This is a genomic window from Marinovum sp. J2-8, from assembly GCF_055808435.1.
Genome location: NZ_JBVVRZ010000002.1, coordinates 170,564 through 631,936 on the forward strand (window position 1 = coordinate 170,564; position 461,373 = coordinate 631,936).

Genomic DNA, 461,373 nt, shown 5'->3' on the forward strand with positions numbered 1-461,373 from the left:
GATCCCAATAATGCTCTGGCTGGGCCATGCCGGATTTTTCCGTGCCTTCCCCGATTTTTGCACCGGAATAATGCCGCCCATAGGCGATCACCGGCCAGCCGTAATTCACGCCTGGCCGGATTCGATTGACCTTATCGCCGCCGCGCGCACCATGTTCGTTAACCCAAAGATTGCCCGCCAGATCCAATGCCGCCCCTTGCGGGTTGCGATGACCATAGGACCAGATTTCCGGCAAGGCCCCGTCGCCCAGATCCGGGTTTCCCGCCGCTGGCGCGCCATCGCGGGTCAGGCGCAGCACCTTGCCGTTGTGCCGCGTCAGATCCTGCGCAAGCGGGCGTTCGCCCCGGTCGCCAATGGTCAGAAACAGCGTGCCATCCTTGGCCTCAACCAGACGCGAGCCGAAGTGCTGGCCAGCTTCGGACGGCGCGGTCATGGTGAAAATCCTGCGCACATCCGTCAGCTTTGCACGGTCCGGCGACAGGGTGGCGCGCATGATGGCGGTGCCGGCACCGTCGCCGTCAGGCTGGGCGTATGACAGAAAAACCTCGCCCTTTGTGGCGAAATCACGTGGCACCAACAGGTCCAGCAATCCGCCCTGCCCCACGGCCGCGACGTCGGGCAAACCGGCCACATCCGTCACCGCGCCACTTTGCGACACATGCAAGAGCCGCCCGGCGCGTTCGGTGATCAGCAAACCACCGCCGGGCAAAAACCCAAGCGACCAAGGCGCGTCCAACCCTTGCACAACCGGGGTGATGACAACATCCCCAGCCGAGGTTTCCAACGCCATCGCCCGCATCGGCAACAGCGCACAGATCACACAAAACACCAGACGCAACATTCCAAATCTCCTATCCCCGCAGGTGAGGACGATAGTGCGCAAAACCGCCAGGTCCAGCCCGACATGGCGCATCCCCCCAGCTTCGCAACACGCAACCGCAATCGGGCTTTTCTTTCCTTGAAACCGGGCATAGGCTTTGGTCAGGACAGAGGTCCAATCAGGGAGAGACGGAATGAAAAAGTTTTTGATGGCAACGGCTTTGACAAGCCTCGCGGCGGTTTCAGCCCAAGCAGCAAGCCATGCCGAGACATTGAAAATCGGCGTGATTCTGGGCTTTACCGGCCCGCTGGAATCGCTGGCACCGCCAATGGCGGGCGGCGCGGAACTGGCGCTGAACGAGATCAACGCAGCCGGCGGCATTCTGGATGGCAAAATGCTTGAGGCGGTGCGCGGCGACGGCACCTGTGCCGATTCTGCGGCGGCCACGGCGGCGGCGGAACGGCTTGTCACTTCGGATGGTGTGGTTGCGATCATGGGGGCGATGTGTTCCGGCGCGACCGGCGCGGTGCTGACCAATGTCGCGCTGCCCAATGGCGTGTTGCAGATCTCGCCTTCGGCGACCTCGCCCGGCCTGTCGAGCATCGAAGACAATGGCCTTTTCTTCCGCATGGCACCGTCCGACGCCCGTCAGGGTCAGGTGATGGCCGAAATCCTGGGCGATCGCGGCATTTCCTCGGTCGCACTGACCTATACCAACAACGACTATGGCTCGGGTCTTGCGTCGTCGTTCCAGGAAGCATTTGAAGCGGAGGCGGGTCGGTGACCCTGTCGGCGGCCCACGAAGACGGCAAGGCGGATTATTCGGCTGAGGTCGGCTCGCTTGCCTCTGCGGGCGGCGATGCCCTGGTGGTGATCGGTTATGTGGATGAAGGGGGTTCCGGGGTGATCCAAGCTGCGCTTGATACCGGCGCATTTGACACCTTTGTCCTGCCTGACGGCATGATCGGCGCCGCGCTGGAAGAAAAATTCGGCAGCGACATCGACGGCTCGTTCGGACAGAACCCCAGCGTCCAGAACGACCGTGGCGATGAATATATCGCCATGGCCGAAGCAGCCGGGTTCGACGGTACATCAGCCTATGCCAAGGAAGGATATGATTCCATGGCGCTGATCCTTCTGTCGATGGCAGCGGCAGGATCGACCACGGGCGCGGATGCGGCGGCCAAGGTGATGGAACTGGCCAATGCGCCGGGCGAAAAGATCTATGCCGGCGAGCTGGCCAAGGCGCTGGAAATCATCGCCGGTGGCGGTGACATCGACTATGTCGGTGCGTCTTCGGTCGAATTGATCGCGCCCGGTGAAGCATCCGGCGGCTATGTCGAGGTCGAAATGAAAGATGGCAAACTGGAAGAAATCGGCTATCGCTGATTTTTCCGACATCTTGTAACATCAACAGCCCGGCACAGCGCCGGGCTGTTTTTACAAAAGACGAGCGCCGCCAAGGGGCCGCCACAGGGACCGAGTTATGATCCGAGTTGAAAATCTACACAAACATTTCGGCGGTTTTCACGCGGTGGACGGCGCGACATTAAGTATTGAAAAAGGCTCGATCACTGGGCTTGTCGGGCCGAATGGTGCCGGAAAAACCACGCTTTTCAATGTGATCGCCGGGGTTCTTCAACCGACGTCGGGCCGTGTCTTCATGGAAGACCGCGACATCACCGGATTGCCGCCCCACAAATTGTTTGCCCAAGGTTTGTTGCGGACGTTTCAGATCGCACATGAATTTTCCACAATGACCTGCCGCGAGAATTTGATGATGGTGCCGGGCGGACAATCGGGCGAGGTTCTGTGGAACACCTGGTTTGGCCGCAAACGCATTGCCGAAGAGGAACGCGCATTACGTGCGCAGGCCGATGAGGTTCTGGATTTTCTGACCATTGGCCATCTGGCCGATCATCCGGCCGGTGCGATATCCGGCGGGCAGAAGAAACTGTTGGAACTGGGCCGCACGATGATGGTCGATGCGCGTATCGTGTTTCTGGACGAGGTCGGCGCCGGGGTGAACCGCACGTTGTTGAACACCATCGGCGATGCGATCCTGCGCCTGAACAAGGAACGCGGCTATACCTTTTGTGTGATCGAGCATGATATGGATTTCATTGCCCGTCTGTGTGATCCGGTGATTGTCATGGCCGAGGGGCGCAAATTGGCCCAGGGCACCATAGAAGACATCAAAGCCGATGAACATGTGATTGAAGCCTATCTTGGCACCGGTTTGAAGAACAAGGAGCCAGCATGATGGGTGATCTGTCGCGCAATGGGGGGCCAGCCCCCCAGACCCCCCGGGATATTTTTGGTCAGATGAAGGGGCGAGCGATTGTCTGAACCGTTTTTGATTGGCGACACAATGACCGGTGGCTATGGCAAGGGGCCGGACATTCTTCATGATTGTACCATTGCGGTGGACAAGGGTGAGATTGCGGTGATTGTCGGGCCGAATGGCGCGGGCAAATCCACCGCGATGAAGGCGGTATTCGGCATGTTGGATGTCCGCTCTGGCGCGGTGCGGCTGGATGGTCAGGACATCACGGCCCTGTCGCCCCAGGACCGGGTCGCGCGTGGCATGGGATTTGTGCCGCAGACCAATAATATCTTCACCTCGATGAGCGTGGAAGAGAACCTTGAAATGGGGGCTTTCATACGGCGCGATGATTTTGGCGACACCATCGAACAGGTTTATGAGTTGTTTCCGATATTGAAGGACAAGCGGCGGCAGGCTGCGGGCGAATTGTCGGGCGGACAGCGCCAGCAGGTGGCTGTTGGCCGTGCCTTGATGACCCAGCCCCAGGTTCTGATGCTGGATGAGCCGACAGCGGGTGTCTCGCCGATTGTGATGGATGAATTGTTTGACCGTATCATCGAAGTGGCCCGCACCGGGATTTCCATCCTGATGGTGGAGCAGAACGCGCGTCAGGCATTGGCGATTGCCGACAAGGGATATGTTCTGGTGCAGGGCGCCAATGCCCATACCGGAACCGGCACGGACCTTTTGGGTGATCCTGAGGTTCGGCAAAGTTTTCTGGGGGGCTGAGGTATGGATCTGCTCAACGCATTTGTCGCGCTTGCGAATTTCGTTCTTATTCCTGCGATAGCCTATGGCGCGCAACTGGCGTTGGGCGCGCTGGGGGTGACGTTGATTTATGGCATTCTGCGGTTTTCGAACTTTGCCCATGGCGACACCATGGCCTTTGGCGCCATGGTCACCATCCTTGTGACCTGGCTGTTGCAGGGCTGGGGTGTCAGCCTGGGGCCGTTGCCCACCGCCCTGCTTGCGCTGCCCTTTGGTATTCTTGGTGCGATGGCGCTGGTTCTGATCACCGACCGCACGGTGTACCGTTTCTATCGCAAGCAGAGGGTCAAGCCGGTGATCCTGGTGATTGTGTCGATGGGGGTGATGTTCATCTATAACGGATTGGTGCGCTTCATCATCGGCCCGGACGATCAGCGGTTTGCAGATGGCGAAAGGTTCATCATTTCCGTGCGTGATTTCAAGGCTTTGACCGGCCTCGACGAAGGATTGGCGATCCGCACCACCCAAGGATTGACGCTGGTGACGGCGGTGATCACCGTTGCGGTGCTGTTCTGGTTCCTGAACCGGACACGCACCGGCAAATCCATGCGCGCCTATTCCGACAACGAGGATTTGGCGCTGCTTTCCGGTATCAACCCCGAGCGGGTGGTGATGATCACCTGGCTGATTGTGGCGGCCTTGGCGACAATTGCCGGAACGCTTTACGGTCTCGACAAGACGTTCAAGCCCTTCACCTATTTCCAGCTGCTCTTGCCGGTTTTTGCCAGTGCGATTGTCGGCGGTTTGGGCAGCCCGATCGGTGCCATTGCCGGTGGTTTCCTGATTGCCTTTTCCGAGGTCGGGATCACCTATGCCTGGAAGAAGGTTGCGACCTATGCCCTGCCCGATGCGCTGGCGCCGAACAGTTTGTTGCAGCTTCTGGGGACCGATTACAAATTCGCCGTCAGTTTCGTGATCCTGGTGATTGTCCTGCTGGTCAGGCCGACGGGGTTGTTCAAGGGGAAATCAGTATGAGCCAGTCACTTCGAAGCACGGCGCTGTTTGTCTTTGTTGTCGCGTTGATCCTTGGCACGGGGTTTGTGCAAAGCTGGAACTCGGCGCTGTTGATCCTCAACATGGGGTTGGTGTCGGCGTTGATGGCGTTGGGGGTCAACCTGCAATGGGGATTTGCCGGATTGTTCAACGTGGGGGTCATGGGGTTTGTGGCGCTTGGCGGGTTGGCGACGGTGATCATTTCGATGCCGCCGGTGCGCGCGGCATGGGCCGTGGGCGGCACCGGCGTTCTGGCGGCGCTGGCGGTGGGTGCGGCGACCATTGCGCTGGCCATCTGGCTGACACGCTCTATCCCCCGCGGCAAACTGCGCGCGGTGGCCATGCTGGCGGTCTTGATCGCCGGTTTCGTCCTGTATCGTCTGCTGTTTGATCCGGCGACAACCGCAATTGAAAAGATCGACCCGGCCGTGACCGGATACCTTGGCGGTCTGGGCCTGCCGATTGTGCTGGCCTGGCCGGTCGGCGGTCTGCTGGCCGCTGGTGCGGCCTGGGTCATTGGCAAAATTGCCCTGGGGCTGCGTTCGGATTATCTGGCGATTGCCACATTGGGCATTGCCGAAATCATCATTGCGGTCCTGAAAAACGAGGATTGGTTGGCGCGGGGCGTCAAGAATGTGATCGGCCTGCCCCGGCCGGTGCCCTATGAGATCGACTTGCAGAATGATCCGGCTTTTGTCGCACGCGCCACCGATCTTGGTCTGGATGTGACGACGGCCTCGACCCTTTATGTCAAGGTCGGCTATGGGCTGATGTTTGCTGTTGTCTTGGTGGTGGTGCTGGTCCTGGCGCAATTGGCGCTGAAATCGCCCTGGGGCCGCATGATGCGCGCCATTCGCGACAATGAGGTTGCAGCGCGCGCCATGGGCAAGGATGTGACCCGGCGGCATTTGCAGATCTTTGTTCTCGGGTCGGCAATTTGCGGCATGGCGGGGGCGATGATGACCACGCTGGACGGCCAGTTGACCCCGGCGAGCTATCAGCCGTTGCGCTATACGTTCCTGATCTGGGTGATGGTGATTGTCGGCGGATCGGGCAATAATTTTGGCGCGGTGCTGGGGGGAATGTTGATCTGGTTCCTTTGGGTTCAGGTCGAACCGATTGGCGCTGCCGTCATGGATCTGGTGACGTCCGGCATGGCAGATGGATCAGATCTGAAAATCCATCTGTTGAATTCAGTGGCGCATATGCGGTTGTTGACCATGGGGGTGATCCTGTTGGTTGTGCTGCGCTTTGCGCCACGTGGCTTGCTGCCTGAGCGCTAGAAGCAGATAAGAAGGACCAGCGCGCTCCCGGACATGATCCGGGAGCTCCGCAATGTGCACCTCAGCGGCGATTTAACCCGGAGGTCCCGGAGCGGGGTCCGGGACCGGAATGCGCAAGGTTTGCGCCGCGTGCGTCACCGCCCCTTGAACAATCCCCCCAGGATGCCGCGCACGATGCGCCGTCCTGTGGTGCCCTTCAGCTCCTTGATCACCACTTTGGTCATCGCCTCGCCAAAGCTTTCTTCCCGGCGCGACCGGGTTCTGGGGCGGGATGTGGAACGGGACACGCGTTTGCCGGAATAACGTCGGGCGGATCGGTATTCCCGTTCTGCCACTTCCTCGGCCTCGTCCTCGGCACGCTCTGCGGCTTCTGCGGCCTGAGCGGCATCCTTGGCCCGTTGCGTCAGGATTTCATAGGCTGACACCCGATCCTGTGGCTGGTCATATTTCCCGGACACAGGTGATTGCGCCATCACCGCGCGCCGCGCCTCGGCGCTCAATGGTCCCAGCTGGGACGACGGTGGACGGATCAGAGTGCGTTCCGCCATCCCCGGCACGCCCTTTTTCTGCAACATCGAGGTCACAGCCTCGCCGACACCAACCTCGCGGATTGCCTGTTCGATGTCGAACCTGGGATTGTCACGATAGGTTTCCGCCGCCAGGCGCAGCGCCTTGCGATCGCGGGCGGTAAAGGCACGCAGCGCATGTTGCACCCGGTTGCCCAGCTGCCCCAGAATATCCTCTGGCACGTCATCGGGGTTCTGGGTGATGAAATACACCCCGACCCCCTTGGACCGGATCAGGCGCGCCACCTGTTCCACCTTGTCGACCAGCGCATCCGGCGCGCCATCAAACAGCAAATGCGCCTCATCAAAGAAAAAAACCAGCTTTGGTTTGTCGGGGTCACCGACCTCCGGCAGGGTCTCGAACAATTCTGACAACAGCCACAAAAGGAACGTCGCATAGAGCCGTGGCGACGCCATCAACGTATCCGCCGCCAGAATATTGATCCGCCCGCGCCCATCGGCATCGACCTGCATCAGATCATCCAGCTCCAGTGCCGGCTCTCCGAACAGGCCAGCGCCGCCCTGATTTTCCAGCACCAACAACCGCCGTTGAATTGCCCCGATCGAAGCGGTGGAAATATTGCCATAGCGCAGCGACAGCGCCTTGCGGCTCTCTCCGACCCAGACCAGCAGGGATTGCAGATCTTTCAGATCCAGCAGGGGCAGACCCTGTTCATCCGCCAGCCGAAAAGCGATGTTCAACACGCCTTCCTGCGCTTCGCTTAATTCCAGTAGACGGGCGATCAGCAAGGGCCCCATGTCAGACACTGTCGTGCGCACCGGGTGCCCCTGTTTGCCAAACAGATCCCAGAACGTGACCGGAAAAGCCGCATAAGTGTAGTCGTCAAAACCGATCTTGGCCGCGCGCTGGGCAAAGGCATCGTGCAATTTGAAATCCGCCCGTCCCGCCGCCGCAAGCCCCGACAGGTCGCCTTTGACATCAGACAGAAACACCGGCACGCCGGCCTTGGAAAACCCCTCGGCGAGGATTTGCAGCGTCACGGTTTTCCCGGTGCCGGTGGCCCCGGCAATCAGCCCATGTCGATTGGCATATTTCAGCGACAGCTCCTGTGCCTCGCCATACTCTGGCCCGCCGCCACCAATGAATATCCCCGCCATGGGCCCCTCCGACTCTCTCATCATAGGCGATCGGGATACGTCCCGCGTCGCAATCTCGGCTTAACCTTTGTCTGTCATACCATGTAATGTCCAGCGTTCGGGCCTTGTCCGGGGCTGGATTGACTTCCTCCCTGTCAGACTGGCCGCGCCCCTCCCGGTGCGGCCTTTTTTCAAATGATGGTTCCGGAGCCATGGAAACCAAAGCGCTTTCATCATTCCGGGTGAAAAATTATAACTTGGCTGTTGACCGGCGGCAAAAATGTTCGTAGCGTCCCGTCAATGACTAAGTCGGCCAGTCCGACGGGGAGCAAAAAAATAGGAAAAGGGGTCGATTACTCGGCCCCTTTTTCCAATTGTGGCAAGGGTTTGCCGGTCAGCTTTGCCATGTCGTTGACAGTCCTTCACGGAAAAATGCACCATGGGAACGGCCCGCAATCGGACAATCCGCCTGACAGCGGCAATCAACCATGTTAAGCGCAGCGGGCGAATGCGGCGCATGCATTCAGACAAGTGTTAACAAAGGGGGGTGTGATGCCCAAATTTCTTTCTTTACTGCCTTTTATTGCCCTGATGGCCCTGACCGCGCCGGCAGCCGCCCAGGACGCAGCTGCTGAAGAAACGCCCGCCGAAGGCGCTGCTGGCAGCTCGATCGAGGATCAGTTGGCCGTGGGCCAAGAGGCAACCGAACTTGGCAGCACCTATGTCAAACAGGAAAGCGGCGACTGGGAATTGCGCTGCATCCGGACCGAGACCCCGGAAAACGACCCCTGCCAGCTGTATCAATTGCTGAAAGAAGAAAACGGCAATGCGCTGGCCGAAATTTCGATGTTCCGCCTGCCGGCCGAGAGCAAGCTGCCCGCCGGTGCGACCGTGATCGTGCCGCTGGAAACGCTGCTGACGGGTCAGTTGGGGATTTCTGTGGATGGGTCCAAGCCCAAAAGCTATCCGTTTTCCTTCTGCAACCGCCAGGGATGTTACGCCCGCATCGGTTTGACCGCAGAAGACATTGCCGCCTTCAAACGTGGCGCCGAAGCCAAGGTGATGATCCGCCCCTTCGCGGCACCGGATCAGATCGTGGCCTCGACCATGTCGCTGTCTGGCTTCACAGCCGGTTTCGAATTGGCCAGCGTGCTTCAGCAATAAGCTCTCACCGCCATGACGTATTGGAACGCCGCCCACTGGGCGGCGTTTTCATGTCAGGTTGTTGAATGTCTAGGCCGGGACTAGGTCCGGGTTTGATCCGGCTCAGCCAAGTCCATCAAGCACGGCCCGCGCCGCGCGCCGCCCCGGGGGTTCCTGTCCGCGTCCCAACCGATCCATGGTCAGCGCCATCGCCGCCTTTTGCCCATCCGGGGCTTTGGCCAAATCCAGAACCGCACTGGAAATTGCATCCGGCTGACAGGCTTTGCCGATGAATTCTGGCACAACCCGCGTCTCGGACACCAGATTGACCAATGTGACCGTATCCACCCGCAACATGCGCCCGATGATCTGGCGCGACAGCCAATTCATGTCATAGGCGATCACCATCGGTGTGGCTGCCGCCGCAAGCTCCAGTGACACGGTGCCCGACGCAGCCAGCGCCAGATCAGCGGCGCGAAAGGCCCGGCGTTTTTCGTCCTGCGCCCCGGCGGCTCTGCCATCCAGCACCACCGGCGCGCCCGGCCAATGCGAGGTCACCTCTTGCACCAGCGCGGCCACCGGCGCAGCGGCGGGCACGACAAATCGCATGTCGGGCCGTTGGGCATGAATGCGCGCCAGGGTGTCGCCAAAGATCCCGCCCAGCCGTCCAACTTCGCTGCGCCGCGATCCCGGCAGAACCAGCAAAGTCGGTGCCGCGTCCAGCCCATGGCGCGCGCGAAACTCTGACACTTCGGCATCGGTTGGCACCGGCTCTGTCACCACCGGATGGCCGACAAAGTCACAGCGCATGCCCGCCGCCGTCATGTAAGGCGGTTCAAACGGCAACAACGCCAGCACCTGATCAATATGGCGCGCCATGCGTTTGGCCCGCCCCGGACGCCAGGCCCAAACGGTGGGCGCAACATAATGCACGGTGCGGATGTTGCTGCGGGATTTGACGATTTTCGCCACCCGCAGACAGAATTCCGGCAGGTCAATGGTGATCAGCACATCCGGCTTCTGTGCGATGACCGCCTCGGCAGCCTCGTTCACACGCGCTTTCAACGCGTTATATTGCGACAGGATTTCGCTGACGCCCATGACGCTGATGTCATCCATGGGAAAGAGGCTGGCAAGTCCGGCCTCTTCCATGCGGGGTCCACCGACACCATGAAAGGAAATCTCGGCATCTGGTAACAAATCGCGCAGCCCGGCCATCAATGCAGCGCCCAGCTTGTCGCCCGAAGGCTCACCCGCGATCAGAAAGACGCGCATTCTATCCTTCGTCGGCAAAGACAAAAATCCCCGCCTCCTGCGCCGCGGCAATCAGACCTGTCCGGTCGATCAACACCACCTGACGCGCGGCGATGACAATCCCGTCCAGACCGGCGGCGGCCGCAGCACGGACCGTGTCCGGGCCGATGGCCGGCATATCCACGCGCAGATCCTGTCCGGCTTTGGGACGTTTGACCAGAACGCCGCCCTTGCCCCGCAGGCTGGCGTCGGTTGCCGCGACAAAGCGCAACATCGCATCGGTGCCTTGCTGGGTTTCGATCCCAAGCGCCAGACCATTGGCCACCACCGCGCCCTGCCCGACGTCAAGCGGCGACAAGGCGCGCAGGATGTCATTGGCCCGGTCGCAATCGGCCCGGTTCTGCTGGCTCTGCTCCGCGCCCACCAGCGCCCCCGGCGCGGCGGTCAACTCTGGCAGAAGATCATGCGCACCGACCACGGCGATCCCGGCCCCCTCGAACACGTCGATCACCAATCGTGCGAGGGCATCATCGCCGCCCTGCAAGGCCGCCAGCAGACGCGGGGCAAGTTTCTGCATGAAGGGATCAAAGGTGGCCGGGTTAAGCGGCGGTCGGCCAATGCCCCCCGCCAGCACAACCCGGTCGACGCCACGCGCCGCCAGATCGTCCAGAAAGCCGCCAAAGGCCTCGAACCGATGGCGGGCATCCACCCGTGGCATCGGGGCGTCAACGCCGTCAAACACCACACAGACCGCATCTTCGTAAGCCATGGCAAGGGCCGCAGGCAGGTCGCCGCTGCCAGCCAGAATCGCCAGTTTGCCGGTCATTTGGATCAGCTCCCGGGGGTCAGATAATTGCGGTCGGTCTCGCCCGCGACGAAATCGACAATCTGACGGACATATTCATTATCGCTGTCATTGCCGAGCCGTTTTGCACGTTCAACAAAGGCGCCCTCGCCCTGTGCCAGCATCTGAAACGCAGCCCGCAATGCGGTAATATCCGCCCGCGCCACGCCGCGCCGCTTCAACCCGACGAGGTTCAGCCCGTCCAGCTTGCCACGGGGGGCCTGTACCAGCCCATGCGGGATCACGTCATTGGTCACCATGGTGACCGCGCCGATGATGGCACCGCGCCCGATGCGCACCCATTGATGCACGCCGGACAGCCCGCCGATGATCACCTCGTCTTCGATGACGCAATGACCGGCCAAAGCGGCGTTGTTGACCACGATCACCTTGTTTCCGACCTGGACGTCATGCGCCACATGGCATCCCGCCATGAACAGACCGTCATCGCCCACACGGGTAATGCCGCCGCCACCCTCGGTGCCGGTGTTCATCGTCACATGTTCGCGGATCCGGTTGCGTTTGCCGACAATCAGCTGCGTCTCTTCGCCCGAGAATTTCAAATCCTGCGGAATCGCTCCGATCACCGCAAAGGGAAAAACCACGGTGTCTTCGCCGATTTCGGTCCGACCGGTCACCACCACATGGCTCATCAGCTCGACACGGGGCCCCAGAACAACCTTGGGGCCGATATGGCAAAACGGCCCGATACGCACGCCTTCGCCGATCTGCGCGCCGTCTTCGATCACCGCGCTGGGGTGGATAAGACCATCAGTCATCACAGATCCATCATTGCAGTGAATTCGCATTCCGCGGCCATTTCACCGTCCACAGTGGCAACACCCGCGAATTTCCACACCCTGCCACCGGGTTTGCCGCGTACGGTTTTCACATTCATCTCCAGCACGTCCCCCGGAACCACCTTGCGGCGGAATTTGCATTTGTCGATCGCCATGAAATAGATCAACAGATCCTTGTCGGCCAGATCCATCGCAACACCGATCATCACACCAGAGGTCTGGGCCATCGCCTCGACGATCGTGACGCCGGGCATGATCGGGGTGTTCGGAAAATGCCCCTGAAAATGCGGTTCGTTCATGGTCACATTCTTGATCCCCTTGGCCGAGGCATAGCCGTCGATATCGACGACCTTGTCCACCAAAAGAAACGGATAACGGTGCGGCAGGATCTGCTGGATCAACTGAATATCCGCGCTTTTCAATGTGTCGCTCATCTGTGGTCTTCCTTTATCCGTCTTGTGCGGACCTGTCCCTAGCAACCCTGTGGGCATCGGGCAAGTATTCGCCGGACCCTGTCAGTCCTGGTCGGCGGGCTCTGCGGTTATGCCATCAGGGGCATCTGATCCGCTTTCAATGCCGGTTTCCGGGGTGGATTCTGGCGTGGGTTCCGGGGTGGGCTCCGGCTGGGGGTTTGGCGTCGCTTCTGGGCCAGTGTCTGTACCCGTGTCTGTGCGGCGTCTGTGCCAGTATCCTGGGGCACGTCTGGGATGGTGCCCTCGACCGTGCCCGGTGTGGGACTGTCCAGCGCGTTTGCCTGCACGGTATCCAGCCGTTCAGCGGTGATTTCGGTTACGTCGATCCCGTCATTGAACACCAATACGCTGCGCTTTTCCATCACGATCAGCGCCCCGGTTTCCAACATCAGCTGGCCCAGGATCGGCACTGCGGCCTGACGGAACTGCAATTGTTCCTCTGCTTGTAACCGATTGATCGCCTGTGCTTTTTCATCCTGTTCCGCGCGAAGCTGTTGCACGCGCGCGTCAAAGTCATCCGCCAGGTTGCGAAAATCTTCGGCGGCCAGGGTGCCGCGTTGCGCCGTCAGCGCCTTTTCCTCGGCCGCCAATTCCCTGTCTATCCGGGCATTTTCCGCCGCCAAGGCGCGGCTTTTCTCATCCAGATCGGATTCAATGGCGCGGCCAAATTCCGAATTTCGGAACAAAGCCTCAAAATCAATCACCAATATCGGACTGCGCAGGGCCGAGGGCGGCTCTTGTGCATGTGCCATACCGAACAGGCCCGACATCCCGGACCAAAAGACGGCAAAGGCGACGACCCACGCCGCCGCCTTCTTCGTTGATCTGGCATCACTGGTGCGCAAACGTGCCCCCGCGATCAGAATTGCGTCGCAATGGTGAATTCAAAGAGCCGATCTTTGTCGTACTCTTCTTTTTGCAGCGCCTTGGTAAAGTTGAACCGCAGCGGGCCAATGGCCGTTGTCCAGAAAATCGACGCACCGATCACATGACGCGCCGAGGCCTCGTCATAGAAAACGCTGTTTGACGTCGATGTGTTGTCCAACCCCCAGAGCGAGCCGACATCATAGAACACCCCGCCCGACAGCCCGTATTCCTCAGGCAATCCCAGCGGGAATTCCGCTTCAAAACGGGCGACGGCGAAATAATTGCCACCAAGCGAGTCATTGACCCCACCCGCGCCGCGTTCACGCGGGCCGATCCCGCCGGGTTCAAAACCGCGCATCCGGCTGGAGCCGAGGCGGAACCGGTCGATAACACGGCTGCCATCGCCGCCGGTCCACAGCGCCCCACCTTCGAACACCGCCCGCAGGGTGATTTCCTCGTTGCGGATCTTCTTTTCCGCCGTGGCCTTGGCCGTGGTGCGAACAGAATTCACATTGCCGCCCAAGCCGTTGAAATCCTGACCGAATTCCAAACGGACACCGGAATTCGGGTCCAGCCCGCGGTTGATGGTGTCATAGACATAGGTATAGCCGATGCCGCTGGTGTATTTGCCAGCCTCGGCAACCTCCGCCGACAGAATTTCACCCAGCTCGTCACCGGGATTGCGCATTTCATTGTAACGCGCGGTATAGCGGGTCTGAAGCGTGCTGTATTCCGCCACCGGAAAGGCCAGGCTTGTGCTGAAATAGCCCAGCACAGTGTCATAGCTGTCGGTATATTGGTTGTCTGTCTCGGTGTAGCTGATCGAAAATCCGAACCGCAGATCGCGGTTCAAAAAGGCCGGCTCGGCAAAGCTGAAGGCATAGTTGGATGCCCCCGACGCGGTGGTGAATTCCAGCGACAATTGCTGACCCCGGCCCAGGAAGTTCTTCTCCGAGAAGGAAATATTCGCGCCAACACCGCCATCGGTGGAATAGGAGCCACCAAAACCGATCGACCCGGTGGGTTGTTCGGCCACATCGACGTCGATCACCACCTGTTCGGCGCTTGATCCTTCGCGTGCATTGACGTCAGCAGAGCTGAAAAAGCCAAGGGCGCGAATGCGTTCTGCGGATTGCCGGATTTCACGCGGATTAAACGGATCACCCTCGACCACATCAAACTGACGGCGCACAACACGGTCCAGCGTGGTGGTATTGCCTTCGATGTCGATACGTTCGATGAAAACACGCGGTCCCCGGGTCAGGATGAATTCCACATCCAGTTCCAGCGTGCGGTCGTTGCGTGTGACGCGCGGTTCCACCCGAATGAAGTTCAGGCCCTTCTTGTTGGCCAGCCGCTCCAGTCGGGCGATTTCATTTTCGACCAACGACGGCGAATAGACCACGCCCTGACGAATTTTCAGCACATCCTGAAAATCATCTGCATCGACTTCGGCCACATCGGAAACGGTGCTGATCGCGCCAAAGGTGAACTGCTGACCTTCCTGCACATTCAAGGTCATGAAATAGCCGTCGCGTTCCTCGGCGACCTCGGCATTGACCGAATTGATGCGGAAATCGACATAGCCGCGCGAGAAATAGAAATCGGTCAGGACCTGTTTGTCAAAGGCAACACGGTCTTCGATAAAGCTGTCGCGACGAATGATCGACCGGAACAGACCCGCCTGTTTGGTTTCCAGAACCCGGCGCAGACGCCGATCCGAAAACTTCTGGTTGCCGACCACGGAAATCCGCTCGACCTCGATCACCCCGCCTTCGAGAATTTCAAAGGCAAGATCGACGCGGTTGTCAGAGCGGCGGATCAAACGCGGGGTCACACGGGCGCTGGCGCGGCCCTGTTCGGCATAGGCCTGTACAATCGTCTGGGCGTCGCGTTCGGCGGTCGATGCATTGAACACCCGACGCGAGGCCGAGGTGACCAAACCGCTCAGGTCCTCGTCCTTGATCCGGCGGTTGCCTTCAAACACAACGCGGTTGATCGTGGGGAATTCCACCACCCGGATCACCAGCTTGTTGCCGACCGGTATGATTTCGACCTCTTCGAACAGGCCAGAGGCCAAAATCCGTTGATAGGCATCATTCAACTCGGCGGCGGACACGCTCTGGCCACGGGCGATGCCAGCATAGCTCAGAATGGTGGCCGGTTCGATCCGCTGCGCACCTTCGATTGCAACCTGGTTGAAGCTATAGCTCTGTGCCACGGCGGTTGTCGGCACCATCGCTGCCTGAACCGCGATAGCGGCTGCACCCGCGAAGAGAACAGATTTTACTGATTGAAGACCGGTCTCAATTGCTGTGCGTTTGGTCGCACGCGCGCCTTGTCGAATATGCATGTGCCAATCCGTTTAACATCCCACATTGGCTGAGTATCGGTATCGGCGGGTGTTGTCAAAACCAAGCGGCGGGGCGCAGACAGGAATCTTTGCGCCAAATACACAAAATATGGATGTTTTCAGACGACAGAGGCCAAATGGCAGGCCAACATCAAGGCAAAGCCCAATGTGGCGATGAAAAAATCCGGTCAGCATTGATATGCGCAATAAGGCGCAATCCGCGATATCCATGGGTCAAAGTCTGCATTTTTCTCGCTCTTTCTCGGGCGTTGCAGGCCAGAGGTTAGGCGACAAATCGGGCAGCAATGGGGCAAACAGCAAATTCTGCCCCTTTGCGCCGTTGATGATTTCACTTTTGCAACCAAGGATCGGCAAACCCCCGCCCATCCGGGCATTGCCCGGGATAGCGGTCAAGGGGATCACCCGTGATCACAAGGGATCAATCAGGGGCAGAGGATCAAATCATTGCTGAGCGAGAAGACCATGACCGACAGCACCACCGCCAATCCCACCGCCATCAGAACGCTTAGCACGCGGTCATGTGGCGGGCGGCCAACCACGGCCTCATAGGCGTAAAACACCAGATGCCCACCGTCGAGAACCGGGATCGGGAACAGGTTCAAAAGCCCGACAGCCGCGGACAAGACCGCCACAAACCAGATGAAACTGGAAGTGCCCTGCGCCGCCATTTGGCCAGAGGTCTCGGCGATGCCAACCGGACCTGACAGGTTGCAGGTGGAAATCTGACCGGTGATGATATGCCACATGCCGGAAAGCGAGCTTTGGATGATCGCCCCGGTCTGCATCACGCCGCCGGTAATCGCCTCGCCGACGCTGGGGGCGGTTTTGGCGGGATCAAAGAACAAGCCGCCGACAATGCCAACGCGCCAATGGGTGACGAATCCACCGTCCGGGCCCGGCTCATCCACCCGGCGCGGGGCCAGGGCAAATTCCAGAATCTCGCCATCGCGCCAGACATCCAGCAAAAGCGCCCTGCCCTCGGATGCCTCGACCTCGGTTTTGATCTGATCAAAGGTTGCGATGTCTTTGCCATCAACCCCGACAATCACATCCCCCTGTTGCAGCCCAATGTCATAAGCCGCCGAGCGCGGCACCAAGCGGGTGACATTCGGCGGATAGGGATAGGGGCCGCTCACGATGATTTCATCGCCATTGCGACGAATACGATAATCGAGGTCATTCTGCGGCGGCAGCGCAGCCACAAATGCGGCAAAGCGGCGGAATCATCAAAATTCGGCACGTCCTGACCGGCAATCGACAACAGGACATCGCCTTGCTGCAATTCCTGCACGCTGGGCGACGGGCGCAGCTCGCCAACGGTCAGCGGTTCCGACGTCACCCCACGCGTCAGGAACAACGCCGTGAAAATCACCATGGCCAGCACGAAATTGAAGGCCGGGCCTGCGGCAACCGTCAATGTCCGCGCCCAAAGCGGCGCGCCCGCCATGGTCGACCGGCGTTCTGCGGCGCTCATCGCGTTCAGGCTGTCCTGATCGGATTGCGCGCTTGCGGCATCGGCATCGCCGCGAAATTTCACATATCCGCCCAGGGGCAGCGCCGCGACCTGCCATTTTGTGCCGTGGCGATCCACCCGGGAAAACAAAACCGGCCCAAACCCAAGCGAGAAGACATCCGCCTTGATCCCGCTCCAGCGTCCAACGATGTAATGGCCATATTCATGGATCGCGACGATGATCGACAGGGCCACGACAAAAGCCAGTAACGTGAACAATGTGTTGCCAAACTGCGGAATCAGGGTTGCGATATCCAAACTGCCCTACCTTTTATGTCTTTATTTTGCGGTCACGGATGACCTTATCGGCCTCTTGCCGTGCCAAATGGTCCACTTGGCGCACGTTATCAAGGGTCATTGCGGCGTCAATGAGACCGGATTGGCCTGACAATTCGGTGAGAACGGCCTCGACGACCTCTGCCATTTCACAAAACCCGATGTCGCCAGCGATGAAGCGGTCGAGACTGCGTTCCTTGGCTGCGTTGAACACCGCGCCGCTCAATCCGCCCTGCTGCATCACCTCACGCGCCAACCGCAGCGCGGGCCAGCGGACCTCGTCCGGCGGGCGGAAGGTCAGGGTGGCAATCTGGGCCAGATCCAGCCGCGCCACCGGCAATTCACGGCGTTCCGGATGATGCAGCGCAAAGCCGATGGCATGGCGCATATCCGGCGGGCCGACATGCGCCATCAAGGCCCCGTCGCGAAATCCAACCAGCGCATGCATCATGCTTTCAGGGTGCACCAGCACCTCTATCTGGGCGGGGTCAAGATCAAAAAACTCATGTGTTTCAATGACCTCCAGCGCCTTGTTAAACATTGATGCGCTGTCGATGGTGATGCGCTGGCCCATGTCCCAATTGGGATGGGTAGCGGCCTGTGCGGGCGTGGCATGGGCCAGCGCCTCGATCGGCCAATCACGGAACGCACCGCCGGATGCGGTGATGATCACCCGTTCGACCGCCGCCATGTCTTCGCCGATCAGGGCCTGAAACACCGCCGAATGTTCGCTGTCGACCGGAAGGATTCGCGCGCCATGGGTCGCGGCGGTTTCGGTCATCAACCGCCCCGCGCAGACCATGCTTTCCTTGTTGGCCAGCGCCAACGTTGCGCCCTGTTCCAGCGCCGCCAACCCCGGTGCCAGGCCAGCCGCGCCAACAATCGCCGACATCACCCAATCGGCGGGACGGGCTGCGGCCTCGGTCAATGCGGTTGCGCCCGCGGTGGCCACGACATCCGATCCGACCAATGCGGCGCGCAGATCCTCCAACAGGTCGTCATGCGCGGTCACGGCGACCTTGGCGTTCAGCTTTCGGGCATCCGCCGCCAATTGCGCAATATTGCGCCCACCGGTCAGCGCCACGACCTCATATCCGGCGCGGTCGCGGGAAATCAGATCAATGGTGTTCTGGCCGATAGAGCCGGTTGCGCCGAAAATAGAAACCCGTTTCATGGCATGCCAACAGGCGGAAAATCTGCGATCTGGACGATCAGACAGACAAACAATGCCGCGCCCAACATGCCGTCAAACCGATCCAGCACACCGCCATGTCCGGGGATCAATCCAGAGGAATCCTTGACGCCGACCCGACGTTTGACCGCGCTTTCGGCGATGTCCCCCAATTGCGAAGCCAGTGACACGGCCATCGAAATCGCGATCACACTTGGCCCCGACGCCCCCGAAAGCCAGTAAATCATACCAACCGTCCCTGCCCCGATCCAACCCGCCGCCGTACCGGACCAGGTCTTTTTCGGGCTGACCTTGGGCCAGAACTTTGGTCCGCCCAACAGGCGGCCGGCAAAATACCCCGCCACATCGGTCACCACCACCACCAGAACCAGCCACAAAAGCCAGGACAGGCCAAAATCGCCGCGCAAGGCCAACATGGCATATGCGGCCAATGGAATGGCCAGACTGAACAGCAGGAAAATGCCGCGATGCGCCGCAATCAGGAACAGACCGATCAGGCTGGGCAGGATCATCAGGCCAAAGCTGGCCGCCGTCTGGGTCATATCCGCCAAGAGCAGACACACCCCCGACAGCGCCCCCAACGCCAGCGCAACCCGCTGTGCGCCGCCAATCATTCGGATCAATTCCCAGACCATCGCGCCGCAGACCACAATCATCAGGCCGCGAAACCACCAACCGCCCAGCACAATTGCCAGAACACCGACAAGCACCATGACAATGGCTGATCCGATACGGACGATCAGGTCATCCCAATTCCCGCCTTTTCGCGCCATATCTCAGACCTTGACCGCGCCAAAACGGCGGTCACGTTTACCATAAGCACCCACCAGCCGGCCAAATTCCTCGGCGGAAAAATCCGGCCAAAGCGTGTCGATGAATTCATATTCGGCATAGGCCGATTGCCACAGCAGGAAATTCGACACTCGCGCCTCGCCGCTGGTGCGGATCACCAGATCGGGATCGGGCAAAACATAAGTATCCAAATACCTTGGCAGGGTTTCTTCGTCAATTTTATCCGGGTCGAGACGGCAGGCCTGTACGTCCTGGGCCAGACGTTTGGTGGCGCGGGCCACCTCGTCGCGACCACCATAATTCAATGCAATGGTCAGATTGGTGCCGGTGCAATCGCCGGTCATTTCCTCGGCCTCATCCATCAAGGCACGCAGCTTGGCATCCAGCCGCACCCGATCACCGATAAACCGGACCTGCACGTTTTCGCGCCGAAACGCCTGCATTTCCTTGTGGATATAGCGGCGAAACAGGCTCATCAGGCCGGCAACTTCGGATTGCGTGCGTTTCCAGTTTTCGGTGGAGAAGGCAAAGATCGTGACGTATTTCACGCCGAATTCGGGACAGGCTTCGACAATCTCGCGCACGCGGCGTGCGCCGGCCTGATGGCCGAACAGTCGCGGGCGGTGGCGCATCTGCGCCCATCGGCCATTGCCATCCATGATGATCGCCACGTGGCGCGGACCTTTGTGTTCGTCCGTGTCGTCTGCGTCGCGCGCCATGGGCTGGCTCCTGATTGGCGAAAAGGAAGTCTACTGAAACTGAAACTGGGTGTGATTTTGGGCACCGCCGAAACTGGTCGGTGCCCAATCATCACCTTAGACCTGCATGATTTCGGCTTGCTTGGTTTCCAGCGCCTCATCCACCTTTTTGACGAAAGCATCTGTCAGATCCTGCACAGAGGCTTCCCAGAACTTTTGGTCGTCTTCCGACATGCCGTCGGCCTTGGCCTTCTTGATCTGATCCATGCCGTCGCGGCGAATGTTGCGCACCGACACCCGGGCGCTTTCGGCGTATTGGGCGGCAACCTTGGTCAGTTCGCGGCGGCGTTCCTCGTTCAGTTCGGGGATCGGCAGCATGATGATCGTACCATTCAGCTGCGGGTTGATGCCCAGACCGCTTTCGCGGATCGCCTTTTCAACCTTGCCAACCAGGCCCTTGTCCCAGACGTTGATTGTAACCATGCGCGGCTCTGGCACGTTGACGGTGCCGACCTGGTTGATCGGGGTTGCGCTGCCATAGGCATCGACCATCACCGGTTCCAGCATCGAGGCCGAGGCCCGGCCGGTACGAAGGCTTGCGAATTCCGTCCGCAGGCTGGCCATTGCGCCATCCATGCGGCGTTCTAGATCGTCGGTATCAAGAATGAAATCGTCGGACATGTCTTGTTCTCTTTCCTGTCTGGCGGCCCCGTCGGGCGGCCCCGTGTCAGTGCCCAGTCTCACTGTCCCGTGGCGCGTTTACCCGGGATATACACCGGCTTATCCGTTTTGCACAGATTGTTACGGCTTTCAAACGTGCATTGGTATGGCACAACGCGGCCCCAGCCGCCTTTTGACGGGTCCCGGGCCGCATGATGGGCGGTGTTAATCGCCAACCTTGGTATAGGTGCCCCGGCCCGCCAAAATCCCGCGGAACCCGCCCGGTTCATCCAGCGAAAACACGATGATCGGCAGGGAATTGTCCCGCGCCAGCGCAATCGCCGAGGCATCCATCACCCCAAGGTGTTTTTGCAGCACCTCGTCATAGCTCACGGTGTCATAGCGTTTGGCATCCGCATGTTTGACCGGATCCTTGTCATAGACCCCATCGACCTTGGTGCCCTTGAAAATGGCCTCGCAGGACATTTCATTGGCGCGCAACGTGGCGGCGGTGTCGGTGGTGAAATAGGGGTTGCCGGTGCGGCGGCAAAGATGCAAACCCGCTTCTTCTCCAAATGGCGCACCGCGCGACGGCGGATATAGGGTTCACAGACCTGATCCATCGGAATGGCGGAAATCACCCGCGTGAACACGCCCAGCTCCTCTAGTGCCGCCTGCATCCCCAGGGCGTTCATCACCGTCGCCAACATCCCCATATAATCGGCCGTTGTCCGTTCCATCCCCTGCGCCGACCCTTGCAAGCCGCGAAAGATATTGCCGCCACCGATAACCATGCAGATCTCGACCCCGAGATCATGCACCGATTTCACTTCTTCGGCGATCCGCTGTACCGTGGGCGGATGCAGGCCATAGCCCTGATCGCCCATCAGCGCCTCGCCGGAAATTTTCAGAAGCACGCGTTTATACGTGGTTTCATTGTCGGCCGTGGCGGCGGTCGCATCAGGGGGGCTGACGGTCATGGTGTACTCCGGTCTGGGGGAAAGCTAGATTGCGCGCAAAATGTCGCAAAACAGCGGGCAATTCAATGCAGCAATCGACGGAAACCAGGTGATCGTGGCACAGAAATCAAAAACATTGCCCGGCGTGCTGTCCGGTCTGGCGCCGATGCGGCCTGTCCTGATCGTCGGGCCAACCGCCAGCGGCAAATCGGCGCTTGCGCTGGCCATCGCCGAAACGCTGGGCGGTGTGATCATAAATGCCGATGCGATTCAGGTGTTTGAAAATTGGCGTGTACTGACCGCAAGACCGGATGACAACGATCTGGCACGGGCGCGACATGCGCTTTATGGCCATGTGGCAGCGGATGCGCCCTATTCCGTGGGGCATTGGCTGCGCGATGTGGCCCCATTGCTGCACGGCGCGGACAGGCCGATCATCATCGGCGGCACTGGGCTCTATTTTTCGGCCCTGACCAAAGGTTTAGCCGACATTCCTCTCACCCCGCCCGAGGTGCGCCGCGATGCCGACCATATTCGCATTGCCCAAGGCCACGGCGCACTGCTGGCGGATCTTGACCCCGAAACCGCCGCGCGCATCGACCAACGCAATCCCATGCGGGTACAGCGCGCCTGGGAGGTGCAAAAAACCACCGGGCGCGGGCTTGCCCATTGGCAGGACAACACGCCGCCGCCGCTTTTGCCGCTGGCCGATACGATGGCGCTGCGTGTGGATGTCGAGCGTGACTGGCTGAATGCGCGGATCGCACGGCGGTTTGATTTGATGTTGGACCAAGGCGCCCTGGACGAGGCGCAGGCCAATCTGGCGCATTGGGACCCGACACAGCTTAGCGCCAAGGCCATCGGCGCGCCGGAACTTATCGCGCATCTGAACGGCGAAATGTCGCTGGCGGATGCGCGGGAAAAAGCCACCATTGCCACCTGTCAATTTGCCAAACGCCAACGCACCTGGTTACGGTCGCGCATGGCGGATTGGCATGGGGTTGATGCGGCAACATTGGGCTAGGCCATCCGGCCAGCCAAGTGGGGCAGATCCTGCGCAACTGACGGGTCAATGGGTGACCGACCTCACTGATTTTCGCCGCTAAATCGGTATGATTGCCACGACAAGCTTGCGTGACGTGCTGCACTGCGGCAGGCTGGTGAAAATGCCACACACCCGCCGAGCAGAAGGACCAGCGCCTGCCGTGACCGTGCAACAGCCCAAGCATATCGCCGAAGCCGAGGCCAATAAGGGTGACGCGGTCCTGCCGTTGCGGGTGTCGACCCTGGCGCAGTTGACGCAACAGGGGGCCTGGCAAATCGCCCTGCCCCATGCACGCGACGAACATATGTTCATCTGGATCACCCGGGGCCAGGGTCGGGCCACCATTCGCGGTTTGCGACGCGGCATTGGGGCAAACAATGTGATCTACCTGCCGCCCGGTGCCCAGTTTTCGCTGGAAATCGGCAACCAATGTTTTGGCCAGGCCTTGATCCTGCGCGATGGCGATCACCGGTTGTTGCCAAACACGGTACAGCATCTGCGGATGCGTGATGTCGCTGCGCAGGGGGAATTATCGGCCATTGTGGAAATGATCCAACGCGAATTGCAACATCCGCAACCGCTTCAGGCCGAGGCGCTGTTGGCGAAATTCAATCTGGCTGCGGTGTGGTTGCGGCGGCAAATGCTGGTGATGCTGGATGACACCGACCGGGTGTCGCCTGCGCTGACCACACGCGAAACCGCCGGCCAGCGTCTGAGCCGCCGGTTCGCCGATCAGGTGGAAGAGCAATATCGCGCCGGCCATTCCATGGCGGATTTTGCCGAGATGCTGGATGTGAGCCCAACCCATCTGACGCGGGTGTTGCGCGAAAACGCCGGAATGACGGCGGCGGATCTCTTGACCGCGCGGGTGTTGCATGCGGCGCGGACCCTTTTGGCGCAGCCTGACCCACCGGTCCAGAACGTGGCGAAACATCTGGGTTTTGGCTCCGCCGCCTATTTCACCCGCTTCATTCAAATTACACCGGCAAGACCCCCTCTTCGCTGCGCCGCGCGATGAACCCCACCGCAAAGCCGCCACAACATCCCGGCACCGCGCCGGTGTTTCGTCATCAGGGTTCGGGACGCTAGGGGTCAGAGATGCGGCTTTTTGTGGCGCTGCCCATTGCTGACGCGGTTTGCGACCATCTGGGTGGGCTTCAGGACCAATTGCGGGCTGGGCATCACGTGGCACTGCACCAGATGCATATCACGCTGGGATTCTTTGCGGATGTTGCGCCGGGGATGCTGGCCGATCTGGACGCGGCATTGGACGACATCCGTGCATGGCCGTTTGACGTGACATTCGCCGGGCTGGATCTGTTTGGCAGCACCAAACCCCGGCTGTTGGTGGCGGCGGTGCACCTCAGCCCGGAATTGGCCCAGATACACCGCGCGGTTCACGCGGCGGCGCGTCTGGCCGGTCTGCCTCCGCAACGCCAGACCTTCAAACCACATGTGACATTGGTCCGCTTTGGGGCGCGCCCGCCCGCCCATGTCGCTGACGAGATCCAACCGCTCATAGCCACGCAGGCCGCGCGCCACATTCCGGGCTTCACAGTGGGGGAAATGACATTGTTGCACTCCACCCTCGGGGGTGCGGCACCGGTCTATGACATGTTGGGCCGGTATCCGTTCCAGACCGTGCCGACGGATATTTGGCACGAAGATTAGGGGCTTAGCTGCCCCAGATGATCTTCACATAGTTCTTGGTCTCTTTGTACGGCGGCACGCCCCCGTATTTCGACACCGCCCCCGGACCGGCGTTATAGGCGGCAAGCGCCAGCCGCCAGGAACCAAATTTTTTGTATTGTTGTTTGAGGTAACGCGCACCGCCCTCAAGATTTCTGTTTCGGATCCTTGTGATCCACCCCCAGCGCGCGTGCCGTCGCGGGCATCAGCTGAGCCAGACCAAAGGCGCCTTTGTGGCTCTCGGCGGTGGGGTTCCAGCCGCTTTCCTGCTGCACCAATCGCAGGAACAAATCCTCTGGCACACCATGGCGGCGCGCTGCGGTCCGCGCCATGGTGGAATAGACGCCCTTGTACTTGCCGGCATATTTCGGGGTTTGCGTGTCCCATTTTGTCGGCGTCACCACCTTGGGCGGTTGCAGACGAATCGAATTGTTGTATTGCTGCGATGCGCGCCGATCCAGCAGACCGGTCTTCGACCGAAACAGCGATGGATTGCCCTTGGAAGAAATCGTTTCGGCGAACGCCCCGGCAGGCATCAGCGCTGCACAAAAAATCAAACAAAAGAACCTGTGCATACATTCCGTCCTGGTCGTATTGAAAATCGTTCCATCCTGGAAAACGTTGCGGGCAATATAGGCATTTTTTCGGATTCGACCAGACCAATGGGTCATAGGCAGTTTTTAACCCGGCCAAGCTGGGCTAATGTGCACGCCACATCGCCGCCGGATTCGCATTCGCGGCGCAATCAATACGCGTATTTGGGGGCATCATGGCCGGGTCAGTCAACAAAGTCATTCTTATCGGAAATCTCGGGCGCGACCCCGAGGTGCGCAATTTTCAGAATGGCGGCAAGGTGTGCAACCTGACGGTTGCCACGTCCGAAAACTGGAAAGATCGCAACACCGGTGAACGCCGTGAACGCACCGAATGGCATCGGGTGGCGATTTTTTCCGAAGGTCTGGTACGGGTTGCCGAGCAATATTTGCGCAAAGGTTCAAAGGTTTACATCGAAGGCCAATTGCAAACCCGCAAGTGGCAGGATCAATCCGGTCAGGATCGGTATTCCACTGAGGTTGTGCTTCAGGGGTTTGGCAGCACGCTGACCATGCTGGACGGTCGCGAAGGCCCCGGCGGCAACCAAGGCCCAAGCGATCCCGGCGGCTATGATCGCAACTATGACTCTGGTCCCCGCGACACAGGGTATGACAGCGGCCCCAAGACCAGCGGAAACATGCCGAGCCGCGACATCGACGACGAGATTCCGTTCTGATCGGAAAACTACCGTCGATTTGATATAAGTTTGAAACGAGATGCGGGCCGATTTGATAATCGACCCGCATTTACTGTTTTTGCAGGAAAGCGATGGCAATATGCCGGTTCGCGGCCTGCCCCCGCTGTCCCCGGTTTGCTGGCCTGACCGGTGTCAGGCGGCCTCGGCTGCGCGCTCGCGGATGCGTTGGATCATGGCGCGGAGCCCATTGGACCGCTGGGCTGACAGATTGTCCTGCAATCCCAGACGGGCAAATTCCCCCGCCGCATCAATCGCCGCCACATCGGCCAGTGCCACGCCGTTATAAAGCGCCCGCAACACCGCGATCAGACCGCGCACGATCATCGCATCACTGTCGCCGTCAAATTGAAACACGCCGTCCTCTGGCCGGGTGTGCAGCCAGACCTGTGATGCACAGCCGTCGACCTTGGTGGCGGGCACCTTCAACGCGTCATCCAATGGGGTCATCGCCCGGCCCATCTCTATGACGTGCCGATAGCGGTCTTCCCAATCTTCCAGGAATTCGAAATCTTCGACAATCTCTTCGAACGCGGCGCTGGCCATGGTCCCTCCGATGCTGGTTTCCTTCACCTATGAAGCCAGGACGCAAAGGTCCAGTCGCAATTGCTTTTCAACGCCGCGCCAATGCGCTAACCCGGTTGGGAATGAAAGGGAGACTGACCCAATGCGCAAACTGGTTCTGGTAACATTGGTCATGGCCACGTCTGTGGCGGGCTGTGCCTCGGTGAACGAGTTGCGTTACAATCCATTTAACTGGTTTGGTCGGTCGTCGTCGGCGCCAGTGGCCGCGCCCGCCGATGCCGAAGCGGTCAATCCGCTGATCCCGTCACGCCGCTCCGTGCTCGACCCGGCGGAAGAGCCGGAATATACCGGCACATTGGTGCAGGAAGTCAGCGAATTGCACATTCGGCGCGTGCCCGGCGGCGCGGTGATCGAGGTGACCGGCGTCTTCCATTCGATCGGCAGTTACGACGTGGAACTGGTGCGCGAAGAAGAAGAAGACACGACAGTTCTGGCTTTCAGTCTTCGGGCGGTTCAACCGACGGCCGGTCGGGGTTGGGGCAATGCACATGTGCGCAGCGTCACCGCCGCCACCAATGTCACCGATCAGGATCTGGCGGGGATTAGCACGATCAAGGTTATCGCAGAAAACAACGTGCGCACGGCGCGCCGCTAAAACGCGGCCCGCCCCTAATCAGCGCCGCTCATATTGAGCGCCCGACATCGACCATCGGTTAACCGATTTCAAACAGGTTAACCGATATCGACGATCTCGACCGAATTGCCTTTGACCGCCAACGCCACCGTGCCATCACACAGGCGCAGCGCATCGCGACCAAACACGTCAAACCGCCAGCCATGCAGCGCGCCAACATCGCGCAATCCCGCCGCCAAAGCATCGAGATCCGCCGCAGGTGCCACAAGGCGCGGGGCGACATCGTTGGTCTCAGTCTTGGCCTTCAGCAGCACCCGCAAAAGATCGGCCAGCGCCGGGTTGACCTGCAATTTGTCGCGCGTGCGGTCCAGTTTCGGCATGTCTTCTGCCGGACAGGCCACCCCGGCCGCAACCGCCGCAAGGATACCTTCGGCGATCTCGCCACGGCGGGCCTCGCGCAGCAAAAGCCGCGACCGGCTAAGATCGGATGCATTGGCCGGCTTGGTCGAGGCCAGCTCCAGCATCGCATCATCTTTATAGACCCGATTGCGCGGCACATCCTTGGCCTGGGCATAGGATTCGCGGAACCTTGCCAGCTCGCGCACAATTGCCAGGAACTTCGGTGTGGTGGTCCGCGTCTTGACGCGTTTCCACGCATCTTCCGGGCGCACGATATAGGTTTCCGGGTCTTCCAGAATTGCCAATTCTTCTTTCACCCAAGGGGCGCGACCGGTCTTTTCCAGCTTTTTGGCGAGAAATTCATAGATTTGGCGCAAGTGCGTGACATCGGCCAAGGCATAGACCTGTTGCGCTTCGCTCAATGGGCGACGCGACCAATCGGTGAAACGCGATGTCTTGTCCACACCTTTGCGGGCGATGGAGCGCACCAATTTTTCATATCCGACCTGTTCGCCGAATCCACAGACCATGGCGGCAATCTGGGTGTCGAACAGCGGTTTCGGAATGACGCCGGCATCGACCTGAAAGATTTCAAGATCCTGCCGCGCGGCGTGAAACACCTTGACGACGTTTTCATCGCGAAACAGCTCGTACATTGGTTCCAGCGACAGACCTTCGACCAGCGGATCAATCAGCGCCGCATTGCTGTCGTCGGTGCCCGGCATGGCCATCTGCACCAGGCAGAGTTTGGAAAAGTAGGTCCGTTCACGCAGGAATTCCGTGTCGACCGTGACATAGGGTTCCTGACGCGCAGCAGAGCAGAACTCTGCCAATTCCTCAGTCGTCGTGATGATCCGCATAGGCGCTCTTTTCTGGTTTTTTTGCGCTCCCGTTTCCACGACCATAGGGGCATCATGTCAGGATGAAAAGCCGGTAGTGTATTGCGAATGTTACAATTGCCCGGCAAAGGCGCGCAGCACATCTGGGTAAAGGCGATGTTCTTCGACCAGAACCCGTTCTGCCAGTGTGACTGGCGTGTCATCGGCCCGGATTTCGACCCGTGCCTGCCCCAGAACCGGGCCGTCGTCCAGCTCTGGCGTGACCAGATGCACGGAACATCCGGCCTCGGAATCGCCGGCCTCGATCGCCCGGGCGTGGGTGTGCAGGCCTTTGTACTTTGGCAAAAGAGACGGGTGAATGTTCAGCATCCGCCCCTGCCAGCGGGTCACGAAATCCGCGGTCAGAACCCGCATGAACCCGGCCAGACAGATAATGTCGGGCTGTGCGGCCTCCAGCGCCTTTTGCACCTCTGCCTCGAACGCGGCGCGGTCCTTGCCAAAGGGGCGATGATCGACAACCGCCGTGGGAATGCCGCGCGCACGCGCCTTGTCCAACCCGCCAGCATCCGCCTTGTTCGACAGCACAAGACAGGGCCGCGCGGGATGGTCGCCGGTCATGCTGTCGACCAGCGTGACCATGTTCGACCCACCACCGGAAATCAGGATGGCAACCCGAAGGCTCATGCAAGCGTCCCGGTATAGGTCACGCTGTCGCCTTCGGTGACATGCCCAAGCTGATGCACGGTTTCCCCGGCTTCGGTCAGCAAGGCGGTCACGGCCTCGGCCCGGTCCGGCGCCACCACCAGCACCATTCCAATGCCGGAGTTGAAGGTTTTCAACATTTCGCTGGGCGCCAGCCCGCCATGTTCCGCCAGCCATGCAAACACAGGCGGCAAATCCCAGGCATCAAGGTCGATCGCAGCACCCTGCCCCGCGTTCAACACGCGCGGAAGGTTTTCGGTCAGCCCGCCGCCGGTGATATGCGCCAGGGCATGCACGCCGCCAGAGCGCACCGCCGCAAGGGTGGATTTCACATAAAGCCGCGTGGGTGCCAAAAGCGCTGCGCCCAACGTGCCCTCGGCCCAGGGGCAATCGTCGTTCCAGCCGAGACCGGACAATTCAACGACCTTGCGCACCAGAGAATAGCCGTTGGAATGCACGCCGTCACTTGCCAAGCCAAGCAGCACATCGCCCACCGCAACATCGGCAGGCAGCGTCGCGCCGCGTTCCATCGCGCCAACCGCGAAGCCAGCCAGATCGAAATCACCTTCCGGGTACATTCCCGGCATTTCCGCAGTCTCGCCACCAATCAGCGCACAACCGGACCGCACACAGCCCTCGGCAATGCCTTCGATAATGCGCGCGGCAATGTCCAGTTCCAGTTTGCCCGTGGCAAAATAGTCGAGAAAGAACAGCGGCTCTGCACCCTGGCAGACCAGATCATTGACGCACATCGCCACCAGATCAATGCCGACGCCGTCAACCTCGCCTGTGTCAATCGCGATCCGCAATTTGGTGCCAACCCCATCGGTCGCCCCAACCAGGATCGGATCTTCATACCCGGCCGCTTTCAAATCAAACAGCGCGCCAAATCCGCCAAGACCGGACATCACACCGGGGCGCGTCGTGCGTTTGGCCGCCGGTTTGATCCGTTCGACCAGCGCATTGCCGGCATCAATGTCAACACCTGCCTGGCTATAAGTCAGACCATTCTTGGGAGATGTGCTCATGTGTCGGATCCCGTTTGCTGAGTTTGTGCGCCGCGATAGACCAACTGGGCCTGGATGACAACGCATCCTATGACAGAGCGCCCTTTTGCACCACAAATCTGGCCCCGGCGCATGGGGTATCGCGGGGAATTTGAGTGAATTTCGCCGCCACCATACGGGCCCTGCCCGTTTCCTGTGCCACGCGCCTGTCCCAAATTGAAACGCAACGATCATGCCCGGCACCCCCGCCACACCAAAGCCCAACCCAATTCCACCAGCCGACATGCCGACTTGACCTGCCGTATCCTTCTGGTAGATCACCCTCAGGCGGGCCTGTAGCTCAATTGGTTAGAGCAGAGCGCTCATAACGCTTTGGTTGCGGGTTCAAGTCCTGCCGGGCCTACCAAAAAATCAATGACTTAGAGAGCCGGGTAAGGAGTTCTCGCAGGTTCACTGGACCAAATGCTGTGAACTCGGTCTGGTAAAACGATTCTGATGTTCTCGAGTGCCTGTCCAAACAGAAGCCCTGAAGGGATGAAGACTCCTTTTGCCGAGGTGCACCCACCCAGAAACCCGCGGCCACCGGCCAACTCCGTGCGAACGCAGGGTTGCGTTATACGGAAATTACTCTTCAATTCAGCGAACGCGAACTACTGCCTGAACCTTGGCATCGGACGCATATCGAATACAGCCTCAAGATATCGACATCAGAGTCAGACAGATTCATTCCAAATTCGATCCATCAGATGTCGGGACTGAACATGCATTGCGCCGGCATACTGCTTCGGTGAAACACAGAGTTCTCGGCAAAATTTCTGGCAGCTAAAGTTGAACTACAGTACTGCGTCCTTGCGGTTCAGTTCTGTCAGCAAAATCGACGAGAACTGATATGAAGTGGTTTACAGCGCGTATCCAGCTTCCGAGTAAGCATAGTTCTTTATTCTGGACCCTTCGTTAAATACTCACTACCCATGTGTGTATGACTGGACGCAGCCCTAACCATCTTAATCAATGGCAACGAGACCGGCGTGCCTTTATAGAGCACCGGCTATACTGGCATGGTTCTATCGGGCTCGCCGATCTGATGGATGTCATGGGGATCAGCCGAGCGCAGGCCTCCAAGGATCTGAACGAGTATATCGTGGATCATCCAGGGCATCTTTTCTATGACAAGAGCGCCAGGACATATGTGCTGGGAGACGACTTCGAAGCCCACTACCTGTCCATCGATCCGTCGGAGTACCTGGCTGACCTCGCAGCCATCGCGCGTGGTGCGGCCGTTCCCAAGTCGGAATGGATCGTCGATCTTCCGGATATCCTGACCCCGTCAATCCCCGCGCGGGGCCTGCCTGCGATGGCAGTGCGCAACGTGTTGATGGCATGCGCGCAGCGACGGACCCTGACCATCGAGTACCAATCCATGTCGTCCGCTCAGCCCATTAGGCGGAACATCGCTCCGCATGGGATCGCTCATGACGGCTTTCGTTGGCACACACGGGCCTACTGCTTCAAAGATCATGTCTTCAAGGATTTCGTTCTGAGCCGTATCCTGAACAGTGAGCTTGCCGGGATGGCCGAGATTGACCCCGGTTTGGACTCCGACTGGGTGGAGACGATCACCCTACAGATCTCGGCTCACCCTTCCCTTTCCGACAATCAGAGACGGATCGTCGAACTGGACTACGGGATGACAGATGGCATTGCGCAAGTTGTCGTACGGAAGTGCCTCCTGCTTTACAACCTCAAAAGGCTTGGGCTGGACACCGACCCTGACACCCGCGCTCCGCAAGATCAGCACATCGTGCTGGTCAACAGGTTAGAGGTGCAAACATCCCTTGGACGACAGAGGAAATGAGAAGACCCCATCGCAAAAAGTATAAAATGTCGTTCAGCACCGGCGGACTTTTCCTGAACGAAAGCGTGACGGTCGCGCGGATTCACATCGAAGGCGAGCCCTGGGAGCAGACCATGTTACGTGCCTTGGACCAAGGTGCGACGTCCCTCCCGAAAACCGCGTCCAATCGGCGTACGCTGCGCGAAATCACCAATCGGTTGCGAACTTTGTCTTCGCAAGAGCGCGAATTTCTGTTGGATGAGGCTGATCGTACCGACCAGCAGGCGTTGCTCTGGCTGGCTGCGTGCCGCGCCTACCGGTTTGTCCGGGAATTCGCGCTCGAGATCATTCGAGAACGATATTTATCCTACCAAGTCGACTTGCCTTTGGAAACTTTTGATATTCTATTCGAGGCCAAGGCGGAATGGGACGAAGATCTGGCGAGTCTCAGCGCCACTACACGCACAAGGCTACGACAAGTCCTGTTTCGCATGATGCGTGAAGCGGGGATCCTGTCCGGCGAAAACCGCATACAAACCGCGATCCTGTCGCAGCGCTTGATAGCGATCATTGAAGATGAAAACTCGGCGGAGCTTGCGCTCTTTCCCGGAGTGAAGATGGACGGAGTGTAATTGTGAAGCCTGAGTTGAGCCGCAAGGAGCGCGCCGAACACCTCTATCATGTAATTACCAGTGAGCGCTTTCTGACAAAGCAGGGATTGGGCAACGAGGTGCCGTTCTTCATCTGCCCGTTTCCGGCAGCAGAGGGCCTCTCGATGGTTGACGACCGAAAGGACCTTATGACCCGTATCGCCCATACCGGCACAAATGTCCTTGATCTCAACCTATATGATCTGGCCCTCAATATTCTGAGAGAGCGTGACATCCTCGAGCAGGTTCTGGAGGCGGAACCCGACAGTGAGAAAGCCGAGATAAAGGAGCTTCTGCAGGGTGTTCTCGACCCGCAAGCTCACCTCATACCGAAGATCGCGGAGGAGATTGATGCGGCCCCCCACGATGTCATCTTCCTGTCGGGCGTCGGCGAGGTCTACCCCTACATCCGATCCCACAATGTGTTGAACAATCTGCAAAGCACCGCGAAAGAGGCACCCACAGTGCTGTTCTTTCCCGGCAGCTACACCCACGCTCTGGCCACCGGCGCGTCGCTGGATCTCTTTGGCCAGCTGCATGACGACAAGTACTACCGTGCCTTTAACATTTTGAACTACGAGGTCTGACCCCATGGCCCATTTGATAAAAGATATTTTTGAAAAGCCCGTAGACCGCGCTATTGATGGCGTCATCAAGGCCGATGACGAGGCCAGCCTTCGTATTGAGTTGGACGAATACGTCATCACCGGCGAAATCGGGCGCAAGCTCGAACATTTCCTGGAAGCGTATAACAATTACGATACTTCGAATGGGGTCTGGATTTCTGGCTTTTTCGGCTCCGGTAAATCCCACCTGCTAAAAATGCTCGCACTCCTACTCGAGAACCGGGAGGTCGATGGCGTCAAAGCCCATGACATTTTCGCCGAGAAGCTGAAAGGCGAGCCGATGTTGGCGGGTGCCTTGAACAAGGCTGTCTCAATCTCGTCCAAGTCCATCCTGTTCAACATTGACCAAAAGGCCGACGTCATCTCCAAATCGGATGTCGATGCTCTTTTGGCTGTCTTTCAAAAAGTCTTCGACGAAACCTGTGGCTTCTATGGCAAGCAACCTCACATTGCGCAGTTCGAACGGGACTTGCATGGCCGTGGCCAGCTTGAGGCGTTCAAAACCGCCTTTCAGGAGGCTTCTGGAAAGCCTTGGGAACGTGGGCGTGAGCAGGCCCTGCTGGAAGCGAAAAACGTTGCTACCGCCTTTGCCTCAGTGACTGGGGGGGATCCAGCCGATGCCAAGGACATCCTGAGCCAGTACCGCAAGGACACCCGCGTCTCGATCGAGGATTTTGCGGGGACTATCAAGGCTTGGATAGACGAACAGCCCAAGGGGTTCCGACTTAATTTCTTCGTCGACGAGGTCGGTCAGTATATCGCCGACAACGTCAAATTGATGACTAACCTTCAGACCATTGCGGAAAGCTTGAACACGAAGTGCAAGGGCCAGGCATGGATCATCGTCACTGCCCAACAGGACATGGCGTCGGTGATTGGCGACATGACACAGAAACAAGAGAATGACTTCTCTAAGATCCAGGCGCGTTTCGGCAACCGTGTGCCATTGAACTCTGCCGATGTTGCCGAGGTCATCCAGCGCCGTCTGCTGTCGAAAACCCCAGAAGCCGCTGTGACCTTGGGCAATCTTCATGACCGCGAAGAGAACAACCTCAAGACCTTGTTCGACTTCGCGGATGGATCGATCAAGCTCAAGAACTATCGGGACCGCGATCACTTCATCGCAAGCTACCCATTCCCGCCTTATCAATACACGCTGTTCCAAATGGCGATCACCTCGCTGTCGCAGCACAATGCCTTTGAGGGCAAGCACAGCTCCGTCGGCGAACGCTCCATGCTGGGGGTGTTTCAGGAGGTTTCCAAGAAGCTAAAAGACCAAGAGGTCGGCGGTCTGGCGACCTTTGATTTGATGTTCGAAGGTATCCGGACCGCGCTGAAATCCTCGGCCCAGCAAAGCATTCAGATCGCCGAGAAAAACCTCGACGACACTTTCGCAGTCCGGGTGCTCAAGGCGCTGTTCCTCGTCAAGTACGTAAAGGAATTCAAACCTTCGGTCCGCAACATTTCGATCCTGTTGCTATCCGAATTCGACGCGGATCAATCGCAGCAGCGCCGCCGCATCGAAGAAGCATTGTCGCTACTGGAGCGGAACACGCTGATCCAGCGTAATGGTGAAGTGTACGAGTTCCTGACCAATGAGGAGAAGGACGTCGAGGCGGAAATCAAATCCCTCGACATCGACCCTTCTGAGCTCACCAAAGAGCTCGAGACGATCGCTTTCGATACCATCCTGCGCCACCGGAAAATACGGCACCTGGCGACGAACAGTGAATACCCGTTCACCCGCAAGCTGGACGATCATGCAGTCGGCCGGGAATATGAGCTGGCCATCAATCTCGTCTCTCCCTTCGGCGAAGACGCCGGTAGCCCAGAAGCCGTGCGCATGAAAACGATGTCCCGCGAAGAGCTCGCTGTCGTAATGAAAGCGGATTCAAATTTCGTCAAGGATCTGATCCTCTTCAAACAGACCGATAAGTTTATCCGCCAGTCGCGGAGCGGTTCGCCTCAACCCGGTCGGGATCGGATCGTCTCCGAAAAAGGGGATCAGAACAGCCGCCGTGCCAAAGATCTTGAAATGCGGCTGCGCAAGCTGATGGGAGAGGCGCGCCTGTTTGTTCGGGGAGATGAGCTCGACATCGGCGGAGAAGAACCACAAGACCGGATCATCAAGGCGTTTCAATCGCTCGTCGATAAGGTCTACACGAACCTTCCGATGTTGCGCGGCGTCAGCTATTCCGAAGCCGACATCAACAAGGCCGTTCAGGCCGAAAGCAGCCTGTTTGGTGCCGAAGGCGCAGGTCTCGGGGAAGCGGAACAGGATGTGCTGAGCTTCATCAACGCGCAGGCGCGCAATGGCGTGAAGGTGTCCGTCAAATACCTCGCAGAGAGGTTCACGGCAAAACCTTATGGATGGCCTGCCACTGCCGTTCTTTGTCTTGCGGGCAGCCTTGTGGCGAAGGGGAAGATTGAGGCGCGGGTGGACAGCACGGTCACCGAAGAGCTCGAACTGGCGAAGGCGCTCAACAACAGCCATGCCCTGCCCAATATCCTGCTCACGCCTCAGCAGGAATTCTCCGCCGTCGAGATCCGCAAAGCGAAGGAGCTTTACCAGGAACTCTTCTCCAAACCAGCTGCAGGCAGTGATGCGCGCGGCCTTGGGGCGGAATGGGCGGCGAGCGTCAAGGACCTTGAAGCCGAGGTGGACGGGCTGACCCGGCAGGCTCATGACTACCCGTTCCTGACCGCCCTCGAGCCATTCCAGCAGCAGTTGCGCAGTATGATGGACAAGCCCGCGGCTTGGTTCATCACTGAGGCGCCAAAACGTGAAGACGAGCTGCTGGACGCCAAGGAAGACCTGTTCGACAAGGTGAAGACCTTTATGGGGGGCGCGCAACGTGCCATCTACGACGACGCCCGCGAGGCGATTTCCAGCCAGTCGGCCAATATCGATCATGTCGACGCCGAAGCGGGTCAAACGCTACGTGCAGCTCTGGCTGATCCCGATTGCTTCAAGGGCACGGCCATTCAGAACCTGAAAACCGACCTCTACGATCTGAAAACCAAGGTCGAATTGAAGGTACTGGAGGAACGTAAAGCAGTTGCCGTAGCAGTGGACGAGGTTGCGGCAAAGATCACGCAAATGCCGGAGTTCCAGGCGCTGGATCCGGACAAACAAGCGCGCATCACCGCGCGGCTGGAAAGCCAGAAAACCGGCCTCGACAGCATCAACTTGATCCCGCTGCTGCAGAACAAGGCGATACACGCGCGCTCAAACCTGATGGCCGAGATCATCACCGAGGTCGATCGCCTCGCACGTCCGCCGCAGGCGACGTTCACGCCCGCGCCCGGGGTGGCGGAACCCACCGCCCCTGCCCCTCAGGCCCCGTCCTACGTGAACGCAACGCAGATCAAAGTGAGCTTTGCGAAACCTTACCTGTCTGACGACGCTGACGTTGCCGACTACCTCGAAGAGTTCAAGAAGACCCTGCTGGAACAGATCCATGCAGGCAAGAAAGTGATTGTCTGAAATGGATACCAACGCTCTGAAAAAGTTCGCGCAGGCGGCGCGCAATCTGCTGATTGATCAGGTCACGGCGAAACTCGACCTGGTGCTGGATGATGCGGCACCTGCACGGCGCGAGCACCCCAAGGCGGTCAAGGACTTGGAAAACGCCATCGCCAAGGACGGCAAGCAACAGGTCATCGAACAGGTTGCCTTTACCTGGTTCAACCGCTTCACCGCGCTGCGCTTCATGGATGCGAACGGCCACACGCAGGTGCGTGTCGTCTCTCCCGCTGAAGGCGCCACCCGCCCCGAGATCTTGTCCGAGGCGATGGCGGGCCACCTGCCTGATGGCGCGCCTTCTACCATTCAGTCCCTGCTCGAAGGCCGCACGCCCTCAAACGACCCGCAAGCCGAGGCCTATCGCCTGCTGCTCGTCCACGCCTGCAACACTTGGCACAAACACATGCCCTTCCTGTTTGAGGAGATCGACGACTACACCGAACTCCTGATGCCCGAGGATCTGCTGTCGCAGACCTCCATCCTCGCCGAACTCCGCAAGGTCATGACCGAGGACGCCTGCCAAGATGTCGAGATCATCGGCTGGCTCTACCAGTTCTACATCTCCGAGAAGAAGGATCAGGTCTTCGCGGGTCTCAAAAAGAACCAGAAGATCACGGCCGAGAACATCCCCGCCGCGACGCAGCTTTTCACGCCGCATTGGATCGTCCGATACCTGGTCGAGAACTCGCTGGGGCGGCTCTGGCTGCTGAACAATCCGCAGAGCGGGCTGGCGACCAAGATGGACTATTACATCGCGCCCGAAGAGCCCGAGACAGACTTCCTGAAAATAACCAAACCCGAAGAGATCCGCATCTGCGATCCCGCCGCAGGCTCGGGGCACATGCTGACCTATGCCTTTGACCTGCTTTACGCCATCTACGAGGAAGAGGGTTATGATGCGACAGAGATCCCCGCGCTGATCCTGACGCACAACCTGACCGGGGTAGAGATTGACGACCGCGCGGGCGCGCTGGCCGCCTTTGCGCTGGCGATGAAGGCGGCGGCTAAGTTGGGGCGGCGGCGGTTCCTGCGTATGGAGGCGAAGCCCGACATCTGCGTGTTGCAAAACGTGAGCTTCACCGATGCCGAGATGCAAGACGTGGCCGCCGTGGTGGGCAAGGACCTGTTCACCGATGAGCTGCGCGAGACGCTGGGTCAGTTCGAGCAGGCCAAGAATTTCGGCTCGCTGATCGTGCCGAAACTGCGCGATCCGGCAGAGACGTTGCGCGTGGTCGAGGCGCGGGAGTTCGGCGGTGACCTGCTACTGAAGGACGTGCAGGAGGGCGTCATCGCCGTGCTGCGCATGGCCGAGGCGCTGTCGCCGAAGTATCATGTGGTCGTGGCCAACCCGCCTTATATGGGCAGTGGTGGCATGAACGATGTGCTAAAGGCATTCGCCGACAAAGCCTTCAAAGAGAGCAAGTTCGACCTCTACGCAATGTTTATTGATCGTAATCGCCTGATCGCGAGGCCCGCTGGCTACGTTGCGATGATCACTATGCAAGGTTGGATGTTCCTATCCAGACTTGAACGTCAACGATGCAATATAATTTCTGATAACAAAATTTTAGGTGTCGCGCACCTTGGAAACCGAGGGTTCGATTTATTGGTGGCGAAGTGGTCTCGACTGCTGCGTTTTTGATTCAGACAAGCGCAGACCTGCGTCAGAAGGGAGACTACTTCCGTCTAACTTCTGGTATGTCTGAAGCAGAGAAATCCAAGCTATTGCTGGACGCAAAGAGCGGTAATGAACAAGATATCCACTTCCGCGTCTCAGGTCAGGAGCTGGAGAAAATCCCTGGCGACCCGTTCGCATATTGGGTCAGCAACCGTGTTCGAGAAATCTTCGAGAAATCTGAAACGCTCGGTTCTCTCGGTGCGCCAACCCACGGAGTTGTGACCGGGGACAATGATCGCTTCCTGCGTCAGTGGTTCGAGGTTGCAACATCCCAATCAAATATGGAAGCACGCGACCGTCCACATGCAAAGTCGTCAGGTGCTAAGTGGTTTCCTGTGAGCAAAGGGGGATCGTATCGGCGCTGGCACGGTAATCTCGAGTTCTTCATCGACTGGGAGAACGACGGTCATGTAATGCGAACAACCAAGCATTCGACAGGTCGGATCAGGGCCACGAACTTCAACCTTAATAGGATTTTCCAGCCAGGCATTACTTGGTCAACGATCTCAAATACACTGGCAATGCGATACCTGCCGGACGGGATGCTCTTTGAGAGTAAAGGGTCTGTTTGCTTCTGCGATGATGAAGATACTCGCCTTTACCTACTCGCGCTGACCAATTCCAAGGTTGTAAACGCACTGCTTCTCATCATGTCCCCGACTTTGGATTACCATGAAGGCCCGATGAGCCGTGTGCCGGTTGTAGATATGGAGCATGAGCGACCAGTGGCTATTGCGGGTACGCTGCGCGAGAGCTCCAAATCCGACTGGGACGCCTACGAAACCTCCTGGGATTTCACCACGCTCCCGCTGCTCTCGCCCGACCATCGCGGCAATACGCTGGAAGCCACCTACGCCACCCTCCGCACCCATTGGCAGTCCATGACGGAAGAGATGCAGCGTCTTGAGGAAGAGAACAACCGCATCTTCATCGACGCCTATGGCCTGCAAGACGAGCTGACCCCCGAGGTGCCGATCGAGGAGATCACCCTCACCTGCAACCCCGCCTATCGCTATGGCGTGAAGGGCAACGAGGCCGACCGTGAAACCCGCCTGCGCGCCGACACCATGGCCGAGTTGCTCAGCTATGCCGTGGGCTGCATGTTTGGGCGCTACAGCCTCGACGCGCCGGGCCTGATCCTTGCCAATCAGGGCGAGCGGATGGAGGATTACCTCGCCCGCATCCCCGAGCCGAGCTTCATGCCGGACGAAGACAACGTCATCCCCGTGCTGGACGAAAACTGGTTTTCCGACGACATCACCGAACGCTTCCGCCTGTTCCTGCGCGTGAGTTTCGGCGAGGCGCATTTCCGCGAGAACCTGAAGTTCATCGAGGACTCTCTGGGCAAGGACATCCGCAAGTATTTCACCAAGGATTTCTACGCCGATCACGTGAAGCGCTACAAAAAGCGCCCGATCTACTGGATGGTCTCTTCCCCCAAGGGGACGTTCAACGCGCTGATCTACATGCACCGCTACCGCGCCGACACGGTTTCGGTGCTGCTCAACGACTACCTGCGCGAATTCATCACCAAGCTGGAGGGCGAACGCGCGCGGCTGGAGAAGCTGGCCGACGATCCGACCGCGACGCAGGGCCAGCGCACCAAGGCGCTGAAACAAGTCGGCGTGGTCGCCAAGCAGATCGACGAGCTGCACGAATGGGAACGCGAGGTGATCTTCCCACTGGCGCAGCAGAAGATCGAGATCGATCTGGATGACGGGGTGAAGGCGAACTATCCGAAGTTCGGCAAGGCGCTGAAGAAGATCCCAGGTTTGTCATGAGGGGGCTGAGCTGATGTCAGATCGCATTCAAGCCGGGCTCGCGCGGCTGTTCGAAGAACACCGGATCGTCTTCTGGTACGACACCGCCCGCGACATGCGCGCGGCCTATGAGGCGGCGGACCTGCCGGGTGTCGAGAAGGTCGAGATTGCCAACAACGAGTTCGGCCTGAAGTACCGTGTGCTGCGTCAGGAACCCCAGCAAAAGTTCCTGATCTACAAGGACGGCCCGGAGCCGGAGATGGCCGACAACTGGTTGCTGGACGTGCAGCTCGCCACGGCGGTGTTCAAGGCTGATCAGGCGGCGATCTGGCTGGCAGAACTTGGCCTACCCACGCAGTTCGAGGACGTAGTGCGCGACCATATGGAGTTTTATCGCTCAAAGGGGCGCATCGAGCATCTGAAGCGCCTGCTCGCCCCGTCCGACACCAAAACCGGCGTGCTGCGCCGGATGCTGACGGTTTGCGCGGGCGCGGAAGGCGCGCTCGACACGGTTATCGAAGCGCTTCTCGGGGAGTTGGCTTCGGGGCGCGACGACGCGCTGCGGCTGATGGATCGGGCTGGCCTGAAAGCGTTCTTCTGGACGCAGGTAAAAAACGCCTATGGCTATGTGTCAGACGAACCCGATTTCGAAGATTTCGCCATCACCCTGATCCAGTCCTGCTACTGCCGGGCGCTGGACGAGGACGGCAAATTGAATACCGAGGCGCTATTGGTCTTCCGTCGCTGGAAGAACAACCGGCATGGGGCCGAGGCCTTTGAGACCTTGAGCCGCAAATACCAGGCCATCTTGAAGATCCCCGAAGACCTTCAAGGCCGCGATATCAAACCTCTGCGCGCTATCGACCATTTTGAAGAGATTGATCGCCAGATCATCCGCAAACTGGTGGCCGAGATGTCGAGCCAGACGGTATCTTCCGCCGAGGTTTTGAAAACCGTCAGGGAACGCCGCCAAAGCCATTGGTATCCGATCTACCGCGATGTCTATGAGGCCATCGGCTATGCCACGGAATTCCAGCAGGCCCTGGCCGAGGCTACGCTGTCCCTGACCTCCCTTGGCGAGGGGGTGAAGCGCTATGTGACGAGCTGGTTTAAGATCGACCAGCTCTATCGCAAGTTCATCTACCACATGCAGAAAAGCGGCCAGGCTTCCCTGTTGGGCTCGTTGTTCGAGAGCGTTGAGAACCGCTACACCACCAACTTCCTTTTGACGGTCAACGACGCCTGGCAGGACCAGATCGCAAAGATGGGCGGCTGGTCGGTGCCCGGATATGCGAAGCAAACAGATTTCTACCGCGATCAGGCGGCTGAGTACCGGCGCCGGGATCAAAAGGTCGTCGTGATCATCTCGGATGCGTTGCGCTATGAGGTGGCCGAGGAATGCCAGCGCGAGATTCGTAAGCTGCCCCGTTACGATGCGGATCTAAAGCCAATGATTTCGACCCTACCCAGCTACACCCAGCTCGGCATGGCCGCACTGCTGCCGAACCAGGATTTGAGCCTGTCTGGTGACAGCGCCGTGTCGTCCTTTGGCGAGCCCACCCAAGGCACCGCGAACAGACAGAAGATCCTTGGGAAAGGGCGCGCTGGCGATCAGGCGAAGGCAATGAAGGCAGAAGACTTCATGAACATGAAGGCCGATGAGGGCAAGGCGCTCTTCCGCGATCATGATGTCCTGTACCTCTATCACAACCGCATCGACATTATCGGCGACAAGCTGGCAACCGAGGACCGCGTGCCCGAGGCCGCTGAGGATGCCATCGAGGATCTGACGAAGCTTGTTCGCAAGCTGACTACCGCGAACTTCTCAAATATCTTGATCACCGCGGATCATGGTTTTCTCTATCAGCACCGCCCGTTGGACGAGACCGACTTCTCTGTTGCCGACCCTACAGGTTCGGAAATCCTGTTTAAGAACCGGCGCTTCGTCATTGGTCGCGGACTGAATGAAACCGCTGGGATGAAGAAGTTCTCGTCAGCAGAGCTGGGTCTGTCTGGTGACCTCGACGTGCTGATCCCCAACTCCATCAACCGCATGCGGGCAAAAGGCGCTGGAAGCCGATTTGTCCATGGGGGCGCATCGCTCCAAGAGGTTGTCGTCCCTGTTCTGAAGGTCGGCAAACGGCGCGAAGCGGACGTGGGCAAGGTCGATGTCCAGATCATCGTCCCCGGTCGCAGCTTGATCTCCTCTGGTCAAACGGCAGTGACTCTTTATCAGGCACAGGCCGTTTCGGAAAAGCAGCAGCAGCGCGATCTCTTGGCAGGCATCTACGCCAGCGATGGGACGCTTATCTCCGATGAACACCAGCTGACCTTCGACTTCACCTCGCAAAATGCGCGAGAGCGAGAGCTGCCGATCAAGTTCCTGCTGTCCCGCGAAGCAGACCAGTTCAACGACCAGGATGTCTTCCTGAAATTGCGGCAGCGTATCGGCAAGACCAGCCACTACGAAGACTACGCCAGCCACCGTTTTCAGTTGCGCCGCGGCATCACCACAGATTTCGATTTTTAAGGAGCGGGCATGGAGTTCTCTCGACGACAAGATCAACGAACATTTCGCTGGGTATGTGGTCCGCAAGGATCTGGTGAAAGCCGTCAAAGGCAATGCGATCGTCCCAACCTACGTGTTGGAGTACCTGCTTGGCCAATACTGCGCGACTGATGACGAGGCTTCGATCCAAAGCGGCATCGAGACGGTCAAGGACATCCTGCGCAAGCACTATGTCCATCGCAACGAAGCCGGCTTGATCCAGTCCACGATCAAAGAAAAAGGGCGTTACAAGGTCATCGACCAGATCAGCGTTTCGCTGAATGAAAAGACAGACAGCTACGAGGCGGTTTTTGATAACCTGGGCATCAAGAAGGTCGCTGTGGACAGTGGCACGGTAAAGGCCCACCCGAAACTACTGGTCACCAGTGTCTGGTGCATCGCTGATGTGCAGTACGAATTCTCTGAAGACGCCCGGACCTCGCCGTGGGTGTTGGAAACCATCAAGCCGATCCAGATCGCACGCGTTGATTATGACGGCTACAAAGAGGCCCGTGGTCGGTTCAGCAAGGATGAGTGGATTGATCTGCTCATGCAGTCCATCGGCTTCAATCCCGAAGCTTTCGGGCGCCGCAGCAAGCTTTTGCAGCTGATGCGTCTGATCCCATTCGTCGAACGCAACTACAACATCATCGAGCTGGGGCCCAAGGGGACGGGTAAGTCGCATATCTATTCTGAATTCTCGCCCCACGGACAGTTGATATCCGGGGGTGAGGTGACAATCCCGAAGCTGTTCGTGAACAACTCCAACGGGCGGATCGGCCTTGTTGGCTATTGGGATGTGGTGGCTTTCGATGAGTTTGCCGGGCGTGAGAAAACCGCAAACAAAGCTCTGGTCGACATCATGAAAAACTACATGGCCAATAAGACCTTCTCCCGGGGGGTGAACCCCATGGGGGCGGAGGCCAGCTTCGCCTTCGTCGGCAACACCGATCACAACGTGCCCTACATGCTGAAAAACAGTGACCTGTTCGAAGCCCTGCCTCCGCAGTTCCACGACAGCGCCTTCATCGACCGTCTACATGCCTATCTGCCGGGCTGGGAGATTGATGTTATCCGCGGCGAAATGTTCACAAGCGGATATGGGTTCATCGTCGACTATTTGGCCGAGATCCTGCGCCATCTGCGCCAAGAGGACTTCTCCAATCGCCCCGACCAGCACTTCAGCGTGAGTGAAAAAGTCTCTACCCGCGACCGGGATGCCATCTACAAGACCATGTCGGGCATGCTGAAGGTAATATTCCCGGCCGGCGGCGAAAGCGCCGAAGATGTCGAGGAATTGCTTCAACTCGCCATGGAAAGCCGGAAGCGGGTCAAGGACCAGCTTTTCAGGATCGACGCGACTTACCCGGAAGTCGAATTCTATTATTTGGGTTCCGATGGAGAAAAGCGGCCCGTGCAGACCGTTGAAGAACAGGAGTTCCCGCAGTTCTACAGCCGGAAGTCGGCGCCGGCTCCGGCTCCGGCTCCGAGGCTGGAGATAAACTCGGATGCAGACGTGGTTGATGTCGAGCCAGAAGGCACGGCTTCCGTATTGAAGATCAACGCGCAGAAGCCCATCACCGAAGAGGGGCACCATGTCTTCGCCGAAAATCGCAAGGGTGTCAGCTACGACAAGTTATTCGGTCCCTACATCGACGGTGCTAAGCGAATCGTCGTGACGGACCCATATATTCGATACTTCTACCAGGTCCGAAACATGATGGAATTAGTCGAAATGGTCATTCGACGGAAGGCACCAGAAGATCAAGTTTCCATTCACCTTGTCACGGGACCACATGATGGGGACATGCAGAAACAGCGTGAGTTACTGGAAAGCATCACCGAAGCCTGCACTGGATCCGGCCTGGATTTCACATGGGCATTTGACACTTCGGGCACCGCTCATGCCCGAGATATTGTGACCGATACCGGTTGGAAAATTGTTCTTGATCGCGGGCTGGACATTTTCCAAGCGCCGCTACGTCGAGATGGCTTTAGTCTTGGCGACCGCCTTCAAGAACATCGCATGTTGAAAGGATTCTATGTGACGTATGTAAAGCAGTAGGCGGTCAACTACCGACCCTCACAGACGCTGCGAAAATCGTCCTCGGTAGCCACGGAATTGGACCGTTCGCTCGCGGTCTTCGGCCGGTCGGCGCAGCCCTGCATGAGCCACGGTCGAATGTGCAGGCCAGGGGAGAAATCAACCACCTCAAGACCCTGAAGCGCCAAATTTACGGCGGGGCGGACATCGACCTGCTCAGAGCCAGGCTCGTTGCCGCGAGCTGAAAAGAGTAGACTCCAAGCTGCAACAAGACTGGCTCCGAGCCAAGATTGCGTGCCGATAGGTAATTCCCCCTTTTTTCTTAAAGAGACTTCTTTATCGGAACCTCCTCGTTCATGCTGCCGAGAAAATTCTACTTCCGTCCCCTTGTCATCGGGGGGATTACCCAGCGCTTAGCCTCCTCCGGCACTGTAAATGTCCAATAGCAGATCCGGGTTCGCCCCCTCTCCGATCAGTTCAGCCTTCAAGTCGTGCAGGATCGGCAGGTATTTGTCGCGCCGTCTCGCAAGCTTTGGCTCGGGTTCACGGACTCCTTTCAAGTCTTTTTCCGCCTCAGTTATTACTTCAAGGAGGACGGCGGCCAGTGGATCTATTCCCGCCACAAGCGCCATCGGCTCTTTCAAGCGCCATCTCAGCAGACCTGCAATAAGGAACGGCGCATAGTGGAACCTTGTGTATTTCGTCCCGAGGTTCATTCGGAAGTCCGCTATGGTCCGCTGCACCAACCGCTCGACATGGCGGCGGTCAAGCAGCAATGGCGCGGTGGCAGACCGAGACAGCAGGAATGCCATACATGCAGATTCACGCTCCCACACCCAGTCTTCAATCTGGGAAGACAACAGGTGTGCCACCGCGCGCTTCTCTTGGGCTTTGTCGCCGATGATTCGCCCCAGTCCTTGGAAAATCAGTTTCCAACTTGCGTGATGGCGAGTGAAAGGGTGCGTTCGGCTGCCTTTCTGGATGCAATCGATCAACCAATCAGCGACCTCTTCGGGACACCGTCTGAATTGCCATGTGAGGAACTTGAGTGCATCGTTTCCAGCCACTTCATCGAGTTCGGTTCCGTGCAAACGTCTGCGGTTGGTCTCGAGGGCCTTTTCCGTTAGTCGGTCAAGTCGTTTGATATCCGCCTGCCCGAGCTCCGACGGCAAATCTCCATCGCTTGAAATGCAGTAGGCACCGGCGGGCCGCATCGCGAGTTTTGCTGCCAGCGCATTCCAGTCAGGCCTATCACGGTCGACTTCACGGTCCAGCAGGTCGAAAAGTCCCGGGGCTCGATTGTTCTCTTGCCATGCATGAACGGCACAGGGCAGGACGAGCCGGTTCGGGATCGAAGCGCGTGGTGCCAAACTGTCGATGATCTCCGACCAAGCGCGCGGATCTTCCTCCGCTTCGTCCCAATCCACGGTGAAGTTCCGACCCAGATCGCGCGCTTCCATGAACATGCGTGCCCGTCCCGAGACCGGTTTCTGCTCAACCCATAGAGACACCCGCGATTGATCGTGCAAAGGCTCTCCAAGGGTCACAGTGGCCTTTCTGGGATGCTCGGCGGCCTCTTTGCGCAAATAGACCGAGACCGTTTTCTGGCCAGCTGGAATAGCGAGCGATGCGGGCTCCGGGCTTCGATAGGTACGGCCGGCTTCCAGCGTTTCATCTGGCCGAACAAGATCGAAGCTTGTGGGGCCTGTGGCGGCAAATACGATGGTGGAGAGCCGCGGAAGGAAGTCAAAGTATATCGGCTCCCCGCGAGACGCGCGGCCTGCTGCTACCAGCGCACCGCAGGCGACTGCGTTAGTGGGCAAGGCGATTACCGGTTCGCGTGACTTGACGCTTGCGGCTATCCGCTCCTTGAGGCGCCCTTCCGCCAGCGTTTCCAACAGGACGAAATCGCAATCGCTTAGATCAGGGGCGGTTTCGGGCCCCTCGGCCAGTTCTGCAACATCAACAGAGCTTAGGTCGAGCGTATCCCAGTCACTATTGTGCATCCGCAGGACCTCAGGGCGGCATGCAAGACCCAAGGCAGCGCGCCCTATGGAGCGTGCGACGGCCCGATGTGCTGTGCGGGCCGAGAACCCGGCTTCGCCAATTGCCGCCTCACGTGCACTTCTCACAAGGTGCTCATAGCCCAGCGCACAATGGAGCTGAAGCGCAGCCTCCCGCCGCTCCGGCGCCAAGACGCCGCGCGACGAGCGCATCAGCAGCTTCTGAACCGACAAACCCGCGTCGTTATGACAGACGATGCCAACTCGTTGCCCCTCGGAAATAAGACCCTTCTCAATTGCGCACAAAGCCGCCAGAACCGGGCGCCAAACCAGCGTCGAATTACGGAATTTGCCCTTGGCCAAAGCGCCCAGCAGGTGCTCCTGCACTTCATCGCCTCCGCCAAGGCCTTCGTCAATCGACACCACATTGAAGGCCGCGCCCTGAGCGGACCCCTTAAAGGCTGAGGCCAGCCTGTCGAGATCGGGATCCCGCCTTTCCAGCATTGAACGCACCGAGACGCGCCGCTCTTGGCGGCCTATTTCGCCCCAGCCACCACCAAGACCGTGGGGAGCGAGATCGGCCTGTGGTCCTCCGATCCAAATACCCAACTTTTCGTCCCCGCTAAAGACAACCGAGGACAAAGGGCCGCTCTGGATAATCGTGGTCGGACCGATCTCCTCTTCTTCTCCTGGCACCGCGCGCCAATTCCGTGCCGTAAAGTCCCGCCAGCCGTTGATGTCGAAGCCGCAGAGTTTCTGGTTCTTCATTCCGCTCCTCCGTAGATTTCGCTGCGCACGAATTCTCGCACGGCTTCGAAACCTTGAGCGAGATCGGCGCAGGCCGGACCCATCGCGATGGCCTTGACCCGGGCCTTTCCGCGACTTGCCTCGATGGTTTCGGCCCGTCCGCGCGCTGGGGTCATGATAAGGCCATGCCGGAGCACCTCGGTTACAGCGATTTGCTGCAGCTGCTGCAATAGCATCGCGGCGTCGTTGACCTCGGTCTCAAGATCGAGACGGCGCAGAGCATGGGGCGTCCAGACCGCAACGCGTCTCGGCAACTCACCCTTGGTAGGGTCGGAGACGCGAAGCGCCACATGCGCGCGGGCCAAGCTCAGGGGCGTGCCTGGGGTTTCTGGACGGGACTGGACTTCGACGATACGGCTGGTCTCGCGCAGCCAAAAGACTGCAATCGGCCGATCCTGTTCGAACCAACGACCGAGCTCGGCTTCGGCATTCCACGAGATCGGGGATTGTGCGATCAACTCGGCCTCGTCCAATTCATCGATGGCAAGAATGATCGCGAGCACGGCGAAATCGGTCCACGTCTGTGCCTGCCAAGCCCACAAGTCGTCTTCTGTGCGTTGTCGCAACAAGAGACGCTGCCAACAGACATAGACCTCGCGATAGCTTTTGTCCTGCATCAGAACGTAATTTGGCGTGGCGTCCGCAGCGGCCACCATTACACCGAGGTCCACCAATCTGCGCGCAAGAGTCCGGCAGGATTTCCGGAAGCCTTCGACCTGAGCAAAGCGTGTACTGGCCTGGGCCCCCGGATGTTCCCGCAGCCATTCACGTGCTACATCTGCGGCCAGCCTGGCATAGGCATGCAGCACGCGATTCTCGAGAGTATCGAAGTTTTCCCGCCGAACGGTCGCAAGAATGCGTTGCGCTGATCCCGCTCGCTCGGCAATCGAGGATCCCGGCTGCCGGCTAAGCCAGACCATTGACGCGCGATCCATTTCCTGCACACGGTCAAGTGGCGTCAGCTCCCGCTGGCGGCGCAAAACCCTGCGAATACGCTTTTCGAGTTCGTGCAGCACAGGTTTCATGCGCCGGGACTGACGCACGATTTCGGCCATTTTCGGGTCTTCCTCATCCTCGGCGCGACGCCATGCCTCGCGCAGACGCTCCCAAGTCTTACTTGGATCCTCGAGCGCTTCTTCCAACTCCTGAATGCGTGCAAGAACCTCATTCATGTGTTGCAGCGCCGACGCACCTTCTACCTCGGCCTGCGTCGCCGGCTCATGTCCCTTTCTCGGTCGAACGGGGAAACCCCTGCGCGCTGGCGACAAAGCCTCCTCACGCTTCGGATAGGGAAACAGCACGAGGCGCCGGCGCTGGCCACGCACCTGGGCTGAGAGAAGTGTCGCAGCATCATGCCCAAGCGGTCCCTCCCCCTCGCGTTCTCCAAGCAAACAGTCCTCTGGTCCGAATTCCGCCCCATCCTGAAGCCCATGGGACGACCAGGGTCGGGTCAAGTAACGCATCAGCGCGTGACTCCGCTCCAGACGAACTGTCCGGTATCCTCGGACTGCGCCATCGACTGATCGATGGCCTGGACCAGCGCCTCATCACCCAGCTCACGTTCCACGAATGACTTGAGTTTTGCGAACTGTGGAGCCGTCGCGTCAACCTCGACGCCTCGCAGCTTGGGCAGGAGACGCATCTCAACCTGGTCGGCCAAGGCATCGTCGATCCCCCTGCCTCCCTCGATTTCCGGATAGTTTGCGGCATAAGCCATGATGGCGCGACCGAGGCGGTGACCGAAGGGGCGTTTGAAGTCGCGCATCAGCTCGACCATTTGCTCGACCCGCTTGTTGACCGGCCGATCTCCATCGACGTCTGAGAGCGGACGCAACCACTTGGACCACGTCTCGCGAGACAGCGCCATCGTCTCTTCTAAAGTTCCCTCGGCGCGGCCGCTTTTGATCTTTCTGGGCGCCGAGAACCTTAGAATGTTCGCACGGTCCACGACCTTGTCGGAAAGCGACTGAGTGCTTTCATCCTCGTTCATCGTCCCGGCAAAAAGTAGGTTGTAGCCAGGGAAAATGCGCGGCGGGTTCTGCATCTTGGGAATCTCGAGTTCAATTTCGGCATCCTTGCGCAGGTTCTCATCGTCCACCTTGTCTGGCCTCGGGCGGCTTTCCAGACGGCTAAGGAAATCAGAGAAGTAATATTCGACCCGAGCGAGGTTCATTTCGTCGAGAAGTACCATCATCATACGGTCTTCGAGGGCGCTTTCCGCATTGTGGATTTCGTCCAGCGCCCAAAGCGCCCGCGCCATGTCGGTCGGTCTGAATTTACCCTCAATATAGTTATAAAAGCCCATGAGGTCCTGGGGACTGTCCCAGCGCGGCTGCACAGGAACCTGAAGAAATCCGATCCCCATACCGGCGGCATACTGGCGTGGAAGTTGGCTCTTGCCGGTGCCAGAGATGCCAGCAAGCACTGCCATCTGTGACGTTTCGTTGACTTTCATCGCCGTGTGGAAGGCTCGGAGCGTGCGCGCCGGATAGTCCAGTTCGCTGGCCCGCAGACGCCGCTCCACTCGCTTGATGGCGTCAGCCTCGTTCTCGCGCGGAGCATTTTTCCAATTCCTCATTTGCGCAATGACGGGCGGCGTTTCCTTAAGTTCGCGCAGCGGGTCTGTCTCAGGGTCCACGCCGGTTGCGTGTCCTTCTTTCTTGGCGATTTCCGCGCTTAGATAAGCGAGCCGTGCTTCGAGAGAGCCGCGGTTTTCTTGCAGAGCTTCCATCTCCCCTCGCAGGCGGCGGACCTCTTGCGTCTGGGCCGCCACCTCGGCTCCAACCCGGCCATGTTCAGCCTGCGTGTCGGCCAGAGCTTGAAATTCCGTTGCAAGCCGCGCTTTGGCTTCGCCAAGCTCCTGCTCTGCCGCTTCGATCCGATCCTCAAGGGTCTTCGCTGCCGCCTCCAGATCGTTTCTCCGAGCCTCGAGCGTGGCACGACGCTCCTCCAGGCCCTCTATCTCCCCTTTCAGCCGCGCAATTCCTGTGCATGCACCGCAGTCTCGGCGCTGAGACGGCCATGTTCGGTCTGTGTCTCAGCCATGGCCTCGCGCTCCGAGGCAACACGTGCTCGGGCTTCACCCAACTCCTGTTCCTGCGCGGCGATCCGGCCCTCGAGCGTTGCCGCTGCGGTTTCGAGCTCATGGCCCCGGGCCTCAAGTCGGGACACCTTGTCCTCGGCTTCCTCGAGCTTTTGCAGCGTTTCGTGAAACTCCTCGACCTCAGCCGCGATCTCACCGTGCTCGCGTTTCAAGGCATCGATGCGACCGATGAGGTCCTCGGCCTTGTCGAGCCGTTCCTTGATCTCGAGATATTCGGCCCGAAGGGGCGCCATCTCGGCTTCAAGTGTCTGACGCTCGATCGTCGCTTCCTCAATCTCGCGTCGCACCGCTGAGACTTCTTCGCGGCGTTCGCGCAGGCTCTCCCATTCGGTCAGAAGCTCCTCCTTCTGCCGCCGCAGGCCGTCGACCTCGGCCTGCAGGTCCGCCGTGACAGCCATGGCTTCCCGACGTTTGGCAAGTTCGTCCTCGAGATCGTCCATTATTCGCTGCTTTTCTTGCAATCTCTTGTCATAGACAGCCAATTCCTCGATGGGGCCTGCCGCCGCCACGGCGCGGTCGTGTCGCACAGCAAGAAACAGCTGGATCGCAGCGAGAAGCATCAGCACGCCCGCGACGGCGAGAACAAGAATTGTGTTATCGGTCAGCATCTTTCAGTTTTCCTCACTCATCACCGGCCTGCGGGCTCACTTCCTCTGCCCCAGCAGTCGCGCCGGGAGCGGCAGTGGCTTCGTCAATTGCCAGACGCGCCTCACGCAGGTCTTTTTCAATGTCGGCGAGTTTGGATTCACGGGCGGAGATGTCCTGGCGCAACTGAGCGAGTTGATCGGTCTGCTCTGCTACGCTTTCCACGATAGAGGCCTGCTCCGCTCGACCAGCGCGAAGTGTGGCCTGCACCTCTCGTGCCTGCGACCGCGAGTCTTCCAAATCCTGCACGGCTTTGCGCAGCTGGAGGCCAAGAGCCTCAAGCTGCTCTTCTCGGGCCGAGATGTCGCCGTCAAGTTGCGTCAGCTGCTCTTTTTTCCCGGTTACGCTTGCGTCGACTTCCTCTTGCTCTGCGCGGCGGCTGCGGAGCGTCTCTTCGGTGGCTTTGAGCTGTGCCTGCGCGTTGTCCAGACTCTGCGTTGCCGCGCTCATTTGATCTCCAAGGTTTTTGATCTCTGACTGTCGGGCCTTGATCACGTCGCTCAAGCGCGCAAGCTGATCAGTTTTCTCGGCTATGTCGGCAACCACAGAGGCTTGCTCAGACCGAAGAGCACTCAAGGACTTTTTAGCTGCGTCTGCTTGGGCTTGCGCCGTCTCGACAGTTTCGGCAAGCCCTGCCCGGCGTGTCTCAAGGCTCTCGATGTCCGTTTCGAGGCTCGACGCACGCCCGCGGAGTTCAGCCACCCTGGACAGCTCGGTGTCTGCATCAGCCCTGGCTGCTGCAAGGGTTGCGCGCAGCTCTTCTGTTCGGGCTTCCAGGTTTGGCACCGTGTTCGAAAGCTCTGCGTGCCGCGCCGCAAGCCGATCTGCATCCGCCTGCAGCCGATTTACCTCGGCGCGTTTTGCTTCGAGATCCCGAACTTCTTGCTCCGCCGCAGCAATTTGAGTTCCCAGAGTATTGAGTTGGCTCTGCCGCTCGGCAAAATCCTTTTGTACCTGCTCGAGTTGCTGATTGGTCGTTTCAAGTTGCGCCCGTGACTGCGACAGTTCTCTTTCCACAAGCTGCGCGCGATTGCGCAGCTCTTCGGTTCTGACAGTCGCGCCTTTGATTTCACTTTCGACCTCGGTTTTCCGTGCTCCAAGGGTTTTCAAATCCGCCTGGGCTTCCTCGAGCCGCGTGACTATCTGAGCGAGGTCGGCGTTGTGCTCCTCGAGACGCTTGTTTACGGCCTCCTCGCTTGCGGCAAGAGACGCAAGCTGGGCGCGTGCATCGTTTTCCTGCGCGGCAAGTTCCTCCACACGCTGGATCAGACGTCTTTCGTCGTTCTGCAGTTGCTCGACACGGCGCTGCCGGGCACGCAGGTCTTCCACTTCAGGAGCGAGCGCGTCCACATCCTGCTGAAGGTCGGCGCGTCGTCGGTCAAGGCGCGATACGGCATCGGAAACTTCTGCCTGGCGCGCCTCTTCTTCACTCCGCGCCACGCGCAGGCTCTCGATATCGGACCGCAGGCTCGTGACCTCGCTTTCCAGCGCGTCCCGCCGGGATTGGGCAGCCTCATTCTCGCGGGTCAGACGGTCAGCTTGGGCAATCGTTTGTCGAGCTTCGGCCAGACGCTCTTGCACACTGGCGAGTTCCTCGCGAGCCGCGGCGAGGCGCGCCTGTGCGTCGGCTTCCTGCTGAGCGGCGCTACGCCTGCTACTTTCGGCCAGCGCAACTTGCTGTGTCAGATTGGCTTTTTGATCGGAAAGCGTGGTGAGGTCTTCGCGCATCGTTGCAACACTGGCACGAGTGGACTGAAGTTGACCGTTATAATGCTCGAAATCCTCGGCAATGCGCCCGTATTTTTGGTCCAGCGAATTCACGGCAAATACCAGATATCCGCTCGCACAAATTGCTACCACACCCAGTACAGCCGCAATCGCGGTATTGCGGCTCGACTTAGGATAAGTCTTGTTCGACTCGGTCAAGGCATCCCTCCATGTCCTTTGCCAATTCGTCGACCCAGAAGCGGCGAACGCGCCAGCCGAGCGACTTCAATTGATGATCTCGCCAGAGGTCGGTCGTCTTGCGTCGTCCATCCTGGCTTTCGTGCCATTTGCGCCCGTCGACTTCGAGATCGAGCTTCACGCCGCTTGAACCGAACAGCGCAAAGTCCAACCGTCGGCCTGCAATCTCGAATTGCGGTTGCGGGTCCAGACCGCGTCCCTTCAAAGCGTGAAAGACTTTGCGTTCCCAGTCGCTGTCGAACACGCTTTCTCCAACGCGCCCGCGCGGCTCGGTTGCCATTGCCGCCAGTCGGCGCAAGGGGCTGGACTGCCCGGAACGAGCAAACTCCAGATCCCCAAATATCAAGGCCACGGCTTTGGCTCGAGAAATGGCAACATTGAGCCTGCGGGTGTCCCTTTGGAAAAACGTCAGGCCGGACTGCGGACTGCGCGGCCCGACGCAGGGCGAAAATAGAACAAGATCGCGTTCCTGGCCCTGAAAACCATCGACCGTCCCGACTTTCAGTTCACAAGCAATTCTCTTCGGCTCATCGATCGCCTGACAGATGCTGGCCTCCATCGCCGCGACCTGAGCACGAAAAGGCGTGATCACGCCGATCGTGCCTTCATATCCCTCGTCCTTCAGAAGGTGTTCGAGGTGTTTCACGATTGCCGCAACCTCGGCCGGATTTACGTTGCCAGTCTGCGCGACGGCAGGCGCCGGAACATGCTCCCATGCAAGGCCCGGTTTGGCGCCTTTCGGGACAACCAAGCTCCGGGGATCGTAAGAAGTCTGCAGCTGTCCGCCATAAAAATTGTCGCTTATATAATCGACAATGGGTCCGGCCGAACGATACTGATGCCGCAGGGTGATCCTCCTGGCTCCTGGCGTTCGAGACGCGAGATCGAACAGGGAGCGACGGCTTTGCGCAAACCGCCCCATCCCTGCCACAGGGAGCCCTTGCGCCTGCATAAGGTTGCGATCTTGAGCCTGACCCAATTGCGCAATGAAGGACAATTGGCGGTCATCGCCCACCACCACCGCGCGTTTTGCGCGGGCAAAGAGCGGAATTGCTGTGGCGATGTCACACTGACTGGCCTCGTCGAAAATCACGAGATCGAACAACCCATCATCAAGGGGAATGCGCCGCGGGGTTCCCAGGATCGACGCCAGCCATAGTGGCCGGTGTGACACCAACGTTTTCGCCAGATCAGCGGGCGGCTGTCCCTTGCCTCCACTGAACTGCCAATCGTCGGAAAGCTCCGCAAGCTCGCGCCTCAGTTCTTCAGTAAGATGTGTTCGAACCGCCAAGAGCCTTGGTAGAAGCCTGCCCGTTGCTTCCCGAATTCTCTCGCCAAGCTCGATGGGGTCCACAGGCTCACCCAGCTCTTCTTTCATGGCGCGCAAATCGACCAGCAGTGCGTGCAAGTCACGTAAGCTCATCCCACGTCGGTCCGCCACATCCTGGCGTGGCATCGACGCCTTTGCAGGTCGGCCGATCATAGAGCTGTGCAGCCATAGCAACAGCCGTCTGAAAAAACCTTGTGAATCAGCCGAAGGCGTTTGAGCCGAACTTTCCGGCCTGCCACGTGCTTCACGCAGTTCGATACGCTCGAGGACGTCGGCGATCTCGCATTCCAGTTCAGCGATCCGGTCGACAGCGTCAACAGCTTGTCGTCGCTGTGAAGCGACGTTCACCAACTCCGAGACTGCAAGCACGTCGACCGCACCGGAGTTTGAGGTGTTCTCGTTGCCAATCAGTTGCTTGAGCGCGTCCGAAAAGCCGGTGTCGGTTTCATCGTTCGGGTTCAGCGTGCGAACTGAGAACGGAACCCCGGACGCGAGAGCGCCCAGCCTTTCCTCGACTGCATCCAGCGCTTGGTGGTTCTTCGACGCGACCAGAACGCTCCCGCCAGCCGCAAGGACCGAAGCGGCCATAGAGACGATCGCCTGACTCTTGCCGGTTCCGGGCGGACCGGTAACCACCGTCAGAGGCAACTCGCACGCGCCTTGAACTGCTCGTAACTGTTCCTTGTTCAGGGGCACTGCATCGATTGCCGGAACCGGATCGATCTCGGCCGCAGATTCGATCCCTAACACGGCGCCCAAAGCCGAACGGGATAAGCGCTCGCGTGGCCAAGCCCCAATCGCGTCGAGATCACGGGCTGCCCCTGCCGTGAAGGACGAGTCAGTCGGCAGAAAAATCGCAGCGCTATCGTAAATCCCCTGTGCAGAGCCATCGAGTTGAGACGCGAGGTCTTCTCCGGTGATCCGGCCGCGGACCTGGCTCGCCACCGCGGTTCTGACCCTGTCGAGGAAGTCGGAGCCGCGCAACCCGATGGTGTTATCAGCATGAAAGAGGTCCGCCAGATCGTCCTTTTTCCATCCGCTCAGGCGGGCAGCGCCCTTGACCCAATCCGGGTTGACCAACACATCGTTTGCATCGACCGAAAGCACCAGACTCTCGCCCTCTCGGGTCCAGCTTGCGGCGAGCATTCCGACAGGTTGGAAGATCGGCAAACCGCCCCGCCGACTGATCGCCATCGGCCAACCAACCGCAAGCGCATTTTCGTTGCCTTCTCGACGGATTAGCGCCTCCTGAAAGCCAGGATCAAGCGCTGCAAGAGAGATCGAAATGCGCAGTCGTTGGCCCTCATTCGGCAGGACCGGTCCGCGTCCGGATATGAGTGTCCATTCGATACCATGCTTGTCGAGCACCTGCGTCGTCGCGCCACGGGGGTCGGCCCGCAGCGCCGAACGCCAATAGCGCAGAAGCGCCTGCGGATCGATTACCGGCTCTGCCAGGTCCTCGGTGTCAAGCGTTTCGTCAGCCACCGGCAAAGAGGCAAAGTTGGCTGCCGCTGCATGCAGGATCTCTTGCTCGGATGCCGCTGTCTTTGCGCCCCTGGCAGGTAGATTCCGCGCACCGTTGGTCAGGACAGCGCGTTTGGCGCGCCAGCGACCATCGCGCGCCTTCTCGACCAGACCATCTCGCATAAGTTGATCCAGTTCGGCGACCGCCGCAAGGCGTTTGTCATGTGAGAAACTGGCACCGAGGAGGACAAGCAATTCCTCGGTGGTTCGACCTCGCGGAAAGGCACGCACCGTATTCAATACCAAGGACATCAAACAGACCTGCGATCTTGCGCAATAACTGCGCAACTACTCCATATCAAAAAAGCACCAATAAATGTCATTAGCAATCGTATCGTTTGCTGAATTGGTTCTCTCTTCTCCCTTCGGAGCTTATACTATGATCATCTCAAATCCAGAAACTCCACCATCAAATGCCAGCACTAACCTAACAAACGATCGATTACGTACTCTGTCCAACCCCAAATAGCCGCAAAGAGTCTTCCGACGCTGTCTTCAGAAAGGAAGATACTCTTTATACGGCAGCTCACAACCTGAAAGTTTGAACTTTGCCAGCTGCCATACAGCGCGGAAAGCTACTCGTTGTGGCTGAGTTCGCAAGCCGCTTTTGTATGCATTCGTTGCCAGCGGGTGTTTGCACACAAGCGCCGAAAGGCGACGATGCCTCACTATTGGCAACGAGCGCTGCTCGAGAGCCTATCATGCGAGTTCTAACGCGGCGTCCCTACCATCACTTCCCGGAGGTTCAGTTGACAAGCGACGTGCCCCGCCGTCCTTTGGGACGCGGGGCACGTATTTTTCATATGCTCAATTGACGGGACACCTGGCCGGCATCCAGCTGGCATCGCACCTCCACCAGACGCATTTCCAGTTGTGCGAGGGCGACGCAAAAACCGTCCAGAACCTGGCCGAGGGGCGTGCTGCGTGACCTGTCGTAGCCGCCGCTCTGGCAGTCAAAGTCCACCAGGAACTCGGTCCGGCTTTCGTCTCCGACCCTGCTTTCGACATAGGCCTTGGTTTCGCGGACCTTCCGCAGCGAGGCGCTGTCGAAGAGTTCCCTGGAAAGTGCGACCGAGGCCAGCCAGTTAAGTTGGTCCTCGTCCTCGGCAGTCAGACCGGCTTCAGCCATGACGTCAGAGTATGCATCCAGAACGGTGCGCAGCGAGCGCATCGCGTTCAGCACGGCCTCATAGAGCATCTTTGCTTCATACATGTTCGCTCTCCTGTTCGAGGCACTCGAGCAAACCATCAGCCAGCAGGCAGATTTCCTCGACGCAGGGATCCGTCGGATCGACCGCAAAGAAGAACTCAGCCTCAGGGCTTTCGGGATCATGGCCATACTCGAGCATGAGCAGCGCGTGCTGCGCCTTCGCCTCGCGGCGCATGCGCCGGGTGACCGGGCCAGGCTGGGCCAGGTCCTGAAGCAGCCGCTGGCAGCGTCGCAGCCAGGGGCGGCCTCCGAGCAGGTAGGCTGCGTTTTGCAGCCCCTCTGCGTTGTCTGACGCGAACGCGTGCAGACGGGTGACGGGGATGGGTGTATCGAACATCGGCGTCTCCTGTGGTGCCACCCCGCGTAGGTGCAGGGGGCTACAAGGCGGCTCTGTCCTTTCCTGTGCCGCTGGCCCTTTCAGGCTTGGTTTCCATTGCGCCGTCAGCCGTTTTCGATGCTCTCACCCCGGGGAGCGGAGAAAACGGCTGACGGCGCTGAGAATTTTCGTGATCCTTGGATTTCTTGTCCGTAACCCCACGAGCAATAGCGAGGTCAGGATTAGGACAAGCGTTGCTTCAGGAGGCGCTCAGAAACGCGGTCGGCAACATTGCCCTGCTCACCAGTAGGCTTCCCTGTAATGCTTTCGGTATATGCCAGAGCGCGCGCGGTCCGCTTGCTGTTGCGGCACATTTATCTCGACGTTCCCCCCGAAAGATGGGGGGGTAATACCTCGCGCTGGAAACCTCCTGCAGGCTGCTTCCAGCAGACTGACGCCCAAAATTCTGAATTAAGTCGCCTGCCTGCCAACTTGAATTCCCCGCGAACCGACATCGTCGAATCAGCACTCCACAGGTGATAGCACTGCGGTCCAGGACAAGGACACAGCACTCCGTCAGGGCAAAATCCGCCAGTCTCTGTTGACACCGACACAACAATTTTCGGGGTTTTCCGCCAACTACCCGGCGTTTTACCTCGGTTCAAAACCGATGAACCAACAGCGAAAATCACGTACTCACGCGAAGTTTGACCAGTCGAAATTTAGATTATCCTTAGAGACATTCAAGTTTTTGCCCCCCCACCACCAACTCAGCCAGCTTCATTCCTGCGGGCAGCTTCGAGAAACAAAAAATCCATAAAAAAAATTAACTTTATCAAACACTTATGATGAATAACTTAAGTTTCACATGAGAATAATTCCGCAACCGCAAAGGGCTTTGCGCTGGAAGAACCGGTCTCCTTCCGCCGAAAAGCATCGATGCCTTTCGAGTTGTGTAGCGATCCGCCCTGAAGAGCCGGTAGGTCTTCATGTTCCGCTCGCCTCATTCAAAAACGGTCTGACATCTCCACGCCAACAGAATTCATTGACAGGCAAAATTTTGAAAAATACGCTGAAGACACACCAGTCGAACTTCAGCGGCTATCCCAGATGCGAGGTGCATCTTCGATTACGATTGTGGAAAGTTCCTTCACAAGGAACCGTAGTGCCGGGCAGCGAAGTGAAAGAAAAGCGCGAGGAGCGCTTTCGATATCGCCAACCCCAAAATGACTGATCTTCCTATAGGGGATCTTTCTCTCGAATTCGATCCGATCTACGAGCATCGAATGCTCGTGAGAGTGTGAGTTACGTTTTCAACCCATCTCAGGGAGAGAAAACTTAACCATTCACCAAGAAAATTTCGATTTTCATCTTCGGATTGTTGAAGAGTGGCCAATATTTTAACTGAAGGCAACGTCCCCGGATCAAACCGCGGATCAATATGCCTTCCAGTCGCCGGTGAACTTCAAATCGTACAACCTGATCACTATAGAGAAACATGATACGGAGGGTCATGATTGAACATGAATACTTCTAAATAATGCCCGAAGAAACTTTCGATTTGATCGACCATCGATATATCAACCACGCCTCAGTTGGTAGAAAAGGAAGTGCACATGCAAAAAATACTTACACCAAGGGAAGTCGCCCGTCGCTGGAAGTGCTGCTCTAATACTGTAAGGAAAGCGATTTCACGACGGAGAACTCGAGGCTTTTCGAATTGGGAAGCGACGCTACGGCATAACTGAAAACGCCTTGAAGAAATTTGGTGGGCGTATCAAAAAAAGCTATCAGGACGATCCTCAGGGAACAAGATGTTTTCCGAGGCCAAGGTAGTTTTACCATATTTTGGAAAATTCTATCCACGAGACATCACAGAGGAACTCGTAAATGAATATATCGCAACGAGGGTTAACCTCCGGACAGGAGAATTGGCGTCACCTGGAACCCTTAGGACCGAGTTAGGACGTCTCCGAGATGCGCTCAGCTACGCGCTTAAAAAACAGTGGCTTGAGCCGAATGATCTTAAGTATATTCCACGCCCTTCGAAGCCTGCGCCGCGAGATGTTTGGATTACAAAAAAACAAGCCAAATCTCTTTTGGATGCTGCAAGCGACCTGCCTCATCTCTATACTGCGATCCACGTTATGCTGGCCACCGCTGGCCGAGTTACTGCCGTTCTTCAACTCACATGGGATCGCGTTGATTTCGCGAACGAAAAAATTGATCTTAGGATTAATACTGATGTTGACCTGCCCCCTGCTGGTCCCTCATTCATAATGAGAGTTCTGCAGGTTGAATCTGGGTATTCGGCTTCCGCGTCTGACGCAAGCGCGCCGGGCGCGGAGTCTTCAAATTGCTCAAGCGCACGGCGCGCTTGCAGCGGCGTTTGGTTGCCCAAGGACGAGTGTGGCCTGACCGTGTTATAGTCGTAACGCCATAGGGCCAGCTTGCGCCGCGCATCATCCAGGCTGTCGAAGATCTCCTCGTTCAGTAGCTCATCCCTGAGACTGCCGTTGAAGCTCTCGATGAACGCGTTCTGCTGCGGCTTGCCCGGATCGATGTAGTGCCACGGCACCTCGTTCTCGTCGGCCCATTTCAGGATGGCCCGACTGGTGAACTCAGTTCCATTATCGCTGACAATGCAGCCGGGCTTTCCGTAAAGCCGGATCAGAGCGCTGAGCTCCCGGGCGACCCTTGCGCCGGAGAGGCTGGTGTCCGCGATAAGGCACAGGCATTCCCGAGTGCAGTCATCGATCACTGCCAGCATCCGGAACTTCCGCGAGGCGCCGAAGCTGTCGGATACGAAGTCCAACGACCAACGAGCATTGGGATACGCCGCAACTGGCATCGGCACCCTGGTGCCACGCGCCCGTTTCCGGCCGCGCCGCCGCTTCACGGACAGCCCTTCTTCGCGATAGACCCTGTAGAGCTTCTTGTGGTTCATGGTCATGCCCTTGCGCTCCAGCAGCACGCCGATCCGGCGGTAACCGAACCTGCGCCGCTTGGCAGCGATGTCCTGCATCTCCTTGCGGATCTCGGTACAGTCCGGTGGGCGTTCTCGCCGGACTGTTTTGGGATCGACACCGACAAGCCTGCAGGCCCGGCGCTGCGAGATGTCATGATCCCGCATCGCCCGAAGCGCCGCGTCTCGCCGCTTGGTCAATGTCGTCAATTCTTTCCCAGCAAGTCTTTCAGCACGACGTTGTCGAGCATGGTATCGGCCAGCAGGCGCTTGAGCTTGGCGTTCTCGTCTTCGAGCGCCTTCAGCCTGGCGGCCTCAGAAACTTCCATCCCGCCATACTTGGCCTTCAACTTGTAGAAAGTCGCCGTGCTCAGCCCGTGCCTGCGACACACCTCCGCTGTCGGCATCCCTGCTTCCTGTTCTTTGATCATACCGATGATCTGCGCCTCGGTGAAACGACTCTTTCGCATCTGTCTGCTCCTTCAGAGTTGGCGCAGACTCTACATTACGGTGAGGGATTTCGCGGGGGGCAGGTCATTCACTGAACCTAAATACACCGGTCAATCGCCTCAATGCGCTTAAAATCATTCGATTGCGAGAACTAAAATAATCTTAAAGTCAATAGATTAGCTGAGATCCTTACCGCTCATAACGCTTTGGTTGCGGGTTCAAGTCCTGCCGGGCCTACCATCTCTCGCTAATAATATTGAAAATCAAACACCGCCTGTCGCACGCCGGGGTGATCCTGGGGGGATTTGGGTATTGATGGGACGTTGTCCTATCCTGCGGCCGAATCTGCGGCGAGGTTTTTGTGGACCATGCAATGGCGCTTGCGCTGACCACCGGGCGCCTGCCGATGATTGCGGCCTTGGGCGACGGACAAATTCGCCGATACAGGATGGCTTTTTCGGGATCGGCGATCTGGTGCCACAAATTGAACGCGGGGCAATTACATTCCAAAACGATATGTATTCGGCGGTAAATTTATTAGATCGGCAAGTTTCAAACCGATAAAACCGGGGCAACGGAACCATACGTCAGGGAGGAACTACCGTATGTCCAAGGGATTTTTCGCCAGAACCGCTTCGGGGCTTGCTCTGTCGGGCGCATTGACTGTCGCAGCCGCCGGAGGGGCCATTGCCCAGAGCTATCCCGAACAGCCAATCAAGGTCATCGTACCCTTTGCCGCCGGTGGTCAGGGCGACGTCATGGCGCGTCTGGTGATCCAGCGTATTGAGGAGATGGAGCTGCTTGACCAGCCCATGGTCGTGGTCAACGTGCCCGGCGGCGCCGCCACCATCGGCATGCGCCAGGCCAAGAACGCCAAGGCCGACGGCTATACCCTGCTCTATATCCATCAGACCATGATGACCGCAGAGCTGATGGGTACGCTGGACTTCAAATATAGCGACATGGTGCCGGTGGCCGAAACCAACAATTCCTGCCTGCTGACCGCCACGGCCGAAGGTTCGGGCATTGCGGACGCTCAGGATTGGATCGCCCAGACCAAGGCCGCGCCGAACGCCGTGAAAGAGGCGACTTTGGTGGGCAGCATCGCGCATTTCACCACCGCCATGTTCGCCAAGGCCGCGGATATCCAGGTTGGCTATGTCAACGCCGGCGGCGGCGCGGACCGGATCGCCTCGATCCTTGGCAACCACACCAAAACCGCCGTGGTGGTTGCAACCCCGGTCGTGCGCAACCCGAAGCTTTCTGCGCTGGTCTATTACGGCGAAGAACGCCACCCGGAGCTGCCCGATACGCCAACGGCCAAGGAACTTGGCTATGACGTCGTGTCCTGTCTCGACAACATCTGGTACGCCCCGGCGGGCACCCCCGCCGACATCGTCGACACCCTGGCGGCGGTGTTTGAACAAGCGACAAGCGATCCGCAATTGATCGAAACAATCGAAGCCAAGGGTGACGAAGTCGTCTTTTCCTCGGGCGCGGATCTGACGGCTCGTCTTGCGGCAATCTACGAAGATCTGGCGGCGGTGTCCGGCGCGCTTCGCTAATCCATTTCGACAAGACCCCGCTGGCCTGACAGGTTGGCCTGCGGGGATCAGACAGCGCGGCGCAAGCGGCGCGCGCCCCACCTATTGCCGGAAGAGATCATGTCCAGAAAACCCAATTTCCTGTTCATCGTGACGGACCAGCACCGTGCAGATCACCTTGGCTGCTATGGCAACACCGTGGTGAAGACGCCGAATATCGACGCTCTTGCGGCCCGTGGCACACGGTTTGACCGCTTCTATGTCGCCAACCCGATCTGCATGTGCAACCGTGCCAGCATCCTGACATCGCGTATGCCAAGCCTGCACGGAGGCCGCCACAACGGCATTCCGCTGTCGCTGGATTCGACCACTTTCGTGGATCTGTTGCGCGACAAGGGGTACGACACCGCGCTGATTGGCAAATCGCACCTTCAGGGCATGACCGGCTTGCCTGCGACCGCGAAACGGCCCGTCAAACCGGGGTTGGAAGAAGCGTCAGAAGATCTGCGCGAGGCCAACAAACGCCAACGCGTCGGCGAGCCCTATGATCAGGAAAGCGCGAAACGCTGGCAGGAAAACCCGGCACATCGGGTTCGCACGCCGTTCTATGGTTTCGATGATGTGCGGATTGCCGACGATCACGCCGACCTTGTGACCGGGGACTATGCGATCTGGCTGGCGGAACACCACCCCGAGGTCGCGGCCCTGCGCGGTCCCGAAAATGCCATCAAGGACGACCGTTATTCTGCGCCACAGGCCTGGCGGACACAGGTTCCAGAAGATCTCTATCCGACCACATGGATCGCCAACGAATGCGAAGGTTTCCTTAGAAACCGTGCGCCGGACGACGATCCGTTCTTTCTGATGATGTCCTTTCCCGATCCGCATCATCCCTTTACCCCGCCGGGCAAATATTGGGACATGTATGACCCCGACGAAATCGAACTGCCCGACTCTTTTGGAAAAGGTGACATTCCCCCGATCCACAACCTGCGCCGCCAACTGGCCGAAGCGCCCGACACACGGGTGGGCCAGGATCCTTTTGCGGTGACAGAACGCGAGGCGCGCGAAATCATTGCGCTGACCTATGGCGCGATCACCATGATCGACGACGCGGTGGGCAGGGTGATAAAAACGCTGGAGGATCAGGGGCTTGCCGAGGACACCATCGTTGTCTTCACCTCGGACCACGGCGATTACATGGGCGATCACGGCCTGATGCTGAAATTGCTGATGCATTATCAGGGGTTGATCCGGGTGCCCTTCATCTGGGCCGATCCGCGTGATCCTGCGGCGCGCAGCGATGACGCCCTGCGCAGTGCCATCGACATTGGCCCGACCTTCCTGGAACGGGCGGGAATCCAGCCATTCAACGGGACACAAGGTGTCAACGCCCTGGACAAGATTGATCGTCAGGGGCTGATCGTCGAAGAAGACAGCCAGCGCACCATGGCCGCTTTTGAACGGCCCCAGCGGATACGGACCTACCTTGAGAAAGATTGGCGCATCACAATCCGCTACGGCGAGGATTGGAACGAGATGTATGACCTGAAAAACGACCCCGACGAAAACACCAATCTCTGGGGCCACCCGGATCATGCAGACGAGCAAAGCCGGTTGGTCCAGAATATGGTCGCCGAAATGATCAACCTGCAGGACCGCGCACCTTTGCCCACCTGTCGGGCCTGACGCTGGACGCTTTGGGAGGAGCGCAAATTGATGAAATATCTACTCGACGAACACCGGGGCGAATTTGGCTTGGTGCTGTTGTTGGCCACCGGTCTGGCCATGCTGATTGGTGCCGCGTCCCTGCCCGCGCCGATGTTCGACCCATTGGGTCCGGCGGGGCTGCCGCGCTATATCGCTTGGTTGCTGTTGGCGCTGCTGGTGGTCCGCATTTTTGTCCTGCTGCGAGAGGCATCGCGCGCCACCCCGGAAACCGGTCCCAAGGCCAAGGCGGCGCAGAGCCTTCTTGGCGCGGGCGAACGCGGCATTCAGCGCGCCGAAGATGTGGATGCGCCGCAGATCGCCCGGTTCGGTCTGGTTGTGGTCATCACGCTGATCTATCTTGTGGCGCTGACCGTCGGCGGCCTGCCCTTTACCTGGATCACCCTGCTGTTCCTGGCTGCATTGGGGGCGGCAATGACGGATTTCACAGCCCGCAAGCTTGTCACCGTTGCGGCCATCGCCGTCGTCATGAGCTTTGTACTCACCTACACATTCACCGACATTCTGTCGGTTGTCCTGCCGCAATAGGAGCCGCGCCATGCAATTGTTAGAGGCTTTCGTGAACCTCCTCGCCCCGGCGCCGATGTTCTTTATCTTCCTTGGCGTGCTGCTGGGCATCGTTGTGGGGGCCATTCCCGGACTTGGCGGGGCAATGCTGATTGCGTTGCTGTTGCCGGTGACCTTCTACATGGATTCGGTCCTGGCCTTGATGTTGCTGGTGTCGATCTACGTCGGCTCGGTCAGTGGCGGGTTGATCACGGCGATCATGCTGAAGATGCCCGGCACGCCCTCGGCGGTCATGACCGTGCTGGATGGCTATCCGATGGCGGCACAGGGCCGTGCGGGCCGCGCGCTGTCGCTGGGGATCATGGCCTCCTTTGTGGGCGGCATCATCTCCTGGCTGTTCCTGGCCCTGTTGTCACCGCCGCTGGCGGATTTCGCCCTGAAATTCGGACCATACGAGCTGTTTACGCTGGTACTTATGGCCCTGGTTCTGATCGCGACGATTGCCGAGGGCACCCTGCTCAAGGGCTTGTTGATCGCACTCTTTGGCATGGCCGTGGCCATGGTTGGGCCGGATGCATCCTCGGGTGTGATGCGGCTGACCTTTGGGGTCAATGCGTTCGACGGTGGTTTTTCCCTGCTGCCGGTGTTGCTGGGGGTCTTTGTCATCAGCCAAATCATCGAAGACGTGCTGAAAAAGGAAAAACCGATCCAGCAGCAGGGCGGCAAGCTGACCGAATTCATGCCCTCTGCCGGTGACCTGAGGAAACACGGGCCCAATGCGGTGCGGTCGTCCCTGATCGGCACATGGATCGGCGTTCTGCCCGGTGTCGGCAGCGCAATCGCCGCGATCGTCGCCTATACCACAACCAAGAGCTTCTCGACCCACCCGGAAACCTTTGGCAAAGGCGAAGAAGCCGGGATTGTAGCGGCTGAATCCTCGAACAATGCCTCGGTCAATGGCGCGCTGATCCCGTTGATCACGCTTGGCATTCCCGGCAGTGTGATCGACGCGATCCTGATTGGCGCGCTGGTGATCCACAATCTGCAACCGGGGCCTTTGCTGTTCACCAACAGCCCCGACATCGCCTATGGCGTCATTGCGGCGGCCCTGGTGGCCAATTTCATGATGGCGGCGTTGATGTTTCTGGGCGTGCGTCCGATTGCCCGGATCGCAACCATTTCGCGGGCCTACCTCTTTCCGACAATCATCGTCTGCTGTGTGATCGGCGTTTATTCATTGTCCAACAGCATGTCGAGCGTCTGGGTGATGATGGCCTTTGGCGTATTGGGGTTCGTGTTCCGCAGGGGCGGATTTCCGGTCGGGCCTTTTGTTCTGGGCTATATCCTTGCGCCGCTGGCGGAAAAGGAACTGCGCTCGGGCCTGATGCTTTATGACGGCAGCCTGTTGCCGCTGGTCACGCGCCCGATCTCACTGTTCTTTATCGTGTTGACCGTGGTTCTGTCGCTCTGGCCGCTGGTTCAGGCCCGCATGAGGGCGCGCCGCGCCGCATGAGTTCCAACCGGGGCCGGTCACCGTACCGGCCCCGCGATACCAACTGCCGGCCAAGGCCATGGGGCCTTCACATCCGCCGCCAGCGCCCCGTGCCCCAGCAAAGCCCGTGACCACAGCAAAGGATGACGGCCAACCCACAGCGGTGTAGCCTGACCACGCGCCCCGGTTGGCGCGGAAAACTGGATGCGCCCATGCAGATCGACCCAAGACATCTGATCCAACTCGCCACCATCGTGCAATGCGGCTCTTTCGGGGCGGCGGCGGCAAAACTGGGCGTGGCGCAACCCGCCCTCAGCAAAAACATGAAAAAGCTGGAGGAACGGCTCGGCGCGCCGATTTTTGAGAAGATCGGGCGGCAATCCGTCGCCACGGATCTGGGCACGACGTTTGCGCGTTTCGGGCTGATGATGCTGGCCGCTGACGAACAGGCGCGCGCCTATGCCCAGCATGTGTCCACCGGACAAACCGGCAGTCTTTTGATCGGCACGCCGCCGTCGCTGGCCGATAACGTTCTTGCCCCGATCCTGGCCGATTTTCTGGCCACCCATACCGGGTGCCGGGTGGAATTGCGGGTCGGTCTGTTGGTTGAACTGGAAACCCAACTGTCCACCGGGCAAATCAATCTGGTGGTAGGGCCGTCCCGCCCGCATGCCACGGACCTGCAACTTGAGACCGAAACGCTTGCCGATGACATGCTGGGGGTTGTCTGCCGCAAGGCGCATCCCCTGACCCGCAAAGCCGAAATTCTGCCACAGGATCTTGAGGCGCAACGCTGGGTCGCCCATTCGCGCGGCAGCTATCTCAGGCTTCAGACCGAAGACGGGCTGGCCAAATTTGGCGTCACCTCGTTCGATATCGCGCTTGATACGGATTCCACCGAAACCGCGTATAAGGCAGTGGCGAAATCCGATCTGATCACCGTGATGCCGCGTCTGCCGACGCTTCTGTCCAGTCACAGCGCCGCAATCGAATTCCTGCCAATTGACAGCACGGCCTTTCTGCGCCCGATCGGGATCGTGCAACGTGCCTCACACACCCGATCGAGCCTCGAAATCAGCTTTCTGCGTCATCTGCGCAAGGCGGTGCAAAGCCGGGACATCGCAATCCCCGGCAATCGACAGACCGCATGACGCGTACCGTCGATTGCACAGGTAGAAACCCTAGCTTTCGAGGTCGGTCGTCAGCTGACCGCTGAACGGGAACAACGCTGGCGTGCCGCCGCAATGCACAAACAGGACATCGCTACCCTTTGCGATGGTGCCGTTTTCGACCGAGCCGATGATCCCGGCCATGGCCTTGCCGGTATAGACCGGATCAAGCAACACACCCTCGCTGCGGGCCGCGCGTTTGATCGCAGCGTTTCCGGCGTCTGACGGGATCGAATAGCCGGGGCCGACATAGTCATCCTGGATCAGCAAATCGCTGGCATCAAACCGGCGGTCCAGTTCCAGCAATTCCGCCGCATCATTGGCCATGGCCGAAATCCGTTGATCAAACGGCACCGCCGTTCCGGTGACCGAGATCCCCATCACTTTGGTCTCTGGCCACCAGATCGAACACCCAACGGTAATCCCGGCCAATGTCCCGCCCGACCCAAGCGGGGCGACGATATAATCGGGCGCTTTGCGTCCCATTGCTGTGTATTGCTCGGCCAGTTCCTTGATCGCATTGACATAGCCCATCGCCCCAAGGGCACTCGCACCGCCCAAGGGGATGACATAGGCTTTTTTGCCTTCGGCCTCGGCCTCGTCTGCGCGCTGTTGCATCAATGGATTGACCTGCTCGAAATATGCATCCGGGTCGAGGAAATCGATCTTTGCCCCCAACAGGTGATCAAGCAGCAGGTTACCCTGCCATGCGTCGGGGCGATTGCCCCGCAGAACAAGGATCGGTTCCATGCCGAACTTGCGCGCCGCAGCGGCCGTCATACGCGCATGGTTTGATTGGTGCCCGCCGGTGGTGATCACGACCTGCACGCCCTTTTCGACCGCATCCGCCATCAGGAATTCCAGCTTGCGCACCTTGTTGCCGCCGCCGCCAAAGCCGGTGAAATCATCGCGTTTCACCGACAGCGAAATTCCCAGCTCTGCGCCAAGCGTGGGCAGGTCGTCGATCGGGGTTGGCAGGAAACCAAGGGAAAGGCGCGGCAGGTCGTCAAGTTTCATGCTGGGGATCCTCACAGTCAGGTTGGTGATGACCGAAAACAGGAGAAACCCCTTGCAACGGCCCGGCTTGCATCTCTAGATATATGATATATCGTAATTGGCAAGCACGGTTTCGCCTAATCTCCCTTCCCGGTTCGGGCCACGCGGGGATAAGCTCGGGATCGCACCAACAACAGGGCGCACGCGATGACAAAACCTGTATTCTCCGTCGAACAGCTTGACGTTGCGTTTCGCGGGCGCGGCGGTTGGACCCCGGTGGTTCACGACATGTCTTTCACCATTGCCGCTGGTGAGACCCTGGCACTGGTCGGCGAAAGCGGCTCTGGCAAAAGCGTCACCTCGCTGGCGGCAATGCGCCTGCTGGATCCAGAGACCAGCCGGATCAAGGGCCGCGTGACGCTGGATGGTCAAAACCTGCTGGACCTTCCCGAAGCCAGGATGCGCAGCGTGCGTGGCAACGACATCGCGATGATTTTTCAGGAACCGATGACATCCCTGAACCCGTCAATGAAAATCGGCGAACAGATTGGCGAGGTACTGGTGGCGCATCGGGGCATGAGTTTTGCCGAAGCACAGGCCGAAACACAAAGATTGATGGAACGGGTGCGCATCCCGGCGGCCAAACAGCGTATGGGCGAATATCCCCATCAATCCTCCGGCGGGATGCGCCAGCGGTTCATGATTGCAATGGCGCTGGCCTGTCGTCCCAAACTGCTGATTGCGGATGAACCCACCACCGCCCTGGACGTCACCATTCAGGCGCAGATCCTCGAACTTATCAAAGTGCTGCAAGAGGAAGAGGAAATGGCCGTCCTTTTCATCACCCATGACATGGGCGTTGTGGCCGAAATCGCCGACAGGACCATCGTCATGCATCATGGGCGCGCGGTCGAAACGGGGGCAACAGAGGCCATTTTCACGGCACCAAACCAGGCCTATACCCGCGCCTTGCTTTCGGCGGTGCCGCGCCTTGGGTCGATGCAGGGCACGTCCCTGCCCGCGCGGTTCCCTTTGGTCGATGTCACAACCGGTGACGCAGTGCCGTCCCGCGCGGTGCCCGACACGGTTGATACGGCTGGCACACCGGTCTTGCAGGTCAAGGGGCTGACCACGCGTTACGGCGTTGGGCGCGATATCCTTGGACGATCCACCGGGAATGTTCACGCGGTCGAAGGTATCGATCTTGATATTCGCAGCGGTGAAACACTGGCCTTGGTGGGGGAATCCGGGTGCGGAAAATCCTCGGCCGGACGCAGCATTCTGGGCCTGACCCCGGCAGATTCTGGTTCGGTCAAACTGGACGGCGAAGAAATCCTCGGCCTGTCGCGCGCGGCCATGCTGCGCCATCGCCAAAAGGTTCAGATGATCTTTCAGGATCCGTTTGCCAGCCTTGATCCGCGGTTTCGCATTGGCGATGCGATTGCCGAACCCATGCTGACCCATGGTTTGGCAACGAAATCGCAAGCACGGGAAAAGGTCGCGGAGCTCCTGGTTCAGGTCGGGCTGAAGGCCGACATGGCGCGGCGCTATCCAAATGAGTTTTCCGGCGGTCAGCGCCAGCGGCTTTGCATTGCGCGGGCCTTGGGCATGACGCCAAAGCTGCTTGTCGCGGACGAGGCCGTGTCGGCCCTCGACGTGTCGATCAAGGCCCAGGTCATCAACCTCATGCTGGATCTGCAAGAAGACCTTGGGCTGTCGTATCTTTTCATCAGCCACGACATGGCGGTTGTTGAACGCATGAGCCATCGGGTCGGCGTCATGTATTTGGGTGAAATTGTCGAAATCGGTCCGCGTCAGGCGATTTTTGAAACCCCACAGCACCCCTATACAAAACGTTTGTTGCAGGCGGTTCCCGTGCCCGATCCGGCGCGGCGCGGGCTTCGCCATAACCTTGACGTCAAGGAGTTGAAAAGCCCGATCAAACCCGCCGGCTTTGAACCGCCACGCCGCGAATGGCGTCAGGTCGCACCGGGCCACCGGGTGCAGGTGCCCGGCCCGGAATGGGCCGAAGAATTGACCGCATTGGCCAGTTGAAGGATTGTGTCATGACCGCACCTGTCGCAATGATTTCCGGGGCCAGCCGGGGCATCGGGGCCGCCATCGCCACCGATCTTTTTCAGGCCTGGCTGGTCGCTCAGCCTTGGCCTTCGCAATGTCGCTCAAAGCCCGCTGCCCACATCCAACCGTGTCACGCTTAACCATTTTGATGCGGAAGATCCGCAAAGCGAACGCGATTGGGTGGCCGCGACGGCCGGGCATTTCGGGCGACTTGACGGGCTTGTGCTCAGCGCGGGCACCCTGATCAAAGGATCGCCGCTGGACACAACGGACGAGGATTTCGATCAGATTTTCAACATCAACGTCAAATCGCCAATGCGGATTGCCCGCGTGGCCTGGCCCCTGTTGGAAGGCGGCGAAGAAGGCCCGGGCCGGGTCATCACACTGGCGTCGCTGTCCGGCAAGCGGGTGAAATCGGCGGGTGCGGGGCTTTATGCGATGTCGAAATTCGCCGTTGTCGGGCTGGCCCATGCGCTGCGTCAGGCCGGGCGCGACAGTGGCGTGCGGTCAACCGCGATCTGCCCAAGTTTTGTCGCCACCGAAATGGGACGGGCCGCAGCCGGAACCGATGGCGCGGACATGACCCAACCCGAGGACGTGGCGCGCATTGTCCGCATGGTTCTGGAACTTCCGCCAACCGCCAGCATCGCCGAAATCCCGATCCATTGGTCGGTCGAAGATTGTTATTGAAATGAACCCATATCCCAACCGGGGGCCTGCGCCCCTTGCCGTCGACAACACATCCGATCCAATGCCAAAGAGCGCGGATTTCGTCGTGATCGGCGGTGGCATTATGGGGGTCACAACCGCGCGCGACCTTGTCCGACAGGGGCACAGCGTGGTTCTGGTGGAAAAGGGCATCATCGGCGGCGAACAATCCAGCCGCAATTGGGGCTGGATTCGACAAGCGGGGCGCGATCTTCGGGAATTGCCACTTGCGGTACAATCCCGCAGGCTTTGGCGCGGGCTGTCAGCGGAATTCGGCCCGGAACTGGGCTATGTGCAATGCGGCATCGCCTATGCGGCCAACAGTGCCGCCCAACTTCAGACCTATCAAAATTGGGCCAAGGCCGCCCATCCCTATGGGGTGATCGCCCATATCCTGAGCCCGGACGCGGTCGCAACATTGATCCCCGCGCTGTCCCATCCGGTACATGGTGCGCTGCACACGCCGCAGGATGGCCGGGCCGAACCCCAGGCCGCCGCCCCCTTGATCGCGCGTGCCGCCCGTGACGCGGGGCTGCATCTGTTTCAGGGATGCGCAGCCTTTGACATCGAGACAGACACAAAAGGCATCTGTGCCGTGCGCACCGAAACCGGCCGGATTGCGACCCGCAATGTGGTGGTTGCCGGCGGATTTGGTCGGCGCCGCTTTTGGCGCGGCTTGGGCTGCGTTTGCCACAGCTCAAGGTCATTTCATCCGCGATGCGCACAGATCCAATTGCGTCCGATATCCGCACAGACCCGGCCCAATCGGGTCAGGTTTCGGGCCTTGGGCCCAGCATATCGCTCGGGGATCTGGCGCTGCGCCTGCGCCGCGACGGTGGGTTGACCGTGGCCTCTTCCTCGACCGCCGTCGCCGAGATCGTTCCCGACAGCTTTCGGCATGTCATTGCCTTTCAAAAGGGGTTGCGGTCAATGATGCGCGGCCTGTCCTTTCGCCTGACCCGCACAAGCCTGCGTGAATTCCAGTGGCTCTTGGCACCAAAATACCTGGAGCGCAGCCTGACACAGCACCGGATCATGGACCCCGATCCATCCCGACGGGCGCTGAATGCGGTTCAACGGAATCTGCAACGCACCCTGCCCCATCTGGCAGATGTCGAAATTGCCCAACGTTGGGGCGGCTATATTGATGTCACACCTGACGCCATTCCGGTGATTTCAACCGTTGCCGAACATCCGGGGCTTACCATTGGCACCGGGTTTTCCGGGCATGGGTTCGGGATTGGCCCCGCCGCGGGACGCGCCCTGGCCGAGCTGGCAAGCGGGCGCAAACCGACACTCGACCTGACCCCGTTCCGCTTCGAACGATTTTCCGACGGCTCCGAAATCGAGCTGCAATCCTGGCTCTAGCCCTGCGGCACCTCAGCCGGTCTCAATCGGCAGCCCCTCGATCCCGGCCCATTCGTGCCAGGAGCCCACATAGACCCGCACCTTGTCAAACCCCGCAAGGCGCAGACCGTAAAGAGCGGTCGCCGCGCGGGCCCCACGGTGGCAATAGGTGATCACCTCGCGCGCCGGATCAAGTCCTGCGGCGATGGCCCGTTCCCGGATCTCGGACGCCGGACGATAGCCACCATCGTGCAACATATCTTCGTAGAACATGAACTTGGCGCCGGGAATACGCCCGCCCCGGACACAGCAATCATGTTTGAAGCTGCCATCAAATTCGCTTTGCCGCCGGACATCAAAGATGTCGACATGTGCACCGGGGTGCAGAACCTCTGCCCGCGTTGCCGCCAATTCCGGGCGCCATCCCGACGGGGGGCGCGTGTCGGAATGGGTGATCGCGATACTGTCGCCTTGGCCGGGGGCCAAATCACCACCAGCGGCGCGCCAGGCGGCCAAACCACCATCCAGGATCATCCCACCGTCCAGGCCCAGCATTTCCTGAAACCAGAGCCCACGCGGCGCGCGCATTCCGGTGTCTTCTTCAAACCAGACGATGGTTTTTGTCTGATCCAGTCCCGCCGCACAAAACGCCGCCCAGGCCCCTGCTGCCATCCCGTGATAGATCGCATCCGTGCTGTCCGGCACGAAATAATCATAGACATTCAGAAAGATCGCGCCGGGGATCGTGTTCTGGCGATACGCGGGTTCCAACCGTGTATCAACAAGTACCAAACCCGCCTCGCCCATACGGTTTTTCAGCTCTTCGGCGGTGAGTGTCACGGTCATGATTGCGTCCCTTTGTGGTGTCCGCCGCGCCCCAGCGGAATTCCGATGCCCATCGCAGCGGCGCGGCGCAATACTCTGGCGGCCAGCGCGATGTCAAAAATGTTCAGGCCAAAACTGGAAAAATAGACGGAGGCCCCGGCATTTGGCCGCCAATCCCCCGACAGAATGCTCTGTGCATCCGCCGCAATTTGATCGGGCGCAAACCGCCCTGCGCGATACATCTGGAACAGGCTTTTTGCGCTGTGGTCGGCAAAATCGCCCCAAAGATCGCAGGTCACGACATCACATGCGTCGATCGCCGCAAAACTGACCTCGTGAAAGCCGATCTGCAGGATAAGCTGATCGGAATGCACAGCCGCCGGGCTGAGCAAGGGCGCGGGAGAGGAGGTGCAGGTCAGCACCACCTGCGCCGCCCGCGCGGCTGCATCTGCGCTGGCGTGGATCGTGACGGTTGCACCCTTGGGCGGCGTTTGCTGCGCATGTTCGAACAGGTCTCGACCGGACCGGGTCCAAAGATGAATGGCCGGAAGTTCGCGAAACAGCGCCAAACACATCTGGAGATGGCTGATCGCCTGGGCGCCGCCGCCAATGATCGCAATGGAACGCGGCACCGGCATCAAGGCCCGGATGATCGCGCCCGACAGCGCCGCGGTGCGCACCCGCGTAATCAACGCCGCGTCAACAATGCCCAGGGGCAACCCGCTGTGCAGATCATCGACAAAGGTGCGGGCGGTTATGGCGGCACCGCCCTTTGGGGCCTCTGGGCGATGAACGCTCCACTTGAGGCCGGCGGCATTGAACCGCCCCCCGACCCAAGCCGGCAGACCATAGCCTTTGGCGCGTGGATCCCTGCCCAGCGACAGGGTGTTTTCGGCAACCATCGCCGCCTGGTCGCGATGCAACAGATCCAGGCTTTCGGTCACATCGGCAACGGCCCGGTCCCAATCCAACACCCCGGCGGCCACAAGATCCTCTTGCGACAGGAAAAGCTCGTCTGTTGTCATGTCGCCATCTCCGACAGCCAGACATCGACCGATTTCAAAAACCGGTCAAAGCCTGCAACCGATAGAAATTCATTCACCCCATGGGCATGCCCACCCCGGCCCGCACCGCCGATCATGAAGCTGTCCGTATGGCGTGCAAACGCATGGCCCGGCGCAGATCCCAGCGCCCAGGGCCAGATCTGTGGCGCGCGCGATGTGGCGTCATAGGCCGTCAACAGCGCCTGTGCCGCCGCGCTCGTCAATCCGTACCGCACCGCCGGAGAGGTTTCGCCAACCTCCAATGACACGCCCGCCAAGCCCGGTTGCACCGAAAGGTGGTCGCGGAACGCCTTGAGACAGGCATCGCCATCCAGCCCCGGCGGCACGCGCAGATCAAACATCGCCTCGGCGCTGTGGGGGATGATCGCGCTGTCACCAACCGGCAGGGTGCGCAGGGATGAAATGTTCATCGAGGCGGTGCTGAGAACGCTGCGCAGCTGCGCCGCCGCGTCACCGGTCGTGGCAAAGCGTTCGCTGGTGCGAAACCGAAGTTCCGCGTCCGGGTCGAAATCCCGTGCCAGATTGTCGATCAACCCCTGCGCTTCGGCGTCCAAATCAACCCGGCCCAATGCGCCGGTCACCGCCCCGCCGAAACCGGACAGCGCATCCACCAGAACGCGGGCGGGATTGGCGATCCAGGGGGCGTTGCTGGAATGGATCGGCGTCGATGGCCCGCCCCAAGCGCCACCTGACACGGTGATCCGGCCCTTGGCCATGCCAGAAAACCCAAGGTAAACCCGTGGCGCGCCGCCGCCATATTCACAAAAAGACGGGAACAGCCCCCCGACACAACGCGGCATCGGGCAATCCACCGCCGCCAGATAGGCGCGCATCTTTTGTGATCCGATTTCCTCTTGGCCATCCAACAGGATTTCGACATTGACCTTCAACCGCCCCGCACGGTGCATATCCCGCAACGCAACCAACATGCCCGCCAAGGGGCCTTTGTTGTTTTCCGCCCCGCGCGCGATGAAAACCTCGCCCACGTCCTCCATCGTGCCACGCCCACCGGTCCAAGGATCATTGCTCCAGCCTTCGGCCACGGCGGGCATCACATCATACATATTGTACAGGATCACGCTGCGCGCCGCGCCAACATCCAAACGTGCATGAATGACGGGCGCATGTTCCCCGGTCTGGCACGACGGCGCGATGATCGTGGCGCCCAATTCCGTTTGCAACCAGCCAAGGATATCCGCGACCTGACGCGCCATGCCCGCCGCATTGTCCTCATACGACGGAATCGCACACCAGCGACCCGTCAGGGCAAGTGAATCCCCCAGCGACGTCACAGGCGAATCCGGGGATTGAGCCAAGTGTAGGCCACATCGACCAGAAAATTGGCAATCACAAAGACCATGGCGGCGAACAGGACCACCGCCTGGACCACCGGGAAATCCCGGTTTTGGATCGCCTCGACCGCCAGACGGCCAATGCCGGGCCAGGCAAAAATGATCTCCGTAACCAAGGCACCGCCCAACAGCGACGCCAGATACATGCCCTGCAAGGTCACAACCGGGATCATCGCATTGCGCATCGCATGGCGCACCACGATCCGCCATTGCGTCAGCCCCTTGGCCCGTGCGGTGCGAATATAGTTTTCGCCCAATGTCTCGATCAGGCTGGCGCGCACCAAGCGGGTGATCGCGCTCAGGTAATAGGCCCCCAATGCCACCGAGGGCATGATCAATTGCTGAAACGTGCCATATCCGCTGGACGGCAACCAACGCAGGTTGAGCGAAAACAGAATGATCATCATCAATGCCAGCCAGAACACCGGAACCGCCTGCCCCAGCAAGGAAATCACCCGGATTGCAAAATCAATTGGCTTGTTCTTGCGCACGGCGGCGATGGCCCCCAAGGCAAACCCCAGCAGCGATGACCAAAGCAATGCAGACAGCGCCAGAACGCCTGTTGCGGTCAACCGTTCGCTCAGCAGATCAAGAGCCGGGCGCTGATAGCGCAGGGAATTGCCGAAATCCCCCTGCACCACCCCGGCCAGAAACCGCCCGTATTGGACGAGGATCGGATCGTTGAACCCCATGGCCTCGCGGAAGGCATCAATCTCGGCGACGGTGGAATCCGGCGCCATCATAAGGGCCGCCGGATCACCGGTCAGAAACAGCGCAAAGAACACCAACAGCGACACGCCAAACATGACGATCACCCCCTGAACGGCCCGCGACAGAAGAAAACGAAAACCCTTCATGATCAGGACACCTTGGATTTAGCGCGGCGCACCAACCAGTCGCCAAGCAGATTACAGCCAATGACCAATGCCCCCACCATCAGACCGGGGTACAGAACAAGCCAGTTGGCGATCAGCATATACGACCGCCCCTCGCCAATCAGATTGCCCAATGTCGGAACCGGCGGTTGCACCCCCAGCCCAAGAAACCCGACAGAGGCCTCAAGGATGATCAATCGCGGCAGATCCAGGGTCAGCAAGACGGTCTGAGGCCCGATGATGTTGGGCAGGATGTGGCGAAAGATGATGGTCAGATCCGACAGGCCAATGGCGCGCGAGGCGTCGATATATTCCAGCTCGCGCACCTCCAGCGTGCGCCCGCGCGCAACACGGGCAAAGATCGCCCAACCCGTTAGCCCAAGAACGATGATCAGGTTGAACAAACTTGGCCCCAGAACCGATACCAGAAGCAGGATCAACAGGATAAAGGGCACCGCCAGCTGGATGTCGACCAACCGCATGATGATCGCGTCGGTCCAACCGCCGTAATAGCCGGCAATCATGCCCAGCGCCGTGCCCAGAACAACAGAGATCAAGGCCGCGACAAGCACAATGCCGAAGGAAATCAAGGTTCCCAGCCCCAGCCGGGCAAGAAGATCCCGCCCAAGCTGATCCGTGCCAAGCGGATGAAAATCACCCGCATTTGTTGTCATCGGAGGTTTGAACGTCGCCATGATGTCCCCGCGCAGCGGGTCCAGCGGCCAGAATAGCGGGATCGCAAGGCTGACGACCACCGCACTGACCAAAAGGAATATGGCCAATGCGGCGTCTTCATTGCTTCTGAGTTGAAACCGTCCGAACACAGCAAATCAGTCCTTCGAGATTTCAAAGACAGGGATACGCGCATCGGGGCGACCGCCGAAATCGACATCAACACCTTTGCCCAGAAGTTTGTCTTCCTGATACAGCGAAATCAACGGCACTTCTTCATTCGCAAGCTCCTGCACCTGGAACAACAGCTGTTCGCGTGCGGCAGGGTCGACCGTCTGGCGGCTTTCTTCAAGCAGGATGTCCAGTTCGGGAACCACCGCGCCGGAATAAGGCTCGCCTGATTTGAAGATCGCGTAAACCGCGGCATCCGCGTCAAGCGTTTGCGTCGACCCCCAGCCCAACATATAGATCGGCCCCTCAAACGGCACGGTCTGGGTGTAGACCGACCATTCCATCACTTCCTGATCCACCGTCAGACCGATGTCTTCGAATTGCTGCGCGATCGCCTGTGCAACTTCGGCGTTTTTCATATAGCGATAGGAAGATTGCATCGTGATTTCGAAGCCATCTTCGAAACCGGCCTCGGCCAGAAGCTTGCGTGACAGGTCCGGATCATAGGCCGGCACCGGCAGATCGAGATATCCGAAATCGGCCACGCCCACCTGTGTGCCTGCCGGTGTGGCAAGCCCGCCAAGCAGGTTTTCCGTGATGCCTTTGCGGTTGATCGCGTGGTTCAGCGCCTTGCGCACCAGTTTGTTGTCCAGCGGCGCTTTGTCCATCCGCAGGCCAAGATACACGATCAGACCGCCGTTTTTCACCTGCACCAGATCGGCATCAGGCGCATTTTGCAGCAAAGGCACCAGATCCACGGGCACATCTTCGATCAGATCGACCTCGCCGGTGATCAGCGATGTGATACGCGCCGTGTTGTCCGGGATCGGACGCCAGATAACGGTGTCGATCTGCGGCGCGCCCCGCCAGTAGGTTTCGTTCGCGGCAAGGGTCACGCGTTCATCCGGGATGAAATCGACGAATTTATAGGCGCCGGTGCCCACCGGATTGTTGGCAAAGTGATCGCGGCCATGGTCCGCAATATACTGTGGCGGCACGATATAGGCGGGATAGCGGCTCATCCGGGTGGGCAGAAGCGGATCAGCGCCCTGGGTATGAATGCGCACGGTTGTCGCATCGACAACCTCGACGCTGTCAATCGTGCGGATATAAGAGATGGTCGGCGCTTTGTTGTCGGGGTTCAGAACCCGGTCCAGCGTGAATTTCACCGCATTGGCGTCAAAGGCTTCGCCGTTGTGGAATGTCACGCCCTCGCGCAGTTTGAATTCCCAAGTCGTGTCATCAACCGATGTCCATTCCGTGGCCAATCCGGGCACAAGGTCCATATTTTCATCACGCATCACCAATGTGTCGAAAATATTGTCTACGATGGTCGCCGCTTCGCGCAGAAACCCCGGATCCAGCGCATTGGTAGACGCAGACCGTCCGATCACAAGGGTTGTATCTTCGGCAAGAACGACAGTGGCAGGTAAGGCCAGCGCAAGGCCAAGAGCAAGTGCAGAGAGGTGCTTCATGATTTTGGTTCCTGTTGGATTGGTCGCCCCTTTTTGGGGCTTCTTGATGAGAGATCTTTGGTCCGAACTCCGTCAGGATATATAATATATCATACTTTCACAAGTCACATGATTGCGCTATGGTATCGGAAAGAAGCGGAGGAAATTTATCCCATGTCTAAGTCTTTCATAGCGCCCCCCCGAACCAGCCTTGTGTCCCATGTGGAATCACAGCTTCGCGATGCATTGGTCGAAGGGCGGCTTGAACCGGGAACGCGGTTGGTCACCAAGGAGTTGGCCGATTCTCTGGGCATGAGCATCACACCCGTTCGCGAGGCCCTTGTGCGGTTCGCGGCCTCTGGTGTGTTGACGGCAGAACCGGCCAGTTCGTTCCGCGTGCCCTTGCTTACGGTTGAGCGCTACCGCGAGCTTGCCGCCATCCGCAAACGGGTTAAATCCCTTGCGGCAGAAACCGCAGCGATCCGCATTACAGCCGTTGAGGTTGATGCGCTGGAACGTCGTGTGACCGCCTATATCGAGGCCAAACATACCGAAGACCACCATGATGCGCTGAAAGAGAACAAGGCGCTTCGGTTTGCCATTTACGAAGCGGCCCAGATGCCCACCTTGTTGCATATCATCGAAACACTTTGGATGCGCGCAGGTCCGGGGTTCAATTACCTGTTCCCCGACCCGACTGCCGTTGGCACCACCGATCACGCCAACTATCAGGCCCTGATCGTTGCATTGCGCGCCCATGACGCCGCCGCCGCAGGCGAGGCGATTTGCCAAGCGATCGACGATGGCGCGGATCAGGTGATCAAGGCGTTGCGCGCACGAGAGGCCGCTGCGGGCTAGGGTCTGCCGCGCTTCAGTCTGCATAATGTCACGACGTGGCATAGTATCAGAGGTTTGCGGCGCGCCGATCCAATTTCGCGCCGCAGACCACCGCAAGCCACCGCGAACCACGGGGCATCACCGAAAGACACTTCACCTGATTTCGGGCTTCAACCTACTTCGGCAAATGCCGCGCACATGCCTCCAACACGCGCGCACGCAGATCCGGCGCAATCTTTTCGCCGGGCGCAAGAACCGAAACCGCAAGCTCTGGAAGACCAACAGACCGCAGAGGAACCGCCAGACTGCTGACCTTGGTCTCGCCGCCCAACCCCGAATTGCGGGACACCACAATCCAGCCGTTCCCGGCATATGTCGCAATCTCGGCGCGAATGTCCTCTGGGCGCATCCCCCATTCGGCAAAACGCGGGGCGTTGATTTCCAGAATGCGATCCCGGCTTGCCGGATCCATACCGCAGAGGATCACCTGCCCGCCGACACCAACGCCCAGCGGAAGCCGTCCCCCCACACCGTCGAACATTGCCGACACGGTCGCAAAGCCGGTCTGAAAATCCAGACAAACGCTGTCAAATCCGGCCCGCGCCATCAGAAACGTCGCCAACCCTGTGTCTGCGGCGATCTGCATCAGGCTGGGGCGCAGAGTTTCAACAAGTGTGGTGATCGGTTGCTGTCGCGCCGCAATGGCATGGATCGCCGGGCCAATATGGTACTTTCCGCGCCAGGCCCCGTTGCATGACCAACCCCTCTTCCGCCAAAGCAGACAGGGCGCGGTGCACAGGCGCGCGCGATGCGGCCATAATTTCGGCCAGCTCAGTGACCGAAAGGCCCTCGGCGCGGCCTCGCCCAATGTCACAAGGATGCGTGCCGCGCGTGCCGCATTTGACGATGACTTTGCGCCCTGCCCCGTTTCACCACCCGTATCGCCACCCGTCTCAGCCATGGTATCCCCTTAACGGGCGGGCCTGCGCCCGGCCTTCGCGTCTTGTGCGCGCGCGGCGGAATCGCGCAACGCGGGGTCACCATAACCGCCGGCACCGGGTGTCACCACCGCAAAGACATCGCCCTTCACCAGGTCGATTGTGCCCGACAGATCAATTGCCTTTGGGTTGCCATTGACCAGAAACGCCCCGCTTTTGCCCGCTGCCCCGCCATCCAGCCCCCAGGCGCGCGACGACAATCTGGACCCCATGATCTGGACCCGACAGGGGGCTTCGGCCCGGTACACCCGGCGCACCCCCATTCCGCCCAGAAACCTACCATCGCCGCCGGAATCCTCGGCAAATTCATATTGCAACAGCGTGATCGGATATTCCGCCTCCAGCGCCTCAAGCGGGAGGTTCGACGTATTGGTCATATGCACCTGAACGGCATCAAGCCCGTCTTTGTTGTATCGCGCACCGGACCCGCCAGCGATGGTTTCAAGATACACCCACAGCCCGCCACCCGGTCGCGTGCCGCTGAAACTTGCCACATGGACCGAACCGCAACTGGCCGCCGTCACCCGATGCGGAACCACCTGAACCAATGCGCCATGCACCAGATCCACAACCCGCTGACAGGCTGAAATCCGACCGTCCACCGCCGCCGGATGGGCACAATTCAACAAAGTCCCGGGTTCGGCATTGATGGTGATCGGGCGGGCCAGACCCGCGTTCGGCAGGACCGAAGGATCGACCACCGCCTTGACCGCGTAATAGACCGTGGCCTGAAGCGCGGTGTAGATGACATTCAACCCCGCCCGCACCTGTGGCGGGCTGACGAAATCAAGCTGCATCGCATCACCGGCAATCGTCAGCGTGACCCCCAGATCAAGATGCCCTTCCAGCAACTCGCTTTCATAAACGTCTTCAAACACATAGCGACCATCGGGAATGGCCGCGATCCCGGCCCGCATCTTGCGCTCGGCATAATCCATCAACGCCTTGCCCGCGTCGCGCACAATGTCACCGCCGAATTTCCTGCAAAGCTCCTGCACCCGCACAATGCCAAGCCGATTGGCGGCCATCTGTGCACGCAGATCCGACACCCGCTCTTTTGGCACCTGACAGTTCAGCAGGAACAGGCGCATCACCTCGTCCTGGCGCACGCCCGCGCGGTCCAACCGCAATGGCGGAATGCGCAAGCCTTCCTGATAGATATGGGCATGACCACGATCGGCGAAATCCGAATGATGGGCCGTGTTGATCGCCCAGCCAAACAGCGCGCCCTCGACAAAAATCGGGGACGCCATCACGATGTCGGGCAGATGGGTGCCCCCCCGGCATAAGGATCATTGCCAATGAACACGTCGCCGGGATGCACATCATCGACGCTATAGACCTCAAGCAACTTGGGCACGAATTGCAAAAAGCTGCCCAGATGCATGGGAATATGCTCTGCCTGACACAGGATATCGCCGGTGGCCGTGCATAGCGCCGTGGAACAGTCGCGGCGTTCCTTGATGTTGGTGGAATAACTGGCCCTGACCAATGCCTCGCCCATTTCATCAACAGCAGAGGAAAAGGCGCTGCCAATCACTTCGACGGTGACCGGGTTCAGGGTGGTTTCTGTCGGCGCGCGCATCAATTATACTCCAATATCAGAGTCTTGTAGAGATCCACCGTGGCCACCATGTCCGGCGGCACAACGGTTGTTGTGTCCAATTGGTCAATGATCGCCGGCCCTTGAATGACATTGCCGGGCAACAAAAGGTCACGGGCAAAAATCGGTGTTTCGACAAACCCACCGGCGTCACGCATCCAAACCGGGCGGCTGCCGGTCAGGGCCGCGCTGGCATCCGGTCCGGCATGCGGGAATTTCGGGTGATCGGCCTTTGGCACACTGCCCGTGGCCTGAAGCCGATAGGTCACCATCTGGATCGCATCGCCCTCTGCCACAAACCCATAAAGCCGTTGGTGATGGGCGAGAAAACTGTCTTTCAGGGCAACCAGAACTCTCTACCGTGATCTCTTCGGTCGGAAGATCGGTCGCGATTTCATAGTTCTGACCCGCATACCGCATATCCACCCGCAGCGTGACATTGCGGGCCTCTGGCGCGATTGCCTCGGCATTGAACCAGATCTCTGCCTGGGCGCGCAGCCCATCGAACACGCCACGCAACATGTCCGGCGTTGCATCGTCCAACAGCATGATCTGGGTGGCGGAATAATCTGTCCGTAAATCGGTCATCAACAGACCAAGGGCGCAAAGAACCCCCGGTGTCCGCGGGATCAGGATACGCGACATGCCCAATTCCCGGGCCAGTCGCGCCGCCTGAACCGGACCGGCGCCACCAAAGGCCACCATCGCATAATCACGTGGGTCGTGGCCCCGCTGGACCGAGATCAGGCGGATCGCCTTGGCCGTATTGGCCGTCACAATATCAAGAATGCCGTCCGCCGTTTCCATGACCCCCAGACCAAGCTGTTGCGCCAACCGTTCAATTGCGGCGACGGACAAGCCGCGATCAATGGGCATCTGCCCATTCAACAGCGCCGTCGGATTCTGGGTTTGCAGAACGACATTGGCATCCGTCACCGTGGGTTCCAATGTGCCCAGACCGTAACAGGCCGGTCCCGGATGGGCCCCGGCGCTGCGCGGTCCGACCTTCAACAGCCCGCCGTTGTCCACATAGGCAATCGAGCCGCCCCCGGCCCCAACCGTGTGGATATCAAGCATCGGGGTGTTCAGCGGATAGCCGTGCACCTCTGCTTCTGCCACCATCCGGCAACTGCCATCGGTCAGCAATGCAACATCCGAACTGGTCCCGCCCATGTCAAAAGTGATCAGATTGCCGATCCCGCTCATCTTTCCCAGGGCCTGCGCCGCGACAACCCCGGTTGACGGGCCGGACAGTACGGTGCGCACCGGCATTTCCGCAGCAATTTCGAACCCGGTGACCCCGCCGTTCGATTGGGTCAACTGCGGCGCGACATCAAGGCCGGCATCGGCCAGTTTGCCGCTCAACGCCCGCACATACCCCCGCATCACCGGGCCAAGATAGGCATTGACCACGGTGGTGGACAGGCGTTCGAATTCGCGAAATTCCGGCGCCACCTGCGACGACAGCGCCACAAAAGCGTCGGGGAATTCCTCTGCGATGATTTCTGCTGCGCGGCGTTCATGGGCGTCCGACAGAAACGAATAGAGGAAACAAACCGCAACCGCCTCGACCCCGGCGTCACGCAGATGACGCGCGGCTGTGCGCACCTCGTCTTCGGCCAGCGGGATTTCCACGCTGCCATCAATGCGCAGACGTTCCGAAACCCCGATGCGCAGATCACGGGACACCAATTCAACCGGTTTGTCCGCTTGCAGATCATATAGGTCGGGCCGCTTTTGCCGCCCAATGGCCAGCAAATCGCGAAAGCCCTTGGTGGTGACAAGGCCGGTCTTCACACCGCGATTCTGGATCAACGCATTTGTCGCCACGGTGGTGCCGTGACCAAAGAAAGACACATCGACAACATCCGCCCCGACCCGTTCGATCCCCGCGGCAAAGGCCTGCGCGATGCCGCGCGACGGATCATCCGGGGTTGAACTGACCTTCCAGATAGACAGGTCGCCCCTGTCATCGTCGATCAGGCACACATCCGTGAACGTTCCACCGGAATCGACCCCAATTCGCCACGCCATCGCACCACATCCCCTAAGTGTTTGCCCATGGGACTGGCATCACAAATCAGGTCAAAGCTGTCAAATTTAATCCTATAAATGGCATATGTTTTGCAATTAATTCCGATAATCGGAAATATAATCACCTTCCTGCCCACAAGAGACGCGCGCAAACAGCAAAAAACGCGCCAGACAACCGTCGCGGCGCGTTTCAAACTGTGTCATGTCGCGTTGGGTATTAACGTCTCAGATGCGCAGCAAGGGCTGCAACAGGCGCGGGATCAGGCTGTTGAATCGCAGCGGCGCATCGGTTGCCGCCAGACAGATACAGGGCGCACCCAGCTCTGCGACGGGCGTATGTTCCACCGTGTCATCCGCCACTTCCAGATCGCCAACGCCGAAACGCCCGGTCTCGTCGCGGAACGCGCCCTGCAACACCAGCGTCAATTCTATTCCGTTGTGGCCATGATCGGGCACAGCGCGGCCGGGGGCGATGTACAGCAACCGCACGCTGCCCGCCGCATCGGCATGCAAAAGCGTCTGCCGCACCCCGCCGCCAACCGATTTCCAGCGTGGCGGCTGGCCTTTCAACGCCTGCATGACCGGACCGGGAAACACACCCGACCGCCCATAGGTCACCTCGGGCTCTTGCTTTGGGGCATCGTCCAGCTGCGCAAACAACGCGTCTTTCATCCTGGCCGACACGGCCTGTTCAGGGTGCTGTTCCAGCAGCGCCCCGCCGACGGCCTCATGCGCGCCCAAAGCGGAACGGCAATCGTCACACATGGAAACATGCGCAGCAACCAACAGGGCAAAGGAATGCTCAAGCGTTCCCGCCGCATAGGCCATCAACATCGGCTCGGGGATATGGTGATGTATCTGCGACATCTATCGCAATCCTTTTAAATCATGGCGCAACCGTTCAAGACCCAGCCGGATGCGGGATTTGACGGTTCCCAGCGCAAGGCCGGTCTGGTCGCTGATTTCCTTGTGGGTCAGATCACCCAGATAGGCCTTTTGGATCAGGTCGCGCTGGGCGGGCTTCAGCCGGTCAAGGGCCTGTTTCAACTGCCCTGCCTCCTGCTCCATCGCCACGATCTGGCCTGCGTCGTCTTCGACCTCGTCGGCGATCTTGATCTCCTCGGGCACGGGGCGGTTTTCCTTGCGCACCAGATCAATGCGCCGGTTGCGGGCGATCTGGAAAATCCAGGCCGACACCTGGGCGCGATGCGGATCGAACTGCTCCGCCTTGCGCCAAACTGTCAGCAAGACCTCCTGCGCGACATCCTCGGCGGCGCCGCTGCCCAGACCGGACCGCATGGCGACCCCTTTCAGACGCGGCGCAAAATAGTCGAACAACTGCCCAAAGGCCGCCCTGTCGCGCTTGTCGCGCACGGCCAACATCAACACAGTCAGATCAGAGAATGACGGCTCTGGCGGTTTCGGCACGCGGGTCTGTTCCCTGTTTGCACCGATTTGCAAGCCTTGCGCAGGCGGGCAAAGACGTCGGTTTGGTAAAAGCGTGGACGTTGCTGTGTCATTCATAGCCTGATTACGTGCCACAAGAAAAGTTGGATCATTTTTGATCTGAAAGTTTTTTCATGCCGTATCGTAATCAAAGAAACAGGAGCGCCCATGTCATTTGATGCCCACCCCATTTGCCCGCAGCGCATCGCCGTGATCGGCGGCGGAATTTCCGGTCTTGCTGCGGCCTATCGTTTGGCGCCCCACCACACCGTCACATTGTACGAAGCCGCGCCGGCCCTTGGTGGGCATGCCCGCACCGTCATGGCGGGCCGCAACGGCGATCAGCCGGTCGATACCGGGTTCATCGTGTTCAACTATGCCAATTATCCCCACCTGACGCGGATGTTCATGGAGCTCGATGTGCCGGTCAAGCCAAGCGATATGAGCTTTGGCGCCAGCGTCGACAATGGCCGCGTCGAATATGCGCTGCGCAATTTGGCGGGTTTGCTGGGCCAGAAACGCAATCTGATGCGGCCCGGATTCCTGCGCATGGTGCGCGACATCGCGAAGTTCAACGCCAAGGCCGAGGCCGCCGCAGCGGACGACGCAATGACGGTGGCGGACCTGATTGACGATCTGCAACTGGGATCGTGGTTCAGGCAGTATTATCTTCTGCCGATCTGCGGTGCCATCTGGTCGACCCCGCCCGAGGAAATCGCCGGTTTTCCGGCGCGCACGCTGGTGCAGTTTTTTCGCAATCATGCCCTGCTCAGCGCCGGCGGCCAGCACCAATGGTGGACCGTTGATGGCGGCAGCATCGAGTACGTGCGCCGCTTGGAACATCATCTGCGCGGGCGCGGCGTGGCCATTCGGACCGCAACGCCTGTGGCTTCGGTCACGCGCGACGGTTCAAAGAATGTGGTCCATGTCGCCGGGCGGCCATCCGAAACCTTTGATCAGGTGATCTTTGCCTGCCATTCCGATCAGGCGCTTCGGCTGCTGGCACAGCCCACGGCACAGGAAACCGCAATCCTGTCGGCCATCCGGTATCAGGACAATCATGCGGTGTTGCATTGCGATCCGCGCCTGATGCCTCAGCGCCGGGCGTGTTGGTCCAGCTGGGTCTACAATGCCGACAGCACGCAAAAGACCACGGCCATGGGCGTGACTTATTGGATGAACCGGTTGCAGGGCATTCCCGACGACGACCCGATGTTCGTGACCCTGAACCCGGTGCGCGCCGTGGCTGAGGACAAGATTTACGACAGCACGGTTTTCCGCCATCCGGTATTTGACCGCGCCGCGATCCGGGCGCAATCTGCGCTGCGCGATTTGCAGGGCAGCAACAACACATGGTTTGCCGGCGCCTATACCCGGCATGGATTTCACGAAGACGGATTTGCCAGCGCGGTCCGTATTGCCCGCCTGATGGACCGGCAAATCGCATGACCCACGCGCCAGAGCATATTGCCGCCACAACCAGCCATGCCCGGCGCGGCGGGACCGGACATGCGTTTCGCTATGGCGTCGACTACGTGCTGATTGACCCGTTGGCGCGCACAGGCCCCGCCCTGTTTTCGCGCAACCGCTTCAACCTGACCTCGGTACATGACCGCAACCATGGCGGCGCGCCCGGTCAGGGCACCGGCGTCACCTGGGCCCAAGCGATATTCACAGAGCGCGGCCTGCGCGACATCGACATATTTCTCCTGACCCAGCCCCGGGTTCTTGGCTATGTCTTCAACCCCGTCAGCTTTTGGCTGGCGATGAAGGGGGACCAGCTGTGTGCCGTGATTGCCGAGGTGAACAACACCTATGGCGACCGGCACAGCTATTTTTGCGCCAACCCGGATCTGTCGCCGATTGGTCCGAATGACCGGATCACAATCAACAAACAGATGCATGTGTCCCCGTTCCAGGAGGTTGCCGGCGATTATGCGTTTCATTTTCAGATCCTACCGGAGCGTATCGCGATCCGCATTGATTTTCGCAATGGTGAGGGTGGTCTTGTCGCCACGTTGACCGGACCACGCGCACCGTTGACCAATGTTTCGATCCTGACCGCCCTGATCCGCCGCCCCATCGGGGCGCTGCGCACGATAGCATTGATCTATTGGCAGGCCCTACGCCTGAAACTGAAAGGCGCGGGTTTCCGCGCCCGTCCCACGCCCCCCAAACACGAGGTAAGCTGATGCTGTTTTTGACCAAAAAAGTGAAACGCGATTTTCTGGACAGTTGTCAGGGCATCCACTCTGGCAGTCTTCGGTTGCGGACACCAGAAGGCGAGATTTATGATTTTGGCAACGGCGGCGTCCAGGCGGAATTGCAATTGCATGACTGGTCGGTGGTGACGGCCGTGGCCACACGCGGCGATGTCGGTCTGGGGGAAACCTATGTCGCGGGCCTGTGGGACAGCCCGTCGATTGTCGATCTCAGCACCGTGGCGCTGCACAATTTCGACCATCTCGACACTTATGTGTATGGAAATTTCTGGAACCGGCTGAAAATGCGTCTGGTCGATCAGGTGCTGCGCGCAAATTCACGGCAAGGATCGTCGCGCAACATTCGCGCCCATTACGATGTCGGCAATGAATTCTACCAACTGTGGCTTGACCCCAGCATGACCTATTCCTCGGCATTGTTTCAGGCGGACGACGGCGATCTGTTGCGCGGACAAAATCGCAAATATGACCGCATTCTGGATCGGTTGACTGCGGGTGAACGGGTGATGGAAATCGGCTGTGGCTGGGGCGGTTTTGCGGAACGCGCCGCTGATGCGGGGCGCCATGTGACCGGGCTGACGATTTCGCCCAGTCAGAAAGGCTATGCAGATGCCCGGCTTGACGGGCGCGGCGAGATCCGGTTGCAGGACTATCGCGACTGCGACGGCACATTCGACAATATCGTGTCCATCGAAATGGTCGAAGCCGTCGGACAGCGGTACTGGCCGACCTATTTTGCCACGCTCAAGAACCGGCTGGCCGAGGGCGGTCGCGCGGTTGTCCAGGCGATCACGGTGCAGGACGCCAATTTCGAAACCTACCGCACCAGTTCGGATTTCATCCGCCAGCATACCTTCCCCGGTGGATTGCTGTTGTCGGATGCCATGATCGCCGATCAGGCCCGCAAGGCCGGTCTGGTGGTGCGCGACAATTTTGCCTTTGGTCAGGATTATGCCCGCACCTGTGCGATCTGGTCGGAACAATTACAGGCGCAAGAGGCACGTATCCGCAAGCTGGGGCATGGCGATGCCTTCCTGCGCACCTGGCGCTATTATCTCGACATTTGTACCGCCACCTTTGCCACGGGGCGCACGGATGTTGTGCAGGTCGAATTGGCCCACGCATGACCAGCCTTGCAGGCAAGACCTATTGGATCATTGGCGCGAGCGAGGGGTTGGGGCGCGCTCTGGCGGAGGCGCTGGACCGGGCCGGGGTTCGGTTGGTTCTGTCTGCGCGCAATGGCGACCGGTTGGCGACGCTTGCCGCCGGCCTGCGCCACGCCATCCCGCAAGAATTGGACGTGACAGATCCCGACGCCGTTGCCGCGGCGGTGGCCAAGGTCGGCCCAATCGACGGTGTGATTTACTGCGCCGGGCAATACACCCCGCTAAAGGCCCGGAACTGGGATGCGGCGGCAGTCGCGGCAATGTGCGAGGTCAATTTCATGGGGGCGGTGCGCGTGTTGGGGCATATTGCGCCGCAGTTTGCCCAAGCCAACCGGGGCCATATCGTGCTGATTGGATCGCTGGCCGGTTTTCGCGGCCTGCCCGGTGCAATTGGCTATGGTGCCAGCAAAGCCGCATTGATGCATCTGGGCGAAAACCTCTACGCCGATCTGCGCGACACCGAGGTCAAGGTCCAGGTGGTCAATCCGGGGTTCATCAAAACCCGCCTGAGTGACAAGAATGATTTCGATATGCCCTTTATCCAAACGCCCGAGGTCGCAGCCGAACAGGTTCTGGCAGCGATGCGTGGCAGGCGGTTTTCAACCAGCTTTCCGGCGCCGTTTTCCTGGCTTTTCCGCTTTGGTCGGCTGTTGCCGCCTGCCCTGTTCTATCGCATTTTTCGCTGAACACGCCCGTCACCACGGCACCGGCTGGCCCGCCCAGTCAAGAAACTGACCTGTCTGCGCCACACCCAAGGCGTCGGTGACGTTGATCAGGCGCGCGGCCGCCTGGGCCGGTGTCACGCAATCATGATTGCGGTAGTTGCGGGTGAACGCGGTGGCAACCGTGCCCGGATGCAAGGCGACGCAAATCGCCTGCCGATGGCTTCGCGCCACTTCGATGGCGGCGGTGTGGATCAATTGGTTCAACGCCGCCTTGGACGCGCGATAGGAATACCAGCCGCCAAGCCGGTTGTCGCCAATGGACCCGACCCGCGCCGACAGCGCCGCAAAGACCACCCGCCGATCGCGCGGCATCAGACGCAGCGCATTTTTCAGCACCAGCAGCGGGCCAGTGGCGTTCAGCGCAAATTGTGCCGCGATCGCCCCCGGATCAAGCGATTTCAACGTCTTTTCCGGCCCTCGTGCATCGCCGGACAAGGCCCCCGTTGCGACGATGATCCTGTCGTAACTGCCATGCAATTGGCCCATCACCTGCATGACACTTTCTGCGTCAGTAAGATCCAGCCCATCGGCGCTGCGCGACAATGATGTGACGTCTTCACCACGCGTTTGCAGATGGGTCACCAATGCCCCGCCGATGCCGCCGGATGCCCCGACAATCAATGTTCTGGTCATCGCGGGGACCTCAGTTCAAGACCAGAATGGCGCCGTTCAATGCCGTCGCAAAGCCGACCCAAATCGCATAGGGCGCAAACAACAGGGCAGACAGCCGATCCCGCCGCCATGACATCAGGATAAAGGCTAGGATGGTCACCAGAAGAAACAGAATGATCCCAAGGGCCAGATCAATCCGTTGCAAGGCAAAGAAGGCTGGTGACCAGAGGAAGTTTGCCAGCATTTGCACGAACCACAGCTTCATCGCCGCCCCGGCCCGATCGCGCCGCCATGTCCGCCAACCAGCGACCGCTATGGCCACATAAAGTCCGGTCCAGACCGGCCCGAAAACCCAGTTTGGCGGGTTGAACGATGGTTTGATCAGACCCTCATACCACTCTCCCGGCAGGGTCGCGATGCCAATGGCCGACCCGGCACCGACAACCAGCAACAGGAACAGCACAAGCAGGCCAATGGCCCGCAGATTGATCCGCCCATCGGGTGTTTGCGCGCCGGCATCCCGGTCAGATTTGGTCTGGACGTCATCAGATTTGGCAACTTCTGGGGTCATGGTGTGATACACTTTCATCGTAACCGGGGGCTATTGTGAACGCGTCCCGGACCATTGGGTTTTCCGCGACACGGGGCGCAGTCACAGGGCACAGGGCACAGGGCACAGAAACAGGCAAACCCTAGGTGATGGCCCGCGTCAGCGTCACCCCGGCCCAGGCCGAAAACCCGGTCAACACTGCACCCCAGGTCACATCAGCAACAACCATTTTCACCGACCAATCACGCAAGGTGGCGTAGTTGGTGAATTCATAGGTGCCATAGGCCATCGCCCCCAGCACCGCGCCACCGACCAACGCATTGATGTGCACCCCATTGCGCAGCGCAGGCCAAGACACGAACCACAACACACCCGCGACATAAAACAGATAAAACACGATTGCCGGACGCAGCCGGATGTCATCCAAAAGCCAATCCCCGATATGCTGTTCAAACAGCGGCTTCATGACGGTTTTCAGCATCACCGCATCAAGCAACAGAAACACTGTGGCTGTGCTGAGGTAGAGGAGGACAAGCTGCATCTCGATAAGCTCCGATCTGTGTTGACCTTAATACGGTGCAGGATCGGATATAGATCAAATATTCCGTTGGCTATCGTTCACAAACGCCAACCGGGGGCCGGATCAACACGGCCACCACAATTGGTGTTTACCGATGTGCCAACAACCGGAACGCAAGAAAAATTCATTTTACGTCAGAGACATAAAGCGCGCCCGGAATTGCGAATACCGGGCGCGGATCGCCGGGGATGCCCGGCTTTTTCTGGATCATGTCACAAACCGCGTGGCATGATAGCGGTTGCCATCAGGCCGACACAGGCTTGTTTCAGAAACCTTCGAGGGTGATTTTACCTTTGGCCTTGCCGCTTTCGATCAATGCATGCGCCCGCTTCAGGTTTTCGGCGTTGATCGTGCCAAAACTTTCGGTCGCGGTCGAACGGACCTTCCCGGCATCAATCAAACCCGCCACGGTTTCCAGGATCTCGCCCTGACGTGCGATGTCGTCTGTGGTGAACAACGACCGGGTGAACATCAGCTCCCAATGGATCGACACTGCCTTGCCCTTGAACGGCATGATGTCAAAGCTTTGGGGATCATCAATCAGCCCGAACCGGCCCTGCGGCGCGATGAATTCGGCGATTTGCGGCACATAAGTGTCGGAATAATTGGTCGAAAACACAAACGCCGGTGCGCCGATACCCAGCGCGGCGATCTGCTCTGGCAAGGGTTTGGAATGGTCGACAACGTGATGTGCGCCCAGCTCCTTGACCCAGGCTTGGGTTTCCGGGCGGGATGCGGTGGCGATGATCGTCAGGTCCGTCTGCTGCCGCAACAGTTGAATCGCAATCGAGCCAACGCCGCCCGCGCCGCCGATGATGACAATGGCATTGGCCGCGCCCGGCACCGGATCGGTGACTTTCAGGCGGTCAAAAATCATCTCTTGCGCGGTCAATGTCGTCAACGGCAAGGCCGCCGCCGCCGATGTGTCGATGGATTTCGGCGCATGGGCGGCGATGCGGGCGTCCACCAGATGATATTCGGAATTGGTGCCCGGACGGTTGATCGCGCCCGCGTACCAGACCTTGTCACCAATCTGGAACTGCGTGACCTCGTCGCCGATTTCGACAACCTCGCCCACCGCATCCCAGCCCAGGATCGCCGGTGCGTCCCCCTCGGCGGGGCGGTTCAGGCGCACTTTGGTGTCGACAGGATTGACCGACACGGCCGCAACCTTGACCAGAATGTCGTGACCTGCCGCCGTGGGTTTTGCAACCTCCAGGTCGATCAGGGCATCCGCGCGATCAATGGCGCCGTTTGTGGTATAGCCGATGGCTTTCATTTCATGTCTCCAATTTTGGGGGGCTGTGCGGCGCCGTCACGGCTGCCGCGAAATAGGTGAAAATGTACGAAGGGCGCTGTCACGATGACATGCGTCTGGGGGACGTGGTTGTTACTTGCGCAAGACCCGCCGCAACCAACCAGCCAGATCAACAGCCGCTGCCGCCGAACCGCTGTTGCGGATACCGGTCAGATCATGCGGCGACAGCGCCGTCACGGGGCGTTTTGTACCCTGCGATTGGGCCGCCGCATTGATGGGATGCAGAGCTTTGATCTTTTTCATGGCTTTATCTCCGGTGGTTCGTGGTCTCGGGGGGCAAATGCGTCAGCGTCGCTCAGGCGATCTGCGACATTTCATTGACGGTAAAATCGGCAATGGCGCCGTCTGTCGCGGCCATAAAGGCCGCCAGATGCGGGGCGGTCTTATGCGCCTGCCAAACCTCGCGGCTCTCCCAAACCTCAAAGACCATGAAATACGAAAGGTCCGCGTGATCCTGATACAGATCATAGGTGATGCAGCCCTGTTCAGTGCGGGTGAGCGGGATCAGCGTCAGCAGTTCGTCTTTCACCAGCTCGGCCTTGTCGGCCTTGGCGCGGATATGGGCGACAAGTGAAAGATTGGGCATCTCGGTGATCCTTTGAATTTCCGGTGTGTTGATGCGCATATACGGCGCGGGTAAATTCGGATAAACGGGCAAAATTCGAAATGATAATTCGGAAATCCCGTATAATGCTGATCGACAATATCCGCCTGTTCCTGACCATTTCCGAGAAAGGCAGCCTTGTGGCCGCCGCGCGCGAGGCCGGGCTTTCGGCCACCACGGTTTCGGAACGATTGGCCGCGCTTGAGGCGCATTATGGCGTTGTGCTGTTCAACCGCACGACGCGATCCCTGAGCCTGACCGACGAAGGGCGCACATTGCTTAACGGGGCCAAGGTCGTGTTGGCAGAGCTTGAAGATCTTGAAACGCGCATCCGGCTTGGGGCGGACACGCTGTCCGGTCCGATCAGGATCAGCGCCCCCATCGACATCGGCCGCAGCATTCTGTCAAAAGTGATCTCGTCCTTCACCGCGCAACATCCGGCGATTTCAATCGAATTGTCGCTGTCCGATGGCTATGTGGATATTGTTGGTCAGGGTTTTGATCTGGCCATTCGGTTTGGCACGGTGACGGACAGCAGCCTGCGCACGCGCAGTCTTGGCCGGTTTCGTCGGATCGTTTGTGCAGCGCCGTCTTATATCGCGCAATATGGTGCGCCCCAAACCCCCGCCGACCTTGCGCAACACAATTGCATGGTCATGCGTTTTGGCACGACGCTGGACAATGTCTGGCGCTTTGGAACGGACAACAAGACCCGGCAAACCGTCACCGTGCGCGGCAACAAGATCGTCAACGACGGATCGCTTGTGCGGCAATGGGCGCTTGAGGGGCATGGCATCATTTTGAAATCGGAACTCGATGTGCAGCCAGACCTGACATCAGGTCGGCTGATCGCATTGCTTCAGGATCATTCCTGCCCGGCGAATCCGCTTCAGATGATGTTTCCGCCCGGACGCGCGCAACCAAGGCGGGTCCGGGCGCTGGCTGATGCCTTGGGCGAGGCGATGTCAGCACGGGCGCAACAATAAGAGCCTGATCAACCGGGATACCGCGCCGCATTTTTGCTGAAACCGGCGGCGCGGCACACAGATCTATTCAGCAGCAACCGTTTGCCGGATGGGCGCGCCCAGACGCCCGGACAGGCGCACAAGGACAACCCCGACCGCGACAACAGCGGCGGCAATATAGGGCGCTGCGGCAAGGCCGATACCCTCAACCACAAGCCCGCCTGCCCATGCGCCCCCGGCGATGCCGAGGTTGAACGCACCGATGTTCAGGCCGGAGGCCACATCCACCGCGCCGGGCGAAACCTCGCGTGCGATTTGCACGACGTAGGATTGCAGCGGCGGCACATTGGCAAAGGCAAAACCGCCCCAGAAGGCCGCAACCGCGATGGCTGCAATCGGGTGTGTAAGGAAGGCACCAAGTGCGACCAGTGATATCGCAAGGCCAGCAAAGATCACCGTCAGGGACGCTACTGCACCGATACGGTCAGCCAGTTTGCCGCCGGCGATATTCCCCACGGCGACAGATGCACCGTAGAGCAATAGCACAAGACTAACCGCGCCAGCAGACAGGCCAGTGACTTCATTCAGCATCGGCGCCAGGAAGGTGAAGGCGATGAAGTTGCCGCCATAGCCGACAGCCGTGATCAGATAGACCAGCAGAAGGCGCGGCGAAGTCAGCACCTGCAACTGTGCCTTGATCCCTGCCGAGGCGGTCTTGGTCAGATTGGCGGGCACCAAAATGGCAGAAGCGACAAAGCCGATCACACCCAACGCGACAACGCCAAGGAAGGTCGACTGCCAGCCAAAGTTCTGGCCAATGAAGGTCCCCAACGGCACCCCCGTCACCAGCGCGACGGTCAGACCAAGGAACACCAGCGCAATGGCCGAGCTTTCCTTTTCAGGTTCCACAAGATCGGTGGCAATGGTCGACGCGATGGCGAAGAACACACCGTGCGCCAGACCAGTAATGAAACGCGCAGCGACAAGGCTGCCGTAATCCGGCGCAAAGGCGGCGTAGGCATTGCCGAGCGTGAACAGCGCCAGCAAGAGCAGCAGGAGCGTTTTGCGCGGCACACGGTCAGCCATGGCGGTCAGCACCGGCGCACCGATGGTCACGCCAAGCGCATAGAGGCTGACAAGCAGACCAGCCGAGGGGATAGAAACGCCGAGATCGGCGGCGATGGTGGGCAACAGGCCGACGATAACGAACTCTGTCGTTCCAACGGCAAAAGCGCTGATGGTCAGCGCCCAAAGGGCAAGTGGCATCGGGTTTCTCCAATAAATTTGATGTCGACGCCACATATGCATGCCGTTATCTATTGCGGGAACGGACAAGTTTGGAATGGATCATTGCAGAAACTGCACGAATTGCTGCGCATGGGGGATTTGGCCGCCTTTGTCGGGATCGTCGATGATGGCGGTTTTGCGGAATCCGCGCGGCGGCGTGGCGTGTCGGCCTCGACGCTCAGCCGGTCGGTCACGCGGCTGGAGGAGCAGTTGAAAGTCACATTGCTCCGCCGCACCACACGATCCATCGAGATCACCCCCGAAGGCGCCGCTGTTCTGGCCGAAGCGCGCGAAATTCTGGACCGCAGCGAAGCCCTGCAGGAGATCGCAACCAGCGGACAGGCCCCCGCCGGGCCACTGCGGGTGAACGCGCCGGTTCCTTACGTCCTGCATGTTCTCGCCCCGCATCTTGCCGAATTTCATGCGACATACCCGGGTATTCAGCTGTCGATTGATATGACGGATACGCTGGTTGACCTAATCGGCAGTCATGCGGATGTCGCCATTCGTCTGGGCCGCCTGGGAGATAGCCAGATGTTGCATCGCCCGTTGGGGCAGACGGCCTGGAAATTGGTGGCGACCCCGGAATATCTTGATCGCCATGGCTGGCCAGAGCGGCCTGCTGACCTTGGGCGGCTGGAACAAGTCCGCTTTGCCATGCCGGATCATATCAATACGCTGCGCTTTGCCGGTCACCCCGACCCGGTGGCCGTGCCCACCGCGCTGACCGCGAGCAATGGCGAAGCGGTGCGGCAATTGGTTTTGGGCGGGCTGGGCATCGCACGGTTTTCCGACTTCATGATCGCCGAAGACATGCGCGCGGCCGTCTGGTGGAACTTCTGCCCGGTCAATTGGAAGCAGAACCGCTGGAAATCTCTGCGCTCTACCTCACCCGCGTGTCGGGGCTGCGCCGGCTTGGGGTGTTTCTGGATTGGCTAGCAACGTTGATGGATTGACGGGCTGCGCCTTGTGGCACGCGCATTTGGTTCATGTCATGGGCCATGAAATCATCGACGATAAAGCGCATCATCAGAGAAAGCGGGCCGGTCGTGACAGACGCAAACCCCTCTGTAGCGACAGATGGCCGGACCTATGCCGCGCCCTTCCAAACCACCGGATTTACGTACACGATGCCGTCGCCGACGCTGACCATCACGTCACCATCCTGAATATTGACCTGAAGCTGCATCGTGCGGCTTGCCAAATTGGCCAAAGCGGCGGTGTCGCCCTCGGGGAGGTTGATCACCTGAAGATTGTCAAACCGGGTGGTGCTGTTTTTGATCTTGTCCCACCAGACATCCGCCGTCCGACCGCCATAGGGATAGACAACCACCCTGCCCGCCTTGCCACAGGATTGGCGCATCACCTTTTCGCTGGGCAGCCCCAGCGCCACCCAAACATCAAGCTCGCCGCTCAGGCTTTTTTGCCAGATGTCCGGCTCGTCATCGGTGGACAGCCCCTTGGTCATTTCCAGATGCTCATGGGCATTCAACGCAAAGGCCACAAGGCGCACCATCAACCGTTCATCGGTTTCCGACGGATGTTTGGCCACGGTAAGCTTGTGGGTTTCGTAATAATGCCGATCCATGTCAGAGACCGAGAGTTCAACTTTGTAAATGGTAGCTTTTTGCGCCATGATTTGTCCCAAATCTCCAAGGATTGGGATGCCTACTCTGTCCGGGGGGCTTTTAAAAGCCGATTGGATGCCGGCATGACCGCGCCGGGCATACAACCGCTGTGGCACCGACGCGCAAGCATGCCAGAGCCATCGAATAACGCCTTATATCAAGGCCTTTGAGGTGATCACATCCCAGAGCCGGACAAGGAAATTATGCTCTTCCATCACCGAATTCCAGATCACGATTTGTCTTTGCCGCGTCTCACAGCTTCCGCCTTCGCGCAGGTCGCCGGGATGATAGACAACGTTGCCAAAGGCATCGCAAATGTCGGCGGCGGCGGGTTTGCCGTCATACCAGAAATCCCACTCAACCGGTGACAAATGCGCACGCGCCGCGCCGGGGGCCGCCATATAGGCGCCGTTCCGGGCCATGATCGCGCCTGCCGGACCGGACAGCCACCAGTTCAGATAGGCATAGGCCAGCTCTTCGGTACGTGGGTCCAGACTTTGCGACAGGGCCATGCCACCGCACCAGCCGCGATAGCCTTCGGCCGGGGCGCACATCCGAATGGGCATGCCCCTGGCCTTTTGTGACAGATAGTTCGACCACCACATCGTCGACAGTTTTGCAGACCGGCAGGCGCTGGGGGTCGTGTCGGTCCAGAACCCGGCGAAATGACCGGACAGTTGATATTGCTTCACCAACCGGATGAAACTGCCGATTTCACTCAGGCTCAGATTTCCGGGGTTTTCACATTGAAATTCGCCGCGGGCGCGCAAGGCCAGCAAAAGATCGGGCACGCCGATGGCGGCGTCGGCCTGAATGGCGACCCGCCCGCGCCAGTCTTCGGACAGAAGATCGCCCCAACTGGTGGGGTCAGGGGCAGAGCTGTCGCCGATAATGGCAAAACTGTCGGCGTTATAGACCGTCGGCAGCATGGAAATCCGCCCGGTGTCTTCGCATCCCAATTCGCCGCTTTCCTGCACAAACAGCCGATCCAGCGGAGAGCCGCTGAGAACGCCGCCGTTCAGATTGTCCTTGTTTTCACCGGGACGCAGCACCGGCCAGTTGCGCACCTGATCCCAGCAATTGATGCGGGATACATCAATCGGGCGCAGCGATCTTGCCGGCCAAATCAGATCAAGATCGTGAAACCATTGGTCGTATATGTCGAAACTGTCCGGCGCCAGCACGCCACGGCGCTGGGCCTCGATCCCGTCCAGCGCGATGAAATCAAGCCGGATTCCCAAATCGGCCTCGGCCGAGGCCAGAATTGTGTCAATCAGCGTCACGCCCGTGCCCAGCACGCGCAGCACTGGCGGGTTGATGTGCAAGGACGGCGATTTCAAGTGATCCGGCAATGTGCGCTCTGCCCGTCAGACTGTTTTTACGTTCAAGAACGCCTCGAAAGAGGCGCGCAGCCGCGCCATGTCGAGGTCACGCGCAATGAATACGAGATGGGAGCTTTGATCGGAAGCGATTGCACTGTCAAGGTGACGCGGGTGGTGCAGCGTATGCCCGACACCATCAATCAGGACAAAACCGGTGTCCGTTTTCAACAGGCATTTGACCCGCAGCAGATTGGCCCCATGCCGGTGGATCAGCGCCGACAGCCAGACCACGAACCTGGTCCAGTCCAATGATGTCTGAAACGTCAGGCCAAGGGTCGCGGCCCCGGTGCCATCGCGATGGGCCGACCCGGCAGCCCACGACGCGCCCGGATCAATGGATCCGCCGCCGGCAATATCCGCAAAGGTCGGGTTTTCCCGCGCATCCAGCAGCTGTGCCGCCGGATTGATCAGCGCCAGCCGCAGCCCCAGATCCTGTAACCGGGTCTGTGGGACCAGATCGGTTTTCGACAGCAAAATCGTGCTGGCCGCCGCCACCTGGGCAACCCATTCCGGCTGTTTGGCATGCAGGGACGCACCGTTCAGCGCATCGGCAACAGTCACGACATCCTGCAACACCACCTGATTGTGCAGGACCGGATCAAACGTCAGCGTCGACAGGATCTGCGAAGGATCGGCCAGCCCGGTCGTTTCGATCACGATCCGGTCGAACTGAGGGATCTCGCCGCTGCGCGCCTGTGCAATCAGGGTCAGGATGGCGTCTTTTAATTCGCCCCGGATCTGACAGCAGACACAGCCGGAATTCAGCAACACCGTGTCCGGCGCGATCGTGCCCACCAGCAAATGATCAATCCCGACCGCGCCGAATTCATTCACCAGAACCGCCACCCGATCTGCGGTTTCATCCCGGAGCGCACGTGACAGCCAGGTTGTCTTGCCCGCGCCCAGAAACCCGGTCAACAACGTGATTGGAACAGGGGGCCGATAGGTCATGAAACCGCGCTCCTGTCCGGGAAATTCGCCTCATCCAAAGGATCAAAGCCGCCGCCGAACTCTTTTTCAAGCGCGGCCCATACCTCGGTCACGTTGCTGACGATGGCCTGCTGGCCGGTCATGCTGCGCAGGACATAGCTTTGCCCCTGCCAATCCGACAACTGAATGCGCCTGCGGTCCAGCATCCGGTTCACCGCCGCAATTCGGTTGGCACGGTCCCCGGCGTCGCTGCACCGGATCCGCCGAAGCCGCTGTGTCCAGCCCGGCGGCGCTCCAATGATCATCCGTGCCAAAAATTCCGCATAATCCGCACATTGTTGTTCTGCCCCTTGTGCAGGCATTGGCGGGACATGATGGCCCCACCTGCCCGATTTGATTACCCCTTGCGCGGCGCGCGAGCGTTATAATCGTCGGCGATTTCGTCGAATGTGGCCCAACGCACCCCTTCATGGCTGTTGATGTATTCGATCAACCGCTCATGCATCATCAAGACCTGCGGCCAGGCCAGACACGTCGGGGTGAATGGTCATGGTGAACACCGCATAATCGTTTTCGCGGTAGACATAGTCGAACTGGTCTTTCCACATCTGCTCGATGTCGCGCGGATTGACGAAACCGTGGCTGTTGGGCGATTTCTTGACGAACATCATCGGTGGCAGATCGTCGAGATACCAATTGGCCGGGATTTCGATCAGATCGGTTTCTTCGCCCCGCACCAGCGGCTTCATCCAGGCATCGGGATGCTGGGTATAGTCGATCTTGGTCCAGCTGTCGCCGACCCGCACCCGGTAGGGATGGAAATCATTATGCATCAGCGAATGGTCGTATTTGATCCCACGTTCCAGCAGCAACTCGTTGGTGACATTCGAAAATTCCCACCACGGCGCGACATAGCCGGTCGGGCGCTTGCCACTCAGGGCGGTGGCCAGTTCGATTGATTTGTCGAGAATGGCCATCTCCTGTTCGCGGGTCATCGCGATGGGATTTTCGTGGGAATAGCCGTGAATGCCGATTTCATGGCCGGCCTTGGCCACGGCGGCCATTTCATCGGGGAAGGTTTCCACCGAATGCCCGGGAATGAACCACGTGGTCCGCAGATCATATTTCTCGAACAGTTTCAGAAGCCGAAGCGAGCCGACCTCTCCTGCGAACATGCCGCGCGAAATGTCGTCGGGCGAATCTTCGCCGCCATAAGATCCAAGCCATCCCGCGACGGCATCCACGTCCACGCCATAAGCGACCAGAATTTCCTTAGTCATAACTTTCTCCCTGTGAGATGAAGGTTGCATTGGTAAGTTCGGAAACGATGCGGCCGGTCTGCGCCAGCAGATGATCATCGTTGCCAGAGGCCGCCGAAAGCAGGATGGAACCCTGCACGCGGCCGCCGTTTTCGCGCAGCGGCAGCGCCAGACCGGGCCAGTCCAGAAGGCTGCCGATCATCGTGGCCCCCAGCAATCTGGAATTGAGATCCTGCGCCGCGTCGAGATTGTCCTGATAGTCAGAAAGCGCATGGCGCAGCGACGGGACCGTTGGAAAGGCAATCAGCCTTTCGCCAATCTCGGCCTGTGCGTCCCGGACCAGCTGCGCCCGTGTGCGCAGGTAGCTTGCATATTGCGCATCACTCAGAACCGGCGCCTGTTCGAGCCGCGTTCGGATCATCGGGTCAATCGCAGCGGCCTGATCACTGGCCAACAGATCCGCATATTTTCGCCGCGCCTCGATCGCCACCAGATGGCCTTGGGCTGTGGTCAGCGCGCGCAGGTCGTCGACGGATTTCAGGCGCGCCGATTTGATGACCCAACCCGCAGCGGACAGATACACCAGGGCCGCATCATAGGCCCGGGCAACCTCTTCGCCCCAGACAGGGCCAAGGCTGTCCGACAGATCCCAAATCTCTGCCTTTTCCTTGCGGCCACCCCGAGGGGCGGCTGTGGTCAAAACCCCATCCGCCGCCCGCAGCACATCGAAGGAATGCGACAGCGTCCCCAGTGTATCAAGTGTCCGGGACAACGGATGCACGCCGGTTTTGTCATAGCGGGCCGCACTGGGCCGAAAGCCGAAAATGCCATTCAGCGCCGCAGGAAGGCGAATGGAGCCCGAGGTATCCGTGCCGACCCCCAGATCCGCAAGATTGTGCGCCACCAGCACCGCCGCACCAGAGCTGGAGCCACCGGGCACCAGAGGCACGTCAGTCGACAAAGCCGACGGCGGTGTGCCGAAATGCGGGTTGAGACCCAATCCAGAAAAGGCAAATTCCGACAGGCCTGTGCGGGCAAGGGACACCGCCCCCGCCGCCTCAATCCGGGCAACGCAATGCGCGTCATGGCGTGCTGGCGAGGCGGATTTTCGCAAGCCAGATCCGCAGGTTGTCACCTCATCCGCCTGGTCGATGATGTCTTTCCACACCACATGCGCGCCGTCCAGCGGCCCCGGCGGCTGGCCTTTTGTCATCCGGGCGTCGACCTGTGCGGCAAGCTTCATTGCGCGGTCCGCTGTGATTGCCGTGCAGGCCCCGCACCCGGTCCAGCCTTCAAGCGCCGCCAAACCCGCCGCCGCCCTGTCCGTCGCCGGACGCCAGTCCGCCCCAGCCCCTGCCACTGCCCCGGACAGTTGGTGTTCACAATTCAATGTCATGATGTCCCCCTGTGGCGGGTGCGATGTGCACCCGCCTGGATGCGTGACCGGGATTACAGGTCTTCGCGCGCGATGGCGTCGTCGGGAATGTCAGCCGTCTTGACCCGCTGCATGCCCTTGCCGTCCGTATAGACCCAGTTCAGGTTCACCGATGTGGCAAGGTATTTTGCATCGTCCGGGTCTGTGACCTCGGCCTGTTGATGCTGCGGCATGACCCAGAGTTTCATCAGCACAAAGTAGACAGCCATCGCGGCCGGGAACCCCACGACATAGGCATATTGGATGAAATACAGTGCCAGCCCGCCGCCCACGGCCCAGGCGATCAAACCCGCCGGGTTCCATCCGCCAAAGTACCGGAATTGACCGTTCTCCCGATAGAGATCAGGCACATTCAACCGACGCCCCCGGATCAGGAAATAGTCGCAGACCATGATACCACCGACCGCCGACAAGACGGCACCATACATGCCAAGGTAGGTGAACAGATGGTTCAGGATCAGCCAGGGCATGGTCAGCGTTCCGATGATGCCGGCGATCACGATACCCATCGCATAGGTGATGCGCGGCGCACCGGCATTCACAAAGGTCAGCGCCGCCGGGATCAGGTTTGCGCTGGTGTTGGTGGACCATTGCGCCAGGATCACCATCGCCAGCAACACGACCAGCGTCGCACCCGTGCCCTGTTCCTGAATGACATTGACCGGGTTCCAGTCCCCCGTTGCGATAAAGGACACAGCGCCAATCAAGGCAATCCAGCTTTGCGCCACTGGCAGGGCGATGAATTGCGCGACAAAAACATTGCGGTTGCGCCGAAAGAAGCTCTTCTCGCCGCCTTTGGTTTTCAGAAACCGGGTGATGTTGGGAATGTCCACCGCCAGCGCCGACCAAAAGGCCATGTTGGCCACAAACAGGGCCACAACGCTGCATATCTCTGCGTCGCCAGCAAAGGTCCAGATATTGTGCCCGCCCGCCGCAGCGACGTTTTCCAAAGTGAAATACATCCAGATTGAAATCGCCACGATGGCCGGGGCGGCAATGCTGGCCAGAACCTGAACCGCGCGAATGCCCATGGCGGTATTCACGACCTGGATCAGCCCGAACACCACGTACCAGAACACCCAGCTGTCAAAGCCCCCGAGATAAGACACGATACCGTTCAGCGCCAGCGCGCCAAGATAGGTCTGAATCCCAAACCAGGCCGCCGCAACGATGCCCCGTGTCACCGATGGCAGATGCGTGCCGATGGTTCCAAACGGCGCCCGAAGATAGACCGCAAAGCTGATGCCATGTTCGGTGCCAATGTCGGCCGTCAGGGCCATCACCAGCCCAAGGGCCAGGTTGGCCAGAAAGATCGTGCCAATCACAGTCGCCAGCGGAAGCCCCGCCACACCGCTTGCGCCCAATTGGAACGTGGCAATGATCACCGCCATGCCGATCCAAATCCACACATAGCCCAAACCGCCAATCGTTCGCTGGTTCAGCCAAACCGGCAAGATCGAAGCTTCTTGCAAACGTGATTTTTCCCCGACGTCCAGACCCTGCGCCGCCATTTCCGAAAGTGCCATCTTACCCCTCCTGTCAATTATTGATCTTTTGCATTCTTAAGATCATTTTTGGAAAAAGAGAAGACTTTTGTTTCCTCGCCCGCCCCCCTGGGGTACACATCACCATGGCGCTGGGCGTGCCGCACGCACCGCGTATTGGCCGCCCGCCGCGATCGAAACCCAAAGGAAGACCCTGAAATTTGTCGATGATTCCCAGATACATATCGATTTCAGAAGCGATCAGAACCGCCGTGGAAAACGGCCGTCTGGAGGTCGGTCAGGTTTTGACCGAAGACCCTTTGGCCCGGCATTTCAACACCAGCAGAACGACCATTCGCAAAGCGCTTGCCGAGCTTCACAATGCCAAGATCATCACCCGTTTCGACGGTCGGGGGTTCCTTGTCGGGACTGATTCTTCGGCGCCGCCGCGCCGTCATTCGATTGAACAAGCCTTGTTTGATTCAATGGCCAGCGGCACGGTGCCGCGCGCGGTGTCCAACCCCGACCAGATCCTGCCGGTCCTGCGCGAGGAGCTGATCCGCGCCCTGCCCTTTGGGCCATTGCAGATCAACGAAGCCAAACTGACCGAACGGTTTTCCGTCAGCCGGTCAGTCGTGCGCGACATGCTCTCGCAGCTTCGCAGTTCGGGGATCGTCGAAAAGAACGAACGGTCCAAATGGGTGTTGCCGGTTTTGACGGTTTCGGACGTGCGCAATCACTATCAATTGCGTATCCTTCTTGAACCCGTTGCCCTTGCGGAATCCGCGCCCCGTATCGCCAGACAGGACATCGAACGGGCCTTGAAGTCGGCGAAAGAGCTCAGCAGTCAAAGCACGGAACCCACCGCGGCGGCGCTGTCGGACATGGAGGGGGTTTTGCACATCTGGGCGCTGTCGGGCTGCACCAACGACCATCTGCTCAAGACGTTACAGAAATCGCGTCTTGTCCTGGCAATCAATGAAATGTTCCGCCTTTTGCTGGGCCGATCCCCGGCTGGTGGCGGGCTAATCCGGGAACATATCGCCGTGCTTGAGGCTTTGTCCCGCAACGACATCGCGGCGGCCGCATCACTGTTGGAACTGCATCTCATCGAGGCACGGGAACGCACCTGCAAAAGACTGCAAACGCTTTCGGTTCTGCTGCCGCCCAAATTGCCGGATTATCTGGCCCAGGGCACGATCTCGATGAACCAAACCGCGTTGCTGAACGAGAAGTAGGATGTTTTGCCGTCAAAGCCCCCCGCAACGACCGGTCATATGATCGCGTTGACAGGAGGCTTTCACGCCGCATTCAGGCGCGTTACGCGGCCAGCGGAATTTTGAACAACAGCGTTTCCCGCGCGCCAAGAGACTGGTCCCCAACATAGGTTTTCACCAATGTGCCGCCGGCCTTTTCGATGACCCGCGCCGACGCGCGATTGTCCGAATTGGTGGTGATTTCAACGTATTTCAACCCGACGGCCCGCGCCTCGGGAAGAAAGGCCACAAGCGCCGCAGTGGCCAGCCCCTCGCCCCTGCGCCAAGGCACAATTGTATAGCCGATGTGACCCGAACAGGTGGGCGGCAGCGCCTCGGTGCCCGGTTTCCATCGCAACCCTATGTGGCCACAGAATTCATCATCCCAAATCCATCGCCGGAAACTGGGCAAGCGCGGCACCTTGGACCCATCCGGCAGTGTGATTCGGCAGGCCTTCGCCGTTGGATCATCCAGATTTGCAACAAAGGTCTCGGCGTCTTTTGCAATGCTGGCGATCTGCTCTTGCGCGGCCTCCGGTCGGACATTGTCCGGCAACCAGCCGCGGTGCAACGCCGACAGATAAGCCGGAAGATTATGAATGTCTGGCTTGAGCAGTTTCATTTAATCGGTTCCGTGACATTTGACCTTACGGAACGGACATTCATACATGGCGCCGCATTTGGCAACAAAGGGATCTGACCGCCCCTGGGGATTGTCCGGTTCCCCAAAGACGGCCAGGCTTTTCAAGTGCCGCATTCTTGCTGTGCGGTTATCCCATGTCGAAATAATCTTCCAATACCAGCGGGATATTGGTGTCGACCATCATGTCCGGCATTTCCGATTTCAGGATCGGCTGCGGATCTGCAAAGATCAGATCGTTTGACACCATATCCTGCGTGACGATGAATTCTTCGTCGACGGACCGGTCAATTTCCGACGTTTTATGGAAAATAAAACTGTCTTCGGAGTCCTTTTCGTCCGGGGCACTCAGAAGGATATGTTCCCGGCTATCAAGCTCCATCGGATCATCCGAAACACTGATGGTCGTCGTGCCATCCTTTTTGCTGCTCACAACGTCGAGCTCGTAGCCGATGTAATTTTTCAAGACGAGATCAACATCGGCCTTTCCATCGCCATTGGTGTCGATTTGAAGTGTAACTTCCTGTTTTGTCTTGCTTTCCACAAGGGTTACGTCACTCGAATTCAGCAGAATACCATCAATCTTGATGTCTTCGCCGTGCTGGTACCCTTTGATTGCGTCGCCAGTGTCGAGCGTGTCATCCTTGGAAATCTTGTTGTCGGTGAATTTGAAATGAAAACTGTCAACGTCCGTGGTGCCGGTCAGAACGTCCTGACCGGTTTTGGCGTCAATCTGGTTGATCAGCTTTGGCGGAATAGTTTTACCGGGCATTTGAAATCTCCTGCTTTTCTAATGTAGACGCCCAAAGCTACGGTCCCCCGCGTGCAAAAGTTTCAGTTGATGCGCATAATTTCGAATTGGGGGCGAAAATTGCGGATCGACCTGCCCCGGGGAAATTCCAAGGATCGACCGCCAAACGCCCAGAATACCCAGATTAGGCCAAAGCCAGATGCTGCCGAACCAATCGACTGATTTCATTCGCCAATTCCTCGGAGAAATCTTCTGTAATGGCTGAAATATGTGGTGCAAGAATTGTGTTGTTCAGAGATGAAAAACGGCGATCCGGCGTAGGTTCATTTTCGAATACATCAAGCGCAGCCCCGCCGATTACGCCTTCTTGCAAAGCGGAAATCAAAGCCTCTTCATCAATCACCGACCCGCGCGAGACGTTAATCAGAAACGACTGCGGCCCAAGCGCACGCAGAATACCCGCATCAACAAGCCCATTCGTGGCCTCACCGCCCGGCACCGCTAAAACCAAAAAATCCGCGCGGCGCGCCATGGATTTAAGATCCGCGACATAGGGCCAAGGCACATTCAAACGCGGCGTTCGCGTGTGATAAATCGGCTTCAGCCCCGCACCGGCAAGCCGCTCTGCGATCAGATAGCCGATGCGCCCCAGGCCTACGACACCGACAGTTTTGCCAGTCACGCGGGTGCGGTGTCCGAAATGCGCGGATGCCCATGTCCCTGATCGCACATGGGCATCCGCCCGCACAATATCGCGCGAAATTGCATACAGCAGAGCGATGGCCATTTCCGCTGTATCAGAAGACACAAGCGCGCCAGTGTCGCACAGCTCTATGCCGCGCCGGGCCAGTTCGGCATCATCAAAAATGTCCCGCCCGGCCCCGGCCGAAACAATCCGCTCCAAGTTCGGCAAAAGATCCAGCAGCTCAACCGGCGCGCCATTCACCGCAGACGTGACCGCACAGGTAATCGCCGCGCGACGCGAAAGTGGCAGGTCAGCGATCTCTTCCTTCGCAATCAACGTGCCAATTTTCCAAAGCTCGCTACAGACAGACTCCATCATGTAGCCCAGCAAAGCGACATCAGGGGCATTGCTCATTCTGTGTCTTCTTTTGTCTCTTTGAGAAATGGCAACCGCATTTTTTCCCACGCAGTCCAAACCAGTTTTTCCGTGCTATCGCGCGCTGCATCGACGTTGCCTTCGCGGATTTGACCGATGGTTATCTCGTTGTTTTCAATCATGGATAACAGCATCTCGGGCATGCGCCGGTAGGCATGATACCGATACCGCAAGGCCGACACATCAAGCTGGTTCAATGTACGAATGAGCACCGAATTCTCGCATCTTTCATGCGAAACTCTTGTCAGGCGCACATTGGCCTCAAATCCCGCTAGCAGATCACCACAGCGTTGCGCCGACCGCATCGCATCCAGCTCACCCTCCAAAACGTCAGCGATTTCCTTGTGATGCGCCAAACCGGCCAAGAGCCCCGCGCATGCGGCCTCAAGCGGCGCGCGGCAAACCGTTATCTCGTTCAAATTCTGCTCAGTCATTTCGGTAACCCGGGTTCCTACCCGCGGGCGCCGCTCAACCAGGCCCCGGTTTTCAAGAACCTGAAACGCCTCTCGCAAGGGCGAGCGCGACACGCCGAACTGCATGCAAATCGCTTCTTCGCGTAGCTTTTCGCCCGGCGCAAATTTCTCGCGCACAATTGCGGCCTCCAACCGATCCGCAAGTTCAAGCCCAATGGGGCGGAGCTGCAATTGTGCGTCGAGATGTGGAATGTTCTTCGTCATATGCGACGGCCAAACAAAAGATCCGAAACAACGACCAGAAACAAGGTCAGCAAAATGGAAACAGTCGACACAGCAGCGGCCTCTGGGGTGAAGTTGAAGCGAAGATAGTCAAAAAGCTGGATTGGCAATGGCGCCGACCCCGTGCCCTTCAGAATGAAGGAAATGCCAAAAGTATCAAAGCTGATTATGAAAGCAAAGACCGCCCCGGTCGACACACCCGGCGCAATCAACGGCAGGGTTATCCGGCGAAACGCCGTATAGCGCGACGCACCCAACGTGCGCGCGGCCAGTTCGACCGACCCGTCGCGCCCTTGCAAAGACGTATTCACGTTCAGGAAAATGAACGGTAGCGTCATCAGCACATGCCCGGTAAACAGTGCGATTTTATGTTCGGTGCCGACGCCGATTTCATAAAAGAAAAACAGCAGCGCAATCGCCGTCAGAATTTCGGGCAAAATCAACGGCAAGAGAACACCAATCCGCACCCATTCGGCGTCACGCCCCGCATGCCGCACATAATAAAGCGCAGCCATCGTCCCAAGTACCAGCGACACCGACGTCGCGCTGGCCGCAAGGAGCGCAGAGTAGAGGATCGCATTGATAAAGATGTCGTTGTCCAAAAAGGTCCAGAACCAACGCAGGCTGAGCCCCTGTGGCGGGAACGTCAGAAAATTGCCAGCGTTCAGAGACGCCAGCACAACAACAGCGATCGGCGCAAGCAGGAAGACGTAGACCATGATGCGAAACGTGTTGAGACAGAGCGAGGCAAAATTCATCAATCAGTTCCACTTCATCCGTGTAAGACGCGCAAACACCAACACGACAATTCCTGCCGACACCGCAAGAATTAACGCCATCGCCGAACCAAAGGGCCATTGGAATTGATCAATCAACGCATCGATCACCAACAATGTGGTTGTTTTCACCCGCATCCCGCCCACAAGCGACGGCGTCACATAAGATGAGATTGCCAGCACAAAGACAAGAATGCACCCTGCCTGGACCCCCGGCATCGACACCGGAAATGTAATGCGCCGAAAGATCGTCAACCGCTTTGCCCCCAATGACCGCGCGGCCTGGGCAATGGCGGGGTCCATGGATTGCAAGGACGACAGCAAAGGCAACACCATAAAGGGCAAAAAGACATGGGTCAGCGCCAGGATCACACCAAAGTTGTTATACATAAGCGGCAAGGGCCGCGTTATGATCCCCAGATCACGAAGCGTCGAATTGATCACGCCGGAATTACCAAGCAAGATCGTCCACCCATAGCTGCGGACCACAATCCCGACCAAAAGCGGCGACAGCACAATTCCGTACAACAACCCGCGCCATTTTCGCGAGGCCGTGGCAATATGCAATGCAATTGGATAACCTAACAGAAGACAGAAAAAAGTGGTCGCCATTCCAAGCGCAAGCGTTTGTGGCAGTGAAATGGCATAATAGCTTTCGCGAAAGAACTGAGTATATCCCCCAATGCTAAACCCCTGGCCATAAGGCTGACCATCTGCGGGGGCGCGAAAGCTCATGACAAGCACGGTAACGTAAGGCAAGATCACGAATAGAAACAACAATGCCGCTGTTGGTGCGATCAGGAAATAGGCACGAAACCGTTTCATGGCGCAGCCCCATCCCGGTCGTCCGGCATTGGCCAAAGGCGCGCTGGATCGAAACAAAGACCAACAGTGTCGCCCTCTTTGAGGTTTTGGGTTGTTGGGCCGACAACGGCAATCTCGTCGCAATCGGTGTCGATCGAGTATTCCACATGGCCGCCGCTGAAATACCGTTTGGCGATCCGCCCGCCAAGCTGACCGTGTTCCGGTGCGGTCAGCATAATTTGTTCAGGTCGCGCCATTATACGCAATCTTTCACCTGCCCAATCCGCCGAAGCCGTCACATGCAATGTTGTGCCGCCCGGCAGCCTGGTCTCGATCCCGCCGCCCTCGGGTCTGGCGGAAATCGCCAGATCAAGGATATTGGCGTTGCCCACAAACCGGGCGATACGTTCCGATGCCGGGGCATTATATACGTCCTCAGGGGCGGCGGCCTGGGCAATTTCGCCGTCAAACATCACCACCACCCGGTCCGACATGGTCATGGCTTCGTCTTGGTCATGCGTGACATAGATCGTGGTGATACCCACACGTTTTTGCAGATCGCGAATAAAACCCCGCATTTCATCGCGCAACTTGGCGTCGAGATTGGCCAAGGGTTCATCAAGCAATAGAATTGCAGGCTCAATCACCAGAGCGCGCGCCAGCGCAACCCGTTGTTGTTGCCCCCCGGACAGCGCTTTGGGATATCGATCCGCATAGGGGGTGAGTTGCACCATATCCATGGCGCGCATCACACGCTCTTTGATTTCGGATTTGGACACGCGGCGCATTTCCAGCCCGAAGGCCAAATTTTGCGCCACCGTCATATGCGGAAAAAGCGCATAGGATTGAAACACCATCCCGATATCGCGATTTTCCGGCAGCTTATGCGATATATCCTGATTATCGAAAAAGATGCCACCTTGGGTGATTTCTTCGAAACCCGCAATGCATTTCAACGTGGTGGATTTGCCGCACCCTGACGGACCAAGCAGGGAAATGAATTCACCGTGGTTCACATCAAGGGAAATCCCCTTGAGCGCGGCAGTCTTGCCGTAATATTTCTTGAGCGCGCGTAGCGAAACTTCGGTCATGTTTTTGCAGCCGGTTCTTGAATTATTGACCCGCTCTGTAAAGGCACAGAGCGGGAAGTTTCTGGAATCTAGGATCAGGCGCCAAAAATCTCATTCCAGCGGCGGGAAATCTCTTCTGCGTTGTCATTCATGAGTTCCCAATCCCATTTGATGAACTGGCCCATGGCCTCGCCCGAGACAGGCACATCAATGGTCAAATCTTCGGGAACGACCACCTTCTTGTTGACCGGAGAAACAAAGAATTCCCGCATCAAGAGATCCTGGCCCACGGGCCCAAGAACGAAATCAAGATAGGCATAGGCTTCATCGCGGACGGGCGAGTCTTTGGCGATGTTGAAGGTTTGATCCCACATCATAAGCCCCTCTTCGGGCATGATACAATTGACCGGCAAACCCTGGTTGCGCAAACGTGCAATTTCGCCAAAATCAAACGGGGCAACAGCAATTTCGCCCGTGGCCATTGCCGTGCTCATATTGAAGTCGGTTTGATACACCGGGCCCAATTCCTTGAGCATTTCAAAACCAACGTCCAAATCATCAATGCCCTTGCCATAGATCATCGACGTCAACATCAGGAACATTTTACCGGCGGAGTTCTTGATATTGTACAGGCCAAGACGGCCTTTCAGCTCGGGATCTTCCCACAAATCTTTCCAGGACGTTGGTGCCTTGGACAACATATCGGTACGATAGCCCAGGCCAATCGGCGAAATAAGCCCGACAGCGGCCCAGCCCTCTGACGCCTCGGTCGCGACCTCATAGAGGTCGGCGTAATTTGGAAGTTTGGCAAGATCGAGCTTTTCGAAATAGCCCTCCGAGCGCAAGACTGTTGAATAAATTTCATTTGTCATCAAGCAACTATAAGGCGACTTTCCGACACCCGCAGCGCGGATATTGGTGGTGTATGTACGGCCAAGCCCGATGTCCAAGGTCGGATCAATTCCGGTTTCCTCGGTAAATCCGGGGATCAAAACGTCGCGCCAGAACTTCTCCCACGAACCGCCATAGGTGGTGATTACCAGGCTTTGAGCTTGGGCGTGGACGGCCGGGACATTCAGGACGGACGCTCCACCAAGCGCGATGAGCGCCTTGAGCATGTGGCGACGGTTTAACTCTGTCATACTTCTGTTTCCCTGTTGTTTTGGTGCCTTGTTGGGTGCCGACTGCAGCGAGACAGCAGCCCCTCAGGATGCTTTTTTGCGGTAGTCGTAGTTCTTGTTGAGCCGTTCCAGCAGGTAGTCCCCGTAAAGAACCGGCTCCATTTGCGCAGTTTCGCCGGCCTCAAGCATGGCTGGCGGACATTCCACCAGTGCGCTCATCGATGGATCGTAAAAGAACGGCTGTGAATATCGCCCGCGGCGGCTAAGATTCTTTACCCGGTGCGGCGTCGAAACAAACCGGCCGTTGGACCATTTCGCCAGAATGTCGCCGACATTCATGACAAAGGTGTTTTCGATGGGCGGCGCGGCAATCCATGTGCCGTGTGTGTTCCGAACCTCCAGCCCGCCAACGTTGTCCTGCTTGAGCAGTGTCACAAACCCATAGTCTGTATGGGGGGCAGAGCCGAAAAGCTCTTCTTCTTCGGGCTGCTCCGGATAATGCAAAAGCCGCAGGAACAATGTGGGATCCTGAAAATACTTTACAAACCAATCGCGCGGCAAGCCCAAAGCCTCGGCCAGGCCACCGGCTATGCGCTCACCTAGCTTGGTCATCTCGGCCATATAGGCCAGCGCCGTTGTCTTTGCCTCTGGCAGGCTGTCGGGGAATTGGTTCGGACCTTGCAGCGGTTCACCCGCCTGAGGCGCGCCTTCGGGAACCTCGTGCATCACCATCAAGCTTTCGGATCGATTGGGCTTCGTCACCTTGGCCACGGAGGACGTCACGATCGTCGAGGATGACATCGGCATGTAACCGCGATGAAAGGCATTGATTTTGATCGCTTGCTTTTCCTCATCGGAAATCTTGTGGATCGCCACGTTCATTTCCCGCATGCGGTCCACAAGATCTTCCGGCACCCCATGATGGGACAGATAGGCAAAGCCCGATGTTTCCAGCGCTTTTTTCAGATTTGCAACTGAACTTGCCCGCGCCTGATCGCCTGCTCCGTCCAACAGCCCCGAAATATCCACGATCGGAATATTGTCAAATTCACCCTTCACAGCGCACCTCCATTTTGAATACTGTATACAAAATATCGAAAAGCATCGCATGGGAAGCCCTGCAATCCATCAACAAAACAAAAATCGGCCTTGGCGCAACGCATGCTTAGAAAACGTGCAAAACCCGTCGAAATGGCCGCAAATAACAAGCAACAGGAGACGAAATTGGCCGCCATCCCCGTGATTATCGACACTGACCCCGGACAGGACGACGCATTTGCCATCTTGCTGGCGCTTGGTGCGCCCGACCTCGATGTTCTTGGCCTAACAACGGTTGCAGGCAATATGGGGCTGGAACAAACAACGGATAACGCCCGTCGCATTGTTGAGCTGGCCGGGCATGCAGATCTGCCGGTCCATGCCGGGTGCCCGCGCCCGTTGCTGCGTGCGCCGCGGCCTGTGCCGGAAATTCACGGGGACACCGGGATTGATGGCTGGAATTGGGCCCCGGCCAAAACCGGCCCCAAAGAAGGACATGCCGTTGACTTCATCATCAACACGGTCCTGCAAAGCGACCGCCCCGTCACCCTGATTGCCCTTGGCCCGCAGACGAATATCGCGATGGCCCTGCGCCGCGCGCCGCACATCGCCCCGCGTATCGCCCGCATTGTGTTTATGGGCGGCGGATTTTTCGAAGGCGGCAACATGACGCCAGCGGCGGAATACAACATTCTGGTAGACCCAGAGGCCGCGCGCATCGTCCTTGGGTCCGGGATTCCCGTGACAGCAGTACCTCTGGATTGCACCCATGCGACCCCTGCCCCGGTGAACTGGTCCAGCAAGCTGGCGAAGTATGACACCGATGTCATGCTGGCCTGTGCCGGTATGATGGAATTCTTTGAACGCTACGGAAACGCCAAATATGGCACGAAATCGCGCCCATTGCATGACGCGGTTGCGGTGTCTGCCCTTCTGTGGCCGGAGCTGTTCGAAGGTCGATTGTGTCCAGTGGATATTGAATGTTCCGGTGAGCTCACTACTGGAATGACAGTCGTCGATTGGTTGCGCCAAACAGGGAAGACCGACAATTGCCTTTGGCTGAACGCCTGCAAGAACATCAATGAAGTGTATGATCGCATGGAACACGTTCTGAGAAACCTGCCTTACGCGCACTGACCTGCCACGGGATTTTTCCTCCAACGTCGATTTGAGTCCGCTCCAACTTGGGGCCGGACCATGAATCCAACAAGATTAATGTGGTGGACAGCCCCCCCCGTGTTTTCCACTTCCCGGCCTGTCCGGTCGGCACCCGAATTACCCTACCAAAGAGCGCCTGAGAGGAGGCCAACATGACCAAGCGACCAAATGAGAAAAACGAACGGCTCAAGCGCCGGTTCGCTGATTGCCTCAAGTACGCACGCCAGCTTTCCGACAAGACACTCGACCGGTAGCTTGCCGCCCTGGAACGCTTCGATGTGTGGAATGCGAGCAAGGGCTTTGCCAAGTTTCACATCGAAAAGGTCATAGGATTCCGGTCTCACCTGGAGCAGGCCAAAAGTGCGAGCGGCAAACCCTTTGGCAAGTCCACCACCCGCGCAATTCCGGCAACCCTGCGCGAATTCACGCTTTGGCTTTCTCAGCAAGATGGCTTTCGCAGCCGGATCAGGGCAGCAGACGCGGACTACTTCAGCCTGTCGCGCCGTGATAAGGCCGAAGCGCGCGCCGCTCCAAGTCGCCCTGCCCCAAGCATCAAACAGGCCAAGCGAGCACTGGCGATGATGCCCGCAGCCACACCGCGCGAGATGCGCGACAAGGCGATTTTCGCGCTGATTTGTCTGACGGGCATTCGTGTGGGCGCATTGATCACCTTGCGGATCAAGCACGTCAATCTCGACGAGAAATCCGTCACACAGAACCCGCGAGAGGTGGCAACCAAGTTTGGCAAGCGTATCGACACCTTCTTTGCACAAGGCTTCCCCGAGGCCGAAACTGCCTTGGCCACCTGAATGGCGTATCTCGACGCAGACGCATTCTATGGCCCGGACGACCCCTTGTTCCCGGCGACCGCTATCGTGCCGCAATCCAACACCGGGTTCTCAGTCGACGGATTTGAGCGCCGTTCCTGGAAAAGCACCGAACCCGTTCGAAAGATCGTCAACGAGGCCTTCGCCGCTGCAAATCTGGATGCCTTCGGCCCGCACGCCTTTCGCCATATGTTGGCGCGCCACGTTGCCAAGAATTGCACCTCGGTCGCAGAATTGGTCGCCGCTTCGCAAAACCTCGGTCATACCGACGTCTTGACGACACTGCGCAGCTACGGCCAGATCAGCCGTGAGCGGCAACGGGCGCTGATTACCGGCGAGTCAGGGGATGATTTGTTGGAGGATTGAGCCAAACCGCTCTGCCGTCAAAGGCGCAGCAAGTGTGGGAACATGTGTGGGAACAAAGACATTCGCATCCCGATTTCCCAATAAACATCAGCTACTTAAAGGTTTTGCGTGGCGGACAGTGAGGGATTCGAACCCTCGAGACGGTCTCCCGCCTACACACTTTCCAGGCGTGCGCCTTCGACCACTCGGCCAACTGTCCGTGGACGGGTGTTTAGCCCCGACTGACACTGACATTCAAGTGCTAATACGGCCACTTACCCGGAATGTTCAAAGTTTTCTCATGCATCGAACAGAATATTCATCCGGCGGTTCTGGCGGCCCTTTTTTTCGATCTTGCCAAGCCGGATCGCGCCGATTTCGCCGGTGCGGGCGACATGTGTGCCGCCGCAGGGTTGCAGGTCAACCTGATCCCCGCCCTTGCCGATCCGCACCAGCCGCACGCGGCCCTGCCCGCGCGGTGGTTTGACAGACATGGTCTTGACCAACTCCGGGGTTGCGGCCAGCACTTCGTCGGTCACCCAGGTTTCAGAGACCGGCAGGTCCCGTTCGATCAACAGGTGCAGCGACTCCTCGATCACGTCGCGGTCGGCTGGCGCGTCGGGCATGTTGAAATCCAACCGCCCCTTTTCCGATGTGATCGCCCCGCCGGTCACCGGCAGCGGCACCACGACCGACAACAGATGCAGCGCCGTATGCACCCGCATATGCCGGTGGCGGCGTTCCCAATCCAGGTATTGCACCAGATGTGTGCCAACTTCGGGCAAGGGCTGAGGCTCGGACGGGACAAGCACCACCTCCCTGCCCGGCCCCAGCACCGTGGTGGCAATTGGCATTTCAATACCGTCCCAGACCAGAAATCCACTGTCGCCCGGTTGGCCGCCGCCGGTTGGATAAAACACCGAGGCATCCAGGATTATGCCGCCTTCTGGCGTATGGGCGATCACGCGGGCCGGTGCATCGCGCAAATAGGGGTCTTCGCGGAACAGCAAGCGGGTCGTCATCGCGTCACATCTCCATCTCCGTCACTCATCCCGTCCCCATAAGACGGCAGGTTGTCGCCCGTGTCCGGCGCCGCTTTTGGCGCAACGGGCTGTTGCACCGTCTGGGGGCTGTTCGGGGTGGTCTGGGGATTGGCGTCTGCCGCAGGTGGCGGCGTGTGCAGCACTTCGGGGTTACGCAACCAGACATCGCGTTGCGCAAAGGGAATCTCGATCCCTTCTTCGGCAAAGGCCTCGACGATCTGGTGGCGCATTTCGGTCCGCACCCCCATGCCCTGGGTAATGTCGCGCAACACCGCGCGGATCTGAAAATCCAGCGAATCCGCACCAAAGCCGATAAAATCGACCCCGGGTTCCGGGTTCATCAGCACCTGATCATGATGGCGCGCAATGTTCAGCAGGATCTTTTGGACTTTGCGGGTATCCGTGCCATAGGCCACGCCAATCGGAATGATGATCCGGCCAAGCGCGCTGCCACGGGTATAGTTCGACACCTGCCCCGATACGAAATCGGCGTTGGGAATGATCACGTCATAGCGGTCAAAGGTCTCTAACCGGGTGGAGCGCACGGAAATCCGCCGCACGGTGCCGTGAATGCCGCCCACCTCGATCCAGTCGCCCTCGGCAATCGGGCGTTCAATCAACAGGATGATGCCAGAGACGAAGTTGGACACGATATTCTGAAGGCCGAAACCGATCCCGACCGACAGGGCCCCGGCAACAATCGCCAGCGACGACAGATCCAGTCCGGCAGAGGTGATCGCCACCAGCGCCGCCACAAAGATCCCGACATAGCCAACGCCGGACACAATGGCGTTCTGGCCGCCGGTGTCGATGCCGGTTTTCGGCAGGATCGAATTTTTCAGCGCGCCCTGCATCAGGCGGGTTGCCATATAGCCAATGACAAACACCACCAGAAGCACAAGGAAATCGGTGGGGGAAATGCGGCTGTCTCCGACGGCAAACCCCTCGCCGATACGGGTGGACAGCTCTGTCAGATCGGCCACCCGCGCGCCCCAGATCAACGCCAGGAACGGCAGCGCCATGATGCCGAGAATAAAGCCGATCAATACCGTGATCAGGCTGTCGGCCTCTTCTTCGGACTGGCCCATCAAGAACCTGTACAGATCATTGGTGAACCGTTGCAGGATCACGATCAGCCCCAGAAGCGCCAGCGTGGTCACCGCTGGAAAGAGCAATGTTTCCGCGGCGGTGCGATATCCCGTGGCCGCCAGAACCGGCGCAACAATCGACACCAGAATGGCAATGCGGCCCAGGAATCCGACCACACGGGCGCGCACCGCACGCTCGGCATTTTCGCTGTCAAAGCGGATGTGATGGATCATCAACTGTCCCAAACGGAACAGGATCAGCGCGGTCAGAACAATGACCGGAAAATCAACAACCGCAAGCGTCGCGACCGAAAACCCTTCGACACCGGAAAATTGTGTGATTGCGTCGCGCGCCACCAGCAATATCGCCAGCAGGCTGGCATAGGTGCGCGCTTCGGTGCGTTGCTGGCGCGCCATTGGCAACATACGGTCGCCGTCGTGCTGGGAAAACAGCCGCTCTGTCATCCAGCGCAGTCCGAGGATCACAATCCCCCAGACCGGCAGTTTTTCCAACAGCAACGTCAGCCGCACGCCGGGAATGCCGGTGGCAAAAATCGCCTCTGTCAGCGCATAAAGCCCGATCAACGGCAGGATGATTTGACCGGCTGACACCAGAAACGCAAAGACCGCGCCGCCCCGTTTGGATTTTCGCCGCATCCAGGAGCCGACATTGCGGGCCCAGCTGCGCCCGCGCATCAAAAGAATCAGCGCCACAAGCAGCAGCATCAACACCAAGGGCAGATTGGTGCGGATTTCGGCCTGACGCACATCCGAGCCCCAGGATTTCCGCACTTCGTTGGCGGCCCCGCGCCAGGCATCCACCAATTCGCCATAGGCGATTTGCCAGTTTTCCGGCAGAACGGGCAGCGGGCCCACCTCGAACAATTTGTCTGCCTGACGCGCCCGTATCAGACTGTCGATTTCGCCAATAATGCCGTTGGCCCGGTTATAGGCCTCTTCCGCATTCAGGATCGGTGCCCGCAATTGGGCCAATTGCTCATTCAGCGCTGCCCTGCGGCGTGCCACATCCTCAGGTTCGCTTTCGCCCTCTGCCGGTGCCGCGCCCAAGGCGGCGACCTGGGATTCCAGGGTGCGAATGCGCGATTGGTTCACATCCTGCGCGGCCAGAAACCTTGCCCGCCAGGATACGATTTCGGCGCGCAGGGATTCAAACGCGCTGTCCGAGGCACGGCCGTTTTCCAGGGCGGCCTCGGCACGGCTGGCCAGGATGTTCCAGGCGTCATAATCCGGCAGGCTCTGACCGTCCGGCAACGAGGTTCCGGCCTGCGACATCACATCCGGCACTTCGACCGAAAGCTCCTGTGCCGCAACCGGATGGCTGCCAAACGACATGAAAATGACTGTGACCAGCGCCAACAGGACCGCAGGCCTAAACCGGATAAAAGACATCAGACGTCCTCGAATACACCAGGGATCGAGGCCGGCGACCGGGTCAGCCAATCCGGCGTTGGCAGGCCTTTGGACTTCAGGAAGTCCGGGTTGAACAATTTGGACTGATAGCGCGTGCCATAGTCACACAGAATGGTCACGATGGTGTGGCCCGGTCCCAGCTCGCGCGCCAAACGGATCGCGCCCGCGACGTTGACGCCGGTTGATCCGCCCATGCAAAGCCCCTCGTCCTTGAGCAGGTCAAACACGATGGGCAGCGCTTCGGCATCGGGAATATTATAGCTGAAATCCGGGGTGAACCCGTCAAGATTGGCGGTGATCCGTCCCTGACCGATCCCCTCGGTGATCGAGCCACCTTCGGATTTATGCACTCCGGTGGTGTAGAACCGGTGCAGCGTCGCACCATCGGGATCAGCAAGGGCGATTTTCACCCCCTTGGGCTGCAAGGCCATGCCAACACCGGCCAGCGTGCCGCCGGAACCAACCGCCGCCACAAAACCATCCACCTTGCCCCCGGTCTGTTCCCAGATTTCGGGGCCGGTGGTTTCAATATGGGCCTGCCGGTTGGCGGTATTGTCGAACTGATTGGCCCAGATCACGCCTTCGTTGCTGCGACGTGCCATTTCTTCGGCCAGACGCCCGGAATAGCGCACATAGTTGTTGGGGTTGCGATACGGGGCCGCCGGCACCTGCACCAGTTCCGCCCCGGCCAGACGGATCATGTCCTTCTTTTCCTGGCTCTGGGTTTCGGGGATCACGATCACGGTCTTGAATCCCATCGACGCGCCAACCAGCGCCAGCCCGATGCCGGTATTGCCGGCCGTACCTTCGACAATGGTGCCGCCGGGTTTCAACAGCCCCTTTTGTACCGCGTCCCGGATGATGAACAGGGCGGCGCGGTCCTTGACCGATTGGCCGGGGTTCATGAATTCGGCCTTGCCCAGAATGGTGCAGCCCGTCATCTCGCTGGCTTTGTTCAGCTTGATCAGCGGGGTGTTGCCAACGGCGTCGGCCAGATCGGATGCGGTGCGCATGGGGGTGACCCTCCTTGAAAAATGTTGTGTTTGTGTAGGCCCCGTGGCCCGTGAACTCAAGTGTGCCTGACGCCGGCAGCACCGCGCAGTTCCTCACGATGGCGTGCAAGCCAAAGCAGCATCATCGCCAAAGGCCCGACATTGACCTCGCCACTGGTCACCAGATCCATCGCATGATCAAAGCTGATGACATGGCTGCGGATATCTTCGGCTTCATGCGCCAGCCCCGCAACCCCGCCGGTGTGATCCGACAGATCACAAAGCCCCAGATAACAATGGAAAAATTCGGTGGAATAACCGGGCGAGGCATAGATCCGGCTGATCAGGCGCAGATCACCCAGCGTGAGGCCGGCCTCTTCGACCGCTTCGCGACGGGCACAATCCGCCGGGTCTTCGCGGCATCCACCAGCCCGGCAATCGGTTCCAGCACCCAAGGGGCCGGGTCCTTGCGCCAGATCGGGCCGAAGCGCAGCTGTTCGATCACCATCACCTTGTCGGTCACCGGATCATAGGGCAGCACCTGTGCCGCATCATAAGCTACAAAGGTTTCCCGCGAGATTTCCGGGCTTTCGGCGCCATCGAATTGACGATAGCGGATGTCGAAATCCTTGATCCGGAAAAAGCCGTCATACCCGGCACGTTGCGTGCCAATTTCCACCGCAGACGCATCCGGCGCACGGCGCAACGTGCTGGGCGCAGGCCTGCGTCCCAGACACCGGGCCCAACCGCGCGCCCGAATCCACGGGAAAAGCCGATCTATATCCCGGGCCGAGGTCACGCCGAAACGCTCCATCACTTCTTCGGCGGCTTCCAACGTCACATCGCCAAATTGGGCCACCCAATCCGGCAGATGCCAGGGCGCGCCAGCAGTCCAGCGATTGGCCGCAGGCAAGAACACCAAAGCCGACCGTTCTGCGCCATCTTCGGTGCGGATTGTCATCGGCTCCAGGCTATAGTCAAATCCGCCTTCATAATGATCGAGCCGCGCCAGATCTTCGGCGCTCAAATTCGCGACCCATTGCCCCGGGGTCAGGGCACCGTCCTGTTGCTGGATCATCGGGAACCCCTGCCCCGCCACCCAATGCACCGACCATCCCGGCAATTGCGCGGGCATCAGGTCAATCGCGGCCGCAGACCGTCCCAGGACGCGCTCCAGCAACGGCACATGACACAGGGTGCCGTAGAAAAACAAATCGGGCATGGTTTATTTCCAACGTTTCGAAGCAAGCAAGGTCAGCACGCCCGCGACAATGCCGCCAACCGCCAATGTCACCACCATATCGGTGGTAAACACCTCGGCGGCAAAGTCGACGCCGATCTGAAACACCGCGGCGACCGCTTCGACCGGGCCGCCATACCGGTGGCGCATGGCCAGACGCATCATTTCATTGGACGATTGGGTGAACAACGCCAGAAAGGTCATCACCGCCGCCCCGGTCAGACCATAGCTGACCGCCTCGGCCAGTCGCGTGGTGGCCAAACGGCCGGTGTAGAACCAGCCGGTCAAAAAGCCGATGACCATGTTCAGCGGCAGGAAGATCCCGAAATTGGTACTTTCCGGCATGACCTGCATGACCATTTTGGACACCAGATAGGCCGTGATCGACAAACATATCGCGGCGACAAGCTTGGGTATGGTTGGCATCTGCTCGCGGGCCTCCTTGGGGACTCTGGCGTTAACGTCCAGTTATCGTTGCCCGCGCTTCCGGCGCAAGGCCGCGACGGCACTTCCCCCACACCAGATGCGAAGCGGCAACGCCATGCCGCAAATCCGACCCTTAGAACCCGCGATTTTCATAGGCCAGAAGCGCGCGTTTGCGTCCCGCATCAAGCCCAACCACAGGCGCCGGATAAAGATCACCGGGCGTGATGTTCCAGCTTTTCGGGATCGCGTCAAAATAGGCCCGCGCAGTGGCGGGCGGATTGGCCTGCCCCTCGGCAATCCAGCGGCGGACATAGGCACCTTTGGGATCGAATTTCTTGGCCTGAGACTTCTGGGTTGAACACCCGAAAATACGGCGCAGCGTCCGGCCCGGACCCGGCCACCCATTGCCAGCCCATGGCATTTGATGCCGCATCCCAGTCGGTCAGACATTCGCCAAACCAGCGTTGACCAATGCGCCAATGCATCAGCATGTGTTTGGTCAAATAGGATGCCACAACCATACGCACCCGGTTGTGCATCCGCCCGGTGACATACATTTCGCGCAGACCGGCATCGACCAGCGGCACCCCGGTGCGCGCCTGTTGCCATGCGACCACTTCAGGCAGGCTCTTATCCTCGCGCCAGGCGAAATTGTCCCATCCCGCGCGCCAATTGTTGTCCAGCATGTCCGGCCAATACACCATCAGATGGGTGGCAAAATCGCGCCAGGCCAATTCGCGCAGAAAGGCCTCTGCGCCTTGGCTGTGCTCTTCGCGGGCGCGCAGACCGGCGTGCCAGCATTGATGTGGCGAAACCTCTCCGTAGGTCAGATATTCGGACAGACCAGAAGTGCCATCCACCGCCGGAAGGTCACGGCGCTGGTGGTACAAGGCGATACTGTCACCGGCAAATTCCGCCAACCGGTTCTGTGCGGCGGTTTCGCCGGGATGCAGATACGCGCGCACCACATCGCCACCACGCCGCATCCGCGCGCCAAGCGCCCAATCCGCCAGATTTGCGCTTTCGGGCCATGTCTCCGGCGGCGGGATCTTGCCCGGCTCTGGCAGCGGCGCGTCAACGTCGCGGGTCTTTACCGTTTTCCAATAGGGCGAAAACACCTTGTACGGCCCGCCGGTCTTGGTCTCGACGGTGGTGGGTTCGAACAAGACGGTGCCGCCAAAACTGCGGACGTCGATCCCTTTTGCGCGGAACCGGGACTTGATCTCTGTGTCGCGTTCGCGGCTCTGGGGATCGTAACAGCGCGTCCAATAGATCCGTTTGGCGTCAACCTCGGCGACCAGTTCGGCCAGAACCTGCTCGGCGCGCCCGGATCGCAGGATCAACCGTTGACCGCGTGCCTCCAGCGCCTGTGCCAAATGTTCCAATGCAAGACCCAGCCGCCAGGCCGGGGCTGCGCCCAGTTGATCGACCGTTGCGTCGCGAATGAAAACCGCAACCACCGGCCCGGCAGCACAGGCCGCCGTCAGCGCGGCATGATCGCTCAGACGCAGGTCGCGCCGAAACCACAGGATCGTTGTCAATTCCGTCTCCTTTACCCAACCGGTTCAATCGAGCGGATGTAGGACAATGGCAGGCAAAGTACATGCCGACAGCAAGGCCCAAAACGAAAAAAGCGCCCGAGGGGGCAAATCGCTCCCTCGGACGCCAGATCATGCACAGGATGCAAGGTTATTTGCGTTCTGCCAGCAAGCCTTTGAAGATCGCCCAGCACATCAGCAACAGGACAATGGTGAACGGCAAGCCGGTCGAAATCACCATCGCCTGAAGCGATGCCAATCCGCCACCGATCAACAGCACGACCGCCACCGCGCCTTCGAACACACACCAGAACACCCGCTGGGGCACCGGCGCATCCACTTTGCCACCCGCCGTGATCGTGTCGATCACAAGCGAGCCACTGTCAGAGGAGGTCACGAAAAACACGATCACCAACACAATCGCAATCACCGAGGTGATGCTGGACAGGGGCAGACCGTCCAACATGGCGAACAGGGACATTGGCGGGTTATAGGCGTCGATCACCTGGGCCTTGACCGCGCTGGTGGTCGGGTCGCTCAGGACCTGATCAATTGCCGCGCCACCAAATGTCGCCATCCACAGGACACAGACCATTGACGGGATGATCAAAACGCAGATCACGAATTCCCGTACCGTGCGGCCCCGGCTGACGCGGGCGATGAACATGCCGACAAAAGGTGACCAGGAAATCCACCACGCCCAATAGAAGGTGGTCCAGCCATGCATGAACCCGGTGTCTTCGCGTCCGATCGGATTGGACAAGGCAAAGATCTCTTTGCCGTATTCCGAAATACCGCCGATGAAATCCGACAGAATGCCGCCCGGCCCCGCCGCAAAGAACACGAACAACAGCAACAGCGCCGCAATCACCATGTTGACTTCGGACAGCAGTTTCACACCGCCATCCAGCCCGCGCAGCACCGACACCAGTGCAATTGCGGTGATCGCTGTGATCAACAGAACCTGAACCGTGATCGACACCTCGATGCCAAACACATGGCTCAGACCGGCATTGGCCTGTTGTGCGCCAAACCCCAAAGAGGTCGCCAGACCAAACAGCGTGGCAAAAACCGCCAATGTGTCAATGACATGGCCCCACCAGCCCCAGACACGTTCGCCCAGGATCGGGTAAAACGCCGACCGGATCGTCAGCGGCAAGCCTTTGTTATAGGTGAACAAAGCAAGGGCCAGCGCCACAACCGCATAAATCGCCCAAGGGTGCAGACCCCAGTGATAGATCGTGGCCGCCAACCCCATGCGCCGCGCCGCATCGACGTTTTCGGCAATGATGGCACCGTCTTCACCAATCGGGCTGGCCACGCCGAGCGGTTCGGAAATCGCCATGTGATAGACCGGTTCCAACACGCCAAAGAACATCAGGCCAATGCCCATACCGGCCGCAAACAGCATCGCGAACCAGCCGATATAGGAATAATCCGGCACCGCATCTTCGCCGCCCAGCCGGACCTTGCCAATCGGCAGGACGATCAGAACAAGGCAAAACACCACAAAGAAATTGGCCGCGCCCAGAAAGAACCAGTCAAAGGTGCTGGTCAGCCAGGGGCGAAGCCAGCCAAAAACCGCGCTGGCCTGTTCGGGCAGCGCCAAAGCGTAAAATACGAATGCAACAATCGACAGCCCAGAGATCAGAAACACCGGGTTGTGAATATCCACACCCAACGGCCCGATCCGGGTCTCCAGATTGTCTTGACCGATTTCATAATCGGTCTCGATGATTTCGGAATGCCCCTCGGGATCGGGTATCCCTTGGGTATTGCTGGTGTCGGTCATTGGTGACCTCCTGTTTCCATTTTCTCTGGTCGCTTTGATCGGCGTGCTGGCGCAAATCGGCTGGCAAATGCGCCATGTCGACCGCACATTCCGGCGGTCGGGTATCCGTGTCGATGCCTGAAACCATGGCTTGGCAGACAGCCCAATTGCGGATCAGCACCCGCCGTCACCCCAATTGGCACCCATATGGCCAAGCTATCGGAATTTTTCAGGCTCTCGCCAAGGGATACGGCGCTACTGGCATCAAAAGCGACATACGATAGGTCGCTTTTGTCATAGGGATGAGCCCACCGCAACACGCCAGAGCAAGTATTTTTGCGCCCCACCATTGTAATGTCCGCCCCCTGCCCGTGCGGGTGTCGCGGCCAATATTTGCCTGTCCAAAGGCCGAGGCTGACAGAGCAGACAATCCATTCTAGTCTGAGGTCGAACCGTCGAAAGGACCGCACATGCTGACCGCTCTGATCCTGCCCGCTGCCGGGCAATCCAGCCGGATGCGCGGACGGGACAAATTGCTAGAGGATGTCGGTGGCCAGCCCTGTTTGCGCGCCATGGCGCTTCGCGGGCTGGCGGCGGGGCTTTCGGTCATTGTCACGCTGCCGGACGAAAACCACCCGCGTGCACGCGCCCTGGCCGAGGTGCCGGTGCGCCGGTTGGTGGTGCGGGATGCCGCGCGCGGCATGTCAGAGAGCCTGCGCACCGCGATGGCCGCCCTGCCCGCGGCCACCGATGCCGCGATAGTCCTGCCGCCGGATATGCCGGATATCAACCGCGACGACCTTACCGCGCTGATTGCGATGGCGGGCGAGTTGCCGGGCGCATTGGTGGTGCAGGCAAGCTGCGCCGATGGCACGCCGGGTCATCCGGTGCTGTTCCGCAGGGCGCTTTTTGGTGAATTTTCGACGCTCACGGGCGATTTTGGCGCGCGTGACATCATCGCGCGCCATGCCCAATCGCGGGTCTTGGTGCCCTTGGCCGGTCAAAAGGCCCGCACCGATCTGGATACGCCCGAAGATTGGGCGGTCTGGCGAGCAGCACAGACCGCCCAGGGCGGGGGCTGAGAGGCAGCGCTCAGCCCGTCCAGCCGATTGTTCGGCGCGATCGCCGGAACCGTCAGCTCATCAACATGACCCGCGCCTGATGCGACTTCAGCGCGGGGCGCGCAGCCGGATAGACCGCATGCAGATCCACCTGTGCCGCAAGCTCCGGGAACAATGCCAGAAGTTCGTCGCGTTGATCACCGTCCAGTGCCGCCAGCGTCATGTCGCCGGGTTGGAAACTTTCCGACCACAGACCATCGCTGAGCACCACTTCGTGTTGATCAAACAGGATATGAATATAGGTGACCCCGTCGCGATCATCGGCCCGTGACACCCCATCCAGACAGGTCATGTGACTGGCTGCGACCAACACCTCTTCTTCGCCGAACCACATCTGCGCCGCCGCACTGTTGATTAAGACCCGGTGTTGCGGCGACACCATCATGTCCCGCATCGGCATGCCCGGCCCCAGCGCATCTTGCGAGATCCGAATGGGGCGCAGCGCCGCGCGCGCGGCCAACTGTGTCGCATTCAAGCTGCGCGAGCCAACCCAGCGGATCATCTGATAGCCATTGTCGCGGGTCAAAACCCGGTCCCCGACCCGAAGATGTTCCACAGGCACCTCGCCGCGCATGGTCTTGATCACGGTTCCGGGCGTAAAGCACGGAATATATTCGACATTTTCAATATCGCGAAAGACCAGCGTTTCGCCGTCGTCCCAGGTGACAGTGCCGCGTTCGGAATCAAGTGGATCAAAGGTGATCACCGCCGGACCGTTCACAATCAACGTGTCGTTGTCATCCCCGCCCGCGCCGCCATCCACGGTATCATTGCGCCCGGCAATGATCGTGTCGGCATCATCGCCGCCGCGAATACGGTCTGCACCGGTCCCGCCGCTCAGCCTGTCGGCGCCAGCGCCGCCGTCGATGGACATGCCGGTGCTGTCACCAGCCCCATCCAGCGTATCATCGCCCGCCCCGAGGTGCAGCGCCTCGATCTCGGTGAATTCTGCGCTGCCGGTGCCGGTGGTCACGGTGCCGGCCTCGTCCCCGGTCAGCACGACATTGGCCCCCAGCGTGTCGGTCAAGGCAAGCGTATCCTGATCGACCCCGCCAGCGCCGCCATCAATTGTATCACTGCCCTGGTCCGCGGCCAGCGTGATCAGATCCTGATCGTCGCCGCCGGACAGGCTGTCATCGCCCAGGCCACCGTCGATTGTATCGCGGCCTTCGTCACCTTGTATGGTGTCGTCGCCGGCCCCGCCGCGAAGACTATCCTCGAACTCGCCACCAGAGATGAAATCGCGGCCGGCCCCGCCCGTGATGACATCAGCCAAGTCCTGGCCCGACAATGTATCGTCGCCGCTGCCGCCGGTGATGACATCCTCGCCACTGCCGCCGAGGATACTGTCATCGCCCGCGCCGCCATCCAGCGTGTCATCGCCAAAGCTGCCTTCGATATCGTCGTTGCCCGCGCCTGCATGGACCGAGTCATTGCCGCCACCGGCCTTGATGATGTCGTCCTGCGGGCCTTCGCCGGGCAGATGACCGTCATTGTTGTCAACCTGGTCAAGATCCTCGTCGACCCAAGTGTCGGCGACAATGGTGTCGTCGGCCCCGGTGCCGGTCAGAATGCCATCCGACGGAATGCCAATCGCGCTAAGCCAGGCCGGGTTGTTGGCCACAGCGGGCGAAATGCCGACCAATGTCAGGTTTTCACCGCCGGTAAAGGTCAGCACCGCATTGCCCGACCCGTCGTCGGTGACACCCACATCCCCCAGATGCACCGGCGTTGTCCCGCCGTCCGAGGTCAGTTCTGATACATCCAGCACATCGACGCCGGTAAAGGTGCCATCGCCGTTGTCGATTGGTCCGGCAAAGCCCTGAACACTGTCGGTTCCGCTGAAATCGCCCAGGGCAATGGTGTCATTGCCGCCCCCCAGAACGAGGTTTTCGATTTCGATAAAGGCGGCGGTGTCAGTGCCGTCGCTGAAACTGCCGTCTTCCGGGTTCAAACCGGTCAGATCAACCCTCAGCCCGGTGGTGGTGGCCGACAGATCCAGCGTGTCGCCGTGAATTTCGTCAAAGGCGTCACCGTCGAAAGTGTCGTTACCGAAATTGTCTTCGACAATGAAAACATCATCGTTGAATCCGCCCCAGACGTAATCGTCGCCCAGACCGCCGTGCAGTTCGTCCTCGCCATAGGAGCCGCGCACATAATCATCGCCGTCATCGCCATACAGCGTGTCATTGCCGGTATTGCCATAAACCGTATCGTCGCCGCTGCCGCCGTGTTGCAGGTCGTCCTGATACCCGCCGTCCAGCGTATCGGAACCCGATCCGCCCAAAAGCGTATCATTGCCTTCGTCGCCATAGAGGCTGTCATTGCCGCTGCCGCCGCCGACAACGTCATTTTCAAAGCCGCCATAAACCGTATCGCTGCCCTCGCCACCGTCGATCGTATCATTGGCGGTTCCGCCATAGATCAGATCGTTGTCTTCGCCGCCCAAAAGGCTGTCGCGGCCGTCGCCGCCTTCGATGGAATCATCGCCTGCGCCGCCGTCGATGGTGTCATCGCCCGCCCCGCCCAACACGGTGTCATCGCCCAGCCCGGAAAGGACGCTGTCCGCCCCGCCCTCGGCATGTACCATGTCATCATTCGACGCATCGGAATGGTCGAAATTGTCGATCATGTCGCCTTGGGGATCGCCCACATAGCTGGTGTCGATCAGATCGGCATCTCCGGTGCCTTTGACAATGAAATCCGGCGGATTATTGGTGGTGGTGATGGTGGCAAATCCGGTGGCCGGTGTGCCCTCGTCATCGACGGTGGAATAGGTGAATGTCGAGTCACCAATGTCACCATCGGTCAGGATCGACACCGTGCCATCAGGGTTAAGCGTGATCTCTTCGCCGGTGTTCAGGGTCACGGTATCCCCGGGGTTCACCGCCTGATTGTTGATATGGGTGATCGTCAGATCGCGATCTTCGGTATTGTCATCATTGGACAGAATGTCATGCACCTGGGTGGTGTTCGGCCCCTGCGCCAGATCATCATTCACCGCAACAGATTGCGCCTGTACGGAATTGCCCATGATCAACAGGTTGGAATCATACACCTTGTCCCCGCCGTCGCCGATACCGATGCGAATGTCGTTTTCTTCGCCCTTGTTCACCGGCGCGGTGATCGACAGCACCACGGTCGCGCCGTCCATTTCGGTGTTATAGTTATCTTCGGCCTCTGGATTGTCGACATAGAGGTTGGGGTTGGCGGTGGTGTTGATCGTGTCGATGGCAATCGCGGTCGCCGCGCCGTTGCCGGTATCCAATGGCACATAGGTGCCGTTGACCCAGATCCCGACCGCGTCATTCACGCTGCTGCTGACATATTCCAGATATTCCTCGGACGAGAACACAAGCTGCATGGTCAGCATGTCGCCCTCAGGAACGAACACCGCAGACAGGAACGCGCCGTCAAATGTGCTTTGCCCCGAAACCGCATCCAGATCGGCATCGCCGTCGACGCCATCGGCCATTTTCGTGCCGGTGTTGGCGGCGGTGTTGGTGTCGGCAGAGCCGTCACTGTTGGTAATGTCGCGGGCCTTGCCCGTGGACAGGATCACACCCGTGTCAGAGGGGCTCAATTCCCCCAGGGTCGCTTTGCCGCCCGTATAGGTTCCGGACGCGGCCGCATCGCCATTATAGCTGGCTGAAACCACGCTGACCCCTTCACCGAACATGGTGTTCGCCATCGTCAGTGCATCGGCGTCTGTGCTGATATTCAGCTCACTTGCTATTGGCATTATTGTGCCCCCACAAAGTAATCCGGTTCAATGACCAGTCGGTCCCGACCCGGTAAGATCAAGTCCTGCCTTTTTGACCGTTAAATTGGCCCTAAATTTGAGGTACTAAGGGCGAATTGCGGCTATTGTTGCCGAAGGCGGCAAAAAATATTGCGCCATGTCAAAACCGCCTGGCCGGGGCGTGACCGCATCCCGCGGTACAGATTAAAATAAACAAATTCAAATTGTTATAAGGGAATCGCACAATCCATGAGAGGATTGCGGCGCAACAGCCTCTCCTGCGGAGTGTGATGGACAACGGCCAATTGGGCCGAATTGCGGCAAATTCGACCAGCTTTGGTCGCAAAATGAAAAAACCAGAGGCGGTTTCCCGCCTCTGGCCTTTCGCGTCCCCCGCCGACGGATCGGCAAAGGAGTGCTGCATATTCCGTGATCGAATGTCTGGCGCTTAGCGCGCCAGAAGTCTTGCTTCGTGCTTTTTCAGCGACCGGCGTGCGGCGGTGTAATCTTCCAGACCTTCGACTGTGTCCAGCTCTGGGAAGAGTTCCAGAATTTCCGAACGCTGTGCATCGCCCAGACCGTCCAGTGTCTGAATGCCGGGCTGGAAGCTTTCGGTCCAGACACCGTTCGACAGGACAACTTCGTGCTGGTCGAACATGAAGTGGATATAGGTCACACCCAGGGTGCCCACTTCGTCAACGCCAGCCAGATCGGTCAGGTGCTTGGCCGGGGCCAGAACCTCACGCTCTTCGAAGTAGAGCTGCGCCTTGTCGCTGTTCATCAGAACCCGGTGCTGCGGGCTGACCAGGATGTCCTGTTCCGGCAGGTTCGGCCCGAGGCTTCCGGCCTGGATCAGGATCGGACGCATATGCGGCGACCGTGCCAGTTGGTGTCCGGTCAGCTCGGTTGTGCCAATCCAGCGGATTTCCTGCAGGCCATTGTCCCGGGTGATGATCCGGTCACCTTCGCGCAGATCCTCGATCAGACGTTCGCCGGTTGGGGTGGCGATTGTCGTGCCGGGGGTAAAGCACGGCGGTGTCGGGTCGATGATGACTTCGATATCTTCGAAGGTCGACGTGCCAAGCGATGTGCCGGTGTCATCGAAGTATTCGACAGTACCGTCTTCCTGATCCGCCGAAGTATAGGTGATTGAGATCGACCCGCCCGTCGGAACCGAACCGGTCAGATCCAGCGTATCCCAGTCATTGGGAAGACCATCCGCCGCATCACCGGCCGGACCGTCACCACCATCGATGCTGTCGCCGACATCGCTGCCGAGGATCATGTCGCGCCCGTCGCCACCGAGGATCGTATCGGCATCTGCACCACCGATCAGCGTGTCGAAACCGTCGCCACCGATCAGCGTATCGGACCCGGCGCCGCCTTCCAGAACGTCATCATCGATGCCCGCATCAAGCAAGTCGTCGCCGTCGCCGCCCAGCAGCGTATCGTCGTCGTCGCCGCCAAGGATCGTGTCATTGCCCGCGCCACCATCAACATAGTCGAGATCGTTGTACGGAACCGGATCAGTGGCATCGGGCTCGTTGTTGAACAGCGTTGCGCTGGTCTGCGCGCTTGCGTCGATATAATCGTCGCCCGCATCGCCAAAGATTTCATCCGAGCCGTGACCGCCAATAATGCTGTCGTCACCTTCGCCGCCGTCGACGGTATCGTCATCAATGCCGGCATTGATCGTGTCGTTGCCGGTGCCACCGTCGATGGTGTCCGCGTCGTCGCCGGTCATGATGGAATCGTTGCCGTCACCACCAAAGACCAGATCGCGACCATCGTCGATGTTCGGGTCCGAAGCCACGCCACCGATCGGCAGGTTGGGATCGTCGCCTACGTAATCAGAGAAGGTGTCGATTCCGGCAATAATGGTATCATCGCCTGCGCCGCCGTCGATTGTGTCGGCACCTTGGAGATCGGTAATGGAATCATTGCCCGCACCACCATCGACGCTGTCGTCGTCGATGCCGCCTTCTATGACGTCATTTCCTTCGCCGCCGAAGATCGTGTCGCGGTCGTCGCCGGTTGTGATCGTGTCATCGCCGGCACCGCCGTCAACCAGATCGCGGTCGTTTTCCGGGTCGTCGTCGACCGGCACGGTTGGAAAGGTCACTGCGTCAATGGCAGGATCTTCGTTGTCGGTCTGAATCTCGTCGTTGCCTTCGCCACCATTAATGGTGTCGCTGCCATCGCCACTTTTCAGGGTGTCGCCACCTTCGCCGCCCTCGACCGAGTTATCGCCGTCACCGGCAAGAACGGAATCATCGCCGTCGCCGGCCTGGATGATGTCGTCTTCGGAATCTTCCGGGTCGGTCGAAAAGATATTGTCGCTGTTGTCGACCATATCGCCCTGGGGGTCGCCGGTGTAGCTGACGTCAATTGTATCGTCGCCCGTTGTGCCCTGTACGATTCCGTCCAGGCCATCCGTGTTGGGGCCACCATTTTCTTCATTGTTTTTAATGTTATCGGACACGTTAACAACGCCCCCCTTCGCATGTACTGTTAAAATCAAACGTGGTTGCCGTCACAGCAGTGTGACCCGCAACCTGGTTACCGGAACTGTTGACCTGCGCTTCTGCGCTTTGATCTTTCCGCGCCGCATACAAAAGACGTGTCACAATTGCGCCCTTCGATGGAGCAATCCCGTCGGCGCACGTCATCGGGTTGTGGACCCCGTGCATTCCCCTGTTATCGGAGAGCCCCCGGGCGCCCCGGATTTGATACAGATCAGGCATCATAGACCCCATCACCTTCCACTTTAGGACAGCTTCCCAGACGTTCAAAAAACGTTCGGGTCGCATACCGCCAATCATTGTGTCACACGTCTGACGAAAGCTGGACGGGCATGTCATCAGGCAATTCTCGCCTGTTTGCGCCAAGCAAAGCACCTACGCACTTTGTCCTGACACATCCCATCCGTCCTTCGACGCATAACGGTTCAGCGGCCGCCCCCGTGGCCAACAAATTTTTCGCCCCCCAGCGAGCAATGCAACATTATGGTCTGGCTTAACTCAAACAAAGGAGAAATTGTCTGAAAAATAGACCGTGTTCATTCGGGAAACAGTTGATAACGGTCGCGAATCTGTCGCCCACACCCGTTTTAATTGATCTCAATGGAACTGAAAGTGTCTCTTAAGGATATGAAATATATACACAATACTGGTGCACACTCTCGAAAGTATAGCTGGCCGCAGATCCTGGCCTGATGAGGACACACAACCCTATAGCGTCACGTTCCTGTCGCTGAAAAAAAGACTATCGCACAATGCGCTGTTTGCGAAATGGAACCAATTGCGTGCAAGGCAGGTGATTGGGCTCAATTATGAGACGTGTAATCCGAAGGGTCCGATTCGAATTCGCTTAAAATTCGACGGGTTACAGACAGCGCTTTGCGGTTTCATCTACCGCCGCGCGCGCGCCCCACAGGGCAAGCACAATGAGATTGGCCCAAGGGTTTGGTCGATGGGCTCAGCCCTGTTCCATTGAAGCGAAAGCCCGTCAAATCCGAAGCGGCCCGATACATCGGGGGGCCATCCCACGCGATCCTGTCGAATCGCAACATTCAGAAAAGCAGCATTCGCCCTACACCCACGGTCGGAAAATTGTCTGTAAAGACAACCACCTGACACAATTGTTCTGAAAAATTGGTGCGGTCGGAGAGACTCGAACTCTCACGGGTGTTACCCCACAGCGACCTCAACGCTGCGCGTCTACCATTCCGCCACGACCGCACACTTTGAATGGTTTGCGGGGTTTAGCCAATTGCCAAAGCATTGCCAAGGGCAAAGTCCTGCACCATCGCGAATTTTTCTCAACCACCCTAATTTCCGTTCACGTCGCTGCGCGGGATCGGAGCAAACGGCGTATCAGGTGCCACATGTATGCATGGCCGAATGACCGAAAATCGGGTTTTCCCCGCCCCGGTGGCGGTGTAGATCCGACAACATGGTAGACTGGATAATCTCTGACGGGCTGACCGAATACGACGACGCGGTCCAATTCATGGAAACCCGCGCCGCGGCCATTGCCGAGGGCCGTGCGCAGGAAGCGATCTGGCTGGTGGAACATCCACCGCTTTATACTGCGGGGACATCCGCAAGGATCGAGGATCTGACCGATCCAGACCGTTTTCCGGTGCATACGTCAAAACGCGGCGGGCAATATACCTATCATGGCCCCGGCCAGCGGGTGGCCTATGTCATGTTGGACGTCGGCAAACGCGGTCGCGATGTGCGCCGCTTTGTCCAGCAGCTGGAACATTGGGTGATTGCAACGCTGGATGCCTTCAACGTCAAGGGCGAGATTCGCGAAGGCCGGGTTGGCGTCTGGGTCCAGCGCAATGACAAACCGCTGACCGCAACCGGCGCCCCACAGGAAGACAAGATTGCCGCAATCGGCATTCGCCTGCGCAAATGGGTCAGCTTTCACGGGGTGTCGATCAACGTAGAGCCGAATCTGGAGCATTTCACCGGGATCGTGCCCTGTGGCATCACCGAACATGGGGTCACCAGTCTGGTGGACCTGGGGTTGCCGGTAAACATGGACGATCTGGATGTGGCCTTGCGCGCCAAATTCGATGAGATCTTTGGCGAGATCGCCTGAAATATACCAGCCTGACGCAAATCAACCGGTCACAACTAGCCTGACACAAAACAAAAGGCCCCCGCCCGAGGGCGAGAGCCAGACATTAATACGGCAAACGCCGCACCACTATCCCTGGGTCATGCGACCAAAGGTTTGTCCGAACGGGTCCAGGCCAGCGGCTTGAACACATCATCAATCGGCGTTTGCGCAAGGTGGTTGGTGTAGTTCGACATTGTCTTCTGCGCGATGCCGAGAATCACGTCCAGAACCGCGCGATGGCCGAAGCCGGCATCAAAGAATGTCTGCAGCTCTTCTTCGCTGACATTCCCGCGCGAGCGCACCATTTTCAATGTAAAGGTCCGCAGCGTTTCGAGCTTTGCGGTCGGCAGCGGTGTTTCATCGCGCAGCGCATTCGAAATCTCGTCCGAGACCTTCATCATCTTGGCAATACCGGTGTGGGCCGGGACGCAGTAGTGGCATTCGTTCTCGACGTTGATCGCCTGCCAGACCACGGTCATCTCATCCGCGTCGAATTCGGTTTCGGTGAACAGCTTGTGCAGCACCTGATAGCCTTCATAGGCCTGCGGGCTTTCTGCCAGCACCTTGTGCAGGCCCGGCAGACGGCCAAACGCCTTTTGCGAGTTTTCCAGCAGCGGCTTGGAGGCTTCGGGGGCGGAATCGAGATCATGCGAGGGGAACTGAGCCATGGGATGTCCTTTTGGGTTGATGTTCGAGATGACATTTAGGCTTTCTTGAGCGATCACTCAAGTATATAATTGAGCGATCGTTCAAGAATTGGTGACCCATGCCCCGCAAACCCTCCTATGACCGTGATGATCTGATCAACCGCGCCCGTGATCTGTTTTGGAAACGGGGCTGGGCAGGCACATCGCTCAAGGATCTGGAGGCGGAATTGAAAATGAAGCCGGGCAGCTTCTATGCCGCGTTCGGGTCAAAGGATGCGCTTTTTGCACTGGCGCTGGATCGTTATGCCGCCGACGGTCAGGATCGGTTGAAGGCCCTGGCAGAGGCCAAGGGCCCGCTCGGCGCCTTGCAGGCCTTTCCGATGCAGGTCTTGCAAAACACCCAGGCCGCCGCGAAGGCCTGTATGTTGTCCAAGACATTGCTGGAACTTCAGGCCCATGCGCACCCTCTTGCCGATCAGGCCGACGCACATCTGCGCCGGATGGAGGCCTCTTTTGCCGATCTCTTTCGCGCGGCACAGGCTCAGGGGCTGATCACATCCGACCAGTCGCCAGCCGCCCTCGCCCGTCGGTATCAATCCGATCTGCTGGGGTTGCGGGTGTCGGCCCAGCGCCCCGGCATAGATGCAACAGCGATCGCACAAGAAATGTCCCAGGAACTCGCCCGTTTGTAATCGGCGCGCGATCAGAGCGGATTTGCCGGTGAACCCAACCGGACAGGCCCGCCCCGAAACATCCCACCACGACAAATCGCGCCCGGCAAAATACCGCTGCATCCATTTGCCGGTTCTTGATTTTCAACCGACTGCGACAAAAATACTTGATCTGCGTCAAACTCCCCCGTTGCCGTCACCGCCGCCACATTCTAGAACCGGATTAGATTCCAGGTGTACGCACATGCGTATGCCCCAGATTTGTCTACAGGAGGCACGACATGGCTGACGCCGCCATTCACGGCCACGAGCATGAAGATCAGCGTGGGTTCTTTACCCGCTGGTTCATGTCCACCAACCACAAGGATATCGGGATTCTCTACCTGATCACCTCGGCTTTGGCGGGTTTCATCTCGGTGGCATTTACCGTTTACATGCGACTGGAGCTTATGGAGCCGGGCGTACAATACATGTGTATGGAAGGCGCTCGCATGATCGCCTCGGATGCGACATGTACGCCCAATGGCCATCTGTGGAACGTGCTGATCACCGGTCACGGCATCCTGATGATGTTCTTTGTCGTCATTCCGGCATTGTTCGGCGGTTTCGGCAACTATTTCATGCCGCTGCAAATCGGCGCGCCGGACATGGCCTTCCCGCGGATGAACAACCTGTCCTACTGGCTGTATTTTGCCGGCACCATGCTGGCGGTCTGTTCGGTTGTTTCGCCGGGCGGTAACGGCCAATTGGGTTCTGGTGTGGGTTGGGTTCTGTATCCGCCGCTCTCCGTCAAAGAAGGCGGGTTGTCGATGGATTTGGCGATCTTTGCCGTGCACGTTTCGGGCGCAAGCTCGATCCTGGGCGCGATCAACATGATCACCACCTTCCTCAACATGCGCGCACCGGGCATGACCCTGTTCAAGGTGCCGCTGTTTTCCTGGGCGATCTTTGTCACAGCCTGGCTGATCCTTCTGTCCCTGCCGGTTCTGGCGGGCGCGATCACCATGTTGCTGACCGACCGCAACTTCGGCACGACCTTCTTTGATCCTGCTGGCGGTGGCGACCCGATCCTCTATCAGCACATCCTGTGGTTCTTTGGCCACCCGGAAGTGTACATCGTGATCGTTCCCGGTTTCGGCATCATTTCCCACGTGATCTCGACCTTCTCGCGCAAGCCGGTGTTCGGCTATCTGCCGATGGTCTGGGCGATCATCGCGATTGGCGCGCTGGGTTTTGTTGTCTGGGCACACCACATGTACACCGTTGGCATGTCGCTGACCCAGCAGAGCTATTTCATGATGGCCACCATGGTCATTGCGGTTCCGACCGGCGTGAAGATCTTTAGCTGGATCGCGACCATGTGGGGCGGATCGATCGAGTTCAAGGCACCGATGATGTTCGCCATGGGCTTCTTGTTCCTGTTCACCGTGGGCGGCGTGACCGGCATCGTTCTGTCGCAGGCTGGCGTCGACCGGGCCTATCACGACACATATTATGTCGTGGCGCACTTCCACTATGTGATGAGCTTGGGCGCGGTCTTCTCGATCTTCTCGGGGATCTATTTCTACTTCGCCAAGATGACCGGCCGTCAGTATTCCGAGCCGCTCGCGCATCTGCACTTCTGGATGTTCTTCATCGGCGCGAACCTGACGTTCTTCCCGCAACACTTCCTGGGCCGTCAGGGCATGCCGCGCCGCTACATCGACTATCCAGAGGCCTTTGCCACCTGGAACTACTGGTCGTCGGTTGGTGCATTCATCTCCTTCGCTTCGTTCCTGTTGTTCTTCTACATTGTTGCCCATGCTCTGCTGAAAGGCGCAAAAGAGACCCGCAACAACTATTGGAACGAATATGCCGACACGCTGGAGTGGACACTGCCCACACCGCCGCCAGAGCATACTTTCGAAATCCTGCCCAAGCAGGAAGACTGGGACAAAGGTCACGCGCATTAAGCTGCTGACACCCTGTTGAAAAGACCAAGGCCCGCGAATTTCGCGGGCCTTTTCTTTTGCCCGCGTGAGCGAACGCAACTGGCCGACACAACGGGCAGAAACGTCAACAAATGTGACCCACCGCACGCCAGTGGTGGGTGGCCCATGCGATAGGTCCCCATGCATTGCAGTCCCGGACCAATCCCATGTTTCAAAAAATCGCCATTCCCGCTTTGACCGGCCTTTTGATCACCGTCGCCGCCGCGCCGGTTCTGGCCTTTACCATGCCGAACCTGCCCAACCTGACCTTTCCGACCGATACGGTGGCAGACGACACCGAATGCACGGCCCACTGCCCCACGACGTCTGGGTAATCGCGGCCCAATTCATATTGATCGGCCCATTTTCCCATCGACGCGGCAATCGCGGATACCTATATCTTGGCCATGCCCTATTGCTGGTTAAACAATTCCGCATCTGACGAGGCCGAGTTGCGCCTCTGGCCGCATCAATCGCTGCCTGCGCGCGGCTATGCTGCGTTTCTTCTGGCAACTTTTGTTTTCGCCACCATGCCGCTCTATGGGCTGCTGGGCACAAAACTGCTTTGGGGGTTGTTGCCGTTTCTGTTGTTGGCCTTGGCCGGGGTCTGGTTCGCGCTGGACCGCAATCGCCGCAACAGCCAGATCCTGGAGGTGCTGCGCCTGACCCCGTCCGAGGTATCCTTGACCCGCCAGAATCCAAAGGGCCCGGATCAGAGCTGGTCTTGCAATCCGTTCTGGGCCAAGGCACATTTGCACACCTCGGAAGGTCCAGTGCCAAATTACGTCACCCTGAGCGGCGCGGGACGTGAAGTCGAGATTGGCACATTTCTGTCAGAAGATGAGCGGAAGGCGCTTTACCGCGATCTGCTGCGCCATCTGCCCTATCGGATGGCCTAGGCTGGATGGCCCAAATCCCCGCAACATCAAAATCCGCCCGGTTCAGGCGACGGACCTGCGCCACAGTCCTGGGGGCCGAATGGCTTTTGCGTCATGACCGCACGCTGCAATCATCGGAACGCGCAGCGCTGAAGGCACGCCAGACGCCGCCGAAACAACCGGCACAGCAAGTTGTCTTTTTGATCCCGCTGGTGGGCCGCCATCATGTGCAGGACTGGCAGGGCACCTGCACCAGACTGACCGCCACGCTGACCGCCCTCTTGCGACAGTCAAATCCGAACTGGCAGGCGGTGGTTTGTGGACAGGACCGCCCAACCTCCCTGCCCGACGATCACCGCATCACGTTTCTGCCGTTTGAGACACCGGTCGCGGGCAATGACAAATGGCACAAGCTGGCGCAGCTGACCACCTATCTGCCGCATCTTGGGGTTGCGGCGGGCTATGCCATGACCTTTGATGCGGATGATATTGCCCATCCCGATCTGGTTAAGGAAATGCTGGGCAATCAGGCCGCCGGAGGCTACCTCGCCGAAACCGGATATGTGTGGGATCAGGGCGCGGCGACACTTGCCTTGGCCGGACCACGCAGATGGTCAATGCCGCTGCGCAAACCATTTTGGAAACTCTGTGGGTCTTGCGCCGCCGTCCGGTTCGATCTGGCGAATGGCCCCGTCGAGATCGACTATCTGCGCGAGATGAGCCAACATGAACACCGCATGTTCCCTTACCTCGCCCAATTGGCGGGCCGACCGCTGACACCGCTGCAATCACCCAAGGTGCTATACCTGTTGAATCACGGTGAGAATTTTGGTGCACGCCGGGGCCGTGTCAGCTTCAAGACACGCTTCGTGCAACGCTACCGCGTCACGGATGACGCGGCAGTGCGTGCAGATTTTGATGTTTGACACCGTTTGGTGTTTGGCCCGGCTTGATCTCTGACTCAGCATGACCTTGCAGTCATACCAAGTCGGAAAACCATCCATCGCGGCCCAAATCAGGCCTGATTCAGGCCCGATCAGGTCACGCGCGATCAGGCCTGCGCCAAGCGGTCTTTGACCATCGGGCCGACGGCACCGAAATCCATCTGACCGGTGTAACGGGATTTCAACTCTCCCATCACCTTGCCCATGTCGCGGATCGAGGTCGCCCCGACCTCGCTCACGGCGCCGTCGATTGCTTTGGCCACTTCATCGTCGCCAAGCTTGCGCGGCAGGAATTCTTCGATCACGGTGATTTCAGACAATTCCCGCTCTGCCAGATCCAGCCGACCACCCTCTTCATAGGTGCGTGCGCTTTCCTGGCGCTGTTTGACCATTTTGCCAAGGATGGCCAAAACATCGGTCTCTTCGACCGTCTGTTCCTCGCCTTCCCCTCTCAGGGCAATTTCGCGATCCTTGATGGCAGCACTAATCAGACGCAACGTTGACAGCCGCTGAGCGGCCTTGTCACGCATGGCCTGTTTGAGCGCTGAATTGATGTCTGCGCGTAAACTCATGTTGTCCCATCCCCATGGGTTAATCGAAGTCACCACAATATGCCATGCAACGATTGCTGGCAACCGTCAGATTATTTTGATAACCCACTGTAAAGAATAGGAAACTCTATTTGGCGTCAGAACGCCCAATGGCCTTGACCCGGCTGGCGCCAGACCTTAGGTTCCGGCAAATTTACCCGACATGATGGATGGAATCGCCGAAATGACCGTGCGCGCCGATCAAACCCCAACAGCCTGTCTCGCGCTTGCCGATGGCACGGTTTTCTATGGCACAGGTTTTGGCGCAACCGGCACCAAGGTGGCGGAATTGTGCTTCAACACCGCCATGACCGGCTATCAGGAAATCATGACAGATCCGTCTTATGCCGGCCAGGTCGTGACCTTCACCTTCCCCCATATCGGCAATACCGGCGTCAATCCCGAGGATGACGAAACCGGCGATCCGGTGGCCGAAGGTATGGTGGTCAAATGGATGCCGACCGATGCCTCGAACTGGCGCGCGGCACAGGAATTGGGCGATTGGCTGGCGGCACGCGGCCGCATTGCCATTGGTGGCATCGACACCCGTCGGTTGACCCGCGCAATCCGTCAACAGGGTGCCCCGCATGTGGCGCTGGCCCATGATCCCGACGGGAATTTCGATCTCGAAGCGCTGATCGCCCAGGCCCGCGCCTTTCAGGGGCTGGAGGGGCTTGACCTCGCGCTGGATGTAACCTGTTCGCAAAGTTATCGTTGGAATGAAATGCGGTGGGCCTGGCCGGATGGCTATGCTCAACAGGAAAGCCCCAAACACAAGGTTGTCGCGCTGGATTTCGGCGCAAAGCGCAATATCCTGCGCTGCCTCGCCTCGGCGGGATGTGATGTCACGGTGCTGCCCGCCACGGCCACAGCGGCAGAGGTGCTGGCACATCAACCGGACGGGGTGTTCCTGTCCAACGGGCCCGGGGATCCGGCGGCCACCGGCAGCTATGCGGTGCCGATGATTCAAACGCTGATCTCGGAAACCAACCTGCCGATTTTCGGGATTTGCCTTGGGCATCAGATGCTTGCCCTGGCGCTTGGTGGACGGACCATCAAGATGAACCACGGCCACCACGGCGCCAACCATCCGGTCAAGGACATGGCATCCGGCAAGGTTGAAATCACCTCGATGAACCACGGTTTTGCCGTCGACGCCGCCAGCCTGCCGGACAATGTGATGCAAACGCATGTCTCGTTGTTTGACGGATCGAACTGCGGCATTGCGCTGAAATCCGAGGGCCGCGCGGTGTATTCTGTGCAACACCACCCTGAGGCCAGCCCCGGCCCGCAGGACAGTTTCTATTTGTTCGAGCAATTTGCCGCGGCAATGGCGGCAAATAGTTAACGGATCCGGGCGACTTTACTTGGGCTGTTAACCTTACCTTAAGATATTGTTAACGAAGCCTTAAGCAAAAATTTGTCATTCTGGCCCTGCGGAAAACAGGCCAGAGACATGAGTCCTTCGAAAGTGCAATTGCGCGGCCCACAAACCGCGCGCCTCAGCCCACATTACCGGCAACCGCTGGGGCGGATTCTGGTGGATACTGGGGTTTTGACCCCGGACCAGTTGCTTTTGGGTCTGGGCATCCAAGCGCAATGTCACGCGCCCCTGCCACAGGTGCTTCTGGCCGAGGGTCTGGTCAGTGGCGAGGATATTCTGCGGGCGCAGTCCGCACAATATGCCGCGCTTTCCCTGACCTTAACGGATACCCCGCCGAACGCCGACTGCTATGGCGCGCTGGACCCGCTGTTTTGTCTGAAACATGGCATCATGCCCTGGGATCGGCTTGGCGAAACATTGGTGGTGGCCACCTGCCACCCGGATCAATTCGAAGATTTGTTGGCATTATTGCCCGACCAAACCGGCCCGGTGGTCATGGGGATCGCGTCCGAAACCGATATTCACGCCGCAATTGCCGCCGCCCATGCCAAAACTTTGTCCAAACTGGCGGAAACCGCCCTGCCCGAAGAGGACAGCTGTCGTGGCATGCGCGTGGTCGCCGACCGCCGGGATCTGCGCCGCATGGCATTGCTTGGAATTGCCTTGGCCACTGTGGCGGCGGTCTTTCCGGCCTTGGTCTATGGTGTGGCCGCGACCTGGGCGATCTTCACATTGTTTTGCATCACCTACATGAAAGCTGCGGCATGTATCGCCCGATTGCGCGGCCCGTTGGTGTCCACCGCAACCGGTTCCACCAAATTGACCAAACCGCCGCCCAAAGTGTCGATGTTGGTGCCGCTGTTTCGAGAAAAAGACATTGCAACCCGGCTTGTCGCGCGGCTTTCGCGCCTGACCTATCCCAAATCCCGGCTCGACGTTGTTCTGCTGCTTGAGGCGGAGGACACACAAACCCAGGCCGCATTGGACAAGGCGGAATTGCCGCCCTGGATGCGTATTTTGGTTGTCCCTCCGGGCGAGTTGACGACCAAACCAAGGGCATTGAACTATGGCATTCGGTTTTGCGATGGCGAGATTCTTGGCATCTATGACGCCGAGGATAATCCAGCACCCGACCAGATTGATCTGGTTGCCGCCCATTTTGAAACCGCACCGGATGATGTTGCCTGCCTTCAGGGTATTTTAGATTTTTACAATCCGCATGCCAATTGGTTGGCCCGCTGTTTCACCATCGAATATGCCTCTTGGTTTCGGGTCATTTTACCGGGGCTGACGCGGATGCGACTTCCGATCCCGTTGGGTGGCACGACCCTGTTCTGCCGTCGTCAGGTGCTTGAGGATCTGGGGGGATGGGACGCGCACAACGTGACCGAAGACGCCGATTTGGGCATTCGTCTGTCGCGACACGGTTTTCGCACACAGATGATAAATTCCGTCACGCTGGAAGAGGCGAATTGCGCCCTGTGGCCATGGGTCCGGCAAAGATCCCGCTGGCTGAAAGGGTACATGGCAACCTATCGCGTCCATATGCGCCGCCCGCGGGTTTTGCTGCGCGATCTGGGATGGCGCGGGTTCATTGGCTTTCAGGTGCTGTTCCTTGGCGCGCTGAGCCAATTCGTCATGGCACCCGTCTTATGGTCGTTCTGGTTGGCCATTTTTGGGCTGCCGCATCCGCTGGTGACCTGGTTCGGTCCGGACATAGAAACAGGTATCAAGATTCTGTTCCTGTTGACCGAGGCTTTGGGCCTGACCATTGGCATGGCAGCCGTGGCCAGCCCGCAACATCGCCGTCTTATCCCCTGGGTGCCGACATTGATGTTCTATTTCCCATTGGGATCAATTGCGGCCTACAAAGCATTGATAGAGCTTATCAATCGCCCGTTCTTTTGGGACAAGACAGACCATGGTCACAGCAATGATGAACCCGTTTTGGACCACGAGGAGGTCAAACCCGGAGCGGTCACAAACGCCTAGTCGTCGGCCATGCTGTCCAGTTTCAACCGGGTCACAAAGGCCACCGAGATATGTGATTTCAACGCGTCGTTGGCGGCGGCTTCATCGCGCGCCTCGATTGCGCGGACGATGGCATCATGTTCTTCCAGCGCCTTTTCACCCGGCCTTCGGCCGCCAGTGACGTGGTGGCCATCAGGGCCATCGAACGATGCACCAAATCCAGTTGCTGCACCAGAAACCGGTTATGCGACGCAAGATGGATTTGTTTGTGAAACCGCCGGTTCGCGCGTGCAAGCGCCGATGGTTTGTTGACCAATGCGCGATCGTCTTCGACCATGTCGCGCAGCACCCGGGTTTCTTCGGCGGTGGCATGACGCGCCGCCAGCCGCGCCGCCAGCGCCTCCAGCTCGGCGCGCACCACATAGAGTTCTGCCAATTGGTTGTGATCCAGCGACGCCACGATAAGCGACCGCCCGTCCCGCGACAAAAGAGATTGGGTTTCAAGCCGTTGTAATGCCTCGCGAATTGGCGTGCGGCTCATCCCCAGCCGGTCGGCCAGATCGCTTTCAACCAGCCGGTCACCCGGGCGAAAGGTGCCAACGTCGATCGCCTCCAGGATCATGGTATAGGCGTCTTTTTGTATCGGCGCTTTCTGGGTCACCTGTGCGCTCCTCCGCTGGACTTCGCGGCACCATACTCAGACACCCCCGTCGCGGCAATACGGCCATTGCACCGCGCGACCACCGGGGATAGCGTGCCGCCATGGCAAAAGCACAATTTTCCCACGTCACCCATTGGGTCTTTGACCTTGACAACACATTGTACCCACCTGAATCGGCACTATTTTCCCAGATAGAGCCGCGGATGACCGCCTTTGTGATGGCGGCCCTTGGCGTGGCCGAGTCCGAGGCAAATCACCTGCGCAATCACTATTGGAAAACCTATGGCACGACGCTGGCGGGATTGATGCGCGAACATGATGTCGATCCCGGCCCCTATCTGCATGATGTGCATCAAATCGATTTCTCGGTTCTGGTGCCCGACCCGACGCTGGCCGATCATATCCGCGCGCTGCCGGGACGGCGGATTGTCTATACCAACGGCACCGGGCCTTATGCGGAACAGGTGCTGTCGGCGCGCGGTTTGTCCGGGTTGTTTGATGCGGTATATGGCGTGGAACATGCCGGGTTCCTGCCCAAACCGGAACGCGCCGCGTTTGAAACCATCTTTGCCCGCGACGGCACCGATCCCACAAAGGCCGCCATGTTCGAGGATGACCCCCGCAATCTGGCCGCGCCACATGAAATGGGAATGCGCACGGTGCATGTCGCCGGCACGCCGCATCTGGCCGATCACATCCAACATCACACCGATGATCTTAGCGGGTTTCTGTCACGCTTGACCTAGAGGCTGCCAGAGCTGCTCTGTCACATGGCAATTCTGCAAGCACACCCTATTTTCATCCCAAAGGAGGTGGCCCATGCAGCACGACATTATCATCGCCGGTGGCGGCATTGCGGGGCTGACCGCCGCTGCGGCCTTTGGCCAGGCCGGGTTTTCCGTCCTCTGTGTCGACCCAAGCCCGCCGGTGACCAGCCGCGATGCGGCCAGCGCCGATCTGCGCAGCACGGCGTTTTTGCAACCGGCGCGGGGTTTTCTGGAAACCACCGGCATTTGGCCCCGGCTTGCCCCCCATGCCACGCCACTGGACACGATGCGGATCATCGACGCAGGCGGCGCAGCCACCGATGCACCCATCAGCGATAATCCCGCCAGCCATAATCGCATCAGCCGTGATTTTGAGGCGCGTGACATTTCCGATCTGCCTTTTGGGTGGAACCTGCCAAACTGGCTGTTGCGCCGAGAGTTGGCCGCCCGTCTGGGGGAATTGGACAAGGTCACCTTTGTCACCGGTGCCGCGGTGACCGGGTTGTTCACCCGGACCAATATGGCGCGCGTCACCCTGTCCGACGGTCAGCACCATATGGCAAAGCTGGTGATCGCCGCAGACGGGCGGAATTCCACCCTCCGCCAGGCTGCGAATATTCCGGTAAAAACCACAAGATTCGGGCAAAAGGCCCTCGCCTTTGCCGTGACCCATCCCATCCCGCATTGCAATGTCTCGACCGAGGTGCACCGCAGCGGCGGGCCGTTTACATTGGTGCCATTGCCGGATTTTGACGGCATGCCCTTATCCGCAGTGGTCTGGATGGACGAAGGCCCAAAGGCCCAGGCGCTGTTTGACATGGACACCGCCGCGTTCGAGGCGGCGATGACCGAGCGGTCCACCGGGATATTTGGGCCCTTGCGCTTGGTGTCGCGCCGGTCGATCTGGCCGATTGTGGCGCAATGCGCCGGGCAATTGGCCGGGGAACGGCTGGCGCTGGTGGCCGAGGCCGCGCATGTGGTGCCCCCGATTGGCGCACAGGGGTTGAATATGTCGCTTCAGGATCTGTCCACCTTGCTGGACCTTGCCATCGCACAGCCAGACCGGCTTGGCGATCAACAGATGCTGGATCAGTATCACCGTGCCCGGATCACCGATATTCGCGCGCGGGTCGCGGGGATCACCGCGCTTAACCGGGCGTCGATGTTGTCGGCCGCGCCGCTGCGCAAACTGCGCGCCGCCGGGATTTCGGCCCTGCATGACGTGACCCCGGTCCGCCGCGCCCTGATGCAGATCGGCCTTGGCAGCAAACGCCGACATCCCTGACCCCAAACAAAAAGCCCGGCGCAATGGCCGGGCTTTTCACTAGCGTAATGTGATCCGAACCGGATCAGTTCTTTTCTTTGTCGACCATTTTGCCGGCCGAAATCCACGGCATCATGCCGCGCAGTTTGGCGCCGGTGGCTTCGATCGAATGCTCGTCGTTGATTTTGCGGGTCGCTTTGAACGACGGCTGGCCAACGGCATTTTCCAGCATGAAGTCACGCACAAATTTGCCGGTCTGAATGTCGGTCAGAACCTCTTTCATCCGCTTCTTGGTCTCGTCGTAGGGCAGAATGCGCGGGCCGGAGACGTATTCGCCGTATTCCGCGGTGTTCGAGATCGAGTAGTTCATGTTGGCGATGCCGCCTTCGTAGATCAGGTCCACGATCAGCTTCACTTCGTGCAGGCATTCGAAATAGGCCATTTCCGGCTCGTAGCCAGCTTCGACCAGCGTCTCAAAGCCCATGCGGATCAGTTCGACCAAACCACCGCAGAGAACAGCCTGTTCGCCGAACAGGTCGGTTTCGCATTCTTCACGGAAGTTGGTTTCGATGATGCCCGAACGGCCGCCACCGATGGCCGAGCAATAGGACAGGCCGATTTCCAGCGCTTTGCCCGATGCGTCGTTGTGAACCGCCACAAGGCAAGGCACGCCGCCGCCTTTGGTGTATTCGCCGCGCACGGTGTGGCCGGGGCCTTTGGGGGCCATCATGATGACGTCAACGCCGGGCTTCGGCTCGATCAGGCCGAAATGCACGTTCAAACCGTGGGCAAAGGCAATCGCCGAGCCTTCTTTCAGGTTGTCATGCACATATTTCTTGTAGGTTTCGGCCTGCAATTCGTCGGGCATGGTGAACATGATCACATCACACCAGGCTGCCGCTTCGGCAATACCCATAACCTTAAGGCCTTCGCCTTCGGCTTTTTTGATCGAAGGCGAGCCGTCGCGCAGGGCAACAACCACGTTCTTCGCGCCGGAATCGCGCAGGTTCAGCGCATGGGCGTGGCCCTGGCTGCCATAGCCGAGAATTGCGACTTTCTTGTCTTTGATCAGGTTCACATCGCAATCGCGATCATAATATACGCGCATATCGGTCTTCCTTGTATTGGTCTTCACTTCGGTGTTCGTCTGGCGGGCAATCTACGGCGTCCCGTGGGTAAATGCGCGTCAAATCCGCAGGAATTTTGCAATTTCCCGATTTATCTATTCGCGTGATCCCGATACTAGATGGAAATCATGCTTGACGATACAGACCGACGCATTCTTCGCCAGATGCAGGCCGATCCGGACCTGCCCCTGTCCGCCCTGGCAGGCCGGGCCGGTGTGACCGCCGCCACCCTGTCGCGGCGGTTGGAACGCATGCGCGAGATCGGTGTATTGCTGGGCAAACGGGCGGAAATCAATTGGCAGGCCCTCGGCTATACGATTGAAGTGTCCTTGCGCATCACGCTGGACAAAACGCAATCGCGCGCCTTTGACGATTTTCTGGAGGCGGCGCGCAAGGTGCCAGAGGTGATCGAAATCCAGACCTTTCTGGGTCAGGTCGATGTGCGATTGGCGGTGATTGCCCGCGACATCCCTCACTATCAGGAAATCTACCGCGCGCGGCTGTTGACCCTGCCACATCTCGCCGATGTCGAGGCGTTGATGCATGTGTCGCGCATCAAGGACAACGAGGTGTTTCCGGTGTGACCGATTTTGACGCCACCGACCGCGCCATTTTGCGCGCCCTGTCGCGGGATGCCAGCCAATCGGCCGGCACCTTGGGGCGTCGCTTGGATCTGTCGCAACCCGCCACATGGCGGCGGATCAAACGATTGCGCGATGCCGGGGTGATTTCCGGCACCCGGTTGATATTGGATCGTGAAAAGCTGGGCTTTGGTGTGACGGTGTTTTTGGGGGTGAAACTGGCCACCAAGGGCCGCATCAGCCTGGAGGATTTTGAACGCGCCGTGACCGCCATCCCGGAAGTACAGACCGTGGAACATGTGCTGGGGCTTTATGATTATCGGTTGCGGGTGGTGGCGCGGGATCTGTCGGATTTTGAGCGGGTTTTGCGGCGGCGCATCATGACCCTGCCCGGCGCCGGGCATGTCGAGGCCAATGTGCTGTTGAGCGAAGAACGCCTGCCCGGCCCCTTGGGTTGATAGCTTCGCCACTGCGTCGGTCCCGGCGCGACGGTGCTTATCGACAATGGTGATCTGTCCTTCTAACCATGGTGGGACAGATAAAGGAGGCACCATGGCCCTGCGTGACGATATTGACCCGAATGGGTATGATGAATTTTCGGTGGTCTTCACCGACCGGTCGCTCAACCATATGTCAGCGACATTCCAACAGGTGATGCGTGACATCTCGGACAACCTGAAATCGGTATATGGCGCCAGCGCTGTGGCGCTTGTCCCCGGTGGTGGCACCTTTGCGATGGAGGCCGTGGCCCGCCAATTTGCCCAGAACGCGAATTGCCTTGTGGTGCGCAACGGCTGGTTTTCCTTCCGTTGGAGCCAGATTTTTGAGGCCGGCGGTTTCACCGGGTCCGAAACCGTGATGAAGGCGCGCCGGACCGGCAATGACGCACAATCGCCCTTTGCCCCCGCCCCGATCGAAGAGGTCACTGCGCGCATTCGCGCCGAAAAGCCCGATCTGGTGATTGCGCCACATGTGGAAACATCGTCCGGGATCATCCTGCCCGACGCCTATGTCACCGCCATGGCGGCGGCGGCGCATAAGGTTGGCGCGCTGATGGTTCTGGATTGCATTGCTTCGGGCTGTGTCTGGGTGGATATGGCGGCGACCGGCGTCGATGTGCTTATTTCGGCACCACAAAAAGGGTGGTCCTCCACGCCCTGCGCCGGGTTGGTGATGTTGTCGGATCGCGCGATGGCGCGGATGGAGGCCAGCACATCCAACAGTTTTGCGGCGGATCTCAAGAAATGGCACCAGATCATGTTGGCCTATGAAAACGGCGGCCATGCCTATCACGCGACATTGCCAACCGATGGGCTGCGCGCCTTTCGCGACACCATGCTGGAGAGCCGTGACATCGGATTCGAGCATCTGGCCGCAGCGCAATGGGACCTTGGCACCAAGGTGCGGGCCCTGCTGGCGTCCCACGGCATCCCGTCCGTGGCCGCGCCGGGTTTTGAAGCCCCCGGTGTCGTGGTCAGCTATACCGCAAATCCGGAGATCCAGTCAGGGCGTGCCTTTGCCGCCGAAGGCACACAGATCGCCGCTGGTGTGCCGTTGCAATGTGACGAAGGTGACGGATTTTCCACGTTCCGGCTGGGGCTGTTCGGGTTGGACAAGCTCGCGGATGTGGATGCCACAGTGGAGCGGTTGCAAAAGACACTGAATAAGGTCGTCTGAGACGGCGTTGTTTGGGGCAAGGCTTGGGGCCAGGCCGGGAAAAAAAGGTGTCGCCGCGCCGATGCGCGCCGACAGGCTGGGGGCCAGCCCCCAGACCCCCGGGATATTTCGGGTCAGATGAAGTTGAGCCCGGTGTTCACACCACGTCCTGAACGGCGTCGACCACACGGTCGACCACCCGTTCCAACATGGCCGGATCTTCGCATTCTGCCATGACACGGATCAGAGGCTCTGTGCCGGATTTGCGGATCAGCAACCGACCTTTGCCAGTCAGATCAGCCTCGGCTGCGGCAATCGCGGCTTTGACACCTGCGGCCTCCAACGGGAGCTGGCCGACCCCGTAACGGACGTTTTTCAGCATCTGCGGCACAGGTTCGAAATTCTGCGCCAGTTCAGAGGCCTTGCGCCCGGTGCGCGCCATTTCAGCCAGGAATTGCAGGCCCGCCATCAGACCATCGCCGGTGGTCGCATAATCGGTCATCACGATATGGCCCGATTGTTCCCCCCAGGTTCCAGCCGCCGGAGCGCATCGCCTCGACCACATAGCGGTCGCCGACGCCGGTGCGTTCCAGCCGCAAGCCGCGATGCGACAGGAAACGTTCCAACCCGAGGTTCGACATGACCGTGGCGACCAGGGTGCCACCGATGAGGCGGTTTTCCTCGGCCCAGCGCGCGGCCATCAGCGCCATGATCTGATCGCCGTCCGCCACTTTGCCAGTTTCGTCGATCATCATTACCCGATCCGCATCGCCGTCGAGACAGATACCAACCGCCGCACCATGGGCGACGACGGCCTCGGCAGCGGTGGCGGGTTTAGTTGATCCACAACCTTGATTGATATTGAAACCATTGGGCTGCACCCCCACCGGGATCACCTCGGCGCCCAATTCCCAAAGCACCTCGGGCGCGGCACGATAGGCGGCGCCATTGGCGCAATCTATCACCACCTTCATGCCATCCAGCCGCATTCCAGCGGGAAAAGAGCCTTTGACCCGCTCTTGATAGCGATAACGGCCATCATCAATCCGCTGGGCGCTGCCGATATTGCTGGCCGAGGCCGGTTCAACACCTGCTTCGATCAGCTTTTCAATTTCGGCTTCAGCTTCGTCCGAGAGTTTGAATCCATCGGGGCCAAAGAATTTGATGCCGTTGTCTTCGGCTGGATTATGCGAAGCCGAAATCATGATGCCAAGATCCGCACGCATCGAGGGCGTGAGCAGGCCGACAGCGGGGGTCGGCACCGGGCCCAGCAAAAGCACGCTCATCCCCGTCGACGTCAGCCCGGCGGTCAGAGCATTTTCAAACATATAGCCAGAGCGGCGGGTGTCCTTGCCAATCACAACGCGGTGCACGCCGCGTTTTTCCCGGCGAAAATACCGCCCCGCCGCCGCGCCGATGCGCAAGGCCATTTCGGCGGTCATTGGTGCGGTATTGGCGGTGCCGCGCACACCATCAGTGCCAAACAACTTACGTGTCATTCATAGTTCCCTGTTCTATCGCCTGCCAAAGCCGCAATGCCTGTTTCGTTTCCGCGACATCGTGAATTCGCAGGATCTGGGCGCCCTGGGCGACCGCTGCAAGCGCCAGAGCCAGCGACCCCGGAACCCGATCATTGGGGTCTGCTGCGTGGCCCACAACCCGGATCAGCCCCTTGCGCGATCCGCCCACCAAAAGAGCAACCCCAAGCCCGTGAAACAGGCTCAGCCCCTGGAGAAGGGCAAGGTTGTGAGTGGTCGATTTTCCAAATCCCAGCCCCGGATCAGCGACAATCCGATGGCGCGGGATACCCGCTTCGATCAACATACAGATCTGCGCATTCAGAAAATCAAAGACGTCCAACAGCACGTCGTCATACTGTGGATTATCCTGCATGTCCTGCGGGTTGCCCTGGGTGTGCATCACGCAGACCGGCACATGATATTGCCCGCAGTAAGGTGCCAGCGTCTTGTCGAACGTAAAACCGGACACGTCATTGACCAGCACCGCACCGGCGGTCAGGGCCGATTGCGCGACGGGTTGCTTGCGTGTGTCGATAGAGAGCGGCGTTTCCAGAACCTGGTTCAGCGCCTGGATTACCGGTTCAACCCGGGCGATCTCTGCCTCGACCGGGACGTCGACCGCACCGGGTCTGGTGCTTTCGCCGCCGATGTCGATGATGTCTGCGCCCTGCTCTGCCATCAACCGGGCATGGGTGACGGCACGGGCCGGACCATTGTGGCGGCCACCGTCGGAAAAGCTGTCGGGGGTTACGTTCAAAATGCCCATCAAGCGCGGCGCATTCATGTGCAGGCCGGCGATGGGGGGGCGCGGCGTCGACAGGCGCTCGATCACATGATCGGGGATCTCGGCCACGGGGACAATTCTGGCGGGGTCCTGACGGTGCAGCCGCTCGGCATGGGTAAACCAGCACCAGCCCCCCGCCAATGTCACAGCATCCTCGGGTCGGTGCGGCCCACGCTGAACCAGCGGGCGGAAATATGCGTCGGTCAGAAGTCATTTGTCTGTGCATGCGGGAATCTGTGCGATCACGCAAGGATGTGTTGGGTAATATCGACGGCACGCATCGCAAGTCCGGCGGCAACCGGCAGATCCTCGCCAATGACCAGAAATTCCGCCGCCTCCAGCTGACCGGCGAACCAGGCCGCCAGCGCCACGGAATCACGGGCCTGGCTTTTGGGGCCCTCGACCGCATCTAGGACAATCTTGGACGGGGCCCAGAGGCTGATCTGGTCGTGTTTCATGCCCCAGTCGACCTCTGTCCGGGTGCCGACAACCACACAGCGTGGATCGCGCGCCGCCAGAACCCAGCCGTTTTGTTCAATCGCCAAAAGATCAATCCGCCGTTGCGCCAGCGGGTGATCGGCCACCGGGCGTGCGCCGTCCGGCAGGCCGACGCACAACAGAACCGGTGCGCCCTTTGCCGCCAGCCGGTCAATCCAGCCGGACAAATGTTCCGATGCAATCGCGGCATTCGACAGATAGACCACACGCGGATGTGGTTTTTCTTCGGCTTGCGGGGCCTGATGATCGGGATTGATGTCGCCACGGCTGCGGACGATTTCGACGCCAAGCGCGCCGGGACCGCGATCCAGTTTCTCAATCCGGACAAAGACCCGCATCGCCTGGGGTTCCAGCAGAATGCGTTCGGCCACACGTTCGGCCAGGGTTTCCAGCAGGTTCAGCCGCTCTTCCGCCAGCTCATGTGCAATCGCTTCGGTGACACGATCATAGCTGAGGATTCGGTCGACATCGTCACAGATGCCATCGTCGGCATGGGCGACCTCGACCACGACATTGAAACACACCCGTTGGGTATGGCCCCGCTCGGATTGAAAGGCGCCGATTTCCACAGCAACGATATGGTCGCGCAGAGAAATCCGATCACGCGGCGGCATGCCTTCGGTTGCTGCCGCCCGTTCGGATGGATGGGAAAAGGCGAGATGGATTTCCTGGCTCATGTCGGGCACCCCGGTTGTCGTGTGCGCTTGGGTCTATCAGGCGCGTTGCCGCGCCAAAAGCCCCTTCGCATCACCACCCCATTTTGGCGCCGCCCGGGGCACGGCCCGGCCAGCGGTCATCTTCCTGCCCCGACCCCGCCAAGCGGATCAGTTTTTCGACACACGCTGGGGCTGGCGGTAAAACCGATGCACGCCAATTGTGGTGGTATGGGCAAATTTGCGCGCCCAATTCGGGTTGACCGCCGTGGTGTGATAGTGGGTCGCGCCATCGGTCAAATTGCGCGGCAGGCCGGAAATCACGGCAGAGGCAATCTTGGCCACACGGGAATAGGCCGCGGGTTCGCCAATATGTTCGGCATTGCCATCACAGGTATAGGTGAACTGACAGGCGTATTTTCGGCCTGTGCCCTGTTTGATCACACCACAGACCGTATCGGGAAACCGGCTGCTTTTCACCCGGTTCATGATCACTTCGGCGACGGCCACCTGGCCTTTGATGCTTTCACCGCGGGCTTCGAAATACAACGCCTCGGCCAGACAGTTTGCCTGGGCGTTTTTCTTGGCCGATGGCAATGTCGCCAGCCATTCACGATCATAGGCGGAATTTTTGGCGGCGGGCGGCGTGGTTTCGCCCAATGCCCATTTCAACGTGCCACTGGGCACGGAATTCAGTCCCTGGCGCTCCAGATTGATCAGGCGCCCCACCTTATCCAAACGCAATTCAGCAGCGGCCCCGGTCCCCAGCAGTCCAAGGATCGTGGCTGCAATAGCAGCAAATTTCAGTCGCATCTAAGTCCCTCACACACGCAAGCCCGAGCGGTCCCGGGCTTCAAGCAGTTCGGTCTGTATATAGAATTTGTCAAAAATCGCATAGCGACGCGCTGCCGCAGCGGAAATCCGCCGTTGCGGCCCTGCCACACCCCGGATGCATCGCAATATTACGCGGCCAAACCAGTGTGGTCCGCTATATTTTGTCCCGTATCGCAAGTTGCGCCGCAGCAAGCCGCGCCACCGGAACCCGGAAGGGTGAACAGGAGACATATGTAAAACCGATGTCCCGACAGATGGCAATCGATTCGGGATTGCCGCCATGTTCACCGCAAATCGACAAAACCACATCGGGGCGCGCCTTGCGCCCACGGTCGGCCCCGATCCGCAAAAGCTCGGCCACGCCATCGACGTCCATGACATGGAACGGATCTTCGGCAAAGACCCCCTGCTGGACGTATTCCGACATGAACCGCCCGGCGTCATCGCGCGACAAACCATAGGTCATCTGCGTCAGATCATTGGTGCCGAAGCTCAGGAAATCCGCATGGCCTGCGATTTCCTCGGCCCGCAGGGCGGCGCGCGGCGTTTCCACCATCACCCCAAGGCGATAGTCAAAATTCCGTCCGGTTTCATTGCGCACGGCTGCGGCCACCGCATCGACGCGGGTTTTGACAATCTCGACCTCGCGTTTGGCGGACACCAGCGGGATCATGATTTCCGGCACCACCGGCGCGCCATCGCGGCTGGCGGCGATGGTCGCCTCAAAGATCGCCCGCGCCTGCATGTCATAGATTTCCGGCATGGTGATGCCCAGCCGCACCCCCCGCATTCCCAGCATCGGGTTGTATTCGCCCAAACTCTCGACCCGGCGTTCGACGTCACTGACCGGCAGGTCCAGCGCCTCGGCCAGGGCGCGCATCCCGGCCTTGTCGGTGGGCAGAAATTCATGCAGCGGCGGATCAAACAGCCGGATACAGACCGGCAGCCCCTGCATGATTCGAAACAATTCAATGAAATCCGCACGTTGCATCGGCAACAGCAGCTCCAGCGCGGCGCGGCGATCCTCGGCCGAATTGGCAAAGATCATTTCCCGCATCACGATCATGCGGTCGGTTTCAAAGAACATATGCTCGGTCCGGCACAGCCCGATGCCATCAGCGCGAAAATTTCGCGCCGTGGTGGCATCCATCGGCGTGTCGGCATTGGCGCGAATGTCGATGTCACGCACCGCATCGGCCCATTCCATCAGCTTTTGAAAACTTTCGTCCAGCGCCGCCTCAAGCATAGGCGGGCTGCCCTGAAGCACTTCGCCGGTGGCGCCGTCGATGGTGATCAGATCGCCCTCGGCAAAGACCCGGCCATCCAGCGCCACAAGTTTCTTTTTGCGAATGTGGAACCCCATTCTGACGGCCCCCACGACACAGGGTATCCCCATCCCGCGCCCGATCACCGCCGCATGGCTGGTCATGCCGCCGCGTTCCGTCAGCACACCGACCGCAGCCTGCATACCGCGAATATCCTCGGGCGAGGTTTCGCGGCGCACAAGGATACAGGCCTCGTCACGGGCGGCACTGGCCTGGGCGGCTGTGGCGGTAAACACGATCCGGCCGGTGGCAGCCCCCGGGCTGGCCGCGACACCCCGGCCAAGGATATCGCGATCGGCATCCGGGTCGATCTGGCGGTGCAAAAGCTCGCTCAGCGCGCGCGGTTCTACCCGCAACAGCGCCTCTTCGCGGGGAATGACCTTGTCCTCGGCCAAAGCCACGGCAATCCGCACCGCCGCCCGGTTGGACCGGCGCACCCGAACGCCGTCAAGCACATGCACCCGACCGCCCTGGATCGTGAATTCAATCTGCATCTCGGCGCGCAGCTTGCGGCGCATTCGTTCGGCAATATCAACGATTTCGGCAAAAGCCTGCGGCGCAACCTCTTCCAGCGACGGACCACGTGCGTCCTGCGCCAGAAACAGGGCCTCTGCCCCGCCGGTCAACGCATCGCGCCCCTGGCTCTGGCTGAGGTAACGCCCGGTGATCTGGCGCAGGCCGGTGTGGCTGTTGACCAATTGCAACACGCCCGATCCGGTTTCCCCTTCGGCCGCCTCTGGCCGTCCGATCCCCAGCGCCATTTCCTGAACCACAAGGCCCAGACCGGCATCGGCTGCGCGCCCTTGGCCTGACGCAAAAGACGTGCGGTTGTGCCCTCCCATGCCCGCGCCATAGAGCGCAGAACCTGACGCAATTGCACCTCGGGTTCCTGTGGGAATGGTTCCTCGGCCTCTTCCTCATAGGCGCGCAGCGCCTCGGACAGGGCCTGGGCGCCTTCGACGCTGATGTCATCGAACATATCGGGATCAAGACGGGCAACATGCACCGCATAAGCCTCGACAAAACGGGTATAAAGCGCCGCCGCGGCATTGGCGCCAAGCGTGTCGCACATTTCGACGAAACGCGCATCATTCATGCCGATGTTCAGGATCGCACCGGGGCCGCCCCAATCGGGATCTTGCGACGAGGGCCGCACGCACAGCAACGCCCCCTCCGGGAATTCCGCCAGAATCTTGGCTATGTCCGGCGCATGTCCGCTGGCCAGCCCATGCACCGCATCAAACGACAGCGCCACCGTGCGTGGCACCGGCAAATCCATCCGCACCAACCGTTGCAGGCATTTCGCCCGCCCGCCATGGGTGTTGGCGGCCATCGGCGCCGTGGGGGTGATCGGCGTGACATTGGGGTTTTCCTGCAACAAGACGCGATCCCATCAATTCATGTTGCATCGCAGCATAAGCGCCGCAGAAAACCGCACAAGCGTTATCTGGTGTCAGACGTGCCAACAGCCAAACGCCATCGGCACGCCAAATGCGTCACCTAGCCCTCGACCCGGGTAAGATCGGCGACCGACAAACAGGATTTTCGGATTTGAGACAACAGGTTAAGCCGGTTGCGCCGCAAAAGGTCATTGTCGGCATTCACCTGAACTGCCTCAAAGAACCCATCCACCGCACCGCGCAACCCGGCAAGCGCCGACATGGCTGCTTCGAAATCCTGAGCCGCCATCGCCGTGGCGATTTTCGGCTCTGCATCGTCAAGCGCGGCAAACAGCGCCTTTTCTGCGTCTTCCTCGGCAAATTTGATGTCTGCACCAAAGGAATATTCAACCCCGTCCTTGTCTTCGGCCTGGGTCAGGATGTTGTTGGCGCGTTTGAACCCCTGAAGCAGGTTGGTGCCATCCTCGGTCTGCAAGAAGGCCTGCAACGCCGTGGCGCGTTTTACCAGCAACGCCAGATCGTCATTGCCGGGCATGGCAATACAGGCGTCGATCACGTCATGGCGAATGCCCTGATCACGCAAGAAGACCTTGAGACGGTCGTGGAAGAAAGACAGGAGGTCTTCGGCGATGTTCAACGACAAATCGTTGTTCAAAATCAAACGGATCACGCCCAAAGCCGCCCGGCGCAGCGCAAAGGGATCCTTCGACCCAGTCGGCTTCTCGTCAATCGCCCAGAACCCGGTCAGCGTGTCCAGCTTGTCCGCCAGCGCCACAGTCACGGATACCGGATCCGACGGCACATCATCCGACGGGCCAAGCGGCGAGTAATGATCGCGGCAGGCATCGGCAACAGCATCGGACAACCCGGCCTTTTGCGCGTAATACCGCCCCATGATCCCCTGCAATTCCGGGAACTCATAAACCATTTCCGACGACAGATCGGCCTTGGCGACGGTTGCGGCCAGCGCCGCCTCTTCTGGATCGGCCCCGACAGCGGGTGCAATTTCGCGCGCCAGCGCGGTAATGCGGGCAATGCGTTCGGCCTGGCTGCCGAGTTTGTTGTGGAAGGTGACATTGGCCAGCGGCGCGGACATGCCTTCCAGCCCGTCTTTCGCAACGGCACGCAAGTCATTCTCCCAAAAGAATTTTGCATCCGACAGCCGCGCCGACAGAACCTTTTGGTTGCCCGCCAGAACCGTCGCGCCGGTGTCTGCAGTTTCACGGTTGGCAACGGTCACAAATTTTTCGATCCGTCCGGTCTTGGGATTGCGGACCGAGAAAAACTTTTGGTGTTCCTTCATCGAGGTTTGCAGCACCTCGGGCGGCAACCCAAGGAAATCGTCGCCAATCGACCCCATCAACACCACCGGCCATTCGACCAGCCCCGCAACCTCGGCCAGCAAACCACGGTCTTCGACCACTTCCAGACCTTGGGCAAAGGCCATGTTGGTGGCTTCGTGCCAGATGTGATCGGCGCGTTCGGCGGCTTCCAACACGACATGCGCCCGCTTCAGCTTTGCGCTGTAATCGTCGAAAGACGTGACAGAAAATGCATCCGGCGCCATAAAGCGGTGGCCCCGTGTGGTGTTGCCCGACCTGATGCCGTCAATATCTATCGGCACCACATTTGCCCCGGCTTCATCCGTCAAAATGCACAGAATGGAATGCAACGGACGCACCCAGCGCAGGCTACCTGCGCCCCAGCGCATGGATTTTGGCCAGGGGAAATTGCGGATCACGTCTTCCAGAACTTCGGCAATGATGTCAGCCGCTTGCCGTCCGGGTTTCGTCAATGTCGCAAAGTATACCGCGCCCTTGGGGGTGTCGCGTTCTTCCAAAGCGTCACGCGTGATACCGGCCCCGCGCAGGAAACCTTCGATCGCTTTGTCCGGCGCGCCGACCTTGGGGCCCTTGCGCTCTTCCTTGACGGTTGGGCTTTCGGCCAACACGCCCTCGACCGTCAGCGCCAGCCGCCGGGGTGTCGCGAACGCCGCCGCAGAGGCATAGGTCAAACCAGCGTCCACCAGCCCATCGGTTATGCGTTTTTTCAAGTCCTCACAGGCCTTTGCCTGCATCCGCGCCGGGATTTCCTCAGAGAACAATTCGATCAGAAGATCAGGCATCAGTTGGTTTCCTCTCTGGCCGGGCATTCTTCGCCCACCACGGTGCCGTCATAGGCCTTGTCGCCGCATTCGTTTAATTCGTGCCAGACATAGCCCCGGCCATCGTCGGTGATCGCAACCACCCGATCGACGCCATAGGCGATGTTTTTCTGGCTCAGGAACATCAGTGCCGTGCCTGCCGTGACCTCGGCGTCGATCTGTTCGGCGTCAAAACAGTCAAACCAGCCGGGCGCGACGCGTGGCGGGGTGTGTTCATAGGCTTCGAAAGTTTCGCTCAGCATCGCGAGGCTATGCGACGTGGTGAAACAGGCCCGATAGCCGATGGGTGAGGACCGTTTGTCAACCGCTTGAAAATCCTCGTAAAGGATCGGTTCCGGCAGGCCGGATACCAGCGACACCAACGCCACATCGTCAACCCCGTCTGCCGACACTTTGTCATAATAGGCAAACACCTGAGTGTAATAGAGGGCCACACCGGCCAGCAACGCAATCATCACAATCGCCCCCGCAAGTATCCGACCGCTCACTCCGCAGCCTCCGGCACATATCCGCCCGCCTCGGTCAGGACAAAGGCATCGGCACAGGCCTTGGCCAGCGTGCGCACCCGGCCGATATAGGCCTGGCGTTCGGTGACGGAAATCACCCCGCGCGCATCAAGCAGGTTAAAGATATGGCTGGCCTTGATGCATTGGTCATAGGCGGGATGCGCCATGACGATGCGTTTGCCGGTCTTGGGGTCGATATGGTCCGCCGCCAGAATACGGGCGCATTCGGCCTCGGCCTCTTCAAAATGGCGCAACAACACGTCGGTGTCGACGACATCGAAATTCCAGCGGGAATATTCCTGTTCGGTCTGGCGGAATACATCACCATAGGACAGCGCAATCGGGGTTTGCGGGTCGTTGTAGGGCATGTCCATCACATGATCGACGCCCAGCACATACATCGCCAGACGTTCCAGACCATAGGTCAATTCCCCCGAAACCGGCGCGCAATCATGCCCGCCAACCTGTTGGAAATAGGTGAATTGGCTGACTTCCATACCGTCGCACCAAACCTCCCATCCCAGACCCCAGGCGCCCAGCGTCGGGCTTTCCCAGTCGTCTTCGACAAAGCGGATGTCGTGCATCGCCATGTCGATGCCGATGGCCGCCAAAGAGCCGAGATACAGCTCCTGCAGATCCGGCGGCGAGGGTTTGATCAGCACCTGAAACTGGTAATAATGCTGCAAGCGGTTGGGGTTTTCGCCATAGCGCCCATCGGTCGGCAGGCGCGATGGCTGAACATAGGCGGCGGCCCAGGATTTGCTGCCAAGGGCGCGCAGGGTGGTCGCCGGGTGGAACGTACCGGCCCCGACCTCCATGTCATAGGGTTGCAGCACCGCACAGCCTTGCGCCGCCCAATAGGCCTGCAGCCGCAGGATGATTTCCTGAAATGAACGCGGGGTCTGGATCGGTTCGGATGTCATATCATGGCCTTTGCACGCTTTGGGCCTGATTATGCCCATGTGCCGCGAGGGTCAATTGCACCCTTTGCCCTGCCCGGCTGTTTGACCGGGAATTTTTTGGGTCGCGGTTTTTTTCCGGCCCACGGTCCATCGCGCACCTTCCCGTGAAGCGGCCGCGCCCCGGCTAAACGACTGACGTTCCCGTGACAAATCGTGTGGCCCCCCATTTTCAACGTGCAAGCGGCGGTGCATCCGCTACACTGTTGCAACAGTAAAGACGCAGGTTCAGGACGCCCTATACCCATGATACGTATTTTTGTGACCACTTTTTTCGCGCTTGCCATGTCCATGCGCGCCGCTTTTGCGCAGGATGACATCGCCTGGATTCAGGTGGAATCTCTGCCCAGCTTGTTGCAGGCCGAGGAACGGGTGCGTGATTACGCCGAAAACCTGCCTGACGTGAACGGATTTTCTGCCGGCACCGGTTGGTATGCAATCGCCTTGGGGCCCTATCCCGAAAACGAAGCGGCCCAGCGCCTGCGCGGTTTGCGCAATGCCAGGCCAGATCCCGCGGGACAGTTTCGTGGTCCGCAGCAATGCCTTTCGCCAGCAATTCTGGCCGATCGGGGCAAATGCCCTGGCGCAGCCCCCCATCACCATTCCCGCAACAACCGAAACCGAAACGGATCAGGCCGCGTCGCAAAACCCGCCAGAGCCGGTTGAGGAAGTTGTCCTTGACGAAACCCCGCGTGAGGCCCGCCGCAGCGAGGCCCAGTTGACCGGACAGGAACGCCGCGATTTGCAGATCGCCCTGCAATGGGCTGGCGTCTATCGCGCCGGGATTGATGGCTCTTTCGGGGCTGGCACCCGGCGGGCGATGGCCGATTGGCAACGGGCCAATGGCTATGAGCCGACCGGCATTCTGACCACACGCCAGCGCGCGGATCTCTTTGGGCAATACAACGCCGTGCTTGAAGGCATGGACCTGCAAATGGTGGCAGATGCCGCCGCAGGGATCGAAATGAAGCTGCCGATGGGCGTTGTGGCCTTCGAGGCGCATGAAGCGCCTTTTGCGCGCTACGAACCCAAGGGCGATCTTGGCGCGCGGGTTCTTTTGATCTCGCAATCCGGCGACCAACGCCGCCTGTTTGGATTGTACGATATTCTGCAAACGCTTGAGGTTGTGCCATTGGATGGCGCGCGCGAGCGTCGCAACAACGGCTTTACCATCACCGGCAGCAATGCGCGCATCACCTCTCATACCGAGGTCAGCCTGCGCAACGGCGAAATCAAGGGGTTCATGCTGATCTGGCCGGTGGGTGACGAAGAACGCCGCATTCGCGTGCTTCAGGAAATGTCCGAAAGCTTTAGCCGGATCAATGGGGTTCTGCCCGCATCGGCGGGCGTGGATGACGGCCAATCGGTTGATCTTTTGTCCGGGCTGCAAATCCGCAAACCCCGCGTGTCGCGCAGCGGTTTCTTTGTCTCTTCCACCGGCATGGTGATGACCACGCTGGAGGCGGTTCAAGGCTGTTCCCGGGTCACGCTGGACGGCGACACCGATGCCGATGTCAAAATGACAGACGCCTCTTTGGGGCTGGCGCTTTTGACGCCGAAAACCCGACTTGCCCCGATGGAAGTCGCGGAGCTGGCGGCGGTTGCGCCGCGGCTGCAATCCGAAATCGCAGTGGCCGGGTTCTCTTATGAGGGGGTGCTTGGCGCGCCGTCGATGACCTTTGGCAAGATTGTGGATCTGCGCGGTCTTCAAGGTGAGGAGCCGCTGGACCGGTTTGCCCTGACCGCCCTGCCCGGCGATGCTGGCGGGCCGGTGATGGACACCACCGGCGCGGTGATCGGCATGTTGCTGCCCCGCGACGCAGGTGGCCGGCAATTGCCCGAGGAAGTTGCGTTCTCCGCTGACGCGGCTGCGCTTGAATCCGCAATGCGCCGGGCCGGGGTTTCGGCCCGTGTATCCAACAACCGCAACACCATGGCCGCAGAGGATCTGACGGCAAAGGCGCGCGGTATGGCCGTTTTGGTCAGCTGCTGGGAATAATCGTGATCACGGGGGGGCATAGTGGGGCGGCATGACACAGATGGCGCCCCGTATCTGCCCCGCTCCTGCCCGGCTTTTGATCTGACCTAACCCGCGATCCGATGTGAACCGCGCGATCAATATCGCGCTCAGCGCAGGTCAGCGCAGACTGTCACAGGCCATGGCGGTCGCAAAACTCTCTCGTCCCCGGTGCGGCCCCAGAGTGCGGCGGCGCAGATCGCCCCCCGCAAGGGTGACCGCCAGAACCTCTTGCCAATTGGCATCCGCAACGATCATTTCCGGCTGGTCGCCACAAGTCCGAATGCCACCGGCAATATCGCTTTCGCCAATCCGATGGTTGGTCACGCCGACCAGCGCCGCAACCTCGACCAGAGTGGCGGGGGCTGTACCAGAAGCCGCCCCATCGCTGCGCGTCTCATATCGCCAGACCCGCAATGTACGCGCCAAATGCGGACGGTCGACATAGGCCAGTTCCATCTGACCATCGCCGTCCAGATCCGCCGCGCCCAAAGGGGCCAACCAGCGGAACCGTGTCCCGATGAACGGGGTGGCCGCCAACCGCGTGAAGCTCTCGTCCTGAATGCCCCAAACCGCCAGCCGCGCGCCCAGAGTTTGGTGGCTCTCGACCACGATCACCTCTGGATGGTCCCGCCCGTCGAGATCGACCAGACGTGGCGCAACATCTTCGAACACCATGGCCTCGGGCAAACGGGCACGGATAGACCCGCTGCCGGACCGGCAGTCGGATTTCGAACGATAGCTGATCCGCAGCGCGCCCCATTCCAGATCATCCCCCAACACGCCGTGGGGGTAGCGATTGGTTGGTGCCTGAAATTCCGCGCCGGTCACGGTGCCGACGCAGGGGGCCGTCTCTTCGGCCCGAAGCCCGGCGGTACTGGCCAACAGCATCGCCGAAGCCAGAAACGCACCACAGAATTCAGCCCGCCAATCTGCGATCCGAAATTGCGGCGCATTTCGCATCTTTTGGCCTCAGATCTGCTTTTCGGGCATCTGCACGACAAGACCGTTCAACTCGTCCGTGACCTTCAACTGGCAGGTCAGACGCGAGCGCGCGGCGTCGGGCTGATACGCAAAGTCCAACATGTCTTCTTCCATGTCGTCCTTGGCTGGAAGCTTCTCGACCCATGCGGCATCGACATAGACGTGACAGGTCGAACAGGCACAAGCGCCGCCGCAATCGGCCTCGATGCCGGGAATATTGTTGTCACGTGCGCCTTCCATCACAGTCAGACCATTGGCCACTTCGACTTCGTGCTGGGTGCCATTGTGCTCGATATAGGTGATCTTCGCCATGCCTGGTGCCTTTTCGTTTCGTCCAAATCATCGGTTGCCGTCTGTTAGCAAAGGCGAATAAGGCTTTTCCATCGCTTTTGCGACCCCCCAAGTTGCAACTTGCGGTGAGCGGTGCATGTTCTATATTTGTTCCCATGCGTATCATCACCCCCCAGCCCCGCCATTCCGGGGCATATGCCCCCTGGCCGCGCCCGCCTTCGGCGCTGGTGGCCGCCCGTCTGGATGAACCGCCAGAGGGCGCACGCGTGACCGTCGCCGGGCTTGTCATCCTGCGCCAACGTCCCGGCACCGCCAAAGGCGTGATTTTCATCACGCTGGAGGATGAAACCGGGGTGGTCAATGTCATCGTCTGGCGCAAATTGTATGAACGGTTCCGCCGCGCGGTGATTGCCGGGCGGATGTTGCGTGTCACCGGACGGGTGCAACGCGATTCGGATGTGACCCATGTCATTGCCGAACAGGTCGAAGATATTTCCGCCATGCTCGACAGTCTTCTGGATGTCACAGATCGCGGCGAAAATTCCGCCGCCCTTCCCGGTCCGCCGGAAACCCGCTAGTCTCTGCCGCAATCGCCCCGCTCAGAGGGCACATTCCGCTGATGAGGCCGTGCAGATGACAAAGATGACCACCGTGCTTCGGGCCTGCGCCCTGCCGCTCGGCATCGCAACCTGCCTTTTCGCCGCCGCCTGTGCCCCACCGGCACAGGATGACACGCCCACCCGATTTGCCTTTACCGCGCTGGAAACCGCGCGCATTCCCACACCGGAAGGCGCCCCCAAAGACAGCTGTTGGGCCCGCGATGTCGCGCCCGCGGTGATCGAAACCAAGACCGCCCAGGTCATGGTGCAACCGGCGATATTGAATGACGACGGGTCGTTGTTGGCCCCGGCGGTCTATGCCACCGAAACGCTACAGGATATTGTCACCCCGCGCCGGGAATATGTGTTTGAAACGCTCTGCGCCAAGGACATCACCCCGGAATTCATCGCCTCGCTTCAGCGCGCCTTGCAGGTGCGCAGCCGCTACAACGGCGAGATCAGCGGTGAAATCAATCCAGAGACAGAGGCCGCGCTGCGGCTGTTCCAACAGGATCAAGAGGTCGAGACCTCGCTCCTGACCATTGAAACCGCGCGTGCGCTTGGCTTGGTCGCGGTGGAACGCGACATGGGTCAGAGCCGCGGCTAGTCCGGCGCATTGTCGGCACCGATCCCCCGCAAACCAATCCGTCGCAAGATGCGATCAGGGCGGCGTCAAACCGGCCCTGACCTATCCGGGGAAGCAAAACGGGGCGCCCGTTCACCCGGCGCCCCGTTCAAAATCTTCAAGAGAGTTCAGATCTAGTCGTCGAGTCCCAGTGCCACGAACCGCGGATCACCGGCGCGACGCACCAGAAGCAACAGCGACTTGCGACCGGCCTCCTGGGCCGCTTCGATCTGAGTTTCCAGATCGGCAATCGCCGCAACCTTCTGTTGACCAGCTTCGGTGATCACATCACCCGCACGCAGACCTTTTTCGTAGGCCTCGGTCATTTCGTCCACATCGGTCACCACCAGCCCCTCAGCGCTGGCAGGCAGTTCCAGCTGCTCGCGCAACTGATCGCTCATCGGTGCGATGGTCAGGCCCAGAATGTCGGCCTCAAGGCTCTCTGACGGTGCGTCTTCGTCCATGGGTTGCGATGCCGGCACTGCGGTGCCTTCGGCCGTTTCGCGACGGGCCAGGGTGACTTTCAATGTCTGGGTCTTGCCCTCGCGGTTGACCAGCACACGCACGGTCTTGCCCACGGTGGTGTTGCCAACCTGACGCACCAGCGCACGGGTATCGGCAACCTTGATGCCGTCGAATTCGACGATCACATCACCGGCCTTCATACCTGCGTCCAATGCCGGACCTTCCGGAACATCGGTGACAAGCGCACCGGCGGTGGTCGCAAGGCCCATGGCCTCGGCCACATCATCGGTCACGTCCTGAATGCGCACGCCCAACCAACCCCGGCGGGTTTCGCCAAATTCCTTGAGCTGATCAACAACCTTGGTCACCACATTCGACGCCATCGAAAAGCCGATGCCGATCGAGCCGCCGGTGGGCGACAGAATGGCCGTGTTCACGCCAATCACCTGACCGTCCATGTTGAACAACGGCCCGCCAGAGTTGCCGCGGTTGATGGCGGCGTCGGTCTGGATGTAATCGTCATAGGTGCCCGAAAGCGCCCGGTTGCGCGCCGATACGATACCAGCGGACACCGAGAAACCCTGGCCCAATGGATTGCCCATCGCCATGACCCAATCACCGACCCGTGCGACATCGCTATCGCCAAAGCTGACAAATGGCAGCGGCTGATCGGCCACGACCTTCAACAGGGCGATATCGGTCTTGGGATCGGTGCCAATCACCGTGGCGGGCAACTCGCCGCCTTCAAAAAACTCGATCAGGATTTCATCCGCGCCTTCGATCACGTGGTTGTTGGTCACAACAAATCCGTCTTCGGAAATCACGAACCCCGAACCCAGCGCAGAGGACCGGCGCGGGCGATCACCGCCGTTGCGATCCTGGAACTCGCGGAAGAAATCTTCGAACGGCGAACCTTCGGGCACAACACCGCGCGGGCCGGTGCGTCCGGCCACGGTGGTGGTGGTCGTGATATTGACCACGGCCGGGCTGATGCGTTGGGCCAGATCAGCAAAGCTTTCGGGCGCGCCGCGGGCTGCCGCGCTCAACGCCTGGGCCAGGACGAACATCACCGAAATGCCCAGCATCCACATCATGCGCAAACGCAACGGGTGCTCCTGTTGATGTGTTCGCGATACTGCTGTCGAATGGGGTTTCAAATCCGAACTCCTCCTGTTTTGTCCGACATGGAATGCCGACTGCCTGAAGTTACTTTCTCTAATTTAGGTACTGAATTGCAACAGGCAAAGGAACTCTCGGCTGATCAATGACATGTGATTGGAATGTGAACCTGCGCGACAGCGACGTCCGCGTTTACGCGCCCAGCGTCTTGGCAATCCACACCAGACACAGACCAAAGGCCAGGGCCGCCAGCCCCAGCATGCGCCGCTGCGCGTCAGGCAGGCTGCGCAGGGCAATCAACAATTGCTCAATAAGCGAAGGGGCCAGTGCGTACACCAGCCCCTCAACAATCAGCACCAGCCCAAGGGCCAGAAAAGCTGTTTCAATCATTGCGCAGCGTTCGCAGCGTCATCCGCCTGTTTGCCGGTATCCGATTTCAAATAGTTGAAGAAATCACTGTCCGGCGACAGAACCATGGTGGAATTATTGCCCTGCAACGCGCGTTGATAGGCGGTCAGCGAACGATAGAATTCAAAGAATTCTGGATCGGCACCAAAGGCTTCGGCATAGATGCCGTTACGTTTGGCATCGGATTCACCGCGAATGATCTCAGCCTGACGGGCGGCATCCGACGTCAGTTCGACCACGGTCCGATCTGCCTGGGCGCGCACACGCTGGGCCGCTTCGTTACCACGGGCGCGTTCGTCTGTCGCTTCGCGTTCACGCTCTGCCCGCATCCGCTCAAACGTCGCATCCAGGTTTTCGGTCGGCAGGTCGGTGCGTTTCAGACGCACGTCGATCAGCTCCAGCCCCAGTTCCGCCGCGTCGCCCAGGGCGCCGTTGCGAATCCGCAGCATAAGCGCCGCACGATCCGAGCTGAGGATGTCATTGGACGACACCGAACCAAGGATTTCACGGGTTTGCGACCGCAAAATCGAATCGAGCCGACGCCCCGCAACCTCAATCGCCAGATCACCACCGGCACCGGTCGCTTCACGGAACCGGTTTACATCGGCAATCCGGTAACGCGCAAAGGCATCAACCACCAGACGGCGGTCATCCAGCGGCGTGACCTCAAGCGGGTCAACATCACGGCTGAGAATACGGTCGTCGTAATGCACGACTTCCTGAATGAGCGGGATCTTGAAGCTGAGCCCCGGCTCCTCCTTGACGGAGACAACCCGGCCAAATTGCAGCACCAGCGCCTTTTCACGTTCGTCCACGATGAACACAGCCGACAGCAACACAGCGGCGGCAATCACAATAACCGGAAGAAGATATGTGGTTTTCTTCATCAGTTCGACCCTCCGGTGGTGGTGTTTCGGCGCAGCTCATTCAGCGGAAGATAGGGAACAACCCCCTGCCCGCCACTGCTGTCTTCATCCAGAATGATCTTGTCCACGCGGCCAAGCACCTCTTCCATGGTTTCCAGATAGAGTCTGCGGCGTGTGACCTCAGGCGCTTTCTGGTATTCGGTCAGAACGGCAGAGAAACGGCTGGCTTCACCTTCGGCTTCGTTCACCACGCGGGCGCGATAACCTTCGGCTTCTTCCAACAATTGCGCCGCTTCACCGCGGGCCTCGGCAAGGACCCGGTTGGCATAGGCGTCAGCGACGTTTTGCAGGCTGGCGCGCTCTTGTTCGGCGGCCTGAACGTCACGGAAGGCCGCAATCACCGATGCCGGCGGATCGGCCTTGTCAAAGTTGACCCGCACGATGTTGACGCCACTGTCATAGCTATCAAGCGTCAGCTGGATCAGATCCTGAAGCCGCGAGGCAATGACGCCCCGGTCACGGTTGAGGATCGGCGCCAGATCGGATTGAGCGATAATTTCACGCATGGCGGATTCGGACACCGCCCGAATTGTCTGCTGTGGTTCGCGCAGGTTGAACAGATATTGCGCCGCATCAGTGATGTTCCAGACCACCTGGAAATCAATATCAACGATGTTTTCGTCGCCCGTCAGCATCAATCCGGCATCGCCGCCACGGCCACCCACACCAATGTCTTCGGTCTGTTCGCGGGTCACCTGAATGACCTCTGCGGTGACAAACGGCCAGGGTGCAAAGTTCAGACCCGGACCACCGGTGCTGGAATATTCGCCAAGGAACAATTCGACCGCTTGTTCCTCTGGTTTGACGGTATAGAAGCTGGCCATCCCCCAAAGAACAAGCGCGCCGATCACGCCAAGACCGATGGTGCCCCGCGTCAACATCGGGCCGGTGCCACGACCGCCCCCACCGCCGCCGCCATTGGGACGGCCGGAATTTCCACCGCGCCCGCCCATCAGAACACGAAGCTGTTCCTGGCCCTTTTTCATCAACTTATCAATTTCGGGGATCTGCGGATTGTCGTCGCCGGGGCGTTTTCCACCGCCACCATTGCCGTTATTGCCGCCCGAACCGCGATTTCCGCCGCCCGAACCGCCCGATCCGCCGCCCCATGGGCCGCCAGAATTGCCTGCCATTTCCGTTCATCCTTCCGGTTGGCTACGTTTTTGATAGTCTGCCTAGTAAGCTGTGTGGCAGACCGATTTATTCAACCCCTGCGCACCGGTGTGCGCATGGTTACGATTTCTTCTGACATGGTGGGATGCACGGCAACAACCCGGTCAAAATCTTCTTTTGTCGCCCCCATCTTGACCGCGATCCCGGCAAGCTGAATCATCTCGCCGGCCTGCGGGGCCACAATATGACAGCCCAGAACCTTGCGGCTGGATTGCGACACCACCAGTTTCATCATCACCCGATTGCTGTTGCCCGCAAAGGCCGACTGCATCGGTTTGAACGAGGTGCAATAGACCTCGATCGGCTCTTGGTCGCGGGCGGCTTCTTCGCTCAGCCCGACAGTTCCCAGCTCGGGCTGGGTAAAGACCGCCGACGGCACAAGATCATGGTCGACCGGCGTCGGGTTGCCTTTGAACACCGTTTCGACAAAGGCCATGCCTTCGCGAATGGCAACAGGCGTCAGGTTGATCCGGTTGGTCACATCGCCAATGGCATAGACCGACGGCACGGCCGTCTGGCTATAGGCGTCAACCTCGATCGCGCCGGAGCGATCCAGCGAAATCCCCAGATCCTCAAGACCCAAATTGGCAGAGTTCGGGGCGCGACCGGTGGCAAACATCACCTGATCAAACACATGTTCGCTGCCGTTGGTCGCCTTCACCCAGATGCCGTCCTCGACCTTCTTCATCTCAAGCACATTTGTGCCGAGATGCAGATCAACGCCGCTCTGGATCATTTCTTCCGACACCAGCCCGCGGGCCTCGTCATCGAACCCGCGCAGGACCTGCGCACCGCGATAGAATTGCGTGGTCTTGGCCCCAAGGCCATTCATGATGCAGGCAAATTCGCAGGCGATAAAGCCGCCACCCACAATCAAAATGCTCTTTGGCAGCTCGTCGAGGTGGAAAATTTCGTTCGACGTGATGGCCAGTTCAGCGCCCGGAATATCGGGCCGCGCAGGCCAACCGCCAGTCGCCACAAGGATATGTTTTGCGGTTTTCGTTTCGCCGGTCGACAAGGCAACCGTATGAGCATCGACCAAGGTCGCGCGGGCGTCAAACGTCTCGACACCATTGTTTTTCAGGATGTTGCGATACACCCCTTCAAGGCGGTCAAGCTCTGCCACCATCTTGCCCTGAAACACCGACCAGTCAAAGCCGCGGCCATCATGGTCCAACCGTATTCCTGTGCCTCTTTCGCCATCTCGCCATAGCCCGAGGCGAAAACCATCAGCTTTTTCGGCACACAGCCGCGCTGAACACAGGTGCCGCCATAGCGATCTTCTTCGGCCAACGCGACCTTTGCCCCGGTTTCCCCCGCTGCCACCCGCGCAGCGCGCACCCCACCAGAACCGCCGCCGATGACGAACAAATCGTAGTCAAAAGTCATGTACCGAACCTTAATTGTCTTTCGGATCGCCGAGATCGGCGAATATGTTGTCGTTTTCGACAAAGTCCAGTTTTTCGGTCTCGACAGTGCCAGAGTTGATGTCGCGCAATTCGATGCGCCCGTCACCGTAGCCAACGATGACTGTGTCGCAGATATCCACGAACAGCCCGTTTTCAACCACACCGGGGACCTGGTTCAACACCATGGCCAATTGGCGCGGGTCGCCAATGCGGCCCAGATGCAGGTCAAGGATGTGATTGCCCTTATCCGTCACATAGGGCGCATCGCCGGTCATCCGCAAGCTTGAGCTTCGCCCCATAACATCCAGTGTTATCAGCATTTCTTCGATCAGCGCCTGGGATGTCGGCCACCCAAACGGGATCACCTCAACCGGCAGCGGAAACGCCCCGAGATGTTCGACCCGCTTGGCCGCATCGGCCACAACGATCATCTGATCCGAGGCCGTGGCCACGATTTTTTCTTGCAGCAGCGCACCGCCGCCGCCCTTTATCAGGTTGAAATCAGCGTCAAATTCATCCGCCCCGTCAATGGTGACATCCAGCCAACGGGCCTCGTCCAGGCTGACAACCTTGATCCCGACCTCACGCGCCAATTCCGCTGTCCGGGTTGACGTCGGCACGCCGCGGAACCGCAGGCCCTCTTGCTGCACCCGCTCACCCAGGCATCGCACCAACCAGGCCGCAGTTGACCCGGTGCCCAAACCCACACGCATTCCATCTTCGACAAAGTCAGCTGCGCGCTTTGCCGCGACGAACTTGGCCTTGTCTATCGGTGATAATTCTTTGGACATTGACAGTGACTCCCTCAAGCTATGCAGGGTTATATGAAATCACATCCGGGGTTGCGAGTGCGATTTACCGCAAAGATTGCCATCTACACCGTGATTTCATCGCAGGGCAGTGTCATTTCGGGCACGTCAGGTCGTTTTCCAGCCTTTTTTGCGGTCAAAGGCCGGGTATTCTTGAACAATCGCCCGGTGTCGGGCCGTGAATCACCGCAGGATCGGATCGGCGCTACAGACCGTGCCGCAGACCATGTTAAAGAAACCCAAAGACCATTGCCCAAGGGATGCCCAAGATGTTTCTATCCGTGTTCGAGATGTTCAAAATCGGCATTGGCCCCTCGTCCTCGCACACCATGGGTCCGATGGTGGCGGCGGCGCGCTTTCTTGAACTGATGCGCGCATCCCCGTTTGAATTCAAGGGATTGCAGGCCACTCTTCATGGCTCACTTGCCTTTACCGGCGTGGGCCACGCCACGGACCGCGCAACCATCCTTGGGCTGGCCGGGTTCACGCCGGAAACCTATGACGCCGACCGCGCCAAGACAGAGTTGGCGCGGATCGCAGCGGAAAAAACCATCTGTCCCGCAGAACTTGGGGTCTTGGCCTTTGATCCCAAGTCGGATCTGGTGTTCGATTTCGGGCCAAACCTGCCCGGGCATTCCAATGGCATGGTGCTGCGTGCCACCGATGCCCAGGGCGATGTCACGCTGTCGGAAACATATTATTCCATTGGCGGTGGCTTTGTGATGACGGCGGCCGAATTGGCCGAAGGTCGCGACAAAGACGAAGGCGCGCCGGTGCCATATCCGTTCAAGACAGCAGCGGAAATGATTGAAATGGCGAAGATTTCCGACAAATCCATTGCCGAGATGAAACGCGCGAACGAGATTTCGCGCGGCGGTCGTGACAGCCTGAAACAGGGGTTGGACAAGATCTGGCAGGTGATGAACGAGTGCATTGACCGGGGCCTGGCAAACGAAGGTGTTCTGCCCGGAGGGTTGAATGTCCGCCGTCGCGCCCGAAAAATCCATGATGCCCTGATCGCGGAACGCGGCATGAACCAGAGCGCGCCGCACACGATCAACGACTGGATGTCGACCTATGCCATGGCGGTGAACGAGGAAAACGCCGCCGGAAATCAGGTCGTGACCGCGCCAACCAATGGCGCTGCGGGGGTTGTGCCGGCGGTGATCCGCTATTGGCTTGATCATGTGCCGGGGGCCAGCCGCGCGGGCGTCGAAGACTTTCTTTTGACCGCATCGGCGATTGGTGGGCTGGTGAAATTCAACGCCTCTATTTCCGGTGCCGAGGCCGGGTGCCAGGCCGAGGTCGGCTCTGCCGCCGCCATGGCCGCAGCGGGGCTGTGTGCCGTGATGAAGGGAACGCCGGAACAAATTGAAAATGCAGCGGAAATCGCACTAGAGCATCATCTTGGCATGACCTGTGATCCGGTCAAGGGATTGGTGCAGGTGCCCTGTATCGAACGCAATGGGCTGGGCGCGATCAAGGCGGTTTCGGCGGCGTCATTGGCGCTGCGCGGCGACGGCCAACATCTGGTGCCGCTGGATGCAGTGATCGAAACCATGCGTCAGACCGGCGCAGACATGCATGAAAAATACAAGGAAACGTCGCTGGGCGGATTGGCAGTGAATGTGCCGAACTGCTGACAGCAAAAGGCCGGGGCAAAGCGCCCCGGCCAAATGTCTGGTCGTCGTTTACAAGTTGTTCGTCTGACGCTTAGCCGACGGCGCGTTTGTTCGGACGGAACCCGATGCTTTCGGATGCGGTGAACCGACCGCCCTGCACCTTTTCGATCTTGCCCTCACGCAGAAGCTGGCCGAAGCCACGCAACCGGTCTTCACGGCTGCTGTCGCTGCCTTCGACCTGGCGCACCTTGGTCATCAGCTGCGGACGCGAGAATTCATCGCGACCTTCCACAAAGGACATATAGGCCGCAGCGGCCTCCAGCAGATCGGGCAAGCCGGTGGCACCGGCAGCTTCGGCAAATGCGGCAAAGCCATCCGTCGCATCGGTTGTTTCGTCGACTGCGGGTGCTGCTTGATGTGGGCGCGGCGATTCGTCGGCCCGTGCTGCGGTCTTTTGCTTGGCGTCGACCAGATCCACACGTTGCTCCGCGACCAGTTTCAATGGTGCGGCGCGTGGGCGATCATGGTCTTCGTCGCCTGCGGTGCGACGCGGGCGCACGGCCTGGGCCAGATCATTGCGATAGGCGTCGCGCGGATCTGATTCCGCTTTGACATCGCCGCTGCGATCGGCCCGTGTGGCGGCCACGGCCGCGCGCAGATGGGCAATTGCATTGCGGCGCGATTGGCCTTCGGGTTCCCGCAATTGTTCGTTGGTCGCAGCCATCAATCGCGACACATCGCCCTCGTCCTCGGCGAAATTATCGCGCCGCTCCCGTCGTGCCATGGCACGTACGGCGCGGGTTGTATCCTCGACAACGGCTGCAATGTCGGCGGCGGTATCTTCGGACAGCGCCTGATCTTCGGCTTCTGTCTCAACTTCCGCTGAAAGCTGATCGGCAACCGCCGCTTTGACATCGTCCTGCGCGGGTGTTGCCGCTGTCTGCAATTCCGCTTCGACCTTGGCCAGCTCGGCGACCAGATCGGCCTCGTCTTCTGGCGTCAGGCTGGTTTCCACCGGTGGTTTCGGCTTGACCGTGTCTTTGAGCGCGCGGCGCACCTTGACCACACGCACCGGGCGACGCGGCGCAATGCGCTGCGGGCGGGCGGGCTCTGGTGCGGTGTCTGGTGCGGTGTCTTCGACCACCGGGGCCACGAATTGAGCGGGGGTCTCGACCTCGGGCGTTGCTGTGTCTTCCGGCGTGTCGATCTGGGGGGCGGCAAGGACAGGTTCTTCGGCGCTGACACTTTCGGCGACGTCCAGATCGTTGTCTTCCAGCAGGTCGTCTTCGTCGTCATCTTCGTCGATGTCACCACCATCAAAGCGGCCTTCGAACACCTGTTTTTGCGGCTTTGTGTCGGCTGCGGCGTCTTCGGCGGCAACGTCATCCACTGCAACTTCGTCGAGCACATCTGCATCCACCGCGACCGTATCAGTCACAGCCAGATCGTCGTCCGCGTCGCCGGAGCTCAGCGTCGACATGATGTTGTCGAGCGTTGGATCGGGCTGCACATCAACCGTTTCCACTGGCGCGGTTTCACGCGGCTCCTGCGCCATGCGTGGAGCCACAACCGCGCGAATACGGGCGAGTTTTTCGGCCATGGAATCGGAAACCGCCGGGATCACCGGATCGGGGGTGGGTTCCGACATATCCTCGTCCAGGTCTTCCGCGACATCCCGGTCGATAGTGTCACTCAGCCCCAGGGCGGCGGCGGTCAATTCGGCGTCGTGATCCACTGTTTCGGGCTGATCAACCTGCGGCATGGTATCAACGACCGCGTCTTCGACAACGGCATCTGCGGCTGTATCGTCCTGCTCGGCAACAAGGTCCTGAACCATTGTTTCGGCCACATCCGCCGCAACGCCCAGCGTGTCACCCGCGGGATCGGCAGTTTCGCTGACCTCTGGTTCCTTAGCGACCGGCGCCTGCTCCTCTGGCGTCTCCACCTCTGGAGCCTGCGCCATGGGCGCAACTTCTGTCGGGGGCACGGAATCGGCCACCGGGGCGCTTGGTTGGTCAACCGCCGCCAGCGAAGGCCGCAATACAATGCCATCGTCGGACACCCGGGCCTCGACCCGGCGGGAAATCTCTCGTTCGGCAATCCGCGCCAACATCTCGGCATCTGGTGTCGGGGGTTCAGCACCAAAATATCGATCATCTGACGCGAGATCGCGAAAATACTCCGCAATCGCCTTCATCGTTTCGAATGAGTCGTCAAAGCCCTCCAATGTACATGAAAATGTACCATAGGAGACGGTCAGGATCTTGTTCGTCTGTACCATCGGTTACTCGCCTTCCAAATACCAGCAAAGCCATGTTTAACATGATGGTCACGCCCAAAGCGGCCCGAATCTATGCCGAAGACCGTATCATTTCGTGACCTGATTGTGACCACTTTCCCAAAATGAAGCTAAAATGCCATGAATGACCCTATTGTTTCAGCCTCGGAACCAATCCTGCTGGCGGGCGGCGGTGACATTGATCAGGCGGATGTGACCCTGGCCCGGACCTGGGCCAAACGGGCGGTGGCCGCCGATGGCGGGGCGACGGCGTTGTTGCAACTGGGGATTACCCCCGAAGCGGTGATCGGCGATTTTGATTCCCTTAGCGATGCGACAAAGGCTGCCCTGCCCGCCGACAGTTTGCATCACATTGCCGAACAGGACAGCACCGATTTCGACAAATGCCTGCGCAATATTTCCGCGCCACTGATATTGGGTCTGGGGTTCATGGGCGCGCGGGTCGATCATCAATTGTCGGTCTTCAACCGGTTGGCGGCGCGCCCAAACATACAGTGCATCCTGATCGGCCGCGAAGATGTGGTGTTTCACGCACCGCCACAGCTGACACTGTCACTGGACATCGACACAAGGGTGTCGCTGTTCCCGATGACCGCCGTGACCGGCGCATCAACCGGGCTGCGCTGGCCCATCGACGGGCTGGAGTTCGCCCCCGCCTTTCGGGCAGGCACCTCGAACGAGGCGGCTGCCCAGACCGTTACATTGTCGATGGACGCCCCCGGCATGCTGGTGATCCTGCCGCGCAACTGTCTGAATGCGGCTGTCAGGGCTGTTCAGGCGGCATCGTCCGCGCCATGGAACGCTCGTGCATGACAATGTAAAGACCGGCGGCCATTGTGACACAGATCCCAATCGCCGCCAGCCCATTGGGCAGATCGGAAAAGATGACCCAGCCCACAAGGGTCGCGACCGGAATTTCCAGATATTGCATCGGCGCCAGCGTCGCAGATGGCGCAAAGCGCAAGGACCATGTCATCAACAAATGCGCCGCCGTACCGGTCAGACCAATGGCCGCCAACAGATATAATTCACGCGGCAACAACACCACATAGTGCAGCATCGGATCGTCACTGCCGCCAATCATGAGAGACAATGGCACCAACACGATAGAGGCCATGACACCATTTACCGCCTGAAGTGACACCGGATCCGTTTCGCGGGCAATCTGACGTGTGACCAGCATGAAGGCAGAGAAAATAACCGCCACCAACAACGGGATCAGCGCAGGCCAGCCCACATCGACAAAGGTCGGCTGCACCACCAACATCGTACCCACGAACCCCACAGCACAGGCCCAGGCACGGCGCGGCCCAATGTGTTCATGCAACACAAAACGCCCCAGCAACAGCATCAGAAAGGGCATGACATAGGCGATGGCAATCGCTTCGGCGATGGGAAGATACCGCAGTGACACAAACACCGCCGCAATCCCCGCGATATGCAAAACCGCCCGCAGCCAGGCAAGCCAGAACACCCGCCGCGTCATATGCCAGCTGCGCCCGGTCACAGCCACCAGAACGGCCAGCAACACAGCCTGAATCAGAAACCGGATCGTCAGGATTTCCAGCAGCGGCACAGTTTCGCCCAGCAATTTGACAATTGCATCGCCCAATGGGGCAAGAATACAGAATCCCAACATCAACAAGATGCCAAGAAACGGTCTGTCATCAGAATATGGGCGCGAAATCGAAGCCATATTGAAAACTAGACCGGCCAGGCGATCACCGGCAATCTACTTTGGCGCAAAAATGTGCGGCGCATCACACGTATTGCGTGTGACCCTACGTCAAGTCACACGCCAGATCCGTCATCCATCCCGTCATCCGCATCGGGGTCGGCCTGGCCGACCCCCCGGAAAATGAATTTGAACGGCAGCGCCCAGACAATCCCAAGCCCGACATAAATCAGCAGCTCGACAAGAATTCGAGGGCCGGTTCATCAGCCCGACAAGGCTGATCGCCACCACCACATAGATCGGCAAACCGACCAACAGGATGATCAACGACCAGCGCCGCCGCGCCTTATAGCTCAATCCGGGTTTTGCCGACATCAGATCAATCCGCAAACGGGTCGGTGACAAGGATCGTGTCATCGCGCTCTGGCGAGGTCGACAACAGCGCCACCGGGCATTCGATCAACTCTTCGATCCGGCGGACATATTTCACCGCATTGCCCGGCAGATCATTCCAGCTGCGCGCGCCTTCGGTGCTTTCGTGCCAACCCGGCACCTCTTCATACACCGGTTTGCAACGCGCCTGTTGATCGGCCGCTGTCGGAAGATAATCCAGCGTCTGTCCGTCCAACTCATAGCCGGTGCAGATCTTCAACGTGTCAAACCCGTCCAGCACATCCAGTTTGGTCAAGGAAATGCCATTGACGCCCGAGGTGGCACAGGTCTGGCGCACCAAAGCGGCGTCAAACCAGCCACAGCGGCGCTTGCGCCCGGTGGTGGTGCCAAATTCATGCCCACGTTCGCCAAGACGCTGACCATCCGCATCGTCCAGCTCCGTCGGGAACGGACCTTCGCCCACGCGTGTGGTATAGGCTTTGACGATGCCCAGCACGTAATCAATCGCACCGGGGCCAATCCCGACCCCTGTGGCCGCCTGCCCGGCAATCACATTGGACGAGGTGACAAAAGGATAGGTGCCGAAATCAATGTCCAGCAACGCGCCTTGCGCCCCTTCAAACAGAATGCGTTTGCCCGCCTTGCGCTTGTCATTCATCACCTTCCAGACCGGTGCGGCATAGGCCAGAATCCGGGGGGCAATTTCCTTGAGCTCGGCAACCAAAGCGTCGCGGTCAATCGCTTCAACCCCCAGTCCCTTGCGCAGCGGATCATGGTGTTGCAAGGCGCGGTCGACCCGGGCCTCAAGCGTGGCGGGATCCGCCAGATCGGCCACCCGAACGGCGCGCCGGCCAACCTTGTCTTCGTAACACGGCCCAATGCCGCGCCCGGTGGTGCCGATCTTGGTGCCCTTGCTGGCCGCTTCTTCGCGGGCACGGTCCAATTCACCGTGATACGGCAGGATCAAAGGGGTGTTTTCGGCAATCATCAACGTCTCCGGCGTGATATCCACACCCTGCGCACGAATTGTCTCGATCTCTTTCAACAGATGCCAGGGATCAAGCACCACACCGTTGCCAATCACCGACAGCTTGCCACCGCGCACAACGCCGGATGGCAGCGCATGCAGCTTGTAGACCTTGCCGTCAATCACAAGGGTATGGCCCGCGTTATGGCCACCTTGGAAGCGCGCGATGACATCAGCCCGTTCGCTGAGCCAATCCACGATCTTGCCTTTTCCTTCGTCGCCCCATTGTGCGCCGACCACGACAACATTGGCCATATCTCACCCTTTCCTCTCGTGATCCCGGATCCTGTCCGGATGTCAAACCCGCGCCGATATAGCCGCTGCGCCCCGGCTGTGAAACCACCAAATTGTCACAAAGCAAAAACCAAGGAACAAGACCACAGCCCGAAGCACGAACAACCCGTAATACGCCGCACCACGGCGCGCACTCCGGCACGCTTTTCACCCGCGGGCCAAGACAGGAATGCCAGACTGGACAGCGGCGCGGGATGCGCTAAACCTCAACCTGTTCAAAATCAGCCTGTTTCAAATTTAGGGGCCATCATGGGTTTTCTTGTCCGCTGGGTTTTCGCCTTTGTTCTGGTGGCTGCCACCTTCAACCCGACAAAATACAATTTCATCGGTTGGGCAACACAGAACTATGCCACGCAACTGCCGATGGTCTTGTTGCTGGGGCTTCTGCTGGTGGTGGGCTATATCATCTATCTGCGCGCGACCCTGCGTTCGATCGGGGCCTTTGGCATGTTCCTTGTGGCGGCAATTGTCGCGGCACTGCTCTGGGTGCTTTACGATTACGGCGTGCTGACACTGGGCAATCGCAACCTCAACACATGGCTTGGCATCCTGGCGCTCTCGGTGGTTCTTGGAATTGGCCTGAGCTGGTCCATCGTGCGCCGCAAGCTTTCCGGTCAGGCGGATGTCGATGATGTCGACGCCTGAATCAGCCGAAGCAACCGCATCGACGCCCACCTGCCACGGCCAAAGTATTTTGCAACTGAACGGGGCAAATCGCCCCTTTTGTTTTCATCTGACCAAAAATATCCCGGGGGTGAGGCCAAAGGCCGAGGGGGCTGGCCCCCTTTTTCCCTTTGGTCGATGCATTTGCGCGCCGGTGTCATCCTAGCGGCGCGTGACGGGTTGCACCCCCTGCCCTTTGCGCCTACATACCCCCGCAACATCACCCCGCGAGGCTCCATGCAAAACGTCGTTCTCATTATCCACCTGCTTTTGGCGCTGGCCCTGATCGGCGTCGTGCTGATGCAACGTTCTGAAGGCGGCGGTCTTGGCATGGGCGGCGGCGGCGGTGGGGCCGTCTCTGGCCGATCCGCAGCCACGGCGCTGGGAAAAATCACCTGGGTTCTGGCCGCAGCCTTCATTGTGACCTCGATCACATTGACCATCATTGCCGCGCAGAATTCCGCAGGATCTTCGGTCATCGACCGGCTGACACCGGGCAGCACAGAAGAGGCCGACACGCCCTCGACCCCGTCCTTGCCGGGTGGCGAAGATTTGCTGCCCCCGGGCGCAGATGAAAACGCGCCCTTGGTGCCGCGGGCGGAATAACCGCCGGATCTAAGCCGGATCGAATCCGATCAAAACAATGCCTGCCACAGCCTATGTGGCGGCAAATCTACAACAATTTGAGATAACACAACCAACCGCAACAGGATATTGCGGTTGGCTTGTCAAATGCGTCCGAATCCTATAGGGGTGAAATCCCGTGATACTGCGGTTTTTCGACGGATTCGTCGACCTATCGCCGGACCGCAAAACCAATGATGTTCACGGGAGTTTCCAGGGCCAATGGCACGCTTTATCTTTATCACCGGCGGTGTTGTGTCTTCGCTTGGCAAGGGTTTGGCCTCGGCCGCATTGGGCGCGCTGTTGCAAGCACGCGGCTTTTCGGTCCGCCTGCGCAAGCTTGACCCCTATTTGAACGTCGATCCCGGCACCATGTCACCGTTTGAACATGGCGAGGTTTTCGTGACCGACGACGGCGCGGAAACTGACCTCGACCTTGGGCACTACGAGCGATTTACCGGTGTTGCCGCGCGCATGACGGATTCTGTGTCCTCGGGGCGGATCTATTCCAATGTTCTGGAAAATGAACGCCGGGGCGATTACCTTGGAAAAACAATTCAGGTGATCCCGCATGTCACCAATGAAATCAAAGACTTCATCTCGATTGGCGAAGATGAGGTCGATTTCATGCTGTGCGAGATTGGCGGCACCGTCGGCGACATCGAGGGTCTGCCGTTCTTTGAGGCCATTCGCCAGTTCAGCCAGGACAAGCCGCGTGGCCAATGTATCTTCATGCATCTGACGCTGCTGCCGTGGATGAAGGCGGCGGGTGAGTTGAAAACCAAACCGACCCAGCACTCGGTCAAGGAATTGCGCAGCATCGGTATTGCGCCCGACATCCTTGTCTGCCGCTCCGAAGGTCCGATCCCAAAGAAGGAACGCGACAAGCTGGCGCTGTTCTGTAACGTCCGCCCCGACAGCGTGATCGCGGCCCAGGATATGGCGACGATCTATGACGCGCCGCTGGCCTATCACCGCGAGGGGCTGGACCAGGCGGTTCTGGATGCGTTTCAGATTTCCCCTGCCCCCAAACCCGATCTGAGCAAATGGGAAGACGTCAGCGACCGAATCCACAACGCCGAAGGCGAAGTGCGGGTGGCGATTGTCGGCAAATACATTCAGCTGGAAGACGCCTATAAATCCATCGCCGAGGCGCTGACCCATGGCGGCATGGCCAATCGGGTACGGGTCAAGGTCGAATGGGTCGATGCCGAGATTTTCGAAGATGAAGATCCCGCCATTCATCTGGAAGGCTACCACGCCATCCTTGTGCCCGGCGGCTTTGGCGAACGCGGCACCGAGGGCAAGATCAAGGCGGCGCAATTCGCCCGCGAGCACAAGGTGCCCTATCTCGGCATCTGTCTTGGCATGCAGATGGCGGTGATCGAAGCCGCGCGCAATGTGGCCGGCGTGTCCGGCGCCGGGTCCGAGGAATTTGACCACGAGGCCGGCAAGAAACGCTTCGAACCGGTGGTCTATCACCTGAAAGAATGGGTGCAGGGCAACGCCAAGGTCTCTCGGTCGACCGATGATGACAAGGGCGGCACCATGCGTCTGGGCGCCTATGACGCGACGCTGAAAGACGGCTCCAAGGTGGCCAGCATCTATGGCGGCACCGCAATCGACGAACGCCACCGCCACCGCTATGAGGTGGATATCAAGTACAAGGACAAGCTTGAAGAACACGGTCTGGTGTTTTCCGGCATGTCCCCGGATGGCAAGCTGCCAGAGATCGTGGAATGGCAGGATCACCCATGGTTCATCGGCGTACAGTTCCACCCGGAATTGAAATCAAAACCGTTCGAGCCGCATCCGCTGTTCAAAGATTTTGTGCGGGCGGCGAAGGATGTGTCGCGGTTGGTTTGATCAGGGAACGAACTTAGCCCTTGGATCCTTGTCCAACACAGACCGCAACCGAATTGAAGCCTTCTCTCCGAGCTTTCTTTGCACGCCATGATGTTGTCTGAAGATATCCACTTGGAGGATCACTGCATATAGCGCTTCGTGAAACCTAATCGGTCCGGTCTCCTGACGATCTTGGCTACTTGTTACAGCGTCTTTCAAAAAAGGAGGAACTACGTTTATTAGGTCGGCAACGTGTTTACTAGAAACCAAAAAATCCAATTTGTGCGCCGCTCTATTTCTTAATCTGTTGATCACCTTGATGGCGGGCAACATTTCTGTCGGCAACAATCCTAACGCGGCGCATAGGTTTACCCTTTGGGCGAAGGGAAGTCTGCTTACGTCCATTTCATCTGGTTGAGGAAGTGCTTCCGACAAAAGCTCTGAGACAACATGCTCGAAAAACAAATGAGCTACGAGTAGCTGTTGCCATCTTTCGCCTTGTGACAGGCGCTTTAGGAAAGCGTCGATGTCGAAACTAAATTTTTCTAGGTTCACGCGAATTTCGGCGTCCGATGTGGCCAAAAGTTTCAAGTCATCGTCGCTTAGTGCATTCTCTGTCATATTGCGAAATCCATCCGCGGTCACAGGTCGCTAGTTAGCGACGAACATATCTTTTCATTTGTCTACTCTATGGGTCGCCAGCCCGGAATCAAGCCGAAGGCGCCGGGCCAGCGGCGGCCCGCCCCCCGGGCTGCCGCTTTGGTGACGCAAGCGCATCGCTTTGAGGTCTTCCGGATTTGACGGGATAAAGTGACCCGAACAACCGGGGTTGCGGCATCCCGCGGGCCGCCGCTGGCCCGGCTTGTACTGCGTGGGTTGAGGCGTGGGAACGGTGGGTTGAACCCCAATCTACCCCGCGAAGCTGGCGAGGGTGCAGATCCAACCGTCGCTGCCTTCGACGCAGTGTCGCTTGGCCACGCGCACGGCCATCAGGAACAGGAATCCAGCAAAGGCGCATCCGTGGGTCATCAGCACCATCGCAGCTTTGCCGTTGTGTGAGGTGCGCGACAACGCGCCGTTCAAATCCTGGAAATCCTTGTTGTGCTTGCGAAATTCGGTGCTCATGGTCACCGCAATTTCATAATGGTCCCGCAATGCGGTGGCGTTGATCAAGGTAAATCCGGCAATTGCCACCACGATCATCACGGCAAACACAGCACCGATGTCACCCTGATAGAAATGCAGGAAGCCAAACAGCGGAATGTAGGAGGTGATGAACATGCCCCAGATAAAATCTATTTTTTGCCAGATCATCACATAGACCCGCAGGTATTCCATCAATTCCTTTTGCTTATTGTTCATCCGAAAATCCGTGTCATTGAAATAGCTTATGACCGGTCAGACTGGCGAAAACCATAAAACAAGACAACCCCGAAGCGCGAAGCTCCGGGGTTGCAAGATGCTTAAGGGATGAGAGCCCGTACAATGATCAAATAGATCAGAGCGCGATGCGGAATTGAGCAAATCCGCTGTCCGACATCCCGACCTCTTCCAGCGACACACCCGGCACGCCATCGGCATATTGTGCACCCGCCGGGCCGGTTTCAAAGATCACAGTGGTGCCCGCCATCGGTGCAAAGGACCAGTTGCCATCGGCACGCGGGCTGATGGTGCCTTTTTCCACGATATAGCGCACAATCACATCGCGGTTGGTGTCGGGGCCTTCGAACACGGTGGTTTCCGGCGTGGCACCGGGGAACGATCCGCCGCCACCGGCGCGATAGTTGTTGGTGGCAATGATGAACTCCTGCGCCGGATCAATCGGCGCGCCGGCATACATCAGGTTGACGATACGGCTTGCGCCTTCGTTTTCAATTTCCCCTTTGGGGCCGTAACGCGACGGTTGCGACAGGTCGATCTGATAGGTCACGCCGTCGATCACGTCGAAATTATAGCTTGGGAAGGCATCATTCAGCAAAGGCGCATCTTGGGCGCCGGGTGTGATCTGGTTGAACATACCGGCAGAGCGTTCCAGCCAATCCTTGACCTCGGCCCCGGTGACGCGCACCGCGCGCACGGTGTTGGGATAGAGGTAGAGGTCGGAGACGTTCTTGATCGCCACATCGCCGACGGCGACATCGGTGTAATACTCCGGTCCCCCCGGCCACCGGCCTTGAACGGAGCAGCAGCTGACAGGATTGCCAGACCTTCGTGTTCGGTGCCGACCATCATCTGGGTGATGTACCATTCCTGTGCGTTTGACACGACCTGCACCGAGGGGTCATCCGCCACCAGCGCGAAATAGCTGTGCAGCGGGGCGTCGGTCTTGCCCACCGCGCGGCGGACATAGGCCAGGGTTTCGTCGTGTTCCTGCTGCACAGAGGCCAGAACCGCCGGGGCGCTTTCCACCAGTGCATTCACCTTGCGATCGGCATCACGTTCGTAAATCGGACGCGCCTCGGATGTATGCGACAACACACGCCAGCCTGCGCCGTCGCGTTCGATCATCAGGTCAATCAACCCCATGTGCGATCCCCAGAACCCGCCCATGACGGCAGGTTTGCCCATGATTGTGCCGGTTCCGACATCCAAACCGCTAAAGTCGGCATAGTTCGACGAGGGGAAAACCAGATGGCTGTGCCCGGTCAGGATCGCATCAATGCCATCAACAGCCGCCAGCGGGATCGCCGCGTTTTCCATGCCATCGGCATGGTCCGCCGCCCCAATGCCGGAATGGCAGAGCGCGACAACAATATCGCAGCCTTCTTCGATCATCTGCGGCACATAGGCCTTGGCGGTATCAACGATGTCACGCGCCTGCACGTTGCCCTCCAGGTGGCGACGATCCCAGCCCATGATCTGCGGCGGCACAAAGCCGATCAGACCAACCCGGATGGCATGATCCTCGCCCGCGCCGTCGGTGACAGTATGATCCAGGATCACATAAGGCGGCAAAAGCGTCTCGTCTTCGCGCGGCGAGGCCCCCAGTTTCTTGGCAACATTGGCGCAGACCACCGGGAAATTCGCCCCCGCCAGCGATTTTTCCAGAAAGCTCAGACCATAGTTGAACTCGTGATTGCCCAGTGTCGATGCGTCAAAGCCCAGCGTGTTCATCGCCGCAATGACCGGGTGCATGTCGCCCGCTTTCATGCCGCGCTCATAGGCGATGTAATCGCCCATCGGGTTGCCCTGAAGGAAATCGCCGTTGTCGATCAACAGCGCATTTGTCGCCTCGGCGCGGATGTCATTGATCAGCGCAGCGGTGCGGGCCAGCCCGACGGTGTCGGTCGGACGGTCGCCGTAATAGTCATAGGGAAACACATGCACATGCAGGTCAGTGGTTTCCATGATCCGCAGGTGCGCCTGATTTGTGGCGGCGCGCAGCGAAAACGGATGCAGCGCGATCATGCCGGCGGTGCCAGCCAGAAAACCGCGGCGGGACAAGGATATAGACATAAGGAATCTCCCAATATTTTGGATATGACGGGCAAGTGACCGGATGATGTTACACCCGTATGCCAATTCCACGAAAGAAGCATGACAGGCCCAGACATCGTCTTGCCGCTGCTACGGCTTCCCGCTAGCCTTGTCCAATGAACAGTGTTTTTTCCTGCACCTGCGGCGCCACTGAATGGCATGTCACCGCGCCCCGCACGGGCACCCGGTTGATGTGTTATTGCGCGGATTGCCAAACCTTCGCGCGCCATCTGGGGGCTGATATTCTTGGTCCTGCGGGCGGCTCTGATCTGTTGCAGATCAGCCCGGCTCAGGTCAGCTTTGTGCGTGGGGCGGAAAATCTGGCGTTGCTGAAACTCTCGCCCAAGGGGCTGAGCCGCTGGCACACCAGTTGTTGCAACACCCCGGTCTGCAACACGCTGAAATCGGCGAAACTTCCGTTTGTGTCGTTGTTCTGTGCATCGCACCAGGGCGAGGACCGCGAATTGGGTCGTGTTGTCGCCCATGCCAACACGGTTTTCGGGCATGGCCCCCACAAACCGGCCAAGGATCGCGGTTTGGGGCGGTTGGTGATCAGCTTTGCCAAAAGGATACTTGGCGACCGAATGTCCGGCCAATGGAAGGCCACCCCGTTCTATGCCCCGCCCAACTGGTCGCCGGTGGCCGCCCCGCATGTCATAACCAAGGAAGAGCGCAACCGGGCCAGACCGTAACGTCGCCGTCGCCGCCCATACCGATCACACAGGGAAATCCGCTATGCCAACACTCTTTGACCGCTTGACGCGGCTGTTCAGCGGCGGTGAAGCCCCCGATCAGCCCCTGCCCGAACTTGATGCCGCCCACGCGCTTGGCGCGCTTTTGGTGCGGGTGGCAAAGGCCGACCATGTCTATCTGTTCGAAGAGCTGGAGCAGATTGACCGCATCCTTGCACATCGAAACGGGTTGAAACCTGTCGCCGCCGCCAAGATGCGCGCCGAGTGCGAACGGCTGGAATCCGAAGTGCCCGACACACCAGAGTTTGTGGCCAAATTGCGCGATCATGTCGATTATCAGGACCGTCGGCTTATCGCCGAGGCGCTATGGGCGGTGGTGATTGCCGATGGCATTCGCGAGGAACATGAAGTCGCGCTGGTCGCACTGGTCGAGGAAATGTTGGGCGTGACCGAGGCCCATAGCGCCGAGGCGCGTGCGGCGGCGGAAGTTCAGACCTGAAAAACCACGGTTGACCTGCACCCCAGCCCAACCTTCAACCCGGTCTGATCGGCGGCGACGCGCCCGGCGCGGTTCCCCCCGGTCCCCATCCAATGGGGGCCGATAAAACGCAGCTGGCTTTGTCATCTGCCACTTTTTTGCGCAGCCCGCTATTTCCAAAGACGCCGCGATATGATCACTTGCGCCGCAAGATCATTTGCCTTGTTCCACCAATGGCCTCTTCACAGTTTGAAACGGTTTTCCCATGAATGATACGGTCCGTGCAGCGCTCTGGATGATCGGCGCAATCGTCAGTTTCACGTCGATGGCCATTGCCGGACGCGCGGTCAGCCTTGATCTCGATACCTTTGAAATCATGCTGTTTCGCAGCCTGATCGGTGTCGCGATTGTCATCACCGTCGCCACCGCCGCAGGCACGATCAATCAGGTCAACCGCCGCAATCTGGGACTGCACCTGGTGCGCAACATCAGCCATTTCGCGGGTCAGAACCTTTGGTTTTACTCCATCACTGTGCTGCCGCTGGCCCAAGTATTTGCGTTGGAATTCACATCACCGTTTTGGGTGATCCTGCTTGCGCCGCTGATCCTTGGTGAACGGCTGACCCGGATCGGGGTGTTTTCAACCATCATCGGGTTCATCGGCATCCTGGTCGTGACCCGGCCCAGCCCCGAAACGCTTCAATTTGGTCAGCTGACGGCGGCATTGGCGGCGATCGGTTTTGCCGGATCTGCGGTGTTCACCCGCCGTCTGACCCGCACCGCAAGCATCACCTGCATTCTGTTCTGGCTGGCGGTGATGCAATCCGGGCTGGGATTGGCCTTTGCCGGCTATGATGGCGACATTTCACTGCCGACCCTAGCGAACCTGCCGTGGATCTGTCTGATCGCCCTGGCGGGCCTGGTCGCGCACTTCTGCCTGACAACCGCGCTGAGGCTTGCTCCCGCTTCGGTTGTAATGCCAATCGACTTTGCCCGACTTCCCGTGATCGCGGTGGTTGGTGTGCTGCTTTACGCCGAACCGCTGGACCCCTTTGTTTTGTTGGGCGCTGTGATCATCTTTGCCGGGAATTACCTGAACATCCGCGCCAACACCCGTGGTTGATTGTCATTGAGCTAACGGTGCAATCAATAGTTTGTCATAAAAAAGTAACGTAGCGGCACAACCCAAGGGTTTACGCTGGGTCAATAATTGACCGGTAAACCATCCTGCCAGTAGCGTGGTTCCTGGGAAGAGACAGGAAAATTCAATGAAATATGTAGCCAGTGCCGCGTCAGCGGTGTGCCTTGTTGCAGGTATCGCTCAGGCGGGAGGAATCGAACGTGACCGTCCGGCGGAGTTGATCCTGTTCGAAGAAGGCAATTATGTACAATTCTCGTTCAAACAAACCAACCCCAACGTCGAAGGCGATTATCCGGCGTTCCTTGGTGGTGGTGGCACCGGCGACATGGCGGCAAAAGCACCAACATCGGTTTTGGCCTTAAAATCCAGCTGAGCGACCAGCTTGATTTTGCGGTCCTGATGTCACAGCCATATGGTGCCAATGCCGCCTATGGCGAAGGATTTTACGAAGGTCTGACCGCGAAATGGCGCAGCACGGCCATCGACACGCTGGTGAAATACGACTTTTCGGACCGCTTTGCCGTCTATGGCGGGGCCAGCTTGCTGACCTCTTCGGCGGATATTGTGGTGCCGGTCACACTGGCCAATATCGCGTCTGACCCGGATGGCCCGGCGGCCCTGGGTGGCGGCCCCCTGCCCGGCAGCATCATCAGCGATTACACCGCGTCCAGTTCGACGGAAACCGATGTCGGCTTTGTCGTTGGTGCGGCCTATCAGATCCCGGAATACGCATTGCGCGTGGCACTGACCTATCGTTCTGAAATCGAACATGAATTTGACGCCGATGAAAGCTATACCAAGCTGTCATTGCCATCGACGGTTTCGGCGGTTTCGACCACGACCAAGGCACCGATCACCATGCCCCAATCGATCACCCTTGATTTTCAATCCGGCGTCGCCCCCAAGACCCTGGTCTTTGGCTCGATCCGCTGGACCGAATGGTCGAAATGGTCGGTCGCGCCGGGGGCCTATATGGCGGAAACCGGCAGCGAAATCACCAGCTTTGACAATGACGTCTTCACCTATCAACTGGGTGTTGGTCGTCAGGTGACCGACGATCTGTCGCTGTTTGCCCGCGTCGGATATGAAGAGAAAAAAGGCGGCGTTGCCAGCCGGTTGTCCCCCACTGACGGCTATACTTCTGTCGGAATCGGCGGCAGCTATCGCCTCGGCACGGCCAAGATCACCGCCGGCATCGAACATGCCTGGTTGGGCGACGCAGACACCGGATCACCCACGGTTTTCACCGACAACACAGCAACCGGTTTCGGCATCACGATCGGCTTTGCCTTTTGATGTGACCACGAAGGTCATCACCGGCCCCGGCGCAATCCTGCGGCGGGGCTTTTGCATGTGTCACGTTCGTGTTAACCGATCACAATTCGGGCAAAAAACACAAGGCCACATACGATGACCATGCTCTATGAGAGTGCCGCGGACTGGCGCAAGGCGGACCAGAAACGCGTGTTGTTCTTTGGCATGTCCGGCCTGGGGAAAACGCATGTTTCCAACACCTTGCGGGACGCAGGCAGTTGGTTCCATTACTCGATAGATTACCGCATCGGCACGCGTTATATGGGCGAATATATCGCCGATAATGCCAAGGCCCACGCGATGCAGGTGCCATTCCTGCGCGATCTGTTGATGTCGGATTCGATCTTTATCGGCTCCAACATCTCGTTTTCGAACCTCGCGCCGGTATCCACCTATCTGGGCAAACCGGGCGACCCGGCGCGCGGCGGCATGGAAATGACCGAATACACCCGCCGTCAGGAACAATTCCGTCAGGCCGAAATCAGCGCCCTTTTGGACACCGGTTATTTCATCGAACGGGCGCAAGCGCTTTATGGTTACCGCGATTTCATCTGCGACACCGGCGGGTCGATCTGTGAATGGGTCAATCCCGAAGACCCCAATGATACGATATTGAAAACCCTGTCATCCCAGACACTTATGATCTGGATCAAAGGGTCCGATGCCCATACCCAGGAATTGATTCGCCGGTTCAACCGCGCCCCAAAACCCATGGCCTATCAGCCCCAATTCCTGGCGCGCTGCTGGGCGGATTATCTGGCTGAAAAATCCTGTCCCGAGGCCGCGGTCGATCCCGATGATTTCATCCGTTGGACCTATGGCCGCGCTCTGGCCCACCGTCAGCCGCTCTATCAGGCGATGGCACGCAATTGGGGCGTCACCGTCACAGCCGAGGAAATCGCCGCCGTGACCGACCAGGCAAGCTTTGACAATTTGGTCGCACAAGCCATTGATCGACGCGGGTAAACCGCCTAGCTATTGGCCTCCCACACCCTGAAAAGAGTTCCAATCCGATGCCCATCAAGATGCCTGACGACCTGCCTGCCTTTGACGTGCTTTCGCGCGAGGGCGTGATGGTCATGTCGGAAGGTCAGGCCGCGCATCAGGATATTCGCCCGCTGCGCATCGCGCTGTTGAACCTGATGCCCAAGAAGATCGCAACCGAAACGCAATTTGCCCGGTTGATTGGGGCCTCGCCGCTACAGATCGAACTGTCGCTTATCCGGATGAGCGAACATGAATCCAAAACCACCAGCGCCGAGCATATGGAAAATTTCTATCGCCCCTTCCGCGAGGTTCGGGACGAGAAATTCGATGGTCTGATCATCACCGGTGCCCCGATCGAACATCTGCCGTTCGAGGATGTGACCTATTGGGATGAATTGTGCGAGGTTTTTGACTGGACACAGACCCATGTCCATTCCACCTTTGGCGTGTGCTGGGGCGGTATGGCGATGATCAATTATTTCCACGGGGTGCAGAAACATCTGTTGGATGCAAAGGCATTTGGCTGTTTTCGTCATGCCAATCTGGAGCCTGCATCACCCTATCTTCGCGGCTTTTCCGATGATTGCGTCATCCCCGTCAGCCGCTGGACAGAGATGAAGCAACCGGAAATCGATCATGCCGATGGGTTGCGCACCTTGCTGGGCAGCGATCAGGTTGGCCCCTGTCTGGTCGAAGATCGCGCCCACCGCGCGCTTTATATCTTCAACCATTTTGAATATGACAGCGCGTCTTTGAAAGACGAATATGACCGCGATGTCGCTGGCGGCACGCCGATCAATGTGCCCGTCAATTATTACCCGGATGATGACGCCTCAAAGAAGCCGCAGAACCGGTGGCGCAGTCACGCGCATTTGCTCTACGGCAATTGGATCAGCGAGATCTATCTGACAACCCCGTATGACCTTGCCGAAATCGGTAGCAAGTCCACGGACCTTCGGCGCTGACATGATCCCGCATCTGCCCCTTGCCTTGCTGTGTGTTGCCGCGTTGGCGGGGGGAATTTTCTGATCGACCGCCGGGCCGATTTTGTCGAGGCCCGGGCAGAAGCGGAATTCGGTCCAACCGGCCGCATTCTGGATGTCGATGGCATAAGCGTGCATGCGCTGGTGCGGGGCGAAGGCCCGGATCTGGTGATGCTGCACGGGGCATCGGGCAATCTGCGCGACTTTACCTTTGGGTTGATCGAACCGCTCAGCCGGGATTTTCGGGTGATTGCGCTGGACCGGCCCGGATTGGGCTGGACCGAACGGCTGCACAGCCATGGCGAAACCCCACAGGAACAGGCGCGGTTGCTGCAAAGGGCCGCCGACAAACTGGGTGTCAAAAACCCGGTTGTGCTTGGCCATTCCTTTGGCGGGGCGGTGGCGCTGGCCTGGGCCCTGGAACGCCCAGAGGAGACCCGCGCGCTGGTTCTTCTTGGGGCGGTGTCGAACCCCTGGCCCGGTGGGATCGACACGCTTTACCACGTCAATGCCTCTTGGTTGGGGGGGCGTTTGGTGGTGCCACTGATCACCGCCTTTGCGCCAAAATCGCGGATTTCCAGCGCGTTGGAGGGTATTTTTGCCCCGCAACAGGTGCCGCCGGGATATGGCGCCCGGATTGGTGCGGGGCTGACGCTGCGCCGTGACAGCCTGCGCGCCAATGCCAGCCAAATCGCCACCCTGCGGCCCGCCGTGGTGGAAATGTCGGCGCAATACCCCACCCTGACCATGCCAGTGGAAATCCTGCACGGCGAAGACGACACCATTGTGCCGCTTGCTGTGCATTCTGAACCGCTCAGCCGTCAGTTGCCCAACGCCAACCTGATCCGCATGCCCGGCGTCGGCCATATGCCGCATCACGCCGATCCCGACCTTGTGATCGACGCCGTGCATCGCGCCGCCAATAACGCCGGGTTTCGTGAACCCCATTAACATTGCAACGCCGCGCCCAAAGGTCCATATTTACTGAAAAATATGCGAGGCCCCCTTTGGCAAAGACTATGGCACGACCGTTCGACGGCGCAATCAGCACCTATTTCGAAAAAGACGCCCCGAAAAAGATTCGCGACGCGATCAAACGCGCGGAAAAAGGCGACATTCTGGCCGAGGGCTTTCCCTATGGCGAACGGATGCCGCGCAAGGCCTATGAAAAAGCGATGTCGGCGTTACAGATCGAATTGGTCAAGCTGCAAGCCTGGGCCAAGGACAGCGGCGCACGGGTTGCCGTGGTGTTCGAAGGCCGCGATGCATCCGGCAAGGGCGGCACAATCAAACGGTTCCGGGAAAACCTGAACCCCCGTGTGGCGCGCGTCGTGGCCCTGGGCAAACCAACGGACAAGGAAGCCACGCAATGGTATTTCCAACGCTATATCCAGCATCTGCCGGCGGCAGGTGAAATCGTTCTGTTTGACCGGTCGTGGTACAATCGCGGCGTGGTGGAAAAGGTGTTTGACTTTTGCACCGATGACCAACGCGAACATTTTTTCAACCAAGTGCCTGATTTCGAAAAAATGCTGGTGGATGAAGGTATTATCCTGGTCAAGCTTTGGCTGAATGTCGGGCGCGGCGAACAGTTGCGCCGTTTTCTGGCCCGCGAAAACGACCGGTTGAAGCATTGGAAGCTGAGCTGGATTGATGTCGAGGGGTTGAACCGCTGGGACGCATATACCGCCGCCATCGGCGAAACGCTGGAGCGCAGCCATACCGATGTGGCCCCCTGGACCGTGGTGCGCAGTGACGACAAACGACGGGCGCGGATCAACGCCATTCGCAGTGTTCTGGCGGGCATCGACTATGCCAACAAAGACGCCGACGCATTGGGCGAGATTGACCGCCTGATTGCCGGCGGACCGGATCTGTGGCGCGCCAACGCAACCAATGTCTAAACGTGGCTATCATCACGGCAATCTGCGTCAGGCTTTGATTGATGCCGCTCTGCGGCTGATCGAGGATCGCGGCCCAACCGGTTTCACCCTGTCCGAGGCCGCGAAACAGGCGGGTGTGACCCCGGCTGCCGTTTATCGCCATTTTGAAGGGCGCGAAGACCTGATCGCGGAATGTGCCCTTCAGGGGTATGAGATCTTTGCCGATGTGATGGATTTCGCCTATTCCGGTGGAAAACCCAGCGCGCTGGCCGCGTTTGAGGCCACGGGGCGGGCCTATCTGGCCTTTGCGCGCAAGCATCCCGGCCATTACATCGCGATGTTTGAAAGCGGCGTCTCGGTCAATCGCACACCGGATCTGGCCGCAGCATCGTCGCGGGCACGCGATGTGTTGGAAAAGGCGGCGCTGGGCTTGTCCGAACATATCCCGGCGGACAAACGCCCACCTGCGGCCATGTTTTCCGCCCATATCTGGGCGCTCAGCCACGGCGTAGTCGAGCTTTTTGCCCGCGGATCCCCCGGCACGCGCAGCCCCTATCCCCCCGAAGATCTGCTGGAAACCGGCATTGGCATTTACCTGCGGGGTCTTGGCCTGATCCCGCCTGATACCTAAGGGCATACCATGGGCGACAAGACATTTTTTCTGGGCCTCGGCGGGCAGAAATGCGGATCAAGCTGGATACAGGCCTATCTGAACCGTCAAACAGGCGCGGATTTTGGCCGCCTGGGCGAATATCAGGTCTGGGAAAGCGACCTTGGCTCGGTCTTTGCCCGCTACCGCGTCGCGGACCCATCAAAGCTGGAGATCCTGCGCGCAGAGGCCAAACGCCGCTTGGGGTTGGCGGAACCCGCCGCCTATCTTCGCTGGCGCCTGCAACAGGACCGGCGCCAGTATTTCGCCTATTTCGCCAAACTGCTGAACCAGCCTGACATCACCATGACCGGTGACATCACCCCCAGCTATGCCGCCCTGCCCGCGCCGCTGCTGGCCAAGATCAAAACCGGGTTTGACGCCACCGGGATCACGGTCAAACCGATCTTTTCCATGCGCGACCCGGTCGACCGCATTCGATCACATCTGCGGATGGAAATGGAACGCGGCCGGGTGCCGCCACAGGACAACAACGACACGGCCCTGCGGGACTTCTATGCCACAAACGAGGCCGCAGCCCGCACCCGATATGATATGACACTGGCGGCACTGGACACCGAATTTTCCCGCGAAAACATGCATATATGCCTGTTTGAGGATCTGTTCACACCAACCGGCATCACCGCCTTGGCGCGGTTCGCCGAAGTCCCGGTCGAGGCAGAGGCCGGCGCGCAAAAGGTCAATGCACGCGCCAAGGGATCAGGTGTGCCAGAGGATCTGACCGCCGAAATCGCCCGCCATTATGCGCCGGTTTACCATGCGGTGGCCACTCGCCTGCCGCAGATCGCGACGCTTTGGCCCTCTGCACGTTATGTGTTGGGATAGGTCATCAAACCGCAGTCCATGAACTGCTGAACATCTTGAAATTTCACCGAATTCTCGTCGAGGAAACGGCCCTGTTCCGCCTGCATCTTGTCCAGCAGCTCGGCGTAATAGCGATATTTCGCCGCCCCGTTGGCATGGGCACCCCAGGATTGCGCCCGCGCGATCTTGTCGGCGAATTGGGCGGTAAAGACAAAATGCGCGATGGTCAGCAGAACCGTGTCACTCGGCGGTAAATTCGCGGCATGTGACCCGGTCAGGCGACTTGTATCACTGCGGCATACCAGCGGCGTTTTGTGGCGCGGGGATTTCTGGAACTGCTGGGCCTTCTTGGCACGCGACGACATGTAGAGCCGCTGCAAGCCCTTGCGCGCGACCTTGGGCGCCACCCCGAACTGTCCAAACAGCCGCGCCGTTTTGGATTTCCCCTGCAACTGCGGCATTTGTCCCGGGATCAACTGCACCAGGCGTTCTGATTGAAAATAACCGTAGGCCTGCAACAATCCCTGGAAACTGTCCGGCATGTCGCCGGACAATCCACTGACATCTGCGGGAAAAAACTCGACCACGGATGCAATGGCCGATGTCGCCCCCTGCTGGCGCAATTGATCGACCACATCCGCAACAGATGTCACACCGGGCGGCAGAAACATGAACTCATCCGCATCGACATAAGCGACAAAGGCGTTGTCAAAAAACAAATGCGGCAAGGCAATTTTGAAATAGCTGCCGGCGCGTTCGACATGCAATTCGCCGTCAGGGTCGCGATACCGCACCTCGTCGCCAAAAGTCAGCCGCGACTGCATCACGACGCAATCGGGTTGGGCCGACAAATATTCAAACGTGCCATCGTCCGAGGCATCGTCGAAAATCAGAAATTGTTCAAAGCCGATGGATCGGTAATGGCTTAGAAACGCAGGCAGGAACGCCATTTCGTTTTTCATGGTGGAAAACAACGTCAGGCGGGTCCTGTCGACCTTGCCCTGCACCACCTTGGCCAATTGGCCGGCATCTTCGATCCGATATTCCGTCATGGCAAAGAAGTCCGTCTTTGTCGCCCGCACGTCAAGCCCTTGCGGACATTCCTTGCGAAGCGGCCCAAAAGGGCCAATGAGCCCCGCGCCAAATGAAAAGGCCGCCCAAGAGAGCGGCCTTTTGCAAAGATCGGTGTGAAACGCTTAACGCTTCGAGAACTGGAAGCTCCGGCGCGCTTTGCGCTTACCGTATTTTTTCCGTTCCACAACGCGCGAGTTCGCGGGTCAGGAAGCCTGCGGCTTTCAATGCGCCACGCAAGGAGGGATCATAAAGCTGCAGCGCTTTGGAGATACCATGCTTGACCGCACCGGCCTGACCGGACAAACCGCCGCCCTTGACGGTGGCCATCACGTCGAACTGGTCTTCGACACCAGCAACGGTGAACGGCTGACGCAGGATCATTTGCAGCACGGGACGGGCGAAATACGCTTTCATTTCGCGACCGTTGACCGAAACCTTGCCGGAACCCGGCTTGATCCAGACGCGGGCAACCGCATCTTTACGCTTACCAGTGGCATAGGACCGGCCCAATTCATCACGAACAGGCTCACGCGGGGCTTCGATCTCGACCACGGTCTCAACGCCGGCAACGGCGTTCAGGTCTTCGAGAGTGTTGATTTGGTCAGCCATTATTTCGCCACCCGGGTGTTTTTCGAGTTCATGTTTTTCACATCCAGCACTTCGGGGCTTTGCGCCTCATGCGGGTGATCGGTGCCGGCATAGACGCGCAGGTTGGTCATCTGAACGCGGCTCAGACGGTTGCCCGGCAGCATGCGCTTGACCGCAAGGGTCACGACGCGCTCGGGGTACTTGCCCTCGAGGATCTGCTGCTTGGTGCGCTGCTTGATGCCGCCCGGATGGCCGGTGTGCCAGTAATGGTTTTCTTCGCGCTTCTTGCCGGTCAGCTGGATCTTGTCAGCATTGATGACGATGACATTGTCACCGCAATCCATGTGGGGCGTGAACGAAGGCTTGTGCTTGCCGCGCAGGCGGGTGGCGATGATCGAAGCGAGACGGCCAAGAACCACGCCTTCGGCGTCGATCACGATCCATTTCTTTTCGATATCTGCCGGAGTCGCAGAGAAGGTTTTCATATCGGGTGTACCCTTAGGTCTTGAGTGCGGGCGCGCACAGGTCACGCCACCAAATTCGATGGCCGGGTTATAAAGGTTGCAAATGCGCAGTCAAGACAGGCTAAGTCGAAATATTTGTTTGTTTACAATATCTTGCAAAATAGGTATCTATTTACCCCACTTAAACACCGATATTCTCCGGTGGATCGTCCAGCAATCGCCGCAACCGGTCCATTGCGGCCTCAAACGATTGAATTGTGATCTGGGCATTGACCGCGATGCGCACCGCATGTGGGACACGCGCATCGCGCAGGGCAAAATCTTCGGCGCTGCGAATTCGAAGCCCCTCGGCCTCGGCCGCCTGGCAAAATGCCGCCGCCCGCCACCCCGTCGGCAGACGCAGCCAGAAGAACGGGATGTTCTCATGCCATGTCAGATCATATCGCCCCAGCGCATTGACCGCCGCACGCACATAGCGCGCCACCTCTGCCTGAACCGCCCTGGCGGCATCCCGCGTGGCAGGATCGCTCAGCAGGATTTCCACCATTTCCGCCAATGGCCGTGACAGACCGAAAAATCCGTTTTCCGCCGCACGCCGCAGCGCATTTCCCCGCGATTTGGGCGCGACGGCAAAGCCGATGCGCAATGCCAGCGTCAAGGATTTCGAGATCGAGGCCACATAAAAGCTCTGGGATGGCAGCAACACACGATAGCTGGGCGAACTGGCCTCGCTCAGCCGGTAACATTCGTCTTCAAGGATATCAAAACCACAGCGTTCAGCCACTGCTGCAATCTCTTTTCGGCGCGCCAACGGCGTGTGCAACACTGTCGGGCTTTGCACCTCTGGCGAGGTACAAAGCAATTGTGCCGAATGCATTTGTGCAAGCCGCTCAAGCTCTTGCGGGATCAGCCCATGCGCGTCCATCGGCACCGGCACCACATCGGCGCGCAGCAATTCCGCCGCGCGACGAAAGCCGGGATAACACAGCTCTTCGACCAGAATGACCGGCCGCCGCCCGCGCAAGACACATTGCATCACCAGCGAAATGCCGTTCTGGCCGCCATGGGTGAGGACCACATCATTGGCATGGATCTGCCCCAGATGGCCAGCGTTCACCCAATTTGCCGCCGCCTGTCGCGCCGGTTCATAGGGTTTGGCCGCCGGATAGTTCAGAAAATCAACCTCGGCGCTCTCTGCCACCTGTCGCAATGCGCGCCGAATTAGCCCCACCTGCCCGACATCCGGCAGGCTGGGACTGGTCAAAGACACGGTATCCGAGTTCGGGTGGCATATTGTATCAAGAGCGGCGGAATATTGTTTGCATCCGGCGTCGGCGCAGCCACAAATGTACCCCGCCCGACCTCTGCGGTCAAAAGCCCCTCATCGGTCAGGACCGAATAGGCCCGCGCCACCGTGCCGGGCGTGATCTGCAAGGCCCAAGCCATCTCGCGCACCGGTGGAATCTTGCCGCCGACGGGCAACCTGCCGTCTGCAACTTTCTGCCGGATTGCTGCGGCCACGGCCCGATACTTTGGCCCCTCAAACTGCGATACATCATCAACCGAAATTGTACCCATCACAATAATTCCATAGACCAAAACCCCGCCGCATTGTATCCCATAGTTACGGCAAATAGCCGTATTGTGTCAATACAATTGGAAAGGACCCTCTCATGGCACACCACAACGCATCCTCCGCCCATGGACTCGGCTATCTTGATGGCCGCACCCTGACGCCGTTTACCACGGTGGCGCTGAAGATCGTCGTGGCGATCGCAAAATGGGAGGCCAACCGCCGAAGCCGCAACCATTTGAAACAACTCAGTGATCATCTTCTCGATGACATTGGCGTCACGCGCGACATGGCCGCGAAAGAGGTCGTTCGCCCGTTCTGGCGGGGTTAAGATCCCTGACCCTGTCAGACCTCTTCCTTGGCCCGGGCTATCCCGGGCCCTTTTTCAGTTTGCACTTCCCTATTGTCAGGATGGTTCCCATCTGCGCACCTGTCGCAGCCCAAATCCCGGACATGATCCGGGATCTCATGGCCTGACACACCTGCACCCCCAGATCAGCCCCGGGGCGGGATCGAATAGGTCAGATTGGCCCGCGCCACCGGCGCGCCTGTGCCTTCGGAAAACAACAGGCAATCGACAACGCTTAAACTGCGCCCCAGCTTCAACACCCGGAATTCGCCCAGCACATCCCCCCCCGCCACGGGTTTGCGCATGAAATCAATCGAACAATTGGTGGTCACCGCCAGCGCCTGCGGTCCGATACGCGCCATGGTCGCAACATAGGCCCCGACATCCGCCAGCGAAAACATTGCCGGCCCCGACACCGTGCCACCGGGGCGCAAATGCTGGTCCGACACATGTAGCCGCATCACCAAAAGATCCGGATCCATCCGGTCGATGGAAAACATGCCCCGCACCTGGGGAAACACCTTATCCAGAAAACTGGCCATCTCTTTGGCATCCATTTTGAGCGTCATGCTTTCCTCCGTACAATCCCCCGACTAAGCTGACCTGCAAATGGCAGGAGGGCAATATGGCGATTTTGGAACGGATCAACAGCGGCGCGGTGGCATATCTGACGATGAACGCGCCAGAACGGTTGAATGCGCTCAGCGATGAAATGCTGGCGGCGCTTCAGGCGCAGATTGATGCGCTGGCGGTGGATCAAACCATTCGGGTTGTGGTGATTTCTGGCACAGGCAAAGCATTCTGCGCCGGTCACGATCTGAAACAGATGACAGCGGGCCGGGCAAATCCCGACGGCGGTCGCGCCTATTTCGCCGATTTGTTCAACCGCTGTGCCAGCGTGATGACCGGGCTAACCCGCCTGCCCCAGCCGGTCATCGCCCAGGTGCATGGCATTGCCACCGCTGCCGGCTGTCAATTGGTCGCCAGTTGCGACATGGCCGTCGCCGCCGAAGGCACGCGGTTTGGCGTCAATGGCGTCAACATCGGACTGTTTTGTTCCACACCCATGGTCGCGCTGACCCGCAACATTCCCCGCAAGAAAGCGTTTGAGATGTTGACCACCGGCCAGTTCATCGAAGCCGATCAGGCCGAAAACCTTGGCCTGATCAACCGCGTGGTGCCCGCGGGCGCATTGGCGGCGGAAACCGCAGCACTGGCGGAACAGGTCGCCGCAAAACTGGCAACTGCGGTGCGAATTGGCAAAGAGACATTCTATGCCCAGGCCGAAATGGAACTGGACGCCGCCTATGCCCATGCGGGCCAGGTGATGGTGGACAATATGCTGGACAAGGACACCGCCGAGGGCATCAGCGCCTTTTTGGAAAAACGCGCACCGGGCTGGTCACAATAGCCCCCTTTGACATGCGCTGAAAACGGCGTATGTGGGCGGCCATGACACAAGAATTACATATCGTCGGCGGCGGCATGGCCGGATCCGAAGCGGCCTGGCAGGCGGCAAAACTGGGTGTGAACGTGGTGATCCACGAAATGCGCCCCAAGGTCGAAACCTTTGCCCATCGCACCGGCAATCTGGCGGAAATGGTCTGTTCCAATTCCTTCCGCTCGGATGATGACGAACAAAACGCCGTCGGGCTGCTGCATTGGGAAATGCGTTCTGCGGATGGCATCATCATGGCCACCGCTGACAAACACCGCCTGCCCGCCGGTGGTGCGCTGGCGGTTGACCGCGATCCCTTTGCCGAGGATGTGACCGCCGCGCTGACCGCCCTGCCCAATGTCCGGGTGGATTACGGCGAGATCACCGAATTGCCGCGCGACGGCCAGTGGATCATTGCCACCGGCCCGCTGACATCCGGCACCCTTGGCGAAGCCATCCGGGCCGAGACCGGCGCAGACGCATTGGCGTTTTTCGACGCCATCGCGCCGATTGTCTATGCCGACAGCATCGACATGACCAAGGCCTGGATGCAGTCACGCTATGACAAGGGCGAGACCGAGGAAGAGCAAAAAGCCTATCTCAACTGCCCGATGGACAAAGAGCAATACGAGGCGTTCATCGACGCCCTTCTGGCCGCCGACAAGACCGAGTTTCACGAAGGCGAAACCGCCGGATATTTCGACGGCTGCCTCCCGATCGAGGTGATGGCCGAACGCGGGCGCGAAACGCTGCGCTTTGGTCCGATGAAACCCGTGGGCCTGACCAACCCGCATCAACCCGATGTCAAAGCCTATGCCGTGGTGCAGCTGCGCCGCGATAACGCCCTGGGCACGCTCTATAATATTGTCGGTTTCCAGACCAAGATGAAATACGGCGCACAAAAAGAAGTGCTGCGCATGATCCCCGGTCTGGAAGACGCCAGTTTCGCCCGTCTTGGCGGTATCCACCGCAACACATTCATCAATTCCCCGACCTTGCTCGACAGCCAGATGCGGCTGAAATCGCAGCCAAATATCCGATTTGCCGGTCAGATCACCGGGGTCGAAGGCTATGTCGAAAGCGCCGCTATGGGGCTTCTGGCGGGCCGGATGGCGGCGGCGGACATCCTCGGGCATCCTTTGCCGGATGTGCCACAGGACAGCGCCATGGGCGCCCTGATCCACCACATCACCGGCGGGGCTGAAGCCAAGACATTTCAGCCGATGAACGTCAATTTTGGCCTGTTTCGCCCGGTTGACGGACTCAAAGGTGGACGGCGCGGACGCAAGGACCGCTACAAAGCCTATACCGACCGCGCCAAAGAAGCCTGGCAGGAATGGTTGGGTGCCTCCCGTTCAGATGCGGCCTGAAAAAAGCGGCATAAGGCGCTGAAATCATGACGTTTCGAACCAGATTTGCGCCTTCGCCCACCGGCCCCTTGCATCTGGGCCATGCCTTCTCTGCGCGTACCGCGTTTGACATGGCCCGGGCGCAGGGGGGCGTGTTTCACCTCAGGATCGACGACATCGACCAAAGCCGCGCGCGTCCCGAATGGGAGGCACAGATCATTGACGATCTGCATTGGCTTGGGCTGCATTGGCCGGATCCGGTCTGGCGTCAATCCGAGCGCAGCCAACAGTATCGCGACGCCCTGCAAACGCTTTGGGATCGTGGGCTGCTCTATCCCTGTACCTGCACCCGGCGCGACATTCAGGCCGCTGCAAACGCCCCGCAGGAAGGCGCGCCCATCCACGGACCCGACGGGATTGTCTATCCCGGCACCTGTCGTGGCGCGCGCCGCACCGGCGATATGCCGCAGGACACCGCGCTCAGACTGGACATCATGATGGCCGTGCAAGGCATAGAAAACAAACATTTTCATGAAACTCTAAACCACCCCGGACAGCACCGGATCGAAGCGGCGGATATGATCGACACAGTTGGTGATGTCGTGCTGAGCCGCCGGGACATGGCCGCGAGTTATCACCTTTCCATTGTGGTCGACGACGCAGAGCAAAAGATCACCGATGTCGTGCGTGGCGCAGACCTGTTTGAGGCGACGCGCATTCATGTGGTGCTGCAACACCTGCTTGGCCTGCCCACGCCGATGTATCACCATCACCGGTTGATCCGCGATAAGGCGGGCAAACGGCTGGCCAAACGCGATGATGCCCGCGCCATTGCCACCTATCGCGCCGAAGGCCGGACACCGCAGGATATTCGCCAGATGTGTGAATAACGGACAGGGCTATATGCCCATCGCGGACCATCTGCGGGATGACACAGCACCAAAAACGGAAAAACCGCCGATCCTGGGATCGGCGGTTTTCTCTTACACAGGGTAAACCTGTGATAGTGGTACCCAAGGCCGGACTCGAACCGGCACGCCCGTTAAGGCGGGGGATTTTGAATCCCCTGCGTCTACCATTCCGCCACTTGGGCACGGAAGATGTCTTTATCCTGTGATTCCAAGTTCGTCCAGAGGGGAATTGCTGATTTTATCCCTTCTTGACCCCGACCCGGTGCCATGCTCTGACGCCATCATGATGCGCCACCTGTATACCCGCACCCTGGCCCTGGCTGAGCACCCACATGCGTTGTGGTTTCTGGCCCTTGTTTCCTTTGTGGAAAGCTCGGTTTTTCCGATCCCGCCGGATGTGTTGATGATTCCGATGATTGTCGCCCGACCGTCGCGGGCCTGGTTGATTGCGCTGGTGGCGCTGGTGTCATCGGTGCTGGGCGGATTGCTGGGCTATGCGATTGGCGCGTTCTTTTACGACAGTCTCGGCCAGCCGATTCTGGCCGCCCTGGGCAAGGGCGATGCGATTGCCGAATTCAACACCCGGTTCAATGACTTTGGCTTCTGGGCGGTGCTGGTCGCCGGGATCACGCCCTTTCCCTATAAGGTGATCACGATCATGTCGGGCTGGACCGGGATGCCGTTGATGACCTTCCTGATCACCTCCATAATTGCGCGGGGGATTCGGTTCTTTCTGGTGGCGGGGCTACTGTATTACTTTGGCGCGCCGATCCGGGATTTTATCGAACGTCGGCTTGGGCTGGCGTTGACCCTGTTCATGGCCGTGTTGATCGGCGGATTTCTTGTGGTGAAGTTTCTATGACCCGAAAAATGTACATCTCTCTGGCCACTTTGGGGTCTGTCGCATTGCTTGGCGGGGCCTTTGTGTTTCAGGCCTTGGGCTGGGCGCCCTGTGCCATGTGCCTGTGGCAGCGCTGGCCGCATGCGGCGGCGATCCTGATCGGGGCATTGGCATTGCTGTTTCCGGGGCGAGTGTTGCCCGTCTTCGGCGCACTGGCGGCGGCCGCGACGGCGGGGATCGCAATTTACCACAGCGGGGTCGAGCGCAAATATTGGCTGGGCCCGTCCAGCTGTACCGGAAACGGCAATGCGCTGGGTGATCTGAGCGGTGGCGATCTTTTGCCCGGCGGCAGTGATGTGCCGGCACTGGTGATGTGTGACGCGTTTGATCCCTTTTTGTTTGGGCTGACCATGGCCAATTGGAATGCGATCTTTTCGATCCTGCTGGTGCTTGTCTGGCTGCGCGCGGCGCGCGCAACAAGCTGACAGGGTAACCTGCGCGCCCCTTGCGTTAGCCGGATTTTCGGGTGGCCAGCAACAGACTGGTTTCAGAATTCGCGACACCATCCAGCCGCCGGATATGGGCCAGAACCTTGTCCAATTCTTCCAGCGTGGCGGCACCGATCTCGGCGATGATATCCCAACGTCCGTTGGTGGAATGCAGCGCGCGCACCTCTGGCATGCCGTGTAGCTGGCGGGTGATGCGGTCGGTGCCCCGCCCCTCGATCCCGATCATCATCAGTCCGCGCACCGGATCGCGCGCAGTATCGCCGCGCAGCACCACGGTGAAGCCGACGATATCCCCCCGGATTTGCAAACGTTCGATCCGTGACCGCACCGTCGTGCGCGAAAGCCCCAGTTGCGCCGCCAGATCCGACAGCGAGGCACGCGCATTGTGGCGCAAGGCGGCAATCAGTTTTTGATCTGTGTCGTCCATTTCGGAACTTTCAGCTTTCGTTTTGATAAATGACTGCGCGATACGGCCACTTTGACCGCTGCAATGCAACCGTTTTTTCCGCAATACTGTCTGCAACCCGCGACACAGCCCTTGAACAAGGCCCCGTAACAAGGATTGCAAGATGAAGCCCAAAACCTGCCTTTTGATTGGTGCGCCGATGGACAGCGGCGCACGACGTGATGGTTGCCTGATGGGGCCGGATGCCTTTCGCACCGCCGGGCTGGCACGCGCGCTGCGTGATCTGGGCCTGAAGGTGATTGATGATGGCAACCTCAGCCCGGCCAGCCACCCCGAGGACACCGGCGAAACCCGCCTGCACAAACCTCAGGAAACCATTGCCTGGACCTATCGGCTGATGCGCGAGGCGGAACAGGCGATGACGCGCGGGCTGCCGATTTTTCTGGGTGGCGATCACGCGATTTCATTGGGCACGGTGCCCGGCGTTGCGGCCCATGCCGCCGCCAAGGGCCGTCCGCAGTTTGTTCTGTGGCTGGATGCCCATAGCGATTTTCACACTGCCGACACCACAACCTCTGGCAATCTGCACGGCACGTCGCTGGCCTATGCCACCGGTCGGTCCGGCTTTGCCGGTTTTCCGAAGGTGACAACGCCGGTGCCCGAAGAAAACATTTGTATCATCGGGCTGCGTTCGGTTGATCCGGCAGAACGGGCGATGTTGCAGGACAGCAACGTGCTTTATCACGACATGCGCTCGATTGATGAAAACGGCATTGGCCTGCCGCTGACCGCCTTTCTCGACCGGGTGGCCGCCGCAGGTGGCGCATTGCATGTGTCGCTGGATGTCGACTTCCTCGACCCGGCGGTGGCCCCTGCTGTGGGCACCACCGTGCCCGGCGGCGTCACCATCCGCGAGGCGCATCTGGTGATGGAGCTGATCTGTGACAGTGGGCTCATGACCTCGATGGATATGGTCGAATTGAACCCCTTTCTTGATGAACGCGGCCGCACTGCGCAGGTGATGGTCGATCTTGCGGCATCAGCCCTTGGCCGCCGTGTCTTTGACCGCCCGACACGGGCCTATTGATGAGTGGTGAAATGATGAAATCCAACGCGCTGCAACCCTCGGGCAAGGCCCTCGTGCCGTTTGTCTCGGTCGACAACATGATGCGGCTGATCCACCATATCGGGGTGGAACCGATGCTGACGGCACTGGCGGGCTACGTCGAAGATGATTTCCGCCGCTGGGAGCTTTTTGACAAGACCCCGCGCGTGGCATCGCATTCCGATGTCGGGGTGATCGAGCTGATGCCGACCTCGGATGGCGAGGCCTATGGCTTCAAATACGTCAATGGCCACCCCAAGAATACCAAGGAGGGTCTGCAAACCGTAACCGCCTTTGGGCTTCTGGCGGATGTCTATACCGGATATCCGGTGCTGCTGACCGAGATGACCATCCTGACCGCGATGCGCACGGCGGCGACATCGGCGATGGCGGCGAAATTCCTCGCGCCGAAGGGCGCGACAACCATGGCGATGATCGGCAATGGTGCGCAGGCGGAATTTCAGACCCTGGCGATGAAGGCCATCGTCGGCATCGCCAGCGTGCGGCTGTTCGACATCGATTCCAAGGCAACCGAGAAAGTCGCGCGCAATCTGGCGTCCTCTGGTCTGACCGTCGTGGCCTGCGACAGCGCGGAAGAGGCCATCGAAGGCGCGCAGATCCTGACCACCTGTACCGCCGACAAACAGAACGCCACCATCCTGACCGACAACATGGTCGGCAGCGGCGTGCATATCAACGCCATTGGCGGTGACTGCCCGGGCAAGACGGAATTGCACCGCGATATTGTCGCCCGCGCCGATATGTTCGTGGAATATCCGCCCCAGACCCGCATCGAGGGCGAGTTGCAGCAGATGCCGGACGACCACCCCTTTACCGAATTGTGGCAAGTGATCACCGGAACGGCACAGGGCCGCCGCGACGCGCGTCAGGTCACGCTGTTTGATTCGGTCGGTTTCGCGATCGAAGACTTCAGCGCCCTGCGGTTCATCCGCGACCAGATCCGGGACACGGATTACTACATGGATCTCGATCTGTTGGCCGATCCAGACGATCCGCGCGATCTGTTCGGGATGCTGATGCGGTCGGCCTAGGGATTTGGACGGGGTGCCAGATGGGGGCGCTGCCCCCGCCCGGCTGTGCCGGACTCCCCCGGGATATTTTTGAACAGAAGAAGGTTCAGACCGTCCATGGGGCCAGTTCGGCGACCTCGATCACCCCGCGCAGCGCGTTGCAGAGCCGGATACGGGGGGCCGCCCGCAGATCCGCTTCGGTGATGGCAGCAACGCGCATTTCGCCGCGTGCCAAAAGCTCGGCGCGCATCACGCCGGGCAGAACGCCATCGGACAGCGGCGGGGTGATCCAGCCGCCGTCGCGGGCGATCATCAGATTGGTGATCGTCCCCTCGCAGGCATGTCCCCGGTCGTTCAGGAAAACCGCCTCGTCGATGCCTTTGGGCAATGCGGCGCGGGTTTGGTCATAAAGCTGACGTTGGGTGGATTTCACCCGCAACCACGCATTGCCGCTGTTCAATTGCACCGGGGCAATTGCCACCCGCCAACGGTCTGCGGTTGCAGGCACGGGATGCGATGTCAGCTCCAGCCGCCCTGCCCGGTCCGAGGTCAGCCGCAGGCGCTGCGGCGCGTCCCCGACCACCCCGGCCAGTTCCGCATCAAACCCGGCAGGATCAAAACCAAACCCCAACCGCCGCGCCGACAGGCAGAGCCGGTCGCGGTGCCGCCGTGCAAGGGCGACGCCGGTCCCGGGCCGCCACAGCATGGTTTCGATCAGGCGGGTTCCGTCAGGGATGTCGCGAAACGGCTTTTCCACAGAGCCTCCTCATATTCTGATGCGGCGGTGCTGTCCCAGACAAGGCCGCCGCCAACGTTCAGCACCGCTACGCCATGTTCGACCAGAAGCGTGCGGATCGCCACATTGAATTCGGCCCGCCCGTCCGGCGCGGCCCAACCGATGGTGCCGCAATAGACCTCGCGCGGGGTGTCTTCGAGGTTGCGGATGATTTCCATCGCCCGGATCTTGGGCGCGCCGGTGATCGACCCACAGGGAAACAAGGCCCGCAGGATCTCTGGCAATCCGATGCCCGGACGCAATTCCGCTTCGATCTGGCTGACCATTTGATGGAGGGTGGCGTAGGTTTCGATCTTGAACAATTCCGGCACTTTGACCGTGCCGGGCCGCGCCAGTCGCGACAGGTCATTGCGCAGGAGATCGACGATCATCAGATTTTCGGCCAGGTTCTTTTCATCCCGCGCCAGCCCATCGCGATAGATGGCATCGGTTTCGGCACAAAGCCCGCGCGGGGCGGTGCCCTTCATCGGGCGGGTGGCGATGCGTCCCGAGGCGTCACAGCGAAAGAACAATTCTGGCGAGCGCGACAGGATGGCGGGCAAACCGTCAATTTCAAGCAGCGCACCATAAGACACCGGCTGGCGATGGGCCAACAGGGCATAAAGCGCCCCGGCGCTGCCGGTCGCCCTTGCCCGCATCGGCATCGTCAGATTGGCCTGATAGATATCGCCAGCCGCGATAAAATCATGCACCCGGTCAAAGGCCGTTCGATAGCGCGCCAGATCCCAGTCCGGGTGGAACACCCCCAGATCCGCGCGGCGGTGCAGTGCAGGTCCGGCGCGGGCGTTGGCCCGTCAAAGCAGCCAAACATCAGCAACGGCATCCGGCGGTTTTCCGGCATCAACGCCGCCAATCGGGGCTCTAACGCATAGCCCAGTTCGTAACTTGCAAATCCTGCCAGCCAGCGCCCGGCGGCCTGTGCCGCCGTCATGGCCGCCAATGCGGCCGGCACGTCACTTGCCGTATGCGCGACAATCACCTCTGAAGGCCGGTCGAACACCACCGAACCTTTGGCCGTCTCATGCTGGGGGCCAGTATCAAACCGAATGCGCATTGCGTCCGCTGTTGGCAGAAACCGCACCGAGGCTCAAGCCGTCATGACCCCCGGTGCGATGCTTTGTCAGCCAAGGTAATCCGAGCGCGAAAGCCCGTATTTGGCCATTTTCTCGTTCAAGGTGCGGCGCGGCAGGCAGAGTTCATCCATCACCGAAGCGATAGAGCCTTTGTGGCGGCGCATGGTGTTGTCGATCAACATGCGTTCAAACGCCTCGACATATTCCTTTAACGGCTTGCCCTCGGTGGTCATCACCGGTTGCATTTCCTCATGATCATTCATCAAGAGCGAGGCAATGGTGCCCGACCCGCGCCGCGATTGCAGCACCGCCCGTTCGGCCACATTGATCAACTGGCGCACGTTGCCCGGCCAGGGGGCCTGTAGCAATTGCGCGGCCTCTTGTGCCGAAACTTCGGGCGTTTCGCAGCCATATTCATCGGCAAATTGTTCACTCAGCCGGGTGAACAGCGTCAGAATATCCTCGCCGCGCTGGCGCAGCGGTGGCACCGTGATGCGCAGGGCAGCAAGACGATAAAACAGGTTGGGCTTCAACACATCTTCGGTGGTCTTGTCCTGTTCCTGCATGTTGGAAATAGCAACAAAGCGGGTTTCGGCGGCGTGCCCTGTTCATTGATAAAGCTCAGCAATCTGGCTTGGTTCGCCTCGCTCAGCGCCTCGACATCCTCCAGCACCAAAGTGCCGCCGCGCGCCTCTTCGACGGCGGGAAGCCGGGCCTCGTCCGGTTGCACCGGGCCGAACAACCGCCGCGCCAGCGCCTCTTCCTCCAGGGCGGCACAGCTGACCAGCACGAATTTCTTGCCCGCACGGCTGCCCACCGCATGCAGGGCATGTGCGACCAGGGTCTTGCCGGTGCCGGTTTCCCCGTCGATCAGGACATGCCCATCGGCCTGCCCCAGATCCAGAATATCCTCGCGCAGACGTTCCATCACCGGGCTGGCACCGATCAGCTTTTTCATCAGCTGGCCGCCGTCCGACAATTCACGCCGCAACAGCCGGTTGTCCAACGTCAGCCGGCGCATGTTGACCGCCTTTTTGGCCAGCTGGCTCATCTTGTCCGGGTTGAATGGTTTTTCCAGAAAATCAAACGCCCCCAGGCGCATGGCCTCGACCGCCATTGGTACATCCCCGTGGCCGGTGATCATGATGACCGGCAGCGCGCTGTCGGTGCCCATCAGCCGTTTCAGGAATTGCATCCCGTCCATGCCGGGCATGCGAATATCGGTGATCACAATCCCGGGATAATCCGGCGTCAGTGATTTCAGCGCGTCTTCGGCGCTGGCAAATGTTTCTGTGTCATACCCTGACAGGGCCAACCATTGACCTATGGATTGGCGCATGTCCTGTTCGTCATCGACGATGGCGATTTTCATCAACTTGGCCATGATGCCCTCACAATTTCAAAAAATTTCACTCTGCGGCTTCTGCGTCTGCAGTGTCATTTAGGATCGGCAACTGCATTTCAAATACGGCGCCGACTTCTTCGCCGTTTCGGGCGGTTAACCGCCCACCCAGGTCACTGACAATCCCGGAAGAGATCGCAAGCCCAAGGCCCACCCCCTCGCCCGGTTGTTTTGTGGTATAGAACGGTTCGAACAGCGCATCGAGATCATCAATCCCATGGCCGTTGTCACGTACGGTCAGGGTCGCGGTTTCCCCCCCGAAAGGATCACCTCAAGCTGTGGATCACGCATGCCCTTGGTGGCATCCAACGCATTGCGCAACAGGTTCACCATGACCTGTTCCACCCGCACCCGATCCGCCATCACGCGCACGGGCTGTGGCGGCAAGACGCGGGTCAAATCCACATGCCGCTGCTTCAACTGCGGCTCCATCATCGCCAGTGCCGAGGCAAGGCTGTCGCCCATATCAACCGGGCTGAGCACCTCGCCGCCCTTGCGGGCATAGCTTTTCAATTGCCGGGTGATCGCGCCCATCCGGTCCAGCAAATCATCCACCCGGGCAAAAGACGAAAGCGCCTCGTCCGGGCGATTGCGATTGATCAACAGGCGCGCACCGGCAAGATAGGTTTTCATCGCCGCCAGCGGCTGGTTCAGCTCATGGCTGACTGCGGCGGACATTTCCCCAAGGGCCGCAAGTTTCGAACTTTGCGCCAGGGTCTGTTCCGCCACCGCCAGGGTTTTCTGCACCCGTTCGCGTTCGGCAATCTCACGCTGAAGCCGCAGGTTCAATTTGCGCAGCTCTACCGATTCCCGTTGAAACAATGCCATGCGCAGCGCGGTTTTCCGGCTGAGGAAATAGAAGGTCAGCGCCAGCAACATGGCAAAGCCCATGATTTCCATCGCCAGCACAGTGTTCACCTTTTCGCGTACCGACGTGTAGGGCGTGAACGACGCGATCCGCCAGCCACGAAACGGTATCCGCCCCTCCATCCGCAACACCGCTTCGCCCTTTAGATAGGCATCCGCAGGCACTGCGGTCCAATCCGATGTCGCGCGGATCGCCCGTTCAATGGCGCTGTCCGCCGGTTCACGTTGCAGCGCCACCTGTTCCGACAGACCGCGCCAGCGCGGCTCTGTGGCCAGCACAATGATGCCTTCGCTGTCGGAAATTAGGATCGCATCGGAAATTCCCGCCCAGGCGCGTTCGAATTTCTGCAAGTCGACCTCAACAACAATCACCCCGACCAGGCCACCGTTGCTTTCAATCCGGCGGGAATACACAAACCTAAATCCCCCGCCTCGCGCTGGATTGAGGAAAACACCGTCGCGTTGGATCGCAACGCGCTGACGAAATAGGCCTCTTGCCGATGGGTCGAGCCCAGAATGTTGCGGTCGGTGGCCGCCACTGCGCGGCCATCCCCATCAAGAAGCACCAGAGACGCGGCGCCGATCTCATCCACGAATGAGATAAGCCGTTGGGTAGACTGGGAATAATCCGCCGAATTCAACGCACCGATCAGGGCCGGGTCACGCGCCAGAAGCTGGGGCACAATCGAATTGCGCCGCAGTTCGGACAGCACATTGCCGGAATAAAGCGCCAGGCGCAGCTCTGCCCGGTTGCGGGTGGTTTCGGTGAAACGGTCGGTCAGCAGCCGATTGGTGAACCAGACGGTGGTCACCGCCAGCAACAACAACACCACAAGCGCCAGCCGCACCCGCCACGACAGCGGCCCGCTGCGGCGCAACAGCCCCTCGCGGGGGCCCAACAACTTGCGTGATTTGCGTTTCATGCGCCAGAGTCTACGCCGCAGACGCGGCGCGCTCAAGCGACAGTGATGTGATCTCAGGCGGTTACTTGCCCAAGTGCGGCGGTCAACGCATCAAACATCGCCTTGCCGTCGGAATTGCCATGGGCCGGTTCTGCGGCGCGCTCGGGATGGGGCATCATGCCCAGCACCCGGCGATTTTCCGACAGGACACCGGCGATATCGCGTGCCGAGCCATTGGGATTGTCGCCATAACGAAACGCGACCCGATCTTCGCCTTCAAGCGCATCCAGGGTGGCCGCATCCGCATAATAATTGCCATCATGGTGGGCGATCGGAATCTGAATTTCCGCACCTTTTTCATAGCCTTGGGTGAATACGCTGTCCTCGGTCGCAACCACCAGCGGCACGGTGCGACAGATGTATTTCAACCCGGCATTGCGCAGCAATGCGCCCGGCAACAACCCGGTTTCGGTCAGAACCTGAAACCCGTTGCAGACCCCGATGACGTAGCCACCAGCCTCGGCATGGGTCTTCAGCTCGCGGCAAATCGGCGAATTTGCGGCAATCGCCCCACAGCGCAGATAATCGCCATAGGAAAACCCGCCCGGCACCCCGACAATATCCACACCTTCCGGCAGGCTATGATCCTTGTGCCAGACCATCGAGACATCGAACCCGGCCCGTTCGAACCCGACAGCCATGTCGCGATCACAATTCGACCCCGGAAAGACCAGTACGGCAGCTTTCATGACGACATTCCTTATCCGCAAACCCCGCAGGGTGGGCTTAGCCCAATTCGATCCGATAGCTTTCGATCACGGTATTCGCCAAAAGTTTTTCACACATCTCGGCGACCTGGGCTTCCGTGGTGCCGTCGGCCAGATCAAGGTCAATCACCTTGCCCTGACGCACGCCATTCACCCCATCAAACCCAAGCGCCCCAAGCGCATGGCGCACCGCTTCGCCCTGGGGGTCCAGCACACCATTCTTCAGCATCACATGCACACGCGCTTTCATCCGCACCGTTCCTCTGTCACATCCCGCAGCCAGGCTGGCGGGCTTCTTCTCTTGTCAAATACGCAATTCCACCCGAAGATACGGGCGCAATCAGTTGATAAGTTTCGGTTTTTCCATCGGCGTCGCATTGCGGGGCATGACGCCCAAACGTGTTGCGACCTCGGTATAGGCATCGGTCAACGATCCCAGATCCTGACGGAACACATCCTTGTCCAGCTTCTTGCCGGATTCGATGTCCCACAAACGACAGCTGTCGGGGCTGATTTCATCCGCGACGATAAGACGCTGGAAATCACCGTCAAAAATCCGGCCGATCTCGATCTTGAAATCCACCAGACGAATGCCGACACCATACATCAAACCCGACAGGTAATCGTTCACCCGCAACGCAAGGCTGAGGATGTCATCCATATCTTGTGGGCTGGCCCAGCCAAAGGCGGCGATATGTTCTTCGGTGACCAGCGGATCGCCCAGATCATCATCCTTGTAGCAATATTCGACGATCGGCCGCGGCAGGCGCGTGCCCTCTTCGATGCCCAACCGTTTTGACAGCGATCCGGCCGCATAATTGCGCACGATGATTTCCAGCGGCACAATTTCACAGGCTTTCACCAGTTGTTCCCGCATATTCAAACGCTTGAGAAAATGCGTCGGCACGCCAACCTCGTTCAGGCCGGTCATGAAAAACTCGCTCAGGCGGTTGTTCAACACGCCCTTGCCGTCAATCACGTCTTTTTTCTGCGCATTGAAAGCGGTGGCGTCATCTTTGAAATACTGCACGATGGTGCCAGGTTCCGGGCCTTCATAAAGGATCTTGGCCTTGCCTTCGTAAATCTTCTTGCGACGCGCCATTTCGCGAACTCTCCTGCAATGCGCGGATTGGGCCAAGTCCCGCCGCGCGTGGGCTCTCTTACGCCATGCTCTTGATTGTCGCAAGGCAACCCGGTGACCTGGGGCCGTTCCAGGCCCGCGCGAGCGGACCGATGTAACTGTATACGCTGTCGCAGGTGCCGCGTTCCCCTTGCGAAGTGACGCGCGCAACGGCATATCTTGGGCAACCCTATTGTCACCAGAGGACGGACCATGACCACATTCGACGATCGCGAAAGCGCTTTCGAAAACAAATTCGCCCATGACGAAGAAATGAACTTCCGCGCCGAAGCGCGCCGCAACAAGCTGGTTGGTCTTTGGGCCGCTGGTCTTCTGGGCAAATCCGGCGATGAGGCCGACGCCTATGCCAAGGAAGTCGTGAAATCGGATTTTGAAGAAGCCGGCATCGAAGATGTGGTGCGCAAGTTGACCGCAGATCTGGGCGACAAAGCCACCGATGCCGAAATCCGCGCCAAAATGGTGGAAATGCTGGTCGAAGCCAAAGGCCAGATCCTCAGCGGCCTCTGATTTCGCCGCAAATCGGTTTTACAACGGCCCCGGATTTCAGGGGCCGTTTTTTGTTTGACCGCTGCGATCCTCATAATCATCTTGAAAATTATGTATTTGCGTCATGTGAGCCGCTGTGGCATCCGCGCAATCATGCCTGACAGGAAAGATCACCCCATGACCAATGCCCTAAGCACCCTTTTGCAAAGCCGCGACTGGCTTTTGACCGATGGCGCCACCGGCACCACCCTGTTCAACATGGGGCTGACGGCGGGCGACGCGCCCGAATTGTGGAATGTGGACGAACCCGACAAGATTCGCGCGCTTTATCGCGGTGCGGTCGAGGCCGGTTCGGATATTTTCCTGACAAATTCCTTTGGCGGCAATGCCTCGCGGTTGAAGCTGCACAATGCTCAGGATCGCGTTCTGGAACTGAACCGCATCGCTGCCGAACTGGGCCGCGAAGTGGCCGATGCCGCCGGACGCCCGGTTGTGGTGGCCGGGTCGGTTGGGCCGACCGGCGACATCATGGAACCTGTCGGCACCCTGTCCCATGCGGACGCGGTTGAAATGTTCCACGAACAGGCCGAGGGGCTGAAAGCCGGGGGCGCAGATGTGCTCTGGGTCGAGACGATTTCCGCCCCCGAAGAATACCGTGCCGCAGCCGAGGCCTTTGCCCTGGCGGACATGCCATGGTGTGGCACCATGAGTTTCGACACCGCTGGCCGCACCATGATGGGTGTGACAGCCGCTGATATGGTGCAAATGGTACAGAGCCTGCCCAATCGCCCGCTGGCCTTTGGCGCCAATTGTGGCACCGGCGCCTCGGATCTTCTGCGCACAACCCTCAGCTTTGCGGCCCAAGCCCCGGAAGTCCCGGTGATCGCCAAGGGCAATGCCGGCATCCCGAAATATGTCGACGGTCACATCCATTATGATGGCACGCCGGAATTGATGGCAGAATATGCGATCATGGCGCGTGACGCCGGTGCAACGATCATTGGCGGCTGTTGTGGCACCCTGCCCGAACACCTGCGCGCCATGCGCGAGGCGCTGGAAACCCGCCCGCGTGGCGACAAACGCCCAACGCTGGAGCAAATCGTCGCTGCAACCGGTGGGTTTTCGTCGGACAGCGACGGCTCTGGCGAAGACAAGGCCCCGGCCCGAAAACGCCGCCGTCGCGGCTGATCCCAAGGCGCAAGCCTTCCTTAACCAAGATTGGGGTATTCCCGTGGCATGTCTTCCGTGCCTGATCACATCCGTCCCGACGATTGGCTCTGCGCCTTGCCCGCCTTGTGCGCTGCCTTTCGCGCGGCGGCACAGGGTGGCGTGCCGCGTCGTCAAAGCCGCGTCAGAACAGGTCCAATTGATCCCCCGGTTGCGCGGGCACCTTGAACAGATCACACCGCAACCCGGACACCCGGCGATCCAGCCCAAGCGCCCGTGCCTTGCGCCGGAACCGCGCGGCGATGATTTCGGCATAATGCCCTTCGCCCCGCATCCGATGGCCCCATCGGGCGTCATAATCCTTGCCACCGTGCATTTCCCGCAGCCGCGCCATGACGCGCGCGGCGCGATCCGGGTAATGTTCGGCCAGCCAGGCCTGCCACAACGGCGACACCTCCTGCGGCAAGCGCAACATGATCCAGCTTGCGGCATCGGCCCCCGCCGCCGCGCCTGCGTCCAGAATCCTCTCCATCTCGGGGTCGGTCAAGGCCGGCACCACCGGCGACACCATCAACCGCACGGGAATTCCGGCCTCTGTCAATCGACGGATGGTTGCCATCCGGCGGCTGGGGGCTGGCACGCGCGGCTCCATCTTGCGGGCCAGATCGCGGTCCAACGTGGTCACGGAAACCCCGACCCGCGCCAATCCCTGTGCCGCCATCGGCGCCAGAATATCAATGTCACGTTCGACCAACGTGCCCTTGGTGACAATCGCCACCGGATGACGGAACGCCGCAAGCACCTCAAGACAGGCGCGCATGATGCCACGGTCACGCTCCAGCGGTTGATAGGGATCGGTATTGGTGCCGATGGCAATCGGGGCGACGCGGTATTTGCGCGCCCGCAACTCACGCGCCAGAACCTCGGGGGCATTGGGCCGGGCCACCAACCGGGTTTCGAAATCCAAACCCGGCGACAGCCCAAGGTAGGCGTGACTGGGCCGGGCAAAACAATAGATACAGCCATGCTCGCAGCCGCGATAGGGATTGATCGAACGATCAAACGGCAAATCGGGCGAGCGGTTATAGGTGATCAAACTGCGCGCAACCTCCTCTCGGATCTCGGTGCGCACCAACGGCAGATCTTCCTCGATCTCCCAGCCATCATGCGCCGCAACCCGGGCATGACGCTCGTATCGACCGGTTTCGTTGCGGGTCGCCCCCCGTCCCGGCCTTTGTCGCAAGGTGATATCAGGCGGCAATTCATCCATGCCGACACTTTAGAACAGAACACGAACACTTGCAATTCCGACCATCCAGATTCGCAGATCCAACCGGCACAGGTCGGTTGCGTTCGCGCCAATGTCGCAATCCGGCAATCAAAGCCCGCGCATTTTGGCGAATGCTGGTCACAACCGGGTCGCCAGACCCAAAAAGGGAACTTCGCTATGTCTGACGAAGACGACGACATCATCCTTTCCGAACTGAACGACGACGACCTTGTGCAGCAGATGCACGATGATCTCTACGATGGTCTGCGTGAAGAAATCGAAGAAGCTGTCAACATCCTGCTGGAACGCGGCTGGCAACCATATGACGTGTTGACCACCGCGCTGGTTGGCGGGATGACGATTGTGGGCCAGGATTTCCGCGACGGCATCCTGTTTGTTCCCGAGGTGCTGCTGGCGGCCAACGCGATGAAGGGCGGCATGGCGATCCTGAAACCGCTTTTGGCGGAAACCGGTGCGCCGCGCATGGGCAAGATGGTGATCGGCACGGTCAAGGGCGACATCCACGACATCGGCAAGAACCTGGTTTCCATGATGATGGAAGGTGCCGGCTTCGAAGTGGTCGATCTGGGCATCAACAACCCGGTGGAAAACTATCTGGACACCGCCAAGGCAGAAGGCGCAGACATCGTCGGCATGTCGGCGCTTTTGACCACCACGATGCCCTATATGAAGGTTGTGATCGACACGATGGTCGAAACCGGCATTCGCGATGATTACATCGTGCTGGTCGGTGGCGCCCCGCTGAACGAAGAATTCGGGCGGGCCATCGGCGCGGATGCCTATTGCCGCGACGCTGCGGTGGCGGTCGAAACCGCCAAATCCTTTGTGGCACGCAAACACAACCAACTGGCGGGGTAGATCCAGCCATGACCACGGCCTCGCCCCCGATGGATATGGGCCTGACGGATGCGGGCACTAAGGATGCCGGGCTGGCGGATGTGGGGCTGACGGATGCGGGGCTGACGGATGCGGGGCTGACAAATTCGGGCCTCGCCCCCGCGGGCAAGGGCCGCATCCTGTTGATTGCCTGCGGGGCTTTGGCGCGTGAAATTCTGGCGCTGAAGTCCGCCAACGGCTGGGACCATCTTGACCTGACCTGTTTGCCCGCCAAATTGCACAACACACCGGATCAGATCACGGATGCGGTGCGGGCAGCGGTGGCACGTCACCGCGACGCCTATGACCGGCTGTTTGTGGTCTATGCCGATTGCGGCACCGGTGGCCGGCTGGCCGCGGCCTGTGACGACATGGGCGTCGAAATGGTGCCCGGTCCGCATTGCTATAGTTTCTTCGAAGGCAATCAGACGTTTGCCGCCCGCGAGGAATTCACGGCCTTCTTCCTGACCGATTTTTTGGTGCGTCAGTTTGATGCCTTTGTCTGGCAACCGCTCGGGCTGGATCGTCATCCAGAGCTGCGCGAGATGTATTTTGGCAATTATGACAAGCTGGTCTATCAGGCGCAGACCGATGATCCCGCTCTGACAGAGAAAGCCCAAGCCTGTGCTGATCGGCTGGGTCTGGCTTTTGAGCGCCGTTTTACCGGCTACGGCGATTTGACCGCGATCCTCGACCGCTTTGCCAAGTAACCCCGCAAGAAACGCCAGGTTCACGGCCTGTGGCATCTACCGGATTTGCGTATTTTAAAAAGAGAAGAAGCAGATGGATCGCGCCCTGCACGGGCTTCTTCTCTTCTTAAATACGCCTGTTCCTACGTTGCCCGACGCGCAGGCGTTTGCGATGGTTATTGTGCCAAGCCATCCCGAAGAACGTCAAGCACAACTGCGCTCGGCACCTCTGCGGTCACAAATGCCGCGCCAATGCCGCGCGCCAGAATGAAGCGCAATTGGCCGTCGACGACTTTCTTGTCCTGTCCCATCAGGTCCAAGAGCGCCTCTGCCCCCGGCAGATCGCCGGGAATATCCGCCAGATCGCATTTCATGCCCATGGATTTCAAATGCGCCCGCACCCGGCTTGGATCCTCTTGCGAACACAGTCCAAGCCGCGACGACAGCTCAAACGCCATCGCACAGCCGATTGCTACGCCTTCGCCATGCAGCAACCGGTCGGAATAACCGGTCGCGGCCTCCAAGGCATGACAGAAGGTATGCCCAAGGTTCAGCAATGCGCGGTCGCCCTGTTCGGTTTCGTCACGCACCACGATCTCGGCCTTCATCTCACAGGAGCGGCGCACCGCGTGAATGCGGGCTGCGGCGTCGCCTGCGGCCATCTTGGGGCCATTGACCTCTAGCCATTCAAAGAAGGCCAGATCGCCCAGCATGCCGTATTTGATCACCTCGCCATAACCGGCAAGGAAATCGCGCGGCGTCAGCGTGTTCAACACATCGGTATCCGCCAGTACCAGCGACGGCTGATGAAACGCACCGATCAGGTTCTTGCCCTGCGGGGCATTGATCCCGGTTTTGCCGCCAACCGAGCTGTCGACCTGGGCCAGAAGCGAGGTCGGGATCTGTACGAACCGCACCCCGCGGCGCAGAACCGAGGCTGCAAATCCCGCCAGATCGCCGATTACCCCGCCGCCAAGCGCCACGACAACGTCACGGCGTTCGATCTTTTGCTCCAGCAGCCATTCGACCGCGCGCGAAAACTGGGGCCAGGCCTTTGTCGCTTCGCCCGGAGGCAGGGCCAGGGCCACCATCTCGATACCTTCGGAGGCCAATCCGGCCCGCAGGCCGTCCAGATGCGCCGCCGCGACGTTTTCATCCGTGATCACCGCAACACGGGGCCGCGCCAGAAACGGCGCAATTTCGGCACCTGCGCGGACCAAAAGACCGCCCCCGATGCGAATGTCATAAGCCCGATCGCCCAGCGGGACGTGCACGGTTTCACCAAAAGTCTGGGTCATTCCTGTCTCTCCAACACATCGGGGCGCAGTTCCAGCTGGTCCAGCACCCGCGCCGCAGTTTGATCGATTGTAAAAGTCTTCTCAGCCTTCACCTTGATGTCGGCCTTGGCGTATTCCGGCACCCGCAGCTCATAAAGATGTTTCAGCGTTGCATAGGGATCTGCGGTGCGCAGCAGCGGCCGGGTGTCTTTGTGCCCGACGCGATGCCACAGAACATCCAGATCGGCATCCAGCCAGACGGCCACGCCCTTGGCCGAAATCATGTCCCGGTTGGTCCCCGAAAGAAAGGCCCCGCCGCCAGTCGACAGAACACAACGTTGCGTGCCCAGAAGCGGCCGATCACCTGGGTTTCCTTCTGGCGGAAAAACGCCTCGCCATCGCGAGAGAAGATCTCGGCAATCGACATATTTGCCGCTTCGACAATCTCTGCGTCCGAATCCAGAAACGGCACGCCCAGACGATGCGCAAGCGCCCGTCCCACCGCCGTCTTTCCGGCGCCCATCATTCCGACCATCACAATGGTCTTATTCACCTGCCAGCGCATATTCTCGTCGTTTTCGGGCTGAAAAACGCCAACCCCATTCAAAATGTTGTTTCCTGGACGTGAATGACGTGAACTTGGGCAAAAGGCCAGATATAAGAAACAAAAAACCACCCCGCAAAGCGGGTTCCTTCACACCCACCGGACCGGGCGGTGACGTCGCGGTGCCGCGTTGGGCAAAGACATTGGCAAAGGCAGAGGCAGTCACGCGATGGGGCGATTGATCAAATATCTCTTTTATCTGGCAATTTTGGCCGGAATTGGCCTTGTGGGCTATGCATATATCGGGCCGTTTTTCGGGGCCGATTTTTCACCCCCGGCACAAGAGATTCGCAGGCCGGTGGAACTCGATGCGGGTTAAACAGGCCTGGTGCGGGGCGATGATGCTGGCGATGGCCGCAACGCCATCGGCCGCACAGGACCCTTTGTCGGCGATTGACTGGCTTGATCGGCAATCTCTTGCCGACGATGATCTGGCGCTTGCGCCAAATGCCGCGCGCCCGTCAAATGCGGCCCGCCCGCCCGGTAATGGCCCGTCGACGAAACCCGCCATCGCCGAGCCGCCGGTGACCAGAGACGCCCGCCGGCCAGAGATCACCGTCAGGCCGCTGGATGAAGCGACCAGCGACGCTGTCGGGCTATTGCCATCCCATGTGACCGGATTTCCGCAATCCCTGTGGCAGGGCAGCGATGCCGCCCGATTGTCGGATCTGATGATTGCGCAGAATGTCGATGGCCAGCCGGCCATGCAATCGCTGCTGTTTGCACTTTTGTTGGCCGAGGCCCTGCCGCCCGCCCAATCCGAAGGCCGTTTCCTGATGGCGCGGGTCGACCGGTTGATCGCGCTGGGGGCCGTGGCCCAGGCGGCGGAACTGTTGTCGCAGGCCCATGCCGATGAAGACCGCGACCTGTATGCCCGGGTGCTGGATCTGGCGCTGCTGTCCGGTCCCGGCGTTTCGGCCTGTGAAAAGCTGGTTGAAGATCCCGGAATGGCGCCGGATCTGGACACGCGGGTCTATTGTCTTGCGCAGGGGGGGCAATGGGATCTGGCTTTGACCACATTGGAAACCGGGCGCGCCCTGGGCGACATCACGGCGGCGCGGTATTCCCTTTTGCTGGCCTTTCTCGACCCGGAGCTGGCCTCTGGCCTGCCGACCCTGCCCCCGTCCCAGCGGCTGACGCCCTTGGAATACCGCCTGCATGAGGCAATTGGCGAGCCTGTGCCAACCCAAAGACTTCCCCGTGCCTTTGCCACGGATGATCTGACCGGGGACAGTGGTTGGAAGGCCCAGATCGAGGCCGGTGAACGTCTGGTGCGCGCCGGGGCGCTGGCGGAGCAGCGACTGTTTGCATTTTATACCCTTGGGCGGGCCTCGGCCTCTGGCGGGGTTTGGGACCGGGTTCAGGCAGTACAGAGCTTTGAGACCGCACTACAGGCCTGGCGATGTGCGGGCCACGGCCACGACGCTTCTGGCGGTCTGGCCAATGATGGTGGACAACGGGTTGGCCACCGCATTTGCCAAGACATATGCCCGGCAATTGGCGGATCTGCCGCTCACCGGCAGTGCCATGGCGGTCTATCAACAGGTCGCCTTGCTGTCGCCGGACTATGAATTGCTGTCCCGCTTGATGTCGCCACTCGGGCTGCACCAGAAATTTGCCGTGGCCTTGGCCCAGGGGCGCCCGCAAGAGGCCAGTGCCCCGACATCGCGCGCCCGGGCCATTGCCGAAGGTTTCACCACTTCGCCGCCAGCGTCGCTGGTCGCGCTGTTGGACCAGGATAAACTGGGCGAAGTCATTTTGCGCGCCATGTCTTTGGCCTATCAGGGCTATCTCGGCGATGAGACCTCGCTGACCGAAGCGCTGGCCACCCTGCGGCATGTCGGATTGGAAGACACCGCCCGGCGCATGGCATTGCAGGCGCTGTTACTGTCGGCTGAGGGCTGATCCATGGATCACGCACATATTTCAGCCTTTCTTGAGGCTCAGGCCGCCGAATTGGGCGCGGCCAACAACACGCTGCTGGCCTACGGCCGGGATTTGCGGGATCTGGCGGATTGGATGGCGGCGCGGGATCTTTCGTTTGAGACGGCATCACGCGGCGATATCGAAGCCTATCTGGTGCATTGCGAGGCCCAGGGTCTGGCGCGGTCGACGCGGGCGCGCAGGCTCTCGGCGGTCAAGCAGATCTATCGCTTTGCCTTTGAGGAAGGCTGGCGCATGGACAATCCAGCGATCCAGATCGCCGGTCCCGGCAAGGAAAAGCGCCTGCCCAAGACCCTGAGCATTGACGATGTCGAGGCGTTGTTGCAAGCGGCGGCCGCCCATGGCCGGACCGAAGCGGACCGCGCGCGGCACGCCTGTCTGATGCAGGTGCTTTACGCGACCGGATTGCGGGTGACAGAGCTGGTGTCGCTGCCGGTGGCCGCGGTGCGCGGTGATCCGCGGTTGATTCTGGTCCGCGGCAAGGGCGGCAAGGAACGCATGGTGCCGCTGTCCCCGCCTGCGCGTGATACCCTGGTGACCTGGCTGGCGATCCGCGACGCCGACGAAGACGCCGCACGCCAAAAGGGCAAGCCCGCATCGCCGTTTCTGTTTCCGTCGCGCGGCAAGGCCGGGCATCTGACCCGACATTGGTTTTTCAATCTGATCAAGACCTTGGCGGTCGCAGCGAAACTCGATCCCGCTGATGTCACGCCACATACCCTGCGCCATGCCTTTGCCACGCATCTGTTGCAAAACGGCGCCGATCTGCGTGCGATCCAGACGCTTCTGGGCCATGCCGATGTCGCCACAACCGAAATCTATACCCATGTGCTGGAAGAACGGTTGCGGGAATTGGTGCTGGAACATCACCCGCTGGCAAAAGACTGACAGCCGCCGCACATGCCCCCCTGGCCTGACGACAGATCGGCCGCCACTGCACCGTTCAAATCCCTGTTAAAAGCGCCGTACAAATCACCGTTCAAAACATTGGCCACAACAATCCCCAACAGATAGGCAGGCTTTGCGCTGCCTTCCCTTGATCACTGGCGGTTCCACCCCCATAACCTGACCAGATCAACTGAAAGACAGGACCATGGAACCCACAACCGCGTCGATGGACGCCGCCCTTTGGATCACCGCCGCCGCTATCCTTTTGCTTCTGGTGTTATCCGGCTTCTTTTCCGGATCGGAAACAGCGCTGACCGCCGCCTCACGCGGGAAATTGCGCGCCCAGGCGGACAAGGGTAATCTTGGGGCGACACGTGCGCTGGAAATCACCGAAGACAACGAACGGCTGATCGGGTCGGTCCTGTTGGGCAACAACCTGGTCAATATTCTGGCCACCTCGCTTGCGACGGCGTTGTTCACCCGGCTGTTTGGCGAAAGTGGCGTGGCGCTTGCGACGCTGATCATGACCTTGCTGGTGTTGATTTTCGCCGAGGTGCTGCCCAAGACCTATGCCATCACCAATGCCGAAAGCGCCGCTGGCGCGGTGTCACGGCCCATTCAGATCGTGGTAAAGGTGTTTTCGCCGATGGTCAGCGCGGTGCGGGTGCTGGTGCGCGCCCTGCTCAGCCTGTTTGGCGTTCAGACCGATCCCGACAGTCATATCCTTGCAGTGCGCGAAGAAATCGCCGGGGCGCTGAACCTTGGCCATTCCGAAGGCGTGGTGGAAAAGGAAGACCGCGACCGTATTCTGGGCGCGTTGGATCTGGCGGAACGCACGGTCGAGGAAATCATGTTGCACCGCTCCGGCATCGAGATGATCGACGCCGATACCCCGCCGCGCGACATCCTGACCCAATGTCTTCAGAGCCGCCACACGCGGTTGCCGATCTACAAGGACGACCCCGAAAATATCATCGGCGTGATCCACGCCAAGGATCTGTTGCGCGCGATGTACAAATTGGTCGACAACACCGGCGCACCGGCGGATGTGATCAACGGCTTTGACATCACGTCGATCGCCATGAAACCCTATTTCGTGCCGGACACCACATCACTGGATGACCAAATGCGTCAGTTCCTGCGGCGGCGCACCCATTTCGCGCTGGTGGTGGATGAATACGGCTCGCTCGAAGGTCTGATCACGCTTGAGGACATTCTGGAAGAGATCGTTGGTGAAATCACCGATGAATTCGACCCCGACGCCGAACATTCGGTGCTGGGCGGCGATGACGGCCATTTTCATGTCGATGGCGCGATGACCATCCGGGATCTGAACCGCGCCACCGATTGGAACCTGCCGGACGACACCGCCAACACCGTGGCCGGTCTGGTGATCCATGAGGCCCAGATCATTCCCGCCGTGGGCCAGGTGTTTTCCTTCCACGGGTTCCGGTTCGAGGTCACAGAACGCAAGGACAACCGCATCACCCGGCTGAAAATTCGCCCCCTGTCGTGAGCATGATCTGATCCGGCATAGCGCTGGTCGTGACCTGAAACTGACAGGATATGACGGCGGCGGAGCCGCATTGCGGCCCGCCCCGGGCACCCCGCCTGTATCTAATCCACTTGCAAAAATGGCAAGCGAAATTACGCTGAAAAATTCGGCGCGATAGCTTGCCACATTGCGCCCTGCGGCCTACGGTCTGGCCAGAATCCACGACGATGCCAGCTGTGCTCGTGGATTAATGTCAAACCAATAAACAGTTTCATATCATTTCAGGCAGAAAGGTTTTCCATGCCAGACGAATATTCAAACGACATCACAACCACAGGTGTATTAAGCCTCAATTCTGAAATCTCCGGCATTTTCGAAACCATTGGCGATGTCGATTGGTTCGCGGTCGAGCTTCAGCCAGGCGTGCAGTACGAGATCAATCTCGAAGGCGCCGAGACCAGCAAAGGCACGACCCACAATCCCATCTTTCTGGGGCTTTACGATTCAGCGGGTCAAACCACAGGCCTGGGATACAACGACAATGGCGGTTTCTTTCTCAACAGCCGGGTCACCCCACAGGTTACGGAAAGCGGCACATATTACATTGCCGCCGGACAGCACGGCCCCTATTCGACGGCTGGCGCGACCTATACCATCAGCATGGAGGAAATCATCGATGATTTCCCGAACACCACCGCCACAACAGGTGTCTTGACCGATGGCACGCCGGTAACCGGCGTATTCGAGCGTGAAAACGACCAAGACTGGTTCAAGATCGAACTGGATGCGAATGTCAGATATGTTGTCGATCTCGAAGGTGCCGAGACGGGAAAAGGGACAGTCGTCGATCCCAAACTCCAAGGACTTTACGATGCTTCCGGAAACCGGTTGGGCCAGGGATATGACGACGACGGCGGCCAGGGCTGGAACAGCCGCGCCGTCCTGAATGTCCAAACTGCGGGCACCTATTATATCAACGCCGCTATGTCATATTCCTCCGCCGATGACCAAACCTATACCATTTCCCTGTCGCGGATCACGGATGATTTCGGCAAATCGCCCGCTGGCGCGGGCCAACTGGACATCGGCACGCCGGTGCAGGGCAATATCGACTTTGACTATGCCACTGTCCGAGCGACTGACCGCGACTGGTTCGAGGTCTCTTTGGAGGCCAATGTCTTTTATCAATTTGGGGTCTCTACCCCGGACACGCTGACCGACCCAACTGAAGTTGTACCGGGTATAAAAATGCGCGCTGCCGACGGCACATCCCTAGAGCCCACTACCTCTCGGTATGATTACCAACAACACGCCATATTCCAGGAAGATACCGTGGCCTATATCGAGGTCGCACAGTTTCGTAACTTCTCCGACCCGCTTCTCGGAGAATATCAACTGGATGGCCAAGAAGTCTATCGTAGCACCGATGCGGAAATCGCAGCGCTGGACGGCCAACCGCCAGTAAACATCGTGTCGGTGAATGCCCCCTCCTATTCTGATCGCGCGGCCAGCAATTTGCATGATGCCGTTTTCGGCAGTGAAGGTGACGACTTCCTTCGAGGGTTTAACGGAGCCGACACCATACTTGGCGGTGCGGGCGATGATGTGATCATCGGCGATGATAGACTGCGAAACGATCACGATTTAGAAGTGTCCGCCATGGTGTATCGCGCCTATGCGCTGGTCCTCGATCGTGTTCCAGATGCGGGTGGGTTTGATACCTTTTCGCAGATACAAACTTGGAACAATGTCTATAAAGTCGCGAATTCGATGGTGAACAGTAAGGAGTTCAGCCAACGCTTCGGCGATATGACAAACGAGGAATATGTCGACTTTCTTTATTCCAATCTGCGCGGTGTCGAGGGGCCGGTGGACGATCCGGCACGACAACAGATGATCGATTTTCTCGATGCCAGTGGGCAAACGTATTACTACTGGGACGATCGCCGCGCTGAAATCGCCATGCGTTTCATTGAAAGTGAAGAAGCCACGAACCGGTTTAGTGAGCCTGCGCTTGACTACATCATGCGCAACAATCCGTCCGACTCCAGTGACGAAGTCTTTTCGATGTACGATGCCCTGTTCGACCGGTTGCCGGATGTGGGCGGCTTCAGGAATTGGGTCGTCGATATGGGTAATGGTCGCGATCTTGCAGAGTTGGCCGAGAAATTTCTTGGATCGGCGGAATTTGCTCAGTACGGCAACCTTTCGGATCGCGCCTTTGCCGAACGGGTGCTGGGCAACCTGTCCGACACCGCACCGACCGAGGCCGAGGTCGATATCGCCGCGGGGCTGCTGGCGGGGGGCGTGGCGCGGGCTGATTTCACGGCAGCCATGGTCATGCTTGCGGATGACAGCGGCCTAGAGGATTGGATGCGCAGCCTGAAAGCGGATGACGTGCTGATCGGCGGTGCCGGTGACGACATCCTCTATGGCGGTTTGATGTCCGACAAATTCGTCTTCTCGCCCGATGCGGCCGGGACTGACCGTGTCAAGGATCTGGATGCCTGGGATACGGTCGATCTGACCGCCTTTGACTTTGCTGATGTCGTCGACGCTTTGACCGCCTTCCGCCAGGAGGGCGACCAGGTGGTGTTCGAACAGGGCGACGTCACGGTGCGTTTCGCGCAGACCGATCTGTCGATCTTTGACGCCGATATGCTGTTGGTCTGACAGGGGCTGGCTGCGGCTGGCGCGCACCCCGGGCCATTTCATGGCCCGGGACCGCCAACGGCCCGCATTCGACAGGGACAAAACAAAAAATCGGCGATGCCTGGGCGGCTCGCCGATTTTTTTTGGCTGAGAGAATCTATCTGGAAAAACAGGGCCTGCCACCTGCAACGCTGCCAACAGGTCAGGCCGCGCAGCAGGACTTTCCGTGATGGATCAGGCGGCGTTCTTGACCAGCGGTCTGGCCTGGGCAAAGGACAGCAGGCGTTTGCTGTCTTCGTCCCACAGATGCAGCCGCGCATTGGCCAGGCTTTCGCGGATCGTCATGCGGTTGCCGGTCGCCAATTCGATGTGATCGCGCAGCACCGCTGGCAGGCGATAGAACGGAATTCGGGAATACAGGTGATGCACGTGGTGGATGCCGATATTGGCGGTCAGCCATTGCAGCACCGGCGGCATCACGTAATGCGAACTGCCGTGCAGGGCGGCCTCGTGCAATTGCCAGTCTTCCTCGGCCTCCCAATGGGTGGTTTCGAATTGATGCTGCACGTAAAACAACCAAACACCGGCGGTTGCCGCCAAAAGCGTCGAGGGCAGGAAGATCAACAGGATCGCCATCAGCCCGCCGAAGTACCAAATCACCCCCAAAGCGCCAAGAATCGCCGCATTGGTGCACATCGCCGACACCCAATATTGCAGATGCCCGGTCAGCCCCAGCGGCAGACGGTTTTGCAGGAAAAACAGATAGCCCGGCCCAAGACCAAACAGCACCACCGGATGCCGGTAAAGCCGGTACAACAGGCGATTCATCGGCGACAGGGCGCGATATTCCGCCACCGTCAGCGTATGCACATCGCCCATGCCGCGACGCCCAAGGTTGCCGGACGAGCTGTGATGCATGGAATGCGAACGCCGCCAGACATCATAAGGCGTCAAGGTCAGCACACCAATCACCCGCCCCAGCCAATCGCTGAGCGAGCGGTTTTTGAAAAACGCGCCATGGCCGCAATCATGTTGGATCGCAAACAACCGAAGCAAAAACGCGGCATTCACCACCGAAATCGCCAAGGTCAGCCAATAGCTGACCCCCAGCGACCACCAGGCCAAGGTCCACAAGACAACAAAGGGTCCGACGGTCACCCCCAGTTCGAACCAACTGCGCGCGGCGCTGGGTTCACGATAGTCCGAAAGGATTTTGATCCAGTCACGCGCGGCGCGGTCCACTGGATCTTGCGGGTGTGTTACGGATTTTTCAAACATATGCCTGTTTTCATTGTTGGCCGACTTCATAGACGATAAGTGCGCGCGTGCAAATCCAACTTCTGTGTCTATTGCATGTTCCGTAACAAACCCGCGCCGTTTCACGCCAAAACGTGTGTTTTTTGGCGATTATGACTTGATGAACCAGGTGATCGCGTTGCTGTATCCTGCGGCTTGCAACAGCGCGATCTTGGAATCCCATGCGGCGGGACAGACCACGAGAATCGCTGCATTGCCGCGGTCCTTTCGCGCAGCCTCGGCCCTTGCCAGAAGCGCCGCGGCAGAATGGCCGTCGTCGACAAGGGTCGCAGGGTCATCCAGATCAATGTGGTGGAAATCGTCGATGATCCCGATGCGCCCGGCGTCATGGGCCGGTGGCAGATGCAGCGGCGTGGCGGGTTGCGATATGGCGTAGCCTTCGAAAATGCCTTCTGCTTCGGCGACAAACATATCCCGGTCCGGCAAGGTCATGCTGCGTGCCATCCAGGACCCGAACCGCGCATCTGCCTCTGGATGTGGTTTCCAGAAAAGCGGGTTCAGCGCCTCAAGGATCAGTCGGTGTTGGGCGCTGGACGCAACAATCGCGGCCAGATCCGCTTCACCCGCCATGCGAATCTCCGCATCGCTGTCGGCGGACACCAGATCCGTTTTGGAAAAGTAGTTTGTCACCGGCTTATAGTCACTGGCGGCAATCACGGCCTCCCAAGCGCCGCCAACAACGGATGTCGTCAATAGGATCTTGGCCCCGGCGGCCCTCAGATCGGCCTCTGCGGCCGCTAGCAACGCCTGATCGGTGCCCGCAGGCGCATTTGCCGCGACACAGCTGTCTTCCATGATCAAGCCCGGCGCGCCATGTTCCCCGGCATAGATCGGCGGCACCGGCAACAGGATAGAATGTGCCACGCCCACCACATCCTGGCCTTCAACCGCCAACAGCCACTGCTGGCGAAATGGCGGATTGGTGTTTTCCATCGCCGCTTGCAATGTGCTGCGGATTTTCGTTTCGGCCTCTGCGTCCACAACCCAGAACTCCGGGTTTTGCGCGCTGCGCGCTGCGGCGTCCAGCATCATCAGGCCCACGATCTGGTCCAGATCTTCAACTGTAGCGGTGCGTATTTCGATCGACATCAGCGGTCCTCGCCCCCTGTAAGTTTCGGTCTGGGGCCACCCTATGGCGACACCTGACAAGTGTCGAGACAACCAGAACGCGCGCGCCTGCGACCGGCTTGGATCAGCCGAACGCGATTGACCTCTGGTCGCTGACACCCTAGGGCTGAAACCCAGATATCCCCCCGAAAATCCGCCAAAGGTTCAGATGTCCCAACACCGTGGTCCCCTGTTGATGATTGCCGCGATGGCGCTGTTTGCGCTGGAAGACATGTTCCTGAAGGTCGCCATGGCGCAGGTCTCGGTCGGATTCGCCCTGATGGTGTTTGGCGCGGCGGCATGGTCGTGTTTCTGGTCTGGGCGGCGCTGCGGGGCGAGCGGCTCTGGCATCCTGCGATCTTTACGCCGCCGTTGATGTTACGGTCCGTGTCCGAGGTTGCGGGACGGGTGTTTTACACGGTGGCCATCGCCTTTGCCCCGCTGTCGCTGGTGTCGGCGATCCTGCAGGCGACGCCGCTGGTGGTTGCCATCGGGGCGGTGGTGTTTTTTGGCGAAACCGTGGGCTGGCGGCGATGGCTGGCGATCTGCATCGGCTTTGTGGGCGTGTTGATGATCCTGCGCCCAGGCACCGACGCGTTCGAGGTCACATCGGTCCTTGCCGTGCTGGGCATGTTGGGATTTGCCGGGCGCGATCTGGCAACACGCGCCAGCCCGCCCTCGATGTCCAACGTCCAGATCGGGGTCTACGGCTTTTTGATGCTGGTGATTGCAGGCGGGCTTTTGACCGCGTTTCAGGGTGTCGGGCCCCTGCCCGATCTGCACGGCACGGCCGCCTTGCTGGCCGCGATTTTGATCGGGGTTCTGGCCTATACCTGTCTGACGGGGTCGATGCGGATCGGCACCGTGTCGATCACCGTTCCGTTTCGCTACACCCGGCTGATTTTTGCCATGATCCTGGGCATAACGGTGTTTGGCGAGCGGCCCGATCTGATGACATGGTGCGGCGCTGCGGTGATTGTCCTCAGCGGGCTTTACACCCTGTTCCGCAGCGAAAAGGCCGCCGCCTAGGCCGTCTTTTCACGACATCGCCCCTTAACATCCCCACAGATTGGCCCTATATTGCTCTTTGTCCTTCGGGACTATGAACATAAACGCGCTCGTAATAAGCGGTTCGGACCCGGGGGCGGTACCCGGCGTCTCCACCAAACATCCCTCATTTGGGGACCATGGGGACGAAACAGGATCGACGAACGTCTAAAGGAGTTAGCTTTGTTTCGGTGAGTTACCACCGTTATCGGTACACTTAAGCTAGTTGCAAATGACAACAAAGCTCCGATGGCGATGGCTGCGTAAGCGGTCCTAACTATCGAAATCTAAGTCCTCTGGCTTTGCAGCCTTTGGCGGGGTTCGCAGGTACCTGGCAACAGAAACCTGCACTACCTCCCCCTCTCCAATACCCCCGGTACACGACCGGCGCGGACATCACTGCGACTGCGGACGGCGCGATATTAAATCTTCGCGACCCGCGCCACTGGTTTGACAACCGCTGCGCCATGGGGAAGTTTGGCGGCATGGGGCGAATCGCGACTGCCCCGTGAGGCTTCGGCCCAAAGTCGCATCCAACGCCAAGTGACCCGTAATTCAGCGCCACGCGGAAGGGATGTGCCATGCCTGCGCCCAATGAAATTACCGTACCACAGTTAAACCGACTGATCGGAACCCCCGATTGCCCGGATATTGTGGATATCTCGATTGACCCGGATTTTGCTGCCGATCCTTACATGATCCCCGGCTCTTATCGCTTTGCGCATACCGACGCGGCCGGTCTGGTGGCGCGGCTGCGTGGCAAACGCGCGGTCATAATCTGCCAGCGCGGGATCAAGCTTAGCCAGGGCATGACCGCATGGTTGCGCGCCGAAGGGATCAGCGCCGAATACCTGTCTGGTGGCATGTATGGCTGGCGCGATGCGGCGGACACCCTGCGCATTCCCGCCGCCGTGATGCCACCGCCCGTCGATGGCGCAAGCCTCTGGGTCACGCGCCACCGGCCCAAGATCGACCGCATCGCCTGTCCCTGGTTGATCCGCCGGTTTGTGGATCGCAATGCGCGGTTCCTGTTTGTCTCTCCGGCAGAGGTCATAGGCGTTGCCGAACGATTTGGCGCCACGCCATTTGATGTCACGGATGTGTTCTGGTCGCATCGCAACTCGCAATGCACCTTTGACACCATGCTGGAGGAGTTTCAGCTGAAATCCCAGCCGTTGATGCGCATGGCCCGCGTGATCCGTGCCGCAGATACCGATCGCCATGACCTCGATCCGGTTGCTGCGGGACTTTTGGCCATGTCGGTGGGTCTGTCCCGCCAATACCGCGATGACCAGGCGCAGCTGAATGCCGGCATGGTGCTTTATGATGCCTTGTACCGCTGGGCGCGGGACGGCTTTGACGAAACCCACGACTGGCCGGACCCCAGCACAGGCGGAGCGAACAAGACATGAGCATTTCGAATTCTGCATTGTTGCATGCCTTTGGCCGCATTGGTCTGCTGTCCTTTGGCGGGCGGCGGCGCAGATTGCCGTTATGCACCGCGAATTGGTCGACGACCGCAAGTGGCTGACCGAAGAGCAATTCCTGCGTGCGCTCAGCTTTTGCATGATGTTGCCGGGGCCCGAAGCCATGCAATTGGCGACCTATGCCGGGTGGCGGTTGCGCGGCACCTTTGGCGGGGTTCTGGCGGGGCTGTTGTTTGTGCTGCCCGGGGCCTTTGTGATTGCGGCACTGGCGGCGATCTATATCCGTTTTGGCGATGTCGGGCTGGTGCAGACCCTGTTTGTCGGGATCAAGGCGGCGGTGATCGTGATCGTCGCGCAGGCCCTGTGGCGTTTGTCGAAAAAGGCGCTGAAGGACGGGGTTGCGATCCTGCTGGCGGGGGCCGCTTTTGTCGGGTTGTTCCTGTTTCAGCTGCCTTTCCCGCTGATCGTCGGTCTTGCCGCGCTGTTCGGGGCGATGCGCGCCAATTCCGCGCCGACCCCGGAAATTCCGCCCCGGGCCGGGCGCGCGCCGCTGTTGGCGGTGCCGATCTGGGGGGCGCTCTGGCTGATACCGCTGATTGTCCTTTGGGCGCTGAACCAGGACTTTCTGCTGAACCTGTCGCTGTTCTTTGGCAAACTGGCGCTCGTCACCTTTGGCGGTGCTTACGCCGTGCTGGCCTATATGACGCAAGAGGTGGTTCAGGCCCAGGGCTGGATCACCACGCCGGAAATGATCGACGCGCTGGGGCTGGCGGAAACCACGCCGGGGCCTCTAATTCTGGTGACGCAATTTGTCGGCCATCTGGCAGGCTTTCACGAGGCAGGCTGGGGCGGGATGATCCTGGCCGGGTTTCTGGCGCTCTGGATGACCTTTACCCCGTGCTTTCTGTGGATCTTTGCCGGGGCCCCCTATCTGGAACAGATCACCACCCGCCCGCGTATCGGCGCCGCCCTGTCGGCGGTGACGGCGGCCATTGTCGGGGTGATCGCCAACCTGTCGATCTGGTTTGCGCTGAACGTCTGGTTCGCGCAAGCAACCACACGGGACATCGGCCCGGTCCATCTGTTGGTGCCGGACTGGCACAGCCTGTCCCCCGCCGCCGTTATCCTGACCGGTCTGGCCGCGATTTGCATCTTTTGGGGGCGGCTTGCGGTACCGCTAACGTTATTGATATGCGCTTTTGCGGCCTGGGGGCTGACTTTGGTTACCGGAATGTGAAATCCTTGCGCGTCACCCTCTTTTGTTTCGACCCGAATCTTCTATGATTGGGTACAATGTGACGGGGAAAATTCATGTCTCGCAGTATCGACTACGGCAATCTTATGCATCATGCCATGCGCGGATTAATCCGCCGGGTGCTGGAAGACGTTTCTACAAACGGACTTCCCGGTGAGCATCATTTTTTCATAACTTTTGACACCACCCAGCCAAATGTTGAAATGGCGGCCTGGCTGTCGGAACGCTATCCGGCTGATATGACCGTGGTGGTGCAACATTGGTATGAAAATCTGGACGTTGGCGAAGACGGGTTTTCGATTACCCTGAATTTCGGCGATGCGCCGGAACCGCTGTACATCCCTTATGACGCGATCAAGACCTTTGTCGATCCGTCGGTGGAATTTGGCCTGCGCTTCGAATCTCAGGATGATGAGGACGCGCCATTGGCCGCCCTGCCGGAAGAAGAAGACGACAGCGACCCCAAGGCCGACGCCCCAGCGGCCGCAAAAGATGCCGAAGTGGTCAGCCTGGACAGTTTCCGCAAATCATGACCCCGGCGGCGACAGGCCCAAGTTCTGGCAAAGATTTGGGCCAAAGTTCGGGCCAGAAGACAGGCTGAGAAACAGGCCGGGATCTGTATTTCTACGGGTCCCGCGTGGCCAGGTAACGGCCAGTCGCATATCCCGTGAAGCTTTGGTGACATCGGCCTGTTGGTCGTTGATTGGTGCGCAGCAGGTTGTATCGGTTCTTCAGGTTGTATGGAGAGACCTGAATGACCCGAAATTCAAACACCAGCGACATCGGACTTTTCCTTGGTGAAATGTTGCGGCGTCCCGCAGAGGTTGTGGCGATTGCCCCGTCGTCTGCGCTATATGCCCGTAAAATGACCGAAGGCGTCGAAGAGGCCAAAGGCCCGATCGTCGAAATCGGCCCCGGCACAGGCAGTTTCACCCGTGCGATCCTGGACCGCGGAATCGCGCCGGAACGGCTGACCCTTCTGGAGATGAACCCGCGGTTCTGCGAAACCTTGCGGGCAAAATTTCCCGGCGTGACAGTGTTGAACCGCACCGCGCAGGAAATCGAAGACATCGGACTGAGCGGGATTGGTGCCGTGATCTCCGGCGTTCCTGTGCTGGCACGCCCCACGATCCAGCGCGAAGTTGTCGGTCGTGCCTTTCGTGTCATGCGCCCCGATGGCTTCTTTAACCAACTGACCTATAGTCCGAAATCGCCGATTTCCCCGGACATGTTGATGGAACTTGGGCTCAGCGCCGAAAAACGCGCGACGGTTTGGGCCAATCTCCCGCCGGGGCGGGTGTTTGTATTCCGTCGTATACATCATTGATCTTATCGGCGGTTGCGGTATTGAAGGGGCAAACCGCCAAGGAGTGACCCGAATGACCGCAACTCGCACAGAAACCGACAGCTTCGGCCCGCTGGACGTCCCCGCAGACAAATACTGGGGCGCACAAACCCAGCGGTCGATCATCAACTTCCCCATCGGTTGGGAAAAACAGCCCATCGCGATTGTACGCGCCTTGGGTTGTATCAAAAAAGCCTGCGCCATGGCCAACAAGGACCGTGGCGCATTGGACGCCCGTCTGGCCGATGCCATCATTCAGGCGGCCGGCGAAGTCTATGACGGCAAGTTCGACGACAATTTCCCGCTGGTGGTCTGGCAGACCGGATCGGGCACCCAGTCGAACATGAATTCCAACGAGGTGATCGGCAACCGCGCGATTGAAATCCTCGGCGGCGAAATGGGCACCAAGGATCCGGTGCACCCGAACGACCATTGCAACATGGGTCAATCGTCGAACGACACCTTCCCCACCGCCATGCATATCGCCACCGCGATGACCGCGCATGATGTGCTGATCCCCGGTTTGGAAAAGCTGCACGCCGCGATGCAGAAGAAGGTCGAGGAATTCGACGGCATCATCAAGATTGGCCGCACCCATACCCAGGATGCGACACCGCTGACGCTGAGCCAGGAATTTGGCGGCTATACCCATCAGATCGCGATGGGCATCCAGCGGGTCAAGGACGCGCTTGGCCGGATCTACGAGCTGGCACAGGGTGGCACCGCTGTTGGCACCGGGTTGAACACTCCGGTGGGCTGGGGCGAAACCGTCGCCGCCAATATGGCCGAAATCACCGGCCTGCCCTTTGTCACCGCCCCGAACAAGTTCGAGGCACTAGCCGCACATGACGCAATGGTCGAAATGTCCGGCGCGCTGAAAACCGTGGCGGCATCTTTGTTCAAGATCGCCAACGACATCCGCCTGCTGGGCTCTGGTCCCCGCTGCGGATTGGGCGAATTGATCCTGCCGGAAAACGAACCCGGCTCGTCGATCATGCCGGGCAAGGTCAACCCGACCCAATGCGAGGCACTGACACAGGTCTGTGCCCATGTCTTTGGCAATGACGCGGCGGTCGGCTTTGCCGGGTCGCAAGGCCATTTCGAGCTGAACGTCTACAAGCCCATGATGGCCTATAACGTGTTGCAAAGCATGCAGCTTCTGGGCGACGCGGCCAGCGCATTCACCGACAATCTGGTGGTTGGCCTTGAGGCCGACAAAGACCGGATTGAAAAGCTGATGCGGGAATCGCTGATGCTGGTCACCGCGCTGGCGCCGGAAATCGGCTATGACAACGCAACCAAGGTCGCCAAGACCGCGCACAAGAACAAAACCACGCTGAAAGAAGAGGCAATTGCCCTTGGTTTTGTCGACGAAGAAACCTTCGAACGTGTGGTCCGCCCGGAAAACATGGTTGGCCCGAAATAAGCGCTTTTGATCGCCACGCTCGGCACGGGTCCGCCTGTGCCGAGCAACACAATTGACGCCACCGGCGCGATTGCTAGGATTTTTGCCAAAGGAGACCCCATGGCGGCAAAAATCATCAATCTGCGGCAAGCCCGCAAACAAAAATCCCGCAGCAACGACAGGGCGCAAGCCTCTGAAAATGCCGTGAAATTTGGCATGTCCAAGGCGCAGAAACATCACGATGATCTGCAAGTCAGGCTTCAGGAAAAGCACCTTGATCACGCGAAGCGGGAGATGCCACCATCAAGTGATGACGATGACATCAAATCGCCTTAAGGTTTTGTAAGTCTTTCACGAGTTCTGTGTATACCGACACAGAGGACGATAAAGACCGCAGGCCAGCCGCGCGACTCCACGGGGATTTCGGAACGCCTGGCCGTGCTTTTGATGTCCTTGTACCGGTGCAACACGGTGCAGACTGAACGCCAAACCACTTTGATGGGGAACACGCCCGGCATGAACGGAAGACCCAAGAAACGCTCTCTGACCCTGCGGGGGCATCGCACGTCGGTGTCGCTTGAGGATGACTTCTGGCACGCATTGCGCGAGATTGCGCTGGAAAAAGGGCGACCGATCAACGCCTTGGCGGCTGACATTGACGAAGAACGCGGCACAGACTGTGGTCTTGCTTCGGCGATCCGGCTTTATGTTCTGCGCTATTACCGCAAGGCTGACGCGGCCTGAAACGGCTGCGACGCCTGCGGCGGTGACGGCGCTATAGGTCCAGGAAACCGACGAAACGGATCAGTCGGTTTCTTTTTGCGCCAGGGCCCAGGCACAGACCGGAAACAGATCGTCATTTTCCAGGTCGTCATGGTCTTTTTCGTAAACCGGCGGCCATTTTCCAACCAGATTGCGCATTCCGGCGGCCCGATTGCCCCATTGATCGGACACAACGTTTTCTTCGGGAAAACCGGCTTCGATCAACAGGTTTTTCAACCCCCGCGCCGACCAGCGGGAACAATCCACTGGCGCGCCGTGGTAGGGCACGAAAAACGGCACCGCGACCCAGAAATATCCGCCGGGGCGCAGCATCTCGCGCACATGGCCAATCGCGCCATAAGGCCGGTCCAGATGTTCCCAGACCTGATTGGCCAGCACAATATCACAAGAGATGACCCCCGCATCGTCACTCAGCGGGCCTGCACAGATGTCATGGTTGGGATAGTATAGCGATTGGTATTTCCGAAAGCCGAAATTCTTGCCCCAGACACCGGAAATTTCCACGGCTTCAAGTTTCTCCGGCTCCAACGTCCGAATAAGCATCCGGCTTTTTTTCTGCATGAACACCCGGTTGAGACTTGCCACCTGAACACCCTCTTGTCGCTATTGCACCTATTTATCCTTCTGCTAGCCAATGCAGCCGGCGCAAATATGTCATCACATGGCCAATAGCGGCAATTCGCGTCAAATTCGCCGCAAATCCCCGGATCTGTGTTCAATGCGCATCAGACAAACCGATGCACGGCGGCCAAACGGCCTATTTGTTTGCCCGGGCTTTGGCGCGTTTCTTTTCCGCCACCAGCTTTTCTGCCAGATCGCGGGCAATGGCAAAGGCACCTTTGATCTTGTCCGTATCGCTGTTCCAATCGCGGCGTACCACGATCTTGTTGTCTTTGACCTTGGCCAGCCCGCGCTGGTCCTTGATGAATTCCACCAAACCCTGGGGCGAGCCATATTTGTCATTGTGGAACTGTAGCGTCGCGCCCTTGGGACCTGCGTCCAGTTTGGCAATCCCGGCCCGTTTGCACATCGCCTTGATCCGCACAACCAGAAGCAAGGTATTGACCTCTTTCGGCAATTTCCCGAACCGGTCGATCAGCTCGGCGGCAAAACCCTCCAGCTCTACCTTGGTTGTCAGCGACGACAACCGCCGATAAAGCCCCAACCGCACATCCAGATCCGGGACATAGTCATTGGGGATCAACACCGGCACGCCCAGATTGATCTGTGGCGCCCATTGATCGTCGCTGTCGTTCAGCCCCTCCATCTCGCCGGAACGGATCTTGGCAATCGCCTCTTCCAGCATGGATTGATACAGCTCATATCCGACATCGCGCATTTGGCCCGATTGTTCCTCGCCCAGAAGATTGCCGGCACCGCGAATATCCAGATCCTGCGAGGCCAGCGTAAACCCGGCCCCCAGCGTATCGAGCGAGCCCAGCACCCGCAGACGTTTTTCGGCGGTATCGGTCAATTTGGCGCGCGGTTTGGTGGTCAGATAGGCATAGGCGCGGGTTTTCGACCGCCCCACCCGGCCACGAATTTGATAGAGCTGCGCCAGACCAAACATGTCGGACCGATGCACAATCATCGTGTTGGCGGTCGGAATATCCAGACCGGATTCCACAATGGTGGTTGCCAACAACACGTCATATTTGCCGTCGTAAAAGGCGTTCATCTTGTCATCAAGCTCGCCCGCGGCCATCTGGCCATGGCCCACGACATAAGACACCTCTGGCACCTGATTTTTCAGGAAATCCTCGATTTCCGGCAGGTCCTTCAGGCGCGGCACGACATAGAAACTTTGCCCGCCGCGATAATGTTCGCGCAACAGCGCCTCGCGGATCGTGACCGCATCAAATTCGCTGACATAGGTGCGGATCGCCAGCCGATCGACCGGCGGCGTTCCAATGATCGACAGATCCCGCACCCCCGACAGCGACAATTGCAGGGTACGCGGAATCGGTGTCGCGGTCAGCGTCAGCACATGAATGTCGGTGCGCAGCTGTTTCAGCCGTTCCTTGTGGCTCACGCCGAAATGCTGTTCTTCGTCGATGATCAGCAGGCCAAGGTTTTGAAAACGGATGGATTTGGCAAGCAAGGCATGGGTGCCGATCACGATGTCGGCTGTACCTTTGGAAATCCCCTCGCGGGTCAGCGCCGCATCGCGGCTCGACACAAAGCGCGACAGGGGGCGCACATTGACCGGAAAACCGCGAAACCGCTCGGTAAAGCTTTGATAATGTTGCCGCGCCAGCAGCGTGGTCGGGGCAATCACCGCCACTTGCATGCCCGACATGGCCGCCACAAAAGCCGCGCGCATCGCGACCTCGGTCTTGCCAAACCCAACGTCACCGCAGATCAACCGATCCATCGGCTGGCCGGAATGCATGTCGTCCATCACATCGCCAATGGCGCGCAGCTGATCGTCGGTTTCTTCGTATGGGAACCGGGCGCTGAAATCCTCATAGGACCCATGCGGCGGGTCCATCACCGGGGCCTTGCGCAGCGCGCGTTCGGCAGCCACGCGGATCAACCGCTCCGCCATCTCGCGAATGCGTTCTTTCAGTTTGGCTTTCTTGGCCTGCCAGGCACCGCCGCCCAGCTTGTCCAGCAACCCCGCCTCGTGGCCATATTTCGACAGCAGCTCGATATTCTCGACCGGCAGATAAAGCTTGGAATTCTCGGCATATTCCAGCGCCAGACATTCATGCGCGGCCCCGGCGGCGGTGATCACCTCCAGCCCGTGATAGCGGCCAATGCCGTGATCGACATGCACCACCATGTCACCGGGGCTGAGCGATTGGGTCTCGGTCAGGAAATTTTCGGCCCGGCGCTTTTTCTTGGCCGAGCGGATCAACCGGTCGCCCAGGACATCCTGTTCGGAAATCACCGTGATGCTGGACTGTGGGCCGCCCGCGTCGCCGCCTGCGGTCAGCGGCCCCTCGAACCCGTGCTCCAAGGCCCAGACCGCCAGATGCAGCCCACGTTTGCCAATGCCCCGCGCGTCGCGGATATGGACGGTTTCGGCAAGCCCCTCGTCCTCGATCAAGCCCGAGAGCCGCTCGCGCGCGCCTTCGGAATAAGAAGCGATCACCACCGGGCCGGCCTGCATCTTTGCTTTGACATGATCCGCCAAAGCCCCGAAAAGGCTTATGTTTTCCTGCTGTCGCTCGGGCGCGAAGTTGCGTCCAATCCGCCCGCCCGCATCGCGCACGCCCGGACCAGAGGCCTGGGCCAACGGATGCAGCTGCAAGATCCGTCGCGCCCCCAAAGCCGCCTGCCAGGCCGCATCATCCAGATACAGCGTGTCCGGCGGCGCAGGTTTGTAAACGCTGTCCATGCGCGATTTATTTGCCATGGCCAGACGGCGGGTTTCATATTGATCTTCGATCATCTCCCATCGGCTGAGCCGCACCGGGGTTGATTGATCATCCAGGCTCACCGTCGCCTTGGGCAGGTAATCGAACAGGGTTTCCAAACGGTCATGGAACAGGCCCAGCCAATGCTCGGCCCCCTGATGTTTGCGCCCGGCACTAACGGCCTCATACAATGGATCATCACTGCCGGCCGCCCCGAATTCGATGCGATAGTTTTGCCGGAAACGGGTGATCGCGGCCTCGTCCAGAATGACCTCGGACACCGGTGCCAGCTCGACCAGCTCCATTTTCTCGGTCGTGCGCTGGGTTGCGGGATCAAAACCCCGCGCCCCGTCCAGCACATCGCCGAACAGATCCAGCCGCACAGGCCCGCCTTCGCCCGGTGGGAAAATGTCGATAATGCCGCCCCGCACGGCATAATCGCCGGGCTCCATCACGGTCGGGGCCTGTACAAACCCCATCCGCACCAGAAAACCACGCAGGGCGGCCTCGTCGATCCGGCTGCCGACGCGGGCCGAAAACGCCGCTTCGCGCAACACGTCACGTGCCGGGATTTTCTGGGTCGCGGCGGACAAGGTCGTCAACAACACAAACCGATCCGGCATGCCATGCACCAGCCCCGCCAGCGTCGCCATGCGCACAGCAGAAATATCGGCATTGGGCGACACCCGGTCATAAGGCAGGCAATCCCAGGCCGGAAAGGTCATCACCGGCATGTCCGGCGCAAAGAACGCCAGCGCCGCCTGCATCGCCGCCAGACGTTTGTCATCGCGGGCAATGTGCAACACCGGGCCGCCGCTTTTCGCGACTTCCTCAAGGATCAGGCGGGCATCAAAGCCCTCGGGCGCGCCGCCAACAACCAGCGGTCTGGAAATGGGATCTGACATGGAAAGCTAAGTGCGTCAGCCGACCGCAGAGGTCAACCGCGAAGACCGGCCCAAAACCCGCCCAAGACCCACCAGGCCGCTTAACCCAGCACCTGAAGCGAGAAATTCTGATACATGCCCCACATCGCGGTGACAAAAATCGACGCGACACCAATCAGCTGTACCCAGAACCGATGCCGGATCAGCCGCCGTTGCAATGGCTCGCCCGTCAGATGGTCATCGACAATCCGGCGCGCGGTGCCAAGGCTGAGCAACCCCACCAGACACATCGGGAAAACCAACAGAAAAACCGCTTGGGCAAATTCGACCCGGTAATAAAACCCCAGCACCAGCAACCCGCTAAGCAGAAAACAGGCCAGCCCCAAAAGCCACAACCCGGCGACCTGAGAAATATACAACAACCGCTTGGTATGAATACGCACCAGATCTTCCAGATCGACCTGGGCCTGATGGCCGTGTTTGCGGGCATGGGCAACCATGTCAAACGGCACGCCCAAGACCCAATGGCTTGCCGTGGACCACATCACCGCCAAAGCAATCCAGAACCAGAGGTTCGAGAAACTGCGCATGTCGATATGCTCAAACAAGACAAGTTGCAGATCTGACACCGGGCACTCCTGATAAACGCGCGTGGCATCCTTAGCCCAAGCGGAACCGCTTGCCCAGAGGTTGCGCATCGTGACCTGCAGGCATGCTTCGGGGCTGGACTTGGGGCAACAGGATTGGCAGAAAACGCCGACCCATGCAGGAGTGTCCCATGACAATCGCCCCCTATCCCGCCGCCCGGTTTCGCCGCAATCGCAAAAGCGGAGCCATTCGCGACCTTGTCCGGGAAAACACACTGAGCCCCGCGGATTTCATCTGGCCGGTGTTTGTGCGCGACGGCGAGGGCATCGAAGAGCCAGTGTCGTCAATGCCCGGCGTTGTGCGCCGTTCCGTCGACCGGATCGGCGACGCGGCGCGCGAAGCCTTTGACCTTGGCATTCCCGCGATCTGCCTGTTCCCATACACGGACCCCAGCCTGAAAACCGAAGATTGTGCCGAGGCCTGGAACCCGCAAAACCTGTCAAACCGGGCCACCCGCGCGATCAAAACTGCGGTGCCAGAGATGGCGGTGATGACCGATGTGGCGCTGGACCCCTATAATATCAACGGCCACGATGGTTTTGTTGTTGAAGGCGAAATCGTCAATGACGCCACGGTCGAGGCGCTGGTGAAACAGGCGCTGAGCCAGGCCGAGGCCGGCGCCGATATCATTGGACCCTCAGACATGATGGATGGCCGCATTGGCGCGCTGCGCCAGGCCCTGGAACAGGGCGGTCACAGCAATGTGTCGCTTCTCAGCTACTCTGCGAAATACGCCAGCGCATTCTATGGCCCGTTCCGCGACGCCGTCGGCGCCTCTGGCGCGTTGAAAGGCGACAAAAGCACCTACCAAATGGATCCTGCCAATACCAACGAGGCGCTGCGCCTGGTGGAACGCGACCTGCGGGAAGGCGCGGACATGGTGATGATCAAACCCGGCCTGCCCTATCTGGACATCTGCCACCGGGTCAAAGATCGCTTCGGCGCCCCGACGTTTGCCTATCAGGTGTCCGGCGAATACGCGATGATCCAGGCCGCGGCGCTCAATGGCTGGATCGATGGCGACAAGGTGATGCTGGAAAGCCTGATGGCCTTCAAACGCGCGGGATGTGACGGGGTGCTGACCTATTTCGCGCCACAAGCGGCACGGATGCTGAACGGGCAATAAACCGCTAGGACCGGGGTTTGGCAGGTGACAGCACCCAAGCGCTGGTCTAAACTGCGCGCGACCGGCGACAAGACCGGCGATCAGAGGTTTTCGAGCAGAGGTAGACATGACCCAACTCTCCCGTCGTTCAAACGTCCGGACCGGACGCCGCGCATTCGTCTTGTCAGGACTGGGCGCATTGACCCTCGCCGCCTGTGGCAATGGTGTCGGCTCCCGTGGACCGGCAACAATTGACGCCCGCGTCGACAGCACCTTGGCACAGCTCTATTCCGAATTCCCCGCCACTCGGCAAGTGGCGGCGAAATCAGCGGCAATGATGGTGATGCCGCTGGTCACCGAAGCGGGCCTTGGGCTGGGTGGCGGATATGGCCGCGGCGCTTTGCGCATCAACGGCGCCACGGTCGATTATTATGCCTTGACCAAACTGTCGACCGGTTTGCAGATCGGGGCTCAGCAATATGCGCATGTGCTGTTCTTCATGACCGATCAAGCGCTTGAGAACTTCCGCCGTTCACCTGGCTTCGCGGCTGGGGCCGGTGTGGAATACGCCATTCCCGATGGCGGTGGTGATCTGAGCGCCGAAACAACAACCTCACTTGCCCCGATCATTGCGGTGGTGTTCGGCCAGGCGGGCCTGCGCGTGGGGGCAACGCTGGAAGGCGTGAAATACACCAGAATCATCCCCTGATCCTGACCGGCGCATGGGGGCTCTGCCCCCGTCCTTTCAGGACTCCCCCAGGATATTTTTAAACAGAAGAAGGACCAAGGCCGGTCCAGCCCCCGGCGGTCTTCAACTCACCGGGGGCCTTCTCCTGTTACGGCCATCGGCGTCCCCGCCTGTACCGCGATATAAGCTTATGGCGATTAACCTTAATGGTCCGTTACTTCATGGTCTGTTACTTCTTCTGTTCAGAAATATCCCGGGGGTGAATTGGCCAAAGGCCAAGAGGGGGCTGGCCCCCTCCCGCGCGGCGGCGAAGCCGACGCAACATCAATGATAGGTGAACTCACCCACCACATTTTGCCATTCACCCGGCCCTATCATCTTGCGGTGGGTGAAGCTCACCGAATGCAAGGGGCCCTCGATCTCGTCCTGCCAAAATTCAATGAACTTGAACAGACGCGGGTGGTCAGGCGCCGTATCATAATCCTGCCAGACATAGCTGTTCAGCACATGGACGTAGTCCGGCATCCGGTAAAAGAATTCTGCGGTGGTCAGACCGTACCCGCGCAACATCATTTCGGTCTCGCTCATCTGCATGATTTGCCTCCTTCTTTTGTTACCTGTCGGGAATCATGCCAAGAATTCGTCAACTTTCAATAAAAACAACATGTTATCAATCTGTTGGCATGGCTGCCAAAACGGGTCAAACCAGCGATTGCACCCCATATCCTGTCTCTGATATAGTCTGCGCTAACAATATATAGAAACCGACAAAAAGCGGTGAAGTACACGTGAGCGACACGCCCCAAACACCTGAGAACGAAGAAGAAAACCCGAAGCAACCGGGGTATGATGGCCCGACGGTTTCGATCACTGACGAGATGCGGTCGTCCTATCTGGACTATGCGATGTCGGTCATTGTCAGCCGGGCGATCCCGGACCTGCGCGATGGGTTAAAACCTGTGCATCGGCGCATTCTTTATGCAATGCACGAAACCAACAACGCGCATGACAAGCCCTATCGCAAATCGGCGCGTCCGGTTGGCGATGTGATGGGTAAGTATCACCCGCATGGCGACAGTGCGATTTACGATGCCTTGGTGCGGATGGCGCAGGACTTTTCGATGTCGCTGCCGCTGTTGGATGGTCAGGGCAACTTTGGTTCGATGGATGGCGATAATGCCGCGGCCATGCGCTATACCGAAGTGCGGATGGACAAACCTTCGGCCTATCTCTTGTCGGACATCGACAAGGAAACCGTTGATTTTCAGGACAACTACGATGGCAAGGACAAGGAACCCACTGTCCTCCCTGCCCGTTTCCCCAACATGTTGGTCAATGGTGCGGGCGGTATTGCCGTCGGCATGGCGACCAATATCCCGCCGCATAATCTGGGTGAGGTGATTGATGCCTGCATGGCGTTGATCAATGACCCCGATCTGACGTCGGAACAATTGATCGACTATGTGCCCGCCCCGGATTTCCCGACCGGCGGCATGATCCTTGGCCGTTCCGGCGCGCGCAAAGCCTATCTTGAGGGGCGCGGCAGCGTGATCATTCGCGCCAAGACCCGCGTCGAAGAGATCCGCAAGGATCGCTACGCCATTGTTGTCGACGAGATCCCCTATCAGGTGAACAAGGCGTCGATGATCGAGAAGATCGCCGAAGCCGCGCGTGAAAAGCGCATCGAAGGCATTGCGCATGTTCAGGACGAGAGTGACCGCAATGGGGTGCGTGTGGTTGTCGAGCTGAAACGGGATGCCACGCCCGAGGTGGTACTGAACCAGCTGTTCCGCTTTACCCCGATGCAGACCTATTTCGGCTGCAACATGCTGGCCTTGAACGGGGGTCGGCCGGAACAGCTGACCTTGCGTGCCTTCCTGACCTCGTTCCTTGATTTCCGCGAGGATGTGGTCGCCCGTCGCACCGCATATCTTTTGCGCAAGGCGCGCGAACGCAGTCATATTCTTTGTGGTTTGGCCGTCGCCGTCACCAATGTGGATGAGGTTGTTGCCACCATTCGTGCCTCGGCCGATGCGGCAGAGGCACGGACCAAGTTGATGGAACGGCGTTGGCCTGCGGCAGAGATTGCCGGATATATCCGGTTGATTGACGATCCGACCCATACGATGAACGACGATGGCACCTATAACCTCTCCGAGGCGCAGGCACGCGCAATCCTGGAGCTGCGCCTGCAACGCCTGACCCAGATCGGGGTCAAGGAAGTCACGGACGAGTTGGAAGAACTGGCCTGGCAAGATCAAGGATTACCTTGATATCCTGTCCTCGCGCGAGCGGATCATGACCATCATCTCGGATGAGTTGACCGAGGTGCGCGAGCTGTTTGCCGTGCCGCGCCGCACCGAGATCGCCGATTGGTCCGGTGATATGGAAGACGAAGACCTGATCGAGCGTGAGGATATGGTCGTGACGGTCACCCAGACCGGCTATATCAAACGCACTCCGCTGGCCGATTTCCGTTCTCAGCGACGCGGGGGCAAGGGGCTTTCGGGGATGTCGACCAAGGATGACGATGTGGTCACCACATTGTTTGTCGCCAACACCCACACCCAATTGCTGTTCTTCACCACCGACGGCATGGCGTACAAGCTCAAGACCTGGCGTTTGCCGCTGGGCGGGCGCACGGCCAAGGGCAAGGCGATTGTGAACATCCTGCCGATCCCGACCGGGGTGTCGATTGCCGCCATCATGCCGGTGGACCGCGATGAAAAGGAATGGGACGACCTGCAAATCGTCTTTGCCACCGACAAGGGCACGGTGCGCCGCAACCGGCTTTCGGATTTCACCAACGTCAAGGCCAACGGCAAGATCGCGATGAAGTTCGAGGATGAGAATGCCGGCATGTCGCTGATCAATGCCCGCATCTGTTCCGAGGATGACGATGTGATGTTGGTGACCAATGCGGGCCGGGCCATCCGGTTCCCGACGACAGATGTGCGGGTGTTCAACAGCCGCAATTCGGTCGGCGTGCGTGGGGTCAAACTTTCGGACAGTGACAAGGTTGTGTCGATGTCGGTGATCCGACATTTCGAGGCTTCGTCACAAGAGCGTGTGGCTTACCTCAAACAACGTCGTCTGATGGCCGGGATCACCGAAGACGAGGCCTCGGATGATGAGGAAGAAGCGGTCGAAGCTGGCCAGCTGTCCACCGAACGTTATGCGGAAATGTCTGCGGCCGAGGATCTGATCCTGACGATTTCGGCGGCGGGTGCGGGCAAGATCTCATCCTCGCATGACTACCCTGTGCGCGGGCGCGGCGGGATGGGCGTGACCGCCTGGACCAAGGGCCTGCCATCTGGGCCGATCATTGCCTGTTTCCCGGTGGATATGGACGACCAGATCATGTTGGCCACATCGCGCGGCCAGTCGATCCGCGTGCCGGTCGAGGGGATTTCCTTCCGGTCGCGCAGCGCGGGCGGCGTCCGGGTGTTCAACACCGGCAAAGGCGAAGAAGTGGTCAGCGTGGCCTGGATCGCCGAATCCGACGAGGATGACGAACAAGAAGAATAATCTGTGCATTCGTGCGCAGTAACTGTTAAAATTACCTGAATTCCTTTCCGTTGTGCACAATGCCATATCGGCGTCAGACATGCACAACGGAAGGACATTCCAATGAACTCCACGACACAAAACCTTGGGCTGCTTGTGGCCCGTATCTTGCTGGCCACGATGTTTATTCTGGCCGGTGTTGGCAAACTTGGCGATGTCGCCGGTTTTGCGGGCTATATGGCATCGGGCGGCGTGCCGGCGATTTTGGCCTGGCCGGTGATCCTGCTGGAAATCCTTGGCGGTATCGCGCTGCTTGTCGGGTTCCAGACACGTTTGGCCGCACTTGCGCTGGGTGGCTTCAGCATCGCCGCGGGTGTGCTCTACCACTTTGTCCCCGCAGATCAGTTGCAGATGACAATTTTCCTGAAAAACCTGGCTTTGGGCGGCGGTTATCTGGCGCTGGCGCTGGCCGGTGCAGGCCAATGGTCGGTTGACGCGGTGATTAGCGGCAAATCCACGGCGGCCACAGCCTGAGCCCCGCGCACGACAATCAAGGAATGGGCCGCCGGAATATCGGCGGCCCTATTCGTTTTAAAGAGCGTAAAGATCGGCGAATTTCGCCTGAAGATAGCCCAGCAACGGTGCCTCGGACGGGGTGAACCCGCAGGCGCGTTCGACCACATCACGCGGCGCATAAAGCCCGCCATGACATTGCAGATTGTCGCGCAGCCATCCGGTGGCCTGTGTCAGATCACCAGACGCCAGTTGATCATCCAATCCCGGCAGCGCGTTGCGCAGCCCCTGATGCAGACAGCCGGCATAGACATTGCCAAGCGCATAGGTCGGGAAATAGCCCAAAAGGCCCGCCGCCCAATGCACATCCTGCAACACGCCATTTGACGGCTTGTCGACCTCATAACCGAAATCGGCGGCAAAACGCGCGTTCCAGGCATCCTGCAAATCCGCGACCTCAAGCTTGCCATGGGCCAGATCGCGTTCCAGATCAAAGCGCAGCATGATGTGCAGATTATATTGCACCTCGTCGGATTCGGTGCGGATATAGCCGCGATGCACACGGTTCACAGCCGCATAAAACGCATTCTCGTCTTTGACGCCCAGATCCCCAAACGCATCGCGCATCTGACCATAGAGCCACTGACAGAAGGCGCGCGACCGGCCCAGCTGGTTTTCGTAGATCCGGCTCTGGCTCTCATGCACGCCCAGCGACACGCCAGCGCCCAGCGGCGTCAGCGCATAATCGGCGTCGATGGCCTGTTCGTAACAGGCATGGCCGACCTCGTGGATGGTGGAGTAAATGCAGTTGAACGGATCATCGGCCGCCGTGCGGGTGGTGATGCGCACATCCGATCCGCTGCCGGAACTGAAGGGATGCACCGCCTTGTCGATGCGCCCGCGGTCGAAATCATAGCCAAAAACCTCGGCGACGCGGCGGCTCAGCACCATTTGCGCGGCTTCGTCAAAATCGCCCGACACTTCTGGCGCGGGCGGACAATCCAGAACCGAGGCCCGAAGCGCCACCAGACCGGGGCGCAAATCGTTGAACATCCCGGCAATCTGGTCGCCAGTTGCGCCCGGCTCATACCCCTGCATCAGCGCGTCATAGACATCCCCGCCATCGGCAATATGCGCGCCCTCTTCGCGGCGCAGCGCGACCACCTCGGCCAGCACCGGGGCAAAGGCCGAAAAATCTTCGGCTTCGCGCGCCGCGGCCCATTTGCCAAAGGCAACCGAGGTGACGCGCGCCAGACGTGACGCCAGTTTGGCCGGTACTTTCGAGGCCCGTTCATGGTTCTTGCGGATATGGCGCATCTGCGCCTGCCCCACGGCATCCAATCCGGCATCGTCGATCTCGGCCAGCCATGCGCCCAGCTCTGGCGCGGTGCGGCGCGCATGCAGCACCTCTTCCAATGCGCCAATCTCTTCGCCGCGTTGATCGGCGGCGCCGCGCGGCATCATGGTTTCCTGATCCCAGCCCAGCCGCCCGGCCACCTGCCCCAAAGCTTCGGTTTGGCGCTGAAACGCCATCAGATCGTCATAGGCGCTCATCTTATGCTTCCTTGGATTTTGTCAGATGTGGGATAACCGGCCGCAAACCGCGCCCGCAGGATCAACACCCAAAGCAGGACAGCGCCCAGCTGGTGCGTGATCGCGATATGCAATTGCGCAGAGTAGAGCACCGTGACAATGCCCAGAACCACCTGCAGGGTCATCACCGCCAGAACGGCGTTAAAGGCAAACCGGGTCTGGCCATTCGGCGATTTGCGCGACCGCCGCCAGACCACGATGCCAAAGATGAACAACAGATCGCCGGCCATGCGATGCATGAATTGCACCAGCCCGTCATTTTCAAAGAAATTGCGCCAGACCGGGGTGATGTCGAACGGGAACGGAGGGAAGAATCCACCCGCCATCAGCGGCCAATCGGTGTAGTTGCGCCCGGCATCTATCCCGGCGACCAGCGCCCCGATCAGGATCTGCAACATGGCGAAATGCATCAACCCGGTGCCCATCGAAAACAGCTTTGCCTCGCGGTGACGGCGGCTCTGCATCAAGGCGCGTTCTTCGCGGCCAAGGTGAAAGATATACCACGCCAGCACGCCCAGAATCACAAAGGCCAGCCCCAGATGCGTGGCCAAACGATAGCTGGCCACATCCAGCATCGTGCCTTCCAGACCAGAGGACACCATCCACCAGCCAACAGCGCCCTGAAGACCGCCCAAAGCACCGGGGATCACCAACCGACCGGTCCATCCCGGCGGGATTTTCCGCAAGACCAAAAAGCCGAAGAACCCGATCGCCCAGACCAGACCGATGAAACGGCCCAACTGGCGATGGCCCCATTCCCACCAATAGATCGTCTTGAACTCTTCCAGCGTCATACCGCTGTTTTGCAGCTCGTACTCCGGGATGGTTTTGTATTTCTCGAACTCAGAGTCCCAGGCGGCCTCGGACATTGGCGGCATCGCCCCGGTGACCGGTTTCCATTCCGTGATCGACAGCCCGCTGTCGGTCAGCCGGGTCAGCCCCCCCACAAGGATCATGGCAACCACCAGCACGAACAGCAGCATCAGCCAGATCCGCACCGCCCCCCGTGCCCCGCGTTTGCCGCTGTCGATCATGCCGGTCGCCCGCGGCGCAGTGGCGGGTTTCTCTGCCCCCACCTCTTCGAACAATTTGCGTTTTTGTGCCATTCAGGTCTCCGTTTGGCCGGATCTTGCGTCGGCCAGATCCTCTTTTGGCGGACACTAGGCCGGTGCGCGACCGGCTTCAACCACCTGCCCTCGTGCTGGTCCAGGGTCTGGAATTCCATGGTCAGGTATTCATGACTTAGCGTAATGCCGCGCTTGGGCTAGATTGAGTGCATAGAAATTAACCTACCGCCAACCAAGTTTGATCACATTCACAAAAAGGACCTAGCCATGAAAAATCTTCTTCTCGCCGCCCTGCTCGTTGCTGGAACCAGTGTTGCTGCCACAACCGCCTCTGCCACTTCATACTGGGTCGAACATGGCATCACATTGAATGCACGATCCGGCCCAGGCACATATTACGATGTCATCGGCAAAGTACATTCCTGCACCCGGATCCATGTCGTCGGATACCACAAAGGCTGGGCCAAAGTGTCCTGGAAAGGTCATTACTACTGGGTGTCGGCGAAATACCTGCAAAAGCATGAATGCCACCACAACACATACAAGCCGAAGAAAAAGAAATATTATGGCGGCGGCTACTAAGCCCCGATCCGAAAGCCCCGGTTAATTACCGGCCTGGGGCTTCGGAGAGCCAAAGCGGGCTGACCTTCGGGTCAGTCCGTTTTCTTTTGTTCATCCGATGTGTCGCGGCCCATTTCCCCGCTGCCGCGTTCCTTCCACCGCACCATCTGGCGCATGACGCCGTGCAACATCTGCACATCCGCCCGCGTCAGACGCATGCGGCTCCACAGGTTGCGCAGGTTGATTTTCATGCCCTCTGCCTTGGCCTCGGGAAAGAAGAAGCCGGCGGTGTCCAGGCGATCTTCGTAATGTTGGGCCAGTTTTTCGATTTCGATCGTGCTGGCCCAGTCCGTTTTCGCCATTTCCATGCTTTCATGGGTGACATCAGTGCTGGCCCGCCGCCATTCATAGGCGGTCAGAAGAACGCATTGCGCCAGGTTGAGCGAGGCGAATTCTGGATTGACCGGCACCGAGATGATCGCATTGGCCAGCGCGATATCGTCGTTTTCCAACCCCGCGCGTTCCGGCCCGAACAACACCGCCACTTTTTCACCGGCGGCAATCTTTTCCGCCGCCATCTGCATCGCGCGTTCCGGGCTGACCACGGGTTTGGTCAGGCCACGCTGGCGCGCGGTGGTGGCAAAGACAAAGGTGCAATCGCCCACGGCCTCGGCTGTGGTGGGAAAGTGTCCGGCATCATCCAACAGCCGACCGGCCCCGGATGCCATGGCAATCGCGCGCGAATTCGGCCAACCGTCGCGCGGCGCAACAACCCGCATCCGGTCCAATCCGAAATTCCACATCGCGCGGGCGGCCCCGCCGATATTTTCGCCCATTTGCGGGCGGACAAGGACAATGGCGGGCTGCGGGTGATATGTCTGGCGTTCATTCATGCCCGCCAAATACGCAACACCGCCAAAAAGAGCAATTCCCCCGCTTCATCTTGCTGGGTAAACTATGGGCAAAGCCAAGATCTTTTGCGACAACGAGGTGCGCCATGGCCTATGACCCCGGTTTCGAGACCCTGATGAACGAAGACCTTGGCGCGGCTTTGGGGCCGCGCATTGCGGAATTGTCGGAACGAAAAATGTTTGGCGGCCTCTGCGTGATGCTGAATGGCAATATGCTGTGCGGCGTTCACAAACGCGGGCTTATGTACCGGGTTGGCAAGGGCGGTGCAGATGCGGCATTGGCGCTGGAGGGTGCCCGGCCCATGGCCTTTACCGGGCGACCGATGGGCGGGATGATCGAGCTTTATGAAGATGACATCGACCGCGACGACACCCGGATGGGATTGTTGCGGCTGGCATTGGATTTTGTCGATGCGCTGCCTGCGAAGTAGCCATTGCCGAGAATCCCCGCTATAGGACAACAATCAAGAATTTGGAGCCCGCAATGGCCGAGATCGAGCATCCGCAAATCTACCTCGTCACCCCGCCGTCATTTGAATTGTCCAGCTATGGCAGTACATTGGAGTCGGTTCTTGATGCGGTCCCCGTCGCCTGTCTGCGGTTGGCACTGGCCAGCCATGATGAAGATGAAATCGCACGCGCGGCGGATCTGTGCCGTGACATCACCCATGCCCGCGATATTGCACTGGTGATTTCCAACCATGTGCTGCTGGCGGAACGGCTGGGGCTGGACGGTGTGCATCTGGATGACACCCACAGCGTGCGCGCCGCCCGCAAGACATTGGGCGAAGAGGCGATTGTCGGCCTGCATGCCGGCGTATCGCGCCATGACGGCATGAACGGCGGCGAGGCCGGGGCGGATTATATCTGTTTCGGGCCGGTTGGCGAAAATGCCCTGGGCGACGGTGCCGTGGTCGAGCGAGAGCTGTTTGACTGGTGGTCCAAGGTGATCGAATTGCCCGTGGTCGCAGAGGGCGGATTGGACGAACAGTCCATTCGCGAACTTGCGCCAATGACCGATTTCTTTGCGCTTGGCGATGAAATCTGGTCCGATCCTGATCCTGTGGCGCGGATCAAGACATTGTATGGCGTGATGACCGCCTAAGATTTGGCGTCGGGTCGGGCCTGTTCCAGGGCCCGGCGCACGGTCTGTTCCAGATCCAGGGCAAGCGATTTTCGGTTGGAAAAATCATCCACCCGGACCGGATCGTGAAAAATCACCTCGGCCCATCCGTGTTTCGGGGTGGCGAGCATCGCCAGAAGATGGCTGCCAAAATCCATATCGCCCCACCAGCCGTAGAATCGCGGATCGCCCCCGGTCGGCGCGTGATACACCAGCGTGATCGGTTGGATATGCATTTCATGGCGCAGGGCCTCATCGAAAAACGCGGCAAACAACGTCGGTTTGAACGGCAGAACCCGGCAGGAATCGGTGGATGTGCCTTCGGGAAAGAACAACAGGTGATGCCCGCTAAGCAGGCGGCTGCGGAACAGATCCTGTTGCACCTTGGCCTCGCGCCGCGCGCGGGCAATGAACAATGTGCCGGTGGCCCGTGCCAGAAACCCGATCCCCGGCCATTGCGCCACCTCGGACTTGGCCACGAAATAGAGGTCGCGGGCGGAATTCAGCATAAAGACATCCAGCCAGGCCACGTGATTGGCGACAAATGCACCCCGCCGCCGCATCGGGCGACCGCGCACAACCCGACCGATACCAATCAACCAGATCGTTGCCCGGCAAACCATCACGGTGACATGCGGCGACAGTGGACGCCGCGCGCCAAACAGCGGCCATTCCACCAGCCGGATCATCATCAAGACAACAACCCCGATGCCGATCACCGCCGCCATCGGCACACCACGCCGGGCCACACGCCACCAGTCAGCCAGTCCGCGCGGCCGGTAGATCGGGGGCGGTGGGACATCGCTGACCCAGGTGGTGGTCATTTCAACCCGTCCAACCCACCGAGATTGCGCAGGTTTGCCGTATCGCTGGTGTCATCAGGTGCCGCCGCATAAAGCTTCTTTTGGCGGGCGTTCATCCGGGCGGTATCCATCACCAGACAGACGTCGGTGGTGTTGAACGCGTGGTCGATCCAGGCACCTTCGCCGACACATCCACCAAGACGCAGATAGGCCTTTATCAGCGACGGCGTCTGGACGATCGCCTCGCGCCGATCAACCTGCTCTGGCGGCAAAAGATCCATGCGCTGGTAATGGGCTGGCCGCGCACGCACGCGCAAGTTTTCCGGTGCCAGATGGTTGTGATAGAGCGACGAAAGCGGTTGCGCCAAAGGGGCGGCATCGGTGCCGTGAAAGCTGGCGACGCCAAACAGAACCTCGATGCTGTGTTCCTGCACGTAGCGCCCCAGCGCCTGCCACAGCAAAAACATGCCCGGCCCGCCGCGATAATCGCGATGCAGACAGGACCGGCCCAATTCCATCAACCGCCGCCCCGACGACAACAGGGCCGAGAGGTCATATTCCTCGTCCGAGTAAAACTGCCCCAGCGCGCGGGCCTGATCATCGCGCAGCACACGATAGACCCCCACAACGGGATCATCCGCGCGGTTTTTGTCGATCAACAGCAGATGGTCGAAATAGGGATCGAACCGGTCGATTTCCAACCCGGCGTCATGATCAACCATATCACCGCCACCGCCGAGCTCCTGCACAAACACGCGATAGCGCAGTGCCTGAGCCGCACGAACCTCGGCCCGGGATTGTGCCAGACGGACAGAAAAATCGGGTGTCGTCATCTTCGTTCCGCTTTCCTTCACCTCGCAGGGGTCATAGGCGCTGAGGCGATCAATGACAACGGTTTCGGGCCCCACGATCGGCAATGTGCCTCTCTTAAAGATACATTAACCATTGGCCGACTAGATTAACCGTCAAACACCTGATCAAGGGCAATGCGACTGCCTTCGATGACAACCTTGCCTGCATCACGGAAGTTGACAGTGATCTTCCCTGCTATATTCGATTGTACCTGGCCAATTCCCCATTCCGGCCGATCCGGGTGCCGGACCAAATTTCCCGGTTCCAGTAGAGCATTCAAATCATTCATTATCGCCACCTCAGGAGATCCTTTATGACATCCTATACGGCAAAGCTCGCCTCGCTGATAGCCTCGCGCATTTGTCATGATCTGATCAGCCCGGTGGGCGCGATTTCAAACGGATTGGAATTGATGACGCTGGGCGGGATCAGCCGTGACGGGCCGGAATTGCGCCTGGTCTCCGAAAGCTGTGACAACGCCAGCGCCCGTATTCGGTTTTTCCGCATCGCCTTTGGCGCGGCCAGCGACAACGCCTTGGTGTCCCGCAAAGAGGTCGCAGCGGTGTTGCAGGCCCTGGGCAAGGCCGGGCGCGTGGTCTACGAATGGGTGCCCGGTGGCGACCTGCCCCGGCGCGAGGTCCAGCTCGCGCTGCTGGCGCTGCAATGTGTGGAAAACGCCCTGCCCCGTGGCGGCGTCATCCGGGTGGAATATCACCCCGGTCAATGGGTCATCACCGGCCTGTCCGAACGCGTCGCGCCGGACCCCGCCCATTGGGGACAATTGGAATTCCTTGCGAATTCCGCAAATCCCCAAGCCGAGGAACCGGTCCTCGACCCGAACCATGTTCAATTTATCCTGTTGCCCATTCTGGCCCGCGATCAGGGCCGCACACCAGAAATGGCCCAGGGCAACGGCGTGATCACACTGACCGTGTGATCCAGCGCCTGTGTGATTTTCCTTCGGGTCCGGCGGCGGGATCAGGCCCCGAATTCAGGCCCCGATTCCAGCCCCCTATTCAGGCCCGCGTTGTGCCATCCCCAACAACCAGATATTTGAAGCTGGTCAATTGTTCCGCCCCAACCGGGCCACGGGCATGCATCTTGCCAGTTGCGATGCCGATTTCCGCGCCCATGCCAAATTCGCCGCCATCGGCAAATTGGGTCGACGCGTTGCGCATCAAAATTGCACTGTCGATACGTTCGAAAAACCGGTCGGCGGCGGCATCGTCTCTGGTGATGATACAATCCGTGTGATTGGAGCTGAATTGTCTGATATGTGCAATTGCATCATCCATATCGGCCACAACACGGGTTGAAATGATCGAATCGAGATATTCCCGCCCCCAATCATCGGCATCAGCAGCAATGGTTCCGTCGATCTTTTGCAGGGTTTCGTCGGCCCGCACCTCGACCCCGGCATCCAGCAAGGCGCGGATCACACCCTGGCCGATGGTGTCGACAATATCGCGATGGATCAACAGACATTCCGCCGCGCCGCAGATGCCGGTGCGCCGGGTTTTGGCGTTCAGCACGACCTCCAAGGCCGTGACCGGATCGGCCTCCTTGTCGATATAGATGTGCACGATGCCTTCGAGATGGGCGAAAACCGGCACACGGGCCTCACGCTGGACCAATCCAACCAGGCCCTTGCCACCGCGCGGCACAATGACATCAATGAAATCCACCATCGACAGCATGGCGCTGACCGCCGCACGATCCCGGGTCGGCACCAGCTGGATCGCATCTGCGGGCAGATTGGCAGATTTCAAACCTTCGACCATCGCGGCATGGATCGCCTGACTGGAATGAAAGCTTTCGGATCCGCCGCGCAGGATCACGGCATTGCCCGCTTTCAGGCAAAGCGCCCCGGCATCCGCCGTCACATTCGGCCAGGCTTTCATAGATCACCCCGACCACACCCAACGGTGTGCGCACCCGGCGAATGTTCAACCCTGTCGGCTGATCCCATTCCGCCAGGACCGCGCCCACCGGATCGGGTTGTTCGGCCACCGCGCGCAGCCCGTCAACAATGCTGCGCACCCGGTCTTCGTCCAGCTTCAGCCGGTCCAGCATTGCCGGGCTCAGCCCCTTGTCGCGGCCAAATTCCATGTCCTTGGCATTGGCGGCGATGATCGCCGCGCGGCCGGACCAGACCGCATCCGCGGCCCCGATCAGGGCGGCATGTTTGCGTTCGGCGCTGGCAGAGGCCAGTTCGGCACTGGCGGTTTTGGCGCGGGCGCCGATGTCAGCCATAAGCGCGGGGATATCTGCAAGGTCTTTCATAAGCGGTGTGCCTTTTGGTGGGCGTTGCGTCAGAGAGTTTCATGCCTCCGGCGGGGATATTTATAGTCAGATGAACGGCGGGACTAAAGCTCCAAGTCAACGTGAGGGGTGACTATAGCGCCATATCATCGCGATGGATCAGGACCGCGCGCCCCGGATAGCCAAGCAAAGCCTCGATTTCGTCCGAACGATGGCCTTTGATGCTTCGGGTTTCGGCGGCGGTGTATCTGGACAGGCCCTGCCCCAGTTTGTGCCCCGCCGGATCGAGGATCGCCACGGGATCGCCACGGCCATGGGTGCCACTTACGGCACGGACCCCGGCGGGCAGCAGGCTTTTGCCGTCGATCAGCGCCCGCACAGCCCCCGCATCGAGGGTGACCTCGCCGCGCGGTTTCATCGCGGAAATCCAGCGTTTGCGCGCCGCTTGCGGATCAATATGGGCCGAGAACCAGGTGGCATTTGCGCCGTTTTCCAAGGCCAGAAGCGGGCGCAGTTTTTCGCCATGGGTGATGGCCATGGCACAGCCCGCGGCCGTCGCGGTTTTGGCAGCCATCAATTTGGTTTTCATCCCGCCCTTGGACAGGCCCGACCCGGCATCGCCAGCCATGGCTTCGATCGTGGGCGTGATGTCGTCGATCACGTCGTAACGGGTTGCTGTTGGATCCACCGCCGGGTTGGCCGAATAGAATCCGTCGACATCCGACAACAAGACCAGCACATCCGCCCCCACCGTCGCGGCGACCTGCGCCGCCATGCGATCATTGTCGCCATAGCGAATTTCGTCGGTGGCCACCGTATCGTTTTCATTGACGATCGGCACCGCCCCAAGCGAAATCAACGTTTCCAAAGTGGCGCGGGAATTGAGATATCGCCGCCGGTCGGTGGAATCCTCCAACGTGACAAGCACCTGCGCCGTGATGAGATCATGCGGCGCAAGCGCCTCTTCATAGGCGCGGGCCAGCCGGATCTGGCCCACGGCGGCGGCAGCCTGGCTCTGCTCCAGCGGCAGCTCCGTCAAACCAAGCCCCAAAGCCCCCCGCCCCAAGGCGATAGAGCCGGAGGATACCAGAATCACATCGGCATGTTGTTTCAACCAGGCCACATCTTCGGCCAGCGCATGCAGCCAGTCCTGGCGCAGGGCACCGGTCGTGCGATCCACCAAAAGCGCCGAGCCAATCTTGATGACGATGCGGCGCGCTTTGCCTAGGGACGCCACGTCTCGGGCTCCTCTTCTGCGATCTTGTGGCGCAGACGGTCCTCGGTAATCTCGGCACGTACTGCGCGCAGCACCTCTTGCAGACCTTCGCGTGACACACCGGACATGGCAAAGACCGGCCCGCCAACAGCGGCCTCCAGCGTCGCCTTGGCCTCTGCACGTTCCTCGTCGTCCAGCGCGTCAATCTTGTTCAGCGCGGTCACACGCGGCTTGTCCGCCAGATGGCCGCCATAGGCCTCCAACTCGCCGATAATTGTCTGATAATCTTCGGCAATTGTTTCGGACGTGCCATCCACCAGATGCAGCAGAACCGCGCAGCGTTCGACATGGCCCAGAAAGCGGTCGCCAATGCCGCGCCCCTCGTGCGCGCCCGCGATCAGGCCGGGAATGTCGGCGACCACGAATTCTGCGCCATCGACACCGACAACGCCAAGGTTCGGGTGCAAGGTGGTGAACGGGTAATCTGCGATCTTGGGGCGTGCATTGGACGTCGCAGCCAGGAAGGTCGATTTGCCGGCATTGGGCAGGCCCAGCAATCCGGCGTCGGCGATCAGTTTCAGCCGCAGCCAGATGGTGCGCTCTACCCCCTCCTGGCCGGAATTTGCCCGGCGCGGGGCCTGATTGGTGGCGGATTTGAAATGCAGGTTGCCAAAACCGCCATTGCCGCCCTTGGCGAGGACAATCTGCTGCCCCACTTCCATCAGCTCGGCGATCTGGGTTTCTTCGTCTTCGTCCAGAACCTCGGTCCCGACGGGCACACGCAGAATGATGTCATCGCCATCCTTGCCGGTGCGCTGCTTGCCCATGCCGGGCTGACCGTTCTTGGCAAAGAAGTGCTGTTGATAGCGGAAATCAATCAGCGTGTTCAGACCATCCACCGCTTCGATGATGACCGAGCCGCCCTTGCCGCCGTCGCCGCCGTCCGGGCCACCATATTCGATATACTTCTCGCGCCGGAACGAGACCGCACCGCCACCGCCGCCGCCGGAGCGGATGTATACTTTGGCGAGATCGAGAAATTTCATGGCATGGCCCCGTTGATGTCTGGCATTGGCGATAGAGAAAATGTCGGCAAGCCTCAAGCCTTGCTGCACATTGCGGGCCTGTCAGCCCCTGTTTCGCACGTTTCCGTGATCTTCGCACCGCGCCAATTGATAATGAATATTCATTATCATATCTCACCTCCGTGGCGCACAGGCCCACAGACGTCACATTTGCAGCCAGAGGGCCCCCGATGCCACGCACCACCAAAGACCAAACAAGACGAAAGCTGCGCGACGCCGTGGTTTCAGAAGCGGTCGAAATGGGGTTTCCGCAAGCCTCTATTGCGGGCGTGGTGCGCCGGGCCCGGGTTTCGGCCGGAACCATCTATGTGCATTTCGAAAACAAGGACGACATGCTGCGCAAGGTGTATATGGAGGTCAAATCCGACTTCCATGCCCGGCTGCTCGCGGCACATGTTGCCCCGGACAGCGCGGCCATGATCCGGCAGATGTGGTTTGCCATGTTCGATTTCGTCACCGAAAAACCCGAACAATTCCTGTTTCTCGACTATGGCAGCGCGGCCAAGATCCTGATGCCGGAGCAACAGACGATCGTCGATGGCTATGCCGCCGATATTGCGGAACTGATGCGGCGCGGGGTCAACGACGGCACATTGGCCCCGGTGGAAACCGGCATTCTTTCGCTTCTGCTCACCGCGCTGGCCATGCAATTGGCCCGCCAATCGGTGATTTCGGGCAGGCCCGTGCCACAGGACATCCTTGAGACCACATTCGAACGTGTCTGGCGTTCGATCAAATCCAACTGACATCATAGGACCTACCATGACCAAAGTCATTCTGATCACCGGCACCTCGACCGGATTGGGGATCGCAATCGCGGTTCAGGCCGCCATGGCCGGCCACATCGTATATGCCACCATGCGCAATCTGGACCGCAAAGGCACCCTGCTTGAAGCGGCACAAGCGGCCGGTGTCACCCTCAACCTGCTTCAATTGGATGTAGAAGACACCGACACCGTGACCGCCGCCGTGGATCAGGTGATTGCCGAACAGGGCCGGATTGATACGCTGATCAACAACGCCGGCCTTGGGTTTGCGCGCAATGTCGAACAGGCCAGCGAAGCCGACATTCAGCGTATTCTTGATATCAATTTTATGGGTGTGGTTCGCACAACCAAGGCCGTGATGCCACATATGCGCAAGGCGCGCGCCGGCCATGTGATCAATATCTTATCCGTTGGCGGATTGGTTGGCCAGCCGTTCAACGAGATCTATTGCGGTGCAAAATTCGCGGTAGAGGGCTTTACCGAGTTCGCTGGCATGTTATGTCACCCCGGCGTTCGGCATTCACTTCACCGCTGTCGAACCCGGTGGAATCGCGTCGAAATTTGCCAATAACGTGTTGAAACAAATCTCGGAAACCGGCGGGATGCTGGATGATGAATACCTGCCCATTCTGCAAAGATATGTCGCAGGCGCGCAAAGCCGCGCTGGTGGCGACGGGGCCTATCAGACAGCGGATGACGTGGCAGAGGTGGTCATGGATGTGATGAACAGCGCCCAGCCGCCGGTCCGAATCCGCACATCGGATTGGGCCAATGATCTTACGCAGTTGAAAACCGGTCTGGACCCGGACGGCCGCAAGCTTCGCGACCTTGTCTATGACCGTTTTCTGGGCTGACACCGGATTTTCGGGCTGACATCAAACAGGGCGGCGCCGTTTGTGCCGCCCCTTTTCATACCGTCGAAACCCTAGCGCAGCTTGCGCAAATAGGTCCAGGTCGGCACCTGGCCGCCGCGCGCGACGGAATAGCTTTCGGCATCGCCGATATAGGCGAACCCGCAATTGATCAGCACCCGCGCCGAGGCCGGATTGTCCTGAAACACGCTGGCGAACATGGTGTCATTGTCGAGCGGATTTGCCTCGACCAGGGCGCGCACCGCATCAGATGCCAGCCCGGTATTCCAGAACGCAGGCGCCACCCAATAGCCGACTTCGGATTGGTTGCGGTCCATCCGGTCGAGCGAGATCAGCCCCATCACCTCGGGGCCATCCAGACGCACACCATCCATTGCCCAAACAACCTCGTCCGGGTCGGACACCATCGCGCGGGTGACAAAGGATTCCGTGACGCCGGGCGGCAAAGGATGCGGAATAGAGGTCGTCATCCGAGCCACACGTTCGTCTGCGGCATGCATTTCAATCAGCCCCATGTCAGAGCGCCGCAATGGGCGAAGATCCACGCGTTCGGTTTCGATCACCGGCTGTGTGACGATGTGATCCTGGGCTGTCATCGGCTCCTCCTCAAATTCCTTGGTACTTTTGAAAACTGGCAAAATTTACGGTTTTGCTTTCAAACACCAACAGCGACCGACCTCTCCCAAGTCGTTGCTGTCAGGGCATAAAAAATCAGATCAAAACCGCGTTGAGAATAGTATGTGCATGGGTCAATTCAATCAGGGAACACCTGCCGTTCAGATGGCCATGATGTGCCAACCATGCAAGGGACTGCGTCCTTTGTTCGACTGATTGATCGAGCATTTGGAACAATCCCAAAACGCAAAAGGGGACCGGCATCGCCGATCCCCAAATTTGCGTCGCAAACCTTAGATCGGTTTATTCCGCGGCCTCCGCCATCGGCAAGACCGAAATAAACGTGCGGCCTTTGAAACCTTTGCGGAAGGTCACTTGGCCTTCGGCCGTGGCATAGATTGTGTGATCTTTGCCTTCGCCCACACCTTCACCCGGCCACCATTTGTTGCCGCGCTGACGCGCGATGATGTTGCCTGGAATGGCATGTTGGCCACCATAGAGTTTCACGCCAAGACGGCGTCCGGCAAAATCGCGACCGTTGCGGGAGGAACCGCCTGCTTTTTTATGTGCCATGGGTCTCTACTCCTTATTTGCCAGCGAGGGCTTTGGCCTGGTCGATCCAGCCTTCACGCTCGATACGGCCTTTGAACGACAGTTTTTCGCCGAATTCTTCGACTTCTGCGTCGGTCCAGGCGGCGATTTGCGCGAAGGATGTGACACCCGCTTCGTGCAGTTTCTTCTCCAGCGCCGGGCCAACACCCGAAAGCTCTTTCAGATCGTCGGCACCCGCGGCGGCGGCAGGCGCAGCAGCGGTTTCAGCCTTTGCAGCAGCCGCTTTTTTCGGCTCTGTTGCCGCAACTGCGACAGCAGCAACCGAACCGGAACCAATCGCAGCTTTGACGCCGGATGCATCCGCGCCTTCGGCCAGAATGTCGGTGATGCGGATCAATGTCAGCTTCTGACGGTGACCCTTGGTGCGCTTCGAGCTGTGCTTACGACGGCGCTTGACGAAGTGGATGACCTTGTCACCCTTGATCTGGTCGATCACTTCGGCCTGCACGGCGGCACCAGCCACCAGCGGCGAGCCTACGACGGTGGAATCACCGCCCAGCATCAGCACATCGTTGAATTGAACTTTTTCGCCGGCATCAGCAGCCAGTCTCTCGACGCGAAGGGTATCGCCCGAAGAAACTTTATATTGCTTGCCGCCCGTTTTGAGGACTGCGAACATCCTGGTCTTCCTTTGTTACCGCGTTCTGTGGCCCCGGTTTCCCGGTGTTTGTGGCAGGTGCCGAAACCCCTGCCGCCGCAAACAGCGCGTTCATTTACGAACGTCATTGAAATCAAAACCCGGCGAGAGACCCGCCGGGATTGGGGGCTGATACGGTGATCCGGTGCCTGAGTCAACCAGCAGCACAGGGCTTTCGCCCTATAATTCCTGTGCGGTCATTTGGTGGGCCAGCGCCAGTCCCAGAGCATAGGAAATTTCGGTATACATCTGGTCAAACCCGGCAAACAGCGCCCGGTTCAGCGCCTTGCCTGCGTCACTGGCAGAGATGGCCACATAGTCGCCCAGAGCCGCGTCATCCAACGGCTGGTAGGCCATCATCATATAGGCAAACAGCCATTCGCGGGTGTCGGCCCGGCTTTCTGCTTCGCTTTCCCAGACCACGCCCAGGATTTCCTCTTCGCTCATCTCAAAAGCGCCGCCATCCACCAGCCCGGCGTAGAATTCGTAGCTGGAATTCATCGCGCCCACCACATTGGCGTCAATCAGGTCATTGTTGTCGATGAATTGGTCGATCATGGCCAGACGCGGGTCGTCGTCCTGATCGCTGCGGTCACGATAGGCGGCACGCGCCGCATCCTCGACATCGGGATCGGTCATCGCATCGCGGGCCGAAACCTCCAACCGGACAATTTCCGCGCCTGCGGTGCTGGCAAAAAATGCCGTCACTTCGCCCAGCTCCCGGCCTTCCTGTTCCCAGGCCGCCGCGAACCCGTCGCGCACCACATCCTCCATACGGGTGGTGTCATAGATTTGCGCAACCATTCGCGACCAGCTGGCCCCAGCCCCACCAGGCAACATCTCTTCGGCCAGCTCATTGCCATAATCCATGCCCTCACGGCGCATGACCGCAACGGTTTCCTGCAAACCCAGCATATCCAAAAGGTTGTCCGTGGCGCGCAATTGTTCCGCGTGGGCCACAGGGGCAATCGCGATCAGAGCGGCGGTTGCCAGGGAGGCGCAATAATGCAGCATGTCTGATGAGGCTCCGATCAAAGCTGTTTTCCTACATCTAGCCCCTGCCCCAATGTTTTCCAAGCGCGGCCTGCACAATCCGCAACGGACCGGCGATTTTCCGATGTATGGCGCCCGACAAAAAGCCACTTTGAAAAATCCATCAAAAAATCCACCTTTGCCGCTTGCACCCCGCGAAAAGAGAGATTAAACGGCCCCACCAGACCCCCGCGGAGAGGTGCCGGAGTGGTCGAACGGGGCGGTCTCGAAAACCGTTGAGCCTGCAAGGGTTCCCAGGGTTCGAATCCCTGTCTCTCCGCCATTTGGCATTGATGTCACTGTGAAAAAATGACGAATTCGTCACCCCCACCCCACATTGGGAAAATGCTTGGACGTGGCTCATTGTGCCAATCGCATAGGGTCGTTCTCTGCTGTTTTCGCCGAAACCTCTGATTTGTGGGTGCGGACATATGGCCCGCCCTGCTGTCCCGCCGCGAGAAGCCGTCGCATTTCACCGCCCCTGAAGGCCACACCACCACAATCCGCTCAGCACGCGTTTGCTAGGCGTGGCTTGCCACAGCTCTCCGGAATGACGGGCGAACCTGCCTGCCCCACTATCATCGACAAGGAAATCACCCGCGACCGCCTTGGGTGTACCTGTTGGGCTGATGGCATCTAGCGCCTGCACGGCGGCGGTGTTGATCGGATAAATCAGATTAACTCTTTCGAATAACCAGAGTCCTTCTTGTAGGGCTTCGGGTCATCTTGGGGAGGTTTTTTTTACCGTGTCTGCTGACGTATCAGCCATTTCCGGGCCTCATACATCCTTGAATACGTTGCCGCGAAATTCGGATGGGTCACCCCACTGATCCACAATACCACGTTCGACCAGCTTGCCGGACTGTCTATTTCTTGTGCCACATCAGACCCGCTTTCTCAGGTCTGTAACTTTTATTAACGGGCTGCACTATGCTATCAAAAGAGCAAATTCATCAATTTGTACGAGACGGTTATTGTATTTTAAACCTCAAACTGTCGGACTATGACGTAAATCGCGCGATCGAGACGGTTTGGAAATTTTCCCCGCCATCTTTTGAAAGGAACAATCCTGCGACCTGGACAGGGATGGTCGAGGATTGGTGTTTCAAACGGGATATGACCGAAAGGGGTGGTCGTCTCAAGTTTCGCGAGAACACCAGATCAATTGGCCCTGTTCGCACGATGACAATTTACAACACGCCCCTGCGGTACTGTGTTGAAACCTTGATTATGCCGGATCACAATACCCGGGCGGCTCCCATTTTCAGGCCGATGTTAAGGGGGCTCTACCCTATTTTTTCTCAACCCGAAAAATCCGGGCCGTTGAGGGGGCATTGTGACACCCACTTTTTTCAGGTCAGTTGCGTAATTTACCTATCCGACACCGATGCCAATGACGGGGCATTTGTGGTTTGGCCGGGAAGCCACAGAATGATTGCGCCGGTCGCGACAGAATTGACACGGTATCATTCCCCCAAAGAATACCTGAAATGTCGTGACGAGGTGGAGCGTACAATCGAGCCGGTTAGCATCACCGGCAAGACCGGCACCGTCGTATTATGGCATTACAGGTTGTTGCACGCCGCGGGCCGAAATACTGGCGGCGGTGTCCGCCATGCCGCTTTGATTGATTTCAAGAATGGTTGGGCTGATGCGATGCCGCCAAAAGAGCGCAACAAGGCTTTTGACGAAAATTGGTCGCCGGTCGTGCTGGAGGCCGAGAGGGAATTGGCGGCTCAGGGCGCGGATATGGCGGTCGGACATGTTCCGGCCGAGAGTGTTTGAAATCTTCCCCAAGCCGTTCTAGTGTTCGCCGGACGATTGGTCGTTTGATAACGACAACAAGACGCAAATTCGAAGGCGCAGAGAAACATGCTGACAAACCGTGATCTGGTTGAACTGACGAACTTTCGTCGCGCGCTTCACCGCCGCCCCGAAATTTCCGGCGAAGAGACCGAAACCGCAAAGACCATCGTCGAGGCGTTGAAGCCGATGTCGCCCACGCGGATTGTGACCGGGTTGGGGGGACATGGTGTGGCAGCGGTCTTTGACTCTGGTCAGGACGGCCCGACGGTTCTGTTTCGCGCAGAGCTTGATGCCCTGCCGATCGAAGAGCGTAACGGCACGATTGACTGGCCTTCGGAAATCCCCGGCAAGAGCCATGTCTGCGGCCATGATGGCCATATGACAATGCTGCTTGCCCTGGGGCAGATGATCTCGCGCAAGCCGGTTGCCAAAGGGCGCGTGATATTGATGTTTCAGCCTGCGGAAGAAGATGGAAGCGGGGCCAAGGCTGTTGTCGCTGATCCCTCTTTCGCAGAGCTTGCACCGGATTGGGCCTTTGCCATTCATAACGAACCTGGCGCCCCATTCGGATTTGTCGCGACCCGCATTGGGCTGATGAATTGCGCCTCCTTGGGGCTGAAAATCATGCTGCGCGGCAAAACCGCCCACGCGGCGGACCCGCAGGACGGTGTCTCGCCTGCGCTGGCTGTCGCCAAGCTCATCCCGGCACTTGACGCATTGGGTCACGGCGAAGGTGGACCACGCAACGACGATTTTCGTCTGGTCACGATCACCCACGCCAATATCGGGGAACCTTCTTTTGGCATTGCCCCCGGTGAGGCCGAGGTTTTTGCCACACTGCGCACAGCGGCGGATGCAAGCATCGAAAGTCTTGAACGCGCAGCCCGCGACCTTGCCACGACTGTGGCAAAGGAATTCGGGCTGGGCGTCAGTTTTGAGATCCACGATCATTTCGCGGCCTCTGTAAATGACGCAGAGGCCTATGCCGTCGCGGTCAGGGCCATGGAGGCAATCGGTGTCCCACATGGCGAAGAAAGCGTGCCAATGCGGGCATCCGAGGACTTTGGTGTTTTTGGATGGAACGCAAAAGCCGCGATGCTGTGTCTGGGACCGGGCGAAGATCATGCGGCCCTGCACAACCCGGATTACGATTTCCCCGATGATTTGATCCCAATCGGAAGTGCAATCTTTGAACGCATCGCGCGCGATTTATTGGGTGGCACGGATCAAAGCCGCTTGAACGCCTCCACTTCGGTCTAGAGCCTGCCCAACGTAAGTAGGGTCACGGAACGGCGGGGCAGCTACGCACAGATCATCCCACGCAGCCCGCGTGAATTGGCGCAGGCAATGTCATTGCCCGCGCCTCAACTGGTCCTGCGGACATTCAGTCTTTAATGACGAATTTTCCGTCTTCTACAGTCAGCAACACAACACTGTCCGCTTGGGCGCCAAAGTGATCTTCTGGTGAATATGTATAGACGGCGGTGACGCCAACATGATCCTGTGTCGTCTCAATGGCATCGCGGATCAGCTTGGGATCGGTTAAGTCCGCAGCATCAATCGCCTGCATAAGCAACATCGCGGCATCATATCCGTTGCCTGCAAATGTGGCGGGCGATTGTCCGTACTCTGCCTCATACCCGGTCGCAAAGGTTTCAATAGCTTCCTTTTGTGGATCGCTGGCGGGCAGATCTTCCTTCACATAGAGCTTGGATGACGGGATAAGGACACCATCAGCCGCGCCTTCGGTCAACTTGATAAAGTTGAAATCATTTGCGGCATGAGACAGGTAAAAAGGCAGATCAAGGTCAAGTTGGCGGAAGTTGCGCGTTGCGATGGCTTGGGCAGGCCCCGTCGACCAAAGCACCACGGCCTCTGCGTCTGAATTGCGGATATCAAGCAACTGAGGCGTCATGTCCGTGTCGGAATTGCCGAAAGTTTTCTGGACGACAATCTCTATCCCGTAGTCGGCAACATGGTGTTCCAACTGTTCTTCGCCGGACGTGCCGAAACCAGAGTCAGAGTTCAGAACTGCGATCTTTGTGATCCCTTTCGCCTTCATGTCCGACAGAATGACAGATTGAACAAGAAGATCGGTCAGTGGGGCGACAAAGATGAATGGCTTTTCCTCGGCCGGAAGCGCGATCCCGCGCGATCCACCATTCGAAATAAGCGGGACACCCGCACGTTGCACAAAGTCGATGATCGCATAAGACGAACCAGAGTTCATTGCGCCAATGATCCCGACAACCTTTTCCTGCGAGATCAATTTGCGTGTTGCGCTAACCGATGCGGTGTTGTCGCTTTCGGTATTGATGTTGATAAAGCGAACCTGTTCACCGTCAATTCCGCCCGCTTCATTCACTTGTTTGACGGCAAGCTTCGCGCCCTCAAGCCCAGGTGCGCCGAGCGAGGCGACCGGGCCAGAGGTTTCGAGCAGCCCACCAATCACAATGTCGGCCTGTGTGACAGTGGAGGACAGGGCAAGGCCGACGCCAAAGGCGCTGACGGCGGCAAGGAGTTTTGTGTGCGGCTTCATTTGGGTATTCCTCTGTGTTGAACGTGTTTGATTGGTTTCTTGTTTTTGGGTCGTGGGGTGCACGCGTCTAAACCTCTTCAGACAGCGCATGAATTGCGTCGAGAAACGGGGTCACCAGCGGGACATAGATTCCGCCCCCAATGCGCCCGGCCTTGCCATCCCTATCGAGAACACCAAGAGCGATCGGCGGGCTGATGCCGGTGTTGGCCACCGTAGAGGCAAACAATCCCAGCACCTGTTGCGTTCGGGCGAAGGCGGGATGCGGCCAAAGGTTCAGGCGCTCTCGCAATGTTGCCGGCGCACAGGGCAAATAGGCCTCAAGCGCGGCCCATTGCGCCGGGGAACGGTCGGCGACCATCGCCCCCAATCCCATGATGTCGATGACTGCGCTGTCCCCGATCGCCGCCAATGGCGCAATCGTGTAAAACGGTTTCTCGACAAGGCCCAAAGGCACCGTGGCATGGCACGTGAACCAACGCCCGGGACACCCCGCAACCTGAATGCCGAATCTTTTGCCATTGCTGCCTGCGGCCGTAATGAAACTGCTGTCTTTGCAGCCCTGCGGGGCAGAGATCATGAGTTTGGTTGCCGCCATCCACAGGTTCAGAAAAATGCTGGGGCTGCCTTCCAGAAACCGCACCACATCAGCGGGCAGATGGTCTGCCTCACCAAACAAATATTCCCGTAATTTGGCACTGGCGGCCCCGGTGGCGCCGTGACAATCGTCGCCGCAGGCCAGGCCATGATCGGCGATTTCAATCAGGTTAATGGGGCCTGTTTCCAGAATGTCGCCAAGAACACCCGCCAAGCTTTCATTGAGCCAGTGCAGATGCGCGATGGCCTCCATGCTGGCTTGTCCCAAGCGTGGCGCTGGCCCATTCCCGCCATTCAGGGGCGCATAGGTCACCTGCCCTGAGCGCCCTGCATTCGAAACCGCCTGAAGCTGCATAGACGGCGTGACAACCGCTGCAAGAGGCACAACACAGGCATGGTCCTGTGCCGGTTCAAATTCAATGCCGCCAGCATCAATCAGCGCAAAAGCGCCTTCCAGGGTCTCGGCCCATCCCTCGAACACTGCGGCACAAGCTGCGGAATTTCGGATCGGGTCTGTCAGTTCACCTCTGGCAAAAGGAGGGCCGGCATGAAGCACCTTTTGACCGGAAATCCCCAAGGCGACATCCGCCCGCTCCATGCCTTGCCAATAAGGAGAGACCGCCAGGAAACGGTCGTGCGCAGATGTATTTGAAGGGGTGCTATCTGTCGATTTCATCATGGATCGAGCCTCGGTCATTGAGTGGCATTCACGCGCAGCGTTTGCGTGTTGGCATCGTCGCCGCCCAGATAGGCGTCGCGGATGCTCGGGTCTTCGAGCAGGTCCTGCGCCGGGCCCTGCATCGAAATCCGGCCCGACGAAAAGACATATCCGCGATCGGCGATACGAAGGGCGGCGCTTGCATTTTGTTCGACCAAAATCAGGGTCAAACCTTGCTCTCGCAGGTGTTCAAGTTTGTGAAGAATTTCGTCGATCACCTGCGGCGCCAGGCCCAGTGATGGTTCATCCAGCATCAAAATACTTGGATCATTCATCAGACTGCGGCCAATGGCCAGCATCTGTCCCTGCCCGCCTGACAGCGTTCCGGCCTTCTGGTTCGCGCGCTCTTTCAGGATTGGGAAAAGTTGGTAAATCTCTTCGCGCTTGGCATCTATTTCGTCGCGATCCTCTTGCCGCAGGGCCAAAATCCCCAGCAAACCGCGCTTGCGTTTCAGCGACACATAACGCCCCAACGCGAGATTGTCGGCAACCGAAAGTGACGGGAAAAGCGCCCGCCCTTCGGGGGTCAAACACAATCCAAGCGCGGCAATCTTGTCCGGTGGAATGCCTGCGATATGCTTGTCACGCAGTTTGATCGTGCCGCCCGCAGGTTTCTCCAGGCCTGCGATGGCCTTGAGAAGCGAACTTTTGCCCGCACCATTTGCGCCAAGGATCGTCAGAATTTCGCCGGTGCGCAGCTTGAGACTCACATTGTCCACAGCCACGGTTTGACCATAAGTCACCGTCAGGTCGACGACCTCCATTTCCACAGGGCGAAACGCGGGTTGATCCTTTTGGGGTTTTGGCGCGACCGTGGAGGCACTTGTACCCAGATAGGCCTCGATCACCTTTGGGTCCGACTTTACCTTTTCGGGCGTCCCTTCCGAGATCTTCAAACCCTGGTCCAACACCACAATTCTATCAGAGACCTGGGCGATGACACTCATGTCATGTTCGACCAGAATGACCGTTCGCCCAAGGTCACGCAATCGACGTATCGTTTCGATCAATCGCGTTTTCTCAACCGCGTTCAGGCCGCCGCCGGGCTCGTCAAGCAGCAGAAGTTCGGCGCCCGTGGCAAAAATCCGCGCGAAGCCAAGCAACCGTTGCTGCCCTGTCGGAAGATCCTGGGCTGGCAGGTCCGCCATGTCGCCTAGCCCCACCAGATCCAGCGCTTCATCCGCAATCTGTCGGAGCTTTTCGACGCGCTGTTTGGCCCGCCCCCAATAAAGCAAAGAGGATGCGACCGAACCGGCCTCGCGGGCCACCGCACCCGTCATCACGTTTTCACGCACCGTCATCGTATCAAAGATTTCCGCGGCCTGAAACGTCCGCCCAATGCCGAGACGATTGATACGATCCGCCGAAAGGCCAATAATCTGCGTGCCTTTATAGGCAATTTTGCCTGTGGTCGGTGCCTGCGCGCCAGACGCAATTTTCAGCATCGTGGTCTTGCCCGCCCCATTCGGCCCGATCAGCGAGAGGACCTCGCCCTTGATCACATCGAACGAGACATCGTTAAGCGCCTTGAGACCACCAAAATGCATGGAAACATTGCGCACAGTCAAAAGTGCTGAGGTGTCGGCAGATGTCATGACGGTGTCCTTTGGCGAAGATTACGGGCAGCGTTGGACGCCACGACGCCGAGCTGGCTCAGCAACCCGTTCGGGCAATAGATCATCGTGAAGATCAGCAACGCGCCGTAGAAAAGCAGTTCAACATTGCCAAAGGGTTTGAGCCACTCGCTCAGGAAGGTGACGAAAATGACACCCAGAACGACGCCCCAAATGCGAGAGAACCCACCAATTGCAACCATCACCAACAGCTTGACCGAAAAGGTTGTCGAGAACGGGCCTGGGCTGAGGTAGCCGATGTAATGGCCATAGATGGCGCCGGCGATTGCGGCAAAAACTGCGCTTATGATCAGCACCAGGCATTTGCTTTTGTTTGTGTCGCTGCCAAGCGTCGGAACGACATGTTCGCGTGCACCAACGGCGCGCAAGGTGAACCCGTGTGGTGACCGGATCAGGTTTTCCGACAGCAGGATCATGACAATGACCACGCCCCACACCAACGGGAAAATGTCTTCGTCAAACAACAGCGGCGTGCCGAAAAAAGACAGTGGCGGGATGCCCCCCATACCGTTGGGCCCTCCGGTTATGCCGCGCATTTCGACCAGGGCCACGTGCACAATGATGCCAAACGCCAGCGTCGCCATGGCAAGGTGATGGCCCTTGAGCCGGAACATGATCGGCCCCACCGCCCAAGCGACGATGCCCGCGATGACGGCAGACATCGGGATGGTGATCCACGGCGTAATGCCGATGTGCAGGGCGATCAACGCAGAGGTATAAGCCCCGATGCCATAAAAGGCCGCATGTCCAAGGGAAATCTGCCCCGCATAGCCTGACAACAGGGACAGGCCAATTGCGGCCATGCTGTGCAGCGCAATGATCACTAGAAGCGAGATGAAATAGGTGTCTCCAAAGAAGTAGCAAATGATCAGGGCAAGGATGGCTGCGGGGTATCGAAAGTCGTGTAAAGTCATGCTCAGATCCCTACTTCTCAAGCTCGCCAAGGATGCCCGTGGGCTTCCAGACCAGGAACCCAATCAGCATCACAAAGGCGATTGCATTCTTGAAGCCGGAGGAAAGGTATCCGCTTGATAAGGCTTCGATAATCCCGAGGATCAATCCCCCAAGCGCGGCACCGATCGGATTGCCAAATCCACCGATGATACAAGCAACGAAACCTTTGATCCCGATGGCAACACCACTGTCGAATTGCGTCAGGGCGATTGGCGCCACGATGATACCCGCGATTGCGCCAAAGAACCCAGACAGCACAAAGCCGAGGACGCGAATGTTGTTCAGACGAATGCCGATGATCTGCGCGGCGAAGCTGTTGATGGCACAAGCGCGAAAGGCCTTGCCCAGGTAGCTGCGGGTGAAAAACAGATACAACCCAACCATAAGGACAACCGTCGTACCCAGAATCCAAAAGGTTTGCGGCAGAATCGTCGCGCCCAGAACCGGAATGGGCCCACCAGATGTAAATGCAGGAAGACTATAGGCTTGTGTCCCCCAGCCAGAGATCGCAACGCCCTGCAGGATGCTGCCTACGCCAATGGTGACAATGATGCCCCGCATGACGCTATTGCCAAGAGGCCGGATCGCCAGCCGCTCGATTATGGCCGCCAGTACACCAACACAGATCACCGACAGCAATATCGCCAGAGCAAGCGGCAGGCTCAATCCATAGAAGGTAATGGCAAGAATCGCGCCAATCATGGCGAGATCGCCCTGGGCGAAATTCACGATCCCCGTGACGTTATAGATCGTCGTGAACCCGATCCCGATCAATCCGTAGATACTTCCGACCATGAGACCGGAAATGATCAACTGCAGTAAGTCTGACATTGATTGTCCTTTGATGGCCGCATGTGCCCTGCGTTCAGATGTTCTTGTCTTTTCGGCGGCGCACGCGTTGCACGCAGCCAGGGATCAGATTTTGATCCAGGTCTCGGAGAAGGCGAGAAATGCGGATGATTTCGTGCCCCCGGCAAAGCCGCGTTCCGCTACTTTTCCGGCCAAGGGACGTCCGTTCACCGTGACTGCGGCATCTTTGGCGTCAATGAACAGGCTGTACATTTGATGCTCTTTGGTTGGTCCCCCTTCCGGCGGCATGTCCACTGCATAGGGTGTGCCCAATCCACGCCATGTCATCCGCAGATCAATGTCATCGCCTTTGACAATTTCCGAATAGGTCGAGCCGCTATCCCCTTCGCGATAGCACTCGGTCAATTTGCGAAATTCGATGTTCTTGGTGCCAGCCGAGGCTTTGAATGCTGCGAAATTGTGGAAGAACCCTTCCAACAGATATTTCGCCAAAGGCTCGTTATCGCAAATCATCGCGTTGATGCATTCGGGCGACTGCGACGTGCCCGAGGGATCTTCGAGCAACAGCGCACCATGACCGCGTCCAAACGGCGACCATGTTACACGGAAAAACGTCACGAGGCCTGACCAAGGTCCGTCAGGGCTTTCTTTCAGGTAAATACCGGGGTTTTCGCCGGTCCAGGACACGGTGCCTTTGGTGATTGGATCAAGGGTCATACGGGTTCGCTTTCAGTTTCGATGTCTTGCAGGGTCGCGACATAGGCTTTTATTTTTTCGCGGACGTGGGGGATGCGGTCATCTTTGCCGAGGTGATCCCCATTCACGATTATGTCTGTCACGGTCAGCGCAACCTGGTCGAGCAAGGCATCGTCCTCGTCGCCCTCACGTTTCGGGATGTGCAGAACGGAATCGTGGCAATAGGTCGGAATTACCCCTTCGGAATTTGAAACCGCCGAGGTATGGGGCGCGCCGCCGTCTTCGAGATTGCGAATTTCGCGCAGCAACAGGCGACGCAGCATGACGACGCCTTTGTCGCAATGGGTCAAATGCTCTAGCCCGTGCCGTGCGATCGGACGTTGCGACACCTGGGCATCATAGTCGCCGGGAACGCGCTGGCGTTCTTCATAGCTGCGCTCTCCGCCCTGGCCGACGAAATCGACGCTTTCCACCCCGCACTTTTCCGGATCGCCAATGCCAAGGGGGTTCACCTCTTCGTGGAAGTGCCGCCAGCCGATGATCTTGCAATTTTCGTTATCAACCGGAAGGGTCCAGCGCGTAATCGCCACACGCGCAAACTCTTTGTATGAATGTTTGCCATCTTCCCAGATGTGCCCGACCTGCGCGAGGTTTGGCAGAATGATATCATTCGAGCGCAACCAAACATTGTTTTCAGACCGCCGTGTGGTGACATAAATCATGCCGGTCGGCGTTTCCTGAAACTTCATGTCGGGCAATTCGCCCCAGATGTCCGCAAAATGAGAGTAGGAAATGCGTGTGTGCAAAAACACCGCATGCGCGGGGTCCATCACGTTTTCATGCACTTGAAGCCAATTGCAGGGGTAATTGATGGAGTATGGGCGCATCTCATTCCCGTCGACATCATAGCTGTCGTAGATCGGGAAATCCGGAACGGTATCGGGCGGGCCGAAATAGCCGAAGATGATGCCTTTGTATTCCTTGGCGCGGTAAGCCCCCTGAAACAGCCGGTCTTTCAGTTTGCTGTTGGGCGGATCGCCCGGTGTTTCGATGATGCGCCCATCACAGCCAAACAGCCAGCCATGGTAGCAGCACCGAATGCCATCGCCTTCACACATACCGAATTCAAGCGACGTCCCGCGATGCGCACAGTGAAGGTCCAAAATTCCGACGGTTTTATCCTTGGTTCGAAAGACCACGAAATCTTCGCCAAAGGCACGCACACGATGCGGAAGTTCCCCGACCTCTTCGGACAGGCAGACAGGCTGCCAATACCGCCGTATTAGATCCCCCGCACGAGACCCTTTTTCGACATGCGTCAACGTTGGATCTTCGTCTGGAATGGGGTCGTTGTGATACCCTCCGTAGGGAACTTTCAGAAATTGTTTGCGCCGATCAGTCACGCCCGCCTCCGTCGTTGAGCTTTGTGCACCCACGCTAGGAAGTCTGTTGGTTTTGGAAAACACTATAAGAGTTAAGCCGTGCTTAGGATCACCCTATGCACAGCCAGAACCCCCTTAAATCGCGAGGGCCGTTTCAATCCTTTTTGCCTGCCCGAAAAGCGCGGCATCCGAGTGCGCCAGGCCCCAGAATCTGGACCCCGACCGGCAGCCCATTTGCACCTTTTGTCACCGGAACCGCGATGCTTGGCAGGCCAAGAGATGTCCATAACCTACTGAAAATAGGCGACCCTGTCGCATCGAGACTCTCAGGGGCCTCACCCGGGGCGCTTGGCGCGATGATACAATCATATTGGTTCCACACCTGTGCGATATGGCCGATGCATGTCGCGCGAAGGTCTTGTGCTTTTTGGATGTGGCTCCGAGAAAGCGAGGCCCCGGATTCCAACATGTCGAACATGCCTTGTGACAAGGCCGTCGGGTGCGACGCCATTTCTTTAGACAAACTGCCCGCTGCTTCAGCAGACATAATATCAATGTGACCCTGGGTCAGCTCTTCAAAGGCATCAGGCAAAACCAAGTCAGACAGCAAGTGACCGGAGTCCGACAATATTTGCCCCGCAATTTGCAGGGCCATACGCGTGTCATGCTCCGCCTCCGCCCACATTGGCGTCTGACAAATGGCGATTCTCAACCCCTGCTCAGCGACCGGTGGAACGGCACTGTCGAGGGCCGCAAACAACATCGCTGCATCACCGACGTCTTTTGCAAGCCAGCCAAATGAATCAAACGATGGGGCCAGGCCCTTGATCCCAGACAGAGGAAAGCGGCGGTGGCTGGATTTATAGCCGACAACACCACAATAAGACGCCGGGCGCGTGATGGAGGCGGCAGTTTGCGACCCCAGCGCCACCGGCACAACATTGGCAGACACGGCAGCGGCGGATCCGCTGGATGATCCCCCCGGTGTATGTCCGGCGTTGTGCGGGTTTGTCGTTGGCGTGGGCTGGAAACAGGCAAACTCTGTGGTTGTGGTCTTGCCAATCAACAATGCACCTGCCTTTCGAAGCCGTGCGATCATTTCCGCATCTTGCGTCGGGGCCCAACCGCGATAGATAGAAGACCCGTATTCCGTTGGCATATCCGCGGTGTCCATCAGGTCTTTTACTCCGATCGGCAAGCCGTGAAGTGGCCCTTTCACGCTTTGTGCATCTAGCACCGCAGCGCGGGCCCTGACGGCCGCAGGATCAACGTAGGCCCAGGCGTGAAGTGACGGTTCGGTCACCGCTATTCGTGCCAGGACCGCTTCTGCAATCTCGGCGACCTTTAAGCGACCGCTTTGCGCGGCCGCTACAATTCCGGTCGCGCCCTGTGAAAGAATATCCATCTTGGCTCCAAGTCTTATGGTTTTCTCTGTGCCGACCCCACAAAGGAAGAATAGAGTTGCATAATTGGATAAGCCTTGGGATTGGTATAGGTCATGCCTATGCAGGAGCGCACAGATGCCGATCCGTAACTTCACCTTGAAGCAGCTCAACTACCTTGTTCAGGTAAGCCAGGCAGGCTCCATTACCGATGCGGGACGGGTGTTGAATGTGTCTCAGCCGTCAATTTCAACGGCAATTGCCCATCTCGAAGCTGTTTTTGGCTTTTCGCTCTTTGTGCGTCAGCACGCAAAGGGCCTGACATTGACACCCGAGGGGCGCAACGTGGTTGCGGCGGCGCAACGGGTGTTGGACGAGGCCGAGGTTCTGGGGCAATTCGCCGAAGAAATGAGCGGAGACGTCTCGGGCGTTGTCGAAATTGGCTGCGTCATCACGCTGGCCCCGATTTTGATGCCCTCGGTCATTGCAGAAGCTGGCAAACGCTATCCGAAAGCGCAAATCAAGGCACATGCGATGAGCCACGTGGAAATGATCAACGCGCTGAATTCCGGGGCCATGGCTATGGCTTTGACATACGACCTGCCCACAGGTCCTGAATTCGACTTCATGCCCTTGCAGACGCTGGAATCCTACGCTTTGCTTCCCAAAGGACATCCGCTGGCCAACCGAGGCCGCGCATCCTTGCATGAGCTTGCCCAGGATCCTTTGATCTTGCTGGACTTGCCGATGACCGCAGATTTTTTCGAAAGCATGTTTAGACTTTACGACGTGCCCTATCGCATCGCCCACCGCACCCCATCCCCCCAGATGGTCAGGGCGATGGTGGCAAACGGTCTGGGATTTGCGCTTTTCAACGCACCATTGCTGGACGACACCGCCGTTGACGGTCGCCCCATTAGACGGGTGGAGGTTGAAGAGAAACTACCAAATGTTACATGTGGGATTCTGACACAAAAGGGCCGTGTACTCAGCAATGCTGCGGGCGAAATGAAGAAGCTTATCAAGGAAACCGTTCGCCTGTGACGGCGCGGGTCTGCCTAGGACATCCGTGGTCCACGGCCCACGCTATCCGCCATGCTATTTCGCGCTGGCAATGAACTCTTCTGCATAGATTTGTGTCCCGGCACAGCCCGCGGTTGCCGCCAAATCGCGCGCGGCGTGGACCATTGCGGGCGGACCACACAAATACACCTGACTTCCCACAAGCTTCATCTGCTGAAAGGATTGAAGTGGCATAACCCTGTGTCACATCGGCTGCAGCGTCAGACACAGCCGCATAGCGGACATCGAGGTTGGGAAACTGCTCTTGCAACTGCCTCAGGGCCGGACGTGCGCAAAGATCATCCAGCGTATTTGCCCCGTAGCACAACAGGATTTTCTGATCCTGTTTCCCATCGGCTTCCAGGCTGCGCAACATGGACAGCATCGGTGCGATCCCCGTCCCACCGGCAATCATCACAATCGGACCGGGTATCTTCCTCAGATAAAAAATCCCCTGCGGCCCCTCCACTCCGATGGATGCGCCAACCGCGATCGCGCGCAGTTTGGCTGACATGTCTCCATCGTCCAGAAGCGCGATATGGAATTCAAGATCCCGGTCATCGCGGTCCGGGTTCGACATGGAATAGGATCGCGTAACGCCATCGCAGGTCAGGTTGACGTATTGACCGGGCCGGAATTCCAGCCGCGTTCCGCCCGTCAAACGCAGGGTCAGCTTGACCGTTCGCGCGCTAAGGTACTCAATATTTTCGACTTTTGCGGTCAACCTTCGTGGCCTGAGCAGGTCCGCCCGCGCATAAGGCATATCCACCTCGATATCGCTGCGCGGCAATGACACACAGCTCAGCATCGCGCCGCTGGCCTGTTCGTCCTCTTCCAAAGTATCAAACGCCAGCTCATCCAATTCAACCTCACCTGCGGCAAGACGGCATTTGCACGTCTGGCAATCGCCCATCTCGCAATCCTTGGCCAAGGTTAAGCCAGCGATTTCAGCACTTTGCAAAACGGATACATATTCATCGCCGCGAAAAGCGAAGATTTCCCCGTCTGAAAACTTAATTTTAATCGAGTGATCCATGCTGACTTACCTGCTGATGCCGCTGTGACGCGATGATCTCAAACATGGGGAAGACTTGGAGATATGTAAAATATTTATAATCTCTACATTGGTTAGGGTGGATCTATAATTGAATGTTTTCGTTTCCCATAACGCCTTACCCGACACAGGCGGACAGAATATCAAATGCGATGACCCAGGATTTGGGGTCCATTTACGCCCCCCATTTTCCGATACAATCCGTCCCTGCCCCGCCCGTTTGCGCGAAATTTTTTTATCTGTTGTTGCGGGCGTGGGCAGCTTCCGGAACAGGAAAGTTGCAAAAATTGCTGAAACATGGTATCTTTACGCAATGAAAAGTACCCTGTGGCGCCATCATGGGAAATTCTCAGTCGCTCATGCCGTCCTGTTGACCCGCGATTTTCGGGGGCTTCGTGATAGGCGGCTCTTTTTGAGTTGAAACAGGGGGACCAAAACCATGAAACGCCTTTTTATCGCTTCGATTTTAAGTGGCTGTCTGGCCACGACATCCATGGCCGCGCCAGAGAAAACAAGGATGAGCGCCAAGGATGTTGAACAGCAAATGATCATCTCGACCCAGGACGGTGCATCCTCCAGCAGCCCGATGGTGACATTGCTGTTTATGACGGTGGTGATCATTGCGGTTGCCGCATCGTCGGGTGGTGGTGGTGGCGGCCATTATTATTATGGCCACTAGGCCAACATTTTAGCCCAGTTCAGATTTAACTCAGTTCAAGTTTTGCCCAGCCCAGATCTTACCCAGTCCAGATTTTACCCAGTCCAAATGCAACCCAGACCAAATGCAACCCAGACCAAATGCAACCCAGACCAAATGCAAAGGGCCGCTCGGTATGAGCGGCCCTTTCAATGTCGACAGTTCTGTCATGTCACCGGATCAGACGCCGGATCAATGCGCGATCGGGCTGGCGGTGTCGTCACCTCTGGCCAGACGCCGCTGGGCTGCGGCCTCTTCTGCTGCGTCAGCGGCGGCCTCGTCCCATTCAATCGGCTCTGGCTTGTGGATCAACGCCTGTTCCAAAACTTCTGACACATGGGTGACGGGGATGATTTTCATGCCCGATGTGACATTTTCCGGGATCTCCGCCAGATCTTTTTCGTTCTCCTTCGGGATGAACACCGTCTTGATCCCGCCGCGCAGTGCCGCAAGAAGCTTTTCTTTCAGCCCGCCAATTGGCATCGCATTGCCGCGCAGGGAAACCTCGCCGGTCATGGCGATATCCTTGCGCACCGGAATCCCCGTCAGCACCGACACGATCGAGGTCACCATCGCCAGACCGGCCGATGGCCCATCCTTGGGCGTGGCCCCATCCGGCACGTGCACGTGGATATCCAACCGGTCGAATTTCGGCGGCTTCACCCCGATTTGCGGGGAAATCGACCGCACATAGCTGGCGGCGGCGTCGATGGATTCCTTCATCACATCGCCCAGCTTGCCGGTGGTTTTCATCCGACCCTTACCCGGCAGGCGCAGCGCCTCGATGTGCAACAGATCGCCACCAACCGAGGTATAGGCCAAGCCAGTCACAACACCGACCTGATGCTCATCCTCGGCCAGACCGTAGCGATGTTTGCGCACCCCCAGAAAATCCGAGAGGTTGTCAGACGACACCACAACCTTTTCGGCGCGCCCTTTGACGATCTGGGTCACCGCCTTGCGGGCGGTTTTCGCGATCTCACGCTCAAGGTTCCGCACACCGGCCTCACGCGTGTAATACCGCACCATGTCGCTCAGCGCGCCATCCGTCAGTTCGAATTCACCCTTCTTCAGGCCATGATTCTTGACCTGTTTCTGGATGAGATGGCGTTTGGCGATCTCGGTTTTTTCGTCCTCGGTGTAGCCCGCCAGAGGGATGATTTCCATCCGATCCAACAGCGGCCCCGGCATGTTGTAGCTGTTCGATGTGGTCAGGAACATCACGTTCGAGAGGTCATATTCCACCTCAAGATAGTGATCGACAAAGGTGCCATTCTGTTCCGGGTCCAACACCTCCAGCATGGCGGATGCGGGATCGCCACGGAAATCCTGGCCCATCTTGTCGATTTCATCGAGCAGGATCAGCGGATTGGTGGTTTTGGCCTTTTTCAGCGCCTGAATGATCTTGCCCGGCATTGAACCGATATAGGTCCGGCGGTGACCGCGAATTTCGGATTCATCGCGCACGCCACCCAGCGAGATACGAATAAATTCGCGCCCCGTCGCCTTGGCAACCGATTTCCCAAGCGAGGTTTTACCAACACCCGGAGGGCCGACAAGGCACATGATCGGGCCTTTCAGCTTCTTCGAACGTTGCTGCACCGCAAGATATTCAACGATGCGTTCCTTAACCTTATCAAGGCCATAGTGGTCATCATCCAGAATATTCTGGGCCTTGCCCAGATCCTTTTTGACGCGGGATTTCACGCCCCACGGGATCGACAACATCCAGTCGAGATAGTTGCGCACCACTGTTGCCTCTGCCGACATGGGCGACATGTTCTTCAGCTTTTTCAGCTCGGCATCGGCCTTTTCACGGGCCTCTTTTGACAGTTTGGTTGCGCCAACCTTTTCTTCCAGCTCGGCGATTTCATTGGCGCCATCTTCGCCATCGCCCAGCTCCTTCTGAATGGCCTTCATCTGCTCATTCAGATAATATTCGCGCTGGGTGCGCTCCATCTGGGATTTGACGCGGGTCTTGATCTTTTTCTCGACCTGAAGCACGGACATTTCGCCCTGCATCAACCCATATACCTTCTCCAGCCGTTCAGACACGGACAGAGTTTCCAGCAGATCCTGCTTTTGCTCAACCTCAATGCCCAGATGTCCGGCCACAAGATCGGCCAACTTGGCCGGTTCTTCGGTTTCGGAAACCGCGACAAGCGCCTCTTCGGGGATGTTTTTCTTGACCTTGGAATAGCGTTCGAATTCCGCGCCCACGGTGCGCAACAGCGCCTCGATCGAGGCCTGATCGCCGGGCATTTCGGTCAGATACTCACAACGCGCTTCAAAGAAGTCATCGTTTTCAAGGTATTCCGTGATCCGCACCCGGGCCACACCTTCGACCAGCACCTTGACCGTGCCATCGGGCAGCTTCAACAGTTGCAGCACATTGGCCAGCACGCCGGCCTTGTAGATGCCATCCGATGCCGGATCATCGACACCGGGGTCGATCTGGCTCGACAGCAGGATCTGCTTGTCGTCCGCCATCACCTCTTCCAATGCGCGCACCGATTTTTCACGGCCCACGAACAGCGGCACAATCATGTGGGGGAACACCACAATATCGCGCAGCGGCAGGACGGGATAGCTTGAGTTAAGAGGCTCTTGCATGCTCTTTCCTTATTATTGGCAAACCGGAATGGCCCCACAATGCGGCAGCGCTCACCGGTTCCTGTCTGGCTTTTGTAGGTAGGGCTAGGCCCACGCGCATTCAAGTATGCGCCCCCTTGGTTATCGTTGCGGGTCAGAATGCCCGCTGCCGCGGGGCGTCGCAAGCAGGTATCGGACCATGTGATTGATTTCCGGTTACCATCCCCCGGATTGTCGGCCCAATGCTGTATTTAACGCCGATCGCCCCGGGCCCAGCAGGGCCGTTTTCACAGTTTTCACAGTGGTTCGATATCGCCTTGCGCTCGCTTCGCGTGAAACTCTGCCTCGAACTGGGCAAAGACACCTGCGCCAATTGCGGTCCGCATCCCTGCCATGAGTTCCTGATAATAATGCAGGTTGTGCCATGTCAGCAGCATGGAAGAAATGATTTCCTGGCTGCGGAAAACGTGATGCAGATAGGCACGGGAATAATTGCGGCAGGCGGGGCAGCTGCAATCTTCGTCCAAGGGGCGCGGGTCGTTCTGGTGGCGGGCGTTTTTGATGTTCAACACACCGTGACGGGTGAACACCTGACCGGTGCGCCCGAACGGGACGGCAACACGCAATCCATCATGTCGATGCCGCGCGCCACTGCGCCGACGATGTCATCGGGTTTGCCAACCCCCATCAGATAGCGGGGCCGATCCGTCGGCAGCTGTTCCGGCGCATAATCAAGACACCCAAACATCGCCTCCTGCCCCTCGCCCACGGCCAGGCCGCCGACAGCATAGCCGTCAAACCCGATCTCGCGCAGCGCCTCGGCGGATTGCGCCCGCAGGTCCTGTTCCAAACCGCCCTGTTGAATACCAAACAACATATGGCCGGGGCGGTCGCCAAAGGCCTCTTTGGAGCGCGCGGCCCACCGCATCGACAATTCCATACTGGCGGCAATCCGATCCCGGTCAGCAGGCAGCGCCGGGCATTCGTCGAAACACATCACAATGTCAGAGCCAAGCAACCATTGAATTTCCATCGACCGCTCGGGCGACAACATATGCTTTGAGCCGTCAATATGGGATTTGAACGCCACGCCCTCTTCGGTCAGTTTGCGCAGACTGGCCAGGCTCATCACCTGAAATCCGCCGCTGTCGGTCAGAATGGGCCGTTGCCAGTTCATGAAATCATGCAGGCCGCCCAATTGGTCAATCCGTTCCGCTGTCGGTCGCAACATCAGATGATATGTATTGCCCAACAGGATATCCGCCCCGGTGGCGCGCACGTTTTCCGGCAGCATCGCCTTGACCGTGGCGGCGGTGCCGACGGGCATGAAGGCCGGCGTGCGGATTTCGCCGCGCGGGGTGTCGATTGTGCCACTGCGGGCGCGGCCATCACTGGCATGAAGCGTAAAAGAAGTATGGGTCATAAGTTCGATTTGCCCGCTTTGGCCGCAATTGTCGAGCCTTTGCCGAACAGCCCGCGCCACGGTCCTTGATCCGTCACCCGGCGCTTGCTAGGGCTGCACCCAGACACGGGAGCGTTCACATGACCGAAGAGATCAAACTGGGCTGGGAAGAATGGGTTTCTCTGCCCGATCTGGGCCTGCCCGCATTACGTGCCAAGGTAGATACCGGCGCGCGCACATCGGCGCTGCATGCCTATGATATCGAACGCTTTGGCCCCGCATCAAAACCCAAGGTGCGCTTTGCGGTGCACCCAATTCCGGGGCGCGACGACCTGTCGATCCCCTGTTCCGCCGAAATCGTTGACCGGCGCGAGGTGATCTCGTCCAACGGTGATTCAGAATTCGCGCTATGTGATCCGCACCGACATTACCGTCGGTCAGAAAACCTGGCCGATCGAGGTCACCCTGACCGACCGGCGCGGCATGTCGAACCATATGTTGCTGGGCCGTCAGGCGCTGGCGGAAAATGTCGCAGTGGTGCCAAGCGAAAAGTTCCAGCAACCAGAGCTGAGCTTTGATGTCTATCATTCGACCCGTGTGCGCAAAATGGCCCCGAATTTCGCGCGCTGCGCATCGCGGTGCTGAGCCGCGAGGCCAATTATTCCACCGCCCGTCTGGTGGCCGAGGGCGAAGAACGCGGCCACGTGGTTGAGGTTATCGACACAACCCGTTGTTATATGGCAATTAATGCGCTTTCCCCGGATGTCTATTACGATGGCAAGCGCCTGCCCCGGTATGACGCGATCATTCCCCGGATCGGCGCGTCCATCACCAGCTATGGCACCGCCGTGGTGCGCCAGTTCGAAACCATCGGCACCTATTGCGTCAATGGCTCGACCGGGATCACCCAAAGCCGGGACAAGCTCTGTGCGCATCAGCTTATGGCGCGCCACAAGATCGGCATGCCAAACACCGCCTTTGCGGCCTCGCCCAAGGACACGGACAGTCTGATCGGGTTGGTCGGCACAGCGCCGTTGATTGTGAAATTGCTGGAAAGCACCCAGGGCAAAGGCGTGGTTCTGGCCGAAACCAAGAAAGCGGCGCAATCGGTGATTGATGCCTTTCGCGGGTTGAAAGCCAACTTTCTGGTGCAGGATTTCGTCAAGGAAGCGGCCGGCGAAGACATCCGTTGTCTTGTGGTCGGTGGCAAGGTCGTGGCGGCCATGAAACGCACCGGGGCCGAGGGCGATTTCCGCTCCAACCTGCATCGCGGCGGCAGTGCGCAAATGGTGCGGATTTCCAAAGAAGAACGCGAGTTGGCGGTCAAAGCCGCGCGGGTGTTCGGGCTGAAACTGGCGGGCGTCGATCTGTTGCGCGCCGAAGCCGGACCAAAGGTGCTGGAGGTCAACTCCTCCCCAGGTCTGGAAGGCATCGAAAAAGCCAGCGGCAAGAACATCGCAGGCCTGCTTTATGATCACATCGAGGCCCATGTGCGGCCCCAGCCCGTGCGACGGCGCAAGACCGACTAAGATCATGCGTTGGGTAAGGTGCTGCGCCCAACATATTGAAATTGCAGCATGGCACGCCCATTTCCCTAGGGGATTTTCTTGTTACGAGGATTTGTGTCTTGGATATTGAACAATTGATTTTTGGCTTGATGCAGGAAAACATCGTCACCCTTCTGGCGGCTGTTTTCCTGATCATTGTGGTTCTGAAAGGGGTCAAGATCGTCCCCCAATCGGAAAAATTCGTGGTCGAACGCTTTGGCCGCCTGCATGCGGTGCTTGGCCCCGGGATCAATTTCATCGTTCCGTTTCTGGACAAGCTGGCGCATCGGATTTCGATTTCTGGAACGGCAATTGCCAACGATGAGCCAGGACGCCATCACCACGGACAACGTGTTGGTTCAGGTCGACACCTCGGTGTTTTATCGCATCACCGAACCGGAAAAGACCGTCTATCGCATCCGCGATGTCGATGCCGCCATTGCCACCACCGTGGCCGGGATTGTGCGGTCTGAAATCGGCAAGATGGAGCTGGACGAGGTGCAATCCAACCGGTCGATGCTGACAGCCACGATCAAGGAACAGGTGCGTGCCGTGGTCGATGACTGGGGGATCGAGGTGACCCGCGCCGAGCTTCTGGATGTGAACCTTGATGCCGCCACCCGCGAAGCGATGTTGCAACAGCTGAACGCCGAACGCGCCCGCCGCGCCAATGTGACAGAGGCCGAGGGCAAGAAGCGCGCGGTGGAACTGGCCGCCGATGCCGAGCTGTATTCAGCCGAACAAATCGCCAAGGCCCGCCGCATTCAGGCCGATGCCGAAGCCTATGCCACCGGCGTCGTCGCAAAGGCAATTGCGGAAAACGGGCTTGAGGCCGCGCAATACCAGGTGGCGCTGAAACAGGTCGAGTTGCTGAACAAACTGGGCCAGGGCGCAGGCAATCAGACAATTGTCGTGCCAGCCCAGGCGCTTGAGGCATTTGGCGATGCCTTCAAGATGTTGAAAGGGCGCTGAGCATGGCGGATTTCGCAACCATCTGGTGGGTCTGGCTGGCGGCCGCGCTTTTGCTGGCCATCCTTGAAATTCTGGTGCCCGCCTTTTTGTTCCTTGGCTTCGCCATTGGTGCGGCGCTGGTCGGTTTGGCGATGCTGGGGCCCTTGGCGCTGTTGTCCCCGGCGATGATCCTGCTTGATCTTTGCCGGCCTGTCGCTGGCGGCCTGGCTGATGCTGCGCAAGATCTTTGCCCTGCCCCATGGACAGGTCAAAAGATTTGACCGGGACATCAACGAGTGACGGCAGACTATGAACGTCGGTGGACAGCAGCTCAGGCCGAGATGACCTCTGCCGGCGTTTGGCAATCGAACGCGACGCCGCCCATCATTTTGCTTTTGCGCCGCCTTGGGCTGCGCCCCCGGCCACCCTATTACATCGGGTTTTGGCAACTGGCCCTCGTCTATGGTGCGTTTTTCAGTGTCTTCTGGGGGCTTTTGATGTGGTTCCTTGACTGGTCGGCGCGGGGCATGTCGGTGCCTGCGGCGTTGTTGTCCAGCCTTAAGGCAGGCACGTTGTTCGGTTTGATACTGTCCACCCTGACCCATCGCAGCCGAAAACGCCACGGATTGAGCAATTGGAAAGATCTCTGATTGCCCGATTTGTGGCACCCGATCGTCGCCCAAGCTATGACCACAAGACAATTCTCCCCTGCTCTGGACCCGGGGCGCAGCAATCCCTATATGTTTGCTAAGAAATGACACGAGGCACCCGAAGATGAATGACGCCACCGCGCCGATGGAAGGCGCGCCGCTGATCAAGCCGTCCAGCACCGAACATACGCTGTATGACAGCGTGGTTGAGGCGTGCCGTACGGTCTATGACCCTGAAATCCCCGTGAATATCTATGATCTGGGGTTGGTCTACACGATTGAGATCAGCGACGAGAACAAGGTGAACATCATCATGACCCTGACCGCGCCGGGATGTCCGGTGGCCGGTGAGATGCCCGGATGGCTGATCGATGCGGTCGGCCCGGTGGACGGGGTTCAGGATGTGGATGTGGAAATGACCTGGGATCCGCCCTGGGGCATGGACATGATGAGCGATTAGGCCCGGTTGGAACTGGGATTCATGTAGATCTGTAGAAAGAGGCAAAAATGTTTGGCATTCCCGGCAAACAAGCCGTCACCATGACCCCCGCCGCGATCCGCCAGATCGTGAAGCTGATGGATAAAAAGGGCCACGCGGGCCTGCGCATCGGCGTCAAGAAAGGCGGCTGTGCGGGCATGGAATACACGATGGACTACGTTGATGACGTAGGCGATCATGATGAGGTCGTGGAACAGGACGGCGCGCGGGTGATGATTGCGCCGATGGCGCAAATGTTCCTGTTTGGCACGGAAATCGACTATTCGGTCGAGCTGCTGGAAAGCGGGTTCAAGTTCAACAACCCCAATGTGTCCGACGCCTGTGGCTGTGGTGAATCGATCAAGTTCAAGGACGTCGAGGAGCTGAGCGAGGCCTTTCCCGACGGTGTGCCGAAGCTGAACTAATCTCGGTCATTTGATCGACAACCAATCACAAGAGGCGGTGTCCAATCGGATGCCGCCTTTTTCGTGGTCCGTATGTTTTGCGTCCGGTGTGTTTCCAGACCAAAGTGTCATGCCGACAGTATGCCGTTCGGCCCGGCCGTGGATGAAACCGTTTGCCGCCTATACGCCGGGCAGCTCCATCACCATCTCATGCCAGCTGACCCCGCCATGATCAGAGAGAGAGGGCTTTGTATAGCGAAAGCCCAACTTTTCATACAAGGCCAGGTGATGCTCTTTGCACATCAGGTGAATGGTTTTCTTGTCAGCTTCGATCATGCGGGCCACAAATTCGGACATCAGACGCCGGGACAACCCGCGCCCCTGACAGGCCGGATCAACAACCACCGACATGATCACCACATTGGGCGCGGCAGGATCATGTCCGACCAGCTCTTTTATATCTTCGTCAGACATTTCAACGTCATAGGCGCATCCGCTGTTGATGAAGCCAACAATTTCGCCTTCGATTTCCAGGATCAGAAACCCCAAAGGATACGCTATGATCCGTTGCTGAATTTTCTCAAACGTGGCCGCCTCTTCGCCGTCATAGGCCGATGTCTCGATCTCATAGCAGCGCTGTGCATCCAGTGGCACGGCGTTGCGAAAGACCCAAGCCTCTGTGGTGTTCGCCAATCTGAAAATCCTCCCATTGCGCCGGGATCGCACGCCCCGATCCGGCACCAGACCCAGCCCCCCCCAAAGAAAAAGGCGGCACCCGTAGTGAGCGCCGCCTTCCTCCTCTTTAAACGATCACTCGTTACTTGACCACGATCTCTGGTCCCATGAACATCGTCGGCAGCCATGTGGACAGGATCGGGATGTAGGTCACCATGATCAGGAACACAAACAGCACAGCCAGGAACGGCAGCGACGCCCGCACAACCCGCATCATCGGCATGCCCGCAACACCCGAGGTCACGAAAAGGTTCAGACCAACCGGCGGGGTGATCATGCCGATTTCCATGTTGACCACCATGATGATGCCCAGATGGATCGGGTCGATGCCCAGCTCGATGGCAATCGGGAAGACCAGCGGCGCGACGATCACGATCAGGCCCGAGGGTTCCATGAACTGACCACCGATCAGCAGGATCACGTTGACGATCACCAGGAACATCACCGCACCAAAACCGGCCGCCAGCATCGAGGATGCGATCTGTTGCGGGATCTGCTGATCGGTCAGAACGTGCTTCAGGATCAGCGCGTTGGCGATGATGAACATCAACGTCACCGTCAGCTTGCCAGCCTCGAACAGGGTGTCGCGGGTATCCTTGTGAAAGAACGCGGTCACCAATGCGATGGGTTTCTGCATCAGCGTCAGATTGCGTTCACCATCCGGTTTGGAAAGCGGCCCCATGTCACGATAGACAAATGTCGCGATAAAGAAGGCATAGACCGCCGCAACCGCCGCCGCTTCGGTCGGGGTGAAGATCCCGCCATAGATGCCGCCAAGGATGATGACGATCAGGAACAGACCCCAACCGGCCTCGGAACCGGACCGGAACACTTCGCCCCAGCCTTTCCATTCGCCCTTTGGCAGACCTTTGACGCGGGCAATCGCATAGATCGTCAGCATCAGCATGGTGCCCGCCATCAGACCCGGAATAACCCCGGCCAGGAACATCCGCCCCACCGACACATCGGTGGCCGAAGCATAGACCACCATCACGATGGACGGCGGGATCAGAATGCCCAGCGTACCGGCATTGGCGATGACACCGGCGGCAAAGTCCTTAGTATAGCCAACTTCGCGCATGCCGGCGATGACGATGGAACCGATGGCCACCACGGTTGCAGGCGAAGACCCTGAAAGCGCAGCAAACAACATGCAGGCAAAGACACCCGCAATGGCCAGACCGCCATGGAAGTGGCCAACAAGGGCGATGGAAAACCGGATGATCCGTTTCGCCACGCCGCCGGTCGACATGAAGGACGACGCCAGCACAAAGAACGGGATCGCCAGAAGCGTGTAATGCCCGGCCATCGCCTGAAAAAACGTCTGGGCGATCGAGGCCAGCGACGTGTCACTGAGCACCAGCAAGAAAAAGATCGACGACATGCCCAGCGACACCGCAATCGGCACGCCGATCAGCATCAGGCCGATGACCATGGTAAAGAGGAATACGACTTCCATCCGACTACTCCCCGGAATTCATGTGGCGGACGTCATCCACCGCATCTTCGGCTTCGTGACTGACAATAAGGCTCTCGGCGGTGCCATTGACCAGCCGCACGGTGGCCTGAATGAAACGGAACAACAGCAGCGCCGCACCAAAGGGCAACATCGCATAGGGGATCAAACGCGGGATCTTCTCATATGCTTCGCCTTCGTTCAGCCAGGGTTCCAGGAACTGCAACCAGGACGGCAAAGGAATGTCGTTGACCTCATACCAGGCGCGATAGGACGAGCTGCGCATCTCTTCGAAACCGGTCGGAAACCAGCGCCCGGTTGTCTGCGGCAAATTGGCGAAATTGGCCCAGTAATCCCAAGCCCCTTTCAGCAACAAAAAGGCGTAAATGATACAGACCGCCGCCGCGACCAGCGCGAGCACCTTGCGCACCGGTTTGTCGAACAGGTTGATGACCGCATCAACCCCCAGATGGGCCGTGACCTTGACCGCATAGCTCACGCCAAACAGCACGAGCCAGGCAAACAGGAAGGCCGTCGCCTCAAGCCCCCAGATCAGGCCGGTGTTAAAGCCATAGCGCAAGACCACATTGATGAATGTGATCAGGGTCATGGCCCCAAGGATCAGCGCAATGAATGTTTCTTCAAGCTCATGAACCAAGCGGCCCAGGATGCCCGTGGGTTCGTAATGGGCTGCCATCGCCCGTCCCCTTTTTTGTGGAATTGACGGAGCCTGGCCCAATCCGGCCTTGGCATCCTGAAAGTCACGCGCCGGGCCTTGCATCAAGCCCCGGCTGTGGTTTCTCTATCCGTGCGCGGTGTTTCCGGCCCACAAAACGTAGGCCAGAAACACCATTGCCGGATCAGTTCATCATGTTGATTTCTTGTGCGGCGTCGATGTTTTCCTGGCCGACATCTTCGCGGAACTGTTCCCAAACGGGCTTCATCGCATCGACCCAGGCCTGACGCTGATCGCCATCCAGTTCGCGTACGACACCACCGGCGTCCAGAATGGCCTGTTTGGCCTCGCCGTTCACCTTGGTCGATTCCGCATTCCGGGTCTCTGTGACTTCCATCATGATGGTGGCCAGCTGGTCACGGGTATCGTCCGGCAGGCTTTCCCAGAAATCGGTCGAGGTCACGACCAGATAGTCAAGCACACCGTGGTTGGTTTCGGTGGTGCCGTCCTGAACCTCGAAGAACTTCTGGCCATAGATGTTGGACCAGGTGTTTTCCTGCCCGTCGACAACGCCCTGTTGCAACGCGCCGTAAACTTCCGAAAATGCCATCGGCTGGGGCGAAGCGCCCATCGCCTGCATCTGGGCGACCAGCACGTCAGAGCTTTGCACCCGGAATTTCAAACCTTCGGCATCGGTCGGCAGGATCAGCGGCTTGTTGGCCGACATCTGCTTCATGCCATTGTGCCAGAATGCGAGGCCCAGAAGACCACGGCGCATCATGGATTCCTTCATCGCCTGACCAGTTTCCGAGTTCTGGAACGTGTCGACGGCGGCGATGTCCTTGAACATGAACGGCAGGTCGAAAATGCGGAATTGCTTGGTGAACCGTTCAAATTTCGACAGCGAAGGGGCCGCCATCTGAACGTCGCCTTGCAGCATCGCCTCAAGAACCTGATCGTCGTTGTAAAGTGTCGAGTTCGGGAAAACCTCCATGCAGGCTTTGCCGTTCATCTCGTCATTGACGCGCTGTTCCAGCAGCGAGGCCGCAATGCCCTTTGGGTGTTTGTCGGTGTTGGTCACATGGGCGAATTTGATCACGATTTCGCCGTCGTCACAGGCCGCCATGGCACCGGTGGTTGCGGTCACGGTCAGCGCCATTGCGGTGGCGGCGGTGGTCAGGAATGTTTTCATCAATCTCTCCTCCCGAGAATAATTGTCCGGTTCTTTGCGAACGGCACGTTGCCAATAGACATCCGGTGGCCGCACCGCTCAAGACTTTGTGAAAAGCGTGATGAGAGGCGGTTAATGCATTGAGAAATATATCTTAAATTTCGACCCCCATGGCCCGCACAAACCAGATGTGCGAAAATTCGCACAGGGTTAGCGGCAAACAGTGCGAAAATCCGCACATCTCGGGGCGCGTGGCAAATCCTTTGCATCTGCGGCAGGGTGACCGGATGGATGATCATTCAAACCCGGAACACAGGGCAGAAGCAGACCGATTTGATCGGGTGCTGGCGTTCCTGCAACGCGCCGCCCGCCTCAAGGATACCTTGCGCTCCGGGCGCACCGGCGACGGGGCGCTGGAAAGCGTCGCGGCCCATAGCTGGTCCCTGTGTCTTTTGGCGCTGCTGCTTGAGGACGATATGGACCGGGTCGATATGCTTCGGCTTTTGCGGCTTTGCATTCTGCATGACCTTGGCGAAGCGATTTCAGGCGATGTCCCGGCCATCGACCAAGACCCTGCGGTAGACAAATCCGCCCGCGAACGTGACGATCTTTTGGCCCTGTCAGACGGGCTGCCGGAGGACATCAAGCATCGCATTCTGAAACTGTGGGCGGAATACGACGCCGGCGAAACCGCCGAAGCGCAATGGGCCAAGGGGTTGGACAAGATCGAAACGATGGTTCAGCACGTCACCGGGCGACAGGATGCGGATTTCGATTACCTCTGGAACCTTGGGTATGGTGTGAAATGGACCGGACACCCCCCGTTGCTGAAAACGCTCCGGGCCAAGGTGGATGTGATGACGCGGGCCAAAGCCGCCAATTTCAACGGCGAAAATCCTCGGGCTTGATGCCATAGCGGGTCAGCTTGTCATAGAAGGTTTTGCGCGGCAGTTTCAGTTGTTTCGCGGCCTCTGACGCGCGGCCGTTCTGGCGGCCCAATGCGGCAACCAAAAGCGAGCGTTCGACCTGGGCCATCTGTTCCGCCAGACCAAGATCGGCATTGCGCGCCACCTCTTCCGGCATGCCAAGCACAAATCGCATTGCCGCCGACATCAGGGACCGGGCATTGCCGGGCCAATTCTGTGCCATCAGGGCGGCGGCATGATCATGGCTGATTTCGGGCACAGGAATTCCGGCCTGTTCCGCCGCTTGTTCGACGTAGTGGCGGAACATCACCGGAATGTCTTCGGGACGTTCCGACAGGGCGGGAATGCGCACCGGATGCACGTTCAAACGGTAAAACAGATCGGAATCGATCCGGCCTTCGGCCAGGGCCGTGTCCAATCCGCCCACCGCCCCGGCGATGAACCGCACCTCGCGTTGGCTGTCGAGCAGATCAAGCAGAACAAGCTGGCTGTCGGCGGGCATATCGGCAATGCCATCCAGAAACAGCGCGCCCCCCTTGGCCATGCCAAAGGCGGTGACCAGATCGTCGGGCGTCATGATCCGCGCGGCCCGCTTTTCAAACGGTCCCTTGGCGCGGGGCGAGCAGAGATGGATCACCTCGGCAACCTTGGAAATGCCCGACCCCTGCGGTCCGGTCACCAGCGCCTCGGCCGTGGAATGCGCCACCTGCCGCACCTGGGCGCGCAGGGCCTCGGACCGTTCGGATGCGCCGAACAACAGCCGCGCGGCGGCGTCCCCGGCCTCTAACTGGTTTTTGAACCGGCGATTTTCCAACACCATGGTGCGCATCGAAATCGCCCGCTCCAGCACCTTGAGCAATTCCTCGGTCTGGCAAGGCTTTTCGAGAAAGGCAAAGGCCCCGGCCCCCAGCGCACGCACCGCCATGGGCACATCCCCCTCGCCGGTCAGCAGGATCACTGGCAGCTCTGCATCGACCTCTTGTGCGAAATCAAGCAGGTGAAACCCGTCCCGCCCCGGCATGCGGATGTCAGACAGGATGACACCGGGAAAATCCGCACGGATGTGATCCTTGGCGACGACAAACGACGCCGCCGGCACCGCAGAAAACCCCGCAAGGTCCAGCGATTGGCACAGCGCGTCACGCAACCCGGCATCATCATCGACCAACAAAACCTGTTTCATGCCGCTTCGCCCCCTGCCCCCGCATCTGTTTCGCGCCACCGCTCCAGCTCGACGGTGAACACCGCGCCGCCGCCGGGCGCATTGGCGCCACGGATCGTGCCGCCGAAGCTTTGCACCAACCCATAAGAGATCGACAGCCCCAGCCCCATGCCATCCGGGCCGCCAACCTGTTTTGTCGAATAAAACGGATCGAACATCCGATCTGGATCTGCGATGCCGGGGCCGCTGTCGGCCATTGTCACGCGCGGGCGGTCGCCATCGGTCAGGGTGATGGTCAGATTGCGGGTCTCGCTCCGCTCCATCGCGTCAACGGCGTTGGACACGAGGTTGAGGAACACCTGCCCCAACCGCACCTCGCCGCCCCAGACCCAGATCGGCACCGACGGACGCTGCCAGTGCAGGGTCACATTGCCATGATGCAATCGGGTTTCCGCCAGTTCGACCGCGCTGTCGATCACCGCCACGATGTCGACCCGGCCCATCGGCTCGCTTTCATTGCGGGCAAAGGCGCGCAGGTTCTTGATGATACGCGCCATGCGCCGGGCCATGGCGGCAATCCGGCCAAGGTTGTCGCGGGCGGTTTCCGGCCGGTCCCGATCCAGAAAGGCCTGGGCGTTTTCGGCATATTGCTGGATTGCCATCAACGGCTGGTTCAACTCATGACTGATGCCGGCGGACATCTGGCCCAATGCCGACAATTTACCCGCCTGCACCAGATCCGCCTGGGCGCGTTTCAGGGCGGCCTCGGCCTCTTCGCGTTCGCGCACCTCATGGCGCAGGGCGGTATTGGTATCCGAAAGCTCACGGGTGCGGCTGGCAACCCGCAATTCCAGCCGCCGATTGGCCAGCGCCAGCGCGCGCCGCCGTGCGCCCGCCAGAAACAGCAAGGCGCCAAAGGTCGCCAACAACGCCGCCACCGCCGCCGATTGCCAAAGCGCCAGCCGCAGTGCCGGGCCCGTGTCAATCAACGCCTCGGCGCGCAAATCAATCAACGGCAGGTCCTGCGTCAGATGCAGCGCGCGACGCGGCACATAGGGCGACCAATCCACCTGCCAGATGTCATGCCCGCCCAAACGCCGCGCGCCAGGGGCCTTGCCCCCCGGGGCGGACGGCCCGATATCGCCTGCCCGTCGCTGCCACAACAGCACCTCGGAGCGGTTGGATATGAACACCAGCCCGTCACGGTCCAGAAAATAGATCGTCGGGCGATCGCCGCGCCAGTTTTCCTCCAGCCGGTCAATGTCCACCCCCAACACCAAGGCCCCGCGCACCACGCCATCGGCGGCAAAGGTCGGTGTGGCAAAGAACCAGCTGCGCACGCCATAGACGGTACTGACCACATGGTCCGAGCCCAAAGCCCCCTGCAAGGCCCGCTTGAAATAGCGGCTTTCGGTCAGGTTTTCCGGCACATCCTCGGTCGAGGACGCCAGCACCGCGCCGGTCGCATCGACATAAATCATCGTCAGCGCCGCGGTTTTGTCGGCCACATCCAACAGCAGCGCCTCGGCGCGGGCACGGTCACCGCCGTCATGCAGCGCCGCCAGAACCGGATCAGTCGCGGTCAGCACCGCGACCTCGGCATTATGTTGCAATTGCGCAGTCAGCCGGTCCGCAGCCAACGACAAATCCGCCTCGCCCCGGCGCGCCAATTGGTCCAACCCCTGGCGGAATCCGGTCTGCCAAACGGCGGCGCTGACCATGACAATCACCACAACATACAACACCGCAAGAGCGCGTGGGGAAGAGAACTTGGCTTTCATCCCGCCAGCTTAGCGCCAGCCGCCGCGCAAAGGAATGCCGGTCGGCACCTTTGTCGGCAATGCCGCACGATGCTGTCGGCAATGTCGCACAGTGCTGCTAGCAAAATCGCACGGCGCCCCACCGGGCACCCATCGCATGTGACGGCAAAAAGCGGACGCAGGCCAATCACCCTATCCAATCACCCCATGCTCCGGCGAGCACCAAAAAAGATACCCGCCGCGCCCTGCCCTGATCCGGCTGGCACGGCGACGGCGGATCACGCCCCTTGCGCCAACTCGGCGCATTATGCATTCTTTTTCGACGGAGGGCCCCACTACGGTACTACTTTGCAGGTGCGGCATTTTAGATGGTTCGAATGAAGTTGGTGGATTTTCCCCAAGTTTAGCGCTAACAGTCCTTAAAACCAATGCTGTGAGCAGGTAATATGAAAAACGAATTCTCCACCACATCAGTTATTCTTTGGGCAAGGATGCGGCCCATTCGTCGGTTTATGATTGGCGTATCGCGCTGTCATTGGCGCTGCGGGATCGCATGGTCGATCACTGGGTGCGCAGCACGCGCGAAACCTATGAAACCGGCGCGAAGCGGGTCTATTACCTGTCGCTGGAATTCCTGATGGGCCGTCTGGTCGAAGACATGGCCGCCAATCTGGGGCTGGACAAGGAAGCGCGCAGCGCGATCGAGGAACTGGGTCAGGACTATGATGTCATTGTGCATGACGAACCTGACGCGGCGCTGGGAAATGGCGGGCTGGGCCGGTTGGCCGCCTGTTTCATGGATTCCCTCGCAACCCTTGGCATCCCCGCCTATGGCTATGGCATCCGCTACGAACATGGCCTGTTTGAACAGAAGTTTTCTGACGGCAAACAGGTAGAGACCGCCGAAACCTGGCTGTCACAGCGGCATGCCTGGGAATTCGAACGCCCCGAAGTGCGGCACAAAATCCGGTTTGGCGGCCACGTGGATCACCACGAGGGCAAGGCCATCTGGCATGCGTCGGAAAGCGTCTTTGCCACCGCCTATGATACGCCGGTCATTGGCTGGAAGGGCACATGGGGCAACACGCTGCGGCTTTGGGCGGCCAAGGCTGCGGGGGCCTTTGACCTCGAAAGTTTCAACCGTGGTGATTACCTTGCCGCCGGGCGGTCCGAGGCGCTGGCGCGCACGATTTCGCGCGTGCTGTACCCCGACGACACCACCGATGCGGGCAAGCAGCTGCGGCTGAAACAGGAATATTTCTTCACCGCCGCTTCGCTGATGGATCTGATCCGCCGGTTCCTGACCGACCATGACGACATCACCGCCCTGCCCGATCACGTGGCGATCCAGTTGAACGACACCCACCCCGCCATTGCCGGTCCCGAACTGGTGCGCATTCTGGTGGATGATCACGGGCTGGAGATGGACAAAGCCATCGAACTGGCGCGCAGCTGCCTCAGCTATACCAACCACACGCTATTGCCCGAAGCGTTGGAAAAATGGCACGAGGGGCTCATGGCCTATGTGCTGCCGCGGCATCTGGAAATCATCCGCGCCATCGACAACAACCATCAGGCCCACCACCCCGGCAGCCCGCGCATCATCAATCATGACCATGTGCATATGGGCGAACTGGCCTTCATCATGGCGCATAAGGTCAATGGTGTGTCGGCGCTGCACAGCGAATTGGTCAAGGAAACCGTGTTTGCCGATCTGCACAAGATCCACCCGACACGGATTATCAACCAGACCAACGGCATCACGCCGCGCCGCTGGCTTTATACCAGCAATGCGCCGCTCAGCGATCTGATCACGCGTGAGATCGGCAGCGATTGGGTCGCCGATCTGGAGCAGTTGCAAAAGCTGAATGCCAAGGCCGAGGACACCGCATTCCTTGCCGATTTCCGTGCGGCCAAACGCGTCAACAAGGTCAAACTTGCCAAGTGGATCGCCGAAACCTGTGGTGTTCAGGTCGACCCGGACGCAATGTTCGATGTGCAGATCAAGCGCATCCACGAATACAAACGCCAGTTGATGAACATTCTGGAAACCATCGCGCTGTGGAATGACATCCGGGACAATCCCGGTGGCGATTGGACCCCGCGCGTCAAGATTTTTGGCGGCAAGGCAGCACCCGGCTATCACGTGGCCAAGCAGATCATCCATCTGATCAATGACGTGGCCGCCCGGATCAACAATGACCCGGTGACCAAGGATCTGCTGAAGGTGGTCTATCCATCGAACTACAATGTCACCATGGCGGAAATGCTGATCCCGGCGTCGGATCTGTCGGAACAGATCTCGACCGCGGGCAAGGAGGCATCGGGCACCGGCAACATGAAATTCGCCCTGAACGGTGCGCTGACCATCGGCACGCTGGACGGCGCGAATGTGGAAATCCGCGAACATGTCGGGGCAGAGAACTTCTTCTTGTTCGGTCTGACCACCGCCGAAGTCCAGGAACGGCGCAGCCATCCCGGCTTTGCCCGCAATGCGATCGAGGCCAGCCCGCGTCTTGGGCGTGTTCTGGGCCAGATCGTTGACGGTGTGTTTTCGCCGGACGAAGCCTCGCGATACCATGAATTGGTCGGCAATCTTTACGACCACGACTATTTCCTCGTGACCTGCGATTTCGACAGTTACTTTGACACGCAACGCGATGTCGACCAAGCTTATCGCAATCAGGTCAATTGGTCCTCCATGGCGCTTCGCAATACGGCCAGCATGGGCTGGTTCTCCTCCGACCGTACGATCCGTGGTTACGCGCGCGACATTTGGCACGCGGGCCCGGCAGGCACCGACAATCTGGAGAAAAGTGGATGACAACAGCCCCCCTGATACACCCGGACGAGGCCGCCAGCCTGGCCAATGGCGCGCATGGCAATCCATTTGCCGTGCTGGGTTTGCACGCGTTTGACGGCAACCTTGTGATCCGCGCCTTTCGGCCAGAGGCCGACAGTGTCGAGGTTCTGGACGCCAAGACCGGCAAGAAGATTGTCGATCTCGAACCGGCTGAAGGGGGGGATGGTGTATTTTGTGCAATCGTGCCGCGTCGCAAGACGCGGTTCGACTATCAGCTTCGCATGACACGCGGCGGCGTGATCTGGGAAGAGGTCGATGCCTATGCGCTTGGCCCGGTGATGGGCGAGATTGACGAATATCTGTTGGGCGAAGGCACCCACGGCCATCTGTGGCGTGCCCTGGGCGCGCATGTCATGACCCACGAAAATGTGTCCGGCACGCATTTCGCGGTCTGGGCACCAAATGCGAAACGCGTTTCCGTTGTCGGGGATTTCAACGGCTGGGATGGGCGGCGCCATGTGATGCGGCGGCGTGGGGCCACGGGCGTTTGCGAAATCTTTCTGCCCGGTATCTGCGATGGCGCGTCTTATAAATATGAAATTCAGGATGCCGGCGGCAACCTGATCCCGCTCAAGGCCGATCCGGTTGGATTCGGCGCAGAGCTGCCACCCCGCACCGCATCCGTGGTGCGCGACCTGACCGGCTATGACTGGCAGGACGCCAAATGGCTGAAGACCCGCGGCGGCGAACATCGCATCGACCGGCCGATTTCGGTCTACGAGGTCCATCTGGAAAGCTGGCGGCGCGTCCCCGAAGATGAAAACCGGTCGCTGACCTATCGTGAAATGGCTGACCAGCTGGTGGATTATGTCGTCGATATGGGCTTCACCCATGTCGAGACCACACCGATCAGCGAATATCCCTTTGGCGGCTCCTGGGGCTATCAGCCGGTGGGTCTTTTTGCGCCGACATCGCGGTTCGGCACGCCGGACGATTTCCGCTACTTTGTCGATGCCTGCCATCAGGCGGGACTGGGCGTCATCATCGACTGGGTGCCCGGGCACTTCCCGACCGACAGCCATGGGCTGGGTCAGTTTGACGGCACGGCGCTTTATGAACATGCCGACCCGAAAGAGGGTTATCACCCGGACTGGAACACGCTGGTTTACAACTATGGCCGGTCCGAGGTCGCCAATTACCTGATTGCCAACGCGAAATTCTGGGTTCAGGAATTTCACATCGACGGGCTGCGCGTCGATGCGGTGGCGTCGATGCTCTATCGTGACTATTCCCGCAAAGAGGGCGAATGGGTACCCAATATCCACGGCGGGCGCGAGAACCTGGAAGCGATCAGTTTCATGCAGCGCATGAACGAAGCCGTCTATGCCGACCAACCCGACATCATGACCATTGCCGAGGAATCCACCGCCTTTCCCGGTGTCAGCGCGCCGACCGACAGCGGCGGCCTGGGGTTCGGGTTCAAATGGAACATGGGCTGGATGAACGACACCCTGAGCTACATGGCCGAAGATCCGGTGAACCGGAAATACCACCACGACAAGATGACCTTTGGCCTGCATTACGCCTTTAGCGAAAACTTTGTCCTGCCGATCAGCCATGACGAGGTCGTGCATGGCAAAGGGTCGATGCTGCGCAAAATGCCGGGTGACGATTGGCAGCGGTTTGCCAATCTTCGGGCCTATTACGGCTTCATGTGGGGACACCCGGGCAAGAAGCTGTTGTTCATGGGCTGTGAATTTGCCCAGCACGAGGAATGGAATAATGAATCCAGCCTCGATTGGCATTTGCTGGAATATGGGCCGCACAAGGGCATGCAATCGCTGGTGCGCGATCTGAACGCGCTGTACCGCGCCACGCCAGCGCTGCATGAATTGGACAGCAAACCCGAAGGGTTCCGCTGGATCGACGGTGGCAATGCCGAGGATTCGATCTTTGCCTGGCTGCGTCTGGGCAAGGACGGCAGCGATCCGGTGCTGGTGGTGTCGAATTTCACGCCGGTGACACGCAGCGGATACCGGATTGGCGTGCCGAACGCGGGCGTCTGGCAGGAACTGCTGAACTCCGATGCGGACAGCTATGGCGGCAGCAATCAAATCAATGCCGGTGACCTGTCGACAGATCCGCAAGGCGCGCATGGATGTGAGCAGTCGCTGAACCTGACGATTCCGCCGCTGGCGACCATGTTCCTAAAATTAAAAACGGCCTGAGCCGCGATATTTTGTTCCAAGGGGGGGACCCGATGACAGAACCGAGACATATTCTTGCACAACAGACCATGGCCTATGTGCTGGCCGGGGGGCGCGGCAGTCGGTTGAAAGAAATGACTGATATCCGGGCGAAACCGGCGGTCTATTTCGGCGGCAAGACACGGATTATCGACTTTGCCCTGTCCAATGCGGTGAATTCCGGCATGCGCCGGATCGGGGTGGCGACGCAATACAAGGCCCACAGCCTGATCCGCCACCTGCAACGCGGCTGGAGCTTTTTCGCGCCGAGCGCAACGAAAGCCTGGATATTTTGCCGGCCTCGCAACAGATCAACGAAGACAATTGGTACAAGGGCACGGCCGATGCCGTGACCCAGAACATCTCGGTTCTGCGCGGCTATGCCCCGAAATACATCCTCATTCTGGCGGGCGACCATATCTACAAACAAGACTATTCCTTCATGGTCGAACAGCATGTGAAATCCGGCGCCAAGGTCACGGTCGGCTGTATCGAAGTGCCGCGCGAAGAGGCCAAGGCCTTTGGCGTGATGGACGTGGATGAGACCGACAAGATCCTGGAATTCGTCGAAAAACCCGCCGATCCCCCCGCAATGCCCGGCGACGAGAGCCGCTCACTGGCCAGCATGGGGATCTATGTGTTCGAAGCAGATTATCTGTACGACCTGTTGGAAAAAGACGCACAGAACCCGGACTCGACCAATGATTTTGGCCATGACATCATCCCCGGCATCGTCGCCGAGGGCGGGGCCTATGCCCATCCCTTTGGCCGCTCTTGCGTGCAATCCGGGCTGGAGGACAAACCCTATTGGCGTGATGTCGGTACGATTGACGCCTATTGGCAGGCCAATATCGACCTGACCGATTTCAAACCGGAACTGGATATCTATGCCAGCGAATGGCCGATCTGGACCTATTCCGAATTGGTGCCACCAGCGAAATTCATCCACAACGAAGAAGGCCGCCGCGGTCAGGCGGTGTCGTCGATGGTGGCGGGCGGATGCATCATTTCCGGTTCGTCGCTTTACCGCTGTTTGATGTTTACCGGCGTGCGCACCCATTCCTATTCCCAGCTCGAGGGCGTTGTTGCCCTGCCTTATTGCGAGGTCGGTCGGCGCGCACATCTGAAAAATGTCATCATTGACCGCGGGGTGAAAATTCCCGAGGGGCTGATCGTGGGCGAAGATGCGGCGTTGGACGCCAAAAGATTCCGCCGCTCCGAAGGGGGTGTTTGCCTGATCACCCAGGACATGATCGACGCATTGGATAGCTGACATGAATGTGCTGATGGTCACCTCGGAATGCGCGCCGTTCATCAAGACCGGTGGGCTGGCGGATGTGGCGGGCGCCCTGCCCGGCGCATTGAAACCCCTGGGCATTGAATGCCGCACCATGCTGCCGGCCTATCCGGCGCTGATGCCGTATCTGGCCAAAGGCACCGAGGTCGCCACATTTGGCGACCTCCCCGGTGGGGCCGGTCGATTGGTCCAGGTGGAGGCTGAGGGCATCACCCTTCTGCTGCTGGACGCACCACAGTTGTTCGATCGTCCCGGCGGCCCCTATGCCGACCCAACCGGCCAGGACTGGAACGACAATCACCGCCGCTTTGCCTCGCTTGCGCAGGCGGCGGCGCGGATCTGTTTTGATGGTTTGGCCGATTGGAAACCTGACATCCTGCATGCACATGACTGGCAGGCGGGTCTCGCCCCGGTCTATCTGAAACAACCGGGCGTGCCGGTGCCGAAATCCATCATGACTATCCACAACATCGCCTTTCAGGGGCGGGTTGCGCCGTTTGAGGGCCAGGAGCTGGGCCTGCGCTGGGATTGGTTCACCCCCGATGGCATGGAATTTCATGGCGATCTGTCGTTTTTGAAATCCGGGCTGGTTTACGCCGACCGCATCACCACGGTCAGCCCGACCTATGCCCGCGAAATCCTGACGCCAGAGTTCGGCATGGGGCTGGAGGGCGTGTTGCAGGCCCGGTCCGGCGCGCTGTCCGGGATTCTGAACGGGATCGACACCGACATCTGGAACCCGAACACCGACAGCGCATTGCCCCGGACCTATGATGGCCGTTCGATCACGCGCAAGGCGGAAAACCGCGCCGCGATTTGCGCCCGGCTGGGGCTGGACGTCGATCATGACGGCCCGCTGTTCTGTGTCATCAGCCGATTGACCGAACAAAAGGGGCTGGATGCCCTGGCCGAGGCGCTGCCGCATCTGGTGGCGGGCGGCGGTCAGCTGGCCTTGCTTGGCTCTGGTGCGCCGGATCTGGAAAAAGCCTATCTTGATGCGGCCAAGGCCTTTCCGGGCAAGGTTGGCGTGCATATCGGATACGACGAAGGGTTTTCGCACCTGCTACAAGGTGGCAGCGATGCGATCCTGATCCCGTCGCGATTTGAACCCTGTGGCCTGACCCAGCTTTATGGGCTGCGGTATGGCACGGTGCCGGTTGTCGCGCGCACCGGCGGGCTGGCCGATACGGTGATTGACGCCAATGTCGCCGCCCTGCGCGCCGGGGCCGCCACCGGATTTCAATTCGATGATGTCACCCGCTTGGGCGTGACGGATGTTCTGGACCGGGTGTTCCGGGCATATGCCAATGACACCGACTGGAAATCATTGCAAAAGGCCGCCATGAAACAGGCGGTGGGCTGGGATATCTCGGCTCAGGCCTATGCCGATATGTACAAAGAGGTTCTTGCTGAATGACCACAAACACGCCGATCACGGCAGAGATCCGGTCGGGGCGCCCGCATAAACTGGGGGCGCATTTCGACGGCGAAGGCACCAATTTCGCGGTGTTTTCGGAAAATGCCGCACGCGTGACCCTGTGTCTGTTTTCCCCGGATGGAAAACGCGAAGAATTCCGACTTGATCTGCCAGAGCGGACCGGTGCGGTCTGGCATGGCTATGTGCCCGGCGTGCGCCCCGGCGCGCTTTATGGCTATCGTGTGGATGGGCAATTCGCCCCCGAACGCGGCCATCGCTTCAATTCCAACAAGCTGCTGCTTGATCCCTATACCCGTGAAATCGCCGGGCAATTCACCAACCACGCCGCGACCTATGGCTATGACCCAGAGGCCGCCAATGGCGATCTGCATTTCTCGACCGAGGACAGCGCGCCACATGTGCCGAAATCGGTGGTGTCAGACCCGAATGATTTCCCGTTGGATGCCCGCACATTGTCGCAAGGTCACGACGGCGGCCTGATCTATGAGGCCCATGTCAAAGGCGCCACCAAGCGACATCCCGGCGTGCCCGAAGACCTGCGTGGCACCTATGACGGGTTTGCCTCTGATGCGATGCTCGACCATCTGACCCGGCTGGGTGTGGATGCGGTGGAAATCCTGCCGGTGCAGGCGTTGAAATCCGAACCGATGCTGGGCGCGAAATCGCTGACCAATTACTGGGGGTACAATACCATCGGCTTCTTTGCGCCGGAGCCGCGTTATTTCGGCCCGGCGGGTGTGCGCGGCTTTCGCGCCATGGTCGAACGCTTTCATGCTGCCGGGATCGAGGTGATCCTGGATGTGGTCTACAACCACTCGGCCGAAGGCGATCATATGGGCCAAACCCTGAGCTTTCGGGGCCTCGACAATGCGGCCTATTACCGGCTTCTGGATGGACAGCCACGGTATTACGTGAATGACACCGGCTGCGGCAATACATTGAATGCCGGCCATCCGTTTGTCTTGCGCATGATCATGGACAGTTTGCGGTTCTGGGTCCAGGCGATGGGCATCGACGGTTTCCGCTTTGATCTGGCCACCACATTGTGTCGCGGGCGGCATGGGTTTGACTTTGGCGGCCCGTTCCTGACCACCTTGCGGCAGGATCCGGTGCTTTCGGCGATCAAGATGATTGCCGAACCCTGGGACATTGGTCCCGGCGGCTATCAACTCGGTCAATTTCCACCGCTCTTTGCGGAATGGAACGACCGGTATCGCGACACCGTGCGGCGGTTCTGGCGCGGGGATGGCCATAGTGCGCAGGATCTGGGGTCGGCGCTTCTTGGCTCGGCGGATCAATTTGACCGCCGTGGGCGGCGCGCCTGGGCCTCGGTGAATTTCGCTGCGGCGCACGACGGGTTCACCCTGGCGGACAGCACCGCCTATGTTGAACGCCACAACGAGGCCAACGGCGAACACAACCACGATGGCCACCACAGCAACTACAGCGACAATTTCGGCGTCGAGGGCGAGACCAGCGATCCGATCATCCTTGCCGGGCGCAAACGGCGGGCGCGCAACGTGCTGGCCACGGTCCTGCTCTCGCAGGGTACGCCGATGATCTTGGCCGGTGACGAAGGCGGCCACAGCCAGAACGGCAACAACAATGCCTATTGCCAGGACAATGACACCACCTGGATCGACTGGGACAAACTGGACCCTGACCAGATCGAATTCACCGCCGCGCTGTCGAAATTCCGCAAGGATCACATGACCTTGCGCCAGCATTCTTTCCTGCATGGCGCGGTCCGCAGCGAAGGCGGTGGGCGCGATGTCGAATGGCGGGCCTTTGATGGGTCGGCGCTGAACTGGCGCGATCCGGGCCTGTCCAGCCTTGGTCTTGTCCTGCGGGGCTGCGCCGAGGATACGGCTGGCAATGCCTCGCGCGATACGGTTCTTCTGGCCTTCAACCGCGAAAACCGGACCGATGTGCTTGTCCTGCCTGATCCCGGCGACGGCCATTGGGTGCGCGAGATCGACACCTCTCAGGCGGCGCAATCCGCTGTGGTCATGCCGGTGCGCCGCACCCGTGTTGCGGCACAATCGGTGGCCGCCTTTGTTCTGCGCGAAGGGGCGCCCGAATGAATTCAGACGACGCGCTGCGCCAGCTTGCCCAGGCAAGTGGCGTTCATCTTGAGTTTCATGACCTGTCCGGCCAGCGCCAGGAAACGCCACCGCCCACCCTGCGGGCGCTGTTGGCGGCGCTTGGGGTCGAGGCGGAAAATGACGCGGCGGTCACCGCGGCGCTGGCGGCCCTGCAAGCCGAACAGAATGATCGCCATTTGCCAGAGGAAATGATCCTCCCCGCAGGCGAGGCGGTATCGCTTCCGATTGCTGGCGCCTGCGATTGGTCCTTGCTGGACGAGGACGATCAGGAGTTGCACAGCGGCCATGCCACCACAGCGCTGGCCTTGCCGGCACTGCGTGTGGGGTATTATGCCCTGCATCTCTCTGGCCCGGATTGGCGTGAAGACAGTTTTCTTTTGGCCCGGCCCAAACATGCGCCGAAACTGGCCAATGCCACCGGGTTTGACCGCAGCTGGGGCGTGACCGCCGCGCTCTATGGTCTGCGATCTGACCGCAATGGCGGCTTGGGCAATTATGACGATCTGGCCACCACCGCCCGCGCCCTTGCCCATCACGGGGCGCAATTCCTTGGGGTCAATCCGCTGCATGCGCTCGGCTGGGCCTCGCAAGAGGTGATAAGCCCCTATTCCCCCACCCATCGCGGCTTTTTCAATACCGATCATATTGCAGTGGATGGCCTTGGCCCCTGCCCCGATGATGCGCTGATCGACTATGGCGCGTTCCGCCAGCAGCAGCGCCCGAAGCTGGAGGCGGAGTTTGCCGCCATGGCCCCATCGGCGGCGTTCACCGCGTTTTGCCGCCAAGGCGGGCCCGCGCTGGAGGCTTTCGCCTGTTACGAGGCGATCAGCGAAACATATGGCGGTGACAGCGCCCGCTGGCCCGAAGAATTGCAATCGCCCGGACCGGCCGCTGTCAAAGCCGCCGGTCGCCGTGCCGATTTTCATCGCTGGCTGCAATGGCGGGCGGAAACCGGGATCGACGCCGCCCAAACCGCAAGCCGCGACGCGGGCATGTCGCTGGGGCTATACCTTGATCTGGCGGTTGGCGCGCGTCCCGGCGGTGCCGAGGCCTGGATGCATGGTGATACAATCGCGCGCGGCGTGTCGATCGGGGCACCGCCCGATCAGCTTAGCCCCGAAGGGCAATCCTGGGCGCTGGTCGCCCATGCGCCCGGGCGTCTGGCCACGGCACGCTATGCGCCGATGCGCGCCATGCTGCGCAAGTTGATGCGCAAATGCGGGCTGATCCGGATTGATCATGCGCTGGGCCTGATGCGCAGCTATTGGTTGCCGGATGACGGCAGCCCCGGCGCCTATATTACCCAGCCGTTTGACTCGCTTCTGGCCGTTATCGCCATCGAAGCGCATCTGGCAAATTGCGTCGTTGTGGGCGAGGATCTGGGTCTTGTCCCGGCCGGGTTCCGCGAAAAGATGAATGCCTCTGGTCTATATTCCTATGCGGTCTGGCAGTATGAGACCTATGACGATGGCTGGCTGCGCGATCCCGGCGATCTGCGGCCCTATGCGCTGGCGTGTTTTTCCACCCATGACACCCCGACACTCAGCGGGTTCTGGCATGGCACGGATATTTCCCTGTGGGAGCAGATGGGCTGGATCGGCGGCGAAACCGTTGGCCACCGCCACGGCACCCGCGCCCACCAACGCGAAAGCCTGCGCCGCCATTGCGGCATTGCCCATGATGCCGGCCCGGCGGATGTGGCGGATGCCATCCACGGCACGCTGTCCCGGTCCCCCGCCGCCATGAGCGCAGTGCAGCTTGACGATATTCTTGGGGTTACGGATGCGCCAAACCTGCCGGGGACGGTGGATGAACATCCAAACTGGCGTCGCCGTACACCAATGGATGTCGCTGATTTCAAAAGCTCTTCCGAATTTGAGCGCATTGGCGTAACCATGCGCGCGGGCGACCGTCAGCCCGCAGTTTCAACATCCGATCAATTGCCAAATCAGCCTCAAATTTCCCCAGACAAAGGACCGTCACATGTCCCGCACAACCCACGCCTGCACAGCCTTTGAGGGCCAGAAGCCCGGCACATCCGGCCTGCGCAAGAAAACCCGCGTGTTCATGCAGCCCAATTATCTGGAATGCTTTGTTCAGGCGATTTTCAACGCCATCGGCGGCGCATCCGGCAAGACATTTGTTGTGGGCGGTGATGGTCGGTATTTCAACGCCGAGGCCATTCAGACCATCCTGCGCATGGCTGCTGCCAATGGTGCCGCGCGGGCGATTGTTGGCCAAAACGGGCTGTTGTCGACCCCGGCTGCGTCACATCTGATCCGCAAACGGGGCACCGACGGCGGGCTTATCCTGTCGGCCAGCCATAACCCCGGCGGCATCGACGAAGATTTCGGGCTGAAATTCAATATCTCGAACGGTGGTCCTGCCCCGGAAAAAGTCACCGCAGCGATGTTCGAAGAAACCAAGACAATGTCAGAGTATCACACGCTGGATACCGCCGACATCGACCTTGGGTCCATCGGCGAGACCACAGTCGGCGACATGGCGGTCGAGATTGTCGATCCGGTGACGGATTACGCCGCGCTGATGGGCGAGCTCTTTGATTTCGACGCGATCCGCGCGCTGTTTGCCGGTGGTTTCACCCTGAAATTCGACGCGATGCATGCGGTGACTGGACCCTATGCAACCGCAATCCTCGAAGACACATTGGGCGCGCCCAAGGGATCGGTGATCAATGCGGTGCCGCAGGTGGATTTCGGCAAGGGCCACCCCGACCCCAACCCGATCTGGGCCAAGCCGCTGGTCGATCTGGTGATGTCCGACGCGGGCCCCGATTTTGCCGCCGCATCCGATGGCGACGGCGACCGCAACATGATCCTGGGGCGCGGCATCTATGTGACGCCCTCTGACAGCCTTGCGGTATTGGCCGCCAACGCCCATCTGGCGCCGGGTTATGCCCGTGGTCTGGCCGGGGTCGCGCGGTCGATGCCGACATCGCAGGCCTGTGACCGGGTGGCGGAAAAGCTGGGGATCGAATGCTTTGAGACCCCGACAGGCTGGAAATTCTTTGGCAACCTGCTGGACGCGGGCCGCGCGACGCTGTGTGGCGAGGAAAGTGCCGGCACCGGGTCGGACCATGTGCGCGAAAAAGACGGGCTTTGGGCCGTGCTGCTCTGGCTGAACGTGCTGGCGGCGCGCAAGGTTTCGGTGGCCGACATCCTGATGGATCACTGGCAGACCTATGGCCGCAACTATTATTCCCGCCACGACTATGAGGCGGTGGATTCCGACAAGGCCAACGGCCTGATGGCCGATCTTGAGGCGAAATTGGCTGATTTGCCGGGAACCGCGCTGAATGGTTTGACCATCTCTGCCGCCGATCAATTCGCCTATCACGATCCGGTTGACGGCTCTGTCAGCAAGAATCAGGGCATTCGCATCCTGTTCGAAGGTGGCAGTCGCGGTGTGATCCGCCTGTCCGGCACCGGCACCGAAGGCGCGACAATCCGGGTTTATCTGGAACGGTACATGCCTGCCGATGGCGATCTGGAAATCGAAACGCAAGCCGCGCTCAAGGTTATTGCCGATGCCATTGGCGAAGTCAGCGAATTGCAGGCCCGCACCGGACGCGACGCGCCCGATGTCATGACCTGAGGCGGCTAGCGCGGCGGCACTGACGTGCTGGCGCGCACCACCAATTCAACATCGACAAGCTCCGGTGAGACATCGCCGGAGCTTTCTGCTTTTTCCAGCCGTTTCAATAAGTTTCCCGCCGCTCTTGACCCTATCTCACGTCTATGTTGACGGATCGTCGTCAGCGCAGGCACATAAAACTCCGACATTTGAATATCGTCGAAACCGACCACCGATATGTCATTTGGCACCGACAGCCCGCCGCTGGTGAGTCCGGCGATCATGCCAAAGGCCACCATATCGGACGCGCAAAAAACTGCCGTGGGACGGTTGCTCATGGACAGGATGCTTTCCGCAGCACGATGACCTGAATGCAACGAGAAATCGCCGCGGATCACCCATTCATCCCGCACCGCCAATCCAAGTTCTTCGCGCTCGACCATCATGCCTTGGCGGCGCATGCGCGTCAGCATGTTGCCCTTGGGTCCGGTCACATGTGCAATATCCCGGTGGCCAAGGTCATAAAGGTGCCGCACCGCCAGACGCGCGCCCTTCTCATTGTCGCTGCGCACCGAAGGATAAGGCGCGCCTTGCACCCATTCACAGGCAAAAACGATCCTGTCCTCGACACCCTCCCGTGCAAAAAGCGCAAGATCGCTTTTGGTCAGGTTGCCATCAAGTGAGATCATGCCGTCAATCCGGCTGTCGCGGAAATAATCCACCAAAACCTTTTCACGGCCTTCTTCGTCCCAGGTATCCGCGATCAGAACCGAGTAATCTGTCCCCGAAAAACCCGCGCTGATCCCGGCAAGGATTTGCGAAAAGAACGGGTTTCCCAGATTGGGCACCAATACCAAAACCGCCCCCGCCCGCTGTTTTCGCAGATTCTGCGCCGCGCGATTGACCCGGTAGCCCGTCGTGCGGACCGCCTCAAACACGGCCTTGCGGGTGGTTTCCGTCACCAGGTCCGGATTGGACAAAGCTCGGCTGACGGTGGCGGTGGATACCCCCGCCGCCTCCGCTACATCCTGAATTCTGGCCGCTTTGTTCATTTGCTCCTGACCGCCGTTTGATGTGCCCTTATGCAACGGGTTGACACGAATCTCTCTGCGTCCAATGGTACATGTAATCGTTTACAAACGTCCAGAAATACGATTACCTGTAAATGTAAACGATTTCAAAGCCAAAAGATTCGCGACAACAGCGACTTTTGGCGGAACGACCGGGTTGCGACCAGCGGCCCACAGGGTGGAATATCTGGGAGGATAAAATGAAATCTATTCGTACTGTATTAACGGCGACAACTGCGCTTTGCGCCGCCGGGTCGGTCTATGCTGCTGATCTGGAAGTGACCCATTGGTGGACCTCGGGTGGCGAGGCCGCGGCGGTTGCGGAATTCGCCCGTGAATTCGAAGCACAGACCGACAACACATGGGTCGACGGCGCAATTGCCGGCGGTGGCGGCACCGCGCGCCCGGTCATGGTCAGCCGGATCATTGGTGGCGATCCCATGGGCGCCTTTCAGTTCAACCATGGTCGGCAGGCCGAAGAATTGATCGAGGCCGGACTGCTGCGCGACATGACCCATGTGGCCGAAGCCGAAGGGTGGAAGGACATCGTCAACCCGCCGTCGCTGCTGGACGCCTGTACCGTAGACGGCAAAATCTATTGCGCGCCAGTCAATATCCATTCGTGGCAATGGCTGTGGCTCTCGAATGCGGCGTTTGAAAAAACCAATCAGGCGGTTCCGACCAATTGGGATGAATTTGTGGCGGCCGCCCCTGCCCTGCGTGAGGCCGGGATCACACCGATGGCACTTGGCGGCCAACCCTGGCAGAGCTCTGGCGCATTCAACGTTTTGATGGCGACGCTGGCGGGGCCGGATGTGCTGCAACAGATCTATGGCGATGGCGACGCGGAAATGGCCGCGGGTGACAAGATGACCCGCGTGTTCCAGGCCGCATCCAACATGCGCGAAATGGTGCAGGGATCGAATGTTCAGGATTGGAACCAGGCGACCAACCTTGTGATCACCGATCAGGCCGGCGGCCAGATCATGGGCGATTGGGCACAGGGTGAATTTGCCGTCGCAGGCGAAGTTGCGGGCACCGATTACACCTGTCTGCCCGGATTGGGCGTGATCGAGGTGATTTCGACCGGCGGCGATGCGTTTTATTTCCCGGAAACCGGCGATGCCGAAACCGAGGCCGCCCAGGATGCGCTGGCCGCAACCCTGCTGAAGCCCAATACCCAGGTGGCCTTCAACCTGAAAAAAGGCTCGCTGCCTGTGCGTTCGGATGTCGATCTTGAGACCGCAAATGATTGTATGAAAAAGGGTCTCGAAATCCTTGGCTCTGGTGCGATCATGCCCGACGTGAACATGCTGAACACCGAAGACACCAACAATCAGCTGAATGACCTGTTTGTGCAATTCTTTCAGGATCCGTCGATCAGCGCCGATGACGCCCAGGCGCGTTTCGTCGATATCGTCGCCAGCAAAGACTAAGCCCCGCTAGGCTTTGGGCCGGATCGCGCGCGTCGCGGTCCGGTCTGTTTTCCGTATTTTCCCATGTGCGAGGCATGTCTTATGGCTGCGACCCGCCCAATCCGGTTGTTCCGGAACATCTCCGCCAAGATCGCTGCGATCCCGATGATCCTCACCGCCATGGTGGTGTTCGTCGGCGGTACAGCCTGGACGGTGACCTATTCTTTTACCTCGTCGAAACTGTTGCCAAAGGCAAAATTCGTCGGTCTCGACCAATATGAACGGCTGTGGAACACGCCACGGTGGCTTGTCTCGCTTGAAAACCTGTTGATCTATGGCATCTGCATGATGGTGCTGAGCCTTGTTCTGGGGTTTGTTCTGGCGGCCTTGCTGGATCAGAAGATCCGGTTCGAAAACACCTTTCGCACCATTCTTCTCTATCCTTTTGCGCTGTCGTTCATCGTGACCGGGCTGGTGTGGCAATGGTTGCTGAACCCGGATTTCGGCATCCAGAGCGTCATCCACCGCATGGGTTGGACCAGTTTCAATTTCGACCCGCTCTACAATGCGGATATCGTGATCTTCGGCGTGTTGATTGCCGGTCTCTGGCAGGGCACCGGATTGGTGATGTGCCTGATGCTGGCCGGATTGCGTGGCATTGATCAGGACATCTGGAAGGCCGCCCGCGTTGACGGCATCCCGTCCTGGAAAACCTATATCTTCATCGTCATTCCGATGATGCGCCCGGTGTTCATCACCACATTGGTGATCATCGCCAGCGGCATCGTGCGGCTTTACGATCTGATCGTGGCACAGACCGGCGGCGGCCCCGGCATCGCATCGGATGTGCCCGCCAAATACGTCTATGATTACATGTTTCAGGGCCAGAACCTGGGCCAGGGTTTTGCCGCGTCAACCATGATGCTGCTGGCGGTTCTGGTGGTGGTGATCCCCTGGGCCTATCTCGAATTCGGAGGCAAGAAACATGTCTGATACTGCCCTGTTGTCATCTGCGCCGCCGGTATCGGGGGATGCCATGACCGGCCCGCGCGGCCCGAAACCCCGCCGCCGCTTTTCGCGCCGCAACATTTTCATCTATGGCACGCTGATCGTCGTGGCGCTGTATTATCTGCTGCCGCTCTATGTGATGATTGTGACCTCGTTGAAGGGCATGCCGGAAATCCGGCTTGGCAATATCTTCGCCCCACCGGTCGAGATCACCTTTGAACCCTGGGTCAAGGCCTGGGCCGAGGCCTGTACCGGGTTGAATTGTGACGGGCTGTCGCGCGGGTTCTGGAACTCGGTGCGGATCACCGTGCCGTCGGTTCTGGCCTCGATCGCGATTGCATCGGTAAACGGCTATGCCCTGGCCAATTGGCGGTTCAAAGGGGCGGATGCGTTTTTCACCATCCTGATCTTTGGCGCCTTCATCCCCTATCAGGTGATGCTTTATCCCATCGTGATCCTGTTGCGGGAAATGGGGCTTTATGGCTCGCTCACCGGGTTGATCATGGTGCATTCGATCTTTGGCATGCCGATCCTGACGCTGTTGTTCCGCAACTACTTCACCTCGTTGCCGGAAGAATTGTTCAAGGCCGCCCGCGTCGACGGTGCCGGGTTCTGGCAGATCTATTTCCAGATCATGCTGCCGATGTCGCTGCCGATCTTTGTCGTCGCAATGATCCTGCAAGTCACTGGAATCTGGAATGATTTCCTGTTTGGCGTGGTCTATACCAAGCCGGATCTTTACCCGATGACCGTGCAGTTGAACAATATCGTCAACTCGGTTCAGGGGGTCAAGGAATACAACGTCAACATGGCGGCAACCCTGCTGACCGGGCTTGTGCCGCTGGTCATCTACTTCGTTTCCGGAAAACTCTTCGTGCGCGGCATTGCGGCCGGCGCGGTCAAAGGCTGAGGTCAGACACTCATGGAACCCAATATCTCGATCCGGAACCTCGATCTCAGCTTTGGCGCGGTCGAAGTTCTGAAAAACCTGAACCTCGAGATCGGCAAAGGTGAATTTCTGGTTCTGCTTGGCTCGTCCGGCTGTGGCAAATCCACCTTGCTGAACTGCATTGCCGGTCTTCTGGATGTGACCGACGGCCAGATCCATATTCAGGGCCGCAATGTCACCTGGGAAGAGCCCTCAAAACGCGGCATTGGCATGGTGTTTCAATCCTATGCGCTTTATCCGCAAATGACGGTTGAGGGCAATCTGAGCTTTGGTTTGAAAAACGCCGGCATGGCCAAGACCGAGGTCGCCGAACGTGTGGCCCGCGCCGCCAAGATCCTGCAAATCGAGCCGCTGTTGAAACGCAAACCCGGCGCTTTGTCCGGGGGCCAGCGTCAGCGGGTCGCCATTGGCCGGGCGCTGGTGCGCGATGTCGATGTGTTTCTGTTCGATGAACCGCTGTCGAACCTGGATGCCAAGCTGCGCACCGATCTCAGGGCCGAAATCAAGGAATTGCACCAGACACTGGCCAACACGATGATCTATGTCACCCATGACCAGATCGAAGCGATGACCCTGGCCGATCGAATTGCCATCATGCGGGGCGGTTTGATCCTGCAACTGGCCAGCCCGAACGAAATCTACAACCGCCCGGCCAATAAATACGTCGCCGATTTCATCGGCTCGCCCGCGATGAATTTCTTTGAGGGCACGGTGTCGACCGGTGAGGTGCCGGTGTTTTCCTGCCCGACCGGGGATTTCCCGCTGACCAGTTACGAATTCACCGAAGCAGGCCCAAGGCCTGGCCCCGCATGGTTTGGCATTCGCCCCGAACATATCGCCACCGGCGACGATGTGGCCGACAAGGAAATCCAACTGGCGTCGACCGTCATGTTGGTGGAACCGCTGGGCTCTGACACCCATGCCCGGGTGCGGGTTGGTGATCAGGTGCTTTGGGTGCGGCTGGACGGTCAGGCCGACATTGCGGCGGGCGACACGCTCAACATCGGTTTCAGCGCCGCCCGCGCCAACCTCTTTGACAAAAACACCGAGGACCGGATCTGACCGGCCCTCCCCGAACACATCAGACATACAGGATCAAAGACATGGATACGTCGTTCCAACTTTACTCAGCCCGCGAGTATACCTCGTGGAAAGACACTTTCGAACTGCTGGCCGGTCTGGGCTATACTCAGGTCGAGGGCTTTGGTGGCAACTACGCCGATCCCGGCGAGACCAAGGCCTTGCTTGAGGCCAACGGCCTGACCATGCCTTCGGGGCATTTCTTTCCGATCGGCAATTTCGAAGATGCTTTCGTCACCACAATCGCAACTGCCAAAGTACTGGGAATGCAGCAACTTTACTGCCCCGCACCAGAGGATGATTTGCGCAATGGTGCCGATGCCGCGGCGTGGATCGCGCTGGCGCAGCGGTTGGAAGTAGCGGCAAAACGGGTTCAGGACGCTGGCCTGCGCTTTGGCTGGCACAACCACCATTGGGAATTCATGGCGCTGCCCACCGGTGAAATTCCGATGTCGCTGATCCTTGAACATGCGCCCAGCATTGAATGGGAAATGGATGTGGCCTGGGTTGTGCGCGGCGGGTCGGACCCGATGGTCTGGATCGAAAACCACAAGGACCGGATCACCGCAGCCCACGTCAAGGATATCGCGCCAGAGGGCGAATGTACGGACGAAGACGGCTGGGCGGATGTGGGCCATGGCACGCTGGATTGGGCCGGATTGATGGCCGCGCTGCGCGGTGCGGGGGTCGATCTTTTTGTGATGGAGCATGACAAACCTTCCGATGTGAAGCGTTTTGCCACCCGGTCCATCGAAACCTTCCGCAATTTGTAAGAGACTGACATGAGCAAGAAACTTGGTATCGGCATCCTTGGATGTGGTAATATTTCCGCCGCCTACATGCGGCTTGGGCCGCTGTTCAATGGCATCGAGGTCCGGGCCTGCGCCGATCTGAACCCCGAGGCCGCCAAGGCCCGGGCAGAGGAATTCGGCCTGCGTGCAGACAGTATCGACGACCTTCTGGCCGCCGATGACATCGACATCATCGTCAACCTGACCGTGCCGAATGCGCATTTCGAGGTTTCGAAACGTATTCTGGAGGCGGGCAAAAACGTTTATTCGGAAAAACCTTTTGTGCTGTCGGTCGAAGAAGGTCAGGCGCTCAAGACATTGGCGGAGGCCAAGGGGCTGCGCGTCGGATCGGCCCCCGATACATTCCTTGGTGGCACGCATCAGCTGGCCCGCCATCTGGTCGACACGGGCGCGGTGGGCAAGATCACGTCCGGCACCTGTTTCGTGCAAAGTCCGGGCATGGAGATGTGGCATCCCAATCCCGATTTCTTCTTTCAGCCCGGCGGCGGCCCGATCCTGGATCTTGGTCCCTACTACATCTCGAACCTGGTGCAGATGCTGGGGCCGGTGGCGCGGGTCACGGCGCTGTCGTCCAGCGCATCAGAGTATCGCACCATCACGTCAGAGCCGCGCAATGGCGAAAAGATCAAGGTCGAAACCCCGACCACAATCCACGCCGTCATGCAATTTGCCAGCGGCGCACAGGTGACCTATGTCGCCAGCTGGGATGTCTGGCAACATGGCCATTCCAATATGGAACTTTATGGCCAAAGCGGCACATTGCATGTGCCCGACCCAAACTTTTTCGGCGGCGAGCTGCGGATGACCGAAAAATCCAGCTTTGTGACTGTCTCGGAAAACTGGCCGCACCCCTTCTCGGTTGCCAATGACAATGGCCGCGCCAATTACCGCTGCGCCGGTCTGGCGGACATGGCAATGGGCATCATCGAGGGGCGTGCCCACCGCTGTAGTCTGGAATTTTCTCTGCATGTGGTGGACGTTATGACCGCAATCCTGCACTCAGGAGAAACGAAAACCACAATCGAGCTCGGCACCACCTGTGACCGCCCCGAGGCCCTGGGCCCCGACGCGGCGAAGGCGCTGCTGGCATAGGAGAATACATATGGTCTGGACCGCGTCCGACACACGATACGACAATATGCAATACCGCCGGTGCGGGAAATCGGGGCTGAAACTGCCGGCGATTTCCCTGGGGCTGTGGCACAATTTCGGCGACGACACCCCGCATGAAACCAAACAGGCGATCACCCGCACTGCGTTTGATCATGGCATCACCCATTTCGATCTGGCCAACAACTATGGCCCGAAACCGGGATCGGCGGAATTGGCTTTTGGCCAATTGCTGCGCGAAGATTTCGCCGCCCACCGCGACGAGATGATCATTTCCTCCAAGGCGGGCTATCTGATGTGGCCCGGCCCCTATGGCGAATTCGGCAGCCGGAAATATCTGATTTCCTCTTGCGATCAGTCGCTGAAACGCATGGGGCTGGATTACGTCGATATCTTCTATTCGCACCGGTTCGATCCCGAAACGCCGCTGGAAGAAACCATGATGGCGCTGGATCACATCGTGCGGTCGGGGCGTGCGCTTTATGCCGGGATCTCGTCCTATAACGCCCAGCGCACCCGCGAAGCAGCGGCAATTCTAAAGGAACTTGGCACGCCCTGTCTGATCCATCAGCCGAGCTATTCGATGCTGAACCGCTGGGTCGAAGAAGATGGCCTGCTGGATGCGTTGGACGAAACCGGCATCGGTTCCATCGTGTTCTCGCCGCTGGCGCAGGGCATGTTGACCAATAAATACCTCAAAGGTGTGCCCGAAGGCAGCCGTGCCACCCAGGGCAAAAGCCTGTTGGACGGTTTCCTGAACGAAGAGGCATTGGAAAACGTGCGTGCGCTGAACGCCATTGCCGAGGAACGCGGCCAGACGCTGGCACAGATGGCCCTGGCCTGGGTCCTGCGCGGTGGTCGGGTGACCACGGCATTGATCGGCGCGTCCAAGCCGCAACAAGTGATTGATTGCGTCGGCGCGGTCGACAACCTCGACTTTACCGAGGACGAGCTGGCCCGCATCGACCAGCATGCCAAAGACGCCAACATCAACCTGTGGGCGGCTTCGGCAGAGCGCGAAGGCCCCAAACGCCCATGATCCGTAATCCGATCCTGCCCGGCTTTAATCCCGACCCGTCGATTTGCCGGGCGGGTGACGATTATTACATTGCCACTTCGACATTCGAATGGTTTCCCGGTGTCCAGATCCATCATTCCCGTGATCTGGTAAACTGGGATCTGGCGGTGCGGCCCCTGAGCCGCGCCAGCCAGTTGGACATGCGCGGCAACCCCGACAGCTGCGGCATCTGGGCGCCCTGCCTGTCTTATGCCGATGGGCAGTTCTGGCTGTTTTACACCGATGTGAAACGCTACGATGGCAACTTCAAGGATGCGCATAACTACATCGTCACCGCGCCCGATATCGAAGGCCCGTGGAGCGATCCGATCTATGTGTCATCACATGGGTTTGACCCGTCGCTGTTTCACGACACAGACGGGCGCAAATATATTTTGGTGCTGCAATGGAACCATGCGTCCAATTCCATTGGTGGCGCGCCGCGTACCGCCGCGTTTGACGGTATCCTGCTTCAGGAATGGCATCCCGAACATGGGCTGACCGGACCAATCAAGAAGATCTTTGCCGGGTCCGATCTGGGCCTGACCGAAGGGCCGCATTTGTACAAACGCGATGGCTGGTACTATCTGACGGTGGCCGAGGGCGGCACCGGCTATGATCACGCCGTCACCATGGCGCGCAGCCGTGACATTTGGGGACCATATGAGGTCCACCCTAACACCCATCTGATCACCACCAAAGACGCCCCGGACTGGCCGCTGCAACGGGCAGGCCATGGCCAGATCGTGGAAACCCCGGATGGCGAGACCTATCACACCCTGCTGTGTTCCCGCCCCCTGCCCGGTCGGTTTTCGCCAATGGGCCGGGAAACCGCGCTCCAGAAATGCGACTGGCGCGACGATGGCTGGCTCTATCTGGCGGATGGCGATGTGCTGCCGCAGGTGGATGTCGCTTCGCCGGTTGACGTTGCACCGCGCGCGATCAGCGCCTCACGCCGCGTATTCGACAGCACAACATTGCCGCCGGAGTTCCAATGGCTGCGCACCCCGGAACCAGAGCGGATTTTCACCCTGACCGGTGATGCACTGCGGCTGACGGGGCGCGAAAGCGTCGGCAGCTGGTTTGAACAGGCGCTGGTGGCGCGGCGACAGGAACATTTCACCTATCGCGCGGAAACCACCCTGACTAATTTCGATCCTGTGACCTACCAGGAGGCTGCCGGCCTCACGACCTATTACAACCGGTTCAAGTTCCACTTTGCCGGTCTCACCTGTCACCGCGATCTGGGCCGGGCGCTGGTGCTGATGTCCTGTCCCGGCAATTTCCCCGAGGGGCGGATGGAATTTCCCGGCACGCCGGTGGCGGTTGATCCCGGTCCGGTGCATCTGGCGGTCTCGGTTGATCATGCAACGCAGCAATTTTTCTGGCGCCAGAGCGGCGATTGGCAAAAGCTTGGGCCAGAGCTGGACGCATCGGTCATTTCCGACGAAGGCGGGCGTGGCGCACATGGCTCGTTCACCGGGGCCTTTGTCGGCATGTTGGCGTTTGACATCACCGGTCAGGGCAAAACCGCTGATTTCACCCGTTTCGATTATGTGCCGGAGGGATGTTGATGTTTGCCAGCGTCGAAATCTATGACCTTGCCAGCGGCACAACCAAGGTCGTGCTGGACACCGACCGCCATGTCGAAGCCCCCAACTGGACACCGGATGGCACCGCGTTGATCGTCAATGCGGCGGGGCAATTGTTCCGCCTGCCACTGGCCGATCCGCAACTGCACATCATCGACACCGGCAAACATCAAAAGCTGAACAATGATCACGGGGTGTCGCCGGATGGCCAGACCTTGGCCATCAGCGACAAGACCGACACAACCGGATCCTGCATCTATACGTTGCCCGCATCCGGCGGCGCCCCCAAACGCATCACCGCCAAGACCCCCAGCTGGTGGCACGGCTGGTCACCGGACGGTGCGCGCCACACCTATACCTGTGTGCGCGAAGACCACTTTGGCATTGCCACCTGTGCCGTGGATGGCAGCGACGAACAGGTTCTGATCACCAGCCCGCACCATTATGACGGGCCGGATTACACCCCGGATGGCAATTGGATCTGGTTCAATTCCGACCGCAGCGGCGACATGGCGTTGTGGCGGATGCGCCCGGATGGCAGCGACGCGGAACAGATGACGACAGACGACACTGTCGACTGGTTTCCCCATCCTTCACCGGATGGCGCACATGTCTGCTATCTCGCTTATCCGCCCGGCACCGAAGGCCACCCCTTTGGCTGTGACGTCGAATTGCGCCTGATGCCCGCCGCCGGTGGCGCGTCCAAAACCTTGCTGAAATTCTATGGCGGCCAGGGCACGATCAACGTGCCGAACTGGTCCCCGGACAGCCGCCAATTCGCCTTTGTACGTTACACCAAAACCCCCCAATGATCGGAGAAATGACATGCCCGGATTGATCAAAGGTCCTGCCCTGTTTCTGGCCCAGTTTGCCGGGGACGAAGCCCCGTTCAACAGCCTTGAAAACATCACCAAATGGGCCGCTGGCCTTGGCTACAAGGGTGTGCAGATCCCGACCTTTGACGCCCGATTGTTTGATCTCGACAAGGCTTTCGAAAGCGACGCCTATTGCGACGAGGTCAAGGGCATCTGCGCCGATGCCGGTGTCGAGATCACCGAGCTTTCGACCCATTTGCAGGGCCAGCTTGTCGCCGTGCATCCGGCCTATGACGAAGCCTTTGACGCCTTTGCGCCGCCTTCGGTGCATAAAAACCCCAAAGCGCGTCAGGCCTGGGCCGTGGATCAGATGAAAAAGACCGCCGTGGTCGCCCGCAAGCTGGGGCTGGATACCACGGTCAGCTTTACCGGTTCGCTGGCCTTCCCCTATCTCTACCCCTGGCCGCAGCGCCCCGCCGGATTGATCGAGGAGGCCTTTGGCGAATTGGCCCGCCGCTGGACGCCGATCTTTGACGCTTACGAGGATCAGGGCGTTGATATCGGGTTCGAAATCCACCCCGGCGAGGATGTCTTTGACGGCGTCACATTCGAAATGTTTCTGGAGGCCGCGAACAACCACCCGCGCTGCCAGATCAACTATGACCCCAGCCACTTTCTGTTGCAGCAGATGGATTACCTATCCTTCATCGACATCTATCACGAACGGATCTGCGCCTTTCACGTCAAGGACGCAGAGTTCAATCCCGATGGCCGTCAGGGGGTTTATTCCGGCTATCAGGGTTGGCTGGGGCGTGCGGGCCGTTTCCGCAGCCTTGGCGATGGCCAGGTTGATTTTGGCGGGATCTTTTCCAAAATGGCGCAACATGGCTATGACAGCTGGGCCGTGCTGGAATGGGAATGCTGCCTGAAATCACCGGAACAGGGCGCCGCCGAAGGTGCGCCGTTCATCGCCAAACACATCATCGAAGTCACCGACAAGGCATTTGACGATTTTGCCGGTGGCGAAACCGACCGCGCACAATTGCGCCGTATGCTGGGAGTAGAAGAATGAAAAAGCTTCGTCTGGGAATGGTCGGTGGCGGCCAGGGGGCCTTTATCGGCGGCGTGCATCGCATTGCATCGCGGATTGACGGTCAATGGGATCTGGTGGCTGGCGCGCTTAGCTCTGACGCCGATCGCGCCCATGCGTCTGCGGCGGAAATCGGCATCGCGCCGGACCGCAGCTATGCAGATTACAACGAAATGGCAGCGGCGGAATCCGCGCGCGCGGACGGTATTGACGCCGTGGCCATCGTCACGCCCAACCATCTGCATGCCGGCCCTGCCATCGCGTTCCTGCGTGCCGGGATTCATGTGATCTGTGACAAACCGCTGAGCTTTTCGGTCGAGGATGGCGAAGCCGTCGCTGCCGCCGTGGCCGAGACCGGCAAACAGTTCATTTTGACCCACAACTACACCGGCTATCCTTTGGTGCGGCAAGCGCGCGAAATGGTCCAGCGTGGCGATCTGGGCGACATTCGCGTGATCAACGTCGAATATGTTCAGGATTGGCTGGCGGAAGAGGTCCACAACAAACAGGCGGATTGGCGCGCCGATCCCGCCCGCAATGGCGCAGGCGGCGGCATCGCCGATATCGGCACCCATGCCTTTAACCTTGCCAATTACATCAGCGGGCTAGAGGTCAAATCCCTGTCTGCGGACCTTGTCGCATTTGTTCCCGGCCGTCAGATTGACGACAATGCGCATGTGATGCTGCGCTATGAGGGCGGCGCCAAGGGAATGCTTTGGGCGTCGCAGGTGGCTGTGGGCAACGAAAACGCGCTGCGGCTGCGCATCCATGGCTCCAAGGGCGGCATCGAATGGGCGCAGGAAAACCCCAATACCATGACCTTTACCCGCTTTGGCGAACCAAAACAGATCATGACCCGCGCCGGTTCAGGCGCCACCGCAGCAGGTCAGCGAAACGTGCGCGTGCCGCCCGGCCATCCCGAAGGCTATCTCGAAGGGTTTGCCACGATCTATACCGAAGCGGCCAGCCTGATACGCGCCGCCCAGTCCGGGACAGCGGCCCCCAAAGAGGTTCATACCCCCAACATCGCCGACGGGGTAAAAGGCATGCGTTTCATTGCCGCCTGCGTCGCGTCATCGGCCAATGATGCGGCCTGGACCGCGCTGTAAGAAACCAGGACAATCGGGCGATTGCAGAACGTGATCGCCCGATTGCCAAATCTTCTGTACGTTTTGCCCTTCAGACCGGTGAAACTGCACGCCTTTCAGAACACGCCTTTTCAGAACATGCCCTCTTCAGAACATGCCGTTGTCATGTGCGCTGGTCTTCGGCAGTTCCTGAAGCACATCCCAGTGTTCCACCACCTTGCCGTTTTCGTCCAACCGGAAAATATCAATTCCGGCGTATTCCAATCCCTCTGGCCAGATCTGATGGCAATGCAGGATCACGTGGTCGCCCTCGGCAAAGGCGCGCTTCACCTCAACCCGTTTGCCGGGGTATTCCGCAGCCATACGTTCGAAATATGCGATGAAGCCTGCGGCGCCGTTGGCGACATGCGGATTGTGTTGAATGTACTCTGCCCCGGCATAGGTTTCGATGGCCTCACGCGGGCGGCAATCGTTGAACATCATTTCATAGAACGCGATGACATTGGCCTTGTTGGTGGCAAGATCGGGCATGGATGCGGCTTTCGTATTGCGCCGTGTCGGCGGGGGGCTTCTTTGGGTCGGCACAAATAGGGCTTGGTCGCCGCCCCATTGTCAACGCGCACGCCAACGACCACTACACCCCCAAAGCCACCGCATAGGCGACGACACACTCTGCGACAAATTGCTTTGTGCGCCCTTGCCACCACCGGGGATCTGTCCGACAAACGCCGCCAAAGATTGGACAGGCGAACGCGAAAACCGGGATACTAGAACGCCAGGTTTTCAGGTCATATTAGGCAAAGGGGAATTACCAATTGACAGACATAGCTAGCTGGATCGCGGTCGATTGGGGCACCTCGAATATGCGTGCCTGGGTGATCGGGCCGGACGACACTGTGATCGCAACACCGACCTCTGATCAGGGGATGGGTGTCCTGAGCCGCGAAGGATTTGAACCGGCGCTGCTGGATCTGGTCGGCTCTTACCTGCCGCAATCCGGCAAGGTGCCGGTCATTGCCTGCGGCATGGTCGGCGCGCGTCAGGGCTGGATCGAAGCACCCTATGTGGCGACCCCCTGCACCGCCCCCGGCCTGGCCGAAGCGGCACGCCCGGAGGTCAGCGATCCCCGTCTGGATGTGCGCATCCTGCCGGGTGTGAAACAGATGGACCCGCCGGATGTGATGCGCGGCGAAGAGACCCAGATCGCCGGTTTCCTGGCGGACAACCCGGATTTCGACGGTGTTCTGTGCCTGCCCGGCACCCATACCAAATGGGTGCATGTCAGCGCGCGCGAGATCGTCAGTTTCCGCACCTTCATGACCGGCGAACTTTTTGCCCTGTTGTCGCGCCATTCCGTGCTGCGCTTCTCGGTCGGCGGTGACGGCTGGGACGATGCGGCGTTTCGTGACGGCGTGAACGACGCATTGTCGTCGCCGCAAAACCTGACCACCTGGTTGTTCTCGCTGCGGGCCTGCACATTGGTCAATGAAACCCCCGCAGACGTCTCGCGGGCGCGCCTTTCCGGCATGTTGCTGGGATTGGAACTGGCGGGTTCACGCGCCTATTGGCTGGGCCGTGACATCGCGATTGTCGGCGACCCGAAACTGACCGCGCTCTATCGCGCGGCACTCGACATGGCGGGCGCCCCTGCCCGCGAATTGGTGGGCGACGATATCGCGCTTGCCGGATTGAAAGCCGCATTTAAGGAGTCTGACACATGAGCCGCGAAATTATCGCCATTCTACGGGGTGTCACCCCGGACGAAGTTCTCGACATTGGCCGCGCATTGGTTGACGCGGGCATCGACCGCATCGAAGTGCCGCTGAATTCACCCGATCCGATCACCTCGATCGGGATTCTGGCCAAAGAGCTGGCCGGTCAGGCCACCGTGGGTGCCGGCACCGTTCTGAAACCGGAACAGGTGGATCAAATCCATGGCGTCGGCGGCACATTGGTGGTCTCGCCCGATTGCAACCCGGATGTGATCGACCGGACCAAGGCGCTTGGCATGTTGTCCTATCCCGGCGTGATCAGCCCGACGGAATGTTTCACCGCACTGCGCCATGGTGCAGATGGATTGAAATTCTTCCCGGCCTTTCTGGTGCAGCCTGCGGGCCTTGCGGCCATTTCGGCCGTGCTGCCCACAGGGACCAAAACCTATGCCGTTGGCGGTGCCGGACCTGACAGTTTCGCAGAGTGGTTTGCGGCGGGTGTCACCGGCTTCGGTATCGGCTCTGGCGTGTACAAGCCAGGGTTCACCGCATCCGATGTGCGCGCAAAAGCAGAGGAAATCGTCGCGGCCTATGACGCGACCAAAGGATGACCAACGCCGCGCATTTCGCCAATATGCCGGATGGCACCCCCGTCGCGCAGATCACTCTGCGCGGCGGCGGGCTGACGGCCCGGGTCTTGACCCATGGCGCGCGAATTCAGGATCTGCGGCTGGACGGGGTGGCCCATCCGCTGGTTCTGGGCAGTTCGGATTTTGCCCCTTATCTGGATGACATGCTCTATTTCGGTGCCATCGTCGGCCGGTTTGCCAATCGGATCGCCGGTGGGGCCTTTGTGATCGACGGCACACCCCATCAGGTGGATCGCAATTTCCTTGGCAAACATTGCCTGCATGGCGGCAGTGACGGCACCGCATCGCGGGTGTGGGAGGTGGCTGCGCTCAAGGAAGATGCAGTTGAATTGCGTCTGGATCTGGCTGATGGCGAGATGGGATTTCCCGGCGCGATGCAGGTGATGGCGACAATCGCCCTGCCCGGTGATGGTGTCCTGGCGATGGATATCCGCGCGACGAGTGATGCCGCGACGCCCTGTTCCTTTGCCCATCATGGCTATTTCAATCTGGATGGCAGCGTCGACATCGCGGACCATCTGTTGCAGGTCGCGGCAGAGACCTATCTGCCGGTCGACGCCGAAATGATCCCGCTGGGCGCGCCCGATACATTGGCCGGAACCGCGTTTGATTTCCGCGCGGCACGGGCGCTTGGCCACAGCCAGGTTGACCATAATTTCTGTCTGGCCACGGCCCGGCGCACCTGTCAGCCGGTTGCCAATTTGACCGGCGCGACATCCGGCGTGAAGATGCGGGTGGAAACCACCGAACCGGGATTACAGGTCTATGGCGCGGCGACCTTTCCCGCCGCAGGTCTGAGCGGGTTTGACGGGCGGCGCTATGGCCCGCACGCCGGGTTGGCATTGGAAACCCAAAGCTGGCCCGATGCGCCAAACCGGCCCACCTATCCCGACACGATCCTGCGCCCGGGTGAGCGCTATCACCATCAGGTGCGGTATGTCTTTGACCGGTCAGAGACCGCCAGCGCCTAGCGGTCCGATATGCATTATGGGTCTGCCCCGTGGCAGGCCCAGCCAACCGGCAAAACACGCGGCCAGTTCTGACCGCTGTTGTTACGCCCAGTTTGTTCCCCCCTAGTTTATCCCCCCTGTTTACCCCTCCAGTTCATCCCCCTATCGGCCCGTCCGCCGACATGTCGGCATTCCAAATTCCGGGGCGCTGGTCGGGTACTGGTCGGGCGCTGGTGGGGTGCTGGTGGGGTGCTGGTGGGGCGCGGGTATTGTACCCCCCGCTTCATTTCTTGTATGGGGCTTTGGTATGACCAAATTGGACAGCCTGTGACCCACCCCCTTGCCACGATCCACCCCCCTGATCGGGGGCTGCACGCATGATCAATGCGGCCACGATGGCATTTCGGGCAAGGTCAGCCGCTGCCACCACACTGGCACCGACACCCGCCCAAGCGATCCAAAACGCCCTATGACCCCCACTTTCGGAGACCAAAGATGCCTGCCCAACCGCTGAAGATTGCCTGTATTGGCGAAGTGATGATTGAACTTGTCGCCGAAGGCGTCGACCGCGCGGCGATCAATGTCGCAGGTGACAGCTATAACACCGCCGTCTATCTGGCGCGGATGTTGCCCGAGGCAGAGGTCTCTTTTGTCACGGCTTTGGGCACGGATCGGTTCTCTGATCGCATTGTCGACCATATGCAGGCGCATGGCGTTGGCACCGGCCTGATCGAACGGCGCGACGACAAATCGCCGGGTCTCTATGCGATTGAAACCGATGCCAGCGGCGAACGCAGCTTTACCTATTGGCGCTCGGACAGCGCGGCGCGCACGCTCTTTACCGAACCATGTGTCGTTGGGCTGGATCGGCTGGCGGCGATGGATGTGATCCTTGTGACCGGAATTTCCATGGCGATCCTGCCGCCGGACAGCCGGGCGCGGTTGATCTCGGCGCTCGATGATCTGCGCACAAATGGCGTGCGTCTGGTCTATGACAGCAACTACCGCCCCGCCCTGTGGGACAGTCAGGACACCGCGCGCCAAATCAACCGGGACATGTGGCAACGGACCGATATTGCCCTGCCGTCGGTGGATGACGAAATGGCAATTTTCGGCGATGCCACACCAGAGGCGGTGCTGACACGGTTGCGCAGCTATGGTTGTGAGGATGGCGCATTGAAACGCGGTGCCGAAGGACCGGCCAGCCTTGATCCCTCTGTCATCCCGCCACGGTTTGAACCCGCGACCTCCGTTGTCGACACCACCGCCGCAGGCGACAGTTTCAATGCCGGTTTTCTGGCCGCACGCCTGTCTGGGGGCGATCTGATCCGGTCCATGCAATCCGGCCATGATCTGGCGAGCAAGGTCATTGGCGCAAAAGGGGCGATTGTTGCCACCTGAGGCCGGGGGCCTGCGGGGACCATGCCGCCATCGTCGGAAAAGTCGGATTGCCGCTTGCCCAACCCCGCCTGCCCCTGCCAAATAGCGCCATACGATGGTCGATGGACCAAACTGCATTCCGCCCCCGTCTTTGGTCTGCGCCCCGTGCGCCCCAAAGACGCCCCCAAACTTTGACAACAGGCAGTCACGTGAAAACGATTTATCTTCTCAACGGCCCCAACCTGAACCTTCTGGGCAAACGCCAGCCACAGATTTATGGCCATGAAACGCTGGACGATGTGTTGAAACTTTGCACCTCTGCCTGTGCCGAAGGCTTTGACGTGCAATTGTTCCAATCCAATCACGAAGGTCAGATCATCGACTGGATTATCAGGCCCGCGAAACCACCGCCGGCATCGTGATCAATCCCGGCGCTTTCACCCATACGTCGGTGGCGATCCTGGATGCGTTGAACACCTATGATCCGCCGGTGATCGAAGTGCATATCAGCCAGGTCCATAAACGCGAGTCGTTCCGCCATCATTCCTATGTCTCGCTGCGCGCCGACGCGGTGATCGCCGGATTGGGCACCGAGGGCTATGCCGCTGCGGTGCGCCGTGTCTGCCAGCTGGATTTCAGCCCGGCCGCATAAGCCCACCGGCCAACCGCCGCCACAATCCCGCCCATCAAACGACGCAGAGGAGAGCGCCAATGAATTTGCCCAAAAATGCCTTCAAGGCCGCATTGAAAGAGGGGCGACGCCAGATCGGGATCTGGAACACAATTCCCAACAACGGGGTTGTCGAATTGCTTGCCGGGTGCGGCTATGACTGGATCCTGATCGACACCGAACATTCGGCCATGGGGCCAGAGGATACAGTGTCCCTGATGCAGGCGGCGTCGGCCTATCCGGTCACGACAATCGTGCGCCCCGGCTGGAACAACCCGGTCGAGATCAAGAAGCTGCTGGATTGCGGCGCGCAAAGCCTGTTGATCCCATATGTGCAGAACGCAGAAGAGGCACGCGCCGCCGTGGCCGCTGTGCGCTATCCGCCCGAAGGCATTCGCGGCGTGGCGGGCGCCACCCGTGCCACCCGTTATGGCGCGGTCAAAGACTATGCCAAACACGCGCATGAGGAAATTTGCCTGTTGGTGCAATGCGAAACCCAAGAGGCGCTGGAACAGATCGAAGCCATTGCAGCGGTCGAGGGTGTTGACGGTATCTTCATCGGCAGGCCGATCTCGCCGCCTCCATGGGGTATCTGGGCGAGCCGTCCCACCCAGAGGTCAAGGCCGCCATCCTGGATGCGACACGCCGGATCAAGGCCGCGGGCCTGCCCCCCGGCATCCTGTCCTTGGATCAACCATTGCTGCGAGAGGCCGCCGAAGCCGGCAGCCAGTTCATTGCGGTGGATGTGGATGGTATTACACTGCGCCAAGGTGCGGCGGCACGTGCCGCAGAATGGGCGTCTTAGGGTCCTGACCCGCAACAACTTGACCAGCGCACCTGCGCTGGTCGAGCGTGGATCGGTGGGGCGCCAATGACAGCCCCCTTTCCTTGCCATCGACAAACCGCAATACTTTCATTGGTCCGGCAAGGAGGATGAAAGATGAAAATTGCAGTGATGGGCGCAGGTGCGCTGGGGGATATTTCGGCGGGCGATTGGCGCAGGCCGGGCATGACGTCACCCTGATTGCACGCGGGGCGCATCTGGCGGCGCTGCGCGACAATGGATTGATCATCAACAGCCCCAAGGGCGATGCGCATCTGAAAGACATCCGCGCGACCGCGACACCCGGCGACGTCGGTCAGGTCGATGTGATCCTGTTCATGGTCAAGAACATCGACGTGGAAACCGCCGCAACCGCGATCAAGCCGATGATCGCGGCCGACACCATGGTGGTCACCTGCCAGAACGGCATCACCGCATGGGAGCGGCTGGCGGCCATTATCGGCAAGCAACATGTCGTGCCCGGCGTCGCCCGCATTCCCGGTGCGATCACCGCGCCGGGGGTCATCTCCCATTCCGCCCCGCTGGATATTCTGACCTTTGGCGAGCCCGAGGGCGGCACGACGCGCCGGTGTGAAAATCTGCATGAAGCACTGGCCGAGGCCGGGACCTCGCCTGTGCTGCATGACAATATTCTGACCGATCTCTGGATGAAATTTTGCAGCCAATCCACCCTGGCCTCGATGACCACGTTAACCCGGCTGGACATTGGCCCCTTGCGCGACAATCCAGCCTCCTGGGCGCTGTTTCAGGCCGCCGTGCAAGAGGCCTTTGACGTGGCCAAGGCCGTGCGCCCGGACATGCCGGATGGGGCCCTCGACACCATGCGGGGGTTTGTGGCGCAATTGCCGGACACGATGCATGCCTCGATGCTGGATGACCTGCGCAACGGCAAACCGCTGGAACATGAATATCTGAGCGGCGATCTGGTGCGATTGGGCGAAAAGCACGGCGTGCCAACCCCGATACATTCGGTGCTTTACGCCGCGCTTCGGCCCATTGCCGACCCGCTGTTGCCCCAGGGCTAGACCACCCGGACCTTATGCGTCGCGGTCCATGATCCATTGCACCGCTGGATCGGCCTGAAACCGCCATTTGCGCAACGGGCCGGCCATGACGTTGAGGTAATACATCTCAAACCCATAGGGCGCGCCGCAGGGGTGATGCCCGCGCGGCACCAGCACCACGTCACCATCCTTGACCGCCATCGTCTCGTCCAGGGTGCCATCCTCGGTATAGACCCGCTGGATGCCAAAGCCGTTCGCCGGGTTCAGCCGGTGATAATAGGTCTCTTCGAGATAGGTGATATCGGGATAATCGTCGACGTCATGGCGGTGGCTGGGATAAGACGACCAATTGCCATCGGGTGTAAAGACCTCGGTCACCAAAAGGCTGTCGCAGTAATCTTCGCCTTCCATCGCGATGTTGTTGATGTGGCGGGTGTTGTTGCCCTTGCCCCGCTGGGTCAGGGTGATGCCGTCCGGCCCGATGCGGCGCGCTGCATGCCCGCCCTTGCCCGGCGCGGCACAGACCGCCACGGTGCAATCGGTTTCGGCCACCAATGACCACTCCTGATCATTCGGCACATAGAGACAATGCGGCGGGGTTTTCTCAAACACATTCATCCGCTCGCCCAGCACACCCCAGTCCTGCCCCGCAGCGGTGATCGCGGCCTTGCCTTCGACCATGACAAGGATCACCTCGGTGTCGCCCGTCGCCTCTGCCGCGGTTTCGCCCGCGCGCAGGTGATAGAGCGCGAAGCCGACATAGCGCCAACCGGCATTTGCCGGGGTGATGTCATGTACCTTGCCGTGGGTGCCAAAGGGTTTGCGCAGAAGTTCGGGCATGTCGTATCCTCTTTTGGTTTCAGGCGCGCCGACGCGCCGCATGTCTATCCAGTGCCGCCTTGAAATCCGCAGGCCCCGTCCCATCGGCAAGGGCGCGGGCAAACAGCGCCGCCATGGTTTCCGGTGCCAGCCCGCCGGTTGGCGGATCACTGTCGAGATTGGTGGGAAAGGAATAGCCCTCGGCCGCAGCCGCAATCGCCGCCGAGCTTTCCACGTCGCTTAACGCCCCTGTCGCGCGCAAATTCTGAACCACCGGATAAAGCGCGCGGCACATGCCATCGCGGTCGATCACCTCCATCGCGCGACCAAAGGGCGACGAGATCTGCAACAGATTGGCCATGCGGTGAATATCCGTGCTGCGGTTTTGCCCGGCCCCATGGAACAATGCCGGGTTGAAGAACAGCGCATCCCCCTTTGCCAGCGGCAGTTGCACATAATGTTGTTCAAAGAATTCGCTGAAGGCCGGTTGGCGATAAGCGAGGTATCCGGGGCGGTACAATTGCGAAAACGGCAGCAATTTCGTCGGCCCGCTGTCCACCGGCATGTCGCAATGTGCCACGGCCCCCTGCAATGTCAGTACCGGGGAAAGATCATGCATATGGGCGGGGTATTGCAGGGCCACATCCCCGGTCTGGAACCCGAGGTGATAGTCGCGATGCGCCGTTTGTGCGCCGCCGCCGGGACGGACCAGATTGACCTGCGCCGACATCTGGTATCCGGCACCCAACCAGGCCTCGCAGACCGCCGCAATTGCGTCATTACCAAAGTAGCGGGCAAAGACCTCTGGTGCGGCCTGACACAGCTTTTGCAGCGAATTCCAGATCCGGTCATTCGCGCCCTTGGCGGCAAAATGATCGGATTTGCCACCGCTGGCGGCCCGTTCCTCGGCAATGATTGCTTCATAGACCTTGGTCGCGGCATCAATTGGCGCGCTGTCCGCATAGGCCCCGCGCAAGACAAGCACACCGGACAGCGCCCCCAACACATGTGCCCATTCGCCCTTTAGCGCCAACCGCCCCTCAGGATCGCCCAGCGCCGCGCCCAAAACGGCCATGTCGTAGATCGGAACATTTGACACAATATCGGCGGCCTGCGGCACATCTTCCGGCGGCAACACCCGGCCCGTCAGCTGCGCAAAATCGTCGATATTACAGTCGCTTGCGTCGAAATAGACCCTGTGTTTCATGCGATACCTCCCAATATCCGCAGATCCTCAGCCCCGCCCGACGATCTCCAACCCGGCCTTGGCGCAGGTCGCAACAATCGTGTCATATCCCAGTTTGGAATAATCTTTCGGGTTGGCCTTGGCCGGATCTTGTTCGGCCTCGACCACAATCCAGCCATCGTAATCCATCGCCGCCAGCCTGTTGGTCACGGATTGAAAATCAAGACAGCCTTCAGGGTCGCCCGGCACGGTGAACGCCCCGGCAATCACCCCATCGAGAAAGCTTTTGTTACCGGCGCGGATCGCGCGAGCCACGGGATCGCGCACATCCTTGAAATGCACATGTTTCACCCGGTCACCCCATCTGTCGAGCGTGCCGAGGACATCCGCACCGCCAAAATGCAAATGCCCGGTGTCGTACAGCAATGTGACCTCGGGCGATGATCCCTGCATCAGCGCATCAATGTCGTCCTGATCTTCGATCATGCTGCCCATATGGTGGTGATAGGCCAGGACCATGCCCTGATCCGCCATCCATTTCGCCACTTCGCTGAGCTTCGCGCCATAGGCCATGACCTCGTCCCGGCCAAGCTTGGGGCGGTTGTTCACCGGGGTGGCGATGTCGCCCTGTACCGTATTCGAACATTCCGCATAGACCAGACAGGGCGAATCCAGTGCCACGAACTGAGCAACCTGCGCCTTGATCGCCGCGATCTCCTCCTCCACGGAATTGACCATCAGATTGCCGCTGCACCAACCGCCGCAAAGCGCGATGTCATTGGCCTCCAGATAGCTGCGCAGACCGTCGGTGTCCTGCGGCATGCGTCGGCCCCGTTCGACGCCGGTATAGCCGATTTCGCGCAACTCGCGCAGCGCCTGTTCCATGGTGAAATCAGCGGTCAGATCCGGCAGGTCGTCGTTCTGCCAGGCAATGGGGGAAATCCCGATTTTGATGCTCATCGCTTAATCCGCCCGTTGGGTTTTCTTCTGAATGTCAAAGCTGGCACGCGCCGCATTGACCGCGTCGCGTTCAGACACTTCCGGCACGCCGACCTCCCACCAGGTGCCGCCATGTTCGGTGCTGGGATAGGGGTCGGTGTCGATCACGATCACATAGGGCCCTTTCACCGCATGACGTTTGGCCAATGCGCTTTCCAGCTCGTCAATCGAGCCGACCTTGACCGATGTGGCCCCCATCGACGCCGCATGGGCGGCAAAGTCGATGGCAGAGGGTTGCGCCTGAATCGTGTGTTGCAGAAGATTGTTGAACTCTGCCCCGCCTGTGCCCATTTGCAGCCGGTTGATACAGCCAAATCCGCGGTTGTCGGTGATCACAACGGTAAAGCTGATCCCCATCATCGCGGCGGTGGCCATTTCCGAATTCGCCATCATATAGGTGCCGTCCCCGGTAAAGCAGACCACATCGCGTTCGGGCTGGGCCATTTTGATGCCCATGGCGCCGGCAATCTCGTAGCCCATACAGCTAAAGCCGTATTCCATGTGATAAGAGCCGGGTTTTCCCGATTTCCACAATTTGTGCAGCTCACCCGGCATGGTACCGGCGGCGCACATCACGACGGTCTCATCCGTGGCGGCGCGTTGCACTGCGCCGACGACCTGCATATCCGTGGCCAGCGCGTTCCTGTTGTTGTGTACCCCGACCGCTTCGCTGCTTGAGGGGGTATCTGGCGCAGCGGTCAACGGGTCGACCAAGGCGAACCAATCTTCTTTCAGCCCTTCGATGCGACCCGGCGATTTGTGGCCCGCCAGCTGCGCCCCCAATTCCACAAGGCCGACACGCGCATCGGACTGAAGCGGCGCGGCCCCGTGTTTCATCGCATCATAGGCCGCAACGTTGAGCGAGATCAGCCTGCGGTGCGGGTTGGCGAACAAGCCCCAGGACCCGGTGGTGAAATCCTGAAACCTTGTGCCAACGCCAATGACGACATCCGCCTCGGCGCAGACGGTATTGGCCGCTGTGCCCCCCGTGACACCAATCGGGCCAAGGTTCAGCTGGTGATCCCATGGCAGGGCGGATTTCCCGGCCTGCGTTTCGACCACCGGGATATGATGCGTGGTGGCAAAGTCTGCCAGCGCCTCGGTGGCATCGGAATAATGTACACCCCCGCCCGCGACGATCACCGGGCGGCGCGCGGCGCGAATGATCTCTGCAACCTCGGCCAATTCATGCGCATCCGGGCAAATCCGGCGTTGCCGCCAGATCTTGGGCGCAAAGAAGCTTTCGGGATAATCGAATGCCTCGGCCTGAACATCCTGACAAAAGGCCAGCGTGACAGGCCCGCATTCTGCCGGGTCGGTCATGGTGCGAAAGGCGCGCGGCAATGCTGTGAGCAAATGCTCAGGTCTGGTGATGCGGTCGAAATAGCGGCTGACCGGTTTGAAGGTGTCGTTGACCGTGACAGTGCCGTCACCCCAATCCTCGATCTGTTGCAAGACCGGATCGGGGCCGCGGTTGGCAAAGACATCGCCGGGGATCAGCAGCACGGGAATGCGGTTCACATGCGCCAATGCGGCCGCCGTCACCATATTGGCCGCTCCCGGACCAATAGAGGAGGTGACCGCCATCGCCTTTCTGCGCCCGCTCTGCTTGGCATAGGCGATCGCCGCATGGGCCATAGTCTGTTCATTGTGGCCGCGCCATGTGGGAAAGCGGTCTTTGGCACCTTGCAGCGCCTCACCGATGCCCGCCACATTGCCATGGCCGAAAATTGCCCAGCAGCCTTCGATAAACCGTTCGGGTTTTTGCCCTACCGCTTCGCTGCTTGAGGGCGCAGCTTCAGTCATCTGAGCCTCGATATAGCGCACCATCGCCTGCGCGGCGGTCAGTCTGATTGTTCCGGTCATGTCATGTCCTCCCCTGCCCGCGTCAGCTGCGCGCGCTTTTCTTGGCGTTGTCCCAATGGTCACAGAGCCGCGCGAAATTATCCGCCATGGTGTTGACGGCATCGGCATCGCCAAGCGCGCCTTTCATCCATTTTGCGGCACTTTCGGCAAAGATCGTCCGCCCGACGGCGAAGCCTTTGACCAGCGGATATTGCGCCGCGATCCGGAAACTGGCCGCCAGTTTGTCTTCGCTTTCGCCAAGCCCCAGAATCACGATCCCCCGCGTGTTGGCGTCGTTTTTCACAATGGTATCACAGGTGATGGTCCAGGCCTCCGGCGTCAGCATCGGCTCCAGCTTCCACCAATCGGGATAGATCCCAAGGTCATAGAATCGCTGGATCACCCGCGCGGTTGTGTCGTCTTCTACGGGGCCGCATTTCGACGGGATCACCTCGAGCAGAAACTCCAGATCATTGCGGCGACAGGCATGGAACAGGCGCAGCACGGTTTGTTCGTGGCTGGCCCACATCGCGTCATCATCGTCGGGATGGGCAAAGCACAGAACCTTGACCACCTGATCACGCGGCCATTCGACCAACCCGCCAAAATCCGGCCCGATTTCCGGTTCCAGAACAAGCGGACGCGACCCCGGCCATTCAACCGGACGCCCAACCCAAAGCCCGGTTCCGGCGGTTTGATAGAGCGCATCCCGCCCCAGACGGCCATCGCAGAGCAGACCATAGCCCGGCTGATCGCCCGCCACCTTTTGGGTGGCTGCAAGACAGAGCTGCTTGAACTGCCCGATCTTGTCCTTGGTCGCGCCGTCCAGATCCTCCAGCTGCATGCGGTGATCATAGGCAAAGATGCGGATATTGGACCAATCGGCCTTGCGGTTGGTGGCCCAATGCACTTGCTCCAGCTCGGCATCATGACGCAATGCCGGGTTATCAATGCCGCGATCAAAGAAGAACTGCATCTCCTCCCAACTGGGATAGGCCGGGGTACAGCCATGGCGCGACACCGCAAAGGCGCCACAGGCATTGGCGTATTTCAGCGCAGTGGGCCAGTTTTCACCGTCCAGCCACCCCTTGAGCAGACCGGACATGAAACCATCGCCGGCCCCCAGCACATTGAACACCTCGATCGGAAAGCCGGGACCGGCCTCGCCATCATCGAGATTGTCGGGAATATCACCGGTAAAGGCCACCGCCCCCGCAGCGCCACGTTTACACACCAGCGTCGCGCCCGAAACCGCACGCACCGCCCGCAGCGCGGCAATGGTATCGGTGGTGCCGCCCGCGATATGGAATTCTTCCTCGGTCCCGACGATCAGGTCAAACAGATGCAATGTCGATTGCAGCTTGGCCGTGACAGCGGCGCTTTCGACAAAGCGGCTCTCGCCATCGCCATGGCCCGCCACCCCCCAAAGGTTCGGGCGGTAATCAATATCCAACGCGGTCTGCATCCCCGCATCGCGGGCGATGTTCAGCGCCTTGAGCGTCGCGGCCTCGACCTGAGGGTTGCTGAGATGCGTGCCGGTCGACACAACGGCGCGCGCCTCGCGGATGAAATCCGGGTCGATGTCAGCCTCGGTCAGGCCCATGTCAGCACAGTTTTCGCGGTAGAAGATCAGCGGAAATTGTTCCTGATCGCGAATGCCCAGCAGCACCAGCGCGGTCAGCCGCTCCGGGTCGGTTTTCACGCCCCGTACATCGACGCCTTCGCGCACCAGCTCTTCGCGAATGAAGCGCCCCATATGTTCGTCGCCCACCCCGGTGATCAGCGCCGATTTCAGGCCCAACCGCGCCGTGCCAGCCGCGATATTGGTGGGCGAGCCGCCGATGTATTTGTCAAACGACCGCATGTCCTCCAGCCGCCCGCCGATCTGGGCACCGTACAGATCGACCGACGACCGCCCAATGGTGATCAGGTCCAGCGCCTTGGTCATTGCGCCGCCCCCAGTATTTCGGCCAAAGCCACCGGAACGCCAATTGCCCTGGATTTGGTTGCGGCCTCGGCCATGGCCAGCGCGGCAACCCCGTCCGCCAGATCAACCGGCAGCGCACCGCCGGTTGTCACCGCCGTCACAAAAGCATCCCATTCCGCCACATAGGCCGGCATGTAGCGTTCCAGAAAGAAATAGGTGGGTTTGGCCCCGGTCACGCCCGCCGTGGTCGATTTCACCACGGTATTTTCCAGCATGTTCTGCGCCTGTAGCAAACCGTCCGAGCCCAACAATTCAACCCGCTGATCATAGCCATAGACCGCACGCCGGGAATTCTTGATCACCGCGATGCGCCCATCACCATAGGTCAGGGTGACAACGGCCGTATCGACATCCCCCGCCGCACCAATCGCCGGATCGACAACTGACGTGCCAACCGCGCTGATGGTGACCGGCGCATCGCCCATCAGGAAATTCGCCATGTCGAAATCATGGATCATCATGTCGCGGAACAGCCCACCGGACACCTTGATATAGCTGACCGGCGGCGGCGCCGGATCGAAAGAGGTGATCGACAACAGCTCGGCCTTGCCAATCTCGCCCGCGTCCAATGCGGTTTTCAACGCGCCAAAGTTGGGATCGAACCGCCGGTTGAACCCGATCATTACCGGCCTACCGCTGTCCCTGGTGGCCGCCAGACAGGCCTGCGCACGCGCCAGCGAAAGATCGACCGGCTTTTCGCACAACACCGCCTTGCCCGCCGCTGTGGCCGCTTCGATCAGGTCGGAATGGGTGTCGGTCGAGGTGGCGATCAAAACGGCTTCAATCGCCGGATCTGCAATGATCTCCTCGGAACTGCGCGCATCACAGTTAAATTCCGCCGCCAGCCTGTCGGCGTTTTCCGTGAATACATCCGACACCGCAACAAGGGTGCTGCCGCCATGCGCCGTAATGGCGCGCGCATGCACATTGCCAATCCGCCCCGCCCCCAAAAGACCGACTTTCAACATCCTGCTCTCCCTGCGAATTCTGACGTGACTGGCGGCAAGATGGCAAACCCTGCACGCGCGTGCAAGGTTAAGTTGCACGCGCGTGCAGAATGTGGTTACCTATGCCCGCAACCCAAGGAACGCAGCGTGCCGCACAAATCTGATCCCCCAACAAGTGACGCCGCCGCCCGGGTGCCAAACAGACGTGTGAACCCCAATGGACCGGTGACGGCCGATGATGTTGCCGAGATCGCAGGCGTGTCGCGCTGGACCGTGACCCGCGCCTTCAAGATGAATGCATCCGTGTCGGAAAAGACCCGCGCCAAGGTGATGAAGGCGGCCGAGCAACTGGGGTATGTGCCCGATCTTCTGGCCTCGTCCCTGGCGTCGGAACGGTCCAACCTGGTGGCGGTTCTGGTGGATGATTTCAACAATCCGCACAAGCTGGTGATGCTGGAACGGCTGACCGCCGTAATGCGCCGGGCCGGGATCGACACGCTTCTGGTCAATACGCTTGGCACCGAAGACGCGCCCACCGCCCTGCTGAATGCCAGCCAGCGGCGGGTCGATGCGGCGGTGCTGATCGGGGTGAATTTTGATGACACGATCCTGCACACCGCGCTTGGCGCACGCCGGGTCAAGAAACTGATCCTGTTTGCCCGTGCCTCGGGCAATGCCGATACCATTTCGATCTGTGTTGATGATGTGGTCGCCATGCGCAGCATCACCGATTACGTGATTTCGCGCGGCTATCGGCGGCCCTTGTTTCTGGCCGGGCCCAACACCGGATCAGCGCATGTGTTCCGCAAGGAAACCTTTGTCGCGCTGTGGCAGGAACGTTTTGGTACGGCGCCCGAAGTGGCCGATGTCGGATCTTATGATCCGACACGCGCCTATCAGGTTGTGACCGAGACCCTGCGATCGCGGCCACGCCCGACCCTGCCGGATGTGATTGTCGCCGAAAACGACGCGATGGCGATTGGCGCAATGGATGCGGTGCGCCATGAATTGGGCCTGTCGGTGCCGGGGGACATTGCGATCACCGGCTTTGACGATGTGCCCTTGGCGGGCACGCCAATCTATGACCTGACCACCTATCGCCAGCCCATGACCGAAATGGCCGAGGCGCTGGTCCAGGTGGTGCAGAACCAGCGCGGCGATCTGGCGCTTCAGGCCTTTACCGGCCAGCTCATCCCGCGGTCCAGCGCCTGAGCCCCATCACGCCACCATATCCAGAAGCACCGCGCCCTTGCGATGCCGCCCCTCTACATGCGCATGGGCGGCGCGAATATCGCTAAGCGCAAAGCGACGGTCGACCACCGGGCGCAATTGCCCGTCCGTGACCCAGCGGCCCAGAACCGCAAGATCCGCTTTGGTGTCACCACTGACCCCGATGCGCACCCGCCGCCCGCCGAACAGCGCACTGACAAGCGCCTGGCGGATTTCACGCAGGCCAAAGTTCAACGGCACAAAGACGCCATTGGCTGTCAGCAGATGTTTGATTTGGCCAAAACGGACCACGCCCACGGTATCAATCACACTGTCAAACCGTGTCGCCAAAGCGCCCAGATCCTGTTGACGGTAATCGACAAATTCCACCGCCCCCAGATCGCGCACCAATGCTTCGTTCCCGCCAGAGGCAACGCCGGTCACCTCTGCCCCCATGATCCGGGCGATCTGCACCGCATAGGCCCCCACACCGCCCGAAGCGCCGATGATCAGCACCTTTTGCCCCGGCTTGACCCGGGCATAATCGCGCAGGAACACCAGCGCCGACACTCCCCCAAACGGCAGGGCCGCCGCATCGCGCAGCTCCAGCCCCTTTGGCACCGGCAGGACCGCGCCATCGGCACGCACCACCAGATATTCCGCATGGGCGCCGGACATGACAAACCCGAACACCGCCTGACCTTCTCCGAAATCGCTCACGCCCTCGCCCAGCGCCACGACATGGCGGCAAATTCGCTGCCCAGCACCGGCTGGCGCGGGCGGCGCAGCCCAAACATCAACCGCCCCGGCACCGCCAGAACACCGGGAAAGGCCGCCGCGCGCAGCCGCCAATCCGCGGTTGTTACGCTGCCATGGGCCACTTTCACCAAAATTTCACCCGGGCCGGGCGCGGGGCGCGGGCGATCCGCGATGCTGACCACATTGCTGTCACCGTATTCAAAATACACTGCCGCTTTCATCGCCGGCCTCCTGTTTCAAACCCTCTGATTGCGGCAAAGATAGCCCTGGGTCGGCATCATAGGAATTGACCAATCCAGCAGGGCTGTTATGCGGTTTCGCATGGATTGGCGCAGCATCAAATTCGATTGGAACCGCGCGCGGGCGTTCCTTGTCACCGCCGAGGAAGGGTCGCTTTCGGCTGCGGCCCGCGCCCTTGGCATGGCTCAGCCGACATTGGGGCGGCAGGTCAACGCGCTGGAAGACGAGCTTGGCGTCGCGCTGTTCGAACGCACCGGGCGCGGATTGGAGCTGACGCCCTCGGGGTTGGAATTGATCGACCACGTCCGCGCGATGGGCGACGCCGCGACCCAGGTGTCGCTGGCGGCCTCGGGCCAAAGCCAGGTGATCGCCGGTCAGGTCACCATCACCGCATCCGAGATCTATGCCGCCTATCTTCTGCCGCCGGTGATTGCCGAATTGCGCGACACCGCGCCGGGTCTGGACATCGAAATTTCCGCAACCAATGCCGTGACCGATCTGCGCCGCCGCGAGGCGGATGTCGCCATTCGCAACACCGAACCAGAAGATCCGGTTCTGATCGGGAAACGGATCGCCAATGACACCGGTTGGTTTTATGCCTCCGACGCCTATCTGGCACGGCGCGGCACGCCACAGGGTCTGGACGATCTGGCCGGGCATGATTTCGTGGCAATGGATACGGCGGATCAGATGATTGCAGCCTTTGCCGGATTTGACATCCACCTGACGCGCGAGATGCTGACCATTCGCAGCGACAACCATCTGGTGCATTGGCAATTGGCGACCCAGGGCGTGGCGATTGGCATTGCGCCGGATTTCCTTGGCCAATCGACACCGGGGATGGAGCGGCTTCTGCCGGGCTTTGGCCCGATCACCTATCCAGTATGGTTGGTGGCCCACCGCGAAGTGCAATCATCCCGCCGCATTCGATTGGTCTGGGACACATTGGAACGGCATTTGCGGGCGCGTCTGGCGTCCGGCGACGAATTTGACCAAACCTGACAGGAGCATTTGATGTTTGCCCGCTATGCGCTCTACTTCACCCCGACCGGTCCCCTGGCCGAGGTTTTGGCCGATTGGTTGGGCTGGGATCCCATCACCGGCACCGCGCGCAGCCACCCGGATCTGGCGAACCTGCCGCGCCCGGCGGCAGAGCTGACCGAACGTCCGCGCAAATACGGCGCGCATGCCACGCTCAAACCGCCGTTTCATTTGGCCACCGGTCCAGATGCCCAGGACGCCGAGGCGCTGGAAGCCGCAGTCGCGGCCTTCGCGGCCACCCGGGCGCCTGTTGCCCTCGACGGGTTGGCGATCACCCGCATTGGCAGCTTTCTGGCGCTGACCCCCGTGGGCGACACCGCCGCCCTGTCAGATCTGGCCGCAGATTGCGTGCGCCACTTTGACGGCTTTCGCGCGCCACCCAATGCCGACGAACTGGCCCGCCGTCGGCAAGCCCGGCTCAGCCCGACCCAGGAAAGCAATCTCGACACATGGGGATACCCCTATGTGATGGATGATTTCCGCTTTCATATCACGTTGACCGGCCCCCTGCGGCGGGATAAGATCGACACAACTACAGCGGCCCTGACCGCCCATCTGACCCCGCATCTGACTGCGCCGTTTCAGATTGACGCGCTGTCGCTGCTTGGCGGTGACCGCGAAACAGGGCGGTTTCACATGATCCGGCGTGCGCAATTGACAGGATAAAAGGTCAACGCCGCGCCGCAGCACATAATTCCGCGTGAAGTCCATGGAAATTAACCTAAATTCACGCAATTTCCGACAATCTGTCACCTTGCCGAAACAATGCGCTCCTAGCTTCGGGTCTACCAGGAACCGCGAGCAGGTCCATGTCCGTTCTTTCTTTTCCCGTGCGTCTTACCGGCGCCCGTATCTTACATAACTCAGGGTTGGAAGATCATGCCCTGACCATTGCCGATGGACACATCAGCAATGGCCCCGCGCGTGAGATCGACATGACCGGGTATGATATTCTGCCGGGGATTGTCGACCTTCACGCCCGCGCGCCGGTGTCCAACAGCCTGCCCAATCTGCCAGAAGTCGAACATGACCTTCTGTCCCGGGGGGTCACCACCGGGTGGCTGGCACAGGACTGGGGCTGGCAAGGCGGGGCCAAAAGCCCGGATTTCGCCGAGGCCCTGCTGTTGGGGATGGCATCCTATCAGGCGCGCATGACCTCTGATCTTCGCATCATGTTGCGCAGTGACATCCATATGATGGACAGCGAACACCGGTTCCTGACGCTGCTGCGCCAGTATGACATTGATGCTGTGCTGTTTGTCGATCACGTCAACACCCCGGCCCTGCCGTCGGACGATGAATTGCGCCGCATTGCCGAAGGTTTGCGCGCCCGCGGCGATGAGGTGCATCGCCACCTGTGCAATCTGGCGCATGCTTTTGACGTGCTGAACGTCCGCTCCGGCAGCTACGGCGACCGCGACGGCCAGAGCCGCGAGCGGCTGGCGATGATGGGCGCCAAGATTTGCGCCGCGCCAGAGGCGGTGGGCGCGGCGGCGGTGGCACGGGCCTGGGGCGATCCGGTGCTGATGCCGGCACGCGGCGTGATGAACGGCCCGGACCAGCCGGGCGCGCCAGTGGCACGTGACATGATCACCGGCGGCATGTGTGATGCATTGATTTCAGACGGCGCCCCCGAGACGATGCACCGCGCCGCGCTGCATCTGTGGGACACCGGCACCCTGCCTTTGGCCGGGGCCTGGTCCCTGATTTCAGCCCGCCCGGCCCAGACCATGGGATTACTGGATCGCGGGGTTCTTGTACCTGGGGCGCGGGCCGATCTGGTGGTGCTGCACCGCGCCAGCCGCCGCATCGCCGCCACCATGGCGCAGGGCCGCTGGGTCTGGCGCGCGCCCGACATTGCGCCATCCTGCATCGCCCCGTCCTGCATTGCCTCTGCCAACATTGCCCCCACCAACATTGCGCCGCCAAATCGCGACGTCTGGTTTGGGGCGGTCCCGAACCTGCGCCGCGCCGTTGACCCGATCGGCCCAGTTGCTGTCACACCGGCACCGGACGACACGACCGCGCCCGGCGAAACACAGCCAATTACGGAATAAGCACGCCGTTGCGCGCCACCACAATCGTATCGCGGGCGAGGTCGTCATAGGTGATGTGAATGCGGATCTTGTCCACAGTTTGCAAACCAAAGGACACATACGGCAGACCATCCGCCGGCAACAACGCGTTCGGCGCGCCGGTATCCTCATGGCAATCGGGCAGCGAAAACGCCTCAACCGGGCCATCGTTGATCGCATATTCCAGACCAATCAACCCGCAACGCCAGCTGAGCAGATGGGTGAAATACACCAGATCGCGCCCCTCATATTCGCGCACCGCAACCCAATTGGCCTTTGTCGCGTTCAGGATCGGCCGCACCTCTGTTGCGGTGGTAAAGCGCCCGGTGGGTTCCTGCGGTTCGGCCACAGGTTCCGGGGCTATGATCGCGGCGCTTTCGGCCGGGTCCACCCGGTTTCCGCCATCCGCGTCAGCCCCCGGAGTGTCACCCGCCCCCGGCCCGGAACCGCCATTGGCCAGCAGTGCAATCAAGACCAGAATGAAATGCATGTCTTTTCCCCCGAATTATTGAAACCACTATGGCATTGCGACCCATTCGACAGGAATGCAGACTGCACAGGTCAAACTCGGCACCAACCTGTGACCAAGCGCCTTTAGACCCGCGCCATTCCCGCCTATAGTCGACAACAAAAGACCCAAAAGCAACCAGGGGCAGCCAGGCAATGACAATGCAACCTATCGCAGATACGCCGTTCAACATCGTAATCGTCGGCCAATCCGGCCGTCTGCAATATGAGGCGCTGTTGTTCGCGGCCTCGTTTCGCTACTACAACCGCGGCTTTCGCGGGCGGCTTTTCCTCGCCGAACCGCAACCCGGTCCGCTCTGGCCCAACAACCCACGCATCAAGAACGAAGACCTTCGCAACCTGTTGGTCGAATTTGGTGTCGAATTCCTTCCGTTCGAGAACCGGCATTTCGGCCATGACTACCCCTATGGCAACAAGATCGAGGCCCTTGCCGCCCTGCCCGAGGGTGAGCCGTTTGTGTTTTTCGACACCGACACCCTGATCACCGGCGATCTGCGTGAGGTGCCGTTCGACTTTGACCGCCCGACCGCATCCATGCGCCGCGAAGGCACCTGGCCGAAAATCGAACTCTATGGCCCCGGCTATTCGGCGATCTGGAAATCGCTTTATGACCGCTTTGGTCTGGATTTCCAAAGCTCGCTCGACCTGGGGCAACCGGATGAATATTGGCAACGCTATCTCTATTTCAACGCCGGTTTCTTCTTTTACAAATGCCCAAAATTGTTTGGCGAGCGGTTTCTGGAATATGCGCTGACCATCCGCGACGATCCCCCGGCGGAACTGGTGTGCCAGACCATGGACCCCTGGCTGGATCAGGTGGCGCTGCCGCTGGTCATTCATTCCTTTGGCGGCGGGCGCGACACCCTTCCTGCGGGAATGCTGGATGGCAGCCATTCGTGTCATTATCGTTTTCTGCCAATGCTTTACGCCCGCGAGGGCCAACATGTTCTTGACACGATCGACATTATCACCGGACCGCATAAGGTCAAAAAACGGCTGAAGGAATATGAACCCGCCCTGCGGATGATCTATCAGGGGCGCGGCCAAAAGGTGCGCGATCTGTTTGATCAGAACGATCTGCCCAAACGGGAACAGGCAATCCGCAACAAGATCCGGCGCGAAGGTTTCTGGATGCGCTAGGGCAATTTTCGGGTTGAACAAGTATATACATTAAATATACATAGCCCACTTTGGAAACCAAGGAGCTGTAAGGTTGAAAACCATTCTCGTCGTGAACCCAAAAGGCGGCACAGGCAAAACGATCACCTCGATCACCCTGGCGGGCGCGCTGGCCAATCTGGGGCGGCGGGTGGCATTGGCGGATGCGGATGTTCAAAAGTCGTCGTTTAACTGGCTGAAACGGCGCAACCTGGGCAATCCGCCAATCAAACGACGCGACTGGACCAATGCGCGCGAACTTGGCACTGCGCCGAAAACCGCCGAATACCTTATTGTTGATGCCCCCGGCAGCATTGATCCGGCAGACGCCGCTGATCTGGTCAAGATGGCGGATTTGATCCTTGTGCCCCTGACCGCGTCCTGGATTGACGAAGATGCGACCAAGCGGTTCCTGAAATCCCTGCGTGACCTCAAACGCATCCGCAAGGGCAAGGCACGAATTGAGGTGATCGCCAACCGATTGCGCAGCTTCTCGCGCAGCCGCCGCGACCTCATGCGGTTTTGTAACTCGATGGAGCAACCGCCGCTGGCCTGTATTTCCGACCGCACGATCTATGGTGATTTGGCGCGTCAGGGCCTGTCGGTCTTTGACCGGACCCAGAAACCATTTCGGGTAATGCAGGACCAGTGGAAACCGGTGCTGGACGTCATCCTCGCCAAAGCATCCTGATCGGCGCGCTCGCGAAATTGGCGGCAATCCGGGCAGGCAAAGGGTGAACTGCATATTTTAGCAGCGGAAAAACATCAGATAGCTGATTCCAGGGCTGGAAAATGGTGCCGCCTCTGCATACCCTCCGGCAAAATTCCCGAAGGAGGATCCCATGACCGACGCCCCGCAATACGGCTTTGACACGCTGCAAATCCACGCCGGTGCCCGCCCCGACCCCGCCACCGGCGCACGTCAGATACCGATTTACCAAACAACGGCCTATGTGTTCCGCGATGCGGAACATGCGGCGGCGCTGTTTAACCTTCAGGAAGTCGGATATATCTATTCCCGCCTGACCAACCCGACTGTGGCCGCCCTTCAGGAACGTCTTGCCACGCTCGAAGGTGGTGTGGGTGCCGTCTGCTGTTCGTCGGGGCACGCGGCCCAGATCATGGCGCTGTTTCCGCTGATGGGGCCCGGTTTGAATGTGGTGGTGTCGACCCGGCTTTATGGCGGTTCGATCACCCAGTTCAGCCAGACAATCAAACGCTTTGGCTGGTCGGCGAAATTTGTCGATTTCGACGATATGGATGCGGTTGCAGCAGCGATTGATGACGACACCCGCGCGGTGTTCTGTAAATCCGTGGCCAACCCCGGCGGCTATATCACCGACATTGCAGCGGCGGCCAAAGTGGCCGATGCGGCGGGCATTCCGCTGATCGTCGACAACACATCGGCCACGCCCTATCTGTGCAAGCCGATCGACCATGGCGCGACGCTTGTCGTGCATTCGATGACCAAATATCTGACCGGCAACGGCACTGTGACCGGCGGCGTGGTCGTGGATTCAGGCAAATTCGACTGGTCCGCATCCGACAAATTCCCGTCTCTCAGCGCACCGGAGCCCGCCTATCACGGGCTGACCTTTGCGGAAACCTTTGGCCCGCTGGCCTTCACCTTCCACGGCATTGCCATCGGGTTGCGCGATCTGGGCATGACGCTCAATCCACAGGCGGCGCATTACACGCTGATGGGCATTGAAACGCTGTCGTTGCGGATGGAACGCCATGTGCAAAACGCGGAAAAGATCGCCGCATGGCTGGAAGGCCACGACGCGGTTGCGGCTGTGACCTATGCCGGTCTGCCGACGTCGCCCTATGCCGAGCGCAAAGCGCGGCTTTGCCCCAAGGGCGCCGGCGGTCTGTTCACCATTGCGTTGAAAGATGGCTATGACGCCTGTGTCAAATTCGTGGATTCGCTGGAAATTTTCAGCCATGTCGCCAATCTTGGGGACACCCGCAGCCTGGTGATCCATTCCGCATCGACCACCCACCGCCAGCTGACAGCGGAACAGCAAACCGCCGCAGGGGCCGGGCCCGATGTGGTGCGTCTGTCCATCGGGATCGAAGATGCCGCAGATCTGATCGCCGATCTTGATCAGGCATTGGCCAAAGCCTCCGCCTGAACAATGCACATTTCGTGAGTGCGAAAACGGTCCCGCCCTTTCAGGCGGGGCCGTATTTAGTTTTCAGAACCAGATTAGTTTTCAAGACCATAAACGATGGTGATCTGGGCGTTGAAATTCAGCTCTCCCGCCGCAACCGGCATGCCGTCCCCAACCATCATCGCCTCGGCCCGGGCAAAGACCGGCCCCGGGGCGGATCCTGTGCCGGGCTCGAAAATCTCACTTATGTCGCCCAGCGTCACACCGGCAGCATCGGCGTAAAGTTGCGCCCGTGCACGGGCATCCGCCACCGCAAGACGGCGGGCCTCATCCAAGACCGGACCGGGATCGCGCAGCCCAAAGGAAATGCCGGAAAACCGGTTTGACCCGCTGTCCAGCATCACCGCAAGCACATCCCCCAACCGGGCCATATCCGACACCCGAATGGTCAGATCATTCTGGGCAACAAAGCCGTCAATCACCGGTGTTTCCGGCGGGGTGGACCGGCTGCGGTCGCGCCAGACCGGGTCAAGCCGCAGCGAACTTGTCTGAACATCCCGCGGGGCGATGCCCATCTCGGTCAGGGCGGCAAAAAGCTTCTGAATGTCTTCGTTGACCTGCGCCATTGCATCACGTGCTTCGCGCGCCTCATGTGCCACGCCAAGATGCACCGTCGCCATGTCCGGCACCGCCGTGGCGCGCCCCTCGCCGGTCACTGTGACATGGGGTGCACGATCATCGGCCATGGCCGCCCCCGACAGCCCCAGGGGAATCATCAAGGTGATGACAAAAGCCCTTACACTCAAATGTCTCAACATCAGCACTGCCTTTATGTTATGAAAGCGATATTCGCGACAAAGATGCGCGTGACCAGGAAGGCGCACAACCTCTGGTTCGTAACATTATGGTGTCGCGGCTTTTTCTCGGCAGGAAGCTGCTGTAAAATGGGTGGAAGACGGGTCAGACTTGCGTGACCCATGAAGGAGTGCGAAAGCCGGAGAGATGAAACCAGATTTTGCTCTGTTGCTTTCCTTTGACGGGATTGCTCTGTTGCGGCGCGCCTCGGCTGATGGCGCGGCCAGGCGATGGCTGGCGTCAATTGGGTGTTGTTTCGCCCGAATTGCCGGATTTGTCTGAAACCCTGATCGCCCTGCGCGAACGCGTGACCAAGGGCGATTGCGAAGTCAAATTGATCCTGCCGACCGAGCAGGTGAAGTTTCTGGACATTGTCGCACCTGCGCCGGGGATTTCCAATCCAGAGGCCGTCGAAGCCGCGCTTGATGGCGCGACGCCCTATGCCATTGACGATTTGGTCTATGATTTCCACCGCGACGGCGACCATATCCATGTGGCGGCGGTGGCGCGGGAAACACTTGACGAGGCAGAGCAATTTGCCATCCTGCATGGTTTCCTGCCCCTTGGTTTTGTCTCGGATGTGGCAAAAGACGCCGGTTTCCAGCGCGAGCCGTTTTTTGGCCCGACGCAAAAGGCGCTGACCACCCTGACCCCCGGCATGACGGTCCAGGGGGATGATACCCCGGTTGCCATTCTGGACGATCTGGCGGAACCGGTCCCCCCGGTGCAAGCCCCCCAAGCGCAAGAAAAACCTGCGCCAGAAACTCCCCGGGCAAAGCCCGAGGCCAGTGCGCCCAAGTCAGATACGCCTGCGCCGCCAAAAGCCAAAGCCGCGCCCGCCGCGCCAAAAGAGCGCCCGACAGAGGAACGCCCGGTAAAGGCAAAGCCGGACGCCAAGACAGCTGCGCCCGCGCCACAGCCCGCAACGCCGAAACCCGCCAGCGCACCAACCGCAAAGACCCCTCCGCAACCAGAGGGTCAGGCCGCAGGCAAGACACCCGCAGCGCCGAAACCTGATGCCGCGCGGGACACCGACACATCGCCCAAGACACCCGAAGTCAAAGCAGCCCCCCCGGCGCTCAAGCCCGAGGCAGACGTCCCGCCTCTGCCTTCATTCAAGAAGAAACAGCGCCCCGGCCCTGTGGAAGACGCAGGCAACCGCAAAGATCCGCCCGCTGTGCCGGTTGCCAATCCCAATGCCCCACCCCCGCCCGGCCCAAAGGTGCCACCAAGTGTCTCGGCCATGCCGCCGGAACCTGCAACGCCGGGATTCAGCAGCATTCGGGCCAACCGCGACGCACCAGCGCCACGCGCCAGCAAAAATCTGACAGCGCGGCCCGAAAACCTGCGCGGTCCGGCATCTGACACGCCGGTATCGCCCCCTAAACCCCGCGATGTGGCGGATGAGATCGCGGCAAGCGCACGGGCGTCGTTTACGATGCGCCCGAAACCCAAAGCCGACAACGACGGGGATAACGACAGCGACAACATCAGCGACCAGATCGCCGCGACGGCACCAACCGCCACCGCCCCGACCGCAGAGGCCACCCCATCCACCGCCAGCGGGATAATCGCCCGCGCCTCTGCCGGGATTGGCAAAAACATCGGCTTTGCCAGCCGCCGCACCGGCGCGGCGCAAAGCCCGGGCAAACCTGGCAAACCCGCCAAACCCAGCCGCAAAGCGCGACTGTCCAAGGTCAAGCCCGGCGACGCGAAAGCGGCAGAGACCGCCGCAGCCGCCGCCGCGCTGGACGAAGGCGACCGAATGACGGTTTTTGGCGCGCGCGGCCAGCAAAAGATCGGCGGCAAACCCCGGTTCCTTGGCCTGATGCTGACAGCCGCCCTGATCCTGGCCCTACTCGCGGTCAGTGCCTGGGCCTCGCTGTTTCTGGACGATGGTCTCGCTTCCTTGTTCCGGCGCAATGTCGAAGGCCCGGCAGTGGCCTCCGCCACCGCGCCCGCCGTGCGCGACAGCGCGCTTGACACCACCGACCCCGACAGCGCCGCCGCACCGCCCGAAGCGATCCCGCCAACCGCGCTTGCCCTGCCGGACCTCCCCCGCGAAATTGACCCCGAAGACCCGACTGACATCAACATTGCCTCGCTGAGCGAAGGCCTGCCAAGCCTCAGCCGCGATCTTGTCGAAGAGCAGGTGGATGGCCTCTCGGTGCCCTTCGAATCCGAGGCCCTGACACCGGAACAAGCCGAGGCCCGCTATGCGGCGACCGGCATCTGGCAACGCGCGCCCATGCCGCCCAACGAGCCAGAGCAGGCCTTGGTTGGCGAACTTTACGTGGCCTCCATCGACCCCGATGTGGCGGTCGGCGATGCCATTGCCATCCCAACCCAGCGCGAGGCCGACACCGATCAGATCCCGCCAACGCAAATCAATCCCTATCCGGCGGATTCTGGATTTACCTTTGACGACAATGGCTTGATCCAGCCGACCGCGCAGGGGGTCTTGCATCCCGCCGGGTTCACCCTGGTGCTTGGGCCGCCGCCGTTAAAAGCCCCGTTGCGACCGGGGGTGGAATCCGTGACGCCCGCGGCCCTGCCCGCACCAGAAGCCGGCCAAGACCCGCAATCCTCCGATCCAGCCTCTGACGACGAAAACGCCGCCCTTGCGGCTGCGATTGCCGCCGCCTCGGCTGCGGTGCCGGTGCCCATTCCAGGCGCCACTCCGGCCCCCGACACATCCGCGCCAACAACCGCAGCAGATCCCAGCCTTGCCGGGCTGCGCCCACGGCCACGCCCCGGTGATTTGATCGAACAGAATGAACGCGCCAATCTGGGCGGTATCAGCCTTGAGGAACTGCGCCAGAAACGTCCGAAACTGCGTCCGGCGCAAGACCCGGCCAAAACCGAGGCCGAAAAAGACATCGAAGCCAGCGAACTGGCGGTGGCAAGCTCTCTCAAACCCAACCGCCGACCGACCAACATGGCGACCCTTGTCGACCGCGCGGCCCAGAACGCCGCAAATTCGGTGGTGGCCGCCGCCGCCCCGGCCGCCGTTGCCCCGCGCACCGTGACGCCGCGCATCCCGTCGAAAACCACCGTCGCCACCGCCGCAACGCAAAAGAACGCGATCAATCTGCGCAACGTCAACCTGATCGGCGTATACGGCAAACCGTCAAGCCGCCGGGCGTTGATCCGCCTGTCCAATGGTCGCTACCAAAAGGTCAAGGTCGGCGACCGGATTGACGGTGGTCGCGTCTCTGCCATTGATGAAGATCGGTTGAACTACGTCAAAAGCGGGCGCAACGTGGTGTTGCGCATGCCGCGCGGCTGACGGGCCTGCCCCCCCGCGGCTCTGCGTCGCACGGGACACAGAACACAGCCCCCTCGCGCCAATGTGACGGCCTGCCCCTCTCGACCTGACCCGGTGAAAAGCGCATACAGAGCACACCCCGGCACCCCGTCGGGAAGGAGCCCAAATGCAGCTTTTACGCCTTTTGATCGCTGTGCTTTTGCTTGCCCTGCCGGTGACGGCACGGGCCGCACAATCCGACATCTACGAGGCCCCAGCCCTGACCGCACAGTTGATCACCGCCGAACAGGGCGTCGCCCCGGATGCCGGGACGCTGTCCGCCGGTCTGGTTGTGAAAATGCAAGACGGGTGGAAGACCTACTGGCGCTCACCGGGCGAGGTCGGCCTGCCACCGGAACTTGACTGGGATCAGGCGCAAAATCTGGCCACAGCTGAATTACAATTCCCGGCTCCGACGCGTTTTACCGCATTTGATATCGAAAACTTTGGCTACGGCGATCAGGTCGTTTTCCCCATTCGCATCACGCTGGATCGTCCCGGGGCCCCCGCCACCTTAACCTCCCGCGTGCGCTTGCTGGTCTGCAAAGAGATCTGCATTCCCGAAGATTTCACCCTGACCCTGACCCTGCCAAACGACACCGGAATTGACGCCGAGGCCGCTGAAACGATTGCCGCAGCCCTGAGCAAAGTCCCGGCAGAGGGCGCAGCCACCAACATGTCCCTCGAAGCGGCCCATCTGTCGCAGACCCATCTGACGGTGGCCCTGCACCGTGATCTCGGCTTTCGCACGCCGGATGTCTTTCCGGAATTGGAAGGCGCGGTTTTCGGCAAACCCATTGTCCGGCTCGATGCCGATCAAACCCGGCTCTGGGCGGAAATCCCACTGCTATATGCGGCGGACCCGAATGCCGAGCTGACCCTGACCGTGACCGACGGTCGCTTTGCCGGGACTCTGCCCGCCCCGCTGACCGACACGCTGCCCGCCGCCCCCCAGGCTGGACGGGGTCTCTGGGCCATGGCGTTGATCGCGGTTCTGGGCGGTCTGATCCTGAATGTCATGCCCTGCGTCTTGCCGGTTCTGTCGCTGAAACTGGCGGCTGCGATTGGCAAATCCGATCTCCCCGGCACAGATCCGGGCAGGCTTTCTCTGGGCGGCGTTTGGCGTGCTGACCTTTTTCTGGGCTCTGGCGGCGGCGACCTGGGGTCTGCAATCCATGGGCCATGCCGTCGGCTGGGGTCTGCAATTTCAAAGCCCGGTATTCCTGACATTGATGATTGTCATTCTGGTGCTGTTTTCCGCCAAACTGTTTGGCGCGTTCACCCTGAGCCTGCCTTCGGGGCTGCAAACCCATTTGGCCAGTGTCGGGGGCCATGGCCACTTGGGCGATTTCGCCACCGGTGCCTTTGCTGCGGTGCTGGCAACCCCCTGTTCCGCGCCGTTTCTCGGCACTGCCGTGGCTTTTGCCATGGCGGGCGGCGGGTTGGATATTGCGGTGATCTTTACCGCGCTTGGCATCGGTCTTGCCCTGCCTTACCTCGCGGTCGCGGCAATGCCCGGCTGTGTGGCTGTCCTGCCCAAACCGGGGCGCTGGATGCTGGTGGTCAAGGCCGTGATGGCGGGATTGCTGGCCCTGACGGCGGCCTGGCTGTTCCTGGTGCTGGCCAATGTCGCCGGGCTGGCCAATGCGGCCATCACCGCGCTGTTGGTGGCAATGATCCTGGCAATTCTGATCCTGCCCATCCGCCTGCCCCGGCGGGCCGTTTGGGTCGCGGCCCTGGCTGTGATCGCCGTTGGCCTGCCTGCTCTGCGCCCCGCCGCGCCGCAATCCGACACCCCGACCGCAGCCAACTGGGCGCCCTTCGACACCGCCGATATCCGTGACCATATCGCAAATGGCAAGATCGTCTTTGTCGACGTGACTGCGGATTGGTGCCTGACCTGCAAGGCCAACAAATCACTGGTCCTGGAACGGGGCGAGGTCGCCAGCCTGCTGACCTCTGGCGACATCATCGCCATGCAGGCAGACTGGACCCGCCCTGACCCGGCGATTTCCGAATATCTGGCTGAGTTCAACCGCTACGGCATCCCGTTCAACGCGGTCTACGGCCCCGCCGCGCCGACCGGGATCGCCCTGCCGGAACTCCTCAGCGCCAAGGCGATATTCCAAGCCATCGAAAAAGCCGGCGGTTGACGTCTTTTGTCATTCGCCTGACCTGTCTTTCTCCTGACCAGTCTTTCGCTTGACCAGTCTTTCTCCTGGATCAAATATCCCGGGGAGTGTGAGGGGCTGGCCCCTCATTCCCGCCCCGACAACAATCGCTTCAGCCGCCGTTTGCTGCCAAACCCTGCGCCACGATCGCATGGCGGGGATCCTCCGCCGCCAGGGTCGACAACAGACCCTCTGCGGCGCGATAAGCCTCCAGCGCCTTGTCAGATTGCCCCAGCACGCCATAGGCCCGCCCAAGCTGTAGCCAGCCGTCAAGATCCTCCGGCGTCTCCTGCAAGCGCTCTGCCAAACCGGCCACCATCGATTGGATGAAATCCGCCCGATCATCGGCTGTCATCTCTGCTGCGGCGGCCACGTCGTCGGCGCTTGGACCCCGTACTGTCACAAAGTCAGACATTGCTACCGCCGCGTCTCCGGTGGTGGTGCTGATGCGGTTGATCTCGCGGATGAAATATTCCATCCAGGGCTGCGCGGTTTCCTCCTGGGACAACCGCAACACCAACAGCGCACGCGCCTCTGTCACCTGACCGTCCTGTTCCAGCCATTGCGCCTTATAGAAAATCGCCGCCGGGTTCAGCACATCCATGTCCAGCGCGCGGTCAATCGCTGCCGCCGCCGATTGCGTCACAATGCCATCAGCCGCCGCAATCAAGGCTTCGGCGTATTGCGTCACATGGCCTGCACGGGTGTCAGGGCGATCAAGGATTTCCGCCAGCGCCGCAACCGCGTCCTGATACCGGCCCATCTGCATATAGGTCTGGGCCAAAAGCTCCCAGCCCTCGATCGGCCCGCCACTTTCATCGGCTTGAAGGCGGGCTTTCAGACGCTCTGCAAGTTCGACAATCTTTTGATCCTCGCCCCGTTCCGCCGCACGTTCGGCAAACGGTTGGCTGGAAATACCGGGCGCGCCTGTCGCCAGATAAACGCCCCCCGCCAGCAACGGCACCATGACGGCCATCACAAAAAGCGCCGCCGTGCCGCCGGTTCTGATCTTGCCACCATCGCCGCCCTGACGTTCCACCGCCAACATGCGCCGTTTGATTTCCAGTGCTGCGGCCTCGGCCTCCTGCGGGGAAATCACACCGCGCACACGTTCCGCATCGACCTCTTTCAACTGGTCGACAAAGATGGCCAAGGCCCCTTCGCGGTGCCCGACCTGCGCCGTGCCACGCCGCCACAGCGGCAAAAGGATGATCAAACCGGCCAAAATCGCCATCAGCGCGGCGGGTATCCAGAAATTCATGCCTCAGGTGTCTTTCTTGTCCATCTCGGCGTCAAAACGCGCCATCAATTCACCGACTTTTGCCTCGTCCTCTGGGCTAAGTCCCTCGGGGGCCGTGCCCGCCTTGCGACGTCGCAACGCCGACGCCGCAGCCATGCCCCCCAACCCCAAAAGCGCAAACGGCGCCAGCCATAATGCATAGGTCGTGGGTTTGAACGGCGGCTTGAACAACACGTAATCACCGTAGCGATCCACCAGATATTGCACCACCTCGGCATCGCTATCCCCCGCGACCAACCGCTCGCGGATCAGGATGCGCAGATCGCGCGCCACCCCGGCGTTCGAACTGTCAATCGGTTCGTTCTGACAAACGACACAGCGGATATCGCGGGAAATGTCGCGCGCGCGCGCCTCCAATGCCGGATCGTCAAGGATCTCGTCCGGCTCCACCGCCGCTGCAACACTGGCCAATGCGATCAGACAGACAGCAAGAACCTGTCTCACGATCCCGCACCCGCCGCCCGCGCAGCAGCAAGGGCGTCGCGCAATTCATCCTGGGCCTGTGCGCTGGCAATCGGCCCGACATAGCGCCAGACCACCGTGCCTTCGGCATTCACAAGGAAGCTTTCAGGCACCCCGGAAATTCCCCATTCGATCCCGGCACGCCCGGACAGATCCGACCCGATCCGTTGATAGGGATTTCCCAGCTCGTTCAGCCAATCACGGGCGGCCTCGGGCTTGTCCTTGTAGTTTATACCGAAAAGCGGAAAACCCTCACTCGCGGCCAGCCGCGTCAGCACCTTGTGCTCGGCCCGGCAAGGTACACACCAGGAGGCAAAGACATTGACCAGCACGGGCTCGCCCGCCGCAGCCAGATCCGCGGTTTTCAAACCCGGCACATCCACACCATCGACGGCATCCAGCTCAAAGGCCGGCGCCGGATGGGATACCAGGGCCGACGGGATGGCATTGGGATCGCGATCCGGGTTCAACCCCCAAAGAAAGAAACCGCCAATCACAATCACCACCGCAACCGGCAGCATCACCAGAACACGTTGCATCTTTTTCACTCCGCAGGTTGCGCCATTTCAGGCATTTTGGCGCGACGTGGCGCGCCGACCCTCAGACGTCGATCGCTTAACGACAAAGCCCCGCCCAGCACCAGCATGAAAGAGCCAAGCCAGATGAAATTCACCAGCGGCTCATAGATCACCCGAAGCGTCCAGACATCGCCGGCAGTCTCGGCCGCAGGTTCGGAAATCGCGGCGTAAAGATCACCGGCGAGGGTGTGGCGAATGGAACTTTCGGTGGTGGTCGATTGCGCCACCGGATAGATCCGCCGTTCGGGATAGAGATTCTGCACAAAGGCCCCGGCACGATTGACCACCAGCGTTGCGCGAAAGGCGGTGTAATTCGGCCCCGGCACGCTTTCGACCTTGGCAAAGCGAATGTCAAACCCGGCAATCTGCACCTCGGTGCCCGGTTCGGCAAAGGTCACAATCTCTTCTTTCCAGGCCGAAGATCCGACAAAGCCAAAGATACAAACCGCCAACCCGAGATGGGCCATGGTCATGCCATGGCTGGCACGCGGCAGGTTGCGGGCCCGGCGCAGGCTCTCGGAGAATGGTGCGCGAAACAATTTGATCCGCGCGCCCCAATCCTGAAGCGTGGCCAGAAACAGCCAGATCCCAAGTCCAAAAGCCAAAATCGCCAGCACCGGCCCCTTGGTCACCAGATACCACAGCACCAGTGCGGCCACCGCCGCCACGGCCGCCACCATCCAGAGCCGCTGGGAAATTCCCCGCAGATCGGCCCGTTTCCACGTCAGGAACGGCCCGAAGCCCATGACCAACAGCAAGGGCATCATGATCGGCACAAAAGAGGCGTTGAAAAACGGCGGCCCGACCGAGATCTTGTCGCCGGTCACGGCCTCAAGAAACAGCGGATACAGCGTGCCAAACAGCACCGTGCCACAGGCCGTCGCCAACAACAGATTGTTGATCAGCAAGCCACCCTCACGGCTGACCGGGGCGAACAATCCGCCGCCCTCCATCGACGGTGCCCGCGCCGCGAACAAGGTCAAGGAACCACCAATCGACACGCCCAACAGCGCCAGGATGTAAATCCCCCGCTCCGGGTCGACCGCAAAAGCATGCACCGAGGTCAAGAGACCAGAGCGCACGATGAACGTCCCCAGCAGTGACAGCGAAAATGTCAGGATCGCCAACAGGATGGTCCAGCTTTTGAACGCACCGCGTTTTTCGGTCACGATGGCGGAATGCAACAGCGCTGTGCCCAACAGCCAGGGCATGAAGGCGACGTTTTCCACCGGATCCCAAAACCACCAGCCGCCCCAGCCGAGCTCGTAATAGGCCCACCAGGACCCCAGTGCGAGACCGGCGGTCAACGACACCCAGGCCGCCAATGTCCAGGGCCGCACCCAGCGCGCCCAGGCCGCATCAACCCGGCCCTCGATCAGGGCCGCAACGGCAAAGGAAAACACAATCGAGAACCCGACATAGCCGATATACAACAGCGGCGGATGCATCGCCAATCCGACGTCTTGCAACAACGGGTTCAGGTCATTGCCATCCACCGGCGGCGGCGAAATCCGCAAAAACGGGTTCGATGTGAACAACATGAAGCTGAGGAAACCCAGCGAAATCCACGCCTGCACCGCCAATGTCCGCGCCCGCAGCGCATGGGGAATGTTCGACCCGAACATCGCCACGCCCGCCCCGAACAATGTCAGGATCAGCGTCCAGAGCAACAATGACCCCTCATGCGACCCCCAGGTCGCGGCGACCTTGAACAACATCGGTTTCAGTGAATTGGAGTTTTCGGCCACATTCACCACGGTGAAATCACTGACCACAAAGGCCCACATCAGCGCGCCAAAGGCCACCCCGACAAACAGAAGCTGCCCCAGCGCCGTCGACTGCGCGCTGCGCATCCACACCAGATTGCCGCGTGCCGCGCCAATCATGGGCACGACGGATTGCACCAGGGCGATGGCCATTGCCAATGCCAATGCAAATTGTCCAAGTTCCGGGATCATGCGGCCTCCAATGGGTCACCATATCATAGACCAGAAGTCCTAGCGCCTCACACATGAAGTTTTAAGTCACCTTTTCGCCATGTCGCCCCGCATTTCGCCGCACCCCCCGGATTTGGGCCGCGGCACCGGCTCACTTGCTGGTTTGAAACCGCACGCCGCCTGTGGCCTCTGACAGGGCCAGCGCTGCTTCGGCCACCTTGTGACCAATCTCTGCAATCCGCTCCAGCGGCAGGCGCACGCTGGGGCCGGACACCGAAATGCCTGCGACGGCCTCGCCGTGAATATCAAATACCGGCGCCGCAATACAGCGCATTCCAAGGGCCTTTTCCTCGGCATCCACCGCATATCCCCGCTGCGCCGACAGGGTCAGATCGGCGCGCAGCGCCGCCGCCTCGACCAGGGTATGCTCGGTAAACACCTCGCGCCGGGTACGCTCCAGATAGGCCGTGAGCCGGTCATCGGACCAGCGCGACAGCAACGCCTTGCCAATCCCCGACGCATGCAGCGGCGACAATGTCCCCGGGGGAAAGAAAGCGCGAATGGTCTCATGAGTCTCTACCTGGCTGAGAAACATGACCTGATCCCCGCGTGCGATACCAAGATTTGCCGTCTCTCCGGTGTCCTCCATCAAGGTGCGCATGATGGGACGGGCACGTTCAGCAAGCGACGTCCGCCGCAAAAACGCCGCCCCCGCCAAAAAGGCCCCCGCGCCCACCGCCCAGCTTTGCGCCGCATCGTCGAATTCGGCAAATCCCCGGCCCTGCAAGGTCACCAACACCCGGTACAGCGTGGCAGGCGATTGATCCAACTCCTCGGCCAGAACGCTGAGCGTGATCCCCTGATGCTGGCCCAAGGCGACCAAAACCTCCAACGCCCGGTCCAGGGATTTGATGGTGTTCTGTTCGGTCTTGTCCTGCCAACCACGCGGGCGGCCGCGTTTTCTCGGGGTTTCTTCGGCCATTCTTCTTCTCTTTTGAAATACGCATTCAGCATATGAAAAATAGCAACGCATTGGCAATAATAAATTTTTACTGCAAATTGGAATTTTGAAAAACGATTTCAAAAAAATTGAGCTCTCGCGACCCCCAACGTAACCTCCAACCAAACCCGATAAGGAGGAAAGACAGATGAGCTTCCAGAACCCCGTTTTCATTCCCGGCCCGACCAATATGCCGGAACATCTGCGCCGCGCCTGTGACATGCCGACACTCGATCACCGGTCGGCGCTGTTTGGCGACATCCTGCACCCGGCCCGTGCCGCCGTGCGTCAGATCCTGAAATCGCAAGAGGCCGAGGTGTTCATCTTCCCCTCCACCGGCACCGGCGGTTGGGAAACCGCGCTGACCAATACGCTCAGCCCCGGTGACAAGATCCTTGCCGCGCGCAATGGCATGTTCTCGCACCGTTGGATCGACATGTGTCAGCGTCACGGGTTGGATGTGCAGATCGTTGACACCCCATGGGGCGAAGGCATTCCAACGGACAAGTTCGAGGCCGCGCTGGCCGCCGACAAAGGCCATGAAATCAAGGCCGTTCTGGCGACCCATAATGAGACCGCGACCGGTGTGCGCTCTGACATCGCGGGCGTCCGCGCCGCACTTGATGCGGCGTCTCACCCCGCTCTTTTGCTTGTCGATGGTGTGTCCTCCATCGCGTCGATGGATTTCCGCTTTGACGATTGGGGCGTCGATATCGCCGTCACCGGCTCGCAAAAGGGGTTCATGCTGCCGCCCGGCCTGGCCATCACCGGCTTTTCACCCAAGGCGCTAGCGGCAGTCGAAGGCGCAAGATTGCCCCGGACCTTCTTTGACATCCGCGACATGGGCAAGACCAATGCAGGCGGCGGTTTTCCCTATACGCCGCCGGTCGGGCTGCTGAACGGGTTGAATAAATCCTGCAAGATGCTGCTCGATGAAGGCTTGGAAAACGTCTTTGCCCGCCATCATCGCATTGCCGAAGGCGTGCGCCGCGCGGTGTCTGCCTGGGGGCTGGAGCTTTGCGCCGCTTCGCCGGATCTCTATTCCGACAGCGTCAGCGCCATTCGCACGCCCGACGGGTTCAACGCCACCGACATCGTCACCCATGCCGCTGATACCTATGGCGTCGCCTTTGGCACCGGTCTGGGCGAGGTCGCAGGCAAGGTGTTCCGCATTGGTCACCTTGGATCGCTCACCGATGTCATGGCGCTGTCCGGCATTGCGACGGCGGAAATGTGCATGGCGGATCTGGGTCTGAACATCAACCTTGGCTCTGGCGTTGCGGCAGCACAGGATTACTACCGCAGCCACCGCGCCGCAGCGGCGCAAAAGGCCGCGTGATGAAGGATACGACAATGTATATCCCGACCTACGACGACATGTTGGCGGCGCATGATAGGATTGCGCCGCATATCCACCGCACGCCGGTTCTGACCTCGACCTATCTGAACGAGCTGACCGGCGCCGAGCTGTTCTTTAAATGCGAAAACTTTCAAAAGGCCGGCGCCTTCAAGGTGCGCGGCGCGTCCAATGCGGTGTTCGGCCTGTCCGAGGATGAAGCGGCCAAAGGTGTGGCCACGCATTCCTCGGGCAATCACGCGCTGTCGCTGTCCTATGCCGCCGGTCGTCGCGGCATTCCCTGCCACGTGGTCATGCCCCGCACCGCGCCCGAGGCCAAAAAGGCCGCCGTGCGCGGCTATGGCGGCATCATCACGGAATGTGAGCCATCGACTTCGTCGCGCGAAGCGGTCTTTGCCGAGGTTCAGGCCGAAACCGGCGCGAATTTCGTCCACCCCTATAATGACCCCCGCGTCATTGCCGGTCAGGGCACATGTTCACGCGAATTGATCGACCAGACCGGATACCTTGATATGGTGGTGGCCCCCATTGGCGGGGGTGGCATGATCTCGGGCACCTGTCTGACCCTGTCGACGTTGGCGCCCGACACCGCCATCATCGCCGCAGAACCGGAACAGGCCGATGATGCCTATCGCAGCTTTCACGCCGGGCATATCATCGCCGACGACGCGCCCGATACGGTGGCGGATGGACTGAAAGTACCGCTGAAGGATCTGACATGGCATTTCGTGTCCAGTCACGTCAGCGACATCCTGACCGCCAGCGAACAAGAGATCATTGATGCGATGCGCCTGATCTGGCAGCGGATGAAAATCGTGATGGAACCGTCCAGCGCCGTGCCGTTGGCCACCATCCTGAAAAACCGCGACCGGTTTACCGGCAAACGCATCGGTGTGATTGTCACCGGCGGCAACGTCGATTTGAACAAACTGCCATGGATTACCGGCTGATCGCCGCCGCAAAAGGAGCAAGGACATGAAAGACATGGACCAACTCGACCAATTCGAAGTCGGCTTTGACATCCCCGCCAAACCCGGCATGGACGCCGCCGACATCCAGACCCCGGCGCTGGTGCTGGATCTCGACGCGCTGGAACGCAACATCAAGAAGATGGGCGATTACGCAACCGCCCATGGCATGCGCCACCGGGTGCATGGCAAGATGCATAAATCGGTGGACGTCGCCAAATTGCAGGAAACCCTGGGCGGCGCGGTTGGCGTCTGTTGTCAAAAAGTGTCCGAGGCCGAGGTCTTTGCCCGTGGCGGCATCAAGGATGTTCTGGTGTCCAACCAGGTGCGCGACCTGGCCAAGATCGACCGTCTGGCGCGCCTGCCGAAACTGGGGGCCCGCACGATTGTCTGTGTGGATGACCTCGCCAATGTATCAGAGCTTTCGGCAGCGGCGCAAAAGCATGGCACCGAGATCGAATGCCTTGTCGAGATCGACTGTGGTGCGGGCCGCTGCGGCGTGACCACCACACCGGCCGTGGTCGAGATTGCCAAGGCCATCGACGCCGCCGCGGGGCTGACATTCACCGGCATACAGGCCTATCAGGGCGCGATGCAGCACCTCGACAGCTATGAAGCACGCGAGGAAAAGCTGAACATCGCCATCGCACAGGTCAAGGATGCGGTTGAGGGGCTGAAAGCCGCGGGCATCGCCTGCGATCTGGTGTCGGGCGGCGGTACAGGATCGTATTATTTCGAAAGCAATTCCGGCGTTTACAACGAGTTGCAATGCGGTTCTTACGCCTTCATGGATGCCGATTACGGTCGTATCCTCGACAAGGACGGCAAGCGCATCGACCAGGGCGAATGGGAAAACGCGTTTTTCATCCTGACCCAGGTGATCAGTCACGCCAAGGCCGACAAGGCGATCTGTGACGCCGGTCTGAAAGCGCAATCGGTGGACAGCGGATTGCCGGTGATCTTTGGCCGCACGGATGTGGAATACGTCAAATGTTCCGATGAACACGGCGTCATTGCGGACCCCTCGGGCGCGCTGACGGTCGGTGAAAAGCTGAAACTGGTGCCCGGCCACTGCGACCCGACCGCCAATGTGCACGATTGGTACGTCGGTGTGCGCAACGGCAAGGTTGAATGCGTCTGGCCGGTCTCGGCCCGCGGCCGCGCCTACTGACACACCCGCTGATCAAGCCCTTCCGGGCATTCTTCGCGAAGAGTGCCCGGCACCGGGCCGATGGGCGCCCCGTAAACAGGATACTCTGATGAGCCTCGACATGACCAAGACAACCACCCTCACCATCGTCCCCGAAGCCGAGATTGCCGGTCTGATCACCCCCGAAGCCGCCTTTACCGCCGTCGAACAGGTCTTTGCCGCCATGGGACGCGATGACGCCTATAATTTCCCCGTGGTGCGCGAAGCGATTGGCCACGAAGATGCGCTTTATGGCTTCAAGGGCGGGTTTGACCGTGCCGGCATGGCGCTGGGGCTGAAGGCCGGTGGCTATTGGCCCAACAACCTCGCCACCCATGGCATCATCAACCACCAGTCGACGGTCTTTCTGTTCGATCCCGACACCGGCAAGCCGACCGCCATGGTCGGTGGCAACCTGCTGACCGCGCTGCGCACCGCCGCCGCATCCTCGGTCTCGATTGCGCATCTGGCGCGCCGCGACGCCCGCGTCATCGGCATGATCGGCGCCGGCCATCAGGCGACATTCCAACTGCGCACGGCACTGAAGCATCGCAATTTCGAGAAGGTCATCGGCTGGAACCTGCACCCGGAAATGCTGCCCAATCTGGAAAAAGTCGCGCAAGAGGCCGGTCTGCCATTCGAAGCGGTGGAACTGGACGGGCTGCGCGCGGCGGATGTGATCATCTCGATCACCTCCAGCTTTGCCGCCATCGCCAATGAGACCCATATCGCGCCCGGCACCCATATCGCCTGCATGGGCACCGACACCAAAGGCAAACAAGAGGTCGCCCCGGAACTGCTGCAACGCGCCACGGTGTTTACCGATGAAATCGCCCAGTCGATCAGCATCGGCGAGGCACAACATGCAATTGCGGCCGGTCTTATTGCCGAAAGCGACATCACCCAAATCGGCGCGGTGATCAATGGCACCCATCCCGGGCGCACATCGGACGAGGAAATCACCCTGTTCGATGGCACCGGTGTCGGGCTTCAGGATCTGGCAGTGGCGCAGGCCGCGGTCAAACTGGCGCTGGACCACGGCGTGGCGCAGCAAATCGAAATTTGATCGAATTCTGCTGCCACCTCTGGCATAACCGCGCGCTCCTGTTCTAAGTCTCGTAGCACAGCACCAAAGGAGCGCGCGACCATGACTCTCCGCATTTTCATCAACGGATTTGGCCGGATCGGCCGCACAATTACGCGTATCATCCTGACCGAACATGCCGATATCGACATTGTCGGGATCAATGATATCGCCCCGCTGGACAGCTGCGCCTATCTCTTTGGTTATGACAGCGTCTTTGGCCCCTTCCCCGGCGGCGTGACCGGGCGTGATGGCGCATTGAATGCCGCGGGCCGCAAAATTGCCATGACCCATGCCGAGGATATTTCGACGCTGGATCTTGCCGGCGTCGACATCGTTCTCGAATGCACCGGCAAAGCCCAAACCCAAATGATCGCAGAGCGCGGCTTGACCGCAGGGGCGGAGCGCATCCTGATTTCCGGGCCATCCCCCGCCGCAGAAGACACAATTGTCCTCGGCGCCAATCACGACATCCTGGCCGATCAGAAAATCCTGTCCAATGCCTCTTGCACCACCAATGCCCTCGCCCCGCTGCTGCGGCTGCTGGACGAGGCCGCCGGCGTTCAATCCGGCCATATGACCACCGTGCATTGCTATACTGGATCCCAGCCGACGGTGGATGCACCGCGTGGCGATCTGGTGCGCTCGCGCGCGGCGGCGCTGTCGATGGTGCCGACCACAACCTCGGCCGGTCGGTTGATTGGCACTGTCCTGCCGCATCTGGCGGGCCGGATCGAAGCCCGCGCCATTCGCGTGCCCACGGCCAGTGTCTCTGCCATCGACCTGACCGTTCAAACCCGCGATCCAATCACGGCAGAGACATTGAACGGCATGATCCAATCCGCCGATCCGACGTTGTTCGGCTATACAGATCTGCCGCTGGTTTCGACCGATCTGCGCGGCAGACCGGAAAGCCTGATCGTGGCGGGGCGCGAAACATCCGTCTCGCTCGGTGGTGTGCTGCGCATTTTTGGGTGGTACGACAACGAATGGGGCTTTTCCGCCCGTATGATCGACATGGCGCGCCGGATGCGCTGATCCAACGGTCGGATTTTGCGTATTTAGAAAGAGAAGAAGCTCGCTCGGCCTCGGCTTCTTCTCTTTTCAAATACGCCCGCCGGAGGCGAAAATCTCTTCTCGGTCTCTCAACAAAAACCCCGGGCACGCAGACGCGCACCCGGGGTCAATGTCGGGTGCGCATTTACTGCGCACCCTCATCTGGTTCATTCACCGGGAATGGAGCCCTTTCCACCGCCGGACAGACCACCCGACACCTCTTCGGTAGACTTATCCGCCAGTTCCACTGGCAGAACGAGGTTCAGAACAATCGCAATCAATGCCGCGGGCAGGATGCCCGATGTCGCCAGAATTTTGAGCGTGCCCGGCAAATGCTGCAAAGCGCCCGGTTCAAGCTGCAAGCCAAGGCCCAGCGACAGGGCAATCGCAAAGATGACCATGTTGCGCCGGTTCCAATGCACATCGGACAACATGGAAATACCCGCAGAGACCACCATGCCGAACATCACGATCACACCGCCGCCCAGCACCTCGATCGGTACGGTCGAGATGATGGCGCCGATTTTTGGCACCAGACCGCAGACGATCAAGAAGATGCCACCAATGGTCACCACATGGCGGCTCATCACGCCGGTCATCGCGATCAGGCCGACGTTTTGCGAAAACGATGTGTTGGGCAGCGCGCCAAACAGACCGGAAACCGCCGTTCCCAAACCATCAGCAAAGGTTGCGCCCTGGATCTCTTCGTCCGTGGCTTCGCGTCCGGCGCCGCCTTTGGTGATGCCGGACACGTCGCCCACTGTTTCCACTGCGGAAACAAAGGACATCAGGCAAAAGCCGACAATCGCCGCCACCGAAAATTCAAGCCCGAAATGCAGCGGGTTCGGCAGCGCAAAGCTGGCGGCATTGCCGACATTGCCAAAATTCACCATCCCGAACACCCAGGCCACGATATAGCCCGCAATCAAACCCAGCAGCACGGCAGAGATCGAAATCATGCCCCGTGCAAAGAACTTGAGGCCCAGAGTGACCAGGATCACCACCGAGGCAACAAACCAGTTCAGCGCCGACCCGTATTCCGGTGTGCCAATGGCCGGCACGCCCCCGGCCGCATATTGAATGCCCACCTTGACCAGTGCCAGACCGATCATTGTCACCACCAATCCGGTGACAAGCGGCGGCAGCGCAAAACGGATCTTGCCAATAAACAAACCCAATACGGCATGGAACAAACCACCGACCAGGATACCGCCCATCAGCACAGCAACCGCATCCACACCTTTGCCCGCGACCAGCGGAATCATGACCGGCAGAAAGGCAAAGGATGTGCCCTGTACAATCGGCAGTTTCGCCCCGACAGGGCCAAAACCGATGGTCTGGATCAGCGTCGCCAAACCGGCAAAGAACATCGACATCTGAATCATGTAGATCATTTGCGGAAAATCAGGCGAGTTCGAGCCAAAGCCGAACCCCGCTGCGCCGCAAACGATAATTGCCGGCGTCACGTTCGACACGAACATCGCCAACACATGTTGGATGCCCAGCGGCACCGCTTTGGCCAGCGGCGGTGTGTAATTGGGATCGCGCAGCTGCGCTGCGGTCCCGATAGATGAATCAGCCATGAACTTCTCCCCATATAGCTGTCGGATGGGCCGTTTCTCCTCCTGACGGCCCGGATATTCAGCCCGCCACCACCTGGTATGGGGTGTCGAACCAATGCTCTTCCAGATTCTCGCCAGCGCCGATGCGATCCACTACGGCAAACGTCCCCGATCCTGCGATCGGTGTCAGGACTCCGTGCCATGTGTTGCGATGAAAGTTGATTGCCTGACCGGGTTCCGTGCGAAAGGCACGCGGATTATCTGGGCAACCGCCCAGATCTTTGGCGACAATGACAAGAAATGCGTGTTCTGACATCGGAATGAAAGCTTGGGATCCCAGCGGATGCCGCTCCATCATGTCCAGTTCAAGCGGCAGTTGGCGCAGCTCGGCCTGAAAAAGGCTGAGGCCCGCCGTCCCGTCCGAAAAATCCAGTTGCGCACGGTCATGAAAGCGCCCGCAGAGCCCTTGATTGATCAGCTTGTCCGGCGCGCCAGAACAATCCAGCACATCGCCATAGGGCGCGAATTCCGCCGCGCCCAAAGGTTCGATCATGATCGGCTTGGTCATGGCAACAGGTCCAGCAGACGGAATTCGGCAATGCGTTCAACCTGGCGGCAGGCCTCGGCAAATTCGGTGGTGCGGTCATTGCCGATCCGGCGCTCAAAGGCCGCCATGATCGACGCCTTGTCGTGATCGCGCACCGCGATAATGAAAGGGAACCCGTGTTTGGCGACGTAATCGTCATTCAACTTGGTAAAACGTTCCCGTTCCTGATCGGTCAGCATATCAAGCCCCGCACCGGCCTGTTCCGAGGTGCTTTCAGCGGTCAACCGTCCCGCCGCGGCGAGTTTGCCAGCCAGATCGGGGTGCGCGGTCAAGACGCCAAGGCGGAGATCTTCGTCAGCGCTGCGGAAAATGCGGCACAGGGCGTTGTGAACACCGCGCGCCGTGTCATGGGCCGGGCCAAGCTCCAGATCAAAAGCGCCCTCGGCGATCCAGGGCGAATGTTCGAACACGCCACCAAATGTCGAAACGAAATCCGCACGCGTCATTGCACTGGGCCGGTTCCAGCGCTTGTGCGGATGGGTTTCGATCCAATGCGCCGCGATCTCGGCCCGTGTCGGGCACCAGACATCACCAAAGCCCTGAATATAATCAATAAACCGCTTCAGCGCCGCAATTTTTCCCGGACGCCCCACCAAACGACAATGCAACCCGATCGACATCATCTTTGGCGCGCCTGGCCTGCCCTTCGGCATAAAGCGTATCAAAGGCGTCTTTCAGGTAGCTGCCAAAATCTTCGCCCGTGACCCAGCCCGGCGCGGTGGCGAACCGCATATCGTTCGCTTCCAGCGTATAGGGAATGATCAATTGATCGCGGTCGCCATATTCGCGCCAATACGGCAAATCATCGTCATAAGTGTCGGAAATATAGTCGAATTGCCCGGTTTCCGCCGCCAGCCGCACGGTGTTTTCACTGCAACGACCGGTGTACCAGCCGCGCGGGGCCTCGCCCACGACCTCGGTATGCAGGCGGATCGCTTCGGCAATCGCTGCGCGTTCCTCTGCTTCGGGCATGTCCTTGTGCTCAACCCATTTGAGCCCGTGACTGGCGATCTCCCATCCGGCGGACTTCATCGCGGCCACCTGTTCCGGTGACCGTGCCAGCGCCGACGCCACGCCATAAATGGTCACCGGGATCGCCGCGCCGGTGAACAGGCGATGCAAACGCCAGAACCCGGCACGTGCGCCGTATTCGTAAATCGATTCCATGTTCCAGTGGCGCTGGCCCGGCCACATGGCGGCGCCGGGAATGTCCGACAGAAAAGCCTCTGACGCGGCATCCCCATGCAGGACGTTGTTTTCGCCGCCTTCTTCGTAGTTCAATACAAATTGTACAGCCACTTTGGCATTTCCGGGCCATTGAGCCTCGGGGGCGCGGGGGCCATAACCAATCATGTCGCGGGGGTATCTATTCACATCTGCCTCCAGAGTTTAGATAACGATAATTCAGAACAATCCCGAAGATTACCAAATAGTTTTTGAAGCACTGTTCAGAACTCGGGGTTTTCCTTTGGCCGAAGTAACGGGCACAAGAAAGAAACGGGCGCAAGGTTGCACAGTCCGGGCTTGGCCCAGCACAGACAGGAGTTTCACATGACCGGCTATCTGACCACCCATATCCTTGACACGGCACGCGGTTGTCCTGCCGAAGGCATAAAGATTGCGCTTTACCGGGTGTCGGGCAATTCCCACAAGAAAATTGCCGAGACCGTGACCAACGCCGATGGCCGCACCGATGCCCCGATTTGCCGGCGGACAAGTTCAAGACCGGCACTTATGAATTGGTGTTCTTTGCCGGGGATTACCTGCGCAACAGCGGTCAGGTCACCGAGGAGATCTTGTTCCTTGATCAGATCCCGCTGCGCTTTGGCATGGACGACGCGGCGGCGCATTACCATGTGCCATTGCTGTTGTCGCCGTTTGGCTATTCGACCTATCGCGGCAGCTGATCCGCCGCTGTGCGTTGGGGGCGATGTCGACGCTTGGGGCCTTCGGTTGCCGTAGCGGATGAGTCGGCCAGATGGAGGGCCAGCCCCCCAAACCGCAGGTGTGATGGGGGCCAGCCCCCCAAACCACAGGTAAGATGGGGGGCCAGCCCCCCAAACCACAGGTAAGATGGGGGGCCAGCCCCTCAAACCCCCCGGGATATTTCTGGTCAGATGAAAGGCAAAAGCGCGCGCCCCCGCATTGCGGCGCTAAATGGCGGCGCTTTCCGTTTGTCGAACCGAGGCGGCCAGACGGTCGACCATGAATTCGATGAAAAGCCGCGTCTTGGGGTCCTGATGACGGCGATGGGTGAATAGAAACGCCATTTGAATATCTTCCGGTGGGTTGGCCTGTGCCACCGGCACCAGAGCCCCGGATCTGAGGTGGTCGGCGACTTCGAACACCGGTTTCAGGACCACGCCCTGCCCGGTCAGCGCCCAATCTGTCAGGACATCGCCATCATCCGATTCGAACCGCCCGCCGACACGAAAGCGCTGGACCCCGTTGTCAGTCTGCAAGCGCCATTGAAATTCGGGCGCACCGGGATAGCGCAGGTTCAGGCAATTGTGCCTGTCCTTGACCAATGCCTCGCCGCTTTCCGGCATTCCGCGCGCGGCGATATAGCTTGGCGCGGCGCAGATCACCCGTTTGCAATCCGCCACCTTGCGAATCCGCAGCGTCGAATCCCTCGGGCTGACCAAGGAAAAACGCCACATCCAGACCCTCGGCTGTGAGATCGACATTGCGATCAGTCAGCCGCAGGCGAATGTCGATCAATGGATAGGCCGCGGCAAATTCCGGCACCACCGGGGCAATCAACCGCCGCCCGACGCCCAAGGGCGCTGCGATATGCAACACACCTTTGGGGTTTTCGGTGATCGAGCTGACCTGGGCCTCGGCATGATCGACGGCCTCGAGCACGGAAATCGCACCACCATAAAACGCCCGCCCCTGTTCGGTTGGGGTCAGGGACCGGGTGGTGCGCTGGAACAGCCGCACGTTCAGATGTTGCTCAAGTTGTGAAATCCGCGCCGATGTCACTGCCGGAGAAATACGCAAATCGCGCCCTGCCGCCGACATAGAGCCAAGATCATAGACACGGACAAAGGTACGGATATTGTCGAAATAGGACATTGTTCGGCTTTTTTTGATGCAGGTGTGTTTTTCTCTGCAATACACGAACAACCAAGCATCCGCTAGTCTGGCAAAAAACGGGTCTGGCAATAAGACAGGAGTTCACCCCAAAATGTTCGAAGCTGCAATTCTCTGGGACTGGCTGGCCTTTGCGGTGCGCTGGTTGCATGTGATCACCGCCATCGCCTGGATCGGATCGTCGTTCTATTTCATCGCTCTGGATCTTGGGCTGCGCAAGGCGCCGGATCTGCCTGCGGGCGCGCATGGCGAAGAATGGCAGGTCCACGGCGGCGGCTTTTATCATATCCGCAAATATCTGGTGGCACCTTCGGAAATGCCTGACCATCTGACCTGGTTCAAATGGGAAAGCTACGCGACCTGGCTGTCCGGTGCGGCGATGCTGATGATTGTGTATTGGGTCGGCGGCGAATTGTATCTGATCGACAGCGCCAAGGCCGATCTGGCCCTGTGGCAGGGCATCGCGATTTCCGCCCTCAGCCTGACAATCGGCTGGATTTGTTACGATTTCCTGTGCAAATCCAAACTGGGTGAGACACCGACGCTCTTGATGGTGTTGCTGTTCGTGATCCTGGTGATCATGTCCTGGGGCTATACCCAGGTCTTTACCGGCCGGGCCGCGCTTTTGCACATGGGGGCCTTCACCGCCACCATCATGACCGCCAATGTGTTCTTCATCATCATGCCGAACCAGCGTATTGTGGTCGACGATCTGCAAAATGGCCGCACGCCGGACCCCAAATACGGCAAGATCGCCAAGCTGCGGTCGACCCACAACAACTATCTCACTTTGCCGGTGATCTTTCTGATGTTGTCGAACCACTATCCGCTGGCGTTCGCAACGGAATACAACTGGCTGATCACCTGTCTGGTGTTCCTGATGGGCGTGACGATCCGGCATTATTTCAATTCGGTCCACGCCCGCAAAGGCGAGCCGACCTGGACCTGGGCGGTCACGCTTATCCTGTTCATCCTCTGCGCCTGGCTTTCGACCGCGCCCTCCTGGGGCAGCTACGAAGAGGCCGATGCCCGCGCGCTGACGCCCTATGAACAGAAATTCGCATCCGCCGCGCATTTCGAAGACGCTCAGAACATCGTGATTGGTCGCTGCTCCATGTGCCATGCCCGTGAACCGGTCTGGGACGGTATTCGCTGGGCCCCCAAAGGCGTGTTTCTGGAAACCGCCGGCGATGTGGCCCAAAATGCCCGTGCGATCTATCTGCACGCTGGGGTCAGCCACGCCATGCCGCCTGCCAATATCACCGAAATCGAAGTCGAGGAACGCCGCATGCTGGTTGCCTGGTACACAAGCGCCAAGGCCTACTAAGTCCCCTTCTTCTGTTCAAAAATATCCCGGGGGGTTTGGGGGGCTGGCCCCCCATCTGCCCTGCGGTTTGGGGGGCTGGTCCCCCATATGTCCTGCGGTTTGGGGGCCAGCCCCCCGGGCTGACATCTCCAAGCCAAACCGACATAGCAAAAAGGGCGGCCTATCAAAGCCGCCCTTTCCTGTTTTCTTGGCAAAAAACACTCAACCTGCGGCGGCAACCGCCCGTTTGGTCATCACCGCCACCAGATGCGCGCGATAAGCGCCGGTGCCGTGCAAGTCGCCGATCATTCCGTCACCCGACAGCGACAGACCGGCCAATGCATCCGCCGAAAAATCTGCCGACAACGCGGCTTCGGCCTCGGTCCAGCGGAACACCCCTTCTTCAGAGGCACCGGTCACTGCGACCCGCACACCATCGGCGAATTTGGCGACAAACACGCCGACCAATGCGAAACGCGAGGCAGGTTGCTCGAACTTCACATAGGCGGCTTTTTCCGGGATCGGGAAAGTCACCGCAGTCACGATCTCGCCCTCGTCCAGCGCGGTGGTGAACATGCCCTGGAAATAATCGTCTGCCGCAATCTCGCGCGCGTTGGTCACGATGGTTGCACCAGACCCCAAGGCCGCCGCCGGATAACAGGCGGATGGATCGTTGTTAGCCAAAGATCCGCCAATGGTGCCACGATTGCGCACCGCCGGGTCGCCGATACCACCGGCCAGCGCCGCCAGCGCCGGATAGGCCCCGGCCCCCGCCGCCACTGCGCCATGGGTGCTGCCACCGCCAATCGTCAGGCTGTCGCCCGCTTGCGAAATCCCCTTCATCTCGGAAATCCCGGACAGGCTGACCAATTTCGACGGCATGGCCAACCGCTGTTTCAGCGTCGGGATCAGCGTCTGACCGCCGCCCAGCGCCTGTGCGTCTTCATCTGCCAATGCGGCCACGGCGTCAGCCACGGATGTTGGCCGTTCGATGTCAAAGCTATACATATCCTAGCCCTCCCTTAGCTGGCTTGGTTGATTGCGGCCCACACACGGGCGGGCGTCGCAGGCATATCAATGTGATCCACTTTATGTCCGCCAGACTGCAGCGCGTCGAGGATGGCGTTGATCACGGTCGGCGGCGATCCGATCGCCCCGGCCTCGCCACAGCCCTTCACACCCAATGGATTGTGGGTACAAGGCGTCTGGCAGGAATGGTCGACGCTGTAGCTGTCCATATGCGGCAGATCATCGGCGCGCGGCATGGTGTAATCCATGTAAGACGCCGACAGAAGCTGACCGTTGTCGTCATAGACACAGTTTTCCAGCAAGGCCTGGCCGATCCCCTGGGCGATGCCGCCATGCACCTGACCTTCGACGATCATCGGATTGATGACATTACCGAAATCATCCGCCGAAACGAATTTTTCGATCTTCACATGGCCGGTTTCCGGGTCCACCTCAACCTCGCAGGCATAGGCGCCCGCCGGATAGGTGAAGTTCGACGGATCGTAAAACGCGGTTTCCTCCAACCCCGGTTCGATATCCTCCAGTGGATAGTTATGCGGTACATAGGCGGCCAGACAGACATCCCCCCAAGCCACCGATTTATCCGTGCCGGACACCGTGAACTGACCGTCCTTCAATTCGATATCGGCCTCAGAGGCCTCCATCAAATGGGCGGCGATCTTCTTGGTCTTGTTGATGATCTTCTCGGTCGCCCGCACCATGGCCGACCCACCCACCGCGATGGAGCGCGAGCCATAGGTGCCCATGCCCATCGGCGTATTGGCGGTGTCGCCATGCACGATTTCGACCTGTTCTTCCGGGATGCCGATCATTTCGGAAATCACCTGGGGAAAGGCGGTTTCATGCCCCTGCCCGTGGCTGTGCGATCCGGTCATCACCACCAATCCGCCGGTGGCATTGACCCGCACTGTGGCGCTTTCATACAGGCCGGCACGTGCCCCCAATTGCCCGACAAGGTTCGACGGCGCGATGCCGCAGGCCTCGATAAAGCAATTGATGCCCAGACCGCGCAGCTTGCCCTTGGCTTCGGATGCGGATCGGCGCGCGGCAAAGCCGTCGCGGTCGATCAATTCCAGCATCTTGTCCATGGTAGCATGATAGTCGCCCGTGTCATAGACAACGGCAACAGGCGTCTGATACGGGAATTCCGTGATGAAGTTCTGACGGCGCAGTTCGACCGGATCAGCGCCCACCTCCCGCGCCGCTTTGTCGATCACCCGTTCAAGCTGATAGGTCGCCTCGGGGCGCCCAGCGCCACGATAGGCATCCACGGGCACGGTGTTCGTGAACACCGCCTTGACGTTGGTATAGACCAGCGGCGTCTTGTAGTTCCCGGCCAAAAGCGTGCCATGCAGCCATGTCGGCACCGAGGGCGCAAAGGTCGACAGATATGCCCCCATGTTGGCATAGGTCAGACAGCGCAGGGCGGTGAAATTATTGTCTGCATCCAGCCCCAATTCGATCTTGGTCACATGGTCACGACCGTGACAGTCGGACATGAATGCCTCGGACCGGGAAGAGGTCCATTTGACCGCACGGTTGATCGCCTTGGCGGCAAAGGTACAAAATGCCTCTTCCGCGTAGTGAAAGATCTTGGTGCCAAAGCCGCCGCCGACATCCGGTGCCACGACGCGCAGCTTGTGCTCGGGAATGCCAAGCACAAATGCCCCCATCAAGAGCCGGATCACATGCGGGTTTTGCGATGTGGTATAAAGCGTTGAGTCGCCGGTGCCGCGGGCGTAGTCGCCCACCGCCACGCGCGGCTCCATCGGGTTGGCCACCAGACGGTTGTTGACCAGTTCCAATGTCGTCACATGCGCGGAATTGGCAATCGCGGCGTCCACCGCGGCCTTGTTTTCCTCGACAAAGCCCCAATCGTAACACAGGTTGTCCGACAGGTCGTCATGCACCAGCGTTGCGCCATCGGCCAGCGCGGCCTTCATGTCGACCACTGCGGGCAGCTCTTCGATATCGACTTCGATCGCCTCGGCCGCATTTCGCGCCTGTTCCAGCGTATCGGCGACAATCGCGGCAATCGGGTCGCCGACATGGCGCACCTTGCCCTGGGCCAGAACCGGGTGGGCCGGTTCCTTCATGGGTTGGCCGTGTTTGTCGGTCACTTCCCACCCGCAGGGCAGACCGCCGACACCTTCGAAATCGGCGCCGGTGAAAATCCGCACCACGCCGGGCATTGCGGCGGCGGCGGCGGTATCGAGGTTGGTGATCCGTCCATGCGCCACATCAGAGCGCAGGAAATGGACATAGGCCTGTCCGTGAATATTGATGTCGTCGGTATAATTCCCGACACCTGTCAAAAAGCGCACGTCCTCGCGGCGCTTGGTGCTGGCTCCGATGCCATGATCTTTCGGCATTTCAATTCCTCCCTTGGGGTCGGTGCGCGTTCAATGCGCACTGCGACTGTCAAATCACTCGGCGGCGACGGCTGGCACATCCTGGCCAGAGGCGGCCATGATCGCGCGAACGATGTTGTGATACCCGGTGCAGCGGCAAATATTGCCTTCCAGATAGTCACGCACCTCGGCCTCGGTCGGTTTGGGGTTGTCCTTCAGCAATGCCGCCGCAGACATCACCATGCCCGGCGTACAGAACCCGCATTGCAGCCCGTGATAATCCTGAAACGCCTGCTGGATGGTGTTCAACGTGCCATCCGCAGCGGCCTGGCCTTCGATGGTTGCCACATCGGCGCCATCCGCCTCGGCGGCGAACATGGTACAGCTTTTCACCGCTTCGCCATTCACATGCACCACACAGGCCCCGCATTGGCTGGTGTCACAGCCGACATGCGTGCCGGTCATGCGCAGATCCTCGCGCAGAAATTCGACGAGCAACCGATTGCCCGCCACATCGCCGCTTACGGATTTTCCGTTCACGGTCATGGTTACCTTGGTCATGAAATCCCTCCCTGGGTGTCGTCTGATTGTGGGTCTGGCGCCGGTCAGCTGACCAGACGTTTGATCCAACCTTTTTTGGCTTCGCCCGCCGCTTCATCTGTCGCTTCGGGCGCATCTGCTGCGCTGTCTTCCGCCGGGGGACCTTCGACCGCCTGCTGGAAATTGGCAAAGAACTGATCGGCCATCTTTTTGGCAAAACCGTCGATGATGCGACTGCCAAGCTGGGCCAGCTTGCCGCCGACCTTGGCCTCGACCTCGTAATGCAAGGTGGTGCCGGTTTCGGTGGGTTCCAGCCGCACTTCGGCACCGCCCTTGGCAAAACCGGCAGCGCCGCCCTTGCCCTCTCCGGTCATGGTCAGGCTCTGCGGTGCCACCATCTCAGACAGGGTGACCGCGCCCTTGAAGGTGGCTTTGACCGGGCCGACCTTTTGCACAACCGTGGCTTGAAACCCCTCTTCTGGCGTGCCGGACATGTCCTGACATCCGGGCACACATTGTTTCAAAACCTCTGGATCAAGCAGCGCGGCCCAAACGGTTTCGGGCGGCGCGGCGATTTCGCGGGAATTGGTGAGTTGCATGAATATTTGCCTCCTTGGGTCAGAGCCTAGGCGGAACAGTCGCAGCCCGGCTATTGTACCAAAGTCCAGACTGACTGTCGCGGCCCGGGTTTTCCAGCCCTGTTCCGGTTCTGAGATCGCTTTCTTGCGGTTTGGTCCGGAAAACCCGGCGCGATATGCGACCATAGGCGTAGTGCCTTGTGCCGTCTCGACGCGTAGTATGATCCGCAAGCGATATCCTGTAACCTGGCGCGCACCGCAGACGCACAACCCCGAACCAACGGCCAGAACCAACGACCCGAACCAACTGCCCCGAACCGACAGCCCGAACCAATCCTCCCCAACCACAGGCGCACAGATGACAATCGACCACCTCGCCCCGCTTGACGGACCTGCCAGCGCCCTGGTGATTGACGATCACCCGCTGTTTTGTGACGCGCTGGTGTTGACGCTGCGGGCGATTTGTACCGGGGTGCAGGTCGACACCGCCGCCAATCTTGCCGCCGCTCTGGCACAGATCGACGCCGGTCAGCGGCCGGACGTGGTGTTGCTGGATCTGAACCTGCCGGATGTCAACGGATTGGATGGCTTGATCCGGCTGCAAACCGCGCTGGGCCGCGAGGTGCCAATCGTGGTGGTGTCTTCGATGGCCGACAACCGGATGATTTCCAAGGCACTGGCCGCCGGGGCCGCCGGTTTTGTCCCCAAGCACAGCCAGAAGGCAGCCTTTCACGATGCGCTGTCCACCATTCAGGCCGGGGGCATCTATACCCCGGACAATTTCCTGCCCGACAGCCCCGAGGGCACCTCGCAGGTTGAGGCCGTCGAACGGCTGACGACGCTGACCAACCAGCAAACCCGCATTCTTCAGCTGATCTGCGAGGGCAAGTTGAACAAGCAGATTGCTTTTGATCTGACAATCGCGGAAACCACGGTCAAGGCACATGTCACTGCGATCATGCGCAAACTGGGGGTGCAAAGCCGGACCCAGGCGGTATTGGTCGCCCAGGAGGCGCGGTTTTCGGGCATCTTGTCAGAGGGTCGTGAACGGGCGTAAACTTGGCCCTGTCGCGACAGACCCACCAGAGGCGGAAGACGGAATTCTTGGACGGTCCCAATCGCATAACGACCGCCCAGGGCGAAGACGCGAAACGCGAGGGCGAGGGCGAGGACGCGAAACGCCTGCGGTGCACGCAGGTGTCGATACATGATCCTGACCCGATTGGCGCGATTGTCTCTGGCCTTGGCGCGGGCTCATCTTCGGCCGTCACGTTTGAATTGGTTCTGTTGTTCATCAGCAGCGACGCCGATTTCGACGCTCTGGTCACTGCGGCCCATCGCCGACTGACGGCCCGCCATATCGTCGCCTGCACCACTGCGGGCGAGATTGGCGAGAAAGGTTATGAAGACGACCAGATCGTGGCAATGGCGCTGATGCCAGAGAGCTTTCGCACCTCCTGTTACCTGGTGGAACGGCTGGACCAGATCGCACCTCAGGACGAGATCGACCACCTGATCCGCTGCCGCGTGGCCCTGGCGGATGCGGCGCCGGATCATGCTGCGGAATTCGCATTTCTGACCATTGACGGCATGTCGCGGCGCGAAGATGCGGTGACCGCCGCGCTGTCCACGGGATTGGGCGGCATGCCCCTGTTTGGCGGATCCGCCGGGGACGGCCAGCGGTTCGGGCGAACCTTTGTCGCCCTGGACGGGCAGATCCATGAAAACGCCGCGGTCGTGACCCTTGTGCGCAGCCGCTGCCCGATCCGGGTGTTCAGCCTCGATCATCTGACCCCGACCGACACCAAGATGGTGGTCACAGAGGCCGATCCGCAAAATCGGATCGTGCGCCAGATCAATGCCGAACCGGCCGCCCGCGAATACGCCCGTATCGTGGGCAAAATGCCGGATCAGCTGGATCAATTCACCTTCGCCGCACATCCGGTTGTGGTGCAACTGGGCAGCCGCCACCATGTGCGCGCGATCCAGCGGGTCAATGAACATGGCGAGCTGGTGTTCTTCTCTGCCATCGACGAGGGCATGGTGCTGACGCTTGCGGACAGCGGCGAAATGGCGGCGCATCTGGACAGCGAACTGGCACGTTTGTCGCGTCATGGCGCGCCGGAAATGATCCTTGGCTGTGATTGTCTGCTGCGCCGGATCGAGGCCGAACAACATCAGATCGGCCCGGCGGTCTCTGAGGTGCTGCGCCGTCACAATGTGCGCGGCTTTGCCACCTATGGCGAACAGGTGGGCGCGCTGCATGTCAATCACACCATGACCGGCGTGGCGTTCTATCCCCCCGACAGCGACACGCCCAAATGACACTTGTCAATCCCAACGACAGCCTGGAACGGCAGAACGAAAAGCTGTTGCGCATCACCCAATCGCTGATGCGACGGGTGGAACAGCAACAGGACCCCTCTGGTCTGGCCTATGCCCAATTCGAGCGCGCCGCATTGCTGGAAGATCAGGTGCGCGCCCGCACAAGGGATCTGGAACATGCGCTGGCGTTGTTGCATGATTCCAACCTGCGGCTGGAACAGGCCAACGCCGATACCGAAGCGGCCCGCGCCAACCTCGCCGATGCGATCGAAGCGGTGAACGAAGGTTTCGCCCTGTTTGACCAGCACGACCGGTTGGTGCTGAGCAACAGCCGGTTTTCCATCGACATGCGCGATATCTCTGGCCAACTGCAACCCGGGCTGCCGTTTGACAGCTATGTCGATATCGTCAGCCGATCCGCCTTTCTTGCGCTGCCCGATGGGGAAACCCCCGCAGGATGGGCCGCGATGCGCAAGTCGCTGCACAAAGGGCGCAACGCCATGTTCAATGTGCGCCTGAAACAGGGGCTATGGCTTCAGGTGTCGGAACGGCGCACGGCCAATCTGGGCACGGTTGTGCTGCAAACCGATGTGACCGATCTGATCCGGTTGGAACGCCAGGAACGGGAACGTCTACAGGACAAACAGGCGCGGCTGATCTCGGCGACGCTGGACCATTTGAACCAAGGCGTCTGTATCTTTGATGGCGAGGCCCGGCTTCTGGGCTGGAACGTGCGGGTGGCGGAATTGCTGAACCTGCCGCTGAGCCGGATGCAGATGGGCGCGCGGTTTGCGGCGCTGATTGACCGTATGCCCAGCGATTTCACCCTGTCCCAAGGCATGTCCCGCAAGCGGTTGTTGACCTGGGCCGCCCATCCCACCCGCCACGGTGCCCTGCGGTTCGAGGCCCGTCAGGGCGCGGCGCGCACGCTGGATGCCTTTGCCCAGGGTTTGCCCGACAGCGGATTTGTGATTTCCTTCACCGATGTGACCGCCGAACGCAATGCCGCCCGCGCATTGCAGGACATGAATGAACGGCTAGAGGTGCGGGTCGCCGAACGCACCACGGAACTGGCCACAGCACTGGCCACAGCCGAACGCGCCAATGCGTCGAAATCGCGGTTTGTCGCTGCCGCCAGCCATGACCTCTTGCAGCCGCTGTCCGCGGCGAAACTGTTTATCAGCTCGCTCCAGGGTGCGGGCATGTCACCCCAGGACAACGAGGCGCTGGACAAGGCGACCATGGCGTTGGGATCGGCCGAAAACATCATTGACGCGCTGTTGGATATTTCCCGCCTGGACAGTGGGCTGGCGGAATTTGACATGCGCACCGTCAGCCTGACACCGATCTTTACGGCGCTGCGCACGCAGGTCGAACCATTGGCGGCGCAAAAGGGGCTGGTGCTGCGTGTGGTGGACAGCAACCTTCAGGTGGAAACCGATCCATCCTATCTGCGCCGCATCCTGCAAAACCTGTTGGGCAATGCGGCGCGCTATACCGAAACCGGCAAGATCCTGATGGGCGTGCGGCGCTGTGGACCTTTGGCCCGGATCGAGGTCTGGGATACCGGCCCCGGCATCGCCGAAGAACATCGCGACGAAATTTTTCGCGAATTTGCCCGCGTGCATGCCCCGGCCTCTGCCTCCGAAGGATTGGGGCTGGGGCTGGCGATTGTCGATCGCGCCTGTGCCGGGTTGGGCCATCAATTGGACCTGCGGTCGGAACCCGGGCGCGGCACGGTGTTTTCGGTCACACTGGCGCTGGCGGACCCGATTGCCGATCCGTCAGACACCACCCGCCGCCCTGCCCCGCGTCAGGCACCCGCCAAGGGCCGAATGGTGTTTCTGGTGGAAAATGACGCCAATATGCGCCGCGCCCTGACCATGGCGCTGGAAAGCGGCGGTGCCGATGTGATCGACGTTGCCGGCGCAACCGAAGCGCTGGATCTGCTGGACGAGCTGGACCTGATCCCCGATGCGCTTTTGCTGGACGAGGCCCTTGGCCCCGGTCTGCGCGGCACGGAATTGTTTGACGCCATCACCGCGCGGTACGGGCCGATCCCCGCCTGTATCCTGTCGGCGGAACGCTCTGCGGATCTGGCACAGCGTTGCCGGGATCTGGGCCTGCCGCTGCTGCACAAACCGATCGACACCGCGGAACTGGACCGGTTTCTGGCCACCACCGGCCCCGGCAGAACCGCACGCCAGAACGGCAAGCCGAGGGTGTTTCAGGCCAAAGAGGGCTGAGCCGCCTTTGGCCAAAACCAATGACCCAAATCAATTGACGGCAACGGCGCAAGGATCGCGGGTCACCCCGATCCGGCCATCCACCCAGCCCGAGCAAAGCCCGGCCAAGGGCCTGCGACCATGGTCGCACTGCGCGGTTGCAGACAGCGGCGCAATTGCTGATAGACTGCGCGCAAGGAGGATTTCCCATGCAAGGCATTCCGGAAATTGCGCTCGACTGGCATCGTCAGGGGCATGGCGTGGCACTGGCCACGGTGGTCGAAACCTGGGGCAGCGCGCCACGCCGCACGGGGGCACAGCTGGTGATCCGCGCCGATGCCGCGATGGAGGGCTCGGTCTCGGGCGGATGTGTCGAAGGCGCGGTTGTGGTCGAAGCGCTGGAGGCGCTGGAAGACGGCGCACCGCGGCTGTTGGAATATGGTGTTTCCGATGGCGATGCCTTTGCCGTTGGGCTGGCCTGCGGCGGCACAATCCGGGTTCTGGTCGAACCTGTCGGGCCCGCCCTGCCCGTGGCCATGTTGGAAGATCTGGTCACGGCCCGCGCCGCGCGCGGCCCGTTGCCTATGTGATCAATCCCAGCGAGGGCAGCCGCCGGTTGGCTTTCGACGGGTACGACACCCGGTTTCGCATGGACCGTTCGGGTTTTGAGGACGACGGCGAAACCTTTGTCGCCATTCACAATCCCCCGCTGCGTCTGATCGTTGTCGGGGCGGTTCACATTGCCCAGCATCTGGTGCCGATGGCACGTGATATAGGCTATGATCCGGTGGTGATCGACCCGCGCGACAGCTTTGCCGCGCCGGCCCGGTTCCCCGACACGCGCCTGTTGTCCGATTGGCCCGACGAAGCGGTGGCCGATCTTGGGCTTGATGGGCGCACGGCGCTTTGCCTTTTGACCCATGATCCAAAACTGGATGATCCCGCGCTCGCGGCCGCCTTGCGGTCGGGCGTGTTTTATATCGGTGCGCTGGGATCGAAACGCACCCATGCCAAACGGTTGGACCGGATGGCCGAGGCTGGGTTCACGCCACAGGAGTGCGCCCGCATTCACGGCCCGATCGGGCTTGATATCGGCGCAGCCAGCCCGGCGGAAATCGCGGTGTCGATCCTTGCGGAAATGACCCGCGTGCTGCGGCAAGGCGCATGAAGGTGATCCGATGAGGTTCGGCCCCCTGCCGGTTGCCGATGCGCTTGGCGCGGTTCTGGCGCATTCGCTGCAACTCAACGGGCGAAAGCTGCGCAAGGGCGTGACGCTGACAGCGCAGCATATTGCCGATCTGACAGCCGCCGGCGAACATGAGGTGATCGTTGCGCGCCTTGATGCCGGCGACATTCACGAAAACGAAGCGGCGGCGCAATTGGCCTGCGCGCTGGTGCCGGATCCGGCCGCCGCCGGACTGCGCCTGACCAAGGCCTTTACCGGCCGGGTGAATCTGATCGCCGAAGGGCCGGGCGTGGCGATGCTGGACGTCGACCGGCTTGTGGCCTTGAACCGGATCAACCCGATGATCACCCTGGCCACGGTGCCCAATTTCCAACAGATGTCGCCCGGCGGCATGGTCGGCACCGTCAAGATCATTGCCTATGCCGTGCCGGAACATGATTTGAGGGCCGCCATGGACCGGGCCCGATCCGCCATCCGATTGGCGCGCCCGGTTGTTCAAACTGCAAGCCTGATTGTAAGCGAAATCCCCGGCGGGGCCGGCGAAAAAGGCGTTCCGGCGATTGCCGCGCGGCTGTCGGCGCTGAATGTCACGCTGGAACAGGTCGTACCGGTCCCGCACAAGACCCAGACCATTGCCGAGGCATTGCGCCGTGTGGACAGCGATCTGGTGTTGATATTGACGGGGTCTGCCACCTCTGACCCGGCGGATGTGGCGCCCGAAGCCCTGCGCCAGGCAGGCGGTCGGGTGATCCGCTTTGGCATGCCGGTCGATCCCGGCAATCTGTTGTTTCTGGGGGACAGGGCCGGACGCCCGGTGATCGGCCTGCCGGGCTGTGCCCGCTCTCCGGCATTGAACGGTGCAGACTGGGTCTTGTCCCGCGTGGCATGTGGCATCGCGATTGACCATGACGATATTGCGGCCATGGGGGTTGGCGGGCTGCTCAAGGAAATACCGACCCGCCCGCAACCCCGGGGTGGCTGACCCCACCCCACCTCGCGCGAAAATCCCCCGGAAACGAAAACACGCCCGATACCAACCAAGGCATCGGGCGTGCATGACGTGTCATGAAGGACGGCAGGGATTTACATGCCGATGGCTTCTTTGACCCGGTCCAACGCTGCTTTCAACAGGTCAGGATTGTCGCGCGCTTGCTCCAGCGCGAGTTTCAGCGGCGCTTTGGCAATTGCATTCAGGTCGCTGTTGTCGATCATTTCGACAACCTTGTCGTAGTCAAAGCCATCCACGGTCAGGTAATCCGCCGCTGAGGTTGTTTCCTCTGCCACGGCATCGGCGGCGTCTGTTGTCGCCTCGGTTGTCGCCTCTGTGGCGGCTTCTTCTGCGGCTTCGGTTGCTTCGGTCACGGTCTCTTCCACCGCGTCAGCTGCGCCTTCGGCGGCTTCTGCTGTGTCTTCGACCGCTTCAGCGGCAGCTTCTTCTGTGGCTTCGACAGCGCCTTCGACTGTTTCAGCGGCAGTCTCTTCGGCGGCCTCGGCGGTGTTTTCCACGGTTTCTGCCGCTTCGGTTGCGGCGTCTTCTGCGGCTTCGGTGGTCTCTTCAGCCGCCTCTGCCATATCGGCCGCGGCCTCTTGTGCGTCTTCTGCAACCGCATCAGCGGCTTCCGCCGCTTCTTCGGTGACCGCGGCGGCGTCTTCTGTCACAGCTTCTGCGGCTGCGGCAGCGTCGTCCTGTGCCTCTTCAACGACCTCTTCGACGGCGTCTTCTACAGCGGCTTCGGCATCTTCAACGGCGGTTTCGGTCGCATCATCTGCGGTTCCGGTCACCTCTTCGATGGCTTCGTCAACGGCGTCTTCGACCTGATTCACCAGATCTTCGACAACGGTCTCGGCCTCTTCGGCTGCGGCTTCGGCTTCTTCGACAACCGCTTCGGCTGCGTCATCTGCCGCTTCGGTCGCTTCTTCTACTGTTTCCTCGGCCTCTTCCATGACCTCTTCGACCGCCTCTTCAATGCTTTCGGCCTCGGCAGCTTCGCCTGCGGCCTCGGATGCGTCTTCGACAGCCTCCGGCGCGGTCACGTCATCCCCGGTTTCGGCAACCGGCGCTTCTGACATTTGCTGGTTGGAATACACGTAATAGCCGCCACCGATAGCCGCAGCAGCCACAACAACCCAGATGATATTTTTCATCTTTTGATAACCCTCAGAATTGGTTTCAGGGGGCAGGCGGACACCCGCCACATCCCTATGTAACAGACCTGCGCTGCAAGTGCAGCATGTGCAAGGGGAAAAGCTGGCGTGACGGCGCATTTCAGCCGATTTAACGCTTGAAACTATGGGTATGTCCCACTACCTTGCACATTCAGATTTCCGGAACAAACAAAGGATCAAACCCATAGCCCGCAGACCCCACAACGCGCCGCCGACCCGTGAAACCGGCCCCCGCGTGAACGAACGTATCCGCGCCACTGAAATCCGCCTGATTGGCGCAGAAGGCGAAAACGTCGGCGTTGTAACGCCCGCCCGCGCAATGGAAATGGCCGCCGATGCCGGCCTTGACCTGGTTGAGATTTCGCCGAACGCCACGCCGCCCGTCTGCAAGATCATGGATTTTGGCAAGTTCAAGTACGAACAGCAAAAACGCGAATCCGAGGCGCGCAAGAAGCAAAAGATCATCGAAGTCAAAGAGGTGAAGTTCCGTCCGAACACCGACACCCATGACTACGAAGTGAAAATGCGCAACGTGTACAAATTCCTGGAAAATGGCGACAAGGTCAAAGTGACCCTGCGGTTCCGTGGCCGCGAGATGGCGCACCAGAATCTGGGACGTGAATTGCTGGAACGTGTTGCCGAGGACACCAAGGAATTGGGCAAGATCGAGAATATGCCCAAAATGGAAGGCCGTCAGATGATCATGATGATCGGTCCTCTTCCGCAGAAATAAACATGCGGCTTTGCCCGTTTTGGGTATTTGCCATAGTGCATTTGAAAACGCCGGGGATTTTCCCCGGCGTTTTTCTTTTGCGGGCCCCCGTGCTTTTACCCGCCCTGATACCGGCCCCTGCCCCCTGGGGCATGTGGCTTTGGCGTGACCGGCCAATGCAAGGCCAGATTGATATGGTTTGATATGGCGCTTTAATCTCGGATTTTCGCATTTTAAGATACCCGCAATTGCATGCCGATACTCGGCGCTCTTTGGATTGGGACGTCGATTTTGGAAATTGCCTTTAAAGTTATGGAAATTGTCACGCCGGTGTTTGCCCTTGCGGCAATCGGCTTTGTCTGGGTCAAACTGGGGTTTGAATACCGGGTGCAATTTGTCACCCGTCTGGCCATGTCACTGGCCATTCCCTGCCTGATTTTCGTGTCGCTGATGCAGACCAAGATCGACCCGGGCGCATTGGGCGCGCTGACCCTGGCCAGCCTTCTGGCCTATGTTCTGGTGATCCTGATGATGACCGCCGTGGTCAGAATCGGCAAACTGGACAGCCGAACCTTTCTGGCACCGCTGATCTTCAGCAACACCGGCAACCTTGGGCTGCCGCTGGCGTTTTTCGCCTTTGGCGAGGTGGGGCTGGGCTATGGCGTAGTGGTCTTTGCGGTCTCTGCGATCATCCAGTTCACCTATGGCATCTGGCTGGTGTCGGGGGGCGGATCGCTGGTCAAGGTCATTCAGGAACCGCTGGTCTCGGCCACATTGCTGGGTGGGTTGTTCATGGCGATGGGCTGGGAAACGCCATCCGTGGTGACCAACACCCTGTCCCTGATCGGCCAGATGGCGATACCGATGATGTTGATCACGCTGGGCGTGGCGGTGGCGCGGCTGCACATCGGGGCCTTTTCAAAACCGCTTTTCCTGGCGGTGGCAAAGGTCACGATCTGTGTGGTCTGTGCGGTTGCGGCCGGGATCTGGTTCGGGCTGGCGCCTGTGGCGCTTGGGGTGTTGATCCTGCAATTGGCGACGCCGGTGGCGGTGACATCCTACATGCTGGCCGAAAAATATGGCGCCGACAGCGACAGCGTGGCCGGGTTGGTGGTCGTGTCGACCTTGATGTCGGTGCTGACCTTGCCGGTGATCCTGGCCTTTGTGCTCTGATCAAAGAAAGACCCGCGCCGGTCATCACCAGCGCGGGCAAAATCCACGAACGGATATGTCAAATTCCACCAGCGGAATTTTGATGCGGTAACCCAATCAGTCGAGGAAAGCCTTTTCCACAACGTAATGCTGCGGGTTCGAATTGGCCCCTTCGACCAGACCATAGTCTTCGAACATTTCCTTGAGTTCCAGATTGAACGCCAGGTTGCCACAGATCATCGCCCGGTCACTTTCCGGGTTCAGCGGCGGCACGCCGAGGTCTTCAAACGCCTCGCCCGAGCGCATCAGATCGGTGATCCGGCCCATTTTGGCGCTCTCTTCGCGGGTGGTGGTCGGGTAATACTTGATCTTTTTCCAGAAGCCTTCGCCGATCACTTCGTTCAGCAATTCGTCTTCTTTCAAACCTTCGATCAGCTCACGGCCATAGGTCAGCTCGCCCGCCTCACGGCAGGTATGGGTGATGACGATTTCATCATAATCTTCATAGGTTTGCGGCTCGCGCAGGAGCGAGGCAAAGGGCGCAAAACCGGTGCCGGTGGCAAAGAACCACAGCCGTTTGCCGGGCAGAAGCGCGTCATGCACCAGCGTGCCCACGGGCTTGGGGCGCAGGATGATCTCGTCCCCGACCTGGATATGTTGCAAACGCGAGGTCAGCGGACCGTCCTGCACCTTGATCGAATAGAATTCCAGCTCTTCGTCCCAGGACGGCGAGGCAATCGAATAGGCCCGCAGCAGTGGTTTCTGCTTACCGGTTTCGGGGTGCGGTTCGCCCATCAGGCCAATCATCACGAATTCGCCCGAGCGGAACCGCATGGATGCGGGCCGGGTCACACGGAAGGAAAACAACCGGTCGGTCCAATGTTTGACTTGGGTCACCTTTTGGGCGTCCGGCAGGGTGGGCACTTTGATGGCTTTGGCTTCGGTCACGTTGGTCAACTCTGTCATATGTCCATTGTCGACGTTTCTAGCCGACACCTCGTCTTAAACTTTGATTTGGATCACGGAAAGGGACGTGCTGTCGCGGCACGCCCCCCTGCCCGATTTTCACGGCCTCAGGCGCGGGCGCGCAGCCGCGACTGATAGTCATTGGCCTTCCAATCGGCGCGGAACACCCATTGATCTTCGGGTTGGCGTGCCGCCAGATCGGCCGAGATTTCGACCTCGTCAAACCCCGAACGGCGTGCCATCGCGTATTGATCCGCCAACACATGGCCCTTGGCGCGCAACCGGCCTTCGAACCCATTGAGCCGCAAAAGGCGCGCAAGGGTAAAGCCGCGACCATCGGCAAAGCTGGGGAAATCCACCCGGATCATCCGCAATTCCGGCAACTGGTCTGCGATATCGTCGATATTGGCATCCGATGCCAGATCCAAGACATCCGCGCCATCCGGCCCGGCATTCCAGTCGTCCTGGCCAAATCCGGTGTCCCGCACGATTACATTTTCACTCATGCTGCTTGTCCTTTCCGCACCATTTTGCCGTTCACAAAATGGATGCCACATTCCTCTTTATCTGCGCCGCGCCAGCGTCCGGCACGCGGGTCTTCGCCCGGTGCCACCTTGGATGTGCAGGGCGCACAGCCAATGCTGGGATAGCCCTGTGCCACCAGCGGATGGCGGGGCAATCTGTTTTCATCCATATAGGCCGCCACATCACCCGGCGCCCAATGGGCCAGCGGATTGACCTTGATCCGACCGGTGCCATCTTCGATTTCGAAAAATTCCATCTTGGCACGGGTGCCCGATTGGAACCGTTTGCGCCCGGTGATCCAGCCGTCATAACCGCTGAGCGCACCTTCCAGCACCTCGGTCTTGCGCAGATCACAACAGGCGTCGGTGTCGCTGAGGTGCAGCGCGCCATAGGGATCGCGTTTGGCGATCTCTGCTTGATCGGCGCGAATGATCTGGACATTGCGCAGCCCAAGCCGTTCGGCGACCTCTGCCTGATAGACAAGGGTTTCGGCAAACAGCATTTGCGTGTCGATGAACAACACCGGCGTGTTGCGATCCACCACAGCAATCAAATGCAGCAGCGCAACCAATTCCGCGCCGAAACTGGACACCATCGCGATGCGCCCGAATTCCGAACGCGTCAGCGCCGCCTCAAGCACCGAGGTCGCGCCATGATGGCGGTACTCGGCATTCAGCGCGTCAATGGTTGTGCGCAGGTCCGTTATGTCGGTGACTTTGGTCACGAGATCCGCCTTTGCGTATTTTCAAAGAGAAGAAGTTTCCGACCCTCTCAGGCCGCTTTCTCACGCGCTTCGGGGTACAGGATGGCCTTGAACGGTGCCGCGCCCAGACGGCGATAAGCCTGCAAGAAGGTCTCATCCGCAGTGGCGCGCAGATCAAGATATCCCAGCACCAGCCGTTCGATCGCCGGAACGATGTCATCTGCCGAAAAGCCCGGACCGGCACGTTCGCCGATGCTTGCTGTTTCGGTGCCATCGCCGCCAAGGGTGATCTGGTAATTCTCCACCCCCGCCCGGTCGAGCCCGAGAATGCCGATGTGACCGACATGGTGGTGACCACAGGCGTTGATGCAGCCCGAGATCTTGATCTTCAGATCACCCACTTCATGCTCCAGCTTCAACTCTTCGAAACGGGTGGCAATTTCCTGGGCAATCGGGATCGACCGCGCGGTGGCCAGCGCGCAATAATCCATGCCGGGGCAAGCAATGATGTCGCTGGCAAGACCGATATTGGCGGTGCCAAGACCGGCGGCTTTCAAGGCCTGGAAAAGCTGCGGCAGCGCATCCTTGGCGACATGCGGCAGCACCACGTTCTGTTCGTGGCTGATGCGCAATTCGTCATAGGCAAATTCCTGCGCCAGATCCGCCATCAGGCGCATCTGATCGGCCGACGCATCGCCCGGCGTGGCGCCATGCGCCTTGAGCGAGATCGACACAATGGCATGATCGGCGCGGCGGTGGGTGGCGATATTGGTATCGACCCACGACCGGAACACCGGATCATTGGTATAGGCGGCCTCGAACGCACCGGTGTCGGCGTCACGGAATTGCGGCGGCGCGAACTGCGCCTCCAGATCGGCAAGCATCGCCTGATCGACACCGCCGAACTGATCGCGCAGCACGGCAAACCGCGCTTCGACCAGCTCCTGGATTTTCTCCAACCCGTTTTCGTGCACGGTGATCTTGATCCGCGCCTTGTATTTGTTGTCGCGACGTCCCAGCAGGTTGTAGACGCTGACAATGGCCTCAAGATAGGGCAGCAGGTCCGCCTTGGGCAGGAAGTCACGCACCACTTTGCCGATCATCGGCGTGCGGCCAAGACCGCCCCCGACGATGACCTCGAACCCCGGATTGCCGTCGCGTTCGATCATGCGCAGACCGATGTCATGCGCCTTGACCACGGCGCGGTCATTGGGCGATCCGGTGACCGCGATCTTGAACTTGCGCGGCAGGAACTGGAATTCCGGGTGGTCGGTGGACCACTGGCGGATCAGCTCGGCCACGGGGCGCGGGTCTTCGATCTCATCCGCGGCGGCACCGGCGAAATGGTCGGCCGTCACGTTGCGGATGGTGTTGCCGGATGTCTGGATCGCGTGCAGGTTCACCTCTGCCAGCGCGTCCAGCATATCGGGAATATCGTTCAGTTTCGGCCAGTTGTACTGGATGTTCTGGCGAGTGGTGAAGTGGCCATAACCCTTGTCCCACTTCTCTGCCAGCAGCGCGAGCTGCCGCATCTGGGCCGAATTCAATGTGCCATAAGGGATCGCAACCCGCAGCATATAGGCGTGCAATTGCAGATAGACGCCGTTCATCAGGCGGAGCGGCTTGAATTCATCCTCGGTCAGCGAGCCGTCAATGCGACGCTCGACCTGAGCGCGGAATTGGCGGTTGCGCTCGGCGAGGAAGGCGGTGTCGAATTCGTTGTAACGGTACATGTTGTATCCCTTGCTTTCGGCTGGGCAATCAGGTGGGCGCCAAATTTCATCCCTGAAATTTGCAAAATCCCTTGCAGGATTGGGTCAGCTCTCTGCCTGTTTGCCGTGGAAGTAATTTGAAGGTCCGGTGCGGCGGAAATCTTCGCGGAAATGTGTCGGGGCGGCAGTGCCACCGGCCAGCTTCACGTCGGCCAGATAGGCCCCGACGATCTCGCTCTGGCGCGCGCTGGCGTCCAGCAGGCGCAGTTCGGCATGGGCTTCGTCGGTCAGCACCTCGGCCTCTTCCAATGCGCGCGACCAGCGGTCATCTTCGGTCAGATAGATCACGTCGCCTTCGATCAGGGCGTTGGCGGTCACAACTTTGGGGGTGAATTCACGGGGCATCAGGCAAGCTCCTGCGTCAGATGTGTTTCTTGTTGGGCGCGGTCCAAATCGGCCTGTTCCTGCTGAAGCAACGCCGCTTCGCGTGGGGCAAGACCATAGAAGGTAAGCGCCGGTCCATTCACCGCAGCAGCGGCAAGGTCGGTCGGAAGGTCGGCAAGGCTGGTTTCCAGAATGCGCTGATCCGCGCGCGAGGCGTTTTCCACGATGGTCACCGGCGTCGCCGGATCAGCACCATGCATCAACAGACGCCCCTGAATGAAGCGGGCGGATTTCTTGCCCATATAGATCGCGGCCACTTCGCGGCACGGGCCAAAGCGCGCCAGTCGTGATCGGCAAAGCCGCGGGTGTCATGCCCGGTCAGGAAACGCACCGAAGAATTGCGGCCACGTTTGGTCAGGCTTTGACCAATCGACGCCACAGCGGCCGAAGCCGAGGTGATGCCGGGCACGATATTCCACGAGATACCGGCCTCTTCGGCCGCATCAATCTCTTCATCAAGACGGCCAAAGACCGTACTGTCGCCGGATTTCAGCCGCACGACTTGGCTCCCTTGGCGGGCATGTTCCACGATCAGGTCATTGATATCGCCCTGCGCCATCGACGGCCCGAACCCTTCTTTGCCGGCATCGACCAGCACGGCCTCGCGGCGGGCCAGTTCCAGGATCTCCGGGCTGATCAGCCGGTCGTGGATCACCACGTCCGCCTCATCCAGCGCGCGCCGGGCCTTGAGCGTCAGCAATTCCGGGTCACCGGGACCAGCCCCCACAAAGGCCACATGGCCCTTGCGCGTCTGGCGTGTCAGGTGGGCACGCAACAGATGGTCGAGTGCGGTTTCGGTTGCGGCCTCGCCACCCTCGTCAAAGGCACGCGGGCCAGCGCCGAAATAATAATCAGCCCAGAAGTCACGCCGCACCCGCCCCATGGGCAGAATGTCGGCAACCTTGCGGAAGGCTTTGCCAATCCGGGCCAAAGCGCCAAGACGCACGGGCAAACGAGCCTCCAGATCGGCCTTGATGGCACGGGCCAGCACCGGGGCGGCGCCTTCGGTGCCGATGGCCACGGTCACCGGGTCGCGGTCCACAATGGCGGGGGTGATGAACTGGCTGTCGTGCAGGTTGTCGACGATATTGGCCAGCGCGCCTTCGGCGGTCGCAATCGCGGCGGTGCGCGCATCTTCGGCCTGATCTTCATCAGCCGCATAGAACAGGCGCGCGCCCGCCACGTCACCCGCCGCCAGAGCGCGGCGCACCCACACGAGGCGGCCCTCTTCTGCCCAGGCGGCAATTTCCGGCGCAGCATCGGCAGCATAAACCACCAGCGCGGCTTCGGTCTTCATCAACAGGCGCAATTTCGCAAGCGCCGCATCGCCACCACCGGACAGGACAACCCGTTGTCCGGCGAGGTTCACGAAGATCGGAAAATGTTGCATCGGTCGCTCCAGTTTGGCTTGGGTCATATATAGGAAATTTTCCCGATTTCGCGCTAGGTGCTTGCGCCAATAAGGATGTCCGTTCTAAAAACGACGCAAGCAGGAACGTATGTTTCACATTTCAGGGAAAGGCCGAATGCATGGCACGGATTGACGACACGGACCGGAAAATCCTCAAAGCCCTGCAGGAAGATGCCAGCCGGTCGCTGGACGAAATCGCCAAGGCTGTCGGGTCGTCCAAGACCCCGGTCTGGAACCGTATTCGCAAATTGCGCGAGGCCGGGATCATCGGAAATCAGACCGTGCAGCTCGATGCAGAGAAGCTGGGATTTGAGGCTTGTTTCTTTGTGCTGATCCGCACCTCGGAACATGATGCCAGCTGGCAGGCGGCGTTTTTAAAGGCCTTGCAAGAACGCCCGGAGGTGCAGGAGGCGCATCGGCTTGCAGGGGATATCGACTATATCCTCAAGGTGCGGGTCACCAATGCACGCGCCTATGACACCTTTTATCAGGCGCTGATATCAGAGGTGAAAGTGCACAATGTAACGGCGCTTTTGTCGATGGAGGAGATCAAATCGACAACGGCGCTGGCGTTATAAGGGGGTGCCAAAGCCTACTCTCGGTCTGGACGCTCATCCCGGCCCAATCTGAGCAAGGTCTCAACTTCACCCTTGAAACCTTCTCGCCAATCGCAAAGCAGCGCTTCGACACGTTCATACATCCAATTGTGTTGACGCAACCAGTCTGATTCCTCCAAGGCATCGGCCTGCAGCGTACTGAAGTTCTGAAAAAGACCATTCCGGTTCTGTTTCCATTGATCCGGGTCGATTGAAGGGTATTGTTTCGAGTTTTTCAACCATTGCGCAAACACTTCGGCGTCATGGCGACCTACAGAGAGGAACACGCCGATCTGGTTAAGGTTCAGCATCCGATGGGCATATATTCCGCAGTCCTTTACAGCGTCCGTTCCCGTAAGCGACATCTTTAACCAACCCTGATTTGGAGCTCTGGATGGCGGCGAGAGGCTATCGGAAAAGGGAAACCGGTCCAGGAAGGCCTGCCAGTATTCCATTCGCCGCTGGTAATCTTCCATCTCATTGGCGCGATTACGTTCTTTTTGGATGCGGGACCACTCGTTCGGTCGAACAACAACTTCGAATTTTGGAGCGGGGACACTGTCGGCAATGCGCCAGACTTCGAGCTCAACACCAAAAAATGCGTAGTCACGAGGCGTTATCTCGTTCAACCAATCGATGACGGCGCGATGTTCATCCCTCAGGCTTTCCGCGATCCAGACAACAGTATGAGCCTCTGCCCCCACTAGGTAGGTCATGATCTGGCCGAGATGCCGGTGGTCCGAAACAGAGAACTGGTTCTCGATCACGACTTTGCGCTCGCCGGCATCCTGACACACGATGTCGGCCCGAAAAGACCCGACGGCCACTTCTTCCGTTATTTCAACAAGTTCCCCGAGGCCGAGTTCACCGGCCAGCAAGGAGAGATTTTCAGGAAGTGCAAGCCAAGGAGTGAAGTCATAGTCTTCCTTTGGCCAGACATTCCGAATGTTCAACTTTTCTAGACGTCCGATCTGCATAGGGAATTGATTAGGAAATTTGGCTGGCTTTTAAAAGACGGATTTTTTCGCCGGGATCATGCGGGCGGGAAATCGCATCGGCCAGCGCCTCCAGGCTTTCGATGCTGTGCCCGGCGCGGAACGTATCGACATGTGGCAACATGGTGCGAATGCCCTGAGCCTTGGCGGCAAACCCGTCCCAGCGCAGCAACGGATTGATCCATATCAGGTGACGTGAAGACAGGTGCAGGCGTTCCATCGCCTTGTCCAGCGTCGCAAGATCCCCCGGTCGAGCCCATCGGTGATCAACAGCGTCACCGCCCCCTGCCCCATGACACGGCGCGACCAATCGCGGTTGAAATCCTGCAGGCATTGACCGATCCGCGTGCCGCCCTCCCAATCCTGGGCCTGAGCGCCCGCGGCGGCAAGGGCGGCATCCACATCGCGGGTCGCCAACAGGCGGGTGATATTGGTCAGCCGGGTGCCAAAGGTAAAGGCATGGACACGGGCCCAGCCCGCGCCCTTTTCATTGGCCACCGCATGCAGGAAATGCAGGATGGTGCGGGAATAGGTGCTAATCGAGCCGGAAATATCGCAGATCACCACCAGATTGGGCCAGCGAATGCGCGGCTTTTTCAGCGCGATGTCGGTAATCTGCCCGCCCTGACGCATGGCATCGCGCAGCGTCTTACGGGTGTCATAGGCGTGGCCGACGTGGCTGGCACGGCTGCGGCGCGACTTGATTGGTGGCACAGGCAAAGAGAGCCGGGCCAGCATCCGTTTCGCACGGGCCATTTCCGCAGTGCTCATTTGTTCGAAATCGAGCTGACGCAGTTTTTCGGTGGCGGACATGGTCAGCGTGGCGTCAATTTCGATTTGCTGGTCCTCATCGGACCCATGGTCCTCTTCAGGATTGGGCAGATCGGCACCGTCCAAAAGCGCCTCGGCGGCGCGTTTTTCCGCAGCTTTGGCGCTGCGTTCTTCCTGCACACCCCGCATGGAGGGCAGAAGCAGCGACATCATGTGTTCCATAAACTGTGGGTCGCGCCAATAGAGCCGGAAGACCTGAGCAAAGACCGCGCGTTGTTCCGGTTTGTTGACGAAACAGGCGTGCAGCGTCCAGTAGAAGTCGCGCCGATCGGTGAACCCGGTGGCGGCGACCGCGCGAATGGCCTCGATCACCCGGCCCGGGCCGATGGGCAGACCGGCCTTGCGCAGGGCGCGGGCGAAATGGGTGATATTATCCGTCAGGCGCGGGGTGTCTGGCAGATCAAGCGGCGCATATTCAGGCATATGTTGATTTCGGGGGCGCTGCCCCCGGACCCCCGGGATATTTAGGAACAGAAGAAGGGCGGGCCCCGGAACACATCAGGCCGGTTCTACGACGGCTTTGACTTCATCCAGAATGCGTTTGGCCTCGGAGCCTTGCAGGCGGGCAATATCGTCCTGGTATTTCAGCAATGCGCCGAGCGTGTCAGAGATGACCTGGGGCGACAGGGCGATCACATCCAGCGCCAAAAGGCATTTGGCCCAGTCGATGGTTTCCGCCACGCCAGGGCGTTTGAACAGATCTTCGGTGCGCAGCCGTTGCACAAAGGCGACGACCTCGCGGCTGAGGGTCGCGGCCGCTTCGGGGACACGGGCGTGCAGGATGTCCATCTCACGGTCGAAATCGGGGTAATCCACCCAATGGTAAAGACAGCGGCGTTTCAACGCGTCATGCACTTCGCGGGTGCGGTTCGAGGTCAGGATGACAATTGGGGGCTCTGGCGCCTTGATCGTGCCCATTTCCGGGATTGTAACCTGAAAATCGCTCAGTGCTTCGAGCAGAAAGGCCTCGAACGGTTCATCGGTGCGATCCAATTCGTCAATCAACAACACCGGCGCGCCGCTGGCATCCGGGCGCATGGCGTCGAGCAGCGGGCGTTCGATCAGATAGTCGGGGCCGAACAATTCGGTTTTCAGCAGGTCACGGTCGGCCTGGCCTGCGGCCTCGGCGGTGCGGATTGCCACCATCTGGGCCGGGAAGTTCCATTCATAGACCGCCGAGGAGGCATCCAGACCTTCGTAACATTGCAGGCGGATCAAACGGCGACCCAGACCGGCGGCAATCGCCTTGGCGATTTCGGTCTTGCCGGTGCCGGGCTCGCCCTCAAGAAAAAGCGGTTTGCCCAGTTTCAGCGCCAGAAAGGCCACAGTGGCCAAGGCCCGGCCGCAGACATAATTCTGGCGGGCCAGCATCGTCTGAACGCTGTCGATATTTGCGGGCGTCTCGGCCATGGGGATCCTCCTGATTGCGTCGAAAGCTACAGGGCAAAACCACAAGGTCAAGGCGACCAAGGTCGCGGGCCCCCAGGCGAGCACGGTCGCAGGGCCATGGCCGGTGGCGGCGCAATTGACGCAAGCCCGGCAAAATGCAAGTCTTTCGAAAAAAGTAACAAAGAGGCGGCAGTATCGCGCAGGACAATCGCGATCACGGGGCTAAAATGACAAGGGCAAACGATACGGGTGGAGGCCATGCCGCATGCGCATAACCGCTGTGACATGTGTCAAGAACGAGGGCCCGTTCCTATTGGAATGGATTGCCTACAATCGGGTGATCGGCGTGACCGACCATCTGTTTTATTCCAATGATTGTACGGATGCGACCGACCGGCTGCTGGATCTATTGGCGGATCACGGCATTGTCCGCCATTTGCCCAACCCGGCCGAGGGGCGCAATTATCAGATGGAGGCGCTGAAAGACGCACGTCGTCAGGATATTGTGCGCGCGGCGGATTGGCTTTGGGTGGCGGATGTGGATAAGTTTTTGAACATTCATGTCGGCGATCACAGCATTCCGGCGCTGATTGCCGCCTGTGGCGATCCGCAGGCGATTTCCGTCACCTTTCAATTCATGGCCAATGACGGCGTTGACGCATTTGTTGATGCGCCGGTGATTGGGCAATTCACCCGGGGCCACAACCCAGATCTGTGGTGTGCGGAAACCGCGATCGAGGTCAAGACGCTGATCCGGCGCGATTTTCCGCTGCAATATTATGGCGCCCATCGCCCGTTTTTCAAAACGGACCGGCCGCGCGCGTCCTATCCTGTTTGGAAGGATGGCGCCGGGCGCGCGGTGCCCGAGGCCTTTTTGATCGCTGCAAACAAGCGGCGGATCCGGAAATTTCCCGCTGCCGGGGCGCGGGGATTTGCCAGTTTGAACCATTATGCCCTACGCTCGCTTGACAGTTATCTGGTCAAGAACGACCGTGGGGATGTGAACCGCGAAAACCGCGATTTCGACGATACTTATTGGCGGGAACGCAATGATGACGCCTGGGAGGATCGCTCGATCCTGCGGATGCTGCCCAAGGTTCAGGCAGAGATTGCCGCGTTGAAGGCCTTACCGGGCGTTACCGCGATGCATGACACTGCTGTGCAGCTGCATCAGGCACGGCGCGACAGGCTTTTGACTGAGCCCGAGTACCGCGAAATGCAGGCGCAATTGCGGGCATTGCCCGTCCTGCCGCCGGGTGAAGGCGATCTGCGCCGTGCCATTGGCGACAGCCCGGTGTTGCCCTTATGAGCCGGTTGCGTGTCATCAACCTTGGCCTGCCAAAATCCGGCACGACCACGCTGGCGCGGGCCCTGCGCAAGGCGGGGCTGCATGTGGCCGACCACCGCATTCGTCCGCGCCAAACCGACAACACCGACCTGCATGGTCGGTTTGTCGGCCAGATGATGTATGATGGCTATTTTCTTCAGGGGGATCCGCTGACCGGGCTGGACGAATTCGACGCCTTTGCCGAGGTCAACGCCCTGCGCGGGGAAAAGTCGATCTGGCCACAGTTTGATTTCGGTTTGATTGACGCGATCCGCGGCCACCATCCCGGTGCGCGGTTCCTGGCCTCCTGGCGCGCACCGGCGGACATTTCCCACAGCATGTTGCGCTGGTCGAACCTGGGCACCGAACGCATTCCCGCAGCCGACATTCCCGGTCTGCCGGCGGGCTATGGCGTGACCACCCAGGAACGTGTGACATGGATCACCGGGCATTATGCGGCGCTCGACCGGTTTTTCGCCGGCGCTTCGGACTTCCTGCTGTATGATGTGGCCAACCCCGACGCGGCGGCACAGATCGGCGCGTTCCTTGGCCGGGAATTGCCGTGGTGGGGCCGAACCAACGTCAACCCGGTGAAACACCCACCAGTCGAGGATTTGCACCCATGAAGATCAGCCTGCATATCGGGCCGGACCTCTGGGCCAGCAGCCGCATTCAACAGGTGTTGAATGACAAGCGGCGGCAATTGCAGGGGCGTGGCGTGTTGTTTGCGCGCTCTCCCGGGGCGAAAAACCACACCCGGTTGTTCATGGCAGCCAGCGATCCTGACCGGGTGGATGCGCTGCGGTTCAATCGCGGGTACGGCGCGCCGGACCAACAGGCCGCGCTGCGCAAAGAGGTCGCATTGGCCCTGCAAAAAGAGGTGTCGGCGCAGTCGGTCGAACATCTGATCCTGTCGGCGCATCAATTTGGCACCTCGCTTTTGCGACAATCCGAGGTGGAGCGGCTGCGCGCCATGTTGGCACCGATCTCGGATCAGATTTCGGTGATTGCCCATGTGGAATGCCCCGCACGGATGCTTTTGCGCCATTATGCGGCACAAATCGGCGATGGGCGCTTGCGCCCGCTGGCGCTTGAATTGCAACAGGCCGCGCGCCCCGATTGGTGGGCCTCGGCGCTGACCACAGCGCCCGAAAGCACCCCCGAGGCCGGGATTTTCCCGGAGACCCAGATGGCGCCGCCATGGCTGGATTATCGCGGGTTGCGCGCCCATTGGGAGGGGGTGTTTGGCGCAGGCAGTTTTGAGTTTCGCCCACTGGACGTTGCGGCCTTTGCCGACGCCGGGGTCGTTGATGAAATCCGCGCCTGCTTTGACATTGATGACCAGATTGGCAAAGCCGAGACCATCCCGCTGCCGCAGGCACCCTCCGCCGAATGGCTGGCGCGGGCGCGGCAGTTCAACGATGTTCTGACCCGGCTTTTGGCCCGCAAGGATCATGTGGTGCCGCGACAATTGTGGAAGAAACTTCTGGGGGAATTGCGTGTGCCCGGCGCGCCAAGCGCGGTGCATCAACCGGGATCCTTGGCCGCCATTGCCCAACGGTTTGCCGATGATCTACAGCTTCTGGCCAGGGACCGGGTCGACCTTGCCGCGGTATTTGCGCCTGATCCGCCCCTGCCCGCCTGGCAAGAGGTCGCAACCAGCCGCGGGTATCGGGCCACTCAGTATCTGTTGACTGCGATGCCGCGCATCGAACGTGCCACGACCGAGGCGCGCGCAGCGACGTCCAAGTCCGCCAACGGCAATATTCCCGGTCACATTCCCGGCCACATTCCGGGCCTGTCGGAACAGGCCGCCCGGATCATGCCCGATCTGGCGAAAGAGAAATTCATTCACCTTCAGGGCAGCCCCTTTGCGCCGCACAACCGTCTGGGGCGCAGTGACGAAGGCCTTGCCGCCGCTGCTTATACCCCGGTGCCGCCACGTGTTTTGCCCCCCGGCAGCAGTGGCAATGTCATTGTCGGATGCATGAAAAACGAAGGGCCCTATATTCTGGAATGGGTTGCCTATCACAGGGCCATCGGCGTCGACAACTTCTTGATCTACACCAATGATTGTACCGACGGGACCGACGAAATCCTGACCCGGCTTCAGGATCTGGGCATCCTGCAACACCGCAAGAACAACGATTGGTCCGGGAAATCACCGCAGCAATCTGCGCTGAACCAATCCTTGAAGGAACCGGTGATCGAAAACGCAGATTGGATCATCCATATTGACGTGGATGAGTTCATCAATGTCCGCTGCGGCAATGGTACATTGCAGGATTTTCTGGACCGGGTGCCGGATGCCACCAATATCGCGATGACATGGCGGATGTTTGGCCATGACGGTGTGGCCCGTCTGGACGACCGGTTTGTCATCGAGCAATTCGAAAGCTGCGCCCCGAAATATTGCCCGAAACCCCATACCGCCTGGGGGTTCAAAACCATGGTGCGCAATATCGGGGCCTATCAAAAACTGTCCTGCCACCGCCCGAACAAGTTGATACCAGAGAAGGCCGAGGGCGTGCATTGGGTCAATGGCTCGGGTCAACCGATGGGGGACGAGGTCAAGAAGAATGGCTGGCGCAATTCGAAACGCACCATCGGCTATGATCTTTTGCAGCTGAACCATTATGCACTGCGCTCGGCAGAAAGCTATCTGATCAAACGGCAACGGGGTCGCGCGCTGCATGTGGATCGCTCTATCGGGCTGAACTACTGGATTCGCATGGATTGGAATGATGCCCGCGACATCACGATCAAACGCAATGTGCCGCGTCTTCGGGCCGAATATGACCGGCTGTTGGCGGATCCCGTCCTGGGCCAACAGCATCGGGCGGCGCTGGACTGGCATTTGGCCAAGGCCGCAGAGCTTCATGCCAACCCGGAATTCGAAGACCTGTATCAGCAGGCGATCAAGCTGAAGCTGAATGAGGTCGAGCGCGCGGCTTATGCGCTGGCCCTGGACATGGAAACCTGATGCCGGGGGGGCCTATGCGCGCCACAGCCGTTCTTTGTATTCGCGATGAGGCCGCCTTCCTGCTCGATTGGTTGGCGCATCACCGCGCGGTCGGGTTTGACCATGTGGTGATCTGTTCGAACGGATGTTCGGATGGCACCGATACCATGGCCGACCGTCTGGCCGAAATTGGCGGCGTCACCCACATCCGAAACAACGGCCCCTATGACAAAGGCGGCATTCAGTTCGCCGGTTTGAAATTGGCGGGCAAGACCAAAGCCGTGCGGCAGGCTGATTGGCTCATGGCGCTGGACATCGACGAATATGTCAACATTCACGTCGGCGGCCATCGGCTGGGCGATCTGATCACCGCCCTGCCCGCGGCCAGCGCCATCACCTTGACCTGGCGGCTGTTCGGCAATGCGGGCGAAGTGGCCTATCGCGACACACCGGTGACCGAAATGTTCACCCGCGCCGCGCCGGAAATCATGCAATGGCCCTGGCGCGCCCAGATGTTCAAGACGTTGTTCCGCAACGATGGCTGTTTTCGACAATTGGGCGTGCATCGGCCGCGTGGTCTCCGCGAGGATCGGGCCGAGGATGTGCATTGGTATGACGGTGCGGGGCGGACACTTGATCTCAACACGCATGAAAAGCGGGTATTTTCGCCCTTGGGGCAATCCCATTACGACTTGGCGCAGCTCAACCATTACGCGCTTGGCGCGATGGAAAGCTATGTGTTGAAATCGGCGCGCGGTCGTGCGGTACATGCCAAACAGGATCTGGGCCTGGATTACTGGGCCGAACGCAATTTCAATACCGACATCGACACCAGCATCGCCGCAGTGTCGCCCGAGGTGGCACAAGAACGCGCCGCCCTGGCCGCTGACCCGGTCCTGGCAAAACTGCATCACGATGCGGTGGCATGGCGCAAACAGAGATTTCTGGAGCTGGTCGAAGCCGAACCCATGCGCGCCCTGTTTGGCCGCTTGTTGATGACCCCGTCCTCTACCCCCCTGGGCAAAGAGACTGCCGCCGCACTGATCGCCCATGCCCGGCGCGGTCTCGCCCGGCGCTGATCCCGGTTTGCGGCCCCTGGCGCGGCCCCTCTCACCACGGTCATAATGTTGAAATCGTCAGCAAATCGCCTTTATTCTTCGGTCAACCTTCCAAATTTCGCCTAATTTCCCGGTTAACTTTGAAAAAAGCGCTATGTATCAGTGCGACCCGAGGATACCGAAATGCAGGACACAGTCACCACGCTCGACACGCCCATGACCAATTTGCCCAAGGCAAAATGGTTTTCCGCGCTGAAACACGTCACCCGCGAAGAAGGGTTCTATGCCCCGCTTGGGCCGAAACACGCCGCCGGTTTTGTCGAAGAAGGCGACACCCTGCTTGTCACCTTCGAAAGCTGCCAGGGCATTCAGGCCTTGTCCAAAAGCGCGCAACCTCTGGGATGGGATATGGTGCGCAGCAATGGCTGGTCACACCTCGGGGTGATCTGTGATGGTGAAACATGGTTCCGCGCCAAAGAGGTCTATACCTTTTTTGATGAGCTGACCGACGATGGGTTCTTTGACGAATTCGATCAGGTGATCTTTTACGGCGCCGGGCCTTGCGGCTATGCGGCGGCGGCGTTTTCGGTCGCAGCGCCGGGGGCGACTGTGCTGTCGATCCAACCCCAGGCCACCCTGAACCCGCGCCTGACCGGCTGGGATGATCGGTTTGCCGATCTGCGGGCGCTGGATTTCACCAGCCGCTATGGATACGCCCCCGAAATGTGCCAGGCCGCGGACAAGGTGTTTGTCATCTATGACCCGCGCGAAGATCTGGACGCCATGCATGCCGCGTTGTTTCATGGTCCGCAAACCACCCTGCTACCGGTGCCGAACATCGGCGACACCATCCAAAGCGACTTGTTGGAAATGGCGGTGCTGGACCGGCTGTTGACCCTGGTCGGAACCGGGGATTTGCCCCCACAGTCATTTTATCAACTGATGCGGGCGCGGCGCGACCATCCGCCCTATCTGCGCAACCTGCTGTCCGCACTGGACCGCAATGGCCGTGACAAGCTGGCGGAACAATTGTGCCGCTTTGTTGTTGGCCGCCAATCCGCCCCGCGTTTCCGCCGCCGATTGGAAGAATTGCAAGCAGGTCGCAAAAAAGCCGGTTAAGACAGGCGCGACAGGGGCCTGCCCTCTGGTCGCGGCGCACGCGCTGTTGTAAGCGGGGGTCATGACCCAGACCCTCACCATCCGCCGCCCCGACGATTGGCACCTGCACCTGCGCGATGGCGCAATGCTGCGTGCCGTCCTGCCCGAAACCAGCCGCCACTTCGCCCGGGCCATTGTCATGCCCAATCTGGTGCCGCCGGTGGTCACCGCCAAAGATGCAATCGCCTATCGGGATCGCATCCTTGCCGCCCTGCCAAAGGGCGCGGACTTCACCCCGCTGATGACCCTTTATCTGACCGAAGCGACCGATCCCGACGATCTGGCCGCCGCCCATGCCAGCGGGCTGATCACCTCGGTCAAGCTGTACCCCGCGGGCGCCACCACCAATTCCGCCAGCGGCGTCGCCAATTTCGACAAGGTCCGCCCGGTGCTGGAGCGTATGGCCGAGATCGGCTGCCCGCTCTGCGTCCATGGCGAAGTGGTCGATGCCGACATCGACATCTTTGACCGCGAGGCGGTGTTCATCGACCGCGTGCTGGACCCGATCCGCCGCGCAACGCCCGGCCTGCGGGTGGTAATGGAACATATCACCACCGCGAACGGCGTCGATTATGTCAAGGCGCATGATCGCGACCTCGGCGCGACAATCACCACGCACCACCTGATCATCAACCGCAACCATATCCTGGTCGGTGGAATCAAACCGCATTACTACTGCCTGCCCGTCGCCAAACGCGAGGAACACCGCCTTGCCCTGCGCGCCGCCGCCACATCGGGCGATTCCCGCTTTTTCCTGGGCACGGACAGCGCACCACATATCGACCCGCTCAAGGAAAACGCCTGCGGCTGCGCCGGCTGTTTCACCGCCACCAACACCATGTCCCTGCTGGCCCATGTCTTCGAAGAAGACGCCGCCCTCGACAAACTCGACGCCTTTGCCTCGCGCAATGGGCCTGCGTTTTATGGCTTGCCGGTGAACGAGGCCACCTTGACCCTGACCAAAGGCGCGCCCGTGACCTTTCCCGAAAAAATCGCCTGCGAAGATGGCCCTGTGACCGTCTTCGACCCCGGTTTCCCGGTGCATTGGCAGGTGAGCTAGGCTTTCATCTGGCCAAAAATATCCCCGCCGGAGGCATGAAACTCTTTTCGAACAGCGCCCGCATAAGGACATCCCATGATCCCCTCGACCTATCCCGCCAAAGATGAAATCGCCCGTTTGACCGCCCGGATGCTGCTCGAAATCGGTGCGGTGAATTTCAACACGGAAACCCCCTATACCCTGGCCTCCGGCCTGCCCTCGCCCAGCTATATCGACTGTCGCAAGCTGATTTCCTTTCCGCGTATTCGCGCCACCCTGATGGATTTCATGGCGGTGACCGTGATGCGCGACGCAGGCTTCGAAGCTTTTGACAATATTGCCGGCGGCGAAACCGCGGGCATTCCCTTTGCGGCGCTGATGGCGGAACGGCTGGCGCTGCCGATGACCTATGTGCGCAAGAAACCCAAAGGTTATGGCCGGAATGCCCGCATCGAAGGCGTGATGGGCGAAGGCGACCGTGTGCTTCTGGTCGAAGATCTGACCACCGATGGCGGCTCCAAGCTCAGCTTTGTCGACGCCATCCGCGAAACCGGCGCGACCTGTGGCCATACGGCGGTGATCTTCTATTACGACATCTTCCCCGAGACCCGCAAAACCCTTGGCGATCATGGCGTGCAATTGCACCATCTTTGCACATGGTGGGATGTCCTGACCGAGGCCCGGGCCCAGGCCAATTTCAGCCCCGAAACCCTGGCTGAGGTGGAGACCTTCCTCAAAGATCCCCGTAAGTGGCAGGAAGCAAACAAGAAATAAATCCACCTGTGGATAGCTGGGGACAAGTCGAAAACGAATCCCGCCATCAAACAACATTTGGCATATGATGTGCCATCGGCTACCATATCGGCCAAAGCAACCCCTCGCGGCGCACGGGCTGGCCTTTTATCCCTGCGGAATATCCACAGGGTTATCCAGATGGATCGGGCCCTCTGGTTTGGCTAAAACGGACGCTCAGCGGGACAAACCAAGAGCAGAGCAATGAACGAGATCGCGGCGATCAATCCTACAGGCGTGGAAATTCAGGCCGAAGACACCATGCCGCATTCCATCGAGGCGGAACAGCAGCTTCTGGGTGCTATCCTGACCAACAATGACATCTATGACCGGGTTGCCTCGATCATCCGGCCGCAGCATTTCTATGACCCGGTTCATGCCCGGATCTATGAAATCGCTGCCGCGCGGATTGCCAAGAACAACCTCGCCTCTCCGGTGACGCTCAAGGCATTCATGGAGGACGACGAAGGTCTTCAGGAACTTGGCGGCGCGGCCTATCTGGTGCGGCTGGCCGGTGCGGCGGTCAGCGCCTTTGCGGTGCGTGACTATGCCCAGATGATCTATGATCTGGCGGTGCGCCGTGATCTGATTGGACTGGGGCGCGACATTGCGGCCAAGGCGGCGCGGGTCGACGTCAGCAACGAACCCCGCGAACAAATTGTCGAAGCCGAACAACAGCTCTACAAACTGGCCGAACAGGGCCAGACAGACAGCGGTTTTCAATCCTTTCTCAAGGCGGTCACCGATGCGGTCAATGTGGCCAATGCCGCCTATCAGCGTGAGGGTGGATTGGCCGGCGTGTCGACCGGGCTGGTGGATATGGACAAGAAACTGGGCGGGCTGCACCCGTCTGACCTTTTGATCCTTGCCGGTCGCCCGTCGATGGGCAAAACCTCGCTCGCGACCAACATCGCGTTCAATGTCGCCAAGGCATACAAACGCGGCACCAAACCGGATGGCAGCGAAGGCGCGATTGACGGCGGCGTGGTGGGCTTCTTCTCGCTCGAAATGTCGGCGGAGCAGCTTGCCGGCCGTATCCTTGCCGAAGCATCCGAAGTGTCGTCGCACAAGATCCGTCAGGGTGACATGGACGAGGTCGAGTTCCGTCGCTTTGTCGAAGCGGCCAAGGCGCTGGAGGCCTGCCCGCTTTATATCGACGACACCGCCGCCATTCCGATTGCGCAATTGGCGGCCCGCGCAAGGCGGCTGAAACGTACGCATGGGCTTGATCTTTTGATCGTCGACTATCTTCAGCTGGTGCGCGGCACCGCCGAAAACCGGGTGCAGGAGATTGGCGAAATCTCGATGGGTCTCAAGGCCATTGCCAAGGAATTGAACATCCCGGTGATCGCCCTGTCCCAGCTGTCGCGTCAGGTGGAAAACCGCGATGATAAACGGCCACAGCTTTCGGATCTGCGGGAATCGGGCACCATCGAACAGGATGCCGACGTGGTGATGTTCGTGTTCCGCGAAGAATATTACAAAGAGCGTGAAAAGCCCGGCGATCACGAGCTCGACAAGATCGCCGAATGGCAAGAGGCGATGTCGCGCCTGCATGCCAAGGCCGAGGTGATCATCGGCAAGCAACGTCACGGGCCGATCGGCACGGTCGAGCTGAGCTTTGAGGCGCAATTCACCCGATTTGGCAATCTGGCCAAGTCCTGGCAGCAGGACGACGGCGTCAGTTTCTAGCGATAATCGAGCCGGAGGCAGGCAATGGCGCGGGGCGGCAGGGCAAGTCAGCTTCGCGCCAGACAGCGGTAAATCGGGGCCGGACCCCGAATGGAACACGCGGGGTTTCGCGGATGTCACCAACCGCGACCAATTCCCCCTTGACCTCTGCCAGCGTCAGTATGACTAAGCGCATATGGCACAGGCGAAACTGACAATTGATTTGGAAGCGTTGCGCAGCAACTGGCGCAACCTGAATGCACTGTCTGCGGGCGAAACGGCTGCGGTGGTCAAGGCTGATGGCTATGGGTTGGGCGTGTCGCGTGTGGCGCGTGCCCTGGCCCGCGAAGGCGCGCGGCGGTTTTTTGTGGCCCTGGCAGAAGAAGGCGCCGCCCTGCGCGAAGCGCTGGGACCGGGGCCGGAAATCTATGTCTTTTCCGGCCATATGCCGGGGGACACCGATATGGTGCATGACCTCGCCCTGACGCCGATGATCAACAATATCGACCAGATGCTGCGCCATGTAGAGGCCCTGCCCGGCGCGCCATTTGGCATCCAGCTCGACACCGGAATGAACCGTCTGGGCATGGAGCCCGCCGAATGGGCCGCGTTGCGCGACATTGCACTGGCCCAGAACCCGGTGCTGGTGATGAGCCATCTGGCCTGTTCCGACACCCCGGATCATCCGATGAACGCACAGCAATTGCAGACCTTTCGCGACATGACCGACGGCATCGAGGTGCCGAGATCCCTGGCCGCAACCGGCGGTATCCTGTTGGGGCCCGACTATCATTTCGATCTGACCCGTCCCGGCATCGGGCTTTATGGTGGGTTGCCATTCGTCGACGCCGCGCCGGTGGTCAATCTGGACATTCCGGTGATTCAGGTCCGCGAAGTGGCCGCTGGGGAAAGCGTCGGCTATGGCAACGCGTTTATCGCCGAGCGCGACAGCCGGATTGCCACGATTTCCGCAGGCTACGCCGACGGGCTCCGCCGGGCGATTGCCCCGCGTGCCAGCCTTTATGCCAACGACATCCGCTGTCCGGTGGTCGGTCGGGTTTCGATGGACCTGATCGGTGTGGATGTGACGGACCTCCGTCACGTTCCCGACACGCTGGAACTTCTGGGTCGCCATCAATCCATTGATACGGTCGCCGATTGGGACAAAACGATCGGCTACGAGGTTCTGACCGCATTGCGCGGTGGGCGTCTATCACGGGTGTATCGCGGCGAATGACGCTGATTTTATCCCCTCTCGCGGCGCTGGGGCGCAATGTGTTGTCGATCCTTGCGACGGTCGGCCAAATGGCGATCTTTGCCTTCCATGCGGTGACACATGTGTTTCGCCCGCCGTGGTATTGGCGCGAATTTGGTCAGGCTCTGATCCAGATCGGCTGGCTGTCCCTGCCGGTGGTGGGCATGACGGCGCTGTTCACGGGCGGCGCGCTGGCGCTTCAGATCTATTCCGGCGGCGCAAGATTTCAGGCCGAATTCGCCGTGCCCTCCATTGTTGCTATCGGCATGGTGCGCGAGTTGGGCCCGGTTCTGGGCGGTTTGATGGTGGCGGCGCGGGTCGCCTCGTCCATTGCGGCCGAAATCGGCACCATGAAAGTCACCGAACAGATCGACGCGCTGGTCACATTGTCCACCCATCCGATGAAATATCTGACCGTGCCACGGGTACTGGCCGCAACGTTGGCGGTGCCGCTTCTTGTGGCTGTGGGCGACAGTATCGGCATTTTCGGCGGTTATTTGGTTGGGGTTACGCGGCTGGATTTCAATGCAGCGGTCTATTTGAAGAACACGGTCGACTTTCTTGAACTTTGGGACGTGACCTCTGGCCTGATCAAGGGCGCTGTGTTCGGCTTTATCGTCGCGCTTTGCGGCTGTTACTTCGGCATGCATTCCGGGCGCGGTGCCCAGGGTGTTGGCCGCGCGACCAAGGGCGCGGTTGTGGCGTCATCGGTGATGATATTTGCTGCAAATTACATTCTGACAGAGGTGTTTTTCGCGGCATGATCCGGCTGACAGACGTGCATAAATCCTTTGGCCGCAAACAGGTTCTGCGCGGCGTGACCCTGCATGTGCCCAAAGGCCAGTCGATGGTGATCATCGGCGGATCGGGCACCGGGAAATCCGTGACAATCAAATCGGTTCTGGGGCTGGTGGAACCGGACAAAGGCCAGATCGAGGTCGACGGCCAGGATGTGCATCAGGGCGACCGCGACGCATTTTTGGCCCGCTTCGGCATGTTGTTTCAGGGTGGCGCGCTGTTTGACAGCCTGCCGGTCTGGCAGAACGTGGCCTTTCGTCTGTTGCGCGGCGCATTGAAACGCCCCAAGGCCGAGGCGCGCGATATTGCGATTGAAAAGCTGCGCCGTGTCGGGCTGAAACCTGATGTGGCGGATCTGTTTCCATCGGAATTGTCGGGCGGCATGCAGAAACGTGTCGGGCTGGCGCGTGCGATTGCGGCGGACCCCGAAATCATCTTTTTTGACGAGCCGACCACCGGGCTTGATCCAATCATGGCCGGGGTGATCAACGAATTGATCCGCGAGATCGTGACCGAAATGGGCGCGACCACCATGACAATCACCCATGACATGACATCGGTGCGCACCATCGCCGACCGGGTGGCGATGCTGCACGACGGGGTGATCCAATGGGAAGGTCCAATTGGCGAAATGGACGCGGCATCAGACCCTTACCTGCAACAATTCATTCATGGCCGCGCCGAAGGCCCGATTGAAGCGGTCAGATCAGCGGCTTCCTACAGCCCTCGCCCGCGGTGCTGGCGCTGCTGGGGCTGCAAAGCGGTTTGTATTTGCCGATCCTGTTCGCCCTCGCCGTGTGCCGTGTCTGGGCCGGTCCCGCAAACGCGCGCATTCTGGCGGGGCTGTCGGCGGTGATCGCCCTGCTTGGGATCGCGGCGCATTTTGGCCCGGCGGTGCTGAACCTCTATACCGGGCCGTTGCCGCAATATGCCTCCCTGGTGACCAAGTATCACGGCGGTATGGCCCTGCCGCTGGCGGCGTCGCTGCCCATGCTGGTGTCGGCCTTTTTGCCGGGGCGGGCATGGAAATGGCTGGACCTGGCACATATGTGTCTGATCGCGGCGCTGGTCGGGCTTTGGGGCTGGACGCGGTATTTCTGATGCCATTCCGGCACGTCCCGCCGATCGGAGAGCGACATGCGCTGGCTTAACCTGTCCCTATTGATCCTGTTCCCGATTGCGTGGTTTGCGCCATTGATGCAGGCGGGGTTATTGCCGCTTTTTGGTCTGGAACAGATCAGCGTGATCACAGGGTTGCAGGCGCTTTGGTCCAGTGATGTGATCCTGGCGCTGGTGGTGACGGTATTTGCGCTGTTTGCGCCCTATGTGAAAACCATTGGCCTGGCATTGGTGCATTTCGGATTGGCGGATCGCCGCCTGTTGCCCGCTTTGGCGGTGCTGGGCAAACTTGCCATGGCCGATATATTCCTGATCGCGCTTTATATCACGGTGGTCAAGGGAATCGGGGTCGGCCGCATAGAGACACAATGGGGTCTTTATCTGTTTACTGTCTGCATTCTGGCATCAATTGCCTGCGCAATCTTCACGAAACGTGACGATCCGACACAAATCTCACGTCAAATCGGAAAAGATTAAAGTCTGATTAAATTCCCCTAGGTCAGAACAGCGGCACTGGGCATAATTTATTGGCTGTTTTCAAACATCCGTCTGGGGGATTGCATGCGCCAATTGAGTGTTGCCTGGCGGTTTGCCGCCATGGTGTTTCAAGTTCTGTATTCGACCCTCTTTACCATTCTTGGGGTTGGGCTGCTGGCCTATTGTCTGGCCTGTGCCCTTGGCTGGTCCGAATGGTTGGTCTTTCCGCTGAAATTCGGTGCCGCCCCAACGATCGAGGCCGGCTGGATGGTGCAAACCGCCATGGCGGTGCTGATTTTCGGCTTGGCGGTCTTTTTGCCGGCCAACCGCCGTATTCTAGCGCTCGAAACCTCGCACCGGCGGTTTTCGGTGAATATGAAAGATATTGCCCGCGCCTATGATGCCGTGCATCGCGCCGACCGCGATGGCGCCTTCAAATTGGCGTCGGAATTTGATGCTGTGCGCGAACGTATTGCCTATTTGCGCCACCACCCCGACCTGTCATCGCTAGAGCCGGATGTATTGGAAGTGGCCGCGCAAATGGGGGTGATCAGCCGCGATATGGCCGCGACCTATTCCACCGAAAAGGTCGATCGCGCCCGCGCATTTCTAACCCAGCGCCAACAAGAGATAGACTTGTTTCAGGAACGGCTGGAAGAGGCCAAGATCATCGCCAATGACATTCACAATTGGTCGATGCGTGTCGAGCTGGAGGAAGATGTGGCGCGGTCCGAAATCCGCCGTCTGCGCGACATGCTGGACGATGCATTGCCGGAAATGAACGCCGCCGAGCATAAGGCAACACCAATGGACGCTTCGAAAAAGCCGCCCGTGCGCCCGCCGCAATTCGGGCTGCCTTATCCGCAAGCCGCCGAATAAACTGCGCCCTGACCACCCGACAGCCGGTTTCCCCGCTTGGCAAAAGGCGGACAATCAGGCAGAGCTTGGGCCATGGCGAAAACCAAGAATTTTTCCTGCGCGGCCTGCGGCAATGTCACGACCAAATGGTCCGGCAGATGCGAGGCATGCGGCGAATGGAACACGATTTCCGAAGATGCCGGTATTTCCACGGGACCAGCGGGCAAATCGCTGGGCCAGTCGCGCGGTCGCGCGGTGGTGCTGTCAGATCTGGCCAGCGACGAGGCACCGCCGCCACGCACCCATTCCGGCATGGACGAGCTGGATCGCGTACTGGGCGGCGGGCTGGTGCCCGCCAGCGCGATCCTTGTCGGCGGCGACCCCGGCATCGGCAAATCCACGCTATTGTTGCAGGCCGCCGCGCGTTTTGCTGATAGCGGTCTGAAAACCGTCTATATTTCCGGCGAAGAGGCCAGCGCACAGGTGCGGATGCGCGCCCGGCGTCTGGGGCTGACCCAGGCCAATGTGCAATTGGGGGCCGAAACCAATCTGCGCGATATCCTGACAACTCTGGAACAGGAAAAGCCGCAGCTGGCAATTATCGATTCGATTCAAACCATGTGGGCCGACAATGTCGGCAGCGCCCCCGGCAGCGTGTCACAAGTGCGCGCCGCCGCGCATGAGCTTACCAGCTTTGCTAAACGCAAGGGCATGTCGGTCATTCTGGTGGGCCATGTCACCAAGGATGGCCAGATCGCCGGCCCCCGCGTGGTCGAACATATGGTCGATACCGTACTCTATTTCGAAGGCGAGCGCGGCCACCAGTTCCGCATTCTGCGCGCGGTCAAAAACCGGTTCGGACCGGCGGATGAAATCGGCGTATTTGAAATGACCGGTGCGGGCCTTCAGGAGGTCACAAACCCCTCGGCGCTGTTCCTGTCGGAACGTGGCACACCGGCGCCGGGATCGGTGGTGTTTTCCGGCATCGAAGGCACACGGCCCGTGCTGGTCGAAATGCAGGCGCTGGTTGCGCCCACCCCCCATGCCCAGGCGCGCCGCAGTGTTGTCGGTTGGGACGGATCGCGTCTTGCGATGATTCTCGCGGTGCTCGAAGCGCGCTGTGGAATCCCCTTTGCCGGGCTCGATGTGTACCTGAACGTTGCTGGCGGGATGAAAGTCACCGAACCCGCGGCCGATCTGGCGGTCGCAGCCGCCCTTCTTTCCGCGCGTGAAGATGCGGCATTGCCGCCGGAAACTGTTGTTTTTGGGGAAATAAGCCTGTCTGGCGCGCTTCGCCCCGTGGGGCAGAGCGAAAACAGGTTGAAAGAAGCGGCTAAACTTGGTTTTACGTCCGCGATCGTGCCAGAAGGCGGCAAGATGTCGGGGAGTGCCGGGCTGACGCTGAACCGGATGTCCGATCTGACCGCTTTTGTCGGCGAAACATTCGGTGCCGGATAGGCATCCACCTAGGGCAGTAAAGGGCAGGACATGGACGGTTTTACACTGGTAGACGGGATTGTCGGCATCGTCATCGTGTTGTCTGCTTTGTTGGCGTATTCACGCGGGCTCGTCCGCGAAGCGATGGCCATTGCCGGATGGGTCGCCGCCGCGATCCTGGCCTTTATCTTTGCCCCGCAAGTTGATCCCCTGGTCAAGGAAATCCCGGTCATTGGCGACTTTATCCGCGACAGCTGTGAATTGAGCATGATCACTGCCTTTGCCACGGTTTTTGCTGCGGCATTGGTGATTGTGTCGCTGTTCACGCCGCTGTTTTCGTCCATTGTACAGCGCTCGGCGCTTGGCGGGCTGGATCAGGGGCTTGGGTTCCTGTTCGGCGTCGCACGCGGCATCCTTTTGGTGGCCATCGCGTTCTTTGTCTATGACACTGTGATCACCAGCCAGGACATCGCAATGATCGACGACAGCCGCTCTGCTGCGGTCTTTGGCCGGATGACAACCTCCATCGAAGAGCAGAACCCGGAGCAGGCTTTGGGTTGGGTCACGGCGCAATACGAGCAACTGGTTGGCAGCTGCGACGCGCCGACAGAATAAGCCGACACACCAGAGGCCGGCCACCGGTTTCAGAACCTCAAAGGCCGGTCCCCCTGACAAGACGATGTGATTGACCGATTCGAGCGCATGCCGCAGCAAGATGCGGCGTGCCTCCTTCGCCACTGCCCCCATACTGATGCATCACATGGCGAAGGCGCTTTTGCCGAAAGACGCCCGCACCGCGCGATATTCGCAAGAGTTGCACCTAGCGACAAAGCCCCCCTGCGCTGCGCCCCACCCTGCCCGCACGCAAGACAGCCCTGATGTCAAACATCGGCGGTATCATCGCTGCGGGCAAAGGCCCGCAATCTAAGGCATAAATCCCCTTCGAAACGCCCCCTTAAAATTGCAACCATGCTGCAATGCAAAAAGATATGTCATAGATCCGTGACATACCCGGCACAAAGGACTAAGTAGGGCATCAATTCTTCCACGGAATCGGAGCTGCCCCTTGGCTGATGCCTTGATGCCCCCTGCTCATCCTTTTGATGATGATAAACTGCGCGAGGAATGCGGCGTTTTTGGAGTTGTCGGTGTAACCGATGCCGCCAATTTCGTCGCGCTTGGCCTGCATGCCCTGCAACACCGTGGACAGGAGGCGGGCGGAATCGTGTCCCACCACCCCGACCACGGTTTCAACTCGGCCCGCCGGTTCGGCTATGTGCGCGACAATTTCACCAAACAATCGCTGATGGAGACCCTGCCGGGGTCGCTGGCGATTGGTCATGTGCGCTATTCGACGTCAGGATCGAAAGGTCAGACCGCGATCCGCGATGTTCAGCCATTCTTTGGCGAATTCTCGATGGGCGGCGCGGCGATTGCCCATAATGGCAATATAACCAACGCTGACGCGCTGAAGCGCGAGCTGATCGAACGTGGTTCGATTTTCCAAAGCTCGTCTGACAGCGAATGCATCATTCATCTGATGGCGCGGTCGTTGCAACGCCGGGTGCCGGAACGGATGCAGGATGCGCTGCGGCGGGTCGAAGGCGCATTTTCAATTGTCGCGATGACCCGGACAAAGCTGATCGGCGTGCGCGATCCTTTGGGTGTGCGCCCGCTGGTGCTGGGCAAGATTGCCGATGGCGGCTATGCGCTCAGCTCGGAAACCTGCGCGCTGGACATCATTGGTGCCGAATTGGTCCGCGAGGTCGAGCCGGGCGAGATGGTTGTCATCGAAGATGGCGAGGTCACATCGCACCGCCCCTTCGCCCAAGCCAAATCGCGCTTCTGCGTCTTTGAGCATGTGTATTTCTCGCGCCCTGATTCGATCCTCGGCGGGCGGTCGGTCTATGAAACCCGCCGCCAGATCGGTGTCGAACTGGCACGCGAAGCCCCGGTTGAGGCTGATCTCGTCTGCCCGGTCCCCGACAGCGGCACACCAGCGGCCATCGGGTTCGCCCACGAATCCGGTATTCCCTTTGGCATGGGCATCATCCGCAACCAATATATGGGCCGGACCTTTATTGAACCGACCGAACAGATCCGCAACATGGGGGTTCGGCTGAAGCTGAACGTCAACCGCGCGCTGATCAAAGGCAAACGGGTTATTCTGGTGGACGATTCGGTGGTGCGCGGCACTACATCGCGCAAGATCCGCGAAATGATTCTGGATGCCGGTGCGGCCGAGGTCCATTTCCGCATCGCCTCGCCGCCGACAGCCTGGCCCTGTTTTTATGGCGTGGATACGCCGCAACGGGAAAAGCTGCTGGCCGCCACCATGAGCGAAGAAGAAATGCGCGACCATCTGTCGGTCGATAGCCTGAAGTTCATCTCGCTCGACGGGTTGTATCGTGCCGTCGGCGAAGCCAAAGGCCGCAAAAACAGCAGCCCGCAATATTGCGATGCGTGTTTCTCGGGTGAATACCCGGTGACCCCGGCCGATATGATCGAAAAGGGCTTTGAAATGAAGGCTGCTGAATAGGCAGACCTTCACATCTCCTCGGCGGACGACGATGACCGCCGACCGCCGTGGCCGACCCCCCCACTCCCCTGTGACCGAGCGCCGCATTCGGCTGCAATCTGCCGTTGACCCGGCAAAGACAGCACCTTTTTGCCGAGATTTCGCGCCCCCCTTACGTCCCTGCGTAGATGTCAGTACATGCCGCGCTGCAGCATCGCCGTTGGCCACCAAGGCCAAGCGATGCAGAGACATCCGGGGAACCGCCAAATGGCACAAACAATCGACATCACACCAGAAACAGAAGCCGCGGCAACCCAACAGGGCGCTTTGCCCCTGCGCGAGACCGTGCTCCTGGGCACGATAACCACACCCAAAGGCCCCAAAGCGATTCTGCGCAACGGCTTTGGCGGCGTGGATACTGTGGCGGTGGGCGCCCGGATCAATGGCGGCGAAGTCACCGCAATCCGCGATGGCGAGATGTTCCTGTCGCGCAATGGCCGCGGGTTGAAACTGACCATTCCCGGATCGTGACCCCGGTGGGCTGCGGCCATACACCCCGGCGCTTCTTCTCTTTCAAAATACGCAAATCCGCGCTTGCAACCTGCACCTTGGCTTGACCTTGGCGCAGAACCGCAGCAAACCGCATTCATGACAGAAAAAACCGTCCTTATCACTGGTGCCTCGCGTGGGCTTGGCGCCGCACTGGCCGAAGCATTGGCCCCGACCCATCATGTGATCGCCGTGGCCCGCACCACTGGCGGGCTCGAGGATCTGGACGACCGGATTCAGGCCGCCGGTCATAGCGCAACCTTGGCGCCGATGGACATCACCACAGAGGCCGCGATGGCCCAGCTCTGCCGATCCATTCATGATCGCTGGGGCAAGCTGGATCTGTGGTGTCACACAGCCGTCCATGCCGCGCCGCTGACCCCGGCCAATCATCTGGACATGAAAGACTGGCAAAAAAGCATCGAGGTCAATGTGACCGCCATGGGCCGCTTGATCCCCTTTATCGCGCCGCTTTTGGGCACCGATGGTCAGGCCGTGTTTTTTGACGATCCCCGCGCCGGGCAGAAATTCTTTGCCTCCTATGGCGCGACCAAGGCAGCCCAGATTGCCTTGGCGCGCAGCTGGCAGGCGGAAACCACCCAGATCGGCCCCAAGGTTCACATCGTCGAACCGGCACAGATGGCCAGCGGCACCCGCGCCCGGTTTTTCCCGGGACAGGACCGCGACGACCTGGCCAACCCGCATGACGAAGCGGCCAAGGTGCTGGCCCTGTTGGCGCTGCGCTAAGAATTTCGGCAGGGCGGGCGATCAGTGGTTCCGCCCTGCCACGACCCGCCGCAATCCCACGGCAATTCCCCGGGCGTCGCTTGCCCCTGCGCGCCTGCTCCACTAAGCAGAGCCTAGGCATTCAGGGGACATCATGCGCATTCTCATCACCAATGACGACGGCATCAATGCGCCGGGGCTGAAGGTTCTGCACGAGATCGCCACAGAGCTTGCCGGCCCCGATGGCGAGGTCTGGACCGTGGCACCGGCGTTTGAACAATCCGGTGTGGCGCATTGCATTTCCTATTCCCGCCCCTTCATGGTCAGCCAGATGAGCGAGCGCCGTTTCGCCGCCGAGGGCAGCCCGGCTGATTGTGTGCTTGTCGGCCTGCATGACGTGATGTGCGACGGCCCACCGGACCTTGTGTTGTCGGGGGTGAACCGGGGCAACAATTCGGCGGAAAACGCCCTGTATTCCGGCACGCTGGGCGGCGCGATGGAGGCCGCATTGCAAGGCCTGCCCGCCATGGCATTGTCGCAATATTATGGCCCCGGAAATCGCGATCTCGCCGACCCGTTTGAGGCCGCCCGCCAGCATGGCGCCGAAACGCTGCGACGAATACTGGATGCCGATCTGGAAAATAATGCCAGCTACAAGCTGTTCTATAACATCAACTTTCCGGCGATCCCGGCGGCAGAGGTCAAGGGGCTCCGCGTGGCCCACCAAGGGCGGCGCCACAACACCGTCTTTAGCTGCGAAGCACAGACATCACCCACCGGCCGCCGGTTCCAATGGATACGGGGCGGCGATCAACATGCGGCCGCCGACGCCGACAGCGACGCCGAGGTCAATCTTGCCGGCTACACCTCTGTCACGCCGATGCGCGCCGATCTGACGGCCCCGGATGCGCTGGCGGCGCTGAAAGGCGCATTGGCATGAGCGTGGACGCTGAACGAAAGATGCAGTTTCTATATGCGCTGCGCTCCAAGGGCGTGACCGACAAACGCGTCCTGACCGCGATGGAACGCATTGACCGCGCGGATTTCATCCAAGGCATATTTTCAGATCGCGCTTACGAGGACATGCCGCTGCCCATCGCCTGTGGCCAGACCATCAGCCAGCCATCGGTTGTGGCCTTGATGACCCAGGCATTGGACATCCAACCACGTGACACCGTGCTGGAGGTTGGCACCGGCTCCGGCTATCAGGCCGCGATCCTCAGCCATCTGGCGCGGCGGGTTTACACCGTTGACCGTCACAAACGGCTGGTCCAGGGCGCGCGTGCCATTTTCGACCGGCTGGACCTGGCCAATGTCACGGCGTTTACCGCTGACGGCTCTTTCGGGTTGCCGGATCAGGCGCCGTTTGATCGCATCATTGTCACCGCCGCCGCCGAAGACCCCCCCGGCCCCCTGCTGGCGCAGCTGCGTATTGGCGGCGTGATGGTGGTGCCCGTCGGGCAATCCGATGCTGTACAACACCTGATTCGTGTGCGCCGCACCGAAGACGGGCTGCATTATGATGAATTGCGCGCCGTTCGCTTTGTGCCACTGGTCGAAGGGCTTGGGCGCGACACATGATATGTGTATAAAACAGGTAATCTGACTATCCGGGGCAACCGGAAGAATTTTGAGGATCTCGAGATGTGGTTTACTCCGCCCCGGTTTCACCTGTTTGTGGCAGGTTCTGCGCTGGCATTTATCGCTGCCTGCGAACAATTGCCGAATGATTTCGACCTGCGCGGCAAGATTGGCGACAGCCGGTTTGACACCTCCGAAGCGGCACGCAATGCAACGGCAAATCGACCAAGCCCCGACAGTCGTGGCATAATTTCCTATCCCAACTACCAGGTTGCGGTGGCACAGCGCGGCGACACGCTGGGCGGGCTGGCCACACGGATCGGGATGAATGTTGCTGATCTGGCCCGGTTCAACGGCATGAAACCGGACGACACCCTGCGCGCCGGTGAAATCATTGCACTGCCGTACAAGGTTGATGAACCTGCCGGGGGCACGATCCAACCGGCCGGTCAGGTCGATATAACCGAGGTGGCCGGACGCGCCATTAACTTGGCTGAGGCCACGCCGGTGCAAACAAGCGAACTTCCGCCGGTGCAGACCGGCACCGAACCCGTCCGTCACAAGGTAGAGCGTGGCGAAACCGCCTTTACCATTGCCCGGCTTTATAATGTGTCGGTGCGGGCCTTGGCCGATTGGAACGGGCTGGACCGCGAATTCAACGTCCGCGAAGGCCAGCACCTGTTGATTCCCACCGCCAGCCTGGCCCGTACGGATGATATTGGCACGGCACCGGGCCAGGGGTCCCCGACCCCGACCCCGCCAAGCGCCTCGCAGCCATTGCCGGATTAGACCCCGGTTGCCGCGGCAACGCCGGTGGCTGCGCCAACCTCTCCCAATCTGGGCAAGGAGCAGACACAGGCCTCCAAATCGACCGCACGCATGTTGATGCCCGTCACCGGGTCGGTGATCCGTGAATATGCCAAGGGCCGCAACGATGGCATCGACATTGCCGCCACCGCAGGCGCGCCGGTCAAGGCCGCCGAGGCCGGCACAGTTGCCGCCATTACCGCCAATGCCGATCAGGTGCCGATTGTCGTGGTGAAACACGCCAACAACGTCCTGACCGTCTATGCCAATGTGTCGGATATCGCGGTCAAAAAGGACCAGACCGTCAGCCGGGGCCAGACCCTTGGCAAAGTGGCCGCTGGTGATCCCGCATATGTGCATTTCGAAGTGCGCGAAGGGTTTGAAAGCGTCGACCCCTTGCCCTACGTTCGCTAGCACCGCGCCGGTGGCGCATCCCCAATCAATCCTTCGAGGTCACTCTAAATGCCCACACCCAAACCCGTTGCCGGTCAAATCCTGCCGCAAATGTCGTTTCCCCGCCTGGGCGGTGGTGACATCACTGTCGGCGGCTCAGGCGACAGCACCACTGGCGAAAACTGGACCCTTCTGGTGGTCTATCGCGGCAAACATTGCCCACGGTGCAAGAAATACCTGAACATCCTCAACGAGATGCGCCAGAGCTGGTATGATGCCGGATTTGACATCGCTGTTGTCTCGGCCGATCCCAAGGCAAAGGCCGAAGCCGATCAAGCGGAATTCGGCTGGCAGTTCGACCTTGGCTATGACCTGAGCCGGGACCAGATGGATGCTTTGGGCGTTTACGTGACCCAACCGCTGTCCGATGCGGAAACCGACACGCCCTTTGCCGAACCCGGGGTCTTTGTCCTGCGGCCAGATGGCAGCCTGCTGCTGATCTCGATCTCGAACGGGCCATCGGCGCGCCCGGATCTGGCGGAACTTCTGGACGGTATGGTATTCACCAAGAAAACCGATCGTCCCCCGCGCGGCACCTTGTAATCGCGCGGCAGACTGTCATCACGACACCCGTCGGGGTGGTTCAGCCGATCTGAACACCCCGGCGCCCGGCCAGATCCGTGAAATATTGCCATGCAACCCGGCCAGAGCGGCTGCCGCGTGTGGCCTGCCATTCGACGGCTTCGGCGCGCATGGTCTCGTCATCAATCACCAGACCATATTGATCGCAATACCCGCGGATCATCGCCAGATAGTCATCCTGCGTACAGGGATGAAAGCCCAGCCATAGCCCGAAGCGGTCAGAGAGAGATACTTTCTCCTCGGTCGCCTCAGACGGGCTGATCGCGCTGGCACGTTCGTTTTCAATCATGTCACGCGGCATCAGATGGCGACGGTTGGACGTGGCATAAAACACCACATTGTCCGGTCGCCCCTCGATCCCGCCATCCAGCACCGCTTTCAGCGACTTGTAATGCTGGTCATCATGGCTGAACGACAGATCATCACAGAACAGGACAAACCGCTCTTTGCGGTCGCGCAGCAGGCCCAGCAAACGGCCCACCGATGGCAGGTCCTCGCGCTGCAATTCAACGATCTTGAGCGCCGTGCCCTGGCGCAGAACCTCGGCATGGACCGCCTTGACCAGAGATGATTTGCCCATGCCGCGCGCGCCCCAAAGCAGGGCATTGTTGGCGGGCAAACCACGGGCGAATTGCAATGTATTGGCCAGCAAGGTGTCCCGCGACCGATCCACACCGATCAGCAAATCAATGCCAACCCGCGACACATTTGCCACCGGTTGAAGCCGATCCGGCTCGACATGCCAGAGAAAGGCGTCAGCCCCGGAGAAATCCGGGGCCTCCTGTGGGGCCGGGCTCATCCGTTCAAGAGCCTCGGCAATCCGTTTCAACATCTTGTTCGCCATCAGCTTTTGTCCGCTTTGCCGGGATCTTCTTCGTCGCTGTCCGTGAATTCGGATTTCAGCGGATCTTCGTCCAGATCGTCGCCGTCTTCACCGTCTTCAAACCAGAGCCCCTCTTCGCGCAGCTTGGCTTCGCGCTTTTTCTCGACCCGACGGACGAGGAAGATCGAAATTTCGTACAATCCATAGACCACGACGAACAGGATCACCTGGGTGATCACATCCGGCGGGGTGACCAATGCGGCCAGCACCAGAATGGCAACCACCGCGTATTTACGCACCGCGCCCAGACCTTCGGCGCTGACCAGACCGGCCTTGCCCATCAGGGTCAGCAGCACCGGCAATTGGAAACACAGGCCAAAGGCGACAATGAATTTGATCGTCAGGTTCAGATATTCCTGGGCCGAGCCTTGGAAGACCACCGACAGACCCTGGTTCACCTCTTCGCCGACAACCGCCTCGCCCTCGGCACCGAATTGCTGGAACCCAAGGAAGAAGTCATAGGCCAGCGGCGTGACCACAAAGAACGCAAACGACGCCCCAAGCAGGAACATGAAGGGTGACGCCACCAGAAACGGCAGGAAGGCGCCTTTTTCCTGTTTATAAAGTCCCGGCGCAACAAAGCGCCACAACTGGTTGGCAATAAACGGAAACGACAGGATGAAACCGCCGAGGAACGACACCTTGATCGCAACAAAGAAACCTTCCTGCGGCGAGATGAAGATCAGGTCACAATCCTGCCCCCGTTCGCTCAGCACCTTGCACAGCGGATCGGTCAGAAAGTTGAAAATCGGCGTGGCGACGGTGAAACAGATCACCATGCCAATCAGGAAATAGACGACGCAGCGGATCAGCCGCGTGCGCAATTCCGCCAGATGTTCGATCAGCGGAGCAGAGCTGTCTTCGATGTCGTCCGTATGGCTCATCAGGCGTCTTTCGTGTCTTTGGCGGGCGGGGTGCCCGTCACATCATCGGCGGGCGGGGTGCTGACTGCGGCCTCTGCAATTTCCGCCGCCTTCAGGGCCTCATCGGCCTCGCGACGTTTGCGTTCGGCGGCGGCACGGGCGGTGCTCGCCTGAATTTTGCGGATCTTTTCGGCACGTTCTGCGGCGTCATCGGCATTGCCATTGCCCAGATTGGTGGCGTCCTTCAGCCCGTCTTTCACATCGCCAAGCGGGTCGGCGATATGGCGGGTGGCGTCCTTGACGCCGTCCATTGCGGACTTCACCGGGTTGGTGGCGGTGCGAATGGTCTTTTGGATATCTGCGACGCCTGCCTCATCCGCGGCGTCGTTCATGGCCCGGCTGAATTCCCGCGCCATACCTTTGGCCTTGCCGACAAATTGCCCGACCTTGCGGAACAACATCGGCAAATCCTTGGGGCCGACAACAATCAGCGCCACAACTCCGATGACCAGAAGCTCGGTCCAGCCAAGATCAAACATGATCTATCAGACCTTGTCTTTTTCGTCTTCCGGGGTCACGTCCTTGGCCGTGTCGCCGGTCATATCGTCCAGCTTTTCTTCTTCGGTGCTGTCCTTGACGCCCTTTTTGAAGGCGGTGATGCCCTTGCCCACTTCGCCCATCAGCGAAGAAATTTTGCCGCGTCCAAAAAGGACCAGCACGACAACGGCAATCAGCAGAAGGCCGGGAAGGCCGATATTGTTCAGCATGTTTTGTCTCCAGATCTCGGCCCCACAGCGGCGGGGCAGGCAAGTTACATTCCGTCATAAAGCCTTGCCCGCCCTGCGAAAAGCGACAAAACACCTGATATTGCTGAATTCGCCGTGCAATCCGGGCCGCATTTTGACAGTATTCTGTCAGTTGTCGGAATATTGTCAGTAACGGGCAATTCACAAAGGCGAATCAGCTATGAAACGGGCGGACCGGCTCTATCGTTTGATGGAGCGTTTGAAAGACGGATCGTTGCATCGCGCCGAAGATCTGGCGCAGGATCTGGGGGTGTCGATCCGCACGATCTATCGCGACATGGACACATTGATCGACAGCGGCGTGCCGGTGATCGGCGAGCGCGGCCTGGGATATTCCGCGCTGGCCGCCATCACCCTGCCGCCGATCAATCTGACCGATGCAGAGCTTGAGGCCCTGCATCTTGGGCTTGCGGTTGTCGGGCAATCCGATGTGCCGGAAATGGTCGAAGCCGCCCGCGCCCTTGCGGCCAAAATCGACGCGCTCTTGCCAGAGGATCACGCAGCGCCCGCACAATTCGCCTTTGCCGCCTATCCATTCGAAGATGCGGCGCGCGGCTTTCGCCATATGCCCGCCTTTCGCGCCGCTGTGCGGGCCCGGCAAAAACTGCGGATCACGTTGGATGAGGGCAGCAATCATTTGCTGCGCCCGCTTGAACTGCGCTACTGGGGCCGGATCTGGGCCTGTGTCGGCTGGAGCGAAACACAGGACGATTTCATCAGCTTCCGCATAGATCAGATCGAAACCCTGACCGCCGTCCCCGGTCTGTTTGTGGATGAACCCGGAAAACGCCTTGGCGACTATCGCCTGCGCCAGCAATAGGGCCGCGCTCTACCCCAGTTTAGGGAAGACAAAACACCGGTCACGCCGGATCGTCAGCCAAAGCGGCGTGTTGATTTTTGGCAGGAAAACATTCGGCACCGTCGCCCGCAGGGTCGATCCGTCATGATCCATCCGGAATTCGACCAGGCTTTCCTTGCCCATGAACCGCGCCCGCGCGACCGTGCCCCGCGCGGCAATACCGCGTTCAGCGGTGGGCAAAGGCCCCTGGCCGGCGCGATCAAAATCAATCCCCACATGTTGGGGACGGAACACGATTTCCACCTCGGCCCCATCCGGCAGCCCGGGGGCCAGGAATTGCCCAAAGGGTGTGTCGGCCAGCGCGCCCTGAACCGTGCTATTGATCACATTCACATCGCTGAAGAACGCCACAGCGGCTTTGTCCGCAGGCGAGCGGTAGATATTATAGGGCGCACCCTGTTGCACGATTTTGCCGTCACGCATCAGAGCGATCTCATCGGCCATCCGCATGGCCTCTTCCGGTTCATGGGTGACCAGAAGCACGGCGGTGTCTTCTTCTTTCAACACGGCCAGTGTTTCATCCCGGATGCCATCGCGCAGCCGGTTGTCGAGCCCGGAAAACGGCTCGTCCATTAGCATGATCTTGGGCTGCGGCGCCAAGGCACGGGCCAGCGCGACGCGCTGTTGCTCGCCGCCGGACAATTCATGGGGATAGGCGTCAATGAAGCGCGCCATGCCAACCTTTTGCAGCATCTCCTCGGCCCGCGCCCGCGCCGCCGCGCCCTTTGCGCGCAGACCAAAGGCCACATTGCGCCCCACACTCAGGTGCGGAAACAGCGCGAAATCCTGAAACATCAACCCGATCGAGCGCCGCTCAGGCGGGAGGCGGAAAACCGTGTCACAGATCAGCTTGCCATCGACAAAAATTTCGCCCGCGTCCTGCATATCAACCCCGGCAATCATCCGCAGGGTTGTGGATTTGCCGCAGCCCGACGGGCCAAGCAGGCAGGTCACCTGCCCCGGTTAAATCTGCAATGACACGTCATCCACCACCCGGCGACCATCGAAATCGCGGATAAGATTGCGGATTTCCAACCTGGGGGGGGCAGTGACGGGGGGCAATTCGGCCTCTTGCAGTTTTCCCGATCAAAACAATCGGAATGTGGGGCAGATAGCAACCCCCGTCCCGGGCCGCAAGGTTCAGATCCTGCGACGCATGCCCACAAGGCAGGCCGCGAACCCCACCGCCAGCACCGCGACACAGATCACCAGCAGTTGTTCGTATTTATGCCCCTCCGGCAGCAGCGCCGCCGCCCAGCCGCTTGCCCGCAGCAGGTACACCAGCGCGCCACCGACCGCAGCGGCAAGGCTGACAGCATATGCCCAGGGCGCAATCGCACGGCGCATCAACAGGCCAACCACCAGAACCGGGGTCAGAAACATGCTGGCCGTGCCGCTGACCGCCACCGCGTCGAACAGCGTCTGATTGCCCCAGAAGGTCAGCAAGAGCCCCAGCCCCATGAACACCACCATCGCGACCCGACCGCCCGCCATGCTGCGCGGCGCAAGGCGCAGTTCCTCAACCACAAGCCGTGCCGCGCTGGACAAGGCCAAATCCAGCGTGCTGAGGGCGCTGATCAGCAGCGACAGCATCAGCGCTCCAAAGAGCCACGGCGGGAACATCACCGCCCAGGTTCCGATCAACTCGCCCTCGTATTTGGCCCCATCCAGCGAGGCCTGAATGCCGAACAAGCCAAAGGCAAAAATGCAAAGCGCCGAAATCCAGAAGGCGTGCAGAAAACTGGCCCTGGTTGTCGCGCGGTCCGCCAGAAACCCGCGATCCATCATCACCGGGTCATGTGCGGGATAGGAAAACACCTGAAGAAAGGCCACCAGCAGCAGGATCTTGCCGTTGTATCCGCCAGCGGTGCCTGGCGCGGTCAGCACGGCCATCGGGTCAAATCCCGGCATCAGGATCAGGGCAAGAAATGCCGCGCCAAACACCGCCAGAAAGACCAGCATCTGCAACACATCGGTGCGCAGCGCGGCGCTCAGCCCGCCCCAGGCGCTATAGGCAAGACCGATCAGCGCCAAGGCCACCATTGCTATGGGGCCGCCGCCGGGCACCTCGGGCAGCAACGCGCCGAAAATCAGGCCGACGACCAGCAGGTTTGCGAAAACCTCGGACAAAAGCCGCAGCGCCACCACGGCGTTGTATCCCAAGCTCCCCACCGCACCGAACTGATGCGCCAACCAGTCCTGCACCGATCCTTGCCCAGCCCCGCGCAGCCGATCCACGATCAACCCGCCGGTCAGGAATGAACCGTAATAGGCGGTATAGGCCAGCACCCCCCAAATTCCGTAAAAATAGCCGAGGATGGCAGCATTCATCAGCGACCGGGCAAAAATCCAGGTGGTCACCTGGCTGAGGACCAAGACCCAAAGCCCCGGGGCCCGACCTGTGGCATCGGCGCCGCCAAAGAAGCCTTCGACGCTTGCGCGGCGGGGCGCAACGGCGAGACAGCCAAGCGCAATCAGGCCAAAAAGGCCGGTAAGGACAAGTGGTTGCATTCTATAACTCCGAGTGATCCACCGCCCATAGCAGCCCATTCGGTCTGGCCAAAGTCACGATGACCTCACTTACGTGAACGTGAAGCGCCGCGAGCTTGCTGTCAGCCCAACAGGGTAAAGTCTGCCTCGGCCAGCACCCTGCCATTGACCTGAATGCCAATGCGCTGGACGCCGGGGAAAAGCCGAAATGTGGTCGCATCCCATTTCAGCTTGTGGATCTTGGAGAGTGTCAGTGGCGTGCCCGGTGTCACCTTGGCCTGTTTCAGCTTGAACACCTTGGGTGCCAATTTGCCATCGGATTTGCGAAACCAGATCACGTAGTCCACCAGAACCGGCAGCGGTTCTGCCGCAGAGAGCGTCACTGAAAAGCCCAGGGGATCGCCCTTGAAAATCCTTGTTGTGGTCAGCTTCAGCTCGGTCTCGATCGTTACATCGCTGCGGTATCCAAGATGCCCCAGCGCCCCGACATGCCCCTGTTTGATCAGGGTGCGCAGCCCATGGCGGGTCATCCAATCCAGCTCGCGGGGGGTCTGATGGCCCCGGCGCTGCCAGTCGGCCAACAGATCCACCACAGGATCAGGCGCAATTTTCGCAATGTCGTTCAGATGGTTGGCCACCGACCGCGTCACATATCGCGTCGGATCGGCATGTAACCGGTCCAACAGATCCATTGGCACCAGTGGGTCCAGCGTAATGGCCTTGGCCCAGGGTAGTTTCGGCCGGGTGCCTTCGCTGACCAACCGGCGGACATGGTAATTCTCGTCCCCGGCCCAAAGATGCAGGCGGGCCAGCGTCTCTTCCGGCCACCGGTTCAGGAAAGGTCGGATATAGAATTCCATCGAAAAGCGTTTGGTCGCGACATGCAGCAGATCAAGCGCCCGGTCGCGATGATCCTCCAGCCCGTGACGCACCGCAAGAATGCCCGGCACCGCATGGATAAACCGGCCAAAGTCATCGTCGCGCAAATCCGGGTCCAGCTCCGGCGGCATCGCGGCCTCCAGCTGATCCGCCATGGTCGGAAAGTCCGGCGCAAGCTGTGCTTCGATTCCGTCGGCAATCGCCTCCAGCCGTTGCATCAACTCCAGATCAGGCAGCTGTGGCAGCACCCGATCCAGAAACATCTGGCGATCAAACCCCGGCAGACCGGCGGAATACTCCCCGGCCAAATGGCCAAGGGAGTCTGGATTGAACAAATGATCGCGCAGCGAGAATGCCTCGGTCATCGGGCCGTCCTTATAGGGTGGTGTTCACGCCGCCACCGTCCAGAAGCACGTTCTGGCCGACGATGAACCCGGCATATTGCGAACAGAGAAACGCACAGGTCGCGCCGAATTCCTCGGGCGTGCCATAACGTCCGACCGGAATGGATTCGCAGCGCTGTGCCTTGGCCTGATCCGGGGTGATGCCCTGTTGTTTGGACACACCTTCGTCGAGGGATTTGGCGCGGTCCGTGGCATGGATGCCGGGCAGGATATTGTTGATGGTGACGCCACTGCCAGCCACCTGCCGCGACGTGCCCGCGACAAAACCGGTCAACCCCGCACGGGCGGAATTCGACAGGCCCAGCACCGGAATCGGGGCCTTGACCGACTGTGAGGTGATGTTGACCACCCGGCCCCAGCCGCGTTCCATCATGGCCGGCACCAAGGCCTGGATCATCGCAATCGGGCTGAGCATATTGCCATCCAGCGCCTTGATGAAATCGTCGCGATCCCAATCCTGCCACATGCCGGGGGGCGGGCCGCCCGCATTGTTGACCAGAATGTCAACATCCCCGGCCGCCGCCAGAACCTTGGCCCGGCCTTCTTCTGTGGTGATGTCAGCGGCCACCGCTGTGACCTCGACGCCATGGGCGGCACGAATGGCGGCTGCGGTCTCTTCCAGCGCCTCTGCCCCACGGGCATTGATGATAAGGTTCACCCCTGCCTCGGCCAAAGCCATGGCACATCCACGGCCAAGCCCCTTGGACGCGGCACATACAACTGCTTTCTTGCCGGCAATTCCCAAATCCATGACATCTCTCCTTGTTTTACACGACGGCTGTTCTGACGTATTCTGGCCCCGGGACGCCATGGGCGGCGAACGGACCCGCCGGGAAATTGCCCGACCCTGATCGCAGTGGTGCCACATTACGCCCGGATAGTAAGCCCTGCCCGAGAAGTTTTTTATCCGCCTCGGCGGTCAGTTGGAGTAAATGCATGGCACGCGGTTTGACCCAGACCCTGATGGTGTTTCAGGCGGAAGATCTGAAAGTTGTCGATGGGGCGAACCTTGGCGATGTGCTGCATCACGCCGAAGAGCTTCAGCATGACGACGTCTATCACCTGGGCGATTCGGCGACACAACAGAAACTTCTGGTGCAACAAACCGGCAAGCGCGAGCTGCAATTGGCCGACCCTTGCGGCCTTGGGACGCCGGGACATATGATGCACATAGATTGCTGCATCACCTTCATGGGCAATGACGGCGACACCGTTGATCTGATCGTGCTGGTCGAGGTGGATGAGCTTGGGCTGATTGCCGCGATTTACGGCCTGCCCCTGGGGCCGCTGTATTCCAAGACGGATTACCGTGTCATCGGCATCGATTCCGACGTGCCGGAACGGCGATTTGCCGAGGTGGCCTGTGTGTCCTTTACCCGTGGCACCATGATCACCATGGCCAGCGGGGCGCAAAAAGCGGTTGAGGATCTTGCAACCGGCGATCTGGTGCTGACCCGTGACGCGGGGCCACAGCCGCTGCGCTGGGTCGGGCATTCCACCCTGCGTGCGACCGGCGAAGGTGCCCCCATCCGCATCCGGGCCAGGCACATTGCACAATGCCGAAGATTTGCTGGTCAGCCCCGATCACCGGCTGTTTGTCTATCAACGGCGCGATCATCTGGGCGCAGGGCGCTCAGAGGTCATGGTCAAAGCCCGTCATCTGATCAATGGCGATACAGTCTGCCGGGTCGAAGGCGGGTTCGTCGATTATTTCCAACTTCTGTTTGATGATCACCAGATTGTTTACGCCGAAGGCATCGCCGCCGAAACGCTGTTGGTCGATCCGCGCACCCGCGCGGCGCTGCCCGACGTTCTGGAGGCCGAGCTGGAACAGGGGTTGCCGCAACATGACAATCGGTTGCGCGCCGATTTCGAGTTGAGCGAAACCATCGCCCGCACCCCAAATGCCGTCGACCTTTTGCGCCGCGCCTCTTCGCGGTAAAACCCGGCTTCTCCGGCCCTGACAGGCCGTCTTCGCCACGTCGCGCCGCTTGCCAAGCATCGCCTGTCTGCCTATACGCGCGACATGCTGCACGCTTCATCAAACCGCCCCCAATTGCCGCCGGAAATCGCCCGGCGACGGACCTTTGCCATCATCTCGCACCCGGATGCGGGCAAGACGACGCTGACCGAGAAATTTCTTCTCTATGGTGGCGCGATTCAGATGGCGGGACAGGTGCGCGCCAAAGGCGAGGCACGTCGCACGCGATCGGACTTCATGCAGATGGAAAAAGATCGCGGCATTTCGGTCTCGGCCTCGGCAATGTCGTTTGATTACAAAACCTTCCGCTTCAATCTTGTCGATACTCCCGGTCACTCGGATTTTTCGGAAGATACTTATCGCACACTCACGGCGGTGGACGCGGCCGTGATGGTGATCGACGGGGCGAAGGGCGTGGAAAGCCAGACGCAAAAACTGTTTGAAGTCTGTCGGTTACGCGACCTTCCTATTCTGACCTTCTGTAACAAGATGGACCGCGAAAGCCGCGATACGTTTGAGATCATCGACGAAATTCAGGAAAATCTGGCGATTGACGTCACCCCGGCCAGCTGGCCGATTGGCCTGGGCCGTGATTTTGTCGGCTGTTATGATCTGATCAACGACCGGTTGGAATTGATGGATCGGGCCGACCGCAACAAGGTCGCAGAATCCATTGAAATCAAAGGGCTGGAAGACCCGCTTCTTGCGGAACACGTCCCTGCCGAATTGCTTGAGACGTTTTTGGAAGAAGTCGAAATGGCGCGCGAATTGCTGCCAAAGCTGGACCCGCAAGCGGTGCTTGAGGGGCATATGACCCCGATCTGGTTCGGGTCTGCCATCAACTCTTTCGGTGTGAAGGAATTGATGGAGGGCATCGGCCAATACGGGCCTGAACCCCAGCCGCAGCGCGCCAACCCGCGGGAAATTTCCCCTGAAGAAGCAAACGTTTCCGGCTTTGTCTTCAAGGTACAGGCGAACATGGATCCCAAGCACCGCGACCGGGTGGCCTTTGTCCGCATGGCGTCGGGGCATTTCAAACGCGGCATGAAACTGACCCATGTGCGCACCAAGAAACCGATGGCGATTGCCAATCCGGTGTTGTTTCTGGCGTCTGATCGCGAATTGGCGGAAGAGGCCTGGGCCGGTGACATCATCGGCATTCCCAACCACGGCCAGTTGCGCATCGGCGATACCCTGACCGAGGGCGAGGCGCTGCGCGTGTCCGGCATCCCGTCTTTTGCGCCCGAATTGCTTCAAGGGGTGCGCGCGGGTGATCCGATGAAGGCGAAACATCTGGAAAAGGCATTGATGCAATTCGCCGAAGAAGGCGCGGCCAAGGTCTTTAAACCCTCCATCGGGTCCGGTTTCATCGTCGGCGTTGTCGGCGCCTTGCAGTTCGAGGTGCTCGCCAGCCGGATCGAGATGGAATACGGATTGCCCGTCCGGTTCGAGCAATCGCAGTTCACCTCTGCCCGTTGGGTCACCGGCCCCGCCGCCGCGCTGGACAAGTTCACCAACGCCAACAAGCAACATATCGCCCATGACAACGATGGGGATATTGTATATTTGACCCGATTGCAGTGGGATATCGACAGGATCGAACGGGATTACCCGGACGTGAAATTGAGTGCCACCAAGGAAATGATGGTCTGACCCATGCGCCGAATTTTGCCAATTGCCCTGACCTGCGCCATGCCGTTTGCGGCTTGGGCCAACGATCCGGATGCCGCATGGCAATTGTTGAATACCGCAGAGTTCAAGGAAATCATTACCGGCGACAGCTGGCGGGTGGAAAAGACCATTCCCGATCCGCTGCGCGCGGCGGCCAAGGATTTTGAAATCACCGGGTTTTTCGTCCCGGTGATTGCCCAGGGCGAGATCCGCGAATTCCTTTTGGTCGAAGACCCGGCGGATTGCCCGTTTTGCGGCAATGGCGGCTATGGCCCGGTGCTTGAGGTCATGGCGAAACGCGCATTGCCCGATTTGACGGAATTCGCGGAAATTACCCTGCGCGGTCAATTGGAATTTAACGAATCCCCGGAAACACTACAGTTGTTCCGGCTAAGCGACGCCGTACTTGTGGAATGACCCATCTCATTGCCAGCGCCCGGTAAATCCGGCAAGGTTGCTTTATGAATGATGCGCCGAAATCCGACACCAAGCCGACCTATCCGGGCGGAATTGACGGCATGTTGGAACAGATGGAGGGGCGGCGCGAACCGCTGACATTCTCGCGGGGGAATTCCTGCCGCCGTTGGACGTGGATTTCGCGCCCTGGATTGCATCGCTGATTCCCGCCCCTGCCGCCGATCCGGTGCGCGAAGGTCCGGTGCATTCCTCTAACCGGCGCAAGACCCTGGAACTCCGCGAGGAGCTGGCTGGCAAAAGTGAATTCTGCGCCCTGCACGGGCTGCTGATTGCCCATCTGCGCAAACGCGATCAGCCGCCGCAAACTGCCGCGCTGTTCCACCGCATGTGGGCCGAGGAACCCGATCATCTGTTGACCCATCTGGACCAGCGCTGGCTGGTCTCTGCCCTGACGACATTTGGCGACCATGGCGCCACCGAGGTTCAGCGCCGTATCGGCCAGGCAATGACCGTGCTGTTTGGCACGATGAAACTCTATGAGAGTGAGCGACGCTACTCCGGTTATCCGGCGACCCGCCCCTTTCCTCTCAAGGGTAAAGACCGCGGGCCGCTGCCGATGGAAATGGATGGTTTCCACCTGACGGCCGGTGGGCTGGATGTGAACATGCTGGGCCGGTTGTGGCTGGATGCGGGCGAAGACGACGTTCTGCGCCCGCTGGCGCGACATATTTTGAACCTGTTGGTGCATGATCCGCGCACGGTTTTTCGCCGGTTCCGCACCATGCGCAAACGCAAGGAACGGCGCGACACGGCCAAAACGGCCGAGAAAGACACCCCAAAAGAGCGAAAGGTCACCGCACCGGTGCCGCATGTTCCGCCGCGACGCGGGCCCATGCCAACCTGGGGCGTGGTCTGTACCACCAATGCCGCTGCGGATGATATCCTGCGGTTTGTGGCGCATTACCTTGCGCTTGGTGCCGCCGGGATCGAGATCTATCTCGACGTCGCCGACGCCCCCCTGCCCGATCTGTTGACCGCCCATCCACAGGTCCAGATCACCCGGTGCGATCCGGCATATTGGCAAGCGGTCGACAAACCCCGCCCCGAAGCGCATCAACTGCGCCAGGCCCATAATGCCACCCGCGCCTATCGCGCCTGTCCCTATGACTGGCTGGCGCATGTGGATGTCGATGAATTTCTGATTGCCGAGGGCGACGTCGCGCGCAGCTTACGGTTTGTCACCGACGCCAGCGCCCAGGCCCGGATACGTCCGGTGGAGCTTTTGCCGCCAACCGATGGCCTGCCACGACATTTCAAGAATACCCACCGTCAGGCCGGGCAAAAACGCAGCGTGCTGTCGGTGATCTACCCAAATTACGGGGCCTATCTGACCGGTGGTTTCATCAGCCATACCAGCGGCAAGGTATTTGCCCGCACCCGGATTCCAGATGCCCGATTGGGCATTCACGGTCTGCGTCTGAACGGGGCCGCTGTCGGCAATGAAGCCGAGTTGCCCAAGATGAAGCTGGCACATTTCCACACCTCCGGCTTTGACCATTTTCGGGACCGGGTGGTGTTTCGCCTGAACAAAGGTTCGTATCGCAAGCCAGAAGATGACAATGCGATGCGTCTGGGCGATGTGCTTGATTTCATATTGGAAACCGAAGGCGAGGATGGTTTGCGCCACTTCTTTGACGAGGTTTGCGCCGATCACCCGGCCCTTCGCAACCAGCTTGCGGCGCATGGGATGTTGTTCACCCATCCACTGGATCTGGATGCACAAGTCAGGGACATCTTTGCCCCAGACACTGTTGCCACGGGCGTCGCATGACCACCTGGGGCATTGTGTCGACAATCAAGGCTCCGGCCCGCGACATCCTGAATTTTGCGGCCTACCATCTCGATCGTGGGGCGCATCGGCTATACCTGTATCTCGATGCGCCGGAACAGATGATTTTTGACCAGCTCAAGGCGCATCCCAAGATCAAGGTTGTCGCCTGTGACGACACTTGGTGGGCCAAACGCAAGGGGCGGCCCGACAAACATCAATCCCGGCAATTCGTGAATGCCCGCCACGCCTATAACCGCCGGGTCGAGGTCGATTGGCTGGCCCATATTGATGTCGATGAATTCCTGTGGCCCGCCACGCCGTTAGATCAGCAATTGACGGCCCTGCCCGACGATTGCCTTTGCGCGCGCGTGCGACCGATAGAGGCCCTGGCCCCCGCCCCGTCCGACAGCGGGCCGTTGACCACCTTCAAGGCCTTTCACCTTGATCCCAATGACCGTCGCCGCGCGGCAGAACACGTTTTTCCGACCTTTGGCCAGTATCTCTCTGGCGGTTTCCTCAGCCATGTCGCGGGCAAATTGTTCTATCGCACCGGGATTGCCGGGCTGCAGGTCAAAATCCACAATCTGACCGTCAACGACGTGCAAAACCCCGGCGAACGGCCACTGGCAGAGACCGAACTCTGTCATATGCATGCCCAAAGCTGGGAGGATTGGCAGCGCAGTTATAACTATCGCATGACCAAGGGCTCTTATCGCGCGGAATTGAAACCCCAGGTCAATCGCGGTTCCGGTGGGCTGTCGCTGCATCAATTGTTCGCCATGATAGAATCAGAGCGCGGCGAAGCCGGTTTGCGCGCCTTTCACGACGAAGTCTGCGTCGCCCACCCCGCCACCTGTGCCCGATTACAGGCCGAGGGGCTGTTGCGGCGCCACGACCTGGCGCTGGACGCGGCCAGAGCGCGACATTTTTCCAACACCCCGGACCAATGACGCCGCGATTCCGCGGAAAAACCGGTCAAATACGTCGGATTCACTATGCTGCACTGCAGCATGATTGACCGCGCGCCTTTTGCACGCTAGATAGCGCGCGGGGATGATGACCGCGACAATGCGGGGCCATACGGGCCGTTCCCACATCTGGTACGGGCCAAGTTAAGTCCGTAAACTTCGGACGCATATGACAAAATTTTCTGACCTGGATCTCAATCCAAAAGTCCTCAAAGCCGTTGAAGAAGCTGGCTATGAAACCCCGACGCCGATTCAGGCGGGGGCCATTCCAGCGGCATTGCAGGGCCGCGATGTTTTGGGCATTGCCCAGACCGGCACCGGCAAAACCGCCAGCTTCACCCTGCCGATGATCACCCTTTTGGCGCGTGGCCGTGCGCGGGCGCGGATGCCCCGGTCGCTTGTGCTCTGCCCGACACGGGAATTGGCGGCACAGGTTGCGGAAAACTTTGATACCTATGCCAAACACGTGAAACTGACCAAGGCGCTGTTGATCGGCGGTGTCAGCTTCAAGGAACAAGATATTCTGATCGACAAAGGCGTCGACGTTCTGATCGCGACGCCCGGGCGTCTGCTGGATCATTTCGAACGCGGCAAACTGCTTTTGACCGGGGTTCAGATCATGGTCGTCGACGAAGCCGACCGGATGCTGGATATGGGGTTCATTCCCGATATCGAACGCATCTTCTCGCTGACGCCGTTCACCCGCCAGACCCTGTTCTTTTCGGCCACGATGGCCAAGGAAATCGAACGGATCACTGACACTTTCCTGTCCGCGCCCGAGCGGATCGAAGTCGCACGTCAGGCCACAGCCTCGGAGACGATTGAACAGGGCGTCGTGATGTTCAAAGGGTCGCGCCGCGACCGCGAAGCCAGCGAAAAGCGCACGGTTCTTCGGTCCTTGATCGAAGCGGAAGGCGACAAATGCACCAATGCGATCGTCTTCTGCAACCGGAAGACCGATGTCGATATCTGTGCCAAATCGTTGAAGAAATACGGCTTTGACGCTGCGCCGATCCATGGTGACCTGGATCAATCACAGCGCACCAAGACGCTGGATGGGTTCCGCAACGGCGAATTGCGCATTCTGGTGGCGTCTGATGTGGCCGCGCGTGGGCTTGACGTGCCATCGGTCAGCCATGTGTTCAACTTCGACGTGCCCAGCCATGCCGAGGATTATGTGCACCGTATTGGCCGCACCGGACGCGCCGGGCGCGACGGCAAGGCGATGATGATCTGCACGCCCCGCGACGAGAAAAACTTTGATGCGATTGAGCGGTTGATCCAAAAGGAAATTCCGCGGGTGGAAAACCCGGTCAAGGCACCTGCCAAAGCCGCGGCCAAGACCGCCGCCAGCTCCCCTGCCAAGGCAGAGAGCACGGCCAAACGGGCCAGCACCGCCAAACCCAAAGCCGCACCCGAGGCAGAGCAGCAGTCCGCCCCCCGCAACGATGCGCCCAAGGCGGACACCCAGCGCGCCGAGACCACCCCCACCACACTGCGCCCGGAAAAGACATCCTCGCGCAGCAGTGGCCGGGACCGCAATCGCGGCTCGCGCGGGTCTGGCAATGACAACAAAGTGGTTGGTCTGGGCGATCACCTGCCGCAATTCATCGCGCTGAGCTTCGACGAACGCCGCGCGATCTGATCCACAGCTTTAGCTTATCCGAAAGGATTTGATGCGAAATGAAATGGGTGCCGCTGGCACCCATTTCCGTTTCTGGTCCGTTTCTGGTTTCCGTTTCCGGCTCACACCAATTTGGCGTCCAGCGTGATGTCCGCATTCAGCAGCTTGGAAATCGGGCAGCCTTCTTTGGCGCCATTGGCCGCTTTCTGAAAATCTGCGTCACTGGCACCGGGGATCTTTGCCTCCAACACCAAATGCACCTTGGTCACAGCAAATCCGCCGTCAACCTGATCCAAGGTCACAGTTGCCGTTGTGGCCAGGCTGTCAGCCACCAGATCGAAATCCGCCAGCACCATCGACAACGCCATGGAATAGCAGCTGGCATGTGCCGCCCCAATCAGCTCTTCCGGGTTGGTGCCGCCCTCGCCCTCAAACCGTTTGGCAAAGGTATAAGGCTCGTCCGAGAGCACACCGGATTGCGTTGACACCACACCGGTGCCGTCTTTCAGCCCGCCTTTCCAGACCGCTGAACCAGATTTATTGATCATCTTGTTGCATCTCCTATGGGTCATAGGGCCGGCCGGCATGACCGCCCCCCTGCAACCATAGGGCGCTCTGCGCAAGTTGCATCCTTGCGCAGAAATTTATTTTGCGATCCGCCCCGTCAGCTCAGCCGGCTGACAATCACGGTCACTTCCGGCTTTTTGCCGATCTCGTTCATCGTCGAATTGCGGGTGATCCGGCGCATGTCCTCGTCCAGTTTGTCATCGTCGGTCAGGGTCTTGTCCCCCGCCCGGCCAAGATACTGGCTCAGATCTTCTTCCAGAATGTCGACCAGTGGCACGTCGCTGCGCCCCACTTCCGGCAGGCCCATGACCTCGCACCAGGGGTTGCCCAGCGGTTCGTCATCATCATCCAGAATCACGGTCACGATCACATGACCATTCAACGACATGCGAATCCGGTCACGGATGATGCCATCCATTGCGCCGATCTGAATCGCGCCGTCCAGGTACACCCGGCCTGTTTCAATGAAATCAACCACCTCCGGGCGATTTCCCGACAGGTTCAACATCGTACCATTGATCGCCAAAGCGGCGGCACGGCCCTTTTGCTGGCTCAGCTTTACATGTTCGCGCAGGTGGCGGTGTTCACCATGCATCGGAATCACCATCTGCGGCTGCACCAGATCCTGCATCCGCTCCAGGTCGGGGCGGTTGGCATGGCCCGACACGTGGTAATGGCCGTTCGAATCGTCGACCACATCCACGCCTTTTTCACTCAGCTGGTTGATGATACGGATCACACCCTTTTCGTTGCCCGGAATGGTCTTGGACGAAAACAGGAACAGATCCCCCTCTTTCAGCTCGATGCCATTGTATTTGCCGCGCGCCAGTTGCGCACTGGCGGCACGCCGTTCGCCCTGCGATCCGGTCACCAACAGCATCAGGTTCTCGCGCGGAATGCTCTTGGCATCCTCCGGCGGCACCACCTTGGGAAAATCACTCAGCACACCGGTTTCAATCGCAGCTTCGATCATCCGCCGCATGGCCCGACCCAAAAGGACAATTGACCGCCCGGCGCGCTCGCCAGCTTCGGCCAATGTCTTGACCCGCGCCACATTCGACGCAAATGTCGTTGCACAAACCAACCCCGATGCGCCAGAGACCAAAGCTTCGATCTCCGGTCCGACGGTGACTTCGGACCGTCCGGCATGGCGCGAAAACACATTTGTGCTGTCACAGATCAAGGCTTTGACGCCATCTTTGGACACGTCCGCCCAAAGTTCAGGGTCAAATGGTTCGCCCACGATCGGCGTTTCGTCCAGCTTGAAATCTCCGGTATGCACCAAGCGGCCCTGCGGCGTGTCGATCACCAGAGCGGAACTTTCCGGGATGGAATGCGAAATCGGCAGGAACCCAACGGTAAACGGCCCGGCTGTGATGGTTTCCGGCCAAGCGCTGGCGGTGGTCACAACGGTCTCTGGCAATCCCTTTTCATCCAGCTTGCGCCGCGCCAAATTGGCGGTAAAGGCACGGGCATAGACCGGCGCGCCCAGACGTTCCCAGAACTGGTGGATCGCACCGATATGGTCTTCGTGGCCATGGGTGATGAAAATCGCGTCAAGCCGATCCCGGCGTTCAATCAGCCAGGTCATGTCGGGAAAGATCAGATCCACCCCGGGTGACCCATCCATGTCGGGGAAGGTCACGCCAAGATCCACAAGGATCAAACGCTCCTGCCCCGGCTTGCCGTAACCATAGACATAGGCGTTCATGCCGATTTCGCCCGCCCCACCGAGGGGCAGGTAAATGATGCGTTCACTGCTCATGGATATTCCCGTTTTCCTTGTTATAGGCATGGATGACGGTCAGCCCATGCATCGTCAGATCATCTTCGATGGTGTCAAATAGCATCTGCCCCTGCGCAAACAAGGGCGCAAGCCCCCCAGTGCCAATGATCCGCATAGGTCGGGCATATTCGCCGCGAATCCGGTCACAAATCCCGTTGACCAGCCCGACATACCCCCAAAACACCCCGGATTGAATGCAATTGACCGTATTTGTCCCAATCACTTTTTCCGGCTGGCTGATATCGACATGCGGCAGCGCCGCCGCCCCCATATGCAGCGCCTCAAGGCTGAGGTTCACCCCCGGCGCAATCACCCCGCCGACATAGGCGCCATCATGCGCCACCACATCAAAGGTCGTCGCAGTCCCGAAATCCACCACGATCAGATCGCCACCATGGCGATCAAAGGCACCTGCGGTATTGACCAACCGATCCGGGCCCACGGCGGTGCCGGCATCGACACGCGCATCATGTGGCAGCAAACACTCTGGCTTGCCCACCACCAGCGGCCGGCAGTTAAAAAACCGATCGGTGAAAACCCGCAAATTGAACAAAACGCGCGGCACCGTGGTGGAAATGATCACCTCGGTGATCTCTGCCTTGATGCCGTAATGGGTCACCAGCGTCGAATACCAGGTAAAATAGGCATCCGCCGTGCGCGCATGATGGGTCGAGGTCCGCAGAGTGCACAGAAATTCCGTACCATCCCAAATCGAAAACACCGTATTGGTATTGCCGCAATCAATGCACAACAGCATGGGCTATCCCCTCTTAGAAAAAGACATCCGCCGCCGGAATCGCCACACGCGACCGGGCGGTTTGCAGCACCAGATTGCCAGAGCCATCGACATCCACAAAGGTGCCCGTGGTCTCGGACTGACCGGTGCGCGCGGTGATGACATCACCCAGCCGCGCCGCCCGCGCCAACCAGGCCTCACGGATCGGCGCAAAACCAAAGGTCATAAAACTGGCCTCATACCGGGCAAACGCGGCGGCAAGCTGTGTCAGATAGTCTTCCGGGCTGACTTCCGCCCCAGTCTCGGACAAAAGCGACACCGGCCGCAGGGCGCGGGCTTCAACTTCGCTGGCGGATGGCGCATGCACAAGATTGATGCCGATCCCGATGGCCAAGGCCCCGCCGGGCAATCCTTCCAACAGGATGCCGGCCACCTTGCCGCCATTCAGCAACACGTCATTTGGCCATTTCAAGGCAAAAACCTCGGCCCGCCCAGTGACCGCAACAAAGGCATCATGAACTGCCAGTGCCGTCACAAAAGACCGCAAAGCCGCCTGCATCGGTGCGCCTGCAGCGGGAAGAACCAGGCTCGCGGCGAAATTGCCGGTCTGATCGGCCCAGGGGCGCCCGCGCGGCCCTTGCCTGCGGTTTGGCGCAGCCCCAAAATCCATTCTGGCCCCGCCAGACCGGCGGCTGCGACCCGCGCAGCTTCGGCATTGGTGCTGTCGACCTCCGGCAGGATCCGCCGGGCGTATCCCTCAGGCCAGCTCATGCCCGGCCCTTCTTCTCTTTGGAAATACGCATTGTGGCGAAACGGCACCGGGCCGCGCGGGGGTCAATCCCCCGCGCGGCCCGCATGGTGACCTGTCACCCAGATCAGTTGACAAGTGTCGCCGCCGCAGCCTGGGCCACGGATTCAATACCAAACAGGTTCACAACCCCCAGCAGCATCGCCGCCGCCGACGCCATCAGGAACCCATACAGGATCGGCGATCCGCCACGGTCCAGAACCTCGTCCCGTTCTTCGCCGAAGTACATATAGAACACGATCCGCAGGTAATAGAACGCACCAATCACCGAGGCGATCACACCGGCAACCGCCAGCCAGACCAATCCGCCCTCAACCGCCGCGCGCAGCACATAGAACTTGCCAAAGAAACCGACCATAGGCGGCACACCCGCAAGCGAGAACAACAGAACCAACATGGCCAATGCCTTGCCCGGTTCGCGTTTCGAATACAGATGCAGGCTGTCAATCGACACCACCGGCTGGCCATCTTTTTGCATCGACATGATGAAGGCAAAGGTGCCGACATTCATCGTCACATAGATCGCCATGTAGATCAGCATCGCCTGCACGCCGAAGACCGTGCCCGACGCCAGCCCCATCAGCGCATAACCCATATGTGCAATCGACGAATAGGCCATCAGCCGCTTGATGTTACGCTGGCCAATCGCGGCAACCGCGCCCAGGAACATCGACAGCACCGACAGAAGCGCGATGATCTGTTGCCAGTCGCTGGTCACGCCACCAAAGGCATCATGCAACACCCGCGCAAACAGGCCCATTGCCGCCACTTTCGGGGCTGTGGCAAAGAACGCTGTGACCGGCGTGGGCGAACCTTCGTAGACGTCAGGCGTCCACATGTGGAACGGCACCGCCGACACTTTGAACGCCAGACCGGAAATCAGGAACACCAGACCGAACAACAGCCCAAGCGACACTTCGCCCGAAGCGGCCTGAATGATGCCCGCAAATTGCGTGGTGCCCGCAAAGCCATAGGTCAACGATGCGCCATACAGAAGAAGCCCGGACGACAGTGCGCCCAACACAAAATACTTCAACCCGGCTTCGGTCGATTTGATCGAGTTGCGGCGCAGCGCGGCCACAACATAAAGTGCAAGGGATTGAAGCTCCAACCCCATATAAAGCGACATCAAATCGCCTGCCGACACCATCATCATCATGCCAACCGTGGCCAGCGCAATCAGCAGCGGATATTCGAATTTCAGGAACCCACGTGCCGCCATGTACCCCTGGCTCATCACCAGGACCGCAGCCGCGGACAACAGGATCGTCACCTTGGCAAAGCGGGAAAATCCATCGTCGATGAACATGCCGCCAAAGGCCAGATGTGTGCCGCCGCCCGAGGTGCCGATCCAGAACGCCACAACCACAAACAAGGCTGCGGTGGCCCAGGTCAGCAGGCCGGCCATCTTGTCCTTGGTGGTATAAACCGCCAGGACCAGCGCCAACATCGCAAAGACCGCGATGATGATCTCGGGGAGGATGATAGTCAGATCAGCCTGGATCATGCTCCGGCTCCCTTAATGTCCGGCAACCTGGACCGCATCACTCGATGCGGCCAGCGCCGTCTGGTAGTTGGAAACAAGCGCCTCGACCGAGGGCCCGATGATGTCGGTGACCAATGCCGGGTAAACCCCCAGCAGAATAGTCATCACCACAAGCGGCGCAAAGATCGCGCGTTCGCGGCTGTTCATGTCAGTGATGGAACGCAGGCTTTCCTTGATCAACCCGCCCATGACAACCCGACGATAGAGCCACAGCGCATAGGCCGCCGACAGGATCACACCGGATGTGGCAATCGCGGCCACCCAGGTGTTGACCTGGAAAATGCCCATCAAGGTCAGGAATTCACCGACGAAACCCGATGTGCCCGGCAGGCCGACGTTGGCCATGGTGAACAACATGAAGATCAGCGCATAGGCCGGCATCCGGTTCACCAACCCGCCATAGGCGTCGATGTCCCGCGTGTGCATCCGGTCATAGATCACACCGACACACAGGAACAGCGCGCCAGAGATGAAGCCGTGGCTGACCATCTGAAAGATCGCGCCGTCGATGCCCTGTTGATTGGCGGCAAAGATACCCGCAGTCACATAGCCCATGTGGGCAACCGACGAATAGGCAATCAGCTTCTTCATGTCTTCCTGCACCAGCGCCACCAGCGAGGTATAGACAATCGCAATCGCCGACATCCACAGCACCAGCGGCGCCATGACGTCCGCCCCGACCGGGAACATGGGAAGGCTGAACCGCAAGAAGCCGTAGCCGCCCATTTTCAAAAGGATCGCCGCCAGAACAACCGAACCAGCGGTCGGGGCCTGAACGTGGGCGTCGGGCAACCAGGTGTGGAACGGCCACATCGGCATTTTGACCGCGAAGCTGGCAAAGAAGGCCAAGAACATCAACGTCTGTGCCCCGCCGACGATGTGGATACCCAGGACCGAGAAATCCTCAGACCCGAATTCATGCCGCATCAATGTCGGAATGTCGGTGGTGCCAGGCCTGATAGAACATCACAACCATCGCCACCAGCATCAGAACCGAGCCGATGAAGGTATAGAGGAAGAATTTGAAGCTGGCGTAGATCCGGTTCTTGCCGCCCCAGATACCGATGATCAGGAACATCGGGATCAGACCGGCCTCAAAGAACAGATAGAACAGCACGATATCCAGCGCCATGAACACGCCCAGCATCAGCGTTTCCAGCAGCAGGAAGGCAATCATGTATTCCTTGACCCGCGTGCTGATATTCCAGCTGGCAGCAATACACAGCGGCATGATGAAGGTGGTGAGCAAAACGAACAGCACCGAAATGCCATCCACACCCATCTTGTACTTCAGGCCCAACAGCCATTCGCCCTCTTCGACGAATTGAAAGCCGGTGTTGCTGGGATCGAACTGCGCCAGAATAAACAGCGAGATCAGGAATGTCGCCGCCGTGGCGATCAAGGCCAACCATTTGGCGTTGCGATTGGCCGCAGCATCCTCGCCGCGCAAGAACACCCCAAGGATCAGCGCGCCCAAAGCCGGGATGAAAGTGACAATGGAAAGAAGGTTATCCATCAGTGCGCTCCTCCGCCGATCGACATCCATGTGACAAGGATCGCAATCCCGATCACCATGGCAAAGGCGTAGCTGAAAATGTAACCGGACTGGAAACGGCGGCGAGACGGGTGAAGAACGGGATAAGTCCCATCGAGACACCATTGATGGTGCCGTCAATCGTGTTTTCATCGCCGCGTTTCCACAGGAAACGGCCGACGGCCTTGGCCGGTTGGATGAACAGGAAATCATAGATCTCGTCGAAGTACCATTTGTTCAACAGGAACTGGTAGAGCGGCCGCTGCTGCTCGGCCAGTCGGACCGGCACCGTTGGATCGACGATATAGAACCAGAATGCCGTGGCAAAACCGATCAACATCGCAATGAAGGGAGAGATTTTGACCCAGGTCGGCGCATGGTGGGCGTCGTCCATGACATGATTGTCCGGGTGGATAAAGATCGCACCCTGCGGCGCCTCTCCGGCCACATCATGCCCGGAATCTACCGCGTCGCCATGCGCCTCATCGGCGGCATGCGCCGCTTCTTCGGCGTGGCCATCGTCGGCAGCTGCGTGATCCGTATCTTCACCGTGACCGGTATCTTCGCCATGTCCGGCATCCATCTCTGCGTGATGGGCAGGAATACCAAAGAATTTGTTCACCCGGTCATGATCGCCAAAGAAAGACCCATACCAGATCATGCCTGCAAGCACCGATCCCGTCGCCAGCACACCAAGCGGCACCAGCATGACCATCGGGCTTTCATGCGCATGTTCGTGGGTGTGTTTGTCGCCACGCTGCTTGCCATAGAAAGTCAGGAACATCAGCCGCCAGCTGTAGAAGCTGGTGAACAATGCCGCTACAACCAGCGCCCAGAAGGCAAATCCGCCCTGAGTGCCCGCATAGGCGCTTTCGATCACCGCGTCCTTCGACAGGAAACCGGCGAAACCGATGTGGGTCAGCGGAATGCCAACGCCGGTGATCGCCAAAGTGCCGATCATCATCGCCCAGAAAGTATAGGGGATCTTTTTGCGCAGGTTGCCGTAATTGCGCATATCCTGTTCGTGATGCATCGCGTGGATCACCGAACCGGCGCCAAGGAACAACATCGCTTTGAAAAACGCGTGGGTGAACAGGTGGAACATCGCCACCGAATAAACCCCGACCCCGGCCGCCACGAACATATAGCCCAGCTGCGACATGGTCGAATAGGCGATCACGCGTTTGATGTCGTTTTGCACCAGACCGATGGTCGCCGCGACAAAGGCCGTGGACGCGCCAAGGAACGTGACAAAGGCCATCGTTTCCGGGGCATATTCCATCAACGGCGACATGCGGCACACAAGGAACACACCCGCGGTCACCATGGTCGCGGCGTGGATCAAGGCCGAAACAGGTGTCGGACCTTCCATCGCGTCCGGCAACCAGGTGTGCAGGAACAGCTGCGCCGATTTGCCCATCGCACCGACAAACAGCAGGAAGGCAATCAGATTGGCCGCATTCCATTCGCGCCACAGGAAGGTGATCTGAACGTCCACCAAGGACGGCGCGGCAGCAAAGATGTCATCAAACCGGATCGAATCCGTCAGGAAGAACAGACCAAAGATCCCGAGCGCAAAGCCAAAGTCACCAACCCGGTTGACCACAAAGGCCTTGATCGCCGCGGCATTGGCCGAGGGCTTGCGATAATAGAACCCGATCAACAGATAGGAGGCAACGCCCACGCCTTCCCAGCCAAAGAACATCTGAACCAGGTTGTCGGATGTCACCAGCATCAGCATGGCGAAGGTGAAGAACGACAGATAGGCGAAGAAACGCGGTTTGTAGCTTTCGCCGTCTTTCCACTGCGGATCATGCGCCATGTAGCCAAAGCTGTAGAGGTGCACGAGCGAGGACACAGTGGTGACCACAATCAACATGATCGAGGTCAGCCGGTCCAACCGGATCGACCAATCGGTCGACAGCGAGCCGCTTTCGATCCAGCGCAGGATCTGAATATGCTGGGTTTCCGGGCCATGGGTCAGAAAGACAATCCAGGAAAAGGCACAGGCCGTGAACAGCAGGCCGGTGGTGATCCACATCGCGCCGCGTTCGCCGATCAGCTTCCAGCCGAACCCGGCAATCAGCGCCCCGACCAGCGGGGCAAAGAGAATGATGCTTTCCATGGTCTCAGCCCTTCATCACGTTGACGTCTTCGACGGCAATGGTGCCGCGGTTGCGGAAGAAACAAACGAGGATGGCAAGGCCAATCGCCGCTTCGGCTGCGGCCACCGTCAACACAAACAGCGTGAACACCTGCCCGACCAGATCACCAAGATGGGTCGAAAAGGCGACCAGGTTGATATTCACAGCCAAGAGCATCAGCTCAATCGACATGAGCAGAATGATCACGTTCTTGCGGTTCAGGAAGAGGCCGAAAATGCCAATGACAAAAAGCGTCGCCGCCACCGTCAGATAATGTTCAAGTCCGATCATGTCGTCCCTCTGGGCTTTTGCCCGTTTGGTCTTTCATCTCTCCCGTCCTTGTTGGACGGGTTGTTATCTCAATTCGGGGTCCGTTGCCGCCAGGCGCGCAACCACCGCAGGGCCACCAGCCCCAACATCGCCTTCAACACCCAAAGCCCGGCAAACCCGAGGACCCCAACCTTCAGAAAAAAGGCATGGGCCAGCGCAATCATGTCCGCCATGATCAGAGCCCCTGCCCTGGTTTGACGTCTTTCAGTTCCATGGCCGTCGCCGGATCGCGGTACATCTGTGCCAGCACATTCTGACGCTTCACATCCTGACGATGGCGCAGGGTCAACACGATCGCCCCAATCATCGCCACCAAAAGGATCAGGCCCGACAATTGGAACAGCAGGAAGTAATCGTCATAAAGGATCACGCCCAGAGCATGGGTATTGTGCACATCCGTCGGTGTCACCTGTGCCCGCAGGCTCTCGGCGACTTCGGCGTATTGCCAGGCCCCGACGGCCATGGCGAATTGCATCAACAAGATCACACCAATCAACAGCGCCAACGGCATATAGCGCGCCATTTCGGCCTTCAGCTCGGCGAAATCAATGTCCAGCATCATCACCACAAACAGGAACAACACCGCCACCGCGCCGACATAGACAATGATCAGCAGCATCGCGACAAATTCCGCGCCCAGCAGGACAAACAATCCGGCGGACGACAGGAATGCCAGGATCAGCCAGAGCACCGAATGCACCGGGTTGCGGCTGATCACCGTGAACAGTCCCCCGGCGATGGTGCTAAGTGCAAACAGGTAAAAGGCGAACACGGCCATTATGCGTCATCCTCATTTTCGACCATGACATCGCGGGCCATTTCCATGGCGCGATTCATGGCGGGAAGGCCTGCGAACATCGACATCTGTGCGATGGTCTCGGCAATTTCATCTTTGGTGGCACCCGCCGCAAGGGCGTGGCGCACGGTCATGCGAAACGGTGTGTCGGCCTGTGCGCCCTGCATCGTCAGACCCGCAAGGGTCAACAACAACCGGGTCTTGGCGTCCAGCCCTTCTTTGGAAATTCCGCGGCCAAAGGCCATTTCCATCATTTCCTTGGGCATCGTCGGCCAAATCGCCTCGAACCCCTTGGGCGAAAATGTCTCAAGCGCCGGGTTAAAGGCCTTGGCCATTTCCTGGGCTTGTTCCATCATCAATTCGAACGGTGTCTTGCCTTCGCTCATGTGGCTTCCTCCTCGGATTCGAAAACCTCAAGAGCGGCGTTCAGCGCGTTGATCATCGCCGGAAAGCCACCATAAAGCGTCATCTGAAAGATGATTTCTGCAATCTCTTCACGAGATGCACCAACCGCGCGGGCGCTGGCAATATTCACCTTCAATTGCGGCTTGGTCTGACCACCCAGCGCAGCAAGCGCCGCAATGGTTGCCAGAAGCCGGGTCTTTTCGTCCACCACACCGCGGGCATAGAATTGGCCATAAGCCACATCCACCAGGGTCCGCGACAAACCGGGCACCAGCGCGTCATACCGCGCCTTCAAAGCATCCTCCATACCGGGATTGACCGCTTCGGAAAGCGTCTTGCCGCGGGCATAGCTGTCGCTGTTATGTGGTTCGTCGAGGCTCATCTGTAAGGTGCGTCCACTTCGAGGTTCGCCGCAATTTCGGCTTCCCAACGCTCGCCATTGGCCAGCAGCTTGTCCTTGTCATAGAACAGCTCTTCGCGGGTCTCGGTGGCGAATTCGAAATTCGGCCCTTCGACAATCGCATCCACCGGGCAGGCCTCCTGGCAGAAACCGCAGTAGATGCATTTGGTCATGTCGATATCATACCGCGTGGTCCGGCGGCTGCCATCGTCGCGGGGTTCCGCATCAATGGTAATCGCCTGTGCCGGGCAAATCGCTTCGCACAGTTTGCAGGCAATGCAACGTTCTTCGCCATTGGGATAACGGCGCAGGGCGTGTTCACCACGAAAACGCGGCGACAGCGGACCTTTTTCATGCGGATAGTTCAGGGTCGCCTTGGGGGCAAAGAAATACTTCAGCCCCAGTTTGAACCCCTGAACAAAATCAGCGAGCAGGAAATATTTGGCCGCGCGGCCATAGTCGATCTGGGTCATGTCAGTTCCCTTGCTCAAATTGGGATGTCATCATGTTGGATGTATCCCCGGTCGTCATGTCGTTGTCTGCCGGGACAGGCCCGGCTGGTTTGGTTGTCTCGGCCTGTTTCGCCGCCCAGCGAAAGATCGCGGCGGCGACCTCGTTCTGTTGGGGCAGCGGGTTGCCGTGGTCGTCACTGTCCGGCAGCCCGCAATCCTGCACCACGAAATCAGCCAACGACACCATGTCGATGTATTTCGCGTCCAGAATGGCAGCTTTCAGATCAATCATCTCAGCCCCCAATGGCCCAGCGGGCATAGACGCCCCAGAACCAGCCGAATTTCGCGGCAAAGGCGACAAAGACCACCCAAACCAGGCTGAACGGCAGGAACACTTTCCAGCCCAGACGCATCAATTGGTCATAGCGGTAGCGCGGGGTGATCGCCTTTACCATCGCGAAGATGAAGAAGAAGAACGCCATTTTCGCGACCATCCACAGCACCCCGTCCGGCAGACCCGGAATGGGCGACAGCCAACCGCCAAAGAACAGCAGCGAGGTCAGGGCGCACATCAGGAAGATGGCGATATATTCCCCGGCCATGAACAACAGGAACGGCGTGGCCGAATATTCCACCTGATAGCCCGCCACCAGTTCCGATTCCGCTTCGGGAAGGTCGAACGGCGGCCGGTTTGTTTCGGCCAGACAGGAGATGAAGAACAGGAACACCATCGGGAAGTGCGGCAGCCAATACCAGGAGAAGAAGCCAAAGCGGCCATCCTGCGATTGGACGATATCGCCAAAGTTCATGCTCCCGGTCGAGATGATCACACCGATGATGATCAGACCGATCGACACCTCATAGGAAATCATCTGCGCCGCAGAGCGCAGCGATCCCAGGAAAGGATATTTCGAGTTCGAGGCCCAGCCGCCCATGATCACGCCGTAAACCTCAAGCGAGGACATGGCGAAGACATACAGAATGGCGACGTTGATGTCCGACAGGACCCAACCATCGGCAAAGGGGATCACCGCCCAGGCAATCACCGCCAGAACAAAGCTGGCCATCGGCGCAAGGAAGAACACCGGCTTGTCCGCACCTGCGGGCACCACCACTTCCTTGACCACATATTTCAGCGCATCCGCCACCGATTGCAAAAGCCCAAAGGCCCCCACAACGTTTGGTCCGCGCCGCATTTGGACCGCGGCCCAGATTTTGCGGTCACCGTAAACCAGGAACAGCAGCGAAATCATCACAAAGCCCAGCACCGCAAGGCACTGCGCGAGGATGAGAACACCAATTCCCAGTGGAGTCGAAAAGAAATCAGCCATGGTCCCTCACACAGTCGGAATGCGTTGTTCGCGGCAGTTCGCCACCACGACTTCGGCATCTATCGTCTTCAATCCATCGGGCAGCGACGGCGAGATGGTGTAAACCGCATCACCCCGCCAAAGGCCAGCCTCAACTTGCGTATTCGTGCGCAGATGTCGCGCAAATCCGTATCCACGGATCAGCGTATACTGCGCCGCAGCACATTCCGTGTAATCCGCCACATCCTGGGCGTCGCGCGCACCGGCCATTTCCACATGGAAATTCACCAGATCGCCGTCCAACAGCCGGGTTTCGATGCCACGATATTCGGGCTCGAACGGGATATCATTGGCCGCTTCAGACATTTCGCATCCGATCAGGGCGAACGCCATCGCGGGCAACATTGCTGCCCGGGGCCATATCCGCTTGTGGTCGATCATTCCGCTGCAATCTTCGCCTCCCCGCGCGCCTTCGCATTGGCGCTCAGCTCGGCCATCAACTGGCTGGCACGGGCAATTGGGTTGGTCAGCCAGTAATCCTTGATTGCATTGCGGAAATCCGCCGCGCCCAGTTTTCCGGCTTCAACCACTTGCCATTCGTTTTCCGGCACGGCGTCAATATTGCCGAGATGCGGCACGTCCTTGATCAGGCTTGTCCGCAGTTGCGCCAGCGAATCATAGGGCAGTTTGCTGTCCAACTCGCCCGACAGCGCACGCAGGATGGCCCAGTTTTCCTTGGCCTCACCCGGTGCAAACCCGGCGCGCAGCGCCAGTTGCGGGCGGCCCTCGGTGTTGACGAACACCGCGTTTTCCTCGGTATAGGCGGCACCCGGCAGGATCACATCAGCGCGGTGCGCGCCACGGTCGCCATGCGACCCCTGGTAGATCACAAAAGGTCCTTCGGCGATATCGATCTCATCTGCACCAAGGTTATAGACCACGTCGGTGCCTTCCAGCGCGTCCATGCCACCCTCGGTCACCGCGCCGACATCCATCGCACCGACACGCGCGGCGGCGGTATGCAGCACCATGAATTTGGAACTGCCCGCTTCGGCCATTTTCATCGCTGTGCCCAGCACCGCGGCGCCGTCGGCCTCGCGCAATGCGCCCTGGCCGATGATCATCACCCCGGCGGTGTCGGCCTTGTCGGAATGGTCCATCTCGGCCAGCTTGGCCAAAGCGGCCCGGTCCGTGCCCAGATGGGTATAGTCAAACGTCAGATCGACCGCTTCGCCGATCAACGCAACTTTGGCACCACGCGCCCAGGCCTTGCGGATACGGGCGTTCAGCACCGGCGATTCTTCCCGCGGGTTTGTGCCGATCAACAGGATCATGTCCGCGCTGTCGATATCCTCGATCGCGGCGGTCCCGACATAGCCAGAGCGGTTGCCAGCAGGCAGCTTCGCGCCATCGGTCCGGCATTCGACATTGCCGCCCAACCCTTCGATCAGGTTTTTCAGCGCATAAGTGGCCTCAACCGGGGCCAGATCACCCACGAGACCAGTGGCCTTCTTGGCCCCTTTCAGGGCCTCGGCGGCTTTGGTCAGCGCCTCGCCCCAAGTGGCGGGACGCAGTTTGCCGTTGTCACGGATGTAAGGTTTATCAAGCCGTTGGCGGCGCAAACCATCCCACACAAAGCGGGTTTTATCGGAAATCCATTCCTCGTTCACGCCGTCATGGTTGCGCGGCAGGAACCGCATGACTTCGCGGCCCTTGGTATCGACGCGGATGTTGGAGCCCAGCGCATCCATCACGTCGATGCTTTCGGTCTTGGTCAGCTCCCACGGGCGGGCGGTAAAGGCATAGGGTTTCGACACCAACGCGCCAACCGGGCACAGGTCGATGATATTGCCCTGCATGTTGCTGTCGAGCGTTTCACCAAGATAGGCGGTGATTTCGGCATCTTCGCCGCGTCCGGTCTGGCCCATCTGGGTGATACCGGCCACTTCGGTGGTGAAACGCACACAGCGGGTGCAGGAAATGCAGCGCGTCATATGGGTTTCAACCAGCGGGCCGAGGTTCAGATCGTCGGTCGCGCGCTTTGGTTCGCGGAAACGGCTGAAATCCACGCCATAGGCCATCGCCTGATCCTGAAGATCACATTCGCCGCCCTGATCGCAGATCGGGCAATCCAGCGGGTGGTTGATCAACAGGAATTCCATCACGCCTTCGCGGGCCTTTTTGACCATGGGCGAATTGGTTTTGACCACCGGCGGTTCACCATCCTTGCCGGGACGCAGATCGCGGACCTGCATCGCGCAAGAAGCGGCAGGTTTCGGCGGGCCGCCCACAACCTCGACCAGACACATCCGGCAGTTGCCCGCAATCGACAGACGTTCGTGATAACAGAAGCGCGGCACTTCAACCCCAGCCTGTTCACAGGCCTGGATCAGGGTCATGGCCCCGTCTACTTCGATCTCGTTACCGTCGATGATGATCTTTTTCAGGTCGCTCATGGCTCTCACTTCACTCTCAGAAAGGCGCCGATCTGGCTGTCTTTCGCAACTTCTTGACGCCCCAGGGCGCAATATGTTTCTGGCTCGCCCGACTTGACACCGTTGGCCCGCATATAGGCTGCGGCCTCGCCCTCAAGGCGTTTTCGCTGCGCTTTGCTTTCCACGAAATCGGAAATCTCGTCCTTGCTGTAGCCCATTTCACTGGCGCGCGATTGCAACGACCGGGCAAAGGACCAGCCGGCCACCATCCGCGCGCTGATCGACGGACAGGCAATGCGAATTTGATCGGCGATCATCAAGCTGCGCAAACCGTCATTGATGAAGGCCACGCTGGACAACGGCGGCAGCGCCGCCACCGATGTCGACATCGCAAACAGGGATATGAGCGCCAGACGCATCATTCCACACACCGGCCTTTCAGCACGACCTTGTCATTGTCGATTGGCAGCACCTCTGCATCCGGGTCGATGTCCCAGGCGATATCGGAAATGCCAAACCAACGGATGCAATAGCGTGTGCCCTGATGGCGCACCGCTTCGCGCACACCATCAAGCGACCGCGACGCCGGACCAGCCGTCGCAATGAAAATGCGACGATCGGCCTTGTCCACGGTTTTGGCCGTGCCACGGAAACGCTCACCATCAAATGTGATCTGACGGCTGTCATCCCGGGAACAGGCCGCAACCGCCCCCAGCGACATACAGAGAAGAAAGATCACAGCCCGCATTTTATCAGCCTTCCACACAGAGCACTTCGAATTCCGCCGCCGCGCCCCGAATGCCCGCCACAACCGTGCCAAGTGGCTTGCCACCGGAACAGGCCACAACGCTGGCAAATCCGCCGGCGGCGGTCATGTCACCCTGCCGCACCGGTGCGCCGTCCAGCCGGGTCACACTTATAAACACCTGTTTCGCCGGGCGCGTGCCGCCCGAACCGCGCGACGTCAGGGACACCGCGACGCTTTGGGTCACGGCCTGATAGGTCGAATTCTTGTAGGTCGCCGCCGCAAGCGGGGCCGCAGCCACCGACAGAGCCACAAGAACAGGAAAGAGGTGTTTCACTGTCATCACTCCGCGGCCATTGCGCCCATGCGGCCCGATTTCTGGGCCTTGATACGATCTTCGATCTCTTCGCGGAAATTGCGGATCAACCCCTGGATCGGCCAGGCCGCCGCATCGCCAAGCGCACAAATGGTGTGGCCCTCGACCTGTTTGGTCACATCGAACAACATGTCGATTTCTTCGACCTCGGCCTCGCCACGCACAAGACGTTCCACAACCCGCATCATCCAACCGGTGCCTTCGCGGCAGGGGGTGCACTGGCCACAGCTTTCGTGTTTGTAGAATTTGGACAGCCGCCAGATCGCCTTGATGATGTCGGTGTTCTTGTCCATCACGATCACCGCCGCGGTGCCAAGGCCAGACCCCAGCTCTCCGCGCAGGTAATCGAAATCCATGATCGCATCGCGCATGTTTTCGCCGCGCACACAAGGCACCGAAGACCCGCCCGGGATCACCGCCAGAAGATTGTCCCAACCGCCGCGAATGCCGCCGCAATGGGTCTCGATCAGCTCTTCAAAGCTGATCGACATGGCTTCTTCGACGACACAGGGGTTGTTGACATGGCCCGACACCGCAAACAGCTTTGTGCCTGCGTTGTTCGGACGGCCAAACCCGGCAAACCATTCCGGCCCACGCCGCAGGATCGTTGGCACAACCGCAATCGATTCCACATTGTTGACCGTGGTCGGGCACCCATAAAGACCAGAGCCGGCCGGGAACGGCGGCTTCATGCGCGGCATGCCCTTTTTGCCCTCAAGGCTTTCGAGCAGCGCGGTTTCCTCACCACAGATATAGGCCCCTGCCCCGTGGTGCAGATAGATGTCGAAATCCCAACCGGACCCGGCAGCATTCTTGCCCACCAGACCAGCGTCATAAGCTTCGTCAATGGCGTTTTGCAGCGCTTCACGCTCGCGGATGTATTCACCCCGAATATAGATGTAACAGGCATGCGCCTGCATCGCGAAGCTGGCAATCAGACACCCCTCGACCAGCGTATGCGGATCATGACGCATGATTTCGCGGTCTTTACAGGTGCCCGGCTCTGATTCATCGGCATTGACCACCAGATAGGACGGTCGGCCATCGCTTTCCTTGGGCATGAAGGACCACTTCAAACCGGTCGGGAACCCCGCGCCGCCGCGACCACGCAGGCCACTGGCCTTCATCTGGTCGATGATCCAGTCGCGGCCTTTTTCGATGATGCCCGACGTGCCATCCCAATGGCCACGTTTCTTGGCGCCTTCGAGCGTGCGATCATGCATCCCGTAGATGTTCGTAAAGATCCGGTCCTGGTCCTGCAGCATGTGCGATGCCACCCTTTTAATTGTCCTGACGCTTGCGCCAGATCTGATAGATATTGACAAACGCCCAGATGAACGCCGCCAGAGCAAAGAGATCAATCAGCAGCGCATAGCGCCCTGCCAGACCGATCCTAGGCCCGATGAACTGGGCCGCGATCCAGATCAGCATCGCCCCGGCAATCACCAGCGCCGTCAGACGCCCTTGCCGTGCAATCGCTTGATCCTTGTCTTGTCCCATCCTTTTGTGTCCCCGTTAATACACGTCGCCGTCGCGCGCGCGTTTCGAGAATTCAGTCACCCCGCCATCAGCAAGGATTTTGGCCTGAGCGACCCAATCATCGCGGCTGACCCGGCCTTTGAAGCCCGCAAGATTGGCATCAACCCAAGCCACTTCCTGCGCCGACCACGCCGCGACCTGGTCGAAATGATAAAACCCCATCGAATGCAGAAGCTTTTCCAACTTCGGCCCGACGCCCTTTATTTCCTTCAGATCGTCGGGACCGCCATCGCGGGCCGCATCGAGAGTTTGCGGTTTCGCAACCGCGTCTGAACCTTCGTCTGATCCAGGCTGATCTTCGTCTTTATCTTCCACAGCTTTTACTGTGCCGTCCTTCGTCACCGGACCGTATTTCCACGCGCCCTTGCGCCCGGCCAAATCACTCTCGCCCGCGAGCGGGGCTGATGGTTTGACCAATGTCGCGGCCCCATCCGTATCAGCGGGCGAGGCTGCGACAGGCTCTTCATGCGCGGTCTCGGTTGCCGTCGCCTCGGCTGGTGCGACTGGCTCGGGGTCTGGCGCAATGGTCGGCGGCGTCGGGGTAACGGTGGCCGCAGCCGGTGCGGCGGCGGTGCTGGCCAAAGCGGCGGCGGCGGTGGCCGTCGTCATTTCCGTCGATGGCGACGCGGATGCGGACGGCTGAACGTCAGCGCGCTGTGCAGTCGTGGCCGCGGTGCAGCCCAACCAGACCAGAAGCATCCCCAAGAGAACCAGTGTGATCACCGCCAGAACAATTGCCGCCAGAAGGCTGTAATCGCCGTTGAATTTCAGCATGAGAAAGACCAGCACCGCCACAACCGTGGCGGCGGCCCAGCATTTGCTGGTGCAGTTTGCGACTGATCCGTTACTCATGGTTCAAAACCCCGTACCGCCCCTTTCGGCTTAATACACGTCACCCTTTTTCACACGCGATGAGAATTCAGTCTCTTCGCCCGAGGCCAGTTTCTTGGCCTGGGCCACCCATTCGTCCCGCGTCACCCGACCTTTGAACCCTTCGAGGTTCTGATCGACCCAGGCCACTTCTGCGGCGGACCAGGCGGCGATTTGATCGAAATGGTAGAAGCCAAGCGAGTTGCAGAGAATTTCCAGCTTTGGCCCGATACCCTTGATGTTTTTCAGGTCGTCTGCACCACCTTCACGCGGTCCGTCCAGAGCGGCGGGGCGTGTACCCTCGCCCATTTCTGCGGCGGCCTCTTCCGTCGTGGCCGACGTCTTCGGCGCATCGGCGGTCACCGGTTTGCCCTTGGTCACGGCCTGGGCGGCGCGGTTGTCGACACCGGTTTCATCAACCGGGACATCCTTTGTCGGGCGCGGTTGGCTGGCCGGGGCGGCGGCGATATGGGCCGCGGCGTCACCGTGATTGGCCCCTTGCTGCCAAGGCGCGCGCAGCTCTACTTCGGTGCCATCAATCCGCTTGATGCTGTCCCCAAGATCCACCGCCAGCTGGGCAGAGCCGTTGTGGTCGGGGCGTCCCTCGGCGTGGTCTTTCAGGCTGGTCAGGCCGGATTTCGGCTCTGACGTGTAGCGCCCGTTTTGCGGACCCGGCACCGGAACCCCACCTGCGGCCATTTCGTCAATGATTTCCGCCAGACGTTCGGTCGTCAGATCCTCGTAGTAATCTTTGCCGATCTGGGCCATCGGCGCATTGGCACAGGCCCCCAGACATTCCACTTCTTCCCAGGAAAACCGGCCATCGGCGGACAGTTCATGTGCCTTGGCGGCGATCTTTTCCTTGCAGACGCCAATCAGATCCTCGGCGCCACAGATCATGCAGGACAAGGTGCCGCAAACCTGAATATGGGCCACAGAACCAACCGGTTGCAGTTGAAACATGAAGTAGAACGACGCCACTTCCAGCACCCGCATATAGGCCATGCCCAGCATTTCAGCGACATGTTCAATCGCCGGACGCGTCAACCAGCCTTCTTGTTCCTGTGCACGCCAGAGCAGCGGAATCACGGCGCTGGCCTGACGGCCCTCGGGGTATTTCGTCACCTGCGCCTCGGCCCAGGCGAGATTGGCCGGGGTGAAGGCGAAACTTTGCGGTTGGTCATGATAAAGACGGCGCAGCATGATCGTTCTTTCCGTTCCTCACCGAAGCGCGAAGGCTCCGAAACTTTCTATTCTGGGGGATCCGCGCCGCAATCGGCGTGCATCCCATGTATCGGCCCGTGCCTCAGGTCGCGGCGGCGACCGTCTCGGGGGTGCAGGCGCCTGTGGTCAGACGCACGCCACCACTTTGCAACCGCACGGCCTGTTCGCGGGCCAGCCGTTGTTCGGTGATCGCAATCGTCTGTTCACGGGTCAACCCGGCCTGAAATTCCACCGCGCCATAATCCGCATCACTGACAAGCGTACAGCCGATGCTGCGCACCGCTTCGTCATAAGCAGCGAGATTATCGACGTTGGTGCCTTCTGGCGGCACTTCCATACAGGCGGTCAGCGAGGCCAGCGCGCCCAGGACAATGGCGAAACGAACCCCGGTCACCTGTCAATCTCCCCAAAGACGATGTCCATGGTGCCGATGATCGCCGCAACATCCGCGAGCTGGTGCCCACCGGCCACGTAATCCATCGCCTGAAGATGCGGGAAACCCGGTGCGCGCAGCTTGGCGCGATAGGGTTTGTTGGTGCCATCCGCTACCAGATAGACGCCGAATTCCCCTTTGGGGGCTTCAACGGCGGCATAAACTTCGCCCGCAGGCACTTTGAAACCTTCGGTGTACAGCTTGAAGTGATGGATCAAGGCCTCCATCGACTGCTTCATCTCACCGCGTTTCGGCGGCGACAGCTTGCCCCGCGCCATCACATCGCCCTGCCCCTCGGGGGCACGCAGCTTTTCAATGGCCTGATGGATGATCAGCAGCGATTGACGCATCTCTTCCATGCGGACGAGATAGCGATCATAGCAATCGCCATTCTTGCCAACCGGGATCTGGAAATCGAATTCGTCATAGCATTCATAGGGTTGCGCACGGCGCAAGTCCCAGGCGAGGCCCGATCCACGCACCATGACACCCGAAAACGCCCAATTCTGGATGTCTTCTTCGGTGATGATGCCAATGTCGGCATTCCGCTGTTTGAAAATGCGGTTTTCGGTCAGAAGCCCATCAATATCCGCAAGCACACGCGGGAAATCCTTGGCCCATTCCTCAATATCGTCGATCAGATCAGGCGGCAGATCCTGATGCACACCGCCGGGGCGGAAATAGGCCGCGTGCAGACGGGCGCCACAAGCGCGCTCGTAAAACACCATCAGCTTTTCACGCTCTTCAAAGCCCCAAAGCGGCGGGGTCAGCGCGCCAACGTCCATCGCCTGGGTCGTAACGTTCAGCAGGTGGTTCAGAATGCGGCCAATCTCGGAATAGAGCACCCGGATCAGACTGCCACGGCGTGGAACCTCGACACCGCAAAGCTTTTCAATCGCCAGACACCAGGCATGTTCCTGATTCATCGGCGCCACATAATCCAACCGGTCAAAATACGGCAGGTTCTGCAGGTAGGTCCGGCTTTCCATCAGCTTTTCGGTGCCACGGTGCAGCAGGCCGATATGCGGATCGCAGCGTTCTACGATTTCGCCGTCCAGCTCCAGCACCAAACGCAACACCCCGTGCGCCGCAGGGTGCTGCGGGCCGAAGTTGATATTGAAATTGCGGATTTTCTGTTCGCCCGACAGCGCGTCGGTGCTGCCATCATCAAACTTGGAACCGTCCATCAGCGCTTCTCCAACTCTTGCAGCTTCATCGCCATCCACCACAACAGGGCCAGCGCACCAAAGGGCACGATGCATACGGCGGCCCAAATCTTATCAATACCGAAATGCGGCAATAGTTTCAGCATCGGAATGATCGACACAGCCGTGACGATGATCCACCAGAGGAATTCCATTACTTGGCCCCCTCTTCGGTTTTCTCATCCCCGGCAGGATGTATTCCGCACCTTCCCAGGGAGACATGAAATCGAATTGGCGGTATTCCTGCACCAGCGACACCGGTTCATAGACCACGCGCTTCTGCGCCTCGTCATAACGCACTTCGGTATAGCCGGTTGTAGGGAAATCCTTGCGCAGCGGATAGCCGCGAAAGCCATAATCGGTCAGGATGCGGCGCAAATCCGGGTGGCCGGAAAATAGGATGCCGAACATGTCAAACACCTCACGCTCGAACCAATTGGCCGAGGGGTGAATGTCAAGAATTGACGGCACCATATCTTCTTCACGCACGCTCAGCCGCAGCCGAATGCGGTGGTTCTGGTACATCGACAGGAAGTGATACACCACATCGAACCGCTTGGCGCGGGCCGGGTAATCCACCGCCGTAATGTCGACCAGCGTTGAAAACTGACAGTTCGGATCGCTGCGCAGGAATTCCACCAACCCCGGCAGATTGGCCGGGGCGACATCAATCGTCAGCTCACCAAAGTCGACCGACCAGCCAAGAACGCAATCGGTCCGTTTGATTTCGATATGAGCGCCAAGCTCTTGCAATGCTGCGGTCATGACCCTGCCCCTTACCTTGTGATCGTGCCGGTGCGGCGGATTTTGCGTTGCAATTGCATCAGACCATAAAGCAGCGCCTCAGCCGTGGGCGGGCATCCGGGCACATAGATGTCGACCGGCACAACCCGGTCACAGCCGCGCACCACGGAATAGCTGTAATGGTAATAGCCCCCGCCATTGGCGCAGGACCCCATCGAGATCACATACCGCGGCTCTGGCATCTGGTCATAGACCTTGCGCAGCGCCGGGGCCATCTTGTTGGTCAGGGTGCCGGCAACGATCATCACGTCGGATTGGCGCGGGGATGCACGCGGGGCGATCCCGAAACGTTCCGCATCGTAACGCGGCATCGAGGTGTGCATCATCTCGACCGCGCAGCAGGCCAGACCGAATGTCATCCAATGCAGCGAGCCGGTGCGCGCCCAGTTGATGATATCCTCGGTCGAGGTCAGCAGAAACCCTTTATCCTGCAACTCTGCGTTCAGCGCCTGGGTCGCGACTTCTTTGTCGAAGCCTGCGGTATTGGCGGCGGTACTTACTGCCATTCCAGCGCCCCTTTCTTCCATTCATAGGCAAAGCCGATGGTCAGCACGGCAAGGAACACCATCATCGACCAGAACCCGAGCATCGACACATCCCGGAACGCAACCGCCCATGGGAAAAGGAACGCGATTTCAAGGTCAAAGATAATAAACAGGATCGAGACCAGATAAAACCGGACATCAAATTTCATCCGCGCGTCATCAAAGGCGTTGAACCCGCATTCATAGGCCGACACTTTTTCCGGGTCCGGGTTGCGGACGGCCAGAATCACGGCGGCAAGAATCAGGACAATACCAAGTCCGATGGCGACGGCGAGAAAGACGAGAATGGGAAGGTATTCCCTGAGCATCTCTTCCACGGGGCAGGCTCCTTTCAACACGCGCAAAAGGCGTGCGCTCAGTTGGCTCGCTTGGCTTGTTGGTCGGTTTATCGCTGCACCGCAGGGGGGTCAATGCGTCGATGAAACATTCACAATTATGAATGTAATATCCTATCCCTGCCAAAGATATTTTAATTCAATGACTTACCGACACCAATGCGGATTCCAGACACGACAGGCCCGGAATTCGGTCAAAAATCACACCGCTTCGATCTTAGGCGATGCAGTTGCGGCAAAAGCCCTAGTTTTTTTGTCAGAAATGAAGTGTGAGATAGCGCTCACACCCATTGCGGCGGACGCTTGTCGAAAAACGCCGAAATCCCCTCTTGCGCTTCGTCTGTGTTCCAGCGGTTTGCCAGCGCGTCGATAGCCAAATCCATGTCGCTTTGGCTGACCCCGCCGCCCAATGCCTAAATCAACGCCTTGGCCTCGCCAACGGCCCCCGGTGCGCAGGACAGATAGGGCAGGACCTGGTCTTCGACCGCCTGGTCCAATTCATCGGCCTGCACCGCCTTGGCCACCAATCCCAGTGTCACCGCCTCTTCGCTGTCAAACAGCCGCGCCGACATGAACACCCGCCGCGCCATCGCCGCACCCATGCGGCGCAGTACAAACGGGCCGATATTGGCCGGAATCAGTCCCAACCGGGTTTCGGTAAATCCAAACCGCAGGCCCTGCGCCGCGACCACCACGTCACAGACCGACATCAACCCCATGCCACCGCCAAAGGCATTGCCCTGCACCCGGCCAATCACCGGCTTTGGCAGCCGGTCGAGCGCTTGCAGCATGATCGAAAGCTTGGCGCTCTCGCGTCGGCGGGTGTCGCTGTCCATATCAAATTGCGCCCGCATCCAGGCCAGATCGCCCCCGGCGCAGAATGTCTTGCCCTCGGCGGCCAGCACAACAACACGCACCGTGTCGTCCGCGCCCAACGTCTGGGCAGCATGGACAAGCTCGTCCAGCATCTCGGCCGACATCGCATTGTGTTTTTCGCTACGTGCCAGCCAGAGCGTGGCAACCCCGCGCGCATCGCTCTCGATTTTCAATGTCTGATACATGCCCGTTCCCTTTCGTCGTGCGCCAAAATCCGTGCAAGGCATTGCAATGATCCGTGCAGATTATTGCCCCGCATTCCGCAACCCGCGTGCCAAATCCGCAGCCCTTGCAATCACCTCGTGATCAAGCCCGGTCTCCCAGCCCAGATCCGCCAGCCGCCTTGCCACGGATTCGGTCGCGACATTGCCCGCCGCCCCCGGCGCATAGGGGCACCCGCCAAGCCCGCCGACCGCCGCATCAAAGACCCGTAGCCCCTTGTCCAGCGAGACCTCGATGTTGGCCAATGCCTGGCCGCCGGTATCGTGGAAATGCCCGGCCAGTTTCGCGGCCGGCACCACCGCGAGAACCGCATCCAGCATCGCCGCCACCTTGTCCGGCGTGGCGCGCCCGATCGTGTCACCCAGCGAAATCTCGTAACAGCCCACCTCAAGCAAGGCCTTGACCACACGCGCCACCTGATCCGGCGCCGTCGGCCCGTCATAGGGGCATTCCACGACGCAGGACACATAGCCGCGCACCGGCAATCCCGCCGCCCGGGCGGCTTCGGCCACCGGCGCGAAACGCAACAGACTCTCGGCAATGGTGGCGTTGATATTGGCTTTGGAAAACCCTTCCGAGGCCGAGCCGAAAATCGCCACCTCATCCGCCTGCGCGGCAATCGCGCCCTCAAGACCGCGCATGTTTGGCGTCAGCGCCGCATAGGACACCCCCGGCGCCCGCCTGATCCCCGCCAGCACATCGGCGCTGTCCGCCATCTGCGGCACCCATTTCGGGCTGACGAAGCTGGCGCATTCAATGCGGCGGAACCCCGCCCTGCTCAGGCAATCCACCAGCGCGATCTTGTCCGCTGTCGCGATCCGGCTTTTTTCGTTCTGAAGACCGTCACGCGGCCCGACTTCGAAAATTTCTACAGTGTCAGCCATGTCATACATCCGGCACAGGATAGAAATCCTGCGCAAAAAAGTCCTGTGTTCCATCCCGCGCCTTGGCCCGCTGATAGGCGGAACGCGCCTTCAGCCGATCCCAATAGGCCAAGAGCCCCGGAAATTCGTCAATCCGTGCGTAATATTGCGCCAACTCAAAGGTATAGGCGCACATGATGTCTGCGGTCGAAAACCCCGACGCCAACAGAAAATCACCCGCGATCCGCCCCTCCAGCGCGCCCAGCGCCGCGCGCAGCCGTGCGGTCAACAGCTTGATCACCACGGGCGAGGCCTGAGCCGGGTCGCGCAGAAACACGCGGTTCAGGTTCAGATTTTCGACAAGACAGCCGATCGTCTCAGAATAGGCCATCATCTCCAGGTATTGCGCCCGCTCTGCATGCCCGGGCAGCGGCTGCAACCCCGCCTCTGGGTGAAGCTCGGTCAGGATCTGAAGGATCGCCGCGCTTTCGAAAAACACCTCGCCCTTATATTCCAACGCCGGCACGCGCCCGGCAGGTGAAATTGCCAGAAACTCCGGTGTTCGCAACGACCCGTCACGGATCGAGTAATAGGCGACGTCATAGTCCAGCGCCAATTCCTCCAGCATCCACATCACCCGCAACGACCGCGCGAGCGGCACATGATGCAACCGGATCATGCGGCTGCCTCGTCGTCTTCTTCCTCCAACCGGATAAGCGCGGCACCTGCGGTCACCTGATCCCCGGCGGCGACCAGCACCTCTGCCACCACACCATCGCGCGGCGCGGTCAGCGCATGCTCCATCTTCATCGCCTCCAGCACGGCCAGACGGTCACCGGCGCTGACCTTGGCCCCTGCTGCAACCTCGACCCGCTGCACCAATCCCGGCATCGGCGCTTCGATAACGGACGCATCGCTGCCCGCCGCCGCTGCCCGATCCAGCGCGCGGATCACACGGTATGCGCGCCCGTAATCGGCAAACACCGTCACCACGTCCCCCGCCACCGCAAAGGGCCAGGCGCGGCTGCCATTCAATGTCCAGCCGCCCGGTGCGCGCAGGCATTCCACCAGGTGGCCGTCAATCTCAACCAGACAATCCCCCGGACCCCGCACCATCAAGCGCAGCTGATGACGCGTCTCGCCCTCGTCCAGCACCATGACCCGCCAAAGCGGCTGCCACAGGTGGAACCCGGTGTCCCAACCGTCGCTCTGCCACAACCCGGCCTCGATCAGGGCGGCCTGCGCCAACGCACTGCGGTTCTCTGCCGGAACTGCGGTCAGCGCGTCAATCTCGCGCCCGATCAGCCCGGTGTCGACCTCCCCCCGGCCAAAGCCCGCATGCCCCGCCAAGGCGCCCAGAAACGCAAGGTTGGTCACCGATCCCGCCACTTCCGTCCGCGCCAGCGCCTGCCGCAGCCGTTTCAGCGCAATCTCACGCGTCGGGCCATGGGTGATCAGCTTGGCAATCATCGGATCATACCAGGGGCTGATCTCGTCACCCGAACGCACGCCGGTATCGGCCCGCGCGCCCGCCGGAAACCCCAGATGCGTCAGCGTGCCGGTGGCAGGCAGGAACCCGGCTGGCACATCCTCGGCATAGAGCCGGGCCTCGAAAGCATGACCGTTGATCGCCAGATCTTCCTGCCGGGTATCCAGCGGCTCGCCCGCTGCCACCCGCAATTGCCATTCCACCAGGTCCACACCGGTGATCATCTCGGTCACGGGATGTTCCACCTGCAAACGCGTGTTCATCTCCATGAACCAAAACCCATCGGCGCGCAGCCCGTCCGAGCCATCGACAATGAATTCCACCGTGCCGGCACCACTGTACCCAATGGCCTCCGCCGCGCGCACCGCCGCAGTGCCCATCGCGGCGCGCATCTCTTCGGTCATGCCCGGCGCCGGGGCTTCTTCGATCACCTTCTGATGACGGCGCTGCAAGGAACAATCGCGCTCAAACAGATGCACAGCGCGCGTGCCATCGCCAAACACCTGCACCTCGATATGGCGCGGCTTGGTGACAAACTTTTCGATCAGCACCGCATCATTGCCAAAGGCGGTACGCGCCTCGGCCCGCGCGCTCTCCAACGCCCGGTCAAAGTCCGACGCAGCCTCGACCAGCCGCATCCCCTTGCCGCCGCCGCCCGCCACCGCCTTGATCAACACCGGATAGCCGATCTCCTCGGCCCGCGCCTGCAACCCGGTCTGATCCGCCCCGTGATAGCCCGGCACCACCGGCACACCGGCCTTCTCCATCAGCGCCTTGGCCGCATCTTTCAGCCCCATCGCCCGGATTGCCTCCGCCGAGGGGCCAATAAACACCAATCCCGCCGCCACGACCGCATCAACGAATTCCGGGTTCTCGGACAGGAAACCGTATCCGGGATGAATGGCCTGCGCGCCGCTGGCCAGGGCCACCTCGATGATCCGGTCACTGCGCAGGTAACTGTCGGCCACCGCCGCGCCGCCAATGCAATGCGCCTCATCCGCCATCGCCACATGCGCCGCCCCGGCATCCGCCTCGGAATAGACCGCCACGCACCGCACACCCAGCCCCTGCGCCGTGCGCATCACACGACAGGCAATCTCGCCCCGGTTCGCAATCAGGATCGTGTCAAACATCGCTTATTCCTTCCCAATCCGCAGGTCTTCTTCTGTTCAAAAATATCCCGGGGGAGTCGCCCCGGCGACGGGGGCAGAGCCCCCAATTTCTTACATCCGGAACACGCCAAAACGTGTCTCCTCGATCGGGGCGTTCAAGGCCGCATTCAGGCTGAGTGCCAGCACGTCGCGTGATTTGCGCGGGTCAATGATCCCGTCATCCCAAAGCCGTGCGCTGGCATAAAGCGGATGGCTCTGTTCCTCGAACATGTCGATCGTCGGTTGCTTGAACGCGGCCTCTTCCGCTTCGCTCCAGCTCCCGCCGGAGCGCTCGATCGCGTCGCGTTTCACCGTCGCCAGCACGCCCGCCGCCTGCGGTCCGCCCATCACCGAAATCCGGCTGTTGGGCCAGGTCCACAGGAACCGCGGCTGATAGGCCCGCCCCGCCATACCGTAATTGCCCGCACCAAAGGAGCCACCAACCAACATGGTGATCTTGGGCACCGAGGTGCTGGCCACCGCCGTCACCATCTTGGCGCCATGCCGGGCGATGCCCTCGTTTTCATATTTCCGCCCGACCATGAAGCCGGTGATGTTTTGCAGGAACACCAGTGGCGTTTTCCGCTGCGAGCACAATTCGATGAAATGCGCGCCCTTTTGGGCGGCTTCGGAAAACAGCACGCCATTGTTGGCGATGATGCCCACCGGGCAGCCGCGCACATGGGCAAACCCGGTCACCAGCGTTTCGCCAAACCGGGGTTTGAATTCATCAAAGCGGGATCCATCGACCAGCCGGGCAATCACTTCGCGGATGTCATAGGGTGTGCGCAGATCCGCCGACACCACGCCAAGGATTTCTTCCGGGTCATAGGCCGGTTCTTCGCTGGTCTCCAAGGTCAGGCTGCATTGGTTCCGGGCACCGCCCAACGATCCCACCGCACGCCGCGCCAGCGCCAGCGCATGGGAATCGTCCTCGGCCAGATAATCCGCCACCCCCGACAGGCGCGTATGCACATCACCACCGCCCAGATCCTCGGCGCTCACCACCTCGCCCGTGGCGGCCTTGACCAATGGCGGACCCGCCAGAAAGATCGTACCCTGTTCGCGCACAATGATGGTCACATCCGACATCGCCGGCACATAGGCACCACCAGCGGTACAGGACCCCATGACAACCGCAATCTGGGCGATCCCCTTGGCCGACATCCGCGCCTGATTATAGAAAATCCGCCCGAAATGGTCGCGATCCGGGAACACCTCGTCCTGATTGGGCAGGTTCGCGCCGCCGCTGTCGACCAGATAGATGCAGGGCAGATGGTTTTCCTCGGCGATCTCCTGGGCACGCAGGTGCTTCTTGACCGTCATCGGATAATAGGTGCCGCCCTTCACCGTGGCATCATTGCAGACCACCATGACCTGACGGCCCATGACCCGGCCAATGCCGGCAATCGCCCCGCCACCCGGCGCGGCACCACCGTACATGCCATGCGCAGCCGTGGCCCCGACCTCAAGAAACGGCGAACCGGGATCAAGCAGGTTTGCCACCCGGTCGCGCGGCAACATCTTCCCCCGGTCAAGATGGCGCTGGCGCGATTTTTCACCGCCGCCCGCCATCGCGGCTTCTGCCGCTTGCCTGACGATATCAAGGCTCTCCAGATGCGCGGCCCGGTTTGTCTTGGCCACATCGGACCCGGCAACATACGTCGTTTGCAGTTTCATTTTCCGTCCCTCTCAGGTGTCGCTACGCGGCTATTGGGGTCACTTGTCATTTCTGGCCGATTGATTTTTGGGCCGACTGAATTCCTGGGCCAACTCATTGTTCGGGCCGCAGCCGGGGCCGCACAGGCGGCGGTGGGTTGACCCAGCCGATCTCGACCGCCGGGGCCACCAGATCCAGATATCGCGCCACTTCCCAGGCCAGAACCGCGTTTTGCAACCGCGTGTTCGCCTCGCGGGCCTCGCACCACACCTGCAAAACCTCGGTCGACCCGGCGCAATCCGGTCCCGCCGATGTGCCCCGCGCCAGGGCAAATGCCCGCGCATAAAACGGCACCGCCCAATGACCGTCCCAAACATCTGTGTCGAACGCCACGGCGTCCGGTTTCGGCAAATGGTTCAGCACCGCGACGCTCAGATTGTCCTGCCTGTCGACCAGTTGCTTCTGACAGGGGATCGGGGCTTCGGACCGATCACAGGACACAATGCCAACCGATCCGCAGTAATAGACCCCCTGCACCCCGGCGATCGAAAACTCTTCCGCGCCGCCTTCGCGTCGGTGCAGCCAGGTCAACGCGCGTTCAAAGCGCGCGATTTCGATATCCATACAGGTGGCAAAATCTGGCAGGCGGTCACGCTCTTGCGCGGTGCTGCCTGTGGCGATCACTGCGCAAAACGCGGCGGTCAGAAACGTCCGAACCCTAAGCCTCATCCGCCACCTCCGCCGTGGCCCAGGCCTTGAGCTCCTTGCGAATGACCTTGCCGGTGACCGTCATCGGCAAGGCGGCGACCAGCGACAGTTCCCTGGGATAGGAATAGCTGGCCAGCCGATCCTTGACCCATTGCTGCAATGCGCCCGGCTCTGTCGTCACGCCCGGTTTCAACACCACATAGGCTTTGACGATCTCATGCCGGATCGCATCGGGCTTGCCGACCACACCACAGGTGGCAACGCCGGGATGGGTCATCAGACAATCCTCGATCTCGGCCGGACCAATGCGGTAGCCGCCCGAAGAGATCACATCATCCTCACGCCCGACAA

Annotated in this window: 401 protein-coding genes, 5 tRNA genes, 1 other RNA gene and 40 pseudogenes (2 of these 447 only partly in view); 207 read left to right on the forward strand and 240 right to left on the reverse strand. The window is 59.6% G+C overall.

Translation table 11 applies throughout. The annotated features are described in order from the left end of the window. Positions 1 to 841, reverse strand: partial view of a PQQ-dependent sugar dehydrogenase gene (locus AC0L4F_RS06710; RefSeq protein WP_244686698.1) — the 5' portion only. The gene continues 251 nt to the left of window position 1, outside the view; the window shows 841 of its 1,092 coding nt (coding positions 1-841); the start codon lies at positions 839 to 841; its stop codon lies beyond the left edge, outside the window. A 172-nt stretch (positions 842 to 1,013) separates the two neighbouring features. Between AC0L4F_RS06710 and AC0L4F_RS06715 the strand changes: the two are divergent. The 5 genes and pseudogenes from AC0L4F_RS06715 to AC0L4F_RS06735 all read left to right on the forward strand — a co-directional run bounded on the left by AC0L4F_RS06715 (position 1,014) and on the right by AC0L4F_RS06735 (position 6,190). Then, positions 1,014 to 2,209, forward strand: a pseudogene (locus AC0L4F_RS06715) (ABC transporter substrate-binding protein). A 97-nt stretch (positions 2,210 to 2,306) separates the two neighbouring features. Next, positions 2,307 to 3,083 carry an ABC transporter ATP-binding protein gene (locus AC0L4F_RS06720; protein WP_244686700.1) on the forward strand — a complete coding sequence of 259 codons (777 nt, stop codon included), beginning with the start codon at positions 2,307 to 2,309 and terminating at the stop codon, positions 3,081 to 3,083. 78 nt (positions 3,084 to 3,161) lie between these two features. After that, entirely contained in the window at positions 3,162 to 3,875 is a 714-nt protein-coding gene (locus AC0L4F_RS06725) for an ABC transporter ATP-binding protein (RefSeq protein WP_244686702.1), read from the forward strand. Positions 3,876 to 3,878: 3 nt separating this feature from the next. Next, positions 3,879 to 4,889, forward strand: coding sequence for a branched-chain amino acid ABC transporter permease (locus AC0L4F_RS06730; RefSeq protein WP_244686704.1), 1,011 nt, complete (start codon positions 3,879 to 3,881; stop codon positions 4,887 to 4,889). Then, on the forward strand, positions 4,886 to 6,190 hold the full coding sequence (locus tag AC0L4F_RS06735) for a branched-chain amino acid ABC transporter permease (RefSeq protein ID WP_244686706.1): 1,305 nt from the start codon (positions 4,886 to 4,888) through the stop codon (positions 6,188 to 6,190). The genes AC0L4F_RS06730 and AC0L4F_RS06735 overlap by 4 nt, the downstream gene beginning before the upstream one ends. A gap of 134 nt (positions 6,191 to 6,324) precedes the next feature. Here the strand turns inward: AC0L4F_RS06735 and AC0L4F_RS06740 are convergent, their stop codons facing one another. Further along, positions 6,325 to 7,875, reverse strand: coding sequence for a helicase HerA-like domain-containing protein (locus AC0L4F_RS06740; protein ID WP_244686710.1), 1,551 nt, complete (start codon positions 7,873 to 7,875; stop codon positions 6,325 to 6,327). 531 nt (positions 7,876 to 8,406) lie between these two features. On the opposite strand from AC0L4F_RS06740, the gene AC0L4F_RS06745 reads away from it, so the two are divergent. Then, on the forward strand, positions 8,407 to 9,018 hold the full coding sequence (locus tag AC0L4F_RS06745) for an invasion associated locus B family protein (protein ID WP_244686712.1): 612 nt from the start codon (positions 8,407 to 8,409) through the stop codon (positions 9,016 to 9,018). A 102-nt stretch (positions 9,019 to 9,120) separates the two neighbouring features. Here AC0L4F_RS06745 and lpxB read toward each other — a convergent pair whose 3' ends face one another. The 12 genes and pseudogenes from lpxB to pyrH form a co-directional block, all read right to left on the reverse strand. Beyond that, positions 9,121 to 10,272, reverse strand: a complete 1,152-nt coding sequence (gene lpxB / locus AC0L4F_RS06750) for a lipid-A-disaccharide synthase (RefSeq protein WP_244686714.1) — start codon at positions 10,270 to 10,272, stop codon at positions 9,121 to 9,123. Position 10,273: 1 nt separating this feature from the next. Further along, entirely contained in the window at positions 10,274 to 11,077 is an 804-nt protein-coding gene (locus AC0L4F_RS06755) for an LpxI family protein (RefSeq protein ID WP_244686717.1), read from the reverse strand. A gap of 5 nt (positions 11,078 to 11,082) precedes the next feature. Beyond that, positions 11,083 to 11,874 (reverse strand): acyl-ACP--UDP-N-acetylglucosamine O-acyltransferase, encoded by a 792-nt coding sequence (gene lpxA, locus AC0L4F_RS06760; RefSeq protein ID WP_244686719.1) that lies wholly within the window; start codon positions 11,872 to 11,874, stop codon positions 11,083 to 11,085. After that, positions 11,874 to 12,329: a 3-hydroxyacyl-ACP dehydratase FabZ gene (gene fabZ / locus AC0L4F_RS06765; protein ID WP_244686721.1), complete on the reverse strand. Its 456-nt coding sequence runs from the start codon at positions 12,327 to 12,329 to the stop codon at positions 11,874 to 11,876. Before fabZ ends, lpxA begins: the two co-directional genes overlap by 1 nt. A gap of 107 nt (positions 12,330 to 12,436) precedes the next feature. Next, positions 12,437 to 13,213 carry an OmpH/Skp family outer membrane protein gene (locus tag AC0L4F_RS06770; RefSeq protein WP_244686723.1) on the reverse strand — a complete coding sequence of 259 codons (777 nt, stop codon included), beginning with the start codon at positions 13,211 to 13,213 and terminating at the stop codon, positions 12,437 to 12,439. Between the two features lie 14 nt (positions 13,214 to 13,227). Then, entirely contained in the window at positions 13,228 to 15,588 is a 2,361-nt protein-coding gene (gene bamA / locus AC0L4F_RS06775) for an outer membrane protein assembly factor BamA (protein WP_473446136.1), read from the reverse strand. Positions 15,589 to 16,031: 443 nt separating this feature from the next. After that, positions 16,032 to 17,380: pseudogene (gene rseP, locus AC0L4F_RS06780) on the reverse strand (RIP metalloprotease RseP). Between the two features lie 13 nt (positions 17,381 to 17,393). Continuing rightward, entirely contained in the window at positions 17,394 to 18,572 is a 1,179-nt protein-coding gene (gene dxr, locus AC0L4F_RS06785; RefSeq protein WP_244686726.1) for a 1-deoxy-D-xylulose-5-phosphate reductoisomerase, read from the reverse strand. Continuing rightward, positions 18,569 to 19,363, reverse strand: a complete 795-nt coding sequence (locus AC0L4F_RS06790; RefSeq protein WP_244686728.1) for a phosphatidate cytidylyltransferase — start codon at positions 19,361 to 19,363, stop codon at positions 18,569 to 18,571. The genes dxr and AC0L4F_RS06790 overlap by 4 nt, the downstream gene beginning before the upstream one ends. A gap of 3 nt (positions 19,364 to 19,366) precedes the next feature. Continuing rightward, the gene (locus tag AC0L4F_RS06795) at positions 19,367 to 20,101 is read right to left on the reverse strand and encodes an isoprenyl transferase (RefSeq protein WP_244686730.1); all 735 of its coding nucleotides are present in this window, start codon (positions 20,099 to 20,101) and stop codon (positions 19,367 to 19,369) included. Between the two features lie 96 nt (positions 20,102 to 20,197). Beyond that, positions 20,198 to 20,761, reverse strand: coding sequence for a ribosome recycling factor (gene frr / locus AC0L4F_RS06800; RefSeq protein ID WP_244686733.1), 564 nt, complete (start codon positions 20,759 to 20,761; stop codon positions 20,198 to 20,200). A 204-nt stretch (positions 20,762 to 20,965) separates the two neighbouring features. Continuing rightward, positions 20,966 to 21,720: pseudogene (gene pyrH / locus AC0L4F_RS06805) on the reverse strand (UMP kinase). A gap of 40 nt (positions 21,721 to 21,760) precedes the next feature. Here pyrH and miaA point away from each other — a divergent pair. The 3 genes from miaA (at position 21,761) to thpR (ending at position 24,415) form a co-directional block, all read left to right on the forward strand. Beyond that, positions 21,761 to 22,723, forward strand: coding sequence for a tRNA (adenosine(37)-N6)-dimethylallyltransferase MiaA (gene miaA, locus AC0L4F_RS06810; protein ID WP_473446139.1), 963 nt, complete (start codon positions 21,761 to 21,763; stop codon positions 22,721 to 22,723). 142 nt (positions 22,724 to 22,865) lie between these two features. Next, entirely contained in the window at positions 22,866 to 23,762 is an 897-nt protein-coding gene (locus AC0L4F_RS06815; protein ID WP_244686735.1) for a helix-turn-helix transcriptional regulator, read from the forward strand. 80 nt (positions 23,763 to 23,842) lie between these two features. Next, positions 23,843 to 24,415: an RNA 2',3'-cyclic phosphodiesterase gene (thpR, locus tag AC0L4F_RS06820; protein ID WP_244686738.1), complete on the forward strand. Its 573-nt coding sequence runs from the start codon at positions 23,843 to 23,845 to the stop codon at positions 24,413 to 24,415. Positions 24,416 to 24,419: 4 nt separating this feature from the next. Here thpR and AC0L4F_RS06825 read toward each other — a convergent pair. Continuing rightward, a pseudogene (locus AC0L4F_RS06825) lies at positions 24,420 to 25,008 on the reverse strand (lytic transglycosylase domain-containing protein). 194 nt (positions 25,009 to 25,202) lie between these two features. Between AC0L4F_RS06825 and ssb the strand changes: the two are divergent. Next, complete coding sequence (gene ssb / locus AC0L4F_RS06830) at positions 25,203 to 25,703, forward strand: single-stranded DNA-binding protein (RefSeq protein WP_280520511.1); 501 nt, start codon at positions 25,203 to 25,205, stop codon at positions 25,701 to 25,703. A 153-nt stretch (positions 25,704 to 25,856) separates the two neighbouring features. Here ssb and AC0L4F_RS06835 read toward each other — a convergent pair whose 3' ends face one another. Continuing rightward, complete coding sequence (locus AC0L4F_RS06835) at positions 25,857 to 26,267, reverse strand: SufE family protein (protein WP_244686740.1); 411 nt, start codon at positions 26,265 to 26,267, stop codon at positions 25,857 to 25,859. A 121-nt stretch (positions 26,268 to 26,388) separates the two neighbouring features. Between AC0L4F_RS06835 and AC0L4F_RS06840 the strand changes: the two genes are divergently transcribed. Further along, positions 26,389 to 26,901 carry a hypothetical protein gene (locus AC0L4F_RS06840; protein WP_244686741.1) on the forward strand — a complete coding sequence of 171 codons (513 nt, stop codon included), beginning with the start codon at positions 26,389 to 26,391 and terminating at the stop codon, positions 26,899 to 26,901. A gap of 77 nt (positions 26,902 to 26,978) precedes the next feature. Here AC0L4F_RS06840 and rnd read toward each other — a convergent pair whose 3' ends face one another. The 3 genes from rnd to purM all read right to left on the reverse strand — a co-directional run bounded on the left by rnd (position 26,979) and on the right by purM (position 29,848). Beyond that, positions 26,979 to 28,139 (reverse strand): ribonuclease D, encoded by a 1,161-nt coding sequence (gene rnd, locus AC0L4F_RS06845; RefSeq protein ID WP_244686743.1) that lies wholly within the window; start codon positions 28,137 to 28,139, stop codon positions 26,979 to 26,981. 90 nt (positions 28,140 to 28,229) lie between these two features. Further along, positions 28,230 to 28,802: a phosphoribosylglycinamide formyltransferase gene (purN, locus tag AC0L4F_RS06850; RefSeq protein ID WP_244686745.1), complete on the reverse strand. Its 573-nt coding sequence runs from the start codon at positions 28,800 to 28,802 to the stop codon at positions 28,230 to 28,232. Further along, positions 28,799 to 29,848, reverse strand: coding sequence for a phosphoribosylformylglycinamidine cyclo-ligase (gene purM, locus AC0L4F_RS06855; RefSeq protein WP_244686747.1), 1,050 nt, complete (start codon positions 29,846 to 29,848; stop codon positions 28,799 to 28,801). Before purM ends, purN begins: the two co-directional genes overlap by 4 nt. Positions 29,849 to 30,156: 308 nt before the next feature. On the opposite strand from purM, the gene AC0L4F_RS06860 reads away from it, so the two are divergent. The 10 genes and pseudogenes from AC0L4F_RS06860 to AC0L4F_RS06905 form a co-directional block, all read left to right on the forward strand. Continuing rightward, positions 30,157 to 30,233: transfer RNA gene (locus tag AC0L4F_RS06860), tRNA-Ile, on the forward strand. A gap of 573 nt (positions 30,234 to 30,806) precedes the next feature. Further along, positions 30,807 to 31,682 carry a BrxR family transcriptional regulator gene (locus AC0L4F_RS06865; protein WP_244686750.1) on the forward strand — a complete coding sequence of 292 codons (876 nt, stop codon included), beginning with the start codon at positions 30,807 to 30,809 and terminating at the stop codon, positions 31,680 to 31,682. 26 nt (positions 31,683 to 31,708) lie between these two features. Then, positions 31,709 to 32,293: a DUF1819 family protein gene (locus AC0L4F_RS06870; RefSeq protein WP_244686752.1), complete on the forward strand. Its 585-nt coding sequence runs from the start codon at positions 31,709 to 31,711 to the stop codon at positions 32,291 to 32,293. A 2-nt stretch (positions 32,294 to 32,295) separates the two neighbouring features. Further along, entirely contained in the window at positions 32,296 to 32,898 is a 603-nt protein-coding gene (locus tag AC0L4F_RS06875) for a DUF1788 domain-containing protein (RefSeq protein ID WP_244686754.1), read from the forward strand. A gap of 4 nt (positions 32,899 to 32,902) precedes the next feature. Next, positions 32,903 to 36,424 (forward strand): BREX system P-loop protein BrxC, encoded by a 3,522-nt coding sequence (brxC, locus tag AC0L4F_RS06880; protein ID WP_244686757.1) that lies wholly within the window; start codon positions 32,903 to 32,905, stop codon positions 36,422 to 36,424. A 1-nt stretch (position 36,425) separates the two neighbouring features. Next, positions 36,426 to 38,105, forward strand: a complete 1,680-nt coding sequence (gene pglX / locus AC0L4F_RS06885; RefSeq protein ID WP_280520527.1) for a BREX-1 system adenine-specific DNA-methyltransferase PglX — start codon at positions 36,426 to 36,428, stop codon at positions 38,103 to 38,105. Continuing rightward, positions 38,081 to 39,922, forward strand: coding sequence for a BREX-1 system adenine-specific DNA-methyltransferase PglX (pglX, locus tag AC0L4F_RS06890; protein ID WP_348524070.1), 1,842 nt, complete (start codon positions 38,081 to 38,083; stop codon positions 39,920 to 39,922). The genes pglX (AC0L4F_RS06885) and pglX (AC0L4F_RS06890) overlap by 25 nt, the downstream gene beginning before the upstream one ends. Positions 39,923 to 39,935: 13 nt before the next feature. After that, positions 39,936 to 42,431, forward strand: a complete 2,496-nt coding sequence (gene pglZ, locus AC0L4F_RS06895) for a BREX-1 system phosphatase PglZ type A (protein ID WP_244686759.1) — start codon at positions 39,936 to 39,938, stop codon at positions 42,429 to 42,431. 55 nt (positions 42,432 to 42,486) lie between these two features. Beyond that, complete coding sequence (brxL, locus tag AC0L4F_RS06900) at positions 42,487 to 44,514, forward strand: BREX system Lon protease-like protein BrxL (protein ID WP_244686761.1); 2,028 nt, start codon at positions 42,487 to 42,489, stop codon at positions 44,512 to 44,514. A gap of 56 nt (positions 44,515 to 44,570) precedes the next feature. Continuing rightward, positions 44,571 to 44,738: pseudogene (locus AC0L4F_RS06905) on the forward strand (ISL3 family transposase); the annotation flags it as partial. 168 nt (positions 44,739 to 44,906) lie between these two features. Here AC0L4F_RS06905 and AC0L4F_RS06910 read toward each other — a convergent pair. The 9 genes from AC0L4F_RS06910 to AC0L4F_RS06950 form a co-directional block, all read right to left on the reverse strand. Next, positions 44,907 to 47,264 carry a hypothetical protein gene (locus AC0L4F_RS06910; RefSeq protein ID WP_244686764.1) on the reverse strand — a complete coding sequence of 786 codons (2,358 nt, stop codon included), beginning with the start codon at positions 47,262 to 47,264 and terminating at the stop codon, positions 44,907 to 44,909. Further along, positions 47,261 to 48,475: a DUF2357 domain-containing protein gene (locus AC0L4F_RS06915; protein WP_244686766.1), complete on the reverse strand. Its 1,215-nt coding sequence runs from the start codon at positions 48,473 to 48,475 to the stop codon at positions 47,261 to 47,263. The genes AC0L4F_RS06910 and AC0L4F_RS06915 overlap by 4 nt, the downstream gene beginning before the upstream one ends. A gap of 290 nt (positions 48,476 to 48,765) precedes the next feature. Then, the gene (locus AC0L4F_RS06920) at positions 48,766 to 50,076 is read right to left on the reverse strand and encodes an McrB family protein (protein WP_244686768.1); all 1,311 of its coding nucleotides are present in this window, start codon (positions 50,074 to 50,076) and stop codon (positions 48,766 to 48,768) included. A gap of 197 nt (positions 50,077 to 50,273) precedes the next feature. Further along, complete coding sequence (locus tag AC0L4F_RS06925) at positions 50,274 to 51,014, reverse strand: hypothetical protein (RefSeq protein ID WP_244686770.1); 741 nt, start codon at positions 51,012 to 51,014, stop codon at positions 50,274 to 50,276. 13 nt (positions 51,015 to 51,027) lie between these two features. Continuing rightward, positions 51,028 to 52,977, reverse strand: coding sequence for a coiled-coil domain-containing protein (locus AC0L4F_RS06930; RefSeq protein WP_244686773.1), 1,950 nt, complete (start codon positions 52,975 to 52,977; stop codon positions 51,028 to 51,030). Continuing rightward, entirely contained in the window at positions 52,949 to 56,122 is a 3,174-nt protein-coding gene (locus tag AC0L4F_RS06935; protein WP_244686775.1) for an AAA domain-containing protein, read from the reverse strand. The genes AC0L4F_RS06930 and AC0L4F_RS06935 overlap by 29 nt, the downstream gene beginning before the upstream one ends. Positions 56,123 to 56,669: 547 nt before the next feature. Next, positions 56,670 to 57,083 carry a hypothetical protein gene (locus tag AC0L4F_RS06940; RefSeq protein ID WP_244686777.1) on the reverse strand — a complete coding sequence of 138 codons (414 nt, stop codon included), beginning with the start codon at positions 57,081 to 57,083 and terminating at the stop codon, positions 56,670 to 56,672. After that, positions 57,076 to 57,417, reverse strand: a complete 342-nt coding sequence (locus AC0L4F_RS06945) for a hypothetical protein (RefSeq protein WP_244686779.1) — start codon at positions 57,415 to 57,417, stop codon at positions 57,076 to 57,078. Before AC0L4F_RS06945 ends, AC0L4F_RS06940 begins: the two co-directional genes overlap by 8 nt. 2,161 nt (positions 57,418 to 59,578) lie before the next feature. Then, positions 59,579 to 60,831, reverse strand: a protein-coding gene (locus tag AC0L4F_RS06950) for an IS3 family transposase (RefSeq protein WP_473446147.1) whose coding sequence is annotated in 2 segments (ribosomal slippage) — positions 59,579 to 60,579 and positions 60,579 to 60,831 — 1,254 coding nt in all. Because the reading frame shifts where the segments join, the coding sequence is not laid out codon by codon here. A 585-nt stretch (positions 60,832 to 61,416) separates the two neighbouring features. Here AC0L4F_RS06950 and AC0L4F_RS06955 point away from each other — a divergent pair. The 5 genes from AC0L4F_RS06955 to AC0L4F_RS06975 all read left to right on the forward strand — a co-directional run bounded on the left by AC0L4F_RS06955 (position 61,417) and on the right by AC0L4F_RS06975 (position 67,233). Then, complete coding sequence (locus AC0L4F_RS06955) at positions 61,417 to 62,376, forward strand: Bug family tripartite tricarboxylate transporter substrate binding protein (protein ID WP_244686781.1); 960 nt, start codon at positions 61,417 to 61,419, stop codon at positions 62,374 to 62,376. A 99-nt stretch (positions 62,377 to 62,475) separates the two neighbouring features. Beyond that, on the forward strand, positions 62,476 to 64,044 hold the full coding sequence (locus AC0L4F_RS06960; protein ID WP_244686783.1) for a sulfatase family protein: 1,569 nt from the start codon (positions 62,476 to 62,478) through the stop codon (positions 64,042 to 64,044). 30 nt (positions 64,045 to 64,074) lie between these two features. Next, positions 64,075 to 64,611: a tripartite tricarboxylate transporter TctB family protein gene (locus AC0L4F_RS06965; RefSeq protein ID WP_244686786.1), complete on the forward strand. Its 537-nt coding sequence runs from the start codon at positions 64,075 to 64,077 to the stop codon at positions 64,609 to 64,611. A 10-nt stretch (positions 64,612 to 64,621) separates the two neighbouring features. Beyond that, positions 64,622 to 66,103, forward strand: coding sequence for a tripartite tricarboxylate transporter permease (locus tag AC0L4F_RS06970; protein ID WP_244686788.1), 1,482 nt, complete (start codon positions 64,622 to 64,624; stop codon positions 66,101 to 66,103). Between the two features lie 191 nt (positions 66,104 to 66,294). Then, on the forward strand, positions 66,295 to 67,233 hold the full coding sequence (locus tag AC0L4F_RS06975) for a LysR family transcriptional regulator (protein WP_244686791.1): 939 nt from the start codon (positions 66,295 to 66,297) through the stop codon (positions 67,231 to 67,233). A gap of 30 nt (positions 67,234 to 67,263) precedes the next feature. Here AC0L4F_RS06975 and AC0L4F_RS06980 read toward each other — a convergent pair whose 3' ends face one another. Then, positions 67,264 to 68,268, reverse strand: coding sequence for a 1-aminocyclopropane-1-carboxylate deaminase/D-cysteine desulfhydrase (locus AC0L4F_RS06980; protein WP_244686793.1), 1,005 nt, complete (start codon positions 68,266 to 68,268; stop codon positions 67,264 to 67,266). 186 nt (positions 68,269 to 68,454) lie between these two features. On the opposite strand from AC0L4F_RS06980, the gene AC0L4F_RS06985 reads away from it, so the two are divergent. The 4 genes and pseudogenes from AC0L4F_RS06985 (at position 68,455) to AC0L4F_RS07000 (ending at position 72,402) form a co-directional block, all read left to right on the forward strand. Next, positions 68,455 to 70,302, forward strand: a complete 1,848-nt coding sequence (locus AC0L4F_RS06985; RefSeq protein ID WP_244686795.1) for an ABC transporter ATP-binding protein — start codon at positions 68,455 to 68,457, stop codon at positions 70,300 to 70,302. Positions 70,303 to 70,437: 135 nt separating this feature from the next. Beyond that, the gene (locus AC0L4F_RS06990; RefSeq protein WP_244687672.1) at positions 70,438 to 71,016 is read left to right on the forward strand and encodes an SDR family NAD(P)-dependent oxidoreductase; all 579 of its coding nucleotides are present in this window, start codon (positions 70,438 to 70,440) and stop codon (positions 71,014 to 71,016) included. A 61-nt stretch (positions 71,017 to 71,077) separates the two neighbouring features. After that, positions 71,078 to 71,680: pseudogene (locus tag AC0L4F_RS06995) on the forward strand (NAD(P)/FAD-dependent oxidoreductase); the annotation flags it as partial. Positions 71,681 to 71,721: 41 nt separating this feature from the next. After that, a complete protein-coding gene (locus tag AC0L4F_RS07000) occupies positions 71,722 to 72,402 on the forward strand; it encodes an NAD(P)/FAD-dependent oxidoreductase (RefSeq protein WP_348524071.1) in 681 nt (226 codons plus the stop codon). A 12-nt stretch (positions 72,403 to 72,414) separates the two neighbouring features. On the opposite strand, the gene AC0L4F_RS07005 is transcribed toward AC0L4F_RS07000, so the two are convergent. From AC0L4F_RS07005 to AC0L4F_RS07030, 6 genes are read right to left on the reverse strand one after another with little or no spacing between them, the layout of a single operon-like run. Continuing rightward, positions 72,415 to 73,227 (reverse strand): sulfurtransferase, encoded by an 813-nt coding sequence (locus AC0L4F_RS07005; RefSeq protein WP_244686798.1) that lies wholly within the window; start codon positions 73,225 to 73,227, stop codon positions 72,415 to 72,417. Next, positions 73,224 to 74,231, reverse strand: coding sequence for a hypothetical protein (locus tag AC0L4F_RS07010; RefSeq protein ID WP_244686800.1), 1,008 nt, complete (start codon positions 74,229 to 74,231; stop codon positions 73,224 to 73,226). The genes AC0L4F_RS07005 and AC0L4F_RS07010 overlap by 4 nt, the downstream gene beginning before the upstream one ends. Beyond that, positions 74,228 to 75,562: a M20 family metallopeptidase gene (locus tag AC0L4F_RS07015; RefSeq protein ID WP_244686802.1), complete on the reverse strand. Its 1,335-nt coding sequence runs from the start codon at positions 75,560 to 75,562 to the stop codon at positions 74,228 to 74,230. The genes AC0L4F_RS07010 and AC0L4F_RS07015 overlap by 4 nt, the downstream gene beginning before the upstream one ends. Then, entirely contained in the window at positions 75,559 to 76,479 is a 921-nt protein-coding gene (locus AC0L4F_RS07020) for an ABC transporter permease (RefSeq protein WP_244686805.1), read from the reverse strand. Before AC0L4F_RS07020 ends, AC0L4F_RS07015 begins: the two co-directional genes overlap by 4 nt. A 2-nt stretch (positions 76,480 to 76,481) precedes the next feature. After that, a complete protein-coding gene (locus AC0L4F_RS07025) occupies positions 76,482 to 77,279 on the reverse strand; it encodes an ABC transporter permease (RefSeq protein ID WP_244686807.1) in 798 nt (265 codons plus the stop codon). A gap of 48 nt (positions 77,280 to 77,327) precedes the next feature. After that, positions 77,328 to 78,815: an ABC transporter substrate-binding protein gene (locus AC0L4F_RS07030; RefSeq protein WP_244686810.1), complete on the reverse strand. Its 1,488-nt coding sequence runs from the start codon at positions 78,813 to 78,815 to the stop codon at positions 77,328 to 77,330. Positions 78,816 to 78,968: 153 nt separating this feature from the next. On the opposite strand from AC0L4F_RS07030, the gene AC0L4F_RS07035 reads away from it, so the two are divergent. Beyond that, positions 78,969 to 79,652, forward strand: a complete 684-nt coding sequence (locus AC0L4F_RS07035) for an FCD domain-containing protein (protein WP_244686812.1) — start codon at positions 78,969 to 78,971, stop codon at positions 79,650 to 79,652. 154 nt (positions 79,653 to 79,806) lie between these two features. On the opposite strand, the gene AC0L4F_RS07040 is transcribed toward AC0L4F_RS07035, so the two are convergent. The 7 genes from AC0L4F_RS07040 to AC0L4F_RS07070 all read right to left on the reverse strand — a co-directional run bounded on the left by AC0L4F_RS07040 (position 79,807) and on the right by AC0L4F_RS07070 (position 85,649). Continuing rightward, positions 79,807 to 80,592 carry an IclR family transcriptional regulator gene (locus AC0L4F_RS07040; RefSeq protein ID WP_244686815.1) on the reverse strand — a complete coding sequence of 262 codons (786 nt, stop codon included), beginning with the start codon at positions 80,590 to 80,592 and terminating at the stop codon, positions 79,807 to 79,809. A gap of 9 nt (positions 80,593 to 80,601) precedes the next feature. Next, entirely contained in the window at positions 80,602 to 81,882 is a 1,281-nt protein-coding gene (locus AC0L4F_RS07045) for a hydantoinase B/oxoprolinase family protein (protein ID WP_244686817.1), read from the reverse strand. Beyond that, the gene (locus tag AC0L4F_RS07050) at positions 81,882 to 82,214 is read right to left on the reverse strand and encodes a hydantoinase B/oxoprolinase family protein (RefSeq protein ID WP_244686819.1); all 333 of its coding nucleotides are present in this window, start codon (positions 82,212 to 82,214) and stop codon (positions 81,882 to 81,884) included. The genes AC0L4F_RS07045 and AC0L4F_RS07050 overlap by 1 nt, the downstream gene beginning before the upstream one ends. Then, on the reverse strand, positions 82,214 to 82,501 hold the full coding sequence (locus tag AC0L4F_RS07055) for a hypothetical protein (RefSeq protein WP_244687673.1): 288 nt from the start codon (positions 82,499 to 82,501) through the stop codon (positions 82,214 to 82,216). Before AC0L4F_RS07055 ends, AC0L4F_RS07050 begins: the two co-directional genes overlap by 1 nt. Next, entirely contained in the window at positions 82,383 to 84,266 is a 1,884-nt protein-coding gene (locus AC0L4F_RS07060; RefSeq protein WP_244686821.1) for a hydantoinase/oxoprolinase family protein, read from the reverse strand. The genes AC0L4F_RS07055 and AC0L4F_RS07060 overlap by 119 nt, the downstream gene beginning before the upstream one ends. A gap of 225 nt (positions 84,267 to 84,491) precedes the next feature. Beyond that, a complete protein-coding gene (locus AC0L4F_RS07065; protein WP_244686823.1) occupies positions 84,492 to 85,133 on the reverse strand; it encodes a ChrR family anti-sigma-E factor in 642 nt (213 codons plus the stop codon). After that, positions 85,134 to 85,649 carry a sigma-70 family RNA polymerase sigma factor gene (locus tag AC0L4F_RS07070; protein ID WP_244687674.1) on the reverse strand — a complete coding sequence of 172 codons (516 nt, stop codon included), beginning with the start codon at positions 85,647 to 85,649 and terminating at the stop codon, positions 85,134 to 85,136. It lies immediately after the preceding gene. Between the two features lie 231 nt (positions 85,650 to 85,880). Between AC0L4F_RS07070 and AC0L4F_RS07075 the strand changes: the two genes are divergently transcribed. From AC0L4F_RS07075 to AC0L4F_RS07090, 4 genes are read left to right on the forward strand one after another with little or no spacing between them, the layout of a single operon-like run. Then, positions 85,881 to 87,161: an NAD(P)/FAD-dependent oxidoreductase gene (locus AC0L4F_RS07075; protein WP_244686825.1), complete on the forward strand. Its 1,281-nt coding sequence runs from the start codon at positions 85,881 to 85,883 to the stop codon at positions 87,159 to 87,161. Continuing rightward, a complete protein-coding gene (locus AC0L4F_RS07080) occupies positions 87,158 to 87,904 on the forward strand; it encodes a DUF1365 domain-containing protein (RefSeq protein WP_244686828.1) in 747 nt (248 codons plus the stop codon). Before AC0L4F_RS07075 ends, AC0L4F_RS07080 begins: the two co-directional genes overlap by 4 nt. After that, the gene (locus AC0L4F_RS07085; RefSeq protein WP_244686830.1) at positions 87,904 to 89,061 is read left to right on the forward strand and encodes an SAM-dependent methyltransferase; all 1,158 of its coding nucleotides are present in this window, start codon (positions 87,904 to 87,906) and stop codon (positions 89,059 to 89,061) included. The genes AC0L4F_RS07080 and AC0L4F_RS07085 overlap by 1 nt, the downstream gene beginning before the upstream one ends. Then, on the forward strand, positions 89,058 to 89,786 hold the full coding sequence (locus AC0L4F_RS07090) for an SDR family NAD(P)-dependent oxidoreductase (RefSeq protein WP_244686833.1): 729 nt from the start codon (positions 89,058 to 89,060) through the stop codon (positions 89,784 to 89,786). Before AC0L4F_RS07085 ends, AC0L4F_RS07090 begins: the two co-directional genes overlap by 4 nt. 9 nt (positions 89,787 to 89,795) lie before the next feature. On the opposite strand, the gene AC0L4F_RS07095 is transcribed toward AC0L4F_RS07090, so the two are convergent. The 6 genes from AC0L4F_RS07095 to AC0L4F_RS07120 all read right to left on the reverse strand — a co-directional run bounded on the left by AC0L4F_RS07095 (position 89,796) and on the right by AC0L4F_RS07120 (position 93,471). Further along, positions 89,796 to 90,458, reverse strand: a complete 663-nt coding sequence (locus AC0L4F_RS07095; protein ID WP_244686835.1) for an SDR family NAD(P)-dependent oxidoreductase — start codon at positions 90,456 to 90,458, stop codon at positions 89,796 to 89,798. Positions 90,459 to 90,468: 10 nt separating this feature from the next. Beyond that, entirely contained in the window at positions 90,469 to 91,008 is a 540-nt protein-coding gene (locus AC0L4F_RS07100) for a TspO/MBR family protein (protein WP_244686838.1), read from the reverse strand. Between the two features lie 121 nt (positions 91,009 to 91,129). Further along, on the reverse strand, positions 91,130 to 91,528 hold the full coding sequence (locus tag AC0L4F_RS07105; protein WP_244686840.1) for a DUF2177 family protein: 399 nt from the start codon (positions 91,526 to 91,528) through the stop codon (positions 91,130 to 91,132). A 304-nt stretch (positions 91,529 to 91,832) separates the two neighbouring features. Beyond that, positions 91,833 to 92,846, reverse strand: a complete 1,014-nt coding sequence (locus AC0L4F_RS07110) for a zinc-binding alcohol dehydrogenase family protein (RefSeq protein WP_244686842.1) — start codon at positions 92,844 to 92,846, stop codon at positions 91,833 to 91,835. Between the two features lie 111 nt (positions 92,847 to 92,957). Continuing rightward, positions 92,958 to 93,128 carry a hypothetical protein gene (locus AC0L4F_RS07115; protein ID WP_244686845.1) on the reverse strand — a complete coding sequence of 57 codons (171 nt, stop codon included), beginning with the start codon at positions 93,126 to 93,128 and terminating at the stop codon, positions 92,958 to 92,960. A 52-nt stretch (positions 93,129 to 93,180) separates the two neighbouring features. Next, positions 93,181 to 93,471, reverse strand: a complete 291-nt coding sequence (locus tag AC0L4F_RS07120; RefSeq protein WP_244686847.1) for a putative quinol monooxygenase — start codon at positions 93,469 to 93,471, stop codon at positions 93,181 to 93,183. A 104-nt stretch (positions 93,472 to 93,575) separates the two neighbouring features. Between AC0L4F_RS07120 and AC0L4F_RS07125 the strand changes: the two genes are divergently transcribed. After that, complete coding sequence (locus AC0L4F_RS07125) at positions 93,576 to 94,475, forward strand: LysR family transcriptional regulator (protein ID WP_244686849.1); 900 nt, start codon at positions 93,576 to 93,578, stop codon at positions 94,473 to 94,475. Between the two features lie 63 nt (positions 94,476 to 94,538). Here the strand turns inward: AC0L4F_RS07125 and AC0L4F_RS07130 are convergent, their stop codons facing one another. Further along, positions 94,539 to 95,720, reverse strand: a complete 1,182-nt coding sequence (locus AC0L4F_RS07130; protein ID WP_244686852.1) for an MFS transporter — start codon at positions 95,718 to 95,720, stop codon at positions 94,539 to 94,541. A gap of 84 nt (positions 95,721 to 95,804) precedes the next feature. On the opposite strand from AC0L4F_RS07130, the gene AC0L4F_RS07135 reads away from it, so the two are divergent. Then, on the forward strand, positions 95,805 to 96,680 hold the full coding sequence (locus AC0L4F_RS07135; protein ID WP_244686854.1) for a LysR family transcriptional regulator: 876 nt from the start codon (positions 95,805 to 95,807) through the stop codon (positions 96,678 to 96,680). A gap of 151 nt (positions 96,681 to 96,831) precedes the next feature. Here the strand turns inward: AC0L4F_RS07135 and AC0L4F_RS07140 are convergent, their stop codons facing one another. From AC0L4F_RS07140 to AC0L4F_RS07170, 7 genes are all read right to left on the reverse strand, one after another. Continuing rightward, on the reverse strand, positions 96,832 to 97,377 hold the full coding sequence (locus AC0L4F_RS07140) for a YaeQ family protein (protein WP_244686857.1): 546 nt from the start codon (positions 97,375 to 97,377) through the stop codon (positions 96,832 to 96,834). A 144-nt stretch (positions 97,378 to 97,521) separates the two neighbouring features. Then, positions 97,522 to 98,721, reverse strand: a complete 1,200-nt coding sequence (locus tag AC0L4F_RS07145; RefSeq protein WP_244686859.1) for an ABC transporter substrate-binding protein — start codon at positions 98,719 to 98,721, stop codon at positions 97,522 to 97,524. Positions 98,722 to 98,736: 15 nt separating this feature from the next. Further along, on the reverse strand, positions 98,737 to 99,702 hold the full coding sequence (locus AC0L4F_RS07150) for a CobW family GTP-binding protein (protein ID WP_244686861.1): 966 nt from the start codon (positions 99,700 to 99,702) through the stop codon (positions 98,737 to 98,739). After that, the gene (locus tag AC0L4F_RS07155) at positions 99,699 to 99,986 is read right to left on the reverse strand and encodes an alpha/beta hydrolase family protein (protein WP_244686863.1); all 288 of its coding nucleotides are present in this window, start codon (positions 99,984 to 99,986) and stop codon (positions 99,699 to 99,701) included. The genes AC0L4F_RS07150 and AC0L4F_RS07155 overlap by 4 nt, the downstream gene beginning before the upstream one ends. A gap of 192 nt (positions 99,987 to 100,178) precedes the next feature. Then, entirely contained in the window at positions 100,179 to 100,961 is a 783-nt protein-coding gene (locus AC0L4F_RS07160) for a polysaccharide deacetylase family protein (RefSeq protein WP_244686865.1), read from the reverse strand. Next, complete coding sequence (locus tag AC0L4F_RS07165; protein WP_244686867.1) at positions 100,954 to 102,336, reverse strand: amidase family protein; 1,383 nt, start codon at positions 102,334 to 102,336, stop codon at positions 100,954 to 100,956. Before AC0L4F_RS07165 ends, AC0L4F_RS07160 begins: the two co-directional genes overlap by 8 nt. 53 nt (positions 102,337 to 102,389) lie before the next feature. After that, complete coding sequence (locus AC0L4F_RS07170; RefSeq protein WP_244686869.1) at positions 102,390 to 103,901, reverse strand: NCS1 family transporter; 1,512 nt, start codon at positions 103,899 to 103,901, stop codon at positions 102,390 to 102,392. 185 nt (positions 103,902 to 104,086) lie between these two features. Between AC0L4F_RS07170 and AC0L4F_RS07175 the strand changes: the two genes are divergently transcribed. Further along, positions 104,087 to 105,097, forward strand: coding sequence for a GntR family transcriptional regulator (locus AC0L4F_RS07175; protein WP_280520515.1), 1,011 nt, complete (start codon positions 104,087 to 104,089; stop codon positions 105,095 to 105,097). An 82-nt stretch (positions 105,098 to 105,179) separates the two neighbouring features. On the opposite strand, the gene AC0L4F_RS07180 is transcribed toward AC0L4F_RS07175, so the two are convergent. The 9 genes from AC0L4F_RS07180 to AC0L4F_RS07220 form a co-directional block, all read right to left on the reverse strand. Next, positions 105,180 to 105,737, reverse strand: a complete 558-nt coding sequence (locus AC0L4F_RS07180; RefSeq protein WP_244686874.1) for a GNAT family N-acetyltransferase — start codon at positions 105,735 to 105,737, stop codon at positions 105,180 to 105,182. Between the two features lie 148 nt (positions 105,738 to 105,885). Further along, complete coding sequence (locus AC0L4F_RS07185) at positions 105,886 to 106,527, reverse strand: hypothetical protein (protein ID WP_244686877.1); 642 nt, start codon at positions 106,525 to 106,527, stop codon at positions 105,886 to 105,888. Positions 106,528 to 106,690: 163 nt separating this feature from the next. Beyond that, entirely contained in the window at positions 106,691 to 107,605 is a 915-nt protein-coding gene (locus AC0L4F_RS07190; protein ID WP_244686879.1) for an NAD(P)-dependent oxidoreductase, read from the reverse strand. Further along, entirely contained in the window at positions 107,602 to 108,303 is a 702-nt protein-coding gene (locus AC0L4F_RS07195; protein ID WP_244686881.1) for a GntR family transcriptional regulator, read from the reverse strand. The genes AC0L4F_RS07190 and AC0L4F_RS07195 overlap by 4 nt, the downstream gene beginning before the upstream one ends. Next, on the reverse strand, positions 108,300 to 109,079 hold the full coding sequence (locus AC0L4F_RS07200; RefSeq protein WP_244686883.1) for an ABC transporter permease: 780 nt from the start codon (positions 109,077 to 109,079) through the stop codon (positions 108,300 to 108,302). Before AC0L4F_RS07200 ends, AC0L4F_RS07195 begins: the two co-directional genes overlap by 4 nt. A gap of 3 nt (positions 109,080 to 109,082) precedes the next feature. Further along, a complete protein-coding gene (locus tag AC0L4F_RS07205; protein ID WP_244686885.1) occupies positions 109,083 to 109,922 on the reverse strand; it encodes an ABC transporter permease in 840 nt (279 codons plus the stop codon). Further along, positions 109,919 to 110,992, reverse strand: a complete 1,074-nt coding sequence (locus AC0L4F_RS07210; RefSeq protein ID WP_244686887.1) for an ABC transporter ATP-binding protein — start codon at positions 110,990 to 110,992, stop codon at positions 109,919 to 109,921. The genes AC0L4F_RS07205 and AC0L4F_RS07210 overlap by 4 nt, the downstream gene beginning before the upstream one ends. Before the next feature lie 74 nt (positions 110,993 to 111,066). Continuing rightward, a complete protein-coding gene (locus tag AC0L4F_RS07215) occupies positions 111,067 to 112,113 on the reverse strand; it encodes an ABC transporter substrate-binding protein (RefSeq protein WP_244686889.1) in 1,047 nt (348 codons plus the stop codon). A gap of 63 nt (positions 112,114 to 112,176) precedes the next feature. Continuing rightward, on the reverse strand, positions 112,177 to 113,151 hold the full coding sequence (locus tag AC0L4F_RS07220) for an isopenicillin N synthase family dioxygenase (RefSeq protein ID WP_244686891.1): 975 nt from the start codon (positions 113,149 to 113,151) through the stop codon (positions 112,177 to 112,179). 165 nt (positions 113,152 to 113,316) lie between these two features. Here AC0L4F_RS07220 and AC0L4F_RS07225 point away from each other — a divergent pair, with 165 nt between their 5' ends. The 3 genes from AC0L4F_RS07225 to AC0L4F_RS07235 all read left to right on the forward strand — a co-directional run bounded on the left by AC0L4F_RS07225 (position 113,317) and on the right by AC0L4F_RS07235 (position 115,481). Further along, a complete protein-coding gene (locus tag AC0L4F_RS07225) occupies positions 113,317 to 114,267 on the forward strand; it encodes a nucleoside hydrolase (RefSeq protein WP_244686893.1) in 951 nt (316 codons plus the stop codon). 299 nt (positions 114,268 to 114,566) lie between these two features. Then, positions 114,567 to 115,097: a hypothetical protein gene (locus AC0L4F_RS07230; protein ID WP_244686895.1), complete on the forward strand. Its 531-nt coding sequence runs from the start codon at positions 114,567 to 114,569 to the stop codon at positions 115,095 to 115,097. 45 nt (positions 115,098 to 115,142) lie between these two features. Next, a complete protein-coding gene (locus tag AC0L4F_RS07235) occupies positions 115,143 to 115,481 on the forward strand; it encodes a tyrosine-type recombinase/integrase (RefSeq protein WP_244686898.1) in 339 nt (112 codons plus the stop codon). A 109-nt stretch (positions 115,482 to 115,590) separates the two neighbouring features. On the opposite strand, the gene AC0L4F_RS07240 is transcribed toward AC0L4F_RS07235, so the two are convergent. The 9 genes and pseudogenes from AC0L4F_RS07240 to AC0L4F_RS07280 form a co-directional block, all read right to left on the reverse strand. Next, positions 115,591 to 115,680, reverse strand: a tRNA-Ser gene (locus AC0L4F_RS07240). Positions 115,681 to 115,759: 79 nt separating this feature from the next. Then, positions 115,760 to 116,482, reverse strand: a complete 723-nt coding sequence (locus tag AC0L4F_RS07245) for an alanyl-tRNA editing protein (RefSeq protein WP_244686900.1) — start codon at positions 116,480 to 116,482, stop codon at positions 115,760 to 115,762. Beyond that, positions 116,479 to 119,001, reverse strand: a complete 2,523-nt coding sequence (locus tag AC0L4F_RS07250; protein WP_244686902.1) for a DUF3772 domain-containing protein — start codon at positions 118,999 to 119,001, stop codon at positions 116,479 to 116,481. The genes AC0L4F_RS07245 and AC0L4F_RS07250 overlap by 4 nt, the downstream gene beginning before the upstream one ends. Further along, positions 119,001 to 120,035, reverse strand: a complete 1,035-nt coding sequence (locus tag AC0L4F_RS07255; protein WP_244686904.1) for a cysteine synthase A — start codon at positions 120,033 to 120,035, stop codon at positions 119,001 to 119,003. The genes AC0L4F_RS07250 and AC0L4F_RS07255 overlap by 1 nt, the downstream gene beginning before the upstream one ends. A gap of 56 nt (positions 120,036 to 120,091) precedes the next feature. Next, entirely contained in the window at positions 120,092 to 120,469 is a 378-nt protein-coding gene (locus tag AC0L4F_RS07260; protein ID WP_244686906.1) for an NUDIX domain-containing protein, read from the reverse strand. Next, on the reverse strand, positions 120,358 to 121,236 hold the full coding sequence (locus AC0L4F_RS07265; protein ID WP_244686908.1) for a gamma-glutamylcyclotransferase: 879 nt from the start codon (positions 121,234 to 121,236) through the stop codon (positions 120,358 to 120,360). The genes AC0L4F_RS07260 and AC0L4F_RS07265 overlap by 112 nt, the downstream gene beginning before the upstream one ends. A 3-nt stretch (positions 121,237 to 121,239) precedes the next feature. Then, positions 121,240 to 121,680: a TrgA family protein gene (locus AC0L4F_RS07270; protein WP_244686911.1), complete on the reverse strand. Its 441-nt coding sequence runs from the start codon at positions 121,678 to 121,680 to the stop codon at positions 121,240 to 121,242. 133 nt (positions 121,681 to 121,813) lie between these two features. Continuing rightward, positions 121,814 to 123,221: pseudogene (locus AC0L4F_RS07275) on the reverse strand (cryptochrome/photolyase family protein). Between the two features lie 148 nt (positions 123,222 to 123,369). Then, complete coding sequence (locus AC0L4F_RS07280) at positions 123,370 to 125,010, reverse strand: BCCT family transporter (RefSeq protein ID WP_244686913.1); 1,641 nt, start codon at positions 125,008 to 125,010, stop codon at positions 123,370 to 123,372. On the opposite strand from AC0L4F_RS07280, the gene AC0L4F_RS07285 reads away from it, so the two are divergent. Together AC0L4F_RS07285 and AC0L4F_RS07290 are read left to right on the forward strand one after the other, a co-directional pair. Continuing rightward, positions 125,000 to 125,131: a hypothetical protein gene (locus AC0L4F_RS07285; protein ID WP_280520517.1), complete on the forward strand. Its 132-nt coding sequence runs from the start codon at positions 125,000 to 125,002 to the stop codon at positions 125,129 to 125,131. The genes AC0L4F_RS07280 and AC0L4F_RS07285 overlap by 11 nt on opposite strands. A 328-nt stretch (positions 125,132 to 125,459) precedes the next feature. After that, positions 125,460 to 126,071 (forward strand): nucleotidyltransferase family protein, encoded by a 612-nt coding sequence (locus AC0L4F_RS07290; RefSeq protein ID WP_244686915.1) that lies wholly within the window; start codon positions 125,460 to 125,462, stop codon positions 126,069 to 126,071. A 52-nt stretch (positions 126,072 to 126,123) separates the two neighbouring features. Here the strand turns inward: AC0L4F_RS07290 and AC0L4F_RS07295 are convergent, their stop codons facing one another. The 3 genes from AC0L4F_RS07295 to AC0L4F_RS07305 form a co-directional block, all read right to left on the reverse strand. Then, positions 126,124 to 129,852 carry a Hint domain-containing protein gene (locus AC0L4F_RS07295; protein WP_244686917.1) on the reverse strand — a complete coding sequence of 1,243 codons (3,729 nt, stop codon included), beginning with the start codon at positions 129,850 to 129,852 and terminating at the stop codon, positions 126,124 to 126,126. A gap of 448 nt (positions 129,853 to 130,300) precedes the next feature. Further along, positions 130,301 to 132,334 (reverse strand): Hint domain-containing protein, encoded by a 2,034-nt coding sequence (locus AC0L4F_RS07300; RefSeq protein ID WP_244686919.1) that lies wholly within the window; start codon positions 132,332 to 132,334, stop codon positions 130,301 to 130,303. A 1,172-nt stretch (positions 132,335 to 133,506) separates the two neighbouring features. Then, positions 133,507 to 133,592 (reverse strand) — tRNA-Leu (locus AC0L4F_RS07305). Between the two features lie 214 nt (positions 133,593 to 133,806). On the opposite strand from AC0L4F_RS07305, the gene lipB reads away from it, so the two are divergent. Further along, on the forward strand, positions 133,807 to 134,463 hold the full coding sequence (lipB, locus tag AC0L4F_RS07310; RefSeq protein WP_244686921.1) for a lipoyl(octanoyl) transferase LipB: 657 nt from the start codon (positions 133,807 to 133,809) through the stop codon (positions 134,461 to 134,463). Between the two features lie 119 nt (positions 134,464 to 134,582). Here the strand turns inward: lipB and AC0L4F_RS07315 are convergent, their stop codons facing one another. Next, the gene (locus tag AC0L4F_RS07315) at positions 134,583 to 135,152 is read right to left on the reverse strand and encodes a carboxymuconolactone decarboxylase family protein (protein ID WP_244686923.1); all 570 of its coding nucleotides are present in this window, start codon (positions 135,150 to 135,152) and stop codon (positions 134,583 to 134,585) included. A gap of 98 nt (positions 135,153 to 135,250) precedes the next feature. Here AC0L4F_RS07315 and AC0L4F_RS07320 point away from each other — a divergent pair, with 98 nt between their 5' ends. From AC0L4F_RS07320 to AC0L4F_RS07340, 5 genes are all read left to right on the forward strand, one after another. Further along, a complete protein-coding gene (locus tag AC0L4F_RS07320; protein ID WP_244686926.1) occupies positions 135,251 to 135,823 on the forward strand; it encodes a TetR/AcrR family transcriptional regulator in 573 nt (190 codons plus the stop codon). 260 nt (positions 135,824 to 136,083) lie between these two features. Next, on the forward strand, positions 136,084 to 137,754 hold the full coding sequence (locus tag AC0L4F_RS07325) for a cytochrome c oxidase subunit I (protein ID WP_244686928.1): 1,671 nt from the start codon (positions 136,084 to 136,086) through the stop codon (positions 137,752 to 137,754). 185 nt (positions 137,755 to 137,939) lie between these two features. After that, positions 137,940 to 138,107, forward strand: coding sequence for a hypothetical protein (locus tag AC0L4F_RS07330; protein ID WP_244686930.1), 168 nt, complete (start codon positions 137,940 to 137,942; stop codon positions 138,105 to 138,107). Between the two features lie 72 nt (positions 138,108 to 138,179). After that, positions 138,180 to 138,671 (forward strand): DUF2244 domain-containing protein, encoded by a 492-nt coding sequence (locus tag AC0L4F_RS07335; protein WP_244687675.1) that lies wholly within the window; start codon positions 138,180 to 138,182, stop codon positions 138,669 to 138,671. Positions 138,672 to 138,676: 5 nt separating this feature from the next. Beyond that, positions 138,677 to 139,576 (forward strand): hypothetical protein, encoded by a 900-nt coding sequence (locus AC0L4F_RS07340; protein WP_244686932.1) that lies wholly within the window; start codon positions 138,677 to 138,679, stop codon positions 139,574 to 139,576. Between the two features lie 125 nt (positions 139,577 to 139,701). Here AC0L4F_RS07340 and AC0L4F_RS07345 read toward each other — a convergent pair whose 3' ends face one another. Then, positions 139,702 to 140,166 carry a GatB/YqeY domain-containing protein gene (locus AC0L4F_RS07345; RefSeq protein ID WP_244686934.1) on the reverse strand — a complete coding sequence of 155 codons (465 nt, stop codon included), beginning with the start codon at positions 140,164 to 140,166 and terminating at the stop codon, positions 139,702 to 139,704. Positions 140,167 to 140,347: 181 nt separating this feature from the next. On the opposite strand from AC0L4F_RS07345, the gene carA reads away from it, so the two are divergent. After that, positions 140,348 to 141,532: a glutamine-hydrolyzing carbamoyl-phosphate synthase small subunit gene (carA, locus tag AC0L4F_RS07350; RefSeq protein WP_244686937.1), complete on the forward strand. Its 1,185-nt coding sequence runs from the start codon at positions 140,348 to 140,350 to the stop codon at positions 141,530 to 141,532. A gap of 108 nt (positions 141,533 to 141,640) precedes the next feature. Beyond that, positions 141,641 to 143,560 carry a glycosyltransferase gene (locus AC0L4F_RS07355; protein ID WP_244686939.1) on the forward strand — a complete coding sequence of 640 codons (1,920 nt, stop codon included), beginning with the start codon at positions 141,641 to 141,643 and terminating at the stop codon, positions 143,558 to 143,560. Here AC0L4F_RS07355 and AC0L4F_RS07360 read toward each other — a convergent pair. Further along, positions 143,557 to 144,161 (reverse strand): annotated as a pseudogene (locus AC0L4F_RS07360) (GntR family transcriptional regulator). The gene AC0L4F_RS07355 and the pseudogene AC0L4F_RS07360 sit on opposite strands and share 4 nt — an antisense overlap. Before the next feature lie 140 nt (positions 144,162 to 144,301). Here AC0L4F_RS07360 and AC0L4F_RS07365 point away from each other — a divergent pair. Beyond that, positions 144,302 to 144,946, forward strand: a complete 645-nt coding sequence (locus AC0L4F_RS07365) for a pyrimidine 5'-nucleotidase (protein ID WP_244686941.1) — start codon at positions 144,302 to 144,304, stop codon at positions 144,944 to 144,946. Positions 144,947 to 145,019: 73 nt separating this feature from the next. Continuing rightward, a complete protein-coding gene (locus AC0L4F_RS07370) occupies positions 145,020 to 146,252 on the forward strand; it encodes a UbiH/UbiF family hydroxylase (RefSeq protein ID WP_244686944.1) in 1,233 nt (410 codons plus the stop codon). Positions 146,253 to 146,316: 64 nt separating this feature from the next. On the opposite strand, the gene ilvC is transcribed toward AC0L4F_RS07370, so the two are convergent. Further along, a complete protein-coding gene (gene ilvC / locus AC0L4F_RS07375) occupies positions 146,317 to 147,339 on the reverse strand; it encodes a ketol-acid reductoisomerase (RefSeq protein ID WP_244686946.1) in 1,023 nt (340 codons plus the stop codon). A 147-nt stretch (positions 147,340 to 147,486) separates the two neighbouring features. Between ilvC and AC0L4F_RS07380 the strand changes: the two genes are divergently transcribed. The 3 genes from AC0L4F_RS07380 to AC0L4F_RS07390 all read left to right on the forward strand — a co-directional run bounded on the left by AC0L4F_RS07380 (position 147,487) and on the right by AC0L4F_RS07390 (position 149,616). Further along, complete coding sequence (locus AC0L4F_RS07380; protein ID WP_244686948.1) at positions 147,487 to 147,942, forward strand: Lrp/AsnC family transcriptional regulator; 456 nt, start codon at positions 147,487 to 147,489, stop codon at positions 147,940 to 147,942. Next, entirely contained in the window at positions 147,939 to 148,397 is a 459-nt protein-coding gene (locus AC0L4F_RS07385; RefSeq protein ID WP_244686950.1) for an Lrp/AsnC family transcriptional regulator, read from the forward strand. The genes AC0L4F_RS07380 and AC0L4F_RS07385 overlap by 4 nt, the downstream gene beginning before the upstream one ends. 94 nt (positions 148,398 to 148,491) lie before the next feature. After that, positions 148,492 to 149,616 (forward strand): aminotransferase class V-fold PLP-dependent enzyme, encoded by a 1,125-nt coding sequence (locus AC0L4F_RS07390; RefSeq protein ID WP_244686952.1) that lies wholly within the window; start codon positions 148,492 to 148,494, stop codon positions 149,614 to 149,616. Positions 149,617 to 149,752: 136 nt separating this feature from the next. Here the strand turns inward: AC0L4F_RS07390 and glmM are convergent. The 8 genes and pseudogenes from glmM to AC0L4F_RS07430 all read right to left on the reverse strand — a co-directional run bounded on the left by glmM (position 149,753) and on the right by AC0L4F_RS07430 (position 160,202). Next, a pseudogene (gene glmM, locus AC0L4F_RS07395) lies at positions 149,753 to 151,094 on the reverse strand (phosphoglucosamine mutase). Continuing rightward, positions 151,084 to 152,046, reverse strand: a complete 963-nt coding sequence (gene folP, locus AC0L4F_RS07400; RefSeq protein ID WP_473446174.1) for a dihydropteroate synthase — start codon at positions 152,044 to 152,046, stop codon at positions 151,084 to 151,086. Before folP ends, glmM begins: the two are co-directional and overlap by 11 nt. Positions 152,047 to 152,141: 95 nt before the next feature. Next, positions 152,142 to 153,074 carry a dihydroneopterin aldolase gene (locus AC0L4F_RS07405; protein WP_244686955.1) on the reverse strand — a complete coding sequence of 311 codons (933 nt, stop codon included), beginning with the start codon at positions 153,072 to 153,074 and terminating at the stop codon, positions 152,142 to 152,144. A 147-nt stretch (positions 153,075 to 153,221) separates the two neighbouring features. Then, the gene (locus tag AC0L4F_RS07410) at positions 153,222 to 153,863 is read right to left on the reverse strand and encodes a cell wall hydrolase (protein ID WP_244686957.1); all 642 of its coding nucleotides are present in this window, start codon (positions 153,861 to 153,863) and stop codon (positions 153,222 to 153,224) included. Positions 153,864 to 154,038: 175 nt separating this feature from the next. Beyond that, a pseudogene (locus tag AC0L4F_RS07415) lies at positions 154,039 to 156,542 on the reverse strand (putative PEP-binding protein). Between the two features lie 167 nt (positions 156,543 to 156,709). Beyond that, entirely contained in the window at positions 156,710 to 158,734 is a 2,025-nt protein-coding gene (gene glyS, locus AC0L4F_RS07420) for a glycine--tRNA ligase subunit beta (RefSeq protein ID WP_244686959.1), read from the reverse strand. Next, the gene (locus tag AC0L4F_RS07425) at positions 158,734 to 159,261 is read right to left on the reverse strand and encodes a DUF6446 family protein (protein WP_244686961.1); all 528 of its coding nucleotides are present in this window, start codon (positions 159,259 to 159,261) and stop codon (positions 158,734 to 158,736) included. Before AC0L4F_RS07425 ends, glyS begins: the two co-directional genes overlap by 1 nt. After that, positions 159,258 to 160,202, reverse strand: coding sequence for a glycine--tRNA ligase subunit alpha (locus AC0L4F_RS07430; RefSeq protein WP_244686963.1), 945 nt, complete (start codon positions 160,200 to 160,202; stop codon positions 159,258 to 159,260). The genes AC0L4F_RS07425 and AC0L4F_RS07430 overlap by 4 nt, the downstream gene beginning before the upstream one ends. A gap of 282 nt (positions 160,203 to 160,484) precedes the next feature. On the opposite strand from AC0L4F_RS07430, the gene AC0L4F_RS07435 reads away from it, so the two are divergent. Beyond that, a complete protein-coding gene (locus AC0L4F_RS07435; RefSeq protein WP_348524072.1) occupies positions 160,485 to 160,904 on the forward strand; it encodes an SPOR domain-containing protein in 420 nt (139 codons plus the stop codon). 76 nt (positions 160,905 to 160,980) lie between these two features. Beyond that, positions 160,981 to 162,237, forward strand: coding sequence for a serine protease (locus tag AC0L4F_RS07440; RefSeq protein WP_348524081.1), 1,257 nt, complete (start codon positions 160,981 to 160,983; stop codon positions 162,235 to 162,237). A 138-nt stretch (positions 162,238 to 162,375) separates the two neighbouring features. Here AC0L4F_RS07440 and AC0L4F_RS07445 read toward each other — a convergent pair whose 3' ends face one another. Beyond that, complete coding sequence (locus tag AC0L4F_RS07445; protein ID WP_244686965.1) at positions 162,376 to 163,218, reverse strand: FG-GAP repeat domain-containing protein; 843 nt, start codon at positions 163,216 to 163,218, stop codon at positions 162,376 to 162,378. Between the two features lie 9 nt (positions 163,219 to 163,227). Beyond that, positions 163,228 to 163,551 (reverse strand): 2Fe-2S iron-sulfur cluster-binding protein, encoded by a 324-nt coding sequence (locus tag AC0L4F_RS07450; RefSeq protein WP_244686967.1) that lies wholly within the window; start codon positions 163,549 to 163,551, stop codon positions 163,228 to 163,230. 134 nt (positions 163,552 to 163,685) lie between these two features. Here AC0L4F_RS07450 and AC0L4F_RS07455 point away from each other — a divergent pair, with 134 nt between their 5' ends. Further along, on the forward strand, positions 163,686 to 164,108 hold the full coding sequence (locus AC0L4F_RS07455) for an OB-fold nucleic acid binding domain-containing protein (RefSeq protein WP_244686970.1): 423 nt from the start codon (positions 163,686 to 163,688) through the stop codon (positions 164,106 to 164,108). 55 nt (positions 164,109 to 164,163) lie between these two features. Continuing rightward, positions 164,164 to 164,736 carry a peptidoglycan-binding domain-containing protein gene (locus tag AC0L4F_RS07460; RefSeq protein ID WP_244686972.1) on the forward strand — a complete coding sequence of 191 codons (573 nt, stop codon included), beginning with the start codon at positions 164,164 to 164,166 and terminating at the stop codon, positions 164,734 to 164,736. A gap of 152 nt (positions 164,737 to 164,888) precedes the next feature. On the opposite strand, the gene AC0L4F_RS07465 is transcribed toward AC0L4F_RS07460, so the two are convergent. The 6 genes and pseudogenes from AC0L4F_RS07465 to rpiA all read right to left on the reverse strand — a co-directional run bounded on the left by AC0L4F_RS07465 (position 164,889) and on the right by rpiA (position 171,045). Then, the gene (locus tag AC0L4F_RS07465; RefSeq protein WP_473446295.1) at positions 164,889 to 166,286 is read right to left on the reverse strand and encodes a Do family serine endopeptidase; all 1,398 of its coding nucleotides are present in this window, start codon (positions 166,284 to 166,286) and stop codon (positions 164,889 to 164,891) included. Positions 166,287 to 166,530: 244 nt separating this feature from the next. Beyond that, the gene (locus tag AC0L4F_RS07470) at positions 166,531 to 166,728 is read right to left on the reverse strand and encodes a DUF2065 domain-containing protein (RefSeq protein WP_244686974.1); all 198 of its coding nucleotides are present in this window, start codon (positions 166,726 to 166,728) and stop codon (positions 166,531 to 166,533) included. Continuing rightward, complete coding sequence (hflC, locus tag AC0L4F_RS07475) at positions 166,725 to 167,633, reverse strand: protease modulator HflC (protein WP_244686976.1); 909 nt, start codon at positions 167,631 to 167,633, stop codon at positions 166,725 to 166,727. Before hflC ends, AC0L4F_RS07470 begins: the two co-directional genes overlap by 4 nt. Beyond that, positions 167,633 to 168,805: an FtsH protease activity modulator HflK gene (gene hflK / locus AC0L4F_RS07480; protein WP_244686978.1), complete on the reverse strand. Its 1,173-nt coding sequence runs from the start codon at positions 168,803 to 168,805 to the stop codon at positions 167,633 to 167,635. The genes hflC and hflK overlap by 1 nt, the downstream gene beginning before the upstream one ends. Positions 168,806 to 168,876: 71 nt before the next feature. Further along, a pseudogene (gor, locus tag AC0L4F_RS07485) lies at positions 168,877 to 170,234 on the reverse strand (glutathione-disulfide reductase). A gap of 10 nt (positions 170,235 to 170,244) precedes the next feature. Beyond that, positions 170,245 to 171,045 (reverse strand): ribose-5-phosphate isomerase RpiA, encoded by an 801-nt coding sequence (gene rpiA, locus AC0L4F_RS07490; protein WP_244686981.1) that lies wholly within the window; start codon positions 171,043 to 171,045, stop codon positions 170,245 to 170,247. A gap of 287 nt (positions 171,046 to 171,332) precedes the next feature. On the opposite strand from rpiA, the gene AC0L4F_RS07495 reads away from it, so the two are divergent. Beyond that, positions 171,333 to 172,706 carry an L-serine ammonia-lyase gene (locus tag AC0L4F_RS07495; RefSeq protein ID WP_244686983.1) on the forward strand — a complete coding sequence of 458 codons (1,374 nt, stop codon included), beginning with the start codon at positions 171,333 to 171,335 and terminating at the stop codon, positions 172,704 to 172,706. A gap of 70 nt (positions 172,707 to 172,776) precedes the next feature. On the opposite strand, the gene AC0L4F_RS07500 is transcribed toward AC0L4F_RS07495, so the two are convergent. Then, complete coding sequence (locus AC0L4F_RS07500; RefSeq protein WP_244686985.1) at positions 172,777 to 174,966, reverse strand: hypothetical protein; 2,190 nt, start codon at positions 174,964 to 174,966, stop codon at positions 172,777 to 172,779. A 138-nt stretch (positions 174,967 to 175,104) separates the two neighbouring features. Between AC0L4F_RS07500 and AC0L4F_RS07505 the strand changes: the two genes are divergently transcribed. Beyond that, on the forward strand, positions 175,105 to 175,797 hold the full coding sequence (locus AC0L4F_RS07505) for a thiamine diphosphokinase (protein WP_244686988.1): 693 nt from the start codon (positions 175,105 to 175,107) through the stop codon (positions 175,795 to 175,797). Here the strand turns inward: AC0L4F_RS07505 and AC0L4F_RS07510 are convergent. The 3 genes and pseudogenes from AC0L4F_RS07510 to AC0L4F_RS07520 all read right to left on the reverse strand — a co-directional run bounded on the left by AC0L4F_RS07510 (position 175,748) and on the right by AC0L4F_RS07520 (position 178,334). Beyond that, the gene (locus tag AC0L4F_RS07510) at positions 175,748 to 176,623 is read right to left on the reverse strand and encodes a DMT family transporter (protein ID WP_244686990.1); all 876 of its coding nucleotides are present in this window, start codon (positions 176,621 to 176,623) and stop codon (positions 175,748 to 175,750) included. The two genes, AC0L4F_RS07505 and AC0L4F_RS07510, sit on opposite strands and share 50 nt — an antisense overlap. A gap of 152 nt (positions 176,624 to 176,775) precedes the next feature. Beyond that, positions 176,776 to 177,034, reverse strand: a pseudogene (locus AC0L4F_RS07515) (DUF2842 domain-containing protein). A 4-nt stretch (positions 177,035 to 177,038) separates the two neighbouring features. Then, complete coding sequence (locus AC0L4F_RS07520; protein ID WP_244686992.1) at positions 177,039 to 178,334, reverse strand: adenylosuccinate synthase; 1,296 nt, start codon at positions 178,332 to 178,334, stop codon at positions 177,039 to 177,041. A 288-nt stretch (positions 178,335 to 178,622) separates the two neighbouring features. Between AC0L4F_RS07520 and AC0L4F_RS07525 the strand changes: the two genes are divergently transcribed. The 3 genes from AC0L4F_RS07525 to AC0L4F_RS07535 all read left to right on the forward strand — a co-directional run bounded on the left by AC0L4F_RS07525 (position 178,623) and on the right by AC0L4F_RS07535 (position 181,526). Continuing rightward, the gene (locus AC0L4F_RS07525) at positions 178,623 to 179,018 is read left to right on the forward strand and encodes a DUF6524 family protein (RefSeq protein WP_244686994.1); all 396 of its coding nucleotides are present in this window, start codon (positions 178,623 to 178,625) and stop codon (positions 179,016 to 179,018) included. Positions 179,019 to 179,273: 255 nt separating this feature from the next. Beyond that, complete coding sequence (gene secG, locus AC0L4F_RS07530) at positions 179,274 to 179,642, forward strand: preprotein translocase subunit SecG (RefSeq protein WP_244686996.1); 369 nt, start codon at positions 179,274 to 179,276, stop codon at positions 179,640 to 179,642. Between the two features lie 240 nt (positions 179,643 to 179,882). Next, on the forward strand, positions 179,883 to 181,526 hold the full coding sequence (locus tag AC0L4F_RS07535) for a CTP synthase (protein ID WP_244686998.1): 1,644 nt from the start codon (positions 179,883 to 179,885) through the stop codon (positions 181,524 to 181,526). Here AC0L4F_RS07535 and AC0L4F_RS07540 read toward each other — a convergent pair whose 3' ends face one another. The 3 genes and pseudogenes from AC0L4F_RS07540 to AC0L4F_RS07550 all read right to left on the reverse strand — a co-directional run bounded on the left by AC0L4F_RS07540 (position 181,527) and on the right by AC0L4F_RS07550 (position 184,961). Beyond that, on the reverse strand, positions 181,527 to 182,126 hold the full coding sequence (locus AC0L4F_RS07540; protein ID WP_244687000.1) for a hypothetical protein: 600 nt from the start codon (positions 182,124 to 182,126) through the stop codon (positions 181,527 to 181,529). It lies immediately after the preceding gene. Between the two features lie 288 nt (positions 182,127 to 182,414). Beyond that, positions 182,415 to 182,867 carry a hypothetical protein gene (locus AC0L4F_RS07545; protein WP_244687003.1) on the reverse strand — a complete coding sequence of 151 codons (453 nt, stop codon included), beginning with the start codon at positions 182,865 to 182,867 and terminating at the stop codon, positions 182,415 to 182,417. 136 nt (positions 182,868 to 183,003) lie between these two features. Beyond that, a pseudogene (locus AC0L4F_RS07550) lies at positions 183,004 to 184,961 on the reverse strand (bifunctional 2',3'-cyclic-nucleotide 2'-phosphodiesterase/3'-nucleotidase). Positions 184,962 to 185,098: 137 nt separating this feature from the next. On the opposite strand from AC0L4F_RS07550, the gene AC0L4F_RS07555 reads away from it, so the two are divergent. The 11 genes from AC0L4F_RS07555 to AC0L4F_RS07605 all read left to right on the forward strand — a co-directional run bounded on the left by AC0L4F_RS07555 (position 185,099) and on the right by AC0L4F_RS07605 (position 193,955). Beyond that, complete coding sequence (locus AC0L4F_RS07555) at positions 185,099 to 185,674, forward strand: DUF6151 family protein (protein WP_244687006.1); 576 nt, start codon at positions 185,099 to 185,101, stop codon at positions 185,672 to 185,674. 43 nt (positions 185,675 to 185,717) lie between these two features. Then, positions 185,718 to 186,173, forward strand: coding sequence for a tellurite resistance TerB family protein (locus AC0L4F_RS07560; protein WP_244687009.1), 456 nt, complete (start codon positions 185,718 to 185,720; stop codon positions 186,171 to 186,173). A 244-nt stretch (positions 186,174 to 186,417) separates the two neighbouring features. Next, positions 186,418 to 187,275: a DMT family transporter gene (locus AC0L4F_RS07565; protein ID WP_244687011.1), complete on the forward strand. Its 858-nt coding sequence runs from the start codon at positions 186,418 to 186,420 to the stop codon at positions 187,273 to 187,275. A 145-nt stretch (positions 187,276 to 187,420) separates the two neighbouring features. Further along, positions 187,421 to 187,666: a hypothetical protein gene (locus AC0L4F_RS07570; protein ID WP_244687013.1), complete on the forward strand. Its 246-nt coding sequence runs from the start codon at positions 187,421 to 187,423 to the stop codon at positions 187,664 to 187,666. Between the two features lie 26 nt (positions 187,667 to 187,692). Further along, positions 187,693 to 188,589 carry an OmpP1/FadL family transporter gene (locus AC0L4F_RS07575; protein WP_244687015.1) on the forward strand — a complete coding sequence of 299 codons (897 nt, stop codon included), beginning with the start codon at positions 187,693 to 187,695 and terminating at the stop codon, positions 188,587 to 188,589. A 120-nt stretch (positions 188,590 to 188,709) separates the two neighbouring features. Further along, entirely contained in the window at positions 188,710 to 189,573 is an 864-nt protein-coding gene (locus AC0L4F_RS07580; protein ID WP_244687678.1) for an ATPase, read from the forward strand. 47 nt (positions 189,574 to 189,620) lie between these two features. After that, complete coding sequence (metA, locus tag AC0L4F_RS07585) at positions 189,621 to 190,559, forward strand: homoserine O-acetyltransferase MetA (protein ID WP_244687017.1); 939 nt, start codon at positions 189,621 to 189,623, stop codon at positions 190,557 to 190,559. A 30-nt stretch (positions 190,560 to 190,589) separates the two neighbouring features. Beyond that, positions 190,590 to 191,528 carry an alpha/beta fold hydrolase gene (locus AC0L4F_RS07590; RefSeq protein ID WP_244687019.1) on the forward strand — a complete coding sequence of 313 codons (939 nt, stop codon included), beginning with the start codon at positions 190,590 to 190,592 and terminating at the stop codon, positions 191,526 to 191,528. Between the two features lie 68 nt (positions 191,529 to 191,596). Further along, positions 191,597 to 192,481, forward strand: coding sequence for a polyphosphate kinase 2 (gene ppk2, locus AC0L4F_RS07595; RefSeq protein ID WP_244687021.1), 885 nt, complete (start codon positions 191,597 to 191,599; stop codon positions 192,479 to 192,481). Then, entirely contained in the window at positions 192,474 to 193,091 is a 618-nt protein-coding gene (locus AC0L4F_RS07600) for a TetR/AcrR family transcriptional regulator (protein ID WP_244687023.1), read from the forward strand. Before ppk2 ends, AC0L4F_RS07600 begins: the two co-directional genes overlap by 8 nt. 9 nt (positions 193,092 to 193,100) lie before the next feature. Continuing rightward, on the forward strand, positions 193,101 to 193,955 hold the full coding sequence (locus AC0L4F_RS07605; RefSeq protein WP_244687025.1) for a hypothetical protein: 855 nt from the start codon (positions 193,101 to 193,103) through the stop codon (positions 193,953 to 193,955). Here the strand turns inward: AC0L4F_RS07605 and AC0L4F_RS07610 are convergent. From AC0L4F_RS07610 to AC0L4F_RS07630, 5 genes and pseudogenes are all read right to left on the reverse strand, one after another. Further along, positions 193,940 to 195,016: a glycosyltransferase family 2 protein gene (locus AC0L4F_RS07610; RefSeq protein WP_244687027.1), complete on the reverse strand. Its 1,077-nt coding sequence runs from the start codon at positions 195,014 to 195,016 to the stop codon at positions 193,940 to 193,942. The genes AC0L4F_RS07605 and AC0L4F_RS07610 overlap by 16 nt on opposite strands. Positions 195,017 to 195,130: 114 nt before the next feature. Further along, a pseudogene (gene rpsI, locus AC0L4F_RS07615) lies at positions 195,131 to 195,617 on the reverse strand (30S ribosomal protein S9). Continuing rightward, a complete protein-coding gene (gene rplM / locus AC0L4F_RS07620; protein ID WP_244687679.1) occupies positions 195,617 to 196,081 on the reverse strand; it encodes a 50S ribosomal protein L13 in 465 nt (154 codons plus the stop codon). The pseudogene rpsI and the gene rplM overlap by 1 nt, the downstream one beginning before the upstream one ends. 160 nt (positions 196,082 to 196,241) lie before the next feature. Continuing rightward, positions 196,242 to 197,324: a PLP-dependent aminotransferase family protein gene (locus AC0L4F_RS07625; protein WP_348524073.1), complete on the reverse strand. Its 1,083-nt coding sequence runs from the start codon at positions 197,322 to 197,324 to the stop codon at positions 196,242 to 196,244. Beyond that, on the reverse strand, positions 197,321 to 197,638 hold the full coding sequence (locus AC0L4F_RS07630) for a winged helix-turn-helix domain-containing protein (RefSeq protein ID WP_348524074.1): 318 nt from the start codon (positions 197,636 to 197,638) through the stop codon (positions 197,321 to 197,323). Before AC0L4F_RS07630 ends, AC0L4F_RS07625 begins: the two co-directional genes overlap by 4 nt. 95 nt (positions 197,639 to 197,733) lie before the next feature. Here AC0L4F_RS07630 and AC0L4F_RS07635 point away from each other — a divergent pair, with 95 nt between their 5' ends. After that, the gene (locus tag AC0L4F_RS07635; RefSeq protein ID WP_244687029.1) at positions 197,734 to 197,964 is read left to right on the forward strand and encodes a DUF1127 domain-containing protein; all 231 of its coding nucleotides are present in this window, start codon (positions 197,734 to 197,736) and stop codon (positions 197,962 to 197,964) included. Between the two features lie 164 nt (positions 197,965 to 198,128). Here AC0L4F_RS07635 and AC0L4F_RS07640 read toward each other — a convergent pair whose 3' ends face one another. Then, complete coding sequence (locus tag AC0L4F_RS07640) at positions 198,129 to 198,551, reverse strand: PaaI family thioesterase (RefSeq protein WP_244687031.1); 423 nt, start codon at positions 198,549 to 198,551, stop codon at positions 198,129 to 198,131. Positions 198,552 to 198,607: 56 nt separating this feature from the next. Between AC0L4F_RS07640 and AC0L4F_RS07645 the strand changes: the two genes are divergently transcribed. The 3 genes from AC0L4F_RS07645 to gluQRS are packed head-to-tail and all read left to right on the forward strand — an operon-like array spanning position 198,608 to position 201,659. Further along, a complete protein-coding gene (locus tag AC0L4F_RS07645) occupies positions 198,608 to 199,393 on the forward strand; it encodes an enoyl-CoA hydratase (RefSeq protein ID WP_244687033.1) in 786 nt (261 codons plus the stop codon). A 41-nt stretch (positions 199,394 to 199,434) separates the two neighbouring features. Next, positions 199,435 to 200,790: a methylenetetrahydrofolate--tRNA-(uracil(54)-C(5))-methyltransferase (FADH(2)-oxidizing) TrmFO gene (trmFO, locus tag AC0L4F_RS07650; RefSeq protein WP_244687037.1), complete on the forward strand. Its 1,356-nt coding sequence runs from the start codon at positions 199,435 to 199,437 to the stop codon at positions 200,788 to 200,790. 26 nt (positions 200,791 to 200,816) lie between these two features. Next, entirely contained in the window at positions 200,817 to 201,659 is an 843-nt protein-coding gene (gene gluQRS / locus AC0L4F_RS07655) for a tRNA glutamyl-Q(34) synthetase GluQRS (protein ID WP_244687039.1), read from the forward strand. 117 nt (positions 201,660 to 201,776) lie between these two features. Here the strand turns inward: gluQRS and AC0L4F_RS07660 are convergent. Then, positions 201,777 to 201,862, reverse strand: a tRNA-Leu gene (locus AC0L4F_RS07660). Between the two features lie 101 nt (positions 201,863 to 201,963). On the opposite strand from AC0L4F_RS07660, the gene AC0L4F_RS07665 reads away from it, so the two are divergent. Together AC0L4F_RS07665 and AC0L4F_RS07670 are read left to right on the forward strand one after the other, a co-directional pair. After that, positions 201,964 to 202,542: a YqaA family protein gene (locus tag AC0L4F_RS07665; RefSeq protein ID WP_244687041.1), complete on the forward strand. Its 579-nt coding sequence runs from the start codon at positions 201,964 to 201,966 to the stop codon at positions 202,540 to 202,542. Further along, entirely contained in the window at positions 202,539 to 203,006 is a 468-nt protein-coding gene (locus AC0L4F_RS07670) for a disulfide bond formation protein B (protein ID WP_244687043.1), read from the forward strand. Before AC0L4F_RS07665 ends, AC0L4F_RS07670 begins: the two co-directional genes overlap by 4 nt. Before the next feature lie 25 nt (positions 203,007 to 203,031). On the opposite strand, the gene AC0L4F_RS07675 is transcribed toward AC0L4F_RS07670, so the two are convergent. Next, a complete protein-coding gene (locus AC0L4F_RS07675; RefSeq protein ID WP_244687045.1) occupies positions 203,032 to 203,457 on the reverse strand; it encodes an Lrp/AsnC family transcriptional regulator in 426 nt (141 codons plus the stop codon). Positions 203,458 to 203,599: 142 nt separating this feature from the next. Here AC0L4F_RS07675 and rocF point away from each other — a divergent pair, with 142 nt between their 5' ends. Beyond that, entirely contained in the window at positions 203,600 to 204,523 is a 924-nt protein-coding gene (rocF, locus tag AC0L4F_RS07680; protein ID WP_244687047.1) for an arginase, read from the forward strand. Between the two features lie 11 nt (positions 204,524 to 204,534). Next, complete coding sequence (locus AC0L4F_RS07685) at positions 204,535 to 205,593, forward strand: ornithine cyclodeaminase (RefSeq protein WP_473446192.1); 1,059 nt, start codon at positions 204,535 to 204,537, stop codon at positions 205,591 to 205,593. Positions 205,594 to 205,678: 85 nt separating this feature from the next. On the opposite strand, the gene AC0L4F_RS07690 is transcribed toward AC0L4F_RS07685, so the two are convergent. From AC0L4F_RS07690 to purC, 8 genes and pseudogenes are all read right to left on the reverse strand, one after another. Next, positions 205,679 to 206,329, reverse strand: a complete 651-nt coding sequence (locus AC0L4F_RS07690) for an aminotransferase class IV (protein ID WP_244687049.1) — start codon at positions 206,327 to 206,329, stop codon at positions 205,679 to 205,681. Then, entirely contained in the window at positions 206,287 to 207,111 is an 825-nt protein-coding gene (gene pabB, locus AC0L4F_RS07695; RefSeq protein ID WP_244687051.1) for an aminodeoxychorismate synthase component I, read from the reverse strand. Before pabB ends, AC0L4F_RS07690 begins: the two co-directional genes overlap by 43 nt. After that, on the reverse strand, positions 207,015 to 207,422 hold the full coding sequence (locus AC0L4F_RS07700; RefSeq protein WP_244687053.1) for a hypothetical protein: 408 nt from the start codon (positions 207,420 to 207,422) through the stop codon (positions 207,015 to 207,017). Before AC0L4F_RS07700 ends, pabB begins: the two co-directional genes overlap by 97 nt. Before the next feature lie 66 nt (positions 207,423 to 207,488). Further along, a pseudogene (locus tag AC0L4F_RS07705) lies at positions 207,489 to 208,825 on the reverse strand (sigma-54-dependent transcriptional regulator). 25 nt (positions 208,826 to 208,850) lie between these two features. Further along, a pseudogene (locus AC0L4F_RS07710) lies at positions 208,851 to 210,633 on the reverse strand (sensor histidine kinase). 53 nt (positions 210,634 to 210,686) lie between these two features. Continuing rightward, positions 210,687 to 211,361 (reverse strand): phosphoribosylformylglycinamidine synthase subunit PurQ, encoded by a 675-nt coding sequence (gene purQ, locus AC0L4F_RS07715; RefSeq protein WP_244687055.1) that lies wholly within the window; start codon positions 211,359 to 211,361, stop codon positions 210,687 to 210,689. 37 nt (positions 211,362 to 211,398) lie between these two features. Continuing rightward, entirely contained in the window at positions 211,399 to 211,629 is a 231-nt protein-coding gene (purS, locus tag AC0L4F_RS07720; RefSeq protein WP_244687057.1) for a phosphoribosylformylglycinamidine synthase subunit PurS, read from the reverse strand. 90 nt (positions 211,630 to 211,719) lie between these two features. Next, positions 211,720 to 212,481 (reverse strand): phosphoribosylaminoimidazolesuccinocarboxamide synthase, encoded by a 762-nt coding sequence (purC, locus tag AC0L4F_RS07725; RefSeq protein ID WP_244687060.1) that lies wholly within the window; start codon positions 212,479 to 212,481, stop codon positions 211,720 to 211,722. 231 nt (positions 212,482 to 212,712) lie between these two features. Between purC and AC0L4F_RS07730 the strand changes: the two genes are divergently transcribed. Then, positions 212,713 to 213,027 (forward strand): DUF1476 domain-containing protein, encoded by a 315-nt coding sequence (locus AC0L4F_RS07730; protein ID WP_244687062.1) that lies wholly within the window; start codon positions 212,713 to 212,715, stop codon positions 213,025 to 213,027. Between the two features lie 156 nt (positions 213,028 to 213,183). Beyond that, the gene (gene bmt / locus AC0L4F_RS07735) at positions 213,184 to 214,194 is read left to right on the forward strand and encodes a betaine--homocysteine S-methyltransferase (protein WP_244687065.1); all 1,011 of its coding nucleotides are present in this window, start codon (positions 213,184 to 213,186) and stop codon (positions 214,192 to 214,194) included. Positions 214,195 to 214,357: 163 nt separating this feature from the next. Here bmt and AC0L4F_RS07740 read toward each other — a convergent pair whose 3' ends face one another. Continuing rightward, positions 214,358 to 215,443 carry a PA0069 family radical SAM protein gene (locus AC0L4F_RS07740; protein ID WP_244687067.1) on the reverse strand — a complete coding sequence of 362 codons (1,086 nt, stop codon included), beginning with the start codon at positions 215,441 to 215,443 and terminating at the stop codon, positions 214,358 to 214,360. 177 nt (positions 215,444 to 215,620) lie between these two features. Here AC0L4F_RS07740 and AC0L4F_RS07745 point away from each other — a divergent pair, with 177 nt between their 5' ends. Together AC0L4F_RS07745 and AC0L4F_RS07750 are read left to right on the forward strand one after the other, a co-directional pair. Then, on the forward strand, positions 215,621 to 216,322 hold the full coding sequence (locus tag AC0L4F_RS07745; protein ID WP_244687069.1) for a corrinoid protein: 702 nt from the start codon (positions 215,621 to 215,623) through the stop codon (positions 216,320 to 216,322). Between the two features lie 8 nt (positions 216,323 to 216,330). After that, positions 216,331 to 217,050 carry a DUF1638 domain-containing protein gene (locus AC0L4F_RS07750; protein ID WP_244687071.1) on the forward strand — a complete coding sequence of 240 codons (720 nt, stop codon included), beginning with the start codon at positions 216,331 to 216,333 and terminating at the stop codon, positions 217,048 to 217,050. Between the two features lie 155 nt (positions 217,051 to 217,205). On the opposite strand, the gene aroB is transcribed toward AC0L4F_RS07750, so the two are convergent. Together aroB and AC0L4F_RS07760 are read right to left on the reverse strand one after the other, a co-directional pair. Then, positions 217,206 to 218,327, reverse strand: coding sequence for a 3-dehydroquinate synthase (gene aroB, locus AC0L4F_RS07755; RefSeq protein WP_244687073.1), 1,122 nt, complete (start codon positions 218,325 to 218,327; stop codon positions 217,206 to 217,208). Continuing rightward, positions 218,324 to 218,871 (reverse strand): annotated as a pseudogene (locus AC0L4F_RS07760) (shikimate kinase). The gene aroB and the pseudogene AC0L4F_RS07760 overlap by 4 nt, the downstream one beginning before the upstream one ends. Before the next feature lie 347 nt (positions 218,872 to 219,218). Between AC0L4F_RS07760 and AC0L4F_RS07765 the strand changes: the two are divergent. From AC0L4F_RS07765 to AC0L4F_RS07780, 4 genes are all read left to right on the forward strand, one after another. Then, the gene (locus AC0L4F_RS07765) at positions 219,219 to 220,481 is read left to right on the forward strand and encodes a hypothetical protein (RefSeq protein WP_244687076.1); all 1,263 of its coding nucleotides are present in this window, start codon (positions 219,219 to 219,221) and stop codon (positions 220,479 to 220,481) included. Continuing rightward, entirely contained in the window at positions 220,438 to 220,815 is a 378-nt protein-coding gene (locus tag AC0L4F_RS07770) for a hypothetical protein (RefSeq protein ID WP_244687078.1), read from the forward strand. The genes AC0L4F_RS07765 and AC0L4F_RS07770 overlap by 44 nt, the downstream gene beginning before the upstream one ends. A gap of 3 nt (positions 220,816 to 220,818) precedes the next feature. After that, positions 220,819 to 221,742, forward strand: a complete 924-nt coding sequence (locus tag AC0L4F_RS07775; protein WP_244687080.1) for a site-specific tyrosine recombinase XerD — start codon at positions 220,819 to 220,821, stop codon at positions 221,740 to 221,742. A 205-nt stretch (positions 221,743 to 221,947) separates the two neighbouring features. Continuing rightward, positions 221,948 to 223,258 (forward strand): HlyC/CorC family transporter, encoded by a 1,311-nt coding sequence (locus AC0L4F_RS07780; protein WP_244687083.1) that lies wholly within the window; start codon positions 221,948 to 221,950, stop codon positions 223,256 to 223,258. 321 nt (positions 223,259 to 223,579) lie between these two features. On the opposite strand, the gene AC0L4F_RS07785 is transcribed toward AC0L4F_RS07780, so the two are convergent. Then, positions 223,580 to 223,714 (reverse strand): hypothetical protein, encoded by a 135-nt coding sequence (locus tag AC0L4F_RS07785; RefSeq protein ID WP_280520519.1) that lies wholly within the window; start codon positions 223,712 to 223,714, stop codon positions 223,580 to 223,582. A 183-nt stretch (positions 223,715 to 223,897) separates the two neighbouring features. On the opposite strand from AC0L4F_RS07785, the gene AC0L4F_RS07790 reads away from it, so the two are divergent. Further along, complete coding sequence (locus AC0L4F_RS07790; protein ID WP_244687085.1) at positions 223,898 to 225,910, forward strand: DUF4214 domain-containing protein; 2,013 nt, start codon at positions 223,898 to 223,900, stop codon at positions 225,908 to 225,910. 213 nt (positions 225,911 to 226,123) lie between these two features. Here the strand turns inward: AC0L4F_RS07790 and AC0L4F_RS07795 are convergent, their stop codons facing one another. Both AC0L4F_RS07795 and AC0L4F_RS07800 read right to left on the reverse strand, forming a co-directional pair. Continuing rightward, the gene (locus AC0L4F_RS07795) at positions 226,124 to 227,167 is read right to left on the reverse strand and encodes a fatty acid desaturase (RefSeq protein WP_244687087.1); all 1,044 of its coding nucleotides are present in this window, start codon (positions 227,165 to 227,167) and stop codon (positions 226,124 to 226,126) included. Positions 227,168 to 227,296: 129 nt separating this feature from the next. Further along, positions 227,297 to 228,295 (reverse strand): hypothetical protein, encoded by a 999-nt coding sequence (locus tag AC0L4F_RS07800; RefSeq protein WP_244687089.1) that lies wholly within the window; start codon positions 228,293 to 228,295, stop codon positions 227,297 to 227,299. Positions 228,296 to 228,482: 187 nt separating this feature from the next. Between AC0L4F_RS07800 and AC0L4F_RS07805 the strand changes: the two are divergent. The 9 genes and pseudogenes from AC0L4F_RS07805 to AC0L4F_RS07845 all read left to right on the forward strand — a co-directional run bounded on the left by AC0L4F_RS07805 (position 228,483) and on the right by AC0L4F_RS07845 (position 235,536). Then, positions 228,483 to 229,342, forward strand: a pseudogene (locus AC0L4F_RS07805) (DMT family transporter). A gap of 20 nt (positions 229,343 to 229,362) precedes the next feature. Further along, positions 229,363 to 229,712: a transfer-messenger RNA gene (ssrA, locus tag AC0L4F_RS07810) on the forward strand. A gap of 229 nt (positions 229,713 to 229,941) precedes the next feature. Further along, the gene (locus AC0L4F_RS07815; protein ID WP_244687091.1) at positions 229,942 to 230,772 is read left to right on the forward strand and encodes a chromate resistance protein ChrB domain-containing protein; all 831 of its coding nucleotides are present in this window, start codon (positions 229,942 to 229,944) and stop codon (positions 230,770 to 230,772) included. An 82-nt stretch (positions 230,773 to 230,854) separates the two neighbouring features. Then, positions 230,855 to 232,024, forward strand: coding sequence for a chromate efflux transporter (gene chrA / locus AC0L4F_RS07820; protein ID WP_348524075.1), 1,170 nt, complete (start codon positions 230,855 to 230,857; stop codon positions 232,022 to 232,024). 74 nt (positions 232,025 to 232,098) lie between these two features. Next, positions 232,099 to 232,575 carry an SspB family protein gene (locus AC0L4F_RS07825; RefSeq protein WP_244687093.1) on the forward strand — a complete coding sequence of 159 codons (477 nt, stop codon included), beginning with the start codon at positions 232,099 to 232,101 and terminating at the stop codon, positions 232,573 to 232,575. Positions 232,576 to 232,796: 221 nt separating this feature from the next. Beyond that, positions 232,797 to 233,369 carry a class I SAM-dependent methyltransferase gene (locus AC0L4F_RS07830; RefSeq protein ID WP_244687095.1) on the forward strand — a complete coding sequence of 191 codons (573 nt, stop codon included), beginning with the start codon at positions 232,797 to 232,799 and terminating at the stop codon, positions 233,367 to 233,369. Positions 233,370 to 233,421: 52 nt separating this feature from the next. Then, positions 233,422 to 234,813, forward strand: a complete 1,392-nt coding sequence (fumC, locus tag AC0L4F_RS07835) for a class II fumarate hydratase (RefSeq protein WP_244687097.1) — start codon at positions 233,422 to 233,424, stop codon at positions 234,811 to 234,813. Positions 234,814 to 234,819: 6 nt separating this feature from the next. Continuing rightward, positions 234,820 to 235,128 (forward strand): DUF4169 family protein, encoded by a 309-nt coding sequence (locus AC0L4F_RS07840; RefSeq protein WP_244687099.1) that lies wholly within the window; start codon positions 234,820 to 234,822, stop codon positions 235,126 to 235,128. Positions 235,129 to 235,308: 180 nt separating this feature from the next. Then, positions 235,309 to 235,536, forward strand: coding sequence for a ribbon-helix-helix domain-containing protein (locus AC0L4F_RS07845; RefSeq protein ID WP_244687101.1), 228 nt, complete (start codon positions 235,309 to 235,311; stop codon positions 235,534 to 235,536). Between the two features lie 60 nt (positions 235,537 to 235,596). Here AC0L4F_RS07845 and AC0L4F_RS07850 read toward each other — a convergent pair whose 3' ends face one another. The 3 genes from AC0L4F_RS07850 to AC0L4F_RS07860 form a co-directional block, all read right to left on the reverse strand. Further along, the gene (locus tag AC0L4F_RS07850; protein WP_244687103.1) at positions 235,597 to 236,160 is read right to left on the reverse strand and encodes a class I SAM-dependent methyltransferase; all 564 of its coding nucleotides are present in this window, start codon (positions 236,158 to 236,160) and stop codon (positions 235,597 to 235,599) included. 172 nt (positions 236,161 to 236,332) lie between these two features. Beyond that, positions 236,333 to 239,842, reverse strand: coding sequence for a transcription-repair coupling factor (gene mfd, locus AC0L4F_RS07855; protein WP_244687105.1), 3,510 nt, complete (start codon positions 239,840 to 239,842; stop codon positions 236,333 to 236,335). Positions 239,843 to 239,922: 80 nt separating this feature from the next. Further along, complete coding sequence (locus AC0L4F_RS07860; RefSeq protein WP_244687681.1) at positions 239,923 to 240,411, reverse strand: component of SufBCD complex; 489 nt, start codon at positions 240,409 to 240,411, stop codon at positions 239,923 to 239,925. Positions 240,412 to 240,599: 188 nt separating this feature from the next. Between AC0L4F_RS07860 and hemB the strand changes: the two genes are divergently transcribed. Both hemB and AC0L4F_RS07870 read left to right on the forward strand, forming a co-directional pair. Continuing rightward, positions 240,600 to 241,595 (forward strand): porphobilinogen synthase, encoded by a 996-nt coding sequence (hemB, locus tag AC0L4F_RS07865; protein ID WP_244687107.1) that lies wholly within the window; start codon positions 240,600 to 240,602, stop codon positions 241,593 to 241,595. Positions 241,596 to 241,701: 106 nt separating this feature from the next. Then, the gene (locus AC0L4F_RS07870; RefSeq protein WP_244687109.1) at positions 241,702 to 242,283 is read left to right on the forward strand and encodes a lipid-binding SYLF domain-containing protein; all 582 of its coding nucleotides are present in this window, start codon (positions 241,702 to 241,704) and stop codon (positions 242,281 to 242,283) included. A 303-nt stretch (positions 242,284 to 242,586) separates the two neighbouring features. On the opposite strand, the gene AC0L4F_RS07875 is transcribed toward AC0L4F_RS07870, so the two are convergent. After that, positions 242,587 to 242,856: an usg protein gene (locus tag AC0L4F_RS07875; RefSeq protein ID WP_244687110.1), complete on the reverse strand. Its 270-nt coding sequence runs from the start codon at positions 242,854 to 242,856 to the stop codon at positions 242,587 to 242,589. 194 nt (positions 242,857 to 243,050) lie between these two features. Between AC0L4F_RS07875 and gyrA the strand changes: the two are divergent. Continuing rightward, a pseudogene (gyrA, locus tag AC0L4F_RS07880) lies at positions 243,051 to 245,790 on the forward strand (DNA gyrase subunit A). Positions 245,791 to 245,892: 102 nt separating this feature from the next. Next, positions 245,893 to 246,303: a DoxX family protein gene (locus AC0L4F_RS07885; RefSeq protein ID WP_244687112.1), complete on the forward strand. Its 411-nt coding sequence runs from the start codon at positions 245,893 to 245,895 to the stop codon at positions 246,301 to 246,303. Positions 246,304 to 246,360: 57 nt separating this feature from the next. On the opposite strand, the gene AC0L4F_RS07890 is transcribed toward AC0L4F_RS07885, so the two are convergent. Both AC0L4F_RS07890 and ctaA read right to left on the reverse strand, forming a co-directional pair. Further along, positions 246,361 to 247,836, reverse strand: a complete 1,476-nt coding sequence (locus tag AC0L4F_RS07890; protein WP_244687114.1) for a carboxypeptidase M32 — start codon at positions 247,834 to 247,836, stop codon at positions 246,361 to 246,363. Beyond that, a complete protein-coding gene (gene ctaA, locus AC0L4F_RS07895) occupies positions 247,833 to 248,981 on the reverse strand; it encodes a heme A synthase (RefSeq protein WP_244687116.1) in 1,149 nt (382 codons plus the stop codon). Before ctaA ends, AC0L4F_RS07890 begins: the two co-directional genes overlap by 4 nt. A 228-nt stretch (positions 248,982 to 249,209) precedes the next feature. On the opposite strand from ctaA, the gene AC0L4F_RS07900 reads away from it, so the two are divergent. Further along, positions 249,210 to 249,524: an SH3 domain-containing protein gene (locus tag AC0L4F_RS07900; RefSeq protein WP_244687118.1), complete on the forward strand. Its 315-nt coding sequence runs from the start codon at positions 249,210 to 249,212 to the stop codon at positions 249,522 to 249,524. A gap of 71 nt (positions 249,525 to 249,595) precedes the next feature. Here AC0L4F_RS07900 and AC0L4F_RS07905 read toward each other — a convergent pair whose 3' ends face one another. Continuing rightward, positions 249,596 to 250,396 (reverse strand): RNA methyltransferase, encoded by an 801-nt coding sequence (locus AC0L4F_RS07905; protein WP_244687120.1) that lies wholly within the window; start codon positions 250,394 to 250,396, stop codon positions 249,596 to 249,598. Between the two features lie 104 nt (positions 250,397 to 250,500). On the opposite strand from AC0L4F_RS07905, the gene AC0L4F_RS07910 reads away from it, so the two are divergent. Next, a complete protein-coding gene (locus tag AC0L4F_RS07910; RefSeq protein ID WP_244687122.1) occupies positions 250,501 to 250,845 on the forward strand; it encodes a TfoX/Sxy family protein in 345 nt (114 codons plus the stop codon). A 53-nt stretch (positions 250,846 to 250,898) separates the two neighbouring features. After that, entirely contained in the window at positions 250,899 to 251,519 is a 621-nt protein-coding gene (locus tag AC0L4F_RS07915; RefSeq protein ID WP_244687124.1) for a thiamine phosphate synthase, read from the forward strand. On the opposite strand, the gene olsA is transcribed toward AC0L4F_RS07915, so the two are convergent. The 3 genes from olsA to AC0L4F_RS07930 all read right to left on the reverse strand — a co-directional run bounded on the left by olsA (position 251,516) and on the right by AC0L4F_RS07930 (position 253,481). Beyond that, complete coding sequence (gene olsA, locus AC0L4F_RS07920) at positions 251,516 to 252,361, reverse strand: lyso-ornithine lipid O-acyltransferase (protein ID WP_244687126.1); 846 nt, start codon at positions 252,359 to 252,361, stop codon at positions 251,516 to 251,518. The genes AC0L4F_RS07915 and olsA overlap by 4 nt on opposite strands. Beyond that, positions 252,358 to 253,173, reverse strand: coding sequence for an L-ornithine N(alpha)-acyltransferase (gene olsB / locus AC0L4F_RS07925; RefSeq protein ID WP_244687682.1), 816 nt, complete (start codon positions 253,171 to 253,173; stop codon positions 252,358 to 252,360). Before olsB ends, olsA begins: the two co-directional genes overlap by 4 nt. A 125-nt stretch (positions 253,174 to 253,298) precedes the next feature. Next, positions 253,299 to 253,481: a DUF3553 domain-containing protein gene (locus AC0L4F_RS07930; protein WP_244687128.1), complete on the reverse strand. Its 183-nt coding sequence runs from the start codon at positions 253,479 to 253,481 to the stop codon at positions 253,299 to 253,301. 24 nt (positions 253,482 to 253,505) lie between these two features. Between AC0L4F_RS07930 and AC0L4F_RS07935 the strand changes: the two genes are divergently transcribed. Then, entirely contained in the window at positions 253,506 to 254,129 is a 624-nt protein-coding gene (locus AC0L4F_RS07935; RefSeq protein ID WP_244687130.1) for a histidine phosphotransferase family protein, read from the forward strand. Between the two features lie 79 nt (positions 254,130 to 254,208). On the opposite strand, the pseudogene AC0L4F_RS07940 reads toward AC0L4F_RS07935, so the two are convergent. From AC0L4F_RS07940 to obgE, 3 genes and pseudogenes are all read right to left on the reverse strand, one after another. Beyond that, positions 254,209 to 255,475, reverse strand: a pseudogene (locus tag AC0L4F_RS07940) (glutamate-5-semialdehyde dehydrogenase). A 112-nt stretch (positions 255,476 to 255,587) separates the two neighbouring features. Next, positions 255,588 to 256,691, reverse strand: coding sequence for a glutamate 5-kinase (gene proB, locus AC0L4F_RS07945; protein ID WP_244687132.1), 1,104 nt, complete (start codon positions 256,689 to 256,691; stop codon positions 255,588 to 255,590). Further along, complete coding sequence (gene obgE / locus AC0L4F_RS07950; protein ID WP_244687134.1) at positions 256,679 to 257,716, reverse strand: GTPase ObgE; 1,038 nt, start codon at positions 257,714 to 257,716, stop codon at positions 256,679 to 256,681. The genes proB and obgE overlap by 13 nt, the downstream gene beginning before the upstream one ends. A 209-nt stretch (positions 257,717 to 257,925) precedes the next feature. Here obgE and AC0L4F_RS07955 point away from each other — a divergent pair, with 209 nt between their 5' ends. Genes AC0L4F_RS07955 through AC0L4F_RS07965 form a run of 3 tightly spaced genes read left to right on the forward strand, consistent with a single transcriptional unit; the run spans position 257,926 to position 259,376 of the window. Further along, a complete protein-coding gene (locus tag AC0L4F_RS07955; protein WP_244687136.1) occupies positions 257,926 to 258,501 on the forward strand; it encodes a TetR/AcrR family transcriptional regulator in 576 nt (191 codons plus the stop codon). 16 nt (positions 258,502 to 258,517) lie between these two features. After that, positions 258,518 to 259,093 (forward strand): SDR family NAD(P)-dependent oxidoreductase, encoded by a 576-nt coding sequence (locus AC0L4F_RS07960; protein WP_244687138.1) that lies wholly within the window; start codon positions 258,518 to 258,520, stop codon positions 259,091 to 259,093. A 1-nt stretch (position 259,094) separates the two neighbouring features. Further along, a complete protein-coding gene (locus tag AC0L4F_RS07965; RefSeq protein ID WP_244687140.1) occupies positions 259,095 to 259,376 on the forward strand; it encodes a hypothetical protein in 282 nt (93 codons plus the stop codon). 71 nt (positions 259,377 to 259,447) lie between these two features. On the opposite strand, the gene AC0L4F_RS07970 is transcribed toward AC0L4F_RS07965, so the two are convergent. The 4 genes from AC0L4F_RS07970 to AC0L4F_RS07985 form a co-directional block, all read right to left on the reverse strand. Further along, entirely contained in the window at positions 259,448 to 259,990 is a 543-nt protein-coding gene (locus AC0L4F_RS07970) for a GNAT family N-acetyltransferase (RefSeq protein WP_244687142.1), read from the reverse strand. A 322-nt stretch (positions 259,991 to 260,312) separates the two neighbouring features. Continuing rightward, positions 260,313 to 260,582 (reverse strand): 50S ribosomal protein L27, encoded by a 270-nt coding sequence (gene rpmA / locus AC0L4F_RS07975; RefSeq protein ID WP_244687144.1) that lies wholly within the window; start codon positions 260,580 to 260,582, stop codon positions 260,313 to 260,315. Between the two features lie 13 nt (positions 260,583 to 260,595). Then, a complete protein-coding gene (locus AC0L4F_RS07980; RefSeq protein WP_244687146.1) occupies positions 260,596 to 261,240 on the reverse strand; it encodes a 50S ribosomal protein L21 in 645 nt (214 codons plus the stop codon). Between the two features lie 198 nt (positions 261,241 to 261,438). Beyond that, on the reverse strand, positions 261,439 to 262,293 hold the full coding sequence (locus tag AC0L4F_RS07985; protein ID WP_244687148.1) for a hypothetical protein: 855 nt from the start codon (positions 262,291 to 262,293) through the stop codon (positions 261,439 to 261,441). Positions 262,294 to 262,483: 190 nt separating this feature from the next. On the opposite strand from AC0L4F_RS07985, the gene AC0L4F_RS07990 reads away from it, so the two are divergent. The 3 genes from AC0L4F_RS07990 (at position 262,484) to AC0L4F_RS08000 (ending at position 265,356) form a co-directional block, all read left to right on the forward strand. Further along, a tRNA-Ser gene (locus AC0L4F_RS07990) sits at positions 262,484 to 262,573 on the forward strand. 647 nt (positions 262,574 to 263,220) lie between these two features. After that, on the forward strand, positions 263,221 to 264,075 hold the full coding sequence (locus tag AC0L4F_RS07995) for a phytanoyl-CoA dioxygenase family protein (protein ID WP_244687150.1): 855 nt from the start codon (positions 263,221 to 263,223) through the stop codon (positions 264,073 to 264,075). A gap of 87 nt (positions 264,076 to 264,162) precedes the next feature. After that, a complete protein-coding gene (locus AC0L4F_RS08000) occupies positions 264,163 to 265,356 on the forward strand; it encodes an amidohydrolase (protein ID WP_244687152.1) in 1,194 nt (397 codons plus the stop codon). Positions 265,357 to 265,480: 124 nt separating this feature from the next. Here AC0L4F_RS08000 and AC0L4F_RS08005 read toward each other — a convergent pair whose 3' ends face one another. The 8 genes from AC0L4F_RS08005 to AC0L4F_RS08040 all read right to left on the reverse strand — a co-directional run bounded on the left by AC0L4F_RS08005 (position 265,481) and on the right by AC0L4F_RS08040 (position 274,828). Next, the gene (locus AC0L4F_RS08005; RefSeq protein WP_244687154.1) at positions 265,481 to 266,725 is read right to left on the reverse strand and encodes an ABC transporter substrate-binding protein; all 1,245 of its coding nucleotides are present in this window, start codon (positions 266,723 to 266,725) and stop codon (positions 265,481 to 265,483) included. Continuing rightward, positions 266,703 to 267,908 (reverse strand): YlbE family protein, encoded by a 1,206-nt coding sequence (locus tag AC0L4F_RS08010; RefSeq protein ID WP_244687157.1) that lies wholly within the window; start codon positions 267,906 to 267,908, stop codon positions 266,703 to 266,705. Before AC0L4F_RS08010 ends, AC0L4F_RS08005 begins: the two co-directional genes overlap by 23 nt. A gap of 14 nt (positions 267,909 to 267,922) precedes the next feature. After that, positions 267,923 to 269,542 (reverse strand): ATP-binding cassette domain-containing protein, encoded by a 1,620-nt coding sequence (locus AC0L4F_RS08015; RefSeq protein WP_244687159.1) that lies wholly within the window; start codon positions 269,540 to 269,542, stop codon positions 267,923 to 267,925. Next, positions 269,539 to 270,495, reverse strand: coding sequence for a branched-chain amino acid ABC transporter permease (locus tag AC0L4F_RS08020; RefSeq protein WP_244687161.1), 957 nt, complete (start codon positions 270,493 to 270,495; stop codon positions 269,539 to 269,541). The genes AC0L4F_RS08015 and AC0L4F_RS08020 overlap by 4 nt, the downstream gene beginning before the upstream one ends. A gap of 10 nt (positions 270,496 to 270,505) precedes the next feature. After that, on the reverse strand, positions 270,506 to 271,366 hold the full coding sequence (locus AC0L4F_RS08025; RefSeq protein ID WP_244687163.1) for a branched-chain amino acid ABC transporter permease: 861 nt from the start codon (positions 271,364 to 271,366) through the stop codon (positions 270,506 to 270,508). 84 nt (positions 271,367 to 271,450) lie between these two features. Continuing rightward, positions 271,451 to 272,062 (reverse strand): hypothetical protein, encoded by a 612-nt coding sequence (locus AC0L4F_RS08030; protein ID WP_244687165.1) that lies wholly within the window; start codon positions 272,060 to 272,062, stop codon positions 271,451 to 271,453. Continuing rightward, positions 272,059 to 273,444 (reverse strand): aromatic ring-hydroxylating oxygenase subunit alpha, encoded by a 1,386-nt coding sequence (locus AC0L4F_RS08035; protein WP_244687167.1) that lies wholly within the window; start codon positions 273,442 to 273,444, stop codon positions 272,059 to 272,061. The genes AC0L4F_RS08030 and AC0L4F_RS08035 overlap by 4 nt, the downstream gene beginning before the upstream one ends. 133 nt (positions 273,445 to 273,577) lie before the next feature. After that, positions 273,578 to 274,828, reverse strand: a complete 1,251-nt coding sequence (locus AC0L4F_RS08040; protein WP_244687169.1) for an amidase — start codon at positions 274,826 to 274,828, stop codon at positions 273,578 to 273,580. A 115-nt stretch (positions 274,829 to 274,943) separates the two neighbouring features. Here AC0L4F_RS08040 and AC0L4F_RS08045 point away from each other — a divergent pair, with 115 nt between their 5' ends. After that, a complete protein-coding gene (locus tag AC0L4F_RS08045) occupies positions 274,944 to 275,849 on the forward strand; it encodes a LysR family transcriptional regulator (RefSeq protein WP_244687171.1) in 906 nt (301 codons plus the stop codon). On the opposite strand, the gene AC0L4F_RS08050 is transcribed toward AC0L4F_RS08045, so the two are convergent. Beyond that, the gene (locus AC0L4F_RS08050) at positions 275,827 to 276,903 is read right to left on the reverse strand and encodes an FAD-binding oxidoreductase (RefSeq protein ID WP_244687173.1); all 1,077 of its coding nucleotides are present in this window, start codon (positions 276,901 to 276,903) and stop codon (positions 275,827 to 275,829) included. The genes AC0L4F_RS08045 and AC0L4F_RS08050 overlap by 23 nt on opposite strands. Before the next feature lie 457 nt (positions 276,904 to 277,360). Between AC0L4F_RS08050 and AC0L4F_RS08055 the strand changes: the two genes are divergently transcribed. Beyond that, on the forward strand, positions 277,361 to 277,600 hold the full coding sequence (locus AC0L4F_RS08055; RefSeq protein WP_244687175.1) for a hypothetical protein: 240 nt from the start codon (positions 277,361 to 277,363) through the stop codon (positions 277,598 to 277,600). Positions 277,601 to 277,810: 210 nt separating this feature from the next. Here AC0L4F_RS08055 and lon read toward each other — a convergent pair whose 3' ends face one another. Next, complete coding sequence (gene lon, locus AC0L4F_RS08060) at positions 277,811 to 280,231, reverse strand: endopeptidase La (protein WP_244687177.1); 2,421 nt, start codon at positions 280,229 to 280,231, stop codon at positions 277,811 to 277,813. 275 nt (positions 280,232 to 280,506) lie between these two features. Next, positions 280,507 to 281,633, reverse strand: a pseudogene (tgt, locus tag AC0L4F_RS08065) (tRNA guanosine(34) transglycosylase Tgt). Between the two features lie 119 nt (positions 281,634 to 281,752). Here tgt and rimK point away from each other — a divergent pair. The 6 genes and pseudogenes from rimK (at position 281,753) to AC0L4F_RS08095 (ending at position 285,663) form a co-directional block, all read left to right on the forward strand. Beyond that, a pseudogene (rimK, locus tag AC0L4F_RS08070) lies at positions 281,753 to 283,141 on the forward strand (30S ribosomal protein S6--L-glutamate ligase). A gap of 128 nt (positions 283,142 to 283,269) precedes the next feature. After that, positions 283,270 to 284,131, forward strand: a pseudogene (locus tag AC0L4F_RS08075) (SPFH domain-containing protein). 2 nt (positions 284,132 to 284,133) lie between these two features. After that, a pseudogene (locus tag AC0L4F_RS08080) lies at positions 284,134 to 284,410 on the forward strand (NfeD family protein). Beyond that, a complete protein-coding gene (locus AC0L4F_RS08085) occupies positions 284,407 to 284,760 on the forward strand; it encodes a DUF6404 family protein (RefSeq protein WP_244687179.1) in 354 nt (117 codons plus the stop codon). Before AC0L4F_RS08080 ends, AC0L4F_RS08085 begins: the two are co-directional and overlap by 4 nt. A 124-nt stretch (positions 284,761 to 284,884) precedes the next feature. Next, positions 284,885 to 285,220, forward strand: a complete 336-nt coding sequence (locus AC0L4F_RS08090; RefSeq protein ID WP_244687181.1) for an iron-sulfur cluster assembly protein — start codon at positions 284,885 to 284,887, stop codon at positions 285,218 to 285,220. A gap of 47 nt (positions 285,221 to 285,267) precedes the next feature. Beyond that, positions 285,268 to 285,663, forward strand: coding sequence for a HesB/IscA family protein (locus AC0L4F_RS08095; RefSeq protein ID WP_244687183.1), 396 nt, complete (start codon positions 285,268 to 285,270; stop codon positions 285,661 to 285,663). A 159-nt stretch (positions 285,664 to 285,822) separates the two neighbouring features. Here the strand turns inward: AC0L4F_RS08095 and AC0L4F_RS08100 are convergent, their stop codons facing one another. The 4 genes from AC0L4F_RS08100 to AC0L4F_RS08115 form a co-directional block, all read right to left on the reverse strand. Then, positions 285,823 to 286,335 (reverse strand): GNAT family N-acetyltransferase, encoded by a 513-nt coding sequence (locus AC0L4F_RS08100; protein ID WP_244687186.1) that lies wholly within the window; start codon positions 286,333 to 286,335, stop codon positions 285,823 to 285,825. Between the two features lie 124 nt (positions 286,336 to 286,459). After that, entirely contained in the window at positions 286,460 to 287,836 is a 1,377-nt protein-coding gene (locus tag AC0L4F_RS08105) for a TRAP transporter large permease (RefSeq protein WP_244687188.1), read from the reverse strand. A 4-nt stretch (positions 287,837 to 287,840) separates the two neighbouring features. Beyond that, positions 287,841 to 288,530 carry a TRAP transporter small permease gene (locus tag AC0L4F_RS08110; protein WP_244687190.1) on the reverse strand — a complete coding sequence of 230 codons (690 nt, stop codon included), beginning with the start codon at positions 288,528 to 288,530 and terminating at the stop codon, positions 287,841 to 287,843. Positions 288,531 to 288,693: 163 nt separating this feature from the next. Further along, a complete protein-coding gene (locus AC0L4F_RS08115) occupies positions 288,694 to 289,701 on the reverse strand; it encodes a DctP family TRAP transporter solute-binding subunit (RefSeq protein WP_244687192.1) in 1,008 nt (335 codons plus the stop codon). A 266-nt stretch (positions 289,702 to 289,967) separates the two neighbouring features. Here AC0L4F_RS08115 and AC0L4F_RS08120 point away from each other — a divergent pair, with 266 nt between their 5' ends. Continuing rightward, positions 289,968 to 290,588, forward strand: a complete 621-nt coding sequence (locus AC0L4F_RS08120) for an HD domain-containing protein (RefSeq protein WP_244687194.1) — start codon at positions 289,968 to 289,970, stop codon at positions 290,586 to 290,588. On the opposite strand, the gene AC0L4F_RS08125 is transcribed toward AC0L4F_RS08120, so the two are convergent. Then, positions 290,563 to 291,789 carry a sigma-54-dependent transcriptional regulator gene (locus AC0L4F_RS08125; RefSeq protein ID WP_244687196.1) on the reverse strand — a complete coding sequence of 409 codons (1,227 nt, stop codon included), beginning with the start codon at positions 291,787 to 291,789 and terminating at the stop codon, positions 290,563 to 290,565. The genes AC0L4F_RS08120 and AC0L4F_RS08125 overlap by 26 nt on opposite strands. After that, positions 291,786 to 293,549: a sensor histidine kinase gene (locus AC0L4F_RS08130; RefSeq protein ID WP_244687198.1), complete on the reverse strand. Its 1,764-nt coding sequence runs from the start codon at positions 293,547 to 293,549 to the stop codon at positions 291,786 to 291,788. The genes AC0L4F_RS08125 and AC0L4F_RS08130 overlap by 4 nt, the downstream gene beginning before the upstream one ends. A gap of 436 nt (positions 293,550 to 293,985) precedes the next feature. Between AC0L4F_RS08130 and AC0L4F_RS08135 the strand changes: the two genes are divergently transcribed. The 7 genes and pseudogenes from AC0L4F_RS08135 to AC0L4F_RS08165 all read left to right on the forward strand — a co-directional run bounded on the left by AC0L4F_RS08135 (position 293,986) and on the right by AC0L4F_RS08165 (position 307,032). Continuing rightward, a complete protein-coding gene (locus AC0L4F_RS08135; protein WP_348524082.1) occupies positions 293,986 to 296,352 on the forward strand; it encodes a glycogen/starch/alpha-glucan phosphorylase in 2,367 nt (788 codons plus the stop codon). Then, positions 296,349 to 298,559, forward strand: coding sequence for a 1,4-alpha-glucan branching protein GlgB (glgB, locus tag AC0L4F_RS08140; RefSeq protein ID WP_244687203.1), 2,211 nt, complete (start codon positions 296,349 to 296,351; stop codon positions 298,557 to 298,559). Before AC0L4F_RS08135 ends, glgB begins: the two co-directional genes overlap by 4 nt. Positions 298,560 to 298,591: 32 nt before the next feature. Beyond that, positions 298,592 to 299,850: pseudogene (gene glgC / locus AC0L4F_RS08145) on the forward strand (glucose-1-phosphate adenylyltransferase). A gap of 1 nt (position 299,851) precedes the next feature. Beyond that, on the forward strand, positions 299,852 to 301,291 hold the full coding sequence (gene glgA, locus AC0L4F_RS08150) for a glycogen synthase GlgA (RefSeq protein ID WP_244687205.1): 1,440 nt from the start codon (positions 299,852 to 299,854) through the stop codon (positions 301,289 to 301,291). Next, positions 301,288 to 303,396, forward strand: coding sequence for a glycogen debranching protein GlgX (gene glgX / locus AC0L4F_RS08155; RefSeq protein ID WP_244687207.1), 2,109 nt, complete (start codon positions 301,288 to 301,290; stop codon positions 303,394 to 303,396). Before glgA ends, glgX begins: the two co-directional genes overlap by 4 nt. Next, positions 303,393 to 305,435 (forward strand): 4-alpha-glucanotransferase, encoded by a 2,043-nt coding sequence (locus AC0L4F_RS08160; protein WP_244687209.1) that lies wholly within the window; start codon positions 303,393 to 303,395, stop codon positions 305,433 to 305,435. Before glgX ends, AC0L4F_RS08160 begins: the two co-directional genes overlap by 4 nt. Next, on the forward strand, positions 305,401 to 307,032 hold the full coding sequence (locus tag AC0L4F_RS08165) for an alpha-D-glucose phosphate-specific phosphoglucomutase (RefSeq protein ID WP_244687212.1): 1,632 nt from the start codon (positions 305,401 to 305,403) through the stop codon (positions 307,030 to 307,032). The genes AC0L4F_RS08160 and AC0L4F_RS08165 overlap by 35 nt, the downstream gene beginning before the upstream one ends. 5 nt (positions 307,033 to 307,037) lie before the next feature. Here AC0L4F_RS08165 and AC0L4F_RS08170 read toward each other — a convergent pair whose 3' ends face one another. Further along, positions 307,038 to 308,063, reverse strand: a complete 1,026-nt coding sequence (locus AC0L4F_RS08170) for a LacI family DNA-binding transcriptional regulator (RefSeq protein ID WP_244687214.1) — start codon at positions 308,061 to 308,063, stop codon at positions 307,038 to 307,040. Positions 308,064 to 308,281: 218 nt separating this feature from the next. Here AC0L4F_RS08170 and AC0L4F_RS08175 point away from each other — a divergent pair, with 218 nt between their 5' ends. From AC0L4F_RS08175 to AC0L4F_RS08225, 11 genes are all read left to right on the forward strand, one after another. Further along, a complete protein-coding gene (locus tag AC0L4F_RS08175) occupies positions 308,282 to 309,517 on the forward strand; it encodes an ABC transporter substrate-binding protein (protein ID WP_244687216.1) in 1,236 nt (411 codons plus the stop codon). An 81-nt stretch (positions 309,518 to 309,598) separates the two neighbouring features. Continuing rightward, positions 309,599 to 310,489 carry a carbohydrate ABC transporter permease gene (locus AC0L4F_RS08180; RefSeq protein ID WP_244687218.1) on the forward strand — a complete coding sequence of 297 codons (891 nt, stop codon included), beginning with the start codon at positions 309,599 to 309,601 and terminating at the stop codon, positions 310,487 to 310,489. Then, the gene (locus AC0L4F_RS08185; RefSeq protein ID WP_244687221.1) at positions 310,482 to 311,414 is read left to right on the forward strand and encodes a carbohydrate ABC transporter permease; all 933 of its coding nucleotides are present in this window, start codon (positions 310,482 to 310,484) and stop codon (positions 311,412 to 311,414) included. The genes AC0L4F_RS08180 and AC0L4F_RS08185 overlap by 8 nt, the downstream gene beginning before the upstream one ends. Before the next feature lie 12 nt (positions 311,415 to 311,426). After that, on the forward strand, positions 311,427 to 312,515 hold the full coding sequence (locus AC0L4F_RS08190; protein WP_244687224.1) for an ABC transporter ATP-binding protein: 1,089 nt from the start codon (positions 311,427 to 311,429) through the stop codon (positions 312,513 to 312,515). Between the two features lie 41 nt (positions 312,516 to 312,556). Continuing rightward, a complete protein-coding gene (locus AC0L4F_RS08195) occupies positions 312,557 to 313,306 on the forward strand; it encodes a sugar phosphate isomerase/epimerase family protein (protein WP_244687226.1) in 750 nt (249 codons plus the stop codon). A 9-nt stretch (positions 313,307 to 313,315) separates the two neighbouring features. Beyond that, entirely contained in the window at positions 313,316 to 314,437 is a 1,122-nt protein-coding gene (locus AC0L4F_RS08200; protein WP_244687228.1) for a Gfo/Idh/MocA family protein, read from the forward strand. Positions 314,438 to 314,447: 10 nt separating this feature from the next. Beyond that, entirely contained in the window at positions 314,448 to 315,494 is a 1,047-nt protein-coding gene (gene mgrA / locus AC0L4F_RS08205) for an L-glyceraldehyde 3-phosphate reductase (RefSeq protein WP_244687230.1), read from the forward strand. Next, on the forward strand, positions 315,491 to 317,086 hold the full coding sequence (locus tag AC0L4F_RS08210; protein WP_244687232.1) for a glycoside hydrolase family 43 protein: 1,596 nt from the start codon (positions 315,491 to 315,493) through the stop codon (positions 317,084 to 317,086). Before mgrA ends, AC0L4F_RS08210 begins: the two co-directional genes overlap by 4 nt. Further along, entirely contained in the window at positions 317,086 to 317,916 is an 831-nt protein-coding gene (locus AC0L4F_RS08215; protein WP_244687235.1) for a TolB family protein, read from the forward strand. The genes AC0L4F_RS08210 and AC0L4F_RS08215 overlap by 1 nt, the downstream gene beginning before the upstream one ends. 13 nt (positions 317,917 to 317,929) lie before the next feature. Then, positions 317,930 to 318,991 carry a sugar phosphate isomerase/epimerase family protein gene (locus AC0L4F_RS08220; protein WP_244687237.1) on the forward strand — a complete coding sequence of 354 codons (1,062 nt, stop codon included), beginning with the start codon at positions 317,930 to 317,932 and terminating at the stop codon, positions 318,989 to 318,991. Then, on the forward strand, positions 318,988 to 320,118 hold the full coding sequence (locus AC0L4F_RS08225; RefSeq protein ID WP_244687239.1) for a Gfo/Idh/MocA family protein: 1,131 nt from the start codon (positions 318,988 to 318,990) through the stop codon (positions 320,116 to 320,118). Before AC0L4F_RS08220 ends, AC0L4F_RS08225 begins: the two co-directional genes overlap by 4 nt. Positions 320,119 to 320,244: 126 nt before the next feature. On the opposite strand, the gene AC0L4F_RS08230 is transcribed toward AC0L4F_RS08225, so the two are convergent. Then, complete coding sequence (locus tag AC0L4F_RS08230; protein WP_244687242.1) at positions 320,245 to 320,628, reverse strand: nuclear transport factor 2 family protein; 384 nt, start codon at positions 320,626 to 320,628, stop codon at positions 320,245 to 320,247. A 284-nt stretch (positions 320,629 to 320,912) separates the two neighbouring features. Between AC0L4F_RS08230 and AC0L4F_RS08235 the strand changes: the two genes are divergently transcribed. The 7 genes and pseudogenes from AC0L4F_RS08235 (at position 320,913) to AC0L4F_RS08265 (ending at position 327,328) form a co-directional block, all read left to right on the forward strand. After that, positions 320,913 to 321,818, forward strand: coding sequence for a 2-dehydro-3-deoxygalactonokinase (locus AC0L4F_RS08235; RefSeq protein WP_244687244.1), 906 nt, complete (start codon positions 320,913 to 320,915; stop codon positions 321,816 to 321,818). Further along, complete coding sequence (locus tag AC0L4F_RS08240; protein ID WP_244687246.1) at positions 321,815 to 322,420, forward strand: 2-dehydro-3-deoxy-6-phosphogalactonate aldolase; 606 nt, start codon at positions 321,815 to 321,817, stop codon at positions 322,418 to 322,420. The genes AC0L4F_RS08235 and AC0L4F_RS08240 overlap by 4 nt, the downstream gene beginning before the upstream one ends. Beyond that, positions 322,417 to 323,430: an aldose epimerase family protein gene (locus AC0L4F_RS08245; protein WP_244687248.1), complete on the forward strand. Its 1,014-nt coding sequence runs from the start codon at positions 322,417 to 322,419 to the stop codon at positions 323,428 to 323,430. The genes AC0L4F_RS08240 and AC0L4F_RS08245 overlap by 4 nt, the downstream gene beginning before the upstream one ends. 474 nt (positions 323,431 to 323,904) lie before the next feature. After that, the gene (locus AC0L4F_RS08250; RefSeq protein ID WP_244687251.1) at positions 323,905 to 324,810 is read left to right on the forward strand and encodes a sugar kinase; all 906 of its coding nucleotides are present in this window, start codon (positions 323,905 to 323,907) and stop codon (positions 324,808 to 324,810) included. A gap of 188 nt (positions 324,811 to 324,998) precedes the next feature. Beyond that, positions 324,999 to 325,441: pseudogene (gene aroQ / locus AC0L4F_RS08255) on the forward strand (type II 3-dehydroquinate dehydratase). A gap of 59 nt (positions 325,442 to 325,500) precedes the next feature. Then, the gene (locus AC0L4F_RS08260; RefSeq protein WP_473446227.1) at positions 325,501 to 326,334 is read left to right on the forward strand and encodes an HpcH/HpaI aldolase family protein; all 834 of its coding nucleotides are present in this window, start codon (positions 325,501 to 325,503) and stop codon (positions 326,332 to 326,334) included. Between the two features lie 58 nt (positions 326,335 to 326,392). Further along, positions 326,393 to 327,328: a ketopantoate reductase family protein gene (locus AC0L4F_RS08265; protein ID WP_244687253.1), complete on the forward strand. Its 936-nt coding sequence runs from the start codon at positions 326,393 to 326,395 to the stop codon at positions 327,326 to 327,328. A 12-nt stretch (positions 327,329 to 327,340) separates the two neighbouring features. Here AC0L4F_RS08265 and iolB read toward each other — a convergent pair whose 3' ends face one another. The 6 genes from iolB to iolG are packed head-to-tail and all read right to left on the reverse strand — an operon-like array spanning position 327,341 to position 335,111. Further along, a complete protein-coding gene (iolB, locus tag AC0L4F_RS08270) occupies positions 327,341 to 328,147 on the reverse strand; it encodes a 5-deoxy-glucuronate isomerase (RefSeq protein ID WP_244687255.1) in 807 nt (268 codons plus the stop codon). A 19-nt stretch (positions 328,148 to 328,166) separates the two neighbouring features. Next, the gene (locus AC0L4F_RS08275; protein WP_244687257.1) at positions 328,167 to 329,333 is read right to left on the reverse strand and encodes a phytanoyl-CoA dioxygenase family protein; all 1,167 of its coding nucleotides are present in this window, start codon (positions 329,331 to 329,333) and stop codon (positions 328,167 to 328,169) included. Positions 329,334 to 329,360: 27 nt separating this feature from the next. Beyond that, a complete protein-coding gene (gene iolE / locus AC0L4F_RS08280) occupies positions 329,361 to 330,272 on the reverse strand; it encodes a myo-inosose-2 dehydratase (RefSeq protein WP_244687259.1) in 912 nt (303 codons plus the stop codon). Positions 330,273 to 330,275: 3 nt separating this feature from the next. Continuing rightward, positions 330,276 to 332,177 (reverse strand): 3D-(3,5/4)-trihydroxycyclohexane-1,2-dione acylhydrolase (decyclizing), encoded by a 1,902-nt coding sequence (iolD, locus tag AC0L4F_RS08285; protein ID WP_244687262.1) that lies wholly within the window; start codon positions 332,175 to 332,177, stop codon positions 330,276 to 330,278. 22 nt (positions 332,178 to 332,199) lie between these two features. Beyond that, positions 332,200 to 334,104 carry a bifunctional 5-dehydro-2-deoxygluconokinase/5-dehydro-2-deoxyphosphogluconate aldolase gene (locus AC0L4F_RS08290; protein WP_244687264.1) on the reverse strand — a complete coding sequence of 635 codons (1,905 nt, stop codon included), beginning with the start codon at positions 334,102 to 334,104 and terminating at the stop codon, positions 332,200 to 332,202. Beyond that, on the reverse strand, positions 334,101 to 335,111 hold the full coding sequence (gene iolG / locus AC0L4F_RS08295; protein WP_244687266.1) for an inositol 2-dehydrogenase: 1,011 nt from the start codon (positions 335,109 to 335,111) through the stop codon (positions 334,101 to 334,103). Before iolG ends, AC0L4F_RS08290 begins: the two co-directional genes overlap by 4 nt. A 126-nt stretch (positions 335,112 to 335,237) precedes the next feature. Here iolG and AC0L4F_RS08300 point away from each other — a divergent pair, with 126 nt between their 5' ends. Then, positions 335,238 to 336,302 carry a LacI family DNA-binding transcriptional regulator gene (locus tag AC0L4F_RS08300; protein WP_244687268.1) on the forward strand — a complete coding sequence of 355 codons (1,065 nt, stop codon included), beginning with the start codon at positions 335,238 to 335,240 and terminating at the stop codon, positions 336,300 to 336,302. Between the two features lie 6 nt (positions 336,303 to 336,308). Here the strand turns inward: AC0L4F_RS08300 and AC0L4F_RS08305 are convergent, their stop codons facing one another. Together AC0L4F_RS08305 and AC0L4F_RS08310 are read right to left on the reverse strand one after the other, a co-directional pair. Next, positions 336,309 to 337,019: an NAD(P)-dependent alcohol dehydrogenase gene (locus AC0L4F_RS08305; RefSeq protein ID WP_244687270.1), complete on the reverse strand. Its 711-nt coding sequence runs from the start codon at positions 337,017 to 337,019 to the stop codon at positions 336,309 to 336,311. Beyond that, positions 337,016 to 337,279, reverse strand: a complete 264-nt coding sequence (locus AC0L4F_RS08310) for an MDR/zinc-dependent alcohol dehydrogenase-like family protein (protein ID WP_244687272.1) — start codon at positions 337,277 to 337,279, stop codon at positions 337,016 to 337,018. The genes AC0L4F_RS08305 and AC0L4F_RS08310 overlap by 4 nt, the downstream gene beginning before the upstream one ends. An 88-nt stretch (positions 337,280 to 337,367) precedes the next feature. On the opposite strand from AC0L4F_RS08310, the gene AC0L4F_RS08315 reads away from it, so the two are divergent. The 3 genes from AC0L4F_RS08315 to AC0L4F_RS08325 all read left to right on the forward strand — a co-directional run bounded on the left by AC0L4F_RS08315 (position 337,368) and on the right by AC0L4F_RS08325 (position 340,396). After that, complete coding sequence (locus AC0L4F_RS08315; protein WP_244687274.1) at positions 337,368 to 338,300, forward strand: LysR family transcriptional regulator; 933 nt, start codon at positions 337,368 to 337,370, stop codon at positions 338,298 to 338,300. 12 nt (positions 338,301 to 338,312) lie between these two features. Next, on the forward strand, positions 338,313 to 339,005 hold the full coding sequence (locus tag AC0L4F_RS08320) for a DUF1045 domain-containing protein (RefSeq protein ID WP_244687276.1): 693 nt from the start codon (positions 338,313 to 338,315) through the stop codon (positions 339,003 to 339,005). A 143-nt stretch (positions 339,006 to 339,148) separates the two neighbouring features. After that, a complete protein-coding gene (locus AC0L4F_RS08325; protein ID WP_244687278.1) occupies positions 339,149 to 340,396 on the forward strand; it encodes an amidohydrolase family protein in 1,248 nt (415 codons plus the stop codon). Here AC0L4F_RS08325 and AC0L4F_RS08330 read toward each other — a convergent pair. Continuing rightward, positions 340,386 to 340,904, reverse strand: coding sequence for a hypothetical protein (locus AC0L4F_RS08330; protein ID WP_244687280.1), 519 nt, complete (start codon positions 340,902 to 340,904; stop codon positions 340,386 to 340,388). The two genes, AC0L4F_RS08325 and AC0L4F_RS08330, sit on opposite strands and share 11 nt — an antisense overlap. Positions 340,905 to 341,077: 173 nt before the next feature. On the opposite strand from AC0L4F_RS08330, the gene AC0L4F_RS08335 reads away from it, so the two are divergent. The 3 genes from AC0L4F_RS08335 (at position 341,078) to AC0L4F_RS08345 (ending at position 344,235) form a co-directional block, all read left to right on the forward strand. Beyond that, the gene (locus AC0L4F_RS08335; RefSeq protein WP_442920407.1) at positions 341,078 to 342,082 is read left to right on the forward strand and encodes a hypothetical protein; all 1,005 of its coding nucleotides are present in this window, start codon (positions 341,078 to 341,080) and stop codon (positions 342,080 to 342,082) included. Between the two features lie 73 nt (positions 342,083 to 342,155). Further along, positions 342,156 to 342,791, forward strand: coding sequence for a ParA family protein (locus AC0L4F_RS08340; RefSeq protein ID WP_244687284.1), 636 nt, complete (start codon positions 342,156 to 342,158; stop codon positions 342,789 to 342,791). Positions 342,792 to 342,942: 151 nt separating this feature from the next. Further along, positions 342,943 to 344,235, forward strand: coding sequence for an O-acetylhomoserine aminocarboxypropyltransferase/cysteine synthase family protein (locus AC0L4F_RS08345; protein WP_244687286.1), 1,293 nt, complete (start codon positions 342,943 to 342,945; stop codon positions 344,233 to 344,235). Positions 344,236 to 344,309: 74 nt separating this feature from the next. Here AC0L4F_RS08345 and AC0L4F_RS08350 read toward each other — a convergent pair whose 3' ends face one another. Beyond that, the gene (locus tag AC0L4F_RS08350) at positions 344,310 to 344,960 is read right to left on the reverse strand and encodes an SIMPL domain-containing protein (protein WP_244687288.1); all 651 of its coding nucleotides are present in this window, start codon (positions 344,958 to 344,960) and stop codon (positions 344,310 to 344,312) included. Between the two features lie 323 nt (positions 344,961 to 345,283). Here AC0L4F_RS08350 and AC0L4F_RS08355 point away from each other — a divergent pair, with 323 nt between their 5' ends. Both AC0L4F_RS08355 and AC0L4F_RS08360 read left to right on the forward strand, forming a co-directional pair. Next, positions 345,284 to 348,358, forward strand: a complete 3,075-nt coding sequence (locus AC0L4F_RS08355) for a hypothetical protein (RefSeq protein WP_244687290.1) — start codon at positions 345,284 to 345,286, stop codon at positions 348,356 to 348,358. A gap of 145 nt (positions 348,359 to 348,503) precedes the next feature. Then, a pseudogene (locus AC0L4F_RS08360) lies at positions 348,504 to 348,899 on the forward strand (protein-disulfide reductase DsbD domain-containing protein); the annotation flags it as partial. On the opposite strand, the gene AC0L4F_RS08365 reads toward AC0L4F_RS08360, so the two are convergent. Beyond that, entirely contained in the window at positions 348,891 to 349,196 is a 306-nt protein-coding gene (locus tag AC0L4F_RS08365) for a hypothetical protein (protein WP_244687292.1), read from the reverse strand. The pseudogene AC0L4F_RS08360 and the gene AC0L4F_RS08365 overlap by 9 nt on opposite strands. Before the next feature lie 244 nt (positions 349,197 to 349,440). On the opposite strand from AC0L4F_RS08365, the gene AC0L4F_RS08370 reads away from it, so the two are divergent. Next, a complete protein-coding gene (locus AC0L4F_RS08370) occupies positions 349,441 to 350,529 on the forward strand; it encodes a protein-disulfide reductase DsbD family protein (RefSeq protein ID WP_244687294.1) in 1,089 nt (362 codons plus the stop codon). 130 nt (positions 350,530 to 350,659) lie between these two features. On the opposite strand, the gene ccmI is transcribed toward AC0L4F_RS08370, so the two are convergent. The 5 genes from ccmI to bhcR form a co-directional block, all read right to left on the reverse strand. Further along, positions 350,660 to 351,808, reverse strand: coding sequence for a c-type cytochrome biogenesis protein CcmI (ccmI, locus tag AC0L4F_RS08375; RefSeq protein WP_244687296.1), 1,149 nt, complete (start codon positions 351,806 to 351,808; stop codon positions 350,660 to 350,662). Between the two features lie 3 nt (positions 351,809 to 351,811). Continuing rightward, positions 351,812 to 352,291 carry a cytochrome c-type biogenesis protein gene (locus AC0L4F_RS08380; RefSeq protein ID WP_473446234.1) on the reverse strand — a complete coding sequence of 160 codons (480 nt, stop codon included), beginning with the start codon at positions 352,289 to 352,291 and terminating at the stop codon, positions 351,812 to 351,814. Then, positions 352,288 to 352,848 (reverse strand): DsbE family thiol:disulfide interchange protein, encoded by a 561-nt coding sequence (locus AC0L4F_RS08385; protein WP_244687299.1) that lies wholly within the window; start codon positions 352,846 to 352,848, stop codon positions 352,288 to 352,290. Before AC0L4F_RS08385 ends, AC0L4F_RS08380 begins: the two co-directional genes overlap by 4 nt. A 5-nt stretch (positions 352,849 to 352,853) precedes the next feature. Next, on the reverse strand, positions 352,854 to 354,845 hold the full coding sequence (locus tag AC0L4F_RS08390; RefSeq protein ID WP_244687301.1) for a heme lyase CcmF/NrfE family subunit: 1,992 nt from the start codon (positions 354,843 to 354,845) through the stop codon (positions 352,854 to 352,856). 130 nt (positions 354,846 to 354,975) lie between these two features. Continuing rightward, on the reverse strand, positions 354,976 to 355,806 hold the full coding sequence (gene bhcR / locus AC0L4F_RS08395) for an HTH-type transcriptional regulator BhcR (protein WP_244687303.1): 831 nt from the start codon (positions 355,804 to 355,806) through the stop codon (positions 354,976 to 354,978). 166 nt (positions 355,807 to 355,972) lie between these two features. Here bhcR and bhcA point away from each other — a divergent pair, with 166 nt between their 5' ends. The 5 genes from bhcA (at position 355,973) to AC0L4F_RS08420 (ending at position 361,460) form a co-directional block, all read left to right on the forward strand. Further along, a complete protein-coding gene (gene bhcA / locus AC0L4F_RS08400; protein WP_244687305.1) occupies positions 355,973 to 357,163 on the forward strand; it encodes an L-aspartate--glyoxylate aminotransferase BhcA in 1,191 nt (396 codons plus the stop codon). Continuing rightward, positions 357,163 to 358,131, forward strand: a complete 969-nt coding sequence (gene bhcB, locus AC0L4F_RS08405; RefSeq protein ID WP_244687307.1) for a beta-hydroxyaspartate dehydratase BhcB — start codon at positions 357,163 to 357,165, stop codon at positions 358,129 to 358,131. The genes bhcA and bhcB overlap by 1 nt, the downstream gene beginning before the upstream one ends. A gap of 25 nt (positions 358,132 to 358,156) precedes the next feature. After that, on the forward strand, positions 358,157 to 359,320 hold the full coding sequence (bhcC, locus tag AC0L4F_RS08410) for a 3-hydroxy-D-aspartate aldolase BhcC (RefSeq protein ID WP_244687310.1): 1,164 nt from the start codon (positions 358,157 to 358,159) through the stop codon (positions 359,318 to 359,320). A gap of 88 nt (positions 359,321 to 359,408) precedes the next feature. After that, positions 359,409 to 360,404: an iminosuccinate reductase BhcD gene (bhcD, locus tag AC0L4F_RS08415; RefSeq protein ID WP_244687312.1), complete on the forward strand. Its 996-nt coding sequence runs from the start codon at positions 359,409 to 359,411 to the stop codon at positions 360,402 to 360,404. 81 nt (positions 360,405 to 360,485) lie between these two features. After that, on the forward strand, positions 360,486 to 361,460 hold the full coding sequence (locus AC0L4F_RS08420; protein WP_244687314.1) for a type I glyceraldehyde-3-phosphate dehydrogenase: 975 nt from the start codon (positions 360,486 to 360,488) through the stop codon (positions 361,458 to 361,460). A gap of 185 nt (positions 361,461 to 361,645) precedes the next feature. Here AC0L4F_RS08420 and AC0L4F_RS08425 read toward each other — a convergent pair whose 3' ends face one another. From AC0L4F_RS08425 to puuE, 3 genes and pseudogenes are all read right to left on the reverse strand, one after another. Continuing rightward, positions 361,646 to 363,061, reverse strand: a complete 1,416-nt coding sequence (locus AC0L4F_RS08425; protein ID WP_244687316.1) for a uracil-xanthine permease family protein — start codon at positions 363,059 to 363,061, stop codon at positions 361,646 to 361,648. Between the two features lie 58 nt (positions 363,062 to 363,119). Then, on the reverse strand, positions 363,120 to 363,608 hold the full coding sequence (locus AC0L4F_RS08430; RefSeq protein ID WP_244687318.1) for an ureidoglycolate lyase: 489 nt from the start codon (positions 363,606 to 363,608) through the stop codon (positions 363,120 to 363,122). After that, positions 363,605 to 365,021: pseudogene (gene puuE / locus AC0L4F_RS08435) on the reverse strand (allantoinase PuuE). The gene AC0L4F_RS08430 and the pseudogene puuE overlap by 4 nt, the downstream one beginning before the upstream one ends. A 177-nt stretch (positions 365,022 to 365,198) precedes the next feature. Between puuE and uraH the strand changes: the two are divergent. Next, positions 365,199 to 365,554, forward strand: a pseudogene (uraH, locus tag AC0L4F_RS08440) (hydroxyisourate hydrolase). Between the two features lie 246 nt (positions 365,555 to 365,800). Here the strand turns inward: uraH and AC0L4F_RS08445 are convergent. Continuing rightward, positions 365,801 to 366,725, reverse strand: a pseudogene (locus AC0L4F_RS08445) (LysR family transcriptional regulator). 112 nt (positions 366,726 to 366,837) lie between these two features. On the opposite strand from AC0L4F_RS08445, the gene AC0L4F_RS08450 reads away from it, so the two are divergent. Next, positions 366,838 to 368,070 (forward strand): urate hydroxylase PuuD, encoded by a 1,233-nt coding sequence (locus AC0L4F_RS08450; protein ID WP_244687320.1) that lies wholly within the window; start codon positions 366,838 to 366,840, stop codon positions 368,068 to 368,070. A gap of 201 nt (positions 368,071 to 368,271) precedes the next feature. On the opposite strand, the gene AC0L4F_RS08455 is transcribed toward AC0L4F_RS08450, so the two are convergent. Genes AC0L4F_RS08455 through AC0L4F_RS08470 form a run of 4 tightly spaced genes read right to left on the reverse strand, consistent with a single transcriptional unit; the run spans position 368,272 to position 372,568 of the window. After that, positions 368,272 to 369,057 carry an FAD binding domain-containing protein gene (locus AC0L4F_RS08455; RefSeq protein ID WP_244687322.1) on the reverse strand — a complete coding sequence of 262 codons (786 nt, stop codon included), beginning with the start codon at positions 369,055 to 369,057 and terminating at the stop codon, positions 368,272 to 368,274. Positions 369,058 to 369,071: 14 nt separating this feature from the next. Continuing rightward, positions 369,072 to 371,450, reverse strand: coding sequence for a xanthine dehydrogenase family protein molybdopterin-binding subunit (locus AC0L4F_RS08460; protein ID WP_244687324.1), 2,379 nt, complete (start codon positions 371,448 to 371,450; stop codon positions 369,072 to 369,074). A 54-nt stretch (positions 371,451 to 371,504) separates the two neighbouring features. Then, positions 371,505 to 371,990, reverse strand: a complete 486-nt coding sequence (locus tag AC0L4F_RS08465; RefSeq protein WP_244687326.1) for a (2Fe-2S)-binding protein — start codon at positions 371,988 to 371,990, stop codon at positions 371,505 to 371,507. Positions 371,991 to 372,034: 44 nt separating this feature from the next. Further along, entirely contained in the window at positions 372,035 to 372,568 is a 534-nt protein-coding gene (locus tag AC0L4F_RS08470; protein ID WP_244687328.1) for a CoxG family protein, read from the reverse strand. A 337-nt stretch (positions 372,569 to 372,905) separates the two neighbouring features. Here AC0L4F_RS08470 and AC0L4F_RS08475 point away from each other — a divergent pair, with 337 nt between their 5' ends. From AC0L4F_RS08475 to AC0L4F_RS08495, 5 genes and pseudogenes are all read left to right on the forward strand, one after another. Further along, a complete protein-coding gene (locus AC0L4F_RS08475; protein WP_244687330.1) occupies positions 372,906 to 373,604 on the forward strand; it encodes a response regulator in 699 nt (232 codons plus the stop codon). A gap of 47 nt (positions 373,605 to 373,651) precedes the next feature. After that, positions 373,652 to 374,872: an FIST N-terminal domain-containing protein gene (locus tag AC0L4F_RS08480; protein ID WP_244687332.1), complete on the forward strand. Its 1,221-nt coding sequence runs from the start codon at positions 373,652 to 373,654 to the stop codon at positions 374,870 to 374,872. Continuing rightward, positions 374,869 to 377,118 (forward strand): hybrid sensor histidine kinase/response regulator, encoded by a 2,250-nt coding sequence (locus tag AC0L4F_RS08485; protein WP_244687335.1) that lies wholly within the window; start codon positions 374,869 to 374,871, stop codon positions 377,116 to 377,118. The genes AC0L4F_RS08480 and AC0L4F_RS08485 overlap by 4 nt, the downstream gene beginning before the upstream one ends. Positions 377,119 to 377,306: 188 nt before the next feature. Continuing rightward, a pseudogene (locus AC0L4F_RS08490) lies at positions 377,307 to 378,265 on the forward strand (XdhC family protein). A 10-nt stretch (positions 378,266 to 378,275) separates the two neighbouring features. Then, a complete protein-coding gene (locus tag AC0L4F_RS08495; protein ID WP_244687337.1) occupies positions 378,276 to 379,265 on the forward strand; it encodes a molybdopterin-binding protein in 990 nt (329 codons plus the stop codon). A 101-nt stretch (positions 379,266 to 379,366) separates the two neighbouring features. Here the strand turns inward: AC0L4F_RS08495 and AC0L4F_RS08500 are convergent, their stop codons facing one another. Next, entirely contained in the window at positions 379,367 to 380,428 is a 1,062-nt protein-coding gene (locus AC0L4F_RS08500; protein ID WP_244687339.1) for a hypothetical protein, read from the reverse strand. A 256-nt stretch (positions 380,429 to 380,684) separates the two neighbouring features. On the opposite strand from AC0L4F_RS08500, the gene infC reads away from it, so the two are divergent. Further along, positions 380,685 to 381,182: a translation initiation factor IF-3 gene (gene infC, locus AC0L4F_RS08505; protein WP_244687342.1), complete on the forward strand. Its 498-nt coding sequence runs from the start codon at positions 380,685 to 380,687 to the stop codon at positions 381,180 to 381,182. Between the two features lie 270 nt (positions 381,183 to 381,452). Beyond that, entirely contained in the window at positions 381,453 to 382,334 is an 882-nt protein-coding gene (locus AC0L4F_RS08510; protein ID WP_244687344.1) for an AEC family transporter, read from the forward strand. A 96-nt stretch (positions 382,335 to 382,430) separates the two neighbouring features. Here AC0L4F_RS08510 and AC0L4F_RS08515 read toward each other — a convergent pair whose 3' ends face one another. The 6 genes and pseudogenes from AC0L4F_RS08515 to cysG form a co-directional block, all read right to left on the reverse strand. Beyond that, the gene (locus tag AC0L4F_RS08515) at positions 382,431 to 383,279 is read right to left on the reverse strand and encodes a ferredoxin--NADP reductase (RefSeq protein WP_244687346.1); all 849 of its coding nucleotides are present in this window, start codon (positions 383,277 to 383,279) and stop codon (positions 382,431 to 382,433) included. 107 nt (positions 383,280 to 383,386) lie between these two features. Continuing rightward, a complete protein-coding gene (locus AC0L4F_RS08520; protein ID WP_244687348.1) occupies positions 383,387 to 383,785 on the reverse strand; it encodes a DUF934 domain-containing protein in 399 nt (132 codons plus the stop codon). Continuing rightward, a complete protein-coding gene (locus AC0L4F_RS08525; RefSeq protein WP_244687350.1) occupies positions 383,782 to 384,528 on the reverse strand; it encodes a phosphoadenylyl-sulfate reductase in 747 nt (248 codons plus the stop codon). The genes AC0L4F_RS08520 and AC0L4F_RS08525 overlap by 4 nt, the downstream gene beginning before the upstream one ends. 47 nt (positions 384,529 to 384,575) lie before the next feature. Further along, on the reverse strand, positions 384,576 to 386,240 hold the full coding sequence (locus tag AC0L4F_RS08530) for a nitrite/sulfite reductase (protein ID WP_244687352.1): 1,665 nt from the start codon (positions 386,238 to 386,240) through the stop codon (positions 384,576 to 384,578). A gap of 84 nt (positions 386,241 to 386,324) precedes the next feature. After that, positions 386,325 to 386,624, reverse strand: coding sequence for a DUF2849 domain-containing protein (locus tag AC0L4F_RS08535; protein ID WP_244687354.1), 300 nt, complete (start codon positions 386,622 to 386,624; stop codon positions 386,325 to 386,327). Continuing rightward, a pseudogene (cysG, locus tag AC0L4F_RS08540) lies at positions 386,624 to 388,053 on the reverse strand (siroheme synthase CysG). The gene AC0L4F_RS08535 and the pseudogene cysG overlap by 1 nt, the downstream one beginning before the upstream one ends. 140 nt (positions 388,054 to 388,193) lie before the next feature. On the opposite strand from cysG, the gene AC0L4F_RS08545 reads away from it, so the two are divergent. Next, positions 388,194 to 388,652, forward strand: a complete 459-nt coding sequence (locus tag AC0L4F_RS08545; protein ID WP_244687356.1) for an Lrp/AsnC family transcriptional regulator — start codon at positions 388,194 to 388,196, stop codon at positions 388,650 to 388,652. Positions 388,653 to 388,666: 14 nt separating this feature from the next. Here AC0L4F_RS08545 and AC0L4F_RS08550 read toward each other — a convergent pair whose 3' ends face one another. The 3 genes and pseudogenes from AC0L4F_RS08550 to AC0L4F_RS08560 all read right to left on the reverse strand — a co-directional run bounded on the left by AC0L4F_RS08550 (position 388,667) and on the right by AC0L4F_RS08560 (position 391,906). Continuing rightward, the gene (locus AC0L4F_RS08550) at positions 388,667 to 389,647 is read right to left on the reverse strand and encodes a DUF4268 domain-containing protein (protein ID WP_244687358.1); all 981 of its coding nucleotides are present in this window, start codon (positions 389,645 to 389,647) and stop codon (positions 388,667 to 388,669) included. 10 nt (positions 389,648 to 389,657) lie between these two features. Next, positions 389,658 to 390,919 (reverse strand): annotated as a pseudogene (locus AC0L4F_RS08555) (vWA domain-containing protein). Between the two features lie 75 nt (positions 390,920 to 390,994). Beyond that, positions 390,995 to 391,906 (reverse strand): AAA family ATPase, encoded by a 912-nt coding sequence (locus AC0L4F_RS08560; protein ID WP_244687360.1) that lies wholly within the window; start codon positions 391,904 to 391,906, stop codon positions 390,995 to 390,997. A gap of 244 nt (positions 391,907 to 392,150) precedes the next feature. Between AC0L4F_RS08560 and AC0L4F_RS08565 the strand changes: the two genes are divergently transcribed. The 24 genes and pseudogenes from AC0L4F_RS08565 (at position 392,151) to AC0L4F_RS08680 (ending at position 415,013) form a co-directional block, all read left to right on the forward strand. Next, positions 392,151 to 393,194 (forward strand): glycosyltransferase family 2 protein, encoded by a 1,044-nt coding sequence (locus tag AC0L4F_RS08565; RefSeq protein ID WP_244687362.1) that lies wholly within the window; start codon positions 392,151 to 392,153, stop codon positions 393,192 to 393,194. Next, positions 393,191 to 393,838, forward strand: a complete 648-nt coding sequence (locus AC0L4F_RS08570; RefSeq protein WP_244687364.1) for a sulfotransferase family protein — start codon at positions 393,191 to 393,193, stop codon at positions 393,836 to 393,838. Before AC0L4F_RS08565 ends, AC0L4F_RS08570 begins: the two co-directional genes overlap by 4 nt. Beyond that, entirely contained in the window at positions 393,835 to 396,195 is a 2,361-nt protein-coding gene (locus AC0L4F_RS08575) for a glycosyltransferase family 2 protein (protein ID WP_244687366.1), read from the forward strand. Before AC0L4F_RS08570 ends, AC0L4F_RS08575 begins: the two co-directional genes overlap by 4 nt. A gap of 14 nt (positions 396,196 to 396,209) precedes the next feature. Then, entirely contained in the window at positions 396,210 to 397,253 is a 1,044-nt protein-coding gene (locus AC0L4F_RS08580; protein WP_244687369.1) for a glycosyltransferase family 2 protein, read from the forward strand. A gap of 162 nt (positions 397,254 to 397,415) precedes the next feature. Beyond that, complete coding sequence (locus tag AC0L4F_RS08585) at positions 397,416 to 398,351, forward strand: phosphoadenosine phosphosulfate reductase (protein ID WP_244687371.1); 936 nt, start codon at positions 397,416 to 397,418, stop codon at positions 398,349 to 398,351. A 61-nt stretch (positions 398,352 to 398,412) separates the two neighbouring features. Next, positions 398,413 to 399,450: a dihydroorotase gene (gene pyrC, locus AC0L4F_RS08590; protein WP_244687373.1), complete on the forward strand. Its 1,038-nt coding sequence runs from the start codon at positions 398,413 to 398,415 to the stop codon at positions 399,448 to 399,450. 75 nt (positions 399,451 to 399,525) lie between these two features. Beyond that, entirely contained in the window at positions 399,526 to 400,203 is a 678-nt protein-coding gene (locus AC0L4F_RS08595; RefSeq protein ID WP_244687375.1) for an orotate phosphoribosyltransferase, read from the forward strand. 222 nt (positions 400,204 to 400,425) lie between these two features. After that, positions 400,426 to 401,913 carry a replicative DNA helicase gene (locus tag AC0L4F_RS08600; RefSeq protein ID WP_244687377.1) on the forward strand — a complete coding sequence of 496 codons (1,488 nt, stop codon included), beginning with the start codon at positions 400,426 to 400,428 and terminating at the stop codon, positions 401,911 to 401,913. Positions 401,914 to 402,088: 175 nt separating this feature from the next. After that, the gene (alr, locus tag AC0L4F_RS08605; protein WP_244687379.1) at positions 402,089 to 403,129 is read left to right on the forward strand and encodes an alanine racemase; all 1,041 of its coding nucleotides are present in this window, start codon (positions 402,089 to 402,091) and stop codon (positions 403,127 to 403,129) included. Beyond that, entirely contained in the window at positions 403,126 to 403,911 is a 786-nt protein-coding gene (locus AC0L4F_RS08610; RefSeq protein ID WP_244687381.1) for an MlaE family ABC transporter permease, read from the forward strand. Before alr ends, AC0L4F_RS08610 begins: the two co-directional genes overlap by 4 nt. Beyond that, positions 403,908 to 404,651, forward strand: a pseudogene (locus AC0L4F_RS08615) (ABC transporter ATP-binding protein); the annotation flags it as partial. The gene AC0L4F_RS08610 and the pseudogene AC0L4F_RS08615, both read left to right, overlap by 4 nt. A gap of 146 nt (positions 404,652 to 404,797) precedes the next feature. Next, a complete protein-coding gene (locus tag AC0L4F_RS08620; RefSeq protein ID WP_244687384.1) occupies positions 404,798 to 405,046 on the forward strand; it encodes a hypothetical protein in 249 nt (82 codons plus the stop codon). 36 nt (positions 405,047 to 405,082) lie between these two features. Then, positions 405,083 to 405,541, forward strand: a complete 459-nt coding sequence (locus AC0L4F_RS08625; protein ID WP_244687386.1) for a paraquat-inducible protein A — start codon at positions 405,083 to 405,085, stop codon at positions 405,539 to 405,541. 84 nt (positions 405,542 to 405,625) lie between these two features. Next, positions 405,626 to 406,420: a DNA repair protein gene (locus tag AC0L4F_RS08630; protein WP_244687388.1), complete on the forward strand. Its 795-nt coding sequence runs from the start codon at positions 405,626 to 405,628 to the stop codon at positions 406,418 to 406,420. A gap of 72 nt (positions 406,421 to 406,492) precedes the next feature. Next, a complete protein-coding gene (gene radA, locus AC0L4F_RS08635) occupies positions 406,493 to 407,857 on the forward strand; it encodes a DNA repair protein RadA (RefSeq protein ID WP_244687390.1) in 1,365 nt (454 codons plus the stop codon). Between the two features lie 30 nt (positions 407,858 to 407,887). Continuing rightward, entirely contained in the window at positions 407,888 to 408,451 is a 564-nt protein-coding gene (locus AC0L4F_RS08640) for a CvpA family protein (RefSeq protein ID WP_244687393.1), read from the forward strand. Between the two features lie 466 nt (positions 408,452 to 408,917). Continuing rightward, a complete protein-coding gene (gene purF, locus AC0L4F_RS08645; protein ID WP_244687685.1) occupies positions 408,918 to 410,375 on the forward strand; it encodes an amidophosphoribosyltransferase in 1,458 nt (485 codons plus the stop codon). Between the two features lie 246 nt (positions 410,376 to 410,621). Beyond that, positions 410,622 to 410,885, forward strand: coding sequence for a hypothetical protein (locus AC0L4F_RS08650; protein WP_244687396.1), 264 nt, complete (start codon positions 410,622 to 410,624; stop codon positions 410,883 to 410,885). A gap of 117 nt (positions 410,886 to 411,002) precedes the next feature. Beyond that, a complete protein-coding gene (locus tag AC0L4F_RS08655) occupies positions 411,003 to 411,650 on the forward strand; it encodes an SDR family NAD(P)-dependent oxidoreductase (RefSeq protein WP_244687398.1) in 648 nt (215 codons plus the stop codon). A 133-nt stretch (positions 411,651 to 411,783) separates the two neighbouring features. Further along, entirely contained in the window at positions 411,784 to 412,569 is a 786-nt protein-coding gene (gene surE, locus AC0L4F_RS08660) for a 5'/3'-nucleotidase SurE (RefSeq protein WP_244687400.1), read from the forward strand. Further along, positions 412,566 to 413,210 (forward strand): protein-L-isoaspartate(D-aspartate) O-methyltransferase, encoded by a 645-nt coding sequence (locus AC0L4F_RS08665; RefSeq protein ID WP_244687403.1) that lies wholly within the window; start codon positions 412,566 to 412,568, stop codon positions 413,208 to 413,210. Before surE ends, AC0L4F_RS08665 begins: the two co-directional genes overlap by 4 nt. 63 nt (positions 413,211 to 413,273) lie before the next feature. After that, a complete protein-coding gene (locus AC0L4F_RS08670) occupies positions 413,274 to 413,999 on the forward strand; it encodes a LysM peptidoglycan-binding domain-containing protein (protein ID WP_348524076.1) in 726 nt (241 codons plus the stop codon). Between the two features lie 24 nt (positions 414,000 to 414,023). Next, complete coding sequence (locus AC0L4F_RS08675; RefSeq protein WP_348524077.1) at positions 414,024 to 414,431, forward strand: murein hydrolase activator EnvC family protein; 408 nt, start codon at positions 414,024 to 414,026, stop codon at positions 414,429 to 414,431. Positions 414,432 to 414,479: 48 nt separating this feature from the next. Then, on the forward strand, positions 414,480 to 415,013 hold the full coding sequence (locus AC0L4F_RS08680) for a redoxin domain-containing protein (protein WP_244687405.1): 534 nt from the start codon (positions 414,480 to 414,482) through the stop codon (positions 415,011 to 415,013). Between the two features lie 40 nt (positions 415,014 to 415,053). Here the strand turns inward: AC0L4F_RS08680 and AC0L4F_RS08685 are convergent, their stop codons facing one another. Genes AC0L4F_RS08685 through tatA form a run of 4 tightly spaced genes read right to left on the reverse strand, consistent with a single transcriptional unit; the run spans position 415,054 to position 417,565 of the window. Continuing rightward, positions 415,054 to 415,896, reverse strand: coding sequence for an ATP-binding protein (locus AC0L4F_RS08685; RefSeq protein ID WP_244687407.1), 843 nt, complete (start codon positions 415,894 to 415,896; stop codon positions 415,054 to 415,056). Continuing rightward, positions 415,896 to 416,819, reverse strand: a complete 924-nt coding sequence (gene tatC, locus AC0L4F_RS08690) for a twin-arginine translocase subunit TatC (RefSeq protein ID WP_244687410.1) — start codon at positions 416,817 to 416,819, stop codon at positions 415,896 to 415,898. Before tatC ends, AC0L4F_RS08685 begins: the two co-directional genes overlap by 1 nt. After that, on the reverse strand, positions 416,819 to 417,337 hold the full coding sequence (gene tatB, locus AC0L4F_RS08695) for a Sec-independent protein translocase protein TatB (protein WP_244687412.1): 519 nt from the start codon (positions 417,335 to 417,337) through the stop codon (positions 416,819 to 416,821). The genes tatC and tatB overlap by 1 nt, the downstream gene beginning before the upstream one ends. Positions 417,338 to 417,343: 6 nt before the next feature. After that, positions 417,344 to 417,565, reverse strand: a complete 222-nt coding sequence (gene tatA, locus AC0L4F_RS08700) for a twin-arginine translocase TatA/TatE family subunit (RefSeq protein WP_244687415.1) — start codon at positions 417,563 to 417,565, stop codon at positions 417,344 to 417,346. Between the two features lie 199 nt (positions 417,566 to 417,764). Here tatA and AC0L4F_RS08705 point away from each other — a divergent pair, with 199 nt between their 5' ends. Then, positions 417,765 to 418,424: a helix-turn-helix transcriptional regulator gene (locus tag AC0L4F_RS08705; RefSeq protein ID WP_244687417.1), complete on the forward strand. Its 660-nt coding sequence runs from the start codon at positions 417,765 to 417,767 to the stop codon at positions 418,422 to 418,424. A gap of 9 nt (positions 418,425 to 418,433) precedes the next feature. Here the strand turns inward: AC0L4F_RS08705 and AC0L4F_RS08710 are convergent. The 4 genes and pseudogenes from AC0L4F_RS08710 to AC0L4F_RS08725 all read right to left on the reverse strand — a co-directional run bounded on the left by AC0L4F_RS08710 (position 418,434) and on the right by AC0L4F_RS08725 (position 422,987). Next, positions 418,434 to 419,498: pseudogene (locus AC0L4F_RS08710) on the reverse strand (ABC transporter ATP-binding protein). A 105-nt stretch (positions 419,499 to 419,603) separates the two neighbouring features. Further along, complete coding sequence (locus AC0L4F_RS08715; protein ID WP_244687419.1) at positions 419,604 to 420,974, reverse strand: SLC5/6 family protein; 1,371 nt, start codon at positions 420,972 to 420,974, stop codon at positions 419,604 to 419,606. A 101-nt stretch (positions 420,975 to 421,075) separates the two neighbouring features. Next, positions 421,076 to 422,197: a hypothetical protein gene (locus tag AC0L4F_RS08720; protein ID WP_244687421.1), complete on the reverse strand. Its 1,122-nt coding sequence runs from the start codon at positions 422,195 to 422,197 to the stop codon at positions 421,076 to 421,078. 10 nt (positions 422,198 to 422,207) lie between these two features. Then, positions 422,208 to 422,987 carry an SDR family oxidoreductase gene (locus AC0L4F_RS08725; RefSeq protein ID WP_244687424.1) on the reverse strand — a complete coding sequence of 260 codons (780 nt, stop codon included), beginning with the start codon at positions 422,985 to 422,987 and terminating at the stop codon, positions 422,208 to 422,210. 644 nt (positions 422,988 to 423,631) lie between these two features. Here AC0L4F_RS08725 and AC0L4F_RS08730 point away from each other — a divergent pair. The 7 genes and pseudogenes from AC0L4F_RS08730 to AC0L4F_RS08760 all read left to right on the forward strand — a co-directional run bounded on the left by AC0L4F_RS08730 (position 423,632) and on the right by AC0L4F_RS08760 (position 430,749). After that, positions 423,632 to 424,178, forward strand: a pseudogene (locus tag AC0L4F_RS08730) (Hint domain-containing protein). Positions 424,179 to 424,262: 84 nt separating this feature from the next. Continuing rightward, on the forward strand, positions 424,263 to 425,870 hold the full coding sequence (locus AC0L4F_RS08735) for a peptide chain release factor 3 (RefSeq protein ID WP_244687426.1): 1,608 nt from the start codon (positions 424,263 to 424,265) through the stop codon (positions 425,868 to 425,870). Between the two features lie 3 nt (positions 425,871 to 425,873). After that, the gene (locus AC0L4F_RS08740; protein WP_244687428.1) at positions 425,874 to 426,305 is read left to right on the forward strand and encodes a hypothetical protein; all 432 of its coding nucleotides are present in this window, start codon (positions 425,874 to 425,876) and stop codon (positions 426,303 to 426,305) included. Between the two features lie 44 nt (positions 426,306 to 426,349). Further along, entirely contained in the window at positions 426,350 to 426,508 is a 159-nt protein-coding gene (locus AC0L4F_RS08745) for a hypothetical protein (RefSeq protein WP_244687430.1), read from the forward strand. After that, positions 426,478 to 428,136, forward strand: coding sequence for a glycosyltransferase family 2 protein (locus AC0L4F_RS08750; protein ID WP_244687687.1), 1,659 nt, complete (start codon positions 426,478 to 426,480; stop codon positions 428,134 to 428,136). Before AC0L4F_RS08745 ends, AC0L4F_RS08750 begins: the two co-directional genes overlap by 31 nt. After that, on the forward strand, positions 428,133 to 429,086 hold the full coding sequence (locus AC0L4F_RS08755) for a glycosyltransferase family 2 protein (protein WP_244687433.1): 954 nt from the start codon (positions 428,133 to 428,135) through the stop codon (positions 429,084 to 429,086). The genes AC0L4F_RS08750 and AC0L4F_RS08755 overlap by 4 nt, the downstream gene beginning before the upstream one ends. A gap of 187 nt (positions 429,087 to 429,273) precedes the next feature. Further along, on the forward strand, positions 429,274 to 430,749 hold the full coding sequence (locus AC0L4F_RS08760; RefSeq protein WP_244687435.1) for a DEAD/DEAH box helicase: 1,476 nt from the start codon (positions 429,274 to 429,276) through the stop codon (positions 430,747 to 430,749). A gap of 101 nt (positions 430,750 to 430,850) precedes the next feature. On the opposite strand, the gene AC0L4F_RS08765 is transcribed toward AC0L4F_RS08760, so the two are convergent. The 36 genes and pseudogenes from AC0L4F_RS08765 to AC0L4F_RS08940 all read right to left on the reverse strand — a co-directional run. Then, positions 430,851 to 431,276, reverse strand: coding sequence for an OsmC family protein (locus tag AC0L4F_RS08765; protein ID WP_244687437.1), 426 nt, complete (start codon positions 431,274 to 431,276; stop codon positions 430,851 to 430,853). Positions 431,277 to 431,392: 116 nt separating this feature from the next. Then, a complete protein-coding gene (locus tag AC0L4F_RS08770) occupies positions 431,393 to 433,060 on the reverse strand; it encodes a ribonuclease J (protein WP_244687440.1) in 1,668 nt (555 codons plus the stop codon). Next, positions 433,050 to 433,838, reverse strand: a complete 789-nt coding sequence (locus AC0L4F_RS08775) for a type III pantothenate kinase (protein WP_244687442.1) — start codon at positions 433,836 to 433,838, stop codon at positions 433,050 to 433,052. Before AC0L4F_RS08775 ends, AC0L4F_RS08770 begins: the two co-directional genes overlap by 11 nt. 13 nt (positions 433,839 to 433,851) lie before the next feature. After that, positions 433,852 to 434,588 (reverse strand): annotated as a pseudogene (locus AC0L4F_RS08780) (biotin--[acetyl-CoA-carboxylase] ligase). A 104-nt stretch (positions 434,589 to 434,692) separates the two neighbouring features. Continuing rightward, a complete protein-coding gene (gene nuoN, locus AC0L4F_RS08785) occupies positions 434,693 to 436,132 on the reverse strand; it encodes an NADH-quinone oxidoreductase subunit NuoN (RefSeq protein WP_244687444.1) in 1,440 nt (479 codons plus the stop codon). A 12-nt stretch (positions 436,133 to 436,144) separates the two neighbouring features. Further along, positions 436,145 to 437,687 (reverse strand): annotated as a pseudogene (locus tag AC0L4F_RS08790) (NADH-quinone oxidoreductase subunit M). Continuing rightward, positions 437,687 to 439,830 (reverse strand): annotated as a pseudogene (gene nuoL, locus AC0L4F_RS08795) (NADH-quinone oxidoreductase subunit L). The pseudogenes AC0L4F_RS08790 and nuoL overlap by 1 nt, the downstream one beginning before the upstream one ends. A 4-nt stretch (positions 439,831 to 439,834) precedes the next feature. Next, complete coding sequence (nuoK, locus tag AC0L4F_RS08800) at positions 439,835 to 440,140, reverse strand: NADH-quinone oxidoreductase subunit NuoK (protein ID WP_244687446.1); 306 nt, start codon at positions 440,138 to 440,140, stop codon at positions 439,835 to 439,837. A 68-nt stretch (positions 440,141 to 440,208) separates the two neighbouring features. Further along, positions 440,209 to 440,352 carry a hypothetical protein gene (locus AC0L4F_RS08805; RefSeq protein WP_244687448.1) on the reverse strand — a complete coding sequence of 48 codons (144 nt, stop codon included), beginning with the start codon at positions 440,350 to 440,352 and terminating at the stop codon, positions 440,209 to 440,211. A 2-nt stretch (positions 440,353 to 440,354) separates the two neighbouring features. After that, positions 440,355 to 440,957: an NADH-quinone oxidoreductase subunit J gene (locus AC0L4F_RS08810; RefSeq protein WP_244687450.1), complete on the reverse strand. Its 603-nt coding sequence runs from the start codon at positions 440,955 to 440,957 to the stop codon at positions 440,355 to 440,357. Then, positions 440,957 to 441,361: a carboxymuconolactone decarboxylase family protein gene (locus AC0L4F_RS08815; RefSeq protein WP_244687453.1), complete on the reverse strand. Its 405-nt coding sequence runs from the start codon at positions 441,359 to 441,361 to the stop codon at positions 440,957 to 440,959. Before AC0L4F_RS08815 ends, AC0L4F_RS08810 begins: the two co-directional genes overlap by 1 nt. Beyond that, the gene (locus AC0L4F_RS08820; protein ID WP_244687455.1) at positions 441,358 to 441,762 is read right to left on the reverse strand and encodes a carboxymuconolactone decarboxylase family protein; all 405 of its coding nucleotides are present in this window, start codon (positions 441,760 to 441,762) and stop codon (positions 441,358 to 441,360) included. The genes AC0L4F_RS08815 and AC0L4F_RS08820 overlap by 4 nt, the downstream gene beginning before the upstream one ends. Beyond that, positions 441,759 to 442,253, reverse strand: a complete 495-nt coding sequence (gene nuoI, locus AC0L4F_RS08825; protein ID WP_244687458.1) for an NADH-quinone oxidoreductase subunit NuoI — start codon at positions 442,251 to 442,253, stop codon at positions 441,759 to 441,761. The genes AC0L4F_RS08820 and nuoI overlap by 4 nt, the downstream gene beginning before the upstream one ends. Position 442,254: 1 nt before the next feature. Next, positions 442,255 to 442,524, reverse strand: a complete 270-nt coding sequence (locus AC0L4F_RS08830) for a hypothetical protein (protein ID WP_244687460.1) — start codon at positions 442,522 to 442,524, stop codon at positions 442,255 to 442,257. Position 442,525: 1 nt separating this feature from the next. Further along, the gene (gene nuoH, locus AC0L4F_RS08835; protein ID WP_244687462.1) at positions 442,526 to 443,563 is read right to left on the reverse strand and encodes an NADH-quinone oxidoreductase subunit NuoH; all 1,038 of its coding nucleotides are present in this window, start codon (positions 443,561 to 443,563) and stop codon (positions 442,526 to 442,528) included. Positions 443,564 to 443,569: 6 nt separating this feature from the next. Further along, on the reverse strand, positions 443,570 to 443,908 hold the full coding sequence (locus tag AC0L4F_RS08840; RefSeq protein ID WP_244687464.1) for a hypothetical protein: 339 nt from the start codon (positions 443,906 to 443,908) through the stop codon (positions 443,570 to 443,572). Between the two features lie 71 nt (positions 443,909 to 443,979). Beyond that, positions 443,980 to 445,998: an NADH-quinone oxidoreductase subunit NuoG gene (nuoG, locus tag AC0L4F_RS08845; RefSeq protein ID WP_244687466.1), complete on the reverse strand. Its 2,019-nt coding sequence runs from the start codon at positions 445,996 to 445,998 to the stop codon at positions 443,980 to 443,982. A gap of 5 nt (positions 445,999 to 446,003) precedes the next feature. Continuing rightward, positions 446,004 to 446,399 (reverse strand): DUF5333 domain-containing protein, encoded by a 396-nt coding sequence (locus AC0L4F_RS08850; RefSeq protein ID WP_244687468.1) that lies wholly within the window; start codon positions 446,397 to 446,399, stop codon positions 446,004 to 446,006. Then, complete coding sequence (locus AC0L4F_RS08855) at positions 446,396 to 446,725, reverse strand: hypothetical protein (RefSeq protein WP_244687470.1); 330 nt, start codon at positions 446,723 to 446,725, stop codon at positions 446,396 to 446,398. Before AC0L4F_RS08855 ends, AC0L4F_RS08850 begins: the two co-directional genes overlap by 4 nt. A 4-nt stretch (positions 446,726 to 446,729) precedes the next feature. Beyond that, positions 446,730 to 447,059, reverse strand: a complete 330-nt coding sequence (locus tag AC0L4F_RS08860) for a hypothetical protein (protein ID WP_244687472.1) — start codon at positions 447,057 to 447,059, stop codon at positions 446,730 to 446,732. 5 nt (positions 447,060 to 447,064) lie between these two features. After that, positions 447,065 to 448,363 (reverse strand): NADH-quinone oxidoreductase subunit NuoF, encoded by a 1,299-nt coding sequence (gene nuoF, locus AC0L4F_RS08865; protein WP_244687474.1) that lies wholly within the window; start codon positions 448,361 to 448,363, stop codon positions 447,065 to 447,067. A 16-nt stretch (positions 448,364 to 448,379) separates the two neighbouring features. Beyond that, on the reverse strand, positions 448,380 to 448,598 hold the full coding sequence (locus tag AC0L4F_RS08870) for a DUF5337 domain-containing protein (RefSeq protein WP_244687477.1): 219 nt from the start codon (positions 448,596 to 448,598) through the stop codon (positions 448,380 to 448,382). Positions 448,599 to 448,613: 15 nt separating this feature from the next. Beyond that, positions 448,614 to 449,489 (reverse strand): endonuclease, encoded by an 876-nt coding sequence (locus AC0L4F_RS08875; RefSeq protein WP_244687479.1) that lies wholly within the window; start codon positions 449,487 to 449,489, stop codon positions 448,614 to 448,616. A gap of 30 nt (positions 449,490 to 449,519) precedes the next feature. Continuing rightward, positions 449,520 to 450,710 (reverse strand): NADH-quinone oxidoreductase subunit E, encoded by a 1,191-nt coding sequence (locus AC0L4F_RS08880; protein ID WP_244687482.1) that lies wholly within the window; start codon positions 450,708 to 450,710, stop codon positions 449,520 to 449,522. 103 nt (positions 450,711 to 450,813) lie between these two features. After that, positions 450,814 to 451,125, reverse strand: coding sequence for a hypothetical protein (locus tag AC0L4F_RS08885; protein WP_244687484.1), 312 nt, complete (start codon positions 451,123 to 451,125; stop codon positions 450,814 to 450,816). Continuing rightward, the gene (locus AC0L4F_RS08890; RefSeq protein WP_244687486.1) at positions 451,122 to 452,351 is read right to left on the reverse strand and encodes an NADH-quinone oxidoreductase subunit D; all 1,230 of its coding nucleotides are present in this window, start codon (positions 452,349 to 452,351) and stop codon (positions 451,122 to 451,124) included. The genes AC0L4F_RS08885 and AC0L4F_RS08890 overlap by 4 nt, the downstream gene beginning before the upstream one ends. Before the next feature lie 93 nt (positions 452,352 to 452,444). After that, positions 452,445 to 453,134 (reverse strand): NADH-quinone oxidoreductase subunit C, encoded by a 690-nt coding sequence (locus AC0L4F_RS08895; RefSeq protein WP_244687488.1) that lies wholly within the window; start codon positions 453,132 to 453,134, stop codon positions 452,445 to 452,447. Positions 453,135 to 453,145: 11 nt separating this feature from the next. After that, the gene (locus AC0L4F_RS08900) at positions 453,146 to 453,679 is read right to left on the reverse strand and encodes a NuoB/complex I 20 kDa subunit family protein (RefSeq protein WP_244687490.1); all 534 of its coding nucleotides are present in this window, start codon (positions 453,677 to 453,679) and stop codon (positions 453,146 to 453,148) included. Next, positions 453,670 to 454,035 (reverse strand): NADH-quinone oxidoreductase subunit A, encoded by a 366-nt coding sequence (locus AC0L4F_RS08905; RefSeq protein ID WP_244687492.1) that lies wholly within the window; start codon positions 454,033 to 454,035, stop codon positions 453,670 to 453,672. The genes AC0L4F_RS08900 and AC0L4F_RS08905 overlap by 10 nt, the downstream gene beginning before the upstream one ends. A gap of 299 nt (positions 454,036 to 454,334) precedes the next feature. Further along, a pseudogene (locus AC0L4F_RS08910) lies at positions 454,335 to 455,114 on the reverse strand (crotonase/enoyl-CoA hydratase family protein). A 60-nt stretch (positions 455,115 to 455,174) separates the two neighbouring features. Beyond that, positions 455,175 to 456,035, reverse strand: a complete 861-nt coding sequence (locus AC0L4F_RS08915; RefSeq protein WP_244687494.1) for a hydroxymethylglutaryl-CoA lyase — start codon at positions 456,033 to 456,035, stop codon at positions 455,175 to 455,177. A gap of 1 nt (position 456,036) precedes the next feature. Further along, positions 456,037 to 456,693, reverse strand: a complete 657-nt coding sequence (locus AC0L4F_RS08920) for a glutathione S-transferase family protein (RefSeq protein ID WP_244687496.1) — start codon at positions 456,691 to 456,693, stop codon at positions 456,037 to 456,039. After that, entirely contained in the window at positions 456,690 to 458,636 is a 1,947-nt protein-coding gene (locus AC0L4F_RS08925; RefSeq protein ID WP_244687498.1) for an acetyl/propionyl/methylcrotonyl-CoA carboxylase subunit alpha, read from the reverse strand. The genes AC0L4F_RS08920 and AC0L4F_RS08925 overlap by 4 nt, the downstream gene beginning before the upstream one ends. A 90-nt stretch (positions 458,637 to 458,726) precedes the next feature. After that, complete coding sequence (locus AC0L4F_RS08930) at positions 458,727 to 460,334, reverse strand: carboxyl transferase domain-containing protein (protein ID WP_244687501.1); 1,608 nt, start codon at positions 460,332 to 460,334, stop codon at positions 458,727 to 458,729. Positions 460,335 to 460,428: 94 nt separating this feature from the next. Beyond that, a complete protein-coding gene (locus AC0L4F_RS08935; protein WP_244687503.1) occupies positions 460,429 to 461,043 on the reverse strand; it encodes a hypothetical protein in 615 nt (204 codons plus the stop codon). Then, positions 461,033 to 461,373: the end of an AMP-binding protein gene (locus AC0L4F_RS08940; RefSeq protein WP_244687505.1), read on the reverse strand. It continues 1,183 nt past the right edge of the window; the window shows 341 of its 1,524 coding nt (coding positions 1,184-1,524); its start codon lies beyond the right edge, outside the window; its stop codon occupies positions 461,033 to 461,035. Before AC0L4F_RS08940 ends, AC0L4F_RS08935 begins: the two co-directional genes overlap by 11 nt.

Coding starts and splice junctions, on each gene's coding strand:
- AC0L4F_RS07545 (WP_244687003.1), bottom strand. CDS start 182,867: ATGAACAATAAGCAAAAGGAATTGATGGAATACCTGCGGGTCTATGTG.
- AC0L4F_RS07160 (WP_244686865.1), bottom strand. CDS start 100,961: ATGACTAAGGAAATTCTGGTCGCTTATGGCGTGGACGTGGATGCCGTC.
- iolB (WP_244687255.1), bottom strand. CDS start 328,147: ATGCCCGAACTTCTGCGCAAACCCTTTGGCACCCACGGCAAGGTACAT.
- mgrA (WP_244687230.1), top strand. CDS start 314,448: ATGGTCTGGACCGCGTCCGACACACGATACGACAATATGCAATACCGC.
- frr (WP_244686733.1), bottom strand. CDS start 20,761: ATGTCCGACGATTTCATTCTTGATACCGACGATCTAGAACGCCGCATG.
- AC0L4F_RS08345 (WP_244687286.1), top strand. CDS start 342,943: ATGACCGACGCCCCGCAATACGGCTTTGACACGCTGCAAATCCACGCC.
- AC0L4F_RS06915 (WP_244686766.1), bottom strand. CDS start 48,475: ATGAATGAGGTTCTTGCACGCATTCAGGAGTTGGAAGAAGCGCTCGAG.
- tatC (WP_244687410.1), bottom strand. CDS start 416,819: ATGAGCCATACGGACGACATCGAAGACAGCTCTGCTCCGCTGATCGAA.
- AC0L4F_RS08265 (WP_244687253.1), top strand. CDS start 326,393: ATGAAAGATGAAAATTGCAGTGATGGGCGCAGGTGCGCTGGGGGATAT.
- fumC (WP_244687097.1), top strand. CDS start 233,422: ATGACCGCAACTCGCACAGAAACCGACAGCTTCGGCCCGCTGGACGTC.
- AC0L4F_RS07155 (WP_244686863.1), bottom strand. CDS start 99,986: ATGATCATTGGAGCGCCGCCGGGCTGGACACAGCGGCTTCGGCGGATC.
- AC0L4F_RS07560 (WP_244687009.1), top strand. CDS start 185,718: ATGCCAACACTCTTTGACCGCTTGACGCGGCTGTTCAGCGGCGGTGAA.
- obgE (WP_244687134.1), bottom strand. CDS start 257,716: ATGAAATTTCTCGATCTCGCCAAAGTATACATCCGCTCCGGCGGCGGC.
- nuoN (WP_244687444.1), bottom strand. CDS start 436,132: ATGATCCAGGCTGATCTGACTATCATCCTCCCCGAGATCATCATCGCG.
- AC0L4F_RS08920 (WP_244687496.1), bottom strand. CDS start 456,693: ATGATCCGGTTGCATCATGTGCCGCTCGCGCGGTCGTTGCGGGTGATG.
- AC0L4F_RS07170 (WP_244686869.1), bottom strand. CDS start 103,901: ATGGCACTTTCGGAAATGGCGGCGCAGGGTCTGGACGTCGGGGAAAAA.
- AC0L4F_RS07790 (WP_244687085.1), top strand. CDS start 223,898: ATGGAGGAAATCATCGATGATTTCCCGAACACCACCGCCACAACAGGT.
- AC0L4F_RS08115 (WP_244687192.1), bottom strand. CDS start 289,701: ATGAAAACATTCCTGACCACCGCCGCCACCGCAATGGCGCTGACCGTG.
- AC0L4F_RS08625 (WP_244687386.1), top strand. CDS start 405,083: ATGCGCTGGCTTAACCTGTCCCTATTGATCCTGTTCCCGATTGCGTGG.
- ilvC (WP_244686946.1), bottom strand. CDS start 147,339: ATGCGCGTATATTATGATCGCGATTGCGATGTGAACCTGATCAAAGAC.
- radA (WP_244687390.1), top strand. CDS start 406,493: ATGGCGAAAACCAAGAATTTTTCCTGCGCGGCCTGCGGCAATGTCACG.
- AC0L4F_RS07770 (WP_244687078.1), top strand. CDS start 220,438: ATGGCGGTCTATCAACAGGTCGCCTTGCTGTCGCCGGACTATGAATTG.
- AC0L4F_RS07090 (WP_244686833.1), top strand. CDS start 89,058: ATGACCAGCCTTGCAGGCAAGACCTATTGGATCATTGGCGCGAGCGAG.
- AC0L4F_RS08485 (WP_244687335.1), top strand. CDS start 374,869: ATGACACTTGTCAATCCCAACGACAGCCTGGAACGGCAGAACGAAAAG.
- AC0L4F_RS08245 (WP_244687248.1), top strand. CDS start 322,417: ATGACCAACGCCGCGCATTTCGCCAATATGCCGGATGGCACCCCCGTC.
- AC0L4F_RS08045 (WP_244687171.1), top strand. CDS start 274,944: ATGCCGATCCGTAACTTCACCTTGAAGCAGCTCAACTACCTTGTTCAG.
- AC0L4F_RS07535 (WP_244686998.1), top strand. CDS start 179,883: ATGGCACGCTTTATCTTTATCACCGGCGGTGTTGTGTCTTCGCTTGGC.
- AC0L4F_RS08900 (WP_244687490.1), bottom strand. CDS start 453,679: ATGGCAGTAAGTACCGCCGCCAATACCGCAGGCTTCGACAAAGAAGTC.
- gluQRS (WP_244687039.1), top strand. CDS start 200,817: ATGACGTTTCGAACCAGATTTGCGCCTTCGCCCACCGGCCCCTTGCAT.
- bhcA (WP_244687305.1), top strand. CDS start 355,973: ATGAGCTTCCAGAACCCCGTTTTCATTCCCGGCCCGACCAATATGCCG.
- AC0L4F_RS07320 (WP_244686926.1), top strand. CDS start 135,251: ATGCCCCGCAAACCCTCCTATGACCGTGATGATCTGATCAACCGCGCC.
- AC0L4F_RS08455 (WP_244687322.1), bottom strand. CDS start 369,057: ATGTATAGCTTTGACATCGAACGGCCAACATCCGTGGCTGACGCCGTG.
- olsB (WP_244687682.1), bottom strand. CDS start 253,173: ATGACGACACCCGATTTTTCTGTCCGTCTGGCACAATCCCGGGCCGAG.
- AC0L4F_RS07870 (WP_244687109.1), top strand. CDS start 241,702: ATGACCCAACTCTCCCGTCGTTCAAACGTCCGGACCGGACGCCGCGCA.
- AC0L4F_RS07150 (WP_244686861.1), bottom strand. CDS start 99,702: ATGACCTATCGGCCCCCTGTTCCAATCACGTTGTTGACCGGGTTTCTG.
- pyrC (WP_244687373.1), top strand. CDS start 398,413: ATGACCCAGACCCTCACCATCCGCCGCCCCGACGATTGGCACCTGCAC.
- rplM (WP_244687679.1), bottom strand. CDS start 196,081: ATGAAAACCTTCTCTGCGACTCCGGCAGATATCGAAAAGAAATGGATC.
- AC0L4F_RS08570 (WP_244687364.1), top strand. CDS start 393,191: ATGAGCCGGTTGCGTGTCATCAACCTTGGCCTGCCAAAATCCGGCACG.
- AC0L4F_RS08740 (WP_244687428.1), top strand. CDS start 425,874: ATGCGCCGAATTTTGCCAATTGCCCTGACCTGCGCCATGCCGTTTGCG.
- AC0L4F_RS06865 (WP_244686750.1), top strand. CDS start 30,807: ATGACTGGACGCAGCCCTAACCATCTTAATCAATGGCAACGAGACCGG.
- trmFO (WP_244687037.1), top strand. CDS start 199,435: ATGACACAAGAATTACATATCGTCGGCGGCGGCATGGCCGGATCCGAA.
- AC0L4F_RS06745 (WP_244686712.1), top strand. CDS start 8,407: ATGCCCAAATTTCTTTCTTTACTGCCTTTTATTGCCCTGATGGCCCTG.
- AC0L4F_RS08125 (WP_244687196.1), bottom strand. CDS start 291,789: ATGAAACAGGTTTTGTTGGTCGATGATGATGCCGGGTTGCGTGACGCG.
- AC0L4F_RS07435 (WP_348524072.1), top strand. CDS start 160,485: ATGATACGTATTTTTGTGACCACTTTTTTCGCGCTTGCCATGTCCATG.
- AC0L4F_RS07390 (WP_244686952.1), top strand. CDS start 148,492: ATGGCCCTGCGTGACGATATTGACCCGAATGGGTATGATGAATTTTCG.
- AC0L4F_RS07685 (WP_473446192.1), top strand. CDS start 204,535: ATGATGAAATCCAACGCGCTGCAACCCTCGGGCAAGGCCCTCGTGCCG.
- nuoH (WP_244687462.1), bottom strand. CDS start 443,563: ATGGCTGATTTCTTTTCGACTCCACTGGGAATTGGTGTTCTCATCCTC.
- AC0L4F_RS07795 (WP_244687087.1), bottom strand. CDS start 227,167: ATGTTTGAAAAATCCGTAACACACCCGCAAGATCCAGTGGACCGCGCC.
- ppk2 (WP_244687021.1), top strand. CDS start 191,597: ATGGCACGACCGTTCGACGGCGCAATCAGCACCTATTTCGAAAAAGAC.
- AC0L4F_RS08425 (WP_244687316.1), bottom strand. CDS start 363,061: ATGGCTGATTCATCTATCGGGACCGCAGCGCAGCTGCGCGATCCCAAT.
- hflC (WP_244686976.1), bottom strand. CDS start 167,633: ATGAAGAAAACCACATATCTTCTTCCGGTTATTGTGATTGCCGCCGCT.
- AC0L4F_RS06755 (WP_244686717.1), bottom strand. CDS start 11,077: ATGACCGGCAAACTGGCGATTCTGGCTGGCAGCGGCGACCTGCCTGCG.
- AC0L4F_RS08535 (WP_244687354.1), bottom strand. CDS start 386,624: ATGCCCCGTGAATTCACCCCCAAAGTTGTGACCGCCAACGCCCTGATC.
- AC0L4F_RS07110 (WP_244686842.1), bottom strand. CDS start 92,846: ATGAAAGCCATCGGCTATACCACAAACGGCGCCATTGATCGCGCGGAT.
- lon (WP_244687177.1), bottom strand. CDS start 280,231: ATGCAAGAGCCTCTTAACTCAAGCTATCCCGTCCTGCCGCTGCGCGAT.
- AC0L4F_RS08430 (WP_244687318.1), bottom strand. CDS start 363,608: ATGACCAAGCCGATCATGATCGAACCTTTGGGCGCGGCGGAATTCGCG.
- AC0L4F_RS07455 (WP_244686970.1), top strand. CDS start 163,686: ATGCGTATCATCACCCCCCAGCCCCGCCATTCCGGGGCATATGCCCCC.
- AC0L4F_RS08915 (WP_244687494.1), bottom strand. CDS start 456,035: ATGGCTGACACTGTAGAAATTTTCGAAGTCGGGCCGCGTGACGGTCTT.
- AC0L4F_RS06980 (WP_244686793.1), bottom strand. CDS start 68,268: ATGAAACTTGACGACCTGCCGCGCCTTTCCCTTGGTTTCCTGCCAACC.
- AC0L4F_RS07125 (WP_244686849.1), top strand. CDS start 93,576: ATGCTGATCGACAATATCCGCCTGTTCCTGACCATTTCCGAGAAAGGC.
- AC0L4F_RS08545 (WP_244687356.1), top strand. CDS start 388,194: ATGGCACGGATTGACGACACGGACCGGAAAATCCTCAAAGCCCTGCAG.
- hflK (WP_244686978.1), bottom strand. CDS start 168,805: ATGGCAGGCAATTCTGGCGGCCCATGGGGCGGCGGATCGGGCGGTTCG.
- AC0L4F_RS08680 (WP_244687405.1), top strand. CDS start 414,480: ATGCCCACACCCAAACCCGTTGCCGGTCAAATCCTGCCGCAAATGTCG.
- purF (WP_244687685.1), top strand. CDS start 408,918: ATGCCCCCTGCTCATCCTTTTGATGATGATAAACTGCGCGAGGAATGC.
- AC0L4F_RS08030 (WP_244687165.1), bottom strand. CDS start 272,062: ATGACCCTTGATCCAATCACCAAAGGCACCGTGTCCTGGACCGGCGAA.
- AC0L4F_RS07100 (WP_244686838.1), bottom strand. CDS start 91,008: ATGACCCCAGAAGTTGCCAAATCTGATGACGTCCAGACCAAATCTGAC.
- AC0L4F_RS08755 (WP_244687433.1), top strand. CDS start 428,133: ATGACCACCTGGGGCATTGTGTCGACAATCAAGGCTCCGGCCCGCGAC.
- AC0L4F_RS07825 (WP_244687093.1), top strand. CDS start 232,099: ATGTCTCGCAGTATCGACTACGGCAATCTTATGCATCATGCCATGCGC.
- AC0L4F_RS07175 (WP_280520515.1), top strand. CDS start 104,087: ATGATTCCCAGATACATATCGATTTCAGAAGCGATCAGAACCGCCGTG.
- AC0L4F_RS08165 (WP_244687212.1), top strand. CDS start 305,401: ATGTCCCGCACAACCCACGCCTGCACAGCCTTTGAGGGCCAGAAGCCC.
- AC0L4F_RS08005 (WP_244687154.1), bottom strand. CDS start 266,725: ATGCGCTGTCTGAAGAGGTTTAGACGCGTGCACCCCACGACCCAAAAA.
- AC0L4F_RS07020 (WP_244686805.1), bottom strand. CDS start 76,479: ATGAAGGGTTTTCGTTTTCTTCTGTCGCGGGCCGTTCAGGGGGTGATC.
- AC0L4F_RS07065 (WP_244686823.1), bottom strand. CDS start 85,133: ATGTCGCAGATACATCACCATATCCCCGAGCCGATGTTGATGGCCTAT.
- AC0L4F_RS07265 (WP_244686908.1), bottom strand. CDS start 121,236: ATGCCCGATTTGTTTTTCTACGGCACCCTGTGTCATGTGCCGTTGCTG.
- AC0L4F_RS07370 (WP_244686944.1), top strand. CDS start 145,020: ATGCAGCACGACATTATCATCGCCGGTGGCGGCATTGCGGGGCTGACC.
- AC0L4F_RS07120 (WP_244686847.1), bottom strand. CDS start 93,471: ATGCCCAATCTTTCACTTGTCGCCCATATCCGCGCCAAGGCCGACAAG.
- AC0L4F_RS07060 (WP_244686821.1), bottom strand. CDS start 84,266: ATGGCGTGGCGAATTGGGGTCGATTCCGGTGGAACGTTCACGGATGTG.
- AC0L4F_RS08600 (WP_244687377.1), top strand. CDS start 400,426: ATGAACGAGATCGCGGCGATCAATCCTACAGGCGTGGAAATTCAGGCC.
- AC0L4F_RS08320 (WP_244687276.1), top strand. CDS start 338,313: ATGTTTGCCCGCTATGCGCTCTACTTCACCCCGACCGGTCCCCTGGCC.
- AC0L4F_RS08520 (WP_244687348.1), bottom strand. CDS start 383,785: ATGAGTGAAAATGTAATCGTGCGGGACACCGGATTTGGCCAGGACGAC.
- AC0L4F_RS07040 (WP_244686815.1), bottom strand. CDS start 80,592: ATGGCTGAGACGGGTGGCGATACGGGTGGTGAAACGGGGCAGGGCGCA.
- AC0L4F_RS07910 (WP_244687122.1), top strand. CDS start 250,501: ATGGCCTATGACCCCGGTTTCGAGACCCTGATGAACGAAGACCTTGGC.
- AC0L4F_RS07245 (WP_244686900.1), bottom strand. CDS start 116,482: ATGACGACCCGCTTGCTGTTCCGCGAAGACCCCTATTTGCGCGATGCA.
- AC0L4F_RS06730 (WP_244686704.1), top strand. CDS start 3,879: ATGGATCTGCTCAACGCATTTGTCGCGCTTGCGAATTTCGTTCTTATT.
- AC0L4F_RS08930 (WP_244687501.1), bottom strand. CDS start 460,334: ATGAAACTGCAAACGACGTATGTTGCCGGGTCCGATGTGGCCAAGACA.
- AC0L4F_RS07860 (WP_244687681.1), bottom strand. CDS start 240,411: ATGCGCAGTTTCTCGAACCTCTGGTTCTGGATTGCTTTGGCGGTGATG.
- AC0L4F_RS07340 (WP_244686932.1), top strand. CDS start 138,677: ATGGCCCAAATCCCCGCAACATCAAAATCCGCCCGGTTCAGGCGACGG.
- AC0L4F_RS07540 (WP_244687000.1), bottom strand. CDS start 182,126: ATGACAGAGAATGCACTAAGCGACGATGACTTGAAACTTTTGGCCACA.
- AC0L4F_RS08735 (WP_244687426.1), top strand. CDS start 424,263: ATGCTGCACGCTTCATCAAACCGCCCCCAATTGCCGCCGGAAATCGCC.
- AC0L4F_RS07555 (WP_244687006.1), top strand. CDS start 185,099: ATGAACAGTGTTTTTTCCTGCACCTGCGGCGCCACTGAATGGCATGTC.
- AC0L4F_RS07215 (WP_244686889.1), bottom strand. CDS start 112,113: ATGACAGAGTTAAACCGTCGCCACATGCTCAAGGCGCTCATCGCGCTT.
- AC0L4F_RS07085 (WP_244686830.1), top strand. CDS start 87,904: ATGCTGTTTTTGACCAAAAAAGTGAAACGCGATTTTCTGGACAGTTGT.
- AC0L4F_RS07800 (WP_244687089.1), bottom strand. CDS start 228,295: ATGTCGATCGAAATACGCACCGCTACAGTTGAAGATCTGGACCAGATC.
- AC0L4F_RS08180 (WP_244687218.1), top strand. CDS start 309,599: ATGGCTGCGACCCGCCCAATCCGGTTGTTCCGGAACATCTCCGCCAAG.
- AC0L4F_RS07105 (WP_244686840.1), bottom strand. CDS start 91,528: ATGCAGCTTGTCCTCCTCTACCTCAGCACAGCCACAGTGTTTCTGTTG.
- AC0L4F_RS06945 (WP_244686779.1), bottom strand. CDS start 57,417: ATGTTCGATACACCCATCCCCGTCACCCGTCTGCACGCGTTCGCGTCA.
- dxr (WP_244686726.1), bottom strand. CDS start 18,572: ATGAAACGGGTTTCTATTTTCGGCGCAACCGGCTCTATCGGCCAGAAC.
- AC0L4F_RS08870 (WP_244687477.1), bottom strand. CDS start 448,598: ATGGGACAAGACAAGGATCAAGCGATTGCACGGCAAGGGCGTCTGACG.
- bhcD (WP_244687312.1), top strand. CDS start 359,409: ATGAGCCTCGACATGACCAAGACAACCACCCTCACCATCGTCCCCGAA.
- AC0L4F_RS08260 (WP_473446227.1), top strand. CDS start 325,501: ATGAATTTGCCCAAAAATGCCTTCAAGGCCGCATTGAAAGAGGGGCGA.
- AC0L4F_RS08335 (WP_442920407.1), top strand. CDS start 341,078: ATGACAATGCAACCTATCGCAGATACGCCGTTCAACATCGTAATCGTC.
- AC0L4F_RS06955 (WP_244686781.1), top strand. CDS start 61,417: ATGTCCAAGGGATTTTTCGCCAGAACCGCTTCGGGGCTTGCTCTGTCG.
- AC0L4F_RS07500 (WP_244686985.1), bottom strand. CDS start 174,966: ATGGTACAGACGAACAAGATCCTGACCGTCTCCTATGGTACATTTTCA.
- AC0L4F_RS08010 (WP_244687157.1), bottom strand. CDS start 267,908: ATGATGAAATCGACAGATAGCACCCCTTCAAATACATCTGCGCACGAC.
- AC0L4F_RS08775 (WP_244687442.1), bottom strand. CDS start 433,838: ATGCTGTTGTGCATTGATTGCGGCAATACCAATACGGTGTTTTCGATT.
- AC0L4F_RS07600 (WP_244687023.1), top strand. CDS start 192,474: ATGTCTAAACGTGGCTATCATCACGGCAATCTGCGTCAGGCTTTGATT.
- rocF (WP_244687047.1), top strand. CDS start 203,600: ATGAAGCCCAAAACCTGCCTTTTGATTGGTGCGCCGATGGACAGCGGC.
- AC0L4F_RS08895 (WP_244687488.1), bottom strand. CDS start 453,134: ATGACCGCAGCATTGCAAGAGCTTGGCGCTCATATCGAAATCAAACGG.
- AC0L4F_RS08515 (WP_244687346.1), bottom strand. CDS start 383,279: ATGACAGAGTTGACCAACGTGACCGAAGCCAAAGCCATCAAAGTGCCC.
- AC0L4F_RS07210 (WP_244686887.1), bottom strand. CDS start 110,992: ATGACCGAAGTTTCGCTACGCGCGCTCAAGAAATATTACGGCAAGACT.
- AC0L4F_RS07165 (WP_244686867.1), bottom strand. CDS start 102,336: ATGACATTGAATTGTGAACACCAACTGTCCGGGGCAGTGGCAGGGGCT.
- rpmA (WP_244687144.1), bottom strand. CDS start 260,582: ATGGCACATAAAAAAGCAGGCGGTTCCTCCCGCAACGGTCGCGATTTT.
- AC0L4F_RS07205 (WP_244686885.1), bottom strand. CDS start 109,922: ATGAAACGGTTTCGTGCCTATTTCCTGATCGCACCAACAGCGGCATTG.
- AC0L4F_RS08495 (WP_244687337.1), top strand. CDS start 378,276: ATGAGGTTCGGCCCCCTGCCGGTTGCCGATGCGCTTGGCGCGGTTCTG.
- rnd (WP_244686743.1), bottom strand. CDS start 28,139: ATGCGGATCATCACGACGACTGAGGAATTGGCAGAGTTCTGCTCTGCT.
- AC0L4F_RS08655 (WP_244687398.1), top strand. CDS start 411,003: ATGACAGAAAAAACCGTCCTTATCACTGGTGCCTCGCGTGGGCTTGGC.
- AC0L4F_RS08595 (WP_244687375.1), top strand. CDS start 399,526: ATGATCCCCTCGACCTATCCCGCCAAAGATGAAATCGCCCGTTTGACC.
- AC0L4F_RS07010 (WP_244686800.1), bottom strand. CDS start 74,231: ATGACAACAGACGAGCTTTTCCTGTCGCAAGAGGATCTTGTGGCCGCC.
- nuoG (WP_244687466.1), bottom strand. CDS start 445,998: ATGAGCGACCTGAAAAAGATCATCATCGACGGTAACGAGATCGAAGTA.
- purC (WP_244687060.1), bottom strand. CDS start 212,481: ATGGCGCGTCGCAAGAAGATTTACGAAGGCAAGGCCAAGATCCTTTAT.
- AC0L4F_RS08670 (WP_348524076.1), top strand. CDS start 413,274: ATGTGGTTTACTCCGCCCCGGTTTCACCTGTTTGTGGCAGGTTCTGCG.
- AC0L4F_RS08105 (WP_244687188.1), bottom strand. CDS start 287,836: ATGGAAGTCGTATTCCTCTTTACCATGGTCATCGGCCTGATGCTGATC.
- AC0L4F_RS07575 (WP_244687015.1), top strand. CDS start 187,693: ATGTCACAGCCATATGGTGCCAATGCCGCCTATGGCGAAGGATTTTAC.
- AC0L4F_RS07070 (WP_244687674.1), bottom strand. CDS start 85,649: ATGTTGGCCGTGCGCGACAAGCGCGACAGGGCGGCCTTTGGGCAGTTG.
- AC0L4F_RS07345 (WP_244686934.1), bottom strand. CDS start 140,166: ATGAGTTTACGCGCAGACATCAATTCAGCGCTCAAACAGGCCATGCGT.
- secG (WP_244686996.1), top strand. CDS start 179,274: ATGCAAAACGTCGTTCTCATTATCCACCTGCTTTTGGCGCTGGCCCTG.
- AC0L4F_RS06815 (WP_244686735.1), top strand. CDS start 22,866: ATGCCACACACCCGCCGAGCAGAAGGACCAGCGCCTGCCGTGACCGTG.
- AC0L4F_RS08000 (WP_244687152.1), top strand. CDS start 264,163: ATGCTGACAAACCGTGATCTGGTTGAACTGACGAACTTTCGTCGCGCG.
- purN (WP_244686745.1), bottom strand. CDS start 28,802: ATGAGCCTTCGGGTTGCCATCCTGATTTCCGGTGGTGGGTCGAACATG.
- AC0L4F_RS08090 (WP_244687181.1), top strand. CDS start 284,885: ATGAATGACGCCACCGCGCCGATGGAAGGCGCGCCGCTGATCAAGCCG.
- bhcB (WP_244687307.1), top strand. CDS start 357,163: ATGAAGGATACGACAATGTATATCCCGACCTACGACGACATGTTGGCG.
- mfd (WP_244687105.1), bottom strand. CDS start 239,842: ATGTCAGATCCCATTTCCAGACCGCTGGTTGTTGGCGGCGCGCCCGAG.
- nuoK (WP_244687446.1), bottom strand. CDS start 440,140: ATGATCGGACTTGAACATTATCTGACGGTGGCGGCGACGCTTTTTGTC.
- AC0L4F_RS06835 (WP_244686740.1), bottom strand. CDS start 26,267: ATGGCCAGCGCCGCGTTCGAAGAGATTGTCGAAGATTTCGAATTCCTG.
- purS (WP_244687057.1), bottom strand. CDS start 211,629: ATGAAAGCGCGTGTGCATGTGATGCTGAAGAATGGTGTGCTGGACCCC.
- AC0L4F_RS08840 (WP_244687464.1), bottom strand. CDS start 443,908: ATGTCTGAAGCGGCCAATGATATCCCGTTCGAGCCCGAATATCGTGGC.
- AC0L4F_RS07095 (WP_244686835.1), bottom strand. CDS start 90,458: ATGACCAGAACATTGATTGTCGGGGCATCCGGCGGCATCGGCGGGGCA.
- AC0L4F_RS06720 (WP_244686700.1), top strand. CDS start 2,307: ATGATCCGAGTTGAAAATCTACACAAACATTTCGGCGGTTTTCACGCG.
- tatB (WP_244687412.1), bottom strand. CDS start 417,337: ATGTTTGATCTTGGCTGGACCGAGCTTCTGGTCATCGGAGTTGTGGCG.
- nuoF (WP_244687474.1), bottom strand. CDS start 448,363: ATGCTGCAGGACCAGGACCGGATCTTTACGAACATCTACGGGATGCAT.
- AC0L4F_RS07290 (WP_244686915.1), top strand. CDS start 125,460: ATGCTGACCGCTCTGATCCTGCCCGCTGCCGGGCAATCCAGCCGGATG.
- AC0L4F_RS08805 (WP_244687448.1), bottom strand. CDS start 440,352: ATGGCGGACATGATTGCGCTGGCCCATGCCTTTTTTCTGAAGGTTGGG.
- AC0L4F_RS07510 (WP_244686990.1), bottom strand. CDS start 176,623: ATGTTGGGATTCTGTATTCTTGCCCCATTGGGCGATGCAATTGTCAAA.
- AC0L4F_RS08875 (WP_244687479.1), bottom strand. CDS start 449,489: ATGAGTAACGGATCAGTCGCAAACTGCACCAGCAAATGCTGGGCCGCC.
- AC0L4F_RS07750 (WP_244687071.1), top strand. CDS start 216,331: ATGACCACGGCCTCGCCCCCGATGGATATGGGCCTGACGGATGCGGGC.
- AC0L4F_RS07315 (WP_244686923.1), bottom strand. CDS start 135,152: ATGGCTCAGTTCCCCTCGCATGATCTCGATTCCGCCCCCGAAGCCTCC.
- brxC (WP_244686757.1), top strand. CDS start 32,903: ATGGCCCATTTGATAAAAGATATTTTTGAAAAGCCCGTAGACCGCGCT.
- AC0L4F_RS08025 (WP_244687163.1), bottom strand. CDS start 271,366: ATGTCAGACTTACTGCAGTTGATCATTTCCGGTCTCATGGTCGGAAGT.
- AC0L4F_RS08290 (WP_244687264.1), bottom strand. CDS start 334,104: ATGACCAAGGCGCTGGACCTGATCACCATTGGGCGGTCGTCGGTCGAT.
- AC0L4F_RS07335 (WP_244687675.1), top strand. CDS start 138,180: ATGCCCTATTGCTGGTTAAACAATTCCGCATCTGACGAGGCCGAGTTG.
- AC0L4F_RS07900 (WP_244687118.1), top strand. CDS start 249,210: ATGAAAAATCTTCTTCTCGCCGCCCTGCTCGTTGCTGGAACCAGTGTT.
- AC0L4F_RS06790 (WP_244686728.1), bottom strand. CDS start 19,363: ATGGCGCGAAAAGGCGGGAATTGGGATGACCTGATCGTCCGTATCGGA.
- AC0L4F_RS07980 (WP_244687146.1), bottom strand. CDS start 261,240: ATGTTCGCAGTCCTCAAAACGGGCGGCAAGCAATATAAAGTTTCTTCG.
- AC0L4F_RS07565 (WP_244687011.1), top strand. CDS start 186,418: ATGAATGATACGGTCCGTGCAGCGCTCTGGATGATCGGCGCAATCGTC.
- AC0L4F_RS08230 (WP_244687242.1), bottom strand. CDS start 320,628: ATGCCCGATCTTGCCACCAACAAGGCCAATGTCATCGCGTTCTATGAA.
- AC0L4F_RS08020 (WP_244687161.1), bottom strand. CDS start 270,495: ATGACTTTACACGACTTTCGATACCCCGCAGCCATCCTTGCCCTGATC.
- AC0L4F_RS07355 (WP_244686939.1), top strand. CDS start 141,641: ATGAGTCCTTCGAAAGTGCAATTGCGCGGCCCACAAACCGCGCGCCTC.
- AC0L4F_RS08760 (WP_244687435.1), top strand. CDS start 429,274: ATGACAAAATTTTCTGACCTGGATCTCAATCCAAAAGTCCTCAAAGCC.
- AC0L4F_RS08820 (WP_244687455.1), bottom strand. CDS start 441,762: ATGAGCCTCGACGAACCACATAACAGCGACAGCTATGCCCGCGGCAAG.
- AC0L4F_RS07765 (WP_244687076.1), top strand. CDS start 219,219: ATGCGGGTTAAACAGGCCTGGTGCGGGGCGATGATGCTGGCGATGGCC.
- AC0L4F_RS06985 (WP_244686795.1), top strand. CDS start 68,455: ATGACAAAACCTGTATTCTCCGTCGAACAGCTTGACGTTGCGTTTCGC.
- AC0L4F_RS08665 (WP_244687403.1), top strand. CDS start 412,566: ATGAGCGTGGACGCTGAACGAAAGATGCAGTTTCTATATGCGCTGCGC.
- AC0L4F_RS08040 (WP_244687169.1), bottom strand. CDS start 274,828: ATGGATATTCTTTCACAGGGCGCGACCGGAATTGTAGCGGCCGCGCAA.
- AC0L4F_RS07380 (WP_244686948.1), top strand. CDS start 147,487: ATGCTTGACGATACAGACCGACGCATTCTTCGCCAGATGCAGGCCGAT.
- AC0L4F_RS08560 (WP_244687360.1), bottom strand. CDS start 391,906: ATGGCCGAGACGCCCGCAAATATCGACAGCGTTCAGACGATGCTGGCC.
- glgA (WP_244687205.1), top strand. CDS start 299,852: ATGAATGTGCTGATGGTCACCTCGGAATGCGCGCCGTTCATCAAGACC.
- AC0L4F_RS07675 (WP_244687045.1), bottom strand. CDS start 203,457: ATGGACGACACAGATCAAAAACTGATTGCCGCCTTGCGCCACAATGCG.
- alr (WP_244687379.1), top strand. CDS start 402,089: ATGGCACAGGCGAAACTGACAATTGATTTGGAAGCGTTGCGCAGCAAC.
- AC0L4F_RS06910 (WP_244686764.1), bottom strand. CDS start 47,264: ATGAAGAACCAGAAACTCTGCGGCTTCGACATCAACGGCTGGCGGGAC.
- AC0L4F_RS08450 (WP_244687320.1), top strand. CDS start 366,838: ATGTTCGAAGCTGCAATTCTCTGGGACTGGCTGGCCTTTGCGGTGCGC.
- AC0L4F_RS07780 (WP_244687083.1), top strand. CDS start 221,948: ATGGAACCCACAACCGCGTCGATGGACGCCGCCCTTTGGATCACCGCC.
- AC0L4F_RS08350 (WP_244687288.1), bottom strand. CDS start 344,960: ATGGCCGATGATCGTGCACCCCATGTCACAGTGACCGGCGAGGGGCGC.
- AC0L4F_RS08200 (WP_244687228.1), top strand. CDS start 313,316: ATGAGCAAGAAACTTGGTATCGGCATCCTTGGATGTGGTAATATTTCC.
- AC0L4F_RS08015 (WP_244687159.1), bottom strand. CDS start 269,542: ATGACATCTGCCGACACCTCAGCACTTTTGACTGTGCGCAATGTTTCC.
- AC0L4F_RS06840 (WP_244686741.1), top strand. CDS start 26,389: ATGCGCAAACTGGTTCTGGTAACATTGGTCATGGCCACGTCTGTGGCG.
- AC0L4F_RS08240 (WP_244687246.1), top strand. CDS start 321,815: ATGAGCCGCGAAATTATCGCCATTCTACGGGGTGTCACCCCGGACGAA.
- AC0L4F_RS08575 (WP_244687366.1), top strand. CDS start 393,835: ATGAAGATCAGCCTGCATATCGGGCCGGACCTCTGGGCCAGCAGCCGC.
- AC0L4F_RS07270 (WP_244686911.1), bottom strand. CDS start 121,680: ATGCCAACCATACCCAAGCTTGTCGCCGCGATATGTTTGTCGATCACG.
- AC0L4F_RS07465 (WP_473446295.1), bottom strand. CDS start 166,286: ATGTTCGTCCTGGCCCAGGCGTTGAGCGCGGCAGCCCGCGGCGCGCCC.
- AC0L4F_RS08190 (WP_244687224.1), top strand. CDS start 311,427: ATGGAACCCAATATCTCGATCCGGAACCTCGATCTCAGCTTTGGCGCG.
- AC0L4F_RS07630 (WP_348524074.1), bottom strand. CDS start 197,638: ATGGGTACAATTTCGGTTGATGATGTATCGCAGTTTGAGGGGCCAAAG.
- AC0L4F_RS08850 (WP_244687468.1), bottom strand. CDS start 446,399: ATGATGCGTCTGGCGCTCATATCCCTGTTTGCGATGTCGACATCGGTG.
- AC0L4F_RS07045 (WP_244686817.1), bottom strand. CDS start 81,882: ATGGCGTCCCCGATTTTTGTCGAGGGCGCGCTGTTTGGCTGGGCGATC.
- tatA (WP_244687415.1), bottom strand. CDS start 417,565: ATGCTGAACAATATCGGCCTTCCCGGCCTTCTGCTGATTGCCGTTGTC.
- AC0L4F_RS07845 (WP_244687101.1), top strand. CDS start 235,309: ATGAACGGAAGACCCAAGAAACGCTCTCTGACCCTGCGGGGGCATCGC.
- fabZ (WP_244686721.1), bottom strand. CDS start 12,329: ATGAGCGACACATTGAAAAGCGCGGATATTCAGTTGATCCAGCAGATC.
- AC0L4F_RS08530 (WP_244687352.1), bottom strand. CDS start 386,240: ATGTACCGTTACAACGAATTCGACACCGCCTTCCTCGCCGAGCGCAAC.
- AC0L4F_RS07050 (WP_244686819.1), bottom strand. CDS start 82,214: ATGCGCGCGCCGACAGAAACCACCCTGAACCCGGTCACCGTCGAAGTG.
- AC0L4F_RS08475 (WP_244687330.1), top strand. CDS start 372,906: ATGACAATCGACCACCTCGCCCCGCTTGACGGACCTGCCAGCGCCCTG.
- hemB (WP_244687107.1), top strand. CDS start 240,600: ATGACAATCGCCCCCTATCCCGCCGCCCGGTTTCGCCGCAATCGCAAA.
- pglZ (WP_244686759.1), top strand. CDS start 39,936: ATGTCAGATCGCATTCAAGCCGGGCTCGCGCGGCTGTTCGAAGAACAC.
- AC0L4F_RS07635 (WP_244687029.1), top strand. CDS start 197,734: ATGGCACACCACAACGCATCCTCCGCCCATGGACTCGGCTATCTTGAT.
- AC0L4F_RS08640 (WP_244687393.1), top strand. CDS start 407,888: ATGGACGGTTTTACACTGGTAGACGGGATTGTCGGCATCGTCATCGTG.
- AC0L4F_RS07035 (WP_244686812.1), top strand. CDS start 78,969: ATGTCTAAGTCTTTCATAGCGCCCCCCCGAACCAGCCTTGTGTCCCAT.
- AC0L4F_RS06735 (WP_244686706.1), top strand. CDS start 4,886: ATGAGCCAGTCACTTCGAAGCACGGCGCTGTTTGTCTTTGTTGTCGCG.
- AC0L4F_RS07570 (WP_244687013.1), top strand. CDS start 187,421: ATGAAATATGTAGCCAGTGCCGCGTCAGCGGTGTGCCTTGTTGCAGGT.
- aroB (WP_244687073.1), bottom strand. CDS start 218,327: ATGACCCAGACTTTTGGTGAAACCGTGCACGTCCCGCTGGGCGATCGG.
- AC0L4F_RS08855 (WP_244687470.1), bottom strand. CDS start 446,725: ATGCGGGCTGTGATCTTTCTTCTCTGTATGTCGCTGGGGGCGGTTGCG.
- AC0L4F_RS07875 (WP_244687110.1), bottom strand. CDS start 242,856: ATGCAGATGAGCGAGACCGAAATGATGTTGCGCGGGTACGGTCTGACC.
- AC0L4F_RS08465 (WP_244687326.1), bottom strand. CDS start 371,990: ATGACCAAGGTAACCATGACCGTGAACGGAAAATCCGTAAGCGGCGAT.
- olsA (WP_244687126.1), bottom strand. CDS start 252,361: ATGACCACCACCTGGGTCAGCGATGTCCCACCGCCCCCGATCTACCGG.
- AC0L4F_RS06925 (WP_244686770.1), bottom strand. CDS start 51,014: ATGCTGACCGATAACACAATTCTTGTTCTCGCCGTCGCGGGCGTGCTG.
- AC0L4F_RS07960 (WP_244687138.1), top strand. CDS start 258,518: ATGACCAAAGTCATTCTGATCACCGGCACCTCGACCGGATTGGGGATC.
- AC0L4F_RS07005 (WP_244686798.1), bottom strand. CDS start 73,227: ATGACCGTGACACTCACCGCCGAAGAGCTGAAAAACCGTATGGGCGAG.
- AC0L4F_RS07460 (WP_244686972.1), top strand. CDS start 164,164: ATGACAAAGATGACCACCGTGCTTCGGGCCTGCGCCCTGCCGCTCGGC.
- purM (WP_244686747.1), bottom strand. CDS start 29,848: ATGAGCACATCTCCCAAGAATGGTCTGACTTATAGCCAGGCAGGTGTT.
- AC0L4F_RS08315 (WP_244687274.1), top strand. CDS start 337,368: ATGCGGTTTCGCATGGATTGGCGCAGCATCAAATTCGATTGGAACCGC.
- AC0L4F_RS08810 (WP_244687450.1), bottom strand. CDS start 440,957: ATGGCCGTGTTCGCCTTTTACCTGTTTGCACTTAGCACCATCGCCGGG.
- AC0L4F_RS07195 (WP_244686881.1), bottom strand. CDS start 108,303: ATGACGAAGAACATTCCACATCTCGACGCACAATTGCAGCTCCGCCCC.
- AC0L4F_RS07670 (WP_244687043.1), top strand. CDS start 202,539: ATGACCCGAAAAATGTACATCTCTCTGGCCACTTTGGGGTCTGTCGCA.
- AC0L4F_RS07325 (WP_244686928.1), top strand. CDS start 136,084: ATGGCTGACGCCGCCATTCACGGCCACGAGCATGAAGATCAGCGTGGG.
- AC0L4F_RS08565 (WP_244687362.1), top strand. CDS start 392,151: ATGCGCATAACCGCTGTGACATGTGTCAAGAACGAGGGCCCGTTCCTA.
- glyS (WP_244686959.1), bottom strand. CDS start 158,734: ATGCCTGATCTTCTGATCGAATTGTTCTCTGAGGAAATCCCGGCGCGG.
- AC0L4F_RS07410 (WP_244686957.1), bottom strand. CDS start 153,863: ATGCGACTGAAATTTGCTGCTATTGCAGCCACGATCCTTGGACTGCTG.
- ctaA (WP_244687116.1), bottom strand. CDS start 248,981: ATGGCACAAAAACGCAAATTGTTCGAAGAGGTGGGGGCAGAGAAACCC.
- AC0L4F_RS08890 (WP_244687486.1), bottom strand. CDS start 452,351: ATGGACGGTTCCAAGTTTGATGATGGCAGCACCGACGCGCTGTCGGGC.
- AC0L4F_RS08460 (WP_244687324.1), bottom strand. CDS start 371,450: ATGCCGAAAGATCATGGCATCGGAGCCAGCACCAAGCGCCGCGAGGAC.
- AC0L4F_RS07130 (WP_244686852.1), bottom strand. CDS start 95,720: ATGCCACTTGCCCTTTGGGCGCTGACCATCAGCGCTTTTGCCGTTGGA.
- pglX (WP_280520527.1), top strand. CDS start 36,426: ATGGATACCAACGCTCTGAAAAAGTTCGCGCAGGCGGCGCGCAATCTG.
- AC0L4F_RS08585 (WP_244687371.1), top strand. CDS start 397,416: ATGCAGGACACAGTCACCACGCTCGACACGCCCATGACCAATTTGCCC.
- AC0L4F_RS08120 (WP_244687194.1), top strand. CDS start 289,968: ATGGATGATCATTCAAACCCGGAACACAGGGCAGAAGCAGACCGATTT.
- AC0L4F_RS07740 (WP_244687067.1), bottom strand. CDS start 215,443: ATGGATGAATTGCCGCCTGATATCACCTTGCGACAAAGGCCGGGACGG.
- AC0L4F_RS08110 (WP_244687190.1), bottom strand. CDS start 288,530: ATGGCAGCCCATTACGAACCCACGGGCATCCTGGGCCGCTTGGTTCAT.
- AC0L4F_RS07930 (WP_244687128.1), bottom strand. CDS start 253,481: ATGAATGATTTGAATGCTCTACTGGAACCGGGAAATTTGGTCCGGCAC.
- rpiA (WP_244686981.1), bottom strand. CDS start 171,045: ATGTCCAAAGAATTATCACCGATAGACAAGGCCAAGTTCGTCGCGGCA.
- AC0L4F_RS07505 (WP_244686988.1), top strand. CDS start 175,105: ATGAATGACCCTATTGTTTCAGCCTCGGAACCAATCCTGCTGGCGGGC.
- AC0L4F_RS08500 (WP_244687339.1), bottom strand. CDS start 380,428: ATGAAAAATATCATCTGGGTTGTTGTGGCTGCTGCGGCTATCGGTGGC.
- AC0L4F_RS08330 (WP_244687280.1), bottom strand. CDS start 340,904: ATGCATTTCATTCTGGTCTTGATTGCACTGCTGGCCAATGGCGGTTCC.
- AC0L4F_RS06940 (WP_244686777.1), bottom strand. CDS start 57,083: ATGTATGAAGCAAAGATGCTCTATGAGGCCGTGCTGAACGCGATGCGC.
- AC0L4F_RS06975 (WP_244686791.1), top strand. CDS start 66,295: ATGCAGATCGACCCAAGACATCTGATCCAACTCGCCACCATCGTGCAA.
- ssb (WP_280520511.1), top strand. CDS start 25,203: ATGGCCGGGTCAGTCAACAAAGTCATTCTTATCGGAAATCTCGGGCGC.
- AC0L4F_RS08725 (WP_244687424.1), bottom strand. CDS start 422,987: ATGGATTTGGGAATTGCCGGCAAGAAAGCAGTTGTATGTGCCGCGTCC.
- purQ (WP_244687055.1), bottom strand. CDS start 211,361: ATGAAAGCTGCCGTACTGGTCTTTCCGGGGTCGAATTGTGATCGCGAC.
- AC0L4F_RS08160 (WP_244687209.1), top strand. CDS start 303,393: ATGAATTCAGACGACGCGCTGCGCCAGCTTGCCCAGGCAAGTGGCGTT.
- AC0L4F_RS08880 (WP_244687482.1), bottom strand. CDS start 450,710: ATGCTGCGCCGTCTTTATCATGACCAACCGCAAAGTTTCGCCTTCACC.
- AC0L4F_RS07200 (WP_244686883.1), bottom strand. CDS start 109,079: ATGAATTTTGCCTCGCTCTGTCTCAACACGTTTCGCATCATGGTCTAC.
- carA (WP_244686937.1), top strand. CDS start 140,348: ATGATGGATGGAATCGCCGAAATGACCGTGCGCGCCGATCAAACCCCA.
- AC0L4F_RS08195 (WP_244687226.1), top strand. CDS start 312,557: ATGGATACGTCGTTCCAACTTTACTCAGCCCGCGAGTATACCTCGTGG.
- AC0L4F_RS08355 (WP_244687290.1), top strand. CDS start 345,284: ATGGCGCGGCCAGGCGATGGCTGGCGTCAATTGGGTGTTGTTTCGCCC.
- AC0L4F_RS06740 (WP_244686710.1), bottom strand. CDS start 7,875: ATGGCGGGGATATTCATTGGTGGCGGCGGGCCAGAGTATGGCGAGGCA.
- AC0L4F_RS08815 (WP_244687453.1), bottom strand. CDS start 441,361: ATGAGCGAAGGCAAGACACCGTTCGAATTGATGATGGAACAAGCCCAG.
- iolD (WP_244687262.1), bottom strand. CDS start 332,177: ATGACCGGAACAATCAGACTGACCGCCGCGCAGGCGATGGTGCGCTAT.
- AC0L4F_RS07330 (WP_244686930.1), top strand. CDS start 137,940: ATGTTTCAAAAAATCGCCATTCCCGCTTTGACCGGCCTTTTGATCACC.
- AC0L4F_RS08720 (WP_244687421.1), bottom strand. CDS start 422,197: ATGACCGAGGCATTCTCGCTGCGCGATCATTTGTTCAATCCAGACTCC.
- AC0L4F_RS08935 (WP_244687503.1), bottom strand. CDS start 461,043: ATGAGGCTTAGGGTTCGGACGTTTCTGACCGCCGCGTTTTGCGCAGTG.
- AC0L4F_RS07185 (WP_244686877.1), bottom strand. CDS start 106,527: ATGCCCGGTAAAACTATTCCGCCAAAGCTGATCAACCAGATTGACGCC.
- AC0L4F_RS07115 (WP_244686845.1), bottom strand. CDS start 93,128: ATGAAAAAGATCAAAGCTCTGCATCCCATCAATGCGGCGGCCCAATCG.
- AC0L4F_RS07830 (WP_244687095.1), top strand. CDS start 232,797: ATGACCCGAAATTCAAACACCAGCGACATCGGACTTTTCCTTGGTGAA.
- AC0L4F_RS08225 (WP_244687239.1), top strand. CDS start 318,988: ATGAAAAAGCTTCGTCTGGGAATGGTCGGTGGCGGCCAGGGGGCCTTT.
- AC0L4F_RS08580 (WP_244687369.1), top strand. CDS start 396,210: ATGCGCGCCACAGCCGTTCTTTGTATTCGCGATGAGGCCGCCTTCCTG.
- iolE (WP_244687259.1), bottom strand. CDS start 330,272: ATGAGCATCAAAATCGGGATTTCCCCCATTGCCTGGCAGAACGACGAC.
- AC0L4F_RS07445 (WP_244686965.1), bottom strand. CDS start 163,218: ATGCGAAATGCGCCGCAATTTCGGATCGCAGATTGGCGGGCTGAATTC.
- AC0L4F_RS07365 (WP_244686941.1), top strand. CDS start 144,302: ATGGCAAAAGCACAATTTTCCCACGTCACCCATTGGGTCTTTGACCTT.
- lpxB (WP_244686714.1), bottom strand. CDS start 10,272: ATGCGCGTCTTTCTGATCGCGGGTGAGCCTTCGGGCGACAAGCTGGGC.
- AC0L4F_RS08610 (WP_244687381.1), top strand. CDS start 403,126: ATGACGCTGATTTTATCCCCTCTCGCGGCGCTGGGGCGCAATGTGTTG.
- surE (WP_244687400.1), top strand. CDS start 411,784: ATGCGCATTCTCATCACCAATGACGACGGCATCAATGCGCCGGGGCTG.
- AC0L4F_RS07520 (WP_244686992.1), bottom strand. CDS start 178,334: ATGGCCAATGTTGTCGTGGTCGGCGCACAATGGGGCGACGAAGGAAAA.
- AC0L4F_RS08210 (WP_244687232.1), top strand. CDS start 315,491: ATGATCCGTAATCCGATCCTGCCCGGCTTTAATCCCGACCCGTCGATT.
- AC0L4F_RS08830 (WP_244687460.1), bottom strand. CDS start 442,524: ATGATTGATCTGAAAGCTGCCATTCTGGACGCGAAATACATCGACATG.
- iolG (WP_244687266.1), bottom strand. CDS start 335,111: ATGTTGAAAGTCGGTCTTTTGGGGGCGGGGCGGATTGGCAATGTGCAT.
- AC0L4F_RS07405 (WP_244686955.1), bottom strand. CDS start 153,074: ATGAGCCAGGAAATCCATCTCGCCTTTTCCCATCCATCCGAACGGGCG.
- AC0L4F_RS07915 (WP_244687124.1), top strand. CDS start 250,899: ATGGCCGAGATCGAGCATCCGCAAATCTACCTCGTCACCCCGCCGTCA.
- AC0L4F_RS08685 (WP_244687407.1), bottom strand. CDS start 415,896: ATGGCGAACAAGATGTTGAAACGGATTGCCGAGGCTCTTGAACGGATG.
- AC0L4F_RS07730 (WP_244687062.1), top strand. CDS start 212,713: ATGACCACATTCGACGATCGCGAAAGCGCTTTCGAAAACAAATTCGCC.
- AC0L4F_RS07745 (WP_244687069.1), top strand. CDS start 215,621: ATGTCTGACGAAGACGACGACATCATCCTTTCCGAACTGAACGACGAC.
- AC0L4F_RS08550 (WP_244687358.1), bottom strand. CDS start 389,647: ATGCAGATCGGACGTCTAGAAAAGTTGAACATTCGGAATGTCTGGCCA.
- AC0L4F_RS07700 (WP_244687053.1), bottom strand. CDS start 207,422: ATGCGCATTCGGTTTGATACTGGCCCCCAGCATGAGACGGCCAAAGGT.
- glgX (WP_244687207.1), top strand. CDS start 301,288: ATGACCACAAACACGCCGATCACGGCAGAGATCCGGTCGGGGCGCCCG.
- AC0L4F_RS07955 (WP_244687136.1), top strand. CDS start 257,926: ATGCCACGCACCACCAAAGACCAAACAAGACGAAAGCTGCGCGACGCC.
- AC0L4F_RS07775 (WP_244687080.1), top strand. CDS start 220,819: ATGGATCACGCACATATTTCAGCCTTTCTTGAGGCTCAGGCCGCCGAA.
- AC0L4F_RS08420 (WP_244687314.1), top strand. CDS start 360,486: ATGACTCTCCGCATTTTCATCAACGGATTTGGCCGGATCGGCCGCACA.
- miaA (WP_473446139.1), top strand. CDS start 21,761: ATGTCGCAAAACAGCGGGCAATTCAATGCAGCAATCGACGGAAACCAG.
- AC0L4F_RS06870 (WP_244686752.1), top strand. CDS start 31,709: ATGTCGTTCAGCACCGGCGGACTTTTCCTGAACGAAAGCGTGACGGTC.
- thpR (WP_244686738.1), top strand. CDS start 23,843: ATGCGGCTTTTTGTGGCGCTGCCCATTGCTGACGCGGTTTGCGACCAT.
- chrA (WP_348524075.1), top strand. CDS start 230,855: ATGCACCGCGAATTGGTCGACGACCGCAAGTGGCTGACCGAAGAGCAA.
- AC0L4F_RS06795 (WP_244686730.1), bottom strand. CDS start 20,101: ATGGCGCGCGACGCAGACGACACGGACGAACACAAAGGTCCGCGCCAC.
- bamA (WP_473446136.1), bottom strand. CDS start 15,588: ATGCATATTCGACAAGGCGCGCGTGCGACCAAACGCACAGCAATTGAG.
- AC0L4F_RS08175 (WP_244687216.1), top strand. CDS start 308,282: ATGAAATCTATTCGTACTGTATTAACGGCGACAACTGCGCTTTGCGCC.
- AC0L4F_RS07890 (WP_244687114.1), bottom strand. CDS start 247,836: ATGAGCGCCTATGACGATCTGATGGCGTTTCAGCGCCAAACCGAAGCT.
- AC0L4F_RS06935 (WP_244686775.1), bottom strand. CDS start 56,122: ATGTCCTTGGTATTGAATACGGTGCGTGCCTTTCCGCGAGGTCGAACC.
- AC0L4F_RS08055 (WP_244687175.1), top strand. CDS start 277,361: ATGAAACGCCTTTTTATCGCTTCGATTTTAAGTGGCTGTCTGGCCACG.
- AC0L4F_RS07470 (WP_244686974.1), bottom strand. CDS start 166,728: ATGATTGAAACAGCTTTTCTGGCCCTTGGGCTGGTGCTGATTGTTGAG.
- AC0L4F_RS08130 (WP_244687198.1), bottom strand. CDS start 293,549: ATGAAAGCCAAGTTCTCTTCCCCACGCGCTCTTGCGGTGTTGTATGTT.
- AC0L4F_RS07140 (WP_244686857.1), bottom strand. CDS start 97,377: ATGGCGCAAAAAGCTACCATTTACAAAGTTGAACTCTCGGTCTCTGAC.
- AC0L4F_RS07190 (WP_244686879.1), bottom strand. CDS start 107,605: ATGAGCAATGCCCCTGATGTCGCTTTGCTGGGCTACATGATGGAGTCT.
- AC0L4F_RS07905 (WP_244687120.1), bottom strand. CDS start 250,396: ATGAATGAACGCCAGACATATCACCCGCAGCCCGCCATTGTCCTTGTC.
- AC0L4F_RS08220 (WP_244687237.1), top strand. CDS start 317,930: ATGCCCGGATTGATCAAAGGTCCTGCCCTGTTTCTGGCCCAGTTTGCC.
- AC0L4F_RS08095 (WP_244687183.1), top strand. CDS start 285,268: ATGTTTGGCATTCCCGGCAAACAAGCCGTCACCATGACCCCCGCCGCG.
- AC0L4F_RS08705 (WP_244687417.1), top strand. CDS start 417,765: ATGAAACGGGCGGACCGGCTCTATCGTTTGATGGAGCGTTTGAAAGAC.
- AC0L4F_RS08215 (WP_244687235.1), top strand. CDS start 317,086: ATGTTTGCCAGCGTCGAAATCTATGACCTTGCCAGCGGCACAACCAAG.
- glgB (WP_244687203.1), top strand. CDS start 296,349: ATGACAACAGCCCCCCTGATACACCCGGACGAGGCCGCCAGCCTGGCC.
- AC0L4F_RS07525 (WP_244686994.1), top strand. CDS start 178,623: ATGGGTTTTCTTGTCCGCTGGGTTTTCGCCTTTGTTCTGGTGGCTGCC.
- nuoI (WP_244687458.1), bottom strand. CDS start 442,253: ATGACCCAGATCGACTATGGCCGCGCGGCCAAATATTTCCTGCTCGCT.
- AC0L4F_RS07450 (WP_244686967.1), bottom strand. CDS start 163,551: ATGGCGAAGATCACCTATATCGAGCACAATGGCACCCAGCACGAAGTC.
- AC0L4F_RS07255 (WP_244686904.1), bottom strand. CDS start 120,035: ATGCGCACCGCATCCGATCTGGCCGACGCCGTTGGCAACACCCCGCTG.
- AC0L4F_RS07645 (WP_244687033.1), top strand. CDS start 198,608: ATGGCGATTTTGGAACGGATCAACAGCGGCGCGGTGGCATATCTGACG.
- AC0L4F_RS08310 (WP_244687272.1), bottom strand. CDS start 337,279: ATGAAAGCGGCAGTGTATTTTGAATACGGTGACAGCAATGTGGTCAGC.
- AC0L4F_RS08745 (WP_244687430.1), top strand. CDS start 426,350: ATGAATGATGCGCCGAAATCCGACACCAAGCCGACCTATCCGGGCGGA.
- AC0L4F_RS07080 (WP_244686828.1), top strand. CDS start 87,158: ATGACCCACGCGCCAGAGCATATTGCCGCCACAACCAGCCATGCCCGG.
- AC0L4F_RS08770 (WP_244687440.1), bottom strand. CDS start 433,060: ATGAGCAGTGAACGCATCATTTACCTGCCCCTCGGTGGGGCGGGCGAA.
- bhcR (WP_244687303.1), bottom strand. CDS start 355,806: ATGGCCGAAGAAACCCCGAGAAAACGCGGCCGCCCGCGTGGTTGGCAG.
- AC0L4F_RS08470 (WP_244687328.1), bottom strand. CDS start 372,568: ATGCAACTCACCAATTCCCGCGAAATCGCCGCGCCGCCCGAAACCGTT.
- AC0L4F_RS08925 (WP_244687498.1), bottom strand. CDS start 458,636: ATGTTTGACACGATCCTGATTGCGAACCGGGGCGAGATTGCCTGTCGT.
- AC0L4F_RS07250 (WP_244686902.1), bottom strand. CDS start 119,001: ATGTCTTTTATCCGGTTTAGGCCTGCGGTCCTGTTGGCGCTGGTCACA.
- AC0L4F_RS08390 (WP_244687301.1), bottom strand. CDS start 354,845: ATGATCCCGGAACTTGGACAATTTGCATTGGCATTGGCAATGGCCATC.
- lpxA (WP_244686719.1), bottom strand. CDS start 11,874: ATGACTGATGGTCTTATCCACCCCAGCGCGGTGATCGAAGACGGCGCG.
- AC0L4F_RS08250 (WP_244687251.1), top strand. CDS start 323,905: ATGCCTGCCCAACCGCTGAAGATTGCCTGTATTGGCGAAGTGATGATT.
- AC0L4F_RS06970 (WP_244686788.1), top strand. CDS start 64,622: ATGCAATTGTTAGAGGCTTTCGTGAACCTCCTCGCCCCGGCGCCGATG.
- AC0L4F_RS08275 (WP_244687257.1), bottom strand. CDS start 329,333: ATGAAACACAGGGTCTATTTCGACGCAAGCGACTGTAATATCGACGAT.
- AC0L4F_RS07180 (WP_244686874.1), bottom strand. CDS start 105,737: ATGAAACTGCTCAAGCCAGACATTCATAATCTTCCGGCTTATCTGTCG.
- AC0L4F_RS07970 (WP_244687142.1), bottom strand. CDS start 259,990: ATGACAGCCCAGGATCACATCGTCACACAGCCGGTGATCGAAACCGAA.
- AC0L4F_RS07605 (WP_244687025.1), top strand. CDS start 193,101: ATGGGCGACAAGACATTTTTTCTGGGCCTCGGCGGGCAGAAATGCGGA.
- AC0L4F_RS07075 (WP_244686825.1), top strand. CDS start 85,881: ATGTCATTTGATGCCCACCCCATTTGCCCGCAGCGCATCGCCGTGATC.
- bmt (WP_244687065.1), top strand. CDS start 213,184: ATGACCAATGCCCTAAGCACCCTTTTGCAAAGCCGCGACTGGCTTTTG.
- ccmI (WP_244687296.1), bottom strand. CDS start 351,808: ATGAATTTCTGGATACCCGCCGCGCTGATGGCGATTTTGGCCGGTTTG.
- AC0L4F_RS07995 (WP_244687150.1), top strand. CDS start 263,221: ATGCTATCAAAAGAGCAAATTCATCAATTTGTACGAGACGGTTATTGT.
- AC0L4F_RS07430 (WP_244686963.1), bottom strand. CDS start 160,202: ATGACATCCGAACCGATCCAGACCCCGCGTTCATTTCAGGAAATCATC.
- AC0L4F_RS06960 (WP_244686783.1), top strand. CDS start 62,476: ATGTCCAGAAAACCCAATTTCCTGTTCATCGTGACGGACCAGCACCGT.
- AC0L4F_RS07280 (WP_244686913.1), bottom strand. CDS start 125,010: ATGACCGACACCAGCAATACCCAAGGGATACCCGATCCCGAGGGGCAT.
- AC0L4F_RS08630 (WP_244687388.1), top strand. CDS start 405,626: ATGCGCCAATTGAGTGTTGCCTGGCGGTTTGCCGCCATGGTGTTTCAA.
- AC0L4F_RS07935 (WP_244687130.1), top strand. CDS start 253,506: ATGACATCCTATACGGCAAAGCTCGCCTCGCTGATAGCCTCGCGCATT.
- AC0L4F_RS07295 (WP_244686917.1), bottom strand. CDS start 129,852: ATGCCAATAGCAAGTGAGCTGAATATCAGCACAGACGCCGATGCACTG.
- AC0L4F_RS08185 (WP_244687221.1), top strand. CDS start 310,482: ATGTCTGATACTGCCCTGTTGTCATCTGCGCCGCCGGTATCGGGGGAT.
- AC0L4F_RS07495 (WP_244686983.1), top strand. CDS start 171,333: ATGTTTCTATCCGTGTTCGAGATGTTCAAAATCGGCATTGGCCCCTCG.
- AC0L4F_RS08050 (WP_244687173.1), bottom strand. CDS start 276,903: ATGGATCACTCGATTAAAATTAAGTTTTCAGACGGGGAAATCTTCGCT.
- AC0L4F_RS07885 (WP_244687112.1), top strand. CDS start 245,893: ATGAACTCCACGACACAAAACCTTGGGCTGCTTGTGGCCCGTATCTTG.
- bhcC (WP_244687310.1), top strand. CDS start 358,157: ATGAAAGACATGGACCAACTCGACCAATTCGAAGTCGGCTTTGACATC.
- AC0L4F_RS08765 (WP_244687437.1), bottom strand. CDS start 431,276: ATGATCAATAAATCTGGTTCAGCGGTCTGGAAAGGCGGGCTGAAAGAC.
- AC0L4F_RS07030 (WP_244686810.1), bottom strand. CDS start 78,815: ATGAAGCACCTCTCTGCACTTGCTCTTGGCCTTGCGCTGGCCTTACCT.
- AC0L4F_RS07815 (WP_244687091.1), top strand. CDS start 229,942: ATGCCTGCGCCCAATGAAATTACCGTACCACAGTTAAACCGACTGATC.
- AC0L4F_RS06965 (WP_244686786.1), top strand. CDS start 64,075: ATGAAATATCTACTCGACGAACACCGGGGCGAATTTGGCTTGGTGCTG.
- AC0L4F_RS08325 (WP_244687278.1), top strand. CDS start 339,149: ATGTCCGTTCTTTCTTTTCCCGTGCGTCTTACCGGCGCCCGTATCTTA.
- AC0L4F_RS08715 (WP_244687419.1), bottom strand. CDS start 420,974: ATGCAACCACTTGTCCTTACCGGCCTTTTTGGCCTGATTGCGCTTGGC.
- AC0L4F_RS08385 (WP_244687299.1), bottom strand. CDS start 352,848: ATGCAACGTGTTCTGGTGATGCTGCCGGTTGCGGTGGTGATTGTGATT.
- lipB (WP_244686921.1), top strand. CDS start 133,807: ATGGTAGACTGGATAATCTCTGACGGGCTGACCGAATACGACGACGCG.
- AC0L4F_RS08650 (WP_244687396.1), top strand. CDS start 410,622: ATGGCACAAACAATCGACATCACACCAGAAACAGAAGCCGCGGCAACC.
- metA (WP_244687017.1), top strand. CDS start 189,621: ATGCCCATCAAGATGCCTGACGACCTGCCTGCCTTTGACGTGCTTTCG.
- AC0L4F_RS07665 (WP_244687041.1), top strand. CDS start 201,964: ATGATGCGCCACCTGTATACCCGCACCCTGGCCCTGGCTGAGCACCCA.
- AC0L4F_RS07580 (WP_244687678.1), top strand. CDS start 188,710: ATGCTCTATGAGAGTGCCGCGGACTGGCGCAAGGCGGACCAGAAACGC.
- AC0L4F_RS07640 (WP_244687031.1), bottom strand. CDS start 198,551: ATGACGCTCAAAATGGATGCCAAAGAGATGGCCAGTTTTCTGGATAAG.
- AC0L4F_RS08170 (WP_244687214.1), bottom strand. CDS start 308,063: ATGAACAAAGCGGCCAGAATTCAGGATGTAGCGGAGGCGGCGGGGGTA.